Origin of the sequence: Halobacillus karajensis (assembly GCF_900108515.1) — a bacterium.
GTDB lineage: Bacteria > Bacillota > Bacilli > Bacillales > Halobacillaceae > Halobacillus > Halobacillus karajensis.
In genome coordinates this window covers 519,044-980,416 of record NZ_FNWW01000001.1, presented here as the reverse complement: position 1 = coordinate 980,416, position 461,373 = coordinate 519,044, and the positions used below count along the sequence as shown (strand labels likewise).

The 461,373-nt window shown below is 42.4% G+C and carries 418 protein-coding genes, 10 pseudogenes, 7 riboswitches and 1 other annotated feature (2 of these 436 only partly in view); of the genes and pseudogenes, 311 read left to right on the top strand and 117 right to left on the bottom strand.

Going from position 1 to position 461,373, the window contains the following annotated elements:
- The 6 genes from yycF to BLW54_RS04505 all read left to right on the top strand — a co-directional run.
- Window positions 1-245: the end of a response regulator YycF gene (gene yycF, locus BLW54_RS04530; protein WP_035507281.1), read on the top strand. The gene continues 460 nt to the left of window position 1, outside the view; 245 of the gene's 705 nt are visible here — the last part of the coding sequence; its start codon lies off the left edge, out of view; its stop codon occupies window positions 243-245.
- A 7-nt stretch (window positions 246-252) separates the two neighbouring features.
- A complete protein-coding gene (gene walK, locus BLW54_RS04525) occupies window positions 253-2,091 on the top strand; it encodes a cell wall metabolism sensor histidine kinase WalK (RefSeq protein ID WP_074733336.1) in 1,839 nt (612 codons plus the stop codon).
- Complete coding sequence (locus BLW54_RS04520) at window positions 2,088-3,449, top strand: YycH family regulatory protein (RefSeq protein WP_035507276.1); 1,362 nt, start codon at window positions 2,088-2,090, stop codon at window positions 3,447-3,449. Before walK ends, BLW54_RS04520 begins: the two co-directional genes overlap by 4 nt.
- A gap of 14 nt (window positions 3,450-3,463) precedes the next feature.
- Window positions 3,464-4,381 carry a two-component system regulatory protein YycI gene (locus BLW54_RS04515; protein WP_074733335.1) on the top strand — a complete coding sequence of 306 codons (918 nt, stop codon included), beginning with the start codon at window positions 3,464-3,466 and terminating at the stop codon, window positions 4,379-4,381.
- 15 nt (window positions 4,382-4,396) lie between these two features.
- A complete protein-coding gene (locus tag BLW54_RS04510; RefSeq protein ID WP_074733334.1) occupies window positions 4,397-5,191 on the top strand; it encodes an MBL fold metallo-hydrolase in 795 nt (264 codons plus the stop codon).
- 78 nt (window positions 5,192-5,269) lie between these two features.
- Window positions 5,270-6,496, top strand: a complete 1,227-nt coding sequence (locus BLW54_RS04505) for a S1C family serine protease (protein ID WP_035507270.1) — start codon at window positions 5,270-5,272, stop codon at window positions 6,494-6,496.
- A gap of 939 nt (window positions 6,497-7,435) precedes the next feature.
- On the opposite strand, the gene BLW54_RS04500 is transcribed toward BLW54_RS04505, so the two are convergent.
- On the bottom strand, window positions 7,436-8,776 hold the full coding sequence (locus BLW54_RS04500) for an alanine/glycine:cation symporter family protein (protein ID WP_083391481.1): 1,341 nt from the start codon (window positions 8,774-8,776) through the stop codon (window positions 7,436-7,438).
- A 187-nt stretch (window positions 8,777-8,963) separates the two neighbouring features.
- On the opposite strand from BLW54_RS04500, the gene ltaE reads away from it, so the two are divergent.
- The 12 genes and pseudogenes from ltaE (at window position 8,964) to BLW54_RS04440 (ending at window position 21,877) form a co-directional block, all read left to right on the top strand.
- The gene (ltaE, locus tag BLW54_RS04495) at window positions 8,964-9,986 is read left to right on the top strand and encodes a low-specificity L-threonine aldolase (protein ID WP_074733332.1); all 1,023 of its coding nucleotides are present in this window, start codon (window positions 8,964-8,966) and stop codon (window positions 9,984-9,986) included.
- A gap of 400 nt (window positions 9,987-10,386) precedes the next feature.
- The gene (locus BLW54_RS04490; RefSeq protein WP_074733398.1) at window positions 10,387-11,460 is read left to right on the top strand and encodes an endonuclease; all 1,074 of its coding nucleotides are present in this window, start codon (window positions 10,387-10,389) and stop codon (window positions 11,458-11,460) included.
- A 199-nt stretch (window positions 11,461-11,659) separates the two neighbouring features.
- Window positions 11,660-12,127, top strand: coding sequence for an NUDIX hydrolase (locus BLW54_RS04485; protein WP_074733331.1), 468 nt, complete (start codon window positions 11,660-11,662; stop codon window positions 12,125-12,127).
- 78 nt (window positions 12,128-12,205) lie between these two features.
- On the top strand, window positions 12,206-13,480 hold the full coding sequence (locus BLW54_RS04480; protein WP_035507266.1) for a M48 family metallopeptidase: 1,275 nt from the start codon (window positions 12,206-12,208) through the stop codon (window positions 13,478-13,480).
- Between the two features lie 171 nt (window positions 13,481-13,651).
- Window positions 13,652-15,015 (top strand): annotated as a pseudogene (locus BLW54_RS04475) (sigma-54 interaction domain-containing protein).
- Window positions 15,016-15,218: 203 nt separating this feature from the next.
- Window positions 15,219-15,914 carry a CoA transferase subunit A gene (locus BLW54_RS04470; RefSeq protein WP_035507264.1) on the top strand — a complete coding sequence of 232 codons (696 nt, stop codon included), beginning with the start codon at window positions 15,219-15,221 and terminating at the stop codon, window positions 15,912-15,914.
- 18 nt (window positions 15,915-15,932) lie between these two features.
- Window positions 15,933-16,613: a 3-oxoacid CoA-transferase subunit B gene (locus BLW54_RS04465; protein ID WP_035507262.1), complete on the top strand. Its 681-nt coding sequence runs from the start codon at window positions 15,933-15,935 to the stop codon at window positions 16,611-16,613.
- A gap of 16 nt (window positions 16,614-16,629) precedes the next feature.
- A complete protein-coding gene (locus BLW54_RS04460) occupies window positions 16,630-17,406 on the top strand; it encodes a 3-hydroxybutyrate dehydrogenase (RefSeq protein WP_074733330.1) in 777 nt (258 codons plus the stop codon).
- Between the two features lie 21 nt (window positions 17,407-17,427).
- A pseudogene (locus BLW54_RS04455) lies at window positions 17,428-18,605 on the top strand (thiolase family protein).
- A gap of 19 nt (window positions 18,606-18,624) precedes the next feature.
- Window positions 18,625-19,908 carry a GntP family permease gene (locus tag BLW54_RS04450; protein WP_035507255.1) on the top strand — a complete coding sequence of 428 codons (1,284 nt, stop codon included), beginning with the start codon at window positions 18,625-18,627 and terminating at the stop codon, window positions 19,906-19,908.
- 129 nt (window positions 19,909-20,037) lie between these two features.
- A complete protein-coding gene (rlmH, locus tag BLW54_RS04445) occupies window positions 20,038-20,517 on the top strand; it encodes a 23S rRNA (pseudouridine(1915)-N(3))-methyltransferase RlmH (protein ID WP_074733329.1) in 480 nt (159 codons plus the stop codon).
- Window positions 20,518-20,743: 226 nt separating this feature from the next.
- Window positions 20,744-21,877 carry an alcohol dehydrogenase catalytic domain-containing protein gene (locus tag BLW54_RS04440; RefSeq protein ID WP_074733328.1) on the top strand — a complete coding sequence of 378 codons (1,134 nt, stop codon included), beginning with the start codon at window positions 20,744-20,746 and terminating at the stop codon, window positions 21,875-21,877.
- A 155-nt stretch (window positions 21,878-22,032) separates the two neighbouring features.
- Here the strand turns inward: BLW54_RS04440 and BLW54_RS04435 are convergent, their stop codons facing one another.
- From BLW54_RS04435 to BLW54_RS04400, 8 genes are all read right to left on the bottom strand, one after another.
- Window positions 22,033-23,031, bottom strand: coding sequence for a tRNA dihydrouridine synthase (locus tag BLW54_RS04435; RefSeq protein WP_074733327.1), 999 nt, complete (start codon window positions 23,029-23,031; stop codon window positions 22,033-22,035).
- A gap of 343 nt (window positions 23,032-23,374) precedes the next feature.
- Complete coding sequence (locus BLW54_RS04430) at window positions 23,375-24,088, bottom strand: FadR/GntR family transcriptional regulator (RefSeq protein WP_035507246.1); 714 nt, start codon at window positions 24,086-24,088, stop codon at window positions 23,375-23,377.
- Window positions 24,089-24,164: 76 nt separating this feature from the next.
- On the bottom strand, window positions 24,165-24,869 hold the full coding sequence (locus tag BLW54_RS04425) for a LutC/YkgG family protein (protein ID WP_074733326.1): 705 nt from the start codon (window positions 24,867-24,869) through the stop codon (window positions 24,165-24,167).
- Window positions 24,869-26,293 (bottom strand): LutB/LldF family L-lactate oxidation iron-sulfur protein, encoded by a 1,425-nt coding sequence (locus BLW54_RS04420; RefSeq protein ID WP_074733325.1) that lies wholly within the window; start codon window positions 26,291-26,293, stop codon window positions 24,869-24,871. Before BLW54_RS04420 ends, BLW54_RS04425 begins: the two co-directional genes overlap by 1 nt.
- A gap of 15 nt (window positions 26,294-26,308) precedes the next feature.
- Window positions 26,309-27,031: a (Fe-S)-binding protein gene (locus tag BLW54_RS04415; RefSeq protein WP_074733324.1), complete on the bottom strand. Its 723-nt coding sequence runs from the start codon at window positions 27,029-27,031 to the stop codon at window positions 26,309-26,311.
- Window positions 27,028-28,833: an L-lactate permease gene (locus tag BLW54_RS04410; RefSeq protein ID WP_074733397.1), complete on the bottom strand. Its 1,806-nt coding sequence runs from the start codon at window positions 28,831-28,833 to the stop codon at window positions 27,028-27,030. The genes BLW54_RS04415 and BLW54_RS04410 overlap by 4 nt, the downstream gene beginning before the upstream one ends.
- A 552-nt stretch (window positions 28,834-29,385) precedes the next feature.
- Window positions 29,386-30,303, bottom strand: coding sequence for an ABC transporter ATP-binding protein (locus BLW54_RS04405; RefSeq protein WP_074733323.1), 918 nt, complete (start codon window positions 30,301-30,303; stop codon window positions 29,386-29,388).
- Complete coding sequence (locus tag BLW54_RS04400; RefSeq protein WP_074733322.1) at window positions 30,303-30,986, bottom strand: ABC transporter permease; 684 nt, start codon at window positions 30,984-30,986, stop codon at window positions 30,303-30,305. Before BLW54_RS04400 ends, BLW54_RS04405 begins: the two co-directional genes overlap by 1 nt.
- A gap of 106 nt (window positions 30,987-31,092) precedes the next feature.
- On the opposite strand from BLW54_RS04400, the gene BLW54_RS04395 reads away from it, so the two are divergent.
- Window positions 31,093-31,812 (top strand): response regulator transcription factor, encoded by a 720-nt coding sequence (locus tag BLW54_RS04395; RefSeq protein WP_074733396.1) that lies wholly within the window; start codon window positions 31,093-31,095, stop codon window positions 31,810-31,812.
- A gap of 1 nt (window position 31,813) precedes the next feature.
- Entirely contained in the window at window positions 31,814-33,499 is a 1,686-nt protein-coding gene (locus BLW54_RS04390) for a sensor histidine kinase (protein ID WP_074733321.1), read from the top strand.
- Window positions 33,500-33,876: 377 nt separating this feature from the next.
- Here the strand turns inward: BLW54_RS04390 and BLW54_RS04385 are convergent, their stop codons facing one another.
- Together BLW54_RS04385 and BLW54_RS04380 are read right to left on the bottom strand one after the other, a co-directional pair.
- Window positions 33,877-34,374: a hypothetical protein gene (locus tag BLW54_RS04385; RefSeq protein ID WP_074733320.1), complete on the bottom strand. Its 498-nt coding sequence runs from the start codon at window positions 34,372-34,374 to the stop codon at window positions 33,877-33,879.
- Window positions 34,375-34,380: 6 nt separating this feature from the next.
- A complete protein-coding gene (locus tag BLW54_RS04380) occupies window positions 34,381-34,761 on the bottom strand; it encodes a hypothetical protein (RefSeq protein ID WP_074733319.1) in 381 nt (126 codons plus the stop codon).
- A 151-nt stretch (window positions 34,762-34,912) separates the two neighbouring features.
- Here BLW54_RS04380 and BLW54_RS04375 point away from each other — a divergent pair, with 151 nt between their 5' ends.
- Together BLW54_RS04375 and BLW54_RS04370 are read left to right on the top strand one after the other, a co-directional pair.
- Complete coding sequence (locus BLW54_RS04375) at window positions 34,913-35,998, top strand: sensor histidine kinase (protein WP_074733318.1); 1,086 nt, start codon at window positions 34,913-34,915, stop codon at window positions 35,996-35,998.
- Entirely contained in the window at window positions 35,991-36,677 is a 687-nt protein-coding gene (locus BLW54_RS04370; RefSeq protein WP_074733317.1) for a response regulator transcription factor, read from the top strand. Before BLW54_RS04375 ends, BLW54_RS04370 begins: the two co-directional genes overlap by 8 nt.
- A gap of 44 nt (window positions 36,678-36,721) precedes the next feature.
- On the opposite strand, the gene BLW54_RS04365 is transcribed toward BLW54_RS04370, so the two are convergent.
- Complete coding sequence (locus tag BLW54_RS04365) at window positions 36,722-37,813, bottom strand: hypothetical protein (RefSeq protein ID WP_074733316.1); 1,092 nt, start codon at window positions 37,811-37,813, stop codon at window positions 36,722-36,724.
- 246 nt (window positions 37,814-38,059) lie between these two features.
- Here BLW54_RS04365 and BLW54_RS04360 point away from each other — a divergent pair, with 246 nt between their 5' ends.
- Both BLW54_RS04360 and BLW54_RS04355 read left to right on the top strand, forming a co-directional pair.
- On the top strand, window positions 38,060-38,431 hold the full coding sequence (locus BLW54_RS04360; protein ID WP_074733315.1) for a CidA/LrgA family protein: 372 nt from the start codon (window positions 38,060-38,062) through the stop codon (window positions 38,429-38,431).
- Window positions 38,424-39,113 (top strand): LrgB family protein, encoded by a 690-nt coding sequence (locus tag BLW54_RS04355; RefSeq protein ID WP_074733314.1) that lies wholly within the window; start codon window positions 38,424-38,426, stop codon window positions 39,111-39,113. The genes BLW54_RS04360 and BLW54_RS04355 overlap by 8 nt, the downstream gene beginning before the upstream one ends.
- Before the next feature lie 29 nt (window positions 39,114-39,142).
- On the opposite strand, the gene BLW54_RS04350 is transcribed toward BLW54_RS04355, so the two are convergent.
- Complete coding sequence (locus BLW54_RS04350) at window positions 39,143-39,685, bottom strand: hypothetical protein (protein ID WP_074733313.1); 543 nt, start codon at window positions 39,683-39,685, stop codon at window positions 39,143-39,145.
- A gap of 230 nt (window positions 39,686-39,915) precedes the next feature.
- Between BLW54_RS04350 and BLW54_RS04345 the strand changes: the two genes are divergently transcribed.
- The 21 genes from BLW54_RS04345 (at window position 39,916) to BLW54_RS04240 (ending at window position 62,215) form a co-directional block, all read left to right on the top strand.
- Complete coding sequence (locus tag BLW54_RS04345; protein ID WP_035507224.1) at window positions 39,916-40,365, top strand: helix-turn-helix domain-containing protein; 450 nt, start codon at window positions 39,916-39,918, stop codon at window positions 40,363-40,365.
- A gap of 277 nt (window positions 40,366-40,642) precedes the next feature.
- Window positions 40,643-42,154 carry a malate:quinone oxidoreductase gene (locus BLW54_RS04340; RefSeq protein WP_035507223.1) on the top strand — a complete coding sequence of 504 codons (1,512 nt, stop codon included), beginning with the start codon at window positions 40,643-40,645 and terminating at the stop codon, window positions 42,152-42,154.
- A 160-nt stretch (window positions 42,155-42,314) separates the two neighbouring features.
- Entirely contained in the window at window positions 42,315-43,577 is a 1,263-nt protein-coding gene (locus BLW54_RS04335; protein WP_244153474.1) for an MFS transporter, read from the top strand.
- Window positions 43,558-44,151, top strand: a complete 594-nt coding sequence (locus BLW54_RS04330) for a TetR/AcrR family transcriptional regulator (protein ID WP_244153473.1) — start codon at window positions 43,558-43,560, stop codon at window positions 44,149-44,151. Before BLW54_RS04335 ends, BLW54_RS04330 begins: the two co-directional genes overlap by 20 nt.
- A 516-nt stretch (window positions 44,152-44,667) precedes the next feature.
- Complete coding sequence (gene allD, locus BLW54_RS04325; protein ID WP_074733311.1) at window positions 44,668-45,681, top strand: ureidoglycolate dehydrogenase; 1,014 nt, start codon at window positions 44,668-44,670, stop codon at window positions 45,679-45,681.
- A 62-nt stretch (window positions 45,682-45,743) separates the two neighbouring features.
- Window positions 45,744-46,730 (top strand): TRAP transporter substrate-binding protein, encoded by a 987-nt coding sequence (locus tag BLW54_RS04320; RefSeq protein ID WP_074733394.1) that lies wholly within the window; start codon window positions 45,744-45,746, stop codon window positions 46,728-46,730.
- Between the two features lie 68 nt (window positions 46,731-46,798).
- Window positions 46,799-47,278 (top strand): TRAP transporter small permease, encoded by a 480-nt coding sequence (locus tag BLW54_RS04315; protein ID WP_074733393.1) that lies wholly within the window; start codon window positions 46,799-46,801, stop codon window positions 47,276-47,278.
- Window positions 47,275-48,549 (top strand): TRAP transporter large permease, encoded by a 1,275-nt coding sequence (locus tag BLW54_RS04310; RefSeq protein WP_035507219.1) that lies wholly within the window; start codon window positions 47,275-47,277, stop codon window positions 48,547-48,549. The genes BLW54_RS04315 and BLW54_RS04310 overlap by 4 nt, the downstream gene beginning before the upstream one ends.
- An 18-nt stretch (window positions 48,550-48,567) precedes the next feature.
- Entirely contained in the window at window positions 48,568-49,584 is a 1,017-nt protein-coding gene (locus BLW54_RS04305) for a zinc-binding alcohol dehydrogenase family protein (protein WP_074733310.1), read from the top strand.
- Window positions 49,585-49,631: 47 nt separating this feature from the next.
- Complete coding sequence (gene uxuA, locus BLW54_RS04300) at window positions 49,632-50,705, top strand: mannonate dehydratase (RefSeq protein ID WP_035507786.1); 1,074 nt, start codon at window positions 49,632-49,634, stop codon at window positions 50,703-50,705.
- Window positions 50,702-51,547: an SDR family oxidoreductase gene (locus BLW54_RS04295; protein WP_074733309.1), complete on the top strand. Its 846-nt coding sequence runs from the start codon at window positions 50,702-50,704 to the stop codon at window positions 51,545-51,547. The genes uxuA and BLW54_RS04295 overlap by 4 nt, the downstream gene beginning before the upstream one ends.
- Window positions 51,548-51,578: 31 nt before the next feature.
- Entirely contained in the window at window positions 51,579-52,226 is a 648-nt protein-coding gene (locus BLW54_RS04290) for a bifunctional 4-hydroxy-2-oxoglutarate aldolase/2-dehydro-3-deoxy-phosphogluconate aldolase (protein ID WP_244153472.1), read from the top strand.
- Between the two features lie 208 nt (window positions 52,227-52,434).
- Entirely contained in the window at window positions 52,435-53,439 is a 1,005-nt protein-coding gene (locus BLW54_RS04285; protein WP_074733307.1) for a LacI family DNA-binding transcriptional regulator, read from the top strand.
- Window positions 53,440-53,787: 348 nt separating this feature from the next.
- Window positions 53,788-53,889, top strand: a riboswitch (SAM riboswitch).
- 100 nt (window positions 53,890-53,989) lie between these two features.
- Entirely contained in the window at window positions 53,990-55,111 is a 1,122-nt protein-coding gene (locus BLW54_RS04280) for a 5-methyltetrahydropteroyltriglutamate--homocysteine S-methyltransferase (RefSeq protein WP_074733392.1), read from the top strand.
- Window positions 55,112-55,228: 117 nt separating this feature from the next.
- Window positions 55,229-56,215 (top strand): aldo/keto reductase, encoded by a 987-nt coding sequence (locus tag BLW54_RS04275; RefSeq protein WP_074733306.1) that lies wholly within the window; start codon window positions 55,229-55,231, stop codon window positions 56,213-56,215.
- A gap of 861 nt (window positions 56,216-57,076) precedes the next feature.
- Window positions 57,077-57,271 carry a hypothetical protein gene (locus BLW54_RS04265; RefSeq protein WP_035507207.1) on the top strand — a complete coding sequence of 65 codons (195 nt, stop codon included), beginning with the start codon at window positions 57,077-57,079 and terminating at the stop codon, window positions 57,269-57,271.
- Window positions 57,272-57,397: 126 nt separating this feature from the next.
- Window positions 57,398-57,850, top strand: coding sequence for a DUF4871 domain-containing protein (locus BLW54_RS04260; RefSeq protein WP_244153471.1), 453 nt, complete (start codon window positions 57,398-57,400; stop codon window positions 57,848-57,850).
- 109 nt (window positions 57,851-57,959) lie between these two features.
- Entirely contained in the window at window positions 57,960-58,427 is a 468-nt protein-coding gene (locus BLW54_RS04255; protein ID WP_074733304.1) for an SgcJ/EcaC family oxidoreductase, read from the top strand.
- 162 nt (window positions 58,428-58,589) lie between these two features.
- Window positions 58,590-60,029 (top strand): polysaccharide deacetylase family protein, encoded by a 1,440-nt coding sequence (locus BLW54_RS04250; protein WP_074733303.1) that lies wholly within the window; start codon window positions 58,590-58,592, stop codon window positions 60,027-60,029.
- Window positions 60,030-60,273: 244 nt separating this feature from the next.
- Window positions 60,274-61,143, top strand: a complete 870-nt coding sequence (locus BLW54_RS04245; protein ID WP_074733302.1) for an SDR family oxidoreductase — start codon at window positions 60,274-60,276, stop codon at window positions 61,141-61,143.
- Between the two features lie 196 nt (window positions 61,144-61,339).
- Window positions 61,340-62,215 carry an AraC family transcriptional regulator gene (locus tag BLW54_RS04240; protein ID WP_074733301.1) on the top strand — a complete coding sequence of 292 codons (876 nt, stop codon included), beginning with the start codon at window positions 61,340-61,342 and terminating at the stop codon, window positions 62,213-62,215.
- Window positions 62,216-62,339: 124 nt separating this feature from the next.
- Here BLW54_RS04240 and BLW54_RS04235 read toward each other — a convergent pair whose 3' ends face one another.
- Entirely contained in the window at window positions 62,340-63,293 is a 954-nt protein-coding gene (locus BLW54_RS04235) for a nucleoside hydrolase (protein WP_035507196.1), read from the bottom strand.
- A gap of 349 nt (window positions 63,294-63,642) precedes the next feature.
- Between BLW54_RS04235 and BLW54_RS04230 the strand changes: the two genes are divergently transcribed.
- Window positions 63,643-64,257, top strand: coding sequence for a YdhK family protein (locus BLW54_RS04230; RefSeq protein WP_074733300.1), 615 nt, complete (start codon window positions 63,643-63,645; stop codon window positions 64,255-64,257).
- Between the two features lie 507 nt (window positions 64,258-64,764).
- Complete coding sequence (locus BLW54_RS04225; protein ID WP_035507193.1) at window positions 64,765-65,265, top strand: VOC family protein; 501 nt, start codon at window positions 64,765-64,767, stop codon at window positions 65,263-65,265.
- An 87-nt stretch (window positions 65,266-65,352) separates the two neighbouring features.
- On the opposite strand, the gene BLW54_RS04220 is transcribed toward BLW54_RS04225, so the two are convergent.
- The 4 genes from BLW54_RS04220 to phoD are packed head-to-tail and all read right to left on the bottom strand — an operon-like array spanning window position 65,353 to window position 69,584.
- A complete protein-coding gene (locus BLW54_RS04220) occupies window positions 65,353-65,583 on the bottom strand; it encodes a twin-arginine translocase TatA/TatE family subunit (protein ID WP_035507191.1) in 231 nt (76 codons plus the stop codon).
- A 20-nt stretch (window positions 65,584-65,603) separates the two neighbouring features.
- A complete protein-coding gene (locus BLW54_RS04215; protein ID WP_035507190.1) occupies window positions 65,604-67,037 on the bottom strand; it encodes an alkaline phosphatase PhoX in 1,434 nt (477 codons plus the stop codon).
- A gap of 15 nt (window positions 67,038-67,052) precedes the next feature.
- The gene (tatC, locus tag BLW54_RS04210; RefSeq protein WP_035507188.1) at window positions 67,053-67,787 is read right to left on the bottom strand and encodes a twin-arginine translocase subunit TatC; all 735 of its coding nucleotides are present in this window, start codon (window positions 67,785-67,787) and stop codon (window positions 67,053-67,055) included.
- A 36-nt stretch (window positions 67,788-67,823) separates the two neighbouring features.
- Window positions 67,824-69,584: an alkaline phosphatase PhoD gene (gene phoD, locus BLW54_RS04205; protein WP_074733299.1), complete on the bottom strand. Its 1,761-nt coding sequence runs from the start codon at window positions 69,582-69,584 to the stop codon at window positions 67,824-67,826.
- 549 nt (window positions 69,585-70,133) lie between these two features.
- On the opposite strand from phoD, the pseudogene BLW54_RS04200 reads away from it, so the two are divergent.
- From BLW54_RS04200 to wrbA, 5 genes and pseudogenes are all read left to right on the top strand, one after another.
- Window positions 70,134-70,647: pseudogene (locus tag BLW54_RS04200) on the top strand (GrpB family protein).
- Between the two features lie 201 nt (window positions 70,648-70,848).
- Window positions 70,849-71,337, top strand: coding sequence for a ribonuclease E activity regulator RraA (rraA, locus tag BLW54_RS04195; RefSeq protein ID WP_035507781.1), 489 nt, complete (start codon window positions 70,849-70,851; stop codon window positions 71,335-71,337).
- Window positions 71,338-71,669: 332 nt separating this feature from the next.
- Window positions 71,670-71,855 (top strand): annotated as a pseudogene (locus BLW54_RS20390) (ring-cleaving dioxygenase); the annotation flags it as partial.
- A complete protein-coding gene (locus BLW54_RS04185; protein WP_035507172.1) occupies window positions 71,855-72,463 on the top strand; it encodes an alpha/beta hydrolase in 609 nt (202 codons plus the stop codon). The pseudogene BLW54_RS20390 and the gene BLW54_RS04185, both read left to right, overlap by 1 nt.
- A gap of 573 nt (window positions 72,464-73,036) precedes the next feature.
- On the top strand, window positions 73,037-73,648 hold the full coding sequence (gene wrbA / locus BLW54_RS04180; RefSeq protein ID WP_035507778.1) for an NAD(P)H:quinone oxidoreductase: 612 nt from the start codon (window positions 73,037-73,039) through the stop codon (window positions 73,646-73,648).
- Between the two features lie 49 nt (window positions 73,649-73,697).
- On the opposite strand, the gene BLW54_RS04175 is transcribed toward wrbA, so the two are convergent.
- The gene (locus tag BLW54_RS04175; protein WP_051744054.1) at window positions 73,698-74,069 is read right to left on the bottom strand and encodes a hypothetical protein; all 372 of its coding nucleotides are present in this window, start codon (window positions 74,067-74,069) and stop codon (window positions 73,698-73,700) included.
- Between the two features lie 189 nt (window positions 74,070-74,258).
- Between BLW54_RS04175 and BLW54_RS04170 the strand changes: the two genes are divergently transcribed.
- From BLW54_RS04170 to BLW54_RS04120, 12 genes are all read left to right on the top strand, one after another.
- Entirely contained in the window at window positions 74,259-75,239 is a 981-nt protein-coding gene (locus BLW54_RS04170) for an HD domain-containing protein (protein ID WP_035507170.1), read from the top strand.
- An 83-nt stretch (window positions 75,240-75,322) separates the two neighbouring features.
- Window positions 75,323-75,472 (top strand): FeoB-associated Cys-rich membrane protein, encoded by a 150-nt coding sequence (locus BLW54_RS20625; protein ID WP_155996934.1) that lies wholly within the window; start codon window positions 75,323-75,325, stop codon window positions 75,470-75,472.
- A 296-nt stretch (window positions 75,473-75,768) separates the two neighbouring features.
- The gene (locus tag BLW54_RS04165; protein WP_035507168.1) at window positions 75,769-76,773 is read left to right on the top strand and encodes a LacI family DNA-binding transcriptional regulator; all 1,005 of its coding nucleotides are present in this window, start codon (window positions 75,769-75,771) and stop codon (window positions 76,771-76,773) included.
- Between the two features lie 37 nt (window positions 76,774-76,810).
- Window positions 76,811-77,764, top strand: coding sequence for a sugar kinase (locus BLW54_RS04160; RefSeq protein ID WP_035507166.1), 954 nt, complete (start codon window positions 76,811-76,813; stop codon window positions 77,762-77,764).
- A gap of 9 nt (window positions 77,765-77,773) precedes the next feature.
- Window positions 77,774-78,430, top strand: a complete 657-nt coding sequence (hxlA, locus tag BLW54_RS04155) for a 3-hexulose-6-phosphate synthase (protein WP_035507164.1) — start codon at window positions 77,774-77,776, stop codon at window positions 78,428-78,430.
- Window positions 78,399-78,953 carry a 6-phospho-3-hexuloisomerase gene (hxlB, locus tag BLW54_RS04150; RefSeq protein ID WP_035507162.1) on the top strand — a complete coding sequence of 185 codons (555 nt, stop codon included), beginning with the start codon at window positions 78,399-78,401 and terminating at the stop codon, window positions 78,951-78,953. The genes hxlA and hxlB overlap by 32 nt, the downstream gene beginning before the upstream one ends.
- A gap of 11 nt (window positions 78,954-78,964) precedes the next feature.
- Window positions 78,965-79,615: a bifunctional 4-hydroxy-2-oxoglutarate aldolase/2-dehydro-3-deoxy-phosphogluconate aldolase gene (locus BLW54_RS04145; protein WP_035507160.1), complete on the top strand. Its 651-nt coding sequence runs from the start codon at window positions 78,965-78,967 to the stop codon at window positions 79,613-79,615.
- Window positions 79,616-79,651: 36 nt separating this feature from the next.
- The gene (locus BLW54_RS04140) at window positions 79,652-80,680 is read left to right on the top strand and encodes a TRAP transporter substrate-binding protein (RefSeq protein WP_244153470.1); all 1,029 of its coding nucleotides are present in this window, start codon (window positions 79,652-79,654) and stop codon (window positions 80,678-80,680) included.
- Window positions 80,681-80,751: 71 nt separating this feature from the next.
- The gene (locus BLW54_RS04135; protein WP_035507157.1) at window positions 80,752-81,228 is read left to right on the top strand and encodes a TRAP transporter small permease; all 477 of its coding nucleotides are present in this window, start codon (window positions 80,752-80,754) and stop codon (window positions 81,226-81,228) included.
- Complete coding sequence (locus BLW54_RS04130) at window positions 81,225-82,514, top strand: TRAP transporter large permease (protein ID WP_035507155.1); 1,290 nt, start codon at window positions 81,225-81,227, stop codon at window positions 82,512-82,514. The genes BLW54_RS04135 and BLW54_RS04130 overlap by 4 nt, the downstream gene beginning before the upstream one ends.
- 352 nt (window positions 82,515-82,866) lie before the next feature.
- Window positions 82,867-84,333, top strand: a complete 1,467-nt coding sequence (locus BLW54_RS04125; protein ID WP_051744053.1) for an alkaline phosphatase — start codon at window positions 82,867-82,869, stop codon at window positions 84,331-84,333.
- Window positions 84,334-84,388: 55 nt separating this feature from the next.
- Window positions 84,389-85,066 carry a DUF4352 domain-containing protein gene (locus tag BLW54_RS04120; RefSeq protein WP_035507154.1) on the top strand — a complete coding sequence of 226 codons (678 nt, stop codon included), beginning with the start codon at window positions 84,389-84,391 and terminating at the stop codon, window positions 85,064-85,066.
- Window positions 85,067-85,144: 78 nt separating this feature from the next.
- Here BLW54_RS04120 and ahpF read toward each other — a convergent pair whose 3' ends face one another.
- Both ahpF and ahpC read right to left on the bottom strand, forming a co-directional pair.
- A complete protein-coding gene (gene ahpF, locus BLW54_RS04115; RefSeq protein WP_035507152.1) occupies window positions 85,145-86,680 on the bottom strand; it encodes an alkyl hydroperoxide reductase subunit F in 1,536 nt (511 codons plus the stop codon).
- A 14-nt stretch (window positions 86,681-86,694) separates the two neighbouring features.
- Window positions 86,695-87,258, bottom strand: a complete 564-nt coding sequence (gene ahpC, locus BLW54_RS04110; protein ID WP_035507150.1) for an alkyl hydroperoxide reductase subunit C — start codon at window positions 87,256-87,258, stop codon at window positions 86,695-86,697.
- A 415-nt stretch (window positions 87,259-87,673) separates the two neighbouring features.
- Between ahpC and BLW54_RS04105 the strand changes: the two genes are divergently transcribed.
- The 4 genes from BLW54_RS04105 (at window position 87,674) to BLW54_RS04090 (ending at window position 92,677) form a co-directional block, all read left to right on the top strand.
- Window positions 87,674-88,501: a PRD domain-containing protein gene (locus BLW54_RS04105; RefSeq protein ID WP_035507149.1), complete on the top strand. Its 828-nt coding sequence runs from the start codon at window positions 87,674-87,676 to the stop codon at window positions 88,499-88,501.
- 322 nt (window positions 88,502-88,823) lie between these two features.
- Window positions 88,824-90,197, top strand: a complete 1,374-nt coding sequence (locus BLW54_RS04100) for a sucrose-specific PTS transporter subunit IIBC (protein ID WP_035507147.1) — start codon at window positions 88,824-88,826, stop codon at window positions 90,195-90,197.
- A gap of 69 nt (window positions 90,198-90,266) precedes the next feature.
- Window positions 90,267-91,226: a carbohydrate kinase family protein gene (locus tag BLW54_RS04095; protein ID WP_035507144.1), complete on the top strand. Its 960-nt coding sequence runs from the start codon at window positions 90,267-90,269 to the stop codon at window positions 91,224-91,226.
- Complete coding sequence (locus BLW54_RS04090; RefSeq protein ID WP_035507142.1) at window positions 91,226-92,677, top strand: glycoside hydrolase family 32 protein; 1,452 nt, start codon at window positions 91,226-91,228, stop codon at window positions 92,675-92,677. The genes BLW54_RS04095 and BLW54_RS04090 overlap by 1 nt, the downstream gene beginning before the upstream one ends.
- Before the next feature lie 136 nt (window positions 92,678-92,813).
- Here BLW54_RS04090 and BLW54_RS04085 read toward each other — a convergent pair whose 3' ends face one another.
- The 4 genes from BLW54_RS04085 to BLW54_RS04070 all read right to left on the bottom strand — a co-directional run bounded on the left by BLW54_RS04085 (window position 92,814) and on the right by BLW54_RS04070 (window position 98,192).
- Window positions 92,814-94,160, bottom strand: coding sequence for a GntP family permease (locus BLW54_RS04085; RefSeq protein WP_035507140.1), 1,347 nt, complete (start codon window positions 94,158-94,160; stop codon window positions 92,814-92,816).
- Between the two features lie 22 nt (window positions 94,161-94,182).
- On the bottom strand, window positions 94,183-95,721 hold the full coding sequence (gene gntK / locus BLW54_RS04080) for a gluconokinase (RefSeq protein WP_035507139.1): 1,539 nt from the start codon (window positions 95,719-95,721) through the stop codon (window positions 94,183-94,185).
- Window positions 95,714-96,445: a GntR family transcriptional regulator gene (locus BLW54_RS04075; RefSeq protein ID WP_035507137.1), complete on the bottom strand. Its 732-nt coding sequence runs from the start codon at window positions 96,443-96,445 to the stop codon at window positions 95,714-95,716. Before BLW54_RS04075 ends, gntK begins: the two co-directional genes overlap by 8 nt.
- Window positions 96,446-96,704: 259 nt before the next feature.
- Window positions 96,705-98,192 carry an esterase/lipase family protein gene (locus tag BLW54_RS04070; protein ID WP_035507135.1) on the bottom strand — a complete coding sequence of 496 codons (1,488 nt, stop codon included), beginning with the start codon at window positions 98,190-98,192 and terminating at the stop codon, window positions 96,705-96,707.
- A gap of 207 nt (window positions 98,193-98,399) precedes the next feature.
- On the opposite strand from BLW54_RS04070, the gene BLW54_RS04065 reads away from it, so the two are divergent.
- On the top strand, window positions 98,400-98,768 hold the full coding sequence (locus BLW54_RS04065) for a hypothetical protein (RefSeq protein ID WP_035507134.1): 369 nt from the start codon (window positions 98,400-98,402) through the stop codon (window positions 98,766-98,768).
- Between the two features lie 107 nt (window positions 98,769-98,875).
- Here the strand turns inward: BLW54_RS04065 and ymzB are convergent, their stop codons facing one another.
- Complete coding sequence (ymzB, locus tag BLW54_RS04060; RefSeq protein WP_035507132.1) at window positions 98,876-99,220, bottom strand: protein YmzB; 345 nt, start codon at window positions 99,218-99,220, stop codon at window positions 98,876-98,878.
- Window positions 99,221-99,382: 162 nt separating this feature from the next.
- On the opposite strand from ymzB, the gene BLW54_RS04055 reads away from it, so the two are divergent.
- Window positions 99,383-100,093 (top strand): LppM family (lipo)protein, encoded by a 711-nt coding sequence (locus BLW54_RS04055; RefSeq protein ID WP_051744052.1) that lies wholly within the window; start codon window positions 99,383-99,385, stop codon window positions 100,091-100,093.
- Window positions 100,094-100,116: 23 nt separating this feature from the next.
- Here BLW54_RS04055 and BLW54_RS04050 read toward each other — a convergent pair whose 3' ends face one another.
- The 5 genes from BLW54_RS04050 to BLW54_RS04030 all read right to left on the bottom strand — a co-directional run bounded on the left by BLW54_RS04050 (window position 100,117) and on the right by BLW54_RS04030 (window position 105,278).
- Window positions 100,117-100,737 (bottom strand): NUDIX hydrolase, encoded by a 621-nt coding sequence (locus tag BLW54_RS04050; protein ID WP_035507768.1) that lies wholly within the window; start codon window positions 100,735-100,737, stop codon window positions 100,117-100,119.
- Window positions 100,738-100,797: 60 nt separating this feature from the next.
- Window positions 100,798-102,741 (bottom strand): FtsX-like permease family protein, encoded by a 1,944-nt coding sequence (locus BLW54_RS04045; RefSeq protein WP_035507129.1) that lies wholly within the window; start codon window positions 102,739-102,741, stop codon window positions 100,798-100,800.
- On the bottom strand, window positions 102,731-103,492 hold the full coding sequence (locus BLW54_RS04040) for an ABC transporter ATP-binding protein (RefSeq protein WP_035507127.1): 762 nt from the start codon (window positions 103,490-103,492) through the stop codon (window positions 102,731-102,733). The genes BLW54_RS04045 and BLW54_RS04040 overlap by 11 nt, the downstream gene beginning before the upstream one ends.
- A gap of 101 nt (window positions 103,493-103,593) precedes the next feature.
- On the bottom strand, window positions 103,594-104,598 hold the full coding sequence (locus BLW54_RS04035) for a sensor histidine kinase (RefSeq protein ID WP_035507126.1): 1,005 nt from the start codon (window positions 104,596-104,598) through the stop codon (window positions 103,594-103,596).
- A complete protein-coding gene (locus tag BLW54_RS04030) occupies window positions 104,595-105,278 on the bottom strand; it encodes a response regulator transcription factor (RefSeq protein WP_035507124.1) in 684 nt (227 codons plus the stop codon). The genes BLW54_RS04035 and BLW54_RS04030 overlap by 4 nt, the downstream gene beginning before the upstream one ends.
- A gap of 196 nt (window positions 105,279-105,474) precedes the next feature.
- On the opposite strand from BLW54_RS04030, the gene BLW54_RS04025 reads away from it, so the two are divergent.
- Entirely contained in the window at window positions 105,475-106,536 is a 1,062-nt protein-coding gene (locus BLW54_RS04025) for a branched-chain amino acid aminotransferase (protein ID WP_035507123.1), read from the top strand.
- Between the two features lie 89 nt (window positions 106,537-106,625).
- Here BLW54_RS04025 and dapA read toward each other — a convergent pair whose 3' ends face one another.
- The 4 genes from dapA to desA all read right to left on the bottom strand — a co-directional run bounded on the left by dapA (window position 106,626) and on the right by desA (window position 111,149).
- The gene (gene dapA / locus BLW54_RS04020) at window positions 106,626-107,522 is read right to left on the bottom strand and encodes a 4-hydroxy-tetrahydrodipicolinate synthase (RefSeq protein WP_035507120.1); all 897 of its coding nucleotides are present in this window, start codon (window positions 107,520-107,522) and stop codon (window positions 106,626-106,628) included.
- A gap of 121 nt (window positions 107,523-107,643) precedes the next feature.
- Window positions 107,644-107,822, bottom strand: a riboswitch (Lysine riboswitch).
- 320 nt (window positions 107,823-108,142) lie between these two features.
- A complete protein-coding gene (locus BLW54_RS04015) occupies window positions 108,143-108,751 on the bottom strand; it encodes a response regulator transcription factor (protein WP_035507119.1) in 609 nt (202 codons plus the stop codon).
- A complete protein-coding gene (locus BLW54_RS04010) occupies window positions 108,748-109,884 on the bottom strand; it encodes a sensor histidine kinase (protein ID WP_035507766.1) in 1,137 nt (378 codons plus the stop codon). The genes BLW54_RS04015 and BLW54_RS04010 overlap by 4 nt, the downstream gene beginning before the upstream one ends.
- Before the next feature lie 215 nt (window positions 109,885-110,099).
- Window positions 110,100-111,149 (bottom strand): Delta(5) desaturase DesA, encoded by a 1,050-nt coding sequence (desA, locus tag BLW54_RS04005; protein ID WP_035507116.1) that lies wholly within the window; start codon window positions 111,147-111,149, stop codon window positions 110,100-110,102.
- A gap of 433 nt (window positions 111,150-111,582) precedes the next feature.
- Between desA and BLW54_RS04000 the strand changes: the two genes are divergently transcribed.
- The 4 genes from BLW54_RS04000 (at window position 111,583) to BLW54_RS03985 (ending at window position 116,177) form a co-directional block, all read left to right on the top strand.
- Window positions 111,583-112,500 (top strand): proline dehydrogenase family protein, encoded by a 918-nt coding sequence (locus BLW54_RS04000; RefSeq protein WP_035507764.1) that lies wholly within the window; start codon window positions 111,583-111,585, stop codon window positions 112,498-112,500.
- Window positions 112,501-112,534: 34 nt separating this feature from the next.
- On the top strand, window positions 112,535-114,082 hold the full coding sequence (gene pruA, locus BLW54_RS03995) for an L-glutamate gamma-semialdehyde dehydrogenase (RefSeq protein WP_035507114.1): 1,548 nt from the start codon (window positions 112,535-112,537) through the stop codon (window positions 114,080-114,082).
- A 265-nt stretch (window positions 114,083-114,347) separates the two neighbouring features.
- A complete protein-coding gene (locus BLW54_RS03990; protein WP_081866961.1) occupies window positions 114,348-115,652 on the top strand; it encodes a PucR family transcriptional regulator in 1,305 nt (434 codons plus the stop codon).
- Between the two features lie 174 nt (window positions 115,653-115,826).
- Window positions 115,827-116,177 (top strand): YidH family protein, encoded by a 351-nt coding sequence (locus BLW54_RS03985; protein WP_035507113.1) that lies wholly within the window; start codon window positions 115,827-115,829, stop codon window positions 116,175-116,177.
- Window positions 116,178-116,494: 317 nt separating this feature from the next.
- Here the strand turns inward: BLW54_RS03985 and BLW54_RS03980 are convergent, their stop codons facing one another.
- From BLW54_RS03980 to BLW54_RS03970, 3 genes are all read right to left on the bottom strand, one after another.
- Window positions 116,495-117,892 carry a DHA2 family efflux MFS transporter permease subunit gene (locus BLW54_RS03980; RefSeq protein ID WP_035507111.1) on the bottom strand — a complete coding sequence of 466 codons (1,398 nt, stop codon included), beginning with the start codon at window positions 117,890-117,892 and terminating at the stop codon, window positions 116,495-116,497.
- Between the two features lie 182 nt (window positions 117,893-118,074).
- Window positions 118,075-119,469: a sodium/glutamate symporter gene (locus BLW54_RS03975; protein WP_074733297.1), complete on the bottom strand. Its 1,395-nt coding sequence runs from the start codon at window positions 119,467-119,469 to the stop codon at window positions 118,075-118,077.
- 169 nt (window positions 119,470-119,638) lie between these two features.
- Window positions 119,639-120,850, bottom strand: coding sequence for a dicarboxylate/amino acid:cation symporter (locus BLW54_RS03970; protein WP_035507107.1), 1,212 nt, complete (start codon window positions 120,848-120,850; stop codon window positions 119,639-119,641).
- A 202-nt stretch (window positions 120,851-121,052) separates the two neighbouring features.
- On the opposite strand from BLW54_RS03970, the gene BLW54_RS03965 reads away from it, so the two are divergent.
- The 4 genes from BLW54_RS03965 (at window position 121,053) to BLW54_RS03950 (ending at window position 124,411) form a co-directional block, all read left to right on the top strand.
- Entirely contained in the window at window positions 121,053-121,364 is a 312-nt protein-coding gene (locus BLW54_RS03965; RefSeq protein ID WP_035507106.1) for a hypothetical protein, read from the top strand.
- Window positions 121,365-121,400: 36 nt separating this feature from the next.
- Window positions 121,401-121,685 carry a hypothetical protein gene (locus tag BLW54_RS03960; RefSeq protein ID WP_035507105.1) on the top strand — a complete coding sequence of 95 codons (285 nt, stop codon included), beginning with the start codon at window positions 121,401-121,403 and terminating at the stop codon, window positions 121,683-121,685.
- Between the two features lie 1,153 nt (window positions 121,686-122,838).
- Window positions 122,839-123,006, top strand: a complete 168-nt coding sequence (locus BLW54_RS20615) for a hypothetical protein (protein WP_167358785.1) — start codon at window positions 122,839-122,841, stop codon at window positions 123,004-123,006.
- 121 nt (window positions 123,007-123,127) lie between these two features.
- On the top strand, window positions 123,128-124,411 hold the full coding sequence (locus BLW54_RS03950; RefSeq protein WP_051744051.1) for a globin-coupled sensor protein: 1,284 nt from the start codon (window positions 123,128-123,130) through the stop codon (window positions 124,409-124,411).
- A gap of 194 nt (window positions 124,412-124,605) precedes the next feature.
- Here the strand turns inward: BLW54_RS03950 and BLW54_RS03945 are convergent, their stop codons facing one another.
- From BLW54_RS03945 to BLW54_RS03925, 4 genes are all read right to left on the bottom strand, one after another.
- On the bottom strand, window positions 124,606-124,965 hold the full coding sequence (locus BLW54_RS03945) for a DUF488 domain-containing protein (RefSeq protein ID WP_035507100.1): 360 nt from the start codon (window positions 124,963-124,965) through the stop codon (window positions 124,606-124,608).
- Between the two features lie 148 nt (window positions 124,966-125,113).
- Entirely contained in the window at window positions 125,114-125,620 is a 507-nt protein-coding gene (locus BLW54_RS03940; protein WP_035507098.1) for a hypothetical protein, read from the bottom strand.
- A gap of 220 nt (window positions 125,621-125,840) precedes the next feature.
- Window positions 125,841-126,293, bottom strand: coding sequence for a DUF948 domain-containing protein (locus BLW54_RS03930; protein ID WP_035507092.1), 453 nt, complete (start codon window positions 126,291-126,293; stop codon window positions 125,841-125,843).
- Window positions 126,294-126,311: 18 nt separating this feature from the next.
- Complete coding sequence (locus BLW54_RS03925; RefSeq protein WP_035507090.1) at window positions 126,312-126,725, bottom strand: DUF948 domain-containing protein; 414 nt, start codon at window positions 126,723-126,725, stop codon at window positions 126,312-126,314.
- Between the two features lie 691 nt (window positions 126,726-127,416).
- Between BLW54_RS03925 and glgB the strand changes: the two genes are divergently transcribed.
- From glgB to BLW54_RS03880, 9 genes are all read left to right on the top strand, one after another.
- Window positions 127,417-129,336, top strand: coding sequence for a 1,4-alpha-glucan branching protein GlgB (gene glgB, locus BLW54_RS03920; RefSeq protein WP_035507088.1), 1,920 nt, complete (start codon window positions 127,417-127,419; stop codon window positions 129,334-129,336).
- Entirely contained in the window at window positions 129,326-130,486 is a 1,161-nt protein-coding gene (locus BLW54_RS03915) for a glucose-1-phosphate adenylyltransferase (protein WP_035507086.1), read from the top strand. Before glgB ends, BLW54_RS03915 begins: the two co-directional genes overlap by 11 nt.
- Before the next feature lie 12 nt (window positions 130,487-130,498).
- Window positions 130,499-131,605 carry a glucose-1-phosphate adenylyltransferase subunit GlgD gene (gene glgD / locus BLW54_RS03910; protein ID WP_035507085.1) on the top strand — a complete coding sequence of 369 codons (1,107 nt, stop codon included), beginning with the start codon at window positions 130,499-130,501 and terminating at the stop codon, window positions 131,603-131,605.
- 122 nt (window positions 131,606-131,727) lie between these two features.
- Window positions 131,728-133,158, top strand: coding sequence for a glycogen synthase GlgA (glgA, locus tag BLW54_RS03905; protein ID WP_035507083.1), 1,431 nt, complete (start codon window positions 131,728-131,730; stop codon window positions 133,156-133,158).
- Between the two features lie 29 nt (window positions 133,159-133,187).
- Complete coding sequence (locus BLW54_RS03900; protein ID WP_035507758.1) at window positions 133,188-135,626, top strand: glycogen/starch/alpha-glucan phosphorylase; 2,439 nt, start codon at window positions 133,188-133,190, stop codon at window positions 135,624-135,626.
- A gap of 23 nt (window positions 135,627-135,649) precedes the next feature.
- Window positions 135,650-137,569, top strand: a complete 1,920-nt coding sequence (locus BLW54_RS03895; RefSeq protein WP_051744050.1) for a glycoside hydrolase family 13 protein — start codon at window positions 135,650-135,652, stop codon at window positions 137,567-137,569.
- Between the two features lie 11 nt (window positions 137,570-137,580).
- Window positions 137,581-137,955 (top strand): PH domain-containing protein, encoded by a 375-nt coding sequence (locus BLW54_RS03890; RefSeq protein ID WP_035507081.1) that lies wholly within the window; start codon window positions 137,581-137,583, stop codon window positions 137,953-137,955.
- A gap of 264 nt (window positions 137,956-138,219) precedes the next feature.
- Window positions 138,220-139,536, top strand: coding sequence for an RNA polymerase factor sigma-54 (rpoN, locus tag BLW54_RS03885; RefSeq protein ID WP_035507080.1), 1,317 nt, complete (start codon window positions 138,220-138,222; stop codon window positions 139,534-139,536).
- 59 nt (window positions 139,537-139,595) lie between these two features.
- Window positions 139,596-140,420: a YihY/virulence factor BrkB family protein gene (locus BLW54_RS03880; RefSeq protein WP_035507078.1), complete on the top strand. Its 825-nt coding sequence runs from the start codon at window positions 139,596-139,598 to the stop codon at window positions 140,418-140,420.
- A gap of 94 nt (window positions 140,421-140,514) precedes the next feature.
- Here BLW54_RS03880 and BLW54_RS03875 read toward each other — a convergent pair whose 3' ends face one another.
- The gene (locus BLW54_RS03875) at window positions 140,515-141,561 is read right to left on the bottom strand and encodes a DmpA family aminopeptidase (RefSeq protein ID WP_035507076.1); all 1,047 of its coding nucleotides are present in this window, start codon (window positions 141,559-141,561) and stop codon (window positions 140,515-140,517) included.
- A gap of 364 nt (window positions 141,562-141,925) precedes the next feature.
- On the opposite strand from BLW54_RS03875, the gene gltB reads away from it, so the two are divergent.
- From gltB to BLW54_RS03855, 4 genes are all read left to right on the top strand, one after another.
- On the top strand, window positions 141,926-146,506 hold the full coding sequence (gene gltB, locus BLW54_RS03870; RefSeq protein ID WP_074733296.1) for a glutamate synthase large subunit: 4,581 nt from the start codon (window positions 141,926-141,928) through the stop codon (window positions 146,504-146,506).
- Window positions 146,507-146,525: 19 nt separating this feature from the next.
- Complete coding sequence (locus BLW54_RS03865; protein ID WP_035507072.1) at window positions 146,526-148,013, top strand: glutamate synthase subunit beta; 1,488 nt, start codon at window positions 146,526-146,528, stop codon at window positions 148,011-148,013.
- A 191-nt stretch (window positions 148,014-148,204) separates the two neighbouring features.
- The gene (locus BLW54_RS03860; protein ID WP_035507071.1) at window positions 148,205-150,241 is read left to right on the top strand and encodes a catalase; all 2,037 of its coding nucleotides are present in this window, start codon (window positions 148,205-148,207) and stop codon (window positions 150,239-150,241) included.
- A 379-nt stretch (window positions 150,242-150,620) separates the two neighbouring features.
- Entirely contained in the window at window positions 150,621-151,973 is a 1,353-nt protein-coding gene (locus BLW54_RS03855; RefSeq protein ID WP_035507070.1) for a dipeptidase, read from the top strand.
- Between the two features lie 30 nt (window positions 151,974-152,003).
- On the opposite strand, the gene BLW54_RS03850 is transcribed toward BLW54_RS03855, so the two are convergent.
- Both BLW54_RS03850 and BLW54_RS20610 read right to left on the bottom strand, forming a co-directional pair.
- The gene (locus BLW54_RS03850; RefSeq protein WP_035507068.1) at window positions 152,004-152,516 is read right to left on the bottom strand and encodes a GrpB family protein; all 513 of its coding nucleotides are present in this window, start codon (window positions 152,514-152,516) and stop codon (window positions 152,004-152,006) included.
- A complete protein-coding gene (locus tag BLW54_RS20610) occupies window positions 152,509-152,649 on the bottom strand; it encodes a hypothetical protein (RefSeq protein ID WP_167358784.1) in 141 nt (46 codons plus the stop codon). Before BLW54_RS20610 ends, BLW54_RS03850 begins: the two co-directional genes overlap by 8 nt.
- Before the next feature lie 496 nt (window positions 152,650-153,145).
- On the opposite strand from BLW54_RS20610, the gene BLW54_RS20605 reads away from it, so the two are divergent.
- The 12 genes from BLW54_RS20605 (at window position 153,146) to BLW54_RS03795 (ending at window position 166,471) form a co-directional block, all read left to right on the top strand.
- The gene (locus tag BLW54_RS20605) at window positions 153,146-153,310 is read left to right on the top strand and encodes a hypothetical protein (RefSeq protein WP_155996936.1); all 165 of its coding nucleotides are present in this window, start codon (window positions 153,146-153,148) and stop codon (window positions 153,308-153,310) included.
- A gap of 230 nt (window positions 153,311-153,540) precedes the next feature.
- Window positions 153,541-154,731: a carboxylate--amine ligase gene (locus BLW54_RS03845; protein ID WP_035507065.1), complete on the top strand. Its 1,191-nt coding sequence runs from the start codon at window positions 153,541-153,543 to the stop codon at window positions 154,729-154,731.
- 129 nt (window positions 154,732-154,860) lie between these two features.
- Window positions 154,861-156,405: a Mur ligase family protein gene (locus BLW54_RS03840; protein ID WP_035507063.1), complete on the top strand. Its 1,545-nt coding sequence runs from the start codon at window positions 154,861-154,863 to the stop codon at window positions 156,403-156,405.
- A gap of 47 nt (window positions 156,406-156,452) precedes the next feature.
- Window positions 156,453-157,163, top strand: coding sequence for a cysteate racemase (cuyB, locus tag BLW54_RS03835; RefSeq protein WP_035507061.1), 711 nt, complete (start codon window positions 156,453-156,455; stop codon window positions 157,161-157,163).
- Between the two features lie 61 nt (window positions 157,164-157,224).
- Entirely contained in the window at window positions 157,225-157,506 is a 282-nt protein-coding gene (locus tag BLW54_RS03830) for a hypothetical protein (RefSeq protein ID WP_035507058.1), read from the top strand.
- A 603-nt stretch (window positions 157,507-158,109) separates the two neighbouring features.
- Window positions 158,110-159,003: a permease-like cell division protein FtsX gene (gene ftsX, locus BLW54_RS03825; RefSeq protein ID WP_035507055.1), complete on the top strand. Its 894-nt coding sequence runs from the start codon at window positions 158,110-158,112 to the stop codon at window positions 159,001-159,003.
- Between the two features lie 54 nt (window positions 159,004-159,057).
- Window positions 159,058-160,392, top strand: a complete 1,335-nt coding sequence (locus tag BLW54_RS03820; RefSeq protein WP_035507053.1) for a murein hydrolase activator EnvC family protein — start codon at window positions 159,058-159,060, stop codon at window positions 160,390-160,392.
- Between the two features lie 586 nt (window positions 160,393-160,978).
- Window positions 160,979-161,938, top strand: a complete 960-nt coding sequence (locus BLW54_RS03815; protein ID WP_035507051.1) for a S8 family peptidase — start codon at window positions 160,979-160,981, stop codon at window positions 161,936-161,938.
- Between the two features lie 510 nt (window positions 161,939-162,448).
- Complete coding sequence (locus tag BLW54_RS03810) at window positions 162,449-163,636, top strand: ParM/StbA family protein (RefSeq protein WP_035507049.1); 1,188 nt, start codon at window positions 162,449-162,451, stop codon at window positions 163,634-163,636.
- A 10-nt stretch (window positions 163,637-163,646) separates the two neighbouring features.
- Window positions 163,647-164,234, top strand: coding sequence for a hypothetical protein (locus tag BLW54_RS03805; RefSeq protein WP_035507047.1), 588 nt, complete (start codon window positions 163,647-163,649; stop codon window positions 164,232-164,234).
- Window positions 164,235-164,417: 183 nt separating this feature from the next.
- Window positions 164,418-165,110: an ABC transporter ATP-binding protein gene (locus BLW54_RS03800; protein ID WP_051744049.1), complete on the top strand. Its 693-nt coding sequence runs from the start codon at window positions 164,418-164,420 to the stop codon at window positions 165,108-165,110.
- Window positions 165,107-166,471 (top strand): hypothetical protein, encoded by a 1,365-nt coding sequence (locus tag BLW54_RS03795; RefSeq protein ID WP_167358783.1) that lies wholly within the window; start codon window positions 165,107-165,109, stop codon window positions 166,469-166,471. Before BLW54_RS03800 ends, BLW54_RS03795 begins: the two co-directional genes overlap by 4 nt.
- Window positions 166,472-166,515: 44 nt before the next feature.
- Here the strand turns inward: BLW54_RS03795 and BLW54_RS03790 are convergent, their stop codons facing one another.
- Both BLW54_RS03790 and BLW54_RS20380 read right to left on the bottom strand, forming a co-directional pair.
- Window positions 166,516-166,764 (bottom strand): hypothetical protein, encoded by a 249-nt coding sequence (locus tag BLW54_RS03790; protein WP_035507041.1) that lies wholly within the window; start codon window positions 166,762-166,764, stop codon window positions 166,516-166,518.
- 385 nt (window positions 166,765-167,149) lie between these two features.
- Window positions 167,150-167,377 (bottom strand): biotin transporter BioY, encoded by a 228-nt coding sequence (locus BLW54_RS20380; protein WP_500683377.1) that lies wholly within the window; start codon window positions 167,375-167,377, stop codon window positions 167,150-167,152.
- A 545-nt stretch (window positions 167,378-167,922) separates the two neighbouring features.
- Here BLW54_RS20380 and BLW54_RS03780 point away from each other — a divergent pair.
- A complete protein-coding gene (locus BLW54_RS03780) occupies window positions 167,923-169,833 on the top strand; it encodes an LTA synthase family protein (RefSeq protein ID WP_074733294.1) in 1,911 nt (636 codons plus the stop codon).
- A gap of 238 nt (window positions 169,834-170,071) precedes the next feature.
- On the opposite strand, the gene BLW54_RS03775 is transcribed toward BLW54_RS03780, so the two are convergent.
- The 6 genes from BLW54_RS03775 to BLW54_RS03750 all read right to left on the bottom strand — a co-directional run bounded on the left by BLW54_RS03775 (window position 170,072) and on the right by BLW54_RS03750 (window position 175,745).
- A complete protein-coding gene (locus BLW54_RS03775; RefSeq protein ID WP_139254079.1) occupies window positions 170,072-170,812 on the bottom strand; it encodes a Cof-type HAD-IIB family hydrolase in 741 nt (246 codons plus the stop codon).
- A 91-nt stretch (window positions 170,813-170,903) separates the two neighbouring features.
- Window positions 170,904-172,091, bottom strand: a complete 1,188-nt coding sequence (locus BLW54_RS03770; RefSeq protein WP_035507035.1) for a M20 family metallopeptidase — start codon at window positions 172,089-172,091, stop codon at window positions 170,904-170,906.
- Between the two features lie 12 nt (window positions 172,092-172,103).
- Window positions 172,104-172,940 carry a MetQ/NlpA family ABC transporter substrate-binding protein gene (locus BLW54_RS03765; RefSeq protein ID WP_035507033.1) on the bottom strand — a complete coding sequence of 279 codons (837 nt, stop codon included), beginning with the start codon at window positions 172,938-172,940 and terminating at the stop codon, window positions 172,104-172,106.
- A gap of 11 nt (window positions 172,941-172,951) precedes the next feature.
- Entirely contained in the window at window positions 172,952-173,614 is a 663-nt protein-coding gene (locus tag BLW54_RS03760) for a methionine ABC transporter permease (protein ID WP_074733293.1), read from the bottom strand.
- Window positions 173,604-174,632: a methionine ABC transporter ATP-binding protein gene (locus tag BLW54_RS03755; protein ID WP_074733292.1), complete on the bottom strand. Its 1,029-nt coding sequence runs from the start codon at window positions 174,630-174,632 to the stop codon at window positions 173,604-173,606. The genes BLW54_RS03760 and BLW54_RS03755 overlap by 11 nt, the downstream gene beginning before the upstream one ends.
- A gap of 79 nt (window positions 174,633-174,711) precedes the next feature.
- A riboswitch (SAM riboswitch) is annotated at window positions 174,712-174,831 on the bottom strand.
- 200 nt (window positions 174,832-175,031) lie between these two features.
- Window positions 175,032-175,745, bottom strand: coding sequence for a DUF421 domain-containing protein (locus BLW54_RS03750; protein WP_051744048.1), 714 nt, complete (start codon window positions 175,743-175,745; stop codon window positions 175,032-175,034).
- A 305-nt stretch (window positions 175,746-176,050) separates the two neighbouring features.
- Here BLW54_RS03750 and BLW54_RS03745 point away from each other — a divergent pair, with 305 nt between their 5' ends.
- From BLW54_RS03745 to BLW54_RS03730, 4 genes are all read left to right on the top strand, one after another.
- Window positions 176,051-177,199, top strand: coding sequence for an acyl-CoA dehydrogenase family protein (locus BLW54_RS03745; protein ID WP_074733291.1), 1,149 nt, complete (start codon window positions 176,051-176,053; stop codon window positions 177,197-177,199).
- 12 nt (window positions 177,200-177,211) lie between these two features.
- Window positions 177,212-178,354 (top strand): thiolase family protein, encoded by a 1,143-nt coding sequence (locus BLW54_RS03740; protein ID WP_074733290.1) that lies wholly within the window; start codon window positions 177,212-177,214, stop codon window positions 178,352-178,354.
- A gap of 2 nt (window positions 178,355-178,356) precedes the next feature.
- Window positions 178,357-179,124 (top strand): 3-hydroxyacyl-CoA dehydrogenase, encoded by a 768-nt coding sequence (locus BLW54_RS03735; protein WP_074733289.1) that lies wholly within the window; start codon window positions 178,357-178,359, stop codon window positions 179,122-179,124.
- A 194-nt stretch (window positions 179,125-179,318) separates the two neighbouring features.
- The gene (locus tag BLW54_RS03730) at window positions 179,319-180,875 is read left to right on the top strand and encodes a fatty acid--CoA ligase (RefSeq protein WP_074733288.1); all 1,557 of its coding nucleotides are present in this window, start codon (window positions 179,319-179,321) and stop codon (window positions 180,873-180,875) included.
- Window positions 180,876-181,144: 269 nt separating this feature from the next.
- Here BLW54_RS03730 and ligD read toward each other — a convergent pair whose 3' ends face one another.
- Window positions 181,145-182,902, bottom strand: a complete 1,758-nt coding sequence (gene ligD, locus BLW54_RS03725; RefSeq protein ID WP_074733287.1) for a DNA ligase D — start codon at window positions 182,900-182,902, stop codon at window positions 181,145-181,147.
- Window positions 182,903-183,002: 100 nt separating this feature from the next.
- On the opposite strand from ligD, the gene ku reads away from it, so the two are divergent.
- From ku to BLW54_RS03710, 3 genes are all read left to right on the top strand, one after another.
- Window positions 183,003-183,845: a non-homologous end joining protein Ku gene (gene ku / locus BLW54_RS03720; RefSeq protein WP_074733390.1), complete on the top strand. Its 843-nt coding sequence runs from the start codon at window positions 183,003-183,005 to the stop codon at window positions 183,843-183,845.
- Window positions 183,846-184,065: 220 nt separating this feature from the next.
- Window positions 184,066-185,031, top strand: coding sequence for a threonine/serine dehydratase (locus tag BLW54_RS03715; RefSeq protein WP_074733286.1), 966 nt, complete (start codon window positions 184,066-184,068; stop codon window positions 185,029-185,031).
- A gap of 15 nt (window positions 185,032-185,046) precedes the next feature.
- Complete coding sequence (locus BLW54_RS03710) at window positions 185,047-186,717, top strand: PucR family transcriptional regulator (protein WP_074733285.1); 1,671 nt, start codon at window positions 185,047-185,049, stop codon at window positions 186,715-186,717.
- Window positions 186,718-186,735: 18 nt separating this feature from the next.
- Here BLW54_RS03710 and BLW54_RS03705 read toward each other — a convergent pair whose 3' ends face one another.
- Window positions 186,736-187,275: a DUF3221 domain-containing protein gene (locus BLW54_RS03705; RefSeq protein WP_074733284.1), complete on the bottom strand. Its 540-nt coding sequence runs from the start codon at window positions 187,273-187,275 to the stop codon at window positions 186,736-186,738.
- A gap of 104 nt (window positions 187,276-187,379) precedes the next feature.
- A riboswitch (TPP riboswitch) is annotated at window positions 187,380-187,489 on the top strand.
- A gap of 99 nt (window positions 187,490-187,588) precedes the next feature.
- Between BLW54_RS03705 and thiW the strand changes: the two genes are divergently transcribed.
- The 5 genes from thiW to thiE all read left to right on the top strand — a co-directional run bounded on the left by thiW (window position 187,589) and on the right by thiE (window position 191,086).
- Window positions 187,589-188,077: an energy coupling factor transporter S component ThiW gene (gene thiW / locus BLW54_RS03700; RefSeq protein WP_139254078.1), complete on the top strand. Its 489-nt coding sequence runs from the start codon at window positions 187,589-187,591 to the stop codon at window positions 188,075-188,077.
- A gap of 5 nt (window positions 188,078-188,082) precedes the next feature.
- Window positions 188,083-188,188, top strand: a riboswitch (TPP riboswitch).
- A gap of 43 nt (window positions 188,189-188,231) precedes the next feature.
- Window positions 188,232-188,918 carry a thiaminase II gene (gene tenA / locus BLW54_RS03695; RefSeq protein WP_035507010.1) on the top strand — a complete coding sequence of 229 codons (687 nt, stop codon included), beginning with the start codon at window positions 188,232-188,234 and terminating at the stop codon, window positions 188,916-188,918.
- Complete coding sequence (gene thiD, locus BLW54_RS03690) at window positions 188,915-189,727, top strand: bifunctional hydroxymethylpyrimidine kinase/phosphomethylpyrimidine kinase (RefSeq protein ID WP_074733283.1); 813 nt, start codon at window positions 188,915-188,917, stop codon at window positions 189,725-189,727. Before tenA ends, thiD (BLW54_RS03690) begins: the two co-directional genes overlap by 4 nt.
- Entirely contained in the window at window positions 189,718-190,482 is a 765-nt protein-coding gene (gene thiM, locus BLW54_RS03685) for a hydroxyethylthiazole kinase (RefSeq protein WP_035507007.1), read from the top strand. The genes thiD (BLW54_RS03690) and thiM overlap by 10 nt, the downstream gene beginning before the upstream one ends.
- The gene (gene thiE / locus BLW54_RS03680) at window positions 190,472-191,086 is read left to right on the top strand and encodes a thiamine phosphate synthase (RefSeq protein ID WP_074733282.1); all 615 of its coding nucleotides are present in this window, start codon (window positions 190,472-190,474) and stop codon (window positions 191,084-191,086) included. Before thiM ends, thiE begins: the two co-directional genes overlap by 11 nt.
- A 61-nt stretch (window positions 191,087-191,147) precedes the next feature.
- Here the strand turns inward: thiE and BLW54_RS03675 are convergent.
- Window positions 191,148-192,272: pseudogene (locus BLW54_RS03675) on the bottom strand (threonine synthase); the annotation flags it as partial.
- Between the two features lie 208 nt (window positions 192,273-192,480).
- Here BLW54_RS03675 and BLW54_RS03670 point away from each other — a divergent pair.
- From BLW54_RS03670 to BLW54_RS03610, 13 genes are all read left to right on the top strand, one after another.
- On the top strand, window positions 192,481-193,683 hold the full coding sequence (locus BLW54_RS03670; RefSeq protein WP_035507004.1) for a M24 family metallopeptidase: 1,203 nt from the start codon (window positions 192,481-192,483) through the stop codon (window positions 193,681-193,683).
- Between the two features lie 8 nt (window positions 193,684-193,691).
- Window positions 193,692-194,651 carry a cyclodeaminase gene (locus BLW54_RS03665; protein WP_231622349.1) on the top strand — a complete coding sequence of 320 codons (960 nt, stop codon included), beginning with the start codon at window positions 193,692-193,694 and terminating at the stop codon, window positions 194,649-194,651.
- Between the two features lie 2 nt (window positions 194,652-194,653).
- Entirely contained in the window at window positions 194,654-195,847 is a 1,194-nt protein-coding gene (locus BLW54_RS03660; protein ID WP_035507002.1) for a cystathionine gamma-synthase family protein, read from the top strand.
- Window positions 195,848-195,860: 13 nt separating this feature from the next.
- Window positions 195,861-197,054, top strand: a complete 1,194-nt coding sequence (locus BLW54_RS03655) for a M20 metallopeptidase family protein (protein WP_074733281.1) — start codon at window positions 195,861-195,863, stop codon at window positions 197,052-197,054.
- Entirely contained in the window at window positions 197,051-198,103 is a 1,053-nt protein-coding gene (locus tag BLW54_RS03650) for a homoserine dehydrogenase (RefSeq protein WP_035506997.1), read from the top strand. Before BLW54_RS03655 ends, BLW54_RS03650 begins: the two co-directional genes overlap by 4 nt.
- A 13-nt stretch (window positions 198,104-198,116) precedes the next feature.
- Window positions 198,117-199,556: an aldehyde dehydrogenase family protein gene (locus tag BLW54_RS03645; RefSeq protein WP_074733280.1), complete on the top strand. Its 1,440-nt coding sequence runs from the start codon at window positions 198,117-198,119 to the stop codon at window positions 199,554-199,556.
- Between the two features lie 221 nt (window positions 199,557-199,777).
- A complete protein-coding gene (locus BLW54_RS03640) occupies window positions 199,778-200,545 on the top strand; it encodes a CAP domain-containing protein (RefSeq protein ID WP_074733279.1) in 768 nt (255 codons plus the stop codon).
- 71 nt (window positions 200,546-200,616) lie between these two features.
- Window positions 200,617-201,315 (top strand): SGNH/GDSL hydrolase family protein, encoded by a 699-nt coding sequence (locus BLW54_RS03635; RefSeq protein WP_074733278.1) that lies wholly within the window; start codon window positions 200,617-200,619, stop codon window positions 201,313-201,315.
- Window positions 201,316-201,383: 68 nt separating this feature from the next.
- The gene (locus BLW54_RS03630) at window positions 201,384-202,370 is read left to right on the top strand and encodes a Gfo/Idh/MocA family protein (protein WP_074733277.1); all 987 of its coding nucleotides are present in this window, start codon (window positions 201,384-201,386) and stop codon (window positions 202,368-202,370) included.
- A gap of 608 nt (window positions 202,371-202,978) precedes the next feature.
- Window positions 202,979-204,634, top strand: a complete 1,656-nt coding sequence (locus tag BLW54_RS03625; RefSeq protein WP_439330194.1) for an ABC transporter ATP-binding protein — start codon at window positions 202,979-202,981, stop codon at window positions 204,632-204,634.
- Window positions 204,631-206,436 carry an ABC transporter ATP-binding protein gene (locus tag BLW54_RS03620; RefSeq protein WP_074733275.1) on the top strand — a complete coding sequence of 602 codons (1,806 nt, stop codon included), beginning with the start codon at window positions 204,631-204,633 and terminating at the stop codon, window positions 206,434-206,436. Before BLW54_RS03625 ends, BLW54_RS03620 begins: the two co-directional genes overlap by 4 nt.
- Window positions 206,437-206,509: 73 nt before the next feature.
- On the top strand, window positions 206,510-207,412 hold the full coding sequence (locus BLW54_RS03615; protein WP_074733274.1) for a vanadium-dependent haloperoxidase: 903 nt from the start codon (window positions 206,510-206,512) through the stop codon (window positions 207,410-207,412).
- Window positions 207,413-207,599: 187 nt separating this feature from the next.
- Window positions 207,600-208,055 carry a cupredoxin domain-containing protein gene (locus BLW54_RS03610; protein WP_083391469.1) on the top strand — a complete coding sequence of 152 codons (456 nt, stop codon included), beginning with the start codon at window positions 207,600-207,602 and terminating at the stop codon, window positions 208,053-208,055.
- A 45-nt stretch (window positions 208,056-208,100) separates the two neighbouring features.
- On the opposite strand, the gene BLW54_RS03605 is transcribed toward BLW54_RS03610, so the two are convergent.
- A complete protein-coding gene (locus tag BLW54_RS03605) occupies window positions 208,101-208,565 on the bottom strand; it encodes a GNAT family N-acetyltransferase (protein ID WP_244153469.1) in 465 nt (154 codons plus the stop codon).
- 221 nt (window positions 208,566-208,786) lie between these two features.
- On the opposite strand from BLW54_RS03605, the gene BLW54_RS03600 reads away from it, so the two are divergent.
- The 9 genes from BLW54_RS03600 (at window position 208,787) to BLW54_RS03560 (ending at window position 220,458) form a co-directional block, all read left to right on the top strand.
- Window positions 208,787-210,097: a lysine N(6)-hydroxylase/L-ornithine N(5)-oxygenase family protein gene (locus BLW54_RS03600; RefSeq protein WP_244153468.1), complete on the top strand. Its 1,311-nt coding sequence runs from the start codon at window positions 208,787-208,789 to the stop codon at window positions 210,095-210,097.
- Window positions 210,098-210,440: 343 nt separating this feature from the next.
- Window positions 210,441-211,478, top strand: a complete 1,038-nt coding sequence (gene argC / locus BLW54_RS03595; RefSeq protein WP_074733271.1) for an N-acetyl-gamma-glutamyl-phosphate reductase — start codon at window positions 210,441-210,443, stop codon at window positions 211,476-211,478.
- A gap of 20 nt (window positions 211,479-211,498) precedes the next feature.
- The gene (gene argJ, locus BLW54_RS03590) at window positions 211,499-212,725 is read left to right on the top strand and encodes a bifunctional ornithine acetyltransferase/N-acetylglutamate synthase (protein WP_074733388.1); all 1,227 of its coding nucleotides are present in this window, start codon (window positions 211,499-211,501) and stop codon (window positions 212,723-212,725) included.
- Window positions 212,688-213,497 (top strand): acetylglutamate kinase, encoded by an 810-nt coding sequence (gene argB, locus BLW54_RS03585; protein WP_074733270.1) that lies wholly within the window; start codon window positions 212,688-212,690, stop codon window positions 213,495-213,497. The genes argJ and argB overlap by 38 nt, the downstream gene beginning before the upstream one ends.
- Complete coding sequence (argD, locus tag BLW54_RS03580) at window positions 213,494-214,654, top strand: acetylornithine transaminase (protein WP_074733269.1); 1,161 nt, start codon at window positions 213,494-213,496, stop codon at window positions 214,652-214,654. Before argB ends, argD begins: the two co-directional genes overlap by 4 nt.
- 112 nt (window positions 214,655-214,766) lie before the next feature.
- Complete coding sequence (locus tag BLW54_RS03575) at window positions 214,767-215,834, top strand: carbamoyl phosphate synthase small subunit (protein ID WP_074733268.1); 1,068 nt, start codon at window positions 214,767-214,769, stop codon at window positions 215,832-215,834.
- Window positions 215,824-218,829 carry a carbamoyl-phosphate synthase (glutamine-hydrolyzing) large subunit gene (gene carB, locus BLW54_RS03570; protein ID WP_074733267.1) on the top strand — a complete coding sequence of 1,002 codons (3,006 nt, stop codon included), beginning with the start codon at window positions 215,824-215,826 and terminating at the stop codon, window positions 218,827-218,829. The genes BLW54_RS03575 and carB overlap by 11 nt, the downstream gene beginning before the upstream one ends.
- Window positions 218,829-219,785 (top strand): ornithine carbamoyltransferase, encoded by a 957-nt coding sequence (argF, locus tag BLW54_RS03565; RefSeq protein WP_208598912.1) that lies wholly within the window; start codon window positions 218,829-218,831, stop codon window positions 219,783-219,785. Before carB ends, argF begins: the two co-directional genes overlap by 1 nt.
- Window positions 219,786-219,972: 187 nt before the next feature.
- Window positions 219,973-220,458: a GyrI-like domain-containing protein gene (locus tag BLW54_RS03560; protein ID WP_074733266.1), complete on the top strand. Its 486-nt coding sequence runs from the start codon at window positions 219,973-219,975 to the stop codon at window positions 220,456-220,458.
- A 395-nt stretch (window positions 220,459-220,853) separates the two neighbouring features.
- Here the strand turns inward: BLW54_RS03560 and BLW54_RS03555 are convergent, their stop codons facing one another.
- Complete coding sequence (locus BLW54_RS03555) at window positions 220,854-222,263, bottom strand: Na+/H+ antiporter NhaC family protein (protein ID WP_074733265.1); 1,410 nt, start codon at window positions 222,261-222,263, stop codon at window positions 220,854-220,856.
- Window positions 222,264-222,400: 137 nt separating this feature from the next.
- On the opposite strand from BLW54_RS03555, the gene BLW54_RS03550 reads away from it, so the two are divergent.
- The 5 genes from BLW54_RS03550 to BLW54_RS03530 all read left to right on the top strand — a co-directional run bounded on the left by BLW54_RS03550 (window position 222,401) and on the right by BLW54_RS03530 (window position 228,046).
- The gene (locus BLW54_RS03550; RefSeq protein WP_074733264.1) at window positions 222,401-222,841 is read left to right on the top strand and encodes an SRPBCC family protein; all 441 of its coding nucleotides are present in this window, start codon (window positions 222,401-222,403) and stop codon (window positions 222,839-222,841) included.
- Between the two features lie 286 nt (window positions 222,842-223,127).
- Window positions 223,128-224,273 (top strand): DEAD/DEAH box helicase, encoded by a 1,146-nt coding sequence (locus BLW54_RS03545; protein ID WP_074733263.1) that lies wholly within the window; start codon window positions 223,128-223,130, stop codon window positions 224,271-224,273.
- Window positions 224,274-224,353: 80 nt separating this feature from the next.
- Complete coding sequence (locus tag BLW54_RS03540; protein WP_074733262.1) at window positions 224,354-225,058, top strand: CAP domain-containing protein; 705 nt, start codon at window positions 224,354-224,356, stop codon at window positions 225,056-225,058.
- Between the two features lie 370 nt (window positions 225,059-225,428).
- Window positions 225,429-226,640 carry a diguanylate cyclase domain-containing protein gene (locus BLW54_RS03535; RefSeq protein WP_167358782.1) on the top strand — a complete coding sequence of 404 codons (1,212 nt, stop codon included), beginning with the start codon at window positions 225,429-225,431 and terminating at the stop codon, window positions 226,638-226,640.
- Between the two features lie 8 nt (window positions 226,641-226,648).
- The gene (locus BLW54_RS03530) at window positions 226,649-228,046 is read left to right on the top strand and encodes an amidase (RefSeq protein WP_074733386.1); all 1,398 of its coding nucleotides are present in this window, start codon (window positions 226,649-226,651) and stop codon (window positions 228,044-228,046) included.
- A 74-nt stretch (window positions 228,047-228,120) separates the two neighbouring features.
- Here BLW54_RS03530 and BLW54_RS03525 read toward each other — a convergent pair whose 3' ends face one another.
- Window positions 228,121-228,873 (bottom strand): alpha/beta hydrolase, encoded by a 753-nt coding sequence (locus tag BLW54_RS03525; RefSeq protein WP_074733260.1) that lies wholly within the window; start codon window positions 228,871-228,873, stop codon window positions 228,121-228,123.
- A gap of 902 nt (window positions 228,874-229,775) precedes the next feature.
- Here BLW54_RS03525 and BLW54_RS03515 point away from each other — a divergent pair.
- Complete coding sequence (locus BLW54_RS03515) at window positions 229,776-231,068, top strand: alpha/beta hydrolase (RefSeq protein ID WP_074733258.1); 1,293 nt, start codon at window positions 229,776-229,778, stop codon at window positions 231,066-231,068.
- A gap of 232 nt (window positions 231,069-231,300) precedes the next feature.
- On the opposite strand, the gene BLW54_RS03510 is transcribed toward BLW54_RS03515, so the two are convergent.
- The 3 genes from BLW54_RS03510 to BLW54_RS03500 all read right to left on the bottom strand — a co-directional run bounded on the left by BLW54_RS03510 (window position 231,301) and on the right by BLW54_RS03500 (window position 234,041).
- Window positions 231,301-232,023, bottom strand: coding sequence for a Bax inhibitor-1/YccA family protein (locus BLW54_RS03510; RefSeq protein WP_074733257.1), 723 nt, complete (start codon window positions 232,021-232,023; stop codon window positions 231,301-231,303).
- 64 nt (window positions 232,024-232,087) lie between these two features.
- A complete protein-coding gene (locus tag BLW54_RS03505) occupies window positions 232,088-232,708 on the bottom strand; it encodes a response regulator (RefSeq protein ID WP_074733256.1) in 621 nt (206 codons plus the stop codon).
- Entirely contained in the window at window positions 232,683-234,041 is a 1,359-nt protein-coding gene (locus BLW54_RS03500) for a sensor histidine kinase (RefSeq protein ID WP_074733255.1), read from the bottom strand. The genes BLW54_RS03505 and BLW54_RS03500 overlap by 26 nt, the downstream gene beginning before the upstream one ends.
- 182 nt (window positions 234,042-234,223) lie before the next feature.
- Between BLW54_RS03500 and BLW54_RS03495 the strand changes: the two genes are divergently transcribed.
- The 3 genes from BLW54_RS03495 to BLW54_RS03485 are packed head-to-tail and all read left to right on the top strand — an operon-like array spanning window position 234,224 to window position 236,965.
- A complete protein-coding gene (locus BLW54_RS03495; RefSeq protein ID WP_035506946.1) occupies window positions 234,224-234,829 on the top strand; it encodes an anthranilate synthase component II in 606 nt (201 codons plus the stop codon).
- Window positions 234,826-236,574 carry an aminodeoxychorismate synthase component I gene (gene pabB / locus BLW54_RS03490; RefSeq protein ID WP_074733254.1) on the top strand — a complete coding sequence of 583 codons (1,749 nt, stop codon included), beginning with the start codon at window positions 234,826-234,828 and terminating at the stop codon, window positions 236,572-236,574. Before BLW54_RS03495 ends, pabB begins: the two co-directional genes overlap by 4 nt.
- A 22-nt stretch (window positions 236,575-236,596) precedes the next feature.
- Complete coding sequence (locus BLW54_RS03485) at window positions 236,597-236,965, top strand: thiol-disulfide oxidoreductase DCC family protein (protein ID WP_074733253.1); 369 nt, start codon at window positions 236,597-236,599, stop codon at window positions 236,963-236,965.
- Between the two features lie 105 nt (window positions 236,966-237,070).
- Here BLW54_RS03485 and BLW54_RS03480 read toward each other — a convergent pair whose 3' ends face one another.
- Window positions 237,071-238,084: an NADP-dependent oxidoreductase gene (locus BLW54_RS03480; RefSeq protein ID WP_035506940.1), complete on the bottom strand. Its 1,014-nt coding sequence runs from the start codon at window positions 238,082-238,084 to the stop codon at window positions 237,071-237,073.
- A 101-nt stretch (window positions 238,085-238,185) separates the two neighbouring features.
- Between BLW54_RS03480 and BLW54_RS03475 the strand changes: the two genes are divergently transcribed.
- Entirely contained in the window at window positions 238,186-238,914 is a 729-nt protein-coding gene (locus BLW54_RS03475; protein WP_051744044.1) for a GNAT family N-acetyltransferase, read from the top strand.
- 49 nt (window positions 238,915-238,963) lie between these two features.
- On the opposite strand, the gene BLW54_RS03470 is transcribed toward BLW54_RS03475, so the two are convergent.
- Window positions 238,964-239,332, bottom strand: a complete 369-nt coding sequence (locus BLW54_RS03470; protein WP_035506938.1) for a DUF779 domain-containing protein — start codon at window positions 239,330-239,332, stop codon at window positions 238,964-238,966.
- Between the two features lie 51 nt (window positions 239,333-239,383).
- Window positions 239,384-240,904: an aldehyde dehydrogenase gene (adh, locus tag BLW54_RS03465; protein ID WP_035506937.1), complete on the bottom strand. Its 1,521-nt coding sequence runs from the start codon at window positions 240,902-240,904 to the stop codon at window positions 239,384-239,386.
- Between the two features lie 197 nt (window positions 240,905-241,101).
- On the opposite strand from adh, the gene BLW54_RS03460 reads away from it, so the two are divergent.
- Window positions 241,102-241,977, top strand: a complete 876-nt coding sequence (locus tag BLW54_RS03460) for a 5'-3' exonuclease (RefSeq protein WP_035506935.1) — start codon at window positions 241,102-241,104, stop codon at window positions 241,975-241,977.
- A 32-nt stretch (window positions 241,978-242,009) separates the two neighbouring features.
- On the opposite strand, the gene BLW54_RS03455 is transcribed toward BLW54_RS03460, so the two are convergent.
- From BLW54_RS03455 to BLW54_RS03440, 4 genes are all read right to left on the bottom strand, one after another.
- A complete protein-coding gene (locus BLW54_RS03455) occupies window positions 242,010-243,281 on the bottom strand; it encodes a helix-turn-helix transcriptional regulator (RefSeq protein ID WP_035506933.1) in 1,272 nt (423 codons plus the stop codon).
- Window positions 243,282-243,415: 134 nt separating this feature from the next.
- Window positions 243,416-244,051 carry an SDR family oxidoreductase gene (locus BLW54_RS03450; RefSeq protein WP_074733252.1) on the bottom strand — a complete coding sequence of 212 codons (636 nt, stop codon included), beginning with the start codon at window positions 244,049-244,051 and terminating at the stop codon, window positions 243,416-243,418.
- Between the two features lie 83 nt (window positions 244,052-244,134).
- Entirely contained in the window at window positions 244,135-245,073 is a 939-nt protein-coding gene (locus BLW54_RS03445; protein WP_035506928.1) for a PD-(D/E)XK nuclease family protein, read from the bottom strand.
- Between the two features lie 39 nt (window positions 245,074-245,112).
- Window positions 245,113-245,436, bottom strand: coding sequence for an MGMT family protein (locus BLW54_RS03440; protein WP_035506927.1), 324 nt, complete (start codon window positions 245,434-245,436; stop codon window positions 245,113-245,115).
- Window positions 245,437-245,545: 109 nt separating this feature from the next.
- Between BLW54_RS03440 and thiD (BLW54_RS03435) the strand changes: the two genes are divergently transcribed.
- Window positions 245,546-246,346: a bifunctional hydroxymethylpyrimidine kinase/phosphomethylpyrimidine kinase gene (gene thiD, locus BLW54_RS03435; RefSeq protein WP_035506924.1), complete on the top strand. Its 801-nt coding sequence runs from the start codon at window positions 245,546-245,548 to the stop codon at window positions 246,344-246,346.
- A 116-nt stretch (window positions 246,347-246,462) separates the two neighbouring features.
- Here thiD (BLW54_RS03435) and trhO read toward each other — a convergent pair whose 3' ends face one another.
- From trhO to BLW54_RS03420, 3 genes are all read right to left on the bottom strand, one after another.
- Entirely contained in the window at window positions 246,463-247,404 is a 942-nt protein-coding gene (gene trhO, locus BLW54_RS03430) for an oxygen-dependent tRNA uridine(34) hydroxylase TrhO (RefSeq protein WP_074733251.1), read from the bottom strand.
- Between the two features lie 347 nt (window positions 247,405-247,751).
- Window positions 247,752-248,309, bottom strand: coding sequence for a cysteine hydrolase family protein (locus BLW54_RS03425; RefSeq protein WP_035506921.1), 558 nt, complete (start codon window positions 248,307-248,309; stop codon window positions 247,752-247,754).
- 78 nt (window positions 248,310-248,387) lie between these two features.
- Complete coding sequence (locus tag BLW54_RS03420; protein WP_074733250.1) at window positions 248,388-249,578, bottom strand: MFS transporter; 1,191 nt, start codon at window positions 249,576-249,578, stop codon at window positions 248,388-248,390.
- Window positions 249,579-249,870: 292 nt separating this feature from the next.
- Here BLW54_RS03420 and BLW54_RS20375 point away from each other — a divergent pair, with 292 nt between their 5' ends.
- The 5 genes from BLW54_RS20375 (at window position 249,871) to BLW54_RS03395 (ending at window position 254,828) form a co-directional block, all read left to right on the top strand.
- The gene (locus BLW54_RS20375) at window positions 249,871-250,359 is read left to right on the top strand and encodes a PTS sugar transporter subunit IIA (RefSeq protein ID WP_074733249.1); all 489 of its coding nucleotides are present in this window, start codon (window positions 249,871-249,873) and stop codon (window positions 250,357-250,359) included.
- A 21-nt stretch (window positions 250,360-250,380) separates the two neighbouring features.
- Window positions 250,381-251,790: a PTS system trehalose-specific EIIBC component gene (gene treP, locus BLW54_RS03410; RefSeq protein WP_035506917.1), complete on the top strand. Its 1,410-nt coding sequence runs from the start codon at window positions 250,381-250,383 to the stop codon at window positions 251,788-251,790.
- 24 nt (window positions 251,791-251,814) lie between these two features.
- On the top strand, window positions 251,815-253,497 hold the full coding sequence (treC, locus tag BLW54_RS03405) for an alpha,alpha-phosphotrehalase (protein WP_279626531.1): 1,683 nt from the start codon (window positions 251,815-251,817) through the stop codon (window positions 253,495-253,497).
- Between the two features lie 18 nt (window positions 253,498-253,515).
- On the top strand, window positions 253,516-254,229 hold the full coding sequence (gene treR, locus BLW54_RS03400) for a trehalose operon repressor (protein ID WP_035506915.1): 714 nt from the start codon (window positions 253,516-253,518) through the stop codon (window positions 254,227-254,229).
- An 89-nt stretch (window positions 254,230-254,318) separates the two neighbouring features.
- Window positions 254,319-254,828, top strand: coding sequence for a DUF6933 domain-containing protein (locus tag BLW54_RS03395; protein ID WP_035506914.1), 510 nt, complete (start codon window positions 254,319-254,321; stop codon window positions 254,826-254,828).
- Between the two features lie 336 nt (window positions 254,829-255,164).
- Here BLW54_RS03395 and BLW54_RS21125 read toward each other — a convergent pair whose 3' ends face one another.
- The gene (locus BLW54_RS21125; protein WP_262365304.1) at window positions 255,165-255,287 is read right to left on the bottom strand and encodes a hypothetical protein; all 123 of its coding nucleotides are present in this window, start codon (window positions 255,285-255,287) and stop codon (window positions 255,165-255,167) included.
- Window positions 255,284-256,564 (bottom strand): helix-turn-helix domain-containing protein, encoded by a 1,281-nt coding sequence (locus tag BLW54_RS03390; protein WP_035506912.1) that lies wholly within the window; start codon window positions 256,562-256,564, stop codon window positions 255,284-255,286. The genes BLW54_RS21125 and BLW54_RS03390 overlap by 4 nt, the downstream gene beginning before the upstream one ends.
- A gap of 315 nt (window positions 256,565-256,879) precedes the next feature.
- Here BLW54_RS03390 and BLW54_RS03385 point away from each other — a divergent pair, with 315 nt between their 5' ends.
- A complete protein-coding gene (locus BLW54_RS03385; RefSeq protein ID WP_074733248.1) occupies window positions 256,880-258,829 on the top strand; it encodes an aconitate hydratase in 1,950 nt (649 codons plus the stop codon).
- Window positions 258,830-258,875: 46 nt separating this feature from the next.
- Here BLW54_RS03385 and BLW54_RS03380 read toward each other — a convergent pair whose 3' ends face one another.
- Window positions 258,876-259,835, bottom strand: a complete 960-nt coding sequence (locus tag BLW54_RS03380) for a ring-cleaving dioxygenase (protein ID WP_074733247.1) — start codon at window positions 259,833-259,835, stop codon at window positions 258,876-258,878.
- 241 nt (window positions 259,836-260,076) lie between these two features.
- Between BLW54_RS03380 and BLW54_RS03375 the strand changes: the two genes are divergently transcribed.
- Window positions 260,077-260,688 carry a trimeric intracellular cation channel family protein gene (locus BLW54_RS03375; protein ID WP_035506906.1) on the top strand — a complete coding sequence of 204 codons (612 nt, stop codon included), beginning with the start codon at window positions 260,077-260,079 and terminating at the stop codon, window positions 260,686-260,688.
- Window positions 260,689-260,769: 81 nt separating this feature from the next.
- Here BLW54_RS03375 and cysK read toward each other — a convergent pair whose 3' ends face one another.
- The 3 genes from cysK to BLW54_RS03360 all read right to left on the bottom strand — a co-directional run bounded on the left by cysK (window position 260,770) and on the right by BLW54_RS03360 (window position 263,428).
- Window positions 260,770-261,699, bottom strand: coding sequence for a cysteine synthase A (gene cysK, locus BLW54_RS03370; protein WP_074733246.1), 930 nt, complete (start codon window positions 261,697-261,699; stop codon window positions 260,770-260,772).
- Between the two features lie 138 nt (window positions 261,700-261,837).
- Complete coding sequence (locus tag BLW54_RS03365; RefSeq protein WP_035507728.1) at window positions 261,838-262,473, bottom strand: YpmS family protein; 636 nt, start codon at window positions 262,471-262,473, stop codon at window positions 261,838-261,840.
- A gap of 19 nt (window positions 262,474-262,492) precedes the next feature.
- Window positions 262,493-263,428, bottom strand: coding sequence for an SGNH/GDSL hydrolase family protein (locus BLW54_RS03360; RefSeq protein ID WP_074733245.1), 936 nt, complete (start codon window positions 263,426-263,428; stop codon window positions 262,493-262,495).
- A gap of 175 nt (window positions 263,429-263,603) precedes the next feature.
- Between BLW54_RS03360 and BLW54_RS03355 the strand changes: the two genes are divergently transcribed.
- The 3 genes from BLW54_RS03355 to BLW54_RS03350 all read left to right on the top strand — a co-directional run bounded on the left by BLW54_RS03355 (window position 263,604) and on the right by BLW54_RS03350 (window position 266,818).
- Window positions 263,604-265,304 carry a DEAD/DEAH box helicase gene (locus tag BLW54_RS03355; protein ID WP_341853306.1) on the top strand — a complete coding sequence of 567 codons (1,701 nt, stop codon included), beginning with the start codon at window positions 263,604-263,606 and terminating at the stop codon, window positions 265,302-265,304.
- A complete protein-coding gene (locus tag BLW54_RS21235; RefSeq protein ID WP_341853305.1) occupies window positions 265,259-265,882 on the top strand; it encodes a helicase C-terminal domain-containing protein in 624 nt (207 codons plus the stop codon). Before BLW54_RS03355 ends, BLW54_RS21235 begins: the two co-directional genes overlap by 46 nt.
- Window positions 265,883-266,230: 348 nt before the next feature.
- Window positions 266,231-266,818 (top strand): biotin transporter BioY, encoded by a 588-nt coding sequence (locus tag BLW54_RS03350; RefSeq protein ID WP_035506899.1) that lies wholly within the window; start codon window positions 266,231-266,233, stop codon window positions 266,816-266,818.
- Between the two features lie 160 nt (window positions 266,819-266,978).
- Here the strand turns inward: BLW54_RS03350 and BLW54_RS03345 are convergent, their stop codons facing one another.
- Complete coding sequence (locus BLW54_RS03345; RefSeq protein WP_074733384.1) at window positions 266,979-267,380, bottom strand: hypothetical protein; 402 nt, start codon at window positions 267,378-267,380, stop codon at window positions 266,979-266,981.
- 181 nt (window positions 267,381-267,561) lie between these two features.
- Between BLW54_RS03345 and BLW54_RS03340 the strand changes: the two genes are divergently transcribed.
- The 11 genes from BLW54_RS03340 to BLW54_RS03290 all read left to right on the top strand — a co-directional run bounded on the left by BLW54_RS03340 (window position 267,562) and on the right by BLW54_RS03290 (window position 278,377).
- Window positions 267,562-268,662 carry a M24 family metallopeptidase gene (locus BLW54_RS03340; RefSeq protein ID WP_074733244.1) on the top strand — a complete coding sequence of 367 codons (1,101 nt, stop codon included), beginning with the start codon at window positions 267,562-267,564 and terminating at the stop codon, window positions 268,660-268,662.
- Window positions 268,663-268,942: 280 nt separating this feature from the next.
- Window positions 268,943-269,290 carry a lmo0954 family membrane protein gene (locus tag BLW54_RS03335; RefSeq protein ID WP_035506896.1) on the top strand — a complete coding sequence of 116 codons (348 nt, stop codon included), beginning with the start codon at window positions 268,943-268,945 and terminating at the stop codon, window positions 269,288-269,290.
- 18 nt (window positions 269,291-269,308) lie between these two features.
- The gene (locus tag BLW54_RS03330; RefSeq protein ID WP_074733243.1) at window positions 269,309-269,950 is read left to right on the top strand and encodes a PspA/IM30 family protein; all 642 of its coding nucleotides are present in this window, start codon (window positions 269,309-269,311) and stop codon (window positions 269,948-269,950) included.
- A 71-nt stretch (window positions 269,951-270,021) separates the two neighbouring features.
- Window positions 270,022-270,741 carry a cell wall-active antibiotics response protein LiaF gene (gene liaF / locus BLW54_RS03325; protein ID WP_035506893.1) on the top strand — a complete coding sequence of 240 codons (720 nt, stop codon included), beginning with the start codon at window positions 270,022-270,024 and terminating at the stop codon, window positions 270,739-270,741.
- Window positions 270,738-271,784 carry a sensor histidine kinase gene (locus BLW54_RS03320; protein WP_341853304.1) on the top strand — a complete coding sequence of 349 codons (1,047 nt, stop codon included), beginning with the start codon at window positions 270,738-270,740 and terminating at the stop codon, window positions 271,782-271,784. Before liaF ends, BLW54_RS03320 begins: the two co-directional genes overlap by 4 nt.
- The gene (locus tag BLW54_RS03315; protein WP_074733242.1) at window positions 271,777-272,409 is read left to right on the top strand and encodes a response regulator transcription factor; all 633 of its coding nucleotides are present in this window, start codon (window positions 271,777-271,779) and stop codon (window positions 272,407-272,409) included. The genes BLW54_RS03320 and BLW54_RS03315 overlap by 8 nt, the downstream gene beginning before the upstream one ends.
- A gap of 264 nt (window positions 272,410-272,673) precedes the next feature.
- Window positions 272,674-273,372 carry a ribose 5-phosphate isomerase A gene (gene rpiA, locus BLW54_RS03310; RefSeq protein WP_074733382.1) on the top strand — a complete coding sequence of 233 codons (699 nt, stop codon included), beginning with the start codon at window positions 272,674-272,676 and terminating at the stop codon, window positions 273,370-273,372.
- Between the two features lie 81 nt (window positions 273,373-273,453).
- Window positions 273,454-274,980 (top strand): RQC-minor-2 family DNA-binding protein, encoded by a 1,527-nt coding sequence (locus BLW54_RS03305; protein ID WP_074733241.1) that lies wholly within the window; start codon window positions 273,454-273,456, stop codon window positions 274,978-274,980.
- Window positions 274,981-275,291: 311 nt separating this feature from the next.
- Complete coding sequence (locus BLW54_RS03300; RefSeq protein ID WP_074733381.1) at window positions 275,292-275,936, top strand: DUF4166 domain-containing protein; 645 nt, start codon at window positions 275,292-275,294, stop codon at window positions 275,934-275,936.
- Between the two features lie 14 nt (window positions 275,937-275,950).
- Window positions 275,951-276,787 carry a tryptophan 2,3-dioxygenase gene (gene kynA, locus BLW54_RS03295; protein WP_074733240.1) on the top strand — a complete coding sequence of 279 codons (837 nt, stop codon included), beginning with the start codon at window positions 275,951-275,953 and terminating at the stop codon, window positions 276,785-276,787.
- A gap of 207 nt (window positions 276,788-276,994) precedes the next feature.
- Window positions 276,995-278,377 (top strand): polysaccharide deacetylase family protein, encoded by a 1,383-nt coding sequence (locus BLW54_RS03290; RefSeq protein WP_074733239.1) that lies wholly within the window; start codon window positions 276,995-276,997, stop codon window positions 278,375-278,377.
- A gap of 91 nt (window positions 278,378-278,468) precedes the next feature.
- Here BLW54_RS03290 and metX read toward each other — a convergent pair whose 3' ends face one another.
- Both metX and BLW54_RS03280 read right to left on the bottom strand, forming a co-directional pair.
- Window positions 278,469-279,527, bottom strand: a complete 1,059-nt coding sequence (metX, locus tag BLW54_RS03285) for a homoserine O-acetyltransferase MetX (RefSeq protein WP_074733238.1) — start codon at window positions 279,525-279,527, stop codon at window positions 278,469-278,471.
- Window positions 279,528-279,550: 23 nt separating this feature from the next.
- Window positions 279,551-281,245, bottom strand: a complete 1,695-nt coding sequence (locus BLW54_RS03280) for an O-acetylhomoserine aminocarboxypropyltransferase/cysteine synthase family protein (protein ID WP_074733237.1) — start codon at window positions 281,243-281,245, stop codon at window positions 279,551-279,553.
- Window positions 281,246-281,357: 112 nt separating this feature from the next.
- Window positions 281,358-281,467, bottom strand: a riboswitch (SAM riboswitch).
- Between the two features lie 145 nt (window positions 281,468-281,612).
- Between BLW54_RS03280 and BLW54_RS03275 the strand changes: the two are divergent.
- The 3 genes and pseudogenes from BLW54_RS03275 to BLW54_RS03265 all read left to right on the top strand — a co-directional run bounded on the left by BLW54_RS03275 (window position 281,613) and on the right by BLW54_RS03265 (window position 283,936).
- Window positions 281,613-281,810: pseudogene (locus BLW54_RS03275) on the top strand (DUF2188 domain-containing protein).
- Window positions 281,811-282,225: 415 nt separating this feature from the next.
- Window positions 282,226-283,446 (top strand): NAD(P)/FAD-dependent oxidoreductase, encoded by a 1,221-nt coding sequence (locus BLW54_RS03270; protein WP_074733236.1) that lies wholly within the window; start codon window positions 282,226-282,228, stop codon window positions 283,444-283,446.
- A gap of 31 nt (window positions 283,447-283,477) precedes the next feature.
- Window positions 283,478-283,936, top strand: a complete 459-nt coding sequence (locus BLW54_RS03265; RefSeq protein ID WP_231622345.1) for a hypothetical protein — start codon at window positions 283,478-283,480, stop codon at window positions 283,934-283,936.
- Between the two features lie 27 nt (window positions 283,937-283,963).
- On the opposite strand, the gene BLW54_RS03260 is transcribed toward BLW54_RS03265, so the two are convergent.
- Entirely contained in the window at window positions 283,964-284,809 is an 846-nt protein-coding gene (locus BLW54_RS03260; RefSeq protein WP_074733235.1) for a TetR/AcrR family transcriptional regulator, read from the bottom strand.
- A 113-nt stretch (window positions 284,810-284,922) separates the two neighbouring features.
- Here BLW54_RS03260 and BLW54_RS03255 point away from each other — a divergent pair, with 113 nt between their 5' ends.
- Entirely contained in the window at window positions 284,923-288,075 is a 3,153-nt protein-coding gene (locus tag BLW54_RS03255; protein WP_074733234.1) for an efflux RND transporter permease subunit, read from the top strand.
- 236 nt (window positions 288,076-288,311) lie between these two features.
- On the top strand, window positions 288,312-289,277 hold the full coding sequence (locus tag BLW54_RS03250; protein ID WP_074733233.1) for an NAD(P)/FAD-dependent oxidoreductase: 966 nt from the start codon (window positions 288,312-288,314) through the stop codon (window positions 289,275-289,277).
- Between the two features lie 132 nt (window positions 289,278-289,409).
- On the opposite strand, the gene rarD is transcribed toward BLW54_RS03250, so the two are convergent.
- Both rarD and BLW54_RS03240 read right to left on the bottom strand, forming a co-directional pair.
- The gene (gene rarD, locus BLW54_RS03245) at window positions 289,410-290,315 is read right to left on the bottom strand and encodes an EamA family transporter RarD (RefSeq protein ID WP_074733232.1); all 906 of its coding nucleotides are present in this window, start codon (window positions 290,313-290,315) and stop codon (window positions 289,410-289,412) included.
- A 107-nt stretch (window positions 290,316-290,422) separates the two neighbouring features.
- A pseudogene (locus BLW54_RS03240) lies at window positions 290,423-292,011 on the bottom strand (FAD-dependent oxidoreductase).
- A 340-nt stretch (window positions 292,012-292,351) separates the two neighbouring features.
- Between BLW54_RS03240 and BLW54_RS03235 the strand changes: the two are divergent.
- Window positions 292,352-292,705, top strand: a complete 354-nt coding sequence (locus BLW54_RS03235) for a DUF2200 domain-containing protein (protein WP_035506866.1) — start codon at window positions 292,352-292,354, stop codon at window positions 292,703-292,705.
- Window positions 292,706-293,167: 462 nt separating this feature from the next.
- Here the strand turns inward: BLW54_RS03235 and BLW54_RS20920 are convergent, their stop codons facing one another.
- The 4 genes from BLW54_RS20920 to BLW54_RS03220 form a co-directional block, all read right to left on the bottom strand.
- Window positions 293,168-293,638, bottom strand: coding sequence for a DUF2935 domain-containing protein (locus BLW54_RS20920; RefSeq protein ID WP_244153467.1), 471 nt, complete (start codon window positions 293,636-293,638; stop codon window positions 293,168-293,170).
- Between the two features lie 70 nt (window positions 293,639-293,708).
- The gene (locus BLW54_RS20915; RefSeq protein ID WP_244153479.1) at window positions 293,709-293,915 is read right to left on the bottom strand and encodes a hypothetical protein; all 207 of its coding nucleotides are present in this window, start codon (window positions 293,913-293,915) and stop codon (window positions 293,709-293,711) included.
- Window positions 293,916-294,233: 318 nt separating this feature from the next.
- A complete protein-coding gene (locus BLW54_RS03225) occupies window positions 294,234-294,704 on the bottom strand; it encodes a hypothetical protein (RefSeq protein WP_074733231.1) in 471 nt (156 codons plus the stop codon).
- A 447-nt stretch (window positions 294,705-295,151) separates the two neighbouring features.
- Complete coding sequence (locus BLW54_RS03220) at window positions 295,152-296,324, bottom strand: iron-containing alcohol dehydrogenase (RefSeq protein WP_074733230.1); 1,173 nt, start codon at window positions 296,322-296,324, stop codon at window positions 295,152-295,154.
- Between the two features lie 142 nt (window positions 296,325-296,466).
- Here BLW54_RS03220 and BLW54_RS03215 point away from each other — a divergent pair, with 142 nt between their 5' ends.
- The 8 genes from BLW54_RS03215 (at window position 296,467) to cls (BLW54_RS03180) (ending at window position 304,817) form a co-directional block, all read left to right on the top strand.
- Window positions 296,467-296,832 (top strand): winged helix-turn-helix transcriptional regulator, encoded by a 366-nt coding sequence (locus tag BLW54_RS03215; RefSeq protein ID WP_035506858.1) that lies wholly within the window; start codon window positions 296,467-296,469, stop codon window positions 296,830-296,832.
- Window positions 296,833-297,324: 492 nt separating this feature from the next.
- Window positions 297,325-297,753, top strand: coding sequence for a MarR family winged helix-turn-helix transcriptional regulator (locus tag BLW54_RS03210; RefSeq protein WP_051744042.1), 429 nt, complete (start codon window positions 297,325-297,327; stop codon window positions 297,751-297,753).
- Complete coding sequence (locus BLW54_RS03205; protein WP_074733229.1) at window positions 297,753-298,946, top strand: MFS transporter; 1,194 nt, start codon at window positions 297,753-297,755, stop codon at window positions 298,944-298,946. The genes BLW54_RS03210 and BLW54_RS03205 overlap by 1 nt, the downstream gene beginning before the upstream one ends.
- Window positions 298,947-299,022: 76 nt before the next feature.
- Window positions 299,023-300,207, top strand: a complete 1,185-nt coding sequence (gene megL, locus BLW54_RS03200) for a methionine gamma-lyase (protein WP_244153466.1) — start codon at window positions 299,023-299,025, stop codon at window positions 300,205-300,207.
- A 190-nt stretch (window positions 300,208-300,397) separates the two neighbouring features.
- Entirely contained in the window at window positions 300,398-300,895 is a 498-nt protein-coding gene (locus tag BLW54_RS03195; protein ID WP_074733228.1) for a PTS sugar transporter subunit IIA, read from the top strand.
- Between the two features lie 224 nt (window positions 300,896-301,119).
- Window positions 301,120-302,577, top strand: a complete 1,458-nt coding sequence (locus tag BLW54_RS03190) for a glycoside hydrolase family 32 protein (protein ID WP_244153465.1) — start codon at window positions 301,120-301,122, stop codon at window positions 302,575-302,577.
- 83 nt (window positions 302,578-302,660) lie between these two features.
- Window positions 302,661-303,203: a transcription repressor NadR gene (locus BLW54_RS03185; protein WP_074733226.1), complete on the top strand. Its 543-nt coding sequence runs from the start codon at window positions 302,661-302,663 to the stop codon at window positions 303,201-303,203.
- Window positions 303,204-303,374: 171 nt separating this feature from the next.
- On the top strand, window positions 303,375-304,817 hold the full coding sequence (gene cls, locus BLW54_RS03180; RefSeq protein WP_051744040.1) for a cardiolipin synthase: 1,443 nt from the start codon (window positions 303,375-303,377) through the stop codon (window positions 304,815-304,817).
- 282 nt (window positions 304,818-305,099) lie between these two features.
- Here the strand turns inward: cls (BLW54_RS03180) and BLW54_RS03175 are convergent, their stop codons facing one another.
- Complete coding sequence (locus tag BLW54_RS03175; protein ID WP_035506849.1) at window positions 305,100-306,248, bottom strand: S1C family serine protease; 1,149 nt, start codon at window positions 306,246-306,248, stop codon at window positions 305,100-305,102.
- Window positions 306,249-306,437: 189 nt separating this feature from the next.
- Between BLW54_RS03175 and BLW54_RS03170 the strand changes: the two genes are divergently transcribed.
- From BLW54_RS03170 to BLW54_RS20600, 7 genes are all read left to right on the top strand, one after another.
- Window positions 306,438-307,124, top strand: a complete 687-nt coding sequence (locus BLW54_RS03170) for a response regulator transcription factor (RefSeq protein ID WP_074733225.1) — start codon at window positions 306,438-306,440, stop codon at window positions 307,122-307,124.
- Window positions 307,121-308,461: a sensor histidine kinase gene (locus BLW54_RS03165; RefSeq protein ID WP_035506843.1), complete on the top strand. Its 1,341-nt coding sequence runs from the start codon at window positions 307,121-307,123 to the stop codon at window positions 308,459-308,461. The genes BLW54_RS03170 and BLW54_RS03165 overlap by 4 nt, the downstream gene beginning before the upstream one ends.
- Window positions 308,462-308,516: 55 nt before the next feature.
- Window positions 308,517-309,038, top strand: coding sequence for an acyl-CoA thioesterase (locus BLW54_RS03160; protein ID WP_035506841.1), 522 nt, complete (start codon window positions 308,517-308,519; stop codon window positions 309,036-309,038).
- 304 nt (window positions 309,039-309,342) lie between these two features.
- Window positions 309,343-310,764, top strand: a complete 1,422-nt coding sequence (locus BLW54_RS03155) for an alanine/glycine:cation symporter family protein (RefSeq protein ID WP_035506840.1) — start codon at window positions 309,343-309,345, stop codon at window positions 310,762-310,764.
- Window positions 310,765-310,924: 160 nt separating this feature from the next.
- Window positions 310,925-312,820 carry an ABC-F family ATP-binding cassette domain-containing protein gene (locus BLW54_RS03150; protein WP_074733224.1) on the top strand — a complete coding sequence of 632 codons (1,896 nt, stop codon included), beginning with the start codon at window positions 310,925-310,927 and terminating at the stop codon, window positions 312,818-312,820.
- Between the two features lie 227 nt (window positions 312,821-313,047).
- Window positions 313,048-314,289: an aminopeptidase gene (locus BLW54_RS03145; RefSeq protein WP_074733378.1), complete on the top strand. Its 1,242-nt coding sequence runs from the start codon at window positions 313,048-313,050 to the stop codon at window positions 314,287-314,289.
- Between the two features lie 147 nt (window positions 314,290-314,436).
- A complete protein-coding gene (locus tag BLW54_RS20600; RefSeq protein ID WP_167358775.1) occupies window positions 314,437-314,586 on the top strand; it encodes a hypothetical protein in 150 nt (49 codons plus the stop codon).
- Window positions 314,587-315,085: 499 nt separating this feature from the next.
- Here the strand turns inward: BLW54_RS20600 and kynB are convergent, their stop codons facing one another.
- Genes kynB through recQ form a run of 3 tightly spaced genes read right to left on the bottom strand, consistent with a single transcriptional unit; the run spans window position 315,086 to window position 319,162 of the window.
- Window positions 315,086-315,712: an arylformamidase gene (gene kynB, locus BLW54_RS03140; protein ID WP_074733223.1), complete on the bottom strand. Its 627-nt coding sequence runs from the start codon at window positions 315,710-315,712 to the stop codon at window positions 315,086-315,088.
- Window positions 315,713-315,727: 15 nt separating this feature from the next.
- The gene (gene kynU / locus BLW54_RS03135; RefSeq protein WP_074733222.1) at window positions 315,728-317,005 is read right to left on the bottom strand and encodes a kynureninase; all 1,278 of its coding nucleotides are present in this window, start codon (window positions 317,003-317,005) and stop codon (window positions 315,728-315,730) included.
- Between the two features lie 21 nt (window positions 317,006-317,026).
- Window positions 317,027-319,162 carry a DNA helicase RecQ gene (gene recQ / locus BLW54_RS03130; protein ID WP_074733221.1) on the bottom strand — a complete coding sequence of 712 codons (2,136 nt, stop codon included), beginning with the start codon at window positions 319,160-319,162 and terminating at the stop codon, window positions 317,027-317,029.
- A 109-nt stretch (window positions 319,163-319,271) separates the two neighbouring features.
- Here recQ and BLW54_RS03125 point away from each other — a divergent pair, with 109 nt between their 5' ends.
- Window positions 319,272-320,207: an NADP-dependent oxidoreductase gene (locus BLW54_RS03125; RefSeq protein WP_074733220.1), complete on the top strand. Its 936-nt coding sequence runs from the start codon at window positions 319,272-319,274 to the stop codon at window positions 320,205-320,207.
- Window positions 320,208-320,430: 223 nt separating this feature from the next.
- Here the strand turns inward: BLW54_RS03125 and brnQ are convergent, their stop codons facing one another.
- Window positions 320,431-321,750, bottom strand: coding sequence for a branched-chain amino acid transport system II carrier protein (brnQ, locus tag BLW54_RS03120; RefSeq protein WP_074733219.1), 1,320 nt, complete (start codon window positions 321,748-321,750; stop codon window positions 320,431-320,433).
- Window positions 321,751-322,156: 406 nt separating this feature from the next.
- Here brnQ and BLW54_RS03115 point away from each other — a divergent pair, with 406 nt between their 5' ends.
- Window positions 322,157-324,019, top strand: a complete 1,863-nt coding sequence (locus tag BLW54_RS03115; RefSeq protein WP_035506828.1) for a cation:proton antiporter — start codon at window positions 322,157-322,159, stop codon at window positions 324,017-324,019.
- Window positions 324,020-324,312: 293 nt separating this feature from the next.
- On the opposite strand, the gene BLW54_RS03110 is transcribed toward BLW54_RS03115, so the two are convergent.
- The gene (locus tag BLW54_RS03110) at window positions 324,313-324,492 is read right to left on the bottom strand and encodes an SE1832 family protein (RefSeq protein WP_035506825.1); all 180 of its coding nucleotides are present in this window, start codon (window positions 324,490-324,492) and stop codon (window positions 324,313-324,315) included.
- A 124-nt stretch (window positions 324,493-324,616) separates the two neighbouring features.
- Between BLW54_RS03110 and BLW54_RS03105 the strand changes: the two genes are divergently transcribed.
- The 4 genes from BLW54_RS03105 (at window position 324,617) to BLW54_RS03090 (ending at window position 328,647) form a co-directional block, all read left to right on the top strand.
- Window positions 324,617-325,465 carry a GNAT family N-acetyltransferase gene (locus BLW54_RS03105; protein ID WP_074733218.1) on the top strand — a complete coding sequence of 283 codons (849 nt, stop codon included), beginning with the start codon at window positions 324,617-324,619 and terminating at the stop codon, window positions 325,463-325,465.
- A gap of 223 nt (window positions 325,466-325,688) precedes the next feature.
- Window positions 325,689-326,243: a TRAP transporter small permease gene (locus BLW54_RS03100; RefSeq protein WP_035506820.1), complete on the top strand. Its 555-nt coding sequence runs from the start codon at window positions 325,689-325,691 to the stop codon at window positions 326,241-326,243.
- A 31-nt stretch (window positions 326,244-326,274) separates the two neighbouring features.
- A complete protein-coding gene (locus BLW54_RS03095) occupies window positions 326,275-327,540 on the top strand; it encodes a TRAP transporter large permease (protein WP_074733217.1) in 1,266 nt (421 codons plus the stop codon).
- 72 nt (window positions 327,541-327,612) lie between these two features.
- The gene (locus BLW54_RS03090) at window positions 327,613-328,647 is read left to right on the top strand and encodes a DctP family TRAP transporter solute-binding subunit (RefSeq protein ID WP_035507707.1); all 1,035 of its coding nucleotides are present in this window, start codon (window positions 327,613-327,615) and stop codon (window positions 328,645-328,647) included.
- Between the two features lie 140 nt (window positions 328,648-328,787).
- On the opposite strand, the gene BLW54_RS03085 is transcribed toward BLW54_RS03090, so the two are convergent.
- Entirely contained in the window at window positions 328,788-329,864 is a 1,077-nt protein-coding gene (locus BLW54_RS03085; RefSeq protein WP_074733216.1) for an AI-2E family transporter, read from the bottom strand.
- Between the two features lie 138 nt (window positions 329,865-330,002).
- On the opposite strand from BLW54_RS03085, the pseudogene pepT reads away from it, so the two are divergent.
- The 5 genes and pseudogenes from pepT (at window position 330,003) to BLW54_RS03060 (ending at window position 333,569) form a co-directional block, all read left to right on the top strand.
- Window positions 330,003-331,202: pseudogene (gene pepT, locus BLW54_RS03080) on the top strand (peptidase T).
- Between the two features lie 295 nt (window positions 331,203-331,497).
- Complete coding sequence (locus BLW54_RS03075; protein ID WP_081866967.1) at window positions 331,498-332,301, top strand: TerC family protein; 804 nt, start codon at window positions 331,498-331,500, stop codon at window positions 332,299-332,301.
- 152 nt (window positions 332,302-332,453) lie between these two features.
- Complete coding sequence (locus tag BLW54_RS03070; protein ID WP_035506811.1) at window positions 332,454-332,648, top strand: SE1561 family protein; 195 nt, start codon at window positions 332,454-332,456, stop codon at window positions 332,646-332,648.
- Between the two features lie 17 nt (window positions 332,649-332,665).
- Window positions 332,666-333,118 carry a GNAT family N-acetyltransferase gene (locus BLW54_RS03065; protein WP_035507705.1) on the top strand — a complete coding sequence of 151 codons (453 nt, stop codon included), beginning with the start codon at window positions 332,666-332,668 and terminating at the stop codon, window positions 333,116-333,118.
- Window position 333,119: 1 nt separating this feature from the next.
- Window positions 333,120-333,569, top strand: a complete 450-nt coding sequence (locus tag BLW54_RS03060) for an OsmC family protein (protein WP_035506810.1) — start codon at window positions 333,120-333,122, stop codon at window positions 333,567-333,569.
- 59 nt (window positions 333,570-333,628) lie between these two features.
- Here BLW54_RS03060 and BLW54_RS03055 read toward each other — a convergent pair whose 3' ends face one another.
- Window positions 333,629-335,293, bottom strand: coding sequence for a glycoside hydrolase family 13 protein (locus BLW54_RS03055; RefSeq protein ID WP_074733215.1), 1,665 nt, complete (start codon window positions 335,291-335,293; stop codon window positions 333,629-333,631).
- A gap of 365 nt (window positions 335,294-335,658) precedes the next feature.
- Between BLW54_RS03055 and BLW54_RS21120 the strand changes: the two genes are divergently transcribed.
- The 3 genes from BLW54_RS21120 (at window position 335,659) to BLW54_RS03040 (ending at window position 337,745) form a co-directional block, all read left to right on the top strand.
- Window positions 335,659-335,760, top strand: a complete 102-nt coding sequence (locus tag BLW54_RS21120; protein ID WP_074733214.1) for a RusA family crossover junction endodeoxyribonuclease — start codon at window positions 335,659-335,661, stop codon at window positions 335,758-335,760.
- A 1,097-nt stretch (window positions 335,761-336,857) separates the two neighbouring features.
- Window positions 336,858-337,319, top strand: a complete 462-nt coding sequence (locus tag BLW54_RS03045; RefSeq protein WP_074733213.1) for a GyrI-like domain-containing protein — start codon at window positions 336,858-336,860, stop codon at window positions 337,317-337,319.
- A 66-nt stretch (window positions 337,320-337,385) separates the two neighbouring features.
- Window positions 337,386-337,745 carry a VOC family protein gene (locus tag BLW54_RS03040; protein ID WP_074733212.1) on the top strand — a complete coding sequence of 120 codons (360 nt, stop codon included), beginning with the start codon at window positions 337,386-337,388 and terminating at the stop codon, window positions 337,743-337,745.
- A 292-nt stretch (window positions 337,746-338,037) separates the two neighbouring features.
- On the opposite strand, the gene BLW54_RS03035 is transcribed toward BLW54_RS03040, so the two are convergent.
- Entirely contained in the window at window positions 338,038-339,291 is a 1,254-nt protein-coding gene (locus BLW54_RS03035; RefSeq protein ID WP_083391466.1) for an MFS transporter, read from the bottom strand.
- 66 nt (window positions 339,292-339,357) lie between these two features.
- Window positions 339,358-339,613: a binding site (T-box leader), on the bottom strand.
- Window positions 339,614-339,937: 324 nt separating this feature from the next.
- On the opposite strand from BLW54_RS03035, the gene BLW54_RS03025 reads away from it, so the two are divergent.
- The 4 genes from BLW54_RS03025 (at window position 339,938) to BLW54_RS03010 (ending at window position 341,771) form a co-directional block, all read left to right on the top strand.
- Window positions 339,938-340,216 carry a hypothetical protein gene (locus tag BLW54_RS03025; RefSeq protein ID WP_074733211.1) on the top strand — a complete coding sequence of 93 codons (279 nt, stop codon included), beginning with the start codon at window positions 339,938-339,940 and terminating at the stop codon, window positions 340,214-340,216.
- A gap of 152 nt (window positions 340,217-340,368) precedes the next feature.
- The gene (locus BLW54_RS03020) at window positions 340,369-340,830 is read left to right on the top strand and encodes a GyrI-like domain-containing protein (RefSeq protein ID WP_074733210.1); all 462 of its coding nucleotides are present in this window, start codon (window positions 340,369-340,371) and stop codon (window positions 340,828-340,830) included.
- A gap of 54 nt (window positions 340,831-340,884) precedes the next feature.
- Complete coding sequence (locus BLW54_RS03015) at window positions 340,885-341,244, top strand: VOC family protein (protein ID WP_074733209.1); 360 nt, start codon at window positions 340,885-340,887, stop codon at window positions 341,242-341,244.
- 200 nt (window positions 341,245-341,444) lie between these two features.
- Window positions 341,445-341,771 carry an RDD family protein gene (locus BLW54_RS03010; protein ID WP_074733208.1) on the top strand — a complete coding sequence of 109 codons (327 nt, stop codon included), beginning with the start codon at window positions 341,445-341,447 and terminating at the stop codon, window positions 341,769-341,771.
- Window positions 341,772-341,791: 20 nt separating this feature from the next.
- On the opposite strand, the gene istB is transcribed toward BLW54_RS03010, so the two are convergent.
- Window positions 341,792-342,526 (bottom strand): IS21-like element helper ATPase IstB, encoded by a 735-nt coding sequence (gene istB, locus BLW54_RS03005; RefSeq protein ID WP_439330193.1) that lies wholly within the window; start codon window positions 342,524-342,526, stop codon window positions 341,792-341,794.
- Window positions 342,527-342,552: 26 nt separating this feature from the next.
- On the bottom strand, window positions 342,553-344,121 hold the full coding sequence (gene istA, locus BLW54_RS03000; protein WP_083391465.1) for an IS21 family transposase: 1,569 nt from the start codon (window positions 344,119-344,121) through the stop codon (window positions 342,553-342,555).
- 483 nt (window positions 344,122-344,604) lie between these two features.
- On the opposite strand from istA, the gene BLW54_RS02995 reads away from it, so the two are divergent.
- The 7 genes from BLW54_RS02995 to BLW54_RS02970 all read left to right on the top strand — a co-directional run bounded on the left by BLW54_RS02995 (window position 344,605) and on the right by BLW54_RS02970 (window position 349,303).
- Window positions 344,605-344,925: a YqfO family protein gene (locus BLW54_RS02995; RefSeq protein ID WP_074733206.1), complete on the top strand. Its 321-nt coding sequence runs from the start codon at window positions 344,605-344,607 to the stop codon at window positions 344,923-344,925.
- A gap of 132 nt (window positions 344,926-345,057) precedes the next feature.
- Complete coding sequence (locus BLW54_RS20595) at window positions 345,058-345,219, top strand: hypothetical protein (RefSeq protein WP_167358781.1); 162 nt, start codon at window positions 345,058-345,060, stop codon at window positions 345,217-345,219.
- A 451-nt stretch (window positions 345,220-345,670) separates the two neighbouring features.
- On the top strand, window positions 345,671-345,976 hold the full coding sequence (locus BLW54_RS02990) for a hypothetical protein (protein ID WP_074733205.1): 306 nt from the start codon (window positions 345,671-345,673) through the stop codon (window positions 345,974-345,976).
- Window positions 345,977-346,088: 112 nt separating this feature from the next.
- Window positions 346,089-346,670, top strand: coding sequence for a histidine phosphatase family protein (locus BLW54_RS02985; protein WP_074733204.1), 582 nt, complete (start codon window positions 346,089-346,091; stop codon window positions 346,668-346,670).
- Between the two features lie 199 nt (window positions 346,671-346,869).
- Entirely contained in the window at window positions 346,870-347,208 is a 339-nt protein-coding gene (locus tag BLW54_RS02980) for a hypothetical protein (protein WP_074733203.1), read from the top strand.
- A gap of 899 nt (window positions 347,209-348,107) precedes the next feature.
- Window positions 348,108-348,668: an EF-hand domain-containing protein gene (locus tag BLW54_RS02975; protein WP_074733202.1), complete on the top strand. Its 561-nt coding sequence runs from the start codon at window positions 348,108-348,110 to the stop codon at window positions 348,666-348,668.
- Between the two features lie 425 nt (window positions 348,669-349,093).
- Window positions 349,094-349,303: a hypothetical protein gene (locus BLW54_RS02970; protein WP_035506806.1), complete on the top strand. Its 210-nt coding sequence runs from the start codon at window positions 349,094-349,096 to the stop codon at window positions 349,301-349,303.
- Between the two features lie 609 nt (window positions 349,304-349,912).
- On the opposite strand, the gene BLW54_RS20365 is transcribed toward BLW54_RS02970, so the two are convergent.
- A complete protein-coding gene (locus BLW54_RS20365) occupies window positions 349,913-350,134 on the bottom strand; it encodes a hypothetical protein (protein WP_139254072.1) in 222 nt (73 codons plus the stop codon).
- A 235-nt stretch (window positions 350,135-350,369) separates the two neighbouring features.
- Here BLW54_RS20365 and BLW54_RS02960 point away from each other — a divergent pair, with 235 nt between their 5' ends.
- The 3 genes and pseudogenes from BLW54_RS02960 (at window position 350,370) to BLW54_RS02950 (ending at window position 354,429) form a co-directional block, all read left to right on the top strand.
- The gene (locus tag BLW54_RS02960) at window positions 350,370-351,092 is read left to right on the top strand and encodes a sulfite exporter TauE/SafE family protein (RefSeq protein WP_035507704.1); all 723 of its coding nucleotides are present in this window, start codon (window positions 350,370-350,372) and stop codon (window positions 351,090-351,092) included.
- A gap of 900 nt (window positions 351,093-351,992) precedes the next feature.
- A pseudogene (ltrA, locus tag BLW54_RS02955) lies at window positions 351,993-353,787 on the top strand (group II intron reverse transcriptase/maturase).
- 210 nt (window positions 353,788-353,997) lie between these two features.
- Window positions 353,998-354,429 carry an NUDIX hydrolase gene (locus BLW54_RS02950; RefSeq protein WP_035507701.1) on the top strand — a complete coding sequence of 144 codons (432 nt, stop codon included), beginning with the start codon at window positions 353,998-354,000 and terminating at the stop codon, window positions 354,427-354,429.
- A 657-nt stretch (window positions 354,430-355,086) separates the two neighbouring features.
- Here BLW54_RS02950 and BLW54_RS02940 read toward each other — a convergent pair.
- Window positions 355,087-355,602, bottom strand: a complete 516-nt coding sequence (locus tag BLW54_RS02940) for a hypothetical protein (protein WP_035506802.1) — start codon at window positions 355,600-355,602, stop codon at window positions 355,087-355,089.
- Between the two features lie 725 nt (window positions 355,603-356,327).
- Window positions 356,328-356,477, top strand: a riboswitch (FMN riboswitch).
- Between the two features lie 135 nt (window positions 356,478-356,612).
- On the opposite strand from BLW54_RS02940, the gene ribD reads away from it, so the two are divergent.
- The 8 genes from ribD to BLW54_RS02900 all read left to right on the top strand — a co-directional run bounded on the left by ribD (window position 356,613) and on the right by BLW54_RS02900 (window position 364,302).
- Window positions 356,613-357,710 (top strand): bifunctional diaminohydroxyphosphoribosylaminopyrimidine deaminase/5-amino-6-(5-phosphoribosylamino)uracil reductase RibD, encoded by a 1,098-nt coding sequence (ribD, locus tag BLW54_RS02935; protein WP_035506800.1) that lies wholly within the window; start codon window positions 356,613-356,615, stop codon window positions 357,708-357,710.
- Window positions 357,710-358,360, top strand: coding sequence for a riboflavin synthase (gene ribE / locus BLW54_RS02930; protein ID WP_035506799.1), 651 nt, complete (start codon window positions 357,710-357,712; stop codon window positions 358,358-358,360). The genes ribD and ribE overlap by 1 nt, the downstream gene beginning before the upstream one ends.
- Window positions 358,361-358,372: 12 nt before the next feature.
- A complete protein-coding gene (locus BLW54_RS02925; protein WP_035506798.1) occupies window positions 358,373-359,566 on the top strand; it encodes a bifunctional 3,4-dihydroxy-2-butanone-4-phosphate synthase/GTP cyclohydrolase II in 1,194 nt (397 codons plus the stop codon).
- Window positions 359,567-359,582: 16 nt separating this feature from the next.
- Window positions 359,583-360,050 carry a 6,7-dimethyl-8-ribityllumazine synthase gene (gene ribH / locus BLW54_RS02920; RefSeq protein ID WP_035506797.1) on the top strand — a complete coding sequence of 156 codons (468 nt, stop codon included), beginning with the start codon at window positions 359,583-359,585 and terminating at the stop codon, window positions 360,048-360,050.
- Between the two features lie 110 nt (window positions 360,051-360,160).
- Complete coding sequence (locus tag BLW54_RS02915) at window positions 360,161-360,358, top strand: hypothetical protein (RefSeq protein WP_035506796.1); 198 nt, start codon at window positions 360,161-360,163, stop codon at window positions 360,356-360,358.
- 156 nt (window positions 360,359-360,514) lie between these two features.
- Window positions 360,515-361,777, top strand: a complete 1,263-nt coding sequence (locus tag BLW54_RS02910; protein ID WP_074733201.1) for an aminopeptidase — start codon at window positions 360,515-360,517, stop codon at window positions 361,775-361,777.
- A 263-nt stretch (window positions 361,778-362,040) separates the two neighbouring features.
- Window positions 362,041-363,057, top strand: coding sequence for an acyltransferase family protein (locus BLW54_RS02905; RefSeq protein WP_035506793.1), 1,017 nt, complete (start codon window positions 362,041-362,043; stop codon window positions 363,055-363,057).
- Between the two features lie 579 nt (window positions 363,058-363,636).
- Window positions 363,637-364,302: a type 1 glutamine amidotransferase domain-containing protein gene (locus tag BLW54_RS02900; RefSeq protein WP_035506791.1), complete on the top strand. Its 666-nt coding sequence runs from the start codon at window positions 363,637-363,639 to the stop codon at window positions 364,300-364,302.
- Window positions 364,303-364,410: 108 nt separating this feature from the next.
- On the opposite strand, the gene BLW54_RS02895 is transcribed toward BLW54_RS02900, so the two are convergent.
- From BLW54_RS02895 to BLW54_RS02880, 4 genes are all read right to left on the bottom strand, one after another.
- Window positions 364,411-365,763, bottom strand: coding sequence for a YjiH family protein (locus BLW54_RS02895; protein ID WP_035506790.1), 1,353 nt, complete (start codon window positions 365,761-365,763; stop codon window positions 364,411-364,413).
- A gap of 598 nt (window positions 365,764-366,361) precedes the next feature.
- The gene (locus tag BLW54_RS02890; protein WP_035506788.1) at window positions 366,362-367,228 is read right to left on the bottom strand and encodes a fructosamine kinase family protein; all 867 of its coding nucleotides are present in this window, start codon (window positions 367,226-367,228) and stop codon (window positions 366,362-366,364) included.
- An 11-nt stretch (window positions 367,229-367,239) separates the two neighbouring features.
- Complete coding sequence (locus tag BLW54_RS02885) at window positions 367,240-368,139, bottom strand: GNAT family N-acetyltransferase (protein WP_035506787.1); 900 nt, start codon at window positions 368,137-368,139, stop codon at window positions 367,240-367,242.
- A gap of 137 nt (window positions 368,140-368,276) precedes the next feature.
- Complete coding sequence (locus BLW54_RS02880) at window positions 368,277-370,397, bottom strand: choice-of-anchor J domain-containing protein (RefSeq protein WP_244153464.1); 2,121 nt, start codon at window positions 370,395-370,397, stop codon at window positions 368,277-368,279.
- 210 nt (window positions 370,398-370,607) lie between these two features.
- Between BLW54_RS02880 and BLW54_RS02875 the strand changes: the two genes are divergently transcribed.
- The 3 genes from BLW54_RS02875 to BLW54_RS20590 are packed head-to-tail and all read left to right on the top strand — an operon-like array spanning window position 370,608 to window position 372,710.
- Window positions 370,608-372,272 carry an ABC1 kinase family protein gene (locus BLW54_RS02875; protein WP_074733200.1) on the top strand — a complete coding sequence of 555 codons (1,665 nt, stop codon included), beginning with the start codon at window positions 370,608-370,610 and terminating at the stop codon, window positions 372,270-372,272.
- Window positions 372,269-372,580, top strand: coding sequence for a phasin family protein (locus BLW54_RS02870; protein ID WP_035506784.1), 312 nt, complete (start codon window positions 372,269-372,271; stop codon window positions 372,578-372,580). Before BLW54_RS02875 ends, BLW54_RS02870 begins: the two co-directional genes overlap by 4 nt.
- A complete protein-coding gene (locus BLW54_RS20590) occupies window positions 372,567-372,710 on the top strand; it encodes a hypothetical protein (protein WP_167358780.1) in 144 nt (47 codons plus the stop codon). Before BLW54_RS02870 ends, BLW54_RS20590 begins: the two co-directional genes overlap by 14 nt.
- Here BLW54_RS20590 and BLW54_RS02865 read toward each other — a convergent pair.
- Window positions 372,707-373,426: a YwaF family protein gene (locus BLW54_RS02865; RefSeq protein WP_074733199.1), complete on the bottom strand. Its 720-nt coding sequence runs from the start codon at window positions 373,424-373,426 to the stop codon at window positions 372,707-372,709. The two genes, BLW54_RS20590 and BLW54_RS02865, sit on opposite strands and share 4 nt — an antisense overlap.
- Before the next feature lie 343 nt (window positions 373,427-373,769).
- Between BLW54_RS02865 and BLW54_RS02860 the strand changes: the two genes are divergently transcribed.
- The 3 genes from BLW54_RS02860 to BLW54_RS02850 all read left to right on the top strand — a co-directional run bounded on the left by BLW54_RS02860 (window position 373,770) and on the right by BLW54_RS02850 (window position 375,948).
- Window positions 373,770-375,113, top strand: coding sequence for a sodium-dependent transporter (locus BLW54_RS02860; RefSeq protein WP_035506779.1), 1,344 nt, complete (start codon window positions 373,770-373,772; stop codon window positions 375,111-375,113).
- A 154-nt stretch (window positions 375,114-375,267) separates the two neighbouring features.
- Window positions 375,268-375,567 (top strand): YwdI family protein, encoded by a 300-nt coding sequence (locus BLW54_RS02855; protein WP_035506775.1) that lies wholly within the window; start codon window positions 375,268-375,270, stop codon window positions 375,565-375,567.
- 12 nt (window positions 375,568-375,579) lie between these two features.
- Complete coding sequence (locus BLW54_RS02850; RefSeq protein ID WP_035506773.1) at window positions 375,580-375,948, top strand: DUF423 domain-containing protein; 369 nt, start codon at window positions 375,580-375,582, stop codon at window positions 375,946-375,948.
- A gap of 4 nt (window positions 375,949-375,952) precedes the next feature.
- Here BLW54_RS02850 and BLW54_RS02845 read toward each other — a convergent pair whose 3' ends face one another.
- The 3 genes and pseudogenes from BLW54_RS02845 to BLW54_RS20905 all read right to left on the bottom strand — a co-directional run.
- Window positions 375,953-376,201: a hypothetical protein gene (locus tag BLW54_RS02845; protein ID WP_035506772.1), complete on the bottom strand. Its 249-nt coding sequence runs from the start codon at window positions 376,199-376,201 to the stop codon at window positions 375,953-375,955.
- A gap of 129 nt (window positions 376,202-376,330) precedes the next feature.
- On the bottom strand, window positions 376,331-376,819 hold the full coding sequence (gerQ, locus tag BLW54_RS02840; RefSeq protein ID WP_051744084.1) for a spore coat protein GerQ: 489 nt from the start codon (window positions 376,817-376,819) through the stop codon (window positions 376,331-376,333).
- A 42-nt stretch (window positions 376,820-376,861) separates the two neighbouring features.
- A pseudogene (locus tag BLW54_RS20905) lies at window positions 376,862-377,150 on the bottom strand (cell wall hydrolase); the annotation flags it as partial.
- A gap of 185 nt (window positions 377,151-377,335) precedes the next feature.
- On the opposite strand from BLW54_RS20905, the gene BLW54_RS02830 reads away from it, so the two are divergent.
- A complete protein-coding gene (locus BLW54_RS02830; RefSeq protein WP_035506768.1) occupies window positions 377,336-377,572 on the top strand; it encodes a hypothetical protein in 237 nt (78 codons plus the stop codon).
- Window positions 377,573-377,643: 71 nt separating this feature from the next.
- Here BLW54_RS02830 and hemQ read toward each other — a convergent pair whose 3' ends face one another.
- The gene (gene hemQ / locus BLW54_RS02825) at window positions 377,644-378,381 is read right to left on the bottom strand and encodes a hydrogen peroxide-dependent heme synthase (RefSeq protein WP_035507698.1); all 738 of its coding nucleotides are present in this window, start codon (window positions 378,379-378,381) and stop codon (window positions 377,644-377,646) included.
- 265 nt (window positions 378,382-378,646) lie between these two features.
- Here hemQ and pta point away from each other — a divergent pair, with 265 nt between their 5' ends.
- Complete coding sequence (gene pta, locus BLW54_RS02820; protein WP_074733198.1) at window positions 378,647-379,618, top strand: phosphate acetyltransferase; 972 nt, start codon at window positions 378,647-378,649, stop codon at window positions 379,616-379,618.
- 44 nt (window positions 379,619-379,662) lie between these two features.
- Here the strand turns inward: pta and lipL are convergent, their stop codons facing one another.
- Window positions 379,663-380,505, bottom strand: a complete 843-nt coding sequence (lipL, locus tag BLW54_RS02815; protein ID WP_074733197.1) for an octanoyl-[GcvH]:protein N-octanoyltransferase — start codon at window positions 380,503-380,505, stop codon at window positions 379,663-379,665.
- 227 nt (window positions 380,506-380,732) lie between these two features.
- On the opposite strand from lipL, the gene BLW54_RS02810 reads away from it, so the two are divergent.
- The 4 genes from BLW54_RS02810 to BLW54_RS02790 all read left to right on the top strand — a co-directional run bounded on the left by BLW54_RS02810 (window position 380,733) and on the right by BLW54_RS02790 (window position 384,029).
- Window positions 380,733-382,034 carry an HD domain-containing protein gene (locus tag BLW54_RS02810; RefSeq protein ID WP_074733196.1) on the top strand — a complete coding sequence of 434 codons (1,302 nt, stop codon included), beginning with the start codon at window positions 380,733-380,735 and terminating at the stop codon, window positions 382,032-382,034.
- A 6-nt stretch (window positions 382,035-382,040) separates the two neighbouring features.
- Window positions 382,041-382,541 (top strand): YwgA family protein, encoded by a 501-nt coding sequence (locus tag BLW54_RS02805; protein WP_035506759.1) that lies wholly within the window; start codon window positions 382,041-382,043, stop codon window positions 382,539-382,541.
- 419 nt (window positions 382,542-382,960) lie between these two features.
- Window positions 382,961-383,503, top strand: coding sequence for a YwhD family protein (locus BLW54_RS02795; protein ID WP_035506757.1), 543 nt, complete (start codon window positions 382,961-382,963; stop codon window positions 383,501-383,503).
- A 184-nt stretch (window positions 383,504-383,687) separates the two neighbouring features.
- Window positions 383,688-384,029: a YolD-like family protein gene (locus BLW54_RS02790; protein ID WP_035506755.1), complete on the top strand. Its 342-nt coding sequence runs from the start codon at window positions 383,688-383,690 to the stop codon at window positions 384,027-384,029.
- A gap of 260 nt (window positions 384,030-384,289) precedes the next feature.
- Here the strand turns inward: BLW54_RS02790 and BLW54_RS02785 are convergent, their stop codons facing one another.
- Window positions 384,290-386,338 (bottom strand): transglycosylase domain-containing protein, encoded by a 2,049-nt coding sequence (locus BLW54_RS02785; RefSeq protein ID WP_074733194.1) that lies wholly within the window; start codon window positions 386,336-386,338, stop codon window positions 384,290-384,292.
- 149 nt (window positions 386,339-386,487) lie between these two features.
- Between BLW54_RS02785 and speE the strand changes: the two genes are divergently transcribed.
- The 6 genes from speE (at window position 386,488) to BLW54_RS02755 (ending at window position 391,346) form a co-directional block, all read left to right on the top strand.
- Window positions 386,488-387,318, top strand: a complete 831-nt coding sequence (gene speE, locus BLW54_RS02780) for a spermidine synthase (protein ID WP_074733193.1) — start codon at window positions 386,488-386,490, stop codon at window positions 387,316-387,318.
- 5 nt (window positions 387,319-387,323) lie between these two features.
- Window positions 387,324-388,196 carry an agmatinase gene (speB, locus tag BLW54_RS02775; protein ID WP_074733192.1) on the top strand — a complete coding sequence of 291 codons (873 nt, stop codon included), beginning with the start codon at window positions 387,324-387,326 and terminating at the stop codon, window positions 388,194-388,196.
- A 131-nt stretch (window positions 388,197-388,327) separates the two neighbouring features.
- On the top strand, window positions 388,328-388,774 hold the full coding sequence (locus BLW54_RS02770) for a hypothetical protein (protein WP_074733191.1): 447 nt from the start codon (window positions 388,328-388,330) through the stop codon (window positions 388,772-388,774).
- 84 nt (window positions 388,775-388,858) lie between these two features.
- Window positions 388,859-389,299 carry a YwiB family protein gene (locus tag BLW54_RS02765; protein ID WP_035506746.1) on the top strand — a complete coding sequence of 147 codons (441 nt, stop codon included), beginning with the start codon at window positions 388,859-388,861 and terminating at the stop codon, window positions 389,297-389,299.
- A complete protein-coding gene (gene argS, locus BLW54_RS02760) occupies window positions 389,296-390,963 on the top strand; it encodes an arginine--tRNA ligase (RefSeq protein ID WP_074733190.1) in 1,668 nt (555 codons plus the stop codon). Before BLW54_RS02765 ends, argS begins: the two co-directional genes overlap by 4 nt.
- Before the next feature lie 203 nt (window positions 390,964-391,166).
- Entirely contained in the window at window positions 391,167-391,346 is a 180-nt protein-coding gene (locus BLW54_RS02755) for a XapX domain-containing protein (RefSeq protein WP_035506740.1), read from the top strand.
- 40 nt (window positions 391,347-391,386) lie between these two features.
- On the opposite strand, the gene cls (BLW54_RS02750) is transcribed toward BLW54_RS02755, so the two are convergent.
- Complete coding sequence (gene cls, locus BLW54_RS02750; protein WP_083391464.1) at window positions 391,387-392,571, bottom strand: cardiolipin synthase; 1,185 nt, start codon at window positions 392,569-392,571, stop codon at window positions 391,387-391,389.
- Window positions 392,572-392,781: 210 nt separating this feature from the next.
- On the opposite strand from cls (BLW54_RS02750), the gene BLW54_RS02745 reads away from it, so the two are divergent.
- The 8 genes from BLW54_RS02745 (at window position 392,782) to icmF (ending at window position 404,303) form a co-directional block, all read left to right on the top strand.
- A complete protein-coding gene (locus tag BLW54_RS02745) occupies window positions 392,782-394,914 on the top strand; it encodes a heterodisulfide reductase-related iron-sulfur binding cluster (RefSeq protein ID WP_074733189.1) in 2,133 nt (710 codons plus the stop codon).
- Window positions 394,915-395,085: 171 nt separating this feature from the next.
- Window positions 395,086-396,273 carry an acetyl-CoA C-acetyltransferase gene (locus BLW54_RS02740; protein WP_074733188.1) on the top strand — a complete coding sequence of 396 codons (1,188 nt, stop codon included), beginning with the start codon at window positions 395,086-395,088 and terminating at the stop codon, window positions 396,271-396,273.
- 13 nt (window positions 396,274-396,286) lie between these two features.
- Window positions 396,287-397,138, top strand: coding sequence for a 3-hydroxybutyryl-CoA dehydrogenase (locus tag BLW54_RS02735; RefSeq protein ID WP_035506734.1), 852 nt, complete (start codon window positions 396,287-396,289; stop codon window positions 397,136-397,138).
- Window positions 397,139-397,158: 20 nt separating this feature from the next.
- Window positions 397,159-398,304: an acyl-CoA dehydrogenase gene (locus BLW54_RS02730; RefSeq protein WP_074733187.1), complete on the top strand. Its 1,146-nt coding sequence runs from the start codon at window positions 397,159-397,161 to the stop codon at window positions 398,302-398,304.
- A 12-nt stretch (window positions 398,305-398,316) separates the two neighbouring features.
- Window positions 398,317-399,456 carry an acyl-CoA dehydrogenase gene (locus BLW54_RS02725; protein WP_035506731.1) on the top strand — a complete coding sequence of 380 codons (1,140 nt, stop codon included), beginning with the start codon at window positions 398,317-398,319 and terminating at the stop codon, window positions 399,454-399,456.
- Window positions 399,457-399,468: 12 nt separating this feature from the next.
- Window positions 399,469-400,407, top strand: a complete 939-nt coding sequence (gene meaB, locus BLW54_RS02720) for a methylmalonyl Co-A mutase-associated GTPase MeaB (RefSeq protein ID WP_035506729.1) — start codon at window positions 399,469-399,471, stop codon at window positions 400,405-400,407.
- A 2-nt stretch (window positions 400,408-400,409) separates the two neighbouring features.
- Window positions 400,410-401,042 carry a TetR/AcrR family transcriptional regulator gene (locus BLW54_RS02715; RefSeq protein WP_035507694.1) on the top strand — a complete coding sequence of 211 codons (633 nt, stop codon included), beginning with the start codon at window positions 400,410-400,412 and terminating at the stop codon, window positions 401,040-401,042.
- A 15-nt stretch (window positions 401,043-401,057) separates the two neighbouring features.
- Window positions 401,058-404,303 (top strand): fused isobutyryl-CoA mutase/GTPase IcmF, encoded by a 3,246-nt coding sequence (gene icmF, locus BLW54_RS02710; protein WP_074733186.1) that lies wholly within the window; start codon window positions 401,058-401,060, stop codon window positions 404,301-404,303.
- A 59-nt stretch (window positions 404,304-404,362) separates the two neighbouring features.
- On the opposite strand, the gene BLW54_RS02705 is transcribed toward icmF, so the two are convergent.
- A complete protein-coding gene (locus BLW54_RS02705) occupies window positions 404,363-404,680 on the bottom strand; it encodes a hypothetical protein (protein ID WP_035506724.1) in 318 nt (105 codons plus the stop codon).
- Between the two features lie 247 nt (window positions 404,681-404,927).
- On the opposite strand from BLW54_RS02705, the gene rpoE reads away from it, so the two are divergent.
- The 46 genes from rpoE to BLW54_RS20355 all read left to right on the top strand — a co-directional run bounded on the left by rpoE (window position 404,928) and on the right by BLW54_RS20355 (window position 447,867).
- The gene (gene rpoE / locus BLW54_RS02700; protein ID WP_035506722.1) at window positions 404,928-405,464 is read left to right on the top strand and encodes a DNA-directed RNA polymerase subunit delta; all 537 of its coding nucleotides are present in this window, start codon (window positions 404,928-404,930) and stop codon (window positions 405,462-405,464) included.
- A gap of 292 nt (window positions 405,465-405,756) precedes the next feature.
- Window positions 405,757-407,361, top strand: a complete 1,605-nt coding sequence (gene pyrG / locus BLW54_RS02695) for a CTP synthase (protein ID WP_035506720.1) — start codon at window positions 405,757-405,759, stop codon at window positions 407,359-407,361.
- 239 nt (window positions 407,362-407,600) lie between these two features.
- Window positions 407,601-407,972, top strand: a complete 372-nt coding sequence (locus BLW54_RS02690) for a response regulator (RefSeq protein WP_074733185.1) — start codon at window positions 407,601-407,603, stop codon at window positions 407,970-407,972.
- Window positions 407,973-408,130: 158 nt separating this feature from the next.
- A complete protein-coding gene (gene fba / locus BLW54_RS02685) occupies window positions 408,131-408,994 on the top strand; it encodes a class II fructose-1,6-bisphosphate aldolase (RefSeq protein WP_035506716.1) in 864 nt (287 codons plus the stop codon).
- 119 nt (window positions 408,995-409,113) lie between these two features.
- On the top strand, window positions 409,114-409,755 hold the full coding sequence (gene fsa / locus BLW54_RS02680; RefSeq protein WP_035506714.1) for a fructose-6-phosphate aldolase: 642 nt from the start codon (window positions 409,114-409,116) through the stop codon (window positions 409,753-409,755).
- Window positions 409,756-409,824: 69 nt separating this feature from the next.
- Window positions 409,825-411,111: a UDP-N-acetylglucosamine 1-carboxyvinyltransferase gene (murA, locus tag BLW54_RS02675; RefSeq protein ID WP_035506712.1), complete on the top strand. Its 1,287-nt coding sequence runs from the start codon at window positions 409,825-409,827 to the stop codon at window positions 411,109-411,111.
- A gap of 57 nt (window positions 411,112-411,168) precedes the next feature.
- On the top strand, window positions 411,169-412,137 hold the full coding sequence (gene glpX, locus BLW54_RS02670) for a class II fructose-bisphosphatase (RefSeq protein WP_035506710.1): 969 nt from the start codon (window positions 411,169-411,171) through the stop codon (window positions 412,135-412,137).
- A 487-nt stretch (window positions 412,138-412,624) separates the two neighbouring features.
- Window positions 412,625-413,911, top strand: a complete 1,287-nt coding sequence (gene rho / locus BLW54_RS02665) for a transcription termination factor Rho (RefSeq protein ID WP_074733184.1) — start codon at window positions 412,625-412,627, stop codon at window positions 413,909-413,911.
- Between the two features lie 177 nt (window positions 413,912-414,088).
- Window positions 414,089-414,334 (top strand): type B 50S ribosomal protein L31, encoded by a 246-nt coding sequence (locus tag BLW54_RS02660; RefSeq protein ID WP_035506706.1) that lies wholly within the window; start codon window positions 414,089-414,091, stop codon window positions 414,332-414,334.
- Window positions 414,335-414,628: 294 nt separating this feature from the next.
- Complete coding sequence (locus BLW54_RS02655; protein WP_035507690.1) at window positions 414,629-415,252, top strand: thymidine kinase; 624 nt, start codon at window positions 414,629-414,631, stop codon at window positions 415,250-415,252.
- Window positions 415,253-415,472: 220 nt separating this feature from the next.
- Entirely contained in the window at window positions 415,473-416,156 is a 684-nt protein-coding gene (locus BLW54_RS02650) for a Na-translocating system protein MpsC family protein (RefSeq protein WP_074733183.1), read from the top strand.
- A 676-nt stretch (window positions 416,157-416,832) separates the two neighbouring features.
- Entirely contained in the window at window positions 416,833-417,234 is a 402-nt protein-coding gene (locus tag BLW54_RS02640; RefSeq protein ID WP_074733182.1) for a hypothetical protein, read from the top strand.
- A gap of 266 nt (window positions 417,235-417,500) precedes the next feature.
- Complete coding sequence (gene prfA, locus BLW54_RS02635) at window positions 417,501-418,571, top strand: peptide chain release factor 1 (RefSeq protein WP_035506694.1); 1,071 nt, start codon at window positions 417,501-417,503, stop codon at window positions 418,569-418,571.
- 1 nt (window position 418,572) lies between these two features.
- Entirely contained in the window at window positions 418,573-419,448 is an 876-nt protein-coding gene (gene prmC / locus BLW54_RS02630) for a peptide chain release factor N(5)-glutamine methyltransferase (RefSeq protein ID WP_074733181.1), read from the top strand.
- Window positions 419,449-419,520: 72 nt separating this feature from the next.
- On the top strand, window positions 419,521-420,135 hold the full coding sequence (gene spoIIR, locus BLW54_RS02625) for a stage II sporulation protein R (RefSeq protein ID WP_074733180.1): 615 nt from the start codon (window positions 419,521-419,523) through the stop codon (window positions 420,133-420,135).
- 55 nt (window positions 420,136-420,190) lie between these two features.
- Complete coding sequence (locus BLW54_RS02620; protein WP_035506684.1) at window positions 420,191-420,502, top strand: hypothetical protein; 312 nt, start codon at window positions 420,191-420,193, stop codon at window positions 420,500-420,502.
- Window positions 420,503-420,727: 225 nt separating this feature from the next.
- Window positions 420,728-421,762 (top strand): L-threonylcarbamoyladenylate synthase, encoded by a 1,035-nt coding sequence (locus BLW54_RS02615; RefSeq protein WP_074733373.1) that lies wholly within the window; start codon window positions 420,728-420,730, stop codon window positions 421,760-421,762.
- Between the two features lie 58 nt (window positions 421,763-421,820).
- Complete coding sequence (locus tag BLW54_RS02610; protein WP_051744038.1) at window positions 421,821-422,357, top strand: manganese efflux pump MntP; 537 nt, start codon at window positions 421,821-421,823, stop codon at window positions 422,355-422,357.
- Between the two features lie 71 nt (window positions 422,358-422,428).
- The gene (locus BLW54_RS02605) at window positions 422,429-423,037 is read left to right on the top strand and encodes a low molecular weight protein arginine phosphatase (protein WP_035506680.1); all 609 of its coding nucleotides are present in this window, start codon (window positions 422,429-422,431) and stop codon (window positions 423,035-423,037) included.
- Between the two features lie 372 nt (window positions 423,038-423,409).
- Entirely contained in the window at window positions 423,410-423,850 is a 441-nt protein-coding gene (gene rpiB, locus BLW54_RS02600) for a ribose 5-phosphate isomerase B (protein ID WP_035506679.1), read from the top strand.
- 167 nt (window positions 423,851-424,017) lie between these two features.
- Window positions 424,018-424,581 (top strand): TIGR01440 family protein, encoded by a 564-nt coding sequence (locus BLW54_RS02595; RefSeq protein ID WP_083391479.1) that lies wholly within the window; start codon window positions 424,018-424,020, stop codon window positions 424,579-424,581.
- Window positions 424,582-424,604: 23 nt separating this feature from the next.
- The gene (glyA, locus tag BLW54_RS02590) at window positions 424,605-425,861 is read left to right on the top strand and encodes a serine hydroxymethyltransferase (RefSeq protein ID WP_035506677.1); all 1,257 of its coding nucleotides are present in this window, start codon (window positions 424,605-424,607) and stop codon (window positions 425,859-425,861) included.
- Window positions 425,862-426,104: 243 nt separating this feature from the next.
- A complete protein-coding gene (upp, locus tag BLW54_RS02585) occupies window positions 426,105-426,737 on the top strand; it encodes a uracil phosphoribosyltransferase (protein ID WP_035506676.1) in 633 nt (210 codons plus the stop codon).
- Between the two features lie 31 nt (window positions 426,738-426,768).
- Window positions 426,769-427,917, top strand: a complete 1,149-nt coding sequence (gene wecB, locus BLW54_RS02580) for a non-hydrolyzing UDP-N-acetylglucosamine 2-epimerase (RefSeq protein ID WP_035506673.1) — start codon at window positions 426,769-426,771, stop codon at window positions 427,915-427,917.
- Window positions 427,918-428,112: 195 nt separating this feature from the next.
- Window positions 428,113-430,266, top strand: coding sequence for a S8 family serine peptidase (locus BLW54_RS02575; RefSeq protein ID WP_074733179.1), 2,154 nt, complete (start codon window positions 428,113-428,115; stop codon window positions 430,264-430,266).
- A 581-nt stretch (window positions 430,267-430,847) separates the two neighbouring features.
- Window positions 430,848-431,066 carry an AtpZ/AtpI family protein gene (locus tag BLW54_RS02570; RefSeq protein ID WP_035506670.1) on the top strand — a complete coding sequence of 73 codons (219 nt, stop codon included), beginning with the start codon at window positions 430,848-430,850 and terminating at the stop codon, window positions 431,064-431,066.
- Window position 431,067: 1 nt separating this feature from the next.
- Complete coding sequence (locus BLW54_RS02565) at window positions 431,068-431,436, top strand: ATP synthase subunit I (protein WP_074733178.1); 369 nt, start codon at window positions 431,068-431,070, stop codon at window positions 431,434-431,436.
- 24 nt (window positions 431,437-431,460) lie between these two features.
- On the top strand, window positions 431,461-432,183 hold the full coding sequence (gene atpB / locus BLW54_RS02560; RefSeq protein WP_035506665.1) for a F0F1 ATP synthase subunit A: 723 nt from the start codon (window positions 431,461-431,463) through the stop codon (window positions 432,181-432,183).
- 49 nt (window positions 432,184-432,232) lie between these two features.
- Window positions 432,233-432,445 (top strand): F0F1 ATP synthase subunit C, encoded by a 213-nt coding sequence (gene atpE, locus BLW54_RS02555; protein WP_014644824.1) that lies wholly within the window; start codon window positions 432,233-432,235, stop codon window positions 432,443-432,445.
- Window positions 432,446-432,676: 231 nt separating this feature from the next.
- Window positions 432,677-433,198 (top strand): F0F1 ATP synthase subunit B, encoded by a 522-nt coding sequence (atpF, locus tag BLW54_RS02550; RefSeq protein ID WP_035506662.1) that lies wholly within the window; start codon window positions 432,677-432,679, stop codon window positions 433,196-433,198.
- A complete protein-coding gene (locus BLW54_RS02545; RefSeq protein WP_035506661.1) occupies window positions 433,195-433,743 on the top strand; it encodes a F0F1 ATP synthase subunit delta in 549 nt (182 codons plus the stop codon). Before atpF ends, BLW54_RS02545 begins: the two co-directional genes overlap by 4 nt.
- Before the next feature lie 15 nt (window positions 433,744-433,758).
- Window positions 433,759-435,267 (top strand): F0F1 ATP synthase subunit alpha, encoded by a 1,509-nt coding sequence (gene atpA / locus BLW54_RS02540; RefSeq protein ID WP_035506658.1) that lies wholly within the window; start codon window positions 433,759-433,761, stop codon window positions 435,265-435,267.
- A gap of 33 nt (window positions 435,268-435,300) precedes the next feature.
- A complete protein-coding gene (locus BLW54_RS02535) occupies window positions 435,301-436,164 on the top strand; it encodes a F0F1 ATP synthase subunit gamma (RefSeq protein WP_074733177.1) in 864 nt (287 codons plus the stop codon).
- 42 nt (window positions 436,165-436,206) lie between these two features.
- Window positions 436,207-437,619, top strand: a complete 1,413-nt coding sequence (atpD, locus tag BLW54_RS02530; RefSeq protein ID WP_074733176.1) for a F0F1 ATP synthase subunit beta — start codon at window positions 436,207-436,209, stop codon at window positions 437,617-437,619.
- A gap of 79 nt (window positions 437,620-437,698) precedes the next feature.
- The gene (locus BLW54_RS02525) at window positions 437,699-438,103 is read left to right on the top strand and encodes a F0F1 ATP synthase subunit epsilon (RefSeq protein ID WP_035506652.1); all 405 of its coding nucleotides are present in this window, start codon (window positions 437,699-437,701) and stop codon (window positions 438,101-438,103) included.
- Between the two features lie 218 nt (window positions 438,104-438,321).
- On the top strand, window positions 438,322-438,555 hold the full coding sequence (locus BLW54_RS02520; RefSeq protein WP_035506650.1) for a DUF1146 family protein: 234 nt from the start codon (window positions 438,322-438,324) through the stop codon (window positions 438,553-438,555).
- 102 nt (window positions 438,556-438,657) lie between these two features.
- The gene (locus tag BLW54_RS02515; protein WP_035506649.1) at window positions 438,658-439,365 is read left to right on the top strand and encodes a YwmB family TATA-box binding protein; all 708 of its coding nucleotides are present in this window, start codon (window positions 438,658-438,660) and stop codon (window positions 439,363-439,365) included.
- A gap of 34 nt (window positions 439,366-439,399) precedes the next feature.
- Window positions 439,400-440,710 carry a UDP-N-acetylglucosamine 1-carboxyvinyltransferase gene (gene murA, locus BLW54_RS02510; protein ID WP_074733175.1) on the top strand — a complete coding sequence of 437 codons (1,311 nt, stop codon included), beginning with the start codon at window positions 439,400-439,402 and terminating at the stop codon, window positions 440,708-440,710.
- Window positions 440,711-440,837: 127 nt separating this feature from the next.
- Complete coding sequence (spoIID, locus tag BLW54_RS02505; RefSeq protein WP_074733174.1) at window positions 440,838-441,854, top strand: stage II sporulation protein D; 1,017 nt, start codon at window positions 440,838-440,840, stop codon at window positions 441,852-441,854.
- 683 nt (window positions 441,855-442,537) lie between these two features.
- Complete coding sequence (spoIIQ, locus tag BLW54_RS02500; RefSeq protein ID WP_035506643.1) at window positions 442,538-443,554, top strand: stage II sporulation protein SpoIIQ; 1,017 nt, start codon at window positions 442,538-442,540, stop codon at window positions 443,552-443,554.
- Window positions 443,555-443,909: 355 nt separating this feature from the next.
- Window positions 443,910-444,191, top strand: coding sequence for a sporulation transcriptional regulator SpoIIID (gene spoIIID, locus BLW54_RS02495; protein ID WP_035506641.1), 282 nt, complete (start codon window positions 443,910-443,912; stop codon window positions 444,189-444,191).
- Window positions 444,192-444,447: 256 nt separating this feature from the next.
- Entirely contained in the window at window positions 444,448-445,446 is a 999-nt protein-coding gene (locus tag BLW54_RS02490) for a rod shape-determining protein (RefSeq protein WP_035506638.1), read from the top strand.
- Window positions 445,447-445,480: 34 nt separating this feature from the next.
- Window positions 445,481-446,305: a flagellar hook-basal body protein gene (locus tag BLW54_RS02485; RefSeq protein ID WP_074733173.1), complete on the top strand. Its 825-nt coding sequence runs from the start codon at window positions 445,481-445,483 to the stop codon at window positions 446,303-446,305.
- 17 nt (window positions 446,306-446,322) lie between these two features.
- On the top strand, window positions 446,323-447,147 hold the full coding sequence (locus BLW54_RS02480; RefSeq protein WP_074733172.1) for a flagellar hook-basal body protein: 825 nt from the start codon (window positions 446,323-446,325) through the stop codon (window positions 447,145-447,147).
- A 21-nt stretch (window positions 447,148-447,168) separates the two neighbouring features.
- The gene (locus BLW54_RS02475; RefSeq protein ID WP_035506635.1) at window positions 447,169-447,507 is read left to right on the top strand and encodes a DNA-directed RNA polymerase subunit beta; all 339 of its coding nucleotides are present in this window, start codon (window positions 447,169-447,171) and stop codon (window positions 447,505-447,507) included.
- 180 nt (window positions 447,508-447,687) lie between these two features.
- The gene (locus BLW54_RS20355) at window positions 447,688-447,867 is read left to right on the top strand and encodes a hypothetical protein (protein ID WP_139254067.1); all 180 of its coding nucleotides are present in this window, start codon (window positions 447,688-447,690) and stop codon (window positions 447,865-447,867) included.
- Window positions 447,868-447,912: 45 nt separating this feature from the next.
- On the opposite strand, the gene BLW54_RS20350 is transcribed toward BLW54_RS20355, so the two are convergent.
- Window positions 447,913-448,059 carry a lmo0937 family membrane protein gene (locus tag BLW54_RS20350; RefSeq protein ID WP_139254065.1) on the bottom strand — a complete coding sequence of 49 codons (147 nt, stop codon included), beginning with the start codon at window positions 448,057-448,059 and terminating at the stop codon, window positions 447,913-447,915.
- A 143-nt stretch (window positions 448,060-448,202) separates the two neighbouring features.
- Between BLW54_RS20350 and fabZ the strand changes: the two genes are divergently transcribed.
- The 5 genes from fabZ to BLW54_RS02450 all read left to right on the top strand — a co-directional run bounded on the left by fabZ (window position 448,203) and on the right by BLW54_RS02450 (window position 455,018).
- Window positions 448,203-448,625, top strand: a complete 423-nt coding sequence (gene fabZ, locus BLW54_RS02470) for a 3-hydroxyacyl-ACP dehydratase FabZ (protein ID WP_035506634.1) — start codon at window positions 448,203-448,205, stop codon at window positions 448,623-448,625.
- Window positions 448,626-448,824: 199 nt separating this feature from the next.
- A complete protein-coding gene (locus BLW54_RS02465; protein ID WP_074733171.1) occupies window positions 448,825-449,124 on the top strand; it encodes a hypothetical protein in 300 nt (99 codons plus the stop codon).
- Window positions 449,125-449,631: 507 nt separating this feature from the next.
- Complete coding sequence (locus BLW54_RS02460; protein WP_244153463.1) at window positions 449,632-450,255, top strand: hypothetical protein; 624 nt, start codon at window positions 449,632-449,634, stop codon at window positions 450,253-450,255.
- 351 nt (window positions 450,256-450,606) lie between these two features.
- Window positions 450,607-451,941, top strand: a complete 1,335-nt coding sequence (locus BLW54_RS02455) for an efflux RND transporter periplasmic adaptor subunit (protein ID WP_074733371.1) — start codon at window positions 450,607-450,609, stop codon at window positions 451,939-451,941.
- On the top strand, window positions 451,941-455,018 hold the full coding sequence (locus BLW54_RS02450; RefSeq protein ID WP_074733170.1) for an efflux RND transporter permease subunit: 3,078 nt from the start codon (window positions 451,941-451,943) through the stop codon (window positions 455,016-455,018). The genes BLW54_RS02455 and BLW54_RS02450 overlap by 1 nt, the downstream gene beginning before the upstream one ends.
- A 121-nt stretch (window positions 455,019-455,139) precedes the next feature.
- Here the strand turns inward: BLW54_RS02450 and BLW54_RS02445 are convergent, their stop codons facing one another.
- Window positions 455,140-455,511 carry a PilZ domain-containing protein gene (locus tag BLW54_RS02445; protein WP_074733169.1) on the bottom strand — a complete coding sequence of 124 codons (372 nt, stop codon included), beginning with the start codon at window positions 455,509-455,511 and terminating at the stop codon, window positions 455,140-455,142.
- Between the two features lie 108 nt (window positions 455,512-455,619).
- Complete coding sequence (locus BLW54_RS02440; RefSeq protein WP_074733168.1) at window positions 455,620-456,351, bottom strand: CBS domain-containing protein; 732 nt, start codon at window positions 456,349-456,351, stop codon at window positions 455,620-455,622.
- 270 nt (window positions 456,352-456,621) lie between these two features.
- On the opposite strand from BLW54_RS02440, the gene BLW54_RS02435 reads away from it, so the two are divergent.
- From BLW54_RS02435 to BLW54_RS02415, 5 genes are all read left to right on the top strand, one after another.
- Window positions 456,622-456,948: a helix-turn-helix domain-containing protein gene (locus tag BLW54_RS02435; RefSeq protein WP_035506625.1), complete on the top strand. Its 327-nt coding sequence runs from the start codon at window positions 456,622-456,624 to the stop codon at window positions 456,946-456,948.
- Window positions 456,949-457,764: 816 nt separating this feature from the next.
- Window positions 457,765-457,959 carry a hypothetical protein gene (locus BLW54_RS02430; RefSeq protein WP_074733167.1) on the top strand — a complete coding sequence of 65 codons (195 nt, stop codon included), beginning with the start codon at window positions 457,765-457,767 and terminating at the stop codon, window positions 457,957-457,959.
- Window positions 457,960-458,535: 576 nt separating this feature from the next.
- Complete coding sequence (locus BLW54_RS02425; protein WP_035506618.1) at window positions 458,536-459,846, top strand: ABC transporter substrate-binding protein; 1,311 nt, start codon at window positions 458,536-458,538, stop codon at window positions 459,844-459,846.
- Window positions 459,847-460,019: 173 nt separating this feature from the next.
- Window positions 460,020-460,880 carry a carbohydrate ABC transporter permease gene (locus BLW54_RS02420; RefSeq protein WP_035506616.1) on the top strand — a complete coding sequence of 287 codons (861 nt, stop codon included), beginning with the start codon at window positions 460,020-460,022 and terminating at the stop codon, window positions 460,878-460,880.
- Window positions 460,880-461,373, top strand: partial view of a carbohydrate ABC transporter permease gene (locus tag BLW54_RS02415; protein ID WP_051744036.1) — the 5' portion only. 331 nt of this gene lie beyond the right edge of the window; only the first 494 of its 825 coding nucleotides appear in the window; the start codon lies at window positions 460,880-460,882; the stop codon falls past the right edge of the window. The genes BLW54_RS02420 and BLW54_RS02415 overlap by 1 nt, the downstream gene beginning before the upstream one ends.

Below are 461,373 nucleotides of genomic sequence, written 5' to 3'. Positions count from 1 at the left end.
ATATAGAGCTGACTCATCGTGAGTTTGAACTTCTCCATTATCTTGCCCGCCATATTGGACAAGTTATGACACGTGAACACTTATTGGAAACCGTATGGGGTTACGATTATTACGGAGATGTCCGTACAGTTGATGTAACGGTCCGTCGTCTCCGTGAAAAAATTGAAGAGAACCCTAGTAATCCAATGTGGATTGTGACCCGTCGTGGTGTCGGTTACTACTTAAGAAACCCAGAACAGGACTAAGGCCTTTATGAAAGAAGTGGGCTTCTTTCAGTCGGTAAGGCTTAAACTGATTCTTGTCTATATTTTATTATTGTTATTAGGCATTCAAGTTATTGGTGTCTATTTTGTGGATCGGCTGGAAGAGGAGCTGGAGAGCAATTTTACCAGTTCCATTGAAGGCCAGCTAAGCTCTTTGACCTACAGTTTGCAAAATGCGTTCAATACAGAAAGGGGGGAGGATTCCCCCCCTTTGAGCTCTGACCTGCAAGGACTTTTGAATGATTTCAGTGATGATAACCGAGATATCGGAAAACTGATGGTGGTAGATAACAATCAGACGGTTGTTGCCGCTACAACGACGAGTGACCAATCCCCTATAGGGAAGAAAGTGACGGACACGAAGATTACTAAAGTGTTCTTGTTTGGGGATGCGACAGAACCGGAGCCCAGACGTGAAGAGGGCACCAATTACCGCCTCTTCCGTGGAACGAACCCCATTACAGATGAATCCGGGGAAGAGATTGTCGGGGCTCTTTATTATGAAGTCTATATGACTGACATCTATGAACAATTAGGGGAAATCACCAGTATTTTTGCCAAAGGGACGGTCTTAGCCATCTCTGTAACCGCTTTGCTCGGGATTTTAGTGGCGAGGACGATTACGAAACCGTTGACACAAATGAAAAGACAAGCTCAGATTATGGCGACCGGTGACTTTTCTCAGAAGGTGGATGTAAAAGGTAATGACGAAATCGGACAACTCGGTCATACGTTCAATGATTTAAATGATAAATTGAAGCTCGCCACCGCGACCACCGAAGGGGAGAGGCGAAAACTGAGCTCTGTCCTTTCGAATATGTCAGACGGCGTTATTGCCACCGATCGTTTAGGAGCGATCACATTGATGAATGCCCCCGCGTCTAAACTGATTGGTCAAACCTTTGAAGAAGTCCAGGGGCAGTCGCTCGTGGATGTGTTGGATTTAAACGATCAGATTGAGGAGATTTCAGAGGTCGAAGAAACAAGTTCTATGATCATTGATTTGAGTAGTGAGGATTCTCACCTTTTATTGAAAGCTAATTTTTCTGTTGTGGAAGATGAAAATCATAAACAAGATGGCTATATTACAGTAATTAGTGATGTAACAGAGCAGCAAAGAGTGGAAAAAGAAAGAAGAGAATTTGTCTCAAACGTCTCTCACGAACTACGCACACCTTTGACGACGATGAGAAGTTATATCGAAGCGTTAAATGATGGGGCCTGGCAGGATCCGGATATCGCCCCGCGTTTTCTTGATGTAACTCAAAACGAGACCGATCGTATGATCCGTCTGGTTAATGATCTTCTCCAGTTAACGAAAATGGATCATAAAGAAACGAGCTTGATAAAAGAACGAGTGGAATTTGTAGGCTTTTTCAATCAGGTGATCGATCGTTTTTCAATGAATAAGGATGAAAAGGTGGACTTTGTCCGTCATCTACCAAATAAGAACATGTATGTCTGGATGGATAAGGATAAAATCACTCAAGTGCTGGATAATGTCATCTCTAATGCCATAAAGTATTCTCCTGAAGGAGGAAGTATCCGTTTTGATGCTCATTCTACGAAGAAACAGTTGCGTGTAAGCATCACGGATGAAGGAATTGGCATGCCTCCTGACACTGTAGAGAAAATTTTTGATCGGTTCTATCGGGTCGACAAATCCCGTGCGAGAGAAATGGGAGGTACCGGCCTCGGTTTGGCTATTGCCCGGGAAATGATCGAAGCTCATCATGGGAAAATATGGGCGGAGAGTCGTGAAGGTAAGGGCACGACTGTATACTTTACTTTACCGCTCATGAGTCAGAAGCGGAGGGGACAGTCATGAAAAAAGAAACAATGAAATCTGTCATCCTGGTTATTCTTATCGCCTTCAGCTTAGTCTTGACGGTTGCCTTATGGACCTATCAGCCTGTAAATGAAACGTTGGAGGAAGACGTGTTCATTGATGATACGAAATTAGAAGAGACCGGAGCTGAGAGAGAGGTTGCCAACCTCGTTCTTCCAGATAGGATCATTTTCCATGAACAGGGCTCGTTTTATTCATTCCGAGATAACGTTGATAAAAAAGCCTTTTATGACCAAATGCAAAATTGGAACCTGACTACTCTTGATGTTAACCCTGGAAGGATAGATTTGGATAACCATAGCCGGGTGGTAGAAATCCACTTTCCGGCAAAATTATCGATTCACGTTATTAAAGATTTATTTCAACTAAATGATGAGGGGCAATTGGAAGAGGTTCAGGCGAACTTTGACCGTGTTTTCCTTCTCCACCATCCAGAAGGTTCTGCCCCTACATCCTATGATTTATGGTTCGTGGACAGTGATGCATCCGGAAGTGATGCTACCCTCCAAGCTACGATCAGTTCGACGGCGGGAGAAGATGCGCTTCAAGTATTAGAAAATAAAGATAAATTGACTGAGATGATTAGATTTGCAGATGTACGGCCAGGTGAGCAGGAGGATGAGACCGGGGCTTCAAATATTTATGTACCTAGCGGCCCTGTCGAAATTTCTGAATATGTGCTTCAAACCGGAACAGTGCCGGGGAAACCTATTCAGAATGATCTTTTTCCACCGAACACACGCGTATCCAGGTCTACGAACAATAATGGGGATAATATATTAAAAACCTTCCGCAGACGATTAACGCAAAATGAAAAGCGGATGGAATATGAATGGATGGTACCGAACTCGGCTAATCAGAACAACTGGAGTGAGTACGAACTATTTGTGAAAAGTATGGAAGATATTAATAGCCACTTAGGATGGACGGACGATTACCGTCTTAATTCTGTACAAAGCGGACGGGATGAAGTTCAATACCGCATGTACTTCAATGAAAGACCTGTCATGGAAAATTCGGATTCGTATATGCTGGCTACCATTCTTTTAAGTTACCAGCAGGGGCAGATTCAGGAGTATAAGCGTCCACTTGTGCACTTCAGCAGTATCAATGAAAGCAAAGCGATTCTTCAATCAGGGGAAGAAGTTCTACAGGACATAAAGGAAAAGGAAGATATCAATTATACCGATATTAGAGATATAAAAGTGATGTATTCATTAGAAGAACAAAGAAATGATGTCGTCTACAGTCTGATTCCTGAATGGTATGTGCTTACAAATAGCGGTTGGTCAAAGGTTTATCCCGATGACAGATCTCAAAATGCAGAGATTTCATAGAGGAGGATTGAAATATGCAGTGGGGACAAATTAAAACCTTGTTTATTATCAGCTTTTTGATCCTTGACCTTTTTCTGCTTTATCAGTTTTTGAACAAGCAGGGAGAAGATGAATTGGGACAAATCTCAACCGTTGCGGAGAGCATTGAAACAGAGTTGGAGGCCAATGATATTACAATTGCAGAGGGAGCTATTCCGAAAGATCTTCCGGAAGCCTCCCAGATTGAATCCAAAAGTTCACATGCTTTTCCTGAAGAAATTCTCGGTCAGGTGGAGGATATGGATGACAGTGATAAAAAGGTTGAGCTGCTGAATGATAATCAAGTGCTTAAAGTAACATTGGACGATCCTGTAGAGGTGACAGAAGAAACCTTACAGGATGTCGTCAATGAAATGGTTCCATTCTCCTCCAGATACTCTTATTGGGGCTGGAATGAAGAAGAAGGGGCAGCCCTCTTTTTCCAGGCGACGAACAATCAAACGATTTATTTCAATAATAACGGGTACTTACTTGTGAATATCGTCGATGGTAAGGTCACGGGGTATGTGGCTACATTACTTTCTTTTAAAGAAGGAGAATTTTCGGGGGGTGGCTCAAGTACGTCTGAAATTGAGATTGAGCCGCTTAGCGCCATCCGAATCCTTGTTGAAAATGGAGAAATACAGCCTGGGGATGAAATTACTTCCATGAGTATCGGTTACCATACAAGTTACAGCTTGGCATATGGAGAAGAAAACAGTCCTCATGTGTTTGCTTCTGCATGGAAGGTTACGGTGAATGGGGAAAGAAATCATTTTGTATACGCCATAGACGGCACCATCATCGATTATATAGATGAAGGGACATTTATTACGGATATCAAAAGTAAGTACAACCTATCAGAAGGTAGAGAAGTTCAATCAACAGCGAATGAGAGTAGAGAAACAAATTAGATGGAGTGTAAACGAATGAGCTTAAGATTTAGTGTTCTGGCTTCAGGCAGTACGGGGAACGCTTTCTACATTGAATCGGGAGATGAGAGAATTTTAGTGGATGCTGGTTTAAGTGGGAAAAGAATCGAAGGTCTTCTCGAGCAAGTGGATGTTGATCCACATTCATTGTCCCGGATTCTAGTGACCCATGAACATAGTGATCACATTAAAGGGCTGGGGATTATGGCCAGGCGCTATAACTTACCGATTTATGCGAACGAGAAGACTTGGAATGCGATGGAAAGCCAGCTTGGAAAGTTATCGATTGATCAAAAGTTTCATTTTTCCATGGAGGAAACGAAAACATTTGGTGGAGTGGATGTAGAATCGTTTGCGGTTTCGCATGACGCTGCAGATCCTATGTTCTATACGTTCCATCAAGATGGTAAAAAAGTGGCGCTCGTCACCGACCTTGGATATGTTTCGGAGCGAATCAAAAAAACGGTCGAAGACGCGGATGCTTATATCTTTGAATCTAACCATGATGTCAGTATGCTTAGGATGGGGAGATATCCCTGGAATGTAAAACGACGTATTTTAGGAGACTCCGGCCACGTATCCAATGAAGATTGTGCCCTGGCACTTACGGACATCCTTACAGATAAGACTCAACGAATATATCTGGCTCACTTGAGTTTAGATAATAACATGAAAGATCTTGCCCATATGTCTGTGAAAAATGTACTGGAAGAGCGTGGATTTGAGATTGGTACGCGCATTGAACTGCATGATACCGACCCTCAGGAGGCTACCCCTATCTTTGAGGTTTAAAACGATATAATTCGTAGAGAATAAGGGAACAATAGCTTAGAATAGGAATAGGAACGTAGAAAGGTAAGGTGAAAAGGCGTGGGTTATTATGATGATCATTCACCAACCCGTCAACATAAGCAGCAGCGGCGTCGATGGGTCATGCCGACGATCGTCGGCGGTGTGTTGGGAGCAGTCCTTGTTTTGCTGGCTTTACCAGCGTTGGTTCAAACAGAATTACTTCCATATGATATGACTATTCCGGAAGATGAAAGCGGCCTTGTCCAAGATGACCAAGGATTGACAGGGGATAAGACGAAGAAAGTGCAATTGGACGTGAATACTCAAATTACCGATGTCGTTGAAAAAGTTACCCCTTCTGTTGTAGGGGTCGTCAACCTTCAGACACGGCAGGATTTTTGGCAGCGGGAAGGGGATTCTTCTCAGCAAGCCGGTGTAGGATCAGGGGTCATTTACAAGAAAGAGGATGGAACGGCCTATGTTGTTACAAACAATCATGTAATTGAAGGGGCTAGTGAAATTGAGGTTGTTTTGGCAGATGAAACCCGGATTAAAGCCGAGTTGGTTGGCGGTGATTTATTTACAGACTTAGCTGTTTTGAAAATGCCTGCCGACGAAGTGGAGCACGTCGCTGAACTTGGAACTACTGAAAATTTGAAGGTAGGGGAACCGGCCATCGCAATTGGGAACCCTCTAGGGTTAAGCTTTGCAGGTTCGGTTACACAAGGGGTGATCAGTGGGAAAGAACGTGCTATCCCTCAGGATTTTAATGGAGATGGGTTAGATGACTGGCAGGCGGAAGTGATCCAGACGGATGCTGCCATTAATCCTGGTAATAGTGGAGGAGCACTAATCAACATTGAAGGACAATTGATCGGAATTAATTCAATGAAAATTGCCCAATCTTCTGTAGAAGGCATTGGTTTTGCTATACCAATCGATTCAGCAAAACCGATTATTAACGAGCTTGAAGAATTCGGACAGGTCAATCGCCCATATATTGGGGTGGAAGCATATGGTCTGAACGAAGTACCGACATCTGAATGGAGCAATACATTGAACCTTCCTGAAGAGGTAGAAGGCGGACTTTACATTCGCAGTCTTCGTCAAATGTCTCCGGCTGCCAAAGCAGGTCTCGAACCATTAGATGTTATTACAGCTCTTGATGGAGAACCAGTGCAGGACATTATTGACTTACGTAAATATCTATATAATGAGAAAGATCCAGGTGATGAGATGGAAGTGACCTATTATCGAGATGGGGAGAAGAACACAACCACCTTAACCTTGGGGTCACAAGAATAATCCACAAAAAAGAGTATCCAAAAAGGATACTCTTTTTATGTTACATTTTTCGATATTGTTCTACAAAAAAGCCTTCAATGTTATCCACAGGGTGTGAATAGTTATCTGGATAAGTGACATATATGGTAGCAGAAAATATGTTCGCCACCATATAGATTTTAAGTTTGTGTATATGTGGATAATTTCTGTGGAAAACCTGTTTATATTCAGGGGAGAGCTGTGAATATCAGAAAATTGACAAGGTTTGTGCATAAGTCTGTGGACAATTGTGGGTAACTATTATCGTTAGTCTCTATTTTCCACATGTGTAGAAATGTAAACAGGTCTTTTCCTTTTTATCTCTTATTTTTGCTCTGTTGGAGGAGAGAAAAAATTGTCTGATTGTAACGATATTCGAGAGTTGTTTCACATACTGTGTGTCCAATGGTTTGAGGTTAGTTTTAGGGAATCTGGACAAGAGCCAAGAGCGGGGCCACTCATAATCGAATGTTGATACTTGATATATTCAATAAACAAGGAGCACCAAAATCAAAGGCTGCAATCGAACAACCGATTATATTTTTTTACATTGTATCTATAATAAAAAAGGATGGATCTGGCTATGTATAAGGAATCTGGTGTTTCGCTGACTTCGGCTGTTGCCGATTCGAAGAAAATGAGGGAACCGATATAGAAGACCTTTATGTTACTATTACACATCAGGTCAGTAAACTCATCCAACTCTCTTTGGGTCTTTTCTCTTTTTTAAAGACATGTTTTTTCTTTTTATCTTCCCTTAAGTATACGCAGAGAGGTAACGGATATCCTTTCTGGGACATTTCCATTTATACATCAGTTTATGGTGGCCGGTGACCTTTCATAATATCTATCAATAACGCCGTATCCAAAAGAACATAAAAAAGAGATGACCTTCTAAAGGTCATCTCTTCATTACCGACTTCAATAAAGCTTATCTTGTTTCCAGGTCGACTTGATGATTTTTGTTAAAGCGAGAAGGGCGATCAAGTTGGGAAGAACCATCAGTGCGTTGAAGGTATCGGCCATTTCCCAGACGAAATCGACCTGTACAAGAGATCCTGCCACAATAAAGAGCAGGACCATTCCCCGGTAAAATGGAACCCCCTGTTGACCGAATAAGAATCTCACGTTCACTTCTCCGAAATAAGCCCAGCCGAGAATGGTTGTGAAAGCAAAGAATAATAGACAGATGGCGATGAAAGGAGTACCGAATTCTCCAAGACCTCGGGCGAACCCTTCCTGGGTGATCGCACTTCCTTTTAGGCCGGTCTGATGCGAATCTGTGATCAAAATGACCATGGCTGTTAGCGTACAAATAATGACGGTATCGATAAACACACCGACCATGGCGACAAGCCCTTGGTGGGAAGGTCGTTTAACATCAGCTACAGCGTGAGCATGAGGCGTTGATCCCATACCGGCTTCATTGGAAAATAAGCCGCGGGCAATTCCATAACGAATGGCTTCTTTGATCGTTGCACCGAGAACCCCACCGCCGGCTGCTTCCGGGCTTATGGCGGCCTTGACAATCAATTGGACCGTTGGCACCAATTGGTCCCAGTAGTTGACCATAATGGCGAGGCTTCCTATGATATAAAGCAGCGCCATAATGGGGACAACATTACCGGCAAACGTTGAAATTCGTTGGATGCCGCCAAAAAGGATGAGGCCGATAAAAAAGGCAATGGCAACCCCTAATCCAAAGTTCATACCGATGGAAGAAGAGCCGACCGTTTCATTCATTGCAGTTGTGATCGCATTCGACTGCACCATGTTACCGACAAAGCCGAGGGCAAGAATGATGGCAACCGCGAAGAAGCCGGCGAGCCACTTGCTTCCTAATCCATCACGAATGTAATAGGCAGGCCCCCCGTGAACTTGGTCTCCTTTTTTCACTTTATAGAGCTGAGCAAGCACGGCTTCAGCAAAGATGGTTGCCATGCCGAAGAAGGAACTGATCCACATCCAAAAAATGGCTCCGGGACCGCCGGCAGCAATAGCTGTGGCGACGCCAGCAAGGTTTCCTGTGCCGACTTGCGCGGATATGGAGGTGGCGAGCGCTTTGAAGGAATGAATCCCTTCTGTCTTTTCTTTCTTAAAGAGCGGGGCGAAGGTTTGTTTGAATCCTTGGCCGAGGTAACGAACCTGAACGAATCGAAGCTGGAAAGTGAGCCATACACCTGTTCCGAGAAGGAAGACAAGCATTACTGGCCCCCATAAAAAGCTATTAATTTCTATAAATACATTTGTTAGTTGTTCCAATGGTAAGATCCTTTCTTTCTTTAACATATGACCATAAAAAAGAGTATCTCATTTGCAAACGTTTTAAAGCAAGAAAGTTTACTATTTTTTCTTTAGGATTCAACAACGATTAGATCGTATTCGATAGTGGGTCAAACGCGTTTTTCGCATGTTGGTGTAAAATTAAAAGAAAAGAGGAGGCTGATCTATGATTGATTTACGAAGCGATACGGTGACGAAACCGACGGTGGTGATGCGGCAGGCTGCACTTGAGGCGGATGTCGGTGATGATGTGTATGAAGAAGATCCCACGGTGAAAAAGCTTGAAGAGAAGGCGGCGGAAATGCTTGGAAAGGAAGCGGGTTTATTCGTCACGAGTGGGACACAAGGGAACCAAGTTGCCATCTTGACCCACTGCAGACCAGGAGAGGAAGTGCTGCTTGAAGCCAATGCTCACCTATTTCTTTATGAAGGGGCATCGATGTCCGCTCTGGCAGGGGTGCAGCCAAGGACGATTCAGGGCAATCGCGGGGTGATGGATCCTGAAGATGTGAGGGCAGCCATTCGTCCGGACAACATTCATTTTCCTAAAACGAGCTTGATTTGTGTGGAAAACACCCACAATAAGGCAGGGGGAGTTGTGGTTCCGCTGAAAAATATGCAGGAAATTTATGAAGTGGCGCGTGAAGCTGGCATCCCTGTCCACTTGGATGGAGCGCGTTTATTTAACGCTTCTGCAGCTACAGGGATTTCACTAAAACGCTATGCCGATCAAACAGATACGGTTCAGGTCTGTTTGTCTAAAGGATTAGGAGCACCGGTCGGGTCTATCATTGCCGGTTCTTATCCCTTTATTCAAAAAGCGAGAAAATGGAGAAAGCGTTTGGGCGGTGGATTACGTCAAGTTGGGATGATTGCTGCACCTGCGTACATAGCCTTGACGGAAATGGTCGGCCGGCTAGAGGAAGATCACCGCCATGCCAAACAATTGGCAGCTGGCCTGCAACAGATAGAAGGATTACAGGTGGAAAGGCCGGAAACTAACATTGTGCTCGTGCATGTGGATGGTCTTGCTGAATCAGCAGAATCCTTTTTACAGCATTTAAAAGCGGATGGGATTCTTGGTGGTTCCTTCGGTCCTGCGACGGTTAGGTTCGTCACAAACTATGGTGTTCGTTCTGAGGAGATTGACGAGGTCATCGACAGAGTGGCTTCGCGCTATGCGTTTTAAAATATTAGCTGAAAAAAAGAGCTCCATGGCAGACCATGGGGCTCTTTTTTAGGCGAATTCTGGGAGGGGTTTTAGTTAGCGACTGCGCATGAGCGATGACAGGAAAGTTTCGTGGTTACACTCACTCCCAGTAAAGTGCTATTTACTTTATAAAACAAGGGTCAAAACATTGTTCAACATTAACAATTAGAGTTTACCTGTTTAGGATGGAAAATTCTGTCGTACCAGGTCATACAAAATATGGGAATTAAATACAGTGTAAAGGACTTGTGAATGTTGGATTAATTTTCCTTGTTGGCGCAGGAGTTTTGGGATTGGTGTGGAAGTGAGTTCGAAAGACTACATTTGTGTAAAGGGAGGACTTCATTTGAAGAAAATATTTGGGTTGGTCTTTGGTCTTATGGTTCTTTTATCTGGAAATGCTGTTCAGGCTGCAGGGACGATATCTGTGGGAGAGGCTTTAGGTACAGGGAACGGGACAGACGTAAAAGTAGAAGGATACATTGTTGGTGTGCCTGTCAATATTGATACAGTGGAACAAAGCGACTTTACAAGTAATTATGCTTTGGCCCTTGCCGATGATCAGAATGAGACCCAGATCGATGATATGATTTTTGTGAAATTGGACTCGGAGTATCGCGGTGAATTTGGATTGCAGAACAATCCGGAATTGATGGGAATGAAAGTATATGTGGATGGAACGAGGGATGACTATTTCAGTCATGAAGGAATTGAATATGTCACGTCTCTATCTGAAGCGTCCTCTGATGGGGAAGATGATTCCCCGCCATGCGAAAGTCATTATTATAAGGAAGCAGAGGGATTAACCGGAGATGCACTGAAACAGTCGCTGCATGAGATTATTGATGATCATACAGAGCTTTCTTATTCAAATGTATGGGAGGCATTGCGTCATACTGATCAAGATCCAAACAATCCTGAGAATGTTAAACTTCTTTATTCAGGAATGTCCTACAGTAAAGAGGACAATGGTGGAAATGTGGATGATTGGAACCGAGAGCATGTGTGGGCGAAGTCCCACGGAGATTTTGGGACTTCCATGGGGCCAGGAACAGATTTACATCATTTGCGGCCGACAGATGTTACGGTTAATTCCGCACGAAGTAATTTAGATTTCGATAATGGGGGATCGGCTTTTAATGAAGCGCCGGGGACATATTATGATGAGGATTCCTGGGAGCCGCGTGATGCTGTAAAAGGTGATGTAGCTCGTATGATCTTTTATATGGCTGTTCGCTATGAAGGCGATCAAGGAGAAATGGATTTAGAAGTTGCGGATGCTGTGGGAACGAGTGGCCCTTATATAGGCAAGTTGTCCGTTTTAAAGGATTGGCATGCGATGGACCCCGTAGATGAGAGGGAGCAATACAGGAATGATGTGATCTTTGAAGACTATCAGGGGAATCGAAACCCATTCATTGATCATCCAGAATACGTCGAGCTTATTTGGTAAACGGATATACGGACCTCAGAAACCGGGCCAGAGAGGGCCCGGTTTATTAATGAACACCGCCTATTACCAGAAAATGTAACACCAGGTCATCCAAATTATGGGTGACCTGGTGTTACATTTTTGGGAATCCATAAGGCAGGAGTTTGGTTTTGGGGCGTCGTATTCTATAGGATATACGTTTTTGGGGAGGGATGCGGGCATGACGAGAGATATACGGTTTAGGTCGGATGGGTTTCGGTTCAATTACCGTGCTGCTGGGATTATGATCGAGAACGGGCATGTTTTAATACATAAGCAAGTGGATGATACCTTCTGGGCTCTTCCCGGCGGGGGGATTGAGCTTGGCGAGGCTTCAGAAGAAGCGGTTGTTAGAGAAATGGCAGAGGAGCTTGGGTATGATGTAAAAGTGGAGCGAATGGTATGGACGGCGGAAAGTTTCTTCAAACACCGTGGCGAGGCGATGCATGAAGTGGCCTTCTACTATTTATTAAAGACAAGGGTAGCCTACTTCCAAGAAGGTCCTTTCTATGGTTTGGAGGGCGATAGGCTGATCTATCAGTGGATTCCTTTAGAAGGGATGGAAGATCTCGATGTACGACCGGTTTTTTTAATGAAGGCATTAAAGGATGTTCCACGTGAAACAACCCATCTTATTATGAAAGGGTAATCAGCATCCGATCACGGAGTTCTATGGTCTACAGATTGCTCGTACAATAGCACGAGTCCTATTTTTGGAGGTGGGGATGTGAAGAAAAAGTTCGTCACTTGGACGCTCGTCTTGTATGTAATTTATGGTCTTTTGCTAGGCCTATACTTTTTCCAGTGGTCGGATATCGGTGTTCCGCCAGCCTATGAGGGGACGGCGGCCGATCCTGCAACATTTATGACGGATAAGGAACTGGAGCTGACCCAGGAATACTCGAGGTATCAGAATTTCCTCTCCTTTCTAGGAGAACCGCTGGAATGGATCATCTATTTAGGTGTCATGATCTTTGGAGCCTCGGTTGTTTTCCGGAACTTTGGAGAACGGGTGTCGCGTTTCAGAATCATCCAAATTCCGCTGTTTGTTTTGCTGCTGCAGACGCTTACGACGATTCTATTGTTTCCAATCGATTATGCCAGTCGCTGGCTCTCAGTTGAATACGGCATCTCGAACCAGAATTTCTCAAGCTGGATGCGAGATGAACTGATCGGTTTCTGGATTGGCTATATCATCATGGCTTTACTGATTACGGTTCTTTACTTCCTTATGAAAAAATTCCAAAAGCGCTGGTGGCTGATCGCCTGGGTGCTGATGATTCCGTTTATGTTCTTTATGATGTATTTACAGCCGGTCGTCATTGATCCCTTGTATAATGATTTCAGCGAACTGCAGAATAAGCAGCTGGAGGAAAAAATACTTACCCTTGCTGAAGAAGCAGAAATCCCGGCAGAGCGGGTCTATGAAGTGAACATGTCTGAGAAAACGAACAGCATGAATGCCTATGTGAATGGAATTGGTTCCAATTTACGGATTGTACTGTGGGACACCACACTGAACAGACTTCAGGAAAACGAAGTATTGTTTATTATGGCTCACGAAATCGGGCATTACGTGATGAATCACTTGTATTGGAATTTAGCAGGAGCCATTATAGCTGCGTTTCTGGGGCTTTTCCTCACTTACCATTTGCTGCGCTATGCAACACGCCGATGGGGGGAGCGATTAGGATTTACTAAAGTATCGGAGATTACAAGTCTACCGATGTTCTTCTTCATTTTGACATTGCTTTCTTTCTTATCAAGCCCCGTGGAGCTTGCTGTTTCCAGGAATGCGGAGAAAGAGGCTGATGAGTATGCGATTGAAATGACCCAAGATCCGAAAGCAGCGATAGGTTCGTTTCAGGAGCTGACGGTGAACGGATTAAGTGATGTCCATCCGCCTGCCCTCGTGAAATACTTACGCTATGGGCATCCAACTATGATGGAACGTATCCATATGCTAGAAAGCTACCAGGATATTAACGTGAAAGAAGAATAGGTTAAACCATTATTTACCACACCAGGTCATCCAGAATTTGGATGACCTGGTGTGGTATTTTTTGGTTCCACTCTCTCACCTAGTATGTGGGGGTGGGTTCTGATAGACTTTGAGTAACGGGTATTGTAAACGTTACCATATTAATAGGAAGAGATTGGAGTGTTGTTTCAGATGCTTTCCATACTAGAGGATTATCGCTATGATGTGTTGGAAACATTGTTCGGAAATGTGGAGCACTGTATCGTTGTCGTCGATCGCAGCGGTTGCGTATCTTATATGAATGATAGTTACTGCCGGTTTCTCGATGTCCAAAAAAGCACGATCACTGGACAGCATGTGACCGAGATAATTGAGAACACCCGCATGCACATTGTCGTGGAAACCGGTGAAGAGGAAATGGCAGACCTTCAAAAAATCCGTGGTGATTATATGATCGCTCACCGTATACCATTGTGGGAGAATGGAGAAATTATCGGCGCCCTCGGTATGGTGCTGTTTCGTGACACTGACGAGTGGAAAATTATGAACACTCATATTAAGGATCTGCTGCTCGAGCTGGAAACGTACCGCAATCAGATGCAGCAACAAAATGGAGCCAAGTACTCCTTGCATGACATCATCACAAGCTCCCCTGAAGTCCTTCAATTGAAAGAAAAAATTCGCAAAACCGCCCATAGTGATGTATCTGTCCTATTACGCGGGGAAAGCGGTACGGGAAAAGAGCTGTTCGCTCACAGTATTCATCATTTGAGTGAACGGAGCACGAAGCCGTTTGTGAAAGTGAACTGTGCCGCCATACCTGAACATTTGATCGAAGCGGAATTGTTCGGTTATCAGGAAGGGGCATTCACTGGGGCGAAAAAAGGTGGCAAACCCGGGAAGTTCCAACTCGCCCATGGGGGACCTTGTTTCTCGATGAAATCGGAGATATGCCGCTACATGCACAGGTAAAAATCTTGCGCGCTCTTCAAGAAGGGGAAGTCGAAGCGGTCGGTGCTGTCCAACCGCAGGAAGTGGACGTGCGGATCATCGCAGCGACTAATCAATCCCTTGAGACAATGATAAAGGAACAGCGATTTCGTGAAGACCTTTTTTACCGAATTAATGTGGTCCAAATGGATATTCCGCCACTAAGAGCCAGACGAGGCGATATTAAAGTTTTATCGAAATACCTTTTACAAAAAGTGTGTGATCGTACAGGAAAACGGGTTCAGGATTTCTCGCCAGCCGTGCAAGACTTCTTCTCCCAGTACCACTGGCCGGGTAATGTACGCGAGCTTGAAAACGTCATCGAATCTGCCGTTCATATGACAGATCGAAAAGTGATTGGTTATGAAGACCTTCCGCCTCACCTTCAATCCCCAAGCCATCCAGTAAGAGACGGGCAATCCCTGAAAATGGTGGTTGAACAAGCGGAAAAACAGGCGATCCAGCTCGCTCTGGAAGAATCCAGTGGGGATAAAAGTATAGCTGCCCAACGGCTTTGTATTGGTAAATCGAGCCTTTATGAGAAAGTGAAAAAATATAATCTTTAACCATTCCAGATTTTAAGAAACCATTCCGGAATTCTGGAATGGTATTTTTATGTGTCCATGTAAAGGTTTTTGAATATAAATAAAAATCCGTTCCAAAATTCTGAAAAAACACCTTCAACAATCATTCATGATCCTTGATCTCACTTTAATTAAAAGTTGGCATGAAACTTGCATGTATAAAGGTGAAGGGAGTGTGAGGACTCATGAAACAAATTTATTCATCATTTCATGAAGCCGTGAAAGATATAAAGGATCATTCAACGATTATGGTAGGAGGCTTTGGGCTTGTGGGAATCCCGGAAAACTTGATTCTCGCGTTGGTCGAATCCAATGTGAAGCATTTAACAGTCATCTCGAATAATTGTGGGGTCGACGACTGGGGGCTCGGCCTGCTATTGAAAAATAAGCAGATTGACAAAATGATTGGATCCTATGTAGGGGAAAACAAAGAATTCGAACGGCAGGTGCTGGCAGGAGAACTCGAGGTTGAACTGACACCGCAAGGGACGCTTGCAGAAAGAATCCGCGCCGGAGGTGCTGGGATTCCTGCATTCTATACACCAGCTGGGGTCGGGACACCGATCGCCGAAGGAAAAGAAGTACGCAGCTTCGAAGGAAAAGAATACCTTTTACAAACAGGATTAACGGCAGATATCAGTCTTATCCGCGCTTACAAAGGCGACCGTCATGGGAACCTCATCTACAATAAAACCGCCCGTAACTTCAATCCGATGATGGCGGCAGCTGGAGCATTGACGATAGCTGAGGTAGAAGAACTTGTAGAACCGGGGGAACTGGAGGCGGATGCAATCCATACACCGGGGATTTACGTGCAAGGATTGATTGAAGGTCAGCAGGAGAAGCGAATCGAACGCTATACAGTCAGAACACACGCATAAATAGGAGGTAGATGAATAATGGCAGTACAAATGGACAAAGCGGCAATCCGTGAAATGATTGCCAAACGTGCAGCGCAGGAAATTGAAAGCGGTTACTATGTCAACCTCGGTATCGGGATGCCGACAATGGTCGCGAACTACATCCAGCCGGAAAAAGAAGTCGTGCTTCAATCGGAAAACGGCCTTTTAGGGATCGGACGCTCTCCTTATGAAAATGAAGTCGATGCGGACTTAATTAACGCAGGAAAAGAGACGGTAACGGCATCTGTCGGGGCGGCTTATTGTGACAGTGCTGAATCTTTCGCAATGATTCGTGGCGAACACCTCGACCTTGCGATTTTAGGCGGTATGGAAGTCGCGGAGAGCGGTGACCTCGCCAACTGGATGATCCCTGGAAAGATGATAAAAGGCATGGGCGGGGCCATGGACATCGTTCATGGTTCGAAAAAAGTGGTTATCATTATGGATCACGTCAATAAGCATGGTGATCCGAAGATTTTGAAACAGTGCAAACTGCCTCTGACAGGAGAAGGGGTTGTTGACCGAATCATCACAGACCGGGCCGTCATGGATGTAACAAACGAAGGGCTGAAACTTGTGGAAATCGCCGAGGGGTGGACTGTTGAGGAAATCAAAGCATCGACAGAAGCAGAGCTAATTGTCAGTGAAGAACTTTTACACATGCCAGCAAGCAAATAAAAGGGGTGAAAAACGAATGGTAGAAAATAAAGTCGTTTTTATTACAGGAGCAGCCAGTGGTATCGGCTATGAAATCGGGACCGAATTTGCCCGCCGAGGAGCAAAGGTTGCTCTAAGTGATATAAATGAAGAAAAAGTAAACCACGCGGCCGACCAATTGGAGGAGGAAGGTCTTGATGTCATCGGACTCGCCTGTGACGTGACAAAAGAAGACCAAATCCAAAGCGCGATTGATGAAACAGTGGAAATATACGGGCGGCTGGATGTACTCGTCAATAATGCTGGCTTACAGCATGTTGCAGCGATTGAAGATTTCCCGACAGAGAAATTCGAACTGATCACGAAGATCATGCTAGTCGCCCCGTTCATGGCCACAAAGCATGTGTTCCCGATTATGAAAAAACAAGGCTTCGGTCGCATTATTAACATGGCCTCGATTAATGGACTGATCGGTTTCGCCGGAAAATCGGCCTACAACAGTGCTAAACACGGGGTGATCGGCCTCACGAAGGTAACCGCACTGGAAGGTGCCGAAGACGGCATCACCGTGAATGCGATCTGCCCGGGCTATGTTGATACTCCGCTCGTTCGTAACCAGCTCGAAGACCTCGCAGAAAATCGTGGCGTTTCATTGGAAAAAGTACTCGAAGAAGTGATCTATCCCCTTGTCCCGCAAAAGCGTCTTCTGTCTGTCCAGGAAATTGCGGACTATACCTTGTTCCTGGCAAGCAATCAGGCGAAGGGAGTCACAGGACAAGCGGTGGTCATTGATGGTGGTTACACGACTCAATAAAAAGGAAGGGAGTTTTCTCATATGAAACCAGTTTATATTGTAGAAGGTGCTCGTACACCATTTGGTACGTTCGGCGGTGCACTGAAAGATGTTGATCCAACTGAGCTCGGAGTAACGGCAAGTAAAGAAGCCCTCCATCGAAGCGGGATTTCTGCAGGGCACATTGATTTGACCGTGATCGGAAATGTGATCCATTCTTCACAAAACGCCCCTTACTTAGCTCGCCACATTGCTTTGAAGTCAGGGGTGCCAGCAAATAGTCCTGCTCTTGCGGTCAATCGTCTGTGTGGATCCGGCCTGCAGTCGGTTGTCTCTGCTGCGCAGTCGATCCAGCTCGGTGAAGGAGAAACCGCACTTGCCGGAGGAGTGGACAGCATGAGTCTTGCCCCTTATGCGATGCGTGGCAGCCGTTTTGGAACTAAACTAGGCACACCGAAAATCGACGACATGCTATGGGCCGCTCTGACTGATGAGTATATCGGTGCCGGCATGGGCGTAACCGGTGAAAACCTCGCCGATAAATATGAAATTTCAAGAGAACAGCAGGATGAATACGCAACACGCAGCCATAAGCTCGCCGCAGAAGCACGTCAATCCGGAAAGTTCCAAGCTGAAATCGCTCCTGTCGAAATTAAGACAAGAAAAGGAACAAAAGTCATCGATCAGGATGAACATATTCGCGAAGACACAACCAAGGAAGCGCTCGCCAAACTGAATCCTGCCTTTAAAAAGAACGGCACCGTCACCGGCGGGAATGCGAGCGGGATCAATGATGGCGCAGGAGCCGTCGTTTTAGCAAGTGAAGATTTTATAAGTGATCACAATATTCAACCGCTGGCAAAAATCTTATCTTGGTCCGTTGCTGGTGTGGATCCTGAATATATGGGCATCGGACCGGCCCCAGCGATACGCCAGGCCTTGGAAAAAGCTGAACTCACGCTTGATGACATGGACCTCATCGAAGTGAACGAAGCATTTGCCTCTCAATATCTAGCGGTTGAAAAGGAACTTGGTCTCGATCGTGACCAAGTGAACGTCAATGGCGGTGCGATCGCCCTCGGCCACCGATTGGGGCAAGCGGAACCCGTGTGTTGTACACAATGGTCCAGGAGCTGAAGCGACGCGGTGGCCGTTATGGTGTCGCATCCTTGTGCATCGGTGGCGGTCAAGGGATCGCCATGGTCGTCGGGGCTCAATAAAAAATAAGGAGGAAAAACCATGCTCGGAATTTTTCTCGGACTTGCCGTATTGATGATCCTCGCCTACTTAGGCTGGTCGATCATCTGGGTGGCGCCCATCGCAGCTGGTGTCGTCGCCCTCACCGGTGGTCTTGATCTACTGGAAGCCTATAAAGATACATACATGGGCGGATTCGTCGCCTTTGCCAAAGATTGGTTTCCTGTCTTCATGCTTGGTGCCATCTTCGGAAAATTGATGGAAAACACAGGGATGGCGCGCTCCGTCGCTGTTGCCCTGACGAAATTAATCGGCACCCAGCGCGCGATTTTAGGGGTGCTAGTCTCTGCTGCAGTCCTGACGTACGGCGGAGTCAGCTTGTTTGTCGTCGTATTCGCTGTTTACCCATTGGCTTTATCTCTTTTCCGTGAAGCAAACATTAGTCGTAAACTAATCCCGGCAACTGTCGCCCTTGGAGCGTTCACCTTTACGATGACAGCTCTCCCAGGTTCGCCACAGATCCAGAACCTGATCCCGATGGAATACTTCCAAACGTCAGCGACTGCCGCTCCTGCGATGGGGATTATCGCCGCGATCATCATGGGTGGCGGGGGTTACTTTTACCTCAGGTGGCAGGAGAAGAAGCTCGTCGCACGAGGGGAAGTATTTACAGAACCGAAAGAGAAAAAAGAGATCGACCAACCAGAAGAAACGCCGAACTTCTTCCTATCGCTTTTGCCCTTACTAACCGTCCTGCTAACATTGAATTTATTAAACTGGGATATCGTCATTGCATTGATCTCAGGGATCGTCCTGATCATGCTGCTTAACGTGACGATGTTTAAGAAGTTCATTCCATCGATGAACAGCGGTGCCGGCGGATCCGTTATCGCTATAATTAACACGAGTGCTGCTGTCGGCTTCGGTACTGTCGTCCGCGAAGTCCCAGGCTTTGCAAATCTGACGCAGGTGTTGATGGGGATCAAAGGCAATCCGCTAATTTCAGAAGCGATCGCCGTCAACGTACTCGCGGGGGCCACCGGTTCTGCCTCTGGAGGGATGGGAATTGCCCTAGAAGCCCTCGGTTCTAAATACTATGAGATTGCAATGAACTCCGGCATCAGCCCGGAAGCGTTTCACAGGATCGCCTCCCTCTCCTCTGGAGGACTCGATGCATTGCCGCACAATGGAGCGGTGCTTACATTATTTGCGATCACCGGCATGACCCACAAAGACAGCTACAAAGACATTTTCGTCGTTGCCGTCCTGATCCCAGTCATCTCTGTCGCCTTTGTGATTCTACTAAATACTATTGGTATTTTATAAAAAGAGGCTATGCAGCTTTATTTACCACACCAGGTCATCCATATTTTTGGGTGACCTGGTGTGGTTTATTATGGAAATCAACTTCGTGGTACACTAGAGAGAAAATGAAAGGGAACGGAGGAATACAGCATGAAGATTACGATTGTCAGTGTTGGGAAGTTGAAAGAGAAATATTTGAAGCAGGGCATTGCCGAATATGTGAAGCGCCTCGGTCCCTACGCAAAAGTCGATATCATAGAAATTCCCGATGAAAAAGCACCGGAAAACTTGAGTGAAGCACAAATGGTTGAAGTAAAACAAAAGGAAGGCGAACGCATTCTTTCGAAAATCTCCCAGGATACTTATGTCATCACGCTAGAAATTAAAGGCAAACAGCTGACGTCTGAAAAACTCGCGAAGAAAATCGATGAGCTCGCGACATATGGAAAGAGTAAAGTTGCGTTTGTGATTGGAGGCTCACTCGGATTGAGTGATGAGGTGCTGAAACGGAGTGATCTCGGTTTGTCGTTTTCAAACATGACGTTTCCGCACCAGTTAATGAGGCTGATGCTGGTCGAACAAGTGTATCGCGCTTTTAAAATCATTAGGAATGAACCTTATCACAAGTGATTAAAAAGGCTGGCAGTTTCTAACCTAAACCTTTTCCATGATCGTCTCAGGCTGCCACAGTATCCGTAATCTTTTTTCTGACATGACCCATTTCGCCTTTACCTATTCTTCGTAATCCAAGTCCAGTTTTGATAAGAGAACACACCTTCTCCTTAAAATCCATCGTTTAACATAGTTAAATCATGGCAATAGATCAGTAAAATGTATAACGAAGGGTGTGACACTTATGAGAGCTGTAACTTATCAAGGGAAAGAAAAAATGGTTGTAAAAGATGTGCCTGCGCCCTCAGTGCAGTCAGAGGATGATATGATCGTCAGAATAACAGTAAGCGGGATTTGTGGTTCAGATCTTCACTTGTATAAAGGAGGAATAGAACCGCAGCAGGATTACATTGTTGGTCATGAACCCATGGGTATTGTTGAAGAGACGGGTAAAAACGTAAAAAGTTTAAAGAAGGGAGACCGTGTCGTCATACCTTTTAATATCGGCTGCGGGGAATGTTTTTTCTGTAAAAATCAAATGGAAAGTCAGTGTGATGAATCCAATCCTCACAGTGATGCCGGCGGTTTATTTGGTTTTACTGAACCTTTTGGTGGTTATCCCGGCGGACAAGCTGAATATTTAAGAGTCCCTTATGCTGACTTCACTTCTTTTAAAGTTCCTGACGAAAGTGAACTTAGTGATGAACAAGTGCTATTCCTTTCAGATGTGATTCCAACCGCCTATTGGAGTGTAGAGAACAGCGAAGTAAAGGAAGGAGATACAGTTATAGTCTTGGGGAGCGGTCCGATCGGTCTTATGGCTCAAAAATTCGCTTTATTAAAAGGGGCAGAACGAGTCATAGCTGTTGATCAAGTAGATCACCGGTTACAGCATGCCAATCGAACAAATAATGTAGAAACCTATAACTTCGCGAATCATGATGCGATTGGCTCTTTACTCTATGAGGACACAAAAGGAGGAGCTGATGTCATTATAGATTGTGTGGGTATGGATGGGACGGTCCCTCCGGGTGAGAAATTCGGGTCTGATCATGAGAATCAGTTCGGTACCATAAGTCCGATTGTTACGGCATCACAAGCCGTAAGAAAATTTGGAACTGTTCAGTTGACCGGCGTCTACGGTACAGAAGCAAACGGCTTCCCTCTTGGAGATTTCTTTAGTCGCAACATCTCCTTAAAAATGGGTCAGGCTCCAGTCATTCACTTAATGCCTAAGCTTTATGATATGGTGGAAAATAAAGAATTCGATCCCACAGATATAATTACCCACTCCTTGGATTTGGAGGAGGCAGCAAAGGGATATGACATTTTCGACAAAAAGGAAGACGAAAACATTAAAGTAATTTTGAAACCTTAATCGTTTCTATTAAGCGGCAGCTGAAGCTGCTGTTTTTTATTTGGGCGAAGCTATTATTGCTTCTTCGATTCAACTTAAAAAAGAGAGAAAAGCTCAAACGGCTTTCCTCTCCTGAAAGAATGGAAGAATGATTTGGTTAAACGAAGGGGCATTACTTAAGAAATAGAAAAACTTTCTTCTTCTTTCACTCCGTCTTTCTCTGTAAACTCATCAAGCAGTGCATGTACTTCATCGGTGGATTCTGTACTCATCAGCCGGTTTCTCAAGTCACTCGCTCCTCGGAACCCGCGGACGTAAATCTTAAAGAAGCGGCGTAATGGTTTAAAGAGGCGCGGCTCCAGTTCTTTGGAATATTTATCATGTAGATCAAGTTGCAGTCGCAGAAGATCAAGCAGCTCTTCACTGGTATGCTCTTTCTTCTCTGTTTCGAAAGCGAACGGGTTATGGAAGATCCCTCGTCCGATCATCACTCCGTCTACACCGTATTTTTCTACAAGTTCAAGTCCCTTCTGACGATCAGGGATATCCCCATTGATGGTCAGAAGTGTATCAGGGGCTACTTCGTCACGAAGCTTCTTGATTTCGGGGATAAGCTCCCAGTGGGCATCCACATTACTCATCTCTTTCTTCGTACGGAGATGGATGGAAAGATTGACAATGTCCTGTTCCAAGAGGTGTTTCAGCCAGTGACGCCATTCTTCTACTTTCGTATAACCAAGGCGGGTCTTCACACTGACAGGCAACCCCCCAGCCTTGGCTTCCTGGATGATTTCTGCTGCCACATCCGGGCGACGGATCAGTCCGCATCCTTTCCCTTTCGTTGCGACATTAGGCGCAGGACACCCCATATTGATATCCACCCCGCGATACCCCATTTTTGCCATACCGATACTCATTTCTCGGAAGTATTCGGGCTTATCTCCCCAAATATGAGCAACGATCGGCTGTTCATCTTCCGTGAACGTCAGCCGCCCCCGCACGCTGTCCTTTCCTTTCGGATGGCAGAAGCTTTCCGTATTCGTAAACTCTGTAAAAAACACGTCAGGTCTCGCCGCTTCACTTACGACATGACGGAAAACGACATCCGTCACAGCTTCCATCGGTGCCAGAACAAAAAACGGTCGCGGCAACTCATGCCAAAAATTATCTTTCATAGTATATCTGAACCCTTTCCTTAAGGGAAAACGTGTTCCCAAAATTAAAAAGTGAAAATGTGTCGGTTTTATATCCTTTCCCAGTTAGGCTGGATTTCAACCAGTATATACTTTAATGGTATCAATCGAAAAGTGCAAGGGGACGAGCTGTCTTGTTTTGACGAGACCCTTATTGAAATGAGCCCTTTATTTAAAAAATAATGTGAATCAGTCATCAAGGGGCTGTTTTGTCTTTGGGACAGGGATTAAGTTCTTGTGTTGGAATAAGAACAACAACTAACCATGGACTACCATCTATTTTCGGTTTGAATAAACAAAAAAGATGCCCTTGTAAGAGCATCTCTCAACCTTCCCAACCTTTAATCAACGTCTCTTTCACATTCATCAAATGGTTCAGCATCGCTTTTCTTGCTTTAGAAGGATTCCTATCCTGAATCGCTAAAAAGATATGTTCATGTTCTTTGTACAGACGTTCAAGCGTTTGTTTTTCAGAAAACAACCATACACGCCGGCTTTCGAACATGGTTTTTCGTAGTGTATCAGACAGTTGATTCATTATATCGACCATTAAGTTATTTTGTGAAGCTTCTGCGATGGCTAAGTGGAAAGCGACATCAGCCGCTTCTCCGACATTGTCTTCACCGGAGGCATCCTTCATTGAGGCGAGTGCGTCTTCCATCATTTTCAGATGATCCGGCGCCCGCTTCTCTGCGGCGAGCTCTGCCGCCCCCACTTCCATGATGTTTCGTATTTCAAATAGCTCGAGCATCTCTTTTTTAGATATGATTCTCTCTGGTTTCATTGGATCTAAGACATTCGAGAAATCATAGGTATTGACGAAAGTCCCTTCGCCTTGCTTTATAGTGATGATGCCGACGGCCCGAAGAGCACTTAAAGCTTCACGGACAGCCGACCGGCTCACCTTGAATTGATCAGCCAACTGTACGACAGAATCGAGTTTTTCACCGGGCTGAACATCGCCTCGTCGAATCATTTCTTCGATTTGCTGCTGAACAATTTCTGAGATTTTTTTGGATTCAATTTGTTTAAAACTCATGCCTTGTTCCCCTTCATTGCCGATTGCCTCCATTATATCATAGGAAGCGGTTTCTTTGGCTGATCAGCTGGTGTGCCTATAGATCATCAATTAAGATATAGCTGGCTTTTACAGGGCCGTGGACGCCGACGACAAGGTTCAGTTCAATGTCTGCACTATTACTCGGTCCTGAAATGAAATTGATGCAGGACGGGGTCCTTCGGCCGGCTTGGACTTCTTCGTGGATTTTCCTTGTAACCTGGCTCATCCTTGGTACGATGGTGCTCAGGGGTATCAAAGCGATATAATACGTAGGAAGAAGGCTGACCGACTGGCCTTTTCCTCCTCCATTCATCAATACAACTGTACCTGATTCCGCCAAGGTATAATCCGAAAACGTGATCCCGACATCGGCTTGTTCTGTGATCTTGATATCATCTTCATCGGGGGCTGATCCCCAAATGTTAATATCCGGCCGTTCCATAAAAGATGTCAGTCCAAATTCAGCAAAGCGAAGGTCGTCCCAAACGGCCGCTTTTTCTGCCCCGTATTCCTTCATCACATCATCGATCACAGCAGGGAGCTCGTCAATGGTTGCTTCTTTTACGTCTGTATGGATGGCTGTGCACTGTTCTTTTAACACATCGACAAGTTGTTCGGTCGTATAATCCACCATAATGTCCCACTGGGGCTGCTTCGTATAGGTGGGGGGTTCCACACTAGACCGGCGCCGTTCTCTTCCCAATTTTTCTGCAATGTTATTTAAAAAGGACTCGCGATTTTGTACTGTTCCTTGTGCCATTAGGAATCCTCCTTCTTTCTGCTTTTGAACCAGTCACGGAATCGTTCTTTTTCTGGGGCAGGGAAGCTTCGGACATCGGTCCATCCCTTAAGCGGCCCAGGCCCTTTGTCGATCGTCCCTTCCTTCGTGAACGGGGACGACATGATCGGTGCAGCTCTCGTTGCCATATCAAACAGCCTTGGTGAACTGGAAGTCACACTGAACCCTTTCATCGCATACGTTTCGCCACGTGTGGTTTTCTTTTCTTCTTCTGCAATGATCCGTCGGTGTTCAATCAGATGTTCGTGCAGCGGGATTTTTACAGGGCACGCATCTGTACAGGCAGCACACAGGCTTGAAGCATAAGGTAAGTCTTTGTGATCATCATACCCTTCAAGCAGGGGAGATAAGACCGCCCCGATTGGCCCGGGATAAATCGATCCATACGAATGTCCTCCTACATGACGGTAAACAGGACAGACATTAATACAAGCGGCACAGCGGATACAATGTAGTGCCGATTGGAAGGCGGTACCGAGAATGTTGGAACGGCCGTTATCCACGATGACGAGATGGAATTCTTCCGGACCGTCCAGATCGCCTTCTTCGCGCGGGCCGCTAAGACCAGTCACATAGCTCGTCAGCTTTTGCCCGACCGCACTTCTGCACAGCATGCTGACCATCACATCAAGCTCTTCCCATGTCGGGACGATTCGTTCCATTCCCATTACGGAAATCTGTGTTTTTGGAATCGTTGTCGCCAGGCGGGCGTTCCCTTCATTGGTCACAAGTGACACACTGCCGGATTCCGCGACAGCAAAGTTACAGCCCGTAATGCCAATATCCGCTTCCAAAAATTCCTGGCGCAGCTGTTCCCGGGCAAACTGGGTTAATTCCTCTGGTTTCGACGTTTTGTCATAGCCCTTCAACCGCTCAAACGTTTCGCGGATCTGCTCTTTGTTTTTATGAAGAGCGGGAGCGACGATGTGGGAAGGAGGGTCATGGTCATCGATTTGCAGGATATATTCCCCAAGGTCTGATTCAATGACTTCCGCACCTGCCCTTTCTAAGGCCTCATTCATACTGATCTCTTCGGTCACCATCGATTTCGATTTGATGATCTTCTTCGCTTCCTTTTTCACGGCGACTTCTTTGACATATTGATTGGCCTCTTCAGCTGTTTCTGCAAAAAATACATGTCCGCCATTCTTGATCACATTGTCACTGAGCTGCTCTAAATAATAATCAAGGTTTTCAAGGGTATGGGAGCGGATTTCCTCGGATAGGGTCCGCCAGTCTTCCCAGTTTCCGAGATCTTCTTCAGCTTTTGATTTATTGGTATGAAGCCGTCCCTGAGCAGAGCGGACGGTCTCTCTCATATGGGTTTCTCCCAATCCTTTGCTCACTCGTTGATCAAAAGAGTGATCGCCAATTTTCATAGGCATCGACCATTCCTCCTTTTAGGCTTCTCTACTGTTAAGCACCTGGGCGATATGCATTACTTTCACCGGTTTGTTTAACCGATCGATCCGGCCGCCGATGTTCATTAAACATCCGCTGTCGGAACCGATGAGGATTTCAGCCTCTGTCTCTTCAATATGTTCCACTTTCTCATCCACCATCTGTTCCGATATCGGTGTCATTTTCACCGCAAAAGTTCCACCGAATCCACAGCAATTCTGTTTGTTGGGGAGCTCCTTTAATTGAAGTCCTCGTACGTTGGAAAGCAATTCATAGGGTGCCTCCGTTTCCCCGAGCAGTCTCGTCATATGACAGGACGTATGGTATGTCGCACGGGCCTGTAACGAGGCCTCTGTGTCGTTTACCTTTAAGACTCGATAGAGAAACTGCGTCAATTCGTATGTTTTGGCAGATAGTTCTTCAGCCCGTTGTTTCCATCTCGGCTCATCCTTTAAAAGGGAAGGATACTCTTTAAACATCACGGCACAGGAGCCGGAGGGAGTCACCACATATTCGGCATGTTCAAACGTTTGGATCATATGTTTGGCTGTTTTTTTGGTATCTTTGTGGTAACCGCTGTTATAAGCTGGCTGCCCACAACACGTCTGCTCTCCAGGGAAATCAATCTCACAGCCATATCGTTCTAAAAGTTCCACGACATCTTTTCCCACTCCGGGATAAAAAACGTCGCCAAGACAGGTGATAAATAAGGAAACCTTCATATCTTTCTCCTCCCTAAATCTCGATGATTCCATTTGTTAAAAGACTGCTCTTCCTTGCTTTGGATTTGGCCCTTGTATATGGCATAAAGGAACAGTGCGATGATGAGGCCTGCCATGATCGTCCCGATATGGAATCCGAATCCGTGGACGAACATATAGCCGATTCCGCCGGCAAAGAAGACATAATAGATGGTCGGGATCAACGTTTTTCTAATTAATTCTCCTTCTTTTCCAATCAAACCAGCAGCCGCCGAAGCTGCTACCACATTGTGGACACAAATCATATTTCCGGCCGCACCACCGACGGCTTGAAGGGCAACGATGAGAGACGGGTTAATTCCGGCATTGGTGGCTGTACCGAATTGGAAAAGGGAAAACATCATGTTGCTGATCGTGTTACTTCCGGCAACGAAAGCGCCAAGTGCTCCGATCGCAGGAGCGACGGCCGGCCAATGACTTCCCACAAGTTCCGAGACGCTTGCGGCAAGGACCAGCGGCATGCTTTCATAGCCCGCGTTGTTCACATCCGAATTGATGAACACTTGTACCATAGGCACCGCGAACAGCAAAGCCGGAGATGCGGCAAGGATGGTTTTTCCCGAATCCTTCCATGCTTTTCCATATTCTGAACCGTTCATCTTGTATAAGAAGGCGGACATGATCGAAATCATTAATAGGATAAATCCAGGCAGAAACAAAGGATTGCTGGTGATCGTAATCGAGCTTCCGAACACATTTTCCATATGAATTACAAAGGCCTTCAGCCATGCCCCGAACGGAAGTGATTCTAGCCGAGTGAAGACAAGCAGGATACCTACGATAATGTAGGGCATCCACGCCTTTACTGGGGAGATGGGCTGTACTGTTTTGGTGGGTTCAATTGTGAGTTTCCCTGTCCATTCAGGGTCCCACTTGTCTGAAGAGGCAAAATCCCAGTTTTTCTTCGGCATAAACCATCCTCTTTTTGCCGCAGGGACGACAATCGCAAGCCCGATCAGTCCCCCGAACATAGCTGGGAATTCAGGTCCGAGCAGGTTGGCTACTAAGGCAAAAGGTACGGTAAAGGCTACCCCTGCAAATAAGGCAAATTTCCAAATCGCAAGCCCTTCTTTAATCGAACGGTTTTCTCCGAAGAAAAAGGTCAACATGGTAACCATAAACAGGGGGATCAATACTCCGACCATGCCATGAATAATCGCAACTTCCCCGCCAATCATCCGAACATATTGATCAATCGTCATGCCGATTGAGGAGGCTTCTTGTTCAACCGCTCCAGAACCGGTAAGTCCTGACTTTACCCCAATTAAGATCGGTGTTCCGACGGCTCCATAAGAAACGGGGGTTGATTGAATGGTCAGCGCCACCATGACGGCACCCATGGCGGGAAAACCGACGCCTACTAAGAGAGGGGCAATAATCGCGGCGGGCGTCCCCCAGCCAGAAGCTCCTTCAATAAACGAGCCGAATAACCAGCAAATAATAATTGCTTGAATTCTCCGGTCAGGGGAGATATCGGTAAACCCCTGGCGAATCGTTTGAATCGCACCGCCTTCTTTCAATGTGTTCAACATTAATATCGCTCCGAACACAATGAAGAGCACTTCTAATGCGGTGGTTACCCCTTGCATGCTGGCACCGGCGATTTGATTCACTGGCACTTGCCAAACAAAGAAGGCTACCAATACGGTTACGGCAAAAGCGATTGGCATCGCCTTTTTCGCGGGCCATCGAAGTAAAACAAGAAAAAATAGTACAGCTAGAATAGGGACAACTGCTAGTAACGACAATACTCCAACACTAATTTTTGTCACTTCCTTTAGTTTGTAATAGATCGTGTCATTAGGTCATCAGATGTCTTGTATGTAAGTGTTTTCATAGTATCAGTTATTGATAACGGTTTCAATGGTCTTTTTTATGGTGGGAGGTCCCTACTATAAGAGCTATTACAGGTGGGTAGAGAATTGAAGTTATATTAAATTAAATATATACAACAAAAAAACCATAATTGGTTCGATAGTTAATTTTGGTAGATGGGGGCCAATGATGGCCCTGTAGTTTTTGATATGATAAAAAGCCTTCCCATTAAAAAAGGAAGTCCATTAATTTATGTACATTTATTATTTTTTAATTTTGGATAACTCTAATAAATCCATCGATATTGCTATAATGAGACCTACTTTTGTTTGAATTCCCGCTGGTATATTTCTAAATTTGTTAAGGAAGCTCTAGAAGCAGCGGGTTTAATGTAATTTAATAGGTACATAAGGAGTACCTAATGCGCTATTGCGTTATCTATATTTGATTGAATCTACCTTAAGCCCCTCCCTTGGAGGGGCTTTTTCTTTATCACATATCTAAATAGCTATATCCCGCTCTAAAAACACTTCTTCCAATGTTGGCTCAATCAAATGTACACTATATATATCTATTTTTTTATTTATAAGCGTCCTTATAAGTATAGGGATATCTTCTTCTTCTCGTATATTTACAACTAATCGATTGTCTATCCAATCAAATTGTTGGAATTCATTACTGAGAAATCGCTTAATATCTTGTATGGCTGATGGATTAATATTTGAATTCACTTTGAGTTGCGCTGTTAATGACGATTGATACGTAGATTTTAATTCACGTAATGTACCTTCGGAATGAATTTGACCGTTTTTCATAATCCCAATCCTAGTACAGGTATCTTCTATCTCATTTAAATTATGAGATGTCATAAAAATCGTTTGCCCATCTTTGTGTAGTTTGGATATTAATTCTTTAATTTGAATGGCAGATTCCACATCAATACCTGAGGTTGGTTCATCTAGGAATAAGAGTTCTGGTTTATTAATAATGGCCTGGGCAATTCCCAATTTCTTTTTCATTCCAAATGAAAACTGACTTAGCTTTTTCTTTTTTGCATTTTCTAATCCTACGGTTTCTAATGTGTTCTCAATCACTTCTTTTGTTGGATTGAATCCCTGAATATGACTGAAAAATTTCAAATGATTGTAAGCAGACATTGAATCATAAAAAGAGGAGTAATCAGGTAACACACCTATCCTTTTCTTTACTCGGTCAATATTATCTTCTCCTAGTAAAGAGAAACTTCCAGATGAAGGAGTGATAATGCCCGTTAGCATATTTATGAAAGTACTTTTACCAGCGCCATTTCGACCTAAAAATCCGTAAATTTCTCCTTGGTTTACCTTCATTGTAATTCCGTTTACCACAGTATTATTACCGAATGTCTTCGAGAGATTATTAGCTTCAATAATGTTCATCACAAGTCCCTTCTTTCAAATATTTTTATGGAGACAGCTAAAATGATGATGGATAAAATACAAACAATAGGAAGGTACGCAATTGACAAGTCCATATAATAGTAGGGGGTCAAATACTTTACCCACTGGATGAAGACACTGTCAATAAATACTGTGGCAAAACTAATTGCCGGTAATAAAATGGAAACAATGATTCCAAAGAAAAGTGATTCCGGTCCTTTTTTACTCAAAGATGAAATTAATATAGCCGTACACGCTCCATAAAAAAGAAATACTGAACAATGTAAAAAAGTTTCGAAGAAAAAAGCTTTAGATACAAATGAAACGATGAGCAATGAGAGTAAAACCGTGGTAAGCCAAAAGATAGAGATCCCTAATGCTTTACCAATAATAATTGATTTTCGAGAGGTCTTACTTACTAAAAATCTCATTGTACGATTTTGTACTTCACTGCTAATAGTATCGTGAGACAAAATAAACACGAATAGCATTCCAAAAAAGATGATAGTTGCACTTAAACCAGCTGTGTACTGTCCTTCCGTGTTTATAGCACCAAAATTCTCCGCGAAATTCTCGGCTAATGAAGCTACAAGTAATGACATCCCGGTCAAGAAAAGAATGATTACAATAGCTCTGACACTTTTAAATAAATTTTTAAATTCATGAGTTGAAATCGCCCACATATCTATTCCCCCTTTATAAACCAAGGATAATAGGCAAGGATTTACATGAAGTGAAGCTTACATTAATGGATAGAATTTGAAGATAATTGAAAAGAGGGTGACCATGATGAGTTTCGAATATCCAAGCAAAATTCTAATTGTCGATGATGATCAGGACATTTTACAGATGCTGCGTTTAACCTTTTTAAAAGAAAACTTTCCAAATATAACTACTTGTAATAATGCTGAAGAAGTATTACAGCTTATACAAGATAAACGTTTTGACTTAATTCTCCTTGATGTCATGCTTCCAGGAAAGTCAGGGTTTGATGTGCTCTCATCCATTAGAAAGAAGACTGAATGCCCGGTTTTTTTCTTAACTGCAAAAGGATCAGACCTGGATAAGCTTACGGGTTTCGCTTATGGTGCAGATGACTATATTACCAAGCCATTCAATCCTTTGGAAGTTGTAGCAAGAGCAAAAGCAACACTTAAAAGAATTAACCAAAGTCAATCTGTACACACATCTAATGAAAAGGATATTTTTGACTTTGGTTATTTTCAAGTCAATAGTAAGGCAGCTGAATTAGTGGTAAATGGGAGCCCCATTGAGTGTTCTGCTTATTTATTTCGTTTGTTGATTTACTTTTGTGAAAATGAGGGACAGGTACTAAGTAAAGATCAAATTTACGAGCATGTATGGGGCAGACATGGAGATTTTGTGGAAAATAACACGATTATTGTCCATATTCGAAAGCTTAGGGAAAAGATTGAGCCCACTCCATCTAAGCCAAAGTTTATTAAGACAATTAGAGGCTTAGGTTATAAGCTAGTGAGAGATCGATAAGATGAAGAGAAAGTTAACGAATCAGTTCGTTTTTCAACATGTCACTTTCCTGATTGTTAGTTTACTTTTGATTATAGGTTTTTTTATTTATTTATATCATTCATTAACAAATTATGAGTATGACACAGATTTCACAAGGGCAACAGAGGATTACATAATAAGTAATTTAGACTTTCCTGAAAAAGCAGACGTAGAAATTAATGAGAAACTAGAAGAGAATGTGAGAAGAAATGATGGGTGGTTTCAAATTATAGATGCCAATAATGGGGAAGTGGTGGATTCAGTTAATACCCCAAAAAATGTTCCAAGCAACTATACTATAGCTGATCTCATTCATATTTCTAAAGGAGAGGTTAATTCAAATTACGAGTATGTTCATTGGAACCTGGAGAATAAGCACCTTGTTGCTCTTTATGGTCACCTTTCTATGAGCCATACATTAATCAACCAAATCAATAGCACTCAAAAATTAAGCTCGCAGTCAATAAAACAAAAACTTAAAGAGATAAATGGTTGGTTTGTCCTTTATAGTAATAGTGGTCAAGTTAAAACATCATTCAATTTAAATGATACTTATCAACCATTGGAAGTTTTAAATTCGAGTAAATCAGAGAAGAATTTTGACACTGCCACCAAAGCTATTGAAGGACAAACGTTAATTATTGGTGTTCCGATCGACCACTCTGATGGTAAATGGACGTTGGATGACCAGTTAGGTTTTTCGGTCATTATTAACTTAGGAATCTTTTTGTTATGTGTAATTATCTCTCTGTTTCTTTTATCATATTGGCATGCAAATAAATGGGGAAAGCCCATCATTCACATGATCGATTGGATCGAGAATTTATCTGAAGGTAAATTAATGCCCCCACCTAGCCATGGGGATGGGTATTCCAATAAAAGAAAACGAAAACCAGGTGTATTTAGGGATATTTTCGAATCGCTAAATTCTTTGACTAAAGAATTGGAAAAAAGTAAGAAGAGAGACCAAGAGTTAATTACTATGAGAGAAGAGTGGATTTCTGGTTTATCCCATGACCTGAAAACGCCTTTAAGCTCAATTATGGGGTATTCATTATTATTAGAGAACCCTTCTTATCACTGGTCATTGTCAGAGTTGAATGAAATTGGCTCAACTCTCAAACAAAAAAGTGAGTACATGAATGAGTTAATCGAAGATTTAAGCTTAACCTACAAGCTAAAATATAATGCTTTACCTTTATCAAAGGAAAAAATAGATATGGAATTATTTATCCAAAGATGTGTGGTAGCTTTTTTAAATAATCCGACTTATAACACCGCGCGCATCGAATTTCTTAATCAAACTAAGCACAAAATAAAAACCTTTATAGATACGAAATGGTTTAAGCGAATCATGGATAATTTATTAGCTAATGCTGTCAAATATAATGACCAAGATCCATATATTTCAGTGAAATTAGTTAATGATCTTCAATCCTTCTATATAATCATTCAAGATAATGGTGTCGGGATGGATCAAGAAACCATCGATCATCTTTTTGATCGATATTATAGAGGTACGGCATCTACAGAAAATCAAAAAGGTTCTGGGTTAGGGTTAGCTATTACCAAACAGTTAGTCGAAGCCCATCAAGGAACTATAAAGGTTGAAAGTAGGCAGAACAAGGGCACGCAGATAATTATGGAGTTTCCATTAAGTATGTAGGGACTCCGAAAAAAAGGGATATTCCCTCATTGTTTAGTAAGAAAAGTCTCCAATGTAATTATGATGTAGTCCACCGGAACGGCTATTAAAATAGCCTAAGTCCTGGAATGTTCATTGAAGTAAATATTTCGGATTGAAAAAAGAAATAAAACTGAAAACTTACTATTAATGATTAATCCATTTATTCCCTCCACTTCTTTAATGGTGTGTTTAATAACAAAGGGATTACTAATTGATTAAGCCATTATTGAACGAGGGGGGAGAAACGTTTTTGAAATCGGGGGTTAAAATTTTTCAGTGGCTAAGATTCTCTCTCTAATATTATGAAAAGCAGCACTCCCTATGGATGAAATTAGAGTAGGGATGTGCTGCTTTTATTAACTCTTACTTATTCGATATTTATGAAACTTTAACAATCCTACAAAAATGAATATGGATCCCGCAACATTACATAGAACCCGAAATCCGTGGACTACAAGGAACTCCCTTGCTGTCTGCTTTAGAAATTCGACGCTGTGCACACTCGCTCCCTCAATGAACATGATTTCATTTCTTGGCCACTCAAATATGATTGAGGCTGCCCCTTCCAGTATAATCATGAACATGCTGACACCGACCCACAATCGTTCCTTTTTATAAGGCCAGACAAATAAAAATGCCAGGAGCCCTGTTAGTATACTCATGAGGCCGATAGGTGGGAAGTACGTGTGTGGCGATGCGACTTCCATGAATGTAAGCCCAACTTCAAACGAATGGGGAATATCATAAAAAATATTCGGATAGACCATAAAGGTATTGAGCAGCATACTGCCGAGCATAATGAATTGAATCCATAAGTGTCCGGTAATGAACCAAAAGGTGAATTTGTCTCTCATTATTTTTCACTCCTTACTTATTTTCTTGAATAAAGATGCCAGGGATCCGGCGATTAATCCCCATATTCCGTTGGTAATCAGTACGCTTATGACCGCAAGCGGGTTGGTCAGTGGTCCTTGCAGTTCGCCCGTCAAGATGGGCGAGAGAATGCCGCTTATGATAATCGCGGCGATTCCATACACGAGCCCCGCACCGGCAAGGGTGGCTACTGGACGAGGGACATTTTTGGTGATCACGATCATGATCCAAATGATCGTAATGGCCAGCGTTACTGTAAGACTGGCTGTGGGCTGGCCGATCATATCCAGGACGCCAGTTCCACTCAATAAGGGGCGGATAAGGGCCATCGCCCCAAGTGCTACAATTAATTTCCATGATAGGTTCATGGTTCATCACTCCTTCTCTGTCTAATCATAGGGAGCATTTCGAACAAATCTCTTTTCTGTTTCTTAACTAATGATTAAATCGCGTTAAGAAATCGTTAAGAATTGTGTATTAGGATAGGAATACGACCAAATTTTGTAGAGGTGAAGTTTAATGACGATTCGGAAAAGATTAATCTTATCGAACCTTGCGATGGTGTTCTTGCCGATCGCGGGTATGTTAGGGCTCGAGATTATCATAGGAGTTGTGATGTTCCGTATGATGAATCTGACACCTGCAGACAGCATTGGGTTATTTACACAGGTTCGTTTTATTGGAATGATTGGCATTCTGATTGTGACAAACGGGATGTTGACTTACTATGTATCCAAAACGATCCTTACGCCTGTCAACAAACTCAATGAAGCAACAAAGAAGTTGGCGGCTGGTGAACGGGATTTCGCGATTCAAGTAGATCGAAGCGATGAATTGGGGGAACTGGCCAGAAGTTTTGAAGAAATGCGCAGGAAGCTAAAGGAAGCAGAAGCGCTGGAGAAGAAGTATGAGGCGGGCCGTAAAGAGTTGATTGCCAGTATCTCCCACGATTTGAAAACACCGATCACTTCTATCAAAGGATATATGATGGCGATTCGAGATGGTGTCGCTGACACCCCTGAGAAGCAACAGCGATATGTAAGTCGAATCATAAAAAAAACCGAAGAAATGGATCATTTAATTAATGAACTGTTTTTGTATTCGAAGCTTGATGTAAACCGGGTCCCCCTTCATTTTGAAAAAGTGGATCTGGCAGCTTATTTCGGGGATTACCTGGAAGCAGTCAGGTTTGAGCATGAAGATATAGAGACGGAAATTGTGGAGAGTGGGGAATCCTTTCATGTGAAGGCGGACAGGAAACAAATCCATCGTGTTGTTACGAACTTGATTCAGAACAGCTTGAAGTTCATCGATAAAGAGAAGAAACAACTCAACGTCTCGTTATCGGAAAAAGGTCCAATGGTGGTCGTGAAGATTTCAGACAATGGACCAGGAATTCCTGGCGAAGCGATCCCTTTTATATTCGATCAGTTTTATCAAGGGGATGCGGCCCGTAGTAAATCCTTACGTGGTTCTGGACTCGGGCTCGCGATTTCTAAAAAAATCATCGAATTACACGGAGGAGAAATACATGCCGAAAGTGGAGAGGGAAAAGGAACAACGATGGCGTTCACATTAGAAAGGTGGGAAGTGACCGATGGATAAAATACTGATTATAGAGGATGATCCGGCCATTGCGGACCTGGAGAGGGATTATTTGGAAATGGATGGGTTCTATGTTGAGCTTGAAGAGGATGGGACACAAGGATTAAGCAGAGGGCTGCATGGCGATTTTGACCTTTTACTGGTCGATATTATGCTGCCGGGGACAAGCGGTTTTGAAATATGTAAGAAGGTAAGGGAGAAAAGGGATATCCCTATTTTAATGATTACCGCCAAGACAGATGACATCGATAAAGTAAGGGGGCTGGGAATAGGGGCGGATGATTATATCGTCAAACCTTTCAGCCCGAATGAACTCGTAGCCAGAGTGAAAGCCCATCTGTCCAGGTATAAGCGGTTTATCCAGAAAGAAGAGGACAAACAGGAAATCTGGGTGAAGGGACTGCACATCGATTTAAGGACCCGAAGAGTAAAGGTGAATGAAGAAGAAGTCACATTGACGGCAAAAGAGTTTGATTTACTAACCTTTCTAGCTCAGCATCCCCACCGGGTTTTTAGCAAAGAGGAATTATTTGAAAAAATATGGGGGCTTGATGCCTTAGGAGATAATACAACAGTGACGGTCCATGTTCGCAGACTACGTAAAAAAATAGAACCCCATCCCTCTCAACCGGTATTCATTGAAACGGTTTGGGGAGTCGGCTATCGCTTTTTGGATTAAGCGGTTCACCCCAAAAAATCCCCTCCAGGAGGGGATTCGGTTCGCTATTGGTAATTCACAATCGCCGGGCTTGGATCCATTTTCAATACATCCTCCGGCTTCATGACCGGCTCGTCTTTCTCATAAAAGATTTTAAACCCGCCATATTGATTTGGTTCATCACGGACAAACTTACGATACAACGTCTGCTTGTCGGTGGAGGCTCCCCAGCCGTCAAAATTGAGGGCGACTTCGACGTTGTCTGTTGGTTCAATGGCTTCTTTATTCGTCAGTGCTGCATCAGTAAATTGATGGACGAGGACGAATTTATCCGGGAGGTTGTTTTTTTTCGTCAACGTGGATAGATACTCGACAGCCTCCTGCACTTCTTCACCATCCACCTGACCGAGATCCTGTCCAGGCTTTTCCCCTTCCTCCACATGGAATTCCGTATCGATTGCCAGGTGAACGTGCGGGTACTTGAGCCATTTCTCGATCTTTTTCACTTGCTCCATGATCGTGTCTGTTCCCAGTTGAATATCGAGCAACACCAGCGCATCATGCTCCTCCGCCAGCTTCACATAGGTTTGAATATTCTCTTCTGAGGTCATCCGCACGTAATTCCCATCTGGCCCTGGTTCATTCTGGGCCATCGTCGTAATTAGCTCTACGGTCGGTACGGCAGGTCGATCAGGATCAGCGTCTGAATAGGCTTGCGTCTGTTCCTTTAGCTTCTCCATGAATGCTTCCGGATCCATCTGACCGAGAATTCCCATATTTTCAGACTGCGGGGTCCCGTAGTAGGCAATAAGGCGATGATTCTTTAGCGGGCCATCGGATGGATCTTTGACTCCGTCGGCCAGCGTCTCACCGACAGGAACCGAACGCTCACCATCCCCGCCCTGCGCATTAGGCATTTGCTGCTCCTCTTCAGAGAGGCGGTCCTCCAAAGCCACAGCGTCTTCCGAAGGCTTTAACGGTTGAAAAGGCTGTACTTCAGACTTGTCAGGCTCTTCACTTCCTTCTTTTTGTTTTGAATCGTTCTTTTCAAAAGGGGGGGATTCCTTTTCATTATCTTCTGTGGTGGATGATTGTGAACATGCACCTAGGGCGATTAGTAGTAATCCAGCCATCAACACCAGGCCAATTTTTTTCATTGCCTCACACATCCTTTTTCCTTACAAAGTTTAGGTAGAATATGGGGGAGTTTATCACAATTCCCTAAACATGAAACCTATGTAAACAAATTGATAAGAAAAATTAACCATCATTGTATGGAAAGCATGGAAGAGGAGCTTTTCTGAAACCGATTGTTAGTAGGGGAGGATTTTTGTGTGGTACGATAATTCTTATATAATAAGCATTGTCAATGACTATATACCAATGAGAAAGAAGGATCATACGTGTCAAAAGCAGTTACCATCATCCTGCAAATTATCGGCTTATATCTCATCTATTTACTTGGAACAGCCATCCAGCATACTTTTAATCTATTCATCCCGGGCAGTGTCATTGGATTGATCCTGTTGTTCTTGCTTCTATCTCTTAAACTCGTATCTGAGCGCTGGATCACCGAAGGGGCGGGGTTCATGATCACCCACCTCCCGTTCTTTTTCATACCGGCGACCGTCGGCGTGATGGGGTATGCGTATGTCTTTAAAGGAAAAGGCATTCTATTAATTTTCATCGGGCTCCTGAGTACGGGGCTTGTTATGGGGATTTCAGGATCAGTGGCTCAACGTCTTGCAGGAAGGAGGGAAAAAGCACATGAATGATGTTCTGATCGCTGTTATGATGATCGTGTTGACGATTATCACGTATAAAGGGGCGACCCTCGTTTATCAAAGGTTCCGCCGTATGTATACAGCGCCGATCATTTTATCGACAGTTGCAATTATTATTTTCCTGCTTGTCTGCCACTTTTCCTATGAGACGTATATGGTAGGCGGAAAGTGGATTGACCACCTGCTTGGTCCGGCGGTTGTAGCTCTTGCTTATCCGTTGTACCAGTACCGGGACATTTTGAAGAAGATGGTGCTTCCTGTTCTGACCGGTACGTTTGTTGGGGCAGTGGTCGGCATCAGCTCCGGGCTTTTACTCAGCAAATGGACAGGCTTTAGTGAGTTGATTATTTATTCTATCGTCCCTAAATCGGTGACCACGCCTGTCGCCATGTCCATAGCTGAATCGAGTGGGGGTGTTATGTCGTTGGCCGCCGTTTTCGTTATGATTGCCGGTATTGGCGGAGTGTTGATCCATCCAGCTGTGATGCGGGTGGCAAGGCTTCAAGGTCAAATCGGCCGCGGTGTCGGAATGGGAAGCGCCTCGCACGCGATTGGAACGGCAACGGCGATGGAGCGTGACCATCTGGAAGGATCGGTAAGTACGATTGCGATGGTATTAAGTGCTGTTATCGTTTCGATTTTGGCCCCTGGATTGACTCTATTGCTGCTATGACATGAGAAAAGAGAGGGGAGCCCTGTTTTTCACGGTTTCCTTCTTTTTTTTGGCCAAATAAAATGACTGATAGCAATAAGGAAATCTACCCCGAGCACCAGTGACCACAACTGCAAGGCGCCCGTTAACGCCTCTGTCCGATTTGGGTTGTCGATGATAAAAATCAACCCAGCAAGAAATGCGGCCCCGATTAAATAAGCGACTAAATGACGGCCCCAGCTTTTAAAGTAGTGCTTGGCATGCGCGAATCCTGTCAGCCTTTCCGGTCGTGGACCCTGTTTTGTTATGTAATACTGAAACCTTACATCCGCCCACTCGATCATGCTTTTTCCAAAGGCGATCGATACCCCTATATATACGGCAGCAATCGCATGGGCCATGGTGGCTGTCGCCCCGTTCATTAAATCCACACTCGTTGTCACTAAGAGGATCAGGTCAATCACTGGTGTCAACGCCAATAGGAATAGTCCCAGCTTATTCTGCTTAAAAATGTAACGAGTCACAAGTCCTGCGACAATAACGACCCAAAACCCGATCTCACTTGCGACAATCATCCAGGCTACAAAATCCATGAGAAATCCCTCCTTGTTTATAAAAATCTCTGCTTTTCTTATCTACATACGTTTGTTCCTGATCATATGTTTCAATAATAGGAAGAATGAGCAAGTACGGAAGGGCGATATCACAAAAGGGTTTCTTTATGTAAACCTGTGCGTGCGGCCTATGGCAACCAGCCCGTTCTTTACGTTCTTATGGAAATCTCCTCATAATAAAGTATCAAATGGGAAAGGTGAACACAGATATGAATTTTGCTGAAAAATTGAAAAAAGAACGGAAGAACAAAGGATGGTCTCAGGAGGAACTAGCGGAAAAGCTGTACGTCAGCCGACAGTCGGTTTCCAAATGGGAGAATGGCCAGAACTTCCCGAGTATTGAAATCATCATTCATTTGAGTGACCTGCTCGGTCTGACTATTGATGAATTATTGAGGAGTGATGAAGAATTGAAGGAAAAAGTCATTGAAGACAGTAAGCAGTTGGCGCATCCAAAACTAAAGGCATTTTTTGATACCTTCTTCCTTATTGGAGTATTGTTGTTAGTTTTTAAGTTAGCTGTCCTTTTCTTGAACAAATTTACCCCTTTGGACTTTCCGTTAGGGAATCCTTTTCTTTGGAACTTCGGCCCTTTAATTATTATGGTGACGGCGGGGATCGGGATTGAATGTGTGAAAGGGAAATATAAAGATAGTTAAATAAAGAGCTTTAAGCTGCTATTGTGACAAGTCCTTTAGCGCCATTCTTGCTCTTTGACGCATGCTGGTGACGGCATTAGTAAAAGTAGTGAACATCTCTGTCTCTAATTGAATAGGGTGAGGCAGAGGTGTTTTTTGTATAGGTCACTATGACTTTGAAGGACTTTCGCGTGCCTTCACCGCATAAGTCCTGTTGCCAAATATTTTAATTTTTTGTTAATAGTGATACACTGAACGTAGATAAAAATTATTGAAAAATAGGGAGAATGAAAGGGAAATGAGCAAAAAATACACGAAGACAGACGTTATTTTAATTGGTGCAGGGATCATGAGTGCCACACTAGGGTCACTGCTGAAAGAGTTAGTACCGGACTGGAATATTCGCGTGTTTGAAAGACTTGGAAGTGCTGGAGAAGAAAGCTCCAACGTATGGAACAATGCGGGCACAGGCCATGCAGCTCTTTGTGAGCTGAACTACACGAAAGAAAAATCCGACGGCTCGATCGATCTGACGAAAGCCATTAAAGTCAATGAACAGTTTCAAGTATCTAAACAATTTTGGTCTTATCTCGTGAAAAACAATCGAATCAGTAACCCGAATGAATTCATCATGCCTTTGCCACATATGAGTTTTGTTCAGGGAGAAAAAAATGTTGATTTCCTAAGAAAGCGCTTTAATGCCATGGTCGCTAACCCTTTATTCCGCGATATGGAGTTTACAGATGATCCATCCCAATTGGAAGAGTGGATTCCTTTAATCATGAAGGAACGGACGATGACAGAACCGATCGCTGCTACGAAGATGGATGCAGGGACAGATGTGAACTTTGGGTCGCTCACGCGAAAAATGTTCGATCATCTCGAAAAAGAAAACCTCGAAGTCAACTACAAGCATAGTGTCGAGGATATCAAACGGTCAGAAGATGGTTCTTGGGAAGTGAGAGTCCGTGATTTGGCGAATGATAAAATCGAATACCATACGTCTAACTTCGTCTTCATCGGTGGTGGGGGCGGGAGCTTGCACCTGCTGCAAAAAACAGGCATTCCAGAATCGAAACACATTGGCGGATTCCCTGTCAGTGGCCTTTTTATGGTGTGTAACAATCCGGAAGTGATTGCTGAGCACCGGGCGAAAGTCTATGGTAAAGCTAAAGTTGGGGCGCCACCGATGTCTGTCCCACACCTGGACACCCGTTTTATCGACGGGAAGGAAAGCCTCCTTTTCGGTCCTTTTGCAGGCTTCTCACCAAAATTCTTGAAGACAGGGTCACTGCTTGATTTAATTACATCGGTGCAAAAGGATAACCTTACGACGATGGTCGCTGCGGGTGTGAAAAATGCCTCGTTGACTAAGTATCTTATTGAACAGGTTATTCAATCGAAAGAGCAACGCTTAGAAGAACTGCGTACCTTCATCCCGACCGCAAAAGCAGAAGATTGGGATTTAGTCACGGCAGGGCAGCGCGTGCAAGTTATTAAAGATACAGATGGAGGAGGCAAAGGGACGCTGCAATTCGGGACAGAAGTCGTCAGTGCCGCCGATGGTTCCATTGCCGCCTTGCTCGGGGCATCTCCAGGAGCATCGACAGCGGTTTCCGTCATGCTTGAACTGATGGAGAGATGTTTCCCTGAGCAGATGGATGAATGGGCACCTAAGATCAAAGAAATGATTCCTTCTTACGGTAAGGAATTGGTAGAAAATCCTGAATTGATCCGTGAAATTCACTCTACCACAGAGCGAGTGCTCGGGCTGACGGAAGAACCTGAAGAGAGTCCAGTTCATATGTAAAGATTGAAAAAGTGCTTTTCCACATGGGAAAAGCACTTTTTTTATGTCATAAAAAGAATGGGGGATCTTTTTATGATGAAGTTGCAAAACGACACTTGTGTCAGTATAATGAATTTAACAAAACGACATTAGTGTCGTTTAATTGAGAGGGGCCGCTCTTATGAAACGTTTAATGAAGAATAAAGGATATATGATACTGATGTCTGCCCAGGCTATTTCAAGTATTGGCGACTGGCTTAGTATCGTCGCGATCATTACCCTTGTCGGGTTGAAGTGGGACGCATCCCCGCTTCAAGTGTCGTTCGTATTTCTCTGCCTAGCCCTGCCAATGGCTTTATTCGGACCTGTGGCCGGCATAGCCGCAGACCGCTTCAACCGGAAAACATTGATGATTGTTTCCGATGTTGTAAGAGCGGTATTAATCTTAATTTTGACGGTCGCCACTTCGCTTTGGATAGTGTACACGACCTTACTTACGGTGGGCATTTTCTCGGCATTATTCATCCCTGCAAAGAACGGGAAACTGAAGGAATTAGTGCCTGAAGAGGATATGAAAGGTGCGATGTCCATTACATCAATGATCGATTCCTCGACAAAAATTCTCGGACCGCTGGTCAGTGGCCTTCTCGTGGCCATTTTCGGTGCCCAGCAGGTATTTGTCATCGATTCCGCCACGTTCTTCGTATCCGCTCTGATTCTATTATTCATTCCAAACGCGGGGGGTCTGGAACCTTCGGAATCTACCACTGAACAGGGTTCGTTTAAGCAAGAATTCAGCGCCGGCTTTTCTTTTCTTAAATCGAGCCGTTTCATGATCACGGGGTTAGTCCTCGTCGGTATCAGTCTCTTGATTCTTCAATCGGCCGATTCCCAGTTGATTGTTCTGATCAGAGAATTGACGGATGCCTCGCCGGATTTATTCGGATACCTTGTTACAGGATCTGGTCTCGGTATGTTTGTAGCCGGATTTCTTTTAGCTAAAAAGACGGACTACAAACCATACCCCCTAATGTTACTTGGTGTTTGTGGTATTGGGGTCAGTTTTGGTGTCATGGGATTACTGACCCATTATGATCTTAACTATTCACTTATCTGGGGTCCGGGCATGGGTTTCACAGCAGGTTTTTCTGCGAGCTTGATTTTCGTTCCTTTTCAGGCAACGATTCAGGTCCATACTCCTGTCCATATGACTGGACGTGTATTTGGGGTCATCAACAGTGTGATGACGACAGCGACCATTATTGGTCCTCTTTTTGGAGGCTGGATTGCGACGGTTATTGGAGTGATTCCGACCTTCACGATTACAGCAAGTCTTTTAGTTTTCGTATCTCTGATTGGATGGATGACAAAACGAAAAGTAGAACGGGGGAATACAGATGTCTCCGCGAGTAAGCAGGGAACACATGAAGCAACGACGGGCTGACATCATGGAAGCCGCTACAAGAGTCTTCATCAAACACGGCTATGAACATACCACGATGAAACATATCATGGAAGAGGCTGGTGTCAGCCGCGGAGGCCTTTATCAATATTTTTCAAACAAAGAAGATCTATTTGAAGCACTGCTTGAAGAGGGGCTCACGGAGGAAGCAGAAACAGCTGGAGTCTCTCTTGAAAAAGTAGAATCTCATTGGAGGCTGCTGATGCAGTTGATGTTTGGAGAAGACGGCCATCCGGACACTAGGATGGATCCACTCGCTCCTAGCAAACTCGAATTCTTTATCACCGGACGTAACGATGAACGGCGCCGATCCTACGGTGAAAAAAGGTATGAACTCGTACTCAGCACTTACAATGAAATCATAAAAGCCGGTCAGGAAGCCGGCGAATTCAGCGACCGCTATGACAGCGAACTTCTTGCGCGTTCCATCATCACCTTTGTGGATGGTCTAGCTTTGGATCATGCGATTTTGTCAGAGAAAAAAGTAAGGTTGGAGGATCAGTCTGTTTTGTTCGTAGATTATTTGAAAATGGCGTTAGGTGTGTCCTCCTCGTGATGAGGGGGATTTTTATAAGCGCGTGGAAAAGAGGCAGACACTAAATCATCGTACCATTACACTCTTTAAAATTTATCATATTCCTCTAAGTAAACACTTCCATCTATCCCACTCAGCCCCATGCTGTTAATTAAAAAATATTCATTTATGTTTCTTGTTTGTTTCTTATTAAACCATAGAGCGATCCCCTCTAGTAAAAAACAAATTGTTGGAAAAATTAAAACTTTCTATTTTAAAAACGCTTTCATTATGATAATATCTCACTAAACCGGTTTAGTGAAACGATTTAGTAAACCGATTTATAAAGATGATAGAAGCAATGTTAGGTCCTTCCATTCCTGTTGCTGGTCCGATGGCACATGCCATATTCTTCATAAGTAATCAAGGGTAATTTGAGGACCGGTTTGATTTATCGGCTGGGAAAGGGAGAATTCGGCGAGATGAAAAAGTTGAATAGAAAGAAAAATTTTTATCATGCAGGGAGATTCTAAATAAGTAGAAAGGGAGGGGTTTGGTATGGAGGAAGTAGTTATACAACAGGCAGAACTTAAAGCACTAGTTGTTGATAAATTAGTGGGGGCAGAAGTTAGCGAAGAGCATGCGGAAGTAGTGGCAGATGTTCTTATCCATGCAGATTTAAGAGGGGTAAGCTCTCACGGGGTATTGCGAACAGAACATTATGTAAAAAGAATGCTAATGGGCGGAATGAATGCGAATCCTGAGTTTAAAGTGGAAAGGAAAGGGTCAGCCGGGGCGCTCTTTGATGGGGATAATGGCATGGGGCATGTCATCACAAAAGAGGCCATGGATGAAGCTATCAAACTATCAAAGGAAAATGGGATTGGTATCGTCGGAGTGATAAATAGCAGCCACTGTGGAGCCTTATCCTACTATGCAGAGCAGGCAGCTAAAGAAGATACCATCAGTATGGTTATGACTCATACGGATAGTGCAGTCGTCCCTTTTGGAGGCGCGGAACCTTACTTTGGAACAAATCCGATTGCTTATGGCTTCCCTGCTAACAAACATAAACCGATGATCTTAGATATGGCGACAAGTAATGTAGCGTTCGGTAAGGTACTCCATGCGAGAGAAACAGGGAAGGAGATTCCGGATAATTGGGGTGTTGACGAAAAGGGAAACCCAGTCACAGATCCGAATCTCGTCAAACATTTACTGCCGGCAAGTGGGCCCAAGGGATATGGGTTAGGGTTAGTCGTGGATGTCATGACAGGAGTACTAACAGGGTCAACTTTCGGACCAGATATTCCCCCTATGTATGGTGATTACAACAACTATCGCCAGTTGAGTCATGTCATTGTAACGATTAACCCGGGGTTGTTCATTGGTAAAAAGGAGTTCCTCTCAAATATAGACCAGATGATTGATGAATTACATGCCGTCCAGCCTGCAGAGGGAGTCTCCTCAGTAATGGTTCCAGGAGAACCAGAACAATGGAAGGAAGAGGCTCGAAAAATAGAAGGAATACCTGTTCCAAAGAGCATTTATGATTATTTAAAGTCCCAGTGAGGGAGAAAGTTCTCGCCTTAAGGGATAGATAAAAATTCAAGGAGGTCACTCAATTGAAAAAAATGTTAAGTATTTTCGCAGTAGGAATATTAGCGGTGTTATTGGCTGCTTGCGGTGGGGATGAAAGCGCTTCAGGTTCAGGGGATACGATCACTTGGAAAATGGGACACCTATCAAATGAAGATCACCAATGGCATAAAACAGCTGAAAAATTCGCTGAGCTGGTGGATGAAAAGACAGATGGGAAGCTGCAAATCGAAATTTATCCAAATGAGCAGCTGGGCTCTGAAACAGAAGTGCTAAACGGTATTGAAGCTGGAACCGTTGATATGACTATCTCGGGAGAAACAATGCAGAACTGGGCTCCAGAAGCAGCATTGATGGCCGCGCCTTATGCATTCAAAGGTGAAGATCACCTGAAAAGTGTGGTCGAGGGAGAAATTGGGGAGGAAATCGAAGGAAGTATTAAAGAAAATGTCGGTGTCACACCCCTCTATTATCACATGCGTGCCCCTCGTAACTTGACATCAAATGAGCCTATCGAAACCCCGTCTGACCTGGAAGGTTTCAAAATGCGTGTCCCTAATGTGCCTCTATTCATGGATGCATGGGAGGCTGCTGGTGCAAGACCTCAAGTGATGGACTTCAGTGAAGTGTTTACCGGATTACAACAAGGAGTTATTGATGGTCAAGAAAACCCTGTCGACTTGATTAAAAGTGCTGGTTTTGCTGAGGTGCAAGACTATGTCAATTTGACGGAACATGTATATTCCTGGATCTATGTAGTGGTAGGTAACGAGCAATTTGAAGCATTGGATGAAGACACGCAAAAAGCTGTTCAAGAAGCAGCCGCTGAAGCACAATCTTACGGTATGGACCTATATGAATCTGAAACGGCTGAAATTACACAGAGTCTGAAAGATGAAGGCATGGAATTTGTGGAAGTCGATCAAGATGCCCTTAGTAAGGCTATGAAACCAGCTGTAGAGAAAAGCTTGTCAGAAAAACAGCTTGAATTGTATGAAAAAATCGTCGAAGCTGGCGAATAATCATGAACTGGCAAACATTCTTCGATGGAGGAATGTTTGCCCTATTCTATTCAAAAAGGGTGAACAACATGAAAGCTGTTAATGTGCTAAGTCGTTTACTGAAATTATTAACCATAGTAACTTTCACTGCCCTTGTGATCGTTGTGCTCATTCAAATTATAGGTCGCTATTCTCCATTCTCTTTTGTTTGGACGGAAGAGCTCTCGCGTTTTCTATTTATATATGCTATCGCTTTTTCAGCACCGATTGCAATGGAGAAGCGGGAATACGTCAGAGTAGACCTTTTCTTGAATTTCCTTCCAGGAAAATTCAGGAAATATTATGACGCCGTCGTTTACTTTATCATTGGGTCCTTTTCCGTATTTTTAATTTCTCATTCCTATGACTTTGCTTTACTTGGACGGAACCAATCATCTGCTACCTTAGCGATTGAGATGTATTATATCAATCTGAGTATGATGATGACCTTTGTCCTTCTATCGTTCTATAGCTTTTTGAACATCTATGCCGTAGTAAAGGGTAGTCAGAAAGAAGGTGTACAGCCATGATGGCGCTCGTCTTATTTATATCATTCTTAGTCCTAATATCTTTAAGTGTACCTATTGCCTTTAGTCTTGGTATTTCTTCTTTGGTTTATATCGTGATTGCCGATATTCCCTTGAATATTATCCCCCAAAAAATGTTTGGTGGAATTAATTCATTCACATTGCTTTGTATTCCTGGGTTCATTTTAGCTGGAAACTTGATGAATGCCGGGGGGATTACCGAACGCATTATTCAATTTACAAATAATCTTGTTGGCCATATTAGGGGTGGATTAGGTTTGGCAAACGTCGGATCCTCCATGGGATTTGCAGGGATATCCGGAACAGCTCTTGCGGATACAGCTAGTATAGGGTCTGTCATGATTCCTGCTATGAAAAAAGAGGGGTATGATTCTTCATTTTCTGTAGCTGTCACTTCTTCTTCGTCAACGATTGGTCCAATTATCCCGCCATCGCTTCCTATGATTATTTTAGGAACTTTAGCAACTGTGTCTATAGGGGACTTATTCTTAGCAGGAACCATCCCTGGTATTCTTCTTGGGGTCAGTCTTATGGTATTGACTTACATTATTTCTAAGAAGAAAAAGTATCCAAAGGGACAACGTCAACCCTTCTCAGTTGTCGTCCAATCATTTTCTGGAGCTTTTTGGGCACTGATGATGACCCTCGTTATTCTGTTCGGAATCCTTAGTGGTTACTTTACACCTACAGAAGCATCGATCGTAGCTGTTGTTTATGCCTTAATAGTCGGATTATTCGTTTACCGTGATTTGAAGCTCAAAATGATTCCGAAGATCTTCTTGGATTCTATGGTGACGACAGCTGGCATTATGATATTAGTTGGTTTTGCAAACCTATTCGGCTGGATCCTTGTAAGTGAACAGATCCCTCAGTTAGTAGCAGATACGATTCTGGCTATCTCTGAAAATCCTATTGTCGTGATTCTTTTACTGAATCTATTACTGCTTTTTGTCGGGACATTTATGGAAACGATAGCAGCGTTAGTTATCTTGTTCCCAGTGCTATTACCAGTAGCTACCCAAATCGGTATGGACCCCGTTCATTTTGGGGTGCTGATGGTATTGAATCTAATGATTGGTTTATCTACTCCACCTGTAGGTGTCTGCCTATTTGTTGCATCGAGTATTGGTAAAGTATCCATCGGGCGTGCTTCCAAAGCATTATTACCATTCTTGGGCGTTAGTTTATTAGTCTTATTACTCGTAAGTTTCGTTCCACAATTAACACTATTCTTGCCTGGCTTGTTTGATTAATGAGAAGGAGGGCCTAAATTGAAAGCTATTCAAGTGAAAGAACCTGGTAACTTGCAAGTCGTAGAAATGGAAGCACCTGAAATCATTCACCCATCTGAAGTGAAAATCCGTATGAAGGTCATGGGGATTTGTGGTTCAGATATGCATATTCTTCATGGAGAAAATCCATTCGCCAGCTATCCGAGAGTAATTGGCCATGAAGTGGCAGGAGAGATTGTAGAAATTGGTGAGGAAGTCACTGCATTGAAAGTTGGAGACAAGGTTGTTATAGAACCAATGACCTCATGTGGAGAATGTTACGCTTGCCAGCAAGGTCGTCCGAATGTTTGTGAAAAGGTGGAAGTTTACGGGGTTCATCGTGAAGGTGGAGGCCGTGAAACAATGGTGATGCCGGAGAGTTTGGTTCATAAAGTCGATGAATCCCTGGATTGGAAGGAAATCGCCTTAATCGAGCCATTTACTATAGGGGCTCAATCGATCTACCGTGGCCAGGTCCAGGAGGGAGACCATGTTTTTATTATCGGAGCAGGTCCTATCGGCTTATGCTGTTTGAAAATGGCAAAGCAGGCTGGTGCAAAGGTGGCTATTTCGGATATTAACGAAAAACGACTCGCTTTCGCAGAAAGATGGGGGGCAGATGACCTTATCAATCCTCAACAGGAAAATGTAGAAGAACAAGTGTCCCGATGGACAAGCGGGATGGGAGCGAATGTAGTCATTGATGCTGTAGGTTTCCCGCAAACTGTGGAACAGGCCATTGCTGTTACCTCTGTTGCAGCCAGAGTAGTTTTGCTCGGATTTGACCAAAAATTTTCCGAAATTGCTCAAGTGGATATTACCAAAAAGGAACTGACGATTTGCGGTTCCCGATTGCAAACTCACCGTTTTGGTCCAGTTGTGGAAATGTTTAATTCTCAACAACTCCATGTAGAAGATTTAGTTAGTCATCAATATGATTTGAATGAAGCGAAGGAAGCTTTTCAACTGATGGAAGAAGCGCATCCAGAAGTACGGAAAGTTGTTATAAAGCTATAAGGACTGTAAGGAAGGTTATGGACAATCGAGAGGGAGTGAAGGATTTTATGAAAATGACCATGCGTTGGTTTGGGGAAGGAAACGACGGCGTCCAATTAAGACATATCAAACAAATCCCCGGAGTCGATGGTGTTGTCTGGGCACTACATGATGTTCCAGCGGGAGAAGAGTGGCCGATGGATAAAATCATGGAAGTTAAGGAGCAGGCCGATAAACATGGATTAAATATCGATGTGGTCGAAAGTGTAAATGTCCATGAGGATATCAAGTTAGGTCTTTCTACAAGAGATCAGTACATTGATAACTATATTAAAACGATAGAAAAGCTGGCGAGAGTTGGAGTGAAGGTCATTTGTTATAACTTCATGCCAGTATTTGACTGGACGCGAACGAATTTGTTTGAAGAAATGGATGACGGATCGACAGCCCTTTTCTTTGAAAAATCGAAAATCGAAGATATAGATCCTATGGAGCTTGTCACCAATATATCCGAAAACTCCGAGTATACAATGCCAGGCTGGGAGCCTGAACGCCTCGAACATTTAGCTGACTTGTTTGAAAAGTACAAGGGCGTTACAGAGGAAGACTTATGGTCAAATTTGCAATACTTCTTAGAAAGAGTTATTCCTGTCGCTAAAGAAAACGACATTAAAATGGGAATCCATCCCGATGATCCACCTTGGTCTGTATTTGGTTTGCCGAGGATTATGACCAATAAAGAAAATGTACAGCGATTTTTGAATTTAGTAGATGATCCTTACAATGGATTGACTTTATGCAGCGGCTCGTTAGGTGCCAATCCGAACAATAACGTACCTGAAATGGTTCGAGAATTCGCAGATAGAATCCATTTTGCTCACATAAGGAATGTAAAAACTTATGAAAATGGAGACTTTATCGAAACTTCCCACAGGACAAAAGACGGATCTGTCGATATTTATGAAGTCGTAAAAGCCTATCATGAAAGTGGATTTACTGGTTATGTGAGACCGGATCATGGCCGCCATATTTGGGATGAGATTTGCCGACCAGGCTATGGTCTCTATGACAGAGGTTTAGGCATTATGTATTTATGGGGGATATGGGATTCATTGGAGAGAAAAAAGGAGAATGACAAATGATTCTTAATGAGAATTTGAAAGGGAAGGTAGCTGTTGTCACAGGAGGAAGTGGTGTTCTTTGTGGAGAAATGGCAAGAGAACTAGGCAGACAGGGCGCCAAAGTGGCCATCTTAAACCGAAGAATTGAATCAGGGAAACAGGTAGAGCAGGATATTAAATCCCAAGGTGGCGAGGCATTGGCACTGTCATGTGATGTGCTGGATATTGAAAGCGTTCGCCAAGCTGAAGAAATTATTAAAGAAGAGTTCGGGGTTTGCGATATCCTCATTAATGGAGCGGGGGGGAATCACCCTGATGGCGCGACAGAGAACGAGAAGCTAAAAGAGGAGGACTTGGATAAAGAGGATTTATCCACTTTTTTCGATATGACAACAGAAGGATTCCAGTTTGTCTTTAATCTCAATCTTGTTGGAACGTTTATCCCGACACAAGTGTTCTCTAAAAAGATGATCAACCGCAAAGGGGCTACGATTATAAATATATCATCCATGAGTGCCCCTTCCCCGATGACAAAGGTACCTGCTTACAGTGCTGCTAAAGCAGGTATCAATAACTTCACTCAATGGCTAGCCGTTCATATGGCGGATGTAGGAATTCGAGTAAATGCCATTGCACCAGGATTTTTCCTTACTGAACAAAATCGAGCGTTACTTACCCATGAAGATGGTTCGTTAACAGAACGTTCGGATAAAATCATCACCCATACCCCATTACAACGTTTTGGTAAGCCCGAAGATTTGTTAGGTACATTAATATGGTTAGCTGACGACCAGATGTCTGGTTTTGTTACAGGTATTACGGTTCCTGTTGACGGTGGATTTCTAGCTTATTCAGGTGTATGAATGTAAAAAGAACGAAGGAAAAGGAGCGTATATGATGAATAACAATCATTTACTCGACCGTATGGTATCTTCGGGGATTGTGGCCGTCATCAGGAAAGTCGACCCAGAAAAAGTAAAGCCTCTTGTTGAAGCGTTTATAGATGGAGGAGTGACCGGTATAGAAATCACTATGGACTCCGAGGTTCCTCTTCAGGTCATTGCAGAAGTGAAAGAGGAGTTTGGAGATAAAGCCGTTATTGGCGCTGGGACGGTGATGAATAAGGAAGAAGCTGAAATGGCCATTTCAGCAGGTGCCGATTTCATATTCGCTCCCATCCTCTCTAAAGAGACCGTTGAATACACAAAAGAGCAAGACGTAATAATGATTCCTGGGGTATTCACCCCAACTGAAATGTACTTAGCTGATCAATGGGGAGCAGACATGGTGAAAATTTTCCCGGCCAACGTTCTTGGTCCAAAGTTTTTAAAGGATGTGAGCGGACCATTAAGCCATATACAAATGATGCCGACAGGAGGAGTAAACCTGGAAAATGTTCACTCCTTTATGGAGGCAGGTGCTGTAGCTGCTGGAATCGGAGGCTCTCTTGTTCATCGCTCCTTGATTGAACAGGAGGACTGGTCAGCGCTTCAAGAATTAGCAAAGAAATACGTCGAAAAAGCAGGACTCGTTAAAGTATAAGAAGATAATTGGTTACTTTCCTTTTCCACTATGGATGCATGAGGACAAAGTGGCTGTGTCTTCGTTTTCATTTTCATCCTTTACTTGATTCACCCCTATGGAATAGTGAGAATAAGTGGATGGAGTGGCCTTTCACTTGTATACTTTTATAGTAGGTGGGCGAACCGACTTAATAGGCGGAATATATGTAAAGAGATGGAGAGTTCAAATGAAAACGGTGACTATTTCCGATGTTGCTGCACAAGCAAAGGTATCAAAGAGCACAGTATCTCAGTTTTTAAATAAACGGTATGACTATATGGGAGACAAGACAAAGCAGCGAATAGAGCGGGCAATCGAAGAATTGGGTTATCAACCAAATATAGTAGCGCGAAGCCTTAAACAGAAGTCGACAAGAACGATTGGGGTGATTGTGGCTAATATCCTGCACAATTTCACAACAGAGGTAACGAGGGCAATAGAGGACGCGTGTATCAGCGCTGATTATCATACTATTATATGTAATGCTGATGATGATCCTGAAAAAGAAAAGCATTATATAGAAATGCTCCGGGCTAAACAAGTAGATGGTTTGATCATCTTCCCTACGGGAGGTAATCGGGATTTATATAAAAAAATGCTAAAGGATCGATACCCCGTGATTTTCCTGGACCGGAAAGTGGAAGACATCTCTATTTCGTCCGTATTATTAGATAATGAGATGGCCGCAGGACTTGCTATAGAGCACTTCATTCAAAAGGGTTACCAACGAATTGGTATGATCACAACTTCTATAATGCATCATATCACACCAAGGTTAGAGCGGATTAAGGGCTATGAAAAAGCCATTCGGAGGCATGGGCTTCCTTTTATTGAAGACTATGTAAAAAGCGCAGAACCTACGAATATTCAGCAAGTACTTGAGGATTTATTGGGCTTAGAAGAACCTCCTGAAGCAATCCTTGCTGGAAACGACCTTGTATTGATCGAATTATTGAAGTACGTAAAACAAAAGAATCTGCGAATTCCAGAAGAACTGGCTATCATAGGGATTGATGATGTATCCTTTGCCAGTTTTTACACGCCGGCGATTACTACTGTTGCCCAACCGACGTTTGAAATAGGGAAGATGGGTGCCGAAGCCTTACTGAATAAAATCCGAACGAAAAATACAGAAAATGAACTTTTCCATTACAGGTTCGAGCCCTGTCTGATGGTCAGAGATTCAGTATAAAGAGGACAATGAGGTAGAGTGAAGTTTAGGTGTATCGAGATCACTAATGAAACACAAACGCCGATGGCCGGGATTGAAATCGGCACCGTATGATGAAGGGGATGAGCCTCTTCTCCCATCCACTAGGAATAAAATCTAGCAAATGATTGTTTGTTCCTTCGGCCTGCTCTGGATATGGAAAGAATATATCCTGTGGCAGGTCTCTTATTTTGATGGGGAACCTTTTCTTTTGTTACCTACACGTTTTATGAGATAGGGTGGGGGAAAATTTCCGGCTTCAATATTCAGAATAGGGTGTTATTTTTGATAACAATCCTGTATAGTAGGAATTACATTTAAATACATTGTTTCTTATCCAGAAAGGTGGAGGGACTGGCCCGACGAAACCTTAGCAACAGACTTAGAGAAGTACTGTGCTAATTCCAGAAGCGATTGGCTTGTAGATAAGAAGAGAAATGATCTGTACGTTATTCAGCCCCTCTTCTTATTAGAAGAGGGGCTGTTTTTCGTTTTATTAGCATTAAATATCAAAAGGGAAGAAGGGATAAACATGTCCGTAGTAACAGAAAAGAATGTAAAGAGAGCACCATTTAAAGGCGATCATGTAGGTAGTTTCCTACGTCCAGAACGATTGAAAGCGGCTCGTAACAAACGAGCTAAGGGAGAAATCACAGAACAGGAATTACGCCAAGTGGAAGATGAAGAGATTGTTAAATTGGTAGAAAAGCAAAAAGAATCAGGACTGAAAGCTGTGACAGATGGAGATTTCCGACGCAGTTGGTGGCACTTTGATTTTCTTGAAGGTTTAGATGGTGTAGAAGGATATGAGGCGGAAAGTGGTTTGAAATTTGATGGAGTTGAAACGAAAGCACGCGGAATCAAAATTACCGGAAAAGTAGGATTTACCGATCATGTAATGGTGGAACACTTTCGATTTCTTAAAAGAATCGCCGGTGATGCAGTGGCTAAATTAACCATCCCGAGTCCGAATATGCTGTTATTTCGTGCGAAACGAGAAGAGGGAATTTATGAAAGTGATGAAGCCCTGGTAGAGGATTTGGTAGAGGCCTACCAAGGGTTTATTGAAAAAATCTATGAAGAAGGCTGCCGATATCTTCAGCTAGATGATACTTCATGGGCGACTTTCTTTTCAGAAGAAGGACGTGCCTCCATTGAAGAGAAAGGACAAAATCCAGAAAAAGCCGCTGAGCTGTGTGCTCGTACGGTTAATGAGTCGATTGCCAATAGGTCGGAGGATATGCTCGTCACGATGCATATTTGTCGTGGGAATTTCCGCTCCACATTCATGGCGAGCGGCAGCTATGAGGCGCTTTCGGAAACCATTTTTGGTGGGTTGGATGTTGATGGTTTATTCCTAGAGTTTGATGATGAGCGCTCAGGAGGATTTGAACCTCTCCGTCATGTGAACAGGACGGATCTGTTTGTTGTTCTTGGTTTAATCACCTCCAAATTCGGTGAATTGGAGGATCCAGAACGAGTGAAGGCACGTATACGTGAAGCTTCTGATTATGTGCCATTGGAGCAGCTATGTTTGAGTCCTCAATGTGGATTTGCCTCAACAGAAGAAGGAAATGAAATTACTGAAGACCAACAATGGGAGAAAGTCCGCCATGTCCTAAGCATTGCAGAGGATGTGTGGCAGGAAGGGTAAAGCTGCTGTGTGAAGGTTTTCCCTTCATAGAGGTGCATTTTTATGGTGGTGATGTTTCACTTTTGTTATAGTTGGTTATACAACTATAGGGTCTTTTTCTAAAGGAGGAATGAACACATGAAATCACTAGAAGATGCATTAAAACACAAAGTAGGCCTCGGCACAGCGCCTTTAGGAAATATGTTCCGTGATGTTCCTGAAGAAGAAGCACGGGAAACGATTCAAACTGCCTGGGATCAAGGCGTCCGCTATTTTGATACGGCCCCATTTTATGGAGCTGGTTTAGCGGAAATGCGTCTAGGCGATGTGTTATCACAATATAATAGGGACGACTATGTATTAAGTACTAAAGTCGGCCGTTATATGACTGAAGACACGGAGGAAAGTGAAGGCCTGTTTGAATATGGCCGTAACAATAAAGTCATTACCGATTACACAGAGGATGCAACGAAGAGATCGATTGAGCAAAGTCTGGAGCGTTTGAAAACAGACCGTTTAGATATGGTCTTCGTTCATGACGTTTCTTCTGATTTCCATGGAGATGAATGGGTGACGAAGTTCGATGAAGCGAGGAAAGGAGCCTTCCGAGTATTATCCCGTCTTCGTGAAGAAGGAGTCATCCGTTCCTGGGGACTAGGTGTCAATACAACCGAACCCATTGAAATCGCAATGGAGCTAGAGGAAACGAGACCGGATGTCTGCTTATCCGCCACGCAATATACCCTTCTCCAGCACGAGAGAGCCTTACAGCGAATGATGGCAAAAGCGGAAGAGAATGATGTGGATATTGTTGTTGGAGCCCCTTATAATTCTGGTGTCCTGCTTGGCGGAGATCACTTTAATTATGAAAAAGCTGGCGCCGATATTATTGGCAAAGTCAATCAATTGAAGGAAATCGGTCAAAAATACGATGTTCCATTAAAAGCAGCGGCCCTTCAATTCTCAACGGCCCACCCAGCTGTTAAATCCGTGATCCCTGGTTCAACACGCCCGGATCGAATTAAGGAAGACCTTGAAATGATTCAAAAAGACATCCCGAAAGAATTCTGGAACGAACTTGTAGACAGAGGATTTGTTTCTCCAACTGCCCCTCTGCCGTTTTAAAAAGGATAAAGACTAACAAACAAGCACTGGTTATGAACCAGTGCTTGTTTTTTGTGGAGGAGGGACGGATTGACAATCATCTCTGTTCAAAGATGAACGAATGGTCATCTTAATATAAAATGATCAGTAGTAGAAAGGGATTCTTTCGAGAACGAGGGGAGTTGTTCATGAACAGATTTTTAACCGCAGTATTCTCCAGTATATGCTTTGCAACCCTATTGGCAGTGGTATCATATGTACCTAGCACTCAGCGTGAACCGAATATTTATTATTTCAGTTTTTTAGAAACCTTTATCTTTGTCATTTTATATGCCGGGTCTGTTTTTATCCTTGCGGGAATCCCTCTTTCGATTTTGATAGATAAGTTAGTTGGAAGATATCGGAACCTTTCTAAATGGGCCCTTTACTTGGTTAAGTTAGGTGCTTATTCATTCACAGGTGTTGTAGTCGGACTTTTGTACTTTATAATGGTTTTCCAAAATTTCAAGGGAGTCATTTCTTTTTCACTGTATGGATGTTTAGCGTCCAATGTGTACTTTCATTTCCTTCTTTTATTAACTGACAGGAGAACGAAGGATTAGAATCCATGAACTAGCATAGATTCAAGCTATAATGAAGGTCCTCCGTGTCTATGAACATCGGGAAACCTATGATTTTTGTATCTGTTTCAGTTTTGAAAGGAGTTTCTTTTTTAGGGATGCAAAGGTATTTGGTCTCTTTTATAGAACATAAAGTTCAGGGTGATTATATAAATAGGAGATTACATGAGGATTTATCTATTTTAAGAAGCAGATAATAAAGTTAACGTAGATTTCCTTATGCCCGTGTATATAGAATGAGAACATTTAGGAGATGTGTCCCATGTTATTATTCCTTGAAGCCATTGTGTTGATTGTTGGAAGTTGGTATTGGTTTGTAATGAATAGGAAGAAAGAAGCCTCTCAAGCATTCCTTGTGGTTGTTCTCCTCTTGTTTCCATTTCTTTATTTTGTATGTGGACGGACCTATGCTGACTATACCCATAGCCAGGGGCTGCATTTACTGCTGCCGGAATAGGATATTTGATTTGATATTACTGAATAGCTTTATACAGAGAGTTAAATCATGGCCTGCACTGCCATCAAGCACAAACGGAGACCTCCTTTAGGCTTAGGTCGGCAAGTAGTTGGAAGGGGGGATAATTTGAGAAGCGTTTCTTATCACGTATTTTATATGTCCTTGATTCTTTTACTGTTTGGACTCGTGGGGTGTTCGGATAAGGAATGGGAAGAAAGTGGACAGTTTAAATCAGGCCCTTATCAGATGATTGGAGAAGAAGGCCGGTTGGGAATTATCTACAGTGGTGGGGAAATTACAAAATTTTATCCTGACAGACAACAAAAGTATATGTGGCACTTTTGGGGTGAGGAAGAGGAACTTGAAGGTGATTTGAAGGTAATCGGTACTTCCGAGGAAACAGGGAGGGAAGTGGTTGTTTTAGAGGATGTACCTATAGCTGTTAAGGAACATAATGGTGCAGATGCTTCTGCACCAACACTTATGTCATTGCCGAAGAGTGGGATGTGGAAGTTAGAGGCTTATATAGATGACACATTGCATGGTTCGGTTTATGTGCACGTACATGAAGAAGAATAACCGCTTGAGTCTCCTCTGTATCGCGATGGTTCCAAATAGTGAAGAAATCAGGAAATGATTATAGGAACTTTTAGACATTAATGATTTCAAAAATGAAAGAAGGGGTAGAATGAAGAACGAGAAAGAAGCGATTGTTAAGCAAACATATGAAAGGCTAATAGAAGCCTGGAATCAACGTGATGCGAAGGGGATGGCCCGATTATTTACGGAAAATGGGGAAAGTATAGGATTTGATGGAAGTCAGTCCAAAGGCCCTAAAGAAATTTATTCCCATCTCCGTCCGATATTTAAAGATCACCCGACGGCTCCGTTTGTGTCTAAAGTCAAAGAGGTAAGGTTTCTCGGTGATAATGTAGCTATTCTAAGAGCAATCGCAGGAATGATTCCACCGGGGGAATTGGATATTAAACCAGACGTTAACACTCACCATACCGTCGTGCTGCTTAACAACGGATGTGACTGGGAAATAGATCTGTTTCAGAACACACCCGCCCAGTTTCATGGAAGGCCGGAATTAGTGAAAAAGATGACAAATGAATTAAGGGGCTCCTTTAATGTTCCAATAAGCGGCGATTAGCTTAGTCGTCGTTTTTTTTATGGAATTTCACATTATAATTATCCTTGATGTATTGGAATTATACTAAATGGACCTTCCATTCTAGTTTTATAGACTTTTTTCTTGTCTGTGAAACTATTATACTATTTATTGGAATTAATCATCAGGAAGGGACAAATATGTATGAAACTACTTAGACGTTTACGTTGGCCGTCTTGGTTCATTATAACTTTGCTTGTTGTAGGAGTTGCCTGGTTTGGTCTGAGCGGGGGAGAGTCTAACAGCTCTGAAGCAATGGTTAAGGTGGAGCAAGAAGAGATGAGCCACTATCCCGGTCTTGATTTACAAACCAGGACCACTGAGTCAGATCTTTACACAACATCGATCAGCATTCCAAAGACGAAAAGTAATAAGATTAACCAAACCATTCAAGAATGGTTAGACAAACAAAAACAATCTTTTGTCCAGTCTATGAATGGAAAAGATAGCACCTCACAAGAGGATGTTCGCGGCCATTTAAATATTCAAGTGGATACGGAACAATGGGCCGAGAATAAGTATAGTCTGATACTTAGCTCTTACCAGTTTTCAGGAGGAGCAAATGGGAGTGAAACGGTGAAAACATTTGTGATGGATTTGGAAAAAGACCGTTTGATGAAACTCGAAGATGTGATGAAAACAGATGCCCCATCTATTAAAGCCATTCAAGCTAAGGTAGAAGAACAATTAAGAAATGACAAGGGTTTAGAGATGTATCTGATGGAGGATGACCTACAAAAGGCATTATCAGAACCATCTACCTGGAAATGGTCTCTGTCGAACGAAACCCTAACTCTATATTTTGATGAGTATGAAATTGCGGCAGGGGCCGCAGGACTTATTCAAGTGGATCTACCTTTAGAAAATATTCGAGATCAGCTGAAAAAGTCTATCATTGATGAAATGAAGCTGCCCAAGAAACCGGAATCTCCTCAAACAGAGAATAATCCTAATCCTCAAGTAGAACTGGATGATGATGCAAAGTATATCGCTTTAACTTTTGATGATGGACCGCATCCAGAAGTAACACCTGCCATCTTGCAAACCTTAAAAGAGCATGAGTCGATAGCTACCTTCTTTATGCTGGGAAGTCAAGTAGAGTATTATCCTGAAGTGGCTAAGCAGGTGGCTGAAGCTGGGCATGAGATTGGAAACCACTCGGAAAGCCATATGGATTTATCCCAGCTTAGTCCTGATAAGATTATTCAGGAGTTGGACCCATCCAGTGAAATCATTGAAGAAGTCACCGGCCAGAAGCCTAAGCTATTTCGTCCACCCTATGGTGCGGTGAGCGAAAGTGTAGAAACCGTTGCTAATGAAAGAGGGACGCCTATTATCAATTGGTCGATCGATTCATTAGATTGGCAAAGTTTAGATGCGGATTCGGTGATTGCGGAAGTGGAGAGGGGTGCTGCTTCCGGAGCAATTGTACTCATGCACGACATTCATAGGAGTACAGCTGCGGCCCTTCCTGAACTACTGGATAAGTTGGAAAAAGAGGGATATCAATTCGTGACTGTGTCTCAATTGCTTGAACTACAAGATAAAAACGGAATGGGACCCTATTACGGGAAAGTTCTCTGACAGAAAAGTGCAGCCTCTTTTAGCTGTGCTTTTTTGTTAACTACTGGTGCTGTTTTTTCATTTATATCATAGCCTTTGCGCTCACTTATTGACACGTTTCACCTACCCATTTCTCGTGCCAACACTTAGATCCTCTCCTTACTTTTTATTGAAAAAATTTCCACGTATCCGTTTGCAGGTGTTTACAAACCTAACTGACGAGGTATCTTTCCTACATACACTATAAGACAAAGGAGAATGCGCAATGGATATTCATCAACGACAGGTCGGTGGCCAGCCGAAACAAACCCAAGCAAAACAACCGGGAATAGAAGCTGAAATGGATCCCCTTCCCGTACAGCCGCTTGATTATAAAGGAAGCGAGAAGCTCCTAGACCAGGTTGCCCTCATTACAGGCGGAGACAGCGGGATTGGACGTGCGGTCGCAATTGCTTATGCAAAAGAAGGGGCTCATGTGGCGATGAACTATGTGAGCGGTGAAGAGAGCGATGCTGAACAGACGAAGGAATGGATCGAGCAGGAAGGTGTAAAGTGCCTCCTAGTCCCAGGTGATATTACCAAGGAAGAGACATGTAAGGAGCTAATTGATAAAACAGTGGATCACTTTGGCCAACTCGATATACTGGTAAACAACTCTGCGGTTCAATACCCGACCGATGATCTTCAGGACATTTCTTATGAACAATGGGACAAGACATTTAAAACAAATATCTACTCGATTTTTCATTTAACTAAATTTGCACTGCCACATTTAGAAGAAGGGAACTCCATCATTAACACAACTTCTGTTAACCCTTATAAAGGGAACCCTACCCTCATTGACTATACGGCAACAAAAGGAGCGATTGTTGGCTTTACCCGCAGTATGGCAGCCAATCTCGTAGAAAAAGGGATCCGTGTTAATATGGTGGCCCCGGGCCCAATCTGGACACCGCTGATTCCTGCCACATTTGATGAAGAAAAGGTTAGCGAGTTTGGTACCGACACGCCAATGAATCGCCCTGGACAGCCATCTGAGTTAGTGGGGCCTTATGTATTGTTAGCTTCCAAAGAAGGTTCTTATATGACTGGTCAATGTATTCATGTGAATGGTGGCCAGATTATGACGTCATAGAGAGCTGGGTCAATGACTTTTGAAGAATAGCAGGGCCTTAGGGGTCCTGCTTGATTATTGATCTATGAAATAGCAGACCATAAATTTTTTAAATTGAAATTTCATTTCCCGCTATGGTACCCCTGCATAATCGGGCACAGAATGTCGGGGGAACCCCCCAAACTCTTGCTATGGTAATAGTGAAGGAGGTCAGATGATGGATATGCTTAAGACCATGAATGAAGCCATGAACTATTTGGAAGAGACCCTAACTGAAACTATTGATTTCAAGAAGGTGGCAAGGGTAGCGCACTGCTCTGAATATCACTTTAAACGGATGTTTTCTTTCCTTGCCGGTATAACATTATCAGAATATATCCGCCGCAGACGCTTGAGTTTGGCTGCATTTGAACTTCACCATAGTAAAGTAAAAATCATAGATGTTGCGTTGAAATATGGCTATCATTCACCGGACTCGTTTACAAGAGCTTTTCAACATTTGCATGGGGTGACGCCCTCTGAAGCAAGAAATAGTGATCAACCATTAAAAGCTTATCCTCCAATGACCTTCCAATTATCAATAAGAGGAGGGAATGAAATGAACTACCGAATCGAACAAAAAGAGGCTTTCCGATTAGTGGGGATTATGAAAAGAGTGCCGATTGTGTTTGAGGGGGAAAATCCGGAGATTACGAAAATGTGGAAATCTTTAACGAAGGGGGAAGTGGATCGATTAAAGCAACTCTCCAATATTGAACCAAGAGGCATGGTTCAAGCATCTACAAACTTCTCAGAGGGACGGATGGAAGAAAAAGGGGAGCTTGATCAATATATCGGCGTGGCCACGACAAAAGAGATCACTGAGGATTTTACCGTACTAGAAGTGCCTTCCTTAACATGGGCGAAATTCGAATCAGACGGACCTTTTCCAAGTGCGCTGCAGGAAACGTGGGGCAGGATTTACTCCGAGTGGTTCCCATCTTCTAATTATCAAGTAGCCGAAGGGCCTGAAATGTTATCAATTAAAAGTGAAGACCTTTCCGCGCCATCGGTTAAAAGCGAGATTTGGATACCTGTTGTGAAAACTTCATAGGTGTATGTCCAAAGAAAAAAGACGTCATTTTTATAAAAAATGACGTCTTTCTCAATGGAGGCAGCTGCTATATTTAACCTACGCATACTCAGGAACGAGCGAGAGGAGAAGGTTGGAAGCTAGATTATCGATGATTGGTTAAAATCTCAAGGACATCGGCGACAAAAATATCCTGATCAATTTCCATTGCAATACGGACGCAATTGGGTCCAAAGCAATCGCTGGTGCCTGGCCGGAAGTCGGCGATACTTTCACCATAAGCAAATTCCCCTTGATGTTCAACGGTAACTTCCCGTTTTTTGTATTCAAATAAACCAGGAATATCAAGGGCAGCCATTAGAGCGGCTAGATCGTGCAGCGGGGTTCCCGTAATACCTGGTTCTAGTTGTTGATAGACTTCATAATAGAAATCTAAAATTGGTTTGATTAACTCTTCTAATGGGGAATCGGATCGAGAATCGATGAGATTCACTTCTCTTGGAGTCAATAAAGCTTCCCTTGTCACATTTAAAGGGACAACAGTAAGATTGGCCGTATGTTGACAAACGTAGTTAGCGGCAATCGGATCTCCAAAGAAATTCGCTTCTGCTACTTCGGTCGCATTGCCAGGTTCATTGAAAGCCCCGCCCATTAGATACGTTTCTTTTACGTCTGCCATCACTTCAGGGCTCAAATAATGAGCGATAGCTAGAGACGTGCATCGCCCCACATTCACAATGATAACCTCGTTACGGTTAGCTTTAATCAATTGGAAGAGCTTACTGAAATTCGTCCGATTGGCATAGCGTTCTTCCGGAATAGGTGGACGGACTGGACCGAGTCCTTCTGCGCCATGAATGTCAGGGAAAAAGACAGGATCATCCCCACTCAACGGGCGTGTAGCCCCAGCAATGACAGGAATATCCGTACGTTCCGCCAATTCCAATAAGTACTCAACATTCCTAAGTGCTTTTTCCCGGTCAATATTCCCATATCCACTGACCACCCCTATAAGGTCCACCTCAGGGTGCTTAAGAGCGTAAGTCAACGCTATCATATCGTCAATCCCAGTATCGGCAAATAAAATTACCTTTTTCATTTTCTCACCTCACCCTACTCTATGAACATATGATAGGTTTGCTTGTATGTTTGTCCGACGAAGATAACGAAAAGAAAATCCTGCCTATCTTGCGGCAGGGCATCTATGAAAAAAAGTAAAAGTTTTCATAGGAATCTGTTTCAATACATCTCTTATTCTATTCCTTGTGATCATCCATGTTTGACCTTTGCTCGCAAAAAGTTGGGACTAATTTTTTCTGGATAAATCAATAAATGGATCAAAAGAATCGACAACATTTAGTTAATTAGTTAATGTTTCCTATTGTGGGTATATATGATAGAAAATACAATTACCTCGGAGGGGTATATTCCAAAAGGAGGTCTACCGAATGAAGAAACTGTGGTTAGTTGTAACCTTGCTCACGTTTTCAGTATTCATTACTGCATGCTCAAATAGCGAGGGAGACGAAGAAACGAACACGAATGGAAATACGGAATCTAGTGAAGAGATGAATGAAGAAATGGATAATGAAAGCTCTGAATCAGGTGAGGAAACGGATCATTCTGATATGGATCATTCCAGTTCAGGTGAGGTACCTGAGGGGCTGGAAGAAGCTGATCAACCAACCTATGAAGTTGGAGAGACAGCCATCATACCCGATGGTCACATGTCTGGAATGGAAGGTGCGGAAGCTACGATTGCTGGTGCTTATGATACCGTCGCTTATGTGGTGTCATATGATCCGACCGATGGTGGTGAAAGAGTGACTGACCATAAATGGGTGATTCATGAAGAGATGGAAGAAGCCAGTGAGGAACCTTTCGAATCTGGTGATGAAGTCACGCTGGATGCCTCCCATATGGAAGGAATGGATGGGGCAACGGCGACCATTGAATCTGCTGAAGAGACAACGGTTTATATGGTCAACTTTGAGAACACAGAAAGTGGAGAAAAAGTAGAAAATCATAAGTGGGTAACCGAAAGTGAGTTACGTGCGGAATAGACTCAATGGATACTCGTATAAAAAAGGGAGGCAGGGAATTGGAATAACCTTGTCTTCTTTTTTAATTATCATTTCTAGAGCCAATCCTTCTGTTAAAGATCTCTAAACCTTTATTAATTGATATTTATCTAGATTGTGAAAGGTCACGAATAGGTGTTTATTGTCTATGAAACGCCTTTAAAAGCTGTGAATATGATTGCAGACACAGCATTAACTCCTGAAGTTGGTTTATCCAGAGAAAAATTAATTCTCGGTCATGGATAGAGGCCTAAACGATCCCTGGTATTTTTATTTTGATGCCCTGTGAGAGCAACCAGTCTTATTGTTTAAAGGAGTATTGAATCTTTCCCTTGCGCTTACTTATAATGGTAAAGAATGATACTTGTGGTAAAAGGAAAAGTTGGAGTATGACCGTCTTGACGACCATCTGAAGAAATTTCAGTAAATCTATTCTGGATGACTATTCGATCACGGAAATTTAAAAATCGAAGAGGGAGATGGGGAATTATGGGGAGTATTCAAAAGATCACCCCGAACTTTTGGTTTGATTATCAAGCGGAAGAAGCAGCAAAGTTCTATACTTCTATATTCCAGGATTCAGAAATTATCAAAGTCAGTCGATACATGAACGAAGGGAAGGAAATACATGGGAAGGACGAAGGGACGGTTATGACAGTCGATTTCCAATTGGAAGGTCAACGGTTTGTGGCGTTGAATGGAGGCCCGCAGTTTAAGTTTAATGAAGCAATTTCCTTTATCGTCCATTGCGCTAATCAAGAAGAGGTGGATTACTTTTGGGAAAAGCTGTCTGAAGGTGGAGATGAATCGGCACAGCAATGTGGATGGTTAAAGGACACATTCGGTGTATCCTGGCAAATTGTCCCTGATTCCCTGCAGGAGCTATTAAACCAACCGGACCCCGTTATATCCGAAAAAGTAATGAAGGCAATGTTACAAATGAAAAAAATTGATATCAATGCTTTGAAAGAAGTACAGAGCCGGAACTAAGGAGAGAGGAATAGTTAAAATAGAGTCGACGGAATAGTTCATAAGAAACGTCCAGAGTGAGAATCCCTCTGGACGTTTCTTGGTTATTCAGCTGCCTGTATGTTGTTTTTCTTTTTCAACAGCTTTCAATTTTTGACTGTCCTCTCCAGGTTGGTTCTTTTCTTGATCGTTATTCATTAAATCATTCGTGGCACTTTTGAATTCTTTCAATGTGCTACCAAAGGCTCGTCCTATTTCCGGAAGTTTTGAAGGACCAAAAATAATCAAAGCGATGACTAAAACAAGAATTAAACCAGGGATTCCAATATTGGTTAACATATATTCGCCTCCTGTTAGTGTTAAAGAATCGGCATACCGTGGCGCTCGAATGCGGCAGCTTCTAAATCAGACATGCCTTGGACTTCTGCAAAGGCAGAAAGATTGTCAGAAATCTTTGGTGCATAAGCGGCGGGGGGAGGGGCGTGCCCCATCAATCTTCTGCGTGCAGCATTTTTTCTAGCAAATGGCCCCCAGATCGCGAAGGTCATTCCAGGTGACTGTATATTGACAAAGAATGTCTGTCCATCCGAAGAGAATGTTGGCCCCGCTAACTCTGAATCACCAGATTTGTTTTCAGCGAAGACATAAGATTCGCCTTCAGGAGTCAATCCGATCACGCGATCTACCCCGCCTCCATCCTCCGCAATCCATAAATCTCCCCATGGAGTAATACAGATATTATCAGGCATTTCTAAGTCGTTTTGCGCCGTAGATTCATAGAAGAGCTCCAGCGTATTCGTTGCAGGAATATAGCGGTAGACTCTTCCTAATGCTTTTTCTCCAGCGGATGTATCGTCGAACCAGAATACGCCGCCTTCAAAATAGGCCCCTTCCAGACGGCTGAAGGCAATACATCCTTTTCTGCCTGCATCAAGGGTAGGTTTTTCAGGATCTACATCTTTCCACACAATGTCGAATTTCTTTCCTGTATGGAAATCACTTGTTTCATAGGAACTCATTTCTTCAATGGCTGCCGCCTGCAGCTGCCCTCCCTTTTGTAGGGCACCCATTTTTGGACTGCGGTCAACGGGAAGATAACGATATAAGTAACTAGGGCCCGCATCTTCTGTCAGATAGACGATCCCTGTTGCTGGATCAACGGCTGTGGCTTCATGAGAGAAAGCGCCCATTTCGCGAATAGGGGTTTTGGAAAGTTTGTTTTCGGGATCGTTCGGATCCACCTCAAACACATAGCCATGTCCTTCTTCCAAGGTCTCTTCGCAAGTCAGCCAAGTACCCCAAGGAGTTGCCCCGCCTGCACAGTTACGGATGGTCCCGGAAGAAGAGACATATTCTTTCCTCACTTTTCGGTCAGGCCCCACGACTAAAGAAGTAGTGCCGCCTGTTTCTTCTCTGCGGTAAGGGTTCTTCCCGATGACTGGGTATTTGGTATTTCCGCTAAGTTCATGGTTTCTTACTAGAATTGTAGAGTTATGGGGGCCTGCATAAGCGGCCATGCCATCAAACTTGGCAGGAATAGGCCTGCCGTCAGATAACTTTCCTCCTTCTTCAGAAATAATGCGGTACTGGAAGCCACGAGGGAGATCCATGACTCCCCCCGGATCTTTAACAAGCGGCCCATAGCCTCCCCTGGCTTTGTGATTTTTCGTTGTTCCGGCAAAAATTTTATCGTTACCTAAGGACATCAGCCCGCTAGTGCTCAGGGCCAACGCAGCTGTGCCGATACCGCCCGCTTTCAGAAAGTCTCTTCGATTCATCTGATTTTTATTCATTGCCTTTCCCTCCTATTAGGCTGCGCTTGATTGATCATAGTGAGAGGCGCGCCTTTTTTTGTAAGCGATGGTCGAGCATGTAATGCTGATTTCATATAACAACAACAAAGGTAAGATAACAAGAACATCTGATAGAAAGTCAGGTGGTGTAATGAGTACGGATACGACAATCAGCAAAAAATAGGAAACCTTTCTCGACTTCTTCAATTTAGCTGGATCCAAAATTCCTAGGACCGTGAGAAAAACGATGACTAAAGGCATTTCAAACAGCAGTCCAAACGGGACAGTCATATGCAGCATGAAACGAAAATACTTTTCCGCTGTGAACAGCGTTTCAAACTGGCCGGCTGATAGGGAGATCAGAAAGTTCAAGACGATCGGAAAAAGAAAGAAATATCCAAAGGCAATTCCGAAAACGAACAAAAAGAATAGAGCTGGGATAAAGCGTAAGGTAACTTTTCTTTCCGATGGACTTAGGCCAGGAGCGACAAACCGCCAAATTTGATAGGCAGCAACGGGGATGGTTGCTGCTAAAGAGAGGACAGCCGCAATCATTAAATAAACCCATAAGATTTCGCTCGGTCCGAGAACCGCAAGCTTCATATCTAGATCTTTGATCAACCACTTATAGATCGGTTTGACAAAACCAAGTGCGGCAATAAGGAAACCGATAAAAGCGAGAATGGTTTTCATTGCCCTGCTCCGTAACTCTTCCAAGTGACTGATCAGCTGTAGGTTACGTTCTTCCACTGCATCTGCCTCCTTGATGTCGAACAGGAACCCTGTCTAACGTTTGATCGTTTGTTTCTGCTTGTTACTTTGCGTTTGTTTATGGTGAGCACGGGTGTGAGCTTTATGACGGTCTTCTTCTACTTCCGAAGACTTCTGTTTCCCTTGAGGAACGGCGGATGTAGATACTTCCTTTAATCCCTCAGCGTCTTTTTCATAAACAAACGATGCTCTGGTAGAAACATCAGCTCCAGGTTTGGTGACAAATGGAACCACACGATAATCCGTTCTCCATTGACTTGGAGTAACATGGCAGCGAACATAGCCGCGGTAATCATTGAAAAATTTAATATGTTCGTTTTGATTAAGGATACGGTCTGTATCGGCACGCTTGTCTGCCCCATTCCCTCCAGAAGTGATTGATGTACCGACAAACTCCGCTCCAAGCACTTGGGAGGCTGGATCATCAAAATCTGATAGGATGTTGGAAGCCCAGTTGGCGTGCACATCCCCTGTCAGCACAATCAAGTTATCCATGCCTTTTTTGCTCGCCGGTTCGGTTATGCGCTCTCTAGCAGGAGTATAGCCATCCCAGCCATCCATGCTATACAAAGGCTCATCAGGGCTTGGACCGTAATTTCTTTTAGCGAAAAAGATTTGCTGGGCAAGGATGTTCCAGGATGTATGGGATTTTTCCATTTGATCGATCACCCAGGCTTCCTGCTCATCGCCTAACAATGTACGAGTGGGGTCCAATGACTCCTCTGTTTGAGGGGAACTCTTATCTCCGTTTGCTTGATCAGATCGATACTGACGGGTATCAAGGACCATGAAATTCGCTAAGTTTCCATAATTGAACTGGCGGTATAGCTGCATGTCAGGGCCATGAGGCATGGAGGACTTTCTTAATGGCATGTGTTCATAGTAAGCCTGATAAGCAGCAACCCGACGTTTGACGAATGCTTCCACAGATTGGCCTTTTTCAGGAATCAAATCTGCATAATTATTTTCGACTTCATGGTCATCCCATGTGACCACCCAAGGAAAAGCTGCATGGGCCTCTTGTAAATCCTTGTCTGAACGATACTGTGCATGACGGTTCCGATAATCTTCGAGTGTCCTGATTTCCGGCCCTTTATGTGTCCTGACGTTTCCAGTGCCGGAAACATACTCGTCTGGGCCATATTCATAGATGTAATCCCCTAAATGAAAGACGAGGTCAAGGTCCTCTTTTGCCATATGTTTGTAGGCGGTATAGTAGCCATGCTCATACTGTTGACAAGAAGCAAAGGCAAAAGTAAGGCTGGCCACATCTGAATGTTGAGCGGGAAGGGTTTTGGTTTTGCCGATCGGACTGAAATCATTCCCTACTTTGAAGCGGTAATAGTAAACGGTATTGGCTTCCAGGTTGTCTACTTCTGCATGTACAGAGTGAGCTAGTGCCGGACTGGCAACTTCGGTGCCACGCTGAACAATATGGCGGAAATGTTCATCTTTGGCCATTTCCCATTTTACGGGGATGTTTCGATCAGCCATCCCCCCACCATTCAGAGGATCTGTGGCTAAACGCGTCCACAATACGACACTATCAGGAAGCGGATCTCCGGAAGCAACGCCAAGCAAAAACGGGTACTCCTGAAATTCTACTTCATCTGCAGAGACAGTCAGACCACCCATGGATTGAGCGATGACCATTCCCAAAGAAACACCGGCGACTTTCCCTGCACCTTGAAGGAAACTTCGTCGATCAATTCCCTTATGTAAGGTATCTTCATTAAGCTTTTGAATCCAATCCTGCATAGAGTTCTCCTTTTTCATTTGATCGGCTCCTTTTCACGAAATGTAATGAATGCAACAGTTTTCATTATAGAGAGCCTTTTTTAATTTGTTGTAAATAGATGTAAATAAAGGATGGAATTGGAGGGGTGTTTACACCTAGGAAAAAGTGATTGTTCATGGTGTGAAAAAGGATAAAATCAGGGGGCATTCAACAACTTTCATCATTTTTTCTTGGGACATTTTTCTCATTTTTCTTTGCATTGGGAAAAAGAAAACTTAATAATAGAATGAACGGGAGGAAATCTCTCTGAGAGCCGTGTTTCTTCTCAATGAGCATTCATATTTTTTATTTAGGAATTCCGTTGATTCTAGGTGGCTAATGGAAGTCAGGGAATGGATAAGTTTGAAACAGGAGAGAGTACTTCTTCGTGTAGGTTTATAACATGTACTAAGGAGTGATTTCTTCTTAGACTTTTTTCTATTTGGTTTAAGGGTTTTCAACTCTTGTTTTTATTGGGCACCATATTGGATAATGTTGGTATATTAAGAAGTAACGTTAAGGTGTTTTTTATAAAAAGGGGGCAGGACATGAAAGTTAGATTAAGTGACTATACCGAAGACTGGAAACGGATGTTTGAAGAAGAGGCAGAAATTCTGAAAACGATTTTTTGGGGAGGAAATTATCTCGTTTGAACATTTTGGCAGTACCTCCGTCCCCGGTATGAAGGCGAAGCCTGTCATCGATATGATGTGTATCGTAAAGGATATCGAAATAATAGACACCTACAAAGATAAAATGCGATCACTGAATTATGATGTCGCTGGGGAGTGGGGAATTAAAGGAAGAAGGTTGTTTCGCAAAGGTGAAGAAAAAAGGACCCACCATCTTCACTTTTATCAATTCGATTATCCAGAAATTGAACGTCATTTAGTGTTGCGTGACTATCTTCTTACCCACCCGACAGCAGCAAATCAATATAGTCAGTTTAAAGAAAAGTTAGCCAATAAGTACGAATTCACGAAGGATTACAGTCCAGCTAAGAAAGCATTTGTTTCAGAATTAGAGAAAAAAGCAATCCATTGGTATCAAAGTAAGGGATAACTTCTTCATAATTATGATCAGATTTATAAAAGAGGGGAGGAAATTCCTTGATTAACGACGAAATAATGACAAGGGAATGTTAGATCAAATCTATTAGAAGTGATTTCCGTCGGGGAACTATTCAGAGGAGGTTTCCTAAAGAGACAGGTTGATGCAGGGGGATAAACGATAATGGTCAATAAAAAAGGAGGAAAAGAGTCCATGAGCATCAAAACAGCCGATTTATGTGATCACTATCCAGATCAGGTAACGATTGTCGATCCTTCATTTAGAAGCTTTGGCCAAAGGAAGAGTTTCTCAGGACCTATTTCTACAGTTAAGGTGAAAGATGATAATGTTCTGGTACGTAAGGCATTAGAAACAATCCCTGCGGGGAACGTGTTAGTTGTTGATGGAATAGCTTCTAAGAACTGTGCCTTGCTTGGAGGGAACTTGGCAGAAATAGCAGCAGAGAGAGGGCTGGGCGGCATCATTATCAATGGATACATTAGAGATTTCATGGAAGTGTGCGAAACGGACATAGGCGTCATGGCTTTAGGTACAATCCCATTGAAAAGTCAGAAAGAAGGGAAAGGCCAAGAAAATATTCCGTTGGCGTTTGGAAACGCCCTCTGGAACCCGGGCGATTATGTGTATGTGGATGAAGATGGGATCATCCTCGCTTCAGAAAAGTTGATCATAGATTCATAAAACTATATCACATCGAAGATTCTTATGAACACAGTAATTATAGTATCCACGCCTACAATAATATTATCCAACTTAATATGGTAATCATATCGTTGCTTAGGGAAAGACAGGGTTAGTTAGATAACTGCGTTCAATAAGCATATGGGGCTGGTTGACATCCAAAAAAAATTTATATACAATTATCTTGAATTCGAGATAATGGAAGGTATAATTGTAATCAAAGGTGCAGCCTTTATAAGATATAAAGAAGAATTATCCTTAAAAGTATTTATGACACTGGAATCAATCAAGAAGCTTGTGGAACAAAATATAAGATGTTTAGGGTTAAACCCTTCCAAGAAGACGGAGGGGTTCTTTTTGAAATAGCAACAGATCCACCAGGCTTTACAGTTGATGAATCACTGGATGAACTAGGGGGAAAGTTAATGTTGCCACCATGGTTAGAAGCAAAACGAATGGAACTAGAAAATACCTTGCCTTCTGTGAAGGTGCGGGTTTTAGAGGAGGATAAAGAATAATGAAACATCTATTTAACAAAGGGAAAGATGCGAGCAAACCAACGTTCCTATTACTTCATGGAACCGGAGGAAGCGAATTAGACTTATTGACCGTGGCCGGAAGAATGGATGATGAAGCCTCTGTATTGAGTGTTCGAGGGAATGTTTTGGAAAACGGCATGCCCCGTTTCTTTAAGAGGTTGGCAGAGGGAGTTTTTGATGAAGAGGACCTTATCTTTCGTACTAAAGAATTGAATCAGTTCCTTGATGAAGCTGCAGAAGAGTATGAATTTGACCGAGGTAATATAATTGCGATTGGTTACTCTAATGGAGCCAATATAGCCGCAAGTTTGCTCTTTCATTATCAACATGCCTTAAAAGGCGCTATTCTTCACCATCCAATGGTACCCAGAAGAGGCATCCATCTTCCTGACTTGTCCGGGAAATCTGTATTTATTGGAGCCGGAACCAATGATCCCGTTTGTTCTCCAGAAGAATCTTCTGAGCTTCAGGCATTATTTGAAAAAGCGCATGTGCAAACTGACATTCATTGGGAAAGTCGAGGCCATCAGTTGACCCCGAAAGAAGTAGAAGCTGCAGCTCAGTGGTATCGAAAGAATTTTCATTAAGCAGGAAGAAAACTTTGAAAAATATCTCGAATTAAAGATTCTCTAAATGATAATATATGTATTAGGTTGACACAGGTTTTTTAGGGGAGGAGGAAATAATTCCAGGGCTCCTGGCTTATGCAGTTGGTGGTATTGAGTTGCTCGGAGGATTCTAGGGTTAGGGACTCGTAAGGTTGGCTTTTTATTTGAACTTTTATGAGTGGTGCCTTTTTTACAGTTGAACTCCCGGAAGGATTTTTAAATGGTTATGATTATGACTTAGTACTTCTTGTGATTGCGATTCATATCGTCTTGAATGGTAGTAAGTTATATCATGTGATCACTTTCTATTTAAAGCTAGGGAGTCATAAAGAGATAACTCAGCATTCCTAATATCTTGAATTGAAGAATCATTAAAATAGGTTTCTTTATAAACACTTTTAAATAGGGAATAAAAAGAACAGAACACATTGGAAAGCTTTCATTTTCAATGGAGGTGGTTCTTATAAATTAACTTAAAGTTTTATATTAAGGAAGGTGAGCGACATGGGTTTCTTAGATAAATTATTTGGAAAATCAAAGGAGATGGAAAATATGTCAAATGTTAAATTAGCTGTAGTTTTCTATAGTATGGGTGGAACAAACTATCAAATGGCTAAGTGGGCTGAAGAAGGAGCTAAAGAAGCAGGTGCTGAAGTGAAAGTATTAAAAGTTGAAGAGTTGGCCCCTCAATCCTCTATTGAAGCCAATGAAGCATGGAAGGCAACAGTTGACGCAACAAAGGATGTTCCAGTAGCAACATCAGCTGATATCGAATGGGCAGATGCTATCATATTTAGTATTCCAACACGATTTGGAAACATGCCATCACAAATGAAACAATTCCTTGATATGCAAGGTGGTCTTTGGGCGAATGGCAAGACAGTAAACAAAGTAGTGAGTGGCATGACTTCTGCGCAAAACCCACATGGTGGACAGGAAGCTACCATGTTATCTTTATATACTTCTATGATGCACTGGGGGGCTATTATTGCTTCTCCTGGTTATACTGATCCTGTATTGTTTGGTGCTGGTGGAAACCCATACGGAACAAGTGTGACCGTCGATCAAGATGGCAAAATGGTTGAGGACGTTGAAAGTGCTGTTAAACACCAAGCTAAGCGTACGGTTACCGTTGCCGATTGGGTAAAAAAAGGGAATCAATAAGTGAATTTGATAAAAAGAGCCCATCACTTTGATGGGCTCTTTTTTTGGTTTATAAAACCTGATTGAATATAGGTCCCTGTTTGAAGTCAATCACTTTTAGTCGTTGGGTATTTTTGATCAAGATGCTTTTGTATCGCTCTTTCCCCTTACCATCGCTAAGAATAACGACACGTTTGTACGGGTTGTCTTCCATGATTTTCCCCTCATAGTTGTGCACTTCTAGGTGTTCCTCCAACACCTTATACTCTTTCAACTGTTGAAGGCTGATCCTATCCTGTTCTTCCCTTTGATATAATTGAGATGAATCATCGTTGACGAAGCTGGAATGATGACCACCAACTTGAAGGCTGTCTGCACCAGCGCCCCCTGCAGACAGCAGGAAAGCAGCCGCGGCAGTGGTAGTTAAAAATAACGCTTTCATTTTATTTCCTCCTTTATGAACTGGGATAATTCCATCCTATACGACGTTTATGAGAGGACGATGAGAAGCGGATTAAAATTCCTTGAAAAAGAGGGAAAGATTTAGGACACTCTATACTTTTACCAAATTCAATGGAACACGGGAAAGGAACAGGTGTAAAGGATCTTCTGATAAGAAAGGCGGGATTCCATGAAGATTACGGATAAAATATACGGAGAAGTAAAGGTGGATGGAGTCCTTGAAGAACTTATTCAAAGCAAACCGATGCAGAGGTTGAAGGGAATTCACCAGGGGGGAGCAAGTTACTTAGTGAACAAAAAATGGAATGTCACTCGGTTTGATCATTCTATAGGGGTGATGGTGCTCATTAAAAAAATGGGAGGATCCATTGAAGAGCAAATCGCTGGATTGCTCCATGATGTGTCTCATACAGCCTTCTCCCACGTTATTGATTATGTTTTCGCGAACCAGGACGAAGATTATCATGAAGCGATTTATCGATCTGTAGTTTCCGAGTCGGAAATTCCTGCTATTCTGAAAAAATACCATTATCATTATGAGGATCTGTTATTTGATGATTCTCAATGGACTTTATTGGAGCAGCCAGCTCCTGACCTATGTGCTGATCGAGTGGATTATACTTTACGAGATATGTACGAATATGGCGGTATCCCTTTAAAAGAAATCCACACTTTTTTAGATGGTTTACGATTCTGGAAAGGGAGAATGTATCTCCAGGATTTAAAGGCAGCGGAGTGGTTTGTCAGGACCTACTACAAAGAGGTGATTGATTTCTTTATGGACCCTCTGAATGTCTATGCTAACGCTGCTTTGGCGGAAACATTACGATTGGCTTTAGATAAAAATATAATAGATATCACTGATTTTCTTGGGGAAGATGCACAGGTGATCAGTCAATTAAAAGAAGCTGAAAATCAAGAGGTGAAAGAACGGCTATGCCGGATTCACGAAAAGGTGAACGTGAAAGCAGATGGGGTCAATTATGATCTGCATCATAAAAGTAAAGTTCGTTTGATCGACCCGATGGTCATGGACGGCCAGGATTTGAAAAGGGCCTCCGTTTTATCCGATAAAGTGAAAGAGATGAATGAGCTAGCTTATCAGAAATCTAAAAAAGGGGTGTATGTAAATATCCTTGCTGATAAATAAAGGAATAAGGGGGGCGCAGGCTTCCACGTGGAGCAAAAAAAAGACCGACTAATAGCGGCACACCATCGATGTAGGAGGGGCAAATGGGAGTGTTTATTATTGTTTTCATCGTACTTTTTCTTTATATCTTTTACGTAATAACAAACCTAGAAAGAATGGTGAAAAAACAGAGGGAAGATATAGAAGAAGTCAAATCTTTACTGAAAATCAACATCAAAGAGAATCAGAAATAAAGTTCGTTTCCATCTTTCATCCGTGAAACCTGTATACATGAACGAGCATCATAACATTTACCTTTCCTCCTCATAAGGAGGCGGGGATTTTTTTAACGTCTCGCAAATAATAAAAAGCGCAGGAAAAAATTTTCTAAAAATTTGGGCCCTTGAACCACCGCCATGAAGGGGTTCTGTATGAGAGCAAGAATAAATGATGGGATCCTCCTCTTGTAAAACGCTTTCATGTAGTCTACAATACAACTAAATCGATTTACTAAACCGATTTAGTATTAATGGAAATGTGGAGATTAGTTATGAAAAACGTCACGATTGCCGATGTAGCGAAACAGGCAGAAGTTTCGAAAAGCACGGTATCCCAATACTTAAATAAACGATATGACTACATGGGAGAAAAAACGAAGCAGCGTATTCAAGAAGCCGTTGAAAAATTAGGGTACCAGCCGAATATCGTTGCCCGGAGCTTAAAACAGAAGGCGACAAAGACGATCGGTGTCATAGTAGCCAACATTTTGCACAATTTCACTACAAAGGTAGTGCGGGCGATTGAGGATGTGTGCCACGCCTCCGATTTTCACACGATCATCTGTAATGCTGATGATGATCCCGTTAAAGAGAAATATTATATTGAAATGCTCCGTGCGAAACAGGTAGACGGGCTGATTATTTTCCCGACGGGGGATAACAGAGACCTCTACCAAAAAATGCTGGACAGTTCTTACCCGGTTGTTTTCATGGATAGAGAAGTGGAGGGGATGGACATCCCATCGATCATGCTCCATAACGAAAAAGCGGCTGAGCTTGCTGTTGAGCATTTTTTAGAGAAAGGTTACCGACGAATCGGGATGATGACGACTTCGCTGATCAATCATACAACACCGAGAGTAGAGAGGGTGGAAGGGTATAAGAAGGCTTTAAGAAGGTCTGGTATCCCAATCTATAAGGATTACATCATTAGTGGAGAACCTCAAAGTCTGCAAACGGAATTAGAGGAGCTCCTTCACTTGGAAAGGCCGCCGGAAGGCATTTTGGCCGGGAATGATTTAGTTCTAATTGAAATCCTTAAATACGCCAAACAAAAAGGGGTGCGCGTCCCGGAGGACCTTGCTGTCATCGGCATTGATGATGTATCTTTTGCTAGTTTCTATACCCCGGCGATCACAACCGTCGCACAACCAACCTTCAAGATGGGGAAAGCAGGAGCGGAACTGCTTCTGAATATAGTCCAAAAGCAAGAAGAAACAACAAAACAGGCATCCCTGCGGTTTGAACCGACTTTGATGATCAGGGATTCCGTCTAAATCTGATTGTACAGACAAAAGTGAAGGGGGAAGAAGGATGAAAGATGTTTTGACCATTGGTGATGCGATGATCACGTTTGATCCAACGAGAAATGGTCCATTACGAAATGTTCACTCATTTGAAAGAAAAGCGGGAGGGGCTGAGTTCAACTTTGCCATTGGATGTGCTCGTCTTGGCCTCCACACTGGCTGGATCAGCCGCCTCGGCAATGATGAATTTGGTAAGTACATCCGTAACTTTGCCAGAGGGGAAGGAATCGATGTTTCTGCTGTTAAGCTTGTAGACGGGTATCCGACTTCTCTTAATTTCAAGGAAATCCGCGAAGATGGAAGTGGAAGTACCTTTTATTATCGAGCGGATTCGCCAACGAAAACACTGACAGAACAAACGTTAGATGCGGAGGCGATCAGACAAACGAAAATCCTCCACATCACGGGGGTATTTGCAGCGATAGACCCAGATAAGAACCTGAGGCTGCTAAAGCGTGCAGTGACGATCGCCAAAGACAATGGAGCTCTTGTATCATTTGATCCCAATATTCGTTTAAAACTTTGGGAGCGGGAAAAAGCGCAACAGTCATTGCAGCAGCTGCTTCCTTATGTAGATATCATCCTGACCGGTGTCGAAGAAGCGGAACTTCTCTTCGGTGTGAGCCAAGCAGACCAAATCGTTGCTGCATGTGAACGGTATGGAATCTCTACGGTTGCCATCAAACAGGGAGAAAAAGGAGCCTTTGGCTGTATGGACGGTCTATCCATGACGTTGCCTCCGCGTACTCCGAAGAAAGTCGTTGATACCGTGGGAGCGGGGGATGGATTTGACGCTGGATTTATTTATGGTGTATTGCAAGGATGGTCCCTAGAAAGAACCCTTCATTTTGCCAATACAATTGGGTCGATGGTGGTTAGTGTGTATGGAGATAATGAAGGGCTACCAGAGCTTGAGGAAGTACAGATCCAACTTGGAGAAAGAGAATACGTCGAAAGGTAGGGGAGCCGTATGAAACTGCAGCTTGCTTTAGACCGGATGCCTAAAGGGGATTGTTTCCAGGTGATTGAGGATACAAAGGAATCCATTGACTGGATAGAGGTCGGCACAGGGGTGATTAAGGAGTATGGCATGGAAATTGTCAGGGATATCAAGAAAGCGTTCCCACAAAAGACTCTCGTGGCGGATATGAAAACATGTGATGCTGGAAAACATGAAGCGTCCCAGGCATTTGAGGCGGGGGCAGATATCACCACCGTGATGGCCTTTTCTGCGAATCAGACGATCAAAGATAGTTTGAAAGTGGCTGAAGATTGTCACGGGAGAATTATGATTGATTTGCTCGGAGTAAAGGAGGAGGCGCGTATCCGCGAACTCTCTGATATTGGTGTGGATCTGGTTAGCCTTCACTTCGGAAAGGATATGCAGGAAGCGGGCGACTTACAGGAAGATGATTTATTTTCTCTTGTCCACCATCATCCCTATCTCGATGTGGCCGTGGCAGGTGGGATTAACCTTGATTCCCTTTCATCTATCCTCAACCACCAGCCAAATACCCTGATTGTTGGCAGTGGCATTACGAAAAGTACAGATCGACAGGGTACAGCCGCAAAAATGAAAGAAAGGATGAAAAACCATGAAGCAAATAATTCAAACCGTCAGCGATGAAATCCGACACGTGCTTTCAACTATAGAAGCAGTCCAGGCCGCAGAACTTTCGGATCACCTTTTTTCCGCGCCAAGGGTTTTTGTCTCGGGAGAGGGGCGTTCAGGTCTGATGGGGAAAGCTTTTGCCATGAGACTTATGCATGCAGGGTTTACTGTCTATGTTACAGGCGAAACGATTACTCCGAGTATTGAAAAAGGTGATTTGTTAGTCGTGATTTCCGGCTCAGGTTCTACCCAATCTCTTCATCAATTTGCTCGACAAGCGAAAGAAGCAGGTGCAGTGGTAGCCGCCGTTACAACCAATCCACAGTCTGTCATTGCTGAAGGCAGTGATCTGACACTGGTCGTTCCAGCTGCGACAAAAAAACGGCTGCCTGAAGAACCAGATACGATCCAGCCTCTTGGCAATCAGTTTGATCAATCCGTTCACCTGCTCCTGGATGCGGTGATTATCCACGCGGTCCAACAGCAGGAAGGTCACACTCATGAACAAATGGCGAAACGACACGCTAATTTGGAATAGGAGGAAAGTCTATGAATCTGTTAGATCGGTTGAAAGAGAAGCGGGTAATTCCTGTCATCAGAAAGGCAGAGGAAGAGAACATTCTCCCTATTACAGAGGCTCTTATTAATGGGGGGATAACAGCGATTGAGATTACAGCAGAAACACCGAAGGCTGCGACACTCATTAGGAAAGTGGCAGAGGCCTATCGAGGCAGGGTATTGGTCGGTGCTGGGACAGTGCTCGATCCCGAAACCGCCATGGAAATGATGCGTTCAGGGGCTGACTTTATCGTTTCTCCCACATTAAATGTAGAAACAATTTCCACATGTAATCGTTATGGGATCCCTTCTATCCCAGGTGTTTTCACACCAACAGAAATCCAAACGGCCATGGAAGCAGGCGCCTTAATGGTCAAGCTGTTTCCAGCAAACATCGTCGGGCCTGATTATATTAAGAATGTCAAAGGTCCCCTGCCTCAAGCATCTATCATGGCGACTGGGGGCATCCATTTAGACAACATGGAAGAGTATTTAGCAAAAGGAGCTGAAGTCGTAGGTGTCGGTAGCCAGCTGGTCAAAACAGCGAACCTTAACACAGAGGCGGACTATCGTAATTTGACAAATTTGGCGAAAGCATACACGGAAAGGGCTGCCGTCAGTTCAGGGGAAATTTCTATTTAATTGAAAGCGGATTCAATCAATACCAAGGAGGAATACATGATGAAAAAGTCTTTATCCCTTTTATTAGTTGTGATATTTGTAGGTGTTTTGGCATTGACGGGATGCAGTGGGGACGATGAAACAAGCGGAGCTTCTGGCGATGGAAAACTGAAAATTGTCGCCGCCCATAACCAGACATCCCCTGAAAACCCTTATCAGATTGGAATGGAAGCCTTTAAAGAATCCGCAGAGAGTTCGGATGCCAATATTGAAGTAGAAGTACACGCGGGGACCTTAGGAACAAGTGAGTCGGAGCTCGTTGAAAAGTTGAAGCTCGGTGCTGCGGATGTCGTATTGGTATCACCAGGGTTTATGACAAAAACGGGGATTGATGAAATCGATCTCTTTGCCCTCCCGTATGTATTCGACAGTTATGATCATTGGGAAAGTGTTGTGGATGGAGAAGTAGGAGAAGAGATGGCGAGTATTATTAGCAAGGAATCAAATAATGATTTCAAATTGCTTGGCTACTGGTCAGCAGGGGTCCGTCACTATTACGGCAAAAAGCCTCTGGAGTCCATGGATGATTTACAAGGGGTTAAATTCCGTACCCAAACTTCCGGGGCGATCGCTAACTATTGGGAGAAGACAGGGGCTGTCCCAACATCTCTCGCTTGGGGTGAACTATATCAAGGACTTCAGCAAGGGGTTGTCGATGCCTCTGAAAACTCTTATCCCTACTTCGTCCAGGAAAATCACCATAAGACCGATAACGGAAAGTATGTGACAGAAACGGCGCACGACTATACGACTCGCTTTCTATTAATCAATGGGAAGAAGTTTGAAAACTATTCTGATGAGCAGAAAGAAGCAATTATGAAAGCCGCAGAAGCTTCTGTTCAAAAAGAACGGGAAGCGGTTTATGAACAGGAAGAAGAGTACAAACAGCAAGCAATCGATGACGGTGCTGAAGTGAACGAAATTGACCGTCAGCCATTCATTGATCTGGCCGAACCGCTCCTTGAAGAACGTGCGGAAGAAATCGGAGCTCAAGACCTATTGGACAAAATCAATGAATTGAAATAAGGGAAACAAAGGCCGGGCATCGCCATGGTGCCCTTCCCTTTTCATTTCTTGAATAAGGAGGTTTCAACATAGTGATTAAATGGCTTGAACGAATTCAGTTAACGATCGGAGTCCTGTTTCTTGTCACATTCTTCATCACGATTGTCATCCAAGTCATGACGCGATTTACAGGGATATCAGCGATTTGGACAGAGGAAGTAGCGACCTATTCCTTTATCTGGTCTGTATTCATGGGAGCTGCAGTCATGTTGAATAGACGGGAACACTTTCAATTTGACTTCCTATTGAAGAAGTTAAAAGGAAAGGGCAAGAATAGCCTTTATCTCGTCAATGACTTGATTTTATTAGTGTTCACTTTCGGCATCTTTTATTTTGGTATCCAGGCTGTTCAAAACTTCTGGGCGTACGAATGGGTTTCTCTGGAATTTATGAAGATGGGGTATGTCTGGATTTCTGTACCGATCATGGGGGCTACCATGTTTATTTACACGCTTGCTCATATTTTTCGAAACGTTAAAAACTTCAACACAGAGGAGGTTGCAGAATGATCGGGCCATTATTAGTCGTTTTATTCATCTTATTGATGATCATCGGAATTCCGATTGCGTTTGTCATTGGAATTGTTGCTATGATAGGTATTATTAATGTTCCTTATATCCCTGAAGTTACGGTTCCGGTCAAAATGCTAAACGGTCTCGATTCCTTTGTTCTGTTGGCTGTTCCTCTATTCATCTTGGCCGCGAACTTGATGAACAGCGGCCAGATTTCTCAGAAATTGATTGACTTTTCATTATCACTCGTCGGGCACATCCGAGGAGGATTGGCTCATGCCAACATTCTCGTATCGATGCTGTTTGCCGGGGTGTCAGGTGCTTCACAGGCGGATACAGCCGGAGTCGGGAAGATTTTGATCCCGAACATGAAGAAGCAGGGATACGATACGGGGACAGCTGTCGGGGTTACGGCCGCTTCTTCAACGATCGGGGTTATCATTCCGCCGAGTATTCCGATGATTATCTATGCGGGACTGACGAACGTTTCGGTGGGGGCTCTTTTTCTCGTAGGAATCATACCAGGTATTCTCATAGGTTTGAGTATGATGGTGATCGTCTATTTCCTTGCGTTGAAACGAGGTTATCCAACCTATCAAAGAGCGTCTGTATCCAACTTCATGAAACAGTTTTTGGACACAATCCCTGCGTTGATGACACCTGTTATTCTGATTGGCGGCATTATTACAGGGATTTTTACCGCCACGGAAGCAGCTGCCTTTGCTTCCATTTATACCGTCATTGTCGGTATGTTTTACTATAAGACATTGAAGGTGAAGGATTTTCCAAAGATCTTCGTAGATACGTTGACGTTAAGTTCTTTATCTTTGTTTGCATTGGCCGCTGCCAACGCCCTCGGTGAATTGATGAGTTATTATCAATTGTCTGTTTGGGCAGAACAGTTCTTTGCCAATAACATTGATAGCAAATGGATCTTCTTATTGATTATCATCGCATTCTTCCTCTTCGTAGGAACGTTTATGGATGCCATCCCTGCGATGATCTTGTTCATCCCGGTTGTCCTGCCTGTTGCGATTACGTTTGATATCAGCCCGATTTTACTTGGTATTATTACGATCATGACGTTAGCTGTAGGACTTGTCACACCACCGTACGGACTTTGTTTGTTACTGGCCGCAAAAATTGGGAAACTCCCGATTGAGAGATCATTCAAATCCGTCCTGCCATATATTACGGTGGTAGTGGTCGTTCTGCTTGTGGTTGCCTTTGTTCCGAGCATTGCTTTCTATGTTCCGGAAATGATTAATCCGAATTTATTTTAGTCCTATGCTCTTTCCTACCGGGAAGAGCACTTTTTTTGTAAAAAAACGGAGGTTTTGTTACAGAAACATAAGTCGATTTATCTATTTGTCGGAGTGGTTCTTAAGTGGTGGTTATGTTATTTGTCCGTTTTGCACACTTATCGCCTATACCAAGGGTCTGTCCATTTCTTTATCCACTTTCTTGTATAAAAAGGGGCCAATATTCAGTCATTTATACCTATTTCTCTTTTATTACTTTTTGTAAATCTAGTATTAAGGATTGTAAATAAATAGGATGTCCTGTTGTATACCCCTATACCTGCTACTAGAATAATAGACGAGCAAAGCTTACTAATTCCAGAGGGGGTTCATAATGTTTAAACAAATCATGAAGAAAAAGCTTCTTCCCATGGCTGTGATCAGCTCACTGGTTGTCGGGGGGATAGGTACGACAACTGTATCGCAAGTCGAAGCCAGCACACATAAGAATAACCAATCGGAAATCAAAAATGTCATTTTTATGGTGGGGGATGGTATGGGACCTGCCTATACGACAATGCTTCGTTACATGAATGATAATCCAGAAACGAAGATGATGGAACCGACCGCATTTGATGAATACCTTGTAGGTATGCAGTCTACATATTCTTGGGACCCCTATTTTGACGGGGGAGAAGGAGATGTGAAAGAAAATATTCCTGACTCTGCCGCTACTGCTACCTCCATGGCTTCTGGGATTAAGACATACAATGGAGCCATTGGGCTTGACTTAGATCAGGAAGAACATAAAACGATCCTTGAGGAAGCCAAGGAACAAGGTAAAGCAACAGGACTTGTCTCCACGTCTCAGATCAACCATGCAACACCAGCGGCCTTCGGTGCCCATGATGCTTCCCGGAACAATTACAATGCGATTGCGGATGACTATTTTGATGAAACCATTGATGGAGAACATAAAGTCGATGTCATGCTTGGTGGCGGGACGAGCTATTTCGAGCGTGAGGATCGTAATCTTGTAGAAGCCTTCCAGGAGGATGGTTATGATTACGCCACGACAAAAGAAGAAATGCTTGCCAGTGACAATGATCAGCTGCTCGGCCTTTTTGCCCCGAAAGGGATGGACAAGGCGATTGACCGTGGGGAGGATTCTCCTTCATTGAGCGAGATGACGACAACCGCTCTCGATAAAGTGAGCGAAGATAAAGACGGCTTTTTTCTTATGGTGGAAGGGAGCCAAATCGACTGGGCGGGACACGATAATGATGTCGTTGCCGCGATGAGTGAAATGAGAGAGTTTGAGAAGGCCTTCCAGGAAGCCATTGAATTTGCTAAAAAAGATAAAGAAACAATTGTTGTGACCACCGCCGACCACTCGACAGGAGGCATAGCAATCGGGCGCGGAGGTGATTATGTGTTTAATCCTGAAGTTATTGATGCAGCTGAACGTACACCTGACTACATGGCCGCGCAAATCGCTGATGGCGCCGATGTCGAGCAAGTATTAAATGACTATAGCGGACTTAATTTGACAGAGAAAGAAATTCAGTCTGTTCAGGAAGCAGCTCAGCCTGTAAACGGCACAATTGATGAAACAGCGGTCGATGATGCGATTGAAAATATTTATAATGTTCGTTCAGGTACAGGCTGGACCACCGGTGGTCATACAGGTGTTGATGTGAACGTATACGCCTATGGTCCGCAAAAAGGGGAGTTCTCAGGATTGAACGAAAACAGTGAAACAGGTCAGAAGCTTTTTGAACTATTGAAAGCAGACCGTAAAGGCCCTCAATCTCACAAGGATAATGACCATAAAGGGAAAGACAGAAATCATAACAAATAAAGAAAATGGGCCTCTCTATTCCAGAGGCTCATTCTTTACTTAAGGAGGGTGAGATATGAAGCCGATCTGTGGGTTGATGTTATTCACGGTGCTTCTGTTGGCTGGATGCATAGACGGTGAGGCGTCAGCAACAAACGAATCATCGGATGAGAAGCATGCCGAAACAACGAAAGAAGAAGGACCATCTGCAGGTGAACTAAAAGAAGACCATTTCACCGAAAGTCCGCAAGCTCCTGATGATAGCGAGCTTACCGATATTGGATCGACTTACAGTGATGAGGACGGCAAACTCAAGCTGCACGCCTACACGGAGGAAGAACAGCAATTAACGGTTGGTCCAATGAATGTAACGGTGAAGGAAGCAAAATTTATGAATTATAAACCCTCCCCGGATCTGATTGATTTCTTCCACGGCTTCACACATGAGGAAACCGACTTTAACTATGTGAAACTGCGAGTTATCGTTGAGAACACTTCAGACCACGAGGTTAACTTTGCTCCGGTATCTCATTTGGAGACAAATAACGGAGAAAAGAAAAGCTTTGTAGATGACTTTTATTTAGAAGAACTTCACGGCGACTATACTCCAGGAGAGGTTCGCAAAGGTCAGCTCGGCTTTATTTTGGAAAAAGCGGATGCGGAGAAGCTTAAGGACGTGACCTTCCAAACAAGCGATGCTTTCCGTGGGGAAGAGTCAATGAAAAAGGGAGAGGAATATACCATCTCTTTTTGAAAAAAGCTATTTTAATAGAAAAAAGCCTGAACGTGTGACCACTCGTTCAGGCTTTTTGGGATTCATTCCACTTACTTATTAGTTCCTAATCAGATAGTCAAAGGCACCAAGCGCTGCGTTGGCCCCATCACCCATGGAGATAATGATCTGGTTGTGTGGGCTGTCGGTGACGTCACCTGCTGCAAACAGGCCTGGAACGCTTGTGGCTCCATGTTTGTCTGTGATGATTTCACCGATGCGGTTGCGCTCTACATCTTCATCCAACCATTCTGTGTTCGGTACAAGTCCGATTTGGACAAAGACGCCTTGAAGGTCGACATGTTGTTCTTCGTTGGACTCACGGTCGATATATGTGATTCCGTTCACATTATCATCCCCAGTGATTTCTGTCGTTTGGGCGTTTGTCTTCACTTCGACATTAGGAAGGCTGTGCAGGCGCTCTTGAAGAACATCGTCAGCTTTCAATTCGTCAGAGAATTCAAGCACCGTAACGTTTTGAACAATTCCTGCAAGGTCAATGGCTGCTTCGACTCCGGAGTTTCCGCCGCCGATCACGGCCACATCTTTCCCTTCAAACAATGGTCCGTCACAGTGTGGACAGTAAGCTACACCTTTGTTCTTGTACTCATCTTCTCCAGGAACACCAATTTGACGCCAGCGTGCCCCGGTAGAAATGATGACACTCTTACTCTTCAGGACACCGCCATTTTCGAGTTCAAGTTCAAACATGTTGTCATCGTTCTTCTGCAAGCTTTTCGCACGCTGAAGATTCATGATATCGATCTCATAGTCTTTGACATGTTCTTCAAGACTGGCCGCAAACTTTGGTCCTTCCGTGCTTTTTACACTGATGAAGTTTTCGATTGTCATTGTGTCAAGCACTTGCCCACCGAAACGTTCCGCGACGACACCTGTGCGAATTCCTTTACGTGCTGCATAAATAGCCGCACTGGCACCCGCAGGTCCACCACCGACGACAAGAACATCATAAGGATCACGGTTAGTGAATTCCTCAGGAGAAGGCCCTTCACTGATTTTCGCAACGATTTCTTCAAGTGTTGTGCGACCTCCGTTGAAGAATTCTCCGTTAAGGAATACAGATGGTACAGCCATAACATTATTGCTTTCGGCTTCTTCTTTAAATGCCGCACCGTCAATCATTGTGTGTGTAATGCCAGGGTTCAACACACTCATGATATTCAGGGCTTGGACAACATCCGGGCAGTTGTGACAGCTTAAGCTGACATACGTTTCGAAATGATACTCACCATTGATTTTTTGGATTTGCTCAATCATTGTTTGATCAATCTTTGGAGCTCGTCCACTTACTTGTAATAAAGCAAGGACCAAGGACGTGAATTCATGACCAAGCGGAACACCGGCAAATGTGACGCCTGTTTCTTCTTGGGGGCGGTTCACACTGAAGCTTGGGGTGCGTTTTAATTCTGTATTTTGAACGGTGATTTTCGGTGACATGGATGCAAGCTCATCCGTGAGAGCCAGCATGTCACGGGAGACTTTATCGTCTCCCGCGCTGACTTTCAGTTCGATGTCACCTTCTAAAAGCTTTAGATACTCTTCTAATTGTGCTTTTATTTGTGCATCGAGAACCATTTATATTCCACTCCTTAAATTTTGCCGACTAGGTCAAGGCTTGGTGTTAGTGTATCTTCGCCTTCTTCCCATTTTGCCGGGCAAACTTCACCAGGGTTGTTGCGTACATATTGAGCAGCTTTAATTTTACCAATAAGGGTATCAGCGTCACGGCCAATGCCACCTGCATTGATTTCAACTGTCTGAATGACGCCATCTGGATCGATAATGAATGTACCGCGTTCAGCTAGACCATCTTCTTCGTTCAATACGTCGAATTGACGGGAAATTTGCTGAGATGGGTCACCGATCATTGCGTACTTGATTTTGTTGATTTTTTCAGAAGTATCATGCCAGCCTTTGTGTACGAAGTGAGTATCCGTAGATACAGAGTAAACTTCTGCACCTAGTTCTTTAAGTGCTTCGTAGTTGTTTTGCAGATCTTCAAGTTCTGTCGGGCAAACGAAAGAGAAGTCTGCTGGGTAGAAGCAAACAACGCTCCATTGTCCTTTGAAATCTTGTTCGGAGACATCGATGAAATCACCGTTTTTGAATGCTTTCGCCTGGAATGGTTGTACTTCTTTACCGATTAGAGCCATAGTAGAATTCCTCCTGTAATAATGTAATTTTAAGCTGCTATAGGTGATGCAGCTTTTTATAATAATTCTAATTCAGTAGCTATTATTATATAAAATCGAGTATTTGTCAACAAAGTCACAAATCTGTCGCAAAATATCTACTGAAAGAGAATGATTATATAACCAAATGTTCCTTCTATAGTGTAACAAGAAATCGGGATAGGTTTTAGTAATTAGTCTTCCCTATGATGGTTTCTTCTAAAAGAGGCGGCTATATGTTTTTTAGTTTGCCTTCTATTCTTGCTAGTAGATCTCTGAGGATGGATTTTTATCCACTTATCTGGCAGGTCCATAATGAGGGAAGCCTTTATTCCAATATCATAGAATCATGCTTCATGGTATATTTAAGATGAACTATTTGACCGGAGGGGCTATTATGCGCATTTCCAAGATACTGAACAATAATGCTGTCGTGGTTTACGATGGTCCTCAAGAAAAAATCGTCATGGGAAAGGGAGTCGCCTTTCAAAAGAAGCGCAACGATATTGTGCCGAAACATAAAATCGAGAAAATTTTCCTCTTGCGTGATCAATCCTCAGAAAAATTTCAACAACTTCTATCCACCTTACCGGAGAAGCATATTGAAGTGGCGGAACGGATTATTAGCTATGCTGAAGGGTATCTGGAGGCCCCGTTACATGATCATATCCACATTGCCTTGACCGACCACTTATCTTTTGCACTGGAGAGGATTGGTAAAGGCTTTCCGATTCAGAATAAGTTGACCAACGAAATTAAATTTCTTTATAAGAAGGAATTCGAAGTCGGGATGTGGGCGAAGGAAGAGATCAAGCAGAAGCTTGGTGTCGACATCCCATTAGATGAGGTGGCCCACATTGCTCTTCATGTCCATACCGCTAAAATGGATGCTCCCTCTATGAATGAATCTTTGCAGACGGCCACCATTTTACGTGATTTTATTGATCAAGTGGAAGAAATCGTCGGAGTGCCCATTGAGGAAACGAGTATCAATTATCAGCGTTTAATTACCCACCTGCGTTTTGCTTTGAACAGAGTAGAAGAAGGGAGTCGTTTTGAGCCGATGGATGAGGATATGATGACACTCATTCAGATGAAATATGAAGAGGCTTATAAGACATCAAAGAAAGTCACTGGCTTTTTGAGAGATGTATACGGGATCGATTTTCCAGATTCCGAGATTGCTTATATTGCCTTGCATATCCAAAGACTCCTGACAAAATGAAAGGAAAAAGGGAGTTGACGATAGCGTTTTCATCGTATAGAATAGGAAACATTCAAAGCTGAATAGTGTAGGATTGTTACTGATAAAGCAGGCAAGACCTAAAATGTGTAGAGTGACAGAGGTACCTCGTGTAGGTGAATCACCTTTGTAAACTGTGCGCGTTTTAGGTCTTTTTTTTATTTTCTAACCTTTGTGTTAGTTTTCTCTTCTTCTTCCCTTATTAAGAAGGCACGAAGGGAGAATTCCATCACTTGGGGACGATGATCTTGCTTTATCTTGTTTAACAAAAAAATAATTTTAAAAAAACAAGGAGGAGAACACCATGAACCATAAGGAAATAGCCGGACAATTGGTCCAGTTGCTCGGGGGGAAGGAAAATGTGGTTAGTGCGACCCACTGTGCGACACGTCTGCGCCTCGTCATTGAAGACGAAAATCAAATAGAGAAAACAGCTATAGAAGAGTTGGATGAGGTAAAAGGAGCCTTTTCTAGTTCGGGTCAATTTCAAATCATTTTTGGAACAGGGACGGTCAATAAGGTCTTTACCCACTTTGGCCCTCTAGTTGGGGCTTCAACAGGGGGAGAAGATAGCGGAAAAAGTGTCTCCCATAAAGAGGCAGCGAAAAATAAAATGCATCCATTGGCCCGTTTCGCACGGACGCTTTCTAATATTTTTGTTCCGATTATCCCTGCTATCGTTGCAGCGGGGATGTTGATGGGACTACTTGGGTTGATGGATACTTACAACTGGGTGGATCCAGAGAGCGGTCTCTTTGTCATGTTGGATATGTTCTCATCTGCGGCATTCATTATTTTACCGATTTTGATTGGTTATAGTGCGGCTAAGGAATTCGGAGGGAATACTTATTTAGGGGCTGTCATCGGTGGGATTATGACTCATCCGGGTCTCTTGAATCCATGGGGTCTTGCCGATGCCCAGCCGGAAACGCTCGATTTTCTCGGTTTTGGTGTGGAAATGCTTGGCTACCAGGGGACAGTGATTCCTGTGCTACTAACCGTCTATGTCATGGCTAAGCTAGAACAGGGATTCCGTAGAATAGTCCCTAATGCGGTTGATTTACTATTAACACCGTTCTTGACGGTTATATTCACCGGTTTTGTAGCCATGCTTGTGATCGGTCCACTTGGACGGACCCTAGGGAATGGCTTGACTTCCGTTCTTGGTATTGTTTATGACACCGCAGGTCCTATGGCTGGTCTTATCTTTGGAGGATTGTACTCTACGATCGTCTTAACAGGGGTGCATCACAGTTTCCATGCGATTGAAGCAGAGCTCTTGAATGTCGGTGGAAACTACTTACTGCCCATCTGGGCGATGGCTAATGTCGCTCAAGGGGGCGCTACGATCGCTGTTTTCTTTAAGACCAAGAATAAAAAGACGAAAGAAATTGCCCTCCCAGCTGGAATCTCTGCTTTTCTGGGAATTACGGAGCCAGCCATCTTCGGAGTAAACTTAAAGTACCGTCGTCCATTTATCGGTGCAGCCATCGGAGGGGCTCTTGGTGGCGCGTACGTCGTGTTTACTAAAGTGATGGCCAATGGAATCGGACTGACTGGTTTGCCGATGTTTGCCATTGCCCAGGATCCGGTTAATTACGGAATTGGATGCTTGATTGCTATCGGGGGATCCATTGTCTCTACCCTGCTTCTTAGCTGGAAAGAAGAGACGAAATAAGAGAAGAAAATGCTTACTAGTCTACGACTGGTAGGGGTTTGTTTAAGATGATTATGAGGAGGATGAATAATGAAAAAAGGAGTTATCTCGCTAGGCGAAGCCTTGATTGATTTTATTCCGTTGGATGTGGCTAATATAAACTATCAGAAGAGTCCTGGAGGCGCACCGGCGAATGTTGCGGTTGGTGTCTCAAGACTAGGGGCATCGTCTACTTTTTTAGGCAAGGTGGGGGAAGATATACTTGGCCGGTTCATGAAGGAAACCCTCGATTCCTATGGGGTGAAAACACACACCATGTCCTTAACGCCTGACAGCAGAACGGGGGTTGTTTTTGTGACGAACGCAGAGGATGGAGAGCGCAGTTTTGATTTTTATATCAACCCGAGTGCCGACCAGTTCCTTAAAAAAAGTGAAATTCATACAGAGGATTTTGAGGCAAACAAAGTCCTCCATTTCGGATCGATTTCGATGATCCGCGACCCCGCTAAAGAAGCTACTCGTCATGCTGTTACACTGGCTAAGGAAAAAGGGATGATCGTTTCCTATGATCCCAACCTTCGTCTACCACTATGGGATTCCGAAGCCCATGCTCGTGAAACGATTCAGTCGATGCTTGGGGAAGCAGATCTTCTGAAAATTTCAGAAGAAGAGCTTACCTTCATCACAGGTGAAACAGAAATAGAAAAGGGGCTTGAAAAGCTTTCCTATTACGAAATCCCTCTTATTCTTATAACTATGGGTAGAGACGGGAGTTATGTTTGTACAAAAGACGGATATGAACATGTACCTGCAATGGAAGTGAAAGCCGTGGATACGACAGGAGCAGGAGATGCTTTTGTTTCCGGCATGCTTTATTCTTTAAATGAGTATGAAGGCGACATAACGGGAATTACCCTTTCTGAAGCGGTGGAAATGGCAGCATTTTCCTCTGTCTCAGGTGCCCTTGCTGCTTCTACAAAAGGAGCTATGACAGCTCTACCTACCTTGGGTGAAGTAAAAAAACACCGTGGGAGTCAGGGGAGGAAGTGATGGATAGAGACCAACATTTACGTCAGGCTGCCTACAAGGAGATAGAGAAACATCAGCTTCTCGTAGAACAAGACCCATACCGCCTGCATTATCACATCATGCCCCTGGTCGGATTACTAAATGATCCGAACGGCTTTGTCCAGTGGAAAGGTACGTATCACCTTTTCTATCAGTGGATGCCATTTGAAACAGGGCATGGGGCAAAATTTTGGGGTCACTATCAATCAAAGGATCTTGTGAACTGGAAGCACGAGGGGATTGCCCTTACTCCAGCAGAATGGTTTGAGAAAAATGGCTGTTATTCTGGGAGCGCGCTGGTGCATGAAGGTCAGTTATACGTTTTTTATACAGGAAATGTAAAAGATGAAGAAGGGAACCGGGAGTCCTACCAATGTTTAGCGGTATCCGAAGATGGGGTTCATTTTGACAAGAAGGGGCCAGTTGTCCAACTCCCAAGAGGGTACACAGCCCATTTCCGTGATCCAAAAGTTTGGGAGCAGAATGGGGCTTACTTCATGGTTATCGGTGCGCAGACGGATGATTGGAAAGGGGCTGTCGTTTTGTTCACGTCTAGCAATTTAGTTGATTGGAAGCATGTGGGGATTATCGCAGGCGGGGGGAAAGGTCCGCTCGAAGCATTTGGTTATATGTTTGAATGTCCTGATCTCTTTCATCTGGATGGACAAGATGTACTTGTTTTTTCTCCTCAAGGTCTTGAGCCGGACGGAATGAAGTATCATAACGTCTATCAAGCAGGTTATGTGACAGGAATCTTTGAGGCAGAGAAAACCTCCTATAAACATGGGGAATTTTATGAATTGGATCATGGTTTTGATTTTTATGCCCCACAGACCACACGGGACGAAAAGGGACGCCGGATTTTGTTCGGATGGATGAGTGTGCCAGATCAGGGTGAACAGGACCACCCTACAATCCAGCATCAATGGCTGCACAACATGACACTGCCGCGGGAACTGAAACTTGTAAACGGAAAACTTTATCAATCACCTGTTGCAGAACTTAGGGACTTACGTGAAGGCGATGCAATTGAAAGGGAAGTCTCTATCAATCAGGAGACGCGGTGGGTGAAAGGCGTAGAGGGGAAAGCCTTAGAGCTGGAGCTTAAAGAAATCAACCTTAAAGCAGGCTGGCTGGCGATTTCATTCGGGGGCTCTGGCCGTATCGTCTACTCAAGGAATGATCAGGTTTTCACAATGGAGCGAGAGAGCTATGTAGATGGGGTTGTAGAGAAAAGACAAACAGAGGTTAAGGAGTTACATGACCTGCAAATCTTTCTCGATACATCTTCGATTGAAGTATTCATTAATGGAGGAGAGTATGTGTTCACCTCCCGCTTTTATCCATCACCCAATAATGAGAGCATCCAGTTCAGAGCCTCACAAACCGTATCCTTTCATCTGAAAAAATGGAAGCTTCGTAGAGTTTTCTGATTTCCAAATTATGTATGACCTGGTACACCAGCAAATTCCATAGAGTCCTATTGAAGAAGCAAAAATTTTATCAGCGTTCTTAAAAAAATCAGACTGTCGAGTAAATCTCGACAGTCTGAATATTTATCAGTGATTTTTATACAAACAGGCTTAGCAACAAAGTGAAGCCGAGACCCAGGACAGAGATGATCGTTTCAAGCAGTGTCCATGTGGCAAAGGTTTCTTTCATTGTGAGGCCGAAGTATTCTTTAAACATCCAGAACCCGGCATCGTTCACGTGAGAAGCGATCAAGCTGCCCGCACCTGTAGAAAGAACCATAAGGGCCAAGTTAACATCGGACTGTCCCAATAGAGGGATGACAAGCCCGACGGTTGTTAATGCAGCAACCGTTGCTGACCCCAAGGAAATCCGCAGAATAGCCGCGATCAGCCAAGCTAGTAAAATCGGAGACATGGTAGACCCTTCGAAGAGTTCAGCGACGTAATCGCCTACACCGCCATCGATGAGTACTTGTTTAAACGCACCGCCACCACCGATAATTAAGAGCATCATACCGATTTGGGCAATGGCCGTAGAGCAGGATTCCATCACTGTTTTCACAGGAATATTACGCGCAATTCCCATCGTGTACATCGCCACTAGCAAGGAAATGACCATAGCCGTGGAGGCGTTACCAATTAAGTTTACAATAGATAAGAAGGCGTTTGTTTCAATGCCTGCCATTTCTTGAATCAATGTAATGATGGTAGAAATAGCAATTAAGATAACCGGAAGCATAGCGGTAAAAACACTGATGCCAAACTTCGGTGTGTCATCAAGTTTAAATTTCTTCTGCTCTCCTAAAGACGTGATGTCTCCTTGTCTTGTAAAGGAATCCGGAACTAGTTTCTGAGCCATCTTCGTAAAAATAGGCCCCGCAACTATAACGATAGGGATGGAAATGATGATTCCATAAAGCAGGACTTCCCCAAGATCGGCCCCATATTCACCGGCAATCACTGTTGGACCAGGGTGTGGGGGCAGAAATCCGTGGGTAACAGATAAAGCGGCAGCCATCGGAATTCCTAAATATAAAATGGATACTTTTAATTCTCTTGAAATCGCAAAAACAATTGGAATAAGGAGGACAAGTCCTACTTCAAAGAACAGGGCAATGCCGATGACGAAAGATGCGGACACGACAGCCCATTGAATATTTTTCTCACCAAATTTATTTACAAACGTCATAGCAATACGCTGAGCTCCGCCGGCGTCTGTAATCAGCTTACCTAGCATGGCACCAAGACCAAAGATCAGCGCCAGGTGTCCGAGTGTACCGCCCAATCCAGCTTCAATCGTTCCAACAATATCTTCAAGCGGCATTCCCAATAAGATCGCGACACCAAATGAAACAATAATCAATGAAACAAATGTATTCAGTTTAAGCCCCATAATTAAAATCAACAGGGCAACAATTCCTATAGCTACCATTAATAATGGCATGATGATCCCTCCATGTTGTGTTTTACTTGTGAATTAAACGTCTCTGGTATTCTGCAATTCTTGTATAATCACTGCTCAGTCTTCGGGATAAATCAATGAAAATCGGCAGCAATTGTCGGTATTCTTTAGCGGCTTCTTCTTCCGGTGTGTGTTGATGGGTGCTTCCAATCATTTCGGAAGCGACTTCAAACGATTCTACTTTTCCAGTGGCATAGAGTCCTAGAATACAAGCGCCGAGACAAGAGCTTTCATAGCTTTCTGGCACGACAACTTCTGATTCAAATATGTCGGCCATCATCTGTCGCCATACACCGGAACGTGCAAAGCCGCCGGTTGCTTGAATCCTGGTCACCGGTGTATCCATGCATTCCACGAGGGCGAGGAAAACGGTGTATAGGTTGTAAATAATGCCTTCGAGGGATGCACGGATCATGTGCTCTTTCTTATGAGACATGGTTAGTCCGAAGAATGACCCGCGTACATCCGGATTCCAAAGCGGCGCTCGCTCTCCGGCTAAATACGGATGGAAAATTAACCCCTCTGCCCCCGGTCTCACCCCATCGGCGATTTTAGTCAGGACTTCATAAGGGTCGATACCCAGCCGCTTTGCTGTTTCAATTTCAGACGCAGCGAATTCGTCTCTAATCCAGCGCAGAATCATTCCACCATTGTTAACGGGACCTCCGATGACCCAGTGATCCTCTGTCAGCGCATAGCAGAAGATTCTCCCTTTTTCATCTGTCTGCGGCTTATCAATGATGGTGCGGATTGCCCCGCTTGTCCCAATCGTGACAGCGATTTCTCCTTTCCCGATAGCGTTTACACCCAGGTTTGATAAAACGCCGTCACTCGCCCCAATAATAAACGGAGTTTCAGCGTCCAACCCGATTTTATCGGCTAGTGGACGATTGCATGGAGTAAAGGCCTCGGTCGTTGGCACAAGCCTTGATAATTTATCTCGGGAAATGCCAGCGATGTTAAGAGCTTCTTCATCCCAGTCCAATTTTTCCAAGTTCATCATACCAGTGGCAGAAGCAAGAGAATGATCAAGAACATAGTCGTCAAAAAACTTGTGAAAGATGTATTCCTTTATTCCAATGTACTTGCATGTTTTGGAATCGATTTCAGGATGTTCCTGCACAAGCCATGTCACTTTACTTAAGGGAGACATGGGATGGATCGGAGTGCCTGTCCGTCTGTAGACGTTATGGCCATTCCATTCGTGCTTGATTTTCTGTGTCCATGCTTCACTTCTGTTATCCGCCCAGGTGATGCATGGAGTCAGGGGGTGGCCGTCTTTGTCTACGGCAATAAGACTGTGCATGGCACTACTGAATGAGACGAAAGAGATCTTCTTGTCCTTATGATCTTTCATAATGGCGGTCATGACGGTGACGACCGCTTGAAAAATTTCCTCCGGATCTTGTTCAGCCGTTGAGATGTCAGGTGTATGCAGGGGATACCCTTGGCTTTCTTTTTGGATGACATCGCCTTTTTCATTAAAAAGGACGGCTTTTGTACTGGTGGTACCGATGTCGATACCGAGCATGAAGTTAGTCATCTTCTTTTTCGACTCCTTTAGTAAAGGTTTGTTGCGACATCCAAAGTTCTTCGACTCTGCCTTGGACATCATCGAAGTTCCGATGTAAGGATTGAACCATAAGGTCCCGATCCTTCTTATGAATGGCCTCGATATATAGTGCATGGTTGGCTATAATTCTTTCAAAGTCCTCGTACATTTCTTCAAATCTGTACCGCATAGAAAGCAGGATTAGGCTTTCGAGTGTGGGTTTTAGGTTGTCCCAAATCATCTGAATGTGAGAATGACCAATGGAACGAATAATCGTTTCATGAAAAAGCAGATCTTGTTTGGAAAACTCATCGGCATCCTTGTATTGGATCGCTATTTTCATCATTTCAAAAATCTTGCTGAGATCTTTCACTAGTTCATCTGTTTCCATATGGACGAGACGTTCAAATACAAAACTTTCAATAAGTAAACGCACGTCATACATTTCCTGGATTTCTTTTTCCGTTATATTGAGAACTAAGGCTCCCATCCTTTTCAGTCGGATGAGGTTTTCCGAAGAAAGGACTTTTAATGCTTCACGCACGGGTGAACGGCTTACGGAAAATTCGGAAGCCAGCTGATTCTCAGATAGGATTGAACCGCTTTCAACAACGCCCGAAATAATTCGCATTCGGAGCTCGCTGGCCACACGTTCACCAGCGGAAGCTTTTGATAACCATTGGAGCGGGTACATAAAGTCGCCAGAATCTTTCATATATCCACCTCGTTTATTCATCATGTATACTTGTATACAAGAAGTATAGTACATCTTTCTATTTTTGAAAACGCTTTTCTAGAATTTTTTGTCGAAAAAAAACGAATGGTAAGGAAAAACATGGCCATGCCCGGTTTCTGACCTTTGTCACCATGAAAAACTCCTGCAAGGGATTTCCACCCATGCAGGAGTTTTTTCGCCGTTTCCGTCATAAAAATCTTTGAAATCCGAGGGCCTTTTAGATGCTGGCCTGCGGTACTTAAGGAGAATAGATTTTACCATGGGCATCTACGTAAACCGATTGGATGATCGTCCGTTCCAGGGGTGATCCATCCACACTGCCCTCTATATCCATCGTCATGTTGTAGATACCTTCCCCGAGGTTGGGAATCTCAAAGGCGTTTCCATTCTTTTTTGGTTTTACTTTCCTCTGCTTCCATTTTCCGTTTTTACCGTAATATTCAATGGTCATATCTGTTTTGACTTTCATCTTTTTCCCGCTTTTGACTTTCATGCGGTTCCCCTCAATTTCTCTGCTGAGCATCGCATTGACAGGACTCTCAAAGGCCGTGTCCAGAAGATAGTGTTCTTTTTGATTTGCTTTTGTTTCGATGGTCCATTTTCCGGCATCCGGCTGATGAATGGTTATCAAGTGATGGTAAGCACTGTTCAGGAATTCACTGTCATCTTTCGTGACTGTAAAGCTTCTGTACGTCTTTTTATTTGGTGATATGAGCGTGAGATCGGTGTCTTTTTGGTCGCTGATCCAGTCAAAAGTGACAGAAGATGCGTCCTTTTCTACATGAACCCTTTCCTGATGAGTACCAGTATATTCACCACCAGTGAGGGAATGTCCTACAGGTGCTTGCTGTTCGTGATGGAGGGAGGCTGTTTGGAACTCTGCAGCAGCAGGTGCATTTTCATTTAAGTAATCTTTGAAATGGTGGAACGTGGTGGCTCCTTTGATTGTCGTATGGTTCCATTCGCCGACTTTGATTTCTGTTGAGTAAGGGAGTCGGGAGCTATTGACTGTAACGGCTCCATCATTGCTTCCATATGGCTGTAAATAGAGGCCGCCCCAATAAAGTGAACTGCCGAAACTTCCCCATTCCGTGCCGCCAAACGTAAAGATCGGGGTGTGGAGGACGTTTTCATGCTGATCAGTGACGGAGCGGAAATAATCCATATACCCTGTCTGTAAGGAATGGGTGGCATCATTTTTACTGCCTAAGGTTCCAGCAAGCCAGCTGGCCCAGCTGCTGTAAGCCAAGTCAGCTAATTCTGAGCCGTAATGGGGTGTTGATAAGGTGATCACACGCTCGACAAAGGGGTCTGCTTCGTAGTGGATGAGGGCGGATTGGGTATCAATCCCGCCTTTACTGTGGGCGACAACAACGATTTTTTTACCGAAGTGTTGATAGATCTCTTTGATTTTTTGTTTGAGGAGGGCGCCGTTTTCCCACATATCTTTCCCGGGATGGAGATCGATAAAGGCTGTTTCATATCCGTTCTGGTAGGCTGTTTCATACATGTCGTTGTTTTCATACCAAGTTTCTGATGAACTGTTCAATCCATGAACAAACAAGATCGGGTGTTTACTTGATGAACCATTGGAGGGAATGTCTCCCACATACCATTCTCCAGGCTCGCCTGAAGAGCCATCTTTAATCGATCCTGCCAAACTAACGGAAGGCACCATGAGGAAAAACATCATAAAAATCACCATCCACTTTTTGGATTTGACCATTTCCCTGGCTCCTTTTCAAAGGTTTATTTGGGAGTCATGAGGGGTTTGTCAGAGGGGTTCCCCTACTATATCATTCGCTTTCGAAAGATTAATTCCTTCTATTGAAAGGTGGGAAGAAAGGGGGAAACTTATTATGATATTAGTCCTCCCGTATGGCGCATCGTTTTCATAGGATATTAAACGAGGAAAAACGGGGGAGGAATGAGGATGTCCCACAGAGCAAGTTCAGGCAACCATCTTCTTTTTATCACAGAACCAGGCGGGCATATCATTGAGGAAGGACAAACGGTTGATCTGACGGAAAAATATCCGGCGGGCATCGATGTCAGCCCTTATTATACGATTCGAGTGGCTGGAGGAAATAGAGTGGTTTCCGAAGGGGCCGTCATGTTTAAATTAATTATGAAAATTGATCGAGTCAGTTTTTTGACCTTGGATCAGATGACTCTTTATCCGGGAGAAAAGTTCAATCGCACTTATAATGTGCCTGGAGAAGGAATCGGAATAAAAGCAGAAGCAGAAAAAGGAGCCGGGGTCGATGCCGTAGACCTTGCCGTTTTCGGGTTTAAGTTCTAACTTAAAAAAATATTGGCGGGTCAGAAAAATGGCTGGTGAGACATAAAAAAAGAAAACAGCACATAAAATGAAAAAGGACGCCTCCCGGAAAAAAGACGTCCTTTTCATCATGTTTCTTTTTCAATTGTATAGGTCCCGCGTTCTGTCTCAATCTTAAAACGGTCATTCAAATATTGGTATCGTGTAGAATCTTCCAATGGAATTTCATAATAAGGGGAAGGAAGCGGCTGAGCACTTTGCGCGTCTGTTTCTGTTTGTCCTTGGCCGTGTAAGTAAAGCGCATGCATAGGGGTGTACTCATCCAAACGCCTCGTGTTCGTATCATAAGATATTTCCTGCAAGTTCATCGTGATCGTGTCTTCATCTCGAATTTCGTGCTTCATAATCCGAATCTTTTCTCCATGCCACTTTTGTAACAGCTGGTTGAATTCTTCAACGGTTAAATCGTTCATCGTTATCCCTCCTTTCCTTATCTTTTCCCCGTCCGATGTAAACATGCAGGTGGAAACTCTATGCCCTCTTATTTTCACTCCGTCGTGTTAAAATATTTATAAGGGTTCGTTCTGTAGAAAAGAAGAAAGGCATCATACATAAAAGGAACGAGGTGTCATCTTATGAGAAAATTAACCCAAGTAGTGATATTCCTTCTACTGATCGGTCTGTTATCGGCCTGTGTGGAAGGGGATCTCAAACTGAAGGTAAACAAAGATGGGAGTGGGGAGCATACCGTCACAGTGGGAGCCGAAGAAGAAACGTTGAACCGCTTTGGTGATCGCGTTCAGGATTTAATGGAAAATGTGAATAAGGAGCTGGAATCTAAAGGCTATGAAGTTGAATCTTATAAGGAAGACGGCTACAGCGGCTTTCGCGCGAAAAAAAGTTTTGAAGACGTGCGCGAGCTGGACTTGATGCCGGTATCCGGAAGTTTGAAAGAAACTGGTGCAGTGCCAGCCATCGGGGATGTCCCGATAAATATGACCACAGAAGGTGGGTTCTTTACGTCTACATATAAAGTGGAAGCGGAGCTGGACCTTGCCAACTCTGGGGTTATGGGAGGAATGCAGTCGCTTGTGGCTGATCAACTGGATCTTACATTTACGCTTGATCTTCCTCTTTCTCCGAAGGCACATAATGCAGACAGGGTCAAAGGGGATGTTCTCCAATGGGATATCCAGGCTGCTGGAACGACGAATATTATGGTGGAAATGGTCGTTCCAAATCTCCGCAATATCGCGATAACCGTTATCTCAGCCCTCGTTGTGCTTGCGCTCCTTATAGTGCTGATTAGAAAAAGGAAAAAAGCAGAATCAGGAGAAAAACAATAGCAGAGTGCATCCTATGCACTCTGCTATTGTTTTAAGATGTCGACAAAGTGGGAAAGGATTCTTGCCGTCATTCCCCATATCACCTTGTCCTCATAAATATAAAAGTATTCTTCGAGCTGGCGTGTCCGCCAGTTATAATCTTCTCCCCCAGGGATCAGGTCGAACGGAAAGTTTTGTTCAGGCTGTGCTTCGAAATGGACATAGTGAATACGTGGATCGTTTTCCAAGAAAAAGGAGAGGGGGACCGTAAATACTTCGCGTACCTCATCGGGGTTGCGAATAAGGTCTTCTTCCGAGACATCCAAATAGCCCACAAAAGAGTATACGATCATCCCAAACGGCGATATTAAATAATCTAAAGGAAAGACGTTTGTAAACCTCCCTGGATCTACCCCCAGTTCTTCTTCTGTCTCTCGGATGGCCGCTTGTTTGGCGGACGGGTCCTCAGCGTCAATTTTCCCACCAGGGAAGCATATTTCACCAGGCTGCCTTCTTAATTGGTGGGACCGCACCTCAAAGACGACGTGCAGCTCCTCATTTTTTTCAATTAAAGGTAAAAGGACTGCAAATTTTCTAAATTGTTCGTGGCCGAGAACGGACGGTTTATGATTTTTCACTGTACTAAAAATAGTTTTCGCATCCATAGCCTCACCTCGTTCTTTCACTATACCAGAACCTGACCAAGAATAGAAAAGAGGCACTCTTTAGAGCGCCTCTTTAATGATCTTTTTGTAATAGAGAACAGACAGCAGTCCGAATATCGAGTAGAGTGCCGTATAAAGACCCATCACAATGAACATTGGTGTCCAGAGTTCTGTTCCAAAGAAGAACCACCCGGATTTCACAGCAAAGTAACTATGCAGGAGCCCAATCAGTAATGGAATGCCGAAATTGAACAATTGTTTCCCCTGAATCCCTCGGAGTAAATCTCCACGTGTGAAGCCCAGTTTTCTCAAAATCGTGTAGCTGCCCTTTTCATCTTCTCCCTCATCCATCTGTTTGAAATAAAGCACACAGCCGGAAGTGATCAGGAAGGTGAGTCCAAGGAAGCCGACAATGAACATGACGAGCCCCATATTTTGTTTCTGGGTATGAGTCCTGTGCCACTGGGATCCGTGTTCAAAGGTTTTGTTTAATCCCATTTGTTCAAAAATAACATAGGCTTCTTCCTGTTTACTGGAATCTCCCAAGTTTATGCCTGTATACAGGTTAGGTTTTGTCTGCAGATCCGGGTCGTAGCTTTCGCTCAATTCGTTAAATAAGGTTTCATCAATGACAGCAATTGGAAGGCCGCCCGCGACATAATAGGAGGAAAGTACATAATCTTTTTCCAAACCTTGATAATCCAAGTTGACCCAGTCCCCACCCAGATGGATTTCTGTGGTTCCTCCGTCGTGAAGGGAGATGAAGGACTGCATTAAGTCGGTATAGCCGGTAAGTTTCATTTGCCCTTCTTCAAGAGTAATATTCTCTACAGCCGTTTCGCTGATAACAGGCAGGCTGGTTTGTTCTGTATCGAAGTTTAATTCTTCTAGATTCGCATCTAAAATATCTTTGATATTAAATGCTGCTTCGTACACTTCGATTTCTTTTTTGGAAGAAGTGATTCCAGCTTCCTCTAATAGCCTGCTAAACTCTTCGGCCTGTTCAGGATCGGTGATGGCAAAGTCATCAGGGACCGAATTTTGGGCGGACTTTTCCGCAGAATAATAAGAAATATAGCTAAGAGAAAGCAGACCGATAGCAAGAGCCGAGACTGTTGTAATAATGGTAAGTAAAAAGGCATTCGATTTCATTCGGAACATAATCGAAGAAAGGGAGAGCACCTCGTTGATATTCAAATAGCCCTTCTTGTTTTTACGAATCAAATTGGAAACAAATCGTACCGATCCTTTGTAAAGGAAATAGGTGCCGCCAATGACGGCGGCTAAGACGAATGCCATCGCACCAAACAAGCTATTAACCGTCGTAAAGTCCCCTTCAAAAAGCTGGGAGGAGACATAATAGCCGGAGGCGATGAGGCCAATTCCAAGCACACCCATAATATGCTCCCAAATAGAAAGCTTCTTTACTTTCCCTTGCGCGCTTGAAGTTACCCGGAACAGAGCGAGAATCGACTGTCTGCGGATGAATAAATAGTTCGTGGTCATGATGACGAGATAAATCCCTGCGAACACCAACAGTGTTTGGGAAAACGCCTGGATGGAAAAGTGGAGGTTCGCTATTTCGTCAACTCCGACGACCCGGAAAAAACTCATCAAAATCAATTTCGATATCGCAAATCCGATAAAAATACCGATCGCAATAGAACCGAAATAGATGATCAGATTTTCTACACTTAAAATGCGGAAAATCCGGTTCTTTGTCATCCCGATCAGCTGAAACAAGCCGATCTCTTTACTGCGTCGTTTAATAAAAAGCCTATTCGCATAAAGGAGGAAGACAGCAACGATGGCAATCAGAAGTACGCTTGCTACACGCATAGCTGCTTCACCTTTGAGGGAACTGTCCATACTCATCGATGGGTCATATTGCAAGGTGACAAAAGAAAAATATAAAGCCACACTAAAAATGAGAGCAAATACATAAAGGTAATAATTCTTCAGGTTCTTTTTTAAGTTGCGGTAGATGAGCTGATTAATGTTCATAGTGCACACCACCGAGCACACCCTGGGTTTTCATAATATCCTTCAAAAACGTCTGTCGGCTCTGGTCCCCTTTGTTCAACTGTGTGTAAATTTGCCCATCGCGGATGAAAATCACGCGGCTGCTGTAACTGGCTGCTACAGGGTCGTGGGTGACCATAGCGATCGTGGCCTGCCGTTTGGTATTCATTTCGCTTAATTTATCTAACAGATCGGAGGCTGATTTGGAATCAAGTGCCCCCGTCGGTTCATCGGCGAAAATGATACTTGGTTCATGAATAAATGCCCTGGCTGCAGATGTCCGTTGTTTCTGACCGCCTGAGACCTCATTCGGATATTTATCTTGAATGTCCTCAATGCCGAGTTCTTTCGCAACGGCCTGAAATTTCACCTGGGCGTCCTTCTTGGCGACTTTGGAAATCGATAGAGGCAGCAGGATATTTTCTTTCACGGTCAACGTATCTAAAAGGTTATATTCTTGAAATATAAAGCCGAGGTGGTGCTTCCGAAATTCAGCGAGCTTTTTATCCTTTTGACTTGTGATCTCCTGGCCGTCGATGTGAATCGTCCCGTGGCTGACGCGGTCGATTGAGGAGAGGACGTTAAGCAGTGTGGTCTTTCCCGAACCCGAAGCCCCCATAATCGTCACGAATTCTCCTTTTTCAATCGATAGATCGATTCCTTCTAACACATGCTGTTTCATAAACTTATTTCCATAGCTTTTATGAATCTTCCTTGCTTCTAGTAAACTCATTTTCGTTACCCCCTTTGTTCTATAATTTCATTCTAATCCCACATGGCTTTTGTTTTCCTTCGTTTTAACTAACAAAATAGCGGAAGCATGTGACAGTTTCGTCACATGCTCCTGAGCTTCGTAAATTCGTTCTCTTTCGGGAAGACAAGTGTGAATGTGGTTCCTTCTCCAAGCCGGCTGTCCACGTTAAATGTGATCTTTAATGCTTGGCGGATGCGGTCAGTTAAATAAAGCCCCATGCCTGTGGCAGCTTTGTCCTGGTGGTCCGCTGTCGATGTAAATCCTTTTTCAAAAATGCGCGGGAGGTCCCGCGGATCGATACCGCGCCCTTCATCCTGGATGGTCAGATGGATACGGCCGTCTTGCTCTACACTTGCCAAGGTTATTTCTGATGGCCCGCTGTATTTTATAGCATTCGTTAATAACTGCCTCAATATAAATGACAGCCATTTCGCATCTGACAGTACTTTCTCTGCCTGGAGGTCGATATCGAACCCGATTCCCTTCTGCATACACCACGATTTTAGTGATTTGATTTCGTTGAACACTAAAGGTTCCAGGTTTACTTCCTCGATATAAAGATCATTCTCAATAAAAGGGATTCGTTTTTGGTGCAGCTGCTGATCGAGAAGGAAGTGAATCCTCATCCACTCAAAGGTCAGCTGTGACTTGAGTTTATAATCATTAAGGCGGTCGATAATCAGTTGCATCGCTGTCAAAGGTGTTTTCACTTCATGAATCCATGATAAAAGCTCATCCTTTTCTTGTTCCAACAAGATTTGGTTACGGGAGGCTTCCTGTTTCAATTGTTCCATTTGTTCACATACATTTCGCTCAATAACGGCTTCAAAGGGACTGTCCGCTTCCGGGAATGTGGTTAAGTCGAGATCGTTGTCCCGTTCTTCCAAAGCCACATAAAACGGTGTTTCTTTTCGATACCGAATAAAAAGAAACAGAATCACAAGGATGCTCGATAGAAAGGTGTAGTAGAGGACGGATGTAAGGGGGACAGCCTGATCAACAAAAGCCATGAATAGAGCGAGAAGCTGGAGGCCGGCGATAAGCAGGATCCAACTGATTCTCTCCAGTAAAAATCGGCGGATCATGACTCTTCCCTCGCCACATATCCTTGTCCAACTTTCGTTTGGATCGCGTCTCCGAGCCCGATATCACTGAGTTTTTTCCGTAAGCGGTTGACATTGACGGTCAATGTGTTATCACTCACGAAACGCTCGTCCTCCCAGAGTCGGTGAATGATTTCTTCCCGGCTTACCACTTTACTTTTCTTTTCGATCAGCACCTTCAAGATCAGTCTTTCATTCTTGGTAAGGTCAATGGTTCCTGCTTCATTTGTGACGCGGTTGCGCTCATAATCAATAGTTGCCCCGAACCATGTTTTTAATTCATTATTATCTGTATTGTAATTGTACACCCGGCGTAGAATGGCCTGAATCTTGGCAATCAACACATCGAAATGGAACGGTTTTTGGACGAAATCATCTGCGCCTAAATTCATCGACATGACCATATCTGTGGGATGGTCTCTCGAGGATAAGAAAATGATCGGTACATTGGAATGCTCGCGGATCATCCGACACCAGTGGAAGCCGTCAAACTTTGGCAGTTGAATATCAATAAGGACGAGGTGGGGATCGACGGCTGTGAACACCTCCATCACTCGGCTGAAATCATCGATTCCGTGAACCTCATAGGACCATTGGCTAAGCCGCTCTTCGATTTCCTGAAAAAGGGTGCGATCATCTTCAATTAAAAGCAAATTAAACATAACGAGCTCCGCCTTTCCGTATTTTACCTTTTCTCAGTATATCAAATGAGTGGGGTTCTGCACATTTCACTACATTGAAGCAGTACTGTGATAAAACTTTTTTGACTATTCCAGCAAATCCCTTTAAAAAGGGCTGGGATAGGCGTACAATGGATAATAATATTTTATTATACACATTCGAAAAGGAGTCCTGACCATGTCCTTAAACATAGTTGAAACTGACCACAAGAAAGCCAAACCAGAAAGTGAAGCGATTCCTTTTGGTCGTACATTCACAGACCACATGTTTGTGATGGATTATCAAGTAGATAAAGGCTGGCACGAGCCGAGGATTGTCCCTTATGAACCACTGACTCTTGATCCGGCAGCCATGATTTTTCATTATGGCCAGACGGTGTTTGAAGGATTGAAAGCTTACCGTACGGATGATAACCGTGTGCTGCTCTTCCGTCCTGAAAAAAACTTTGAACGCTTGAATCAGTCCAGCGATCGTTTGAGCATCCCACCAATCGATGAGGAGGAAGTACTGGGCTATTTGACAAGACTCCTAGAACTTGAAAAGGATTGGGTCCCTTCTTTTGAAGGCACATCCCTTTACATACGCCCGTTTATCATTGCGACAGAGCCAAGTCTTGCGGTAGCTCCTTCCCAAACCTATAAACTACTGATCATCCTTTCGCCGGTCGGCCCTTATTTTTCTGGAGGGATGAAACCGGTCATTATCAATGTGGAAGATAAGTTCACACGCGCCGTCAAAGGTGGAACCGGTATGGCTAAGACTGCCGGGAACTATTCTTCTGGTTATCAAGCCCAGGCCAAAGCTGCTGAAGAAGGAAATAATGATGTTCTCTGGCTTGATGGAGTGGAAAAGCGGTACATTGAAGAAGTCGGCAGTATGAACATATTCTTTAAAATTGATGGTGAAGTAGTTACACCCGCCCTAAGCGGAAGTATTTTGCAGGGAATTACTCGTACTTCTATCCTTGAACTGCTTAGAGAGTGGGGAGTACCTGTGACGGAACGCCGTATTGCGATTGACGAGTTATATCACGCCTATGAAGAAGGAAAGCTTGAAGAAGCATTCGGAACTGGAACAGCAGCAGTGATTTCACCGGTCGGTGAGTTAAACTGGCTTGGCAAAAAGATGGTGATTAATAATCACGAAATCGGTTCACTGTCTAAAGAGTTGTATGATACGATAACCGGAATCCAGCGGGGTAGAAAAGAGGACGCTTACGGATGGACCATTGAAGTATAAAGAAAAAGCCTCAGGCATAGGTCCTGGGCTTTTTTGTTGGGGTAGACAATGAAAAAACCCGCCCTTATACTAGCAGGGCGGGTTTCCTATTACTGTACACTGACAGCTTCTTTCAGTTGTACTTGTTCGAGCTCGCTTAGAACATGCGATTCTTCTTCTTTTGTCAAAGGAAGCAGGGGCAGGCGGACACCACCGACTTGAACACCTTTGGCGTTTAGCGCCGCTTTCACTGGCGACGGGCTTGGCGCAGAAAAGATGGCGTCCATAACTGGAAGAAGTTTCTGATGCAAACGGGCTGCATAGGCGAAATCCCCTTCACGGAAGCTTTGGATCATCTGCTGCATTTCATTCCCGATGACGTGGGAAGAAACGGATACAATTCCTGTACCCCCGATGGATACAAATGGCAGAGTATTAGAATCTTCCCCACTGTAAACGGAAAAGTCGTCTGGCGTTTCCCGAATGATTTCTGTAGCCGCATTAAGATCACCGCTCGCTTCTTTCACAGAAACGATATTATCGATTTGAGATAAGCGGATGATGGTCGCTGGTTCCATATTCACGACACTTCTTCCTGGAATGTTGTAAAGCATAACAGGTAGAGAAGTAGCTGCGGCAATTATAGAGAAGTGCTGGTAAAGTCCTTCTTGTGTTGGTTTGTTGTAATAAGGGGTCACGAGCATGATGGCATCAACGCCCGCTTCTTCCGCTTTTTTCGTTAAGCTTATGGAAGCTGTCGTATTGTTGGAACCCGTACCGGCAATGACGGGTACTCTGCCATCCACAACTTCAACAACGAACTTGTAAAGGTTTACCTTTTCCTCTGCCGTTAATGTCGGCGACTCTCCTGTTGTTCCTGCAATGACTAAGGCATCCGATCCATTTTCAATCAAGTGGTTGACTAAATCTCTTGTCGCCTCGTAATCCACATTGTCTTTGTTGTCAAAAGGGGTCACCATCGCTGTTAATACTTGGCCGAAATTCATAACCTCACACCTTTGTTTAGATTTTGAATACGTTCGAGGCTGTGAGGGCCATACGGCATTAAAAATAAAAACGGCAGCAACGAGGGCTTCGCTGCTGCCGTAGAAACTTTTTACCGTTCCTGCGTAAGATAGCCCTCCATATAGTTTCCTATATGACAGTCCTGTACTTGTTCAGCAGCAGAACCAGCATCGGGGATATGAGCTCCCGTTCGCTTCGGCAATTTCCCCTTTCCGTCCGCTTCGCAGGAGCTCATTCTCCTCAGCCGGACGTACTCATGTCATTGCACCTCTATCCTTACTTCAAAATTAATTGAAATAAGAAAATATTTAGTTGTTTTAAAGATTATCAAAAATTTCCCCCTGTTACAAGTGGAAAGACAAGGGAACAGATAGTTCGACAAAACTTTTTTTACAGTGTGCCTCGGCGTTTAGTTTTATCTGGATGGTCCTCTTTTACATTACTGTATAGATTTGTTTTTACAGAAGCCAGGGAGAGTGAATAACCGTAAGGAGAAGTAATACGTTTCTATGAAGAGAAAACAAGGATGGGGGACTCGGGGGAGGAACTTGAATGCCCCCCTCCCCTCGCGGAAAGCTAATCTTTACAGCCCAAGGTGGCTTCAACGGGATTTTTTTGACCAGCCCTTTTCCTTGAAGCGGGAAATCGCTTCAATCCGGTTACTGACTTCTAGTTTCTCTAATATGACAGATACATAGTTACGAACTGTGCCGGTCGTGATAAATAAAGCCTTGGAAATATCTTTGGTGTTTTTTCCCTCTGCCATCAACTCGATGACTTCACGCTCGCGTTCGGTAAGGGGATTAGGTTCCGTGAAAGCAAGGTCGACAAGTTCAGGATCAAATATCCGCTGGCCATTCATGATTTTACGGATGGCTGTGGCTAGTTCTTCACTTGGATTGTCTTTTAACAAATATCCACTGACCCCTGCCCGGCGGGCGCGTTCAAAATATCCCGGTCGGGCAAATGTCGTAAGGATAATGACCTTACACGGTTCTTCGTATAATTCTTCCGCTGCATCAAGTCCATCTTTCACAGGCATTTCAATATCCATGATGCAGATGTCTGGTTTTAATTCTTTCACGAGTTTGCAAGCTTCTTCCCCGTTTTGAGCTTGACCTACAACTTCCATACCGTCTTCTAAATCGAGAAGTGCACCGAGAGCCCCCAGCAGCATGCGCTGGTCTTCGGCAATGACAATCCGGATCATGCTTGACCCTCCTTTTCTGTGTTTTTAATGACGTTAGGGGCATGAAGCTTTAAGGTAGTCCCTTGATGGGATTCGATTTCAAGTCTTCCATTTACGAATTCTAACCGCTCCCGCATTCCTTGTAGTCCGTTCCCTTGAAATGGCTCTACGGACGCAGGGAGACCTTTCCCGTCATCTTTTACGCAAACGAGAATTTCGGTAGGCGATTGTTCAATTGTCACATGGCAAGAGGTGGCTTCACTATGTTTAACAATGTTAGTTGCTGCTTCTTTCAGGCACATACTAAGTACGTTTTCAACGAGCAGCGGAGTATCTTCTAGATGGGGATTCCCTTTAAAGTCAAATGTCATTTCTGCGGCTTTAATAATCTGCTCGACACGTACAAGCTCGTCTTCGAGCTTTGTCCCTTTCATATTCGATACCATCTCTCGGACTTCCTTCAATGCCGTACGGGCTGTAGTCCTGATGTCCTCGACTTCTTTGGCAGCTTTGTCAGGCTGTACGGTCATCAACTTTCTTGCAAGATCGCTTTTCAAACCGATCATCGACAATTTCTGGCCGAGAGTATCGTGAAGGTCACGGGCAATTCGCTCCCTTTCTTCGATCACCATCAGTTGAGAGATTCGCTCATTCGCATCTTCCAGTTCGCCTTCCAGTTTCTGTTGTTGGTTCCGGTAACGGACGGTGAAGGGAAGCAGGATTACACCAATCACAGTTACAATGATGAAGGGAAGGTTCGGAAAAAGAGATTCAATCTGATAAATGAATGTGGTTGTGATGGCAATCAAAGTTGTCGTCAGGTGAACGATATAGAGGGCCAAAAAACCACCGAGTTGTTTGATATTCCCGATGAAAAACGCTAAGAACAAAGCAAAATAAATATATCCAAATAAGGCGGTCATTACGAGACTGATCGCCATTTCCACACTGACCCATAAGTAGACGAAGCGGCTGTTGGATATGAATGATAACCGGTAAGCGAGGAAAAAGATCAATGTCATAATGATCCCGAACAGCATTTCATAGATGGAAGAAGAACGGAAGATAAAGAAAAAAGGCAGGACGCAGAAAATAATCCATACATATATACTCAGTCCTGTGTTTTTCGGGATGATATGGTACCAGTTTTGCATCATTTCACACCTCCTTGTCTTTTTGTTTCTCTAGCAAATTATACAATATTTAATTATGATTCTCTTTTTATAGTGGGTATCATCTCGTTCAAGCGCCTGCCCTTTGAGGTTTGGCTTAGGCTTGCTGGAGGTGATCAAGGTGCTTACGTTATTGTTCTTTAGCATAAAGGAAAAGTCCATTCGAGGGAATGGACTTTTCTCATTATCATTACATTTTATTTATCCTGGAAAGTGGGCTCCTGCTGGTCTAGCATGGCTAAACGCTTTTTCTTAAGGAGGGGCTTCACTTCTTTAAAGGATACAAATGTCTTGTTTTCTGTGTCATATAAACGGAATCGTATGGATTCAAGGCTCGTAGCAAGGGTAATGGTTGTCGCATGTTGCAGCGGCGGCGTGTGTTCATGGGCGTCTTCTAAAGCGTAATTGGGTACGCGCGGGCTGAGATGGTGTACATGGTGGAAACCAATGTTACCGGAAACCCACTGCAGCAACTTCGGAAGCTTGTAATACGAACTCCCGTCAACGGCCGCTTTGACGAAATCCCATTCCGATTCATCTTCAAAATAAGAATCTTCAAACTGGTGCTGTACATAGAACAACCAAATGCCTAATATGCCGGATACGTAAAGGATTGGTAGTTGAATGAGTAAGAAAGCTTCCCATCCGATTGCCCAGATGAGCAGGCTATATAGAACCGTAATGGAAACATTCGTTACATAGGTGTTCCTTCTTTCCTTCTTTTTAGCTCCTTTTCGATTGAAGCGATTGGAGATAAGGAACAAATAAAGCGGTCCAAGGCCGAACATGACGATAGGATTCCGGTAAATACGGTAAGCTATCCGTTCTTTAAAAGAAGCTTCTACATATTCATCTACTGTCATCACCCAAATATCCCCTGTGCCGCGTTTGTCCAAGTTTCCACTTGTCGCATGGTGGATGGAGTGGCTTCTTTTCCATTTATCAAACGGAAACAACGTCAAGATTCCTGTGATGGTGCCAATGATCCGGTTTGCCTTTTGGCTCTTCAGGAATGATTGGTGTGTACAATCATGGAAGATGATGAAAATACGGACGACAAATCCACCGGCAATCATCGCAACAGGTATCGTTAGCCATACAGAGATCGATAAGCTTGCATAGGCCAAATACCACAAAAGGGCAAAAGGCAGAATCGTATTGATCAACTGGCGGACACCAGCTTGTGTATCAGGTTTCGCAAAGGCTGAAACACTTTTCTTCAGCTCTCGTTGTTTATCCTTGTTCATATAAATGTCCCCTTCATGTTCGTTCATATGTTTATGATAGGAAAATACACGGTTTTTTATAAGACATAAATGTCAGGACATACACATGACACTTGTCATGGTGGATTGTCAATAATTAGGGTGACCAGGTCATCCATAAATTCCCACACCAGGTAACCCAAAATTTGGATGACCTGGTGTGGGAATTTATGACAATATATCCCTCACATAAAAATGGGGTTTTTCCCGTTCTTATGCCTTTTAAAACAGGGGATAGACGCTTTTGTGCTTAAACTATAAAACTGGGGGTCTATCTTTGTGTTCTTTACACGTTGCTTGTTGTAAACGCTATTAGTTACAATTTTCTTAACAATTAAAAACATTAATACTTCCATTCCGCCTAAAGAACCCACATGGTGAATCAATAGGAGAATGATGAAAGGGTGTGGTGATCTTGGAAGCCATCAGTAAGAACTTCTTCTTATACCTTTCCAACAATAAGTTGTTAGATCGCTTTGCTAAGCGCTTTGGCAGTAATTTTGGGGCTGACAAGATAGTAGGGGGAGAAACGTTCTCCCAGGCAATTCCATTAATACAGCAATTGAACTATGAGGGTTTGGTCGTTACTGTCGACCACTTAGGTGAGTTTGTCGACTCTGAAGAGGAATCCAGAGACCGTGCTGGTGAATGTATCCGCTGTATTCAACAAATCGCGAGTAACCAGCTGCAGTCGGAAGTATCTCTCAAACTGACATCTCTTGGACTGGACATCAGCCATGAGCTTGTTATGGAGAATATGGAACTTATTTTGAAAGAAGCCCAAAAGTACAACGTTACGATCACTATTGATATGGAAGACTCGTCACGTTGCGGGGCCACATTAGAAATTTATAAAGAACTGAAGAAAGACTATCCAAATTTGGGGACCGTCGTTCAATCATATTTGTACCGGTCTAATGAAGACCTTGATGACCTGAATGACTATCAACCCTACTTACGTCTTGTGAAAGGGGCGTATAAGGAGTCTGGAAAAGTCGCTTTTCCTGAGAAAAAGCTTGTCGATGATAACTTGAAGCATCTCATCAAGAAAAATTTGCTTAACGGAAACTATACAGCTATTGCAAGCCATGATGATGCAATCATCGATTATACGAAGCAGCTCGTGAAAGAGCACAACATTCCTAAAGAGCGATTTGAATTTCAAATGCTTTATGGCATGAGAAATCAGCTGCAGAAAGACCTCCTTCAAGAGGGATACACGGTTAGAGTCTATCTTCCTTATGGGGAAGATTGGTATGGCTACTTCATGAGGAGACTTGCGGAGAGACCAGCGAACATTGCCTTTGCGTTAAAAGGTGTTTTCAGTAAATAAAAACTTCTATTTATCCAGAAAGGGGAATTTTATCATGGTACAGCCTTATAAACACGAACCATTCACAGATTTTACAATGGAGGAAAATAAGAAAGCGTTCGAAGAAGCATTAGCGCAAGTAAAAGAGGAGCTAGGGCAGCATCATGATCTTCTGATTGATGGAGAGCGTATCCGTACAGGTCAAACGATTACTTCCACAAACCCTGCTAATACGAAGCAGGTCGTGGGTACCGTTTCGAAAGCAAATGAAGAACTGGCAGAAAAAGCGGTTCAATCGGCCGCCAACGCCTTTGAAGATTGGAGAAAGTGGGACCCACGTGCCCGCGCTGAACTTCTTTTCCGTGCTGCACACATCATCCGCCGCCGCAAGCATGAATTCTCTGCTTATCTTGTTTATGAAGTAGGGAAACCTTGGAAAGAAGCTGATGCTGACACAGCAGAAGCTATTGACTTCCTTGAGTATTACGGGCGTCAGATGATTGAATTGAAAGAAGGTAAGCCTATAGAAAGCCGTCCAGGTGAACAAAACCGCTATATTTACACACCAACTGGTGTCGCAGTGGTCATTCCACCATGGAACCTTGCTTTTGCCATTATGGCCGGTACGACTGTTGCTCCACTTGTAACAGGAAGTACGGTTGTCATGAAGCCTGCCAGTAACAGCCCTGTCATTGCGGCGAAATTCGTTGAGGTACTTGAAGAAGCTGGCCTTCCGAAAGGTGTCTTGAATTATGTTCCAGGAAGCGGTGGAGAAGTTGGAGATTATCTCGTCGATCATCCGAAAACAGCACTAATCTCCTTTACAGGATCACGGGATATCGGAACACGTATCATCAAGCGTGCAGCAGAAATTCAAGAAGGTCAGAATCATTTGAAGCAGGTCATTGCTGAAATGGGCGGGAAGGATACGGTTGTCGTCGATAAAGAAGCAAACATTGAAACAGCCGTCGATGCCATCATTGTTTCTGCTTTCGGATTCTCCGGCCAAAAATGTTCCTCTGGATCACGTGCTGTTGTTCACGAAGACGTCTATGACGAAGTATTAGAAAAAGTTAAAGAACGTGCCGAACAGTTGACTGTAGGGAACGCCTCCGAAGAAAACGTCTATATGGGTCCTGTCGTTGACCAGGGGGCTTATGATAAGATCATGAGTTATATTGAAGTTGGTAAGGAAGAAGGACGCCTCGTTACAGGTGGTAAAGGGGACGATTCAAAAGGATATTTCATCGAACCAACTGTTTTTGCAGATCTTGATCCAGAATCCCGTATGCAGCAGGAAGAGATTTTCGGTCCAGTGGTCTGCTTTACAAAAGCGAAGAATTTCGATGAAGCGATCGACATCGCCAATAATACGGAATACGGTCTGACAGGTGCTGTCATTTCAGATAACCGTCAACACCTTGAAAAAGCGAAATATGATTTTCATGTTGGTAACTTGTACTTCAATCGTAACTGTACAGGAGCCATTGTCGGCTACCAGCCATTTGGCGGATTTAAGATGTCCGGTACAGATTCTAAAGCAGGAGGACCAGACTATCTGGCTTTGCATATGCAAGCGAAAACAATCTCTGAAATGTTTTAATTAAAACCTGAGGCTCTCCCAAACTTGGGAGAGCCTTTTAAAATGGTTCGCTTATTGGATATAAGCCCTCTGATGAGAAATATTTAGGAGGTGTCCCTTATTCGGTGGGTCCATTATTTTGCCTTCACTAGTCACTCCATATTGCGGATAGATCCTGTTGGTCCGTTATTTTTCAAAGAAACCATTCCCTTGGAAAGGGGAATGAAGATTTAAAAATATTTCTTTTTCTTTCCATACACAACCTATATAATGGAGGGTACAAAGCATGACATTCAACCTACTTGGAAAGGTCAGGATCCCTATGGAAGTTAAAGAATTAATTCTTCAGGCAGAAGATATCCATAAAGCAACAGAGCTGATCAGTTCCAAATTAAATAAGCCAGTCATCATTGAAAATAAAAATTTCGAACTGATTTCCTATAGTTCTACTTCTGATAATTTCGATCAGACACAGCAAAAGACTATCCTTTCGAAGAAATGTCCGATTTTTATTCTGGATCGCCTAAAGAAGGAGGGCATCGTTACACGCTTGGAGGAACAGGCTGACCCTATTCGGGTAAACCCGATGGAAGATCTGGGTTTTCAACAACGTGTCGTCATCGCTGCCAATCATCTCGGCCATACAATGGGTTATGTTTGGGTGCAGGAATCGGATCAATTGCTCGAAGAGGATGAAATGGAATTCTTACAGGAAATAACGCCCCATATAGGTAAACTGATCTATGATCAGTTTATGAGAGTAAATGCTAAAGAAGGCCGTAAAGAAGAATTGCTGTGGCAGCTTCTACATCACGAGTATACAAGTGAAAGTCAGTTCCGTCATGATGCTTCACTGGCTAAGCTTCAAATCCCGGACCGTTTCTCTGTAGTAGTATTTTCCGTAACTGCGCCACAGTATAAATACATGCTTGATGACTTGGCAAATACGGTGGAGCGTTTCCGTAAAACCCGACATCTTTACTATTTGAAAACGGAATTCCAAATCATCATGATGATTGAGGGAAGGCCCTCTGACCGCTTTTCATCAAGGGACATTGCCCGAGACTTAATTGATGAAGTAAAATTCGCAACAGGGGAAGAACATTTTTACAACTTCCTTATAGGGGTTGGGAAAGAATATACAAAGCTCTACTACATGCGGAAGAGCTTTCTGGAGGCGCTTGAAGTTATCGAAACAGCCAACTTTGTCGGACCGCGTCCCGAAACAATGCCGCGGGAATTCTCGAAGCTTGGGCTTTACCGCTATTTAGCCGCCTTGTATGAAAAGAACAGTTCAGAGGATTACTACAGTGAAGATTTGCTGACATTAATTAAGAATGATACAAGGAAACAGACCGAACTGCTCTTTACCCTAGAAGCATATTTGGCCAACAATGGGAAAGGGAAGCAGACCGCTAAGGAGCTGTTCATTCATCCGAACACACTGAACTATCGGATTAAACAAATCCAGGAGATGACCAACATCGATTTCACTGATTTCAATATGAAAGCTTATTTATATACCGAGTTGTTACTGTTAAATAATGTTGAAAGTTATTATGAACGCTATAAAAAAGCGATACAAAAATAAATGGAGGGGGCTCTCATATGCCCCCTCCATTCATTTATCCACTCAGGGATCGACAGCCTGACTTGTGCCCTTTTGTGCATGAAGGATCCATTTCTGATTTTAAGGGGGAGCTCATCCCAATGCAAGAGCGACGCTGAAGGTTGAAATAAGGTAGTGAAAAGGAGATGGTGGTTAATGGTAGACGAAAGAAAACTGATCCAGCAGCATCTAGCTAATGAACGTACATATTTAGCCTGGATTCGGACGAGTGTTGCCCTGGTAGGGGTGGGGTTTTTAGCCACGACCGTCCATTTTTCTGCCCTCCCTCAAGAAGGGCAACTTGCAGATGCTCTGGCGATGCTTGTTAGTATTTCTTCTCTGTTTCTCGGTTTGATGACAATTATCGGTGCTACCGTGAACTATTATCATACGAGAAGGAATATCAATGAAAATAGGTTTGTTTCTTCCCATCGGATCATTGTTTATATGACATCTGTGGCCTTTTTATTGTTTTTATTAGTAACGGTCTATTTAATGTTCATTTAACTACACACAGTCTCAATTCTGATATAGATCCTCTTTCCAGAAGGACTAAGATTCAAGATAATTGGGTTCCGTTATGATTTACAGCGTTTGTAAAGTCCAGGAAATCCCCGGCTTTCTGTTCCCACACGATGTAGGGCTTTCGATTATTGGCATAAGGCCGCGGAATCTCCTCATCTATACAAGTATTGAGATCGATTCTTTTACCTCTTGCCCTATAGTTGAATTAAGCTAAAAAATCCTCGCTGACATTATAGGTCAGCGAGGATTTTTTTAGATTCGTATTGAATAGGGCTCATTCAGCTTGAGGATGGTTAGGATCAGGCGTTGCTGAGTTCCCCTTCATCAGGGCGAGATTTATTAATGAAGAAGGCCATCACGAAGCCGACAACAGCAAAGATCCCTGCCACAACAAAGGATATATTAACTCCGTGAATGAGACCTTTCACCCCTTCATCAGGGATCGTTTGGCTTGTCATGACGGAAACTAGCATAGCTGTTCCTACAGCTCCGGATACCTGGCGCATCGTATTGTTCATGGCTGTCCCATGCGGCATTAAATGCTGGGGCAGCTGATTTAAACCGGCTGTTGTCACAGGCATCATGACCATGGAGATACCGAACATACGCACACAATTGACAAGTGCCAAATATAAGAATGTCGTCGACGGACCCAGGGTCGTGAACATGAACGTAGATATGACCAGTAAACCGAGACCTATGACCGCAAGCCAGCGTGCCCCAAACCTGTCGAACAATCGACCTGTGATCGGGTTCATAATCCCCATCAGCAGGGCACCCGGTAACAGCATTAATCCTGATTCAAAGGCTGTAAACCCAAGCATATCCTGCATCAATATCGGTAAAATCACCGCACCGCCAATCATAGAGATGAAGACAATCATCCCTAGAATAGTGGTGAGTGTAAAAATCTTATATTTGAAGATGCGGAATTCCAAAATAGGGTTCTCTAACTTCATTTGTCTTGTGATGAAGAGGGTTAGTGTGACTGCTCCGACAGCAAGGGATATTAAAACTTCGTTACTGAAGAAGCTTGCACTCCCTGCGACACTAAATCCATACAAAATTCCTCCAAACCCAAATGTAGAGAGGATGATGGAAATTGGATCGACTTTGGGGAATGTCTGTTTCGTTACATTCTTCAGGATAAAGTAAGCGACGATGATATCTGCAATGGCAATCGGGAGAATGACGAAAAACAAACTTCTCCATGGAAATTGTTCAACAAGCCATCCAGACAATGTTGGACCGATCGCTGGTGCGAATGCAATGACAAGTCCGAACATTCCCATGGCGGATCCCCTTTTTTCAATAGGGAAAACGAGAAACAGAATCGTCTGCATTAATGGAAGAATGATCCCGGCTCCAGATGCTTGAAGGACCCTTCCTGCTAAAAGAATTGGGAAGTTAGGGGCTAGCCCACAAACAAGCGTACCGGCAGCAAAAAGGCCTACAGCTGTCATGAAAAGCCCTCTCGTTGTAAATCGTTCAATCAAAAAGGCGGTAATTGGAATCATAATCCCGTTAACCAACATAAAAATGGACTGCAGCCACTGAGCTGTATTGGCATCCAATTGGAGGTCTGCCATGATGTGTGGCAAAGCTGTGGCAAGCAGTGTCTGATTTAATATGGCGACAAAAGCGCCAGAAATGAGAACAATCATCAAAGGAACGCGGTTAATTTCTTGTGATGACATTGATAAAACCTTCTTTCTAAATTACTTAGGCAACTAATCAATCATCATACCATAAGAAAGAGGTGATGTTCAGTATATTGCCTTATAATTTCTTAAAAAGTTTAGGTGTCTAAACTAATGAAAGGGGTCCCGTCATCAGAGCACAGTAAAAGCCTGGGCTTGAGAAGCACGCAGGCTTTTAATTAGGTTGCTTTATTTTTTCCAAAGTAAAACAATCCGAAGAAAATCCCAAGTGCTGTCATAGCCAATGCGATAATGAGGGTCGGCCAAGGTCCAAACTGGGCAATAAATGGAACAGATAAGGCAGTGACAAATCCGCCGCCAAGGAACGGTTCGTAGAAAAGCTGTTTGTATCCAAAGGCCTCAAAGGCTGGTGATTCATTATCAGGGTCAACCACACGCATAAGCAGCAAACCTGTGGCTGTTACACCCATGGATTGCCCGAAGTCACCGATTCCGCGCTCGAACCAATATTGCGGAATAAATCTTGGAGCAAGCACAAGAAAACCGAACAAGTTCCAGGCAATCCCGGCAGACGCTAAAATGAGGAAAGGAACGAGATATTCGCCGATTACATCCAAGGAAACCGACGCGATCGCTGTTAAAATTAAGACATCGAGTGCAAGTCCCTGAATTCTATTGATCATTCTCCGGTCCACCAGGTTGTACTTGTCTTTTTTGCTGAAGAAGACCTGCAGTATGATCCCTCCGATCATGGCTAGCGGGAACAGTGGAATGTAGCCCATAAAGTCAGAACCGATGGTGATGGTTTCCAAACTAATTAATCCTTGCAATAGCAGCCATCCTAATAAAATAGCAATCATGACGATAGCCAGGTGGAAAGACAGGGGCTCAATCGATTCCGGTCTCAGTGTCATTTTCCCTGCGGGTTCACGGTTTTGGTACTCCATCACTCCGCGTTTTCTCAAGTTAGAGAAGTCTTCTACATCTTCGATGACCTTTGTTTTTTTATTACGGACTCCCCAATTAATAAGGATAATTCCGAAGATGACACCTGAAAGTACCCCGATGGTTGCAAGGCCGATGGCTAAATCAAAAGCCTCGGTGAATCCAAGCTCTTCAAACGTGCTCGCCATTCCGGCTGCAGTCCCGTGTCCGCCTTCAAAGGCAACTTCAATTAAAGCGCCTGACATAGCGGGGAGGTCAAAAAAGGGGACCAAAACAAGGACAGCCAAGCCAATCCCGACAACATACTGCCCCCAGCCTACAGACCATCCGAGCGCCAGCTGAGGACCTGCATAAGTCCAAATATCTTTCAGTCTTGGGATGGTGGAACCAAGGAACAGGGCAGCGAATACTACATTAATCATTAATCCAGGGAGGGCTGACCATACCTCCATGATAGAATCGGTCATGATTCCGTTGGAGAAGAAGTTGTCTTCCGGCATGAATTTCCCGAGCACCTGTGGCCCCAGTAGTAAAGCGATAAATCCTCCAATAATAGAGGATGGTAAAAATAGGTTTTGCAGCAATGACCAATTGACACGGATAATTTTACCGATCAAAAGGAAGACACCGATATAAAGCAGCGCAAAGCCGATTTCATTCGGAGTCATACGATCACCTCTTTCTCACAAGGTTATTATTTCCCATACGGGTGGTTTTAACATTTACTAACTTTTCCCTGGCCTTTGTTCTTTTAAAACGTGTTTTTAAATAAAATTCTCTATGGGAATAATCTAGGAAATGAAAGAACCCCCGCGAAAGTACGCGAGGGTTTTTGGATTATTTGCTATTTTCCGTTTTATTAATAAGGGAGGTTCCGACAAGGTCACCGGTTACATTAAGGGCTGTTGCCCCCATACCAATAAGGACATCCACTGATGCCAGTAAGGCCACAGCTTCCATAGGTAGTCCGACTTGGGAGAATACGGTAGCAATCATAATAATTCCTGCTCCGGGTACTCCTGCTGTTCCGACAGAAGCCAGTGTTCCGACAAGGACGATCTGAAGAATGGACACAAAGCTGAGTGGTTCGCCAATAATATTAGCCGCAAATACTGCCGAAACGGCGATTCGGATAGCGGCTCCATCCATATTGATGGTTGCCCCGAGAGGCAGACTGAATCCATAGAGGCTTTTGTTTAACCCAAGATTCTTCGCTGCATTCAATGTGACAGGGAGGGTCCCTGAACTGCTTTGTGTAACAAAAGCAGTCAACATAGGTGTGCGGGCTTCTTTGAAAAAGGTAGCCGGCTTGATTTTTGAGAAAGATAGGAAGATCAAATATAAAACCAATTGTACGAGTAATCCTACATATAGAACTATAATAAAATTCCCGAGGGATAAGAGTGTATCCGCCCCCTGTGTACCTATGATTTCTGCAATTATTGCAAAAATACCAATCGGCACATACTGAAGAATCCCTTGCATAACCATCAGGGTGGCTTCATTTAAACCGTCAATGACTTTAAATAAGTGGCCGCCAAGGCTTTGATAGGCCTTAGATGATCTCATATATGAAATGGCAATTCCGAAGACGATGGCTGTAAAAACAATGCCTAGCAGGTTCATTTCTGTAAAGGCCGTTAGGATATTTTCTGGCACAATATTAAGCAGGACACTTATTACTCCTGGGTTATCAGGGACATCCACCGTGTCTTCGCCCAGGTTCATTCCTGTGCCCGGGTTAAACAAGGATGCAATGGAAACACCGACAATAATAGCTAAAGCCGAAGTGCCTAAATAGTATAGGAACACTTTTCCTCCCATGCGTCCCAATGTCCCTGGTTTCGTCTGATTAACCCCTACAATTAAGGTAAACAAAATTAATGGAACAATGATAAACTTTAACAAACGGAGCAGCAAGTCACCGAGTGGGGCTAGGACAGCTGCGTCTTGACCGAAGAGAAGCCCCACGATCACACCGAGTAAAAGAGCGATGGTGATTTTGCTAATCAGTGATGTTTGTGTGTACGTTCTCCATATCTTATTCATAAATAAGAACCTCCCTTATCCATTTATATTCAAACGCCATATTGTCGATTGGTTTACTGAGCTTTACTTGGGTAAGATAAGGCATGCATCTAAGAATGTCAACATGACTGCTTACAACAGGAGTTGTGCTTCAAAACAGATCCACGTATTACAAGGGAGGAAAAGGCGGATACAAGGTAAAAAGGAAAAGGATTGTCCCAGTATGAAAAAATTCATGGTTTTATTTGTAGCAATGATGCTTTCGATTCCGAGTTTCGCAAGTGCAAACACAGATGCTAAGAAAGACGAATCAGCACAATTACCAACTGAGAAACAAGTCGAGAAAATGAATAAAGCACTTGATAAAATGGGAGAAAAAGCAAACGAAAAGCTCGAAAAAGGTGAAGAGAATTTTGTTTTGAAAGAAAAGTATGCCAAGGGGAAAAAGGAAGTCGTAGAGTTCGGATTTGAAAGTCAAAATACTACTTCAAGTGTTAATACACAGGAGATGACAGCACTAATTGCATACGCCTAAGCTGCTCCATCAGGATCTAAGGGATTTTACGCTTACGTGAAAAAACATGAAGCTTTTAATTTTGAGCATCGTCTTGCTGGTGAATTCATTTATAGTGGTGGAAAGATCAATGGAGCCACCAAGAATGTGGACATGAGTGGTGCAATGTACAGCGAATCTCATAAAACGTGGATTGATAAATTAGACTCAAGTGTATGGGACGTGCATTCTAACGGAACGTTTAAAGCTTTAAAATATTTTGCCGAGTACAATACTTATATTTCCGTAAGACTACTAGGTAGTTGGGATTACAGAATAACAAGATCATCTATAGGATATTAAAGACTCTTAAAAAGGGTGAGCAATTAGATGCTCATTCTATTTTCATTTTTTTAAAAATATACAAGATACTAATGCATGGAGGTATACATATGTTGACAGTTGATTCCCCTTTTCTTTTTACTCTTTTAATTGTATTTATCGTCGTTTTTGTAATTAATTTTATATCTCAAACATATCTAATGAGAAAGGAAAATTACAAAATACGATGGAAATCTATGTCGATTATTATAGTCCAAACTTTGTTAATCACGTTAATATTGGAGTGGATGTAACGTAAAAGTCCTGTCTTATCAACATGTTATAATGGAATTATGGCTCGGTTTTAAAAAGACATCACCCTTACGATTCCGCCAAATCAGTGCAAGGGTGACTACATGAGGGAGGGTCTAGTACCTCCCTTTTTAAAGATACCAATAACAACAGTTCAATGATAAGAACGAACACGTTCAAATAGTGCTTATCCAATATACCGCCTTATCATTTGATTATCCATCAAATGATAGGGTCTGACTCTAAAAAATCCGATACTCTCACATTTAACGGAGGGGGAAGGTTGAGGGAAGTTGAAGAGCAAATCGCTATAAAAAAACACCGGGCGGCCAAGCCTGGTGTTTTTTGTACCCCAAATGATTAGCTAGTCATCGGGGCACATCGTTGATTTTGGCCACTTAATGGGTTCAATAGTCCACTTTTGTTCATTTCTTTCAAAAATCATAAAGTTGTATTAAAGTATTTCTAAGAAAAAGTAACGTGCCACCCGTGAATAAATACCTAATTAATAATAAAGCCTGGTGATAAGAATGATAAAGGGTAAGACTGGATCCTTCACCAAACGAAACACTCTTGTCTAAACGTGCAACTAAAGAAAAGAAGATGCTTGATTTAACTCTCATGCAAAGAGAAGGGTTCTAGAAATCCAATTCCTTGAAAAAATGAAGCTATTGTGGCAATCCATGATTTTATACCCTCCTTGCCATGGTTCATTTATAAATATACCCAAGCCAAGATCCATCTGGTGATTATGGCATGGTTTAGGAAACATCTAGAAAAATGGGGGACGAAGGGACCATCCTTTTCAAACTCATGAATAACTAACCTTCATTCGAACAAAATAACCATGTAAGACAAATATGTTTTACATGAGGTGATTAGGATGGGCAAAAAGGAAAAGAAGCCGGATCGCCAGTTTAAAGAAAGAAAGAGTCATGGCGAGCACCGGAACGGCCGAAAAGCTCAATTCAAAAACCACAGTACTCATTTCGGAGAAGTTCCAAATGAGTACGTTGATCGTGAGCGTTTAGGTTATAACGCTGACGCTTAACAAAGAAAGTCCCTGTACGGCCAAAAGCCGTGCGGGGTTTATTTATTTATCAAACCTATTAAGGGGTGCCTCCTTTAAGTCGATATAACTAGAAGAGATATTGAACTTAAGGGGGAAGAAAATGGGACTATTGATGACAAAGAAAAAAAATATCAACGCACCACTTGGAGAAGGGTTTGACGGAATCATTGATGTACCTTCTGATTCTGATTTACATACACAATTTGAAATGATTCATCTGACAAGGGAAGATTTAGCAGTATTACTGGCCTTGAAGCCCATCGTTAGTGAGCATATTGATGAACTTGTGACCCAGTTTTATAGAAACCTTGAAAATGAACCATCCTTGAAGCAGATAATTAAGGACAATAGTTCAGTCGACCGCTTGAAACAGACCCTTATTGTCCACATACAGGAAATGTTTAAGGGGATTATTGATAGGAAGTTTATTGAAAAAAGAAAGCGAATTGCGACTGTTCATTTAAAAATAGGATTGGATCCGAAATGGTATATGTGCGCGTTCCAGGATCTTCTGGTATCCTTTCTTACTATTTACGAAGGGATGCTCCCGGGACATCACTTCGTTCAAGCGGTACGGGCCACAACTAAAATTTTGAACATTGAACAACAGATTGTTCTTGACGAGTTTCAGCAGAAAGCGGAAGAGTTACGTCAAATGGAGATAGAAAAAAGAGAAGAGGCTTATCGTCGAGTGGATCAGATGTCCGAAGAAGTGGCGGCTGTATCTCAACAGGCAAGCGCTTCAACAGAACAGCTCACTGAACAGACCACTAAAATGGTGGGTGATTCTAAAAAAGGAGCCAAGGTCGCTCAGCAAGTAGAACAACAGTCCATGGACGGGAAAGAGCGGTTGGAAATTCAACAACAGCAAATGATCAAAATCCAGAAAAACATCAATGAAATTTCCGGAGATATGGAAAAGTTGAAGCATGTCGCTGAAGAAATAAGTAAAATCGTAACCATCGTCTCTTCCATTGCTGAACAAACGAACCTGTTATCATTGAATGCTTCCATTGAAGCAGCTCGAGCAGGTGAGCATGGAGCAGGATTTACCGTGGTTGCCAATGAAGTCCGTAAACTTTCGGAGCAGACGCAATACTCTGTGGCTGAAGTATCGGATTTAATCTCTACAACAAGTGGACAGATTCACAATGTATCCAGCAATGTCGTGGATATTAATAAAATGATTTCTGAGGGAGCAGACAGTATGGAACAGATCAATCAATTCTTTACAGAAATAGTCTCAGCTATGGGGAAGAATAAGTCCTACAACGCAGGCATAGAAGCAGAGCTTGAGCAGTTTGCTCAAGTCATCGAGGAAATTAATGGTGCCGTATATAAAGTATCGGCTTCTTCTCAACAACTGACAGAATTAATAGAGTAAGTACGGTTGGATGATGATTTGTCTTCAGAGAATAATTCAACTAATGGCAGTTATCTGGAAGATTTGATACGAGGAATTTAATGAAAGTGAGGCTAGGGAAAGCAAGTGATTTCCCAGACCTCCAAACGCTGTTCAGTATAATGGAAATACCCTGAATATCTCGAAAATTAAGTGCTCTAGAAGGACAAAAAAGATCACTTTCCGTTTACTAACCATTCTTTTAAGAGGGTCGCATGGTTGTGCTGCTTGTCCTTTGCGCCATAGAAAAGGATCACAAGGTTCTCTTGAGCGATCTCTTTTAATTCCATTTTCTTATCCTTGGCCGTATTAGAGTTGTTCAGTTCCTTTTTATATTTCTCCTCGAATTCTTGGAATTTATCAGGATCGTGATTAAACCATTTACGAAGCTCGGAGCTTGGAGATAGAACTTTTGCCCAATCATCCAGCTGGGCTTTCTCTTTGGAAATACCCCTTGGCCATACCCGGTCAATGAGAACTCTGTAGCCGCTGGTTTTTTCCTTCTCCTCGTAGATTCTTTTTAAAACAATCGACACTAGGAAACCCTCCTGATTGATATGTAAAAGCAGAGACAAAAATAAGGAAGCCCGGCATGTATGTACACCGAGCTTCTCTCTATCCAGCGCCAATCCCGCGAGGTTTGAAGCTTGTCGGGGGGAGCAAGACGCCCGGGTCTATTGTTATTTAGCGTTGTGGATTTACTTCTACGACTTTCTCATCAGAGGATGGTGTGGTTGTTTCATCCTGGGAACCTTCGTCGGAAAGTTCGTCCTTCACTTCTTTCGCTTTATCACCGGCCTCCTGCAAATCTTCACCGGCATCTTTTGCGGTATTTACAATTTCTTCAGATTCTTCTTTGATATCTTTTGCCTTTTCAGCTATTTCTTTTCCTTGATTGTTGAAAACGTCTTGGACGGTTGCGGCAGTTTCACTTACGATATTGACCACATTGCGTGCACGTGTAACAAGATCATCTTTCTTAGCTGATGGGTTCTCTTTCACTTCAGATGCATAATCAGAAACCGCGTCCTTTGTTGAACGTGTTCCTTCCTTCAGGCGTTTTCTTTCTCTTGGATCTTTAATCAGGATAAACGCCCCCCCGATCAAAGCTCCGGTAAGAATAGCGATAGGCAGTTTTTTGTTTCCTCTTTTTTTCGGTGTTTGCTGCTGATTAATGTTTTGGTTTTCCATTATAATGTGCCCCTTTCAGTCATAAGGTTTTTTTGCGCTTCTAAACGCATTTTTTCTTTCGTAGCTTGAATATCTTTATACTGATTTCTACCTGTATGGTAAAATCCCTCTTTTTTTAGGTTATCCTTAATTCTTGAAACGGATGGTCCTCTGATCCAGACTCTTAAACACATACCACTCCCTATGCCGGCAAGGAGACCGATGACCCACTCTAAGTCCTTCATGAGGAGGTTGTACTTTCTAGCTGAGCGGCTTTCAATTCTTTTCGTTTTTGTGAAAAATAATATGTTAGAGCAAGGGCTCCATAAAGGCCGCGCCAGCCTTCTTGATTAATTTTTTGTTCTCCTTCATGTGTCGTTTGCTTAAGTGAGTAGGTCATATCGACAAGAGAAGATGTCAGTTTTCTTGAAGATTCACCAATATCGCCGACAATGTAGAAAAGTGGGCTGAGTGCCCGAATTTTTTCATTGACATCTGCAAGTGTATCATTACTGTGATGGAGCACACCGGTCGTCTCCTTCATGACAGAGTCCAGCTGTTCAGGCAGTTGGTCCACTGTCTTTCTGACGCCATTGAGTACACCTGCTAAATTGTTCAGTGCTTTAATAAGAAAAATGGATACAATCGCAAATGTAATACCTATGATCAAAACACCAATTCCTAAATAATCCACGTGGAATCCCTCTCTTTCTTAATATACTTTTTTCCTTTTCCATTTTAGATAAAGTTCGATAGCTGCATCGCCCCACCGCATGGCCTTTACGACTTTTTCGTCTTGTTCATGAGAGGCATGGGCAACGCTCTCGGATACCCCTTGGATCGATTGATTGACATGTCCAACTGTTGTACCGACGTTATTGAGGGTGTCCATAAGCCCATCGATGGTTTTCGTTTTTGTCTCAATGTCTGAGGCAATGTGATTCGTTTTCTTTAGTAAACTTTCTGATTCTGTTGTGATACCTTGCATTTGCCCTTCTACTTTTTCTAATGTTTGAGAAACGCTTGCCATTGTACTGGAGGCAGCTTTCAACGTTTTTACAACATAGATGGCAATAAAGACAAAAGCAATGGCGATAATGAGTAGACTGATACCCGCTAATGACATACTGTTCACCTCTCTGTATGTGTTTAGAAACAATATGAATTTGTAAGGGAATAAAAAGCCTGCGGAAATAGGATTTCCCTCGTTTTACATTGGCTTTTTATAAGGGGACGTGCATACACTTTTCATTCTTTTAAAATCTATACCACTAATCTATTTCAATGAAACCCCCTATGTCCTAGAAATTCATGTGGGCGATCGCCACTATTTTCTTCATGCCAGAGTTGAATGGAGGGAATGTGCTCGTTTTCATCGATCTTCAATATAGAGAGCCTTTATAGCCGAAAATAGGAAGGGTCAGACAGACGACCAATGTTCCTCCATTCGCCCTTAAATCTACTAAAACGTTGCAGAACCAGATCTACAAAAACACTAGCTGTATTATAGGAGTTTCATGCAAAATAGCCAAATAAGAGTCTTTTATTAAGGGGGATTTTTCCAGGTCATAAATGGAGCTCGTCCACTTATGCAAACGCTTACTTATAAACATTTATATAAAGGTAAGTGAAAATAATGGAAATGTATAAAAAATCGTCATCATTCGACAAAACTTTTCAGAAAATTTTTATAAATATCAATTGTAAAAGAGGATTCCTGATTTTATTATAAATATAAGTGAAAAATTAACCGCTGTTTTTTTGGTAGCTGATCATCTATGAAACCAAAACAATATGAAGTGAAGAGGAGTGATGGTGTGATCCAAGATACAACTTTAGAGCATGATATCTATTTATTCCATGAAGGAAATCTCCGCTACAGCTATAAGCTGCTCGGGGCTCACCCGGACGTTCGAAATGGAGAAGAGGGAATACGCTTCGCCGTCTGGGCTCCGAACGCCGTTCAAGTTAGTGTTGTCGGCATGTTCAACGAATGGAACGGAAGAGAAAATCCAATGGAAAAAATCAATGATAACGGAATTTGGGTCGCCTTCATTCCAGGTCTTGAAAAAGGGACAATTTACAAATATGAGATTTTAACCCGTCATGGTCACTTGCAGCTGAAAGCCGATCCTTATGCTTTTTCCAGTGAACTCCGACCGAATACAGCCTCTGTCGTTTTTCCGCTCAACGATTACATATGGGGGGATGAAGAGTGGATGAAGCAGCGTAAAGCGAAGAATCCCTATGAATCCCCTATGTCTATCTATGAACTCCACCTTGGCTCATGGAAGAATGTGGAGCCGGAAGTCTTTTATAACTTCAGGGATTATGCCGAAATGGTGATTCCTTATGTGAAAGAGCTTGGATATACCCACATTGAGCTCCTCCCGTTGACAGAACATCCTTTTGACCGGTCATGGGGCTATCAGGCCACAGGGTATTATTCTGTCACCTCCCGTTATGGAACTCCGAATGATTTTAAATATTTTGTCGACCAGTGTCATAAATCTGGGATCGGTGTCATATTAGATTGGGTTCCGGGTCATTTTTGTAAAGATGCGCATGGATTACGTCGTTTTGATGGGGAAGCTCTCTATGAATATGCCAATCCTGCTAAAGCAGAAAAAACGCAATGGGGAACACTCACGTTCGACTTTGCGCGAAACGAAGTGCAGAGCTTCCTTATTTCTAATGCGATTTACTGGCTGAAGGAGTACCATCTCGATGGTCTGCGTGTAGATGCTGTCGCTAGCATGCTGTACTTGGATTTCGGTAAAGAAGATGGAGAATGGGAGTTAAATGAATATGGGGGGCGTGAAAATTTGGAAGCAGTCTCCTTTATAAAAAAAATGAATGAATCCGTATTTGAAGAAACCCCTGATGTACTCATGATGGCGGAGGAATCCACATCGTGGCCGCTCGTCAGCGCACCGACCTATATCGGCGGTCTGGGATTTAATTATAAATGGAACATGGGATGGATGAACGACATGCTCAAGTATATGGAGATGGATCCTGTTCATAGGAAATATCATCACAACTTGATTACATTTTCTTTGTTCTACGCCTTTTCCGAAAACTTCGTATTACCGATTTCCCATGATGAAGTCGTCCATGGCAAGAAATCGCTATTAAATAAAATGCCGGGGGATTATTGGCAGAAATTCGCTAATCTGCGTGCTTTTCTGGCTTATATGTATGCCCACCCCGGGAAGAAGCTTTTATTCATGGGAGGTGAATTCGGACAGTTTGATGAGTGGAAGGATTTAGAGGATCTGGATTGGGAGTTGCTGGACTATGATTCCCACGCCTCCATTTTGGATTATACGAAACAACTACAACAACTGTATCAGGACATGCCGGCACTGTGGGAGCTCGACCATAAGGAAGAAGGTTTTATGTGGATTGATGCCAACAACTACGAACAAAGTGTAATCTCATTTGCCCGCAACAGCCGTACAACTAATGATCAACTCGTGGTTGTATGCAACTTCACTCCGGAAGTTTACCACGATTACAAAGTAGGAGTACCGAAACACGGCACATATAAAGAAATTTTTTCGAGCGATGCGGAATATTTCGGAGGTTCTGGGCAAACGAATGGTTTGCCATTAGAGAGCATCCCTTCCCCATGGCAAGGACAGGATCAACATATTACCATGACGATTCCCCCGCTCGGTGTGAGCTTCTTGAAAAGAACTTCAGTATCCAAGGAGGAAGATCATGAAAAATAAAGAATGTGTAGCGATGCTTCTGGCTGGCGGCCAAGGAACCAGACTGAAGTCACTAACTAAACAAATAGCCAAGCCTGCAGTTTACTTTGGAGGAAAATATAGAATTATTGACTTTCCATTAAGTAATTGTACGAATTCAGGGATAGACACAGTCGGCGTCCTTACCCAATATGAACCTTTAATTTTAAATGACTACATTGGAATTGGAGATACTTGGGATCTGGATCGAAAATATGGAGGCGTCTCTGTACTGCCGCCATTTATGGAGGCAGAAGGTGGTGGGTGGTATACAGGTACCGCCAATGCGATCTACCGTAACTTGAAGTTCCTGAATCAATATGACCCTGAACATGTGCTTGTCCTCTCCGGTGACCATATTTACAAAATGGATTACAATGCAATGCTTGATTACCATAAAGGAACAGGTGCAGATGCGACGATCTCCGTCATTGAAGTGCCGTGGGTAGAAGCGAATCGGTTCGGAATTATGAACACAGACGAGGAAGGAAGAATTACTGAATTTGATGAGAAACCTGACAATCCGAAGAGTAACCTGGCATCTATGGGTGTTTACATTTTCCGTTGGGACGTATTGAAGCAATATTTGCTTGAGGATGCGGAAAAAGAAAACTCCTCCCATGATTTCGGGAAGGACATTATTCCCTCTCTTCTTTACGATTATAAAAAGTTAATGGCTTATACATTTGAAGGCTACTGGAAGGATGTAGGGACGGTCGACAGCCTTTGGGAAGCGAATATGGATCTATTGAAAAAAGATCCTGAGCTGGACTTAAACGACCAAAGGTGGCGGATTTATTCGAAGAATCCCAATCAGCCTCCGCAATATATCGCTCCCACGGCTCATGTCCGAAATGCATTGATTAATGAGGGATGCCGAGTATATGGAACCGTGGATACCTCCATTATTTTTTACGGAGTGCACATTTGTGAGTCCTCCATTGTTAAAGACAGTGTCATCATGCCGGATGTAAAAATTGGAAAGAATGTGAAAATTAACCGTGCTATCGTCTCAAAAGGCAGTGTGATCGAAGATGGTGCCGTCATCGGTGATCCATCACCAGACAGCGAAATTACACTCGTGGCAGATGAAGGAAGTGTTCTTGCCGCAAGTCTAGCAACTCATACGTAAAGGGAGGATTTTATGGACCGGATAGCAGGAATCATAAACTTAGACCACGAACAAGACATGTTGGATGAATTGACGTACTTTCGCTGCGGGGCTGCCGTCCCGTTTGGCGGCCGTTACCGGATGATTGATTTTGCGATATCAAATATGACGAATTCTCGAATCGAATCAGTGGCTGTATTTGCACGTAGGAAATATCGTTCCTTAATGGACCACTTGGAACAAGGGAAAGCGTGGGATTTAGATAGGAAGCGTGGGGGGCTGTTTATTCTTCCTCCAGATTGGAACGATCCGACGGATATTTCCCGCGGCGACTTGCAGCATTTTCATAATAACATCGACTTTATCAATCGGACGCTTGCTGATTATATCGTTGTCTCAGGTTCTCAACATATTTGTAATATCAATTATCAAGATGCTTTACAGGAACATAAGAATTCAGGGGCGGATGTCACCGTCGTTTATAAACAGGTAAAAGAGCTGTACCCTGAGCATCAACGCGCTCACAAGCTCGATATTGACGCCAATAACCGGGTCACTGCTATTCATAATGATCATAGCAGTACAAATGTATACATGGATATGTACATCATTGAAAAAGACTACTTGTACCATTTAATTGAAAAGTGTATTGCTCACGGATGCTCTCACTTTTTTCTTGATGGAATTAAAGCGAAATTGCCGGACATCCATATTCATGCTTATGAATATCATGGAGGGCATGCATTGGTCAATTCAATGGAAAGTTATTATCGCAACAGTGCCAAGCTTTTGGACCCGCAGGAACATGATGAACTGTTCAAAGACGATGCCCCTGTACTTACAAAAATTAAGAATGAAGCGCCTTCGAGCTACACAGCGACATCCAACGTAACGAACACGATGGTCGCGAATGGTTGTGTGATAGAAGGTCATGTAGAGGACAGCATTCTTTTTCGAGGGGTCAAAATCGCTGAAGGAGCGGTTATTAAGAACTCAATCATTATGCAGCGCTGCGAGATTGACAGTAATGCCGTGTTAGAAAATGTCATTCTCGATAAGGATTGCCGCATTTCAACAGGCAAGACATTAATCGGTGCCCCAGAGAAACCGTATGTCGTAGCTAAAAGAAGAACAATGTAATATCCCAAAACAAAGGGACTGTCTGGGCATCGATACGCTGACAGTCCTTTTTATGTCATAAGCAGATAAGTGATGTTTTGAACATATGGAAGTGAATAAAAAACAAAGGAGTTGGATCAATTATGAATGTGTTGATGGTCGGTTCTGAATGTACCCCTTTTATTAAGACAGGTGGGCTTGCTGATGTGTTAGGTTCCCTTCCCCACGCCTTGAAAAAACAAGGGGCAGATGTCAGGATCGTTCTTCCGAAATATGAAAATATGGACGGTGAATGGAAAGATCAGCTGGAACATTTGGATGAACTTAACGTCACACTTGGATGGCGCAACCAATATGCGGGTGTTGAGTATATTAAATATGAGGGCATTCCTGTTTATTTTATAGATAATGAGTATTATTTCAAGCGCTCTAACCTTTATGGATATGAGGATGAAGCCGAACGTTTCGTCTTTTTTAACCGTGCCGTTATGGAATTGGTATGCGTGATGGACTGGACTCCTGATGTACTGCATTGTCATGATTGGCAGACGGGATTGATTCCGGTGTATTTACATACCCACTATAAAGAAGTGGAGAAACTTCAAGGTATGAAAACTGTTTTCACTATCCATAATTTGAAGTATCAAGGTGTTTTCGCTCAATCTGTCCTTCATGATTTGATGGACTTTGATGAAAGCATGATGACAGAAGATGGGTTCGAATTCTTCGGTGATATTAATTTCATGAAAGGGGCCCTGAATTACGCTGATTTTATTACAACGGTCAGTGAAACTTACGCAAAAGAGATTCAAACCCCCTATTATGGGGAAAACCTAGATGGAGTGTTAAGAAGCCGTACAGATGAATTAATTGGAATCGTTAATGGCATTGATGATCAAAACTATAACCCTATGAAAGATGATGCCCTGGCGTTTTCGTATCGCAGTTCTTTAGTGAAAAAAGGCCAAAATAAAATGTGGCTGCAGGCAGAACTTGGTTTGCCAGTGAGAAAAGATGTCCCTATGATTGGCATCGTTTCCAGGCTGGTGGAACAAAAAGGATTCGATTTGATTGGAAGAGTCATCGATGATTTGTTATATCACGATGATGTCCAGGTTGTCCTGCTCGGTACAGGTGAATACCAATATGAACAGATGCTCCAATGGGTTCAGGATCGACACCCAGAGAAGATGTCTACGAATATCAGATTCTCCGAACCTTTCTCTAGACAGATTTATGCGGCGAGTGATTTGTTTCTCATGCCTTCACGGTTTGAACCTTGCGGAATTGGTCAGTTGATTGCTCTCAGGTATTTAGCTGCACCGATTGTAAGGGAAACTGGAGGACTTGCGGACACCGTTCAGCCATATAATGAAAAGACGGGAGAAGGGAACGGATTTTCGTTTACCAACTACAACGCCCACGACATGCTGTACACCATTCGTAGAGCACTCGAATTCTATCAGGAACCTGCTACTTGGCAAAAACTTGTGAAGAATATTTGCAAGAGTAAGTTCACATGGAAAAACTCTGCTGATCAGTACATGGATCTATATCGATCGATGTTCCGTTAGCGGGGGTGATAGGAGGAACCTTAATGGTGATGTTCAGTGACAAAGAAGAATTCAAGTCGGAGTTTAAAGCGCAGTTGGAGAATCAGTTAGGTAAGACCATCGACTCAGCGTCTGAATTTGATACGTATCGGGCGTTAGGTTCGTTGATCCAAGAGAAAATCAACAAAAATTGGTTGAAGACGAATCAGGAGTATAAAAAGCATAAAACGAAGCAGGTCTACTACTTCTCCATGGAGTTCTTAATGGGGAGGCTTCTAGGAAACAATTTATTAAATCTACATGTACTCGCTCTCGTCGAAGAAGGATTGGCGGATCTTGGACTTTCTTTATCAGAACTTGAGAATAAGGAGAGTGACGCTGGTCTTGGGAATGGCGGCTTAGGTCGATTAGCGGCTTGTTTTCTTGATTCCCTTGCGTCTTTAGAATTAGCTGGACATGGCTGTGGCCTCCGGTACCGCTATGGAATGTTTGATCAACATATCATTGATGGGAAACAGGTGGAGTTCCCTGATTATTGGCTTTCTAAAGGGTTTATATGGGAAGTCCGACGTCCGGAAGATAGTATTGAAGTCCGTTTTGGGGGACACGTATCATCCAATCGCGATAAAGATGGGAAGCTCCATTTTAAATATGAGAATTACCAACCGGTTCAGGCGGTCCCTTATGATGTCCCTGTGGTCGGTTACCATAATGACACGGTGAATACATTAAGGCTCTGGTCCGCAGAACCGACGGTAGAGGACACGATGACGAAAGCGGAAAGGGAAGGGGAGTTTGGTCATTTTCTAGCCCATAAACGTTCGCTTGAGTCAATTTCAGACTTCCTTTATCCGGATGACTCTACAGAAGAAGGGAAAAGTCTCCGTCTAAAACAGGAGTATTTTTTAGTTTCCGCAGGTGTGCAATCGGTTGTGCGTTCCTTTGAGAGACTGGGGCTCCCGTGGTCGTGCTTCCCAGACAAAGTAGCTCTTCATATTAATGATACCCATCCGGCTTTGGTCATTCCTGAACTTATGAGAATTCTTATGGATGAAAAAGGAATGGGGTGGGAGGAAGCTTGGGATGTTACGCAGGCTTCTGTTTCTTATACAAACCATACAACATTAAGTGAAGCATTGGAATCCTGGCCGGTAGGTCTTGTTCGATCGCTGCTTCCGCGGATTTTTATGATTATCAATGAGATTAATGAACGGTTTTGTCAGGCGTTGTGGAAGACGTACCCAGGGGAATTCGATCGCATCGCTGATTTAGCTATTGTTGCTGATGGCCAGGTGAAAATGGCGCATTTAAGTATTGTCGGCAGTCACAGTATTAATGGCGTGGCAAAACTCCATACGGATATACTGAAAGAGAGGGAAATGAAACGCTTTTACAATACCTTTCCTGAACGTTTTAATAATAAGACAAACGGGATTACTCATCGTCGCTGGCTCATGCATGCCAATCGCCCATTGAGTTCTGCCATCACAGAAGCCATTGGAGACAGGTGGATGACAGAACCAAAGGAATTGATTCAATTGCTTAAATATAAAGACGACCTTGCTTTTCTTGATCGTCTGCACGAAATTAAGCAGGAGAACAAAGCAGCATTTGCTCATTGGATTAAGGAGACGCAGGGGATTACTATCGATCCAAGTTCCATATTCGATGTTCAAATTAAACGTCTCCATGGATATAAACGCCAACTCCTTAATGCCCTTCATATTATGCATTTATATAATGAATTGAAGTCAGACCCGACGTTTGATATCGTTCCACGTACGTTCATCTTCGGGGCTAAAGCAGCACCAAGCTATCACTTTGCGAAGAAAGTGATTCAGCTAATTAACCGTATCGCATCGGTCGTCAATAACGATCCCGATGTGAGGGATTATATAAAAGTGGTTTTCCTACCGAATTACTCGGTGTCCATGGCTGAGAAGATGATTCCGGCTAGCAATGTCAGTGAGCAAATCTCGATGGCTACCAAAGAAGCTTCCGGCACAGGGAATATGAAATTAATGATGAACGGTGCGCTTACAGTTGGGACTATGGATGGGGCAAATGTAGAAATCCATGATCTTGTAGGCCATGATAACATTTATATTTTCGGTTTAAGTTCAGAGGAAGTGTGGGATTATTACCGAAACGGGTCTTATTCTTCCAGAGCGGTTTACGACAATGATGAGCGGGTACGTCATACCCTTGATCAACTCATTCATTACAGTCCTTTTTCTAAAGGGGAAAGGGACTTCCAGGAAATTTACGATGCGTTACTGACGTATAATGATGAATATTTTGTGCTTAAGGATTTTGCCAGTTACCTGTTCACACAGAGGAAAGTAAGTCAGGATTATCAGCGGAAGCGTCAGTGGAATTTAAAGAGTCTAGTCAACATCTCTCAATCCGGTGTATTTTCAAGCGACCGGACAATCCAGGAATACGCTCGTGAGATTTGGGATATTCAACGTGTTCAAACGTTGAAGTGAGGCATTTTTAGGGGGACGGATTTGTGAGGCAAAAGGAGATGTACCACGATAGTTTTGAAGTCCATTATCGAGAGCCTTTCGGCGCTGCACCGAAGGGTTCTCCTGTTACGCTTAAAATTGACATTAGTGACCGTTACCGAATTTCGCACGTCATTCTTCATTACATCCTTGATCGAACAGATGAGGAGAAAACGAAGGAAATGGATATCTATAGTCAGGAACACCAGCAAATCTCGTATGAAATCACGATAAAAATGCCGGAAACGCCACAGCTGATCTGGTACTTTTTCGAGATCATACTGGAGGACCACACGCTTTATTACGGTCGGGAGAAAAGCTATGAAAGTGGGGAAGGGAAAATCTATGATCATATCCCTCCTTCATGGCAGATTACTGTCTATGACCCTGCTTATAAGACGCCTGATTGGTGGAAGAATGCAACAATGTATCAAATCTTTCCTGATCGCTTTTATACTGCAGGGAAGTTAGAGATGGAAAAGGCCCCTGAAACGAGTCTCGTCCATGCCCATTGGGAAAACGACCCTGTCTACATTCGAAATGAACGAGGGGAAGTCATTCGCTGGGACTTTTTTGGTGGAAACTTGAGAGGAATCACGGAAAAACTAGATTACATTGAGTCCCTTGGGGCAACGGTCATTTATTTGAACCCAATCTTCGAAGCTGAAAGCAATCACCGCTATGATACAGGGGATTACCACAATATTGATCCGCTCCTGGGCACGAAAGAAGACTTGGAAGACTTGATTAAGGAAGCTGCTGCTCGCGGCATTGAAATTATGCTTGATGGGGTGTTCAGTCACACAGGAAGTAACAGTATATATTTTAATCGTGAAGGGAAGTACGACTCGCTGGGGGCCTATCAGTCGAAGAACTCCCCTTTTTTCAGCTGGTACACATTTCACCATTACCCTGATGAATATGATGCATGGTGGGGTGTAGGAACCCTCCCTACCTTAAACAAAGAAAATGAAAACTATCAGGATTTTCTCGTACACGATGAGGACAGTGTCATTCAGACATGGCAGAGATCAGGAGTGAAACATTGGCGGCTGGATGTTGCAGATGAACTGACAGATGATTTGATTAGTCAAATTTACCGCCAACTGAAACAGAAAGATGAATCCAGTGTGCTTCTCGGGGAGGTTTGGGAGGATGCCTCTAACAAAACCGCTTATGGAAAGCGGCGCGATTACTTCCTCGGCGGTGTGTTGGATTCTGTGATGAATTACCCGATGCGCCGGATCATGCTGGAATTTATCAAAGGTGAGATCGATGCCCACACGGTTCATCGCCGTCTCATGACACTTGGTGAGCATTATCCGAAACAGTACTTCTATGCAGTTATGAACATGCTTTCCAGCCATGATGTGGAAAGAATTCAAACAATGCTCGAAGATTATCTTCCTGGGGACTTTTCACGCGAAGAAGCAAAAGTCTTGGTGAAAAGTCAGCTCCGATCACTAAGTTTATGGCTTTATGCTTTTCCGGGAGTTCCGTCCCTTTATTATGGGGATGAAGCTGGACTCACTGGGGGAGCCGATCCTGATAACCGAAAGCCATACCCTTGGGGGCGGGAAAATAAAGACTTACTAGAATGGTACCGTAAAATCGGGAAATGGCGGAAAGAGCATCGCACACTGCGTACCGGCCATTGGAAATCATTTGCCTTGGACAAAGATGTCTTCGGATTCGAACGCTGGAATGAAAGTGGTATCGATCATTTTGGAGAGAGTGCGTCAGACGAACGGATGCTTTATTTGTTTAATCGAAATACCAGGCGTAAAATCGAGGTTAATTTACCTATTCAAAAAGGGAAATGGCAACATATGGAGAACAAAAAGCGCATTTTCAGCTCAAAGAACACGATTCTTACGATTGAATTAGAACCATGTGAAGCCATGTTGTTAAGACTAATGAAATAGGAGGAAAATTCATGGGGTTTTTAGATGGATTGATGGGCAACGCGAGTCAGGTGGATGTTAATAAACTGGAAAAAGAGTTAGAGGGAATTTTAATTGACGGTGAGGAAATTCAAAGTGGTTATAAAGTGTTAAGAGACTCATTTATTTTTACCGACCGCCGTTTATTACTCCTTGATAAGCAAGGGATGACAGGGAAAAAAGTGGAGTATCATTCGATCCCCTATAAAAGCATCACCCACTTTAGTGTGGAGACAGCAGGAAGTTTCGATCTTGATTCTGAATTGAAAATCTGGCTGTCTGGTTCAAATGAACCGATTGGCAAACTGTTCAAAAAAGACAGTCCGATTGAAGAGGTACAACAAACACTTGCCGCTTACGTGTTATGAATGTTCCACGTGAAACAATTCAGAAAATAAGCCTGGAATTACCACCAGGCTTATTTTTTATGCCTTTGTTTATTCTACTAAATGGCAGTTATCTGGAAGACTCGATTCCGAGTTCTGGATAAGGGATCTATAGTGATATAATCACACTAGGAATCTAGAAATTCCATATATATATTTGAATTTTTGGTCTGATTAGCTCAATATAAGTAATAGGTATATACTGTTACACATATATGAAAGCGTTACCAAAAAAGAGGTGGGAACATGAAGCTTGAGTTGACTCATAAGCAAACAACAGGTTTAGTGATGACAACAGAAATGCGTCAAGCGATTAAAATGCTTCAATGGACTTCGGCGGATGTGTGGGAATATCTACAACGGGAGGTCAACGAAAACCCAATCCTATCCATAGAATCTTCAAATATAACCCCTTACGATCGAGGAAATAAAGCCGCCTATCATGACCCGATCGATTATATTGCCTCTAATCATAAAGACTGGCGAGATGAGTTAGTGGAGCAGACCGCTTGGCTGAAGGTAGAGGCTTCGTTAAAAGAGGCTCTGCTATTCCTAATTGGAAATTTAAATGAGCAAGGATTTTGTACAATTTCTGAGGTTGAGGCAGCTCAGCAGACAGGGCAGACGATTGAAACTATTAATCGGGCCAGACGGCTGTTAATCCAATTCGAACCTATGGGTGTTGGGTGTCTCAATTTTAAAGAATTTCTATTGTTTCAGGTTGAGGATAGGTACCCGGATTCCCCTCTATTAACCACTCTGATTATGAATCACTTGGAGGACCTGGCTTCTGAACAATTTGGAAAGGTGTCGCAAGAGCTTGAGGTAGAAGAGCGTCAAGTCAAGGAAGGATTAGCCATGATAAAAACTTTGGACCCTCGGCCCGTTTTGCCGTCTCAAGGAACGGGGGAAATTCCTGTGATGCCTGATCTCATTTTGGAGAAAAAGGAGGGAGGGTACCTGCTTCGTGACCCGTTTAAGGTGAATCAGCAAATGAAATGGGATGAACAACTGGTACAGATGTATAAAGAGGGGAAACAGGCCCAGGAATATTTGGATGGCTGTTTTAAAAGGGCTTCCTGGCTTTTTAAGAGCATTGAACAGCGTCAACAAACCATCATGAAAGTAGCTGAACTCATTATCCAGCACCAAAAAGAGTTTTTTCACGGGGGGACGTTAAAGCCGTTCACCTTAAAGAAGGCTGCCCAAATACTTGGGGTTCATGAGTCCACGGTCAGTCGTACAGTAGCTAATAAAGTAATGCAGACCCCCATGGGAACATTAGAATTAAAAAGCTTCTTTGTCACCGGGTATAGGACAGAGGACGGGGACGAAGTTTCTTCCCAGCATCTGAAGGAATTAATAAAGGAAATGATTTCAAAAGAGGAGCCTCTTAACACATTGTCTGATCAAAAAATTGCGATGGAACTAATGAGAAAACATAACGTAAGGATCTCGCGTCGTACGGTTGCTAAATATCGAGAATCGCTGAGTATTCCCTCCTCATCCAAAAGAAAAGCGGCTGGACGTGAACGTATTTCTCCAATTCTTTTACATTCATAGATTAATTCCCTGAAGAACAGGGGATAGTTTAGTAGAAGAAGGATGAGGAGGCGTGCTAGATGAAGAAATTGATATCCTATGGCAAAGATATAATCAATGAATTTCAAAAAGATAATGTTCCTCTACTGGGTGCTGCGCAGGCCTATTATTATTTACTCTCTATTGTTCCGCTGTTAATTCTGGTCTTATCTATCCTCCCCTATTTAAATATTGATGCAGAGACAGCGATTCAGGCAATGAGTAATGTTATCCCAAGTGATACAGCAGAAGTATTCCGCGAAAACATGGTCGCAGTGGTTGAAAGGCCGAACGGGGGACTTTTAACTTTGGGGATCTTAGGGACATTATGGTCTGCCTCTAATGGCATCAATGCTTTTATTCAGTCCTCGAATATGGCTTATAACGTGGAAGAGACGAGGTCGTTCATTCAGGTCCGCCTTCTATCCATTGGCTTAACCATCGGTATGATCATTGCCATCCTTGTGGCATTATTACTGCCTGTCTTCGGTCAGGTTATTATTGATATGATCAACCTCCCTGGCCAAACGGCTGTATTATTGCAAGTCCTACGATGGAGTCTTAGTGTTGTAGTCATTGGCGGAGTGCTCATGGCCCTTTACCATTTCGCTCCTAACAAGAACATCCCGTTCAAACATATTCTACCTGGAGCGATCTTAACGGCGGTGCTCTGGCAGCTTATTTCTCTGGCCTTTTCCTTCTATGTCAGTAATTTTGGAAGTTATACAGCCACTTATGGCAGCTTGGGGGGAATCATCATCTTAATGTTATGGTTTTTCTTGACCGGCATTATTCTGATGGTTGGAGCGGAAATCAATGTTGTCTATCACCGTCGGCATGGATCAGGAGCATCAAAAGCTGCGTAATAAAGGGGGAAGAGGAGTCCGTGGAGGCTCCTCTTTTTGTTTGGTAAATGGTGAATTTCAATGATCGCAATTGCCTTTAGCCATTTATCTCGGTTTATAAAAGAGGGTACTTTTTAAGGAGTTCCGTCAATGTCGGACGTTCATGCCCCTCTCTACCTGTCACGGGTGTCGCCTGAAAAAGGGATGTGAGGACAGCCTCTTCCGTCGCCTCTCCGATTGCCCGGAAAGCCTCGTCTATGTCTTCTTCGTGAATGGCAGGAAAGGTAAGCGGCTTACTCGTTTTTTCGTGGGGAATCGTTGCCGCAGTCGAAAAACCGAGTACAATTTCTCCGCTTCCGTTTCCGATGATGGTGCCGGTTCTGGACAACCCCGTCACCGCCCTCTTGCATATGCGTTTTAACTGCCGATCCGTAACAGGGAGGTTTGTAGCTACAATGATCATGACAGAACCCCGGTCTTTTTCTTCCTCAGCCTCTATGAATTCCTTCAATTTGCTCCCAATCGGGCGTCCATCGATCGAGAGGTCACTCAACTTGCCGAAATTTGTAAGCGTCAAAACACCTAGCGTGTATTTGTCATGCTCCAGTTGGATAATACGGGAAGAGGAGCCGATGCCGCCCTTTAGTGAATAGCAGATCATCCCTCTTCCAGCTCCAACACTTCCTTCTTGAAAGTCTTTACAAGCGGCCGCAACCGCTTTCCTTACATGTTCTTTTTTCACCGCCTGCTTGCGGATGTCGTTTAAATACATATCATTACATTCGCCGATCACAGGGTTAACCGTTCCAGTTGTCCTTCCTACCTCAGGATTTCTTTCTAATGTATAAGATACTAATGAATCATACGCTGTGCCGACACTTAACGTATTTGTTAGAACAATGGGGGTTTCTAACGTACCCAGCTCTGCCATTTGAATGGTTCCCGTTGTCTTTCCGAAACCATTGATTACATGGGAAGTTGCAATGACTTTATTTTGAAATAGGTTCCCTTGATGAGGGAGGATGGCTGTGACGCCTGTTTGGATTTCTCCTTTACTCAATGTGGCATGTCCAACACTCACCCCTGGGACATCGGTAATTTTATTACGAGGCCCTTTAAGCATGCCACCGATTTTCAGTCTATCTTGAAATGTTTGATTCATACCAACACCTCCTTTCCGCCTTATTCTGAATCCAGGCTGTAAAATCCTGCTTTTGTATGTTCATACAATCATTAGTTTAGATATTCACAAAAGTATAGATTTATAGATTTATTCATGTATAAAACGGGTATAGATGAAATTTTTTGAGCAAAATTTTGAAAATTTTGTTTGCGCTTACATCCTTTTAATATTCGCGTTTTCGCTATTTTCAAATTGTCGGACTATCGTGAAAATTCAACTGTAAAACGCGATGAAGACGTGATTCCTGCGGTCTTTCATGCTATACTAGTAAGAAACTTAAAAGACAGAATTTTTTAATTTTTGCCTGTAACCTACAAGAATAAGTCCGCTAGGGGGAAAAACTATGCAAAAACACGGATATCCTGTTCCTCAGGGGCTATATCATCCGGAAAATGAGCATGAAGCTTGTGGTATCGGAGTGCTAGCCAACATCGATGGAACAAAGAGTCACAGTATCGTTGAAAATGCCATCACTATTCTATGTAACTTAGAACACCGTGGTGGACAATCGGCTGATGTCAGTACAGGAGATGGGGCTGGAATACTGACACAGATCCCTCACCATTTTTTCAAATCACAATGTGAAAAAGAAGATATATATTTACCTGAAGCTGGCAAATACGGGGTTGGGATGGTCTTTTTTCCGGAAGACCGCGATACAAGAATGGCTTGTATGGAGGAATTCAAACGCATCGTCGAGGAAGAAGGACAACAGTTCCTTGGCTGGCGTACCGTTCCTGTGAACGATTCATTTGTCGGTGAAGATGCTAAGAAGACAAAACCGTTTATCCGTCAGGCGTTCGTCGCACCTTCGGAAACGATTGAAACACGAATGGATCTTGAACGACGTCTTTATATTATTCGTAAGCGAGCAGAAATTGAGATTGCCGAGAAAGATGGGTATGATGACTTTTATATCAGCAGTCTGTCATCAAACACGATCGTTTATAAAGGAATGCTTATCCCTGAACAACTGGATTCCTTTTATATCGATCTGAACCACCCTGATTTTAAGACAGCCCTCGCTTTAGTACATTCCCGCTTTAGTACAAACACTTTCCCAAGCTGGAAACGTTCGCACCCGAACCGTTACACGATTCACAATGGAGAGTTCAATACATTACGAGGCAATGTTAACTGGATGAGAGCGCGCCAGGAACTTTGTAATTCGGAATATTTCAGTGAAGAAGACCTGCAGAAGCTTCTTCCTGTCATTGATTCCAATGGTAGTGACTCTTCCATGTTTGATAACTCTTTTGAATTCTTATACTTGTCAGGTCGTTCCCTTGCTCATACGGCCATGATGATGGTACCTGAGCCATGGTCAAACGATGAGACCATTCAAGAAGACAAGAAGAATTTTTATGAATACCATAGCTGCTTGATGGAACCATGGGACGGACCTGCGGCCATTGCTTATACAGATGGAAGGCAAATTGGTGCCTGTCTGGACCGTAACGGTTTACGCCCAGCACGCTATTATGTCACGAAAGACGGAATGATTGTACTGGGGTCTGAAGTGGGAGCGCTTGATATTTTTGCTGATGATATCCTCTATAAAGATCGCCTGGCACCAGGGAAAATGCTTCTTGTTGACCTTGAAGAAGGAAAGATCATTCCTGACGATGAAATTAAATTGCAGATTGCTCGTGAACATCCATATAAAGAGTGGATCGATGAGCACAAGTTCGACTTGGAGGATCTTCCGGAACCGATGAGCGAACATCGTCCAGTTAAGCAATTAATTGACAAGCAGCTTGCCTTTGGATACACGACGGAGGAATTAAACAAGATCCTCATGCCGATGGTGAATGATAAAAAGGATCCAGTAGGATCCATGGGATATGATTCACCGCTTGCTGTTTTATCGAAAAAACCTCAGTTGTTATACAGCTACTTTAAACAGCTGTTCGCCCAGGTCACCAATCCGCCGATTGATGCGATTCGTGAAAAATTGATTACCATGGTTGAAACGACTATTGGAGCGGAAGGAAACCTTGTTGATCCAAAGCCAGATAGCTGCCGGCAAATCCGGTTGGAGACGCCTATCTTAACGAACCGAGAGCTTGAAAAGCTTCGCCAGCAGGAACTGGATGGTTTTAAAGCGAGGACACTCTCCATTCTTTTTGATGCCAAAGAAGGGGGATTGAAGCCTGCCCTTGATCGTTTATGTGAAGAAGCGGATCAGGCGGTTGAAGATGGAACCACACTACTCGTATTATCTGACCGCGGCATTAGCGAGGATTACGCAGCTATTCCATCTCTGCTAGCCGTGTCAGGGTTACACCATCATTTAATTAGAAAAGGGACACGTACAAAAGTAAGCATTCTGATTGAAACGGGAGAAGCACGTGAGGTCCATCACTTTGCAACATTACTTGGGTACGGAGCAGAAGGAATCAACCCATATCTTGCTTATGAGTCTCTGAGGGATATGCTAGAGCGTGGCCTGATCGAAGTGGAGTCCCATGAAAGTGCTGTTCAAACGTATATTAATTCTGCGACAGACGGTATTATCAAAGTCTTATCCAAGATGGGGATTTCTACGATTCAGAGCTATCGTGGGGCACAGATTTTTGAGGCTGTTGGTATCAAAAAAGATGTCATTGACCAATATTTCACAAGGACATCTTCTCGCCTTGGAGGAATAGGCCTCGATATCATTGAAAAAGAAGTACTCATGCGTCATGAAACGGCCTATGGTGAAACACGTGGATCCAATCGCGTACTAGAAGCCGGTGATGAATATCAGTACCGAAAGAATGGCGAAGACCACCAGTACAACCCGCAAACGATTGCTACATTACAACACGCCTGCCGTTCTAATGATTATGAGCTCTTTAAGCAATATTCCAAGATGCTTACAGATGAGAAGAATAACCTTCAGTCTCTTCGTGGACTGCTTTCCTTTAAAGACCGTCCATCCATTCCGGTGGAGGAAGTAGAGTCTGTGGAAGATATTTGCAAGAGGTTTAAAACAGGCGCGATGTCCTTCGGATCCATTAGTGAAGAGGCGCACGAAGCTCTAGCCATTGCGATGAACCGTATCGGTGGGCGAAGCAACTCCGGGGAAGGTGGCGAAAATCCTAAACGTTTCACTCCAGAGGAAAATGGTGATTCGAAACGGAGTGCCATCAAACAAGTGGCATCCGGACGTTTTGGTGTTAACAGCCATTACCTCGTCAATGCGGATGAGATCCAGATCAAAGTTGCACAGGGAGCGAAGCCTGGCGAAGGTGGACACCTGCCTGGAAAGAAAGTATACCCATGGGTAGCTGAAGTCCGTGGCTCTACACCAGGGGTGGAGCTTATTTCCCCACCACCGCACCACGATATTTATTCCATTGAGGATTTAGCTGAGTTAATTTACAACTTAAAGAATGCTAATCCTCAAGCTCGCATCAGTGTGAAACTTGTTTCGGCGGTTGGTGTCGGAACGATCGCTGCAGGAGTGGCGAAAGGGCGTGCCGACCTTGTACTGATCAGTGGATACGATGGAGGGACTGGGGCTGCCCCAAGGACTAGTATTAAACATACGGGTCTTCCTTGGGAAATTGGGCTCGCAGAAACACACCAGACTCTTGTCCTTGATCGTCTGCGTGACAGAATTGTAGTAGAGACAGACGGTAAAATGATGACAGGCCGTGATGTTGTCATTGCCTCCTTGTTAGGCGCAGAAGAATATGGCTTCTCGACAGCACCACTTGTTGTGCTCGGCTGTGTCATGATGCGTGTCTGCCACTTGAATACATGTCCGGTTGGTGTCGCCACGCAAGACCCTGAACTTCGTAAGAAATTCACAGGTGAGGCTGATCACCTTGAGAATTTCATGCGCTTCATCGCACAAGAAGCTCGAGAAATCATGGCAGAACTTGGTTTCCGCTCTATCAATGAAATGATCGGCCGTACCGATGTGCTGGAGACAAACGAAGCGATCGACCATTGGAAAGCCAAAGGCATCGATTTATCTGCCCTTCTTTATCAGCCGGATGTTCCTGCTGACTATGGCCGCTATGCTGTAAGAAAACAGGATCATGGTCTTGAGAAGACTTTAGATATGGAAGAGCTGATTCCTCTTTGCAAGAAAGCGATCGAAACAGGAGAGCCTGTAGAAGGGACAGGATCGATCCGAAACATCCATCGTGTCACAGGTACGATTCTCGGCAGTGAAATTACACGTCGTTATGGTGCCGAAGGGCTTCCGGAAGATACGATTAAGCTGACGTTTAAAGGGTCAGCTGGACAAAGTTTCGGTGCCTTTATTCCAAAAGGAGTCACTTTAAGACTTGTCGGCGATTCCAATGATTATGTTGGTAAGGGATTGTCGGGTGGTAAAATTATCGTCCACCCATCATCAAAATCCTCCTTCGTCCCTGAGGAAAATACGGTCATCGGAAACGTAGCTTTTTACGGAGCTTCCGGTGGCGAGGCGTATATTAATGGCCTTGCGGGTGAGCGTTTCTGCGTCCGTAACAGTGGGGCAGAAGTAGTCGTAGAAGGTGTTGGTGACCATGGCTGTGAATATATGACCGGAGGAAAAGTAGTTGTACTTGGGGGCACAGGTCGTAACTTTGCAGCCGGAATGTCCGGAGGGGTCGCCTACGTCCTCGATGAATCTGACCAGTCCTTTGAAACGAAGTGTAATAAAGAACTTGTCCATCTCCATCAGCTGGCAGATGCACAAGAAACCCAGGAACTCTATGACATGATTGAAAATCATGTAAATTATACAAACAGTCCACTGGGACAACGTATTCTAGCAAACTGGGGATCCTATGTATCTAGGTTCGTTAAAGTTATCCCGAGAGATTATTTGGCTATGCAAGAGCGTATCCAGCACTTGAAGGAGAGCGGTCTCGAGAAATTCGAAGCGGAGATGACGGCCTTTGATGAACGCAATAAACCGGTAGAAACAGTCAAATAACGGAGAAGGGGGAGATCTGATGGGTAAGTCTACTGGATTCATGGAATACAATCGCCAATCAACACCAGAACGCGATCCTGAAACAAGAATAAAAGATTGGGAAGATTATAAGCTTCCCCTTTCAGATGAAGAAGCACAAAAGCAAGGGGCACGCTGCATGGATTGTGGCGTTCCTACCTGCCACTCCGGCATGGAGATCAACGGGATTACCACCGGTTGTCCAGTGTACCACCTCATTCCTGAATGGAACGATCTTGTATACCAGGGCAAGTGGAAAGAAGCCTTAGCGAAAGAACATGAAATGAACAACTTCCCGGAATTTACAGGGTTTGCTTGTCCAGCCCCGTGTGAAGGGGCATGTGTGCTCGGGATTAACGAACCACCTGTAGCCATCCGAAGTGTAGAACGTTCGATCATTGAAAAAGGGTTTGAAGAGGGATGGGTTACCCCTGAACCGCCTGCCTACCGTACAGGTAAAAAAGTGGCGGTTGTGGGCTCCGGTCCTGCAGGTCTTGCGGCAGCGGCACAGTTGAATAAAGCTGGTCACTGGGTAACTGTCTATGAGCGGAATGATCGTGTAGGAGGCTTGCTCACATATGGAATCCCAGAAATGAAACTGCCTTATTCCGTTGTAGAGCGTCGTGTGAACATTTTAAAAGAAGAAGGCATCACGTTCATGACAAATACAGAAGTAGGCAGAGATTACCCGGTGTCACGTTTAAATGAAGAGTATGATACTGTCATCCTTTGTGGTGGAGCGACTACACCAAGGAACTTGGAAGTGGAGGGACGTAACTTAAAAGGGATCCACTACGCTATGGATTTTCTTCACTCCAATACAAAGAGTCTCCTTGATTCAGATCATGAAGATGGGAATTACATCAGCGCTAAAGATAAAAATGTTATTGTTATCGGAGGCGGAGATACAGGAACCGACTGTATGGCGACGTCCATGCGTCACGGCTGCAAGAGCCTGACTCAGTTTGATATTTATGACAAAAAGGGTTCAACGAGAGATAATGAAGTGAACCCATGGCCACAGTACCCTGTGATCCACCGCGTAGAATATGGTCAGAAAGAAGCAGAGGCGAAATTCAATAAAGACCCACGTGCTTATGCTGTCATGACTAAAAAGTTCGTAGGGGATGAAAATAACCGTATTAAAGAGGTGCACACAATAGATGTCGCGCTTTCCTACGACGAGAATGGAAACAAAGTACGTACGGAGATACCTGGCACTGAAAAAGTCTGGGAAGCTGATCTAGTTCTTCTAGCCATTGGATTCAGCGGCCCAGAACAGGACTTAATTGACAAGCTTGGCGTTGAAACCACGGTCCGTTCAAATGTTGCCGCACAATATGGTAAATACGCGACGAATGTTGAAGGTATATTTGCAGCTGGTGATATGCGCCGCGGGCAAAGCTTGATCGTATGGGCGATCAATGAAGGAAGAGAAGTAGCACGCGAATGCGATCGTTATATGATGGGCACATCACAACTTCCATAAGAATTGGATCAAGAAGAAAGGCCGTCTCTTATTTAAGGGGCGGCTTTTTGTGCAGGAAAAAATAGAAGGTCTTATTTAGACATGCTTTAAAATAATGGTTTGTTTATTCTGCCGAATCCACGGGTATTTAGTTTGTAATGTTTATTTATTACTTACCATTCTAAGTAGTGGGTTTTATAAGGAGGATCTCAATGAGTAATAAGAAAACGAAGAAAGACCAACAACTGGAACAGTTTAGAACAGATGATGCTGGAAAGCATATGACAACAAATCATGGCGTTAAAGTATCAGAGGATGAATTTTCACTAAAAGCTGGTGAGCGTGGCCCTACACTTTTAGAGGACTTTCATTTTCGTGAAAAAATGACACATTTCGACCATGAACGGATCCCGGAGCGGATCGTACACGCGCGAGGATTTTCCGCACATGGGGAATTCGAGCTATACGAATCCCTTGAGAAATATACGAAGGCAGACTTTCTTACGGATACATCGAAGAAAACACCGACATTTGTAAGATTCTCGACCGTAGCTGGTTCTAAGGGTTCTGCAGAAACGGTTCGTGATGCGCGGGGGTTTGCGACGAAATTTTACACAGATGAAGGAAACTATGACTTAGTTGGAAATAACATACCTGTATTCTTCATTCAAGATGCAATGAAGTTCCCGGATCTTGTGCATGCTCTGAAGCCAGAACCGCATAATGGAATGCCTCAGGCGGCTTCAGCCCATGATACCTTCTGGGATTTTGTAGGACAGAACCAGGAATCTGCCCATATGGTCATGTGGACCATGTCGGACCGTGCCATTCCTAGAAGTTTTCGTATGATGGAAGGCTTTGGAGTGCATACCTTCCGATTAGTAAATAAGGAAGGTAACGCACACTTTGTAAAATTTCACTGGAAACCTGTCCTCGGTACTCATTCTCTTGTATGGGATGAAGCTCAGAAAATTAACGGGAAGGACCCTGACTTCCACCGGGGAGACCTTTACCAATCCATTGAAACTGGGGATTATCCTGAATATGAACTTGGTATTCAAGTGATTCCTGAAGAAGATGAATTTAAGTTTGATTTCGACATTCTCGACCCGACGAAGTTATGGCCGGAAGAAGACGTCCCTGTCCAGATCGTTGGGAAGATGACCTTGAAAAGGAATGTGGACAACGTTTTTGCTGAGAACGAGCAAGTCGCCTTTCACCCTGGAAATGTGGTACCAGGTATTGACTTTACCAATGACCCATTGTTACAGGGACGACTATTCTCCTACACGGATACCCAACTGATCCGTTTAGGCGGACCGAACTTTCATGAATTGCCAATCAATCGGCCGGTGTGTCCCTTCTTCAATAATCACCGGGACGGGTATGGACGTCAAACGATAAATAAAGGCCAAGTCAGCTACCATAAGAATGCGTTGGCGAGCAACACCCCGACACCAGCAACTGAAGAAGAGGGGGGCTACAAGCATTACCAGGAAAGAGTGGAAGGATATAAAATCCGTGCCCGCAGTGACAGCTTTAAAGATCACTTTTCCCAAGCTGCTTTGTTCTGGAACAGTATGAGTGATCATGAGAAGAATCACTTAATCCAAGCGTTCAGCTTTGAATTAGGGAAAGTAGAAAGTCTGGAAGTACGTGAACAAGTTGTAGAGATGTTCGCCAATGTCAGCCTGGAACTTGCCAAAGGTTTTGCGAAAAACATTGGCGTCACTCCTCCAGAGAGTGGTGGATCAGATGTCACCAAATCATCTCCTGCCCTAAGCCAGGCGAATACAGCTCATAAACCTGATACACGTAAAGTGGGGGTTATTCTAGCTAATGGATTTAAAGGGAAAGATGTGAAAAGGGCTCTTAAGAAGCTCTCTTCTGAAGGGATTATGGTTGAAGTGATCAGTGATCAACAAGGAGTTGTTAAGGGAGAGGAAAACACTGAAATAACCGTTGACCATACCTTCCTTACAACTGATTCTGTCTTATATGATGCGCTATACGCGGTAGGAGGCTGTAATGAGGAGGAAGCGTTCAAAAAGCACGCCTCGCATTTCCTTAATGAAGCCTTCTCTCACTACAAACCACTTGGAGCAACACACAATGCAGTCGAATGGCTGAAGGATAACAAGCTTTATGGACATACTGGTGTCGTTAGTGGTGAAGATATGGACAGCTTTGTAAGTGAATTTGTCCAAGCCGTATCTGCACATCGTCACTGGGGCCGTCAAATGATTTAAGTGATGCTTAACCGACCTTGCCAAGTCAAGGTCGGTTTTTTCACACTTCAAGAATTAGGAAGCTGTTGGGGTAAATAGAACAATTTTTGTATAGTTTGTTTAAAGGGCGTGATGATAAGGGAAAGGAAGAGTAAACAAATGACGAAGAGGTGATTCCATGATTCGTACAATCTTAATGATCATTGGTTTAATTGTTGTGATCAGCTTTATTATTTCCATGCTATAATCATTTATTTACAAAACGTACTCTGCAAAGTGTTCAGTGCTTTTATCACTGAACACTTTTTATATAGGTTTTTGGTAAGGGCAAAAAGGGCAGTACTTTAAGCATCTCTCCATATTCCTGTATAATAGATGTAAATGAATACAAGGAGGCCATATGGTGAAGGAAGCGGTTGAGCTACATAAGGATAAATTTATTGAACAATTGAAGGAGTATTTGAGCATTCCAAGTATCTCTTCGTTATCAAAGCATAAGAATGATGTGCGGGAAGCAGCAGAATGGACAGCAAACGCTTTGAAGGAGGCAGGGATGGAAAATGTGGAGGTGATCTCTACCGACGGTCATCCGATTGTCTATGGCGATTGGCTCCATGCGGAGGGAAAACCGACCGTCCTCGTCTATGGTCATTACGATGTACAACCAGAGGATCCGATGGACTTATGGGAAACACCGCCATTTGAACCAGTGATCCGTGACGACAAAATCTTTGCCCGTGGGGCGACAGATGATAAGGGGCAGTTATTCATACATATTAAAGCTGTGGATCTCCTTATGAAAGAAGACGGAGAGCTCCCTGTTAATTTGAAGTTTGTCATTGAAGGAGAAGAGGAAATCGCCAGCCCGAACCTGGCTCCTTTTATTAGTGAAAATGAAGAGAAGCTTGCTTGTGACGCAGTCGTCATTAGCGATACATCTTTTATTGAAAAAGGACAGCCAGCGATTTGTACATCGCTCCGTGGTGCTTTGGCTATGGAATTGATTGTAACTACCGCCAATTCTGATTTGCATTCCGGTACCTATGGAGGCGGAGTACCGAACTCGATTCATGCGCTGGTTCAATTGCTTGATTCACTCCATGAAGAGAACGGCCGCATTGCCGTCGATGGTTTTTATAATGGTGTGCCTGAGCCTACAGAAGCATTAAGAAAAGAAGTAGCGGAGGTCCCTTTTGAAGAAGAACGTACAAAGGAAGACCTTGGTCTTGAGACACTCTTCGGTGAAGAAGGGTTCACCTTTCAGGAGCGTGTCGGAATTCGACCAACCCTTGAAATTAATGGGATTACCGGTGGTTTCCAGGGGGAAGGTCTCAAAACAATCGTACCGAAAGAAGCGAGCGCAAAAATCAGCTGTCGCTTAGTAGGGAAGCAAGATCCGCAGCGAGTATTTGAATCGATTGAACGTCATATTCATGGCTTCAAACCGGCTGGATGTAAGGTTCAGCTTCAACCATACATTACCGCAAACCCTGTAGCGATCGATTCACAAAATCTTTTTATCCAAAAAGCGGCCAGTGCCTTTGAGGAAGTTTATCATGCGTCGCCATTGTTCCCCAAAGAAGGCGGGTCCATTCCTATTGTAGAAGTGTTTGGCCGTGTTCTTAAAGCTCCGGTTGTATTAATGGGTTTTGGACTTCCAACAGAAAACCTGCATGCCCCGAACGAACATTTCCATCTTGAAAACTTCACCAAAGGATTGGAAACGGTTTGTGCCTATTTAAAAAAGCTATAAAAACCCAGAAAAAAGCTAAGAGCAAACTTCTTAGCTTTTTTTGCGGATTTGTTCCAATACGGATTGGATAAATGGTGCTTTTTGATGTGTGTACATGGACCGTTCTTCTCTATATTCCTCGGCTAGGCGTCTTTTTAAGCATTCATAGGCCATTGCTATATCCTTGTTGGCCCTTAAGTAATTTCTAAATGCGATTTTTTCCTCCCATTCCCTTCCTCTCCATTCACAGACATGAAGGTGAATGGTCCCTGTGGAGAGAGTCGCCTTTTTGAAAAAACGTCTTCCATGTAATTCAGGCTTCGGAATATACCTATAACTTATTCGGGCGAGTCGTGGTATAAATAATGTGTAGTCATTTAAGTTTTCTAAACCTAAAAGTATATCGATGATCGGTTTTGCAGATAAATTTGGGATGGATGTGCTGCCGATATGTTCCACAGGGAATGATTCTCCTCCAAGCGTCTTTAAGAGGGAGCCTTTTTCCCGAGCAAAAATCGCTTTCCATTCAACCTGGTATGGAGACAGATGTACGGGATTACTCATGATCTTCCTGCCTGCTTTCTTCACAAGAAAAACAAAGCAGGGTTTGGTCTCCCTGAATGACCCCATTCAAAAATCCATTCTCACAGAATACCACTTCCCCACATTTGGCACATGGACCAACCTTTTCCTTCATATCCGTCACCCTTTCAGAACGTTAGAGTTTAGAAATGTTTATTCTTTCTGTCAAAAAGAAATTGTAACATGTTAGGTGTAGTAGAAAGATACTATATATAGGAAGATGATTATGATTAAGGAACAATTGCGGACAAAACCGAAATCGTTTGGTGAAATTCCGAATCCTACATTTAGTATATCAAAGAAACATTCCGGGCCCTTATTTCTTGTCCTGCTTTTATAATGCTTTATTGGGAATGTGTAATTCACAGATCACAGGTAGACTGGGTGCTGGAATCATTCCCTTCTACATGAATAGGTTGTACATAGGCGTATGTATAAGAAATTAGATGTATTTAAAAGAATTTACGAAAATATATTTACTTCAGTGTAGAATTTGGTATTATATACTAGGATTTTATAAAATATAGGCGAATAAACAGTATGGCTTTGCGGGACATATAGAATGGTTTATTTATGCCTGAAATATATATAAGGGAAGGGGATTGCAGCACATGCTTACATCTCTTTATGTGTTGTCTTTAACTGTTTTGCTTACGTTCCTTGTTTTGTATGCGGCCGACAAAATCGCCCGTCGCTTTAAGAAAGTACAGAATCCTACCGTCCAACAAGAGCAAGTCCCTGCTGAAGTAGAGTTCAGTCATCAGACGATCAAATAAATGGGTGTAGAAAAGTGGCACTGCAGTTTTGCAGATGCCACTTTTCTACTATGGTAATCATTAAATTGTATAGCAGTCTTTTTGCCCGCCTGGGAGAAAGCTTTACGTTTTGTATGGTACCCGTTTGTGGTAAAATAGATATGTTTACATATAAGATGAAACTAATCAAAATAAGTAGTTGTTCAATATATTTAAAAGCACAATTTTACTGATGGAAAAGGGGAAATATCATGGCAAATAAAGCCGTTGTTCTAGGAGCTAACTATTATATAGGACTAAGTACGATCAGGTGTCTGGGCATCCATGACGTCCATGTCGCTGCAGTTGATTATTCCTGGGAAGGGGCGTATGGGCTTGAGTCAAAATACTGCTCTGAAGTTCTGATTGGCCCCCATTATAAAGAGGACCCGGAAGGTTTGAAAACGTTCCTTATTGACTATGCAAAGAAACAGGACAACTCCCCCGTGCTTATTCCGACAGCCGATCCATATGTTGAATTTGTAGATGAATACCTGCAAGAATTACGGGAATATTTCCTTATTCCTCAAACTGAACAAGGGTTATATACTAAAATAATGGACAAGGGAACCTTGCATACGCTGGCTTCCCAACACGGGGTGGCTGTTCCGGAAACCGTTCAAATGGATGACGATAATCTCGTTGAGAAGGTTGAAAAAGAAATCAAGTACCCTTGCTTAGTAAAGCCTGTGGATTCACCGGCTTTTGTATCTAAGTTCAGACGGAAGCTTTTTAAAGTTCATAATAAAGAAGAATTACTGGATAAAGTTGAACAGGCAAAAGAAGCCAATATAGAAGTGATTGTCCAGCGAATGATCCCTGGCTTTGACGATCATATGTATACCTTCGATGCTTATCTGGATCAAAATGCTAAAGTTACTCACTGGGTAACCTGTCAAAAGCTTCGACAATTTCCAGTTAATTATGGCGCATCTGTTTACACACAGCAAAAGTACGTCCCGGAACTTTACGAATTAGGGGCAAAATTTTTAGAAGGTATTGGATATAAAGGATTCGCAGAGATTGAGTTTAAGAAGGATGCAGAAACAGGGCAGTATTACTTGATTGAGATTAATGTAAGAATTACCAATTTAAATCATCTCTTGCAGAAAACAGGGATTAATATTCCATATATCACATACAAGGATCTTACGGGAGACCCCGTGACACCAAAGGCAGTGGAAGAAGATCAAAACCTAGTCTTCTGGTATGCTTATGAAGATCTCTTGGCGGTAAGGGAATATATCAAAACAGGACAACTCTCCCCGCAGAAGGTGCTGAAATCTTACTTTAGACCGAAAGCGCATGCCATCTGGGACCCTAAAGATCCGAAACCGGCCTTTTCCTTTGGGAAGAAGTTGGCTGGTCTGGTTGTCAATAAAGTGACGAAGAAAGATAAATAAGTCCAAGATCTTTGATGCTAAAGAATAGTGAATCCTGACTGTAGGAAATGCTAACCAGTAATCGAAGGATATGGACGGAAGAAATGAATTCCAAAAATAGGCAAAAAAATGCAGGGAAGGTAGATAAGAATGGCTAAGTTAAAAGAATTACTATCATTCATCGATGTAGTAGAATCCTGGAATGATGAGGAACGGGATGTCGGGGGACTTGCCTACAATTCAAGGAATGTAGGGCAGGGGGATGTGTTCGTCTGCATTAAAGGGTTTAAGACAGATGGGCATAAATATGTGGCAGAAGCCATAAAAAATGGAGCGGTCGCGATTGTGGTTGAGGACTACCAGAATGGTTGGGATGTCCCCCAATACCGTGTAGAAGACAGTCGCAGAGCCCTCGCAGCTTTAAGTGATGCTTTCTATCATCACCCTTCACAGTCGATGAAAACGGTTGGAATTACAGCAACGAATGGAAAAACGTCCACCTCATTCATGACTGATGCCATTCTGGAAGAACATGGTCTCAAAACAGGTTTGATTGGTACCGTTGTTGTTAAATTCGGAGATTATTCTGAGCCTACAAAGTTGACGACGCCTGAATCACTGGATCTGCACCATTATTTTGCTCAAATGAGAGATCAGGATGTCTCGCATGTAACGATGGAAGTATCTTCATCTGCCTTGGATTTAAGCCGGGTCGGCAGTGTTGATTTTGATATTGTTTCACTAAATAATATCAGCCGGGAGCATATTGATCTTCATGGTTCCTTTGAAGAGTATTTCAATAGTAAAGCGAGTCTAATTCGCAATGCTGGTGAAGACAAATGGGCAATTTTGAACCTTGATGATGCTTATTCTGCTTCATTAGTTGATGAGACAAAAGCAAACCTCCTTACCTTTAGTGTGGAAACAGGAGATGGAGATATCATTTGTAAAAATCTTGATCTTTCTACAGGGAGAGCCAAATTCACTGTGGAAATCCGTAAACCTTTCACAGTGAATGGGGCAAGTTATGAGCCGCAGGAATTTACGATTGAATTATCCACCCCTGGTTATCACTCTGTCTATAACTCAATGGTAGCCATTGCCGTTGGATTGTTGAATGAGATACCGATTCCAACGATTCAATCAGGACTGAAGGGATTCGGTGGCGTTGAACGCCGCTTTGAAATGGTTTTCGAGGACGATTTTAAAATCCTGGATGATCATTTCGCCAACTATGGGAATATTAATGTCACATTAAATACATTGGAACAAATGGATTACTCCAATCTGAAGCTCGTCTATGCCATTCGAGGTAGCAGAGGCGTGACTGTGAACAGGGAAAATGCGAAAGCCATTGTCGAGTGGGCGCCAAAATTAGGACTGACGGAAATTATCGCCACTGTTAGCCATTCCCATGTCACAGAGAAAGATATAGTTACAGATGAAGAGCTTCGGGTGTTCCAGGAAATGATGGACGAAGCCGGCATACGTGTAGATTTATACAAAGAATTAGATGATGCAATCCATCATGCCTTATCTGAAGTAGAAGAGGATGACGTCATCTTACTCGCGGGCTGTCAAGGTATGGACCCAGGTGCAAAAATCGCCTTGGAACAGCTGAAGAAAACACGCCCGGATATGGATGAAGAGAAGTTATTCAAACCGTTGAAGAACAGAGTTGCGGGGGTCCTCTAATTCCATTGTCACAGCAAGGTTCCGGTCGTTTGTTAGGAGGCAAAACAGTGAATGATAAAATAATCGGCATACTCGGGGGGATGGGGCCTGAAGCAACAGCCGAATGTTATTTAAAAATAATACGTGCGACGAATGCAGGCAAAGATCAAGAACACTACAGAGTCATCATAGATAGCAATGCGAAGATTCCTGACCGAACTGAAGCTATTTCGGGAAGAGGGGAAAACCCTGTTCCTGAAATGATTCATACAGCCAAAAACCTGGAGAAACTTCAAGTGGATGTCGCTTGTATTCCCTGTATGACTGCTCACTACTTCATTGAAGAGGTGCAAAAATCTGTTTCCTTTCCATTGCTAAATGCATTTCTTGAATTGAAAAAATTTATTCAGGATTATTATCCGAATGTTAAAAGAATTGGGGTTCTTGCTACAACCGGTACATTAGAAACAGGACTATTCCAAAAGTATTTCGATCATTTGGAAGTTATTAACCCAACACCTTATACGCAAAATGAAAAGGTTATGCGTGCAATTTACGGTGAAAATGGAATTAAAAGTGGCAACACGGACGGAGAACCACTTCAACTTCTAAAAGATGCTTCACAGGAGTTATTAGACAATGGGGCGGAGCTTATCATATCCGGCTGTACAGAGATTGGGCTTGTATTGAAGCCATATCACCTTCCTGTTCCATTGATTGACCCGATGGAAGTCATTGCGAACGTTGTTGTGAAAGAAACTGTCTATCAAAAGTCATGAAAAGCACCCATCCCTCTTATATTTGTAACGTAGAATAATTTCTTCAAGAGGGGTGCTTCATGTGACGAAAAATGAATTTGAACAGTTTTTGTCAGATTCCTTCAGAGAGGGAATTTCGTTCAGAGAATTAAGGCTTTCAGAAAAAGAGCTCACCCATTTGAAGACCCACTTCCCTTCAGCTGTAATCAGAAGGACAAGTGAAGTCCATGACGCCTATAGGAAGTCATGGTATGAAGTCTGTTTACATCCATCTAAAGGGAAACCGGAAAGTCTTGATTCCATACGGGAGGAAAATTACCGGTTAAAACGAGAGTTGGAATCTTTGAAGAAAAGGATATATTGAGAGAGAAAGACAATTCCATCGGGATTGTCTATTTTTTTGCTTTCTTTTTTCGTCAATGAATAGGCGGTTTTAGTGGTTAGGTAGGGGCTTGAAAGACAGCGATGAAATTTGGTTTTGTCATTAGGTTTTTAAATGATTTATATGATCTCCCATTTTTTATAGGGAAAGCGTACAGGTGTTCATGGAATGCCTTTTTTTGAATTAATAGAGCATCAAACACAGAACTTGGCTCTTTTCAAAAGTATCTAAGGAACATTTATAGTCTATAAAACCCATGACTTAAAGACTGGTTTAGAGGGGGATCTTCTCGTATCTTGTCCACCGGAAACGCAATAATTTGTGGAGTTTGTTATATTATGAAACATAAATGTAATAATAATTTGTCTTTATTTAGCGAATATCTTTGATATAATGGTTAGGGTAAATGAAGCAGACGACTGAATCTACATATAATTGACAACACAGAGATACAAAAATGAGAGTTTAGTAGGAAGTGATATAAATTGTTTGATCGGCATCACCGCAGCCAAGCATCTTATGATTTGAGGGAAACCGTTCGAAACGATATAAATATTGAACGGGAAAATTGGGGTGACCAGCATCATGAAGTTTAAGACATTTGGTCGCCATGGTAAGGAAGGCGTTAAAAGTCTGGCTAGAAACCGTTGGATGTCCATAGCTTCCATATCAGCTGTGACAGTAACGTTATTATTAGTCGGTGTTTTTGCCACATTGCTTTTGAATTTGAATGATATCGGTTCACAGATAGAAGAAGATGTTGAAGTACGCGTGTTTATTGATCGAACGGCAGAGGATAATAGTCGGGATCAATTAAAAGAAGAAATAGAAGGAATATCTGACGTGTCCTCTGTAGAATTCCAATCGAAAGAAGAGGGCCTTGAGCAATTAATTGAGAGCCTGGGAGACGATGGAGAAGTTTTTGCCTCATTGAAGGATGAAAATCCGTTGAACGATGTATTCATTGTCCAAACAGACCAGCCTGAAGATACGATAAAGGTGGCCCAAACCATTGAGGATTTCAATGGTGTAGAAAAAGTCGAATATGCAAAAGAGACTGTAGAGCGCCTGTTTAATGTTATGGATGTTGCTCGTAATGTCGGATTAGCGATTATAGCCGGATTACTATTTACAGCCATGTTCCTCATTGCTAATACAATTAGAATTACAATTGTAGCACGTAAAAGAGAAATAGAGATCATGAAAATGGTTGGGGCTACGAACTGGTTTATCCGCTGGCCATTCCTTTTTGAAGGGATTTTGATCGGAGTTCTTGGTTCACTTCTTCCGATTGCAGTTGTCATTTTCGGCTATGACTACGTTTATACAGAAATCAATACTAAATATCCTACGCTGTTCATTGAATTATTGCCTGTCTACCCGTTTGTGTGGAAGGTTTCAGCACTCTTAATGATTATGGGTGTGGTCATTGGACTGTGGGGGAGCTTCACATCCATTCGTAAATATCTTAAAGTTTAAATCTATCAAACTAATAGAAAATAAATCAGGTAAGGATTCGGGGGAGGAAGAAAGTTGAAGTTGAAAATTTTAGTTGCCGCTCTGATCGTCAGCCTTGTTTTCTCTGGTTTTCCACTGTATTCGAATACAGTTAATGCGGAAACAAACCAGGAGAAATTAGAGAAAAACCGCTCGAAACAATCGGAAATTGAGAAAGAAAAAAAAGAAAAACAGGAAGAAATTGAAAAGCTTAAGAAAGAACAAGAAAAAGTGAACGAAGAAATTGCTAGCCTGGACAAGCAGGTCATGGAAGCGAAAGAGAAGATTGAAACTAAAGAGAACGAAATCGCTCAAACGAAAGAAAATATAGAACAGTTAAAAGCAGAGATTGCTGAACTTGAGGAACGAATTGCTGAACGTGATGAATTGCTGAAAGATCGTGTTAAATCGATGTATCAAACAGGTGGAGCAGTGGACTATCTAGATGTCTTGATGGGGGCTGAGAGTTTCGGAAACTTCTTAGAACGAGTCATGAGTCTAAATACCATTGCTTCGCAGGATAAAGAGATTCTTGAACAGCATAAAGCGGATAAAGAAGAAGTAGAGAAAAAGAAAGCCCAAGTTGAAGAAGAATTAGCTTCTCTTGAAGAGAAACTACAAGAACTTGAAACATTGAAACAAGAATTAGATCAGAAAAAACAAGAGAAAAATGCTTTAATGGAAAAACTTGAAAAAGATGAAGAAGTCGCTCATAACCATGTAATGAGTATGGAAGAGGAGCAGGAAACACTATCTGCACAAGAAGCGGCGATCCAGAAAGAAATTGAACGCGAAAAAGAACGTAAGCGTAAAGAGGCAGAGGAAGCAAGAAAGAGAGCTGCAGAAAAAGCGGCTGCTGAAAAGAAAGCCAGTGCCTCTACAGCAAGCACTAACAGTTCCAGCTCCCATTCTAGCTCAAGCTCATCCAGCAAATCCACCTCTTCAAATAGTGGAGCACTATTTAGCTGGCCGGCAAATGCAGCGGTTACTTCAGAATTTGATCGTAATAGAATTCACCCTATAACGGGTGAACCTAAACTACACTCAGGGATTGATTTAGCCGGTGGTGGGACGATTCCGATTAGCGCTGCAGCAGACGGAACGGTTATTCGTGCCAATTACTCATCAAGCTACGGTAATGTGGTTATGATCTCCCACCGCATGAATGGTCAAACGTTTACGACTGTTTATGCACATATGAGAAGTACACCAGCGGTTTCAGCAGGACAGTCCGTTTCTAGAGGTCAGTTCCTTGGTAACATGGGAAGCACTGGTGCTTCTACTGGACAGCATTTACACTTCGAGATTCACGAAGGAAGCTGGAATGGAAGTCGTTCTAACTCTGTAAACCCACGTAAATATTTACCCTAAACGATTAATAGATAGACCGGGAATGAAATCATAAAGATTTTATTCCCGGTTATTTTATTGTTTAAAAAACTTTAAAGTTCAATGATCAGAGACGCTTTATAATGTTGCAAGGTAAATAAACTTCTATCCCTCGTGATTTAGTCATACGGTTGTCATTTTCAGCTCTTATGAACCTCTCAGAGGCTCTGTCTTACCAGGTAGGGTACGCGCCGGGGCGATGAGTATACAATCAATGTATGTGAGCTACTGAATAGATTAGAAGGCCAAGGCCAAAGTTGTGTATAGATTGTGGAAAACAAGCATTGATAACTTACTCGGAGTCATTATCCACATGTGCGTAACCTTATAGAAGCTTAAACCTTTTATGAAGTTGATAGTTAGTCTACACAACAAGATCACTTGGCGTTGGGTTGGTGATAGAGGGTTAATAGTCAATGGGGGAAGGTCTTTTAGGAATGTCTACCCACACATAAGTTCTTATTTTTACTAAACTTGAGAAAAATAGAAAAGAAGGGTGTTATAATTGAGATAGATATCCTTCATGACCAGTCCTCAATCCCGTATTCTCATTATAAGGAGGAAAAGTATGAGCGAAATGAAGCTGATTCCCTTTAGAATGGATGCCATCCTGGACACGACAAATGAGGTTCCTAAAGGAATCCAGATGGTGGAGGCTGAAAGCTTATGGGATGAAACCAATCAAGGTGAAGGCAGTATAGTGGCTGTGATTGATACTGGCTGCCAAGTAGATCACCCGGATTTAAAAGGCCAAATCATTGGAGGTAGGAACTTTACGGACGATTATAATGGGGACACAGAGAACTATAATGATAACAATGGTCATGGAACTCATGTGGCCGGAACGATTGCGGCTATTGAAGACGGTGAGGGAGTTGTAGGTGTTGCTCCTAAAGCAAAACTTCTTATCTTAAAGGTCCTTTCAGAAGAGGGAAGTGGCCAATACGGATGGATTATTGACGCTTTAAACTATGCGGTCCAATGGAGAGGGGAGAATAATGAAAGAGTAAGAGTAATTTCATTGTCTCTTGGTGGACCTGACGACAATTCAGAGCTTAAAAACTCCATATTAAAAGCAATTGATGCAGGTATTTCAGTCGTATGTGCAGCAGGAAATGAAGGGGATGGACGTGAAGATACGATGGAATACTCCTATCCAGGCGCTTACAATGAAGTTATTCAAGTGGGAGCCATTAATGAAGAGAGAAGCCTGACCGATTTTACAAATACGAATGATCAAATTGATCTCGTTGCCCCGGGTGTTCAAGTCCTTTCCACCTATCTTGAAGGGAAATACGCTCGATTATCAGGTACCTCCATGGCTACCCCCCATGTATCGGGTGGACTTGCTCTTATCATTCAATTAGTAGAAGAGCAGTTTCAAAGACAAATGTCAGAAGCTGAGATCTTTTCGCAACTAGTTAAACGTACCACCCCCTTAGGGCATCCTAAAGTGGCTGAAGGGAATGGGCTTATGACCTTAGCTCTTACAAAGAAATTAGAAGGCTTATTCAGAACACCGATTTAAATAAATAGATTTTCATTTACTTGGGGAGATAGCTCTCCAAGTTTTTTTATGGAATGGATTAGGACCTATTATAATCCTCTTTCTCTTTCTACCTCTTAAATCCTTTCATTCTGAAAGACCTCCATTTATAATGGCATAGTTTTCACTTGGTCAAGGCGACTGACCAGCTAAGTCCGTCAATTAGAAAATAATTTAAATACTTAGTCCGACATTTTGTGTAAGATTTTGTCACGTCCTTCTTTGTATGCATTTTTGATTACATGCACACAATTGTGTTTACTTGTATGCAAAAAAGTTTTCTTTGTGTTTTCAAATACGTATTCTTGTGTTCAAAAACGTATACATGCTGATATGTAGAGGTGTGTTCTTGATTGTGTGCATGTAATCATATATGTTTGCAAGTGTACAATTATGAATACGAAAAAAGGCGCATTGACTATTCTCTGGTTGTTTAATAGATTTAAACTAAGGTGAGGTCAAAACTAGCAAAACGAAAAGGAGAGCTGTTGAATGACGAAATTAAGAATTGCAGCTGTAGATGTAGGGAACGATGCTGTGAAGGCAAACTTTGGGAAATTGGAATCTTCTTTGTATATTCCAAATGTGGTCGCTAGAGACCTTGAGGATCGCCCAGTAATTGGCATAGAAGATTTAGATGATAAGGATCCACTCGATAATTTACATATTCGAGTGCATTCCCCTGCTTTGCATGAAAATAATGCTATTTATCGTGTAGGGAACTTAGCAACGAAAACAACGAATTCTACGGAGTTGGATCCAGGAAGTTATAAATCAGAAGAAGACCAAACATTGATTATGTTGTTTGCTTCTATTGCGATGGATGCGGTAACTGGAAAAGATGCGCAATCTGCAAAAAATAATGTGATTGAAGCGAACTATACTTTAGGAACAGGTCTGCCTTTGCGTGAAGTGAAAGAAGGGAAGGATGTAGGCTACCGCTCTCAATTGCTTGGTTCTGTACACCAGGTTGAATTTTTAGTAACACCGAAATATCAAGGAATGAAGGTCAATATTAAATTTGATGAAGTGAAGGTTTATCCTGAAGGATTCGCGGCTTATGTGAACCTGGTTATGGATAATGACTTGAATATTATTAATAAAGAACTTGTCGATAAACAAATCCTGATTCAGGACATTGGTGGATTATCAACAGATATTGCAGTCATCAGAAACCGAAACGTTGATGATGATAAAGCCCAAGGGTATAACCTGGGTGTCTCAGAATCATTGGAAATGATCCGTGATGAAATTCTTACCAAGCATGGTGTAGAGCTGGACAGCCGCCGTGATGTTGTGGATATTATTACTCGTAAAAATGACCGGCACCACATTATGGTGCGAGGAAGCCGTACAAATGTTCACGATATTACCGACCGCATTTTGCTGGAGCTTGCAAAAAAACAGTACCGCTATTTAAGAAATGTATGGCAGAAAAACTCCCAATCAGAAATCTGCTATTTCGTAGGCGGCGGTTCTGCTGTCCTAAAAGAGTACATTAAGACATTGAACAATAAACTGGATGGCTTTAATATCGATTTCTTTGAAGATGAGGATGAAAGTATTTGGATGATGGCCAATGCTTATTACAAGTTAATTTCTGACTTTATTAGGAAAAACTCTAAGTTAGATGAAAAACCTAATAAAAAAGTAGAGCAAAAAGCTGGATCTTCTAAGTAAGGTGATTTAGATGAGTTCATCTAGAAAAAGTGTGCAGAGGGGACAGTCAATCACGTTCCGGGTCCCCTCGGACACACCTGATCATTTATTGAAACAGCTATCCCAGTTAAAAGAAACAGAGCGAAGGAACTTTTCGAGTAAAATTGCACAATTCGTCCTTGAAGGGGTAAATAAGTCTCTTGTCAAAGATAAGGAAACGGTAACGATTCCGCTTCCAAAATCTCTTACTAAAGAGCAGCGTAATTGGATTAAGCATGAACACTCAGAGGCACTTATTGGCAGTATCCTTTATCAGCTTATGATGGACCCTGTAAGAGCTACAGCGTTACTTGCTTCCTTGAACAGTAATGCTTATGACATTGATGATGCTCTTTATCTCCAAGAAGAGGCGGCTGCGAAAGAAGAGCCTGTCCCTCCTGTTGAAAAGGATAAATCCGTAATGCCTGAAACTCCTTTAGAAGTAGATGGCGATGATGATCTGGATGATTTGAATTTAGATAATCTTCAAGTAGATCTTCAAAATCAAACAGAAGAAGAGGTGCAGGAAGAAGACGACGATGATTTGCTCGATGACTTCCTGTCCAGAATGAATCGATAATGATAAGCCCCTCGTATAAGTGGAGAGGGCTTATTTTATTTTGTTTATTTACTGCTCAGATGTCTATTTTAGATTAAGGTGTCCTGCGAAAGAGACTTAGACGGTGATAAAGCTCCAACGATTTTTAGTAAGATTGAAACGATTTAAGTTTTTCCCACGTATATAATGTGGAGGTGGCAGGAGATGGAAGAAGTATTGGATGTAAACAAATGTGATGTAGATATTCAAAAGAAAAGGATTTTGTCTAAAGTTAGTTTTCACGTTTACCGAGGGGAGATTATGGCTCTGGTAGGACATAATGGGGCCGGAAAATCAACTTTAATGAAAACAATAATTGGGAGCAGAGAAAAGGTCTCCGGGAACATCGCCATTAGGGGGTATGACCAAGATGAACAGTACAGAACGTATAAGCTGAACTTTACCTACATACCAGAAGAACCGCTGTTATTTAATGAACTGACCGTTTATCATCACTTTAGACTCTTTCAGCAAAGTTATGCTATACCTGAAGAGGTTTTTAAGGAGCGGGTGGATCATTATGTTCAAGGTTTCGAACTGACAGATAAACTTGATGAGTATCCAGAAGCTTTATCAAAAGGAATGAGACAAAAAGTTCAGACGATTTGTGCCCTTTTACCCGACGTGCCTATTCTTTTTATAGACGAGCCCTTTATGGGCTTGGACGTCTACGCCGGTGCATTTCTCGAAAAAGAATTACAGCATAAAAGGGAACGGGGAGGGAGCATAGTTTTAACAACTCATCAATTGGATAAAGTGTCGGAGCTTGCGGATCGGTATGTCATGTTAGTGGATGGACTCGTTTCTTCTTCTGGGAATGTGTCGGGTTTCAATGATTTGGAAAGAAGGTGGACATGATGCTCCATACATCGACACTCCATGTCTATCGATGGTTGAGACGGAAAAGAAGAAAGAAAAAAATAGATCTATATAAACGAGCCTATCATATGGTCATTGATCCAGTGATTGTTTTTTATGGTGGACTATTTGTCATCTTCTGTTTATTTATGGGCTATGACACCCTGCAAAATATAGTACCGGTTTTGCAGATAAGGGCTTCACCTCTGACAGAAAAGGCGTTATATCTTCCTTTTATTTTCATCTTTATAGCGGCCGTAGGATCGTACACGGATCCTGGGATTCGATTTACCTCTTCTGAATTACAACTCAGTTTACTCCCCCACCCGAGAAAATTACTCCTTTCTTACTTATTTTTTGAAAGAATAGTAATCCACACTTTTATGGTCATCCTCTTAATAATAATTGCGGTTTCTTTTTTGCCTTTAGCGAGTGTACTTATCTGGGGAATGTCTTATATAGGAAGTTTTATTGCTTCTTTATTTTTTCGCTGGAGGCTCTTTTCTAAAAGTCTTTTCCATAAAACAGCGGCCTGTGTGTGGACAGGGAGTTTATTAGCCCTGTCTTTTACTAGAATTCCGTTATTTTTGCTTTTTATCCTGTTCATAGTTACAGTAATGGTTCTTCTCGTTCAGAAGAATGAGGTGAATTGGGGGAAAGTGGTAGAAGTTAATGATGCAAGAGTTTGGAATATGATGATCATCGGTCAAATGACGAATGTCCATATAAAACCAAAGGAAAAGTACGGGGTCACTCAGATCCTCCGGAGAAGGAAAAAGGATCGCTTTGTATCGGCCCAAAAATTATATGAACGTATTTGGATTGGTTATTTTTTACGTTCGGCCGAGTATTTGTGGAAGACGATTTTGACGGTATGCCTAATCCTATTAATCATTCCTATAAAAGTCGATTGGATGCTAATTGTCACATTACCGATTGCTGTAGGTGTATACCATGAAGTGGCTGGGGGGCTTTTTTTAGATGTGGAAAATGTCTTTCATTCTTTACCAGTCGACGACAAAGTTAGCATCAGCAGCTATTTAAAGGGCGCTTATTTGGCAGCTTTGCCGTTATTAATTTCATTTATAAGTATCCAATGGATACTTGGGGAGGCCTGGATCGGCATTGTTATTCAAATAATTGGGCTGGTCCTTTGGATGTATCGTGATTTAGAGAGAGTGATCCAGGAGCGTTGGCTGACTGTCCAAAAAGAGAAATTTTATAGTGAGGGATGGAAGAGATTTGCAGGGTTTATTGCACTGGGGGCGGGTGTTTTCCATCCCTTATGTATGTTTCTTATTCCGCTTTTGTTATTAACTACAAGGCGCAAATTACCGTTTAACAAAGTGAAATCGAGCTGATCGGTAAGGGAAAAACTGAAAAACCCTCCTGAAAAAAGGGAGGGTTAATCCAACTGATTGTGCTCCGCGTATGCGATAAAGGATTTTTCATCTTCTACCAGTCCACAGGCTCCGCATTGGACTTTCATTTCAGGCCCTTGGTAAGACATATGGAAAGGGTCCATGTTTTCTGAATTATATTCCTGGTCCCGTTCCCCTGTGCGCGGATTCATTTTTACAGCCTTGGCTTCCTGTTGAAGTAAATTAAAGCGGGATCTGTTGGTTTTACAATTTGGACATAGATAGGGTTGCATGTTCGTCCACCTCCATTTCTTACAATTCCCATATTCCTTCATATTATGAACAAAAAGAGTAGAAAAAGAGGTTGTTGTCGGGATGTTCCTATTTATGATGATTTTATCTGTTTATTAGTGCTTTTCACCAAGAACATACTTTGTCAGAGCGGACACATGAAAGTCAATCCTGAAAAGGTACAGGGAACAGCTCCTTTTAATGACCTTGAAAAAATACAAGCCATAGTATCAATAGAAAAGTGATGCCAATCTAGGGCTTCTCATTTTTATCCCGCTTTGCACCGTAACCAGTGTCATTATAGTAGACTTACAAGGGGGAGGTGAGTAACAGAAGCCGGGAGTTTTCCTGGCTTCTTCTCTTTTTTATTTCCTGGGAAATAGAGGCTTATAAAGCAGAAGAAGTTTTTTCTTTCATATCCCTTGCCTTAATCAGTTGTTTTCTGATGATGATTCCAATCCAGCTGGCGAGAAAGGCTTTTATCAGACCTACAGTAATAAATGAATAAACACCGTCAGATAATGCGTGGCTCCAGCCAAGGTCCAGTACAAAGTTTAACTGGGCAGTACCGCAAACCAGTGTGATCATCATCCCCGCTACATATTGGCGATGGATGGCTACCGGAAACGTAAAAAATGTTTATTCTAATAGGTATCCTGTGAAGAAAGAGGATACCTATTAGAATAAACCCGGTTATATAGCTGCCCATTGGTCCTGCAAATACAGGCAGTCCAACCCCCCCAAGGCCAGCATATCCAATTATTGTGACAGCTCCCTAAAATGGCTGCAGCCTAATCTACAGCTCAGGCTTGCTCATTGAGGAGGACCTTTGGCATTTGATTTGGGCTACTGATGGCTTTTAAGGGCCGTAAAGGTCTCCATTTATGATAAACCTTACCCTCATCTTTCAACAAAGTTAACCACTATTTATTGAGATGAATGCAAGGTGATAAAGAATATTGTAAAGATAGAGAAAATAATCAGTGGATAGAAGTATGCGTAAATTAAACATAGGACAAGAGCTTCATTTTTCCATTCAAACCCGTTGAGATGAAAGGGTTGTATATGTGTCAGAGTTTTGAAATTATCTTTAGAATGGTACAAAAAATCATGAAAATAAGGTAGAATAGAGTAATGTAAAATTAACGGAGGTTTTACAAATGAGTAAAATAAATAAATATCTAAATAAAAATATTGCCTTGAAACTAGTAGTCTATGCGGTCGTTATTGGTCTGTTTTGGGTAAAGATGAATTATATACAAGCGAATATCTTCTCTCTTAACGTTGAGAATGCTAATGAAGCTAATATTCTAGCATTTAACCCTTTGAGTAGTATTTTCTTGATCTTCGGAATTGGTGTTCTATTGGGTGGACGCAGGGGAATGTTCGTGTCCTATATTTTAGGGTCGATCCTTTTGTACGTGAATGTCCTTTTTTACAGGGAATATAACGATTTTATTACGATTCCAATGCTGAACCAGGTAGCTAACTTAGCGGATCTTGGTGGAAGTATTACGACCATTATGAGTCCTGGGGATGCCTTGCTTTTTGCCGATGTCCTCATCGCTGCGTTTCTATTATTCTATTTGAAACCTTCTCGTTTCCAAGTATTCAAACCAAAACGCAGAGAAGGTATCATTTTGGCTATTGTTGCTATCCCATTGTTCTTGATTAACTTACAATGGGCGGAAACAGAACGTACAGATCTATTGGAGCGAACGTTTGACCGTAATATGCTTGTTAAGTACATTGGTGTGATAAACTACCATGTTTATGATGCTGTTTTACAAGGAAAAACAGAAATGAAAAAAACAATGGCTGATAGTAATGAACTGGTACCGATCATTAACTACATGAATGAAAATAAATCAGAAGACAGCGATCGTCTGGAAGGGGTAGCCGAAGGGAAGAACGTTATTGTGATGTCTATGGAAAGTACACAGACGTTTGTGGTTGATAACACCCTTCATGGTGAAGAATTAACGCCTTATTTCAATGACTTAAAAGAAGAAGGTATCTATTTTGATAACTTCTATCACCAAGTAAAACAGGGGAGAACGTCAGATTCTGAGTTCCTTTTGGCGAACTCTTTGTATCCATTGAATCGCGGAGCTGTGTTCTTTACACACTCAGGAAATCAATATGAAGGCCTGCCTAGTTTACTGAACGAGAAGGGCTACTTCACAAGTTCCATGCATGCCAATGATAAAACGTTCTGGAACCGGAATGTGATGTACGATTCTCTAGGTTTTGATGAATTCTATTCGAAAGAAGATTATGATGTGACCCCGGAAAAATCACATGGATGGGGATACCTGGATGAATACTTCTTTGAAGATTCATTGAGCAAGATGAAAGAAATGGACCAGCCATTCTATACTAAAATGATTACGCTGACGAACCACTATCCATTTACGCTCCCTGAAGAACAAAAGCTCATTGAAGAAGGGGAGACGGGAAGTGGAACACTGAATCGCTATTTCCAAACGATTCGATATCAAGATGAAGCTTTGAAAAAGTTCGTGGAAGACTTTAAGAACTCAGAATTGTATGATGATACGATTCTCGTTATCTATGGTGACCATTTCGGTATTTCTGAAAACCATCAGAAAGCGATGGGAGAGTACTTGGATAAAGATATAAATGAATTTGAGCAATTCCAGTTGCAACGTGTTCCTCTTTTGATCTATGGTAAAGGAATTAAAGGGGAGAAAAACCATACGGTTGGTGGTCAAATTGACCTTCGTCCGACGCTGACGAACTTGTTGGGAATTGAAGATGACAATCCAATTCAATTTGGACATGACTTGTTAGATGAAGACCGCCGTCAGTTGATGATCACCAGAGATGGAAATTTCGCAAATGAAGATTACGTAGGGATTCAAGGAACATGTTATGATCGGGAAACAGGAGAAAAACTAGAAGCCGGTCTTTGTGATGAAGGGTTTGACAAAGCTCAGGAAGAATTGGAGATGTCTGACTCTATTATTTATGGTGACTTGCTTCGTTACCTTGATGAGACTGAAATGGTTCAAAATAAAGATGAAGGATCAAACCAAGAAAATGATTAATTTTTATCCCTCTCTGAGATTCCGTCAGAGGGGGATTTTTGTATGGGAAAAGAGGGAAGATATGTCTTCATTCGCGCTTACTGAATGGTTATCTGTTTTGCCGTCCATTAAAGAGGATTGGGTTGAGGGGAAGTGGCGGTGAAGGTGTTCTTAAGCCTCTACAGTTCAAAAATGGGCAATAAAAAAATCAGCCTATGCCGGCTGATTTTTTTATTGTCTAGGAAATGTATGGGTTTTCTTAATCAATGATTCTCTCGATGGCAAAAGCGACGCCATCTTCCTCATTAGAAGCGGTTACGAAGTCTGCTTCTTTTTTCACGGGTTCCTGTGCATTCCCCATAGCCACGCCAAGACCAGCTTCGTGAATCATGGCAATATCGTTCATACTGTCTCCTACTGCCATGACCTGATTCATTTCCAAATCAAGCCACTGGCATACTTTTAAGAGAGCAGCTGCTTTATTGACCCCTGACGGGTTGATCTCGATATTGGTCGGGCTGGAATTTGTCACTTCCAGCTCCGCGCTTTCATTCAGTTCGTCTAAGATGACCTGTCTCACTTCATCATCTTCTATATCAAACCCGAATTTTAACCAGTCATAATCTGCAATTTCCTTTTCAAAGGGGTTTTGGGTGTTATACAAGCCTTGTACGGTAGATGACCAGAAATATAGGCCATGCTCTTCTTTTAGTTCCCAAAGGCGCTCTATATGGTTATGCGCTAATTTATTTTGTTCAACAAGGTTGAACTCATGATCGTAAATTTCTCCTCCATTAATCGTCACGATGTAGGAAGAACGTCCCAGTGATTCCGCAATATTACGGCAGCGGGATAAAGAGCGCCCTGTACTTAATACAACATGAATGCCTTTTTCCTTCGCTTTTCTTACGGCTGCTGAGTTCGCTTCTGAAACTTCTCCATCATGGTTAACGAGAGTCCCATCTAAGTCTAAAGCAATTAGTTTGATATCCTTTGTCATATCTTCACGTCCTCTCTCTACTCTTTCCATTCTAATACAACGACTGATCATATACAATGAAAAGCCAGCCCATAAAGGGTCTGGCTTTTCGTTAGAGGGTTTGATATTCAAGGTGAATTTCTTTTAAAAGCTGCGGGTGTGTTAAGAGTTCAAGTCCCGTTTGTGCAAGTGCGATGGCTCCTTTGATGAGAGCTTCGTCTCCTTGGGGGGAGCGGGCTGCTTCTCTGAATGCATCTGTGTGAGCGATGAGACTTTCACGTCCGATTTTTATATAAGGGTGGATGGTAGGGACAACTTGACTGATGTTCCCAGCATCTGTTGAACCTAGTCCTTTACGATCTTTATAATAGTTTTCCCCAAGGGCCGTAATTTTCTCTTGAAATACCTTATCAAAGCGGGGAGTAACTTTAAAATTATCGACTCCATTTTGGATGTGGGTCATTTTGTAGGAGGCGCCAGTCATTGCCGCTGCCCCTTTTGCAATGTTTTCTGCTTTATTCGTTAACCGATCACATTTTTCCCTCGTTGCTGCTCTTAAATAAAATCTTGCTCGCGCATAGTCTGGGACAATATTTGGTGCACTCCCACCATCTAAAATCACACCATGAATGCGGACATCATCGGTAACATGTTGTCGCAATGCATTTAGACCATTGTATAGTTGAAGGACGGCATCCAGGGCATTAATTCCATCCTCGGGGTTGCTTGCCGCATGGGCGCTTTTTCCGAAGAATTCAAAATCGACAGGGTCGACCGCAAGTGTGGGGGCAGATCCTGATGTCCGACCGAGCGGATGAACCATCATGCAAGCATCAAGTTCATCAACAAGTCCATGTTTTACAAAGGTCCCTTTTGCACTGCCGTTAGGTCCACCTTCTTCTGCTGGTGTGCCGAGCACAACGACTTCTCCTCCCGTATGGGGGAGGACTTCACCAATGGCAATGGCGGCCGCTATTGAAGCCGTACCGATGATGTTGTGTCCACAAGCATGTCCAAGTTCGGGAAGGGCATCGTACTCTGCCAGATAACCGATTATCGGTCCAGGTTTGTTGGAAGATTTCCGTGCTTTGAAAGCTGTGGGGTGTTCCGGAATGTGAGTATCCACCTTAAACCCTGATTCTTCAAGGAGGCGAATCAGTTGTTGCGATGCAAAATATTCTTCATTCCCTATTTCTGGGTTGTCGTGGATGAGGTGACTCGTTTCTACATAATTATTTTGCCTTTTTTTTATATTTTCAATAAGAGTATCTTCTAAAGATTGCGTTCTACTTATATTCATACGGCTTCTCCTTTACCAGCCAATCTCTTTTAAAGGCACAAAGGTTGGAATTAAGGATTGGTTGTACACTTCTTCAATATGGTCAGCGACATCTTCCGCCTGATAAATGTCTACAATTTTTTGGTATGTTTCATTATCTGTCTCATCCGCTCGGGCAGCCATGATATTGATGTAAGGCTGTGCCGTTTCATCTTCTATAGCAATTGCATCTTCTACTGGCACAAAACCAGCTTCTACAGCCACTCCATTATTAATGAGCGATGCGGCGACATCAGGTAGAACGCGAGGCGTCTGCGCAGCGACAATAGGTTCAAACTTTAGATTTTTAGGGTTTTCTTCTATCTTACTTAAGTCTCCGTTGCCGTCAAAATCTTCAGGCAGACCAATCAATCCTGATTCTTCTAGGAGAAGTAGTGCGCGCCCCATGTTTGTGGCTTCCTTTGGTATGGCAATTGAACTTCCTTCAGGGATATTGCTGACATCTTCGTATTTTTCAGAGTATATCCCCATCGGGGCAATTAATGTTGTTCCAATTGGGGCAAGGTCTAGATTATGTTCTTTAATAAAAGAGTCAAAGTAGGAAACGGTTTGGAAAGCATTCAAATCGATGTCTCCATCGGCAAGAGCCATATTCGGCCTGACATAATCCGCAAATTCCACCAGTTCAATTTCAATATTTTCTTCGGCTGCTTTTTCTTTGATTTTTTCCCAAATCGGAACCCCAGATCCATTTAATCCGACTTTCACTTTTTTCGTCTCTTCTGAAGCCGCATCTCCCTCGCTGGAACACCCGGCTAATACGAAACCAACTGTCAATAAAATGCTTAATGTAATCATCCATTGTTTCATGATGACCCCTCCTATTGTCTACGAATCTTTTTAGATGCAAAATTTCCAACGGTTTGTGTAATCTGCACAATAAATACAAGTAATAAAACGGTAGCAATCATAATATCTGTTTCAAAACGTTGGTAACCATAAGAGATGGCAAGATCTCCAAGCCCTCCTCCACCAACAAACCCGGCCATTGCAGAGGCGCCAACAAGTCCAATTGTCGCAATGGTTAAATTCAGAATGATGGAACTTAATGCTTCTGGAATATACACACGACGGACAATCTGCCATGGAGTTGCTCCCATAGATTCAGCGGCCTCGATAACTCCTGGTTTAACTTCCAGTAAACTGCTTTCTACCAGTCTGGCAATATAAGGAGCTGAGAAAATTACGAGCGGTACTACGGCAGCAGCCGTTCCAATAGATGAACCGACAATCAATCTCGTAAAGGGCAGGATCGCAACGAGTAAAATGATGAACGGGATAGATCGGAAAAAGTTGACCACCGTACTGAATCCATTAAAGAATGGTTTGTTCTCCAATAATCCTCCATGCCGTGTTACCACTAGAATAATCCCCAAAGGAAGTCCAATTAAAGTAGCTGCAAATAAAGAGATGCCCACCATCAAAAGCGTTTGGTACGTCGCTTCCCAAATTCGTGGCCAAAATTCCATTAAATTAACCTGCATGTGAAGTCACCTCCTGCACAGCTACTTTTTGTTGGATATGATTAATGACTCTCAGTATTTCTGGGTCTTCCCCTTGAAGTTCAACAACAAGGTGGCCAAACGGGACTCCTTGCAGCTCAGTGATCTGCCCGAACAATACATTAACTTCCACATCGAATTTTTTAGCGATTTGAGAAAGGACGGGCTGTCCGGCACTTTCATCAACAAAAGTGAATCGATATATATTTCTCGAAGAGTCTCTTTCATCTATGCCATTTAAGATGGATGCAGGAATATCATTTTCCATAACGGTCCTTACAAAATTCTTAGTAGTTGGATGTTGGGGCTTCGAGAATAAGTCGAAAATGGATCCTTTTTCAATGACTTGGCCGCTTTCCATCACAGCTATCCGGTCACATACTTCCCGGACGACGTTCATTTCGTGCGTGATCATCAAAATGGTAATCCCATATTCATCCCGGACTTTCCTTAGAAGCCTTAGAATTGATTTCGTTGTTTCAGGATCGAGGGCGGATGTCGCTTCATCACACAATAAAATATCCGGAGATGTCGCTAAAGCCCTTGCTATCCCGACCCTTTGTTTTTGACCGCCGGACAGCTCTTCTGGATATTGTTTTGCTTTATCGGATAAACCTACAAATTCTAATATTTCTTTTACTCTTTGATTCATATCCTTCTTTGGTGTTCCGGACAAGGAAAGGGGGAAGGCGACATTATGATGAACGGTCTTTGATTCAAGTAAATTAAAATGTTGAAAAATCATGCCAATCCTTTTTCGAACTTTTCGTAGGTCTGGTTTTGTAAGCTTCGCCAAATCTTCTCCGTTAATGAGGACACGTCCTTCAGAAGGCTTTTCCAATAAATTAACCAACCGTATCAGCGTACTTTTTCCTGCGCCACTGAAGCCAATCACACCAAAAATCTCACCTTTATGTACAGTCAAATCCACCTGATCAACGGCGCGCAATTCACTATCATTGTGCTGGTAAATCTTTGATACATTCTCAAATTGAATCATTTTATCCCTCCTAATAAAAAAGAGCCCCTCTTCTAAAAAATAAGAAGAGGGGTTCTCAAACTATATGAGATACCGTCTCTTCTCATCTTTCACGTGCAGACGCACATGCTGGAGTTGGCACAGTTTCTGATCGTTTCGACGAATCAGTTCCGCTGCCGAGGTTTCGTAGGGCCAGTCCCTCCACCTCTCTAGATAAGAAGAAAAGTCATTAGATTTATTTTGATGGTGCTAATCATAATACAGCCCAAAAACTTTGTCAATTTAACTCCACAAAATTGTTTGAAAAATTTCAGTTGTATGACGAATGAATTATTTCCCGTCCTCCATCTAAAAACATAGAATATATTTGGAAGTTATTCGGAAGAGTCTCTGAAGTGGGTCAGGGGATTACTGGCATCATTAGTGTTCAATAGGAGGTAAACCTTTTACTTTCTTCCCTTTTAATGAGAAATAAAAATCCCCTGCATTCGTAAGGGCACCATAGAAAACATCTGCTATCTTGTGATTCCCGAGGACATTCTGCACCCATTCTTGATCCCGTCCGACACGCTCCAGCAAGTCACTTTGGATCTCCCCATCAAGAATAAGCGGGATATCATAACCCCCACCACTATAAGAGACACCAATATCCTCACGGGTTACACTCTCTTTAGCCTTTTTAAACTTTACAGATAGTTGTCCGTTTGGTTCAATGATCGCAAGTTCTACATCTTGTAGAATAAAAGCATTTTGTTCGCGGAGCATCTGAGTAATATTGTCAATAGAATAGTGAATGCGGGAGATATTCTCTTCCACCATTTGTCCTTGGAATACAACAATCGTGGGTTCAAAGGTTAGTATTTTTCCGATCTTCCGGTTTCGAAGTTTCAGCCATACGATGAATTTTTGCAACAATGCAATAATGATAATGGCTGTTACGGTATGAAGGTGATTAATTTTTGGATCAGCAATATCGGCCCCGACTACAGAACCTAATACGAGAACAACGAGGAAATCGAATACAGGCAATTCACCGATCGACCTTTTCCCCATAAATAAACCTACCCCCAGGAGTAATGGTAGAATCGTTAAAATTCTAACGATGACTTTCATTGTATCCATCCAAATATCCATATGTATCACCTCTATCTTATCTTTACACTTTGTTCTTCTTGCTATCCAAAAAAATACACGTACAGGTGTTTGTACAGAAGGGGAGTGAATTCGATGGAATACATGGTTCCATAAAGAACAGAGTCAAACGATTAGAAGATTATCTCCGTAGTTTACTGAAAATGTTCAAGGAAATAAAGACGATTCCACCTGTCGAAAAGCATCTAAATACATAAAAATGTAAGCGTTTTCTGTTTGTGGCAGGAATGAATGGAAAGGAAAGAGAATTACAATTCAGTAAGTTAGTCTGTTCAGGGAGGATCTATATGAAGGGACCATACATAACAGAAGAACATGAAATCCTGCGAAAATCATTGCGGAAGTTTTTAGAGAAAGAAGCTTATCCTTTCTATAACGAGTGGGAAAAAGCGGGTAAAGTTCCGCGAGGGTTTTGGAAGAAACTTGGTGAGCAAGGATACCTGTGTCCATGGGTTGGGGAAGAATACGGCGGTTTTGGAGCAGATTTCGGTTATTCCGTCGTCCTCAATGAAGAATTGGAGAAAGTAGGCACAGGACTAATCGGAGTAGGCTTACACAATGATATTGTTGTGCCGTACCTAGAGGCATATGGAACGGACGAACAGAAGAAAAGGTGGCTCCCCAAATGCACGACGGGAGAATGCATTACAGCGATAGCGATGACAGAACCTGGAGCTGGTTCTGATCTAGCTTCCATACGAACAACAGCAATCGAAAAGGAAGGTGCGTATATCCTTAATGGGGAGAAAACGTTCATCACAAATGGGATCCAGGCTGATTTAGTTATTGTCGTGTGTAAAACAGACCCGAAGGCTGTGCCTCCTCATAAGGGCATCAGTCTGCTGGTTGTCGAAAGGGACACCCCTGGATTTTTAAGTGGGAAGAAGTTGGAGAAAATCGGCCTCCATAGTCAGGATACGTCAGAATTAATATTCGAAGATGCGAAAGTGCCAAAGAGGAATCTGTTAGGCCAACAGGGGGAGGGGTTTTATTACTTAATGAATCAGCTCCAGCAAGAGCGCCTGATTGTAGGGATTGGTGCCATTGCTGCTTGCGAGCGAATGCTTGAGTTAACCATTGATTATGTGAAAGAACGAAAAGCTTTCGGCCGATCGATTGCCTCTTTTCAAAATACCCAGTTTAAAATAGCTGAACTTCAAACAGAGGTGAATATTGGAAGGACTTTCCTCGATCGGACGATAGAATCACACATGCAAGGGGAGGATGTTGTCAAAGAGGTATCCATGGCTAAGTGGTGGACGACGGACCTTGTAAAAAAAGTAGCGGTGGAATGTATGCAACTTCATGGCGGCTATGGATATATGGAAGAATACGAAATAGCCAGAAGATTCCGTGATGCACCTGTGACTGCCATTTATGCGGGATCCAATGAAATTATGAAAACAATAATCGCAAAAAAGATAGGCTTACGTTAGGAGGAATAAGAAATGGATGAAGTTGTCGTTGTGGAAGCCGTGAGGACTCCAGTAGGTAAAAGAAATGGGGCGTTGAGTAATATTAGAGCTGATATTCTTTTCGCGGATGTATTAAAGGAACTTGTGGACCGTACGTCCCTTGACCCGGCAGAGGTTGAAGATGTGATTGCTGGATGTGTCAGTCAGGTTGGTGAACAAGCGGGAGATATAGCTAGAATTTCAGCTCTCACAGCAGGCTTCCCTATTGAAGTACCTGGGGTTACCATTGATCGCCAGTGTGGGTCAAGTCAGCAGGCGATTCATTTTGCCTCCCAAGCCATTGCTTGTGGAGATATGGATACCGTCATCGCTGGGGGGGTTGAGAGTATGTCGCGAGTTCCGATGTTTTCCAATATGAAGGACGTATCTTTCAATGATCGACTGACTTCACGATTTGAGATGATCAACCAAGGGCTTTCAGCAGAGAGAATTGCGAACCAATGTCAATTGGGTAGAGAAGACTTAGATGCCTATGCTGCAGAAAGCCATCGAAGAGCTTTGACAGCCATTGGTGAAGGAAGGTTTACAAAGGAAACGATGCCTGTAACATCAGCGGGATCAAATGTCCTTGCAAAGGATGAAGGACCGAGACTTGGGACTACGCCAGAAACGTTAGCAGCACTTCCAACCGTATTCCAGGAGGATGGAAAAATCACAGCTGGTAATGCGAGTCAGATCAGTGATGGAGCCGCTGCTGTTCTTCTTATGTCTCGAAAAAAAGCGAGGGAATTGGGGCTGAAACCGCGTTTTCGGATTGTTTCAAGAGCGGTGGTTGGATCAGATCCAACCCTAATGTTGACAGGCCCGGTGCCGGCTACATATAAAGCACTACAGAAGGCTGGATTAAGCCTTGATGATATCGATCTTTTTGAAGTGAACGAAGCCTTCGCGCCTGTTCCTTTATTTTGGATGAAGGAGACAGGAGCACCGCATGAAAAATTAAATGTTAATGGAGGGGCTATTGCCCTAGGTCATCCATTGGGCGCAACAGGAGCGAAGCTTATGACTACCTTAATCCACGAATTGGAGCGAATCGGAGGGAGATATGGGCTGCTTGCCATTTGTGAAGGACATGGCATGGCGAATGGAACGGTCATTGAAAGGGTGGAGGAATAATAATGGAAATAAAAAACGTAGTAGCGATTGTAACAGGGGGAGCGTCAGGTCTTGGTGAAGCAACCGTAAGGAAAATTGTGAGAAATGGTGGTAAGGCTGTCATCGTAGATAGGAATGAAGAAAAAGGAGAGCAGCTGTCTGATGAATTAGGTTCATCCGTTTTATTTCTGAAAACGGATGTTACATCAATAGATGATGTGGAGGAAATGCTTGATAAATCTCTCGGTACTTTTGGAAAAATAAATACATTAGTGAATTGTGCTGGAATGGTAACAGGAGAAAAGGTTGTTGGAAGGAATGGTCCACATCGGTTAGAATCCTTCTCGAAAATTATTGAAGTCAACTTAATAGGGACCTTTAATGTCATTCGTTTGTCAGCAGAAAAAATGAAGGAAAATGAACCAAATGAAGAAGGAGAGCGGGGAGTCATCATAAATACGGCTTCCATCGCTGCTTTTGAAGGGCAGATAGGACAAGCAGCTTATAGTGCTTCTAAAGGAGGCGTGGCGGCGATGACTGTACCTATCTCAAGGGAACTTGCGCGATATGGAATCCGTGTGATGGCGATCGCCCCGGGATTATTTGAAACACCGATGTTCGAACAACTTCCAGAAGAAGCCAGGGAAGCGTTAGGGAAGGAAACACCTTTCCCGTCCAGGTTAGGTAAACCCTATGAATATGCCAAGCTAGCTTTAAACATCATAGATAACTCTATGCTTAATGGGGAGGTGATCCGTTTAGACGGAGCAATTCGATTGCAGCCCAAATAATTGTTTGTATGGTCGGTCAGGGAGTTGAAAAGTTAGTACTTAGAAAGGAAAGGAGAGGAAAGTGCGCCTCTTCTATTACTAAGAAATTGATTCATCGATTTGTTTTTTATCAAAGACTTTGATGCTTGTTAAGGATTGGTGGTGGCTTTTGTCCGGAAAAGTTTTTATAAAAACTCAAAAGGAGTCGATGAGAGATGGGACCAACATTAAAGAGTATGTTTGAACAGACGGTGGCTAAATATGCAGATAAGGAAGGGCTGGTCGATTCAAGGCTGGGAATACGCTGGACGTACGCAGAGTGGGATCAAGAGGTGAATCGTGCAGCTCATGCACTACGAGCCTCAGGTGTGGAAAAAGGAGACAAAGTATCCGCCGTTCTTTTTAACACAGCTGAATTTGCCACGGTACTGTTTGCCTGCATGAAAATCGGGGCGATCTTCAACCCAGTGAATTTCCGTCTCATGGAAAAAGAGATTGAGTATATTTTGAGAGATGTAGACCCCAAAGTAGTCATATTTGAGAAGGGCACCGCACCCCAAATCGCTCCTGTTGCTAAAACACTCACAAGCATAGAATATTGGTCTATCGATGAAGAAAATTTACCTTATGCTCTGAATTATTATGAACGAATGGAGGGGGTTACGACAGATCGGCCTTCATGCCAAATAGATGAAAATGACCCTTATGCCATTATGTATACCTCAGGTACGACAGGGCTTCCAAAGGGAGTCATTCATTCTCATAGGGATATGGTGGATCAAGCACTGATTATGACCGCCTGTTTACGATTGTCAGAAAATGATCGTGGGCTTACAGTGGCGCCAATTTTTCACTGCGCGGAACTTCACTGTGCCTTCTTCCCGAGAGTGATGATAGGTGCTACGAATGTTCTTTTGCACCATTTTGATGCTAAAGAAGCGATTCAAACTGTTAGAGAAGAACAAATCACTTCGTTCTTTGCTGCTCCGACGATGTGGAACATGATGCTTCAGGAAGACTTTACAAAGGAAGACTTCCTGACATTGAGACAGGGGCTCTATGGTGGAGCTCCAATGGCCCCGGCTTTAACAATTCAGCTGCATGATGCCTTGGGTGTACAGCTTTTACAAGCCTATGGAATGACGGAGATGGGCCCTGCGATTACCGCTCTTACAGAGAAGGAACAAGTGACAAAGGCAGGGTCTGCCGGCAGGGCTTTATTGAATCATGAAGTACGAGTCGTTCGCACCAATGAACACGGCCCCGCCGAACCCGAAGAAGTATGTAAGCCTCATGAACTCGGCGAAATCATTGTGAGGGGGCCGAGCATGATGAAGGGATATTATAATAGGCCGGATGCTACGGAAGAAGCCCTTTACAAAGGCTGGTACCACACAGGAGATATCGGATCATTTGATGAAGACGGCTATCTATGGGTGAGTGACAGGGTCAAGGATATGATTATCTCAGGTGGTGAAAATATATATTCCAGGGAGGTAGAAGACGCCCTCTTTGATCACCCAGGTGTCCTGGATGCAGCCGTTGTCGGGGAACCTGATGATATGTGGGGAGAAAAGGTCGTCGCCTATATTGTCAAAAAGGAAAGTGGACTTACGGATAAAGAATTAGATGAATTCTGTGTTACCGGAAACAAACTGGCTCGCTACAAACGACCTAGACGGTATGAGTTCGTGGATGAACTGCCACGAAATGCAAGCGGAAAGCTGCAGAAATTTAAATTACGAGAACGAAGAACAACACTGTTGGAATAAAAAAGAACAAAAAGCTGCCGGTGACGATCGGCAGCTTTTTTGCATATAGCATAACCCTGTTAAATCAATTCTCCCTAATCCTTTCATATAAGCTTCCTTACCCAGAACCCCAGTTTCGAGACAGGTTGATGAGAAGATGGTAGTGGAAAGTGAGTGTTCCCCACCGACCCTTATCACAAGATATTTTGGTATCAAGTCTTCAAGTAACTGTCATTTAGTTGAATCAACCCATTTAGGTCAGACATTTCCCGGGAAATGTCGACAAATCATTATTCTAGTAACCGTTTCAGCCTCCGAATCGGCTGATGTGCCCGAGCCTCCTCATAACGAGAAAAAGGACACCCATTTTCCTTCAGTCGTATGGGGACAGAATGAATGGTAAAGGAAGCGGGGTCCAGGCCTTCCACAACCTCCTCCCAGAAAAGCGGTGTCGCAATCGTTGCTTTTTCAGTAGCCCTCGGGGAATAAGGGGCGATGATAGTTTTCCCTTCTGCATGCTGTACATAATCAATGTATAAGCGGTCCCCGCGATTCTTCTTTAAGCGTTCAGTAGTGAATAGTTCAGGTTCTTCGTTAACGAGAAGAGTGGCTAATGTTTCTGTAATCTTCCTTGTTTCCTCGTAATTCAGATCCCCTTCCTGGATAGGAATATGAATCTGCATTCCTTTATTTCCTGACGTCTTAATAAAGCTGATGACATCAAGTTCATCGAGCATTGGTTTTAATAATTGTGCAGCGGTAATGGCCTTTTTAAAATGCTCCTTGTCCATTGGGTCCAGGTCCAAAACAATTTCGTCAGGTTTCTCTCCTCCTGCTTTTTCAAATGGGACGTGATATTCAAGGGCTCCCTGGTTTGCCAGCCATAGCAATGAGAGGAGATGATCACAGATGATGTATGGATTCCCATCTTCCATCCACATTTTTAAAAAATCCGGGGCATGATCGGGGGAATGTTTTTGGTAAAAGGATTCCTCATGGATACCGTCCGGATAGCGAATCAAGGTCAATTTTTTCTCCTGGATAAACGGGAGCAAGTAGGGAGCCATATGTCGGATATAGATAAGGAATTCTTGTTTCGTTACTCCAGGCCATAAAAATTTATCAATATGGGAGGACTCAAAGGCTTCTGGGAATAGAGAAAGATCCCACTGCAATTTCTCACCTGTACATTCTTCAGGAGTAAGGTCAAAACGAAACTGATGAAACATCGGTTCGCGCAATTCCCCTTGCTCAGCGCTAAGACAGTGAATATCCACACAAGTCCCTGCTTCTAAATGCCAGCTGTCTTTCTTTTTTGTACCATGTTCCTTAAAGAAGGCACGGAGGGTTTCACTCTCTTCTTCGGATAGCCCATGCTTAAATTTTCCTAATGGACGGGGGTCTTGACCATCGAGGTATCCCGCTTCATAGTACCCATTACTGGAATTAAAGGTTTGTAAAAAGCCAGCTATGGTCCGCCATTGTTTCCATTTCAACCATTGTTGGCCACGTTCTCCAGATCGATAGGGGCTCTTTTTCATTTTTGCAACGATTCCTTCAGCGAGATGCAATTCTGCCACAGCTTCAGCTTTGTCCTTTTTTTCAAATACCTCTACAGCCTGAATGTGGGTATGGTTTATTTTGTTTAGCTGTTTTTTTAGCCTTTCTTTTCTTTTGGTTAAGGGGAGCGAGGGGTTATCCAGCGAGTCAAAAGCAATAAAAGAAGCGGGCCGTTCTTTAGAAGCGGCCATGATTTTTTCTCTTTTCCTCATTCGCCCTCTTATTTGCAGTGCCTCAAAGTCTGCTTGGTAAGGAGTTTTCAAGATGACAATCTCACCATCCAATGTAAAGGGGAGGCTTTCTTTAGGGGGACGAATTTCAGCAATTTCAGGGAAACGTGCGCTTAAATCCTTTCCATTACGGCTCCAGAGTTTAATTCCTTCTTCACTAGCTTCCATAATCGCACGAAAGCCGTCATATTTAATTTCATATAGCCATTCATTACCAGAGGGTAAATCACTTGTTGGTGTTAATAACATGGGTCTCATGCAGAGTCCTCCTTATCACGGGTTTTTTATTAGTTTATCCATAGAGAGGGAACATATTTTTACAGAACACGTGAAAGCTAAAGAAAAAGGAGTGATCGGGATGCACACAATGTGGAAAGGGACGATTAGTTTTGGTCTTGTTAACATTCCTGTGAAGCTACATGCGGCCACTGAAAACAAAGATATTAAGCTTCGACAACTTCATGAGGAATGTAAATCACCAGTGGAGTATGAAAAAAGGTGCCCAGTTTGTGAGCGGGAAATTGATAGCAAAGAGATTGTGAAAGCTTATGAATACGCAAAAAACAAGTTCGTTGTCCTTGATAAAGAGGATTTGGACCAATTAAAAAAAGAACAAGAAGACAAAGCGGTGGAAATTATGGACTTCGTTAAGTTGGAGGAAATTGATCCCATTTATTTTGAGCGGAGTTATTTTATCTCACCAAGCGAAGGTGGAACAAAAGCCTACAGCCTGCTTCGCCAAGCTCTAGGGGATACAGGAAAGATTGGAATCGCCAAAATAATTATTCGATCGAAGGAACAGCTGGCTATTGTGCGGGTTTATGAAAACACGCTTGTGATGGAAACGATTCATTATCCTGACGAAGTTAGATCTGTTCAGGACGTTCCAAATGTCCCGGAAGAGACGGAGTTAAGCAAAAAAGAGCTAAGCACAGCTGTAACCTTAATTGATCAACTGACGGCGGAATTTGACCCTGAGAAATATAAGGATGATTACCGTACAGCTCTTATGGAATTGATCGAAGCGAAGAAAAATAATGAAGAAGTTACGACAGCGAAAGATAAGCCTAAACCGGACAATGTAACCAATTTGATGGACGCTTTAGAAAAGTCATTGGAAAAGACAAAAGGACCCAAAAAGAAGAAAACAACCAAGAAAAAAACCAAAACAACAACAGCAGGGAAGAAAAAGACTTCCTGAGCCTGTTGAATGAAACACTGCCCTCAGTGAAAAGAATGGATGTCACAGGACAACCATTCTTTTTTTATGGGAAATTCTCTATACAAGGAAGCAGAAATCCAACAGGAAGATATTTTTTGAGTGATTCCTCTTTTATCCATAGGTCATGTTCCACTATAATAAAAATACCTGAAAATTCACAAATATCCTACATATAATCAGGAAAAGGAGGCTGTCTTGCATGCATGAACTTTCTTTTAGAGAGGTTTGGAAGGCTAGAAAACGTATCGAACCATTTATCCAACCAACTCCATTGCTTTATTCAGAAGCTCTTTCTGAACAGACAGGTGCCAATGTATATTTGAAGTCGGAACACGATCACCCGACAGGTTCCTTTAAGCTCCGTGGGGCAGCAAATAAGATTTTATCTCTTAAAGAAGAGGACAGGCAGAAAGGGGTGACCACTTTTTCTACAGGGAACCATGGCATTTCTGTCGCTTATATGGCAGCTAAATTGAATATCCCTTGTACCGTATGTATTTCCAATCACGTACCTCCGGCTAAAGTCAATCGTTTAAAGAAGCTGCAAGCAAGGGTGGAAATTACAGGCGTCTCCCAAGATGATGCAGAGGCTCGTTGTGTTGAGCTGGAAAAAGAAGAAGGCATGACCATAATTAAGCCTTTTGACGATAAAGAGGTTATAGCTGGACAAGGCACGATCGGTCTGGAAATTATGAGCCAATGCCCGGACGTGGATGAAGTGATTATCCCGTTATCTGGCGGGGGGCTGTTATCGGGAATTGCTTTTGTGATGAAATCGATCGAACCTGCCGTACATGTAACAGGTATAACGATGAAGAAAGCAGCAGTCATGCAGGAGAGTCTGGCAAAAGGGAAACCAGTCATTTTGGAGGAAGAACCGACTCTTGCTGACAGTTTACTCGGTGGGATTGGGACAGATAACCGTTTCACCTTCCCTATGACGAGAATGTATATGGACGAAGGTGTACGGGTAGACGAGTCTCAAATTGAAGAGGGCCTCCTTTATATCTTAAACCACCATAAAATAGTGATAGAAGGGGCTGCCGCGACAGGCATTGGCCATATACTTTATTCTGATTTTGGAGAAGGGAAGAATATTGTTGCTGTTTTGAGTGGGAACAATATTGATCATGAAGTGATATCGGATTTGATCCATAAATCCTGATGGGGAGGTGTCGAGATGGGGGTTGCGGTGGAGGAAATCTTAAAGCTTCCCGTGCTTGAGCAAGCAAAGGTACAAACAAAGTTGTTTGAGCGCCAAGTGGAGTGGATTTCAGTAATAGAGACACCCGTAGAAAATTTCGTAAGGAACAATGAATTTGTTTTAAGTACAGGGGTCGGTTGTGCCAATGATGTCCTTGCACTTGAAGAGTATGTAGAGGACGTGATCCGATCGGAAGCTTCCGTGCTTGCGTTTGCTACAGGGAGACATATTTATAAAATTCCAGATCGGATTGTGCAGGTAGCTGAAGAAAATAACCTTGTTGTCATGGAGATCCCGTGGGAAATCCGTTTTGGCGATATTTTACAAGAGGTTTTGAGGTTAATCAGCGAAGAAAAACGCCAAGAACAGCAACGGACGGAAGAGATTCGTCAGGAATTAATCAATTGTGTATTAAATGGGAAAGGTCTCCAGGAGATTACGGCAATCATTTATAACAATACTGGTATCCCAGCAGCCATAAGCGATCATAATAAACAAATTAGGGCGAACCAGCATTTTAATCGTTATTTGATCGATGTTTTAAATGGGAATGACTCCACAGAAGAAGCTACCTTGCTAGAGACCGATTTGGATTCGGATCATCCGCTATGCCACTTTATCGAAACGTATGGTATAGGAGATGAACGGTGTTACCAGCTGACGATTCTATCTAACTATAAAAAGCAAGGCTATCTTTTGTTTCAACCGGGTCAAGAGGGAGAATTAACTTGGGTGAACCTTCACATAATAGAGCATGCCCTCACCGCCTGCGCTCTTTATTTTGTAAAAGAGAATGCGATTGAAATGACGGAGATCCGTCTCAAAGATAATTTTCTATTAGAATTAGCGAAGCGGGACATGGATATGGATCGGGCGTTATTATCCAAAGCTCAATTGCTGGGATATGACTTGGAAAAACCCTATATCTGTCTTGTGGGTCACATACGTTTCGTCCAGCCTGAAGATAATCTGCCATCATCTACGACTCATTCCGTCGCGTCATCTTCCATGAATAGTCGCAACTACTATATTCAAAAAGAGGTCACTCATGCCGGGGACGCTCTGAACCGGAGGACTATGACTACATTTGATGAAGGGGAAGTCATCGTTTATTTAGAAAGTGACCGTCCGGATTATGAGGAAACAGCCAACCAGTTTCTTGACCTGATTGAACGAAGATTGCATGAATTGTTGAAGGGAATCACGATTAGCTGGGGGATCTCCTGTCATAAGGGGGGCTATAAAGTTTTTCATAAAAGCTATGAAGAAGCTGGGACTGCCCTTAAAATCGGACAGCAGCATGAGGAAGGAGAGCGCACCTTTTTTAGTGATACGAGAATGAACCGGCTGCTGATGGCCCTCTCCCACGAGGAGGAGATAGGGGTAATTGTAAGGGATACACTTGAGAAATTAATTGAGTATGATCAGAAAAGGCAGACAGAATTGATTCACACGTTTATGGTTTACAATAAATACAATAGCAATGTGAGTCAGGCTGCCCGAGCGTTGAACCTTCACCGGCAGTCCCTCCTGCACCGTTTGAGGAATATTGAACATTTGACCGGACTTTCCCTTCTCGATGCGGATGATCTATTTTTATTAGAGTTGAGTGTCCGTTTGTGGCTTTTAAAAAAGGTAGAGAAATAAAGCGCTCCCTAGAGCGCTCTATTTTTCATCATCCACTATTGTTTTCCATTCCTCTTGGCTGGATCCACGGTAGTCAAGCTTCACGGTCCATTGATCATTTTCCTTATCAAAGGCCAGCAAAGAAACGCTTAAGACTCCCTTCTGCTCCGTATCGACTTCGGACAGTGCTGTAGAAAGGGCCTCTGACGCTTTCAAGTCTGCCCCTTCCACCTCACTCATTTCTAATTCCTCCACTTTTTCAGCTTTCGCTTGTTCTGGATACGATTCGGCAATCCCTCCATCGACCCATACTTCGACCTGCTTCCCGAGCCATACATAATCTCCAGGGGCACCAGATACCCACATCGCCCGTCCTTTTTGATCCGATTCATCATCCATGGGGGCAACCACTAAAATTCTATCTTTGTCCTGATCCATAACAAATCCATTCATGTCAGGGGGTGGTGCCTCCGCTTCTGCTTCATTAGGACCTGTTTCCTCTGTCGTAGATATCGTTCCGCAGGCACTTAGAAGAAGAGAAATGCTTATTAAGATTCCAAATCTCCGTCCCTTTCTCATGATCACCACTCCTTATTTCTACTGACGTCTAACCAGGCTGAAAAGTTTCACATGACAGAATCTTTGACCTCTGTTATGATGAAAATCACCAAGTGAATAATTTATGAAACTACTAGGGGGGCCTTAATAGGCTGAGAGGAAAGCGATTAAGCTTTCCGACTCTTACAAACCTGATCTGGTTAATACCAGCGGAGGGAAGTAGTCTGACGATACATTTATCGACACACTGCATACCAGGCCAGGTCCTCTCTAAGGATCTGGCTTTTTTGTTGTGTTGACTTTCAGCTCCCTTATTTAGAAAGGTGGTGAATGGGTGAAAGGTACACGTTTACTTACGATGATGGCCGTCCTCGTTGCGATTGGAACACTTGGTGCGCAATTCCTTTGGTTTCCTGCTGGGATTGCTAAGGCTTATCCAGTACAGCATGCTGTAAACGTAATAGCTGCTGTAATGCTCGGTCCTGTACCAGCGGTTATCATTGCCTTTGTTGTCGGGCTGCTCCGTTTATTACTGGGGCTTGGTACCTTCCTTGCTTTTCCTGGTGGGATGTTTGGAGCATTGCTTGCGGGCATCTGTTACCAATTATTTGAGAAGAAAAGATCCGCTGTTGTTGGAGAAACCATAGGTACCGGAATCATTGGTTCATTAGCCTCTATTCCGATAGCAAATCTGCTAATGGGAAGTACGGCGGGAGTATTTGCTTTTGCTCCGTCTTTTATCATTAGCAGTGTATCCGGAGCATTGATTGCTGTATTTATATTGTCTCGTGTGAAAATTGAAAAAATGGTCTTACAACCATAATACACGGAAACTGCTAGGGGCGCGAGTATTCGCTGAGATAAGGAAATAATCCTTGGTCCCTCAATACCTGATCCGGGTCATGCCGGCGGAGGGAAGTAGTATAGACCCCCGTCTATCCTCTAGTAGCTTCCAAAAATAATAGGAGGCTCCATTCATGTCTTTTACTAAACAATTAAGAATTGAAAATGAAGATGTTTTTCAAAGAATCTTTACCCATCCATTCGTTGAAGGAATCGGGAAAGGGGAAGTGCCGAAAGAGGCCCTTGCCCATTATATTAAAGCAGATTATGAATACTTGAATGCATTCATGCATGTGTACGGCTTGGCCATCTCGAAATCTCCAGACAGACAAAGTATTCGATTGTTCCATGACCAAATAGGCTTCGTCCTGAATAGTGAAGTCCACCCCCACCATAATTTTTGTGAGCAGATCGGAATGTCGTATGAAGACCTGCAAGGGTATCCGCTTCCACCGACAGCCGATCACTATGTTAAACATATGCTCTATCATGCTCATCATGGGGGGATAGGGGAAATTCTTGCTGCTTTACTTCCGTGTCCATGGACCTATTATGAAATCGGAGTGGAACTGATGAAGACTTATCAGCCGGAAGATTCTCATCCGTTCCTGACGTGGATACAATTTTATGCCGATGTTAGAACCAAAACGTTGACAAATCTCTTATGTGAACATCTGGATGCTTATGCCGAACAAGCTTCTGAATCAGAAAAGATAAAAATGAGAGAGGCCTTCAGAAAAAGTTGTCAGCTGGAATATTCATTTTGGGAAATGGCTTATACCCAAGAGGAATGGCCGGCTGAAGAGGAGGTTGTCCGATGAAAGACGTTCATTGTGCCTTGACGATTGCCGGCACTGATCCAAGTGGGGGAGCTGGGATCCAGGCGGACTTGAAAACTTTCCAAGAGTTAAAAAGCTATGGAATGAGTGTTTTGACTTCTATCGTCTCTCAAAATACAACAGGCGTGAAGGATGTTCATCATTTACCGGAAACATTCCTTAAAAGTCAACTTGAAGCTGTTTCAGAAGATATGCCCATCCACGCGTTGAAAACAGGGATGGTTGCTAGTAAGCCTATGATGAATGTTATTAGTCAGTGGCTCGAAACGGTAGACTGCCCTTACGTAATGGACCCTGTAATGGTGGCCCAGAGCGGGGACCCCTTAATGAACAAAGAAGATCAGCGTTATTTGCAGGAGTATCTTATTCCAAAAACGTCTCTAGTTACCCCCAACTTACCAGAAACAGAAGTCCTTGTCGGTGGGAAAGTGGAAACGAAAGAAGAGATGAAGGAAGCAGCGAAGGTCATTGTTGAAGAATTACGAGCAGGTGCTGCCTTGGTTAAGGGAGGGCATCTTAACGGCAGAGCGGTTGATATGTTATATGATGGAAAGAATTATTACGAATACGATTCCGAACGGATTGATTCCTCCAATACGCATGGGACAGGATGTACGTACTCTGCGGCTATAACTGCGTATTTGAGCCAGGGCCATTCCCTCCCTGAAGCGGTTGAAGAAGCTAAATGTTTTGTAACAGAGGCGATTCGGCATTCTTTTGATTTAGGGAAAGGCAACGGACCGACCAATCACTTTGCTCTTCGTGAGGAGGTCCTTAATCGATGGTTATAAGTCTTGTGAAACAAGTGAGGAAAGAACGCCCTTTAATTCACAATATGACAAACACGGTAGTCATGAACTTTACAGCCAACGGACTCCTGGCATTTGGAGGGTCGCCTATTATGGCGAATGCTAAACAGGAGGCGCCTGATGTCACCCGGTTATCCCAGGGTTTACTGTTAAACATAGGTACACTCCATGAGGACCAAGTGCAAGCAATGATTTTGGCTGGCAAAACAGCCAATGAGATCGGAATTCCTGTTGTGTTGGACCCTGTTGGTGCCCCTGCAACCACCTATCGTTCTGAAGTGTGTCGTAAGATTCTAGATGAGGTACAGCCCACAGTCATTAAAGGCAATGCAGGTGAACTGGCTCACCTTGTCGGTATGGAAGTTGAAACAAAGGGTGTGGATTCCACAGGAAAAGGGGACCTGATAAGCATCGTAAAGGAAGTATCCGAAGAATACGGGACAGGAGCTGTCTGCACAGGAGAGAAAGATGTAGGGTGTATAGAAGGGGATGTTTTCATAAATGAAACTGGACATCCGCTATTGGGTCAAATTACCGGTTCCGGATGTTTGTTAGGTTCTTTGCTTGCGGCAGGACTCTCTGTCGCAGGAGATACATCCGACAAAATTTTGGCTACGTTGAACTATTATGGACAGGCAGCGGAAAGAGCTGCTTCACGTCCGGATGTGGAAGGGCCAGGGACGTTCCTTCCACGTTTTATCGATTCTTTGGCAGCGGAGGTGGAACATGCTGGCTAGTAAGCTGAGGAAATATTTCATTATGGGCAGTCAAAATTGCGAGAGAGATCCTCTCGTAATTTTGGAGGAAGCGATTCATGGAGGAATCACATGTTTTCAATATAGGGAGAAGGGAGAAGGTTCCCTTACAGGACAAGCGAAATACAGCCTTGGTCATAAATTGAGGAAACGTTGTGCGGAGGCTGGTATTTTATTCATCGTCAATGATGACGTAGAGCTGTTCGATGCGTTGGATGCAGATGGTCTCCATGTTGGACAGGAAGACCTTGGTGTAGAGGATGTTCGTTTGAAATATCCGGATACAATCATCGGTTTATCTGTATCCAATGAGGATGAATTAAACAGGAGCCCTTTACACCTTGTGGATTATCTGGGAGCTGGGCCTGTCTACCCGACCTCTTCAAAGAAAAACGCAAAACCTGTGGTGGGAACGGAGTGGGTAAAAGAAGTAAAGCGTCAGGTATCCCCTCTCCCTGTTGTTGGGATCGGTGGGATCCACTCTGGTAATGCGAATGAAGTTTTAGATGCAGGAGCTGACGGGGTTGCTGTTATATCTGCAATTGCTCAGGCAGAAGATGTGAAAGCGACGGTTCAATCGATATAAAAAAAGGGAACTTACGCTGGTCGGCGGAGTTCCCTTTTTCTGATTAGATTTATATCTTGGTTTAGAGATTGTCCCCAGGGTTCAGTACGGGTACCTCCATCTGGACAGTATCAGGGTATTTGATCCCTGCCCCTGTATTTAGAACGACAACTTCATCTTCTGATTTAATCCAATCTTGTTTACGTAATTTTCTGGCAGCAGAAAAGGCAGCAGCGCCCTCTGGACAAATAAATGCCCCTTCTTTTTGGGCCAGGACTTTCTGTTCTTCTAAAAGGTCCTGGTCGCTAACTGTTGTTGCACATCCTTCCGTCTCATAAAGGGCTTCTAGGACAAGAAAATCACCAAGGGCTTTTGGAACGTTGATCCCGAAAGCGATCGTTTCAGAGTGAGCCCAGAATTCTGATTCTTTCTTTCCTTGCTCCCAAGCGTCCACAATCGGTGCACATCCCTCAGATTGAACAGCAACCAGTTTCGGCATTTTATCCGATGCTATCCAGCCAATTTGCTGAAGCTCTTTTAAGGCTTTATATATGCCGATCAATCCCACACCCCCGCCTGTTGGATAGAGAATGACATCTGGAACTCTCCAGCCTAATTGTTCTGCAATTTCCAGTCCCATCGTCTTTTTTCCTTCAATTCGATACGGTTCTCTTAATGTGGAGACATCATATAGCCCTGAGTTTTCCACAGATTTCCCCACAATCTTCCCTGCATCGCTAATCAGGCCGTCCACAAGAAAGAGATGAGCCCCCGATAACGCGCATTCATTTCGGGTGATCTTCGGTGCATCCACAGGCATGACTATAGTAGAATCCATCGAAGCTCTGGCGGCATATAAAGACCAGGCGGCTCCGGCATTTCCATTTGTCGGCATCGCCAGTTCTTTTATGCCGAGCTCTTTCGCCTTTGAAACACCCACCGCTGCTCCGCGTGCCTTGAATGATCCGGTAGGGATAATGCCCTCATCCTTCATATACAATTTTCCAATATCCATATCTGATTGAACTGTAGGGAGGGGGAGCAATGGGGTCATTCCTTCTCCCAAAGAAGTGATATATGTAGGGTCCTGAAGCGGGAGAATTTCATGATAACGCCATAAATCAGGGGAGCGGCCTTTCAAATCTTCAGGGGCCCATAATTCCTTCAGTGCATCTATGTCATAGTGTACCAGAAGAGGAGACCCACAAAGTCATCTTCATTTCCTCCTTAGGTCAAGTTACACGTATCATAACATATCAAAGGTGTAGATAAGCTTCCTTCTGACGTTTAGCGACATTGTATTATGGACATCTTCAAAACTTCATACACTTTTTACATTACAAGGAAAAATATATTTGAATACAATAGATGTAACAGTAATTCAAAAATTCAGATAATAGGACGGAGGGGATGAAATGGTTCTTCCTTTTGACATTCTAGAGTATCATCAGCGTCTGAACGAAACGAAGGAACGGATGGCTGATAAAGGTATTGACGTGCTTTTGATTACAGACCCCGCTAACATGAATTATCTTTCTGGTTATGATGCTTGGTCTTTTTATGTTCACCAGATGCTCGTCATCATCATCGATGAACCACAGCCGCTTTGGATCGGACGTTACCAGGATGCGAATGGGGCGCGTGTCACGACGTGGATTTATGATGAAAATGTTATTGCTTACCCCGATTATTACGTCCACTCGAAAGTGAATCATCCGATGGACTTCATCGCAGATATTCTGATTCAAATCGGTCAAGGTTCCCGAAAAATCGGTGTAGAGATGGACCATTATTATTTTACAGGGATGGCATTGGAAAGATTGAAAAGGGGATTACCGAATGCCACATTTAAGGATGCGACATTGCTCGTTAATGGGGTTAGGATTGTAAAGTCTGATCAGGAAATTGAATATATGAGACGGGCGGCCCAAATTGCGGATATAGCGATGACAAAGGGTGTCGAAAGCATCTATCCAGGTGTGCGTGAGTGTGATACAGCTGCCACCATCTATTATCACATGGTGAAAGGGACGTCGGATTTTGGTGGGGAATACCCTGCGATCGTTCCGTTATTACCGACAGGGGACCATACATCTATCCCTCACCTGACTTGGACAGACCGGCCGTTTGTTAAAGGAAGTGCAGTCATTATTGAACTGGCTGGGTGCTATAAACGATACCATGTACCACTGGCAAGGACCGTTTCTATCGGCGAACCGAGTGAAAAAATGAAGCAGGTGGCTCCCATTGTACTGGAAGGTATTCAGAATGTGCTTGATTTCGCTAAACCTGGTGTAACCTGCGGGGAGCTTGAAGAAGTGTGGCGGAAGAGCATTAAAAAGCATGGGTATGAAAAAGAATCTCGCCTAGGTTATTCTGTCGGTCTCAATTATCCACCGGACTGGGGAGAACATACAGCCAGCATTCGAAAAGGGGATAGGACGGAACTGAAACCGAATATGACCTTCCACCTGATTCCAGCTCTCTGGTTTGATACAGATGGAATTGAAATCAGTGAAACATTCCGGGTGACAGAATCAGGAAGTGAAAGGTTTACCACCTATCCACAGGATTTAATCGTACGCGATCCGATGGATTTAAGCGGGCAGATCAGCTAAGGGAGGTTTTGAAAATTCGACTATTTGAAAGAGATGAGATAGAAAAAGTGATTCGTCTGGACACAGGTCTTGTGGAAAAGATGGAGGAAGCCTTTACATCATTGGTAGAGAATCAAGCACAGATGCCGCCGATCATGAGAATCGATGTCCCTGAGTATAACGGAGAAGTGGATATTAAATCGGCTTATATTAAAGGACAGGACAGTTTTGCTGTGAAATTATCTTCCGGTTTCTTTGATAACCCTTCCCTTGGTCTCCCAAGTGCGAACGGCATGATGATTTTAATCAACAGTCAAACAGGAGAACCATTGTCCATATTAGCGGACCAAGGCCTTTTAACCGATTTAAGAACAGCTGCAGCTGGGGCCGTAGCAGCGAAATATGGTAGTAGAGAAGATAGTAAGACAGCTGGGATTATCGGTACGGGTTCTCAGGCCCGCCTTCAGTTGGAGGCGCTTATGCTTGTGCGTCCTATTGAACATGTGATGGTATATGGAAGAAATAAAGGAAAGGCAGAGGACTTCAAAGCTGAAATGGAGGAGAAGTTTGATATTGAGATTAGAATATTTCCTACAATCTCAGAAATTGTCGAGCAAAGTGATATCGTGGTGACGACAACTCCATCCAAAGAACCTTTGATTTATGGTGAGTGGCTTCGAGAAGGGCTCCATATTACAGCGATGGGTTCTGATGCCGAACATAAGCAGGAATTGGACTCAACCGTATTGGAAAAAGCAGATCGGATTGTATGTGATGTGAGGGCTCAGTCCATTCGTTTAGGAGAATTGCGATCAACTCCTGAGATGGAGGGTCATACAGTAGAGCTTGGGGAAGTGACAAGTAAGCAAGTCTCTTTTCGTCATTCAAATAGTGATATAACCGTTTGTGACTTAACAGGTACAGGAGTGCAGGATACAGCGGTGGCAAGACATGTATACGCATTACTTTTAGCCAAGGAGGGCGTTTAAAGATGAAAGAAGCAAAGTTTAGTACGAAATCTATCTGGGCTGGAGAAAAGGAACAACTTGCGTTCGGGGCTACTCAAGTCCCAGTTGTACACAGTGTATCATTTGGATATGACGATATGGACGAATGGTACGAAGTAGCGATAGGCAATAAGCCTGGCCACATCTATGGGAGAAACACGAACCCTACGGTCCAGGCATTCGAAGATAAAATCCGCATATTGGAAAATGCAGAAGCAGCTACAAGTTTTTCTACCGGAATGGCGGCGATAAGCAATACCCTCGACACCCTATTGTTTCCAGGTGACCGTATTGTTTCCATTAAAGATACGTATGGGGGAACGAATAAAATTTTTACAGAGTTCCTTCCGAAACAGCAGGTGGAAGTCGTACTTTGCGAAACAGGGGATCATGCGGCTTTAGAAGAGGAAGTAGCCAAAGGATGTAAAGTACTTTATTTAGAAAGTCCGACGAACCCGACTGTCAAAATAACCGACATTAAACGAATGGCGGCTGCTGGCAAAGCTGTGGGTGCTACAGTTATTGTGGATAATACCTTTGCAACACCGGTGAATCAAAATCCATTAGAGCTTGGGGCCGATCTTGTCATTCATAGTGCGACGAAGTTTTTAGGAGGTCATGCCGATGCTCTAGGTGGAGCGGTTTGTGGCAGAAAAGATTTAGTAGAAGCGATTTATCATTACAGGGAAATCAACGGAGCAACGCTCGATCCAATGGCGGCGTATTTGCTATTAAGAGGGATGAAGACATTAAAACTGCGTGTCGAACAACAAAATAAAAATGCCGCAGCTATTGCTGAACACTTAAAAACGTTCGACATGGTCGAAGGGGTCTTTTATCCAGGGCTTGAAACGCACCCGAACCATGAGATTGCTAAACAGCAAATGAACGGGTTTGGGGGAATGCTGAGTTTTGCAGTTAAAGGTGGAGTTGCCACTGTTCGTGACCTTTTACCAAGGCTTCAATACGCTAACCGGGCCGCTAACCTTGGGTGTGTAGAGACAGTAGTCGGTCCTTCTAGAACAACAAGCCATGTTGAATGTACACCTGAAGAGCGAGCGGCTATGGGTATTCCGGAAGGGTTGATTCGTTACTCTGCGGGAATTGAAGATATTGATGATTTAAAGGAAGACTTGTCACAGGCTTTTCAATCCTTACAAACGTTTGTGAATAAGTGAGGAGGGCAGCGATGTGAAAACCAAAAAGGCGGACTTAGTTTTACGTTCTAATCAATTATTTGACCTATTAGTGAAATGGAGAAGGGATTTCCATCGCTATCCTGAACTCAGTTTTAAGGAAAAACGAACAAGTGAAACGGTCATTGGAATTTTAGAGGATCTGGAAGTTTTCCAAATCGAAAAAAATGTCGGCGGTTATGGTGTAATCGCTACTGTAACCCAGGGAGAAGGACCGGTTGTAGGAATTAGGGCGGATATGGATGCCTTGCCGATTTTTGAAACAACAGAGAGCCCTTGGTCTTCAAGAGTCCCAGGTGTTATGCACGCCTGCGGTCATGATGCCCACACGGCGATTTTACTTGGTGTTGCTCATCTTTTGGCAGAGGATGTAAAAGCGGGACGGTTCCAGGGGACAATCATGCTCATTTTCCAACCAGCGGAAGAAAGTTGCGACGAATGGGGAGAGACAGGTGCGTTAAAAATGCTCCGTTCAGGCAAACTCGATAAACTGGACGTAGCCCTTGCTCTTCATATGTGTCCATGGCGGAAGACCGGGGAGATTCAATGGCATAATGGTCCAAGCATGGCGAATAATGACGAGTTTCATTTACAGATCAAGGGAAGTGGTGGGCACGCAGGTTATCCGCAGCATGTGAAGGACCCTGTTTGGATGGCAACCTACGTGCTGCAGTCGTTGTACAGTTTGAATGGGCGCAAAGTAGATCCGCTGGATGTAGGTACCATTAGTGTAGGTCAGATTCATGCGGGGGAAGCCAATAATATTATCCCGGACACCGTAGAAGTTCAAGGAACAATAAGATCTTACAAAGATGAGGTCCGTGAGACTCTTTTAAAGGAAATCCATCAGACAGCTGAAATCATTACAGCCCTTGGTGGAGAATACTCCCTAAAAGTCAACCGTGGAGAGCCCTCTCTGATAAATGACCCTTACGTGAACAATGTGATCAGGGAGGCTTCCTACGGCATGACACAGTACGAAGCGCCATTTGGAATGGGAAGTGAAGACTTTAGTTATTTCACTCGAAAGGTTCCTGGTGCTATGTTTTTTTTAGGATGCGGCTTAGATAAGGAAACAGGCCTCCATCAATCAGATTTTAATATCGATGAAAAGTCCCTGCCGCACGGAGTCAGGGTCTTACTGAATAGTGCATATCTTTTATTGGAGCGAGGAGGAGGATTTCAATGAGTGTAAAAGTCGCCATGATCGGTTTTGGAGGCGTGGGGCAGTCATTTGCAGAAATTGTGAATGAAAAGCAAAAGGAGTTACAACAAAAGTATGGACTCGAAGTTGAAATCGTTGCTGTATCGGATGTTAAAAAAGGAGCGGTTTATCAATCCGATGGTTTAAATATCCCTAAGCTTCTAGATTGTGTGAGGCGTACCGGATCTTTGGAAAACTACCCAGAGACATCTCAAACCATTAAGGGCTGGAGCAGTTTAGAAACGATTGAGCAGTCAAATGCCGATGTTATTATTGAGGTGACTTATACAGATGTGAAAACGGGAGAACCAGCGCTCACGCACTGTCACCGAGCCTTTGATACAGGAAAGAGTGTCATCACAACAAATAAAGGACCTGTGGCTCTTGCGTATAAAGAGTTAATAGAAAAAGCGGAAGATAACGAGGTATTCTTTGGATTTGAAGGAACTGTCATGAGTGGAACACCTGCACTAAGGTTACCCTCTGAAACGCTCGCAGGAAACGAAATTAGAGAAATTAAAGGGGTATTAAACGGAACGACAAATTATATCCTCACGGCTATGGAGGAGGGGATGGAATTTAATCAAGCTTTGGAAAAAGCACAAGCATTAGGATATGCAGAAGCGGATCCCACTAGTGATCTGGAAGGATATGATGTACGTTATAAAGCTGCAATTTTATCCAATCACGTATTTGGCGTCCCACTCGATCCAAAGGATATCTTTTGTGCCGGGATCACGGGCTTGACTGCTCACGATATCAATGAAGCAGCAGCATGTGATGAAAAATGGAAGCTTCTTGCCCGAATTCGCCAGGGAAACGGCGTAGTGACGGCAAGTGTCCAACCAGAACGTATTAAGAATGATGATCTTTTAGCAGGTATAATGGGGGCGACGAATGCCATTGTGTATGAATGTGACTTATCTGGCCCGATTATGCTTACTGGCTCAGGAGCTGGTTTGAAAGAAACCGGTTTTTCATTATTAATTGATTTAATTCATTGCCACAAACGGAAGGAATTAAGTAAAACCTAAGGGGGGAAACTGGATGGAGACACAGGTGGTGACACGCCAAATGCTTGTGGGTGGAAAGTGGATGTCGAATGAAAGGACGTTTGAAGTATTTGATTCACACAATAATGAAGTTATTGCCCATGTGCCTTCAGCAACGGAAGAGGAGATGCTGAAGGCGATCGAAGAAGCTGAGCGAACGGTTAACCAAAGAAAAATCCTTCCAGTACATGAGCGGATCCGGATTTTAACAAAGGTTTCAGAGTATATGGAAGCCCATCATGAAACGTTTGCAGTGACAATCGCACGGGAAGGAAGTAAAACGATTACAGAAGCACGATCAGAAGTGACACGTGCCACACAGACTATCCGGATCAGTGCGGAAGAAGCCAGACGGATGAAGGGAGAAACCATCAATTTCGACCAGAACCCTGGCAGTGAAAACAGGGTGGGGTATTTCAAACGGTTTCCTGTTGGAATCGTCGGGGCCATTACACCATTTAATGATCCTTTAAACCTTGTAGCCCATAAAATCGGCCCAGCGATCGCCGCAGGAAATGCCATTATCTTGAAGCCTGCCTCTGCCACTCCTTTAAGTGCGTTAAAACTTGCAGAAGCATTTGTGGAAGCTGGTCTCCCTGGTGGGTACCTCTCTGTTATCACTGGTTCTGGAAAAGAAATAGGCGATACTCTAGTCACTCATCCAGCTATCAAAATGATATCATTCACTGGCGGGGCGAACGCTGGAGAAGCCATAACCAAAAGAGTAGGAACAAAGAAAGTGAGCATGGAATTGGGGTCGAATTCTCCGGTCATTGTTTTACAGGATGCCGATCTTCCTAAGGCTGTGCATGCTTGTTGTTCAGGAGCCTTTTCAGCGGCTGGCCAAAACTGCATTGGTGTCCAACGAATTTATGTGGAACGTTCTGTCTATGCGGAATTTCTGGACGGCATAACGGAGGCTTCAATGGCTTTGAACGTGGGAGACAAAATGAATGAAAGAACGGACGTTGGTCCGATGATTAACGAAAAAGAAGCAGTAAGAGTGGCTGAGTGGGTGAATCAGGCTGTTGAGCAAGGGGCAAAAATTGAAACAGGAGGCGTTCGTGAGGGTGCCTATTATTCCCCTACAGTCCTGACTAACGTCTCACCGGATTCAACGATTGCTAAAGAAGAAGTTTTCGGACCAGTAGTGATTGTGGAACCGATCGATGACTTGGAACAAGCGATTGAAAAGGCCAACGCGGTCAACTATGGACTGCACGCCGGAATTTTTACCAAAGATTTGAACAAAGCTTTTCAAGCGATTGAAAAAATCGATGTTGGTGGAATTATGATTAATGACAGTAGCGATTACAGAATTGATGAAATGCCATTTGGCGGTACGAAAGGATCTGGAATTGGCCGGGAAGGGATTAAATACAGTATGGACTCTATGACAGAGCAGAAAGTGGTTTGCTTCAATATTGACGAGTAGTTTTATTGTAAACTAAGGCGCCTAAAAGGGCGTCTTTTTTCATAAGCTCAGGTAAATGTCTCAAAAAAGCCAAACGTGTCTCGATTCCTCTGGGTCATCATCAGATAAAATTCACCGTTTATAAAAAGGAATAGGGACACTGAAATGGTACTTCTTCTCAGGGATATTGTTTGTTGTCATGCAAATAGTAAACGTGATGATATTCCTGAGGAGGATGTAAGATGAAGAAAAAACTGTTTATTTTATTTGCAGCCATTATGATGGTTGTCATACTGGCTGCCTGTAATACATCTGAAGAGCGTGCGCGTGAAAGTCAGCGCAATAATATGAATGAAGTAAGTTTCGGCCCTGAAGACCAGGGGATGCAAGGAGATGGAAATGGCCAGAAAAGGATGGACCCTGGTGCAGATGGCCAGAACCGTTTTGATGCTAACGTTCCTTATGAAGGGATGAACCCTAACGGTACGAGTGGTTCTATGCAAGGTCCTTATTTCTTTGATCAGGATGGTCGTTACACACATGATGGCCAAGAAGGAAATCAAAGAGACCTGCAGAGAAACGATCAAGCGGAACAACAACAGGATGACGCTGGTCAGCAAAGTGATCAAGCAAATGGAGATTTCCAGGAGCAAGTGATTGAGTTGACAAACAAAGCTCGTGAGAAAAATGGCTTAAGTCCACTCAAGAATAGTAATGAAGTGGAAGAAGTCGCACAGACAAAGTCGGAAGATATGGCACAGAACGATTATTTCTCCCATACATCCCCGACCTATGGTAGTCCTTTCGATATGTTGAAGGAGTTTGGTGTAGATTATTCTACTGCTGCAGAAAATATAGCGGCAGGGCAACAGTCGCCACAAGCGGTTGTAGATGGATGGTTAAACAGTTCTGGACACCGTAAAAATATTATGAATGAAAATGTTACCCATATCGGTGTGGGACATGCGGAAGATGGGGACTACTGGGTTCAGATGTTCATTGCTAAATAAACAAGACATGGCGCTTGGTTTAGATATCAGGCGTCTTGTTTACATAGTACCTAAGGCAGGGGAAGATAGAAATGAAAAAAATATGGATGTTGATGATTGTATTTATAATATCTGTTACACCCATGCAGGCTCATGCTTTTAATGAGAAGCGCCTGGTTGCCATCGGTGATTCTATTCCTTATGGATACAATTTGACGAAAGAAAATAAAAACCCCCCAAAAGAATCCTTTCCGTACTTAATTGGTATGGAAAAAGATATGGAAGTGACAAATTTAAGTATTCCGGGTCTTACCTCTGCTCAACTTTTAATGGCGGTGCGGTCAAATAAAATATTTAGGGAGAGCTTAAAAGAAGCAGACTATGTCATTGTTTATATAGGAGGGAATGATTTATTAAACGTGGTGAAAAAGAACGGAGGTTTAGACGGATTGAAGATGGAGGAAGCAGCTCCTGTGATTCGTGATTTAATTTATAATGTATATTCGACCATTCTTGAAATAGATGAACTGACAGATGGGAAAATCCTGGTCTATAACATATATAATCCATATCCTGCTGCTGGAGACAAGCTCAGCACCCCTTTAGCCTATATTAATCAGCAGTATGCTTCTTTGATTCAATTATTGAAGCATTTCGCTTCGGTAACTTTAATAAATGCTTATAAAGCGTACCATGACCATCCAGAATATATTATTAAAGGTGATGTGCACCCAACGGAAAAGGGGCAGAGAATTCTGGCTGAGATCACCTTGAAACATCTTGATGAATAAAAACTTCATGTGGATGGTTCTTCCAATCTTCATGTATAATGAAACTATTGTAGATGGAGGTGTTGAGCATGGTGAGGTTTGGGATTATCGGAACAAACACCATTACCGAGAAGTTTATCCAGGCTGGGAAACAGCATGGCCAATTTGAATTACAGGCAGTCTATTCGCGCTCAAAAGAACGAGCGGAAAGTTTTGCTTCCCAGCATGGAGCTAGGGAAACATTTACAGATATTGAGGCAATGGCTGCCAATCCGAATGTAGATGCTGTATATATTGCGAGTCCGAATGCTTTTCATATGGAACAGGCCGTAACGATCATGAGAAAGGGAAAGCATGTATTGTGTGAGAAGCCGATGGGATCTAACAGAAGAGAAATTGCCATGATGATGGAGGTGGCTGAAACAGAAGGAGTCACTTTGATGGAAGCCGTTAAATCCACAGTTATGCCCGGTTTTTTAAGTGTCCAGAATCATTTACATAAAATTGGAAAAGTCCGGCGTTATGTCGGTAATTTCTGCAAATATTCTTCCCGTTATGATGCCTACAAACAAGGGGAGGTTTTGAATGCCTTCAAACCAGAACTATCTAATGGATCTTTAATGGACCTTGGGATTTACGGAATTTATCCGATGATCGTCTTATTTGGCGCTCCCAATAATATTAAGGCGAATGCTGTCTTTTTAGACTCGGGGGTGGATGGCCAGGGCAGTATCGTAGCTGATTACGATGATATGGAAGGGGTGATTATGCATTCGAAAATCATTGATTCCCATGCCCCTAGTGAAATCCAGGGAGAAAAAGGGACGATTCTTATACCGAATATTTCCGAGCCAAGGGATATAACCATCCTTTATAGAGATGGAACGGAAGAAAAGCTGGATTATATGGATGAATATTTGCCTATGTACTATGAAACGGCTGAATTTATGCGAATTGTAGAGAAAAAGGAAACTCAAACGAATAATCATTCCTTAGAGCATACACTTCTCACAGCAGAGGTCATGGAAGCAGCCCGTCGGCAGATCGGATTGATGTACCCTAGCGATCAATGGTAGGAGATGCCTGATAAAAGAGACACGCATCAAGAGCGTGTCTTTTTTTTAGATTGTCCAGGTCTTAAGATGAAATCTCTGGGGTGTTTGCCAAACGCTTGATGGAGGAGAGTGAGTCTTGTTCCTACTTTCACAAAAAGAAACTGTCGTCCTCCTGTTCTTAGTTATCCAGTATTCTAAACCAGGAGGGGTGTTTGGTAAACCAGCCATTCCCATCGTCTGTTGTTCCTAAACCTCTCCATTACTTTTGAAAATTTAAGGGAGAATTGTGCCGCCAAGGAACCGGTGTCATTCATTAAATCTTCGTAGTCTTCGTGTAGCATTTCCCGGATCAGCCATCTTCCCCAGATATCATGGCCGGTACCGCCTTCCCTTATTGGAATCCCCCTAGAGATAACATCAAGCTTTTTACTTAATGAACGGTCCGTGTTACGACTGGGTAAATGGACAGATAAGGTCGTGTTTTTACCTTCTAAGCTGTTTTAATAGTGTACAAAAGTTCTGCTTTGAATGGCGTGTGTGGAAGGTTTTGTATATGGGGCAATTAAATGACCCAAGTTGGGAGGATTTTTAATGCGAACTATTTTTTCTTACACTTTTCCTTATAAACGATCTCGCTGTTTCTAATGTTAATTGAATTGACTGTTGAGCTTGTACAGCCATTGCTTATGGCTAAGATTATTGATGATGGTATTTTAGCCGGGGATTTTTATGTTGTCCTCACTTGGGGAGGAGGTCTTTTGGGATTATCCCTCCTGGCCTTTACAGCAGGCGTGACAAACTCCTTTTTTGCTGCCGATCTTAGCCAGGGAGTCGGGTACGATCTTAGGAAAGAGTTATTTACAAGCGTGCAGAAGTTTTCAGATCATCATTTTCGTCATCTGCCTACTCCGAGTCTTGTTACAAGGATCACAAACGATGTCATTCAAATACAAAATTTATTGTTTATGTTTGTGAGAATTGGACTGAGGGCTCCCCTTTTTATCATGTTCGCCCTAGTGATGGTCTTTACGATTGATGTGCAGCTTGCCTTGATCTTACTAGGGAGTGTCCCTGTTTTCCTGCTTTTTTTATATTTTATTCTCACAAAAGGGGTTCAGTGGTTTAAGGGAGTCCAACAGAGGCTGGATGCTCTTAACACAATCATTCGTGAAAATTTATCAGGGATTCGCTTAATCAAAGGGTTTAATAGAAAGAGCTATGAAGAAAAGAGATTCCATCAGGCTAATAAGTCCTTGGTGCACCAGAACAAAAAAGCACTTTGGTTAATGGAAGTCGCTATGCCTGTCGTTATGTTTGGAATGAATATCGTAATTCTCATTATTCTATTCATTGGTGCCCAAATGTTGAACAGCGCAGCCGTAGAAGCTGGTGAACTTGTGGCCATGGTAAATTATGCGACGCGTATTCTATTTACTTTTTCTGTATTTACATTTTTAATTATGGTCATTTCCCGAGGCCAGGCATCTGCTTCAAGAATTGAGGATGTCCTCTCACAACAAAACTCTCAAGAGACACAGGGCAAGAGCGAAACTCTGAAAGGGAACGTCCGGTTTTCTGGCATTTCATTTAAACAGGGAGAGCAGACCGTTTTACAAGACATCACTTTTCAGGTGGAGGCCGGGAAAACCGTTGGCATTATTGGGGAAACGGGGGCTGGTAAGACTTCCTTACTTAACTTAATCCCTCGTTTGTATGAAAAAAATGGAGGTCAGCTCTTTTTGGATGAAGAGGAAATAGAAAATCTTGATGTGAAAAATGTGAGAGGACAAATAAGTCTCGTCCCTCAGGAAGTTCACCTTTTTTCAGGAACAGTCCGAGAAAATATTGGCTGGGGGAAGAAGGGGGCAAGTCTACAGGAAATAGAGGAGGCAACAAAGCAGGCCCAAATCCATGATTTTATTGCTTCCCTGCCAAATGGTTATGATACGGAAATAGGACAAAAGGGAATTGTGTTTTCGGGGGGGCAGAAGCAGCGTCTCTCCATTGCCCGTGCCCTTATTCGTAAGCCCAGCATTCTAATTTTGGATGATAGTACAAGTGCCCTTGATGCCCATACAGAGGAGCGATTATTAGAAACACTTGAGGAACAATCGTGCACGGTATTTATCGTGGCGCAAAAAGTGAGTTCCATCCAAAATGCCGATGTGATCCTTTTCCTGCATAACGGTCAAATCAAGGCTCAAGGGACACACGAGAATTTACTCAGACAAAATGAGGATTACGCGGAAATTCACCGTTCGCAACAAGAAGGGGTGATGGCATGAAGGGAAAGAATCAACCTAAAATCGGGCACCATCACGTGATTGGGGCAAACCCTCCTAAAATAGACAATATAGGAGGAACGCTACTAAGAATATGGCGTTATATGACAGAACAAAAGATCACTTTCACTTTAGTTATGGTCGCCATTCTCATCAGTTCGTCATTATCCTTGTTAGGTCCATACCTGCTTGGCTTAACAGTCGACTTGGTTATTGAAAGCTATCAGCTCGAAACATTAATGGGGATGATTGGAGTTTTGTTTGCCGTTTATTTGTTTCATTCTATCTTCCTTTGGCTGCAAAACTACTGGATGATCGGGATTGCTCAACATGCCGTTCAATTCATGAGGTCGCATCTGTTTTCCCACATGCAGCTTCTCCCTGTGCCGTTTTTCCAAAAAACCCCTCAGGGAGAACTCATGAGCAGGCTTACAAATGATATAGAGAATGTCAGTCGTACTCTTAATACAGCTGTTGTTCAGTTTTTTACTAGTTTACTCACGATCATCGGGACAGTGGTCATAATGCTTTGGTTAAGCCCTGTTTTAACTTTGTTGACACTAACCATTGTTCCGGTTATGTATTTTGGGATGAAATGGATTACCCGTCGTACAGGTCCTTATTTTAAAAAGCAGCAACGTGACCTTGGTGAGATGAATGGGTATGTGGAGGAAATGTTCTCAGGCCAGCCCATTATTAAAATGTTTTCAAAGGAAGAAGATGTCATTCACGAATTTGAGGGGAAAAATAAGGATTTGAGACAATCCGGCTACTATGCACAAGTATACACGGGTTTTATTCCAAAGCTTATGAACATGTTGAACAATGCTAGCTTTGCGATTATTGTCGGAGCTGGGGGGTTACTTGCTTTGAACGGGTTTGTATCTATAGGGGGGATCGTAACTTTCACTACATATTCCCGTCAGTTCACTCGTCCATTAAACGATCTTGCCAACCAGTTGAATATGATTCTCTCTGCGGTTGCCGGAGCGGAAAGAGTCTTCCAGGTCATCGATGAAAAGGAAGAACAAGAAGATGATCAATCAGCGAAAGCGGTGGATGGAATTCGAGGAGAGATCACTTTTGAAAATGTTGATTTTTCCTATGAAGAAGAACAGACGACCCTTTCAAATATTCATTTTACTGTAGAGGCAGGTCAAACGGTAGCTCTCGTTGGGCCTACAGGTGCTGGTAAAACTACGATTATATCTTTACTTTCCAGGTTCTATGATCCGGACTCAGGTCGAATCTTAATGGATGGCATCGATATGAAGGAAATATCAAGAGATAATCTGAGAAGTCAGATGGGCGTCGTGTTGCAAGATGCCACTATGTTTAACACAACTATCCGTGAAAATATTCGTTATGGTCGATTAGATGCTTCTGATGCAGATGTAGAGAAAGCGGCTAAGTCTGCGCGTGCCCATGATTTTATTACTCGCCTGCCAGGAGGGTATGACACGGTACTTGATTCAGATGGAAAAGGGGTAAGTCATGGACAAAGGCAGTTGTTGTCGATTGCGCGAGCAATGATTGCCGATCCTTCGTTCCTTATCTTAGATGAAGCCACCAGTAGTATAGATACAGTGACAGAAATGAAAATTAATGCAGGCCTGGCGGAATTAATGAAAGGCAGAACCAGTTTTGTTATTGCCCACCGGCTTCATACGATACGATCAGCAGACCTTATACTAGTAATGCAAGATGGGAAAATTATAGAAAAAGGTAATCACCGGTCCTTAATGGAGAAAGAAGGGCAGTATGCCAGTTTAATTTTAGCCCAATCCACGGATAACACAGGGTAAGAGCAAATGCTGTGGTATGTTGCACACCTCCACATTTGTCCCGGCATAGGATAAAGAAAAAAGGAGGGAGACAATGTCTCAAGTGCAAAGATATCCTCATTGGACCGATTTACCTTATGCAGGTGAACAGAGACCTCCACAAATGAATGAGGGAGTCGAATTCGAGTCAGGTAAATGGAAAACTTACTTTATTAAACACAGCCAAAGGCATGGATTTAAAAAATTAGATGGACGTCCGATCCGCTTAGCCATAAAAGATCCCCAATCCATTGATTGGAACAGGGAATTACAGTTGGTTAAAAAGGCACAGACCAACTTGACAGCTGAACAAAAGAAAATGGCCGTATATTGGGGGGAAGGGCCTCCTTCTAAACAATGGACTCCCATCGTTGACCGTCTTATTGATACTTATCATGTGGAAGCACCAAGGGCTGCCCGGATCTTAGGGGCGGTTTTCAGTGGCATGAATGATGCATTCGTTGTGTGTTGGTCATTGAAATACAAATGGCTTGTTCCCCGACCTAATCAATTGGACCCTAACTTTTCAACGGTCATTTGTACACCAAAACATCCTTCTTACCCTTCCGGCCATGCGACGATTTCTGGGGCAGCAGAAGCTATACTCAGCTATTTCTTCCCTGCAGAAAGAAGAAAAATAAAGGAATTAGCTGAGGAAAATGCGATTTCCAGATTATATGCAGGTGTACACTATCCTGTTGATAATGATGAAGGGCTCCGGTTGGGAAGACAGATCGGCAGAATCGTTGTAGATGAATTGAAAAAAGACCATGTTAATGGCCATACGCTGGATCAGCCTTTCATCGAATATCGAAACGCGAACGTCTATCCAGAAGATTATCGTCAGGCCATCCCCTTCCGTTTTGAACATCAATGCAACTCTTTGCTTCTGAATGAAGATTCAATGGAAGAATCTACTTCTTACACCGAGTGGATTGACCCCAAATTATTTTACTAATCGACCAAAAGGGCCTCTATCAACAGCGTAAGCGATCGTAGAGGTTTTTTGGTTTCTGTATGTTGGATGAAAAAAAAGATGGGGCAGAGCATTCTTTTCTTTCATCCAGCATAATCGGTAAAAAAGTAGACAAGTTTTCATCGCCTCTTCGCATATAAATGAATAAACAGACTTAGGAGGGGTATGTGTGGATGCTTGGATATTGTCAGCCCGGAAAGCAGGGATGCTTCTAGGTGCCATTATAATTGCTTTTGCCGCTTATTTTATCGGGAGCTTTTTTTGGAAAGGGGCAATCGCTACCTCAACAGCTCCTGTCAATGGGGAGCCGAGAGTCATCAACATGGTCACAGGAGAGTTTAAGGCTGAGACATCTGATGGCAAGCAAATCGAAGCCTATCGATGGGATCCTGGAACGATTTTTGTGGAAAAAGGTGAGCCCTTCAAGCTGAGCGTATATGGGGTGAATGGAAAGGAACATCCGTTTTATATTGAAGGCACAGATGTCAAAGGTGTGGTCGAGCAAGGGAAAGAGACAGTCCTTGACCTTCAATTTGAAAAGGAGGGCATCTATCGCCTGATCTGCACAACCCATGCGGATATTCAATCGAATGGACCAATGATCGCTTATATTGTTGTAGATTAAATCCAAAAGTGGGCGAGGGAATCGCCCTTTTTTAATGATCTCAACTTAAGGAAGGAGGGCTTTGTGTAAAACAACCATATCTATCCCTCGGATCCCATTCTCATAAAAGGGGTCAGGATAACGTAAGAAAAAGTCTTTATAAATTTTATGAAAGCGAAAGCCAGATTTCTGGTAAAAAGCTAAGTTTGCAATGCTTGAATTGGACGTTCCGACGATCATATCTGTATACCCTTTAGAACAAAAGAGTTGGGATGCCGTTTGGATGACTTGCGTTCCCAATCCTTTTCCTCTGTATGCTTCTTGAATGGCCATGTTTTTAATTTCCACGGTCGTCTCTTCGGGATAAATAAATAAACAGATACCGACCTGATCTTGATTATAATGGATCGCGTATAAATCTCCTTCATTTATATAATCTTCAATAACCTTTTCTGACTCATCCGCTAATAGCAGATCCTTCATATAGATGCGTCGGTCTGCAACTTCTACTAGCTTTATATGGCTCATCATAACTCCTCCAATGATCCGGGTATTATCGTAAGGATGTGGTTATGATAACATAAGGTTAGTGTCTTCTTTTCAGAAATTGGTCATTTTTCTGAAAAGAATTTGGGGAGAAGTGGGCGCTCTCCGCGGAATGAATCGGTTATTCCCATTTCCCCGTACACAATGAACAAGAGAAACGAATGGAACTTCTCCCGAGCTGAGGAGCGTTACAAAAGGAGTAGTGGATGATGGACCAACAAGAAAAGATTTATGACTTAATTGGCATAGGCATCGGCCCGTTCAATTTAAGTTTGGCAGCCTTGCTTGATGAAATAGATGGAGTGGAACCATTATTTTTTGAACAAAAGGAAGGGTTTGACTGGCATCCGGGAATGTTAATTGAAGGAACAAAAATGCAAGTCCCTTTTATTGCAGACTTGGTTACAATGGCTGATCCGACAAATCCGTACAGTTTTCTAAATTACATCAGCAAGAATGAACGGATGTATCAGTTTTATTTTCTACAGCGTCTTGATATTCCCCGGAGAGAATACAATGATTACTGTCAATGGGTAGCGAAGCAGCTGGATAGCTGCCAATTTGGTCAAAGAGTGACAAATATCCGACATTATAAGGATAATAAGGAACTCTTTGAAGTGGAAGTGACACATATGAACAGTGGAGAGGTGGAGGTTTACTGTACGAAAAATTTAGTAATGGGAACTGGTAGTGTTCCCGTCATGCCACAATCTTTCCGAAATGCTTCTTCAGAGGACGTCTTTCACACCGCAGATTTCCTCTCGAATAGGGATCGTTGCCGTAAAGCGGATTCGATAACCGTTGTGGGCTCTGGACAAAGTGCTGCGGAGGCTTTCCGTGAGCTTTTAAGAGAACAGCGTGATTGTGGCTACCAACTCGACTGGATCACACGTTCCGCGGGTTTTGAGTCAATGGAGGAATCCAAATTAAGCCTTGAGCATTTTTCACCGGATTATGTGAATTATTTTTATCAGCTTCCCCAACACCAAAAAGATGAAATTTTCGCAAGTCAAGGGTTATATTACAAAGGAATCAGCAATCATACCATCAATGATATATACAACCTGCTCTATGAATATTCAGTCGGGCGTGAAGAGTTGAATATAGGATTGCAAGTATTAAGTGAAGTGAAAGAGATCCGCCCTAAAGTGGAGGGGGGATATGAATTAGAATGTTATCACTATCAGAAGGGAGAAACATTTACCCATCATAGTGATCTCGTTATTGCCGCTACTGGATATAAACCATATGTTCCTGATTTTGTACATCATTTGGCAGATTTCCTAGAATGGGATGAAAAAGGCAGATACAAAGTGACGAAAGATTATCGACTTGTGAAAACGAAAGAGACAGCGAATGAAATTTATGTTCATAGTGGCATCTCACACACTCATGGTGTTGGGTCGACCAACCTAGGGTTGTCGATCCATAGGAATAAGGTCATTATTAATCATCTTACTGGACGCGAAGTATTCCCTATAAATGAAAAAAACATTTTCCAATCTTTCAACGTATAAAAGAAAAGCTCAGGCTCCTGCTAATCGGCCTGAGCTTTTCTTCGTCTTTCTAGTGATAAAGGGGAGGTTTTCCCATATAGTGTTGATAATGTGCATAAAATTGTGCATATGTGAATAAGAACGAGGTAATATGATAGACCTGCCCGGTTATCCACATGTGGATAACCGGGCAGGTCTCTTTTACTCTTTAGAACCTATATGACCGCGGTGTTCATACCTTTGGCAATGGAAATCTATAAAATATATAAATTATGAGGTGAATCTATTGACATCTGAAGTCTCAGGGTTAATAATATTGTAAATATACAGATTAAATAATAAATATACATGAGGTGGGTCCAGAGTGAAGGCAGGGATCGTAGGTGCGACCGGGTATGGAGGAATTGAGTTACTCCGCCTATTAAACAATCATCCACAAATTACATCGATAACCTTATATTCATCCTCTCAGGCTGGAGAGAAATTTGAAGATATTTATCCTCAATTTCAAGGGGAGCAAACTCATATATTACAAGATTTAGTACCGGATATGATGAAAGAGGACCTTGATGTCATTTTCCTTGCGACGCCTGCAGGAGTATCCAGTCAATTGACGCCAAAGTTACAGGGTGGTCATGCAAAAATCATTGATCTATCCGGAGATCTGAGAATAAAAGACGCATCATTGTATGAACAATGGTACAACAAAGGTGCAGCTTCAAATGAAGTACTGGAAAAAGCGGTCTACGGGTTACCGGAATGGAATAAAGAACGGATTCAAGACGCGGATGTGATTGCGAATCCAGGTTGTTTTCCAACAGCTGCGTTACTCGGCCTAGGTCCATTAGTAAAAGAGGGCCTGGTAAAAGCAGACTCCATAATCGTCGATGCGAAATCCGGGGTTTCCGGCGCGGGTAAAAACCCAAATCCGCTGACCCATTTTGCTCACGCCCAAGAAAATTTCCAAATCTATAAAGTGAATCGGCATCAGCATATCCCTGAAATTGAGCAGCAGCTATCTGAGTGGTACTCAGATATCGACCCTGTTACCTTTTCCACTCATTTAGTACCGATGACACGTGGAATCATGGCAACGATTTATGTGCAACTAAATAAGAACCTGACAGAAGATGAGTTGAGAAACACGTTTGAGCGCTATTATACAACGGAACCTTTTGTTCGAGTTCGAGAAGAGGGAAGTTTTCCGTGTACGAAGGATGTGTACGGATCAAATTATTGCGATATCGGATTAACGATTGATACCCGTACGAAACGGGTTACCATTGTAAGTGTTATTGATAATCTATTAAAAGGGGCAGCTAGTCAAGCTGTGCAAAATATGAATCTAATATTCCAATATGAGGAGAAGACAGGGCTTTCTCCATTGCCTGTTTATCCATAATGAAGAGAGGGAGAGATGGTTTGATACAAGCGAAGCACACACAATCCATTGAAAAAGTGACGGATGGTTCCATTTTGACGCCGAAGGGATATAAGGCAGGTGGAATTCACAGCGGACTAAGGTATCGAAAAAAAGACTTCGCTCTACTTATGAGTGAAACACCGGCTTCTGTTGCTGCTGTCTACACTCAAAGCCATTTCCAAGCCCCACCTCTTCAGGTGACTCAGGAAAGTATTGCGGGACAAGGGAAAATACAGAGTGTTGTTATTAACAGTGCGGTCGCGAACGCGTGTACAGGTGAAGAAGGTCTGTCCAATGCCTATGAGATGAGAGGAATGGTAGCGACACGATTTCACATCCCTGACGAATATGTAGCCATTGCATCTACAGGGGTGATTGGTGAACAGCTTCCAATGGATAAAATAGCTTACGGTTGCGAGACGGTCGAAGCTACAGAAGATGGCAATCAGGATTTCCAACAAGCTATTTTAACAACAGATACCTGCCAAAAATCTGCCTGTTACCAGGTCCAAGTGGATGGAAAGACTGTATCCATCGGCGGGGCAGCGAAAGGATCGGGGATGATTCACCCGAACATGGCCACCATGCTGGGCTTTATTACAACAGATGCAACGATCGACTCGGATGCTTTACAAAAGGCTTTGAGTCCTTCTATCGAAAAGTCATTCAACCAAATTACGGTGGATGGAGAAACATCGACCAATGATATGGTGCTGACACTCGCTAATGGCGCAGTTGAACATGCAACATTGACGGAAGATCATCCGGATTGGGATGCTTTCCAAACGGCCCTTCAGCTCGTTTGTGAGGATTTAGCCAAGCAAATCGCCAAAGATGGTGAAGGGGCAACCAAACTGATTGAAGTGGAGGTTACAGGTGCCCGTACAGATGAAGAAGCGCGAATGATTGGCAAGAAAGTCGTCGGGTCAAGCCTCGTAAAAACAGCTGTCTATGGATTAGATGCAAACTGGGGCAGAATTGTTGGAGCTATCGGCCATAGTGAAGCTGAAGTCGATCCATCTCGTTGTGATATTTATATTGAAGATCAGCTTGTCTTCAGCCACGGTACCCCTTGTCCATTTTCCGAAGAACAAGCAACCGAAGATTTGGATAATGAAAAAGTGAAATTTTTCATTCATCTTGATGAAGGGGATGGAGAAGGAACGGCATGGGGGTGCGATTTAACTTATGATTACGTCAAAATCAACGCAAGCTACAGAACCTAAACCCATCCTTGTCGTTAAACTTGGCGGTAGTATGCTGGATCAACTGACAGAAGCTTTTTATGAAAGTTTTATTGAGCTTCAGAAACAATACCGCTGTATCATCGTCCACGGAGGTGGACCAGCAATTACCAAGCTGCTCAATAAGCTGAGTATAGAGGGTGAATTTCATAACGGTTTACGTAAAACGAACCTTGAAACGATGGAAGTCGTGGAAATGGTTCTTGGGGGATCAGTCAGCAGCCAAATCACAGGAAACCTCACAAAACAAGGTATTAAAGCGGTAGGGGTGAAAGGATCAGAAGCCTCCTTACTGCAGGCCGATTATCTGGATAAAGAGAACTTGGGTTTTGTAGGGAAAGTTCTTGAAGTCGATGCTACAGTTCTACATCAGCTTCTTGATCAAGGGTATTTTCCTGTTGTTGCTCCCGTTGGCAAAACACTAGATCATGAAACTGTCAATATTAATGCAGATGTAGCTGCAGGCGCTATAGCTCGTTCGGTGGGGGCGGAGAAACTCCTCTTCGTAACGGATGTCCCTGGTATTCTTTTTGATAATGAGGTGATGGAGGAGACTACACCAGCGGAAATTGAACAGCTGATTGAAAAGGGAACCATCTATGGTGGAATGATTCCTAAAGTTCATTCAGCCATTACGGCTCTCTCCGATCATTTACAGGAAGTTAGGATTGTGAGTGGTGAACAACCGTTGATGGAAGATGGCTCGTTAAGTGGCACATCTATTAGAGGTAAGAGAAAGGAGAAGGTAGAGTGAGTTTATTTCCTACGTATAATCGCTTCCCTCTTACAATCGTATCGGGAAAGGGAACAACCGTCACCGATGACCAAGGGAAAGATTATTTAGACTTTGTATCAGGAATCGCAGTTTGTAACCTTGGTCATCGTCCTGTAGAGGTCCAAAAAGCGATTGAAAATCAATTGGATCAAGTATGGCATGTATCCAATCTTTATCAGATCCCTGTGCAGGAACAAGCAGCTAAACGGTTAAGTGAGGCAGCAGGATTAGATTATGTCTTTTTCTGTAACAGTGGAGCAGAAGCGAATGAAGCAGCAATCAAGCTCGCCCGGAAACATACAGGGAGAGAAAAAATTATTACATTCAAACAGTCTTTCCATGGTCGAACGTTTGCTACGATGAGTGCAACGGGTCAGGAGAAAATTCAGGAGGGATTTGGGGCATTACTTCCGACCTTTGAATATTTTCCTTACAACGATGTCCAACAGATCGAGGAAGTACACGACGGTCATGTGGCGGCCATTATGGTTGAAGTTATCCAGGGAGAGGGAGGGGTCGTTCCAGGTACCCGAGAATTCTTGCAAGCAGTCCAGGAGAAATGTGAGGAATTAGGAGCCCTTTTAATCATTGATGAAGTTCAGACCGGGATCGGCCGGACAGGGAAAGCTTTCGCCTACCAACACTATGGGCTCGATCCGGATATCGTAACATCTGCGAAAGGGTTAGGGAGTGGATTCCCCGTCGGTGCGATGATTGGAAAGAAAGGGTTAGAGGATTCTTTTGCGGCTGGCTCTCACGGCTCCACTTTCGGTGGGAATCCATTGGCGTCTGCAGCTGTCAACGCGACATTGGAAAAGGTCCTCAACCCGATGTTTTTAGAAGAAGTGATTGAGAAAGGGAATCATTTTAAAAAACAATTGGAAAGTGCCTTGGCACACTTCCAAAGTGTTGAGGAAGTGCGTGGACAAGGTTTAATAGTAGGGGTGTCTACCTCCGGCGAAGCCATTCAATTGGTTCACACTCTAAGGGAAAACGGATTATTAGCTGTCATCGCCGGACCAAACGTATTAAGACTCCTGCCACCGTTAACCGTCGAGTATGAGGAGTTGGACAAGTCTGTCGCACTTATTACTGAAGCTATTCAGATATATGAAGATCGTCTACAAAAAGTATAAAAATTGTATAGGCGGTGACATTCACAAATCGTGATAAGCACTGCCTTTTTCAGATATTAAATGTATAAAAATGCGAATTTTATAATAAATATTCATTTATTGGGGTGATTTTATGAACGGGTACCTATGTTTACAAGACGGAACTACATTCAAAGGCAAAGCATCAGAATCGTTCAATAAGCCTATCCAGGGAGAGATTGTTTTCTTTACCGGGATGACCGGCTACCAGGAAGTATTAACAGATCCTTCTTATAAAGGGCAAATTGTTGTATTTACGTATCCTCTGATTGGAAATTACGGCATTAATCAGACGGATGGGGAGAGTGACGAAATTCAAGTGAGTGGGGTGATTATGTTTCAATGTGAAGAAAACCCTTCTCATTTTCAATCATGTCAATCTCTAGGAGATTACTTGAATGAAAACCATGTTCCTTTTTTGACAGGTGTAGATACTAGAGAAGTGACCAAAGCCATTCGTGCGGAGGGGACACAGCAAGCCGCTATTTCCACGAAGCCGGATTATATATTCCAAACAGCAGACAGTCACCAAATTGATAAAGTCAAAGGCGAATCGATTACTACGTATGGCGAGGAAGGTGAGATGCACGTTGCCCTGATTGACTTTGGTTGGAAACGCTCGATTTTAAATGCCCTGTTAGAACATAACCTTCGTGTTTCGGTCGTTCCCTTCTCAGAATTAGAAACGTTGGACCAGCTGGAACCAGATGCTGTGGTCTTGTCCAATGGACCGGGGGACCCGAAAGATACAACAGACTCCCTTCCATCTATCAAAAATGTTTTGGATAAGTATCCTAGTTTTGGGATTTGTATGGGGCATCAAGTGATCGCTCTTGCATATGGAGCGGATACAACAAAGCTGACATTTGGTCACAGAGGTGCGAATCATCCCGTAAAGGATGTCATCACAGGTAAAGTATTTCTATCCTCACAAAACCACAATTATGTGGTCAAAGAAGAAAGCCTTGAGAATACACCGCTTGCGAAAAGGTTTTATAACGTTAATGACGGGTCTGTAGAAGGACTGATGCATGATTCGAAGCTGATTCTATCCGCTCAGTTCCATCCGGAAGCCCATCCAGGGCCAAAAGATGCGGAATGGTTGTTCCATGATTTTATTAAACTGGTAAAGAAAAAAGGGGTGAAGGCACATGTCTCGTAAAGTTATAGTCATTGGATCAGGACCCATTATGATTGGCCAGGCGGCAGAATTTGACTACTCGGGGACTCAGGGATGTCTCGCCCTGAAAGAAGAAGGATGTGAAGTGATCCTCGTTAATAATAACCCCGCCACAATCATGACAGATCATGATATTGCAGATACGGTTTATTGCGAACCGTTAACCGTAGCAAGCTTAACTAAAATCATAGATTTAGAGAGACCAGATGCCTTGTTGGCAGGGCTTGGAGGGCAGACAGCTCTCAATCTAGCGGTTGAATTAGAAAAAGAAAGCGTCCTACAGAAATATGGAGTGGAGTTATTAGGAACAAGCGTTTACTCCATTCAACAAGGGGAAGACCGAGAGTTGTTTCGCAGCTTAATGAATGAACTATCCCAACCCGTACCTGAGAGCGAAGTTATTACAACACTAAGACAGGCGAAGACGTTTGCTGATCAGGTTGGGTATCCCATTATTAGCCGACCTGCCTATACACTAGGGGGACGCGGTGGTGGAATCGTTCACAGCGAAGCTGAACTAGAAGAATTGATATCTACAGGTTTGAAGGCTAGTCCGATCCACCAGGTCATTGTCGAAAAGAGTATCGCCGGGTTTAAAGAAATTGAGTATGAAATCATGCGGGACCAGAATGGTACGTGTATTTCCGTCTGTAACATGGAGAATTTTGATCCCGTCGGCGTCCATACAGGGGATTCCATCGTTGTGGCCCCTTCTCAAACTTTGTCAGACAACGATTACCAAATGCTGCGAACAGCTGCCTTTACAATTGTTTCCGAATTGGATGTTATCGGAGGGTGTAATGTGCAATTTGCCCTTGATACAGAGAGCCGTCAATATTACGTGATTGAGGTCAATCCAAGAGTCAGCCGTTCTTCTGCGCTTGCTTCCAAAGCAACCGGTTACCCTATTGCGAAGATGGCTACAAAAGTGGCACTTGGCTACTCTCTAGATCAACTTGAAAATCCACTGACCGGCCATACGTATGCTAGTTTTGAGCCTGCCCTTGATTATGTTGTCGTTAAATTTCCGCGCTGGCCATTTGACAAATTTTCAGAGGCAGACCGAGAGCTTGGAACAAAAATGAGAGCCACAGGTGAAGTGATGGCTATTGACCGCACATTAGAAGGAGCTTTTCAAAAAGCAGTCCAATCATTGGATACGAAAATTCCAACATTAGATGAACCGTGGGGACACCTGGAAAAAACGACAGATCTGCGTTACTTTGCTATTCTCCATCTCTTGCGAAAAGGAGAAAGTGTGGAAACTATACAAAAGCAAACGAAAATCGATGCTTTCTTTTTACAGGTAATGAAGAACATCGTTGATTTAGAAGAAAAGCTGAGAGAAGAACCGCTTGATGAAACATTGCTGCGCCAAGTGAAAGTGAATGGATTTTCTGACAAGCAGGTGGCTGATCTAACGGGATTATCTGAAAATGAGATAAAGAAAAAGAGAAAGAGCTTTGAGGTTAAGCGTCAGTTCAAATTGGTGGATACATGTGCAGCTGAGTTTGAAGCGGCAACCAATTATGTGTACAGCACATTTGCAGGGACTAATGAGGTGATACCTTTACAAGGAGAGAAAAAAGCATTGATTCTAGGTTCCGGGCCGATTCGAATTGGCCAGGGAGTGGAATTTGATTATAGTGCGGTTAAAGCCATTCAGAGTCTGCAGAAACAAGGCTGGACTACGATTATGGTGAACAATAACCCAGAAACCGTCAGTACTGATTATGAAACGGCAGATCGCTTATATTTCGAACCCATACAAAAAGAAATTATTTCATCTATTGTTCATCATGAACAAGTGGATCTTGTCTTCACACAGTTTGGTGGCCAAACAGCCATAAATTTAGCGGAAGAATTGGAAGCGTCAGGGATTCCGCTTGCTGGAGTTCAAACAGATGTGTTAGATGCTCTAGAAGATCGAGATAAATTTTATGCAGCCTTAAACGAACGGGGAATCCCATACGTATCCGGATCGACCTGTCATACAAAGAAAGAAGCTTTAGAAGCTGCTGAAGATTACTCCTTTCCCATTCTTTGCCGTCCGTCTTATGTCATCGGCGGCCAAGGGATGGTCATCGTAAAAGATTTGAAGGAATTGAAAAAAGCATTACAAGCTACGGATGATCGTCATTATCCAATTATGCTTGATCCTTTTATACAAGGTACAGAAGTTGAAGTAGACCTCGTGGCTGATGGGGAAAACTGTTTTCTGCCTGAGATTATTGAACATATAGAACCAGGCGGTGTGCATTCAGGGGACAGTATGGCGATATTCCCATCCACCCTTTTTGAAGAAATGAAGCAGACGATTCACTCGTACAGCCGTGAAATCGTTCACCACTTTGATTATAAGGGAATCATGAACATTCAATTTTTATTAAGTGGTGAGGACGTTTATGTCCTTGAAGTGAATCCGAGAGCAAGCCGAACGGTGCCGATTGTAAGTAAAGTGGCTAATGTGCCCCTTGTTGATTTGGCTGTCCGCATTCTAGCTGGTGATGAACTTAATCTACAAGGAATTCCGAAGCCGGAAATTCAGAGCACCGCTGTAAAATATCCTGTCTTCTCTTCATACGCCCTGACAGAAGTGGACCATAAGCTCGGCCCAAATATGAAGTCAACAGGAGAGGGAATGTGTCTGGGAGAGACAGTGGATGAAGCCTTACGGAAGGTTTTCTCTCATTTACCAAACGCTCAAAAGATAAAAGACTCCTGTTATATAGAAGGCGACACAAAGCTGTCGACCGATTTGAATTTTGAGGACTGGGTGAAGATAGAAGAAGCTTCGATCTATGTGAATGATCAATCAAGCGAATCGGCTACGAAACGACGTATCCAAGCAATCAAAAATGGGTTGACTGTTTTCACTGAACGAGCAACGTTTGAAGCGTATTTACAATCGTTAGCCTGTGAGGACTTCTTCCCTGCCCCGCTTCCGGGAAATAAACGTGAAGGAGTGCGATCTTAATGAATTTGATGGAACAAATACATGCAGCTGATCATTCGATGCAAGGAAAAAATGTACTGACATGGTTGGATTATACGCAAGGAGAGGTTTCTCAACTGTTAGCTCAAGCTCAGTATGTGAAAGAAAACCCATATTCCCAATCACTGAAAAGCAAAAATTTGGCGATGATATTCGAAAAATCCTCGACTCGTACTCGTGTTTCGTTCGAGGTTGGAATGGAACAGATGGGAGGTCATGCGCTTTATTTGAATTCAAGGGACATTCAAATCGGCCGTGGGGAAACGATCGCAGATACAGCTCGTGTTCTGTCCGGTTATGTCGATGCGATTATGTTCAGAACGACTTCCCATGAGAAGCTGCATGAACTCGCTATTCATGCTACCGTACCTGTGATTAACGGTCTGTGTGATATGTACCATCCTTGCCAAGCACTTGCTGATATTTTCACAATATTAGAATTGAAGGGGCGTCTTGGTGGTGTGAAAGTGGTATATATCGGTGATGGAAATAATGTCGCTCATTCTTTAATGATTCTAGCGGCGATGATGGGGATGGAAATGGTGATCTCAGCCCCAGAAGGGTATCAGCCAGACCCGGCCATTACCGAAAAAGCAAAAAATCTAGCCAAACTTCATGGAGGGGCAGTTATTTTAGAAAATAACCCAGAACAGGCAGTGGTCGATGCTGATGTTATTTATACAGACGTTTGGACGAGTATGGGACAGGAGGAAGAGGCTGAGGAGCGCTTGAAGGATTTTGAAGGGTATCAAGTGAACGCACTATTATTGAAGGGCGCGAAGACGGATGTTTCTTTCTTACATTGCCTCCCCGCCCATCGAGGTGAGGAAGTTACTGCCGATGTAATTGATGGGGATCATTCGGTTGTGTTTCAACAAGCGGAGAATCGTATGCATGTACAAAAGGCAATTTTACAAGCAGTTATTGGATGGAAGTGAATTCTGAGCATATTTTGGCAGGAACAAATAATAGGATATAGGAATGGAACCTGATCTAAATTAAAGACACAAAGAAAAGGTCGAAAGGCTGCGAATTTCATCGAACACTCAATTTTCACAAGGAATTTTAGGATCAACGTGGAAGTAATTTAAAGAGAGTATTCAAAATCAAAAGGAGTGGCCGTCAATGAGTGAGCAATTGACAACCGCTGTGGAGCCCAAGGTTGTTCGTAAGGCTAATTTCAAAGTGGTCGGGGTCTCTTGTCAAACGGTGATGGAGGAACGGGAAGTCAAAATTCCTCGGTTGATGGAACAGTTCCACACAACAAAATTGCCAACAGTTAGAAACAGAATCAACGCCCCTTGCTCTATCGGAATGTTCGTCGATCCACCCAACTGGAATGAGATGACCGACGCGTTTTATTGGATTGCTGCTGTAGAGGTCGATAGTTTCGAAAAGATCCCGACAGACATGATTACGAAAACTATTCCCGCTCATACGTATGCCATGCTGGAATACGACCCCTCTGTTCATGATTTTAATCCTTACCATTATCTTCATGAGTGGATGAAGGAAAATGAATACCAGCAATTGGATGGTTTTGGATTTGAAGAATACCATCCATACACGGGTTCCGAAACGAGTTATCGTTTGTTCCTTCCAATTAAATAATAGAGGAAAAGCAAGGAGGGCTCGAAAGGGTGCCTTGCTTTTTTTATGGATTGCTGCGGAATGTGCTACTGATCCCCCTTCTTTGTAAAGGTTAAAGGAAGGAGATACGCATGAACGTTTTGATTGATTTATTATTTTATTAAATTTATCTTTTACCATCGGCTGGTTTATTGGCGTTTCAGCTTTCTATGACTGGATTTCAGTCTATATTTATACTCGTACCTGTAGGTGCCATTCTTTTAGGGGGCTATTCATTCGGACTTCTAAAAAATATAAGCGCTTATAAGAGGAGAGTTGTACTCTCTTAAATCTATTCGGGAGATTTCGGCTCATTTTTTTTGATGGAGTAGGACAGTTTTGTGTCCTATCCCCAGAACTCTACCAGCGTGGATGTTTTACAGAATAAACGATAACCCAAAGTAAAGGACAGATGCGAAGGAAGCGGCAATAAGCGCTGGTTTCAACTTAAACCGCGCATACTTGACGGGATTTAGATTTAAAATTCCGGCAGTCGTATTCGTATCATCACTTAAGGGCGAAGCAAACGCACCGAATGTCCCGCTTGCGAATACAGCACCAATGACAACAGGGAGGGAGCTCCCGGCTACGGTGGCGATTGAAACACCCACAGGCATAAGGATTCCCCATGTTCCCCAGGCGGAACCTATAAAATAAGAAAGCCCGCACCCAACTATGAATATAATGACAGCCACAAATCCAGCTGGAATCCAGTCGAAGGAAGTAGAAATCACATCTGCAAATTCTAGTGCTTCGGATCCGCTGCTCAATCCCCACACCATGGCAAGAAGAACGATGACGCTCATCATTTCATTTCCACCATCTACAAGGGTGTTCATCATTTTTCTTAATTTTTCATTTCTAAATTTCAAATAAACGACGAACCCGACTAGTGTTAAAACAACGGCAAGTACCATAGCATCCAGGACATTCGCGTTGATTAATGCACTAAACCCTGTTTCTCCTTCCCGGATCCCAACCATATACATAAGGAAAAATGTGAGAGCAATGACACTGATCAAAGGAATGATCAGGTGCCATGGTTGGGCCGGAAGGTTTTTTGTAACCGCTGGATGACAATCTTCCCATTGGCTGTCGTCATCCTTTTTTTCCTGATCCAAGTTTTCCGCATCTTTTGCAGGTTTTTTGTTTTTATGAAAAAAACTCATGTAAAAGCCGACGATGAGCATGGAGAAGGCGAAAAAGTTGAAAGGAATACTATTGATGTACAAAGAATAGGCGTCCCCGTCTGTATTCGCCTGCTGCAGGGAGAGTTCAATAACAGACGTCATATATCCAACAAAAGCAGTAGCGATTGGAATCAAAACCACCAGAGGAGAAGCTGTTGTTTCGATAACGAATCCAAGTTCTTGCTTCGTCATTGGGATGTTCCTTCTTAGTGCTTTCATGACAGGTCCAATTGTAACAATTCGAAAGCTTGGTGCACTGAATGTCCCTAATGAAGAAAGCCAGGTAAGAATAAAAGCTCCTCGCTTGTGGTCGATTCGCTCCGTTGCTTCTTTTACGAAACCTTTAATCCCCCCGGACATTTTCACAAGTCCAATTAAGGCAGAAAAAGCGTATAAAAAAAGGATAATTTTTAAGTTGGCTTCATCCCTCAGCCCCTCAATGATGAAACCTAATGCTGTCATCATTCCACCGAGCCAATGAGGGTCTATAATATATCCAGCGACTACGACGGCAAATAACAAGCTCGGGATGACCTGTTTCGTCCAGATAGCCGCAATGATAACAACAATGAAAGGAACAACTGAAATCCAACCCATAATCCCATACCTCGCTTTTTTGTGTGCTTCTTTTATAATGTGTGTGTTTGGACAGGATATTCTTTTTATGCAAAAAAGGAGTATGAGCGTAAAAAACGAATATAAGGGGATAGAACTTTTTACATAGGAGGGTGCGTATGGCTTTTATGAACCAGACCGTGACTATTAGTAAACCTTTGGAAGATGTGTTTACGACGGCTACAAACTTTACAATCAGTCCTGAAATTATGGATACAGTTGTGGCTGTTGACATCTTGAGTGAAGGACCTGTGAAAGAAGGGTACAGGTTTCAAGAAACGCGGGAAATCAGGGGAAGAAAAGCACGCTCAATCATTGAAGTCACAGACTTCGATCCGAATAGGAAATATTCTGTGCGCAGTTACCAGCATGGGTTAGATTTGCGTTATCATTATCAATTTGTTCAAACTTCAGAAGGAACAAGGATTGACTTTCAAGGAGAACTTTATACAGAGGGACTCCGAAATAAGTTAATGAAGCCGCTGATCACATTAATCATTAAAAAGGAAGACAAGGACCACCTTGAGCATTTGAAGAAGTTTATCGAAACTTCTTCGTAATGGTGATATAATAAATTTAAGCTATGGATCATGTATGAAAGGCCTCTCCATTATCCAATATGGGAAGAGGTCTATTTTTTATATATTTAAGGACACTATTACTTATCAATGATTTATTCAACTAAATGAAGGATAGTGGAAGACTTGATTTACGATGAACGTGGTTTGTTACCCTAGGACATCAGGGATGACTGGGACGTCCTGTATAGGGGATTTATATGAAATTATTAGCGTCAATGGTGCATGAATAAAGAAAAATATGTAATACGGAAAGGGTCGATTTTAGATGACTGAAAAAGAGCAATCGTGGTTGAAGGAGTTATCCTCTTCAACGAAAAAGGCATGGGAAAAGTCCGGATATGACACCTTAACTGAAGTACAAGGACAAGCTATTCCATTTATACTTCAGGGTACAGACGTGGTAGCAGAGGCCCCGACCGGAAGCGGGAAAACGCTCGCTTATTTGCTGCCATTAATTGAAAAAGTAGAGACCGAGAAGAAAAACACTCAGATATTAATCATGGCCTCTTCTCATGAATTAGTCATGCAAATATATCATGAGGTGCAACTTTGGACAAAAGACAGCGGAATTACCAGTATGACGATGATCGGCGGGGCAAATATTAAGCGCCAGATGGACAAGCTGAAAAAGAAACCGCATATCGTTGTCGGCACCCCTGGACGTGTATATGAATTAATGCAAAAGAAGAAATTGAAAGCCCATGAAATTAAAGCAGTTGTGATGGATGAGGCTGATCAATTGTTAGTACCAGAACACCTGCATACGGTGGAAAATGTGTTGAAGAGTACCATGAGGGATACCCAGATTCTGTTATTTTCAGCAACGTTACCTGATGAAGTCATTGCTGTTGCTCAAACATTCATGGATGAGGAAGCAGAAGTTATTCGAGTTTCGGAGGAATCAAAGAAACCAGACGTCACCCATACCTATATCGTTTGTGAAGATAGGGATAAAGTCGAAACATTAAGGAAATTAGCAAGAATGAAGGGATTTAAAGGTCTTGCGTTTATGCAGGATATCGCCAAGCTTAATATCATGGCGGAGAAATTGACTTATAAACATTTAGATATCGGCCTGTTGCACAGTGATGCGAAGAAAGAACAAAGAGCAAAGGCGATTAAGGAATTCAGACAAGGAGAGTACCCTTTATTACTGGCGACAGACGTTGCGGCAAGAGGGTTGGATATTAAAGAAATCAATCATATTGTCAATTTGGATGTGCCGAAAGACATGACATCCTATATCCACCGCGCTGGGAGAACAGGGCGAATCGGTTCCCAAGAAGGAACGGTCGTATCTTTGGTGAATCCTGTGGAAGAAAAAAGGTTGAAGAAGTTTGCACGTGATTTGGAAGTGCCTTTAGAGGAAAATGTTATATATAAAGGAAACCTCCGACATGCCCGTAAATAATAGCTGATACTTGCCTTTGAAGCCCTGGCGTGGAATACTGGAAGAGAGTACATCTTACTTGATACAAGGAGAGAATCATCATGATTAAAAAGCTAATTCTCTTTCTTGCCGCCTTGTTTGTGATCATTATCATCGGGACACCCGTTTCTGCCCAGGATCTGTGGAAAGAAGGTCCGCGGGAGTCCTATGAAAAGGTTTCGCAACATGTCCAGGGCTGGGTGGAGAATACAGATATAAAGAATGAATTTCAAAACTTTGCTGTCGACCTTGATTCCTTTTTCGAAACCTTGGAAGGAATTGAATGGAAGTATCCTGATCAGTCATCTGAAGAACAAAGCGATGCAGGGAATCAAGAAGAACAAGTGTCTGAGGGAGCCCTAGGGGATTATGAACTGAAAGAGTTTGAGGAGGAAGTTGTCTCGCTTGTAAATGAAGAAAGAAAAGAGCGGGGGCTTGCGCCTTTAGAAACGCATCATCGCTTAAGTGCACTTGCAAATGTCAAGTCACAGGATATGTCAGACAAACGTTATTTCAGTCATACTTCACCAACGTATGGTTCACCTTTTGATATGATGGATGAGTTTGACTTTCGTTACCGGACAGCGGGCGAGAACATTGCAGCCGGACAACGCACGCCAGAGGAAGTGGTTGAAGGGTGGATGAACAGTGAAGGTCATAGGAAAAACATCCTTCATGAAGATTTCACTCACATTGGTGTAGGGTATATTGAAGGTTCAGGTCCCTACAAGAGATATTGGACACAATTATTCATGACCCCTCGTTAACAAATAGAAGAATGAAATAAGCCGGATTCTAAAGGAAAAAGAATCCGGCTTATTTATTTTTGATTAGAAAATGTAAAGGTGAATCATTTAGGTCTTCTTAACGAAGGAGTACCTTAGTTTCTTCATGCCCCCCTAAGACAACCGCGCTTACTAGGATGCTTAGTAAAAATAATTTCGTACCGAAGCCTTAAAATGAAGAAAATGGAATTAATTGTCGGAATGATGGTATAATTTTATCGTTACAAACATTATTTTTTAGTTCATTTCTCTTATTCTCAACAAGAAAGAAGTGTGAAAAATGAATCCCATTCACTCCATAACGAATCACCCCACATTCCTTAAAAATATATGTAACCACTTGAGTGACGCAGTGGCTATCATTCAAAAAAAGGATCGTGAATTTCAGTTTACCTATATGAATCCAACTATGAGAAAAGTTTATGGTAACCTCGAAGGTACCCCTTTAAATGAATGGGGGTGTAAAGGCAAATTAGATCAATTAAAAAAGACCTTTATTCGGGCAGATAAACGTCCAGATAAACTAGTCGAAGGCGAGAACGGTTCCTCAGTCTCACCTTTTGGAATCGCTTATGGGATTCAGTCGATCCAGCAAGGAATGACCTATTTTTTATATATTAAAATGGAAGCAGCTCAAGTGATAGAACTACTGAAATACAAAGAACAAGAGCTAGCAGAGAGCGAAAGCCGATATCAAACCTTAGTAGAAACTTCGCCTGATGCTGTTTTTCTACATGATGAAGAGGATCGTATCATTTATGTGAATCAGTCTGGAATCCAGCTGCTTGGGGCGACAGGAGCTAATGAGTTACTCGGAAAGGATGTAAAATCGTTTGTATACAATGAATCGAACGATGATGTTCGTCATCGTTTGGAAATGCTTTTGTCAGGCGGGTTTGTCCAAGGGCCGCTCGAGCGTCAGTTTCAGAGGCTTGATGGATCAATCATCGAAGTTGAAGTACATGGAGGATTAGTTAAATATCAGCAGGGCAAGGCTGTTCAAACTATTTGCCGGAACATCACAGATCGAAAGCGCCAGCAGAATCAATTGGAGTATATGGCCTATTATGATCAATTGACTAAAGTCCCTAATAGGCGGTACTTTTTTAAAGCATTGAGTGATGAACTGACATGGGGGAAAAAGCATGGCACAATGTTTGCTTTACTATTTTTTGATTTGGATAACTTTAAACAGATTAATGACCGATTTGGACATCAAATTGGTGATGAACTGCTTGTGATTTTCACCGAACGACTTGGCAAAGGTTTGAGAGAAACGGATCTTCTCTCTCGATTTGGTGGAGATGAATTTATTATTCTATTAAGTAACTTATCAAACTCAGATCCCCCTAGGCAAGTGGCTTCCCGGCTGCTTAATCGGGTATTGCAGCCTATTCATCTGCAAGGGTATAACATCGAAATGAGTGTTTCAATCGGAGTCTCCATTTTTCCGGAACATGGAATAAACCAAGATGAACTTCTTAGTAGAGCAGACCGTGCACTTTATCAAGCAAAAAAGAGAGGGAAAAGCTGTGTTTCCGTCTATTCTTATGAAATGATATGAAAGGGGAAATGGTGTTGGAAATCCGAGAGATTCATCAGTATGATGCGGTCGCATTAAAAGAAAAAATAGAACGACAGGAATTAAAAATTACTGAAATTATAAACCACTACAAAGCGGTAATCGACCGCAAAAATCCTGACTTGAATGCTGTAGTCCATTTCATAAATGAGCCTTTAAATGAACAAGGTTATTTTCGCGGACTGCCCTTTCTGATTAAGGATTTGAATGCGGTCCAAGGGCATCCCCTTTCCTATGGCTCCAAAATAATGGAAGGGTTTGAAGCGAGCTGGGATGATGAAATCGTTAAACGTTTTAGAAGGGGCGGGTTCACCTTCATTGGCAAAAGCAATACGCCTGAGTTTGGATTTACACCTGCCACAGAATCGGTTCATCTTGGTTTTACAAAAAATCCGTGGAACTTTATGTATTCTCCAGGAGGGTCAAGCGGAGGAGCAGCAGCAGCAGTTGCTGCAGGGATGGTTCCTTTAGCGCATGCCAGTGATGGGGGAGGGTCTATTCGTATCCCTGCCTCAAATTGCGGCCTGTTTGGATTAAAGCCAACTCGAGGGAGAACCCCTTTTTCCATGCATTTAAACAGTCTGGCTGTCAGTCATGGGGTGACAAAGTCTGTAAGAGATAGTGCAGCCCTTTTGGATATTTTGGAAGGTCCCCAAAAAGGAGATCTATTTGCCACACCAGCTGCAGGAGGGCCGTATGCTCATATATCACATAGAGATCTTGACTCTTTAAAAATTGCTTACTTGGCCGATTTCGGAGAACGGATGCCGATCAGTGGAGATGTCCAGGATGCCATTATGGAAACAGCTAAACTGTGCGAATCATTAGGACATGAAGTAGAAATTGCCTATCCGGATTTAGACCTCAATCGTTTTATGGAAGCCTTTGTTACAGTATGGGTTGTTGGAGGGGCACTAGCTGTTAAAGGGGCAGCAAGAATGACTGGACGAATTCCAAATGAAAAGAGTGTAGAAAAGATGCTTTCTACTTTGATTGGCAAAGCAGAAGGTTACACGGCTCTGGAATATGAACAAGCCCGCATGTTCCTAGCGACAGAAAGTGTGAAGTTTCATGAATTCTTTGATCATTATGATGTACTTTTACATCCCGTTAACTCTAAATCGGCCCTGCCTTTGGGATGCTACAATGGGGAAGAGAACACGATCGAGGAAATTTTGGCAGTTTCCGCTCAATACGCTCACTTGACCCCAGTAGCGAATGTAACTGGAAACCCAGCAATGAGTGTGCCTCTTTATTGGAATAAGGAAAATGTACCGATCGGCTCTCATTTCACCGGTCGTTTCGGAGATGAGGAAACATTGCTGAAATTAGCTTCTCAACTTGAAGAAGCACGACCATGGTGGCATAAATATGAAGAAATCCAATAAAGGCCAGGACCTTTCCTAGGGATCCTGGCTTTCTATTGGTAGAGGGTATATTGATTAATCAAAGGTTGATCCATTTAAACCTGCTCTTTTAGCCATTCAATACTTTTTTGCTCCACTTGATCTAAATAACCCTCAAAGCTGTGAGGAGCTCCTTCGATAATGTGAAGACGGGAAGAGGAAGGCAGCCACTTCATCCCCTTCTTTGTAAGGGGCATCAGAATTTCCTCCTCCCCTTGGTCCCCGTGGATTAGTAGTGTTGGACATGTAATTCTTGAGAGAAGGTCATATTGATTCACTTCTTCAAAGTCCAATAACATTTGTTCTGAAATCATCACTTCTTCTCGAAAGGGATCTTGTACAGGTTGTCTCATATTGCCTGTTTCCCTTAATTCCTCCAACTGGGAAGGGGAAAATTCCTTTCCCCAGTCGTAAAGGACAGGTCCTGTGCCTGCACCGGTTAGAATCATCGCTATTATGTATCGAGGATGGTAACATTCCAGGCAAATACGGGCCCCAAGGCTGTGACCATACAGTATGATTTCAGTGAAACCGTTGGAGACCGCATACTGGATTGCAGCTTTAAGATCTGCTATCTCACCCGCAACACTCAATGGACGGTTTTCACTTTCTCCACATCCCCCAAAGTCAAATCTCAACACATGATAGCCAAGTTTGTTGAAGGTCTTTGCGAAACGATCAAAACGTCCGCGAGAAGACCTATTAGACCGGAAACCATGACACATGATGATCAGTCTCCCATTGGTCCCCTTTTGAAAAATACCTCTAAGCTTTAGACCTTGCCTGTTTTTGAATTCAACACTTTCCATGTTCTCACCTTCCTTTAAATCAGTCCTTATCTGGAATATTTGGTTTCGGGACGGGGCATTCGTTATGATTGACAGCACATGGGGGAGGAAGTCACTCGCTCTCCGTAGGAGTACGGTGAGCCTTTTGCGGATATTCCTATAAATAAGCATGGGAATCCTCTCATCCTGCTGGCATTTCCTCTTTATAATTTTCGTAAAGGATGTTCCTCCCCTTTCGGATAGGGGGAGAACTATGAGACTCCCACAGGAGGAGCTAGGTAAAAGCCCAGAGAATAGCTTGCCTTTTTTATGCAGGAAAACGCGTATTTCCGAGAAACCACTAATTCTTATGGGGCAACGTTCCCTAATCCTTACAAGCTATGAATCTAAGAGTTTAAGTCCCCTGTTATTTAGTTGAATATAACACTTATGGAGCATAGATTAAAATTACTGGAAAAACGGTTACATAAAAAAGGGGAGCAAAAAAACGGTGGGGAATTTCCTGAAAGTGTTTCCGGTCCAATCCTTTTTAGGAGGTACCCATATCTCAAAGGGAAAAAGTATACATGCTCTTCCCGACCGCAACGGCATTCGTCAGCGCATGGACTGATTTATATCGCTGCAGGAATCGGGGTTGGTGTTGCTGGTTACATTATTGGCGTGGCTTCAGAAGTAGTTGGTATGACGGCTGGGATTAGATCATTCTTATCTTCCTTGCCTTGTTGTTTATGACAACCTACTTTTTGAATAGTAAGAAGTCTAGTCAGAGCCAAGGATGATTTTTGGCTTCATCTTTTAAGAGAGTCTTTCTTAAATAGGGATGGCCTATATGTATGAAGGGCTCTTGCTCTCATGATTGGGTCGGTTTTTCGTTGTTATATATTTCCTCTTTCTCATGTAAAATGAAGAAGAGGAGGAAAACGATGAAAAAGTTAGCTTATTTGATAATCGTACTGGTTATTATAACTGGATGTACTGAAAAGAATGAGGAAGCAGAGGGAAAGGATCGCACAGATTTAAAGGGGCACTGGGAAGGTGAAATCGAAATTCCTAATCAGCCGCTGTCGATCCTTATAGATTTCCAGAAAGGGGAAGAATGGACGGGGAGTATTACAATTCCTGCCCAGAATGTCACCGATTTTTCCCTAACAGATATTGAAAAGAGGGAGGAGAAGGTTTCGTTTAAAATGCCTCTCCCTGGACAGTCTGTCCTTTTTGATGGTGAGTTCAGTGATGGGAAAATCAGCGGAACTTTTACTCAGAATGGTCAAAGTTTCCCTTTTTCTTTGAAAAAAGGGGAGAGGAAGAGTGAAGAGGATGGAGAGTTTTTATCGATCGAAACTTCTACTGGGAAATTGTTTGGGGAGATATTAATCCCTGAAAAAAATGGGCCTTCTCCGGTTGCGTTGATTATTCCAGGGTCCGGTCCTACCGACCGAAATGGAAACTCTCAGGGAACTGGAAAAAATGATAGCCTTAAGCTTTTAGCAGAATCTTTGGCGGAAAAAGGGATCGCATCCTTAAGATATGACAAGCGAGGAGCCGGAAAAAATAGGGAGGCTGTTGTTAATCAGAAAGAAATGCGTTTTGAAGTTTTTGTTGATGATGCCAAGCAGTGGCTTGAGATATTAGAAGAGGATGACCGTTTTACTGATATTGCTGTTATTGGTCACAGCCAGGGGTCACTTGTCGGAATGATGGCGGCAGGGTCCGAAACGACAGAGGCTTTCATTTCCTTGGCGGGTGCCGGACAGACGATAGATCAAGTCCTAGAAAATCAATTGCAGGATCGTTTACCGAAGGATTTATTTGAGGAGAGTCAATCCATCTTAGAGAAAATGAGAAATGGGGAAGTAGCATCGGATGTTAGCCAGCCATTGCAAAGTGTCTTAGCCCCAGATATGCAGCCTTTTATCATATCTTGGATGGCTTATGACCCTAGTGAGCAATTTGCAGCCCTGGATGTTCCATCATTGATTATTAATGGGACTCATGATATACAGGTGGCTGTAGAGGAGGCGCACCGTTTAGAAGAAGCGGAGCCTGAGGCGGATCTCCTCCTTATTGATGGGATGAATCATATTCTGAAGGAAGCTCCGGAAGACAGAGAAGAAAACCTGGCCACCTATACCAATCCAGATCTGCCACTGGCTGATGGAGTGGTTGACGGTATTGTTGATTTCTTAGATCAACAGGGATTTCAACATGAAAGATGATTTTATCCTTCATGGACAGTCATTCAGGTGGCAGCCATGTGAAAGGGCATGGGAGGAGAATCGGCGTAATGGGGAGGGAAAGAAAAGAGACTGACGTCCTGTGAAGGAGAGTCAGTCTCTTTGTAGGTTGAAAAACGTATGTTTAATTTCTTTCCTTTGTTTGCTTTAGCCCATCGGCTTTATGACAAAATATCTCCGGGAGTCATGAGAAAGCGTATGGGGCATCAGGGGATTATCGTCTGATCTTCTGCAACAATCTAAGGATCTCAATATATAACCAGACGAGGGTAACGATTAAACCAAATGCACCGTACCATTCCATATGTTTCGGTGCTCCACGATTAACCCCTTGTTCGATGAAATCAAAATCGAGGACCAGGTTTAGTGCCGCGACCGCGACAATCACTAGACTGATTCCTATCCCTATAGGCCCGCTCGAATGAAGGTAAGGAACCGTCAAACCAAAGAAGTTCAGGATGAAATTTACTAGGTATACGAGGAAGATTCCTAATGTAGCGGATACCACCATAAGCCGGAAGTTTTTAGTTACTTTAATAATTCGGGTTGCATAAAGAAATAACAAAACTCCCATTACAGCCATTGTCAGGCTGACTGCCTGTATGACAATGCCGGAGTAAGCCCCTTCAATAAATGCGGAAATTCCTCCAATAAAAAAGCCCTCTAAGGCTGCATAAATGGGGGCTGTGACAGGGGCAGCTTTTGGAAAGAAGGCGGTGATTAGTGCAAAAATTAACCCTCCAATGGCTCCGATCACCATCATGATTGTTACGTCTGCACCTAATGAATACTGATACCATGTATAGGTGGCTGTGCCTAAGAGAAAAAGAAATAAGAGTGATATTTTAGCCACCGTTCCCCCGAGGGTCATCGATTCTCCTTGTAAGCCTGAACGTTGGAATGTACCATTTTTTAAAACTGGATTGCCCGACCTCATTTTTCACCACTCCTCTTTATGCCTTCTCAATTTATCATATACCCGTCTATAAGAAGATAGACACTTAATGCGCATACCATTTGTACAACTTTTTTGGTCGGCCGATTTTCTGATGGCTGACCACTTGTTTAACTTTTCCTTCTTCCAGTAAATGCATAAGGTAACGATAAACCGTTGGATAGGCAAGTCCAATGTCTTTCGAAATAACATCAACGGGATAGGCCTCCCTGTTTTCCTGCAAATAACTTGAGATGGTGTTCAAAGTCCCTTTGCTTATTCCTTTCGCGGTAAACACATCTTCTTCTTCCTCTTGTTTGTTTTTCATGTTGGATATTTGCGCATGAAGTTTAATTCTGGAAATTAAATCAGGTGCTTTGACTGGTTTGAGTGCGAAGTCTGTAGCCCCCTCTTCTAAGAATCGATCCGCTATTTCTTGACGTTCATCAACAGTTAGAACGAGAATCGGGACAACAGTGTTGTGTTTGCGGAGTTCCCTGACGGTTTGAAGACCATCCATCTCCGGCATATGGTAGTCGACAAGAATGACATCATAGGTTCCCTTTAAAAACAGATCGACACCTTCGCGGCCGTTGGATGCTGTATCTGAGTCCCATTGAGCATGCTTGCAAAATTCAGTCAACATGTAGCGAAGGGATTCATCATTGTCCATGATTAGTATTTTCATCTCGTACTCTCTCCTTTGGTAAATGGATCCAGAATGTTGTTCCGACTCCTTGTTCACTGTCTATCGATAGTTCCGCTCCGTGTTCCTTGACAACATTTTGAACAAACGTCAGCCCCACACCAGGATGGGATTTTGTACTGTATCCTGCATTCCAAATTTTATTGATATTTGCCTGGCTGATGCCTTGACCATTATCTTTTACACCGATAAGAATGCCAGAGCGACTAACTTTAGTCGCAATGATAACTTTGGCATCTTTTTTACCTTCTACCGCATCACTTGCATTGTCAATTAAGTTTACAAGTGCACGAGTCATGCGGATTTTGTTAATGTATATTTCTATATTTTCATCTGCCTGCAGGTCAAAAGCGTAGATAGTTGCAGACTCTGATAATTTATTGGCGCGTACATATTCAATAAACGTTTTTAACGTGCACCAATTCTTTTTTTCGTGATAGAGAATTTCAGAAACCATATCACTGGTTGCTTGGATAGATGAAGAAATTTTATTCGTGTATTGAAGGATTTCTTCGTCTTTTGTCTTCATTTGAATGAGACTGTTGAGACCTTCCATTAACGATAGTGGTGTTTTTAAATCGTGGACGAGGTGAAGGGCTTCTCGACCTGATCTGGACTCCACCATATCCAGCCGGGCGATATCCAAGTCCTGCCTCATTTTTGCTTTCTGTTCGGCTACCGTTAAATATACGGCAAGGAAGGTTGCATTAATAATAAAAACGGCAAAGAAAACAAGGCTGTAGAAACTTAAAGTACTTCCAAAGCCAAGTTCGTCTGCCATTCTTTTGATCTCCATCGAGACTTCTCCGCCTCCAAATCCAAAAGCGCTGAGAAATAGAACGGTATCCAGCCATTGGAACCCAAAAAGCAACTGGGCAAGAATGAACGCTTTAAATACCGGGCGAAGCTTCCCGTTCCCAAGAAAATGAAGAACAGCAATGGACAGCAATAGAAAAATCGCAGGTCCCCCAAAATGGTAATGGATAGAATTATAACCGTTAATAATTGCGTAAACCAGAGGGATAAGGACCACTGGGACGACCACTTTCAGCCATGACCGTTTCATCTTTACCCCCAGCTCATCCCCGAGAAGCAAGGCTCCAATATAGTGAGGGAGGGCACGGATTGTATTTAATGTGACAAGTCCAAAGGCAGCCATCATCAAGGTGTTTCCCGATGGGGACGCTTGAAGCTTTTCAAGCACAGACGCAAGCCCTGACCGTTCCACACTAAGCCACAAAGGCATCGTGATCCCGATCAATATGAGAACGATTTTAATCCATATACTCTTAGACTTCAGTAGTTCTGGTTTCAATACAAATCACCCTCACGACGATATCTTTCTATACATTCTAATATATGCGAGCAACATTTTCGATTCTTTTTTCCATTGAAGCGTTGCCAAGATGTTATTTTTCGGATAACTCCTTCTATGGAAAAAGCAAGTAGAGTAGTATAATAGATGTATATACTTGAGGATGAAAGGTGTCTACATCTATGATTGTAATCATCGATAACTATGATTCATTCACATATAATCTAGTCCAATACTTTAAACAAATGAACGCGCAAGTAATAGTCAAGCGCCATGATGAGTGGGAGATGGAAGAAATTCAGACCCTTGATCCCATCCTTATTGTTCTGTCACCAGGGCCCGGGCGTCCGGAAGAATCGGGCATATGCAGGAAGGTGCTGCACAACTTCGGAGGAAGGGTTCCGATTTTAGGAATCTGTCTTGGTCACCAGTTGATCGTAGAACATTTTGGAGGAGTGATTGATAAAGGGTCATGCCCTATGCATGGAAAAGTGACAGCCATAACTAATGATGGCCGTACACTTTTTTGCCAATTGCCAGGGACTTTTAGAGTGACGAGATACCACTCCCTTCAAGCTGATTTCTCCACCTTACCTCAAGAATTGGAAGTAACCGCTATATCTGAAGATGGTGTGATTATGGGGGTACGTCATCGTAATAAGAGGATGGAAGGAATCCAATTTCATCCTGAGTCGATCTTATCGGAATATGGATACGAAATACTTGAAAATTATTATAAACAATCCGTCCGCTTTAAAGAGAGCAGAAAGGAGGGAGTCGGAGTATGACAGATTCTCCATTTCTGTTATTCGAATTTGCAGACGCTAACGGGAGGATTGCTCCGAAAACGTTTAAAAACCCTGTGGAAATATTAAAGACGGATGACATCCAAGAAGTCAAATCCATTTTCCATCGAGTCGAGTTAAGACTTAATGAGGGATATTATGTTGCGGGGTATGTGTCTTATGAAGCAGCACCAGCCTTTGATCACGCTTTACCTGTTCATCATCAACCTGACTGGCCGCTTCTTTGGTTTGGTGTCTTCCGGGATCCTGAGGTTGGGGGAGAAAATCGGGCAAATCAACCTTTTCATGTTTCTAAATGGGAGATTAAAGGGGACTTTGGCACATATCAGGAAGGAATAAAGGCCATTAAAACAGGTATTGAACGTGGGGACACCTATCAGGTGAACTTCACCACGAGGATGGAGGCCACTTTTTCAGGAGATGATTATGCTTTTTATAAGAAGCTTGCACGCAACCAGAAATCCTCTTATAGTGCCTATTTGAATATGGGGGAGCACCGTTTGCTATCCGCTTCTCCTGAACTTTTTTTTCGAGTTGATGGAAACACAGTGAAAACGAAGCCGATGAAAGGGACAGCCGGTAGAGGTCGTTTTACCAAGGAAGATGAGAAGCAGCGGCAGCATTTATTAACTTCGAATAAGGAACAGTCGGAGAATCTCATGATTGTGGATTTACTAAGGAATGATTTAGGCAGGATTGCGGTTCCTGGCAGCGTTCATGTACCAAAGCTTTTTGAGGTGGAAACCTATCCAACCGTTCATCAAATGACTTCAACAGTGGAAGGACAACTTCCTGAGAGCTTCACGATGTATGATTTATTTCAATCCCTATTCCCGTGCGGTTCCATTACCGGAGCACCGAAAGTCAGGACAATGGAATATATTAGGAGGTTGGAAGAATCCCCACGAGAGGTGTACTGCGGGGCGATTGGATATATGACGCCTGGTAGAGAGGCTGTCTTTAATGTACCGATTCGTACCGTGATGATCAACCAAACAGAGAAAAAAGCTATTTATGGTACCGGCGGAGGGATAACTTGGGACTCTACCTCTGAAGGGGAATTTGAAGAATTGCAGACAAAAGCTCAGCTTTTGACTGAAGATCGTCCTGATTTTAAATTATTGGAGACAATGAAATTAGAAAGGGGATCTATTTCACGTTTAGAGAGCCATTTAGATCGGCTCATGGCTTCTGCTGAATATTTTTCTTTTCAAGTGACTCGGAGTTCCCTGATAGAAAAGTGCAGGCAGACAGCATCCACCTACCCTGAAGGACGCTACAAAATACGCATGCTCGTAGAGAAGAATGGGGAAGTGGATATAGAAGTATATCCAATGGATACACCCGTCGATCAGAGAGTGATTGGATGTTTAGCGCTTGAACCTATTGATCACAACGATCCATTTTTATTTCATAAAACGACTTACCGCAGCGTCTATAACCAGCGTCAATTAGCAAATGCTGAGGCGACTTTGCTTTGGAATCAAAGAGGGGAATTAACAGAATTTACGATTGCTAATCTCGTTGTTAAGCTGAAAGGACAGTATTATACTCCTCCCGTAAATTGTGGGTTATTAGCAGGGACTTATAGAGGTTATTTACTGAGAAGAGGGGACATAAAAGAAAAGATTCTTTTTAAGAAAGACATCTCCCGTTTTGAGGAAATCTGGATGATTAATGCTGTCAGAGGCTGGGTGAGAGTTGACGGAGTGGAAGACACTCCATAATGCACGTAAGGAGTGGTTGATAATGAAGCATGTGGTGTTTTATGATGCCCAATGTCCGTTTTGCTTCTATGTAAAAAAGACATTTCGGAAATTTGACTGGCTGAATCAAATCAAGTGGGTGGCCGTCCAGGAAACCAGTGGGACAGGGAGGTACCCGTACCTTGATGGGCGTCATACTTTAGAGGAAATTCATATGTTGACTAAAGAAGGAGAGGTTAAACAAGGATTTGAAACAATTCGAAAGTTGTTCCTGTCTTTACCGTTATTTTCTGTAATAGGTCTATTGCTTTCTCTCCCGGGTGTCAGCCGTATTGGTTCGCCCTTATACCGGTGGTTCTCAGACCATAGACATCAGTGGTTTGGACGTTATGATCTGCCTAGATACGCCTAGAATATGAGAATTATTACATCAGGTGGATTCTTGAAATCAAAAAGGCTGAGGAAGTATACCTTTCTCAGCCTTTTAACCAGGGAGTACTATTCTAACAAGACTCGATTATTGCTTGCTATAAGAAGGTTCAGCCACTTTGACTAGTTGCTTTCCAAGGTTAGCCCCTTCAAATAATCCGAAAAAGGCATGGGGGATATTCTCAAAACCTTCCGTAATCGTTTCTTCATATTTCAATTTACCTTCTTGAAGCCATTGAGCAAGATGAGTAAATCCTTCTTTGAATCTGTCTTGATAATCTCCTACTGTAAAACCTTTGATAAGAGCACTCGACTTAATTAAGTGCATCTGTAAACGCGGTCCTTGATCGTTGGGAACGTTATAGGATGCGATGGCCCCACATTGGGCAATGCGAGCAAATTTGTTTAATAAGGGATAGACCGCATCAGAAATTTCCCCGCCCACGTTATCAAAATACACATCTACACCATCTGGGCATGAGGCTTCAAGGCGCTCTGGTACATTTTCAGTTTTGTAATTAATCGTTTCGTCAATACCTAGTTCATTTTTTAAGTAGGCTATTTTATCCTCAGAACCAGCAATGCCTACTACGCGGCAACCGGATATTTTCCCGATTTGAACAACAGTTGAACCCACAGCTCCGGCAGCACCAGAGACGACGATAGTCTCTCCTTCTTTTGGTTGTCCAATATCCATCAGACCGAAGTAGGCTGTCAAGCCGGGCATACCTAATATCCCTAGGGATGTGGTGACGGGACCGAGACTTGGATCGATTTTCCTTAACGACTCGGCTTTGGCAGTCGTATATTCTTTCCAGGGAAGCATCCCTGTAACAAGGTCCCCTTGTTTTAGGGCATCCGATTTTGAATCGACCACTTCACCTACAACACCACCCTCCATAGGTTTATTTAATTGAAATGGCTCAATATAGGATTTTGCGTCGCTCATTCGCCCCCTCATGTAAGGATCGACAGATACGTAAAGTAATTTTACGAGTACTTCTTCTTGAGATGGGGAAGGGCGTTCGCCTTCCACTAATTTTATATGTTCCTGTGTAGGGTTGGCTTCTGGACGTTTTACTAAATGGATTTCTTTGTTCATTTTTTTCACTCTCCTTTTCTCTATGGTACCCCGTCAGTGGTTCTAATGGAAAATGATCTGTTTGATCAATTGCGATACGATAAGTACGGAGGAGGTTAATTATGAGGAACGGATTATATGAAACAGTGAAAGTGGTGGAAGGGGAAAATTTTGTGATGATTGAAGATACAGGTAATCTCAATGATCAAGAACTCCGGTCCTTAGCCTCGCATATGGTGAAGAATATTCAATTTCAGAGGGTGAAAAAATTAACCATTCTTGTTCCTCCAAAGTTTTCAGCCGAGACCAAAGAGTTCCTTAAAAAACTTCACTTTATTCCACAGGATGAAGTTTATTTTGTAACGTGTAATTTGATGAATTACCCAAAAGTAAACCAGCCTTTTAAAATAAAATCTTTGCGGGAGATAGGTGAAGCTGCCTTTCAAGAAATATGGAGACAATCAATGATAGGGTCCTTGAATGCCTCGCCATCCATAAATATGGAGGACCAGATGCAAAACGTGAAAAAGGAACTAGGTCCTTCATATGTGGATACATGCCTGGCAGCCTTTGAAGGTGGTAAACCGATTGGAGTGGTCATGCCTCATATTGAACCAGGAACAAAAGATGAAGGGAGAATTTTCTACTTTGGTCTAATTCCAGAACAAAGAGGGAAGAAGAAAAGTGTTAAGTTGTACAAACAAGGGCTCTCCCTGCTTAAATATCAATTTAAGGCTTCGTATAGCCTGGGGTCTACAAGTGTAAATAATGGTCCCATGTTAAAAGTGTTTGAGAGTTGTGGGTGTAAGGTTACTGGAAAGCTAGGAGTTTATAAGTATATAAGAAACTAGTCATGAAAGAGGAGCGCCTGGGGAATCTCCGGCGCTCCTCTTTCAATATCTAAAATTCTAAGCTTTCCTTCAGCTCTTTATATTCTTCATCCGTAAAGGCACGTGAACGGCTGAGGAATCTTTTTCCCTCCACCCCTTCAAGAGAAAACATTCCTCCACGTCCATCAACGACGTCGATAATTAGCTGTGTATGCTTCCAATACTCATATTGCTTCTTATTGATGTAAAAAGGAGTTTCCCCAATCTCACCAAGGAAGACATCTTGACTGCCAATCAAAAGATCACCCTCTTCGTAGCACATGGGCGAGCTTCCATCACAGCATCCTCCAGATTGATGAAAGAGGAGGGGGCCGTGTTTCTCTTTTAATTTCCCGATTAATTCAAGGGCAGCATCTGTTGCTTTTACACGTTCCACCATCTTATTCAGCTCCTTTCACGACCTAGAAAAATAAGGAGTTGACGAGACATTTTAAAAGAATCCAAGCTTTTGAGGGCTATAGCTGACAAGCATGTTCTTCGTTTGTTGATAGTGGCTCAGCATCATCTTATGGTTTTCCCGACCCACACCTGACATTTTATATCCACCAAATGCGGCATGAGCAGGGTAGGCATGGTAACAGTTCGTCCAAACACGACCAGCCTCAATTCCACGACCGAAGCGGTACGCAGTATTCATATCGCGTGTCCATACCCCGGCACCTAGGCCGTAAAGGGTATCGTTAGCAATTTCCATGGCTTCTTCCTTATCTTTGAAAGTTGTCACAGATAAGACAGGCCCAAAAATCTCTTCTTGGAAAATTCTCATGCTGTTATTGCCTTTAAACACCGTTGGCTGGACGTAATAACCCTCTTTAAGATCACCTTCCATTTGGTTGCGGGCACCCCCAGCTAGACACTCCGCACCTTCGTCCTTACCAATATCAAGGTAAGAGAGGATTTTTTCCAGTTGTTCTGAAGATGCCTGTGCTCCCATCATTACTTCTGGATCAAGAGGGTTCCCCACCTTGATCTCTTTCACACGTTTGATCGCACGTTCTATAAACTCATCATAGATGGACTCCTGAATTAATGCACGGGAAGGGCATGTACAGACTTCCCCTTGATTCAGGGCGAACATAACCATTCCCTCGATCGTTTTATCAAGGAAATCATCATCTTCACGCATCACATCTTCAAAGATGATGTTCGGAGATTTACCGCCAAGTTCAAGGGTGACAGGGATGATATTTTGAGATGCATATTGCATAATCATCCGACCCGTTGTTGTTTCACCAGTGAAAGCAACCTTATTAATACGTGGGCTTTGTGCTAATGGTTTACCTGCTTCCAGTCCGAACCCATTAATCACATTTAATACGCCGGCAGGTAATAAGTCTTCAATCATTTCAAGTAGGTAAAGGATGGATGCTGGTGTCTGTTCCGCAGGCTTCAGAACTATCGCATTACCAGCAGCGAGGGCCGGTGCAATTTTCCATGTAGCCATTAACAGAGGGAAGTTCCATGGGATGATCTGTCCAACCACTCCTAGCGGTTCGTGGAAATGATAAGCGACTGTATCGTTATCAATTTCACCTATGGAGCCTTCCTGAGAGCGAATCACTGAAGCGAAGTAACGGAAATGGTCGATGGCGAGCGGTAGGTCAGCATTTAATGTTTCACGAACTGCTTTCCCGTTTTCCCATGTTTCCGCAATCGCCAATTTCTCTAAATTCTCTTCCATTCGATCTGCAATACGGTTCAATATTAAAGAACGCTCAGTGACAGAAGTTTTGCCCCATACATCTTTAGCTTTATGTGCGGCATCTAAGGCAAGTTCCACGTCTTCTTCTGTCGAACGGGCAACCTGGCAGAAATTTTTTCCTGTGACAGGGGTAACATTATCAAAGTACTGCCCTTTGACAGGAGCTGTCCATTCTCCACCTATAAAGTTGTCGTAACGTTCTTTAAATTGAACTTTAGAGCCTTCTGTATTTGGAAAAGCATAAACCATATCTACATCCTCCTATTTGTTTGATAGTGCAACCGCTTACAATCGTGGCGATATAAGTGCGCACGTCTATTTTTAAAATTACCATCTAAACAGAATATTGTCAATTTACAGACAAATATGAGTGGGTTTTTGGTGCGATTCTGACGAAAATCTTGTTATAATAGAATCATTCATGAAAATCAAAGGAGTTATGGACGATGACGACGACGAATCGAGTTATGCTCGTAGATGGGATGGCACTTTTGTTTCGTGCTTTTTACGCGACTGCTATGAGCAATTATTATATGATTAATAGTAAAGGTATTCCGACAAATGGGGTATATGGCATGATGAAGCATTTATTTACGGCGATTGAAACCTATCAGCCGACGCATGTCATCTGTTGTTGGGATATGGGAAGTAAAACCTTCCGTAATGATTTATTTCCCGATTATAAGGCCAATCGCGGGGCACCACCTGAAGAATTAATTCCACAGTTTGATTTGGCTAAAGAAGTGGTTGAGTCCCTTGGTATTCCGAATGTTGGTCAGGCTGGGTATGAAGCGGATGATTGTATGGGCACTTTGAGCCGCGAATACAGTGAACATTCACAAGTCTTTTTGCTGACGGGTGATCAGGACCTTCTGCAGCTTCTCAAGCCGAATGTTCATGTGGTGTTATTAAAGAAAGGCTATGGGAACTACGCCGAGTATCATGAAGAATCATTTACGGAAGAGAAAGGAATTACTCCTCAGCAAATGATCGATCTTAAAGCATTGATGGGGGATACAAGTGACAATTACCCAGGGGTGAAGGGAATAGGAGAGAAGACAGCCCTGAAGCTTCTCCTTAAATATGAAACCATTGAAGGAATCCTTGAAAATATTGAGGAATTGACAAAAGGCCAGCGTTCGAAAATTCAAGAGAATTTGGATATGCTGCATTTATCACGAAAATTGGCTGCAATCCACTGTAAAGCCGATGTGAATTGTTCCTTAGAAGAGGCTCTCTTTTATATTAATGATGAAAAAATGAGGGCAAAATTTGATGAACTGGAGTTTAAGAACTGGGAGAAGAATATTGTTAGAATGTAAGAAAAGTCGGAAGCATAAGGCTTCCGACTTTTTTATAGAAGGTCTTTTTTTTGTGTCTTGCGGTAGTTATTGACTTCTTTATAATACATAGCTGCTTTCTTGTACATGCGCTTTTCATAATAGAGATTACCAAGCATTTCGCAATAATTTTTGTAGTCTCCATATTCATTGTGTTCTCTTGAATAGGGGATAATTTCGTTTTCCAATTTCTCTATAAAGAAATCCGCTAAGGTATTTTCTTGGATGGTATGTCTAAGGACAAAGAACCTGTACTTGAAAAATTGAATATCATATTCTTCTGCACTTTTTTCACCTTGATCAATATATGCCCATGCTTTTTCAACATTGCCCGCGTAATAATTGGTGGAAGCAAGTAGATAAATTGTATTGACGTAAAAGAAGTCATCCTTCACATCAATAGTCATATTAAAGGCTTTATCAAGTAATTCGAATGCTTCATCATATCTTTCTTGGTTGGCATAAATGAATCCAAGGTTATGATAGATTCTTCTTTCATCCACAGATTTTAGATGATATTTGGCAATTTTAATCAGTTTCTTGAAGTATTCTTCAGCAATAGAATATATGTCCAATGATCGGTAGTTAATAGCAATAATCATATACGTATCGACAATTCTTTCATAATCAAAGTCTTTAATATACCCTTCCAAAGCTGTATGCGCATAATAATTGGATTCAACGGCTGCCCGTGTCTGGGAATAGGTAAGAGCCAGGTGAAAGTATGTTTCACTATCATTAAATGGAAGTTTTTTTAACAGGTCTTCTGTTTTGTGGAAATGATGAAGGGCGGTTTTGAATTGGTGATTTTTCAAAAGGTAATGGATTCCGACCGTTTTATGATAGAAAAATTTATATTCAGCGTTTGAATACGCGTATAAATCATTAATTTCCTTTAAATCGTCATCTGAGAGGGGACCTTCATTCAATTTCATCGTATGCCTGGATTTTACAATTTTATACAAATGATTCAGCTCTGTATTTTGGTTTGTCCTGAGAGCATTTGTGCATTTTTGATAGTATTCATCCATAAGGGGCAGATCTCTTCGTTGGATGACTTCATGCCAATCTAAAAGTTCCTGATGGATCGTCTGGTCAAACTCTTGGTTGATATCTGTCAATTTAATTTTCAGTCGCTCTCCAAGATGACGGTAAATTTCTTCACTCGCATTGATCGTGTCATGTTCGATTTTACTTAAGTAGGATACAGAGCAGATCCCAGATGCGAGCTCTTCTAACGTCATATTCTTAAATTTACGGTGTTGTTTTATTAACGATCCCTTCATAATCACTACTCCTTTAAAACGCCAATTACTTACATTATAGCAAAATATGATCAGGATCAATGGATATTACTTACAATTGATATGAATATTTCCATTAAAAAAGCCCAACCAATGGTTGAACTTCTTGGATGGACTTATGATAAAGTTCTTAATGCGTCTTCAATTTGAGTGTCTCCCGAAATCATTTCAAATGTTTTATGGTAGTCATTTGGTTCTTGAAGGACAGCAATCATGGTTTTTGCGACATCGGCCCGTGGAATAGTTCCTCGTTCAAGAGATTGGCCGACTTTAATTTTGCTTGTACCATCCTCGTGTGTTAATCCGCCAGGACGCACAATGGTATAATCAAGTTCTGTATTTTTTAAGAATTCATCGGCTTCACCTTTCATTTCTAGATAATGTTTCAGTTCCTCTGGACCGCGTTCCGGCTCTCCTGCAGCCATTCCACTTAGCATAACGAATTTTTTAATTCCAAGATTTTCTGTAGCCTTTGCAAGATTGATGGCACCATCGCGGTCGACAGCCTCTGTTTGTTCGGGACCGGTTCTTGATCCTGAACCAGCAGCAAACATGACAGCATCCATTCCTTTTACAGCATAACCTACGTCTTTAGTCAGATCTGCAAGGACAGGTGTGCCACCGAGGTTTTCTATAATAGCCTTTTGGTCTTCTTTGCGGATCAGTCCATAGGGCTCATGACCATCTTCTTTAAGGTATTGTATTAATAATCGTCCTGTATGGCCGTTTGCTCCTGCAACGAGTACTTTCATTTATAATCACGACTCCTTTTGGAAATGAGTTTACAATTCTTATTTAGCCTGTTTCTATACGGGTTAAACATAGAAGGTGACCTTCAGGAAGGGAAGCATAGCTCCTGATAATTACAACGGGCGCAAACCCGTGGGTCGTCTTGCATCGGAAATTGATTAAGAGGAAGAGGCTGGTTTTGATTAGTGTCTTCCAAATAAAGCTTCATTTGTTCCATGCTGATCTGGTATAAGTGCTGAACGTTAATTAAATCCTGCTCACTTAATTGATGCTCGACATGAGTACCATCCAATAAATATTCGTTACGAATAATGATATCTTCGAGTGCCTGGATGTTATGCTTATGTTGCAAATATAGAGCATAAAGAGCGAGTTGGTTTCGGTCTTCCTCTGATGATTTTCCTGTTTTCCAATCAACGATAATCCATTTCCTATTGTTTAAGTCCTTGTAGACAAGATCCATGACAATATATACTTTTGCCTCTTCTGTTTTTAGGTGCCGAAAGGTTTCAGATTCCACAAATTGCATCTGCTCCTTGTTTTGCACCTCTTTAAAAGTTTTACTCGAATGGAAGTTTGCAACAGCTGTCTTAAGGCGGTCAGTAATTTTGCGAACCTTGGCCTCAGGGAGAGTGTTGTTCTGGCTATAATAGATTTCGTGAAGCATGGTATAGTGTTTGGGGCGGTTTATCCAAAGATGCTCTTTCTTCGTGGATTCTATAAATCCACGGTTCAAGTGGTGACGTACTTCATCAATAAAAGCTTCTTCTGTTAAGATTGTCTGGTTCCTTATTACACGTTGAATCGTCTGGTAAATCAGGTCATGGACCACACTGCCGAAGTGCATTTCTAAGTTTGTTATTTTCTTTAAACGGTAAGCTTGTTTGGATAAAGTGTCTGCTGAACGTAACCACCCATTATGAGAAATGTAATAATCATAGGCGTATTTTCTTAAACAAGACAACATGGTTTTATGTCTGGATAAAGACCAAGAAAGTTCAGGATACGGTTTTACTTCAAACATAGGGAACATCCTTTTCGTCCATTGTATGATTATCTTTTATCAACCATCTTCAAAGATTGGAGGATCGATATATTGGTAATCTTTCAGTGAAATTTTATTGTTTATGACAACAATGCCTTCTTCTTCAAGAAGAGACTTCTGCGTATGCTGGGCTATAGAATCCTTGATAACAATTGCTCCTTTGGCGTTGACTACTCGGTGCCACGGAAGATCATACTTATCGCTTAAACTATGCAGAACACGGGCGACTTGTCTGGCGGCTCGCGGGTTTCCGGCACATTTCGCAATTTGACCGTATGACATGACACATCCTCTAGGAATACTACGGATGGTGTGAATGATCCGTTGAGTGAATGGTTGCATGAAACTATCTCCTTTCTTATTATTCTACAGGAATAAGAAACAGAGTGAATAGAACCTTGCTTACAATATTGATACAATTCTATGGGGATTAGGAAAGGAGACGTGCAAAGTGAGTATACCAAAAGTGTTATCGATTGCCGGTTCTGCCGCTCAGGGGAGTGCTGGAATACAGGCAGATTTAAAGACTTTTCAAGAGTTTAATGTTTACGGGATGAGTGCCATTACTGCTATTGTAGCGAACAATAAAAAGACCGAACAAGGAATTTTCACTCAACCCATGGATGCTGTAGAAGCGCAGATTTATGCTTCGTTAGAACACGTAGGGGTGGACGCCGTTAAAACGGGGATGCTGTTCACGGAAAGTATAATAAGGAGGGTGGCAGAAATCATTAGGGAGTCAGGCGTAACGAACGTGGTCGTTGATCCGGTCATGATTGGAAAAATGGGCTCCCAATTATTAAAGGATGAAGCAATTGACATTCTAACCAGGGAACTGATTCCACTTGCAAAAATAGTGACACCCAACTTGCATGAGTCAGCCCGCATATTGAATTGTGAGGTTCCCGAGACACCCAAGGATATGAAGACGGTGGCAAGGGATTTATACACATTAGGTGCTGACTATGTCCTTGTCAAAGGAGGCAGTTTAAAGGGGTACCCCGCTGTGGATATACTGTTCGATGGGGCGAGCTTGATCGAACTGGAAACGGAAAGAGTAGACACGATTCATACTAGTGGGGCAGGGTGTACTTATTCAGCAGCTATAGCGTCTGAGCTCGCCAATGGTTACTCTGTCGAGGAAGCTGTCCGTCGTGCCAAGTCATTTGTTACAAGTGCCATTCGAAATGCTCTCTCCTTCGACCGAGGCATCGGGTCTACCTATCACGCCGCTCATAGAGTGGTAAAGTAACTGACATATAGCTCCGCGCCAGGCCATCCAACTATTTGGATCACCTGGTGCAAAGTTTTTGGTCATATGCATAATAGAAATCCCCTCATCACGATAGAGGTGAGAGGGGATAATGGTTAACCATTAATACGGTCGTATTTATCAATTTGTTTCTTATGGACAACGTCCCAGCGGTTTTCTGGGTGTTCTTTACATTCTGCTGTACATGCAGCGTGGTGCTCTTCTTCACATTCTTTACAGCATACATATTGACGGTTACATACAGGATTACTGCAATTGATCATACGATCTTCAGCTTTTCCACAATGTTCGCATTCTGCAATGACTTTATCTTCCACCTGATTGACAGGTACAGCGATACGTTCGTCAAATACATACATTTTCCCATCGAAGAGTTCACCTTTAACTTCTGGATCCTTCCCGTAGGTAGTAATTCCACCTTCAAGCTGATAGACATCTTCCACACCGTTTTTCTTTAGAATACCTGTAAGCTTCTCGCAACGGATCCCCCCCGTGCAGTAGGTCAGGACTTTCTTGTCCTTCCAGTTGTCTGCATTTTCAGCAATCCACTCAGGAAATTCACGAGAGTGATTGACTTCAGGCTGAATCGCATTGCGGAAATGACCAATACGGTATTCGTATTCATTTCGGCCATCGATAACAATTGTGTCTTCGTCCTTCAGCATTTCGTTGAATTCTTTAGGTTTTAGGTGTTTTCCACCAAACGTTTTGGGATCGATATCGTCATCTTCTATACTCCAGTTGACTAACTCCGGCTTAACACGGCAATGCATTTTCTTGAAAGCGTGGCCTTCATGTTCGTCAATTTTGAAGTGGATATCTGCAAAGCGCTCATCAGAGCGGACATATTCCATATATTCTTCCACTTGATCAACTGTACCGGAAACGGTTCCGTTGATCCCCTCATGAGAAACGATGATTCGTCCCTTTAATCCAAGGTCCTTACAAAATTTCAGGTGGTTTTCGCAATATTCTTCATAGTCAGGAAGGTCGACATACTTATAGTACAGCAGAACTCGGTAATCTTTTGAGCTCATTAGTGATTCCTCCTAAAATTATATCTAAACAGTAGTAAATAACATAAATGTCCATAGTCCATCATATTCGATTTGTATTCAGATTTCAAATGTCAGTTTTTTGAACCATTTTTACTCGTTTAACTTTAGGATGTTTGGAGTGGTATGACCTACGGTATTAGAGTCTGGGCTTGTAGGGAAACTGAAAAAGCTGAAAAGATAGGCATAACCTTATAAGGAGTTTTTCCATATTGGAAAAAGAATATAAGTTTGTTTAGAGACCCGAAATACTATAGCACAAGTTTATAATTAAGAAAAATAAGAAACGAAAAAATGTCCATCCGATTTTATGTCGGATGGACATTTGATCACCTGCTGGAAAAGATGGAGGCTCCAAGTGCTTTTTCAAAATGGGATAGTGCCCAGTCATGACCTTGTTTATTAAAGCTTCCAACTCCATCTTTATGAATATGAAGGTTATATTGCCGATTATAAGCATCAACAGCTGTATGAAGAACACAGATATCTGTACAAACGCCAATTAGATGTAGATCTGTCACGCCCCGTTCATTTAATTTTATTTCCAAATCTGTCCCCGCAAAAGCGCTATAACGTGTTTTTTCCATATAGATAAGGTTAGGATCATGATGGTTTTCCTGATAGAACGTGTGCAATGTTCCAAATAATTCTTGACCTTTTGTCCCACGGATATTGTGTGGTGGGAAGAGATTAGTCTCCGGATGATAAGGGTCTTCTTCTTCATGAACGTCGACACCTAAAACGACAAGATCCCCTTGGTCAAGGAACTGGCGGGCAGTAGTAGTAACATAATCTTCCAACTTCTGAGCGGGCTGACCGCATGTCAATGCCCCTTCATCTGCTACGAAATCATTCGTATAATCAATCACGATTAATGCACGTTTCATTAAATCGCCTCCGAAGTGTCTTTACACTTATCTTAACATGAGGCCTCAACACACCTCCACTTATTATGGAAAGAAATGTTATGGATAATGCGCCACGTGTTTTCTTTTTGGAGCGTTTTTCAGCATGGTTAAAAACATGAGCATCCCTGAAATGATCAGCAGTCCGCTTGTCACAAAGAAGACCATAGAGAATCCATAAAATCCAGCAATCATTCCTCCCATAGATGGTCCAATAATATTTCCGAGAAAACGGATACTTGTGTTATATCCTAATACTTCCCCTTGCATAGCTACAGGAGCTTCCTGACGAATATAGGCGGTTCTTACTGGGATAATTCCTCCGATTGAAACACCTAATAAAAAACGTAAAGCAACAAGCTGCCAGATATTCGTTACAAAAGCAGCCGGAAGGTAGACGACTCCAGCCATAAATAGAAGAATAACTAGTATTTTCACATATCCAATTTTGTCGGCAATTTTGCCCCATTGTTTGGCCATCATTAGATTTCCAAGTCCTGCTGCCGAGAATGCTATCCCTGAAAATAATGCCAGGTTTTCTGGTCCATGCAAATCACCAACGAATAAAGAAAGGATTGGCTGGATGCTGAAATGAGCGACTTGAACGAATAAGGATACAACCATGACCATCAGCAGTACAGGGTGCCTGAAAATATGACCTAAAACTTCCGACGAACGATAACTTGTCTTTTCATTTTCGTTTTCTTTTTCAATAGATTGTTCTTGTATACCGAAGTAAACAATAATGGCAGAAAGAGCAACGGTAATGGACACATATTGGAAAGTGGTTGCATAACCAATGGAGTCAGCAATCCAGCCTCCTAACATGGGACCTAACAGACTTCCGGTAATGCTTCCTGTTTGTAAGGAACCGAGCACTTGGCCAGCGATGTTTTTAGGCGTTTGAGTGGAAATCAAAGCCTGTGACATGGGGATAAACCCTGTAAATACGCCCATGAATAAGCGAAGTAAAAACAACTGCCAGACGGAAGTGACAAACCCCATGAACAAAACAGATATGGCCAGTCCGCTGGCTGAAAGGATAAGAATTTTTTTCCTTCCCCATCTGTCGCCGATTTTGCCCCAAATTGGTGAACATATAAATGCAGTAACGAATGTAATGCTAAATACCCAGCCGGACCAGGTTTGTACATAGGCATCTGTGAAGTGACCGAGCTTTTCAATATATAACGACAAAAATGGAAGGACCATTGTAATACTTCCTGCAATAAAAAAGTTTGCGAACCACATGATCCATAAATTCCGTTTGGCCTGGGATTCGTTATTAAGAATAATACCCCTTCTTCCTAATTGTTTCGACACCCTAAATATATAACACAGATCATAAGAAACGGAAACCTATATAGTGAAAATAGGAGAGTTTTTTAACATCGTTACGTTTTTGAATATGCAGGGAGGGAATTCCACCTATAAATAAATATTGTTAGCGGTTGCAAAACATGTATATACAAATTATAATCATAATTGTTTCATGTATATACAAGTTGATTGATAAAGTGTAAGCGTTTAAGGAGGAAAACAAATGTTTAAGAAATTATTTGGAAATAAAAGTACAGCATTTAATGTGATTTCTCCATTAAGTGGAAAAAAAGTAGCCTTGGAGGAAGTACCAGATCCGGTATTTTCACAAAAAATGATGGGGGAAGGGGTTGCTATAGAACCGAAAGATGGCTATGTCTTTAGTCCTTTAGAAGGTACAATTGTTCAATTGTTTCCCACGAAACATGCGATAGGTTTAGAAACAAAAAGTGGTGCAGAAGTTTTGATTCATATTGGTTTAGAGACAGTTGCTATGGAAGGGGAAGGTTTTGAAGCCTTTGTTTCTAAGGGAGACAAGGTAAAAGTGGGGGATAAGTTAATCTCTTTTGACTTGGGTTTAGTCAAAGAAAAGGCAAAGAGTACGCTGACTCCTATTATTATTACGAACAGTGATGAATTTGATGTGCAAGTGGCTGAGGGTGTGGAGTTAAATGCAGTTTCAACTCCAATACTGTCAGTGAAGAAAAAGTAAAACAAATCGGGAGGGATAGAAATGAATCATAAGAAACAGGCCGAGCAAATATTAGAAGCTATCGGCGGGAAGGAAAACTTGTCTGCGGCGACACATTGTGTGACACGCCTACGCCTCGCATTGCATGATGAAGGAATGGTGGATCAGGAAAAGTTAAACAATATTGATGCGGTCAAGGGTTCTTTTTCTACGAATGGTCAGTTCCAAATTGTTGTTGGCCAGGGGACGGTTGATAAAGTTTACAAGGAATTAGTGGCACTTGCAGATGTGGGAGAATCTTCAAAAGAAGAGGTTAAAGAAGCTTCCAAGGAAAAAATGAACCCGCTCCAAAGAGCGATAAAGACGCTTGCAGACATCTTCATTCCAATTTTACCTGCAATCGTAACCGCGGGTTTATTGCTTGGAATAAATAATATACTTACAGCTCAAGGAATTTTCTGGGATGAGCAGTCGATTATTGATGTTTATCCGCAATGGGCGGGCATAGCGGACATGATTATCATTATTGCCAATACCGCCTTTGTATTCTTACCTGGTCTCATAGGTTGGTCGGCTGTTAAGAAATTCGGGGGTAGTCCGATTCTCGGTATCGTTATAGGCTTAGTTCTTGTCCACCCGGATCTCCTAAATGCCTGGTCTTATGGTGATGCCGTTGCAGAGGGATCAGTGCCAACTTGGGATTTATTTGGATTACAAGTGGAGAAAATCGGCTACCAGGGACAAGTGTTACCAGTTCTCGTTGCTTCTTATGTCTTAACAAAGATTGAATTATTTTTACGTCATAGAATTCCTGATAATATTCAATTACTGTTTGTTGGACCTATTTCCCTGCTTTTAACAGGTTTCTTAACATTCATTCTTATTGGACCAATCACGTTCGCCATTGGTAACTGGATTACAGATGGTCTTGTAAATATATTTGATACATTCGCATGGTTAGGCGGTTTGATCTATGGTGGTCTTTATGGTGTGCTTGTTATTACAGGGATGCACCATACGTTCCTGGCCGTGGATATTCAATTGGTAGGCAGTACTGGGACAACCTTCTTATGGCCAATGCTTGCTCTATCCAACATCGCCCAAGGATCTGCGGCCTTCGCGATCTGGTTTGCATCCAAAGACGATAAGTTAAAAGGATTAAGTGTTTCCTCAGGTATTTCTGCCTGGTTAGGAATCACAGAGCCTGCCTTGTTCGGTGTCAATTTACGTTTTAAATATCCGTTTGTTATCGCCATTTCTTCCTCTGCAATTGCTGGATTGTACATCTCTGCTCAAGGGGTATTAGCAAGTTCCATTGGTGTCGGTGGTGTACCGGGGATTTTCTCGATTGTTGCAGAGTATTGGGTCGACTTTGCTATTGGGATGGTTATTGTTATCGTCCTTCCGTTAGTGGGCACATATCTATATGCGAAACGGAAAAGAGACATTTAATAATTGTGAAACGGTGGTGCTACAATGATTAAACAACCTTGGTGGAAAAAAGCTGTCGTTTATCAAATTTATCCGAAAAGCTTTAATGATACAACGGGAAATGGTGTAGGCGACATTCAAGGTATTATTGAAAAGTTAGATTACTTGAATAAACTTGGAGTCGATGTTCTTTGGCTGACCCCGATGTATAAGTCTCCACAAAATGATAATGGATATGACATTAGTGATTATTACGATATTCATGATGAATACGGTACGATGCGGGATTTCGAACGTTTACTGGAAGAAACCCACAAACGCGGCATGAAATTAATTATGGATATTGTCGTAAATCACACATCTACAGAACACAAATGGTTCCAGGAAGCTAAACAATCCAAAGATAATGCTTACCGGAATTATTACATTTGGCGTGATCCGGTCAATGGGGAGGAGCCGACCAATTGGAAATCGAAATTTGGAGGCAATGCATGGGAGTATGATGAGAAAACGGAACAATACTACCTGCACCTGTTTGATGTAACACAGGCTGACTTGAACTGGGAAAGTGAGCAAATGCGTAAAGATATCTATGAAATGATGAGGTTTTGGGCAGAAAAGGGAGTTGATGGTTTCCGCCTGGATGTCATCAACCTTATATCAAAAAATCAAAAGTTCCCTAATGATGACGGGAGTGTCGCCCCCGGCGATGGGCGTAGGTTTTACACAGATGGACCGCGTGTCCATGAATATATGAAGGAAATGAACCGGGAAGTTTTTAAACCCTATGATCTGATGACAGTTGGAGAAATGTCATCCACAACGATTGAGCATTGCATTCAATATACAGCCCCTGATCGTGAAGAATTAAGTATGACGTTTAATTTCCATCATTTAAAGGTCGATTATCCGAATGGTGAAAAATGGACGGTGGCAGACTTTGACTTCCATGAGTTGAAACAAATTCTTTCGAAATGGCAGCGGGAAATGAACGAAGGGAATGGTTGGAATGCTCTATTCTGGTGTAATCATGACCAGCCTCGTGTTTTATCAAGATTCGGGGATGAGGAAAATTATCCTGAAAAATCAGGAAAAATGCTTGCGACAACGATTCATATGATGCAGGGGACTCCTTATATTTACCAGGGTGAGGAATTCGGTATGACGAATCCGAATTTTGAAAGCATCGATCGTTATCGTGATGTTGAATCATTAAATATGTATGAAGAATTCAAAGCTCAAGGGGTAAGGGAAGAAAAAATCATGGAGATTTTAAAGCAGAAATCTCGTGACAATTCTCGAACACCTGTACAATGGAATGGAGAAGAGAACGCCGGCTTTACAAAGGGAACTCCGTGGATTGATGTGGCAGATAATTATAATCAGGTTAATGCTGATGCAGTTATGAATAAAGAGAATTCTATCTTTAGTCACTATCAAAAGTTGATTGAGCTCCGAAAATCTCATGATATCATTACTCATGGGGACTACCTCTTATTAACACCGGACCATGATCGAGTGTTTGCCTTTTTGCGTGAATGGAATGGAGAGCAGTTGCTTGTCGTAAATAACTTCTATGAAGAAGAAACGACTTTCTCTTTACCTGGAAATGTACAAATGACAGGTAAGGCAGATATTCTTCTGAGTAATTATGCTGATTCAGCATTGGATTATCGAGAGGTTACCCTTCGTCCTTATGAGTCGGTCGTTTATCATCTTGCCGATTAACAGGTGAGGGGGAAAGGCATGAAAAAGAAGTATATTGAGATTTATCATACTTTAGTGGAAGATATTCAAAAAGGGGAGTACTTATCGGGGGAGACTCTCCCTTCTGAACATGAATTGAGTTCTCGCTTTCATACATCACGAGAAACCATCAGAAAAGCACTGAATCTACTTTCTCACAATGGGTATATCCAAAAAGTACGTGGGAAAGGGTCAGTTGTCCTTGATCGAGATAAGTTTGAATTCCCGGTGTCCGGACTGACAAGTTTTAAGGAGTTATCTGAACGGTTAGGCCAAAGTTTCCGCACGCACGTTCATGAACTTACTCTGGTTAAGGAAGCGAAAATATGTCGACAATTAAATTGTCCGGCGGGGGCTTCCCTTTGGAGGGTAATAAGAGCAAGAGAAATAGGTGGAGAAAGAATTATTTTGGATAAGGACTATATTCGCCAAGATCTTGTTCCTGAACTAACTAAGGAAATTGTACAGCATTCGCTTTATAATTATATCGAAAATGAACTTGAACTTGATATTAGTTTTGCCAAAAAGGAAATCGTTGTCGAGCCAGTTACGGAAGAAGATGAGGTATTCCTAGACTTGAAAGGCCATCATCAAGTTGTAGTCATTCGCAGTTATGTGTATTTAGCAGATACCACAGCATTTCAATTTACAGAATCCAGACACCGACCGGACAAGTTTCAATTTGTCGACTTTGCTAGACGAACGAAGGGATAAAACAAAGAGGGCCACATTTGGTTCTTCTTTGTTTTTTTATATATACACGTTAAAATGAGAGTATGACAAGTTATGATGAGGTGGATAAATTGTTCGTAATTGGTGCAACAAAAAAATTACAGAATGAAATCAATAAACCAATTGAAAACATTGAGGAATACAATGAGGTACCCGACATTCATCAATGGCACGGGAACATTGTGACGTTGAATAGAAGGAAATGTCTCATTTTAATGAACAATGCAACAGGATTAAATTTAACTTTGCTTGGTCTTAGAAAGGAGCAATTTGAACACCTTGATAGTGTCATTAAAGGATCGCTGAGACAGCTTTTTCAATTGCTTGATGTAGAGAAAGGCATTGCTGATGAGATGTTGGCAGCGGCTGATGATATTGCTTATACCAAAACAAACAACCGTAAGATTCTTGGAATGATGAATGAAATTAAATTTTTTACTGAAGATACGGTGATGGGCCAAGCTTATGAAGATATAGATGCAGCTGAAATTAATAATTTTAATAATAAAACGCTGGTTTTTTCAGGGTTGGATAAACAAAATCCATATGATCAATTTATAGCTTATTTTGAAAAACAGTAATGCTGCCGCATTGCTGTTTTTTATCTTGTTTACGTCTTATTTTAATGAACAATTGTTGAAATCCATCGAGAGAATTTGAATTAAATTGATATTCCTGCATTGAAACGCACATAAATATTTCCTCTGGGGGTCTCAAAAGCGAATGTAGAGAAAATATTCATCATACAATCATGTAGAAGTAGGGAAAGCCCTGTTTTATTAAGGAGAGTTTTTCAAAAAAAGACCTCTACCATTAAGGTAGAGGCGAAAGTTTGTATAGGTATAGGATTAGGGGAGGTGTTAATTTATGTTAAATGGAAAATTAACACACAAAATTAGAAAAATAAAAAATAAATATTAAACTTCATCCACAACTAGTGGTTGAGGGTGCCTTTCATCCGCAGTGTCGGTGTAGTTGACTCCTGCTGAAATTGAAACGGCAAGCCCTAATACAGCGATAACGCCAATCAATTTCTTCATAATACAATACCTCCTAAATTAGAATATTTATTTAACAAATCAATTGCTAACCTTAGGTATTTTGTGGATTTTTTATAGCTTCGTTCCGATTCTAATAAATCAGCTACAATCATACAGTAACGAATGACAAATCTATGGTGTTTTTTTTCGAGAAAGTGAGGAATTGCAACACTTTCTAAATATTCACTCGCATTCTCATCATTATCAATGAGCATCGTGTACACTTTAAGGTGTATTTCATCAGTAGTGGTATCAGATGAAGAAGAATTTAAATGTGATATTCCTTCATTTATCCATTTTCTGCAGTCTTCTAATTCACCTATCTTATAGGTTTCAAATACTAAACAATATATAGTTTCAAATATCTCATGATCAGATGCAGTTTCTGTTCTATAAGAAAGGCATTTCTTATAGTTTGAGATAGCTGCCTCAAAATTACCAAGTCGAGACTCGATCACACCTATATTATGGTATATAACCCCTAGTTGGTAATAATTATTTGTTTGGGTAGCAATTTTACTAACTAAGTGATAATTTTCTAAGGCTTTACCATAGTTTTTTAATCTTCCATAGTTGATACCTAACAATATGTGGCAGTTCGCACTCTTGAATAGGTTATATTGCTTTTGATATATAGCTAAAGCATGTTCAGCATTAAATATTGACGCCGAAATATTATTAGCTTGACTGGCGCTTAAAGCAAGAAGGTAATATAAATCACTTTCTTCCCAGCCTTCCAGTTTAATAGAAGTGCTATAATTTTTGGCCTCCATTAATTCTGAGTAGGAGTTTTCATAGTCTTCTTGGTAATAACTAACGAGCCCTGAGCTTAAATGGAAGTAATACTCCATCTCTTCATCAAATGTATCCTCATGTTGACGGATATCTTTCCATGCTTTATAAGCCTCCTCCACCTCGTTTTCTAACAGCAGATGGCGAATGCGAAACAGTTCAAAAAATATATACAAATGATGATTATTCAGCGTATCTTTCTGTTGGATCAGTTCTTCCTTTAACTTTCTAGCCTCTTCCTTACGCTTAAAGACAATCATTTCATACCATTCTTTCAATTTTTCTTTGGAAGGATGGTGGTAAGAAGAATCATGGAAATCCAGACCAAGACGTTCATAAAGGTGTTCAAGTACCTCGAACGCTGGAACAGTTTGATCATTCTCAATTTTAGACAAATACGCCGGCGAGATAATTCCATCAGCTAACTGGTTTTGAGTTAAACCTTGTTTAACACGATGGAATCGAAGCACTTTACCATATTCCATTTTTCACACACCTAGTTGATCAACTATCAATTTGTCAGAGTGTTCGCTCTTTCAAATCTATCTTTAGAATACATGTTCGTTCTGGAATTTTCAACAAATTTTACTAGTTTCCCAAGTCGAGGGAATTTTGAGGCTTTAAGGGGACTTTGGAAGGGTGACTTGCATGGGATTCCAATTAATGGTTAAAATTCTGGTTTAAAGAACATCCTATAACCTATGAGTAATGATACCTCATTAAGGGTATAAAAGGTATAGGGAATTCAGAAATCGTCATCAAGATTTGTCATCAATCACAAGTGAGAAGGAGGAATAAGTGTGGGGTATAATGTCACGCAAAAATTGATTAAAGATCACTTGGTGGAGGGGGAGATGATTCCTGGGTCTGAAATCGGACTCAAAATTGATCAGACCCTAACGCAGGATGCTACCGGGACAATGGTCATGCTTGAGCTTGAAGCTATGGGAATTGACCAGGCTAAGACGGAAGCGTCCGCACAATATGTGGATCATAACTTGATTCAGGAAGATAGTAAAAATCCTGATGACCACCTTTTTTTAGAAAGTGCAGCGAAGCGTTTTGGACTGCATTTCAGCCGGCCGGGAAATGGTGTCAGTCACCCCGTTCATATGCAGCGTTTGGCGAAACCAGGTAAAACTCTGCTTGGTTCTGATAGTCATACTTGTGCGAACGGCTGTATGGGTATGCTTGCTATGGGGGCCGGGGGAATTGATGTAGCCCTGGCTATAGCGGGGGAACCTTTTTATGTGAAGATGCCGAAAGTGTGGGGGGTCAAAGTTACAGGTGAACTACCTGATTGGGTGAGTGCCAAAGATGCTATTTTAGAAATGTTGAGAAGACACGGAGTTAAAGGTGGCGTCAATCACGTCTTTGAATACTATGGGCCAGGATTGAAGAACTTAACCGCCATGGATCGACATGTAATTGCTAATATGGGGGCAGAGCTTGGAGCAACTGGGACGGTGTTCCCGTCAGATGAGGAAACAAAAAGGTTTATGAAGCTTCAGGGGAGAGAGGATGAATGGATCGAATTGTTGGCGGATAAAGATGCTTCCTATGATGTTCATGATGAATTGAATTTATCCACTCTGGGACCTATGGTTGCTAAACCTTCTAGTCCGGGAAATGTTGTACCTATAGAAGAAATCGAAGGGGAACCGATTTATCAGTCCTATATCGGTTCTTCAGCAAATCCGGGATACCGTGATTTTGCCATCGCTTCTAAAATTGTAGAAGGACGCCATATTGCGGATGGGGTTTCATTTGATTTAAACCCTACATCCAGGCAGATGCTTATTGATCTGTCCCAAGAAGGACATATTGCGAATTTCCTTCAGGCAGGAGGACGTCTGCACCAGGCTGGATGTAATGGGTGTATTGGAATGGGACAGGCTCCAGCAACCGGCAGGAACAGCTTGCGCACCACTCCTAGGAACTTCCCGGGTCGATCTGGCACGAAAGAGGACAGTGTGTTCCTATGCAGTCCTGAAACGGCAGCAGTCTCAGCGTTAACCGGAAGGATCACAGATCCGAGAAAATCTGATTTCGACTTTCCGAAAGTGAAAGATTTAGATAACCCGACCGTTGATACAAGATTGCTTGATGAACCGTTACCTTTGGAGGAGGCTAAAAAAGTAGAACTTGTAAAAGGTCCTAATGTAGCTTCTATTCCGGAGATGGATGAACTTCCAAATGATATGGAACTTCCTATTTTACTTAAAATGGGGGACGATATCTCTACAGATGAAATACTTGCTGGTGGTGCACGTGTCCTCCCATATCGCAGTAACTTACCGGAAATCAGTAAATTCACATTTGAAATTTTGGATGAAACTTATCATGACCGAGCGATGAAGGTGAGAGATGAAGGCGGACATGCCGTAGTTGCTGGTGTTAACTACGGGCAGGGATCCAGCCGTGAGCATGCTGCCCTGGCGCCGAAGTATTTAGGCCTAAGAGTAGCGATAGTAGAAGACTTCGCTCGTATTCACTGGCAGAACCTTGCTAACTTTGGAGTCCTTCCATTAACTTTTACGGATCCTTCCGATTTGAAAGAATTGGAACAAGGTGATGTTCTTGTATTCAAGGGTCTACGAGACAAAATTAAGCAGTCTCCACACATTGAAGTGGAGGTTAAAGGAAAAGATAAAACTCTCAAACTTGAACACGCGCTATCCGATCGTCAAATAGAAATTATGCAAATGGGCGGTTTGATTAACTGGATAAAAAATCGATTGGAAGAGTAAAAAAACTCCGGAGGGCGGTCATGCCCTCTGGAGTTTTTCATGGTTCTTATTCTCTTGTTCGGGAAGTGTCCAATTGAGTTAAATGATCTTCAATTTCCTTGCGCTTGTCTTCTAGAAATGGTGGGAGAGCAAGTTTCTCCCCGAGATGATTCTCGTCCTCATCTGTTGAGAAGCCAGGGCCGTCTGTCGCTAATTCAAAAAGAATATGATTGGCTTCCCGGAAATATATAGACTTAAAATAGTATCGATCAACAATGCCTGAATGGGGGAAGCCTGACGCTTGAATGGTCTCTTCCCATTTTTTTAACTCATCCTCATCACTGACACGGAACGCTACGTGATGAACACTTCCTCGGCCAGGCTTTTCAGGTTTTCCTTCACGTTTTTCTTCGATATGCACTTCTGCTCCGTTTCCACCTTCACCTGTTTCATATACTACTCGTTGCTCATAGGTTCCTTTTTTTCGGAACCCTAATACTTCTGTGAGGACTTCTTCCGTCTTGGACGCCTCATTAACGGTAAGGTGGACAGGCCCTAGTCCTGTGATGCCGTATTCTTGTGGGACTGGAGCGTGATCCCAGGGATCTCCGGAAGCAACCCCCTCATTTTTTTCATCTGATATGAGTGTCAGTCGCTGTCCTTCAGGGTCACGAAAAGAGAGTGTTTTTCTTCCGAAACGATCAATTATTCCATCATGGTCCACCTGATACTTCTGAAAACGGTCTTTCCAATAGGTTAATGCTTTATCACTCTTTACACGAAGAGAGGTAGTCGAAATACTTCGAGTTCCTGGATACGTTTGACCAGCTCTATGAATTTCGAAAAAGGTCAAATCTGTTCCTGGGCGCCCTTTTTCATCTGCGTAAAATAAGTGATACATGGATGGGGCGTCTTGGTTAACGGTTTTCTTTACTAAGCGCATTCCCATTATATTTGTATAGAAATCGTAATTCTGTTTTGCATTAGCTGTAATAGCAGAAACGTGATGGATGCCTTTCAGTTGCATGTTATTCCTCCTCATCCAGGAATTAATCTTGAATTAAAGATAATTATATAATTTTCACAAGGATGTGTCAAAGCAACTTGAATTTATGTTCCTCTCTTCAGGCCAGGTCTTTTAACCATCACAACCCTATTTGAAATATCTATGAGGTGGATAAGGTATCATCGCTGATAGTTTGTTATAATCAATCAGTCAGAAATAACCGTCATAAAGAAAAAATGAATGATCAGGGAGGGGGAGACCGATGACTTGGGAAATACTTAATATCTTAGCTGTATCTGCTTTTGCTTTTAGTGGAGCCATTGTAGCGCTAAATGAACGGTATGATATTTTCGGTACATTTATTCTTGGGATTGCAACACCGTTTGCGGGAGGAATCATAAGAAATATTGCCCTAGACGTACCTGTCGTCCATGTATGGGAACAGGGTTATCTTTTTTATGTTGCCCTGGGCACTATTGCTATCGTCTATTTCTTTCCGAAAACTTGGGTGATGGCTTGGGATCGGTGGAATATATATCCGGATGCAATTGGGTTATCGGCTTTTGCTTTACAAGGAGCATCCTTCGCTATAGAAAATGGATTTCCGTTAGGTGGGGTTATTTTCGCTGCTATTCTTACAGGTGTCGGTGGTGGAGTCACTCGTGATGTCTTGGCACAAAGAAGGCCGATGGTTATGCATCAGGAGATTTATGCTGTGTGGGCATTGGCGGCCGGTCTGGTCATCGGTATAGGGTGGATTGATGTGGAGAGTGCATGGCAGACGTACTTGATTTTTTTATTAGTAATATTGGCTCGGGTTGCATCCTTCCATCTGGGATGGCACTTGCGTTTTAGAGATTTATACCGTTTATAACTAGAAAGTGAATAACCATGCCTCTCTTTATTTAGGGGATGTAAAAAGGCTCAGATTTCCAAACTCTGAGCCTTTTTACGCTTAAAATCTGAATAAGTCTCCGGAGAGATAACGCTCACCAGTATCTGGTGCAATACATAAAATGACTTCATCTGAACTTCTTGTATTGGCTACTTGAATAGCTGCCCAACAGGCTGCTCCTCCGGACGTTCCGAGAAGTAGACCTTCTTCACGAGCAAGACGTCGTGTGATGTCATAAGCATCTTCATCCTTCACTTGGAAAATCTCATCATACACATCCTGGTTGAGAATCGGCGGAATAAAGCCAGGGCTTGTACCTACAAGTTTATGTTTTCCGGGTTTCCCGCCTGAAAGCACAGGAGAGCCAGCAGGCTCAGCAACATGGATGGTAAGGTCTTTGTAGCGTTTTTTTAGTTCTTCGCCAGTCCCGGTGATGGTGCCGCCAGTACCAGCCGTGGATACAAAAGCAGATAATGGTTTGCCGAGCTCATCCATAGCTTCAATTATTTCTGCTGCTGTTGTATGGCGGTGAGCATCTGGGTTTGCCATATTTTCAAATTGCATAGGCATGAAGCTACCGTCAATTTCACTTACAAGCTCTTTAGCTTTTGCTATAGCGCCGGGCATTTTTTCGTCTCCAGGGGTGAGAACGATTTCGGCTCCATATGCTTTTAAAAGGTTGATCCGTTCCTGGGTCATCGTATCAGGCATCACGAGAATCGCACGATATCCACGTGCGGCAGCATTCATAGCAATACCAATCCCGGTGTTTCCACTTGTTGGCTCAATAATGGTAGAGCCATCTTTCAAGAGCCCTTCTTTTTCTGCCTGCTCCATCATTGTGAACGCGGCACGGTCTTTCACGCTCCCGCTTGGATTATATTTTTCCAATTTCATATAAATATCGGCTCCACCTTTTGGAGCAACGCGATTTAATTTTACTAAAGGAGTATCACCGATTAAATCAGCGATATTGTTAACTACGCGCATGTCTGTCACATCCTTACTATTGGGAATGTAGTCCAATTTTATCATAGATGAATGGTGTGCTTCATCTGCCGTGTCTGCTGTCTAGGTACCTACAAAATGGAGTAAGGATAGAATGCTTATGAAAGGATGTTTTTCTTCCTATTCCATATGATCTTCCATAACTTTTTGGGCAAATTGGAAGGAATCTCGTGGTACGGAAATTTTAAATGAGAGTTGATTGGAATTAAGGTTAAATCGGTCGACTTTCACATTGAAGTTGCTTGCTGTATCCATTTGGGTAACCGCAACATAAATGTTTTCATCGTTTGGGTTGACCATCACCCATTCAGGTAAGTTGTAATTATCTTTTACAAACTCTAGCACTTTTTTGTTAGGAAGCGGCAATTTACCTAATGAAATTTTTTCTTGTTGTAGGACGAGGTCCCCGTTCTTTTGGACTTCAGGATGTAATTCAACGTTGATTGGAATCACCTGATCAAAGGCCTTAATGTTGCCTGATAACGTTACATTACGGTCCAGAGCAATAGAATAATTGAATACCGTCTGGGTTGATAGTTCTGATAGATACTCGTTGGCAAGCTGCTCCATATTTTCTTTAGTAGAAACAATTGTAAACTCAGCGTCAGAGCTTTCTTTTTCTTGATCAACGTTAACAATCGTGTAGGAACTCGGGAGAAAAACTAATGCCACCAGCCAAACCACAACTGCTAAATTAATGAGAGCCAAAAGCCAGAACGACGTCCTCCATTTATTATTTAACAATAATCGTTTCATTTTATTCATTCCACCTGTATTATTGTTCAACTTCAATGTCTTCCCTTATATATTGTAACACGCGCTCTGCCATCTTTTTATAACCTCTTTCGTTAGGATGGAACTGATCATCTTTCCAAAGAAGATCTTCTTCATTTCCTTCGAACAAATCCCGGATGGGAATAAAAGTTGTCTGGTCATAGTCATTCACGACCTGCCGGCTGATGGCATTCCAGTCACCCATAATCTGTCCAAGTTCAGGAATATTATTGAAATATTTATGAAAGGGATTATACAGGCCAAGCAGATAAACAGAAGCATCTGGGTTCAGTTCTTGGGTTCGTTGCAAAATCTCATGTAAACGATCTTCATATCCTTCTTGTTCGTTGACGAAATCTTGATAGTTCAGGCTTGTGAAATTATTTTTAACGACCTTCATGACATCATTTGCACCGATAGTGATAAGGATTAAGTCTGCGTCTCGCAACGATTCTTTGATTTCTTCGTTTTCCATCCGTTTTAAAAGCTGGTCTGTACGATTCCCCCGTTTTCCAAAGTTTTCTATATCCGTTGTTTCCGTATCTGGATTAGCATTGAATGTTTCCTCTAAGATCCCTACGTATCCACCTTTGTCTGTGGAATCTCCTACTCCTTGAGTTAGAGAGTCACCGATGGCTACGATATCCAGGTTATCTTTAATAAATAAGCCACGTGCGCTTTCTATGACACTCGTAAAGACTTCGCGTAAACCATCACTCAGGTGGTTTTCTTCTTCTTTATCTTGTTCTTCTTCCTCTTCTTCTTTTAGTTCTTGAGGATCATGCGGTTCTTCTTGTATAAGAGCCTCTTCCGCTTTTTCTTCAGTACGGAGTTCAGGTTTCGGTTCTTCTTCCGGAGTATAAATGAAAGCTGCTACAATAAAAATAGCAATAACGAAGGAGAGTGCAACGGCTGCGATCCATCTCCAAGTCTTCAAATTTGAATCCCTCCTGAGGGTAATCTCCATTTATATTATATGTGGTTTTCACCTAATGGGAAATGAAAATGTTTTTCCCACAATTATACCATGTGCGTTATACAATAGACATACGGAAACGAGTGTAAGAAGATGAGGGTAGAAGGACGAAACATCCCCTGTAAGGAGGATTTTTATGGAAGGGAAAATGACCATCTCGGTTAGAGAACTTGTATCTTATGTTTACAGGACTGGCCATATTGATGAACGGTTTCAAACAAATACAGCTTTGTTAGAAGGAACAGCCATTCATCAGGAAGTTCAGAAAAAATATAAAGAAGGCGATCAGTCAGAGGTTTTTCTAGAATATGAGTTTAATAAAGAAGGATTACTCCTTAAGGTGCAGGGGCGATGTGATGGTTTATTAATTTCAGAGGAGGGTCCTGTGATTGATGAAATAAAGTCTACAGGAAGAGAACTAGATGAGATTGATGAAACAACACACCCTGTCTACTGGGCCCAGGCAAAAGGGTATGCATTCATGTATGCAGAAAAAGAAGATCTCGACCAAATTCAAGTTCAACTAACCTATGTTCAGAAGAGAACGAAAGACAAAAAAAGAATGAGGCGAACGTTCACATATAAAGAGTTGAAAGGTTTTATGGAAGAAACGGTAGAGAAGTATAACTCTTATGCACAAATTCTTCTTCATATACGCGAACAAAAAGAGAAAACGGTTCCTGACTTGAAATTTCCATTCCAAGGGTATCGGGAAGGGCAGAGGAAACTTGCCGGGAGTGTCTACAGGACCGTTGAGGAAAAACGGAATCTATTTGCACAGGCCCCAACAGGAATTGGTAAGACGATATCCACACTTTTTCCGGCCGTTAAAGCACTGCAGTTGGAAGATATGGATAGGGTGTTTTATTTAACAGCGAAGACGATTACAAGGACCACAGCGGAAGAATCCCTTTTAAAAATGAAGGAAAAGGGGCTCATGCTTCGTTCGGTTACCCTGACGGCTAAAGATAAAATTTGCTTTCAAGAAGAAACCATTTGTCAGCCGGATTTCTGTGCATTTGCAGATGGATATTATGATCGGATTAATGGAGCAATTGTGGATATCCTCCTTAATGAAACACAAATGACAAGGCCAGTTATAGAATATTATGCAAGGAAACATAGAATTTGTCCTTTTGAGTTTTCGTTGGATTTAACCGATGTCGTAGATATAATCATTGGAGATTATAATTATATCTTCGACCCAAGGGTTTCTCTGAAGCGTCTATTACCTGACCGTAAGAAGAAAACAGCTATCCTTGTCGATGAAAGTCATAATCTTGTAGAGCGAGCACGTGACATGTATTCAGCTGCGATTCACAAGCAGGCGTACATGACGGTTGCTGAGGATTGGCAGGAAGAAGACGATGCTCTTGCAAAGATATCTGAAGCGATTGGAAAAGATTTAATGCGGTTTTATTCTTCTACGGAGGAATATGTGCAATGGGAGCAGGTACCTGGTGAATTGGAAGAAAACGTGGAGCGTTTTCTCACGCAGGCTGAAGCCTTATTACAAGAAGAAGTGGAAGGGGAAAGGAAGGAAAGACTGATCGATGTGTACTTCCAATCTCAGAGGTTTTTAAAAATTCTCGAATATGTAGACGATCACTATCGTTTAATCGGAGAAAGTAAATCTCAAGGGGATTTTTCTTTTAAATTGTTCTGTCTTGATCCTTCTCATGTCCTGAGGGAAACAACGAAAGGCTTTCGTTCCGGGATCTTTTTTTCAGCCACACTGTCTCCTTTTGCTTACTATAAAGAAATGTTAGGGGGGCGAGAGGTGATTATATTTTGCAATTGCCTTCTCCTTACGATGCTTCTCAGGTCGATGTCATGATCACACCATTGTCAACAAGGTATAAAAGCAGGGAGAAGACAGCTGGAGAAATAGCAAGACGTCTTCATCACCAAGTCGATCATTATAAGGGAAATCACCTTTTCTTTTTTCCCTCTTATCACTATATGGAGATGGTTTATCATGAGTTCAAAAAATATACCGATGTAGATGCGGTAATGCAGGAGCGTGGAATGGATGAAGATCGACGGGAGGATTTCCTTGCACAGTTTGAAATCGGTGGCCGGTTAGTGGGATTTGCTGTTCTTGGTGGAATTTTTTCAGAGGGGGTGGACCTGAGAGGTGACAAACTAAATGGTGTGGCCGTTGTAGGTATTGGTATAGCTCCGAGGAGTTACGAAAAAGAATTAATTAAGGAATATTTTAACCAAAAGGAAAGAAATGGATACGATTATGCCTATGTTTATCCAGGTATGAACAAAGTTCTGCAGGCAGGTGGCAGGCTCATCCGTTCGGAAGAAGATTATGGTGCTATTCAACTTGTCGATGATCGATTTCTTTCTACGAAATATTTACAGCTTCTTCCTAATGATTGGGGAAGTTATCGAATTTTAAAATGATTTGATTTCCTGGGAAATATCGTGACGGAATTTGGAGGGGAAATGGGCAATATTTAATTTCCCAATTATATAGAATGATTCATTATGAATAAGGCGGCTGTAAGGATCGTGGAGTTATTTTGTTTATCTTCTTATCGTCTGATGAATAGCTGCCAAGGCTAACACAAAACTAAACCATAGAAGTTCTTTTCAGATAGAAAGCACTTTGTATATAGAAAATGAAGGATGTGTGCTTTTACACTGATTTTAAATACCTCTTTGTTAACTATACTAAAAATAGGTTGACATTGTGTGGTGGTCTCCCGTATCTTATTAAGTAAATAAGAGATATAAATAGGAGGACACCATATGAATTCTTCACGGTTATCAGCTTATGACATTACATTAGGTGGTTTGTTTGTGGCTTTAATGGCTGTAGGAGCCAACATTACTGCTTTTATGCCATTTTTACAGGTGATGGGAGTGCCGTTAACACTGCAGACATTTTTTGCGATTTTAGCGGGGCTTGTCCTTGGAAGTCGATTAGGCTGTTTCTCTGTTCTCGTTTACGCTATTTTGGGATTGATCGGGGCGCCTATTTTCGCTGGGTTCAAAGGTGGCGTGTCCATATTGTTATCTCCCACATTCGGATTTATCGTATCATACATCATATTGGCTTATTTTGTTGGAAAGATTGCAGAGTCTAAACGTAATCTCCCGACCTATATTATTGCAGCCCTTATAGGTATTGTAATCAATTACTTCGTCGGGGTTAACTTATTTTATTTTGCTATGAATTTCTGGGTCGGCGGGGAGGGCATCAGTTTTGTCCTTGCTTGGTCGAGTATGGTTCCATTCTTAATTAAGGATTTAGGATTATCCATCGCTGCTGCACTCTTTGTAGTAAGATTGGAAAAATCATTATTACAACGGACGCCTCTTCGGCAGACCGCATAAAAAAACAGATCCGCAATAGAAAGCGGATCTGTTTTTTTGGTCTGGGAGCTTATAAAACTCATATACTGTAGATCCCTGAGTGAGGGGTTTGTTCATCGCTTATGTTCATCCCCTTGACTTAAAAGTCTATCGGGGGTGGGGAGGGCGATGGTGCTATCATTCATGCGTCTTCGGAAATTAATTTTCCATGGATGAATGTCATGATTGCAAATAAAACAAAAGCTATAAGTAGAATGGTCCCGCCTACAATAAAGAAAATAGTATTGAAAGGATTCATTCCAGGAATCGGCTGTGTGTAGTAAAGCCACATTCCAGCGGTCAACCCAAAGACACCGAAAAACGCCGTCCAAACATGTGCCGTCGCTAGTTTCGACTTTTTTGGAATGGAAAATACTTTATAGTAAATACCGAATGCAAACAGAGACAGCCATCCTACAACAAGAATGTGAGCATGAATGGCGCTTAACTGCAGCCCACCTCCTCCGGCCATGTGGGACCCCATGAAAGCCCCGATTAATGCGTAGATAGCAGCGACACGAATAAAGAAACGAGTACGGTCCATCATTTTTCACCTCCGATTTTGTACGCTCATCTTCCGTCATTATATCGAAAGCCTTTATTTATGAGAAATAAAATCATAAATTGTCGTTAAACGTTCACTAGTGTTTTCGAATTTTTGTGTCATTTGGATTGCGTGAAAGATTGAGCTATGATGAAAAGAGACGGAAGAGGAGTGATAAAATATGGAACATAGGTTAGAACAATTTTCTCAATATCTAAAAGAAGCAAATGTCGATGCTGCTTTTATTAACTCGACGGAGAACTTCTTCTATTTAACAGGATTCCATACAGACCCTCATGAAAGATTACTGGGGCTTTTGGTTTTCCCGGAAACGGCTCCCGTTGCAGTATTACCTGGAATGGAAAAAGGTCAAATCAGAGATGCGGGTTGGACACATGAAGTAATCGGATATGCGGACCATGAAGATCCATGGAAAATGATAGCGGATCAAATGCGTGAGAACGGCAATATAGAAATTCGTACGATAGGGATAGAGAAGCAAGTCCTTTCTTATGGTCGAAGTGAATCCTTTATCGGTCTCTTTGATAATGTCAAAGTTGAAGACATTGAAGGTCAGCTGAATGAGATGCGTGTCATTAAAGATGAACAGGAAATTAGTATTATGAAAGAAGCGGCAGAACTCGCAGATTTCGGTGTAAGTGTTGGTGTAGATGCCCTTGCAGAAGGGATCACTGAAATGGAAGTTCTTGCTAAAATTGAGTACGAACTAAAGAAAAAAGGCGTGTCAGAGATGTCGTTTTCTACAATGGTTCTGTTTGGGGGAAAATCAGGTCAGCCCCACGGGAATCCTGGTGATCGTCGTCTGAAACCTGGCGATTTTGTACTCTTTGATCTGGGGGTTGTTTGGAAGGGGTATACCTCTGATATCACCCGTACATTTGCCTATCGTTCAATCAGCGATGAGCAAAAAGTCATTTATAACAAGGTGAAGGAAGCCCTGGAAGCCTCCCTTGCAATCAGTAAACCTGGAACACGAATTGGTGATTTGGATCAGACCGCCCGTGATGTCATCACAGATGCAGGGTATGGAGATAAGTTCCCGCACCGTATCGGCCACGGCCTGGGGATTAACGTCCATGAATTCCCTTCTATGAGTCACTTGAATGATGGGGTTTTGAAAAAGGGTATGACTTACACAATTGAGCCGGGAATTTATGATCCAGAAATCGGGGGTGTACGCCTGGAGGATGATGTCCTTGTTACCGATGACGGATCCATCACATTAACAAAAACCCCGAAAGAATTACGAATCGTTGAATAAGAAAAGCCGCCTTACCACAGGCGGCTTTTTTGTGCTGTTTTCACCGGAATAGTATCTCCTTTTTCTCTGATAGAATTCCACATATATCTTGGCGTTCTAGGATTTCCTCTTGCCATCTACCTGTGATGACCTTTCCCTTTATGTAGGCTTCAGTTCTTAAAACACATGGCTATTCCCCTATAAGCCTCTGGTCTTAGGAGAAAATATATCTCTGGCTCATTACTGTAAAATTCCTTTCTGGGTATGATGAATATAAGAAAACAACAAGGAGGGAAAATCAATGAAGAAATTTTTACTATTCCTGGCCGGATTAATCGCTCTTGCCGTCTTGCTTGCCAATTTGGGACCGATGATCCTCCTCGGGGTAAGTGTCTGGCTTCTCTATATTGTGTTTAAGCAGTTTATGAAAAGTGACTCAACAGCTGGGAAGATTGGATGGGTAGTCGTTGGATTGATCACACTCAGCATTGCAGTGTCTAACATTTATGCTGTTATTGGTGTCGCAGCAGCTTACGCGCTTTATTGGATCTTTAAAAATTGGACAAGCAAGAAAGAGGATATCCAACCGACAAGGTCAGAGGACCCATTTACAAACTTTGAACATCAATGGGCAGAGTTAAATAAATAATTACAAGGAGAGATGAATATGGCTAATTTATTCACAAGATTGAAAGATTCCATTACAGCAGATTTACATGAGGCGTTAGATCAAAAGGAACAGAAGAATCCGATTGCTATGTTGAATCAATATTTACGTGAAAGTGAAAAAGAGACAGAAAAAGTTCGCAAGCTTGTCGAGCGTCAGTATCGATTGAAAGACGAATTCTCACATGAATTCCAAAAAGCACAGGATATGGCGGACAAACGCACACGTCAAGCGGAGATAGCTGAGAAAGCTGGCGAAACGGATATGTATGAGTTTGCTATTAAGGAGAAGCAGGAATATGAAGCTAGAGCGGAGCGTTTGCAAGTCTCTAGAAGAGATAGTATTGAACAGTTGGAAGCCCTAGAACGTAAGTATGAAGAAATGAAACATAAATTAAAGGATATGCACGTGAAGCGGATGGAATTGATGGGGCGTGAAAACATCGCACGTGCTCACCATCGTATGAATCAAGTGATTAAAGAAACAGCGGATAAGCCTTACTCTAGATTTTCAGAAATCGACCGCTATATTGAAGACTTGGAATATAAGGTGAACAGTGCGTATTATCACAACACTTTCGATAGTAAAATCGCTCAGTTGGAAAAAGAAGTAGAGAAACAAGAGGAAGTACAAGCTAAATAAAAAACATGGTATGATAAAGGCGCAGATTTCTGCGTCTTTATCATGATTATAAGGAGAGGAGGATGACCTTTATGCTTAAAAAACTTTCTACGGATACGATAAACACGATTTTAATCATAGGGGTGATTCTTCTCGTTGTTGAAATTGTCTTCTTTAATGGAGGTCTGGTATTTTCCGTCCTGTTTTCTGGTGTGTTGATGTATATCGGATGGAAAAATTACCGACCTTTATGGAGAAAAGTGTTATTTTGGATCGGCTTGATCAGTTTGATTTTTACCATTTTAAGTATGATTGCCGTGAGATTTCTAGTGATTGCTATGATCATTGTTTTTCTTTTGCATTATTTTAAAACACGAGAAAACCCAGATCGAATTAGACCAGAAATCATGGATAACTATCAAGAAATGCCGGATCAGGACCCGGTATTGAAGCAGAAATTTTTCGGAGATGAGTCTACGCCAAATAAGTCGTATGAATGGAAGGATATTAACATTCACGGGGGGATTGGCAATCGGATTGTTGATTTAAGCCAGACCGTCCTGCCACACGATGAAGCGGTTATTTCCATCCGGCATTTTGTCGGTAATTTGACTGTGTATATTCCTTATGAAGTGGAAGTAAGTATCCATCATAGCGCCCTTATAGGGCGTGCTTCTATTTTTCAATATAAGAAATCAAAAGTACTCAACCAAGTGTTATCGTACCAAACGGGAGGGTATCGCTCTGAAAAGCCACGCGTGAAAATAATTACTTCGATGGTTTCAGGAGACCTCGAGGTGAAACGCATATGATGAATGTATGGCAGAGGCAGGTATTGTCCGGTACGCTCACCTTTTTTGGATTTACTATCCTTATTTTAACCATCACCTTTTATGCATTTCCTTTCCACTCATGGGAAGATTTGTGGGATAGAGAAGTTTTGGATATGCCTTATATCTTCTTCGTAATCTTAATGGCTTTGTCGTTTGGATTTGTAACAGGTGTGATTCAAGGGTGGTTTTGGCGAAGACAGCTTTATACGATCGAACATTGTCTTTTTGAACTCACCAAGGGAAATGAGAGGGTTAGAGAAGAAGTTGACTTGAAAGAAATGAAGCAGATTGAGGATGCCATCAACGAACTAGAAGATAAAATGACGAAACAAACAGAGCTTGCTCAACGTATGGTTACAGAGAGAGCGGAAGAACGTGAAAAAAGTCTTCAGGAAGTGGTGGTCCAGGAAAGATATAGACTGGCAAGAGAGCTGCATGATTCTGTCAGTCAGCAATTATTCGCAGCGTCAATGATGATGTCAGCGATTAATGAAACCGATACAGATGATCTGGCCTCCAGGAAAAAACAAATGAAAATGGTGGAGCGAATGATTCATCAATCCCAGCTTGAGATGCGTGCTTTGCTCCTCCACTTAAGGCCGATTGCGTTAAAAGATAAATCTTTATCTGAAGGGGCAGAAGAGCTGCTATATGAATTGACACAAAAGGTCCCGATGGACATTCATTGGTCTGTGGAAACGTTGAGTCTTGAAAAGGGTATTGAAGATCAGTTGTTTCGTATCCTCCAAGAAGCCGTTTCAAACACATTGCGGCATGCGAAAGCATCTTCTTTAAACGTAATGCTTATTGAAAGAGATCATAGTATTATCCTTCGTATCGTAGACGATGGGGACGGTTTTGATGTGGAAGAGAAAAAGGCTAGTTCCTATGGTTTGCAAAACATGCAGGAACGAGCGATAGAAGTGGGAGGAACACTGAATATCGTAAGTGTAAAAGAGCAAGGAACAAGGCTTGAAGTGAAAATTCCCCATTGGAAAAGGGAGGCGGGAGATAATGATTAGCGTATTATTTGCGGATGATCATGAGATGGTCCGAATTGGTGTTTCGGCTTACCTGTCTGCACAACCGGATATCGAGGTGATTGCGGAAGCGGATGGCGGACAGGCTGCTGTGGATTTGGCCTTAGAGCATCGCCCGGATATTATTTTGATGGATTTAGTCATGGACGAAATGGATGGGATTGAAGCGACAAAGCAGATTACAGAACAGTGGCCAGAAGCAAAAGTCATTATTGTCACCAGCTTTCTTGACGATGAGAAAGTCTATCCGGCTCTTGAAGCAGGGGCGACAAGTTATATGTTGAAGACCTCAAAAGCTGATGAAATTGCTAAAGCCATTCGTTCTACATACGAGGGCCAGTCCATTTTAGAACCAGAAGTGACAGGAAAGATTATGACGAAGATGCGCACACCAAACCCGGCCTATCTTCATGAGCAGTTGACTGAGCGTGAGAAAGAAGTCCTTCTACTTATGGCTGAGGGGAAAAGTAATCAAGAAATTTCTGAGCAATTATTCATTGCCTTGAAAACGGTGAAAGTGCATGTCAGTAATATCCTGGGGAAGCTAGAAGTATCCGATCGCACACAGGCTGTGATTTATGCATTCAAACATGATTTGGTAAAGTGAAACCTCGACGAAAGTATCGTCGAGGTTTGTTTTATTATTGATTTATGGTGACGAGGATGATGGCACATATGAGAATGAGATAGAAGATGAACAACTTCACATATACTCGCTTCAATTCCATCCCCTTCTTTCCTGAGAACAATAGATTACATTCATTCTATGTGAGGAGAAGTGAAAAATGACAAAGTTTTTGTCCTTTTTCTTTCTTTTCCCGATGCTTGATTTCGGCTCCTTTCGGGAATACCAAACGAAGAGGTGATGCATGTGAAATGGAAAAATAAACTGGCTGGACAACCGATCTGGGAAGGACCCATTTCCTTCCGTGATAAGAAAGAGAAAGTGGCGGAGCATGTGAGCAGGTTTGTGAGAGATGGAGACATTATTGGAATCGGATCCGGGTCCACTTCCTTTCTAGCCCTTAAGAAGATTGCCGAAAGGGCAGCAGCTGAGAGGTGGAACGTATTGGCTATACCAACATCTAAAGAGGCAGAGATGAATTGCAATTATTATGGTCTGACTACCACGTCTCTTCTTAATGCAAGACCTGATTGGGGCTTCGATGGTGCAGACGAAGTCGATTCACACAATCGTTTAATTAAAGGAAGAGGAGGGGCACTCTTTGCAGAGAAGTTAGTGATGGCAAGTTCTCCGAAAACGTACATCTTGGTAGATGAGAGCAAGCTTGTAGGTCATCTTGGAGAGAAGTTTGCTGTTCCTTTAGAGGTGGATTCACGATCGATTCATATTGTGGAAGCAGCGCTTAAAGATATGGGAATAGATCAAGTCGATTTAAGAATGGCTGTAGCAAAAGATGGTCCTGTTATTACGGAAGCAGGGAATGTCATAATGGATGCCTGGTTTCCAACGATCTCTAATAATCTGGAAAAAGAATTAAGCGCTATTCCTGGAGTGATTGAATCAGGATTGTTTATTGGGTATTCTGTGGAAATTTTAACAGTATGACGCCCATTTTACTTATATTTATTGGTACATCTTAATACTTTTTCTATAATAGTAGTAAATCCTTATTAAAGGGGAATCATTATGGGACTGCCAAACAGGATTGCTTACAAGGATCACCGATACCCGTATGTAGTACTGGCGCCGATCGGAAAGAAGAACAAACATATCCGGTCGATTGGACATAAATTTGAACGGGGGTTACTTTCCAGGCTGAATGACGCAATTGTGGATCAAATGAACGATAAACCTCTGGATGCAGAGAAAATCCGTTCCTTCTTAGGACTCAAAGGAAATGCTGTCCTCCCGGTTTTTTTTGAAAAAGAAGAGACCATTCATCCACATCTGATGCGCCCAGAAATGTTTTTATGGCGATCCTTACCCGAAGAACACGGATTACCCTTAAGAGAAGAATATTTATATCCGACGGATTTTACTCAATTATCCTCTGAACAGCTTTATGACCATGTTGGGGAAGTACTTGAGGAATATCTGTTCTTAGCAAATATAAGTGAATATGATCGAAACTATTGGTTAAAGAAAATATCATCCGCTTTTTACAATCATCCGATTGTCCAACTATTTCATAAAAAAAGACGTGTGATTGATGCTGTCGAAGTCATGAATCAATCCGCACTCATTTCTGTATTAAACTATCCAGAAGATATTGCTGGCTGGCGTCATCGTGCAGCGATCGTTATGCGACCGTTTCGTGCTCTTCCAGAGGAATGGGTGACAGGTTCAAAGGAGATCTGCTCACATAAAAAGTTGCTGACCTTCAATCCAAAGAGCCGTTCCATTTGTTGTTACTGTGAAACCTGTGATTTTTGTCTGGAGTATCATGTTGAAGAGGAGCAGGTGACGTTTATAGAGGAATATGATGTGGAGCTTTCAACAAAGCGGGTGACTACAATTGAAAAGCAATTCAATGAGATTGCTAGGCAGAATCAGTCCTTACTTGAACAGTTGTTACAATTAAGGGTATTAAAGAAACAATTAAGTACCGCACGAAAAACCTTGGATGAAAGTCTCACTATCATTCATCAGATCGAACGATACCAGCGAAAATCAGAGGATAAGAAAACATACCCTTTGCTTTATATGTACGATAAATTAAGCAGGACACACATAGCTGAACAAACGTGTAACTCTGAGTTGTTATGGCTAGCGGAGGTTCGATTGGATGACGTAAGAATGCTTAAAGAACTCAGGCACTGGCAGAAAATCGTGCCCGAAAATGTCTACCCCATGACCAGCCATGTCTTAGAAGAACTAAAAAGTAAATTGGAAGAAGTCCGATATGAAGAAAATGATGTCATTATTACAATCAAAGGACGGCCGCTCACCTATGCAGAAACTCAACAGATTCTGGATTTAATTTATTATTATGGCACAGCTCACCCGGCACACACTCTGGTACAAGTGCTTGCTGGGAAAGCTACACACAAACTTAGACAATTAAGATTGCATGAAACCCGCTGGTTTGGTCTTTTGTCCAGCTGGCCGGAAAAACATATTCAAAAACTGTTTAACCAGCTAAAAAAACAAGGCTGGCTGATGAAACAACAAAAAGGCTATTCAATAAGCGACTATGCTGAAGAGGTCATGTAAGGGTAAAAGCGCAACTGCCTCGGAAGACACGGCAAGTATAAATCAAGCAGTGCAGTGAAGTGCCTTTCTTTTACGGAGTGGTGGATTATGAGGCGTTGCAGTTGAAAATATGGAGAAGCGCTAGCTCCATGGATAAAGACCTGCTGACCGCAGGTCTTATTTCTTATTCATCTATAATCGAAAGCGGTTACTTGTGCTATAATGCCAATACATACATGAAGGGCAAATTCAATTTTCTAAAATTAAACATATTCAAAACCGTACCATTTGATGCTGGATTATTATATTTGTTTTGGAAGGGAGTTAGCGGAATGAAGTCTATCTATCACCGAGCTTTAGGAGAAGAATTTCATAATTTACACCCGGAGCTCCAAAAGAAGTATGGATTAACAAGCAAACAAAACCTAATGGTCCTCGGACAGGGAAGAATGACAGAAATCAGAGGCACACACCCATTGCTGCGTCCTTTTCTGCAAATGGGTTCAAAAGATCATCTTGTCTTTGCTGAAAGAGGGAGAGATGTTCCATTCACATTGGAAAACTATGTGTATGATGATGAAAAGGGTCGAGAAACGGTGAGTTGGATCCGCCGATTTTTCTTTCCATATGCCATCCGCGGATTTGATGCTGCTATGCGATATGATGAAGAGAAAGAGAGTCTTGTCGATGATTTAGGTAAATCCGGACTGATGCAGACCGAACTGGATATCCATGTTACGGTAGAAGGCGGTCTTTATATGGAGTCGAAAGCAATAAATGTAAACGGCGGAATATCAATGACAGCTCCAACAACAAGTGTATACGAGCATTATGATGAAGAGGAAGAAGCCTTTCGTATTCATGTTCATGCAGAGCATCCATGGCTTGGAACCCTTATGATGTATGAAGGAACGGTTCACACAGAGTTTTTACCTATGACTTATAATAATATTCCTAAACGCGGCGTTTTAGAGTAAAGGAGGGATACCCTATGTCCGATGACCACAAGAAGGGCAACGAGAATGTCCATACGGACTTTTCTAACCGAATGACCTATGGAGAGTACTTAGGTTTGGAAGACTTGCTATCTGCTCAAAAACGCTTGTCTCCTCACCATGATGAAATGTTGTTTATTATTATCCACCAAGTGAGTGAGTTATGGATGAAGCTTATTTTACATGAGCTCCATGCTGCAACAGAGGCGATTAGGGAGAATAAGATGCAATCAGCGTTTAAAATGCTGGCGCGTGTCTCCAGTATTCAAAAACAAATCATTCAAGCCTGGGATGTATTATCAACGTTGACTCCTGCTGAGTATATGGAATTCAGAGATCAATTGGGACAGGCTTCTGGTTTTCAATCTTATCAATACCGAATGATTGAATTTGCTTTAGGATATAAAACGCCGCACGTCTTGAAGATTTACAAGAAGGATCCTGATTTACATAAGCGCTTAAACGAGGCTTACCGTGCCCCGAGTTTATATGATGCCGCAATCGGAAAACTTTCAGAGGCTGGACTTCCGATTTCTGCTCATTTGCTGGATCGTGATTATACCGAATTATATGAAAGGGATTCGACTGTAGAAAAGGCCTGGTCTCACATATACAAAAATGTTGATCAGTACTGGGATTTATATCAGTTAGGGGAAAAGCTCGTGGACATTGAAGACAGTCTTCAACAATGGCGTTTCCGCCATATGAAGACGGTTGAGCGAATCATTGGTCATAAAAAAGGGACGGGTGGTTCCTCTGGGGTCGGGTACTTAAAAAAAGTTCTGGATCACAGATTCTTCCCAGAGTTATGGGATGTGCGAACGACCATATAAGCATTGAATTTAAGGACTTCCTTTTGCGAGGAAGTTCTTTTTTTGTGAGTATCTGCAAAGTCTTTGATCCATTCTTCTTTTGTGGTGAGGGGGAAGGGAGAGAGTCTGGCGTTGAAAAAAATTTTACTGAATATATCTATATAATTAAGTCATTGTTACATTTATGTTACAATAGGTTGTATGATTATGAGATAAAGAGGGAAAAGCATGAGACAACCTATAATATATACCATTTTATTTATTGTGTTGACGGCTACCGGGTGTTCTTTCATAGCTAGTGCCAATGAAGAACCGGGGGAGAAGGATGAAAACTTGTCTATCTATGAAATAAGTATGGAAACAGATATTGATGAGGATGAAGAGTATTATATTACAGCCCATTATCCTCAAACACCGAATAATCAAATCGATCAAACGATTATTGATTATGTAAACAAACAAAAGGCTTATTTCAAGCAGGAAAGCTATCAAAGGAATCAGCAGAAAAATGGAGGAGAGGTCCATGAACTGCATATCGACTTTGAAGTGATTCATCAGGACCAACGCTTTTTTGTTGTAAGATTCCTTGAGACTTTGGATATCGGCAGAGATAAAATGATGACCAGCCAGACGATTATGAATTTTGATAAAAAGAACGGAAAAGCTTTAAAAGTAGAAGAGTTATTTAAAGATGATGTTTATTATGTAGATCGGCTGCACGAATGGACGAAAGATCAGTTAGCTGAGTCTGGTAAGGAAAATACTTCCCTTTATGAAAACCTTGAAGCAAAATCCGAGGTTTATGAAAATATTGCAATAACAGATAAAGGCCTAATGGTGTTTTTAGAAGATCCTGCACATCATTCAGACACTCGTGTAACAATCGGTAAAGGTAAAATCTCCCACCTTATACGTTCAGAATATGAGGAGGCTCTAGTGAAAGCAAAGGAGAATGTTTCCGAACGAACTGCTGAACATAAGGAACTGGGAGAGAGTAATGTAGATTTTTCTTTGGATAAAAAGCTGCATAATGAAAAGAAAAAGGTTGCCTTGACGTTTGATGACGGTCCTCACCCTGAGGTTACCAGAAAGATACTTGACCTTTTAGATAAATACCATGCGAAGGCATCCTTTTTTATGATTGGTAAGAGGGTTGGGTTTTACCCTGATGTTGCTCGTGAAGTGAGTGAACGCGGGCACGAGATTGGTAACCACACATGGGATCATTCTCGATTGGAGCGTTTATCTGAGGAAGAGGTGGAACAACAAATCTCTTCTACTCAAGCCATTTTGGAACGAGTAACAGGTCAAAATGTAAATTCATTAAGGATGCCATTTGGAAATATACCTTCCGTTCCATATAAGGGAAAGCTGGATACTGTTCCGTGGACCATCCACTCTGAAAAATGGGAAGATCAAGAACCATTGACGGTTGCCCAGGATATTCTTTCCCAAGTAGAAGATGGATCTATCATTATGCTGCATGACTTGCAGAACTCTACAGTAGAAACAACAGATATTCTATTAAGAAGGTTATCATCTGAAGGTTATCAGGTCGTGCCTGTAGGGGTTTTAATGGAAGAAAAAGAAAGCCGCTCAGTTTTGGATTAAAACTGAACGGCTTTTTTAGTGTAGCTTTCTTCTTGAGGTCTTATTAATGACTAAAGGGAAAAGGGAGTGTATGGCGATATTCATGCCAGGTTTATAATGATTTCAACTTTTGTTCGATCCATTTCCCCCAATGATCGAATTCTACAAGGAAACCGTCATGACCATAATCGGTAGAGATTTGGTGATGGCTTCCTTTTTTCGGGTACACAGAAAATTGCCGGATCAGCTCATCCGGATAAAGCAAGTCATGTTCAAAGCTGAATGTGTGAACATGAGCCTTGTACTTGGAAGCTGCATTTTGCCAACCATTCCGATCCCTTCCAATGTCATGGTTGTTCATAGCCTCCAGAAGGTAAAGATAACTGTTGGCGTCAAAGCGTTCTTTAATTTTATCTCCTTGGTAATCCAAATAAGATTGAATTTCATAGGATGTTTTCTCGCTGGGAGACCGGTCAAATCTCTTTTCAAACAGGGTGCTGCTTCGATAAGTCACCATACCGGTCATGCGGGCGATCTCAAATCCTTGAAGGTCCTCGTTAGATTGGTAGTTTCCATTTTTAAAAGAAGGATCATCTTGAATAGCCCTTGCCCCGATGTGATTAAAAGCAATCCCATAATCGCTTAAGTATGGGGTGGCTGCCAGAATAAAAAGTTGCTCCATAAAATCAGGATATAAGAGCCCCCATTCATATGTCTGCATTCCTCCGAGAGATCCTCCTGCTATAGCATAAACTTCGGTTATTCCGAGCCTGTGCAGGGCTTTATACTGGGCATGAACCATGTCACGGATGGTTACTTTTGGGAAACTTTGGCGAAAGACCTTCCCCGTTTCAGGATTGATGCTGGCCGGTCCTGTAGAACCATGACATCCTCCAAGGACATTAAAAGTGATAACTTGGTAGCGATTTGTATCAATCGGGCACCCATTACCGATTAATCCGGCCCACCAGCCAGGTTCATCCTTTGATCCGACTGCCGTTTGATTACCGGTTAACGCATGGCAGATAAGGACAATGGGAGCATCCGTCGGGCCAGAACGTTCATAGGCAAGCTCTACTTGAGTCAGTTTTTCTCCGGATTCGAAGGTGAAATCCCCTATACAGACCGATTGTGTTGTTCTTGGATGGCTGGCGGGATTCTTTATTGACATGCTGAAAATTCTCCTTTCTTTCACTAAACCGATACAAGGGAAGTGGCAATGTCCTTCCCGGAACGAATGCTTACAATAGCATCATATAAGCGGACGCCTGAGACAATGTCAGCATCCTCTTGTGTAATTATTCTTTGGGACCAAAGTAGTTGAGGCTTGGTCTCTTTTGTTATGTTTAGAACCTCCTCATCCGCTTCTTCCACATAAAGGATATCCAAATTCGAGCGTAATTTCTCCGCAACCCCTTCAATGGTTGGGAAGACGATCACTTCAAATCCGAGACTCTCCAACTTGCTTTGTTCATCTTTAAGATTGCCCGAATCAACGATTCCGATCACCCGTTTTCTTAAATCGCCATGGGATCGATCGAGTGAAGAAGAGAGGATGGTTTCGGCTAAATGGCGACTCTTCCCATAGGGGTGACTGTATCCTGTCGCAAGTGAGATGGCATGGTCTAAATCTTGAATAAGGTCTTCAAGTGATTCTATGCCAACGGATAGACGGACGAGTTCTTCCTTTACTCCGGATTTCTTCAAATTCTCCTTACTCAGCTGTTGGTGGGTAGTTGAGGCTGGGTGAATAATAAGGGATTTAGCATCACCAACGTTTGCCACATGGGACCAGATTGTTGTTTGATCAATGAGCTGACGACCTGCTTCCCGACCTCCTTTAATACCAAAAACGACAATAGACCCGTGTCCGTAGCGGAAATATTTCTCAGCTAGACCATTCGTCGGGTGATCTTTCAATCCAGGGTAGTTCACCCATTCAACCCCTTCATGGTTTTGTAAATATTTAGCGATTTCTAATGCCTGGTCCGTATGCTTCTTAATACGCAAGTGCAAAGTTTCGAGTCCTTGTAATAGTAAAAAGGCGTTTTGTGGACTGAGACATGCCCCAATGTCACGAAGCAGTTGAACACGTAGTTTAATAGCAAATGCGGCAGGTCCAACATCTAGACCAAAGCGGATGCCGTTATAACTTTCATCAGGTTCTGTGAAACCTGGGAATTTTTCGTGGTTCCAATCGAAACGTCCACTGTCTACAACAATTCCGCCAATGGCTGTCCCGTGTCCACCGATCCATTTAGTGGCAGAATGGACAACAACATCAGCCCCCCAGTCGATTGGCCTGCAGATGTAGGGAGTTGCGAATGTATTATCAATAATTAAAGGGATATGGTGCTCGTGGGCAACGTCTGCAACAGCCTCAATATCGAGTACATTCAAACTTGGGTTACCGATGGTCTCTGCAAAAATAGCTTTAGTATTAGGGGTGATCGCATCAGCAAATGCTTGAGGGTCATCACCATCAACGAAATGGACGGTAACACCATAACGGGGGAGGGTGTGAACGAATAAGTTATAGGTTCCTCCGTATAAGTTTGTTGATGCCACAATATCATCACCCGTGCCAGCGACATTAAGAATAGCTAAAGTTATGGCTGACATTCCTGAAGCAGTCGCTACTGCTGCTGCACCATCCTCAAGGAGGGCGACACGCTGTTCAAAAACATCAACGGTCGGGTTTCCTATTCGTGTGTAAATATTTCCGGGTTCAGCAAGAGAAAAAAGGTTCTGCGCATGTTCCGTATCGTTGAAAACATAGGAAGTGGTTTGGTAAATCGGCACAGCACGTGATCCTGTTGCAGGATCAGGTTCTTGACCTCCATGAAGCAGTTGTGTTTCAGGACCATACTTTTGATAAGGCAAACTCATCGGTAAATTCCTCCTTAGAAATTTTTTCAGGGCATTCGTTTTTGGCTTAAAGAGGGAAAATGAAAAAGCCCTCTTCTGTAAGTAAGAAGAGGGCTTTATGTATCTTTACCTCCCCTTATCTTTCAGATCACATGACCTGTAGGATGTAGCACCTTTTCAAGGTTTTCCTTGAAGGTTGCCGGGCGTCGTAGGGCCTATTCCCTCTGCCGCTCTCGATAAGAGTTGTTTTTATTTAATTTGTCTGACTTGTTTGAAATTATAAAGGGGTACCTGCTTAATGTCAAACTGTTTTGAAGAAAGTGGAACGTTTCAACCACTTCTTCTGTGGGAAATGGATAATTAAGTCTATGAGATAGGAGTGAAGTTCATGAAACAATATAGTGTCGTACCAAATAAAGATGTGTCAGGATGGTTTGTGAAGATGGAGGATGTCGCCCCGACGGACCTTTATGACTAAAGAGATACTGCCGTTGCGAAAGCAGAAGAGATTGCAAAAGAAAACAAGCCGAGTAAATTACTGATTCTTGATCAAAACCACGCCATAGAAGAAGAGCGCACGTATTAATAAAAAACTTCCCCCTCAGCGGGGAAGTTTTTATTTTATAAAAGCTCACCCCTGCCAGCAGAATTATTCAACTCACTGGCAGAGTGGTGGAAGAGTTGATTTTCAGATATGTAAGGTTTTAGGGGCGTTGAGGAAAGACTCGCTCTCCGGAGGGGGTGGGGAGACTGGCAAGCTAACTCGGGTTAAAGCCTAGTAGGATCTCGTCTCGCTCCTTCTCCCGCGGGACTCTCCCTCCTTCCTCATATGTCCACAGAAAGCGGCCATTTTTCCACCCACCATCTCCTCAGACAAAATGTCTAGAAGCTAAGCGTTCTGGATAAGGGAGGTTATGGGGGAGGGGAGCTTAATATCTAGTGTTTTGGAAGGGTGGCGGTTAAGATAGTAGTAAACGATACAGATAAAGGTGAGTGCAATCATGAAAGAGTATTACGATGTCATCATTGTTGGCGCCAGAGCCGCGGGTGCCAGTTTAGCTATATTATTAGGAAAAATGGAAAAAAAAGTATTGCTGATTGATAAAGCCAGCTTTCCCAGCGATACCCTTTCCACACATTTCATGTCACATACAGGCTTTCTGGATAAATTAGGGATCTTGGAACAGTTGGAGCATACAGGGTTAAGAAAAGTGGGTAGAATGCGTACATATATAGGAAGCAGCTTTGTCGAAGGCCCGCGAACCTCCTACACAATCATTCCTAAAAGAGACAAGCTTGATCATCTTCTCATCCAAAAAGCACAAAAGTTTTCTTCTGTGGAGTTCATGCCCCAGACGTCAGCGAGAGAGCTGATATGGGAAGAGGAGGAAGTCATTGGTGTCAAACTTCTAGTAAATGGAGAGTTGCAAGATGCTTATGCTGAAATGGTTGTAGGAGCAGATGGGAAAAATTCAAATATCGCTCGGTGGGCAGGGGCTGAAAAATATCAAAGTACGGATCCAATACGTCCGGTGGTTTATGGATATTTCAAGGGAGTCGCCCCTTTAACAGAACCAGTGACAGAAATTTTCCTTCATGAGGGGCGAATTGGTTTTGTCTTCCCCATGGAGCCTGGACGGGACTGTTTAGGGATAGAGGTTCACCCGGAAGAGTTTAAGCCAATGATGAAAAATCCGGAATTCACATTTAAACAAACGTTTAATCAATTTTATCGGATGGAAGAAAGACTAAAAAATGCGCGGCTGGAAGGAAAAATTATCGGAACTCCCGGCATGCCGAATTTTTTCCGCACGGCATATGGGAAAGGATGGGCCCTGATTGGAGATGCGGGTCATAGTAAGGATCCCTGTACAGGGCTTGGGATCAATGATGCTTTTATGCAGTCCTTTCTCCTTGCCGATGCCATTCTTCAAATTGATGAGGGGTCCCTATGGACGGAGGTGATGGCTGAATTTGCGAAACAAAGAGACCGACAACTGTTGCCTGGTTTTCAAATGACTCTCCATTACATCCAATCATTAAGAAAGTGGACGGATAATGAAGTGGCCCTTTTCCAATCCATCGCTGCCAATCCAATGGTCTGGAATCAAATGCTCCCGAACTTATTTAAGCATCTGGAGGAAGATTCTTCAGACTTCCCTCTTCTTCATCAAGCTGTTGAAATGGAAGCAGAACACTTCGGTTTTAAAAAGGAATCATAAAGAAAGAATCGAATATAGTAGTGAGGTGATAATGGTGGAATGGACAAAAGAAACTGCATTTGAAAAAATGCAGGAAATTTATACGGATCGTGTGATGCAGGATGAGAAAAGAAGAGTCTTTCAACAAGTGTACAACCATCTGCAAGGTCACTTAGAGGATTTGGCTGTTAAAACAGGAATGAAAGAAAAGGCAGAAGATCAGTTAAAGTTCTTTAAGGAATATACGTTTATGCCTGGGGATAATTTGTTTCAATCCATGCGTTATGTATTTTTGATTGCCCGTGGGGAAAAGGAAAGAGATCCTGATGAAACGCGTCGCCACCTAAACCGGATTTATCGATCTCTTTATCAGCCGGCGGCGCTCAAAAACCCTTATATCCCAGACTCTTTTTGGGAAACACCCCTTGGGGTCGCTTGTCTGGTAGCTGAAGAAGGGATAGAAGCTGTTTATCCCATTCTTGATGAAGTTCTAGAGGCAGAAAAAGTATGAGGAAAGCTCAGGAAGCGCCTGAGCTTTTTATATTTGATAAAGCCTTTTGATCTTTTGAACAGGTTCCGTAAATCGTGAGGAATTTTCCAGGTTGGAGAGCATTCCTCTTAGGACAGCTGGGCGGGGGCGCTCTCTGTTGATTTCTTCTGTTACTACATTTACGGTATCTCTTACATCCTGATCCCCTTCATTCGCCAACTCCTGTAACTTCTCAATCAAAAGATTTTTCTCTTGATCTTGTACATTCAGGGGAAGAACCTGTTGGATGATTTCAGCAGTTATGACTGGTTGGTCATTGTGGTTTTCGAACCCTTCGACGATATAGTCTGCTCTACGTAACATGGCATCTGATAAGGCAGCTAAATCCAAGTCTGCTCCTTCGATAATAATTAAATCCATATAAGCTTTAAACATCCCCTGAAGCGCTAAACTGATCTCCCATACGATATGTCCCACTCGCTCTTTATAAATATTCTCTAAATGCCGTTTGTAGAAGAGGTAGGAATTCACCCTCATTTGAGTAAGGTACTTTTCTATATTTTCGTTAAACGGAATGGCTTGTTCCCTCACCTGCATGATAATGAACTCTCTATGGTTTTTCAGTTCCTCGAAGGTCACTTCCAATTGTTTTTTGAATTTGGTTCGATCGTCAGCATCTAGCTGTTGGATTTCTCCAATCCTGACCTGGATCCTTTGATAATAATAATTAAAAATATCAAATAGCAGGGCGTCCTTTGATTTAAAGTGGAGGTAGAATGCGCCTTTTGAAATGCCACATGCATTCGCTATTTCTTGGACGGAAGTTGAGCTGAATCCTTTTTTGGCAAACAGTTTAATCGACTGTTCTATGATATATATTGATTTTTGTTCCATAATTTCGCTCCTTCAAAACTAAAGAGGTAGGTATTTCCCCTTGACCGATGACTATATGGTCATATATATTGTAAGTTGTTGTGACTAACTGGTCAATAAAGGGGAGAGTAATGATGAAAAAAATCATCGATTTTTCGATGAATAATAAATTTGCTATTTGGCTGATGACCATTCTGATTACCGCTGCCGGTTTATATGCAGGATTGAATATGAAGCTTGAAACTATACCTGATATCGATCCACCGATTATTACGGTGTCGACGACATATCCGGGGGCTACGCCAGAAGAAGTGGCTGCCGAAATATCAGAGCCGCTTGAGCAGCAAGTCAGCAATTTGAGTGGTGTGAAGACTGTTAATTCTTCTTCGTTTCAGAATGCGTCTTCTCTTCAATTGGAATATAGCTTTGATAAAAGTTTAGATGAAGCAGAGGATGAATTGCAAGAGGCGGTGGACCAGGTGAATTTGCCGGAAGAAGCGGAAGAACCTACGGTGTCCCGCCTGAATTTTAATGCTTTTCCAGTGATTAGTTTAAGCGCTGTGAATGAAGATGGATCACTGGAAGAACTGACAAAGAGGGTGGAAGAAGACATTGTTCCTGCCCTTGAAGGACTAGAAGGAGTCGCCGACGTTCAAGTTTCCGGTCAACAGTTGAAAGAAGTTCGTATTGATCTAGATGAAGAAGCGTTAAGTGAGCGCGGGCTGGATCAAGAGACAATTACGAATATCATTCAAGGATCGGACGTCTCTTTTCCGCTGGGTTTATACACTTTTGATGATACACAAAAATCAGTTGTTCTAGATGGACAGCTGTCTAGTGTGGAAGAATTGAAGGAATTAAGAATTCCGGCTATCCCGAGTGGGGGAGACGCACCCGTACAATCTATGCCATCAGAGGGGATGGAACAGGCACCGCCATCTGAAAGCAGCCAGGGGCAAATGGACATGCCTGAGCCTGAGATGGATGGGGTCCCGACCGTCAGCTTAGAGGAAATTGCTGATATTGAAGTGATTGGTGAGGCTGAATCGATTTCTCGTACCAATGGTGAGGATTCTATTTCCCTGCAAATCGTTAAATCTCAAGAAGCCAACACTGTGGATGTTGTCAATCTAGTTAAAGAAGAAACGGAAGCCTTCCAAAGTGAGATGGATGGTGTAGATTTCGTTTACTCCTTTGATCAAGGTGAGCCTATTGAGGAATCTGTCAGTACAATGCTGAATAAAGCGTTGTTTGGGGGAATCTTCGCTGTTCTTGTTATTTTGCTTTTCCTACGAAATATAAAAACAACAGTGATTTCGATTATTTCCATTCCTTTATCTCTATTAATCGCGATTCTATTCCTGAATTGGATGGATATCACGTTGAATATCATGACCCTTGGAGCAATGACCGTTGCAATCGGGCGTGTGGTGGATGATTCGATTGTTGTTGTGGAGAACATTTACAGGCGGATGTCTTTACCTGATGAGAAATTAAAAGGCAAAGCTCTGATTCGTGAATCTACAAGAGAAATGTTTATGCCGATTTTATCGTCTACTCTTGTTACGATTGCTGTTTTCTTACCTTTAGGTCTGGTAGAAGGAATGGTGGGGCAGATATTCCTTCCTTTTGCGCTGACCGTTGTGTTTGCTTTATTAGCTTCCTTATTGGTGGCTGTGACTATTGTACCGATGTTGTCTCATGCTCTTTTGAAAAAATCGAAGATTAAGGAGAGTCCACATAAAGAAGGGGCTGGTAGACTAGCTTACCTTTATAAAAAAGTGCTGAATAGTACGTTAAACCATAAAATCATCTCCAGTATTATTGCTATTCTTGTACTTGGAGGAAGTCTTGCTTTGCTTCCTTTCGTGGGAACGAGTTTCCTTCCTGATCAGGAACAGAAAATGATTATGGCGACATATAACCCAGAACCAGGACAGACCCTTGATGATGTAGAACGTATTGCAGATGAGGCCCAGCAATTCTTCATGGACCGTGATGGTGCGGAAACGATTCAGTACTCGGTCGGTGGTGAAAACCCGATGAGTCCAGGAGCGTCCAATCAAGCGTTGTTCTTTGTAGAGTACTCGGAAGATACGGAGGGATTTTCTGAAGAAACTCAAGAAGCGATCGATGGGTTAAATGAACAAACGGATCAAGGCGAATGGGCGAGCCAGGATTTCTCTGGTACAGGTTCAAGTAATGGACTTGAAATGCGTGTGTATGGAGAAAATATTGAAGAAATTAAGCCTGTAGTAACAGAGGTTGAAGACGTTCTTTCAAGAGATGATGATTTGAGGAATGTAGATTCAAGCCTTGCTGAATCTTATGACGAATACACACTTGTAGCTGATCACGATCGTTTAAGTGAGCTTGGGCTTACAGCGGCTCAAATTGGCATGGAACTTGGTCAAAATCGCCAGGAGCCTGTGATCACGACAGTGGAACGTGATGGAAATGAAATGAATGTTTACCTCGAAGTGGAAGAAGAGGACATCCATGGGATTGAAGATCTAACAGAGAAAGAAATCACATCTCCGACCGGTCAATCTATTGCTATAAGTGAACTTGTGGAAGTGGAAGAGGGAACGACTGCTGATACAATTACACGTCGTAACGGCCGCGTCTATGCAAGTGTCAGTGCCGAAATTACGGTAGACGATGTTGGGGCTGTTTCCCAGCGTATGAATGAAAAAGTACAGGAAATCGACACTCCATCAGGTGTGGAAATCACTCAAGGTGGTGTAGCTGAAGATATAGAGGAATCCTTCTCTCAACTAGGCTTGGCCATGCTTGCGGCCATTGCGATTGTTTATTTGATCCTTGTCATTTTCTTTGGCGGGGGATTAGCGCCTCTTGCGATTCTGTTCTCCTTGCCGTTTACGATTATCGGTGCGGTACTTGGATTACTGATCAGTGGAGAAACCCTGTCTATCTCAGCCATGATTGGGGCATTAATGTTAATTGGAATCGTGGTTACAAATGCGATTGTCTTAATTGACCGAGTCATTTTCAAAGAAAAAGAAGGCTTCTCAACACGTGAAGCGTTACTTGATGCCGGCATGACAAGACTGCGTCCGATCTTGATGACAGCACTTGCGACCATTGGGGCCTTGCTGCCGCTTGCGCTCGGATTTGAAGGTGGTTCTATTATTAGTAAAGGGCTTGGCGTGACCGTTATCGGCGGCCTGGCAAGCTCTACATTATTGACACTGTTAATAGTTCCGCTTGTTTATGAAACACTTACGAAGTTCCGTAGACAGAAAAAGACAAAAACTATCGAATAGAATTTGGTAGAATAAGAGCATTCTCCATATAGTTGAGGGTGTTCTTTTTTTAAGAAAGGATCACATGGAATGCGTGCATGTCCGATATGGGGGAGGAGGTACTTATACAGCTCCTGTCTTTCTTCTCAAGGTCTTAGTTCATGGAATTCGATAAATCAAAAGTTGGAGAAGAAGGTGTTTTATTAGTCATCGTTTGAAGGTTCTCTTTCATTATTGCTTTTTGGAGGTGTGGTGGGATGGATCATTATGAAATAACGATTGTTGGTGCTGGACTTGCAGGGATCACAGCGGCTAGAAGGTTGATCAAGCAAGGGCGTAAGAATATTCTGCTGACAGATAAAGGAGAAAGTGTCGGAGGGCGCTTAGCAACAAGGAGAATAGCCGGTGGTTGTGCCGATCATGGGGCACAATTTTTTACGGTGAGAACGGATGAACTGGAGGAAGAGGTTCAGGAATGGTTGAAATGCGGATGGATAAAAAGATGGTTCGGTGATCACTATCCACGATACACTGCTGTTCAAGGGATGAGCGGCTTTGCGAAACATCTGGCCTCGGATATCTGCACGTCCCTACATACAAAAGTGGTCAAAATTATCGAAAACGAGGGAGGATACCGGATCTACAGTGAGGATGGAGCGGAATGGCAGTCAGATAAAGTTTTATTGACTATGCCTGCACCCCAAATTGTGGAACTTATCAAAAAAAGCCCGCTGGACGTTGTGGAAGAAGAATGGAAACAAATCAAAGATATTTACTTCGAACCTACCTATGTTGGAATCTTTCAATTTAAAGAGCAGACAAAATTGCCTGAAGATGGACATGTGGATAAAGGACTGGCGGAAGGGGTGGAGCGCTTAGTTGATCACCAGAAGAAAGGTATTTCCTCGGATGTTGTTGTAAGCGTTTATATGGAAGCGGAATGGTCACGAAAGCACTATGGAGAAGATTATGTGATGTCATTAATAAAGGAGAAACTAGCTGATTACTTTGATTGGAATCAGGCGCTTTCTGAACAATTGAAACGCTGGAGATATGCTCAAGCACGGAGGGTCAAAAGACAGCCGTTTATTGATCTCTCAGGTGATGGGCGTCTAGTTGTAGCAGGGGATGCTTTTCTGCGGTTGAATGATGAAGCAGGCCGGACAAGGTTTGAAAGTGCCTATCTTTCTGGAAAAGATGCCGCTGCCTACCTAAGCTGGTAGTGATTCATCCGTTTTGTTGATCGGAAAGGGGTTCAGGATTTTCCCTGGACCCCTTTCCACTCTAAACGATAGGAATAGAAATGGTTAAGTAATAAGTGATGCCTGTACTTCTTACTACTCTTCGTATCCCCGTCAACTTGCCTTCATTTCATATTTCTTCAACCGCTTAATCCTTGTAACGGTATAAACGGCAAGACCTGCCCAGATGAGCGTGAAAGATACAGCGTGAACGTTCGTAAAAGGCTCATCGTAAAGGAAAACGCCAATGACTAGCATAATGGTTGGAGCAATATATTGCAGAAATCCGACCATGGATAACGGGATCCTTTTGGCACCTGCTGAAAATAATAGCAAAGGAATTGCGGTGATAACCCCCGCACCGAAAACGAGTATAGTTGTCAGTGACCAGAAGTCAATGGTAGACCATTGTCCACTCTGTTGTTGGAACAGAAAGGCCATCGCTAAAGGAGTGACGATTAATGTTTCGATCGTCAAGCCGAACAGGGCATTTAGGGGGACCAGTTTTTTTAATAAACCATAAGCTCCAAAACTGAAAGCCAGTAATAAAGCAAGCCAGGGAACGGATCCGAAGTTTATTGTCATATAAACAACACCCAGCACGGCTAGGAAAAAGGCGAGCCACTGGGCCTTTGAGAATTTCTCTTTCAGTACAATCATGCCAAGCAATATACTAACAAGCGGATTAATATAATAGCCAAGGCTTGCTTCAATGACATGGTCCGTATTGACGGCTAGTATGTAGGTCACCCAGTTGATACTAATCGTAACAGAGGCGAGTGTAATTCCAATCAACTGTTTTTTATGTTGTACGATTTGCCGAAGTTCCTTTAAAAAGGCTTTATGTTTACGTGTCAAGAGGATGATCAGCCCCATGAAGATGAAGGACCAGACGATCCGGTGAGAAAGGATTTCAAAGGCCGGAATCTCCTGAATCAACTTCCAATAAATGGGGAGGATTCCCCAGAGAATGTAGGCGCCAGAAGTATATAGAGTACCAATTTTTTGTTCATTTATCATGTAGAGGACCCTTTCGTCGTGTAAGGTGTATAATATCCGCTCTATTATATCACCCATTCAAAGAAGAAGCAGAAAAAATGCACAGCCCGCATCGGGCCGTGCAATGCTTAAGGTTGTTCTCCATGCTCGTCTTGCTTACTTTCGTTCATGTGGGGAGGAACTTCATGATTTTCTTCGATAGCAATCTTCATTAGCGGTTTATCGGCAGGCCCTTCAACTACAGCCCCATCATAATTGAAGCGGGAACCATGACAAGGACAATCCCAAGTGTGTTCAGCGCTGTTCCATTCCACTTCGCACCCCATGTGGGTACAGGTGGTGTCTAAAACATGCAGCTTCCCTTCTTCGTCTCTATAAGCACCCGCTCGTTCTCCATGCCATTGGACAGGCATTCCTTCTCCTTTCTTTAAGGAGTTTGGTCGATCTGCCACTAGTTCGAGTTTACCATCGACAAGGTGGGCGGCTACATCGAAATTTTGGGACAAGAATTGTTTCATGCTTGGATCTGATTTGAATCTAGACGGTTGAAATAGCTTATGGAAAAGAGAATCTTCGCCGAGTATATAATGACCAATCAATTTTGCGGCTAATGTCCCGTTTGTCATTCCCCACTTGCGGAAGCCTGTGGCAATAAAAACACGATCATTATTCCGGGTGATTGGGCCGATATAAGGTACTTTATCTAATGTGATTAGATCCTGTGCCGACCAATGAAAGACTTTCTTTTTGATACCGAAGGTTTGTGCTGCAAATTCTTCCAATGCCCTATAATGGAAAGAAGTGTCAACCCCCTGACCGGTTTTATGGCTTTCCCCACCTATCAGCAGGACAGGAGTCCCTTCATAATCGGCAGTCCTTATCGAGCGCTTGGGGTCATCAATCGATAAATACATACCATCCGGAATATCTTTTTTTGGTTCAATAGCTAGGACGTAAGAACGGTCTGCATACATTCGACTGAAATAAAAGCCTTTCCCATCGTAAAAAGGAAAATGGCTACAGGAGACCACTTTTTCGCAAGCGACGGTGTGCCCCTTGCCGGTTTCAATTTCGATACGGTCATTTTCTTTTAAATCAACAGCCTTGGTATGCTCAAAGATTTCCCCCCCATTTTAGTAAACTCTTTAATGAGGGCTAACAAGTATTTAATTGGATGGAAGCGAGCTTGATTCTTCATGCTGAGTGCTTTCGTAGTCTCTACATCAAAAGGTAAAGCATCCTGTGTCCCGCCTGGGATGCCGAGTTTTTGATAGGCTTCGAATTCTTTTTCTAGTTTATGAGCCCCTTTTTGGGTGGTGGCATATAAATAGGCATCTTCTTTCTCCCAATTACAATCGATCTCGTATTTCTTTACCCATTCTTCCATGGATTGTAAGGCATCCATTTGAGCCTGATAATATAAGGATGCTTCTTCTTCACCAAAGTGTTGGATCAATTCATTGTAGATTAATCCGTGCTGTGCCGTAACCTTGGCTGTTGTATGGCCTGTGGTCCCATTCATTAATTCATCGGCTTCTAAGAGGGTTACCTTTTTGCCAGCCTTGGCTAAGAGGTAAGCTGTGGTGATCCCGGTGATTCCTCCTCCTACAATCGCAACCTCTGTTGCCTTATCTTCGTTCAATGCCTCAAATTTAGGTAAGGAAATTTCCTCACGCCATAAAGGTTCTGGTTTTGTCCATCTATCCTGCTGTTCCATAAGTTACCTCCTGAATAACTCGTTTCTTTCAGTCTTTCCTGCTATAGGAGTTTCATGTATTTTTCCATGGGATTTTGAGGAATTTGGAACACGTATATAGTCCTGAATCATAATGAAATATTCTCTTTGTCTTTTGTCCGGGCCGTAAGGAAAGGTGATTCTTCCTTGGCCTTTTTATCCATTTAAAGGTTACAAAATGAAGAAGCAGCTTATAAAAGATATATCGATCGTAATTTAGCGGAGGAGTAATTTCAAAAGGCAGCTATAAGCAAAAAATCATAGAACGATGAATGATATAATTGGGAATAATGAATCAAAAAAATGAAAGGAGAAATGTAGCATGACGAAACATAAGATTTATACAATGAGTTTCGCAAATGTGTATCCCCATTATGTTAGGAAGGCGGAAAAAAAAGGCCGCGCGAAAGCAGAAGTCGATGAAATCATCTGTTGGCTGACAGGATATAACCAGGAAGAGCTAGAAGCGCATCTGGAAAAACAGACAGACTTTGAGACCTTTTTTGCAGAAGCTCCTCAACTGAATCCTTCACGTGCCATGATTAAAGGTGTGATTTGCGGTGTGCGAGTAGAAGACATCGAAGAATCAACGATGCAGGAAATTCGTTATTTGGATAAGCTGATCGATGAGTTAGCAAAGGGGAAAGCGATGGAAAAGATTTTGCGGAAATCATAATTAAAACCAAAAAACACGGATTCCATTTATAAACGATAAATAGAATCCGTGTTTTTTGTTGAATAAATAATTATCTTAAAATTGATGTAAATGAGGAATAGCCATCGTTTAATTATTCATTGAAAAAGGGGGAGAAGTTAAGCGAATTGCAATAGAATAGACGACATAACATGTAGTGATTGATAGAAGAACTCTTATAAGCTCCGTTACTAATAAAGCTTGGCTATACTGTCGAGGGCGTGTGCCCAAACAAACTCCTGATCCTGGAACTATCCTAGTAAAGAAATTCTTTTTGGTTAAAGTCTGTGAGAGAGAGCTTTTTTATGGGAGGAATTTCTTTTTTGTCTTTTGAATGATTAGGAACACTTGCTGCTAGGGATAAGGGAATTCTGAAACCTGTCTAGTTCACCGTTAGGGTGTGGCTTTAGACTTTTGATCAAGTAGTTAAGGAGTTTAAAGCACTTAAGGAAGAGAATGAAAAGATGGTTTTGTAAGACTGCATTTAGCTAGAGCCTTTAGTTCGGGTTCAAAATTAGCGAGTTTAATTAAAAAATAGCAGGATTCAGGGAAATGGTGTTCTAAAAAACGAAGAGTCGTCCGGTTGAAAACGTTATCATTTTTATATAAAAGGATCACTTTCTCAACTAATTGATTGAATCCGGCAACTGTTTCACCAACTTGTTTTGAAAAAAGTTGTTGACCAGGGAATCCATTCTCCAAAAAGCGCAAATATCCCTTGATCGTATGGTTTTTTACCATATGTGCTCTAAAGCCTTGTATGAAAAATTCTGCTTCTTTGGCCAAGGGAATCTCAATAGGATCCAAACTATTTTGTAATAAAAGAGCGTGGCCAAGTTGATCTTCTAACCATAAGTCCAGTAAGTGGACAAGGGACAATTCATCTGCTTTTTTACCGAGAACATAATAATTCAATAGACGAAGGTATTCTTGATTTTCATTTAAGGTCCCATTTAAGTAAGTAGGGGTAAGGTTTAAATTGACTTTATTTAAAATACGAAGACTTTGGAGTGTTGAAGTAGGAGGATGCTACCTGATAACTTTCTCGTGCAAAATTTATCATGATTGGGGAATTGTCGGGTAAAGTTTCTGACATCCCTTTTAACCTTTGTCTCAATTGTTTAAAACCTTGAATAAACTGTGAGGCTATCCTAACCCATTTTATTTCTGAGGGGGACAAGAAGTCGTGGATAAAGTGGGCATGATCCTCTAAAATTTCAAGCCAAAAGCTATGTTCTTCATAAATGGATATTTCATAATGGTTCCTAATATAAATGACCTCCTAAGCAAAACCTGTCAATTAACCGTATGATAAGAACAGAGGAATATTCTCAAAATCTTTGACCTGATTAAAATAGATTCAAATCAAACATCGGAGACTTATCACGAGAGATAAAAGAGCTTCAATCCATGGAAATTAAAATATCTTAATATATACCTAACGTTCATATAGTGTGCCAGTTGCTAGGAAGAGGGCAGAAAATGAAAGGAATAAGGAAAATCAAAAATATCATTGATAACCAATTAATTGTATGGTCGTATCACTTATATTCTCTCCTGCTGAAGGGGGGGTGATTTTCAATTGAATTCTTTTCCCTAGGGGGTCTTCTGACGTTTTGGATGACACATTTATGCTCGCTGTGAGCTCAAACCAATCTTTATCCTTGCTAATGGTCGTGCCTTTATTCAAATGGTCATAATAGTATAAACTTTCTATTTTATTCCATGTCCAATGAACGTTTCCACCTTCTTTATTTTTTACGATTTTATTAATTTTTGGCCGTAATAACTTTACAAGAAGATCTTCGGTTGTTGCATCATCCTTTTGTGGTTCCATTTTTTCTTCCCCGGCCCATTCCTTATTCTGTTGGGATTCATAATCTAACGAAAAATTATAATGATAGTAACTATATACAGCTATCCCTATAACTGAAACCACAGCCAGTGCAATCCAAACGATGCCATTTCTTAAGATTTTCAAAAATCCTCCTCCTTATGAAAGCTGTTGTGAAATCTTATGTTCTGTTCAATTCTCTTATTCAACCCTTTAACTCTTGTGAATTCACATACATTTCACAGAGCATTTATCCCTAAAAGTTTATTAATGAGGAAAGAATAAAGTTGAGTATGATTCCCTTAAATTGAAGGAAATGCTCTTGCGCCTCCAACGAGTTTCGTGGAGTCCAATTTGATTAAGAAATGAGGCTCAAAAATGCTTGATTCAATAAAATAAAATAGAAAGGAGAAGTTGCGCTGAGTTTTACTAATATTTCAATATTCGGAAAATTATCTGATTCATCAGGGGGGAGGTAAGAAAGTAAAAACACGATTGGAGGGAGGTTACTTTATAGTATTATCTCTTCATAAGAGAAAAACTGAGCTTAGTTTATTTTTCTAAGCTCAGTTTTTTTATAAGGGTTCTATTTTTTTATACAGTGACTAAGGATTCCTGTCCATAGAATGAAGCCTTATAAAGGTTCTTCATTTGCTCTAAAGATGTTTCACGCGGATTGGTACTCGTACATGGGTCATCCATTGCGTTTTTCGCCATAGTATCGAGGTGTTCGTTGAAATCTTCTTCCGAAACGCCGTAGTCCTGAAGGGTAGTGGCGAGTCCGAGGTCTTTGTTTAATTGGTAGATATACTCTATAAGAGCATCTGTTAATTCAGCGTCTGTCTCACCTTTAAGTCCTAGACGTTCGGCAATCGTTGCAAAACGATCTTCCACAACAGCACGGTTGAATTGAATCACATACGGCAAGTAAATCGCATTGGCATAGCCGTGTGGAATGTTGAAAGTCGGGCCGCTTTTATGGGCCAGACTATGCACGTTTCCGAGCACCGCATTCGCAAACGCCATTCCAGCCATAGCTTGAATACTATGCATTTGTTTGGCAGCTTCTTGGTCGCCTTGATAAGAAGCGAGTAAGTTCTCTTTGATCACTTCTGCGCTTCCAAGGGCGAGGATATCCGTATAGACAGTCCGAGGCTTAGCAACATAAGATTCGATCGTATGTGTGAACGCGTCCATGCCAGTATAAGCAGCGATGTGTTTGGGCAGGCTTTCGATCATGACCGGATCAATGATTGCGATATCTGGGGTTAGTTCGAAATCTGCCAATGGGTATTTAATATTCGTCTTTTCATCCGCTACAACAGAAAGGTTGGAAACTTCAGAAGCGCTTCCGCTGGTAGTCGGAATACCCGCAAATTTTGCTTTAGTCCGAAGGCGTGGAAGTTCAAAAGGTTTAGTGGCATCCTCAAATGACAGGTCCGGGTGCTCATAAAAGAGCCAGATCGCTTTTGCAGCGTCCATGGCAGAGCCGCCCCCGATGCCAATAATCCAATCAGGCTTTATCGATTCCAGTTTTTTCGCCCCTTGTTTTACCATTTCAGCGGTAGGCTCTGTGTTGTATCCTTCCAATACTTCTGTTTCTATATCGGCAGCAGCTAAATGCTCCTGAATTTTTGTAAGGTTTCCGTTTTTTTTAACAGAACCTCCTCCAATGACAAGTACGGCTTTTTCCCCTTCCAATGACCGTAACACTTCCAGGGCATTTTCCTCGAAATAAATATCTCGCGGGATCGTGAATCGACTCATAATAAAAGCCTCCTTATTTGTAATGATGATCTGTTACGGTTTTCATTGTATATCTTTTAGAAGTATGATGTTAGTACGCACTTTAAAAGCACATAGTATCATGAATGATACTATTGGGGCATTTTCGATTGGAGGAATACAAATGACGAAGGAATCAGTGCGAGAATTCAATTGTGAAAAGGAACTGACATTGGCTTTAATCGGAGGCAAATGGAAAATGATTATCCTTTGGCATTTAGGAAAAGAAGGGACCAAACGCTTTGGTGAACTAAAGCGGATGCTGCCGAAAATTACACAAAAAATGCTTACCAAACAGCTTCGAGAATTGGAAGAAGATGAACTCATTCACCGGGAAGTCTACCGAGTCGTACCTCCAAAAGTTGAATACTCTCTTACTGAACACGGGGAGTCATTAATTCCTATCTTAGAGTCCATGTACCAGTGGGGACGCGCATATATTGACACTGTTGGGAAAGAAAAAGAGGATGTCCACTATTCTATTTTATAAATCCAGGTCACTAGGATGGTTTTAAAGAGTGGAAATGTAAATGTTGATTAGAGGAATGCTGGGAGAATGAGAGGTTTTCAGTGTTTAAGTATTCTTATCCCAGATGGAACCTCATGAAGAAAAGGGGCTCATGTTGGCGGGCCTCTTTTTATTGTGCCTAGAATTATAACCATTTATGAATAGGAAAGGGTGGCTATACAAAGGGGTGTACGAGGTTATAAAAGAAATGATTTAAAAAGAGGGGGCTATTCCCTGGACGTCTTAGTAAAAGAAAGGAGTGGTCTTCTCTAAAGCGAATACAGAAGAAGAGGCGATCATGGAATAGGATGGAGCACTTCCATACAAATGATTAGGTTTCATTCGTTCTTCTCGACAAAGGACAGAGTATAGATAACTTCGAAGATTTATGATACTATTTTTCAGTGGGTTCTCATTAGGAGAGCGCTTTTTTTATTGGAAACGTTACCTAGGTAATAAAATGGAGGTGCTATCATGAGCTTAGTTTTTCACCATGTCCAACAGTTGTCCAGGAATTTGAATCAGTATTTGAATGAAGCGTTAGAAGGGGAAGACATCTTTATGTCTCATTGGGCGATTTTGTTCAAAATTCATTCCAATGAGGGCTGTCTGACTCAAGCAGAACTTAAAGAGCGTCTGAACATCGAGGCCCCTCCACTATCGAGGGCTATTGCGAAGCTTGAAAGCCTCGGATATATTGAAAAATATAAAAGCGAAGATCAACGTACAAATGATATTCGTATGACCGAAGCCGGGCTAAAACGCTATCCATATTGGCAAAAGGCGATTCAGCAGGCGGAAGAACGCCTGTTGAGTCGTTTCGGGGAGGATAGAGAAGAAGAATTAGAAAGCCATGTGCTTACACTTTCACGAATGATTGCTGAAGAAAGGGGGAAATGCTGATGGAAAATAAGCCTCGTTTATGGACAGGAAGTTTTTTGAACGTATGTGCAAGTAACTTCTTCGTTTTCTTAGTTTTTTACTTATTGTTTGTTACCATGCCCATTTACACTATGGAATCTATCGGTGTTGCAGAAGGGAAAGCGGGATTAGTGATTACTGTATTTCTTCTTGCTGCCATTTTTATTCGTCCGCTTTCAGGTCAATGGACAGAATCGTTTGGAAGAAAACCGGTGGTCATCACGGCCTTAAGTATTTTTCTCGGGAGCACTTTCTTATATTTGTGGTTCGAATCATTCTCTGCTCTATTAGTCATCCGGTTTATTCAAGGGATTGGTTTTGGTATGGGAACAACTGCTTTAGGAGCCATTGCTGCGGACATCATTCCTGAACAGCGAAAGGGAGAAGGACTTGGTTATTTCGCCATGTCGATGAATTTTGCCATGGTCATCGGTCCTTTCTTAGGATTGACGCTTGTACAGAAAGCTAGTTTTACCGTGATGTTTATCGTTTGTATTGGTTTGGCGACAATTGCGTTTCTATCAGGTCTTGTCACCCGTGTGGTTGAACAAAAGGTTCCGGCTCAGAGAAGTTTAGTGCCGAGCATGCAGACGCTTTTAGAAAAACCTGTAATTCCCATTGCCCTGACTGGCGCGGTGATGGCGCTTGCCTATGCGGGCGTACTATCCTTTGTTTCTGTCTATGCGAATCAACTTGGATTGGCAGAAGCAGCCACTTATTTCTTTGTCGTCTATGCGCTGGTCCTGCTAGTTTCTCGACCATTTACCGGTAAATGGTTCGATCAGTATGGAGAAAATGTCATTGTGATTCCATCTATTATTGTTTTTGGTGTAGGTTTACTGACCCTTAGTTTTTCCAATACCGCCTTCATTTTATTGGTTTCAGGAGGGTTAATTGGTCTGGGATGGGGAACACTCGTCCCTAGTATGCAGACCATTGCCCTAAAGAAAGTCCCAGAAAAGGCAGGGGCAGCAACGGCCACCTTCTTTACGATTTTTGATATTGGTATGGGAGTAGGATCCTATGTAGTGGGAGCCATCGCAACAGGGATTGGTTTTTCTTCCCTTTACTTTAATAGCTCCTTTATCGTTTTTGGAGCTGTTGGTCTTTATTTTCTACTGCATGGTCGAAAGGTACGGACGAACAAAGGTCAGCAGGTTGAATATAGTAGATAAGAAGGAGGACTTTCCCTCCTTTTTTTGTTAAGATTTAATTGAAAACGCTTACAAAGCAGTGAAGGGGGAGACGGTTTTGAAAGAAAAAGAGAACCGGATGGAAACAGACATGATTCACGGTTCACAAAAAACGGAGAAAGGTTACGGAAGTTTGGCGACACCAATCTTCCAAACTTCCACATTTTCTTTTGGTACAGCAGCTGAAGGAGCCAGAAGGTTTGCGGGGGAAGAAGAGGGCTACATTTACACACGGCTCGGTAATCCAACCGTTAGAGCGCTTGAAGATCGCATTGCTGTGCTCGAAGGTGGGGAGAGAGGGCTGGCTTTCGCTTCAGGAATGGCCGCCGTTTCAGCCGTGCTGATTGCCCTCACCAAAACGGGGGATCATGTATTATGTTCGAACGGATTGTATGGTTGTACGTATGGGTTGTTACAAATGTTTGAAGAGAAATATAAGATTACCCATGACTTCAGCTTCATGGCAACAGAAGAAGATGTAAGAAATGGAATCACCGAAAAAACCCGCTGCATTTTTATCGAAACCCCCATCAATCCTACGATGAAAATGATAGATCTTTCCATGGTCGCACGGGTCGCTAAAGAATATGGCATTCCTGTGGTTGTGGACAATACTTTCTGTACCCCCTACTTACAACGTCCGTTAGATTTAGGATGTGACATTGTGCTGCACAGTGCCACGAAATATATCGGTGGCCATGGAGATGTCATCGCAGGTCTTGTGGTAGGAGAAAAAGCCTTTATGGATGACCTTGCCATGTCACAACAGAAAGATATTGGTGGTATTCTTTCTCCATTTGATGCTTGGCTTTTATTAAGGGGGCTTAAGACGTTGCATGTTCGTATGGATCGTCACAGTTCAAACGCCGATGAAATCGCACGGAAATTGAAGGAACATCCCAAAATTAAGCATATCTATTACCCAGGAATGAAAGAGCATGAGCATCATTCCATCGTACGCAAGCAGATGAGAACAGGCGGCGGGGTGCTCGCTTTTGAATTAGAAGGATCAAAAGAGGAAGCGCAGCAGTTCATGGACCGTCTCCGTCTTATTCAGATTGCTGTAAGTTTAGGAGACGCAGAAACTCTTATTCAACACCCAGCTACAATGACTCATGCCGTTGTACCAGAAGAGAAAAGGCGAGAAATGGGAATAGGCGATTCGCTTATTCGCCTATCTGTTGGGTTGGAGGCCCTGGATGACATATGGGGAGATTTAGTTTATGCGTTAAATGAGGTTTGATTTTATTACCCTCCTACCAAGGAGCCGTTGTCTATTTAGGCAGCGGCTTTTTACATGTACAAGGAGGGATGCTCTAAGGAATGAGGGTTCGTTTCGGTTGGTGTTTATCCAATAGGTCACAGGGAAAAGTAATAGCAGGTTGACTATATGATCAAGATAAAAAATAGAGCCACAGAAAGGGACGATGGAGATGTTAAAGAAGTTATTTGGCGGTAAAAAGAGTGTAGAGGAGCAAATGGTTGCCCCTCTAGATGGAAAAGTCGTATCACTTGATGAAGTGGATGACCCTGTTTTCAGTCAACGCATGATGGGTGATGGTGTAGCGATAGAACCGACGGGTGGAAAAGTAGTAAGCCCTGTAGCAGGAGAAATTGTCCAACTGTTCCCCACCAATCACGCGGTAGGAATCAAAACAAAATCTGGTGTGGAAGTGCTTGTACACATCGGCCTTGAAACGGTATCTTTGGAAGGGGAAGGTTTCGAAGGGCATATCAAAACAGGTGATAAAGTGAACGCTGGTGATCACTTAATCACCTTTGATATGGATCTAGTAAGAGAAAAAGCAAAAAGCACGATCACCCCTGTCGTCATTACGAATTATGATGATAGGGTCGAACAGTTTCATCCTTCATATATGGATGGAGCACATGCTGGGGAATCAACGATTATCACGGTGAAAACGAAATAGTCTGGGAGAGCCTGAGGAACATAACCATACCTCAGGCTTTTTTATATCGTTCATTTTTGAAAACGAGCAATTGACTTCAGAAAGGGCGTTATGTCCTTTGCTCAAATAACGGCTCCTAGGGAGGAGCGAACGAAGATTATAAGAGGTGTTTGGTAACCATCCATAGAGGGCTTATAATGAGGGAAGGAATAATAGGAGAAGTGCAATCTAAGGAGGTCGTCACATTGACAAACCGTGATGTGCAATTAAGAAGAGCAGCGGAAAACGAAATTTTAAAACAGAAAGAAACGGTAGAATCCGATCCATATAGGCAAAAATATCACCATATGCCTCCGGTCGGACTGATGAACGATCCAAATGGACTGATTCAATGGAAAGGGACTTATCATTTTTTCTATCAGTGGATGCCCTTTGAAACAGCTCATGGAGCAAAGTTTTGGGGCCATTATACATCGAACGACCTCATCCATTGGAAACATGAAAATATAGCCTTAACCCCGTCTGAAGTCTTTGATCAAGGCGGCGTGTATTCTGGAAGTGCGGTCATCCATAACGATCAATTGCACCTTTTCTATACAGGAAATATCGATGGAGAACAGAAGCCTGAAACAGAGTACCAATGTCTAGCCATATCCGAGGACGGTGTAACTTTTGAGAAGAAAGGCATCGTTATCGAGACTCCAGCTGGGTACACGGCTCACTTCCGGGATCCAAAAGTATGGAAGGAAGACCAAATTTGGTACATGGTTGTGGGTGCCCAATCGGAAGATCTACAAGGAAGTGTTCTCCTGTTTTCCTCTAATGACCTTCGGAATTGGGAAATGGTCGGTCCCATTGCTGGAAGCAAACAAGGCGGCTTAGGGGAATTTGGGTGTATGTGGGAATGCCCGGATCTTTTTGAATTAGACGGCAAAGACTTATTAATCGTTTGTCCTCAGGGGTTGGAAGCAGATGGGATGAACTATGCTAATACATATCAGAGTGGTTACTTTGCAGGAGAGTTAAATAAAGAAGAAGGGAAGTTCTCTCACGGTCATTTTCAAGAATTAGATCGGGGGTTCGAATTTTATGCACCACAAACAATGATAGATGAGAAAGGGAGAAGGTTATTTGTGGGATGGATGGGAGTTCCGGATCAATATGAACAGGCTCACCCTACCGTCGAGAACCATTGGATTCATTGTATGACCATCCCCAGAGAGCTTAAATGGGATGGTAAGAAGATCATCCAAGCGCCAGTACCAGAGCTTAAGGAAATGCGCGGGCCAGTATTGATGCATTCATCCGTGACCATTAAAAATGACCAAAAAGCGGTGAGAGGAGTCCAGGGAAGAGCGATTGAATTGAATCTGGAATTTGATGAACTGGAGGATCAATTTGCAATCGAACTCTTCCAGTATGCTTCCTTAAGTTATAAGGATGATGTCCTTACGCTTTCGCGCCCTCACCTGGAGGACAAATCGAAAACGGAATTTCGTCGTGTCTTATTAGACAGAGATTTAAAAAATCTCCGTCTGTTTATTGACCATTCTTCTTTGGAAGTATTTGTGAACGAAGGAGAAGAGGTGTTCACTTCAAGGATTTACCCTCAGCCTAATGAGGAACACATTCTCTTTACATCATTAGGGGCTACGACATTCTCTGTAGAAAAGTGGGGATTGAGTGGATACCAATATCGATAGGGGAGAAAAAAAGGCCGACTTTCTGATTAAAGGATGAATATGGTAAGATAATCTTATGTAAATTGCACGAAGGGGTCATGTTTATGAGTCAATCTTCCAAGAAAATGAAAGCAAAGGAACGGAGGGAGTATATTCTTTCTCTGTTGAAACAAAAAGGCTCCCCCATTACAGGGAGCTCTTTAGCAGCAGAAATGAACGTTACTCGACAGGTGATTGTCGGGGATGTATCATTGTTAAAGGCAAAAAATGAGCCGATTGTAGCCACCAGCCAAGGCTATATGTATATGAGGGATGTCAAAGAGGACTTGGCTTATCAACGTACCATCGTGTGTCAACACAAGGGCGACGATACAGAAGAAGAGCTGAATATTTTAGTAGATCATGGCGTCCATGTGCTGGACGTCGTAGTAGAGCACCCGATTTACGGTGATTTAACCGCACGGCTGAGAATTTCCAACCGCCGGGATGTAAAGAAGTTTATTGAAAAAGTTTATTCAACCCAAGCTTCTTTTTTACTTGAATTAACAGGCGGTATTCATACTCATACAATAGCCGCAGATAGCAGGGAGGCTCTTGATGAGGCAGAAGCCGCGTTAGAAGAAGCGGGTATTTTAATGGGAAAATAACAAACTGAGATTAGAAAGAGGTAGGCATGTGGAATCTAGAGCCTATCTCTTTTTCATTGTCTGCCTTTTAAATTCTTTTATAAAAGGGAAAGCGTGTCTTAATTAATGGTTATGAAGAATATGATATATTTATATCAGTGATTTCTTGTTAGAAAAAGGAAGGTGGCCACATTGAACATTGTGCCGATTTTTGTGAGTATCATTCTCACCTTGAACGTGTTGCTGGCCTTGGCCATCATCTTTCTGGAACGGAGAGATGCCAGTGCAACATGGGCCTGGTTAATGGTCTTGCTATTCATACCTGTTGCAGGTTTCTTTCTTTATTTAATTTTCGGACGCCGTCTGAGCAATAAAGAAATATTTACGTGGGATAAAAAGAGTCGTCTTGGTCTTTTGGCAGCTGTTCAGGAACAGTTGACAGCAATTAAAGAAAATGAATTGAAAGTGCAGCATGAAGAAATTATTCCCTATGAAGATTTGATTTATATGCACTTGAAAAATAACGATGCCCTATTATCTCAAAATAATGAGGTGGAAATTTTTACTGACGGGCAAAAAAAGTTCCATGCCCTTATAGAAGACCTTGAAAAAGCAGAAGATCATATTCATCTCCTTTACTATATTTTGAGAGATGATAATCTAGGTCAACGCCTGGCAAACGTGTTGCAGAAGAAAGCGAAAGAAGGCGTGGAGGTCAAGTTATTATATGATGATATGGGATCACGCTTACTGCACCGTTCGTTTAAACGGGGCTTGAAAGAAGCGGGGGTACAAGTGGAATCCTTCTTTCCATCTCTCATTCCGAAAGTGAATATGAAAATCAATTACCGTAATCACCGGAAACTTGCGATCATTGATGGGGAGATAGGCTATATCGGTGGATTCAATATCGGGGATGAGTATCTGGGGTTCAATAAGAGGTTCGGATACTGGCGTGATACCCATCTGCGAGTGGAAGGGGAAGCGGTGAACAATATGCAAACACGCTTCATCCTAGATTGGAATCACGCTTCCAGACGCGATATTGTTTATAAAGAACGTTACTTCTGTGCGAAGCCTAAAGGCGATGTAGCCATGCAAATTGTTTCTAGCGGTCCAGATTCAGAGTGGGAACAGATTAAGCATGGCTATTTGAAAATGATACTGTCTGCTAAAGAGTATGTTTACATCCAAACGCCTTACTTTATTCCGGATGACAGTCTTCTTGATGCACTTAGAGTAGCTGTATTATCAGGGGTGGATGTACGGATTATGATTCCGAATAAGCCTGACCATCCATTTGTCTATTGGGCGACATTTTCGAACATAGGCGATATGCTGAAAGCCGGAGCTAAAATCTACGTCTATCAAAAGGGATTTCTTCACGCGAAAACAATTGTGGTAGATGGAAAGATCGCTTCTGTTGGGACAGCGAATATTGATGTTCGAAGCTTCCGTTTAAACTTTGAAGTGAATGCATTCGTTTATCATCCGGAAGTAGGTCAGAGCCTCTCCGATCGTTTTCATGAAGATATTGTCGAATCGACAGAGCTCACTTATAAACTTTATCAAGCAAGGTCCAAGTGGGTTCGCTTCAAAGAAGCGATTTCAAGGTTATTATCACCTATTCTTTAAGGAAGCTTTTTTAATAGGACATTTATTCTCAATCGTAAGCTCAATCGATGAAGTGACCCACACCATGAATAACTGAAAAAAGACCCTGCGCTTATTTGCGCAGGGTCTTTTTAGAGAGAGGTTGTTTGGTATTGGTACTTCTTTGTAACAATTTGGAAAGGCTGTAGGGACTTTGTAAATCTAACAGTATTGGAGGGGGGATCGTATCTGTTTGATGTATAAGTCCCTCCAGCGTTTCCGTTCTTCGCATTCTTTTATCACGTATTCTTCATATCTGTTCAATTATCGAGAGGTTAGCGTGATTTGGACGGTTGTTGGTTTCCCGTCACGGTAAACTTCAAGCTCAGCAGTATCTCCATCTTTCGCTTGGTTGTAGAGATACTGACGCAGGCTGATGAGTGACTCAATTTCTTTCCCGTCGATGGCGGTGATGACATCGTATCGTTTGAGTCCCGCTTGGTCAGCAGGGGAGCCTTTTTCGACGCCTTGGACAAGGACGCCTTGAGTAATGTCTTCGGGTAACCCTAATTCGCGTTGTAACACAGGGTTAGGGATTTGGGTTAGGTCTTGAAGGGAAACTCCCATGTAAGGACGTTCAACTTCACCGTTTTTCTCCAGGTCTTTGATAACAGGTTTAGCGACGTCCATTGGAATGGAAAATCCAATCCCTTCAACTTCTGCTTTAGCAATCTTCATAGAGTTGATTCCAATGACTTCGCCTTGCAGATTGATGAGCGCACCACCGCTGTTACCCGGATTGATGGCTGCATCTGTTTGTAAAACCTCCGTCTGCCAGTCTGGCTGTTGGTCACCGTTCATATCAACAGGGATATTACGGTTCAAGCCACTGACTATACCTTTGGTTACGGACCCTGCGAATTCCATGCCTAATGGGTTGCCGATGGCTATAGCTGTCTGCCCGACCTCTACGTCACTGGCTTTTCCTAACTCAGCAACCTTTTGTACATGTTCGCTATCTATTTGTAAAACGGCCAGATCTGTCAAAGGGTCACTGCCTTTCAATTCGGCTTCAACTTTAGTTCCATCACTTAAAATGACTTCGAGCTCTGAAGCATTCTGAATGACGTGATGGTTGGTGGCAACAAAAGCTTTATCACCGTCTTTCTTATAGATGACCCCTGAACCTGTACCGGCTTTTTCAGCACCTTGGCCAGCGTTTTGGACATTGCTGATCCCGACGACGGCCTTCGAGACTTCATCGACCGCTTGTGTCACGTCTTCCTGTTTTTTGTCGAGATTCAGTTCATTCGCTTGTGCTGTCGGCTTTTCTGTATGGACATCTATGGATATCCCTTGCCATTGAAAAACCGTTGTCACTATAAATACAGCGACAATAGCCCCTAAAACACTGAAAGCTAATCCGGAACGTTTGTATTGTTTCTTCTGGTTTCGATCCTGTTCATCAAACATGGAGAAACGGACGCCCCTTTCAATAAGACTCGCTGTCAATCTCTTTGATGTTTCCCTCTGACAATTCTTATTCTACAGTGGAGTTATGGAATGATTTTGGTCTAAATGTGGAAAAAGTGTGTAAAGCAGGAGTAAGAACAAAAAATATGAGAGAATGAGGCAAAAAGCTATGGTAGGAGGATTCGATCTATGAATCAGATGATCGGACTTGTTGAAGATGATCCAAATATAAGAGATATCGTAAAAGCCTATTTAGAAAAGGAAGGGTATCAAGTGCTGGCCGTGGATACTGCTGAAAAGGCTTGGGACATTTTTCAGGAGAAGAAGCCTGATATATGGGTGTTGGATATCATGCTTCCTGGAATGGATGGGTATGAATTTTGCAAGAAAATCCGCCAGACCTCAGAGGTCCCGATTATTATCATATCAGCTAAAGATGAAGAAGTGGATAAAATTTTAGGACTCGAACTTGGCGGAGATGATTACTTAACTAAACCCTTTAGTCCAAGAGAACTTGTAGCAAGGACCAAAAGGCATTTAAAACGGTGGGAAGCAATGAGGCTGAATGCTGAAGAAGAACAAGAGACCATTAAAGTAGGGGCCCTCGAATTGAATGAATCAGAGCGACAGGCCTATTTTAACGGAAAAGAAGTCGAAGTAACTACAAAGGAATTTGAAATGTTAAAAATCCTGGCTTCACAGGAGAATCGTGCATTTTCCCGGGAGGAACTGTTAATTAAAGTCTGGGGAGAGGATTACTACGGGAGTGACAGAGCTGTTGATGACCTAATTAAAAGACTGCGGAAGAAAATGAAAGAACTGCCGATCGAAACGGTTTGGGGCCACGGCTACAGATTGAGGGAAAAACGCTCATGAAACTTCTCTATCAATTAAATGCAGCTTTTGCGACATTAATTATTATCATTATGTCAATCACTGCTTTCTTTATCTATTCTTTGCTGATGGACATGTTGATCCAGGACGAACAACGTCAGCTTAAGGGGCGTGCTGATCTACTGGTAGACATTATTAATGAGCAGGATCCTGAACGGACCCCTGAACTTTCCCAGCTTCTTCAGGATCGAAATTATCCAATATTATTATTTGATAGGGAAAGAGATGAAGTTTTATTTCGTACGATGCCTGCTATAGTGGCTTATTCATGGGTAGAAAGGTACGATAAGGAGCTTGTAGATCAGGAAGTATGGGAAACGATGGGCGAGAAGTATGTCGTCTATGATTTTCCTGTCAGCAGAGATAATAATCAAATTCTTGTGATGGCGACACCGATGAATGACCTGCAAGAAGTCCAGGCCGGGTTTGCAGCTAGAATGGTGGTTGTCTTTCTTATAGGTTTATTACTCGCCATTATCGTTAGTTATGTGTTGACATGGAGACTCGTAACTCCTCTAACGAAATTGAAGCAAGAAGTAAAAAAAATTGAGAAACGGCAGTTTTCTGACGTGAAAAAAGTACAAGCCTCTGGCGAAATCAAGGAAGTTGAACAGAGTCTCCGCCATATGGCATCTGAACTCTCAAGGTATATTCATTCGCAAAAGCAATTCTTTCAAAATGCTTCTCACGAATTAAAAACTCCGCTTATGTCAATTCAGGGTTATGCAGAAGGAATCAGGGATGGAATTTTTGAAGGAGAAGCAGCAGAGAAAGGCTTGAATGTGATGGTGAGTGAAACGGAACGATTGAAGAAAATCGTGAATGAAATGATCCTGTTAGCCAAACTCGACAGTAGTGAAGATGTATATAATCCTGAAGGGACAGAGATTTCTGAAGTGATTATGCAGGCGAGAGACCGCCTGTATCCACTTGCGAATGAAAAAGGAATTAATCTGACAACGGAAGACATCCATCCATTCTATTCAGTTGTAGACCGGGAGCGCATCCTGCAGGCAATGATCAATATTTTGAGTAACGCTGTTCGCCACGCAAAAGGTCATGTAGCCATCACCACAGAAGCGGGGGTATCCCATTACAGAATTAAAGTGATGGATGATGGTCCGGGGATTCCAGAGGATTTGCTTCCTCAACTTTTCGAACGTTTTATTAAAGGAAAGGAAGGGGAAACCGGTCTTGGCCTTGCCATCTCCAGAGCAATTATAGAACGGAGTGGCGGAAGAATATACGCCTATAATCGTTCAGAACAGTCAGGCGCTGTTTTTGAAATTGAGTTTAATCAAAAGAGTGAGAATAACTAAACATGGTATAATAAAGGGCAAAGAATGATTCCATGTTGGAAAGTGAGGAATTAGAATGGAAGCAAAACCTTGCATAGATTCTTTAACGGTTAAGAGCTCGCACGTTTTACCACCAGATACAAATAATCACGGTACGCTTTTTGGCGGGAAATTAATGGCACATATCGATGACGTGGCAGCGATAGCCGCTGTCAGGCATTGTAGAAAGCCTGTCGTGACAGCATCGACAGATTCCGTCGACTTCCTGCACCCCGTTTTTGAAGGAGACGCGATCTGTCTTGAGGCCTTCGTAACTTGGACGCATAATACATCCATGGAAGTCTTCGTCAAAGCGACGACGGAAAACCTATTGTCAGGTGAAAGAAGAGTATGCACAACGGCCTTCTTGTCTATGGTGGCGGTTAATGAAAATAATGAACCTTCCCCAGTGCCGGGAGTCTATCCAGAATCGGAAGAAGAAAAATGGCTGCATGAAGGTGCCCAAAAACGTCGAGAGCATCGAAAAAATAGAAGGAAAGAATCCAAAGAGCTTGCAGAGGAATTTGGCACTAGCTTACCTTGGAAACGTGATTCTTAAAGAAGTTTCCGCCTTTTATGAGCGATGTTTGAAAAAGTCCATAAATGATGAAATGAATCCATACGTAATAAACGAAAGAGCTTATGAGAACTTTTCATGAGCTCTTTTTGTTTAGAAGTAGGAAGCCTTGGAGTTCCCTTTGATCATAGAACGTTAATAGAATTTTGAAATTTCATTATTTAGGAAGTAGTGGAAGGGGGACATATATGATAAAATAGTCGAGTTATTGTAGTTCTTCGTTTATATGTAAACGATTACGGGAAGTGACGGAAAATGGAAATTTAACTGGAGAGGTGATTTTTTGATGGTGGAAAATATACTTACTTTTCTGAATGACTGGATGTGGGGGACAATCCTTGTAGTGGCGCTTCTTGGTTTAGGCTTATGGTTTTCAATCAGGTTGAATTTTGCGCAATTCCGCTATATTCCAGAAATGATTCGTGTTCTATTTGATAAGCGTTCGATTTCTGCAGGAGGAAAGAAGGGAACATCCCCCTTTCAGGCCTTTGCAATCAGTACAGCGTCTCGCGTAGGAACAGGGAATCTGGCTGGAGTTGCAGCGGCCATAACAGTTGGTGGCCCCGGAGCTGTATTTTGGATGTGGATTGTAGCCATTCTCGGAGGTGCGTCAAGCTTTATCGAAAGTACGCTTGCCCAAGTATACAAAGTTCCTGATAAAAACCAGTATCGTGGGGGGCCGGCCTATTATATTGAAAAAGGTTTAAAGAACAGAGGACTAGGTATTGTATTTGCTATAACGATTACATTCACATACGGGCTTGTTTTCAGCTCTGTCCAATCTAATACGATCCGTCTTGCTTTTGAGAACTCATTCAATGCTGATAAATGGTTGGTGGGTGGTTTCCTTACCTTCATCGTCGCCATCATTATTTTCGGCGGGTTGAAGCGAATTGCACAAGTGACCCAGTTCATTATTCCAATCATGGCTATTTTTTATATTATAATTTCTGGATACGTATTGATTGTTAACATCGGGCAGGTACCTGAGATGTTTGGCCAGATTTTTGCCGGGGCTTTTGGATTTCGTGAATTTGCCGGTGGAACGTTTGGCGCGATGATTTTGATTGGAATTAAGCGCGGATTATTCTCTAATGAAGCTGGTATGGGGAGTGCTCCAAACGCTGCGGCTACCTCTGAAGTGACCCACCCTGTCAAACAGGGCTTGATTCAAACGTTGGGCGTTTTTACAGATACATTGCTAATTTGCAGCGCGACAGCTGTCATCATTTTGTTTGCTGGTGACTATGCTGGAACAGACCTAGATGGAATACAGCTTACACAGGCTGCATTTGAATCCCAATTAGGAACATGGGCCGCTATTTTTATTGCGATCGCCATTTTCCTTTTTGCCTTTAGTTCAATCATTGGAAACTATTATTATGGTGAAACAAACATCGAATTCATTAAAACAAGCAAACCGGCTATCTTCCTATATCGAGTCGGTGTTCTTCTTATGGTTCTGTTCGGTGCTATCGCTGAATTCGGTCTTGTTTGGTCCCTTGCTGATTTGACGATGGGAATCATGGCATTAATTAACCTGTATGCGATTTTCCGTCTATCCTCCGTCGCTTATGCAGCTTTGAAAGACTATAAAACTCAAAGGAAAGCAGGAAAAGACCCTGTCTTTTATCAGGACCATCTTCCAGGTGTCGAGGGGATGGAGTATTGGAGAAGAGATCAAACCTCCGAAAAAGAAGAAGGATGATAGGCAGAACTGTCCCAGATTTATGATGGGGCAGTTTTTTTTAGAGCGGACCATGATCGGTTTATAAAATGCACCGTATTTTGAGAGGTTTTCCATTCACATTCCTCCCTTTGGAGTGTGATATGATAGACGGAGATATTTAATTAAGGGAATGAGCGGAATGAGTTTACTATCAGTCAATCATTTGAGCAAAAGTTATGGAGATAAAGATCTGTTTGACGATCTTTCCTTTACTATATCCAATCAGCAGCGAATAGGTCTGATTGGAGTAAACGGTACGGGAAAGTCAACATTAATGAAAATATTGGCCGGTATTGAAAGCGGAGATACAGGTGATCTCGACCATGCTAAAGACTTCTCCGTTGAATACTTGCCTCAGGAACCTGATTTAGATGAAAGCAAAACGGTGCTTGAACAAATTTATGAAGGGGACGCAGAAATCATGGTCGTTATGAGGGCCTATGAAAGGGTCCTTTTGGAACTTTCTCAGCGTCCTGAAGATCCAGATGTACAGGAACGAATGCTTGAACTCCAACAGAAAATGGACGAAAAAGATGCTTGGGAAGCAAATACGGTAGCTAAGACAGTTTTATCAAAATTAGGAATCGAATTTTTTGATAAGAAAGTGAATGAGCTCTCCGGGGGACAGAAGAAAAGAGTGGCCATTGCAAAGGCCTTGATTCAACCCGCAGATCTTCTCCTTCTAGATGAACCTACCAACCATTTAGATAATGAAACTATTGAATGGTTGGAAGAATATTTAGCCTCTTATAGAGGTTCTCTTATTGTGGTGACTCACGACCGCTATTTCTTAAACCATGTGACGAACCTTATTTATGAGCTTGATAAAAGCCACTTGTACATCTATGAAGGAAACTACGAAACCTTCCTTGAGAAAAAGGCGGAAAGGGAAGAATGGGAACGTCAGGCAGAACAAAAACACCAGAATACACTTCGCAGAGAACTTGCCTGGTTAAAAGCTGGAGTAAAAGCGAGAACGACAAAACAAAAAGCTCGTAAACAGCGTGTAGAAGCGATGAAAGAAGAAACGTTTGATACAAAAAAAGAAAACGTAGATATGGCTATTGGTTCTACAAGGCTTGGGAATCAGGTGATTGAACTCGAAGGGGTTTCCCATCGGTTCGGTAATACGTCTCTTATCGACGGTTTAGATTACCTTGTTGTTCCTGGAGAAAGGTTGGGAATCATCGGTCCTAATGGTTCAGGGAAAACGACCTTGTTAAATATTATGGCAGAGCAAGTGAATCCAGACGAGGGAAGTGTCCACATAGGTTCAACTGTGAAAATAGGCTACTATACACAAGATCACGCAGAGCTTGATGAAAGTCTTAAGGTCATTGAATATATTAAAGAGGTAGCTGAAGTAATCTCAACAGACGAAGGGGATGAAATCACAGCTGAGCAGATGCTCGAAAGATTCTTATTCCCCAGGCCTCAACAATGGACATATATCAAACGGCTGTCAGGAGGGGAACGTCGCCGCCTTTACCTGCTCAGGGTGCTGATGAGTGAACCAAACGTCCTTTTCCTAGATGAACCGACCAATGATCTGGATACAGAGACCTTAAGTGTATTGGAAGATTACTTGGATCAGTTTCCTGGTGTTGTGATTACTGTATCCCACGATCGTTACTTCCTGGACCGTGTTGTCGACAGACTTTTGGCTTTTGAAGGTGAAGCCCAAATCCGAAAATTTCACGGTAACTATACCGAATACCTGGAGAAAAGGAAAGATGAAAAGAAAGGGGAACTGGTAAGGAAGAAAACTTCCTCACAAGAAGATACACGTAGAGCAAACCGTAAGCGTAAGTTGTCCTATCGCGAAAAACAAGAATGGGAAACCATTGAAGATGAAATTTCTTCCCTTGAGGAAAAAAACGAACAGCTAGATGAACAGCTTGCGTTGGAAGCGACGAACTATGATAAAGTGCAGGAATTATCCAAAGATAAGGAAAAGGTGGAAGCAGAATTAGAAGCCAAAATGGAGCGGTGGGAGGAACTATCGCTGATCGTCGAGAGTTTAGAAAACGATTAAAGAATGTGTAGACATAAGAAAGGGGGCATTTAGAAGCCTCCTTTTTGTGATTTATCTGTTTAATAAGCAAAAGATTTAGGAACAAAAAGGCCATGTCTCTTGTTGTACGGTGACAGTCTCTATACCAATATGCGTCATTTGAAACTCCCTTACTTTTGTAGTTCCGTGCGTTTTATGGAATAATGAATACGGATACAAACATGGATAGGGGGAAAATGATCATGAAAATGCCAAGCGTTAAAAATATGGAAAAATATGCAGAATTAGCGTTGCGTACCGGTGTTAATTTACAAAAGGATCAGCTATTGATGATCAACTCTACGATTGCAGGAGCAGAATTCACACGTATTGTTGCCCGTAAAGCGTTTGAAATGGGAGCCAAAGACGTACATATCAACTGGGGAGACGATGAGCTTACTCGCATGAAGTATGAACATGCCGATCAAGAAACATTATCAAATGTTCCAGAATGGCAGAAGCAGCAGTATACCTATTTTGCTGAACAGGGAGCGGCGATTCTATCTATCCGTTCCACAGATCCGGACTTATTGAAGGGAATCGATGCAGGCAAAGTCGCTGCGGCAACAAAGGCACGATCTGAAGCCATGTCCAAATTCCGTGATTACACGATGAACGACCGTATTCAGTGGTCCATTGTCAGTATTCCCATTCCTAAGTGGGCTCAGAAAATCTTCCCTGACAAAGATGAGGATACAGCCGTTGAGAATCTATGGGAACAAATCTTCAGTATTGTACGCGTAGATCGTGAAGACCCTATAGCCGCATGGGAAGAGCACAACCAAACATTGATTAAAGCACGAGAATACTTGAATACAAAACAGTACAAAAAATTAGTTTATAAAGCTCCTGGTACTGATTTGGAAGTCGCTCTTCCTGAAGGGCATATTTGGAAAGGTGGTCCTGCGAAGACAGTTAAAGAGGGGGTTCAATTCAATCCAAACATGCCGACAGAAGAAGTGTTTACAGCCCCGCATAAATATGGAGTAAATGGGAAAGTTTCCAGCACCAAACCACTAAACTATGGGGGGAACGTCATCGATAAATTTACTCTTACGTTCCAAGAAGGGAAAGTAGTGGACTTTACAGCAGAAGAAGGTGAAGAGACACTGAAGCACCTACTTGAAACAGATGAAGGTTCACGCAGACTTGGTGAATTGGCACTTGTCCCCCATGAGTCTCCAATTTCCCAATCTGGGCTTATATTCTATAACACTTTGTATGATGAAAATGCCTCCTGCCACCTGGCTCTTGGAAAGGCCTACCCCAATAATATGACAGGTGGATCAAATATGAGTGAAGAAGAATTAGATCAAAACGGTGTGAATGATAGTTTGTCCCACGTAGACTTCATGATGGGGTCCGGAGAGCTTGATATTGATGGTGTCCTGGCAGACGGAACAGAAGAACCTGTGATGCGTAAAGGAAGCTGGGCTATTTCATTCGAATAAAAGACAGATAAGCCGGAAGCTTGGAAAAGCTTTCGGCTTTCTTCTTGCTATTGAGGATGATTGAGGTTTGATTATTAGGGAATAAGAAAGAAAAAGGTGTATTTAATAAGGAGATGTTTTCGTATGTATAACGCGGGGAGTAACGAAATGCCAGGCTTTCAAGCAAACCCTAATAATTACGATGAATGTCAACGCTGTGGAAAACCGCTTCAGATGAAAGAGGAAAGAGAGATCAACCTTTGTAAAGAGTGCCAGCGCCGACAGGAAAATCATAAGGTAGAAACCAAAGATGATTAAGACAGCAGGCGGAATCCCTATGATTCCGCCTTTCCTGTCATCTGAGTCCATTGATCTTAAGCTTTTCAGAAGTCAGTCCTAGTGATTTTTGGGGTTACTTACTATCCATAATTAACCAAATAAGGATCAATAAATATCTCGACACCATGACCACCACAACGAAAATAATAGAGAATTGCGTACGGATTTGATTGGTGAATTTCACAGCTTCCGAACTTTATCGATGTCACAGCTGTTCCTTTCTTCATCTTGTTATTACAATGATTTGGTTTACACCTACAGTGGCAAAGAAAATGGCTATCGATCAAAGGATTACAAAGAAGGAATAGTCAAAAGATATAGAAAACGCCTGGAGAATATTCTCCAGGCGTTTCTATTAGTGACAGCGACTAAATGTCAGTTAGGGTGGAGGTATTCGTTTGCTTTTCCCAAAGTATTATCGATCCTCTTATATCCTGATACTAGTATCGAAATGGTTCTTCTATGATAAGTGAATAAATTAGGTCTCTATGGTTCGCAGAACGGCTCGTACGGGGCTCCCGTCTGCCTGTTCCATTTTCAAAGGAAACGCGAAGAGTTCATAGAACCCCGGTGCAACGTTGGAAAGATCAATGCCCTCAAGAATGAGGATGTCATTATTGTACAGGGTATGGTGTCCTATCAGTTCTTTGCTCGTTTCAGGATCGACAGAAGGTGTATCCACGCCGATTAAATCGATGTTTTGTGTTTTAAGGTAGGGACCGACATCATCCGCAATGACCGTATAAGAATCAGGGAAACGTGTGCGATCCTCCCAGCTGTTTGTATGAAACAAAACCTTCGAGACTCCATTTAAATTTACGTTTTTCAGAAGGGAAGCGGTGATGGTGCTCTTTTCCTTGACAGGAATGACCACCGTTCTGCCCGAAAATCGATCCACAGGAAGTTCACCCATTTTTAACCCTTTGGAGTCGTAATGGAAGGGTGCATCCACATGGGTTCCGATATGGTTGCTTCCTTTGAATTGACCGACATTAACCGATCCGGTTTCTTCCATAGACCATGTGAGCTTATATTCAAACGGCTCATCTCCCGGCCAGGGTGGTGTATCATTATTCAATGACATACTGATATCGATGAATTTCATAAGCGATCCCTCCTCTTACGCTATAATATCGCGCTCATTTTTGAATTGTTTTTGCTTTTCATTTTTCACAATATCTTTTAATAAAAGGACCACTTCATAAACATCTTCATAAGAAGTGTAAAAGGCGATGGGGGCAAGACGAATGACGTTTGGCGAGCGGAAATCGGGAATGACCGCTTCCAGTTTCAGTGCCTTACAGATGCTTGCAGCTTCCTCGTGGATAAGACATACATGGCCGCCACGACGGTCATCTTTTGAAGGATTGGCGATTTTGAACCCATACCCGGATAATTCCTGTTGTATGAGGTCCATCAGCAATCGTGTGAGCCTTAATGATTTTTCTCTCACATTTTCAATCCCTGCTTCACTAAAGAGCTCTAAAGAGCCGATTAAAGGAGCTGAGCTCAAAATATGTGGGGTTCCTAATTGGAATGCACCTGCTGATTCGGCAGGAGTTAAATCATGGCTCATATCGAATTGCTTATTTTTGTCGGAACTGAACCAACCCGCAAGGCCTGGACTGTTCCCAAGATGTCTTTCATTCACGTATAGGCCGCCAACTCCTCCTGGACCACTGTTCAAATACTTATATGTACACCAAACAGCAAAATCAACTCCCCACTCACTCAGACGGTGAGGCAGGGCGCCAATGGAATGAGCCAAATCAAAACCTACGATAATTCCATAATGGTGGGCAGCCTTAGTGATCTTTTCCATATCAAGAAGTTGACCACTTCGGTACAGGACGGAAGGAAGGAGAAGGATGGCAATGTCCTCATTCATTTTTTCTATAATTTTGTCTTCATCCAGTGTGTAGCCATCTTCACTATGAACCCGGATGAGATGGTCATTGGGATCAAGTCCGTGCCAATGGATTTGGCTTTTAATCGCGTAAATATCAGAAGGGAAGTTGAGCGTGTCGGCAAGTACTTTCGTCCGTTTGCCTTCCGGTTTATAAAAGGTGGCGAACAGTTGATGAAGGTTGGATGTAATAGATCCAGTGTTGATCACTTCTTCCGGTTTGGCACCAATCAACGGAGCGGTCATGGCACCGATTTTTTCTGACATATAAAACCACGGCTCGTTTCCTTCGGTCCATCCTTCAATAGCATGCTGTTTCCAATCTTGTAATGAAGAAGCTAGCGTATTTTCAGAGCGGCGTGAAAGCAGCCCGAGTGAATTCCCATCCATATAATAAAAACCTTCCTGGTAAAATTCATCTTTAAAATTTTGGAGTGGGTCTTCCTGATCGAGTATTTTTACATAGTCTCTTGTTATCAAAGAATTAGCCATGAATATTCCTCCTTGAAAAATCTATTCATTCATCAAGTTTTGTTTCACCAGTACTGCCTTAATTCTGAAATATGGATATTCCTCTGGAAGAGAATCTTTAAGGGGCTTTAGCTTTTTTTCTTCCAGCTGTTCATAGGCTTGGAGGACCTCTGCTTCCTGATCCTCATTGAACCATCGCTCCCACTGAATATCATTACCTTCCCGTGCAGCACGAAAAAGGTGGTTCTCAATCGTCTGTTTACTCATATCTCTTTGGTTGGCAATTTCATTAAGTGTTTGTCCTTCCGCCCAAAGGCCATAAGAAATAATGTGACTTGGTCGATCATCGAATGGGTCTTTTCTGGGAACAGAGGTTTTGACGGATGGGGAGGGTTTGGATCCAGCTTCCTCTGCCCACGGCTTTAGTTTCTCTAAAAAACGTTCGCCATATTTTTCGAATTTTTGTTCCCCGATTCCCTTGATGTTTATCATTTCCTGCCTGTTTTCAGGTAAATAAATGGACAGGTCCTTTAGAGTAGAATCAGAGAAGACCACATAAGGAGGAAGGCCGTTTTCATCGGCAATCGTCTTCCTTAACTGACGTAACTCTTCAAAGTACTCCTCATTGTAATCGATTTTTTGTTTCTTCGTGGTTGACTCGACAAGCATCACGACTGGTTGGTCCCCTTTTATGACAGACACGGCTTCTTTTGTCAGTTTTAGGGCTGGGTAACGTCCATCCCCTGTCGAGAGATATCCTTCTGCGGTTAGAAATTGAATGAACCCTGTTAGCTCTTTTTCTGTATAGTTTGGCATAATCCCATAGGTGGATAAATTCTGAAAGCGGAACTGTTTCACTTTTTGATCGGAGGATCCCTTGAGAACTTTCGCGGTTAAACCTGTGCCAAACCGTTCTCCCATCCGCTTGACACAAGAAAGAACCATCTGAGCTTCTTTCGTCATGTCGCGTTCTTCCCCATCGTGAGTACAATTTGTACATTTACCACATGGTTCGGTTTCTGTCGGGTCATCAAAGTAGTCGAGAATATATTGCTGCAGACAGGAATGGGTATGGCAGTAATTCACCATGGCCTGCAATTTTAAGTACTCTTCTTTCTTCTTCTCTTCATTCGGTGACTGATCAATCAAGAAGCGTTGTAAATTGATATCCTGACTGGAGAAGAGTAACACACAGTCGCCTGGTTCACCATCACGTCCGGCACGTCCAGCTTCTTGATAATACGATTCAATATTCATGGGCATGGAATAGTGAATGACAAAACGGACATTTGATTTATCGATTCCCATTCCAAACGCATTTGTAGCAATCATTGTGGTTACTTCATCTTGGACAAAGTCCATTTGGGCCTGTTTTCGTTGATGTTCCGTCATCCCGGCGTGATATTTTCCGGCGGCAACCCCTTTTTTTGATAATAGGTAATGAAGCTGATCGGCATCTTTGCGTGTAGCCGTATAGATGATCCCCGATTCATTTGGGATTTGTGTCAGGTACTCGTTTATGAACTCCCGCTTATCCCGGCCTTTAATGATCCGAAAAGACAAGTTGTCCCTTGCAAAACCGGTATTGACGACACTCGTATCTTCGACATGAATCAATTCTTTGATATCTTTAATTACCTCCTGTGTGGCTGTGGCGGTTAATGCCATAAGTACAGGGAGGTTTGGAATTTCTTTAAGGGTCGGCACAATTGATCGGTAGCTCGGCCGGAAGTCGTGTCCCCACTGGGAAATACAGTGTGCTTCATCGAAAGCAATTAAAGAAAGCGTGATGCTTTTTAGGGCTGATAAAAAGTTAGGGGAATCGAAGCGTTCAGGAGCGACGTAGACGAAAGAATAACGCCCTATTTCCATATCTCTCAAGCGCTGATGCTGTTCATCAACAGAAAGCGAACTGTTAATATAAGTGGCTGCAATTCCATAAGCATGCAAGGCATCGACTTGATCTTTCATTAAAGAGATCAATGGGGATATGATGATGGCCGTACCATGCAAGGTGAGCCCCGGGACTTGATAGCAGAGAGATTTCCCTCCTCCTGTCGGCATAACCGCTAAAGTATTTTTTCCTTGTAAGACATGACTGATCGCTTCTTTCTGCCCGGGACGGAAGGAGGGATAGCCATAATATTGCTGGAGGATCTTCTCCGCCTGTTGAATCATTGTAATCATCCTTTTATCTATTCATTCCTTGTCTCACATTTTATCATGTTTCACGTGAAATAAGTGGGGAAAACTATAGGAGCGATACCTTACAAAAGGAGCGATATAGATGAAAGCTGTAGTTATTGAACAATATGGAGATAAACATCAATTAAAAGAAAAAGAGTTAGACCAGCCAGTCCCAGACGAAAACCAAGTGGTTGTTGAACTACATGCGACCTCAATCAACCCGATCGACTGGAAGCTTCGTGAAGGATATTTGAAAGAAATGCTCGATTTTGATTTCCCTATTATATTGGGGTGGGATGCTGCCGGAGTAATTAAAGAGGTGGGGACTGCTGTAGAAAAATTCAAAGTAGGTGATCGTGTCTTCGCAAGACCGGAAACCACACGGTTCGGAACCTATGCAGAGTATACCACGGTAGATGAACACCTATTAGCCTATCTTCCTGAAAATGTATCCTTTGAAGAGGCCGCGGCTGTCCCATTGGCCGGCCTTACTGCCTGGCAGTGTTTAGTAGACTTCGCTGAGATTCAGGAAGGAGACCGCGTACTTGTCCATGCAGGCTCGGGGGGTGTAGGTCATTATGCTATTCAAATCGCTAAGCAAAAAGGCGCCTATGTGGCCACAACAGCCAGTGGGAAGAATAAAGAATGGGTGGAAAATCTGGGTGTTGATCGCTTTATCAATTATAAAGAAGAAGACTTTACTGAAGTGTTAAGTGATTATGATATTGTCTTGGATACATTAGGAGGAGAAATACAGGAGAAGAGCTTTAAAGTGCTGAAGGAAGGGGGGCGCCTGCCTTCCATTGTGCAGCCACCTGAAGAGTCCCTTACTGAAAAGTATGGAGTTAAAGCAGATTTTATATGGCTTGAGCCAAGTGGAGGAAAGTTATCCAAACTCGCGACTATGATGCAAGAAGGAGATTTAGTATCGGTCGTAGGGCATCGCTTTGATCTTACAGAAGAAGGCTTGAAAGAAGCTCATGCGCTTAGTGAAAGTCACCATGCCAAAGGAAAAATCATTATTAAAATTAAATGATTGCTCATTTCCATTTATAACCACACCAGGTCATCCAGATATTGGATGACCTGGTGTGGTTATTTTTCTTAAAATAATGGTGGGAAACAAACAGTATGGTCAGAGTGCAGCTTATTCACATGCTGGCAACTTCTATTGCAAGATGCCGTGGCGTTAGGTTAGTGTAACGCTCCAGACTCAATGAAAAATCCCTCTCTACGATTAGAGAGGGATTTTTCAAGTGTCAACTGTTTTGGAATCTTTCCTTGTGCCTTGGTTGTCCTTTGAATTGCTGAATAAGCAGACCTATAAATCCACCGAAAATGGCGGGGAAAATCCAACTCAAGTTCAACTCAAACAATGGAAGTTGGCTAACCAGCGGCTCAACGGAAGACATATCTGCTCCGAAAGCTACTAATCCGTCGTATAGACCAATAAGCGCCGTGAAGAAAACAGCTCCTCTATATACATAAGGCGAATGGTTAAATAAGCGGCTCATGAATGTCAGGGCAACCAGAACAATGGTAATCGGATAGACGAAAACAAGCACAGGGACTGAATAGGCGATGATCTGGTTTAGGCCAATATTAGAAATACCAAAACTGATTAAAGTTACGACCATAATGACATGATTGTAACTCAATCCTGGGATATGTTTAGAGAAGAACTGTCCACAGGCGACGGTCAAACCGATACATGTCGTTAAGCAGGCAAGTCCTACAATGATGCCAAGTAATATCGTACCTAAATCTCCAAACATAAGGCGGGCGGCTCCTGCTAAGATCGCGCTGCCGTTATCATAGGAACCTTCTGTCGCCATTTTTGCTCCAATCCAACCTATCGTTACATATACACTCGTCAAACCAATAGCCGTGACGATTCCAGCTTTCAAAGTCCGTATAGTGAGTGCTTTTGGATCGGTAACTCCTCGCTCACGAAAGGAAGATACAACTATGATTCCAAAAGCAAGCGAAGCAATGGCATCCATCGTTAAATAACCTTCAACAAAACCTGTAAAGAAAGGCTGGGCTTGATATTTTTCCTCGGCCGGCTGAATCGTTCCCTCAAGCATAAAGAAACTTCCAAGTACGAGCCCAAGGATAGCCAGGAATAGGGTTGGGGTCAAAATCTGCCCGACACGGTCTACCAGTTTAGATGGATTGCGGCTAAGCCAGTAGACAATGATAAAGAATAATACCGTAAATAGGAGTAGAGCCAATGACTTTGTATGAGTAAATGGAGCAATCCCTGTTTCGAATGCAACGTTTGCCGCTCTCGGAATAGCGAAAAAAGGGCCAATGACTAAATAAACCATGGCTGTGAATAATAATCCGAACATAGGATGGACCCGTCCAGCTAATTGAACGGCACCATTACGTACAAGTGATATAGCAGCTACAGTAATAATTGGCAATCCTACACCAGTTAGGACAAATCCGATAATAGCTGGAAGATAAGATGTCCCTGATTCAATACCAAGAGTAACAGGGTAGATCAAATTTCCAGCGCCAAAAAACAAAGCGAACAGTGTAAAACCAATGAACATGGTGTCTCTTGCTTTCATAACTGGCTCCTCCTCATTGATGTGTATATTTTGCGTAAAAAAAACGCTCTTATCCTAGAGATGAGCGACAATAATAATGGTTTCTTATCGAAAATTCACGATGGAATGGCGAATGATATGAACGCACCGCAGTAATACTATCAGTGTCCTACCTCTCTGTCAATTATTTTTTTAGAAAATTTAAAAGGTTATGATTACCATTACAAATAATGTTTATTTTTAATGGATTGGTGTGGATGAATGACCTCAATAACCTCATACGTTCCGTACGCTTTTTCCGGGGATAGAGAAAGGGAAGACAGACCTGAAGTAGACAAGTTAGTTTACAGAAGGGGAAGAGGGTTATAGAATGTGTCTATATCAAATGGAACGCGTACATACACCTTTATGAGAAGGAGAACGATAAATGATTGATTCGTTACTATTACAACTTATGTTAGTTGGCTTTCTTGGCGTAGGTTCGCAATGGATTGCCTGGAGATTCAGATTGCCAGCTATTGTCGTTATGTCAATCGCAGGTTTATTAGCCGGGCCTGTCTTTGGGTTCATGAACCCGGAACAGGATTTTGGTGATCTTTATAAACCGATCATTTCCCTTGCCGTTGCCGTTATCCTCTTTGAAGGTAGTCTGAACCTGGACTTCAAAGAAGTAAAAGGATTGGGCCGTCCTGTAATGCGTATCGTAACTTTCGGTGCGTTTATCAGCTGGATTCTTGGTTCTCTAGCTGCTCATTACGTTGCCGGTTTATCTTGGGCCGTTGCGTTTACTATAGGAGGCTTGTTTATTGTCACAGGTCCTACCGTAATCTTACCCTTATTACGTCAGGCAAAATTGAAACCGCGTCCCGCGAAAATATTAAAGTGGGAAGGGATCATTGTTGATCCAATAGGAGCATTGCTTGCTGTATTTGCTTTTGAGATTATTGTTTTCCTTACGAATAATGATCCTTCTGCTTTATTAATGTTCTTTCTAGCGTCAGCCTTTGCCGTGTTTCTTGGCTGGGTTTGTGGTAAAGGAGTCGGCTGGATGTTTGAGACCGGGTATATTCCTGAATTCCTGAAGTCACCAGCTGTGTTTGCAGTCGTAATTGCTTGTTTTACAGTTGCCGATGAAATCATGCATGAAACGGGGCTGTTATCGGTAACAGCGATGGGGATGACACTGGCAAACATGCATATCTCTTCCATTGCTGATATGCGCCACTTTAAGGAAAATATCTCCCTTTTATTAATTTCTACCATTTTCGTCATGCTGACAGCTTCTTTGACAGTGGAGACGCTTTTTGAAATCTTCAACATCCAAATTATCGGATTTGTTGCTCTCATGCTGTTTGTCGTACGTCCATTATCCATCTTTCTGTCAACAGTAGGGACAGATTTATCAAAATCAGAAAAGCTCTTAGTTGGTTGGATTGCCCCGCGAGGAATTGTTGCCTTGACGGTTGCCAGTTATTTTGCAAGCGTCCTTTTAGGCGAGGGATTTGAAGATGCCTCCATTTTAATCTCACTGACCTTTGCTTTAGTATTTACCACCGTTGTAGCACATGGATTTTCCATAGGCTGGCTCGCAAAAAAACTGGGATTATCGATGGAAGGCCCTCCGGGAGTGCTCATTGCTGGAGGGAGCGCCTTCACAACAGGGCTTGCCAAAACATTGGAAGAATTGAAAATCCCTGTGTTACTAACAGATTCATCTTGGGAGCGACTCTCAAGGGCGCGCTCACGAGGAATCGAGTCCTACCATGGTGAAATTCTGTCTGAGCAAACCGAATATTATTTGGATATGACTCCCTATGAATATTTGATTGCTGGTACAGAATTGGATTCCTATAATGCGCTCGTTTGTACGACATTTGTCCCTGAGTTTGGTCGGAATAACTCTTTTCAATTAAGTTTGAGTAATAGAAAAGGAGAAGGGGATGACCTGGAGGATTTGGTCCATACCATAGGAGGGAGAATTCTATTTGAAGAAGGAGCTTCCTGGGAGGAATTAAATGCTCGAGTAGAAAATGGTTACATCTTCCGAAAAACGACGATTACAGAGCAATACACGTTTAAAGATTATATGAACAACATGGATCGTCATGCCATGATGCTATTTGCCAAACGTCATTCTGGAAAAGTAGAATTCTTCACGCCGGAGTCCGAGTATAAAGCGGAGAATGGTGATGTGATCGTGTCGTTGATGCCGCCAAATAAAGAGTTTGAGAAAATCCAGGAAAAACTCGAAGGGCAGCGTAAAGATAAGGAAAATAATGCGAACATCTAAATGAAACATGCAAGTGGAGAGGAGGTAACCTTTTGGGTTGCCTCTTTTTTCTATTTGGGAGAGGAGTGGATGTCGTTAAACATCTAATTTGATGGATTAGTTCTCAAGAGTTAATAGAGAGAGGAATAACTATTGCAAAATGGTTATTGAGGATAAGAAAGGCTGTCGAGACTTTCTCGACAGCCTGATAATGGTGATCCAGTCAATATAATGGGAGCATCCGAACTCAGCCTATTCCATCGACGGTTGACTTATACTTATAAGGGAAAGCAAGTCCGCTTGAGCTTTGCTTCCTATTCTGTTTCAGCTAATTGTTTATTTAATTCTTTTAATTCCTCTTCCATCTGAGCCAGTTGTTTTTCGGCATTTTGGATATTTCCACCCGCGGCCTCCAATTTATCTAAATCTCCTTGGATACGGATATAATCAGATTTCAAAAAAGCGATTTGATCTTGGATTTCTTTTTTTGTCATGCAAAACCATCCTTTCTTTGTATTGTCGTTCTAGTTCGTAAAGCGTATAATAGAAGGAAATTTCAACTTATTCAGAATTTTAACAAAGATTCGTTTGAAACAAAAAAGAAGGGGGGATGCAATTATGACTATAATTTATGAAAGCGATCCAATCAAGTTTCATGAGCAAGTGGAACCCTTACTATTAAACAGGGAAGCAGAGAACAACCTGCCTTTAGGAATTCTTCAACGTCTTAAGGAACCTAAAGGGAAAGAGTTTTGTCACATGATCAGCTTCCAAGACAATGGTAAGACAACTTTCATGTCGATAAGAACCCCTCCACACCTATGGATTATCCCTTTTCTAGATGACGTTCAACCGACACAAGTACAGGCTTTTGCCCGCTTTTTATTTGAAGAAAACCATCAAGTTCCCGGAGTTCTTGGGGAGCGTAAAGCAGTGAAATCTTTTCTGAAAGAATGGGGGATGCTCACTGGGCAGCAGTCAGAAAAGCAAATGGAACAAGGGATTTTCCGCTTGACCCGTTTAACTCCCATTCAAAAGCATCAACAAGGCCAGTTAATAGAAGCTGACCTCTCTTATCGTCTGCTCATTGAAGGCTGGTTGAGGGATTATGCAATGGAGACGGGAGAAGCGCATTTGTCTGATCGGGCCGAGGAGTTGGCAGAAGATTTGATTGGTGATAGACGACTTCATCTATGGGTCATTGATGATGTTCCTGTTTCGATGGCAAGCAGAGCCAGAACGACGAAAAATGGTGTTACCATTAATGCTGTTTTCACCCCTGATCGATACAAAAAAAGAGGATATGCAACACAGGCGGTGTGGCATCTTACAGAAAAACTATTGAGTAAGGGATACTCCTTTTGTTCGCTTTATACCGACCTATCCAACCCCGCTGCCAACTCCGTCTATGAAAAGATCGGATACGAAAAAATAGGGGAATCTGTTGTTTACCGTTTTACAAAATAAGGAAAATGTAATGGTGAATTTGAAGTATACTGTACATATGGTGAGGGATATGAAAGATATAGGCCTGCACCCAATACATTTTCTCCTATATCGTAAAATTTAATTAAAATAGACGAAAAATTCTGTGTAAAATGATTTGAGTGAATCTTGAATGTTTCGGTATGATGTTTAGTAACTGAGCTAAAAAACTACTACAGTCAATGATATAGGAGGATTACATAGTTTGAATCTATTAAAAGTAGTAGACAAAATCATCTTGAAAGTAGAAGAATTCATTTTAAGTTATGCGGTCATTATCATTGCTTTAATGGTGGTAGGAAAAGCGATCATACGTGAGTCTTTCGGTTATTCTCTGCCGTTTGCGGATGAAGTCAGTCAGATTGCCGTAGTCGTAGCAACATTTATGGGGATTAGTTACGCTGCTAGGAAAGGCCGCCATATTAGTATGTCTGCCTTTTATGATCTGGCCCCTTTTAAAGTGAGAAAGGTACTAGCCATATTCATCCCATTTGTTTCGGCTATTGTTTTATTTGTTCTTGGTTATTACTCGGCCCTTTATGTTATGGATGTACAGGAATCAGGGCGGGTGACTGCTGCTCTTGAAATGCCTGCTTACTACTTATACATCTTTATCCCTATTGGTTTCTTCCTTGGTGGAATCCAGTTTCTAAGAAACGCGTGGATCAATATTCGAAATCGGGACGAAGTATACCTTGGTACCGATGCGAAGGACTACAACGACCAGGAAACAAAAGAATTAGAAGGCACACATTTGTAATAAAAATCTGAACGGAAGAAAGGGTAACGATATGATAGCGACAATGCTTATAATCATGGTGGTCCTACTCTTTTTGAACTTTCCAATGATGATTCCGCTTATGGTAGCTCCATTGATCATTATGTTCATTTATTTCCCTACATTGGATCCCATGATTCTCATGCAACAGTTTTCTACAGGAATTGAGTCCTATGTACTTTTAGCTGTCCCATTATTTATATTTGCCGCTGATATTATGACAACAGGAAAAACATCCAATCGCTTGTTAGATTTCATTGGATCGTTTATTGGCCATATTCGTGGAGGTTACGCCGTTACAACTGCAGCTGCGTGTACCTTATTCGGGGCAATATCAGGATCGACACAAGCGACAGTAGTTGCTATTGGTAAGCCTATGCGAGAACGTTTATTGAAAGTAGGTTATAAAGACCCTTCTGCAATAGCATTGATCATTAACTCTAGTGATGTGGCTTTACTTGTCCCTCCGAGTATTGGAATGATCATATACGGCCTTGTTTCCGGTACTTCTGTCGGCAAACTGTTTATTGCCGGCATCATCCCTGGTGTCCTTGTCTTCCTTTGTTTTGCTATTTACAGTGTCATCTATGCAAAAGTAGCGGGTATTCCTCTTGCAAGTAAAGCAACTTGGAGTGAACGCCTGCAGATGACAAAGAAGGCTCTATTGCCGCTTGGTTTTCCTGTTTTAATTATCGGGGGAATATATACTGGGCTCTTCAGTCCCACAGAGGCTGCGGGGGTATCTGTTCTCTATGCGTTTATTTTAGAAGTGCTGATTTACCGTTCTGTACATATTAAAGAAATGCCTAAAATCGCTAAATCGACAGGTCTTGTTACGTCTGCTGTATTTGTATTAGTCGCCGGCGGACAAGCATTTACCTGGGTGATTTCATTTGCAAGAATCCCACAGATGATCACTGAGACTGTACTGGGCACTGATCCAAGTGCTGTGTATGTATTATTAATGGTGACTATTTTCTTCTTTATTGGGTGTATGTTTGTCGACCCGATTGTCGTCATCCTTATTCTAACACCAATCTTCTATCCAGCAGCAATGAGTGCAGGTGTGGACCCCATTCATCTTGGGGTTGTCATTACATTCCAGGCGGCTTTAGGGTCAGCTACTCCTCCATTTGGAGTGGACATATTTACGGCAAGTGCGGTATTCAACAGGCCTTATTTAGAGGTCATTAAAGGTACACCCCCGTACATCATCATGATGTTTGTTATCTCAGCTTTATTGATATTCTTTGAAGAACTTTCGCTTATTCTCTTATAGGAAGAGTGGAAGCTAGTATAAAAATATTGGGGAGGTCATTTTATCTTTAAGAAAAAGAGTCTTTTAACATTGATGGCGTTAGTGGTTTTGAGTATGGTGTTAGCTGCTTGTGGCGGAAATGATAATAGCAATGGAAACGCTAGTGGTGATGGAGAAACGTATCATTGGAAATTCGTAACGGAAGAAATTGATGGCCAAGTCCAGTATGAATATGCAGAAGAATTTGCAAAGCGTATGAAGGAAAAGTCTGACGGAGCTGTTACTATAGATGTCTATGAGTTTGGAGGACTTGGTAATGAAACAGACCAAGTGGAACAGCTTCAAAGTGGAACAGTAGAAATGGCGGTTATGTCTCCTGGCTTTACAGGGGGAATGGTTAAAGAAGGACAGTTATTTGCCCTTCAGTTTCTTTTCCCTGAAAATGTAGAAACCACTCAACAAATTTTGAACGATAGTGAGGCATTGAACAAAGATTTACGTGAGTTGTATGAGGAACACAACATTTCTCCGCTATCCTTTTGGACCGAGGGTGCCATGCAATGGACATCCAGCAAAAAGATCGCTGAACCTTCAGATTTTGAAGGGTTAAAGATGCGTACACAAACATCTCCTCTCATACTTGAGTCTTACGAGGCGTATGGAGCAGATCCGCAATCCATGAGCTGGGGAGAGCTATATACAGGATTGGATCAAGGAACAGTGGAAGGTCAAGAGAACCCGATTTTCTTTATTGGGGATGCATCTTTCCATGAAGTTCAAGACTTTATGACCCTTTCCAATCATAATAACTACGTTGCGATGACAACGGTAAACACGGATTGGTATAATGGGCTTGATGATGAGATGAAATCAATGGTGGATGAAACCATAGAAGAAATGCAAGATTGGGTATTTGAAGAGCAGAAAAAGCAAAATGAAGAGTACCTTGAAGTCATTAAGAACGATTCAGAGAACCCGACAGAAATTATTGAATTGACGGAAGAGCAACGTGAAGCTTTTAAAGAAAAAGCGGCTCCTGTGCGGGACTTCTACCGTGAAGAAGTTTCCACAGTAAATGGGGAAATCCTTGATAAGCTTCTTGAAGAAATAGAAGCAGCAGGAGAATAATCGTTTATATATAAAAAAGGTCCAGAGCTTTGAGCTCTGGACCTTTTTATAGGTTGATACGGAGTGGGCTGTATAGCTCTTTCCCAAAAAGAGAGTGAAATAAAGGAACCCCACTTAAACAGCGGATCTCGTCCTCTATATTATTTTGGAGTAGGGGCTTCTTTCCTTTCGCTCCATTCGTGATAGAAGTGACTGACTATTGCTTTTAGAACAGCATAGGTTGGAATCGCGAACAATAGTCCGAGAAAACCGGCAAGGCTTCCCGCAGCAAGAATTAAGGTGATGATGGTTAAAGGGTGTATGCTAAGTGCTTTCCCCATGACGTTCGGGGATACGAAGTTTCCTTCTAGTTGTTGGGCGATAATCGTGATGATAGCTACCCAGACAGCAAGCATCGGATCCTGGAAAAATCCGACGAGCAAAGCCGGAATAACGGCTAAAAATGGACCTACAAATGGGATGACATTCATAACCATAGCAAACAAGGCTAAAGTTAGAGCGTAGTGAAGGTCAATAATCATATAGCCGATTAAAAGAAGAAGGCCGACAACGATACTGACCGTCATCTGTCCTAAAATGAATGCGTTGAGCGTATAATCCACAGAACGTGCAAGTTTCTCGAAGCTTTGTGCTGACCGTTCATTTAAAAACTTTTTGATGAACGGGATGAGCTTATCTCCATCTTTTAACATAAAGAAAAGGAAAAAGGGGATGAGCACAAGGGCAAAGACAAACCCGATCAGCTGACTGACAACGTTAATGATTATTTTTGGTGCATCTTGTAAATAGGTTTGGAGATTTTGTGCCACATTATCGATGGTATTGTTGAATTCACTTGGGATGATATCCTGGTTTTGCTGCCAATAGGTGACGGTTTCACTGAGCATTTCAGCCATCGCCGGAATATTGTCCACGAGTTTAGTGAATTGCTCCTGGGCAATGGGTGCAATGAAACGTGTGATAAGGAAACCAACAAAAATGAACAAAAGAAATATCATTAGAATTCCTAGGACCCGTGGCACCCGATATTTTTCAAGAACATGAAGAATGGGCCGTGATATATAAAAAAGTATCCCGCCCCCGATCAATGGAACAGCAATCGCTCCAATATAAGTTAAAATAGGAGCAAAGAAAAATTGAATCTTATTTAATAATAAAACAAGTAATGAAAGTAAAATGGCTGCCACAATAACTTGAAACCAACGTTTATGTATCAATGGAAGACACACCTTTGTAGTAAGTTTAATGGAACTATTTTAAGAATACCAAAGATTGCCGTGGAAGCAATACATTTACTTTTAATCATAGTAAGAATAAACTGAAAAAAGAAGCATGAATCTAGAGGAGGAATGGATTTGAGGAAAGAATTACTTGAACGCTTTACCTCTTATGTGAAAATCGATACACAACCGGACGCGAGCAGTGATTCAACTCCTTCCACCAAGAGACAGTGGAAACTTGCGAATAAACTAGTCGAGGAATTAAAACAAATCGGAATGGTGAATGTCACGATTGATGAGCATGCCTACGTAATGGCAACCTTACCGGCAAATACCGATAAAGATGTGCCTACCATCGGATTTCTTGCCCATATGGATACAGCAACAGATTTTACAGGGAGCGGGGTCAACCCTCAAGTGGTAGAAAGTTATGGAGGAGGGGTCATTTCGTTAACCGGAGCTGTCTACATATAAAGGACAAACCTTGATTACAACTGATGGTACGACTCTTTTGGGGGCAGATAATAAAGCTGGAATTGCGGAAATCATGACTGCAATGAATCACTTGATTCAGAATCCTCAGATTAAACATGGAGACATCCGAATCGCCTTTATACCAGATGAGGAAATCGGCAGAGGACCGCATAAGTTTGATGTTGATCGATTTGCTGCCTCCTATGCCTATACAGTAGATGGAGGTCCACTGGGGGAACTTCAGTTTGAAAGTTTTAACGCGGCTACAGCCAAGTTAATTTTCCATGGTCATAGCGTCCATCCTGGGACAGCAAAAAATAAAATGATCCATGCGTCAAAATTGGCGATAGAGTTCCAAACATCATTGCCGCAGAATGAGGCTCCTGAACACACGGGGATTACGAAGGTTTTTATCACCTGCATTCCTTCCATGGGGATGTAGAATCAGCGGAACTCGTTTATTTAATTCGTGATCATGATAAAGGGAAGTTTCAACAGAAGAAAGAGAAGTTAGCGAGCTTAACCTCACAACTTTGTGAAAAATACGGGGAGAAATGTGTAGACATAACCATTGAAGATCAATATTACAACATGGGAGATAAAATCGAACCGGTCAAACATATCGTAGACATTGCTCATGAAGCGATGGTGAAGATGGATGTGAGTCCACTTGTCAAACCTATTCGAGGAGGAACAGATGGATCCCAGCTTTCCTATATGGGATTGCCGACACCGAATATCTTCGCAGGGGGAGAGAATTTCCATGGGAAATATGAATACATCTCCTTAGAAAGTATGGTAAAGGCGGCACAAGTGATTGTTGAGATCGTGCGATTATTTGAAGAAAAAGCAGATAGGTAGAAGTGTATGCGAATTCATCAAACGTTTGCTCAAAGTTGAATAAGGAATCTTTCCTGTTCTCATACTAATATTATTCTATAAAGTGGGCAGGAAATACGTTGACAAAATAAGGTTGCGTGCTATGATTGAGAGTAGAAGTAGCATTCCTAAAGGGGAGTAGCTGGGACAATAAAGTCGTCATTTCGGGAAACATTCCCCGGCTTTATTGGCAACGGAAGTTGTTAGCGAGACCTTTACCCACTGTGGTAAAGGTCTCTTTTTTTGGTCCTTACCATAGTGGTGGGGACCATTTTTTATAGAAGAAAAGGAGAGAACTAAATTGGATGCACAATTATTGATTGAATATGGCTGGGTCTTGATCGTACTTGTAGGTTTGGAAGGGATTCTTGCGGCCGATAACGCGTTGGTACTGGCTATTATGGTTAAGCACTTGCCTGAAGAGAAAAGGAAAAAGGCATTATTTTATGGCCTTGCTGGTGCATTTATACTTAGGTTTGGATCGTTGTTCATCATTGCCTTCCTTGTGGATGTATGGCAAGTACAGGCATTAGGGGCCGCGTACTTATTATTTATATCAGCCAAACACCTGATTGATCGGTGGCGCACCAAGGGTGATGATATTGAAGAAGAAGTGGAAGCAGATGTGGGAGATCAGCGAGGCAAAGGGTTTTGGGCAACTGTTATTAAAGTGGAACTTGCTGATCTTGCCTTCGCAGTAGATTCTATTTTGGCAGCCGTTGCGCTTGCTGTAGCCTTACCAGAAACAGATTTGCCGACGGTCGGTAGTCTTGATGGAGCACAATTTGCTGTGATTCTTGCCGGCGGGATGATCGGTATTATCATTATGAGGTTTGCAGCAGGTGTCTTTGTGAAGCTACTTCAATCTCGCCCTGGTTTAGAAGTTGCAGCTTTTGTTATTGTCGGCTGGGTTGGAATTAAGCTTGTGGTTTCGACTTTAGCCCACCCGAACATTCAAGTGATTGATGAACATTTTGCACATTCAGCCTTGTGGAAGATTATTTTCTATTCTGTACTCGTCTTAATCGCGGTGCTTGGATGGTTCCTCTCCAGCAAAAAAGAAGTAGAAGAAGAGGTATAAACGAAAGCTGTGGTTTCCTACCACAGCTTTTTTCATGGTTCATTTCGTTATTGATCTTGGTAAAACCAAAGCTTTGACCCCGGGCAATATCTTTTACTTTCCTGATAAGAAAGGTAAGATGAAGGAGAAGCAACATAAAGGAGGGAGTGCGGATGGGCAAGGCAGCTCAATATCCTTCACAACAATTTCACTATATACAAAACAGAATTCAAATGCTGGAGCAAGTCGTGTCCTCCATGGATGCCCACAATGTCGACTTGGATGATTTTAACCGCGTATTGGAAATGATTGAACAGTTACAATTAAAAATGAATCGTTTTAAGAAAGATTGGGAGCGGGAATCTTGAATATTGTATGGAATCCAATGACTCAAAAGGAAGCCGAAGCTATTGCTCGCTGGAAATACAAAAAGCCGTTTGATTTCTACGATATGACAGCAGATGAAGAAGATTATGAATTGTTCATAAACCCTGAAAAGAGAAGCCCGCATACTTATAGCGGGAAAGTAGAAGGCAACTTGATCGGCTTCTTAACTGTAGAGCCGCAAGGCAACAGGAGGGTCGATCTTGGATTAGGACTGCATCCTGATCATACAGGCAAAGGGGAGGGAGAACCCTTTATGGAAGCATGCCTGGCCATGGCGAAGAAGGAGTATAAAGCCGAGCGCTTTACTCTTTCTGTTGCAACATTCAACCAACGCGCCATAACTGTTTATGAAAGAGCAGGGTTTATTCGAAAGGGAACCTTTATGCAATCGACTAATGGTGGCTCTTATGAGTTCCTTAAGATGGAAAAGTACGAAAAGGGAGAGACATAACATGGCATTACATCATTTTCATTTAAAAGCAGACTGGCCAGGAGGAAGAAATGAAGTCGGTTCTATTGAAGCGGGGAAATTGAAAACAAAAATATCGATCCCAAAAGAGATGGAGGGACCTGACGTAGGCACGAACCCTGATGAAATGCTGCTTGGAGCGGCGGCTACTTGTTACATTATCAGCCTTGCTGCCATGATTGAAAGGGCAGGTCTGCCACTGAAAGAAATGGACATGCAATCAGAAGGGATCGTTGATGTAACTGATGGAGTGTTTACTTATCAAAAAATCATCCATCGTCCAAGAGTCCTCTTACAATCAGAGGCTAGTCAGAAAGATTTGTCCAAACTGAATCGCCTTATTGAAAAAGCAGAGAAGAGCTGTATGATTTCCAAAGCTATTCAGGGAAATGTAGAGCTCGGGATGGAAGCAAAGACAGGAATCGATCAATAGAAAAGAGAGGGGGCATCCAATGCCTCCTCTCTTAAGGTAGATAGTTTGCTACTGTCTTTTTATTGATTCTGTAATAAATACACGCGTGCTTCAAACGGCTTAAGGGTGAAATTCTTACGGTCTACCTGTACATCAACAGGAAGGTTGGACAAGATTAAATCCTCCGTGCTTAAGGTGTAGGGGGAATTGAAATCTGCCAATTCTTTCGTTAAGTTCGTTATGACAAGAGCTGTTTGGCCTTCAAGCGTGCGTGTATAAGCAAAAATTTGCGGATCATGTGGTAGAATCAATTCATACGTTCCATATGTGAAAAGGTCGTGCTTTTTCTTTAGACAAATCATTTTTTTATAGTGATTCAGGATGGAGTGTGGATCCTTTTGCTGTTTAGCGACGTTAACCGATTTATAATTCGGATTGATGTTCATCCATGGAATCCCTGTCGTAAAGCCGGCGTTATCCTCGTTGCTCCACTGCATTGGTGTTCGGCTATTGTCGCGGGAAGTATTCCATAAGATCTCCATAATCTCTTCATGGGACATCCCCTGTTCTTTTTTTGTTTTGTATAAGTTCTTCGCGGCTACATCATCATAATCTTCAATGGAAGGGAACGAAACATTCGTCATTCCGATTTCTTGTCCTTGATAAACAAAAGGAGTTCCCTGCATAAAGAAATACATCGTTCCTATGGATGTCGCACTTTCCCGCCAGTATACTCGATCATCCCCCCAAGTAGAGACTACACGGGCTTTATCATGGTTCTCTACAAACAAGGCATTCCAACCATCGTTTTCCAGTGCTTTTTGCCAACGAGTCATCACTTCTTTCAGCCCTAAGATGTCCAGTTGTTGGTCGCCATCCTTATCCCAGAGATCTAAATGTTCAAATTGGAAAATCATATCCATTTTCCCGTTCTCTCCAACCCATAGATCTGCTTCCTCTGCACTGACACCATTGGCTTCCCCGACAGTCATAACGTCATAATTCGTATAGGTTTGATCTTTGAATTCCTGTAAGAACTCATGAATGCCCTTTTGGTTCATGTGCATATCAAAAGAGGAGACGTACTTTTCATTCTGGGGGTTTGGCATATCTGGGAACCCAGGGCGCTTTTTAATGTGACTTATGGCATCGATTCGAAAACCATCAATCCCCTTATCAATCCACCAGTTGACAGTATCATGCAGGGCTTCACGAACCTCCGCATTTTCCCAATTCAAATCCGGCTGCTTTGTGGAGAACACATGGAGATAATATTGACCCGTTTTTTCGTCGTATTCCCAGGCAGATCCTTCGAAGATGCTCTCCCAATTGTTCGGTTCGGCACCATTTTTTCCATCCCGCCAAATATACCAGTCCCGCTTCGGATGAGTCTTTGAACTCCTGGATTCTATAAACCATGGATGCTCATCACTTGTATGGTTAAGGACGAGATCAATGATCAATTTCATATCACGATTATGGACCTCTTCAAGTAATTGGTCAAAGTCTTCCATTGTACCAAATTCCTCTAGGATATCCTGATAATCGGAGATGTCATATCCATTGTCATCTTTTGGAGACTTGTACATCGGACAGATCCATATAAAATCGATTCCCATCTCTTTCAAGTAATCAAGTCGATGGATCATCCCCTGCAAATCGCCGATCCCGTCCCCATTAGAATCTTGAAAACTGCGTGGGTAAACTTGATAACCTACCGCTTCTTTCCACCAAACACGTTCCATATGATCCCCCTCATTTCGTAACAGTTATAAAAGTACTCCTTATAGTATGCAATCGGTTGCGCGTTTGAACAAAAAATTAAAGCTGAGACATGTCGAGCTTTTGAAAACTTTACTTTTTACTTCAAAGTTATAGGAAAAATGTGCAAACGTTTTCTTGATGTAATCTATCTTAGCCGATTTTTTATTCTTTTACAATAGGATCGACCTGGAAAATGTAATCCCAAAGAGAGCGGTTGGTTTTCATGTTTAATAGTTTGTTCACTCGTTTTTTGATTCTCTTCACTAAGGCTATATAGGGACATTTGAAGCTTTGTTTCCATCCCCGCAACCGGTGGTAAAAGTGATCTTTTATGCCTTTGAATTAAGTGATTTGGAATGACGACAGTCAGCTGGTCGAGTTCACGATAAGTCAGTGGTACAGCTCCAAGCCAAGGATAGAAGTTGAGATAATAGAGGTGGGAGCATGATGGAAGTCATTGCTTATATGTTTCGTTGTTATTAGTTGATCGTTCTATATTGCATTAAGGGAGAGAGAGGTCATAAAAACAGATATAAAACGCAACTCACTCACCTGTTACTTTTCTATCGTGTCTCAAAGTAAGGACAAGCATTACTATACTAAAAGTTGCAGACATTAAAGTGCTTGCAATATGTAAACCAATAATTAAATTCAATTTATTTTTCAAGTTTACCACCTCTATTCCTACTTATTCATCGTTAGTATTAACTAAAAACAACTCCATATACCATGTTGACATAGATACCTTACGGGAAATCTCGCCTGTTTTAGTGCTTTTAATATGAGGTTCCCCATTCTCAAATGCAGGGATGCTATTTGTGATTGTTATTTCCTCGCTCTCAAAGTTAATATCTCAGTATTGTAAGGCAATCAACTCACCGGGGCTGAACCCTCCAACAGTTACCGTCAGCAAATATAATCGGATCTGTGGTTTTAATATCTTCAAAAAAACCATTTTGTCTTTAGATCCACAACCACTTAACATAAAAACTCCAATTAACATTGTTATTGTAAACCCGATAAACTTGCTACTACCTATGCTTTTCCACCCAATCTTCTTTAAATGGGGAAGTATTCTTCTTTTCAGGTGCAATATACTAGCCGGCCAGGACTTCCATTTCAAACAAAGATTTTAAAAAGAAGAAAGTAGATGTATACGCACCTGGTGAGGCTATTTTTTCTACTTTAAATGGGCCTCGTTAATGCTGTGTGACCAAGGGTTGTTATCTCGAAACTGAGTCTTAAAGAAACGGGCAGGTTTGTGGAAGACTCAGTTTCGAGATAATAGACTGTATGAAACTAAATTGAATCGATTTCGTATGTTTGTTAGGAAGCTTTATTACATAAGCATAGCAAATTGAGTTAATTATACTGACGGAGCAGGTTAGTTAAATAAGCAAGGTACTACATTATCTTTACGGGTGATTAAATTAAACAAGTTATTACTGTCTGAAAATAGCATAAAAAGAGAGGTACTATATATGATTTTCCACTATAATTACTATGTACATTGAAGGATTTTTTAAATAAAGGTGGGGGTTATTAATGAAGTTTCAAGAATTGATAAGAGAATCATTTGTACTAGTTGGATATAGTGCGGCAGGAAAATGGGACGGTGAGATAGTTTATCCAATTCCGAAATTATGGACAAAAGCACAAAAATTCATTACTAAAAGTAATGAAGGTGAAATTTTAGGAGTTTGCCTACCTCCAAGAAGTAATCATTACTTTTATACCTGTGGAATTGAAATGGGTTTTGTAGACTTTCATAAAATTGAAAAAGGAATGACTATACATACTTTCCCGAAACAAAAATATGTTGTGTTTAACCATATCGCCCCTTCTAAAAAGATACCATACACTTATGAAGAGATATGGAGGGTATTTGACAAGGAAGGTTATACGATAAAAGAAGGAATGCCTGAAATAGAAATAGTAAAAACTGAAATGTTCGGTAAAGAAGAGACGAACGAATATGAGATGGAAATTTGGATACCCGTTGAATAACTTAGGCTTAAGTTGCAAGGGATCAATAGGGAATAATGATTATAAATTGAAATGGGGGAATATGTTATGTGGAAAAGGATAGAATGTCTTGCGATTTATACAGAGGATATTGAAAAGTCAATAAATTTCTATCAATCGCTAGGTCTAACCAAGGCATGGGAAACTCATCAAGACGAAGAAAAGCAATGGTCCCTTGTTGGAATGAGGTTTCCTGATGGTGATTCAGAGTTAGTATTAAAGAATAACCCTGATTTAAATTTTGCTGAAACCGAAATTGTCGTTGAAGATGTTATAGCGTCTTATGAAATAATAAAGGATAATTCTGAAGTTCAGTGGATTCGCACTCCATTCCCTAACTCTTTAGGTGGGCACGTTGCGGTAATGAAAGCTCCAGATGGAAATGTCTTTGTTCTAATAGGTAAATGATAGGAAAGAAATTTATTAAAGTAACGGATACTTTAGTTGAAGATCAACTCGAGAGTATTTCGGATTCGAGTCTTCACGAAACGGGGGCTTTTCTGTAGCAAGTTAAGTCCTTTCTTAATGTAAAGGTCCATTTAACTGAATAACTGCTTGTGTAAATAACAGAGGGTTGATTTTAAGTTAAATGGCATGGCTTGTTGAAAAAATAAAACCCAACTTCCCATTTTGACACTGAGAAATTGGGATTTTATCGTGACCATCCTTACATTAAATTCATTTCCTAATGCTACTATTTTTAATTAGTTTCAGAAGTTTGTAATTGATGTTCCTCAGAATAATACTCTGTTTTCGAAGGTTGTGTATTAAAGATAAATAATATAATCGTTACTGCAAACATAATTGTGCTTCCTAATACAACCACGAAATGAATAGATATCACTTCGGCCATAATTCCAAAAATTATAGTCCCAATAATAATGAAAAAAGCTTCGATGAAACCATAAACACTACCAACCCGCCCCATTACCTCGACAGGAACATTGTTTTGATAAAATGTGTCAAATCCTGTGTTAATAAAAGCCATTGAAAATGATAGAATGAAAAAACCAATTGCTGCTATCAAAAAATTACCCGAAAAAGCATAGATTATATAACCGCTTGAAACCATTAAGGATCCAAGACCAATCAGCCATGAGGTAGCTACTTTTTTAACGATTATTATGTTTACTAATGCGCCTATAACTATTCCAACACCAGCAATGCTTACCAGGAATCCATAATCACTCTCTGATAAAGAAAGCACTTCTGTAGAAAATGCTACTTCAAGTGAATCTATAGCAGTTGCTAAAACCATCACCGCACTGAATAATAAGTAAATGACCATAATGTATACGTGTTTACGACTAAAATCAACAACCAATTGCCAATCAACTTTCAATACCTTCAAGCTTAATTTTTCATCTTTCGTTTCAATAACATCATCTTTTTCAATATTGGGCATGAATAAGGTAATTAGTGATGATACAAATAAAGCTATTGCATTAATGTATATCGCAAAATTGGGGGTGCCAATCATAAACATCATTCCTGCAATAGCTGGCCCGATAACAAATGCTCCAGAATCAATTAAGCTTCGAAAAGAATTAAATCGTTTTCTTTGATGACGGGGAATAAGCTTCGTGATATAAGTCATTGACGTAGGCTCATACATGGAACTAGCTATACTTATTAAGAACACAATACCGTATATTGCCCAAAGTGATGATAGTGAAGGCAGTAAGGCGATAAATACTGCTTGAAATATAGTAAGCCACACCATAAGATGCTTTTTATTTAATCGGTCAATTAGACTACCTGACCAAAAGTTAGTAAACAATGTGGACGAAGCTCGAAGTATATATAGACCCGAGACAGCAATTACGCCCATCATATCAAAAACGATTAAATTTAATGCTATAAAATACACCCATTCCCCTATACTCGAAAAACCAATACTGGACAATAAAATGGAAGGATATTTCCAAGACCTAATGAACTTTTTTATACGCATTTTTATTTCCACTCCTTTGTGAATCTAAACTTGGACAATAAAAAAACTCACCCCCAAGACCTTTGTCTTGAGGACGAGTTATTGCGCGCCGTGGTGCCACCCCAGTTTGGTAATATGTCACCATATTACCCTCATTAGGTACGGTATGAAGACCATACATATACCCTAGCTCTATAACAGGAGCTCCTGTCACACTATCACCTACATGGATCCAATGTGCTGCTCTGAGGCTTGCTTCCAACCATTAATTCTTACTCCTTTTCACCAACTGGAGCTCTCTTTAAAGAATTGCCGATTATACTCTTCTCTTCATAGCATTTATATGAATATGGTCATTAATGTTAGATAATCATACCAAATCCTTAAGTGGAAAGTAAAGACCTTTTTTTACAACTATTGGATATGGACTTAATCTAAACGGGCGCAATCCAAGAATATTCGATAACGTCCTTTGTTCCGTTAAAGGGGGCTTATCCTTAATAGGATGAGTCCCTTTTTTATGGATGAAATATAAATTTAGTAGGTTCCCAACATTCTATACTGTCATCGATTTTAGAAGAGAAAGAAAATTCATTTATTTCCATCTTTTGGTGTGTTAAATTGGTATAAGCCTTTAGTAATGCATAGTGGGAAAGAGGGATTATAAATGGAGAATATACATACCATTTGGCTTGATGATAAAAGTGTACATGGAATAATTAAGGTTCACGATTCTATTTTTGAGTTTCTATTCCACCCAATAGTATTTGACGAATTAATAGGGGAGTTTCAAATTATAAATAAGCTATGGTACACGACTTACCATGGCGCAAGAGAATACTTTAGATCCCCCACAAATGCTTATTACGTTGCTGGGAGGATGAAAATACATAGTGAAAGAGAGCTCCCTCAACACATATCCTCAGAATCGTTGATTAATGTTTAAATAAAGGGTTGCTTTCTCGGCTGGTTAACTGAACCAGGAAACTAGAAATAACATTGTCTGAAGTGAGCACAAAAAGACAAGAAATACATATTATTTTCCAGTATATTTACTATGCATTAAATTATAAAACCATAAAAAAAGGTGGGGCATTAATGGAGTTCCAGGAATTGATAAAAAATTCATTTGTATTAGTTGGATATAGTGCGTCAGGAAAATGGGACGATGATATAGTTTATCCAATTCCAAAATTATGGACAAAAGCACAAACATTCATTTCTAAAAGTGACAAAGAAAAAATTGTAGGTGTTTGTTTGCCACCGAGAAGTAACCATTACTTTTACACCTGTGGAATGGAGATGGACTTTGTAGATTATCATAAAGTTGAAAAAGGAATGACTTTACATACTTTTCCGAAACAAAAATATGTGGTGTTTAAACATATTGGACCTTCACAAAAAATTCCATACACATATGAAGAGATATGGAGGATGTTTGACCAGGAAGGTTATAGGATTAAAAAAGGCTTGCCTGAAATAGAAATAGTATATACTGATAAATTCGGTAAAGAAGATACAAATGAATATGAGATGGAAATTTGGATACCCGTTGAATAACTTTGGCTTCAGTTTAAATACAATTGTTGATTATTGGAAATGGAGGAATATGATATGTGGAAAAGGATAGAATGTCTTGCGATTTATACAGAAGATATTGAGAAGTCAATAGTTTTCTATCAATCACTCGGCCTAACTAAAACGTGGGATACTTATCAAGACGAAGAAAGACAATGGAAGCTTGTGGGAATGCGATTTCCAGATGGTAATTCAGATTTAGTTTTGAAGAACAACCCTAATTTGAACTTTGCCGAAACAGAAGTCGTCGTTGATGACGTTCTAGCATCTTATGAAAGATTAAAGAATAATACTGAGGTTGAGTGGATTCGCACTCCCTTTCCAAACTCTTTAGGTGGGCATGTTGCGGTAATGAAAGCTCCAGATGAAAATGTTTTTGTGCTTGTAGGTAAATAAATGGAAAGAAACTTATTCAAGCAACTGTAGCGTTACTTGAATATCTGCATCAATATCTTGAAATCAAGTCTTCATGAATAGGGGGCTATTGTTTAAAAGGTCTTACTTTATCGAGGCGATAGCTGTACAGCGGCTATCGCTTATTATTCTAATGTAGCAGTTTAGTAAACTTATAAACCCAAACGAAAGAGGGCGTGTTAATGAATGCTTCATTTTCACTTCGCTTCAAAGCTTTCATAATTGATTACATACTTATTCTCATTTATTTAGTCGGACTTTTTATTTTCAGTGTATTTCTATCTCCATTCTTACAGAAATTCTTCACCGGTTCACTAATTGTAGCTCAGGTAACAGGTTTTTTATTGGTAACTTTACCTGTATCACTTTATTTTATTATTAGTGATTCGAACGTTGTTGAACAGTCTTTTGGAAAGAGGAAAGTTGGTATACGTGTTGTTGGAAACAAAGGGGAGGCATTAACCATGCCACATGCAACTTTTCGGACCATCCTTGTGACCGTCAAGTAAAATGACACAATTTCTGCTTATTAATTTGAAACACTTTGCTGCCCAAATATGGTTTTTCGATGCTTCATTCGCCAACTGTCTTCATTTAAATGAATGATTTCCACTCGATGCAATATACGATCTAGAATCGCGGTTGTAATTGCCTGATCTCCTAATAATTCACCCCATTCTTTAGGACCTTTATTGGACGTTAATATAATCGAAGTTTGATTGTATAGATCATTGATCAAATGAAAAAACATATTGGCTTCCTGTTTGTCCATTGCCATAAACATTAAATCGTCAATGATAACTAGATCTGCTTCTCGTATTCTCTTCATTCTCGTTTTCGATTTTCTCGTGATTTCTTCAGTCTTTAATACATGAATGAGATCACCCATCGTAGTAAAAATCACTTTATATCCCTGGTTGAGAGCCTCAATACCCAGCCCAATCGATAGGTGGGTTTTGCCGACACCTGGCGGGCCAAGGAAAATAATGTTATATAGCTGCTCCATCCACGTTAAGTCCTTTAACTGATTTAGTTTCTTCGAACTTAATGATTTCTGTTCTTTTAAATCGTATTCTTCCAAAGTGCTAAAAAACGGGAACGTCGCCCATTTAAACCGTTTCTCTAATAGCTTTTCTTCTCTGCGCTTTTGTTCATAGGTTGCTACATCCAGGAGAAACTGAGTAAAGGATGCGTCCTTTTGCTCAGCTTCTCTTATGAGTGTAGGAAGATGGTTAGCTGTTTCGGTCAGGCGGAGGGTTTTCATCAAATCTTGTAATTGATTCAGCTGACTCAATTAGACTCACCCTCTAATATTTCAGTATAGGCATTTACTGTTCTCTTTTGGGCTTCCGTATCCATGAGCCAGCCTGAAATCTTATTTATTGATGATACAGCCCGGGCGTTATCGGTTACTGTACCATCAACTTGGCGTTGTCGTTTGATGTATGAAACGATATCGCTAAAATCTGTCGCACTATAAAGATTTCTTTTCACACATTCTTTCAGTGCTGCTGATAAGATTGCCCCATTGTTCTCCTTTGTCTGCTTTAAAATAATCTGCAGCTGATTTCTAATATACCGAGGGTAGTTTTGCCGGATGATACTAAGATAGTCGTATGCGGAATCTACCTCTTCAAACCGTTTCGCAACCGTATCCATAAATGCATTGATGCCTTTTGTCCGATCGCGCGAATGGCTTCTATCCTTCACTAATTGGCCTTTTCCTTCAGGAATAGTGTGTTTTGCAATCAATTCTCCTGTATCGGTAATATAGATGAATAGTTGTTTGTCTTCCGTTTCCTTGATACCGACGGTATCATATTTATGGAATGTTCCAAGTGGAAGAGAATACCGATTCGACAAATAACGAATTGTATTGTCCTTATGGACGCTTCTTGTTATACTATTTTCATAATTGTTTTTGATAGTTAATTTTTCTGTGACTGGTCTCAAGTGTTGCTTTTCCAAGGAGAACACTTCGGCCGGTCTTTTTTTTGTTGTGTTATGGATTTTATAGTTCCCTGTCCGGTTTAGCCACTGCCAACCCTGCTCATTCCAGGAATCAATGTTGTGAAACACTCTATGTCTCGCAAAGTTATGCTTGATAAAGCCAACCACATTTTCAATTTTCCCTTTACTTTCCGGGTCAGCTTTTCTACAAACCCGAAGGTTTAAACGCCTGGTTTCCTTATAATGTTGAAACTCTTTCGTTAAGATAAGATCCCCGCCATTTTCACTGACCACGATTAAATTATCCTGATCATAAACGATTTCTCTTGGGATTCCGTCATACCACCGAAATGCATCTTCATGTGCTTTTATCACATCCTGGGTAGTGAAAGGTCGGTCTAACCATTTTTTATATTTGTATCTCGAGTTAGACAAAACAAATGCGATAAAGCTCAGCTTCACCTCTTGATTGTCAGGTGTTCTTTGTTTTGTATGACCAAAATCAACCTGCATTTGTTCTCCCATTGGCTGGTCAGGAATAGCTTCATAATTCCGTGGTAGAGTCTCTTTCTCTATTCTATATTCAGTACGTAATTCTCTAACGTAGGCACGAACCGTGCTCTCGCCAATCTCCAGTGATTCATACCTTTCCTGTAACCAATCTTGCACTTGTGCTGCCGACATATCAGGATGTTCTCTCAGCCAGGATAAAATTAACGCTTTGTAAGGATCTAACTTTTTCTCTCTCGTTTTTATACTTTCTACCCATTCAGCCATCTCCGAAGGAGACTTCTGCAGGTTGCGATATACCGTTGATCTTGAAACCCCTAACTTTTCCGCCACCTTCGATTTACTAAATCCTTGCTTAATTAACTGTTGAATCTCCATATACATTTCCCACTTATCCACCTTTTCTGAGCCCTCCATTGATGTCTGTATAATCTTAAATATCATACAATGGGAGAGCTGTATATTTTACTGGTATATTTGGGTAAATAAGTGTTTCTTCTAATCTAGCGGAAACTGTCTACTTTAGTTTAGCAGTCACAATCCTAAAGTTTTTGCCTTGGGAGTTGTCACATTTCTTTGTATATCGACTCATTTATATAGGTGATGGCGAAGTACCGTTCACCCAATATTTGCTAGCGGTGCTTATCTATGTACTTATATTTGCATACATATTAACAGCCGTTTTTACGAGAAAGAAACAATCCCTATACGATATAGTGGCAAAGACACATGTGGTTAAGGTCTAAATAACATATCTATGAGATATTTAAAATTTTTATTGCACCAACGGGAGCACTAGTAGAAGATATCTGCTTCAATATCTCGAAACCAAGTCTTCCGTTATAGGGGGGCTTTACTATTAAGGAGGAAAAGGATATTTTTATGAATTTCAGTTATGTGAAGTTTGAAGTGTTAATACCGGAAGAATACATCGTCCCTTTACGTGATCAATTGAACAAAAAGAAAGTATTAACTGTTGGAGAGTATGATCATGTGGTTTCTTATACTGAGACCAAAGGGTATTGGAGGCCCCTAGAAGCTTCAGAACCTTATGCAGGTGAAAAGAATAAAGTAGCATTTGGATCGGAGTGCAAAATGGAATTCAAATCGTCTTATAAGAGAATAGAGGAAATTATAGATTTAATAAAAATCAACCATCCATATGAGGAGCCTGTAATTAATGTTGTTCCATTAATTACGTAACTATTGAAATAATATCTTGATTTCGAGTCTTTCTGTATCGGGGGCATTAGCTGAACAGTGGCTATCGCTTATTGTTGTAACAAAGTAGTTAAACTAAAAATTGGATTTCTCCAATTTTTATGGAGGTACACAATGAAACGCTTTCTTATCTTAGTGGTGATCATAGTTATTTTTGCAACTGGGTGTAATAAAGAAGAAATTAGTTCGCCTTATTTTGTTTGGGAGGGGCAGTTTTATATAACTACCCATGAACCTATAGCCAAAAGTGAATTAAGTGAAAAAATTGGTAAATAAGAGAAATTGCCAGTAAACCTTATGAAAACGGTCAAGCTAAAGGGCTTCCTGAAGGTACAATGCTATTTATGGTGGAAGGACAACATCTTGGAACAGATAAAACTAATGATGGCATTATAGCTTTCGAAAGAGATGGAGAGTTTAACATAGCTAGACAAATAGAGCTAGAGTTAAAAGGAGAATTGAAATAACTGTTCAAAGGAAATTTCTAAACAATGTATTGAACAAATATGTACTAAAATGAAGGACTTCTTAAGATATAATCTGTTTCGAGTCTTCAAGAATTGGGGGCAATTGTTTTATTGAGTACTCGCTCCTTATTACATAAGTATAGGGACCAGCCGGAAATTTAGCTTTTTTTAACTGACATGCAGATAGATTAGTGGAAGGGGAAGTCTTGGAACTTTAATTGTTTAATTTATTATCAAATTATCAATGTGGGGTGATATGGGTGAATAAAACTAATGCTATCATAATTGGAAGTTTAATTTTAGCAACTATATTTGGAATACTTGGTCAAGGAATGGCTTACTTTTTGAATGAAAATTTCGCTAAAATACCTCCGATATACTATTTATCAATCTTAACGATAATAAGTGTAATCTTATATTTAAGTTCTTTTGTTTTGACTTATCTTCAATATAAGAAACGAAGAATTGAAAAGGATAAAATGGAGGTATATTTTTCTACAATTGGCGGAATTGGATTGCTTACTTCTGGTTGGTCTTTATTTGTTTTGGCTATGTGGCGAGGTTAATGTGAGAGTTGTTATTCCATTAACGGGGGCAATTATTCAATATGGATATTCGCTTTTTTACTTACCTGGCTGTTTAGTTGGGAAGTGATAATTTTACGGAAGGGGATTTTCGGTGGAGTTAGTATTTACAAGGCACGGACAAGGAGAACATACTTTGGATCTCCCTAAAAGTCTACAAATTTCAGACCCTGCATTAACTGAGGAAGGGATCATTCAAGCTAAGTCACTCAAAGAACAGTTTCCTTTGTTAAAATCAGATGTAATTATAGCTAGTCCAACAAGAAGAACAATACAGACAGCACGAATTTGGAGTGAAGGTATAAAGTGTAAGAAAATAGTAAGTCCGTTTATCTCACCAAGAATGTTCCCTCAAAAATCTGAGTGGCAGACACTACCTTGCGATAAGATTCTTTCAAAAGAAATAATAAAAGAGGAGTTTGCTGATTTTTACATAGAAGAGGAACTATCAAATTCAAATAAATGGTGGTTAGAAGGAATAAATAAATTACCCGAAAAAAAGTTTAAAGTTTTAGCAGAAGACTTCTTGAAATGGTGCAAACAATTTGGAAATAAAGGAATATATATAGTTTCTCACGATGGAACGATTACGTCGTATAGTCAGAGTATTCTTGGTAAAGAACTTACAAGGAATGATTTCCCTAAAGAAACTGGGTATCGAATTGTAAATTGTTAATTAACTAAAGGGAGCTAGGGGAATACCCCCAGAAATATCTAGATTTCGAGTCTTCACGTATCGGGGGCGATTGCTCAAAAGAGTAGTCGCCTTATTCACATAAGAATAAGGGTATCTACATATAGCTTTTAATCTGAAGAAGCAGGTTAGTTAATAAATGTTAGTATTAAAATTAGTTATGTAAGAGGGTTAATAAATTATGAATGAGCTAATTGGATATCTAGGAGTGGTGTTGCTAATTATCGGGTTTGTTTATGCCTTAGTTAGACAAACAAAACATACTCTTGCTCTCCTAAATTCAGACAAAACAGTAGATTACAAAAGGTCATTACTTGGAAATTATCTAACAAGTATTGCAATGGCAGGGTTTTTGATTTCATTTGTATTAAATCTAGTAGTTTCAATGCAATTTATGCAGTCAAGCATAATTACAAGCAATAATACCAGTGCTAGTTGTTTTATTTTCCTTACAATTCTTTTCATCGCCAAATTTACAATTGTTCCGAAAAACCCTAAGAAAAAAAGATTAACGGTTTAAGCTATATTTTCTTCTTCACTAAAGGGAGCGTTAGTTGAAAATTTGCTTAATATATCTTGAATTCAAGTCTTACTGTAACGAGGGCGAATGTCCAATGAAGACGATCGCTTTTTTACTTACGAAGCAGCTTATTTCAAGCACGAATTAATGCGTTACAATTATATTTGGAAAGAAAAGGAGTAACTAGGGAGCTTTCTATAAGCTCCCCACTAGATAACATCAATAATTTGCTGGCTTATTTACCTGCTTAGTGTAAGCCGCAGCATTTTTATCTTCTTTTTCATTCATCGAATATATAGTAGAAAGTGAACAACAATCCTTTCTTTAGAGGTTGAACCATTTAATATAATAAAATCTATTCTATTTTAAGTGATGCCATAAGATATTACCTTAAAGCAGGGTTGTCTCGAATTCGAGTCTTCATGTAAAGACCAGCTATAAAATGTCAAGTAACCAGGTAGAAGCTTTTTAACGCTCACTTAAATAAAATTTCGCATACCAATAAACCTCACTCGTGTAATTATTAAAACTACAAAAGTAGTTAATGATCATTGGTTTGAGGGCGAGGTACATAGGGCTTTTGATCTCTTAAAATGGCAAATATGAAGCATCCAGGCCTGTAAAGGCGATTTAATAACTTAGCTCCTTTAAAAAGGTTCTATGAAATCTAAAATTAATTTAATTCGAAAAAGATTGCTGCGCATAAATTTTAAAAATTCATACAAGACTTTATTGAAAAACTATTGTAATAATATTGCAACAATGTTACTTTAATCCATGTGGCTTTACAATAAATTACCATTGAAAAGGAGGAGAAAGCTAACAAGCCACAAACATTGTCCATTTTCACTGGTGGATTATCTATTACATAAGTTCAGAAAAAGGGGAGCGTACAAGAAATGAAAAAATTGAAAAAAATCACCATTATGCTTTTAAGTGTCCTAATGCTATCTTTTGCCTTTAATGCGGGCATGATATCGGCAGAATCTACAGATAAAATTGTTTTTGAAGATGCCGAAGCTTTAGAAGCTCTAAACGAAAGTGTATACGTTCATACACAAGAAAGAGCGGCATATCTTAATAAAGAAAAAGCGTTAAGCCTTTATGATTTCACCAAGGAAGAAATGAATATGGTAGAAACTGAGTTACATAATCTTACTGATCAACAAATACAAGAAATGATCAATTATGCACAAGCTAATAATGATGGGGTACAAATAATGGTGGCCCCTCTGATTGTTTGGGGAGGAATAGCTGCTTTAGGAATTTTCGCTGGAACAGCTTTATATTTTTCTTCAAAATACATGAATTACAAAGAAAAGCAAAATTTAGTCAATAGATGTTATGATGTAGGGGGGACTCCATCACTTGATTCAGGGGATAATGGAGGTATTCACAGCGCACCTAAAAAAGCTTGGTGGAAAATCTCTAACACGTATAGCTTTGAATGTGTTAAATAGAAAGGGGAATATTTGTGGATTTACTTGATGTGTTTATGTTTGTGATTATTGGTGTAATCATAGTCAGTCTAGGAATGATGGTTTACACAACAATAAAAAATTAATTGATTTATTAATGTTTAAGGCAGATATGAACAGCTTGATCCTTTATTTTGGGATCAAGCTGTTTTTTTGCATTCGGTTTCCAAAGGTAAGATCCGAATGATATGGGGGGCAGACCCTTATTTTTGTAGGATTTGGGTGACTTTATTCCACATAAGGGCAGCATTCCTGTAACAAATGAAGATTATGGGTTATATTGGTGAAAGAATGTACTTAAACAAACGGGCGTGTTAGTTGAAAATCTGCTTCAATATTTCAAAATCACGTCTTCCGTTATTGGGGGGGCTTTCATGATAAATTAACGGTTATGGAGGTGACTATATTTGGAAAAACAAAGCTTATCAAAATTAGATAAATGGCAAGCAAAATATGGAGTATTAGTAATTGCCCTATGTTGTCTTTACATCAGTATCAGCAGTTGGGGACAAAATTGGATTCTTAAGAGTATGTTAGTTTTAGGCACGTTTGTTTGTGGAGCGATTGGTTTCTTTGATGTTAAGAGAGCCATTAAGGAAAAACATTTCAGACAGTAAGATATATCTCATATCCGAGTCTTACATAAACGGGGCGTTAGCTGAACAGTGACTATTGCCAATTGGGCAAACGGACGGGGTGACGGAAGAAATTATAAAGGAGTGAGTAAGCGTGAATGTACTTAAAATGGTGAATGTAATCCTAGCCATCATTGTGTTTGGTCTGGGGCTCTCTCATCTATTTGTTAATAATGTTCAAATACCATCAGATATATTTATCCCCTTTTTGTTCATTTCTTTTTACTAACGGGAATTGAACAAGTTAAGGATAAGCAACAAAGAAGAGGAGATTTTAATATTGTTGTAGCTATTATTTTTTCTTTAATAATGTTAAAAGATTTGGTTAGCCTTTTGTAATTATGTTGCTCCCTTACTTTAGTACAGAGAGGCACCTTGAAAGGTGTCTCTCTTAACTGTTATCTACTACGATTTTTTCCATCTTTTCCTGTTAAATACCCACAAGGAAAAGAATACTATGATACCTGTCCCGATTGATACAACCAAATTATTATCAACCAGTAGGACTAAGATAGTCATCAATATTATAGATAAGATGACTGATAGAATAATTCTTAATGCGTTATCCAACTTTTAGTCACCCCAGTTCATTTATTGTGACTGTATGTCCCAAGTGTGGAAAGGAGGTAGCAACGCAATTTTGAACGTCACAGCTTCAGCGATATTATCAGCTAAAAATTCGTTAATGGATCCACCTATGATAGAACCGGCGATTGCACCAGCTAATTTCTCATTAATTCCTCCCATTGCTGTACTTAATGCTCCGGAACCAATTTTAATTACAATTGCAGCTGTAGATTTGGAAACCCACACTTTTGCATAAGTCCAATGAAATTCTATATCATCTTTGGCCTCTATGCTACTAGCTCTGAGGGGGAAGCTGGTGAAAATATTTAGAATAATTTTAACGACTGTTGTAGGTACTTTATGCAGTTATGGGTTGATTACTGGTACAGGTCTAATATTATCTTATGTTTTGCTATTAATGGGTGGGATTTTTCTTATTTTGGGTGTTACTGATAAGGTTTTTGTAATAGGGAGGTCAAATTTGGAGACTGTATTATTTTTTTTATGTATTATATTAGTGGCTTCTGTCCTGCAAACAAGTACAGGTTTTGGATTTTCCATAATGGCGACACCTTTCTTACTGTTGTTATTTCTTCCGCAAGAAGCCATACAAATAAACATCATTTTATCTGTACTTATTTCGGTTTCATTAATATGGAAAATAAGTACAGATATTGATTTCATACTTCTAAAGAGGTTTATCATGGGAAGTATAGTGGGTGTACCTTTTGGTATTTTAATCTTTATTTCCATTAACATTAGCGCTTTTAAAATAGGAGTTAGTATAATGTTCCTAATGTTAACATTCTTATTAATATGTAACTTTAGGGTGAAGCCAACTCGTATTAGGGATTTCATAGTTGGTGGGTTATCTGGTATTTTAACAACAAGCATCGGTATGCCAGGTCCCCCGTTATTAATTTACTTTACAGGAACTGATACTGAAAAAGAGAAGTTAAGAGCAACTACTTTGGCTTTTTATCTGTTTATATATTTTATAAGTCTAATTACTCAAATAATTTTTACTGGTACTAATAAATTAATATGGGAATCAAGTCTTTATGCAATTCCAATTGTATTTTTGGGTTTGTTTATAGGTCAAATTATTTTCAAATGGCTTAATGAACGGATTTTTAAAATATTTACATATATTCTTTTGAGTTTTACAGGTATATATCTTCTTATCGAAAGTTTGAATTCATAAATAAGCCCTTCTTAAACAAACGGGGGCGATTGCTTAAAAGGGTAGTCGCCTTAATCACATAAGCATAGGGGCTATTTACGTATAGCTTCTAAACTCATGAAGCAGGAATGAATAATAATCGTAACTATTTGTTGGTTTGATACGTCTGTTTTGGTAAAGGAGTTTTATCTCGAAACCAAGTCGTCCAGTATCGGGGGCGCGCGACAAGTTCTGCTATAAGCGCTTTTTATAGCGCGAAAGGCAGGAGATTTATATGATTAAATCTTAACTGTACAACGGAGGATGGGAATGAAGGATCCATGTTTCCCGAAACCATCCCGTCAACACTCCTGCATGCGTTAAGGCGGACAGGTCTTAGGGTATGGAGCACAGGTAGATTAGGCAGAACGAAGGCTGAAGCCAGATCTAAGGTATGCCAACGGATACGCCTCACGGCTGAAAAACTAGATAAGATGAGAATCGTTCTTTGAGATAGGAACTGACGAACTTCCGAAGGTAAGGGTCTAAAGATTCGAACGTAGGGAAACTTACGTGTCATCTTACGATGACGTGAGTGGTGTGGAGTAAAACTGCCCCCTCTGAAAGACGCTATACCGAACGATGGCGGTATCGAGCTCACAGGCTTAAAGGAAGCATCTACGTCTAGTATGGATAGCTACGTTGTATGGTACTTGGAAAGCAAGGAACGTTGAATCAAAGGCTGTCACCCGAAACGGTTGCTATAAAGTTATGCTGAAAAGCATTTGTCCTTGTGAGGGTAGGGGAATGACTGATGAGACTTCTGTAATGGAAGTGGAGGAACAGCCCTAAGTCTAGAGTATGAAACGATTGTTTTCCTAACGTGAATGGCACCGATCGGGTAGGAACGTGGGAACATCACTCCAGAGGGGGGATGCCACAGTGTCAACGCTGCGAAACTGGGATTATTATAATATGACGGAGACCTTTACGGATCTTCATGAAAAAGCGAGTCAGGGAAATACGTTTTCTCAACTATATGAAACCATCATATCGAGAGAAAACATCCTGCTCGCTTTTCGCATGATCAAAACCAACAAAGGTTCTAAAACACCAGGCACCGATGGGAAGACCATCGATGACATGAAAGAGCTCGTAGAAAATGATCTGGTAAATGAAGTCCGAAATAAACTTCAAAACTATCGCCCGAAGAAAGTTCGAAGAGAATGGATTGAAAAAGAGAACGGAAAATGGAGACCTCTCGGTATTCCATGTATCTTGGATCGAGTGATCCAACAATGCTTCAAACAAGTTCTCGAACCGATTGTAGAATCTCAATTCTTTAAACATAGCTACGGCTTCAGACCTCTCCGGTCTGCTCATCATGCTATGGCAAGGATACAATCTTTGATTAATCAAGGTCAACTTCATTACGTCGTTGATGTAGATATTAAAAGTTTCTTTGATAATGTGAACCATCGTCTATTAAAGAAGCAACTCTGGAATATCGGTATTCAAGACCGTAAGGTACTAGCTTGTATTTCTAAAATGATCAAGTCGGAAATTGATGGAGAAGGAATACCGGAGGAGGGTTCGCCTCAAGGTGGAATTTTATCTCCCCTTCTTTCAAATGTGGTTTTAAACGACTTAGATCAATGGGTTGCGGGTCAGTGGGAAGTATTTCCTCTGGCGAAATCTTACAGTTCAGATGATGCCAGAAGGCGAGCGAGAAAACAAACGAACTTGAAACAAGGATACCTGGTCAGATATGCTGATGATTTTAAAATTCTATGCCGGGATGGAAGGACAGCGCAAAAGTGGTACCATGCGGTACGTCTATACCTTAAAGAGCGCTTAAAGCTGGACATCTCTCCAGAAAAATCTCAAATTGTAAACTTGAGAAAACGAGAATCAGAGTTCTTAGGGTTCACCATTCGTGCGAATAAAAAGGGTAAGAAACGAGTGGCCCATACTGGGGTCATTTCTTCAAAAAGCGAGAAAATCAAACAGGAAGCGAAAAAGCTCACCTTCTGCTGAGAATATTCATCGTTATAATAGTTTTGTTTAGGGACTTCACCAATACTTTAAGCGAGCGACTCATGTAAGTCTTGTGTTCTCACGTCTTGCTTACGATCTGAAACCATTTTTAGTGAACCGTCTTCGACCGGTTGGAACGCTAAAACATCCTTTTCAGCCACCGCCTTTTTATAAGAGAACCTTTAGCTTAGGAACGAAAACGATCTATATCAATGGTACGTATTTGTTCCCCATCGGCAATGTTAAAACATTTCATACGATGAACTTCAGTCCAAAGCTTTCGCTTTACACAAAGAAAGGCAGAGATCAGATGTATAAAAGTCTCCGCCCTGATATACAGAAAGAAATTGGACATTTAATGAAGTCTTCTCTACCGAATCGAAGTGTCGAATATCTGGACAATCGTATTAGTCGATATAGTATGAAAATGGGAAAATGCGAAGTTACAGGCTAGTATCTCCATGCGTCAGACGTTCACTGTCATCATTACGTGCCCAGGAACCAAGGAGGTTCGGATCAATTTCATAATCTCCGTATACTTCATAAAGATATTCATCGACTTATCCATATGAAAGATATAGAGAAAATAAAGCTTCACCTTGAAAAGTTACCACAGAATCGATTGATCTTAGACAAAATCAATCAATACCGAAAGATATGTGGGGTGGAAGGGATCGAAGCATCCAGTCTTGAAGAGTAACAAAGGAACTTATAATGTAGTACATAACTTTAGATGGAACGCCGGATGCTGGGAAAACTAGCACGTCCAAGGTGTGGAGCAGGGGAAAAGCCGGAGATGACTTCAAACGCTTACCTATTGCTAACATTTCTTTTGTAATAAATAATCGGCTTTTTTCCCTTAAGGAAATTAAATTTGAAGGAAAAGGTGATTTATATCTCAGATTACACTATGGAAATCAGAAAATTGATTGGTAGTAATCCCTTGATTTTGACAGGATCTACTGTACTTGTATTTAATGATTCTAATATGCTTTTACTACAACATCGTTCAGATACTGAAGAATGGGGATTACCTGGAGGGGCTGTGGAGCCCGGAGAAAAATTGGAACAAACAGCTGCAAGGGAGCTCTTTGAAGAAACAGGACTAAGAGCTGATAACTTTAAGTTCATTGATATATTGTCTGGGGAGGAACTTTACTTTAAATATCCAAATGGTGATGAGGTTTATAACGTTATAAGCATTTATCAAGCACTTGATACATATGGAGAACTAACGATTGGCGACGGAGAGAGTATAAATTTGAAATACTTCGCGATAGATAAATTACCAATAAACATCGATGAAAGGGCTAAATTAATCATAGAAAAATATTTGTTGTAAACTCCGAATGCTTATTTCTGTTAGCGTTTTACAAAAATAAGTTGTGTTATTTGTCTAATTATCTCGATATCGTATCTTCAAGAATACCAGCTAATAGAAGGAATACCGGGAATTGATTGGATAATTTCATATTCATCAAACTCTTCAGCTAGGGCATCTATCTCTTTCAGTAGATTCGATAGGTGCCTTTAGTATTGAAGAAGAAGCTGAATGAACATCGTTAAACTCACCACATGACTTGTATATAAATTACGTTTAATTAAGCTAAAAGGGGCAATTCATTAATATCATCAATTATATACATGGCTCACAAGGGTGTCGTCGATGGTGAAACCATTCTGCAGCAAGTCGAGAAATAGTGGAAAATTATGGATAATGGAGGTGGTATCGTTTCTAACTACACAGGTCGTCATATTGTTGGAAATTAATAAATTTCAAAAGGGAGGAAAGCAACCTTTCCTGGTTAATCGGAAGGGTTGCTTTTTACTTTATTTATGGACCGGAGGAAAGAAGAACCTTTCCAAGCGTGTGCTGCATGATTCTTACTAGAATATTTCCTTCTAAATTAACTAATTAACTTCTGGTCGTGTCTAGCTTCTTGTGACCAAGAGCACTGGGGGCAGTCTTTATTTGAGGTTCGCACCCATATGATATTACTTAGCCCTCAGAACTAATACTCTGCTTCAATTCATTCAGGCTGTCTATAGTAGGCTCCACTAATTCTTTCATTTTTTCTACATCAGGTTCATCTTTTTTAGCTTCATTAATAAGTGGGTAAAGGCTTTTCTCTATTTTCTCATATTGATCCGGGAACTGTTCCTCAACTTTCTTTTCGATGCTGTCCCAATCTTCTTCCAGTTTTTTCCCTTTTTCATTTAATGTGTTTACATCAGCGGAGTCTTTTAAGCTGGAATCCAAAGCTTCAACAGATGCAATGACCGTGTCAATGCCAGATGACAGGTCGCTATCGATTTCTTTATCACTGTTGCCATTTTCCTCGGAGGACCCTTCAGAACTATCCGCATTTCCACTAGTGGCTTCACTGTCCTGTTCACTTGTCTGCTCTGTAGAATCAGAGTTATCTTTAGAGTTGTCTTGACTGTCGGATGATCCGCAAGCTCCTAAAATAAAGCCAAGGGCCAGGATGATGCTAAACAGGTAATACTTTTTCATAGAAACGCCTCCTTGATTAAAATCGAATTCAAGGAAAGTGTTCCCAAAATGTGCTAATTCAAACGAGGATATTTGAACTAAAGGTTTAAGTGGGACTTATGATTTACAACGTGATAGAAATTCAGTATTCCTTGAGGTCTTTGTGACTCTGTTTACTCAGAGGAAGGAAAAGGAGAAGTTGTTGAATTTAAACTTGATGATGACCATTATGTAGTCGAGATAAAGGATGGTAAGGGACTTTATCCTTAGCGTACACTATCCGCGTTTTGCAGGCGATTCCCACCTGAATAGACGTATTGGGAAGCTTTCTTCTCTCGGAAAAGTAAAAAATAACTTGAAAGATAGAATGATCTGGAGTCCATTGTTTGAAGTAATGAGTTTAGATTAGATCGATTTCGAGTCTTACTGTATGGGGAGCTTATCCTTTAAAGGGGGAGCTTCTTATTTGTGAATATTATTGATTTATATCCAATATTTTGAAAACCCTTGGTAGTATGAGGGGGATATAAGACATAATTTGCTGGTACAACCATCCTCAAAAGTTTATTCATGCGCACTCCAACAGCCTTCTAAGCTGTTGGTCATTTTGGTTGACGAATTGTTGACCAAACACGTCAACAACGATTATTTTTCTTCCTAAACAATCCGAAAATGTCCAAACTCAAACCTAATGGATTGCGAGTTTATCGCATTTCGTATATATTAATAATAGAACAACAGAATATAGAAGCCTTCGGGGTCGGGTGAAAATCCCAGCCGGCGGTAATGAGCAAATGCTCCAAGCCCGCGACGGAAGACCAGTGTAAAGCACGGTTTTCCCTGATTTGGTGAAAATCCAAAGCCGACAGTTAAAGTCTGGATGGGAGAAGGTTATAGAAACGTAAAGGTACAAAGCGCAAGTAGCGTGTGCCCTTTTTTAAGTGTACGCGATTTACGTTAATGACCCTGGAGAAGTATGTCTTCTTCAGGTTTTTTTTATTGGGATTACCATTAAGGGTGGTGTGTAAAGGATGGACCGTGACGAAAGATATATGCAGATGGCAATAGAGATGGCTAAGGAAACGGTAGGACAGACAAGCCCTAATCCAGCTGTTGCAGCTATAGTTGTTAATCGAAACCAGGTGGTTGGTGTAGGCGTCCATGTGAAGGCTGGTGAACCCCATGCTGAAATACATGCGCTTCGGATGGCAGGTGATAAAGCCATAGGGGCTGAAATCTATGTCACATTAGAACCATGTAGTCATTATGGTCAGACGCCACCTTGTGCGGAAGCTGTCATTAAGGCTGGTATCCATCGAGCAGTCATTGCCTCTGAGGACCCGAACCCGAAAGTTTCCGGTAGAGGCATTCGTATGATGAAGGAGAATGGGCTTGAAGTAAAGACACAGGTTTTGAAAGAAGAAGCGGATCAGTTAAATCGATCTTTCTTCCATTACATTCAAACCAAACAACCTTACGTTCGGTTGAAGACTGCCATGAGTCTTGATGGGAAGATAGCAACGTCTACAGGGGAAAGCCAATGGATCACCGGTGAGGAAGCGCGTAAAGATGGTCATCTTTATCGTCATCAATCGGATGCCATTTTGGTCGGAATCAACACCGTACTTATGGATAACCCTAAACTAACAACAAGAATAGATGGCAATGGTCGCCACCCTATCCGGATTATCTTGGATACCCACTTGAAAACGCCGCCTTCGTCGCAGCTTATCCAGGACGATCAAGCTCCGACCTGGATTTTCGTGGGAGCAAAGGTAGGGAAAGAACGTGAAGAACTTTACGAGAAGTATGAGCACGTACGTATCATCTCTTTAGAAAATGATCAAGTTTCAATAGATGAGGTTCTTCAATATTTGGGCGAGCATAAAGTAACCTCTCTTTTAGTTGAAGGAGGAGCAACGATTGCTGATGCTTTTGTAAGAGCTGGAAAAGTGGATGAAACGATCACTTATATGGCTCCGAAACTGATCGGAGGGAAAGAAGCCTTGACTCCTGTTGGCGGAGAAGGTATTCAGCAATTGAAAAATGCGCGCGCCTTCGTTATCGTTTCGACGGAAAAAATGGGCGATGATATAAAAATTGTTTCTGTAAGAAAAGGAGAGTCCTAATGTTTACAGGGATTGTAGAAGAAATAGGAACGTTGAAGAGCGTGAAGAATAAAACAGAGGCTCTTGAAGTGAAAGTCGCTGCATCAGATATACTCACAGATGTAAATCTTGGAGATAGTATATCCGTGAACGGTGTTTGTTTGACTGTTACTAGTTATACAGATCAGGCGGTGTCCTTTGACGTTATGCCTGAAACATACCGGGCCACGAATATTCATGAACTGCAGCAGGGCGATCCTGTTAACTTAGAAAGAGCTATGGCTGCAGGCGGTCGGTTTGGAGGTCACTTAGTATCAGGTCACATTGATGGTACGGGCAAGATTGTCTCCAAAAATCCCGAATCGAATGCGGTATATTATGAAATTGAATTATCTGAAGAACTTATTCAATACTTTGTTTATAAAGGTTCGATTGCTGTGGATGGTACTTCATTGACAGTGTTCGGGGTGCAAGAGTCTAAGGTGACGATTTCTCTTATTCCACATACGATGGAGCACACGGTGCTGGGAGGCAAAGGACCTGGAGATACGGTGAATATTGAGTGCGATATGATAGGAAAGTATGTAGCTCATTTCTTGAGCGGGCAAAATAAAGAAGAGCCGAAGTCGAAACTTTCCAAACAGTTTCTTTCTGACAATGGCTTTGCATAAGAGGGTGAAATGATGTTTGATTCAGTAGAAAAAGCGATAGAAGATTTGAAGCAGGGAAAACTGGTCATCGTTTGTGATGATGAGGACCGTGAGAATGAAGGGGATTTAGTCGGTATTGCAGAATATGCTTCACCTGAGATGATTAACTTTATGATTAAGTATGGGCGGGGACTTGTCTGTACACCCGTTACAGATGAACTGGCAAGAGCCTTAGAATTAATGCCGATGGTCGATAATAATTCCGATCCGAACCAGACGGCATTTACGGTAAGTATAGATCACAAAGATACTACAACAGGCATTTCAGCAGATGAAAGAGCCTTAACCATTAAGGAAATGTTGAATCCCGAAACAACAGCAGGGGATTTCCAAAAACCAGGACACATTTTCCCTTTGATCGCAAAAGAAGGGGGAGTACTGCGGAGGGCAGGACACACAGAAGCTTCGGTTGATCTTGCAACGCTTGCTGGTGCTCGTCCTGCCGGGGTCATTTGTGAAATTATCAAGGATGACGGAACGATGGCCCGCGTCCCTGACCTTCGAAAAATGGCGGATGAATTTGATATCCCGATGATTACCATCGCCGATCTCATTCAATATCGTCATAAAAAGGAAAATCACGTTAAGCGTGAAGTCGAGGTTAAAATGCCGACTGAATATGGTGATTTCCGCGCAGTTGGTTTTTCGAACGATATTGACTCCAAAGACCATATTGCTTTAGTTAAGGGAGAAATAAATCCGGATGAACCTACACTTGTCCGTGTGCATTCGGAATGTTTAACAGGGGATGTATTTGGTTCATACCGCTGTGATTGTGGGCCGCAGCTGCACAATGCTCTTAGACAGATATCGGAGAATGGCAGTGGTGTACTCCTGTATATGCGTCAAGAAGGCCGTGGGATCGGGCTAATGAACAAACTTCAGGCCTATAAATTGCAAGAAGAAGGATTGGATACAGTTGAAGCCAATGAAAAACTTGGATTTGGTCCGGACTTAAGGGATTACGGAGTCGGGGCGCAGATTTTGAAAAACCTTGGAATTACAAAGCTGCGACTGCTTACGAATAATCCGAAGAAAATCTCTGGACTTGGAGGTTTTGGTTTAGAAGTGGTAGAGCGTGTACCGATCCAAATGGAATCCAGAAAAGAAAACGAACGATATTTAAAAACAAAACAATCTAAAATGGGGCACTTATTCCACTACTAGAAAGGAAGTAGAATTTATGGTTAAAACATTGGAAGGAAATCTCGTAGGAACAGGATTAAAAGTAGGGATCGTTGTTGGTAGATTTAATGACTTTATTACAGGAAAGCTTTATGAAGGAGCGGTAGACGCATTCAAGCGCCATGGTGTGGAGCTGAATGATGTGGAAGTGGCTTACGTACCAGGAGCTTTTGAAATCCCTCTTGTGGCAAGTAAGATGGCGGAATCCGGGAAATATGATGCCGTTGTGACTTTAGGGGCCGTCATTCGGGGATCTACTCCACACTTTGATTATGTATGTAATGAAGCAGCAAAGGGTGTTTCACAGGCATCTCAACAAAGTGGGATCCCTGTTATCTTTGGTGTTATCACAACCGACACGATTGAACAGGCGATCGAGCGTGCAGGAACGAAAGCAGGGAACAAAGGCTGGGAAGCAGCAACAGCTGCTATTGAAATGGCCACACTGCTTAAAAACTTCGAATAAATAAATCAAGCTGACCGGTATTGTCCGGTCAGCTTTTTTGTATCCAACAGGGCAGAGCACCACCATCGCCTCCCTGTGACTCTGATTCATTTTTGACGAAAGATCTGCTTATGGATTGGCGGAAAGGGGAAGAATATTCTTCTGAACGCCGCAGATCCCGCTTCAAAACACAGCTGGATAGCAGAGGGCAGCCTCTATGGTATTTTCTTGTGTTTAACCCGCACGTCAAGCTGGAACGGGAGAATGGAAAGAGGGAAGGCATGGAAGAATCAGCAAGCATGGAGCAAAAGGAGAGGCTGGGTGTATGATAAGGGAGCATCATCCCGAGTAAATTGTTGATCGGAAAATCATGAGAAAACATGCAATCGAACGGCTTAGAAGAAAGGCTAAACGCGTTCGTTCTAGGAAACAAAGCTTGGATATGAAATAATAATAATAGAATTAAATCGTTGGAGGTTGTTAAAATGAGTACACATCGAAAGCAGTTAGAGAAATATGCAGATCTAGCTTTGAAAAAAGGTGTAAATTTACAGCGAGGCCAAGGGTTAATCATTAATGCTCCTATTGAAGCTGCGGAACTCGTCCGCATAATCTCCGCGAAGGCCTTTGGAAGAGGAGCAAAGAATGTTCATCTCGAATGGAATGATGAAGTGCTCAGCTATATAAAAATGAAGAATGCACCGTTGGAAGTCCTTGAGAACTTTCCGAAATGGAAAGCAGAGGGATTGGAAGAAATGGTGAAAGATGGGTATGCCCTTTTATCCATATATGGCCCAAACCCAGATCTTTATAAGGGCGTGAATTCGAAGCGAATTGCAAAAGCAAACAAGGCAAGTGCTAAAGCATTAACCAACTATAGGGATTATATCATGAATGATAAAACCACCTGGTCGATCATTGCTTATCCACAAGAAGCTTGGGCTCAAAAGGTTTTCCCTGAAGTCGATCCGGAAGAGGCGAAAGAGAAATTATGGGAGCAAATTTTCCATATTACACGCATTGATCAGGAAGATCCGATTCAAGCTTGGGAGGACCATAATGAAAAGTTGCGTCAGGCAAGAGAATACTTGAATCAAAAACAGTATAAAAAGCTTCATTATAAGGCGCCTGGAACGGACCTTTCAATTGAACTTGTGGCCAATCATCTCTGGCACGGGGGTTCTGCTACTTCAGAAAAAGGAATGGAGTTCAACCCGAATATGCCTACGGAAGAAGTTTTTACAATGCCGCATAAGACAGGCGTTCAGGGGAAAGTAACGAGTACAAAGCCACTGAACTATGCCGGAAACCTGATTGAAAATTTCACCTTAACGTTTGAAGATGGGAAAGTCGTGGATTACGAAGCAGAATCTGGTAAAGAGACATTGAAGCACTTGCTTGAAAGCGATGAGGGAGCGAAGCGTCTCGGAGAAGTAGCTCTCGTCCCTAATGAGTCAACAATATCTGAGTCCGGTCACATTTTTTATAACACTCTTTATGATGAGAATGCGTCGTGTCATTTGGCGTTAGGAAAAGCTTATCCTACGAATATTCGAGGAGGATCCACGTTTAACCAAGAACAAATGGACGCTCATGGAGTGAACGACAGTTTAATCCACGAAGATTTCATGATGGGATCAGCTGAATTGGATATTGATGGGGAAACAAAAGAAGGGGAATTTGAACCGATTTTCCGTAAGGGAACATGGGCCATTAGTTTGGAGGACCTACAGGAGACACCTGAATGAGGTGTCTCTTACCCTATTGTTCCATTATTTCTATGAAAAAGCATGTTCTGAAGAGTATCGGCATAAGCTTGGCGTGGGTGAGTTAGGTGCTTTCCTGTTTTAATGGTCCAGCTTTAACATTGTAATTATTCCTGCTTTTGCGTTACATAATATAACACTTTGATTACAGATGGTTTAAGAATTAATAAAACAGTCTTAAAAAGAAGCTGAATGTGGTAAACCAAAGGTAGAGGGGATTATTCAATTAAGAAAGGTGAGACCATATGAAGCGAGATGCTTTTTTTGATAATGCGAAACTCGTATTAATTTTTCTAGTGGTCTTCGGTCACATCATCCAGCCTTTCACGGATGGATCAAGACCTATGTATACACTATATACATGGATTTATACGTTCCACATGCCTGCGTTTATTTTTCTTTCTGGTTTCTTTGCAAAGGGATCAGGGGAAAAAGATTATATTTTAAAACTCGCGAAAAAATTAATTCTGCCTTATATTATTTTTCAGCTCGTATATACAGGGTATTACTTTTTTATTGGAAAAGGGGCCACATTAAGCGGAATTTTTTACCCGCACTGGTCGCTATGGTTCCTGTTCAGTTTGTTTTGCTGGCATATCCTGCTTTACTGGTTTAAAAAGATTCCTCCATTTCTCGGCGTGGCTATTGCCGTTCAGATTGGAATATTAGTGGGGTATTTTAACGATATTGGACACCATTTCAGTTTATCAAGAACGTTCGTTTTCTTTCCGTTTTTCCTTGTAGGATATTGGTTAACAAAAGAGCATGTCCAAAAGTGGAGAACACGGAGAGTGAAAGAAATAAGCCTTGTTTTAATGACTGTCATTGCTGCAGTGATTGCTCTATTTCCAGAATTCAGTTCAGGATGGCTGCTCGGTTCTAAATCCTATACTGCGCTTGGAAGTCCTGAAATGGGTGGAGTGTTCCGCTTAGGGATATATGTATTAGCGGCAGCTATGTCTATTAGTGTCTTTGCATGGATCCCAAATAAGGAATACCGTCTGACATACTTGGGAGGAAGAACATTGTATGTGTATCTCTTACATGGATTCTTTATTCAATTCTTCCGCCAGGCGGAGTGGTTCAAAGTGGACCATGTGTTTGACCTTACCGGACTGGCGATTGTGGCAGCGGTGATTGTATACCTTTTATCAAGCAACATGATCCGTACTCTTACCCAGCCATTCATTGAAGGAAGGGCTCAACTTCTGAAGAAATGGTGGTACAGAATCATCAATAGGGAGTCTTCTTATCAGTCGTAAGAAGGAAGGGTATTCAATAAATAGATCGTATGAATGAAACAAATAGCATACCATGGGTAAAGTCGTACACCTGTTATATAGAGAAAGAGGAGTGGAACGTCATTCGTTCACTTCTCTTTCTCTTTTGTATAACATTAGAAAAGTTTCCATCCTTATGTTTGCAATATTTTGTGACCCACATCAGCTATTGCTTTTTATAAGTTCTTTGGTTGTCAGATGATTGACTCTTTATAGGATGAGATCGACTTAGTGGGGAACAAAGAGAAAAGAGAACACCATTTAAGAATGAAGTGGACAGAACTCCAGTTGTCTGTGAAAAGAGCCCCTGGTACAACCAACTCTCTCTTTGCTTAATGTTTTCTTTTAAAGGAAAGAGGATAGGAAAAGAGTAGGCGGTTGATTTTTAAGCGAAAGGGGGAGAAACAGGTGAGGTTGTTGTAAAAAAGCATAAAGCCTCCCATACCTTAACAAAAAACGTGTAGGACGTTGTTAGAGCAAGTATGGAGAAAAAAGTCTTATGATTGAAATGGACTCATTTGCAAATAATAGGAGAGACATTTACAAGGAGGGTTCGTTCTTATGGATGAAAAGATATTAATGATCGTCACGAACGTTGACCGATTGGACGGAAAGCATGAAACAGGTTTATGGCTTCAGGAATTTGTCGAACCTGCAACAGAATTTAAGGAAGCTGGTTATGAAGTGGTAGCAGCCAGCCCGAAAGGTGGACGTCCTCCCATTGACCCGAATAGCTATAGCAATGAGCTGCCTCGCGTATGGGACGGTGTGATGAAACCGATCCATAAAACAGTTCCGTTGGTAGAAGTAGATCCTACCCATTTTGCAGGGATTTTTTTATGCGGGGGACATGGAACAATGGTGGACTTTCCTGAAAATGACCAGCTGGAAGAGCTCTTGAGGCATTTTCTTACGGAGCAGAAGGTTATTGGTTCTGTATGCCATGGTCCTGCAGGGTTTGTCGGTGTCGAAGATCATAATGGACGTCCAATTATAGAAGGGAAGAAAATCACTGGTTTTACGAACGAGGAAGAGAAGGATACAGGGTTGGAATCTAATGTCCCCTTTATGCTTGAGGATCGTTTAAAAGAAGCAGGAGCTGAATTCCAATCAGGTGATGCTTATTCAGATCATGTCATTGTTGATGAACCATTTGTAACTGGGCAAAATCCACAATCAAGTCTGAGTACGGCACAAAAAATGCTTGAACTTCTAAAAAACCGCTGAACCTAAAGGGTTCAGCGGTTTTTTTAAGTGAAGGAATGTTCCATTTATAACGGTAAAAAAACCCAAGGATCCCCTACTATAGGGAAACCCTTGGGTTTGAAGCTCTTTTTAAAATAATAGATGAGCGATTAATGTAATAATCGGCAGAGTGATAATCGTCCGCAGAAGGAAAATAATAAAAAGGTCCTTGATATTAACGGGAACTTTAGAACCCAGCAATAGGCCACCAACTTCAGACATATAAATCAATTGAGTGACAGATAGAGAAGCGATAATGAATCGAGTCATTTCACTTTCAATAGAAGAACCGATAATGGCAGGTAAAAACATATCTGCAAACCCAACCAGGATGGTTTCGGAAGCTTCTTGTGCGTAAGGAACCTGCATCAGTTCAAGAAAGGGGATGAATGGCATTCCGATCCACGTAAAGAATGGAGTGAATTCTGCGATAACCAGGGCAATTGTACCTAATGCCATAACAATCGGAGCTACCCCCATCCACATGTCCAGGATATTCTGTCCCCCTTGCTTCAGGAAGTTAGAAACCCCACTTGCTTTGCTTCCACGCTCAACGGCTTTTGTATAGCCGTATGTGAACAGGTTATGTTGCTCGGGTACTTCTTCGTTTTGTTCCTTTGGCTCTTCCGTGACATACGTATCCGCTTTTCTGGATAGAGGCGGGATTCTCGGCATGATCAATGCAGCGACGAATCCGGCAAGGGCTACGGTTAGATAAAACTGTCCGAACATATCCCCGAGTCCTACCTCCTGGATGACAACAAGGCTGAATGTGATGGATACCACGGAGAAGGTTGTCCCAATGACCGCCGCTTCCCGCTTCGTGTAATAGCCTTCTTCATATTGTTTACTAGTAAGCAGTACACCAATTGTCCCATCACCCAGCCAGGAGGCCAACGAGTCAATCGAAGAACGGCCCGGAAGCCGAAACAATGGACGCATAATTTTTGTCAAAATAACTCCAAACAGTTCTAAAAGGCCATAATTCAAAAGCAGTGGTAAGAATAAACCGGCAAAAAGGAAGACGGCAAAGAGTACATGTAGAAGGGAGTCTAATAATAAACCGCCTGTATCTTCACTAGTGATGGCTTCAGGCCCGATTTGAAAATATACCATAATGGCAAAAATCATACCCAGGATACGAGTGACGACCCACACGGGTGGGACATTAAAAAGGGACTGGAAAAAGGGCGAGCCTTTCAAGGCATTTTTACCAGCTAGTTTTACAAGGATAGTGCCGATAGATGTGATGGATATGATAATCATCATAATTAGAGACAAATAATCAGCAAGCCTTGTCTCTACCCAACCGGCAAGAACAGCGATTGGAATTGTAATCGCATCGTTCTCCCCGGTGATCGGAAACATAAATAAGAAAATACCGATCAAGGATGGAATGATAAATTTTAAATGCGAGGACGCATTAAAGTCTTTAGCTTTCATCCAAATATCTCTCCTGACATCGTCTGTTTTATTTATAAATTCACAAGAATAATTATGCAACACTATTAATTCTATTACGTTTTCCCTAAAAAACCAATAGGAAATTTGTAGATAATGCGCAGGTTAGCGTGTATCAAATCGAAAATGAAGGGATCTCCCTATACGTGTTTCTAGTATCTTCGTCAGCCCAGTCCTTCCTATACGGCGCTAAACAAGGCCCCTTCACACTTAAGTTAAGCGTCTCCCGTTCCCCAACGCCCCTTGCCATATGTGGAGATCGGAATCATTCTCCAAGTAATCTACCGGTGAATGTGAAACTCGAAGAGCATGTTGCTGTAGAGCTCTTTTTACAAAAACCTACCTTCTGCTGTTTTACAGAGTTTAGAGCTACATTATGGTAATAGGGAGGGGGGGGAGATGGGAAACTGCTTGATTAGTATAGAGAAGGAAGAGTCCTGCTAAACGTGGTTTAACGTGTCTAACTCCTGGATGTTCCAATGTAAGAGTCCTTATTTACAGGACCAAACCTATTTTAAGGCGTTTCCTTTAGAGATCGTGGGAATATCGGATTCAGGAAATGGACGAGCCTATTCCTGAATCAGCCGACATAGTGTTTCAGAATTCGGTCTACATGACCTCCATACATTTCTCCGAACATATTGAGGTGGGCAAGCAAATAGAAGAGCTGATAGACAGGTTTTATGTCTTGATAATCATCAGGAAGCGGAAAAGAAGCATGGTATTCATCCAGGAAATTAGCTGGGAACCCTCCAAAAAGTTCAGTAAAAGCTAGTTCAAAGGCATGATCACCATAGAGGACAGAAGGGTCGATTAATACAGCTTCCCCGTCTTTTGCTGCCATCCAGTTTCCACCCCAAAGATCTCCGTGAAGAAGGGAGGCCTTTGGTGTGTCGGGTATGATTTGTTCTATTTTATTCATTAATTTTAATAATCGTTGTTTTCGAAGGCTGGATATTGTTCCTTTTTCGACGCCTATTTTAAACTGGCTGCCTAATCTGTAACGACTGTAATACTCTGTCCATGTTGGGCACCATGCATTAGGTTGATTCAATTCACCAATGAATGTCGGGTTTCCATAGCCGTATTTTTCTAATGTATGCTGATGCATGTTTGCGAGGTGTTCTCCAAAGCATTCCGCAGAATGTGAAGGACCTGATTCAATCCATTCCATGACAAGCGCTGCTTTTTCTCCACTTTTTGGACGATCATAATAATAGACTTCCGGAACACGGATGGCCCCTGTTTCTTGGATTAGTTTTAACCCTTCAGCTTCTACTTGAAAAAAATGTTCCGATACATGTTCATTGCTTTTAATGAAATAGGCTTGTTCCCTTGTCGCTACGTAATAAGATTGATTGATATCACCACCGCTGATTGGCTTGACCGTTTGTATGTCTGATGTGTCCTTGATGTTGAACAGTGTATGGCGAATAAATGGTTCCATGCGGGCCCTCCTTAATGAATGTTCGTCGATAGGGGCGGTTCGGGCTTCATCTCTTTTTGATAGGCATAAATGGTGTGGATCTCTTTGAAACCCATTTGTTTATATAAATGTTCCGCCTGTTGGTTTTCTGTTCTTACAGAAATGGTGACCATATCCAAGTCCAGGGCATAAAAAGCATATTGTAAGGCATGATGGATTAAGAGGGACCCCACACCACTGCTTCTGTGCTGAGGAGCTACATGAACGAAACAAATCTCTCCTTCCTGGCCCGAAAGGATCGTTTCCAGGTAAATGTACCCGATCAGTTCACCGTTTTCCTGGTACCCCCATAAATGGTTTCCTTTATCTTTGGAAAGGTTCAACATTTCTTCTGTCGTATAGTAAGCGGCAGAAGGGTGGAGGACGTCCAAAGCACGCCTGTCTTCATCATTCACTTCCACAATGGAAGATTCTTTATTTTCCGGTGGATGGTAACCGTTTTTATGGACAGCTAGTGTCCGTTCTATATTATACATTTGAAATCGATGACGCTCTGTAAACGAAACAAGCGATTCATTGGCTGCAAAACAAGCAACTTTCACGATATCAAAATGCAGTTGAGCTGTTAAGGAGGCCTTGTCCCATAAGCGCTCTATGATTTTTTCCTGGTCTTTAGTGGCAAAAGGGCCGAGTAAGCGGCATAGTTTTTGTTCGAAAAATGGAAGAATACCGAGGAATCCGATGATTTCTTCTCCTTCCCATGCCACATAGGCGAGGGGTTCTTTAAATTGAGTCAACGTCCAAATCTGTTCAAAAATCTCATTCTGATCAGAAGCCATCCATGCTACATAATGGTGGTCCTGCTCATTCATTTTGAACAACCACTTTGCAACGGTATGTAATTCTTTTACTTCTAACTCACGAATATCCATCGACAACAACTCCTTCTTAAACAAATTTTTGCACAGTCTTCATGATGAGCGCAACTAAACAGAGTCTTATAGAACCAAGAAGTGACTGAACTAACGAAAACCCAACCAGCCTTCCGCGTAGTTGGGTTTTCCGAACATTATTCCTTTTTATGTGGTCCTTTATTTTTATAGTTGATTTCATACTCGAAATCTACAGGATTCAAGCTGTCTTGAGGGGCAGCATAGTATGTCGTCATATAAGTTTTACCAGGACGGAAGACTTGCTGAAGTTCGAGTGCATCTTCTTTGGTCACGTTGAATGGATCAACTTCGACAACTTGATACTTGCCGTTATTTTTTTCCTTAATAAAGGTCACCCCATAATCCACGTAATTTTTAAGGAGTTCCGCTTTAGACATAAATCCATCTTTAGTGTTTCCATTGAAGCTTAAACCGATTTCAGGGACTTCAATATTGTCGATGAACCAGCCTGTATCGTTGTATCCCCAGTCTGTTAAATAACGAAAGGACACGTGAATGGTTTGACCTGCATACTCAGAAAGGTCGAATGTTTCCGATTGATAGTCATCAAAATGGCCAGTGAAGCCAGGAACATTTTCTTTAATTTTCGGATATCCTTCTTCGACGACATCAGAGCGAGTGTTTTCATTTTCTAATGATGTCCATGTTTGTCCTTGATCTGTGGATACTTGAACAACCCCATAATCCCACGCTTCTTCGATATCAACCAAATGATCAAAGGAAAGAGTGGCTGCATCTACATCTGTTAAATCTGCTTCAAAGATTAAGTTATTATCCAACTCATCTCCTGTACCAGCAGACAGCACTTGGTTATCGCTTCCCAAAGGGTCCTGAACAGAAGTCCATGTATTTCCTTCAAAGTCGACCCCGTTAAACTTAAAGGATTCTACATTTTGACCTGGTTCAAAAGTGAACTCCTTAAAGTCTGTTCCCCATGCAGGGACGCCTTCCTTTTCATAATCCTTGGCTTTCTCGAAGTTTACGGTTTTTCCTCGCTCTTCATCATCACCGACTGGGAGGCTGCGGAGGTCAATGTTTTCAAATCCGTATTTGCCGCCTTTAAAATTCGGATCATCGACAACTAAGGCAGTTGAGAAGTCTTGATATACTTCGTTGAAGGTGACATTCAACCCGTAATCTTTATATGCTTTTTCAAAACTTTCTATGCTGTTCAATTCTTCCAATGCCACAGATCGAATGAATTCTTGTCCGAATCTTTCGTAGTTATAAAGCGTGAAAAGCTGAACCAGACCATAGTCAGCAATCGTTTCAGGGCCTGTTTCGGCACCTACATGTTCATCCCAGTTTGTTAAAGAGTTTTCCGGGTGATCGAGCAGGAAATTAATCGATCCAGAATCAAGACCATAACCACCTAAGTATTCAGAAAATGTAGACATTCCCTCATTTAACCATGACGTTTCATCCCCGTCATTATCGGCGTGAATCAAGTGTTGTAATTCGTGAATGGTCGTACCAAAGAAAGTGCTCTCAAGGCGTGTATCCCAGTCTCTTGAATCAATCGTAATGATGTTCCGGTCCATGTAGTTTTCTAGCGTCTGCCAGAAGAATCCAGCAACAAAGAAAGGATAATCCGGATCGTTATAATTTTCATCCTCCACGTTATCGACCAGAATAATGACTTTATCTCCATCCCCTTTGTAATACCCTTCAGGAACAATGCCCATGTCTTCTAGTTGCGCATCGGTTCCATCTAAGGAATCTGGTGTCCCGAAGAAGTCTGTCGCTACAGGATACATATTAGCATCGAATTCTGCTGCCATTTTATCTGCTTGTTCTTTGGTGACCACATGGGCTGGGCGATCGTCCCCTTCAGGGAAAGACAAGTCATTGGCTACCCAGACTTCGGCATGCTCTCCTACACTTTGGAGTGTAAAGTCTTTAAACGTTAAATTCCGGGTAAGAAAGGATTTGGTCTCGCCTACGTTAGCCATCGAGGCTGCTTTTGAATGAGAATCAGATTCATTGCTTTCTTCGTCATTCCAATGCACCTCCGAAGCATTCTCTCTAATTGTCTTTTTTGCTTCTTTCTGAAAGCTTTCACTTTCATCTAAACGTTGCAGCTCACTGTCAATATCGAGTTTGTCACTGTATCGTTCGACATTCCAATTTTCTTGAAGTTTACTGGCACTTACTTCCGTCACGGTTGCCGGAGATAGCATGGACAGTGTCAATGCTCCAGCGGATAGCAAAGCGGTCAGTTTCTTATTCTTCAACATATGATCCCCCTAGTAATATTTTGTCAACTCCTAACTCTAATTATGTTGAATATTCCGAAAAATTAGAATAGTTATTTAGTAACAAATTATGACACTCTAAACAATTTTAAAGGGGATATAGAAGTGGGAATATATACCTGGTTGAAATTTTATGATTGACGAGTTTGAGAGAAGGGAAGGATAAATACAGTAAAAATAAGGGGGAGCAAGATGAGGCATCGATTGAAATACATATCCATATATAGAATTTCTGTCATCATATGGATGGCGCTTAAGTTTTTAATACAAATTTATTGGTTCAAAAAAAGACATCGGATTTGGGATGAGCGAACAATACGCCAATGGGAAGAGATGCTGGCGGGACAAGCAGGCGAATATAGAAAGAAGGCTGTGTTGCTGGGAGGACTCCTCATTAAATTTGGTCAATTCCTTAGTTCACGTGGGGATTTGCTGCCCCAGTCATTTATCAAAGAACTGGAAGGTCTTGTAGACCGAGTGGAACCCGTGCCATTTCACCGTTCACGTCAGACCATAGAAGAAGACTGGAATGCTCCATTAAACGAATATTTAGCTAGTATCGAAGAGGATTCGATTGCCTCCGCTTCCATCGGAGAAGTTTATAAGGCGTATTTAAAAGACGGGACACCAGTGGCGATCAAAGTGCAAAGGTACCGTGTTCGTGAAACATTCCGTATGGACTTTAAGGCATTGAAGATCGTTTTCTGGATGCTGGAGCGATTCACGATTTATGGAAAAAAGGCAGATTTACAAGCTTTGTATCGCGAAGTCGTACGTGTAATTAGTAACGAACTTGACTTTACGATGGAGTTAGAGAACGGGAACCATTTTAAGAAAAGGTTTACAGATTTTGATGGAGTGTACATTCCTGATTATTATTCCGATTTATCAACGAAGCGAGTTCTTGTCATGGAATGGATTGAAGGCGCCAAAATTACAGACTTACCCTTTATTAAAAGGCATGGTATTGATAGGGAACATATCGCCCGAAGGTTATTTGACTTGTGTGTAGAACAGTTTGTCTATGCTGGTATGTTTCACTCCGATCCTCATCCAGGGAATTTGATGTTAAAGGAAGATGGGACGATTGTGGTGATTGATTTTGGGATGGTCGGAGAAATTAAAAAGGAAGACGCAAATTCCATTCGAAAAATGATCCAGGGTTTTATTTTAGATGATTATGACAGAGTTATTGAATCCCTTCAGGAAATGGATTTTCTATTGCCGGATGCAGATACTGAAAAAGTAAAGAAATTGTTGAAACAGACGACTAATATGTATCTTGATGGTAACTTTGACAAGTTGGATGCGCATATGATGAATGATATGCTCCGCGATTTACAACAGTTCGTCAAAGAGCAGCCGATTCAATTACCAGCAGACTATGCTTTTTTGGGACGTGCAACTTCTATTATCGTAGGCGTGCTTACATCTGTTTATCCTCAAGTCGATTTGATTCAATGGGGGCGTCCAGTCATTAAAGAATGGATGTCAGGCGAAGACTCCAGCCATTCCTTATATAAAGAAATAGCCAAGGAAACTGCTCGGCCGCTTCTCTCACTACCGAGAGCCTTAATTGAATTTCTTGAAGACGGAGATAAAGAAAGGGAATGGAAAAGCTATCATCAAAAGAATCATTTATTCCACCAATATTATTTGTTTTACACGTTTCTTTCGCTGCTCATTTCGGGGGCAGGGGCGGCTGCTCTCTATTACACCATGATTGTTCCTGTTCTTCCGAATATATGGGTGGGGGGAGTAACCATAGGTATTGGGATAACCGGCTTTATCGTAAGCTCGTTCAATCACTTTAAGATGCTTAGACGAATACATCATAACAGGAGGAATGAAACATGAGTGACTTATTAAAAAAAGGATTTCATCTAGGGTTAGGTGCCGCCATCAGCGGGAAGGAACGTTTCGAGAAAATGGTCAATGAAATGGTGAAGAGCGGAGAAATCAGTCCTTCTCAGGCTAAAACCATGGTCAATAATTGGATGAGTACATGGATTTCTAAAGGAGAAACCAAAGATAAAGAATGGAATGAACAGGCAAAAGTCAAATTTCAAGATCAGATGAAAGAATTAGGTTTTGTTTCGAAGGAAGAGTACGAAAAACTGGAAGCCCGAGTTCAGAAACTGGAGAACTTATATGGACATGAATAATTCTAAACCCCCGTTTCTGACCATGCAGAAGCGGGGGTTAGTTTTCTACTTTGAGAATGAACAGCTGACAAATATAGAGTTTTTTGCGGGCGTTCTCCAGTCCTGTGCCCTGCTTAAGGGAGAGGTTTAATGGCTCTTTTTGTAAAAGAATTTATAAAGGAAATACATAAAGGAAAATAGGAAAAAGGTGGTCACTCCAAGCCGAATGTAATAAATGAAGCCCTCCCCCATCCAATCTAAAGGGGTACCTACAACTGGAGGACCATTCAAGTAGAGATAATTGGTCTGGAAGAAGGTATTAAAAAGGAAGATGAACAAACTATATAAAATAAGATAGAAGAATGTCTCTAGTAAATCTTTACCTGTGATTCTAACATTAGTCGAAGCGATTAAAAAAAGGCTTGTCCAGGAGATAGCCATATGATGAATGAAAAACTTCCAAAAGCGAAAATGTTGGTAGCCATGGGAGAGGTCGGGTGTGATTAAGGCGATGGCTGCTGGTAGAATTCCAATAAAAAAAGTGATTTTGATTAGTTTTGAATGATACGTCAGGAGAGAAATACAGCCTAATAAAGAAGCTACCCCGCACAAATGAAGCGGGAGGTGGCTCCCTTCCATCCATAACCCATGTATAAGTGTCCAAATTTGATAACTAATCTCCGATCCTATCAGTAAAAATAATAAAATAAATCGCACAAGATTTTGTAAGAATTTCTGGTTCTTCCATTGACGGTGCATCCACAGGATTCCGATTGACACGATGCAATAAAGGACAAGCATCATTGTATGACTTGTCCCAAACGTTATAAAAGATTGCTCAATATATTCACTAAACCATGTTTCCATAGGAACCTCCTAGAGTACAGGCATGAGCTGTGCTATGATTTTACCTTATCATTTTATGAAGGAAGAGGGTCGGGATGAAGGAAATCCATGGTTTTCGCTGCAAGCATAGTTTGGAAATCCACACATACCGAATGTTTCCAGTTGAATAAAAACACCAAATGAAGAAAGGAAAACAAAATATATAACCCCTTCTACTATTGATTTTCAACTGTAAATTAAATGAAATTTCAGAATATGTATTTACACTTGCTTATTCTATGGTATGCTGATGAATATTTCCCAAGCCGTATAAAAAGAGAAGACGGCTGTTAAGACGAATGATTTAGAGGAGTTGAATAGGTATATGGGAAGAGAAAAGTGGGGGACGAAGCTTGGTTTTATGCTGGCAGCAATGGGTTCTGCTGTCGGGCTTGGTAATATATGGAGATTCTCTTTTGTAGCAGGAAATAATGGGGGCGGTGCCTTTTTAATCCTGTATTTGATTTTCGTTCTTCTGATTGGTGTCCCACTACTATTGACAGAGGTCAGTATTGGTAGAAAAGCAGAAAGCGATGTAATCGGTTCTTTTCAAAAATTAGCTCCTAAAACCCCATGGTATTTAACGGGGTTCTTTGGAATTGCGAGTGCTTTCTTAATATTAGGCTTTTATGCTGTCGTAGCTGGATGGGCTATTTTTTACTTTTGGAATTATATAAATGGAACTTTCTTTACTTCGCCTGCAACTGGCTATGAAGGGGCATTTGGACAATTTATCAGTCACACATGGCATCCTATTGCCTGGACAGCATTGTTCATGATTCTTACGATCATCATCGTACTCAGTGGAGTGAAAAAAGGGATAGAAGCAGCGAACAAAATATTTATGCCTTTGCTGGCTCTTATTTTGATCGGGCTTGCTTTCTTTAGTCTTTCACTAGACGGCGCAACGGAGGGATTAAAATTCCTCTTCCAGCCGGATTGGTCCGCTTTTAGTCAACCATCGATTTATATTGCTGCCCTCGGGCAGGCATTCTTTTCCCTCAGCCTGGGGATGGGGGCAATGCTCACGTATGGCAGCTATTTGAAGAAGGAAAATAAACTACCAAGTGCAACACTAGGAATTGGAATCATGGATACATTCTTTGCTATTATTTCAGGGGTCGTTATTTTTCCCGCTGTATTCGCTTTTGGCATTGATCCAAGTTCTGGCCCGCCGCTTGTTTTTATTACATTGCCGAGTATCTTTGAACAAATGCCATTTGGCGGCATGATTGGTGTTATCTTCTTTTTTGCCCTGATTTTGGCATCATTATCGTCTTCCGTTTCTATACTGGAAGTTCCAACAGCGTACTTTATGAGAGCGCTGGGGTGGTCTCGGTTTGCCACAAGTGTGCTGATGGGATCGATTATGTTTATTCTTGGAATCGGTGTATCTTTAGGATTTGGAATTTGGGCAGGGATCACACCAATTGGGGATTTGAATATCCTTGACTCCATGGACTATGTGGCCTCCAACATATTGCTTCCGCTCGGAGGTTTATCGATGGCTCTCTTAGTCGGTTGGCACTTTAAGAAATCAGAAGCTTTGGAAGCTACGGATTTAAAGGACGGTCTTCTTGGAAGTGTGTGGTTCTTTATCATTAAGTTCCTTGCTCCTGTTATGATTGTTCTCATCTTTCTGAACCAAATCGGAATTTTGAACCTTTAACGAAAGAACTCTGGTCATTGACCGGAGTTCTTTTTAGGTTTCGTTCATTTTTTAACATTTAATGAAACTAACAAGAGGGAAAGGACAGAAAAGAACCGAACATGTTAAACTACGACAGAGTACCATTTTTCTATGGAAAAGGAGAAAAAGAGTTATGGCGATCACGAATCAAACGGTTTTGAAAAAGATGTCCAGTGAGATACAAGAAGCTATGTTGAAGCATGGGAATGAACAAAAAGTAAGGGAACATATAAGGTCTGTAAAATTACTTGCGGACTTGCTGCTTGAAGAAGAGTCAGGGACCGAAACGATCCCTTCTAAGGTGCAGGAACCAACAGTGGAAGAAGTTCGTAAGATGATGGGGGCAGACAACCCAAAACCTGAAAAGAAAAAAAACCAAGAAACAAAAATCGATCATGATGATGCGAATGGATCTTCCATTTTTGATTTTTAAGGGGGAGAAAATATGAAAGTATTTTTGATTTTAGCTGTGTTGAATGGCTTTTTATCTGTAGCTTTAGGTGCTTTTGGAGCCCATGGTCTTGAAGGGAAAGTGTCGGAAAAAGGCTTGGAACAATGGGGAAAAGCTGTAGACTATCAAATGTTTCATACGATGGCCTTGTTCGTTACTGCCTTACTGATGGGCAAAATCCAGACCGGCGCTATGACAGGGGCGGGGTGGTTCTTCTTTATCGGCATCTTGCTTTTTTCAGGAAGCCTTTATATATACGCTCCAACTGGGATTAAAGCTTTCGCAATGATTACGCCAATTGGCGGACTGTCATTTCTAATCGGCTGGATTTTGCTTGGATATGCGGTTATTAAATATATTTAACTACTTAAAAGTAAAGAATGGTAGTGAAAAATAAGATAATGACGGCTCTCATTAATTGAATGATAGCATTTACCTTTTGCTGGCGTTTCATTTCAAGCATCGCTTCCAAAGCAAAGCTCCCAGCCAGCACGTAAAACATAAGCAGGATAATCCACTGGTGTTCCAGTTTGAATAAACCAATCACAGCGAGAGCAACGGCTACCAGGAGGGCGGCTAATTGCGCTCTGTGGTAACTTTCATAGGGAGGTCGCATCTGTTCACCCTTTTCATTTGGCGCCAGGCCAGTATTTAAAAACGTAAAGACCGTCTGATCTGAATGGAAAAACTCGCTATCGAAATAGCGAGTTTTTTGCTTGGTTAGGAACGGGAAATGAGTCAATTTTTAACGTTGGCCGGTGCCACTTCCATACGGATAGTTGTAGTTAATTTCTTCATCGAATGTAATGTAATCAAGATACACCATTAGCAATAAATAACGCTTTCCGGTTTGTGGATCACTGAGGATAATGTGATCTCTTCCTGCTGCCTCTATAATCCCTTTGAATACTTTTGCATTCCATTGATCGTTATTTTCGAACGTCATATAAACCGTTGCAGGCTTCCCAGCATTTAAACGTAAAATATTTTCGATGTAGGACTCCTCAGATGGAAGCATATTGGGTGGATTTACTCCACCTGTCGTTTGCGTTTGCTGCATTTGAGGGGGTTGAGTGCCAGCTTGTTGACCCTGGAATTGTGGTTGTTGTTGTGGCATCCCCATTCCTTGGTTAGCCATGGGTCCACTTGGATAATAGTACATATAAGGGTTCTGGCCGTAATACGGGGAAGGGGATTGGCCATACATCTGCTGTCCTTGACCCTGTCCTCCCATTTGTGGTTTCTTTTCTGCCAACTGAATCACTCCTTATTGGAATTAATAAACACTAGGACAGTCAGACCGAGTCGGGGAAAAGAAACAATGAGTTTGTATCTTCCCGTGTTCCACTGGCCGAACCACTGGGCTGGGCAGCCTCCTAAGGGCGTAAAGAACCAAAGTAGTAAGACGTGCCGGCAGCAGCCGCTTAGACTTTGGTCCACCATTTTACGAAGCGTATCGAAAAAATCGATACATTCCCCACGGACACGGTTTGACTCTGGTATTCCAGACCATAAGCACGCCTTGTTTTACCTTCCACTTCAGCTTCCTTTAGCCGAAGACGTGAGAAGTCATTGGATGGAAGGAAATAACAGCCATGCTGTCACCTCACTTTTAAGAAAGGCATGTTTGTATGTTCTTTAACACTATATGTGACACGCCTATGTAGATATGAATAAAAAATATCTGGTGGACAACAAATGCCCTTAAGGATTGATCACAAGTTTATTCGAATAAATGGAAGGTAGGTGGATGGCTTCATTAACGATGGGGATAGGGTGGAAAAGGAAAGGTCATCATACAGAATTGAGGGAAGTCTCACTAGCCGATGATTTCGAACAGGATCACGCGCGTTCCCGGGAAAGAATGGGGGGCGAAACTTCACCGGACTATAAGTTCGGGGAGGATCTGCAAACACCGCGGGAAGCGAACAGTTTTCCCTGCCGTCCTCACACTTATCTGGTAAACGGAACACGGTTCAAGATTTAGGAAGAGAACGAAAGGGCGTGGTCTGATTGGGTACAAAAAAAGCTGCCAGTGAGTCCTGACAGCTTTCCTTCCTAAACATGCAAAAATTGATCGACAGCATCCGGTTTCAGGATATTCCCAATATAGAATGATCCAAAATCACCATAGCGCGAAGTTACTTCATCAAAGCGCATCTCATATACGAGCTTCTTAAACTGAAGGACATCGTGAGCAAATAGTGTGACGCCCCATTCCCAATCGTCGAAACCAATGGAACCTGTAATGATCTGACGGATTTTTCCAGCATATTGACGCCCGGTCATTCCGTGAGCATACATTAATTTCGCGCGCTCATCTTTCTCGAGCACATACCAGTTGTCATTGCCCTGACGGCGCTTGTCCATCGGGTAGAAACAAATATGGTTCCATTTAGGAAGTGTCGGGTGGAGACGTGCCTGAATTTCAGGGTCATCTTCGTTGGCGCTTCCCATGTAATTGGATAGTTCAACCACCGATACATACGAATATGCAGGCTTCGTGTATTCAGCCAGCTTGGTTTTATTGAAGGCTGTTTCAATTTCATTCAGCTCTTCCATTGTCGGGCGGAGAATCATCATCATAAAGTCAGCTTTCTGACCGACAATTGTATATAAAGCATGACTTCCTTCTTTGCTGCGTTCTGTTTCTTCCCATTGACCAATCAATTGTTTAAATTCACTGATTGCCTGTTCGCGGTCTTCATTTGATGCATACTTCCATGCTGTCCAATCGACAGAACGAAAATCATGCAAACAATACCAACCGTCCATGGTAACTACTGCTTCTGGCATGGGATCGATCGCTCCTTTTACATTGAAGTATTGTACTAATAAATCATCCTCCATTAATATAACACATTTACTTTTCGATAGATAACGAAGCGTCTATTACGATTTTGTGAATAATAGCAGGGGCGAAACAGAAGTATCATCTTTGATGAAATAGGGTAAAGTTAAAATGAAATCGCTTCAATTGGAAAACTTGGTTCGAACTACTTTCTTTTAAACACAAAACGTCTTATCATGTATAACAGAATGAAAAAATGGAGGGTTAATGATGAGTAACCTATTTGATACTTTGAAGTCTAAAGTGGTTGGAAAAGGCAAGAAAGTCGTATTTCCTGAAGCATTAGACGAACGAATTCTTACAGCTGTCAGTCAATTGGGTGCAGAAGGATTGCTTACACCTGTACTAGTTGGTAATAAAGGAAAAGTAGAACAGAAAGCATCGGAACTAAACCTGGACATCTCTGTTGCGGAAATCTTAGATCCAGCTGATTATGCTGAATTTGATGATATGGTGGCCAGCTTTGTAGAGCGCCGGAAAGGAAAGGCAACCGAAGAGCAAGCACGTGAAATCTTGCAAAACGGCAACTACTTTGGAACGATGCTTGTTTATATGGGGAAAGCAGACGGCCTTGTAAGTGGTGCTGTTCACTCTACAGCAGACACTGTACGTCCAGCTTTACAAATCATCAAGACTAAACCTGGGATTAAGAAGACTTCTGGTGTATTCATTATGGTGCGCGACGAAGAAAAATATGTATTCGCTGACTGTGCCATCAACATCAACCCAGATAGCCAGGATTTAGCTGAGATTGCGCTTGCAAGTGCAGAAACAGCACAACTTTTCGATATTGATCCGAAAGTAGCGATGTTAAGCTTTTCTACAAAAGGTTCGGCCAAGTCGCCCGAAACAGAAAAAGTTACAGAGGCTCTCACTATTGCAAAAGAACAGAATCCCGATCTTCTCATTGATGGTGAATTCCAATTTGATGCGGCATTTGTCCCATCCGTAGCTGAGAAGAAAGCGCCTGATTCTCCTTTGAAAGGGGAGGCGAACACATTCGTATTCCCAAGCCTTGAGGCAGGAAACATTGGTTACAAAATTGCTCAGCGTTTAGGAAACTTTGATGCTGTGGGACCAATCCTTCAAGGGTTAAATCAACCGGTGAATGATCTGTCCCGTGGTTGTAATGCTGATGATGTATACAAGCTTGCCCTAATCACTGCAGCACAATCCGTTTAATAGGAAAAATAACTTTAAAGCCAAAACGAAAGCGCTCGATCTCCTTACTCAAGGTTGTCGAGCGCTTTTTCATTGCGTTTGATCATTTGATCAAATCGTTTATGGAACCAGTCGATTTCCTTCCCGTCTAATGCATGGGTAATAAGATTTCCTGAAAGCTCATGTAATTTCATTAAAATCCGGTCGCGGACATCAAGAACGCTTAAAGTCGTATTTAATAATTCATTTAAGGAAGCCATCACATTCGGTTCAATATGAGGATAGGTGAAACGAGTGTCCTCTCCTTGTTTGCCTATTTCATAGAAACGCTTAAGAAGAGAGGCACGTTCGGCGCCACTTCCGCTTACATCCAGATAAATCTGAACAGCAGAGCCATTTTTAACGCGACGTTGAGAAATACCGGCGAATTTCTTTCCGTTAATGCTTAGATCGTAGGTGCCTGGGCAATAAGATTGTGTGATCTCATAGGCTTCAATTCCGTCTGTTAAATCAGAAAAAAGGTGTTGGATGAAAGAAACCATCGCTTCATAACCTTCATGGATGTTCACTTGTTTTGAATCCGGGAAGATTAGGGAAAGGTTTAAAACCCCCTTATCTAAAACAACGGCAAGTCCACCGGAATTACGGACGACAATATCGTAACCATTGGATCTTAAAAATTCGATTCCTTCTTTGATATAAGGAAGACGGGCATCCGGGATGCCAAGGACAATGGTATCATGGTGGACCCAGAGCCTTGCTGTTGTGGGACTGATTCTCTCGCCGACAGAGATAGAGAGGGCATCATCCATTGCGAAAGACTGTAAAGCCGAAAATCCTGGCCCTAAATTACTTTGGTCAATGAATCGATAGGTGTCTGGTTTTAATAATGGATGTAGTTCATTCATAACATTCGTTCTCCTTTTTAATAGCACCATTCATTATACCAAAAGTAGGCTCTTGCATGAATGGAGGAACGGCTGTAAAATCTGCCATGGATAAAAATCATCTCCATCCCACATGCTTGAAGGCAGGTTTCAGGTAATGATCTGTCATTTTTTGCCTGTCAAGATGTTTTTTTGTCGGAATTTAAGGTATATAATAGATAAAAATGTCGTGTAGAAAGGACAAGCTGATGGCCTACCGTGATGAGAAGTTAAGTGAAGAAAAGGTTTTTAAAGACCCTGTGCATCGTTATGTTCATGTGCGTGAGCGTGTGATCTGGGACTTGATTGGGACGGCTGAGTTTCAGCGTCTTCGCCGAATCAAGCAGCTTGGAACTTCCTATTTGACGTTCCATGGGGCAGAACATAGTCGTTTCAATCATTCCTTGGGTGTTTACGAAATCGTCAGAAGGATTATCGAAAACTTTCAAGCCCGTCCGAATTGGGATCAAGAAGAGCGCTTGCTCTGTCTTTGTGCTGCATTATTGCATGATCTAGGCCATGGCCCTTTTTCTCATTCCTTTGAAAAAGTGTACAAACTTGATCATGAGGATTTTACCCAAGCGATTTTACTTGGAGATACTGAAGTGAATAAGGTTCTGAGTAAAGTGGAAAAAGGATTCCCGAAAAAGGTAGCCGACGTCATTAATAAGACTTACGAAAATAAGCTTGTTGTCAGTCTCATTTCCAGCCAGATTGATGCAGATCGAATGGACTATTTGCAGCGCGATGCCTATTTTACAGGGGTCAGCTATGGTCATTTTGATATGGAGCGTATTCTCCGGGTGATGCGTCCTATGGAAGACCAAGTGGTGGTTAAAGAGAGTGGAATGCATGCCGTGGAAGACTACATTATGAGCCGCTATCAAATGTATTGGCAAGTTTATTTCCATCCCGTGACCCGAAGTGCAGAAGTGATCCTGACGAAGATTCTTCACCGTACCAAAGAACTGTATGAAGAAGGGTACACGTTTAAGCTGGAACCTATACATTTCTTATCTTTCTTTTCGGGTCAACCTACATTGAAAGAATACTTGGCCCTTGATGAATCGGTTGTTCTATATTACTTCCAAACGTGGATGGAGGAAGAGGATACGGTACTGAGTGATTTATGTCATCGTTTTGTAAACCGACGCCTATTCAAATATATTGAATTCAACCCGAATGCCCAAATGAACGAATGGATGGAGCTGTATAAACTGTTTGTAAAAGCTGGGTTGAATCCAGATTATTACCTCGTTGTCGACTCGAGCTCCGATCTCCCTTATGACTTTTACCGACCGGGAGAGGAAGGGGAACGCCTTCCCATCCATCTTCTTCAGCCGAATGATGAACTGAAGGAATTATCCAGGCTTTCTGATATTGTTGAATCGATTTCTGGTAAAAAACGTACGGACCATAAATTATATTTTCCTCTTGATCGACTCGAGGAAATGTCGAATCGAAGTAAAACGAAAAAACGGATTATGGAAATTTTGTTTGATAAGGAGTGAACCTCCATGTTGGAGAATCATGCGAAGTTGATGCAGTTTTTCTCAAGCACAGATGAAATCATTGGGCGAAAGAAGTTACAAAAGATGATTTACATACTGAAAAAGTGTGAAATCCCCTTTGAAGAACGTTATCAGTTCCACTTTTACGGGCCTTATTCAGAAGAGCTGACTCTTAGAGTGGAGGAAATGTGCAACTTGGGTTTCGTCAGCGAAACGAGAGAAGAAAAGAAAAATTATTACCAATATCGCTATCGTTTAACGGATAGCGGGAGAGAGTTTCTTACCCATTATGAGATGGATCTGCCGCCGCTGAATGAGCATATCGATGAAATGAACGGAAGAAGCTCGCGTTTCCTTGAGCTGGTTTCCACGATGCTTTTCTTTGAGCATTTGCCAAAAGAGGAAATTGCAGAGAAAGTGTTCACCGTAAAGAGCGCTCAAAATTATACACAAGAAGATATTGATGAGGGATGGAAATTTATTAAATATTTGCGTTCCATTCATTAAGATGAAAGGAAAGGTGTACGAGGATCGTACACCTTTTTGTTATATGGTCTTTTTTATTACTGGAGGGGTCATGGCTGTCAGATTCTATAAAGCCTGTGGAAGAAATGACACAGGATATGAAGGAAAGATTGGAGGGATAACAAGAAGGAAATCCCCTGAGTACTTGAAAATAAAAGGGGGAAGTCATCGGATTCTTCCGGTTTCATAAACGTAATTTTGGCTTTCGTGAAGAAGGGGTGCGGAGAGAAAGAGACTTTGATGGGGAGAACTCAGGATACTGTGTTTCTTATACTGAATCGGGAGTTTAAAGCGATTAAACAAACGTTTGACCAATAGTCAGAGCGTCTCTTCTAACAAGAAGCGTTTTGTATGTTAAAATGGGACAAAATAAGAGGTGGACAGATGAGGAGGATCGCCTGATGAAAGAATTCGACCAGTTCAAAAATAAAGGGGAAAGCAACGATAAAAAGAAGAACCAATTCACCATAATTAAAGACGATTCTACAGATGGTCACGGAGGCTATGGTGTTGGCTCCATTAGTCTCGAAAACATGACCCCGGTTATCGTTGATCCAAATGAAGAGGAAGCCTATGTCGATATGGGGGCCCTTCATGCTCGCAGTAAAGTAGAAAAACGCATCAAGTTCATTACAGACCGGGAAGTTGTGAAAAATGGACTGCAGTACTGGATTGCCTGGGTAACCGTTGATTATAAAGAAGGTAAACCATGTTACCATGGAGTCGCCGCCAGTGAGATCGTTGTCGATCGTTCTATCAAAAGAGGTTATAAGTTGATGCCGGAGCACGTCAATCATATGGATAAATCCTTGAAAGGACGCTTCGTTGTCGATCATCTTGATGACAAAGCGAAAAGACTTCTGGGGGAATATCTGCGTGAATTTAAACCTGAACTATGGGAGAACACAGCTCAGGAGTTGAAAGACTCCCTGGGTGTACAATAACGGGGATCAGCATATTAGAAAGAGAGGAAAATAAACGTTCCTCTCTTTTTTTATTTTCCTGTTCTTCTCGAACCTTTCTCAAGCTAAAAGCAGGTTTACTTTTCCAAGTATGAAAATTCCAGTTTACGGGAGGCTCTTTTATGATAGAATAAGAACAAATGTTCGTGGTTAAGGAGGAGTGGTAATGGATAATCGCAATCGTGATCGTGGGACGATCAAATGGACATCGCTTATGCTGCCGGAGCATGTAGAAATGGTGAAGAAACTTTGGAAGGAAGACCAACGAGTTGAAAAAGGGATAATGGATGAGCAAAAAGCAGTGGAAATCGACTTTCTTTTGCAGCGAGCACTCAGTGATCATTTAACGGTACAGATAAGAATTCATAATGGTTTTGATTATGAAGAGATCTGCATGAAACCTAGTCATGTTAACAGGTCAACCCATACGGTCTCAGGAGTGAATGAGGAGACAAAAGAAACCATTCGTCTTCCTTTAGATGATATTGCGGATCTTACTATTCGATAGGTGTTCACTATTTGTTCACAAAATGTTCATTAAAAATTTCCGGAATTCGGACGGCGAATCTTGACGAATAAGCGAAAGTGGTAATATATTAAGTAACACATGGGTTATACATGTTTACTAGGACAGAGAAAGCGACCGGTTCTGCCGGTCGTTTTCTCTGTCTTTTTTTTTCAATCCTGGAGTCCCCTTTTTTTGCCCAGATGAAGATGATTATGAATGACTTTTAAAAAAAGCCACTTTCATATGAAAGTGGCTCTGGATTAAAAGAACCAGTCGACGACATCCTTAAACCATGGGTCATTTTTAAATTCATCGTCAAGGTCTTTGCTGTCGTCACCTCCGCATACTTGCTCAGGAATATCCGATTTCTCCATATAAACCAGCCGCTCCTGAGGGCAGTTGGGTCCAGCCAGATAACCGGTCTCAGGATCAATATAAACACCCTTTACTCCAGGTGGGGGAGTGAAGGCTGCTGTGGGTTCGGATTCGTGTACTTTTTCCATCGTATCCGCCCAAACCGCTTTAGCGTATCTGTGATCATTGAAATCTTTTAGTTTCTGACCGTTATCATAACCAACCCACACACCGGAAACGTATTGAGGGCTGAACCCGATCATCCAGCTGTCGTTATCAGTAGTACCAGATTTCCCTCCGTACATACGAGTCAGCTTACCTTTGATTGGACGACCGGTTACAGCCGCATAGTCAGCGTTTAGTACAGAATCGAACATCCCTGTCATCATATGCGTTACAGTAAATGCCCGATCTTTATCTATAGCCTTTTCTTTGTTGTATGTCGGCTTGTATTCATACAACACGTTGTCATGCCGGTCTGTAATTTTGGCGATGGTATGTCCTTCCAGTGATTCTGTCCCTTTCACCATTTTGCCGTACGCACTAACCATATCCAATAGGGAAATGGAAGAGTATCCTAAGGCGAGGGATGGGTGGGGGGTGAACGTTCCCTCCACACCAAACGTTTTCATAGTAGCTCCTAATTTATCTGGACCAATGTCCATGTGTGTCTTTACAGCGTAGATATTATCAGAAATCGCAAGAGCTTGCGCCATGGAAAGGGGTTTTTCTGAATGTTGATTATTAAAGTTTGACGGGACATAAGGCTTCTCTTGCCCGTCGACCTTAATTTCAATAGGCTGAACTTCCTTCATCGTTACCGGTGAGTATCCTTCTCCAAGGGCCGCATAATAAAGGAAAGGTTTGATGGTCGATCCGACTGAGCGCTTGGCTTGGGTTGCTCTATTATAAGGGCTTTCTTTATAATCCTTTCCACCGATAAGCGCCGTAATGGCTCCTGAATGGCTGTCCATAACTGCAGAGGCCACTTGAATCTCCTCGTCTTCGGGAATGTTCTTGTTCACTTGTTCCTCTAAAATACGCTGGTGTTCTTCAATCAGAGTGGTGTGAATGTGGTAACCACCTGTCTGCACACTTTCTTTATCGATCCCCAGTAGTTCAGACGCTTCTATTAGGACATGATCCTGGAAATAGGGAGCGATTTCCTGAGTATCTTCTTCCTGACCCTCGGCATAAACCAGGCTTGCTGCTACAGCTTCTCTTTTTTCAGATGAAGTAATATACCCGTTCCGTTCCATTTCCGCCAAAATTTGCTGCTGTCTTTCTTCCGCACGTTCTTCATTCGCGAGGGGAGAGTAATAGCTTGGCCCTTTAGGGACGCCTGCGAGCATGGCTGCTTCCGTCAAAGTGAGGTCTTCAGCGTGCTTATTATAGTACTGACGGCTTGCCGCTTCGATTCCATAGGCACCGTGACCATAGTAAATCGTATTCAAGTAGCCTTCTAAAATCTCTTCTTTGCTATAAAAAATTTCTAACCGTAACGCATATATTGCCTCGTTTATTTTCCTTTTCCATGTTTTATCATGAGAGAGATAAAGGTTTCTGGCATACTGCTGTGTAATGGTACTGGCTCCTTCCGCCATTCTCATTTGTTTAATATCTGTAAGCGCAGCAGCAGCGATTCGTTTGAAGTCGAATCCGAAGTGGTCATAAAAACGCCTGTCTTCGATAGCGAGGGTAGCCTCCTTAATAGATTCCGGCATTTCCTCAATATTGATCCAATACCGTTCTTCGGCTCCTTGTTCTTCACCTATGATTTCGCCGTCTCCCCCATAGAGGACGGTGTTTTGTTCTGTTATTAAAGAGGGAGGACCTTGGGTGATGGCATAGATAAGAATTCCGATGACACCGACAATGCCGACAATCGTAGTGAATAGGACAAGCTTTATCCCCCGGACCATCCATCGGTAAGTCTTTCTAAATAGTGATCGCATTTCTTTTAGACTCCCAACTGTTAAGAATGTATAAAGACTGCTATTATTATGTGAGAATACGTAGTAAAATAAACTTCTTGTGACTAATAAATCCCGCAAGTCATAGTGAATTTAATGAATTTTCATAGATAAATAAAGGAGAAATGCACATGGGTACATGGTTTACAGAAAAACAAACCGATCATTTCGGAATTACAGCAAAGGTCAATCGATCCCTTCATAATGAGAAAACGGACTATCAAGATCTAGAGATGTTAGAAACAGCAGAGTGGGGGAAAATGCTCGTCCTTGATGATATGGTCATGACGACAGAAAAGGATGAATTCGTTTATCATGAAATGATCGCCCATGTGCCGTTATTTACCCATCCCAATCCTAAGAATGTGCTCGTCGTCGGTGGCGGAGATGGCGGTGTGATTAGGGAAGTATTAAAGCATGAAACGGTAGAGAAAGCCACACTTGTCGAAATCGACGGGAAAGTCATCGAATATTCGAAACAGTATCTGCCTTCGATTGCAGGCGCACTTGAAGATGAGCGTGTGGAAGTGAAAGTGGCGGACGGTTTCATGCACATCGCAGAAAGTGAGCAGGAATATGACGTCATCATGGTTGATTCGACAGAACCTGTAGGCCCAGCTGTAAGTCTTTTTTCCAGAGGTTTTTATGAGGGGATTGCCAAAGCATTGAAAGAGGACGGCATTTTCGTTGCACAAACAGATAACCCTTGGTTCAAAGCTGACTTGATTCGCCAGGTGTACAGGGATGTGAAGGAAACGTTCCCGATTACAAAGGTATATACAGCGAACATTCCGACCTATCCAAGCGGACTTTGGACATTTACCATTGGCAGTAAAATTTATGATCCCTTGCAAGTATCTGCCGATCGTTTTACAACGATGAATACAAAATATTACACGGACGAAATTCATCATGCTTGTTTTGCCCTTCCGAAGTTCGTCAAAGATCTGACAAAGGAGTGAGTCCCATGCGTTTTGATGAAGCCTACTCTGGAAAAGTGTTCATTATGAGCCGGGCCACTGAGGACGAAGCAGATATCGTCCTCTATGGGATGCCGATGGACTGGACAGTCAGCTTCCGCCCGGGTTCACGTTTTGGGCCGAATCGAATTCGGGAAGCATCCATCGGTTTGGAAGAGTACAGTCTCTATCTTAACAAGCATTTAGAAGAAGTGAAGTATCATGATGCCGGGGATCTTTTGCTTCCATTCGGCAATGCTGCCCGCAGCCTTGATATCATTGAAGGATACATTCGTGAACTTTTAGAAAAAGGAAAGTTTCCGCTCGGGCTTGGCGGAGAGCATCTCGTTACATGGCCGGTTCTTAAAGCGATGTATCAAAAACACCCAGACCTTGCCGTCATTCATATAGATGCCCATGCCGATCTTCGTGAAGAGTATGAAGGGGAAGTGTTGTCGCACTCTACGCCTATTCGAAAGGCATGTGAGCTGATAGGCGCTGAAAACATCTATTCATTCGGTATACGTTCCGGCATGCGTGAAGAGTTTCAGTATGCCAAAGATTCCGGGATGCATATGAGTAAATTTGAAGTTTTGGAACCTTTGAAAAGGGTTCTCCCCAAGCTTACCGGCCGCCCTGTTTATGTAACCATCGATATTGATGTGCTTGATCCTGCCTGCGCACCAGGTACAGGGACAGCTGAAGCGGGAGGGATCTCATCGAAAGAGTTACTTGCAAGTATACACGCTTTAGCAGCGAGTGACTTGAACATCGTGGGAGCCGACCTTGTAGAAGTGGCCCCTGCTTATGATCCGACAGAGAAGACACAGATCGCAGCAAGCAAATTCATCCGCGAAATGCTTTTAGGGTTCGTGAAATAAATGATAAAATAGAAACAGCCGCTGTGAGAGCCCGTCATAGTGGCTTTTCTATTTCTATGACTTTTATTAAATTGGGTGATCATCGTTAATAAAAGGAGAAGGAAAGACATTTTACAAAGGAGCGCTTTGTTTTGAATAAAAAGACGATTGGAGTCGCAGGGATTTATATTCTCATTATGCTTCCCCTGCTCCTCCTCACTTATGGTGCAAATTGGAATCCTTCCAACATATCCTATGATTTGGATGGTGAGACACTTGTAATCAAGGAAGGGCTTGGCGAAGAGGAAGTGGCTGAAGTGAATGTTCAAGACCGTATGAATGAGCTTCTGCAGTTCACCCTCGCTGTATCTGTCGAAAATAAACAATGGAAGACGGATGTCCTAGTAATCGGTATTCTACTGCCATTTATACTCTTTGCCATTGTCCCGGAACGCCGCCCATTCAAAAAAAATCTATCATTCAAGTGGTACATGACGAGTATTTTGGCTATCCTTGTCTTATATGCGGCCTATTCTGTTCCTGCCCATGTCACTCAAATAGCTGAAGTCCATCAATATGTTGACCACCTTCTTGAATGATGCTTGCGTTTTCCGACGCGAATTCTTATAATATATTAGTTATATCTTGTACGTAAAAACAGCGATAGAAAAGGTGGAGTCAAGATGCCAAGTCATGCAAAAGACGTTCAGGTGCAGCTTGTTACGGAAATACAGGATGAGGATCGAAAAGAAACGATGGAGATCCAGGAACCTGGGCAATTTTTCACGCGAGGCGATACTCAAGTGCTCACCTTTACCGAGCACCCTGAAGAAGGAGATCCGATCAGCACGATGGTGACAATTAAGCCTGCCCATGTCAGCATTAAGCGTAGCGGCGGTGTAGAGATGCGCCAGGTATTTCAAGAATCTTTGGAAACGGAAAATTTATATCACCATACTTACGGTGATTTTCATATGAAAACTTTTACAGAACGAGTGGATTTCCGCTCTTTAGAAGAATCTACACAAGGACGACTGCATTTGCGTTATACAATGACGTTAAATCACGAAGTGACTCAAGCCCACCGCTTGACATTGACGTTTGAGGAGGAGAACGATTCATGAATATCGTGGAACAAATGGAACAAAAGCTGAAAGAAGAAATTGTCCGCTCCGTTCTAGCTGCTGAACTTGCTTCAGAAGAAGAAATGCCTGAAGTTATCCTTGAGCAGCCGAAGGACAAAGCGCACGGAGATTATGCCACGAATATGGCTATGCAATTGGCACGCGTAGCCAAGAAGAATCCGCGAGCTATTGCGACAGATTTAGTTGAGCAATTCGACAAATCGAAAGCATCGATTGAGAAAATCGAAATTGCCGGCCCGGGATTCATTAACTTTTACATGAATAATCAATATTTGACGGAGCTTGTACCGGCTATTCTCAAGGCTGGACAAGAGTATGGACAAAGCAACAGTGGCGATGGACATAAGGTCCAGGTCGAGTTCGTTTCTGCTAACCCGACGGGAACACTCCACTTAGGTCACGCACGTGGAGCAGCTGTAGGTGATTCGTTATGCAACGTTCTGGATGCAGCTGGATATGATGTCTCCCGCGAATATTACATTAACGATGCTGGGAATCAGATGGCAAATTTAGCGAAATCTTTGGAAGCGCGCTACATGCAGGCCTTAGGGCAAGAGTGGGATATGCCTGAGGATGGTTACCACGGTCAGGACATTGTGGGACTTGCAGAACAACTGGTAAGCGAAGATCAACAAAAATGGGTCGATGTTGCGGAAGAAGAACGCCTCCAATTTTTCCGTGAATACGGGTTGAAATTCCTATTAAATAAAATTAAGACAGACCTTGAAGAGTTCCGTGTTCCATTTGATGAATGGTTCTCTGAAACGTCTCTATATCATGATGATCAAATTACGAATGCTTTGGAAGTGCTGAAGAATCAAGGGTACGTATTTGAAAAAGATGGGGCTACATGGTTCGAAACAACCAAGTTTGGTGATGATAAGGACCGTGTTCTAATCAAAAATGATGGCACATACACCTATCTGACTCCAGATATCGCTTACCACAAAAACAAGCTGGACCGCGGATTTGATACGTTAATCAATATTTGGGGAGCAGACCACCACGGTTACATCCCGCGAATGAAAGCGGCTATTCAAGCACTTGGTTACGAAAAAGAGACACTTGAAGTGGAAATCATTCAAATGGTGAATTTGTTCCAAGATGGTGAAAAGATGAAGATGAGTAAGCGGACAGGTAAAGCTGTCACTCTTCGCGAGTTGATGGAAGAGGTCGGCATTGACGCCATGCGTTACTTCTTCTCCATGCGTTCAAGCGACTCTCATCTGGACTTTGATATGGATCTTGCCCGTTCGGAATCGAATGAAAACCCTGTCTATTACGTTCAATATGCTCATGCCCGCATCTGTACAATGTTGAAGCAGGCGGAAGAAAAAGGGTTAGTGAAGGATTCTTACGATGGCAGCTGGTTAACAGCTGAAAAAGAAGAGGACCTTCTCAAACGTTTAGGTGAATTTCCGCAAGTAATAGCCGATGCTGCTGAAAAACGTACGCCTCACCGTGTAACCCAATATGCGTTTGACCTTGCATCCAATCTGCATAGTTTTTATAATGCGGTGAAAGTGCTTGATGAAGAGAACCCTGAGTTGACAGCTGCTCGAATTGCCTTGATGAAAGCGGTCCGCACAACGTTGAGTAATGCACTTCGTTTAATTGGTGTGTCTGCACCGAATCAAATGTAATTTCATATACTGGGAAAAGGGCGTCTTTGCTAAGGGAGCAGGGGCGTTCTTTTTTTATGCTCTATGGTTCCTCTCTTCCATTTAATTAGGAATGGAGTAAGTATTTTATGGGGAATTTTTCGTAATATAAAAAAGATACCTGCATGACAAGGCGCAGGCAAGCAAAAGCTAAGGTTATACATATTTGAAAGGTTGTGGAAATAATGAAAGAGATCTTGCTCGCATTTATTACCGGCTTAATCGTAGGAATTGTTTTTGCGGCATTCAAACTGCCAATTCCAGCACCGCCAGCTTTTGCAGGGGTTGCAGGTATCATCGGGATTTACTTTGGGTTTAAAATTATGGCATGGGTCGGTCCAATGCTTCCGGAATTTTTCAAGTAATAAGGGCGGCTAAGAGGTAAGGAGCCGCCCATGTAAAGATTTATAAAAAGGGGCGGAGAAATACAGCAATCCGCTGATTGAATCGTGTTGTCATAGAACGGTGCTTGAGCCAGTGCTCATCAAATGGAAGAGCATCATCGGCATCTTCAAAATAGGCTTTTCTTAGGTCCTTGATAAAAGCTTCATCGAAAACATAGAGGTTGACTTCCTTGTTTAAGAAAAAACTTCTGCGGTCGAAGTTAGCGGTGCCGATATCAGCCACCTTTTGATCAATCATAATAACTTTTGAATGGTAAAATCCAGCATCGAACAGTCGTATTGTTGCCCCGTTATCATAGAGTTCCTTTAAGTAAGGGATAGCTGCTGGTTTCACAAATGGATGATCGGCTTTCATTGGAACCAACACATGCAGGTTCACTCCCCGTTCGATGGCTTGCAGCAAACCTTTTTGTAAACGTTCTGTCGGTATAAAGTAAGGGGTGCCGATAAGGATTTCATCCTGCGCTGAAGTAATCATCTTTTCAAATTTTCCTTCAAGTTCAACCCCATCAGTGGCTACAACATTTAATTTGTAATCTCCATCTTCGGGAGGTTCGCAAGGAGGACTGGACTCACCGGAAGCCAAGTACCAATCATCAAGGAAGACTTTATGAATTTGCGAAACAACAGAACCTGTCAATCGCAGGTGGTAATCCCTCCACTCTCCAAACTTTGCTGACTCTCCAATATAGTTCTTGCCAATGTTAAAACCGCCTGTATAGCCTATCTTTCCGTCAATGACCGTGATTTTTCGATGGTTTCTGCGATTCATCTTATAAAAAAAGAAGGGAAACCCCGGGGGTTCGGCGAAGTAGAATTTAACTCCAGCTTCCTGCAGTTCTTTTTGCCTTTTTTTATTGAGTTTATATCCTCCTAATCGGTCAATGAGTAACCGGACGGGAACCCCATTGCGGGCCTTGTTCTTGAGTATCTCTAAGAACTGGTCGCTAAAAGGGTCATTATCAATTAAAAAGAGACAGATATCGACTTGGGATGTGGCTCCCGCAATCTCTTGAAACATTTCCTCATAGAGGACAGAACCGTTCTTATAAAGCTGATAATCTCCTGTTGTTTTAGGGAAAAGAAGGGTCCTGGTCTGCTTGAGATGGTTCGCCCTTCCCATTTTGATGTCCATATAAAGTAATAAAAAGATTAAAAGGATAAATAGAATAATGGTGATGAGCATAGTTGATCCCTCCATGAAGTGTCTTCCGTTTAGGTTCCCCAAAAAGACATTTTTCAAAAGGAAAAACATGAAAATGTGTTGACTGAATGCTCATTCATAACTTATAGTAAAGCTATAAGATTCAGAAAATTGCAAGTTTACATGCAGATTTTCTGATTGGAGAAAAGGGAAGTCGCTATTGAGCGACAACAACAAAGAGGGGGAGAACCGATGAATCCGTTGTTGGTGGCAAACTGGATTTTATTCCTAGGCGTGCTTGTCTACGGCCTTTACTTGTTCGTCCGTGTCGTACAGACTCGCATCGCTTACATTAAAATGGGGAAGAAGTTCGAGTATGACAGACAGTTGAAAAGGCGTCTGAAGAAGATTTGGATTTATGTTTTTGGTCAAAAGAAACTGTTGAAAGATAAAAAATCAGGCATCATTCACGTGATGATGTTTTATGGATTTATTCTCGTACAATTTGGAGCAATCGACTTTATCTGGAAAGGACTAGCCCCAGATTCACATCTGCCCTTAGGACCTTTCTATCCAGGATTTACATTCTTTCAGGAAATCGTGACATTGACTATTCTTGTTGCTGTCATTTGGGCCTTCTACCGTCGATATATTGAGAAATTGGTCCGCTTGAAGCGAGGTTTTAAAGCGGGGCTTGTCCTTATTTTTATCGGAACATTGATGGTCACAGTTCTTGTTGGAAACGGCATGGGAATCATCTGGCATGGCCATGAAGGATCATGGACAGAACCTGTTGCGTCTGGAATTGCAAGCGCTTTCGGTTGGATGCCTCCTGTAGCAGCCACCACGGTATTTTTTATTATGTGGTGGATTCACTTGCTCATTTTGCTGACATTCTTAGTGTATGTACCTCAATCGAAGCACGCCCACTTGCTTGCTGCACCGGTGAACGTTTACCTGAGCAGAGAAGAGCCTCCAGGAAAGCTTAAGCCGATTGACTTTGAAATAGATGAAGACGCCGACGAAGACGATGTTTCGTTTGGTGTAGGGAAGATTGAAGACTTTAATCAGCTCCAAATGATCGATTTTTATGCATGTGTCGAATGTGGACGCTGTACCAATGTTTGTCCTGCATCTGGGTCGGGGAAGATGCTGTCACCGATGGATTTAATCATTAAGCTGCGAGATCACCTTACAGAGAAAGGCGCAGCCGTGACAGGACAGTCCCCTTGGGTACCCTCATACGCGTTCTCTAGTACTGAAGGGAATACATTGGCACAGATGTCTCGTTCAAAAGGGACAGATGAAGCGGCAGCCACCCTTGATGCTGTGAACAACAAGAGCTTGATCGGAGATGTCATTACAGAGGAAGAGCTCTGGGCTTGTACAACATGCCGGAACTGTGAAGATGCCTGTCCGGTTATGAATGAGCACGTAGATAAAATTATCGATCTGCGGAGGTACTTAGTATTAACAGAAGGAAAAATGGATACGGATGGTCAACGTGCCATGATGAACATTGAACGTCAGGGTAATCCTTGGGGACTTTCTAAAAAGGAACGTGAGGATTGGAGACAACTTGATGAAGATGTTCAAATCCCTACCGTAAAAGAATTGAAGAAGTCCGGAGAAGAATTTGACTACTTATTCTGGGTGAGTTCCATGGGATCCTATGATAATCGCAGTCAAAAAATTGCGATGGCGTTCGCGAAGCTCATGCACGCAGCAGGCGTTAAATTTGCGATCCTTGGCAACAAAGAACAGAATTCCGGAGACACGGCTCGTCGGATGGGGAATGAATTCCTTTTCCAGGAACTTGCTGAAAAGAACATGAAAGAGTTTCAAAAGCATAATGTGAAAAAGATCATTACGATTGATCCGCATGCTTACAACATTTTCAAAAATGAGTATCCAGACTTCGGGCTTGAAGCAGAAGTTTATCACCATACGGAGATGCTTGCAGAATGGTTGAAAGAAGGACGTCTGAAGCCGGAAGGTATCGTCAATGAGAAAATTACCTATCATGATAGCTGCTACCTCGGCAGATATAACGAAGTGTACCAGCCGCCGCGAGAAGTACTTGAAATGATTCCAGGGGTTGAAGTGGTCGAAATGAAACGAAACCGTTCAAACGGGATGTGCTGCGGGGCTGGTGGCGGAATGATGTGGATGGAGGAGAAATCAGGAAACCGTGTAAACGTCGCCCGTACAGAACAAGCACTTGAAGTGGAACCGACAATGATCTCCAGTGGATGTCCATTCTGTCTGACCATGTTATCGGATGGTACGAAAGCGAAAGAAGTGGAAGAGGACGTCAGCACCATGGATATCGCAGAAATTTTAGCGAAGTCGATGTTTGAGAATGCAGAAGAAAAGACAGCTTAATCAAACGTTTGACCAAAAAAAAGACCCATCGAACTTGTGCGATTAAAGAAGAAATAGTATGAAAATTGTGGAAAGTGTACAGCATTTTATGTACACTTTCCTTATGGGACGATTTTGAGCGAGCGTTCAATCGTTATTTTGAAAGCGTTATCAATATGAGGAGGAATAACTATGAGTAAAACTGTAATTGTTGCTGGATCCCGGACTCCCTTTGGTAAATTTGGCGGCTCACTTGCGCCCTTAACTGCAGCCCAGCTTGGGGGCATCGCAATCAAAGGAGCTCTGGAACGTGCAAATGTAAAAGTAGAAGATGTGAATGAAGTTATTATGGGGACTGTTTTGCAAGGCGGTCAGGGCCAACTTCCCTCTCGTCAGGCATCAAGAGAAGCAGGCATTCCTTGGGATGTAAAAACGGAAACTGTTAACAAAGTCTGTGCCTCTGGAATGAGAAGTGTAACGATGGGGGATCAATTTATCCGTTTAGGCGAAGAAGAGATCATTGTTGCCGGCGGAATGGAGAGTATGAGCAATGCGCCATATTTTATGCCGAAAGCACGCTGGGGGCTTCGGATGGGAGATGCGGCTGTTAAGGATATGATGGTTCACGATGGTTTGACTTGCTCCTTCGAAAACGTACACATGGGTAATTATGGAAATCGTACAGCTGAAGAATTCGAATTAACAAGGGAAGCTCAAGACGAATGGGCTTACCAGAGTCACCAAAGAGCTATAGCGGCGATTGAGGAAGGAAAGTTAGCAGATGAAATTACGGCTGTTGAAGTGCCGCAAAGAAAAGGCGATCCAAAAGTGATCGATACAGATGAAGCGCCAAGAAAGAACACGACTGTTGAATCCTTGGCTAAACTTCGGCCCGTTTTCGATAAGACTGGAACCATTACAGCTGGGAATGCACCAGGGGTTAATGACGGTGCTTGTGCGATGGTACTTATGTCTGATGAGAAAGCAGAAGAGTTGGGTGCAGAGACATTAGCAACGATTGTAGCACATGATGAAATCGCAGTAGAAGCTCAGGACTTCCCGCAGACTCCCGGGCTTGTCATAAATAAGCTGTTGAAAAAAGCAGGGAAAACTATTGAGGATATAGATCTTTTTGAAGTGAATGAAGCCTTTGCGGCTGTCTCATTGGCAAGTGGGAAGATTGCAGGTCTTGACCATGAGAAAGTGAACGTAAACGGCGGGGCTGTTGCTCTAGGTCACCCGATTGGTGCAAGTGGGGCGCGTATCCTTCTCACACTCGCTCACGAATTGAAGCGTCGAGGCGGCGGTCTTGGCATTGCGGCCATTTGTTCTGGCGGGGGCCAAGGAGATGCTGTACTGATTGAAGTACCAAAACAATAAGGAGGATGACAGAATGACAATCAACCATGTAATGGTCATTGGAGCAGGGCAGATGGGTGCAGGGATTGCTCAAGTTTTTGCCCAGGCTGGATTGAATGTGAAGATGAATGATATGAGCCAAGATGCATTGGATCAGGGGCTATTAGGAATAGAAAAGCGTTTGGGCCGGGCAGTGGAAAAAGGAAGAATGACAGAAGGAGAGCGTAAAGCTATAACAGAACTTCTCTCTACAACAACCGATTTAAAGGACGCAGCGGATTGCGATCTTGTTGTGGAAGCAGTTGTGGAGAGCATGGACGTGAAGGTAAGTGTTTTTCAACAGTTGGATGAAATTGCTCCATCCCATGCGATTTTAGCGACGAATACATCCTCCTTGCCAATTACAGAGATTGCCGCAGCTACGCAAAGGCCCGAGCAAGTGATCGGGATGCACTTCATGAATCCGGTACCTGTCATGAAGCTTGTTGAGATTATCCGTGCCATTCAGACAAGTGATGAGACATATCAGGCAATTGAAGACATGACGAAGAAGCTTGAGAAAACGCCAGTCGAAGTGGAAGATTTTCCAGGGTTCGTTTCCAACCGTATTCTAATGCCGATGATTAACGAAGCCGTTTATACCGTACATGAAGGTGTTGCATCGCCTGAAGATGTGGATGCTGTGATGAAACTTGGGATGAACCACCCGATGGGGCCATTGACTCTCGCTGATTTTATTGGCTTGGATACATGTTTATATATCATGGAAGTGCTTCATGAAGGGTTCGGAGATAGTAAATACCGACCGTGCCCGCTTTTACGGAAATACGTCAAAGCAGGATGGCTCGGGAAGAAATCAGGCCGTGGTTTCTACACCTACGATTAACGTATAAAGGGGAGACGAGAATGAATTTGCATTTCACGGATGAACAAGAAATGATGAGAAAAATGGTCCGCGATTTTGCGGAAAAAGAGGTGGCTCCTGCTGTAGAGCGGATGGAGGAAGAAGACCGCTTTCCTTCTGAGCTGATTCCAAAGATGGGGGAACTAGGGTTGATGGGGGTGCCTATCCCGGAGAAGTATGGTGGTGCAGAGATGGATTATATCTCTTACATTATCGCTATCCATGAAATATCTAAAGTAAGCGCTACACTTGGCGTCATTTTATCAGTCCATACATCTGTCGGAACGAACCCGATTTTATACTTTGGAACGGATGAACAGAAGAATAAGTATATTCCGAAGCTTGCCAAAGGGCAGTATTTAGGGGCGTTCGCTTTAACAGAACCTAGTGCTGGTTCTGATGCCAGTAGCCTGAAGACTCGTGCAGGCAGGCAAGGAGATCATTACATTCTTAACGGGTCAAAGGTGTTCATCACTAACGGAGGAAATGCAGATACATTCATCGTTTTTGCCCGTACAAACCCTGATGTCGAGACAAAAAAAGGCTTGAGTGCATTCATTGTAGAAAAGGACACTCCTGGATTTTCTATTGGAAAAGCGGAAAAGAAAATGGGGCTTCACGGCTCAAGTACGGTTTCTTTGAACTTTGACCAATGTAAAATTCCTGTCTCCCAGCGTCTTGGTGCAGAGGGAGAAGGTTATAGAATTGCTCTCGCCAACCTGAATATCGGTCGAATTGGTATTGCAGCCCAATCCCTGGGTATTGCTGAAGGGGCACTTGAACATGCGGTTTCTTATGCTAAAGACCGTGAGCAGTTTGGCCGTCCCATTGCCGACTTTCAAGGAGTTTCCTTTAAATTAGCGGATATGGCTACAGAATTAGAAGCGTCTAAACTGCTTGTTTATCATGCGGCATCCCTGCAGGCAGCAGGAAAGAAATGTGGAAAAGAAGTATCCATGGCGAAATTAATGGCATCAAAAACAGCCGTCAAAACAGCGATTGAAGCTGTGCAAGTGCATGGGGGCTATGGATATACGGAAGATTATGCGGTTGAAAGGTTTTTCAGGGATGCGAAAGTATGTGAAATTTATGAAGGTACAAGTGAGATCCAAAGAATTGTCATCGGCAACCATCTGCTTAGAGATTAGGAGGATGAAAGAATGAATTTTACATTGACAGAAGAACAAGAAATGCTGAGAAAAATGGTGCGTGATTTTGCCAAGAATGAAGTAGAACCTACGGCGGCTGAGCGTGATGAAGAAGAACGGTTCGACAGGGATATTTTTGACAAAATGGCGGAGCTTGGCTTAACAGGAATCCCTTGGCCGGAGGAATACGGTGGCATTGGATCTGATTTCGTCAGTTATGTGATCGCCGTTGAGGAACTTTCCAGAGTCTGTGCATCCACAGGGGTGACCCTTTCTGCCCATATTTCCTTAGCAAGCTGGCCGATTTTTAAATTCGGAAATGAAGAACAAAAAAAGAAGTATTTGACCCAATTGGCGACAGGAGAAGCGCTGGGGGCTTATGCACTATCAGAACCAGGAGCCGGCAGCGATGTGTCCTCGATGAGGACACAAGCCAAACTTGATGGCGATCACTACGTGTTGAATGGAAGTAAAGTATGGATCACAAATGGTGGAGTGGCAGATATCTACATTGTTTTTGCTAAAACGGATCCAGAACAGGGGAACCGAGGGATCAGTGCGTTCATTGTTGAGAAAGATACGCCGGGATTCTCTACAGGGAAGAAAGAAAAGAAACTAGGTATTCGCTCTTCACCAACGACTGAATTAATTTTCGAAGATTGCAAGATTCCGAAAGAAAACCTGCTCGGTGAAGAAGGGCAAGGGTTCAAAGTAGCCATGATGACCCTTGATGGAGGCCGTAATGGCATCGCTGCCCAGGCCGTAGGGATTGCGCAAGGCGCGCTTGATGAGTCCGTTGCTTATGCAAAAGAGCGCGAACAATTCGGAAAACCGATTGCCAAACTCCAGGGGATCTCTTTCAAGATCGCTGACATGGCCACAGAGATTGAAGCCTCTCGTTTGCTTACCTATCAAGCAGCCTATCTTGAATCAGAAGGGCTCCCTTATTCCAAAGCTTCTGCTATGGCTAAATTGTTTGCAGGAGATACGGCGATGAAGGTAACGACAGAAGCCGTCCAAGTACACGGTGGATATGGTTATACGAAAGATTATCCTGTTGAACGTTACATGCGGGATGCGAAAATCACTCAAATTTATGAAGGCACACAGGAAATCCAACGGCTCGTAGTCGGGCGTATGGTCACAAAGTAGAGCGTGTGAGATATGCATTCACTTGCTGAACGAATACAGAAACAGGATATGAGGGCATTGGCCAGAGCCATAACGCTGATTGAGAATGAGACAGAAGATAAGCTTTCATTGATGAGCGATGTTTTTTCCATACAGAAACAGGCTCATTACATTGGAATTACCGGTTCTCCAGGAGCAGGGAAAAGCTCATTGATTAACCAGCTGCTTACTTATTTAAGACAGCAGGACCTTACGGTGGCTGTCATAGCGGTAGATCCGACAAGTCCGTTCAGTGGAGGCGCATTACTTGGTGACCGCACGAGGATGAATCAGCATTTCCTCGACCCTGGTATTTTCATCAGGAGCATGGCTACAAGGGGGAGTCTTGGAGGCTTGGCGCGGGCGACTAAAGATACCATCCGTGTTTGTGATGCCTATGGATTTGATGTGGTTCTCGTTGAAACCGTCGGTGTCGGTCAATCAGAATTGGATATTATGAAAGTTGTAGATACGACGGGTCTTGTATTAACTCCGAACAGTGGGGATGTCCTGCAGATTTTTAAAGCAGGAATCATGGAAATTGCCGATCTTTTCATTATTAACAAAGCAGATTTACCGGGAGTTAGGAAACTAAAATCTACTTTAAGAGAATATATGATGATCGTCCAGCCTGAAGGTTGGGAGCCCCCGATCGTCCAAACGGTATCCACCGAAGCCAAAGGGATGGCTGAGCTTTATGAAAAAATGAGAACGCACCGCGAGTTTTTATACCGGACAGATAAAGGGGTGGAACGTAGGAAAGAGCAGTTCCGGATGGAAGTGTATGATTTAATTCGTGAAGAGATTTGGCGGGAAGTCAAAGACGAGATAGCAAAGGATCACCAAAAGATGGAAGTCCTTCAAAATCCAGAGGCTGATCCTTATCAGTTGGCTCGTTCCTGGTTTAAGGAATGGGTGAGGAAGGGTGAGTGACATTGGCTGAAAAACAAGTCCCCTCGACCATTAAAGATGAAGCGCTCGTTATTAAACGAAGAAACCAGATGATTAAAGGCGCGGTTAGCCTATTTATCGAAAAAGGGTTTCATAAGACGACCACTCGTGAAATAGCGAAAGCTTCTGGGTTCAGTATCGGGACCCTTTATGAATATATTCGTAAGAAAGAAGACGTTCTGTTTCTCGTCTGTGATTCTATTTATCAGCGCGTAAAGGAGCGGATGGAAGATTCCATCGATCCCAGCCAAACGAGTATCAACAGTCTGGTCCATGCGATCCGTTCCTATTTTCAATTGATGGATGATATGCAGGATGAAGTGCTTGTCATGTACCAGGAAGTAAAATCGCTCTCCCGTGATGCGCAAGACTATGTGTTGAAGAAAGAGCGTGACATGGTGGCCATGCTTGAGGAGGTAATCATCAACAGTTTCCCGGGGGAGCGTCCAGAAGAGCATGTGAAATTGATTGCCAACAATATTTTTGTTCAAGGACAGATGTGGGGGTTCCGCAGATGGATTCTCCAGCGTACGTTCACCATTGATACGTATATCGATACACAGGTTCAATTGTTGTTGAAAGGTCTCGATAGTGAAGTAGAAGGAACACTTCAATAGAAAGGAAGATCGGATATGGAACAACCGACCATTTATAAGCCGAATAATCCGGTCCGTTTTGTGACGGCTTCAAGTCTTTTTGACGGTCATGATGCCTCTATTAATATTATGAGGCGAATTTTACAATCGACAGGAGCAGAGGTCATCCACCTTGGGCATAATCGTTCCGTCGAAGAAGTTGTGAATGCGGCGATTCAGGAAGATGCACAGGGGATTGCCATCTCTTCTTATCAAGGAGGGCATGTAGAATATTTTAAATATATGGTGGACCTCTTAAACCAAAAAGGAGCTGGCCACATTCGCGTTTATGGAGGCGGCGGAGGAGTCATTATCCCGAGAGAGATCAAAGAGCTTCATGAGTATGGAGTAGCCCGCGTCTTCTCACCAGAAGACGGACGTTCCTTAGGATTGCAGGGGATGATTAATTTAATGATCGAAGAATGTGATTTCCTTCCCCCGCTTGATGTTGAAAAAGGAGTCGAAGGGCTTTCGTCGGGTGATCATCAGTCCATCGCACGATTCATTACTTATGTGGAGAATACTCCAAAAAAGGAGCGGGAAGCGGTAGCCGCTTTTGAGTCCGCCGTGGAGAAGGTTCAGGAAAAAACGATTCCTGTCCTCGGTATTACAGGGACGGGAGGAGCGGGGAAAAGCTCTCTGACAGATGAATTGATACGTCGTTTTGTGAATGAAATACCAGATAAGAAGATAGCCATTCTCTCTGTTGACCCGACCAAAAAGAAAACGGGCGGTGCACTGCTTGGGGACCGGATTCGTATGAATGCCATCTTCAACCCAAGAGTTTATATGCGTTCACTCGCAACAAGGGAGGCCCGTTCAGAACTTTCCTCGGCGGTAGAAGAAGCGATCCAAGTGGTCAAAGCAGCAGGCGTGGACTTTATTATCGTAGAAACGAGCGGGATCGGCCAGGGCGATGCAGCCATTACCGACATCACGGACTTATCCATGTACGTCATGACCGCCGAATTCGGCGCCCCATCCCAACTTGAAAAAATCGATATGATCGACTTTGCCGACTTTATCGTAATTAATAAGTTTGAACAGAAAGGTTCTGAAGATGCATTTAATCAAGTGAAAAAACAATACCAGCGCAGCCACATGTTATTCCATGAAGATGACAGCAAGTTCCCGGTGTACGGTACTATAGCAAGCCAGTTCAACGATCCGGGGACGAACACTTTGTTTGCAGCGATCGTCGATAAGATGAATGAAAAATTCTCTTGGCAGGATGAGACGGCTTTTTCTACCGCGGAGAAAGTAGAAAAGCAAAATGTAATCATTCCAAATGAACGTAAACAATATTTACGGGATATCGCTCTAGCTGTACGGCATTACCATGAGGAAACAGAAAGCCAGGCAGAAAAAGCTCGTAAGCTCTATCAGCTGAAAGGAACAGCTGAGCTGGTGGAAGATGAAGGGGCAAGGGAAAGCCTTCAGCGTTTGATTCATGATTACGAACGTCAGCTTTCCAATGAAACGAAAGAGAAGTTGGAGGATTGGAAGAGTCTTCACGAACGTTATAGTGGAGATACCTACACCTTTAAAGTACGGAATAAAGAAATCACCATGGATATTACCACTGAAAGTCTGAGCGGGACTAAGATTCCTAAAGTCGCGCTTCCGCAATACAAAGACTGGGGGGATCGTCTCACATGGCTTTTGCGAGAAAATGTACCAGGCGCTTTCCCATTTACTGCCGGAGTTTTTCCGTTCAAACGAAAAGGAGAAGATCCGAAACGGCAGTTTGCCGGGGAAGGAACCCCAGAACGTACAAACCGGCGTTTCCATTATTTATCCGAAGGGGATGAAGCCAAGCGTCTAAGCACCGCTTTCGACTCGGTAACACTATATGGGGAAGATCCGGATGAGCGTCCAGATATCTACGGGAAAGTTGGGGAAAGTGGTGTCAATATTTGTACATTGGAGGATATGAAAAAACTCTATGATGGATTTGACCTTGTCGCCCCATCCACTTCTGTATCGATGACGATCAACGGTCCGGCACCGATCATTCTGGCGATGTTTTTCAATACGGCCATCGATCAGCAACTCGAGAAATTTACGGAAGAAAACGGACGTGAACCCAATGCGGAAGAAGCGGCTTCCATCAAAGCTCAAACCATTAACACAGTAAGAGGTACCGTTCAGGCGGATATCTTAAAAGAGGACCAGGGTCAAAACACGTGCATTTTTTCTACAGAATTTGCTTTACGTATGATGGGGGATATTCAGCAATACTTCATCGACAAAGAAGTGCGTAATTATTATTCGGTTTCTATTTCTGGTTACCATATCGCAGAAGCGGGAGCTAACCCCATTACCCAACTCGCCTTTACACTTGCCAATGGTTTTACGTATGTCGAGTACTACTTGAGCAGAGGAATGGACATTAACAAATTCGCACCAAACTTGTCCTTTTTCTTCTCCAATGGATTGGATCCAGAATACACGGTCCTCGGTCGAGTCGCTCGCCGCATCTGGGCCGTTGTAATGCGTGACAAATATGGAGCGAATGAGCGGAGTCAGAAACTGAAGTATCACATTCAAACTTCGGGCCGCTCCCTGCATGCTCAGGAAATCGACTTTAATGATATTCGTACCACACTCCAGGCACTGATTGCGATCCAGGACAACTGTAACTCATTACACACCAATTCTTATGATGAAGCCATTACGACACCGACAGAAGAATCCGTCCGAAGAGCCATGGCTATTCAGATGATCATTAGTAAAGAATTCGGCCTGACGAAAAACGAAAACTCGCTCCAGGGATCTTATATTATCCGTGAGCTGACTGACCTGGTCGAGGAAGCTGTCTTGCAGGAATTTGAACGGATCAACGACCGTGGCGGTGTTCTTGGGGCGATGGAGCGTCAGTACCAGAGAGGGAAAATTCAGGAAGAGTCCCTCTATTATGAAGGGAAAAAGCATTCAGGTGAATTGCCGATTATTGGCGTAAACACCTACTTGAACCCAAATCCACCTTCTGAAGAGGAAATTGATTCAATGGAGCTTGCCCGCGCATCCAAAGAAGAAAAAGAACACCAGATCACTGAGTTGCGCAACTTCCAGAAAGCTCATGAAAAGGAAGCTGGTGAGGCACTTGAGCGATTAAAGCAGGTCGCAGCAAACGACGGCAACATTTTTGAAGAACTGATGGAGACGGTTAGAGTAGCCAGTCTCGGCCAAATTACCAATGCTCTCTATGAAGTTGGAGGACAGTATAGAAGGAATATGTAGTGTAAATGGACGATGACATGAGGAACGCCCCCGCTCAACCATAGGCGGGGGCGTTTCTATTAGTGACCGCCGCCGACCTGATCGTCGTCGTGGGCCTGATTCACATCCGTGACATAAGGTTTTTTCATTCCATACCATTCATAGGTGATGTTATAGGTTTCCCCTTCTTCTAAAAGCATCCATGTACTCGTATCTTTGACATGGACTTCCTTATCGTCAATCTCAATAAAGTAACCTTCATCATTATGGGTTTTAGACGTGACCTCAGCTTCTTCCTTGTGTTCCTCGTGGATCATGCCGAAGCTGGTAAAAAGCCATATCCCGATGACGAGTACAGCAATAGTTGTAGCGATCCAATTAAAAGGATGTTTTTTCACAATTCGTCTCTCCTTCTATCCATGCTACCTTTATTTTAAGATAAATTGGCAGGAACACCAACATTTATGTCTAATTTCTATTCTATATAGAAAGTTTATTTTCATGTAAGTTTGGTTAAAAAAGGAAGAGGGAGAACCGATTTGATTTTTGTAAAGCCAACTCATATAATGGATGGTATGATTAAATGTGATTCGTATGCCTATGAGGTCATTTATCTATTTTGTCTATATAAAGGAGTGCTGGACCGTGAGCTTAAAAGAAATGAGCCAAGAGCAAATTCAAGAAACTTCCATGATTGTGCTGGCTACTAAAATTCTAGAAGATGAACGTGAAGCCATTGACTTCAACGAAATCTTTAACCGCATTGCAGCAATGAAGGACTTTACTGATGCACAAAAAGAACAATATATTGCCCAGTTCTATACGGACATGAATATCGACGGTCAGTTCATGACCATTGGAACGAACCGTTGGGGATTGAAGAAATGGTATCCGGTAGAACAAATGGAAGAGGAAATTGCAAACCTTCCACAAAAACGCAAAAAGAAAAAGAAGAAGAAAAAGCCTTCCAAGCTGCTTGAAGACGAATTGGGTGTTTCTGAATTTGATGCAGATGAAGAGGAGCTTGAGGATGATCTTGAGCTCACAGATGAAGATCTGGATCTTGATGATGATGATGATGATTTTGAAGGTGACTACGAGGAAGATGACCTTGATGAAGAAGAGGAAGAAATCGTCGAAGACGACGTCAGCTTTATTGGAGATGACGACGAAGATAAATAAGGTGGTTGACTTTTAAAAGTCAAATCAGTAAAATCTTATTTGGGCTCTTTAATTTCCTGAAACGAAATTTCCAAACGCTCCCCGAAAGAGGGGAGCGTTTTTTGTTTTTTATAAGAACATAGACGGCGCCTTAGGTTTGGCTAAGGCGCCTGTGCTATTGCATGTTCAAGCTTCCAGGCTTTTTAAGATAGTAAAAAGTCCGGGGAGTCGTGCATTTCTGTAAAAGCCCCTTATCAAATGATACGGATTAGTGAATAACTAAATAAGACAAATAGAGAAAGAGGGATTCAACGTGGCAACAAAGTACATTTTCGTAACGGGTGGTGTCGTATCTTCCTTGGGTAAAGGAATTACGGCGGCGTCATTAGGTCGATTGCTTAAAAACAGAGGATTGAAAGTAACGATTCAGAAGTTCGATCCATACATCAACGTGGACCCGGGGACAATGAGCCCTTACCAGCACGGTGAAGTATTTGTAACGGATGATGGAGCGGAAACAGACCTTGACTTAGGGCACTATGAACGCTTCATTGATATTAACCTGAATAAATACAGCAATGTAACGACAGGGAAAGTCTATTCCAACGTCATTAAAAAAGAACGCCGCGGAGACTACCTTGGAGGAACCGTCCAAGTAATCCCCCACATTACCAATGAAATAAAAGACCGCGTCTTTCGTGCCGGTCATGAAACGAATGCAGATGTCGTCATCACTGAAATTGGCGGAACGGTCGGAGATATCGAATCTCTTCCATTCCTAGAGGCGATTCGCCAAATTAAAAGTGATATCGGCCGGGAGCATGTGATGTACCTGCACTGTACACTCGTGCCTTATCTGAACGCAGCAGGAGAAATGAAAACGAAACCGACTCAGCACAGTGTGAAGGAATTACGTTCCCTTGGCATTCAGCCGGATGTGATTGTGCTTCGTACAGAAATGCCGATTTCAGAAGATATGAAAGAAAAGATTGCCTTGTTCTGCGATATTAATAAGAATGCCGTCATTGAAGCTCGTGACGCCGATACACTTTACCAAATTCCAATTACGTTACAGGAACAGAAATTGGATGAGCTTACATGTAACCACTTTGGTTTGGACTGTTCTCCAGCAGATATGACAGAGTGGAACAAATTGATTGACCGTGTGACAAACTTGCAGCACAAAACAACGATTGCGCTTGTTGGTAAATATGTTGAACTTCCGGACGCGTATATTTCTGTCGTGGAAGCATTGAAACATGCCGGATACAGCTACGATTCCGATGTAGACGTTAAATGGGTGAATTCTGAAAAGCTGAACCCTGAAAATGTAGAGGATGAACTTAAAGGTGTGGATGGAATCCTAGTTCCTGGTGGTTTTGGTGACAGAGGAATTGAAGGTAAAATTGATGCGATTCGCTATGCACGTGAAAGCCACACCCCATTCCTTGGTATCTGCCTGGGTATGCAACTGGCAACAGTCGAATTTGCCCGTAATGTTTTAGGGCTTAATGGAGCTCATTCCGCAGAGATAGATCCGGCTACAGAGCATCCGATCATCGACCTTCTTCCAGAACAAAAAGAAGTGTCAGACCTTGGGGGTACGCTTCGTCTTGGCATTTATCCTTCTCGTCTGCAACAAGGAACAAAAGCGATGGAAGCCTACGGGGAAGAAGTGGTTTATGAGCGCCACCGTCACCGCTTTGAGTTCAATAATCATTATCGTGAACAGATGGAAGCTGCAGGATTCAAATTTTCCGGTACAAGCCCGGATGGACGCCTTGTTGAGATCATAGAAGTGGAAGATCACCCATGGTTTGTGGCGAGCCAGTTCCACCCAGAATTCAAATCACGCCCGACTCGTCCACAGGAACTATTCTACGGATTTGTTGGTGCAGCTATGAAAACAAACCAATAATAGCTATAACCAGAGACGATGTCTAAAAAGAGGCATCGTCTCTTTTTTATTAGAAAATCCCGGCTGAAATTTAGGGTGCTTTTTGGCCACTTATGAGAACTCAAGTTTCTTGCAGAATTTTTGACAAACAGAACCTCGTACGCAGGAATCTGCAAAGAGTGTATAGAAAATACAAGGATAGAGACGAGTTGAGGGGAATAGACCATACAATATGAACAAATAGAAGGGCAGGTAAAAGCATGACTAATAGGATATTAATCGTTGACGACCAGCCAGGAATCCGCCTCCTATTGGAAGAAATCTTGAAAACAGAAGGGTATGAGACCATTTGCGCAAAAACCGGACGAGAGGCTTGCGACCTTGTAGAAGCCCATGATCTGGACCTCATCATCATGGACTATAATTTACCGGTCATGCATGGTAGAGAAGTGCTGCACTATCTAGAAGAAATGGACTTCCATTCTTCTGTCATCATTATTACAGGGGCATCCAAAGATTCTATGGAAAAAGAAGCCGATTATCCATTTGTAACCGACATCATAACCAAGCCATTTGACATCCATAATTTGAAAGAAATGGTTAATGGAACCCTCATTCACAGCCGTTCATGACTTTTTTCTATATGTAAGCGTTATATAATTCTCCTGATGTTGCACCATAAGAAGGGTATTGGTATTCTATTACTGTAACCAAACTTACATGGTGTGTTTTCGTATGGAAACAGGCTTGTAAATAGGAATAGCACGTTTAACTAAAGGAGGATTCTTTCATGCCACTAGTATCAATGAAAGAAATGCTAGAAAAAGCTAAGGAAGAGCGCTACGGTGTAGGTCAGTTCAACCTTAATAACCTAGAATATGCGCAAGCGATTCTTCAAGCTGCCGAAGAAGAGCAGTCCCCGGTAATCCTGGGTGTATCTGAAGGGGCAGGCCGTTACATGGGTGGTTTCAATGTTGTTGTTGACATGGTGAAAGCACTTATGAAATCTTACGGTACTACTGTACCTGTTGCGATTCACTTGGATCACGGTTCCAGCTTCGAGAAGTGTGCAGAAGCGATTCATGCTGGATTCACATCCGTTATGATTGATGCTTCCCACGATCCGCTTGAAGAAAACATCGAAGTTACCAAAAAAGTTGTTGAACTTGCACACATTCACGGTGTTTCTGTTGAAGCAGAACTAGGCCGTGTAGGTGGACAGGAAGACGATATTATCGTAGATGACGCGGAAGCTGCGTATGCGATTCCGTCTGAGTGTAAACAACTAGTAGACGAAACAAACGTTGACGTATTTGCGCCAGCTCTAGGTTCTGTACACGGACCTTACAAAGGTGAGCCTAACCTTGGCTTTGACCGCATGGAAGAAATCATGGGAATTGTTAATAAGCCGCTTGTTCTTCACGGTGGTACAGGCATCCCAACAGCTGATATCAAGAAAGCTATTTCTTTCGGTACAGCGAAGATTAATGTAAATACCGAGAACCAAATGGCTCAAGGGGAAGCTGTTCGCAAAGTTCTTGCAGAACAGCCTGAACAGTACGATCCTCGTAAATATCTGGGACCTGGTCGTGACGCGATTAAGGAAACAGTGATTGGTAAGATGCGTGAATTCGGATCTTCTCAAAAAGCGTAAAATAGTAAGAGGAAGCCGCTACATCGTAGCGGTTTCCTTTTAATCGTTTATGAAAACGCCATCATTCGACAATTTTCATCAACTTGGAGCATCAAAATGAAGCGAAGAGGAGTGGGGATATGAAATTTTTCATTGATACAGCAAATATTGAAGATATTCGAGAAGCAAATGCATTAGGGTTATTGGCAGGTGTAACGACAAACCCGAGCCTTGTGGCAAAAGAAGGGGTTTCTTTTCATGATCGTTTGAAAGAAATTACAGATGAGGTAGAAGGGTCTGTCAGTGCGGAAGTTATTTCGGAAGATGCAGAAGGAATGATTCAAGAAGGGAAAAGCCTTGCCGCAATCGCGCCGAATATTACGGTAAAAGTCCCGATGACTCTAGAAGGCTTGAAAGCAGTAAAAGCATTTAGTGATCTGAATATCAAAACGAACGTGACGCTGATTTTTTCTGCCAATCAGGCATTAATGGCGGCAAGAGCAGGCGCCTCCTATGTATCTCCATTTCTAGGAAGGCTCGATGATATTGGGCATAATGGGATGGAACTCGTCGCACAGATTTCAGAAATCTTCGACCGCCATGCCATTGATACGGAAATTATCGCAGCATCCGTCCGTCATCCGGTCCATGTAACTGAAGCTGCTTTACATGGGGCTCATATCGCTACCATTCCATTTAAAGTGCTCAGTCAGATCGTGAAGCACCCACTGACGGATCAAGGGATTGAAAAATTCCTAAATGACTGGAATAATCAAAAATAGTAGGTGTGGAATGGAAAAAAATGCACATACTAAAGTCATAATCTTCACCTTAAAGCGGAGGAGTTTTACATGCATAAACTATTAGTGGAAGGCGGGAGACCTCTACGGGGCCAAGTGCGCGTCAGCGGTGCCAAAAACAGTGCGGTAGCCTTATTGCCGGCAGCAATTTTGGCTGAGACACCTGTGACGATTGAGGGGCTTCCGAACATTTCTGATGTCGGAATTTTGTCGGATTTATTAGAAGAGATTGGTGGAACGGTTCGGAAAGATGGACGGACCGTACATATCGATCCTTCTGAAATGGTCGACATGCCTTTACCGAATGGAAAAGTTAAGAAGCTAAGGGCTTCCTATTATTTTATGGGAGCGATGCTCGGTCGTTTCAATAAAGCTGTCATTGGATTACCTGGAGGATGTCACTTAGGACCGAGGCCGATTGATCAACACATCAAAGGTTTTGAGGCTCTGGGAGCGAAAGTGACGAATGAACAAGGAGCCATATACCTTCGGGCAAGAGAACTTCGCGGGGCACGTATTTATCTGGATGTGGTCAGTGTGGGCGCAACGATCAACATTATGCTTGCTGCTGTCCGCGCGAAAGGGAAAACAGTGATCGAAAATGCTGCTAAGGAGCCTGAAATCATTGATGTAGCTACACTCTTAACAAGTATGGGTGCAAAGATTAAAGGTGCAGGGACAGATGTCATTCGAATAGAAGGTGTGGAGACGTTGAAAGGATGCCTCCATACAATCATCCCAGACAGAATTGAGGCGGGAACGTATACAATTATGGCTGCCGCTCAAGGGGAGGAGATGATCATTGACAACGTTATCCCTCAGCACTTGGAATCTCTGTTAGCAAAGTTGAGAGAAATGGGCGTAACGATTGAGGAGAATGATGAACAGCTCTATATAAAACCAGGAAAAGAGCTGCACAGTGTCGATATTAAAACACTTGTCTATCCAGGCTTCCCGACTGATTTGCAGCAGCCGTTTACTTCTTTACTCACTCAAACACAAGGGACGGGTGTTGTCACAGATACCATCTATCAAGCCCGGTTCAAACATGTGGATGAGTTGAGAAGGATGAATGCTTCTATCAAGGTAGAGGGCGGCTCGGCAATTGTGACAGGGCCGACGAAGCTTCAAGGAGCAAAAGTGAAAGCTACAGACCTCCGGGCAGGAGCTGCACTTGTCATTGCAGGCTTGATGGCTGAGGGTATTACGGAAATTACGGGTGTCGACCACATTGAACGAGGATATGAAAACATTACGAACAAGCTGATTGAACTAGGTGCGAAAGTCTGGTACGAGGAGATGTCAGACGAAGAGATCGAACAATTCCAAAATTCATAGTTACACGTATTTCCATGGGGAGATGAGGAAAAAACTGTTTAGAATGGGGAGATAACCATGGAAAGAAGTCTATCGATGGAATTAGTTAGAGTCACTGAAGCAGCAGCATTGTCATCTGCGCGCTGGATGGGGAGAGGAAAGAAGGAGGAGGCCGATGATGCGGCTACTTCTGCCATGCGCGATGTTTTCGACACGATTCCGATGAAAGGGACAGTGGTCATCGGAGAAGGTGAAATGGATGAAGCTCCGATGCTTTATATTGGAGAAAAGCTTGGCAATGGGTATGGAGCCCGGGTGGATGTAGCCGTTGATCCACTGGAGGGGACAAACATCGTTGCTCAAGGGACATGGAATGCGTTGGCGGTCATTGCCATTGCGGACCATAGGCAGTTGCTGCATGCCCCAGATATGTATATGGATAAAATCGCAGTCGGTCCTGAAGCAGTAGGTAAAGTGAACATCAATGCTTCGATCACAGAAAATCTGCAGGCAGTAGCAAAGGCTAAAAATAAGGATGTGGAAGACGTCGTAGCCGTAGTATTGAACCGTGAACGCCACCAGGGGATTATTGAGGAGATCCGCGAAGCTGGCGCAAGGATTAAGTTAATCCCGGACGGGGATGTGGCTGCTGCCATCAACACAGCCTTTGATCACACCGGTGTGGACATTTTATTCGGTTCTGGGGGTGCACCAGAAGGCGTTCTTGCAGCAGTCGGACTTAAATGTCTTGGTGGTGAAATCCAGGGGAAACTTTTACCATCCAATGATGAGGAACGAAACCGTTGTGAACAGATGGGCATTGATGATGTGGACAAAGTCTTATATATGGAAGACTTTTGCGGAGGAGAGGATGCCATCTTCGCAGCCACTGGTGTCACGGATGGAGAACTCCTGAAAGGTGTCCAGTTTAAAGGGCAGAAAGCCACGACACAGACGCTGGTAATGAGAGCAAAATCGGGCACGGTTCGCTTTATTGATGGTGACCATAGCCTTAAGAAAAAGCCAAATCTGGTAATCAAACCATAATTGAAAAAGTCCTTCATCAAAGAAAGAGGGAGCTGCAGTCATGCAGCTTCCTCTTCATCTACAAAAGACTACCTTCCGAAATATTTCTCAAATTAGCATTGAAACTGTGCAAAGACAGGAGTACAATAAAGGTTGTTTGATTATGATAGAAGGTAATGACGCAAGTCTCCTTATTCTTCTATATTCACTGACTTCACATAACTTCTTCTAATTCTTCTTAAAAAAGCTTCTGTAATATGATCTTTGGATACAGGGAGAGCATGCAGCAACAGCATTTTCCTCTTTCGTTACAGAGCAATTCAAATATCCTTTAGAGAAGTCTTTACGATTTTATGAAAAATAAATGCTTATGCTTTATTCACACAGACACCAGATTGATTGTTTGTCTGTTTACGTGTAGAAAAGGCATGGCACTTTAAGCGCAAGTCTTTCGCGTCTTATTTGAAATTCTTAAAGACAAAGAATATTAATAAAAAGTGGTGATCATGTGGCAGATTTAACAATCTCCAACCTAGAAACAATGACTTTGAAAGGACTTTATGCTAAAGCAAGGCAATATAAAGTTTCCTATTATGCCAAATTGACCAAGCGAGAATTGATATTCGCGATTCTTAAAGCTCAAGCAGAAAAAGATGGTTTCCTTTTCATGGACGGAATCCTTGAAATCATTCCATCAGAAGGATTTGGGTTTTTAAGACCCATCAACTACTCCCCAAGTGCAGAGGATATTTATATTTCCGCGTCTCAAATTCGACGTTTTGATTTAAGGAATGGCGATAAAGTATCGGGTAAAGTTCGGCCACCGAAGGAAAATGAGCGTTACTATGGTCTCTTGCACGTAGATGCTGTCAATGGGGAGGATCCTGATTCTGCTAAAGAAAGGGTTCACTTTCCGGCATTGACCCCTCTTTATCCGGATCGTCAAATGAAGCTGGAAACGGAAACGAAGAAACTTTCCACACGTATTATGGATTTAATGTCTCCTGTAGGATATGGCCAGCGTGGGTTAATTGTAGCCCCTCCAAAAGCAGGGAAAACGATGCTCCTGAAACAAATGGCAAACAGTATCTCGACCAATCATCCTGATGCAAAATTAATTATTCTTCTTGTTGATGAGCGTCCGGAAGAAGTGACTGATATCGAACGTTCGGTTGCCCCTGATGTTGATGTGGTCAGTTCGACATTTGATGAGGTCCCTGAAAACCATATTAAAGTGTCTGAACTAGTCTTAGAAAGGGCCATGCGTCTTGTTGAGCATAAACGTGACGTTATTGTATTGATGGACAGTATTACGCGTTTAGCGCGTGCGTATAACCTTGTCATCCCGCCAAGCGGCCGTACGCTTTCAGGAGGAATTGATCCTGCCGCTTTCCACCGGCCGAAGCGATTCTTCGGGGCAGCTCGAAACATTGAAGAAGGTGGAAGTTTGACCATCCTTGCGACGGCTCTCGTGGATACAGGTTCCCGTATGGATGATGTCATCTATGAAGAATTCAAAGGTACCGGAAATATGGAGCTTCACCTTGATCGTAGTCTTGCTGAACGTAGGATTTTCCCGGCCATCGACATTCTCCGTTCAGGGACACGGAAAGAAGAACTGCTTCAGCCGCAGTCCCACCTGGACAAGATCTGGGCGATCCGCAAGTCCATGTCCGACTCTCAGGACTTCACAGATCGATTCTTACGTCGTTTAAGAGCTTCGAAGAACAATGATGAGTTTTTCGACCTCATGGATAAAGAAATGAAAGGCAAATCTACGCCTGCCCGGAGGTAAAGAAGTCGAGCCGCGAGATTGAATCTTACTTTTCAAAAACTGGATGTTGCATCAGGGGGGAGCCCCTGTTATAATCGTTCTATGTGAGTTTCAGTACAAGGTGTTATCACGAACCTTCGACGGCTCTTACAATAACTCTGTTTCCAAAGGATTCAGGGCAAAAAGGAGTGGAAGAACATGAAAGCAGGAATTCATCCAGAATACCGTAAAGTTGTATTCCTAGACACTAGTTCTAATTTCAAGTTTCTAACAGGATCTACTAAGGCTTCTGAAGAAACAATTGAGTGGGAAGATGGAAACACATATCCATTGATCCGCGTAGAGATTAGTTCTGCGTCTCACCCGTTCTACACAGGTAAGCAGAAAGCTGATAAAGCTGGCGGCCGTGTCGATCGCTTCAAGAAGAAATATAACCTTTCATAATCATGATACCCCCTCTTTTGAGGGGGGACTTCATCATTTTGAACAAAAACAGGCAAATTGTCTCAGAGGTTTGCCTGTTTTTTTGTCAAAAAATAGAGGTATAAGGAAGTTGGGACACCCACACTTATCCTCTTTCCATGATTTAATAAATAAGGGGAGCTATCCTTGTTGAAGCAAGCCGCTGCTTAATCGCGGTATACAAGGGAGCTCTTTTTTGTTGAAATAGATCGTTAGGTTGCAGGGGATCCTGCTTGTATGGAAGCTTGATCGAGTGAGAAGGGAGCGACAGTGGACGTGTATGTAATGAAACAAAGCGGATGGGTCGAACTCATTTGTGGTAGTATGTTTAGCGGAAAATCAGAAGAGTTGATTCGCCGTGTGAGAAGGGCGACTTTCGGTCATTTGACTGTCCGTGTATATAAACCTGCGATTGATGATCGATATAAAGAAGATGCGGTTGTATCCCATAATGGTACTTCAGTAATGGCCCGTCCTGTGAAAAGCTCATTGGATATTCTTCATCATGTGACGGATGACGTCGATGTCGTAGGGATTGATGAAGTACAGTTTTTTGACGAACATATCGCAGAGGTTGTCGAGTGTTTGGCGGATCGAGGCATACGCGTCATCGTCGCTGGACTTGATACCGATTTTCGTGGCGAGCCTTTTGGGAAAATGCCTGACATGATGGCGCTAAGTGAAAGTGTGACAAAGCTGAATGCGATCTGTCCTGTTTGTGGTTCACCGGCAAGCCGTACACAGCGATTGATCGATGGTGAGCCCGCTTCCTATGACGATCCGATCATCCTGGTCGGTGCATCAGAGTCATACGAACCGAGATGCCGCCATCATCACGAGGTACCAAATAAACCCAGGCAAAAAGAAATAAAAAAAGTGTATGCAGAAAAAACGACATAACCAATGATTGAATGAGCAGCTGACACTTTCAGCTGCTTTTTTATATTCGTTCAGTTTCAGCACCTGTCCCCCGGATCCTAAGTGTTGAGAGAGCAAGACGCCCGAGCTTTTGTCCTTTATATAGGAGAGCGAAAGGTTGTCCATTAGGCTTCCTTTTGTTTAAACACCATAAAGGTGTGGTAATTTAAAGGCAGATGAAGCGATAAGGTGAGGGAGAATAATGGAAAAACGTTCAATTCAATCTGAAATGTCAAGTTATGTTGGCAAACAATTGCGTGATCACTTCGGAAAGGGTCCTTCTTCGGTTTTTGTTTCGATAGAAGGGGCTTTTCTGACGATATACGTGAAGGATTTTCTTGCGCCAATGGAACGAGTATTAGTCGGCCAGGAAAATGATAAGAAAGTAGAAGAGACAAGGGACCTTCTGATGAAGGAGTTAATCCCCGATATAAAAGCCTCTTTTCGAGCAATCGCAGGAATCCATCTTGATGCACTTTATTATGACTGGTCGTTATCTAACCGAACAGGTGTCATCATCGGCCTTATAGAGGATGGGGAGCGGGAAGACGGAGCCTCAGCTTCCTATAAGAATCAGGAAAAAGTCCATGAAGAGGTGGAACGGATGAGTTGGAAAGCGGAGAAAACACCACTTTCCATTCAATCCTTCCCCCTTAATGAACGTACGTTACTTGTCGAACGGACTGGGATCCTTGTAGCCATTGAAAAAGAACTGATCAACTCTGGTTATGAACAGCCATTAAAACTTTCTAAACGGAAGTTGGAAAAACGTCTCTTACACATTCCGACACTTGAAAAGGTACTTGAGAAAAAGGTGGAAGATGCTTTTTTAGACTGGGACTTTGATAAAGATCGAAGTTATTTGGTTCTCATTTTAAAACCATGACTACAAAAGGTGTAAGAATACAAAACAACAGAAGTAGTTTTTTGTAGATGTGATGATGATAGAGTCCTCCAACCGCTTTAAAGAGTTCGAATAGTAAAGAAACCTTTTGGCGGACGGTTTTCATGGGAGGGTTTTTGTACTATCATAGGAATAGGGACTAGGCGACAACCCGTTTCGTCCTTAACTTTTTTGAATTTATAATGAAACATTTTAATATAGGATTCGGTAAAATTGATCTGGACAATAGAGCTATGACAAAAGCCGAAAAGTACCCATCTTACCTACTGGAATTTGGGTGCTTTTCGGCTTTTTTTATTTTTAGAGCCTCATTTAGGAAAGGAGCATGCACACTGTATCGTATAGTTGGGAGAGACAGTCATCAAATCGTTCTTGAATTTAGAAAGGATAATAAGGAGTTGGTTTTCCAAGAGTATGCGGAAGCAGAACAATACTTAAAAAGAATCAAGCAGGCAAATATTATTCCCCAACAATATAAGTTAGAAATCAGGAGTAAAAGGGGTTAAATACCAGGTGGTTGTCACTTGGTATTTTTATTTTTCCATTCCTTCCTCTCTTTGGAATACGGATGGAGAGTGAAAGGAAAAGTGCTTGAGCGTAATTAGGCATAATCGTCTTTCTTTCGGAGACAATAACCGTAAAAAGAGAGGTGTTTGGAATGAAACGATGGATTCTTTTTACGGTGCTAGCCCTCATGTTTTTAAGTGCATGTGGGTTTCAAGGCGAAAAATATCAAGGCATGACAAACCGAGACGACGTCGAGAATATGGGGTATAACAACGAAGTGACAAGAGAGACGGAGAACCCCCGCACCATAAACAAAGTTGGCGATACTTGGGGGCTGAAACAGGATCGCGAAATGATGAAAGAGGCGGCTCAAGAAGTGCCAGGGGTTGAAGTGAAACGTGTGATCTTAGAATCCAACCAGGCGTGGGTGACCGTTCACGTAGATGGAGAAGAGGATTTATCTAAAGAAGAGAGAGCGGACTGGACGTCTCAGATACAGGAAGCTATCTACCAGGCAGTTCCACGTTATGATATTCATGTGAAGATTAAATAAATGGGAAGTGCCGCTTGGGTAATTTCTTAAGTGAAAAGGAAAGGCCGGGGAAACGCAGAATGTAGAGTCGGAGCCCCTTAACAGAAAGGGGCCATTCTTCATGGGTATAACGCTCGTTTCTCCGGCCTTTTCCATGAAACGAAAGGAGAGCCTTCCCTATTATAAAGATGTGAAGCAGCATTTTCGTAAAGCGGGATGATGAGCGGTTGTAACCGTGACCTCTCTATAATATAATTAGAATGTTATGGAGAAAGAGGTGCATACCATTGATCGAACGTTTACAAACATTAGAAGATCGATATGAAAAACTGAATGAATTACTTAGTGATCCCGAAGTTATTTCTGATACCAATAAACTGCGTGAGTATTCTAAAGAACAGTCCGGTTTACAAGAAACCGTGGCCGCCTATCGTGAGTACAAAGAAGTGACAGAACAGTTGGATGATGCCAAAGTCATGCTTGAAGACAAGTTGGATGCCGATATGGCAGAGATGGTCAAAGAAGAAATCCACGAGCTCTCTACACGTAAGCAGGAGCTTGAAGAACGCCTGAAAGTGCTCATGCTTCCAAAAGATCCGAATGATGATAAGAACGTTATTATGGAAGTACGCGGAGCAGCAGGTGGAGATGAAGCTGCGCTCTTCGCTGGAGATTTGTATCGCATGTATGCGCGCTATGCTGAAACACAAGGGTGGAAGACGGAAATCATTGAAGCGAACGCAAACGATGTGGGTGGTTACAAAGAAGTCATCTTCATGGTGACAGGTGATATGGCCTACTCTAAGCTTAAATTTGAAAATGGAGCTCATCGCGTTCAACGGGTACCGGAAACAGAATCCGGAGGCAGAATTCATACGTCTACGGCGACCGTTGTGGTCATGCCTGAAGCGGAAGAAGTGGAAGTGGAGATTCACGACAAGGATATTCGTGTGGATACATTCGCTTCCAGCGGACCCGGCGGCCAGAGTGTAAACACAACAATGTCAGCTGTTCGTCTCACTCACGAGCCGACGGGGATTGTTGTGTCCTGTCAGGATGAGAAGTCTCAGATTAAGAACAAAGAAAAGGCCATGAAAGTTCTTCGTGCCCGAGTTTATGATAAGTTTCAACAGGAGGCTCAAGCGGAGTATGATGAAAGTCGTAAGTCCGCTGTTGGTACAGGCGACCGTTCTGAGCGGATTCGTACGTATAATTTCCCTCAAACCCGGGTGACAGATCATCGCATCGGGTTAACATTGCAAAAGCTTGACCAGATTTTGCAGGGGAACCTGGGTGAAATTATCGATGCTTTATTGATTGAAGAGCAGACTAAGAAACTAGAGCAGATTGGTGAATAGTATGCAACCTACTTTTACGTCGATTCGGGAAGCCCGCCGCTGGGCTTCTCTTTTTTTACAAAAACACAACAGGGAAACACGGGTCGCAGATTTGTTGTTGGAACATTTTCTTAATTGGACGCCGTCCCGAATACTTGCGTTTGATGAGGAGCCCCTTTCTGCTGAAGTGAAAAAAGCGTTCATAAAATCTGTTCAGGACCATGCGGAGACAGGAATTCCTGTCCAGCACCTTACAGGCTGGGGACACTTTTACGGCCGGGATTTCCATGTGAATAAGCATGTATTAATCCCGAGACCGGAGACGGAAGAACTGGTGCTTGGAGTGCTGGATTACGTGCGTACTTCTGGGCTAAAGGAAGTGAAAATTGTAGACCTTGGAACAGGGAGTGGGGTCATTGCCATCACACTGGCCAAAGAGATACCTGAAAGCAAGGTGACTGGGGTAGACCTGTCCAAAGAAGCCTTAAGGGTAGCTGGAAAGAATGCGAGTGTGCACAGGACGGATGTTGATTTTATTCAAGGTGATTTCTTAGAACCACTTTTGGATGAATCAATAGATATCGTCGTTTCCAATCCACCCTATATAGCCCAATCGGAAAAGGAATTAATGAATGATACCGTGTTGGACTTCGATCCGTTCATGGCTCTGTTTGCGGAAGAAGAAGGATTGGCCGCTTATAAGACGATTGTTCAACAACTGTCCAGAAAGAAGCAGAAACCAACATGTATTGCTTTTGAAATTGGTTACCAGCAAGGTTCCGCGGTTAGCAGGATCATTCATGAATATCTGCCTGGATACCAAACGGAAGTGCGCAAAGACATCAATCAAAAAGACCGTATGGTTTTTGCCTTTTTGAATTCTAAGATAGAAGATTAATAGATTGATGGTTTAAAGTCTGTTCTCCCTGTCCATACTAGCGACTAGTAGAGGGACAGGGAGGAATAGAAATTGAAAAATAGTTGGCTATTATTATTATCTTTATCCATTATTATTACGGTCCTCCCGTGGGGACAACAGCAATCCAAAGCACAACAGGAATATCAGGTTATCCCAGATGAAGCCATTCGTCTGAGAATATTAGCAGACAGTAATGATGAGACAGACCAGAAAGTGAAGCGTAAAGTAAGGGACGAAGTAAATGCCGAGATTACAAAGTGGGTGGAAGAGTTAACTTCTGTTGAAGCGGCGAGGGAATTAATCCAAAGCCGTTTGCCTGAACTTGAAACCATCGTTGGACAAACCTTGGAAAGTGAAGGTGTAAAGCAAAGCTACCAAGTGGATTATGATACAAATGTTCTGTTCCCGACAAAGCTGTATGGTTCCTTTATATACCCTGCCGGCGAATATGAAGCGATCCTGATCACATTAGGGGAGGGGAAAGGGGACAACTGGTGGTGTGTACTATTTCCACCTTTATGTTTTCTTGATTTCTCCAACGGTACAAGCGTAGCGGAAGCAGAGGAACGTCCGGAAGAGGAACATACTGAGGAAGAAAAGCAACAGGAAGAAGAGAAAGAGGTTAAATTCTTTGTCGTGAAAATATGGGAAAGTATCTTTTCCTAGCATATCATCCACATCCCTTTTCATAGAGTAGAACGAAAGGGGTGTGGATTCTACTATGTATATCGAACAAGTAGAAGGCGAGTTATACCAATTGAAAAAAGAGGGTCAATCGATCGGTTCCTTCAGGCTGATTCAACTGGCCGGAGGAGCGGGGAAACTCGAGCAACTTCAAGTGAAAGACCACATTTCACCAGGGAGAATTCTTGAGCTCTTCGAGATCATCCAATCCTATGTGGAAGAGACGGGTTTTTCCGAACTCCATGTAGAAAGTCATTCAGATACCCTGGACTTTCTTTTGCAACATCAACAGTTTAAGAGAAAAGATGTCGAAAAAAGATTGTGGATATATGAAATTAATCACAACTAACTGTGAATAAATAGGTTAGTTATTCACAAATTGGGTATTGACTGTTAATAACTTGTGAATATTTTTTCTGAAGTACGAAACTTACTAACGGAAACTTTGGATATGTGGGTAATATTGTGGATAACTTGAGGACATCTTGTGAATAATGTCTAAATTTGCGATATTTTGTAGAATTACTCATAATAGATTGTGATAAGAGATGAAAAAGGGGTACGTACGATGAGCATGGAAACGTTATTGTGGAAAAAAGTAAATGACCCTGCGGAAACAGATGGATCGATAAAAGAAGCGGCAGCATTACTTCAAGAGAAGCAAGTGGTCGCTTTTCCAACCGAAACCGTTTACGGACTAGGGGCAGACGCCACAGAAAAGGAAGCTGTCCAACGGATCTTTGAAGCCAAAGGACGCCCTTCTGATAACCCGTTAATTGTTCATGTGGCGGATATGCGGCAAGTAGAGGAATTAGTATCGGAAATTCCACCGATGGCCCGTCAATTGATGGATCAGTTTTGGCCTGGGCCGCTGACGCTTGTCCTTAATAGTAATGGCACAGCCGCAGAAAATGTAACGGCAGGGTTGTCCACGATAGGCGTACGTATGCCTGATCATCCACTGGCGCTTACGTTGCTTCGAGTTGCAGGCAAACCGCTCGCAGCTCCAAGTGCAAATCGTTCCGGACGTCCTAGTCCGACGACCGCTGATCATGTCTACCAGGATTTGGACGGACGAATAGCAGGAATTCTCGATGGAGGACCCACAGGAGTGGGGCTGGAATCCACCGTAATAGATTGTACAACGGAGGTCCCCATCATCCTGCGCCCTGGCGGTATTACGAAAGAAGACTTGGAAGAGGTACTTCCCCAAGTCATGATTGATCCAGCCCTTGCGAATGAAAAAGAGAAGCCTAAATCTCCTGGTATGAAGTATACACATTATGCACCAGAATCACCGTTATGGTTGATTGACGGGAAAGATGAATTCTTCATGCGGCAGCTCGACCAATTAAAGGTAGATGGAAAAAGGGTTGGTGTGATTGCAAGCGACGAATTAGCGGATCAAATGGATCATCAACCGCTCATCCGATGCGGATCACGGACGCAGCTCAGGCAGGTGGCGGAAAGATTATACGGGGCTTTAAGAGAGTTTAAAAAATCAGACGTTGATGTCATCTTATGTGAGTCATTTCCTGAAAAAGGCGTCGGTGCGGCTATAATGAACCGCCTTAACAAAGCTGCTGTCAAAAAGATCCAGACCTGCTGACATACCACCCTCCTCCCATGCATACCATGATATAGCATGTCCGAGGGGGGATATTCAGTTGGAACAGCTCACTTCATTAATTTTGTTATCGATTGCCTTAGGTCTAGACGCTTTCTCAGTTTCATTAGGTATGGGCTTGCAATCTGTGCGGCTGAGACATGCCTTTTACACGGGGATTGTTATTGGTGCTTTTCATATACTTATGCCGGGATTGGGAATCCTTCTTGGAAAGTGGTTGTCTGATAGTGCAAGTGAATGGGCTACACTAGCAGGTGGTGTCATGTTGTTTGGACTTGGAGCTTATGCTGTTTTGGCTTCATTCACAGAGAAACACTCTGTATCCTACAGAATGACGGGGTGGGGGATCTGGTTGTTCGCCTTGAGTGTCAGCATTGATAGTTTCCCTGTCGGGTTCAGCTTAGGCCTAAGAGAGGCCGAAGTGTATATATCTGTTCTTTCATTCGGTTTGTTTAGCATGGTATTGACGTGGATGGGATTCATTATTGGCCGGAGAGCAGGAGGCCTGCTCGGTACGTACAGTGAACTTCTAGGTGGAAGTATTTTATGCGCATTAGGATTAAACGCCATTTTTTGACAAAATTTCCGTCTGCTAAATACCTATGGTAAAATAAAGAAAATGGACTATCGTTGAGGAGAAGATTGGCTATGAACATATTATTTGTCTGTACAGGAAATACATGCCGTAGCCCGATGGCGGAGGCATTATTAAAAAACAAGCTCCAGGAAGGGGAAGTACGCTCTGCAGGGATCTTTGCTGGAAAAGGGGAACCGCTTGCGGAAAACTCAGCACTTGTCCTTCGCGAAGTTGATCTGCACCTTGATCATAAAACAAGTCCAGTAGATTCAGAAGTACTGGGGTGGGCAGATCTTGTACTCACAATGACCGACCGACACAAACAAACACTGGCTCTCCAATATCCAGATCATCAAGAGAAATTTTATACGCTTAAAGAATATGTCCTCATAGAGGAGGAGCAATGGACTCATTTAAAAAATTTATATTCGGCTTTTGAAGAAAAGCGTTTATCGATTATTCATGAATATCAGGACAAAGTGGATGAGCACGAGTTGGAACAAAAGCTGTTTGAAGAACTAGAAGAAGAAATTCAGGAAATTGAACAGCTTGAAAAAGAGCTTCCAGATTTAAATATATCCGACCCATTCGGAGGCAATCTTACGGTTTACCGAAATACCCGGGATGAGTTGGAAGAGTATATTGATCGTCTCGTCAAAAAAATTCACGGCGGGGAATGATAGCATAAAGTATGGCGAAAATTCCTCGTCGTTTTGTTTTTTACATAGATAAGATTTTACATCATTTTTACATAGTTACATCATAGGTGAGTAACTCGACAGGAAACGCCTTATTTCTTGAGTGCTCACAGAGCTTCTAAAGGCTCTCGAGATGTAATGGCTGTGATATTCCCTTCTCTAAATATTATATTCGATAAATCAGTATCGAATCCCTTTGTATCCCCTATAAAAAGAACAAAACTGTTCCCTCCCCTTTCTTTTTATGCGCCTTACATATAAATGATAGGAAATCGTAAGTAAATGGAGTGCGTTGACAGTTGTGAGGGAAACTGGCACGATAAGGTTGATATTAGAAGACGGGAGTGTCAGTAGATGAAAGTGATCCTAGCCTCTGATCATGGTGGGGTAAGTTTACGTAAAGAAGTAGCGCAAGTCTTGAATGAACTAGAAGTAGAAGTTGAAGACATCGGGTGTGACTGCGAAGGGTCTGTTGACTACCCTGATTATGCGATACCTGCGGCAGAACGTGTAGCAAATGGAGAATTTGATAAAGCGATCCTCATCTGCGGAACAGGAATCGGGATGTCTATTTCCGCTAATAAAGTAAAAGGAATCCGGGCGGCTCTTGTTCATGATCTCTTCACTGCCAAAGTGACGCGGGAGCATAATAATTCCAACGTCTTATGTATGGGGGAACGGGTGATTGGACCAGGTTTAGCTCGGGAAATTGCTAGAACATGGGTATCTACAAATTTTGAAGCAGGACGTCACGAAAGACGTGTAAGTAAGATTGCCGAATATGAAAATAAGTAATACAATGGAATATAGAAAAGCCAAAGCTTTTTAGCTGAAGCTGACAAATGAAGGGGGAGCGATCGCTTCTCCTTTTTTTGAATGAGCCGCTGGCGGCTGGACAAGCTTTCGAGAGCTGTCTTTTGCCTGTACTGCTTTTTGGGGGAGGAGGGGAAAAAGTGATAGATGTGAAGAAGGTTCAAACAGATGTCCGTTCCGTTGTTAATCAGCTGATGGAGGAGGAAGCCATTCAACAAGGCCTTTTTGTTATCGGTTGTTCAACGAGTGAAATAGCTGGCGAAAGAATCGGGACCTCAGGAAGTGAAGCGCTGGCCGAAGTTGTATTCGGTGAGTTGAGTATTCTCGCTGAACGTGCCGGGATCAATCTTGCCTTCCAATGCTGTGAACACTTGAATCGTTCTCTAGTTGTCGAACGTTCCGTCATGAATGACCAACGTCTCATAGAAGTGGGTGCTGTCCCCGTTCCAAAAGCTGGTGGATCGATGGCTTCATTTGCTTACAAGCATATGAAAGACCCGGTGCTTGTAGAGAGTGTGGAAGCGACAGGTGGTTTGGATATTGGAGATACCTTGATTGGGATGCACTTGAAGCGGGTCGCGGTGCCTATCCGGATTGCTCAAAAATCTATTGGACATGCCCATATCACAGCAGCAAAAACCAGACCTCCTCTGATCGGTGGTGCTCGTGCGGTCTATGTTAGTCAAGAGGAAGAGAGTTCTTGTGATCATTAGGAATGGAAAGGGGAAGCTAAACCATGAATCATGTTAAATCAGCAGATGCAGAAATTTTTTCAGCAATTCAAGATGAAAGAGATCGTCAACAAGGCAATATCGAATTGATAGCTTCAGAGAATTTCGTTTCAGAGGCCGTGATGGAAGCGATGGGATCAGTTCTGACAAATAAATATGCGGAAGGGTATCCTGGTCGACGTTACTATGGTGGGTGTGAACATGTGGACGTCGTTGAGAACCTGGCCCGTGATCGTGCGAAAGAATTGTTTGGAGCTGAACATGCAAACGTGCAGCCCCACTCTGGTGCTCAGGCAAATATGGCTGTTTATTTTACTGTACTTGAACATGGAGATACGGTCCTTGGTATGAATTTAAATCACGGCGGTCACTTGACTCATGGAAGTCCTGTCAACTTTAGTGGAAAGCTTTACAATTTTGAAGAATACGGTGTGACTGAGCAAGACGAGACCATTGACTATGATGTCGTTCTTCAAAAAGCAAAAGAAGTTCAGCCGAAACTGATTGTTGCTGGTGCAAGTGCCTACCCAAGAGAAATTGATTTCGCGAAATTCCGTGAAATCGCTGATGAGGTAGGGGCCTACCTGATGGTGGATATGGCGCATATCGCTGGACTAGTGGCTACTGGTCTTCACCCAAATCCTGTTCCACACGCTCACTTTGTGACAACGACGACACACAAAACACTACGTGGTCCGCGCGGTGGGATGATTCTTTGTGAAGAAACGTTCGCTAAGAAAATTGACAAAATCGTATTCCCAGGAATGCAGGGCGGCCCGTTGATGCATGTGATAGCGGCAAAGGCCGTTTCCTTTAAGGAAGCTCTCCAACCTGACTTCAAAGCATACTCTCAACAAATTGTCGCGAATGCGAAACAGTTAGCAGAATCCCTTGTTGCCAAAGGGGTAGACCTTGTTTCAAATGGGACAGACAATCACTTGTTATTACTTGACTTACGCAGCAAAGGCCTTACTGGTAAGGTCATTGAAAAAGCTTTAGATGAAATTGGTATTACAACAAATAAAAATGCCATTCCTTTTGACCCTGAAAGCCCGTTTGTTACTAGTGGTATTCGTATCGGTACAGCTGCAGTGACAAGCCGGGGTTTCAAGGAAGCAGAAATGGAAGAAATTGCGGATTTGATCGCCTTCACTCTAGAGCATCATGAAGATGAAGCGAAAATGAAGGAAGCTGGAAATCGTGTCCGTGAATTGACTTCCCGCTTCCCTATGTATCAGACACTTAACTTTTCTTCTATTTAACAAATAGGCACATTTATAGAGCCACTAGACCTTTCTAGTGGCTCTTTTTCAAGAATATACAGGTCTTTCATTTAAAATGAAGCGTCTATTGGAAATAAGAGATTTCCCGGGTCTCCAGACTCACATATCATAACGGAACCCCGGTATCGAAACCGGATGTTCTGGATAGGGGAGGAGGTTGCAGGGAGGTTTCTTTTTCTGTACAATTTAAAGGATGTAAATTTTCAGAAGGAGTGAATGGCAATGGCAAACGTTTATGTACTGGATCACCCATTGATTCAACATAAGTTGACGTACATACGTAAAAAAGAGACAGGGACGAAAGACTTCCGTGAATTAGTAGATGAAGTAGCAGCATTGATGGCCTTTGAAATCACCCGAGACCTTCCGCTGGAAGAAGTATCGATCGAGACACCGGTCGTACAAGACGCAAAAGCGAAAGTACTGACAGGGAAAAAGATCGGACTTGTGCCTATCTTACGAGCCGGCCTTGGCATGGTAGATGGAATTATTCAATTGATTCCTGCAGCCAAAATTGGACACGTAGGACTATACCGTGATCCAGAAACATTAAAACCCGTCGAATATTATGTGAAGCTTCCAAGTGATATTGAAGAACGTGAACTGATTGTCATCGATCCAATGCTTGCGACTGGCGGATCTGCCAATGAAGCAATCCACTCCTTAAAGAAACGTGGTGCACGCCAAATCCGGTTAATGTGTCTGGTTGCCGCGCCAGAAGGTGTTGAAGCTGTTCAGAAAGAACACCCGGATGTTGACATTTATCTCGCCGCTCTTGATGAGAAATTGAACGAAAAAGGATATATCGTACCAGGACTAGGAGACGCAGGAGATCGTTTATACGGAACGAAATAAACCACTTCCTCATTAAAAAGGAGGAGCAATCATGACAGACCGAATTAAAGTAATGACGATATTCGGTACAAGACCTGAAGCTATTAAAATGGCTCCGCTTGTGCTTGAATTGAAAAAAAGAAAAGAACAATTTGAACCGATTGTTACAGTAACAGCTCAGCATAGAGAAATGTTAGATCAGGTGCTGAATATTTTTGATATCGAACCAGATTTTGATTTGGATATAATGAAATCTCGTCAAACGCTTGCTCAAGTGACCACGCGTGCCTTGGAAGGTCTTGATGAAGTAATGAAGGAAACAAAACCTGATGTTGTACTCGTGCATGGAGATACGACAACAACATTCGCCGCTTCATTAGCGGCCTACTATAATCAAATTCCTGTCGGGCATGTCGAAGCAGGTCTTCGTACGTGGGACAAATATTCTCCATTCCCTGAAGAAATGAATCGTCAATTGACAGGGGTTATGGCAGATCTTCACTTTGCTCCGACCAATAAATCGAGAGATAATTTATTGGCTGAGAGTAAACCAGAAGACCATATTTATGTGACAGGAAATACAGCGATTGATGCCCTGCAGACAACGGTGGCAGATGACTATGCATCGGAAGTGCTCGAAGAAGTAGGGGACAAGCGGCTCGTTCTTATGACCGCCCATCGCCGGGAAAACCTTGGTAATAATATGAAGCAGATGTTCAGGGCAATCAAACGTCTAGTACAAGAGCATGAAGATATCCAAGTCGTCTACCCTGTCCACTTGAATCCAGTCGTGAAAGAAACGGCTGATGAAATCTTAGGAAATGACGATCGGATCAAATTAATCGAACCACTCGATGTCATAGACTTTCATAATTTCGCTTCGAGAGCGCACCTCATCCTGACTGATTCAGGTGGAGTGCAGGAAGAAGCACCTTCCCTTGGTGTGCCGGTCCTCGTCCTTCGAGATACGACTGAACGCCCAGAAGGTATTGAAGCTGGAACATTGAAACTTGCTGGAACAGAAGAAGATCACATTTTTCATCTGGCTCATGAGCTTCTTTCTGATGATCGTAAACATGAAGCTATGGCTAAAGCCTCTAATCCGTATGGAGATGGAAAGGCCTCAGCAAGGATTGCGGATGCGATCCGCTATTTCTTTAAACATCGGGAAGACAAACCGGCACCGTTTGAAATTGAATAGACGGACAATATTTAAGAGAGACGAAGTCAAGAGGGCTTCGTCTTTTTTGTCGTCTAGAAAATAATAAAGATATTATTGGAAAGAAATTTGTGGGGGAGCAAGGTGCACGGAGCTTTATAAAGCGTGATGAATTTAAACCTGGTTCGCATAAAGACGTGATTGGAACAAATGCTATGAAAAAAGGGGCACAGGATTATGCGCTATCTTTTTCTCACCCTTATGACCATCTTTTTGTTGACCGGATTCAGTGCTCCTGAACCTAATGAAGAAGTGACTGTCATTGTTGAATTGGAAGAAAAACCAGAAACCTTCATTGAAGAAGTCGAACGAAGATGGCCCCGACTTGAAGTAGTAGCCAGTTACGATACTATTTTTAATGGAGCCGCGATTCGCGGGACAGCAGCTGAATTAGAAAAAGTCGCCCGAATGGATGCGGTAAAGAATCAGTATCCTGTCCATAAATATGAAGCCCTGCAAGAAGAAGGAATGTCTTTTTCCACGGAATTAATCCGAAAGAAATTCCAACATCCACAGACAGGTAAAGGAGTTAAGGTCGGAATCATTGATACCGGTATGGATTACAACCACCCAGACTTGAAGCAAAACTTTAAAGGTGGATATGATACGGTGGATTTTGATGATGATCCGATGGAAACCAAAGAAGAAGGAGCTACCTCCCATGGAACACACGTAGCCGGAATCATTGGAGCAGATGGAGAGATGAAAGGAATGGCTCCTGATTCTGAGCTTTATGCTTATCGTGCATTAGGACCAGGAGGTGTAGGTTCATCTGTCCAAGTGATTGCTGCCATTGAAGAAGCAGTGGAGGATGGGATGGATGTGATTAACCTCTCTCTTGGGAATGATGTCAATGGTCCTGACTGGCCGACTACTCATGCGGTCAATAAAGCGATCGAACTGGGAACAGTAGTAGTGGTGGCTGCGGGGAATTCAGGACCGGGAGGATGGACGGTCGGATCTCCGGCTACATCCTCAGAGGCCATTACAGTGGGAGCGTCTGCTCTTGCGCAGGAGGCCCCATTTTTAAAGGTGGCAGGGGAAAGGGAGAGAATACGTATCCAAACCATGGCTGGATCGGTACCGTGGGATTTAACTAAGAAATACCCCGTGAGATATGTGGGGAAAGGGGATAGGGAATGGGTTAACCTCCAAGGAAAAATTGCTTTATTCGAAAGAGGAGGGGCACCATTTAGTGAAAAAGCTTTAATGGCTTATCAAAAAGGGGCGGTGGCTGTACTTATTTATAATAATGAGGAGGGAGCTTTTCAAGGTGGATTAGATGGTGTGGAATTGCCTATTCCTGTTGCTTCTTTATCGAAAGAAGCGGGAGCATGGGTAAAAGAAAAAGTCGTTCTTCAAAATCAATGGGTCGAAACAGTGAAAGTTACCCTTGGTGACCAAGTGGCACCGTTTAGTTCCCGAGGCCCTGTAACAACTAATTGGGAAATTAAACCGGATATTCTGGCACCTGGCGTGAATATACACAGTACGATCCCAGGTGGATATGAGTCATTACAAGGGACAAGTATGGCAGCTCCACATATTGCCGGGATCGCGGCTTTAATGAAAGAAGCCCACCCAGAGTGGACACCCTCTGAAATTAAACAAGCTCTGACAAGTACGGCAGATTTAGTTTCGAATTCAAAAGGTCCATTTCCGCCAACAGAACAAGGAGCAGGGTTTGTGAATATTAATGAGGCCATAGAACCTGAGCTGCTTGTTGAACAAAGCTCCCTATCATTTGGAAAATTGGAAGAAAAGTTATTTAGAAAAAGCCTACCATTAACGGTCAGGAACTTAACCGATAAACCGATGGAAATTACAATAGAGGAGCCGGACCGTAAAAAAGGCGAATCATGGACGGTGCCGATGACCACTGAAATTCCTCCTGAACAAACAAAAGATCTTAAAGTAGAGCTCCATGTGTCTTCTGCCTTCTTAGAAGACGGTGTGCATGAAGGGTATTTAAAAGTCAAAGCTGAAGAAAATGTGTTTACCGTACCTTACGTCTATGTGAAAGAGGAGTCGGATTATGAGATCGTTTCAGGTTTTGAATTGAATCCGATGTGGCAAAATGACCGTGAAGCCTCTTACCGCTTCCATTTAGCAGAGCCAATTGACACATTAAGGGTTGATTTATACAGGGCGGGTACGTTGTTAAGTGCAGGCACTTTGTTAGAATTAGAGGATCTAGATGCAGGGTTAATTGAAGGGGAATTAGATATAAGTGAGAAAAATCTTGAGGGCAGTTATCTCGCTATTGTAAGTGTCGAAACGGAAGATAAAGAGTCCCTTTATCCATTTCCTATTTATATAGAAGGAAAATGATATAAAAACAGCGCATTGAAGATGCGCTGCAGCTTGTAGAGAAACCCCGTGTTTTTCTACAAGCTTTTTTCTTGCCAGACCATTCCCTTTCCGCGGACGAACGCCCGAGCTTCCTCGTGAAACCCATATTGCGGGGGGGGGGGGGCGGATCCAGCCGTTTTTCCACAGGAGTGTCACAGTCTGTACGCCTTTGCTAGCTTATAGCCAAAAAAGACTCCCCTCCATCTAGCTCACCCTAGCTAGGTGGAGGGGAGTCTTTTCATGTTTTGACAGGCATCCGTCATCCGCGCCTGTTCCGTCACTTTCTCTGAACAGGGACAATCATGTTTTATTAAAGCAATAAGTTGATGAAGATATGTGGACTAATTTTTTCATTGTGTCCCATTATTTTCAAGGAATACCAAGGCAGGTGCAAATGTGACAAAAATGTGATCGAATCATGTCATCCATTTGTACTTTTACTCACAAACTCATTGACATCAAAACACCCCTATTGTATTCTTACATAGTGTGGAATGATAAGGTTTACATAGGTGACGATAAAGGTTTTCAGCCGCTCTATGATTAGGGAGGAACAACGGATGAAAAAGACCGATCCACCCTTTAAAGCGATGGCTTTAACCAGTATGATCACATCCCAGCTCGCAGGCGGACCATTGGCCGGTGTGTTCCTCGGGAAATGGATCGACAGTCACTATTCCACTGAACCCATATTCTTAATCATAGGATTACTCCTCGGGTTAGGTGCAGGTACATATGGAACCATTCATTTAGTACGAAAGTACACGGGAGACGATTGACATGCAATTATATCAACAAATGATAACCCGTCAACGAAAATGGATGTTCTACCTTCTGGCATTATTTGTACTTGGTTGGGGCATCACCCCTTGGCAACCGATATTCCTCGGACTTCTGCTAGGAAGCGCATTGAGCTTCTATAACCTCTGGCTCATGCAAAGAAAGATCCGCAAGCTTGGCGAAGCTTCCGCAGAGAACCACTCTGTAAGAGGAATTGGTACTTTTACGCGATTGGCTTCAGGCGCATTAGCCGTAGTCATAGCCCTTCAGTTTGAAGAATATTTCCATTTGATTTCAGTAGTTTTGGGCTTAATGGCAGCCTATTTTGTCATTTTAATAGATTATCTGTTCAATAAATCAATAGTTTAGCATGATGGAAGGTAGGTGAACAGTTTGAATCACGAAGCACCGATGTGGGAGGATGCGTTTGGAATTTCTTGGTTGGATTTCAATTTGTCTAACGTTCTAATGATGTTTGTCGCGTCATTGATCGTATTCATCCTCGGCGTAGCGGCGACAAGAAACATGCAGCGATATCCGACAGGTTTTCAGAATTTCATGGAATGGTTAATTGATTTCATCAAAGGAATCATCGGATCGAACATGGATTGGAGAACAGGCAGGCTCTTTTTACCGCTGGGATTGACATTATTCGCCTACATTTTCGTAGCGAACATGCTCGGTGTCGTCACCAACGGTGTTGTAGGACATACACTTTGGTGGAAATCACCGACAGCTGACCCGGGGATCACTTTGACACTTGCGACACTTGTTGTTGTTCTGTCTCATTATTATGGAGTGAAATTGCGGGGCGGTGGTGAATATGCAAAAGGATTTGTGCGTCCATTGCCATTTTTACTACCATTCAAGATTATTGAGGAGTTCTCAAATACGTTGACTCTTGGTTTGCGTCTTTACGGGAACATTTATGCAGGTGAGATTCTGCTTGGCTTGCTCGTTGGACTAGCAACGACAGGCATAGGCGGGTTTATCGGAGCAACCGTTCCGATGGTTGCATGGATGGGCTTTAGTACTTTCATTGGTTTCATCCAGGCATTTATCTTTGTTATGTTAACGATGGTTTACTTGTCTCACAAGGTGAGCGAAGACCATTAATATAAAGCATTAAAATTAATTTTTTAAAAATATGAGGAGGATTTTCATTATGGGTCTTTTAGCAGCTGCAATTGCAGTAGGTTTAGCGGCACTAGGTGCTGGTATTGGTAACGGTTTAATTGTAAGTCGTACAGTAGAAGGGATTGCGCGTCAACCAGAATTGCGCAGTGCACTTCAAACGACAATGTTCATCGGTGTTGCCCTAGTTGAGGCGATTCCTATCATTGGCGTTGTTATTGCATTCATCGTAATGGGACAATAATTAGGACGAGCATATACGCTTATGGCGAAGTTCAACTCCATCGATCTTCGCCTTTCCTTTATACCTTACGAAAACTTTATACCCGAAAGTCACGGTAAGAAAACTTCGACGGAAGCTGTTATGCAGTGGAAGCCGGGTTTTTCGCTTGTCTGGCCGTAGCACAGGATCTGTAGTTACGGCGTTAAAAAAGTGTAAACCTGTTACGAGATGGTGTGGAGAGGAGTGAAAACTGTGCAAGGATTTACAGAGAGTCTGGTCCTCGGAGCTGGAGGACTTAATATAGGTGACATGATTGTTCAACTTGTTTTCTTCCTTGGTCTACTTGCTCTTCTAGGCAAGTTCGCTTGGGGACCATTGATGAAGATGATGAAAGAACGTGAAGATTATGTAGCAAATGAAATCAACACGGCAGAAAAGAGCCGAGAAGAAGCACAACGCATGCAGCGTGAAGCTTCTGAAGAGTTGAAGGCAACACGCCAAGATGCACAGAATATTATTGAGGATGCCCGTAAAACGGCAGGCCAGCAAGAGAAGGATATTCTTGAATCAGCACGTGCGGAGGCAGAACGTATGAAGGAGTCTGCTCGTCAGGAAATCGAGCAGGAGAAAGAAAAAGCTGTTCAAGCCCTTAAAGATCAAGTGGCAAGCATGTCTGTCATGATTGCTTCGAAAGTAATTGAGAAAGAACTTTCTCAAAAAGATCAAGAGGCATTGATCAATCAATATATCGATGAGGCAGGCGAAGAGCGATGAGTCAATCTATCATTGCGAAACGCTATGCAGACGCACTTTTTCAATTAGGAAAAGAAAAGTCGAAATTAGATCAGTTTGAATCAGAATTGGTAACATTACGCGATGTTTTTCGCAGCAATAAAGAAATATTCTCATTCCTGAAGCACCCACGGTTTTCCATCGAACAGAAGAAAAAGCTCGTTGACGATTCCTTCCAATCTTTCTCTAGCGAAGTCGTTAATACTTTGAAGCTGTTGGTAGAAAGACACCGTGAAGAAATCATTGAGGATATGATTGGTTGCTATATTCAAATGATTAATGATGCAAAAGGAATTGCAGAAGCTAATGTTTATTCTGTACGGGAACTCTCTGAAACGGAGAAACAACGCATTTCAGAAACATTCGCACCAAAAGTCGGTAAACAATCTTTGAACCTAACGAATATCGTAGACCCTTCTATTCTTGGTGGCATTCGCTTGAGGGTTGGTAATCGTATATTTGATGGTTCTGTCAGTGGGAAACTTCGCCGCATAGAGCGCAAGTTAGTTTCTGCGAACAATAGATGATAGGGGTGAAATGGCATGAGCATCAAAGCTGAAGAAATCAGTGCGCTGATTAAACAGCAAATTGAAAACTATGAATCAGATATAGAAGTCAATGATGTGGGAACCGTAATCGAAGTTGGTGACGGTATTGCCCGTGCTCATGGTCTTGATAATGTCATGGCTGGTGAGCTCGTTGAATTCTCGAATGGTGTCATGGGATTGGCACAGAACTTGGAAGAAAGTAACGTTGGTCTTGTCATTCTTGGACCATATACAGATATTAAAGAAGGCGACGAAGTTCGTCGTACAGGACGGATTATGCAAGTACCCGTCGGAGAAGAGATGCTTGGACGTGTCGTGAACCCACTCGGACAGCCAGTTGATGGTCGTGGTCCAATTGAAACGACTAAAACTCGTCCGATCGAATCTCCAGCACCTGGGGTTATGGACCGTAAATCCGTTGATGAACCGCTTCAAACAGGTATTAAGGCCATCGATGCTCTAGTACCCATTGGCCGTGGACAGCGTGAGTTAATCATCGGTGACCGTCAGACGGGTAAAACCTCTGTAGCCATCGATGCTATCTTGAATCAGCACGACCAGGATATGATTTGTATTTACGTAGCGATTGGTCAGAAGGAATCAACTGTACGCGGCACAGTAGAAACCCTGCGTCGTCATGGCGCACTTGATTATACGATCGTTGTAACGGCAAGTGCTTCCCAGCCTGCTCCGCTGCTCTACCTGGCTCCATACGCTGGTGTATCCTTGGGTGAAGAATTCATGTATAACGGCAAGCACGTATTAGTTGTTTATGACGACTTGTCTAAACAAGCAGCCGCTTACCGTGAACTTTCTCTATTACTTCGTCGTCCGCCAGGCCGTGAAGCCTTCCCAGGAGACGTATTCTATCTACACTCTCGTTTGCTAGAACGTGCAGCGAAGCTTAGTGATGCAAAAGGTGGCGGTTCCCTGACTGCACTTCCTTTCGTAGAAACACAAGCTGGTGATATTTCTGCTTACATTCCGACAAACGTAATTTCCATTACTGATGGTCAAATCTTCTTGCAGTCTGATTTGTTCTTCTCAGGTGTTCGACCAGCGATCAACGCAGGACTATCTGTTTCTCGTGTAGGTGGTTCAGCACAAATCAAAGCAATGAAGAAAGTTGCCGGTACACTTAGGCTTGACTTGGCTTCCTATCGTGAATTGGAAGCATTCGCTCAATTCGGTTCTGATTTAGATAAATCAACACAAGCGAAGCTTAACCGTGGTGCCCGTACGGTCGAAGTACTGAAACAAGGCCTTCACCAACCACTAGCTGTAGAAAAACAAGTCATGATCATTTACGCTCTTACAAAAGGATTCTTAGATGATATTCCAGTAGAAGATGTCACTCGCTTCGAATCTGAATTCCACAACTGGCTGGATAACAACCGCAAAGAGCTTTTATCACAAATTCGTGAGACAGGCAAACTTGGTGAAGATGAAGATATGAGTGGTGCTGTGAAAGAATTCAAGAAGACATTTGTCGTTTCTGAATAAATGAACCATAGCTGGAAAGGGTGGTGAAAAAGCGTGGCATCCCTTAGAGATATTAAAGGCCGGATTACGTCAACGAAGAAGACGAAGCAAATCACGAAAGCGATGGAGATGGTTTCTGCCTCCAAACTGAACCGTGCCGAACAGAATGCGAAGAGGTTTGTTCCATATAGTGAAAAAATTCAAGAAGTAGTGGCAAGCATCGCCCAGGGTGGCGGTGATGCAAGTCACCCAATGCTTGAGGCGCGTGAAGTCAAAAAGACAGGGTATCTTGTCATCACTTCTGACCGTGGACTTGCTGGAGCCTTCAACAGTAGCGTTCTCCGTAAGGTTTATCAGCAAATTCGGAGCAAACATACTTCAGCGAATGAGTATACATTGATTACGGTCGGCCGGATCGGGCGTGACTTTTTCCGTAAACGGAACATGCCAGTGGATATGGATATAACTGGTATCGCCGATCAACCGGATTTCTCAGATATTAAAGATATCGCATCAGATACAGTTCAACTGTACACAGATGAGAAAATCGATCAGCTTTATATCTATTACAATCATTACGTCAGTGCCATCACTCAAGAAGTGACGGAGAAAAAGCTTCTCCCACTGACTGATATGAATAAAGATGGGAAACCGAGTCAAAGTTCGTATGAGTATGAGCCGAACCAAGAAGAAATTTTAGAAGTCTTGCTTCCTCAATACGCTGAGAGCTTGATTTACGGTGCTTTACTCGATAGTAAGGCAAGTGAGCACGCAGCACGTATGACGGCTATGAAGAGTGCGACAGATAACGCTGATGATTTGATTGGTGATCTTACGCTTTCTTATAACCGCGCACGTCAAGCTGCTATTACACAGGAGATTACCGAAATTGTCGGCGGTGCAGCTGCCCTCGAATAGGAACTCTCTGATTTTTTGAACAGTAAGTTAGGAGGGAAATCGATGAGTAATGGACGCGTGACCCAAATCATGGGGCCCGTTGTGGACGTAACGTTCGATGATGGACAACTCCCTGATCTTAATAACGCATTGCACGTAAGTTACGAAGCAAAGAATGAAAACGAAAAAAGCGTCGATCTTACATTAGAAGTTGCCCTGCACCTGGGGGACAATACCGTTCGTACCGTTGCTATGTCATCTACGGAAGGTGTCATGCGTGGTACATCAGTTACAGATACAGGCAAGCCGATTTCTGTACCAGTTGGTGAAGTAACACTAGGACGAGTATTTAACGTAGAAGGCAACAACATCGACCTTGATGAGCCTCTTGGTGATGACGTACGTCGTGACCCGATTCACCGTGAGGCCCCTAAATTTGAAAATCTTGCAACAGAGACTGAAATTCTGGAGACAGGAATCAAAGTCGTCGACCTTCTTGCCCCTTACGTTAAAGGTGGTAAGATTGGATTATTCGGTGGTGCCGGTGTAGGTAAAACCGTACTGATTCAGGAATTAATCAATAACATCGCTCAGGAGCACGGCGGTATTTCTGTATTCGCAGGTGTGGGTGAGCGTACACGTGAAGGAAATGACCTGTACTACGAAATGAAGGACTCTGGTGTAATTTCCAAAACAGCTATGGTTTTCGGTCAGATGAACGAACCACCAGGAGCCCGTATGCGAGTAGCTTTGACTGGTTTGACTATGGCGGAATACTTCCGTGATGAAGAAGGACAGGACGTACTATTCTTTATCGATAACATTTTCCGTTTCACTCAAGGTGGCCTTGAAGTATCTGCCCTTCTTGGCCGTATGCCATCAGCCGTTGGTTATCAACCGACATTGGCAACAGAGATGGGGCAGCTTCAAGAGCGAATCACGTCTACAGATAAAGGATCCGTAACTTCGATCCAGGCGATTTATGTCCCTGCCGATGACTATACAGACCCTGCCCCTGCGACAACATTCGCACACTTGGATGCAACGACAAACTTGGAACGTAAACTTTCTGAGCAAGGCATCTACCCAGCCGTGGATCCACTCGCTTCCACTTCTCGTGCGCTGGACCCTGAAATCGTAGGTGAGGAGCACTATGAAGTTGCACGTGAAGTTCAACGTACGCTTCAGCGCTATAAAGAGCTTCAAGATATCATTGCTATCTTAGGTATGGATGAACTTTCTGATGAGGACAAATTGACGGTGTCCCGCGCACGTCGTGTTCAATTCTTCCTATCTCAGAACTTCCACGTTGCTGAACAGTTCACAGGACAACCTGGTTCTTATGTACCTGTTTCAGAAACAGTTAAAGGATTCAAGGAAATCCTTGACGGCAAATATGATGACATTCCTGAAGACGCGTTCCGTCTCGTTGGACGTATCGAGGAAGTCGTTGAAAAATCAAAACAAATGCAATAAACAGGTCTGAAGGAATGAGAGGGGGCACTAACGGCCTTTCCTCTTCCTCCTTCATGATATCAGCCAAGGAGGAATACGTATGAGCACACTGACGGTGAGTGTAGTCACTCCTGATGGCCCGGTGTTGGAAGATGCATTTGAAATGGTCAGCTGTAAAGCGGAAAGCGGTGAGCTGGGGATTCTACCAGGTCACATTCCGACAGTAGCCCCGCTTACGATCAGCGCCGTCCGTCTGAAAGGGGAAGGGAAATCTGATCGTATCGCAGTAAATGGTGGATTCCTAGAAGTTCGTCCTGATAAAGTGACGATCCTGGCACAATCTGCTGAAAAACCTTCGGATATCGATATTGATCGTGCCCGTATGGCCAAAGAACGAGCCGAACGCCGCCTGCAGAACAAACAAGCTGACATTGATTTCCAACGGGCTGAAATGGCACTCAAGCGTGCCTTGAATCGCTTGGATGTTTATGAGAACAATTTTTAAACTGCTTTCTTTAAGAGAGCAGTTTTTTTATGAAAAGGTTAAACTGTAATGAAAGACTTTTTTCGTCAGTGAATGTTGACTAGTACCGTCAAATTGATGGAGAAATAGAGTTATTACCCGGGAAATGAAGTGGAATATTCCCTCTTTTGTCAGATTCTCATTCTTTCTAGCATGCTCTATGATGAATCTCGACACGGGTGAAGGAAGGAGTGCCCACGATGGAACAATATTTTGCCGAAGAAGCGATTCTTAGTATGACCTCTCATTTAATTTTCATTATCATTACCTGGAGAGTATTACAATCCGTCAATTTTGATGCATTCTTTAGAAAGAATCGCGTATTTGAAGCTAGAGCTTTATTGATTATGGTAACCATTGCTTTAGGAACCACTGTAAGTAACTTCTTTCTGGATTTTATCAAATGGTCTAATAGTCTCGTCTATTTGTTTTAATTCATACGTTTATTGTCTAAAGTTGTTAGGAATTGTATCGTATGAATGTTGTCTTCTCAGGTCAAACTTATAGTAAGAAAATGCTTGGGGAGGCATTACAAAATGAAAAGTGTTTTAGCTGGAATTATAGCTCTATTTATTATAGGAACAGGTGCTTATCCACAGGAAATGACAGGTTCTCATGAAGCGCTAATGGAGTTCGCGTCATTTGCTGCGGATAAGCAGCTCGAAGTGAATAGCTGGTCGGTGACGATGAAAGAAAAGGTATCTACCAACGAAGCGGACAAGATTAAGGAAGAACTCGCAACCTTTTGGAATAATGCTGTGATTTCACAGGAAAGAACAGCGAATGCAGTCAAATATACTGTAAAAAACAGTCACAAAAACAAACAAATCGTCGAAACCTATAGCATGATTTTCCCACACAATAATAAGAGCAATGTGGAAATGGTTTATTCCACAGAAGGACAGGGAACACCTTCATTAACAAAACTTAACCAAACGACGGTCGAAGAAGTATCCCGCCGATTTTTCTCAAAAAATGTCACTAAATTCACTTGTCTTAAAGCTAAGTTTAGTGGTATTATTGATGATGTTTTAGTGTATGAAAAATTCAAACAAGCATTCAATGTAGCAACAATAGATGAAATCGACGAAAATGGTTGGACAAGCAGAACCGGATACACACAAAAATGGGATCAGGCCATACGTGCAGGGGATCAAATGATGAATACACAATTCGCTACTCGAACTTTGGGCGGGGAGACAAACATCACGATTGGCACACCCATAATAACTGCTGAATATTAATAATAGTGAATATGGACGCGGAGGAGAATGAACCTTGGAAAAAATCATCGTCCGTGGTGGGAGGCAGCTGAATGGTACCGTGAAAGCTGAAGGTGCCAAGAATGCCGTACTGCCTGTCATCGCAGCAAGTATTATCGCAAGTGAAGGAAAAAGCATACTACATGAAGTACCCGCTTTAGCTGATGTATATACGATTAACGAAGTGATTCGCCACATGAATGCAAATGTAACTATGGTGGGGAATACAGTCACGGTAGATGCTTCTCGTGAATTAGAAACAGAAGCACCAATTGAATATGTTCGGAAAATGCGCGCCTCTGTTCTTGTATTGGGACCACTTTTGGCCCGGTATGGCCATGCTAAGGTGGCTATGCCAGGAGGATGTGCCATTGGCTCACGTCCAATTGATCAGCACTTAAAAGGCTTTGAAGCCATGGGAGCTGACGTAACCGTAGGTAATGGCTACGTAGAAGCCGAAGTGAAGGGACGCTTACAAGGGGCTAAAATTTATTTTGATGTTCCTAGTGTAGGAGCTACAGAAAACGTAATGATGGCTGCAGCTCTTGCAGAAGGCAGAACGGTACTTGAAAATTGTGCGAAAGAACCAGAAATTGTGGATCTTGCCAACTACCTGAATAAAATGGGTGCAAATATTGTCGGAGCAGGAACAGAAACGATTCGAATTGAAGGTGTAGAGAAGCTCACAGGAGCGACTCATACGATCATACCAGACCGTATTGAAGCAGGTACGTTTATGGTAGCTGCCGCCATTACCGGAGGAAACGTTCTCGTACAAGGGGCAATGCATGAACATTTACGTTCACTTGTTTCCAAGATGGAAGAAATGGGCGTCATCATTCAAGAAGAAGAGAATGGACTTCGTGTCATTGGTCCAGATATTTTAAAAGCTACCGATCTTAAGACGATGCCGCATCCCGGCTTCCCGACAGACATGCAATCCCAGATGATGGCACTTATGCTTAATGCCACGGGTACGAGTGTTATTACGGAAACGGTCTTTGAAAACCGCTTTATGCATGTAGAAGAATTCCGTCGGATGAACGCTAAATTAAAAATCGAAGGACGCAGTGTCATTGTAGAAGGTCCATCTTCTCTGCAAGGCGCTGAAGTCGCAGCCACTGATTTACGAGCAGGAGCTGCTTTGATTTTAGCTGGATTAGTTGCTGATGGATACACAAGAGTGACAGAACTTAAGCATTTAGATCGCGGGTATGTGAACTTCACTGAAAAATTAGCTGCTATTGGCGCCGATATTGAACGCGTCAAAGAAGAAGAAACGTATTCAGAAGATCACGAACCAAGTGAATCAGTATCGACATTATAATATATACATCATGATAGCTTGCCTGTTTCAATAATTTTTGAAATAGGCGAGCTTTTTTAGTTCTATCATCTTTCATTTCTGGATATATTTTAGTAGAATGATCCATTTTAAGACCAGGAGGATGCGGATGAAAAAAAACAACAGTATCGGAATTATTGCAGTATGCGGCTTATTTGCGACAATACTTATCCTACCAACGCTGATTGTCGTCCCATTTACTAATTCCGATGGTACAGGGGAAGAAGTGCAAGAAACAAATCAAACGGAACAAGTATCGACTGCGGAGGACTCCCCATTTGCTGTGAGAGTATTTAGAAGTACCACTGAACAAATCGAGGAAGTCCCTTTAGAAAATTATGTGGCCCGTGTGGTTGCATCTGAAATGCCCGTAAACTTTGAAATGGAAGCATTAAAAGCCCAGGCCCTGGCAGCAAGGACCTATATTACCCGCCACATGATAGAGGGAGAAAAAGTTTCACCAGAAGCGGATGTAACCGATACAGTCAATCACCAAGTATATAAAGATGAGGAGCAACTACGAAGCCAGTGGAAAGAAGATTATAATGAAAATATGAAGAAGATTAACCAAGCGGTGGAGGCAACGAAAGGAGAAATCATTACTTATAAGCAAGAACCGATTGATGCGGCGTTCTTTTCTACAAGCAATGGATACACAGAGAATGCAGGGGATTACTGGGAAAAGGATATTCCCTACCTTCAAAGTGTGGAAAGTCCATGGGATCAAAAATCACCGAAATTTGCGGATCAGAAAATACTCACTGTTGCTGAGCTTGAACAGACCCTTGGTGTAAACATCGATTCGAATATCCAGCAAACCTCGATGACCAAGACAGAAGGGAACCGAGTGGATGAAGTTCACTTTGGAGATCAGACCTTTTCGGGAAGAGAAATTCGTGAAAAAGTCGGCCTGCCATCCAGTGATTTTTCCATTAAGCAAAAAGGAGATCATGTGATCTTTACGACAAAAGGCTATGGTCATGGCGTAGGGATGAGTCAATACGGAGCTAATGGGATGGCGAAATCAGGGAAGAATTATAAAGAAATCATTCACCATTACTATCAGAACACGGAAATCGCTCCAGTCAGTACACAAACGGCTTCTCTCACTATAGAAAAAGAATAAACGGTTAACCAAAGAGCGGCTTTTGGCTGCTCTTTTTTTTCTGTTTGCTAAGCCAATTGATACGCCTCTCTTCAACAATATGGCCGTTACCAGGAAGACGGTTCGAGAGACCTTGGAATAGTTAAGGAACGTTGGGGAAGGACTCGCTTTCCACGGGCGTTTGGGGAAACTCCTTGATCCGGGATTTCAGCTGTCACGCAAATCCTAAAAATCGCAATATCCAGTTCCGCGGGCTAGCGGCTAGTGAGACTTCCCACGCTTCAGTACAATAAGTCATCTATGCCATATGTGGGGATCGGAGTCATTCTGTGATCAACCAGTGAATGGGGAAACTCGATGATACCTTTGCTGTAGAGTTGTTTACTGTTTTCATGAAAGCTCCCTTTTGCTGTTGCCGGAGTTTAAGCTACTCATTTTGGGAATGGGAGGTGGGAAGATGCAATACTTTTGCGAGAAAGGATTGCATGGCGAGACCCCACAGGGTAAAGCCTGAGAAGGCTTGTCGTATTCCATGCGGAAAGCGAGTAGCTTCCCATCCCCATTCACAGCACAAAATGTCTCGGAACTGACGGTTCTGGATAAGGGAATGATTATGGAAGATAAGTTTAGTTATTTTATAATTTTTTCCTCCTGATGTATATAATCCCACATAAGTGTTCAGAATGGTTTTTGAGGTGATGAACATGAAAGAAGAAGGTAAGAAAAGCGTGACTAAATTAAAGTTCAAACGCTTAATGCGCAAGAAGTGGTTGTATCCAGCATTGTATTTGTCAGTAGCAGCATTGGTTCTTGTCGGAGTATTCTGGTATCAGCAAGGAACAAATGATTTGGAAGACCAAATTGCTGAAAAACCCGATTCTCAAGTCCAGGATGAGTTTTTGACGGATAATGAGAAAGACGCCGTACCTGTTATGGATCATCAGGAAAATCTGGAAATGCCTGTAGCTGATGAACAAACAGCATCTATTGTCACTAAGTTCTATGATTATGACGCTTCCGAAAAAGATCAAGAAAGTGCACTGGTTCTATACAACAATAAGTATTACCAAAGCGAAGGCGTAGACATCACTAGAGAAGATGGAGAAGCTTTTGAAGTGACAGCTGCTTTATCTGGACAAGTCACAGAAGTTAAAGAAGATCCTCTATATGGCAATGTAATTGAAGTTTCACATGATGAAAACATCACAACTGTGTATGCTAGTTTAGAAGATGTGGAAGTTAAAGCAGGATCCGATATCGCTCAAGGTGATGTTCTTGGTTCAGCAGGCCGTAACTCATTCGGTCAGGCGAGTGGTGTCCACGTCCATTTCGAAGTACGGAATGATGGACAACCTGTAAACCCTGAGGAATTCTTCGGTCAGCCGATGAGTAAAATCATCGAAAAAGATGGGGAAGAAGCTCCAGCTGAAGAACCACAGGAAGAAGCTGAGCAGCCGCAAGAAGGCACTGAGCCACAGGAAGACGCTGAGCAGCCACAAGAAGGCACTGAGCCACAGGAAGATGCGGAACAGCCGCAAGAAGGCGATGAGCCACAAGAAGACGCTGAACAGCCACAAGAAGGTGTGGAGCCACAAGAAGATGGTGAGCAGCCTTCTGAAGATGAGGAATTGAATATGGATGAAGATCCAACTGGCTCTGAAGATGAAGAGCAAACACCAGGTGAAGAAAGCGGCTCTTCCATCTCAAACACACAAGCATAAAAATGAGGGCTCTGCCCTCATTTTTTTTTTGTTTAATTGGATAGAGGCCGTTTTTATAGAGGGCATTACATATAATATTTCATTTTTGTTCCCCATGTGGTCAGGAAAAGAGAGAGGTTTACATATTTAATTCAACTCTTTTGCATAAAATTACAAGAAATCGCAATAGCCCATACTTCATATGGCATATCTTAGAGCTTTTATTAATACAATGAGGATAACCGAGCACTCGGTAACATCCAGGGTGGTTCAGCATGATTCAACTTCCAGAGAAAAAAACACCCCTACTTGACAATTTAACCGCTTTCCTAAGAATCCCACCCCCTTGGATAGTCAATCACAGGAGGCGAGTGGAGTGCATGATTACATCAAAGAGAGGACTATCAAGATTGGAGAGCACATTATTGAAACGAAGAAAACGGTGAGAGTGATCGCCAAGGAATTTGGCGTTTCTAAAAGCACGGTTCATAAGGATTTGACCGAAAGACTACCGGAAATACATCCTGAGTTAGCTAAAGAAGTCAAGAAAATACTCGATCATCACAAAGAGATCCGTCACCTCAGGGGTGGAGAAGCTACACGGAAAAAATACAAAACACAATTCGTTGATGATCAACCAGTTCAGCCTCTCGCATGATCTCTGATTTCCTCCCTTTGTCACATTTCCTCGATATTTGGTAACTTTTTTCATTTCTCAAGAGACGGATGTCGTAATTTTGTGATAGAATATAGAATTAGATGTGTAAGATATAAATTAAAATAGAACTTGAAACAATAGGGAAACATACGGCAAAAGGAGATTGTTCTTCATTGCTGACGAAACGTAACGGATAACGAGGGTCCTGAGCGTTACAGGTAATTATGCTTTTTACAATAGGGAGGATCTACAGAACATGTTTGCGAGAGATATAGGGATTGACCTTGGTACAGCCAATGTGCTCATCCACGTAAAAGGTAAAGGAATTGTATTAAACGAACCGTCCGTGGTAGCTATGGACCGCAATACTGGAAAAGTGCTTGAGGTCGGTGAAGAAGCTCGCCGTATGGTCGGACGTACTCCAGGCAACATTGAAGCCATCCGTCCACTTAAAGACGGCGTTATTGCGGATTTTGATGTTACAGAAGCGATGCTGAAGCATTTTATACAGAAAACAAATGTGAGAGGTTTCTTATCTAAACCGCGCATGTTGATCTGTTGCCCTACTAACATTACGAAAGTGGAGCAGAAAGCGATCAAAGAAGCGGCAGAGAAATCCGGTGGTAAAAAAGTATACCTTGAAGAAGAACCTAAGGTAGCAGCTATTGGTGCCGGTATGGATATCTTCCAGCCAAGTGGAAACATGGTGGTGGATATCGGAGGTGGTACGACGGATGTCGCTGTTTTATCCATGGGTGATATCGTCACAGCTTCTTCTATTAAAATGGCCGGAGACAAGTTTGATCATGAAATTCTTCAATACATTAAAAAAGAATATAAACTTTTGATCGGGGAACGCACAGCTGAAGACATTAAAGTCAGTGTAGCGACTGTTTTTCCAGGTTCAAGGAACGAAGAAATTGAAATACGCGGCCGTGATATGGTTTCAGGACTACCACGTACGATTTCTGTTAACTCAGAGGAAATTGAGAAATCGTTACGTGAATCTGTTCAGGTCATTATCCAAGCAGCAAAACAAGTCTTGGAACGTACACCACCTGAGCTGTCTGCAGATATTATCGACCGAGGAGTAATTATGACTGGTGGAGGTGCGTTATTGCACGGAATCGATCAATTGCTGGCTGAAGAATTGAAAGTACCTGTTCTTATCGCCGAATCACCGATGGACTGTGTGGCGACAGGTACAGGAATCATGCTTGAAAATATCGATAAGCGAATTTCAACGAAGTTATAATGAAGGACCACGTTCGAAAAGGAGTGAAGACACTGTGTTAAGGGGATTTTACACTGCCGCAGCAGGTATGATGGCCAACCAGCGGATGCAGGAAACTTTATCGAACAATATGTCAAACGCTTATACACCAGGGTACAAAGAAGATCAGGGGACGTTGCGAGCTTTTCCAGAGCTCTTAATTGAGCGGATGGGAAGTAAAGAAATCCCTACGAAAAATGGATTCAAAGTACCTGACAATGGTCATGTAGGATCCCTTAATACAGGTGTGTACATGCAAGAGGCTGTGCCTTCCTTTGTACAAGGAGATGTAAAAGAGACAGGAGTTGGGACAGACCTTGCTCTTATACAGAATTCTGTACCGGATGAATCCGGTTCTCTTTTTTTTCGTGTGCAGAATGAAGAAGGAGAACAGAGGTTTACTCGGAATGGAAACTTTACGGTTGATGGAGAAGGATTTCTGACTACAAACCAAGGCTATTATGTTCTAGATGATAATGAAGAGCCTATTGCCACAGGGGGCATGGACTTCCATGTGACAGACGGTGGGACCCTTTCTGTGGAGGGACAGGTCACGACACTTGGCATCGCCTATACTCCTGATGCAGCCGAGATGGTAAAAGAGGGGAATAATCTATACCGTCTCTCAGAAGAAGGAATGATCATAGAAAATCCTGGAGAAGAAGAGGGAGTATCCTATTCGATCCAGCAAAATCACTTGGAACGCTCGAATGTGGATTCGAACAGAACCATGACAGATATGATGAATACATACCGTTCGTTTGAAATGAATCAACGTGTTTTGAAGGCATATGATCAAAGTATGCAAAAAGCAGTCACTGAAATCGGCCGATTAAGATAAGGAGTGTGGCATCGTTCATGAATCGTTCAATGATCCAATCGGCAGTATCGATAGGACAATTGCAAAAGAAATTGGATCTTATAGGAAATAACTTGGCCAATAGTGAAACGACGGGGTATAAAAGCCGCAGTGCCGATTTCTCTTCATTGCTATATCAACAAATCAACAATCAGTCTTATCAAGAAGCAGAAGTCGGTCGCCTTACCCCGCAGGGGGTTCGGATTGGGACTGGAGCTAAACTTGGCCATACAAATCTTGATTTAACACAGGGAAGCCTGAAAGAAACCGACAGAGAACTTGATGTTGCGTTATTAGAGAACAACCACTTGTTTGAAGTGCGCGTCCCTACAGAAGCCGGGGAAGAGACTCATTACACACGGGCAGGGAATTTTTATTTAACCCCTGTGAATGATACACAGCTCATGGTAACAGATGCAGATGGATATCCGGTAATCGGAGAAGATGGAGATCCTATTTTGCTTGTAGATGATTTCCAATCCATAAACATCGATCGTGACGGATCAATCCTTGTCACTCGAGGGGACGAACAGAAGATGGTGGAAGGACGGTTGAACATTAGTGAAGCCGTCCGTCCACGTATGTTAGAATCGGCAGGAGAGAACCGTTTCCGCATTCCTGATGATATCGCAGAGGAAGGCTTAATCGAAGGAGTACAGCCTGGAAATGTGAGGATTCAGTCCAAAACGCTGGAGGCATCGAACGTGGATGTTTCCAAACAAATGACGGAAATGCTAATGGCACAGCGTGCCTATCAATTAAATGCTAAGTCCATATCCACAGGTGATCAGATGATGGGGCTTGTGAGTCAACTGAGAACATAAACGTAAGGAGCTTGACAGATCATGGCAACAGATCCTAAATCAAAAGGCAAACAGCTAAATAAAGAGCAGGAAAAAGAAAAAAAGCGTAAAGCTTTAGATGAAGCCACGAAGCAGAAACCTGCGAAGAAAACATCGTCCGAAAAAGGGAGAACTCAAGAAAAAGAAAAAGCTCCTAAAAAAGGGCGTCGCCGCGTCCTGCCGATTTGGCTGCGAATCATTTTCGTGCTCCTTTTCAGTGTGGCTGCCTTACTGATTGGATTGATGGTCGGGTATGGGGTTATCGGTGATGGAAACCCAACTAATGCGCTGAAAATGGATACATGGCAGCATATTTGGAATATTGTAATGAAAACCGAATAGTAAAGCTTGTACTACATTCTATGGTACAAACTTATCGATATGCAGAACATGAGTCTATTAGGCTCGTGTTTTTTGCGTGTTGTTAGGGGAACCTCTATCTAACATGAAACGGTAGACTCGAGTTTCTCTATCAATCTACAGCGAGACCAGAATTAGCAGAAGGAGTCAGGACCATTAAAAATGGGGAGAGGCTTCGATTTAATGATTCTGTTTACGTATTATGTGGATCGCTATTATTCTGGGAATTTAGTAATCACAGGAGATGCGCTCATACTATTCATCCTATGGCAGGGAAGGTATGAATCTTGTCATCCAGTCTCCACACCATCTCCAGATAATGAACGGACACGCATCTCATAAAAAACCGCTATGGCTAAGCACCATAGCGGTCATTCTTCTTCTTTACTATAATCGGCCGCGTCCTTGTACGAGACGCACAATAAAGACGACAAGTGCTACCACAAGTAGAATGTGGATTAAGTTTCCGGCGATTCCGCCGAGAAGCCCTAATAACCATAGCATGAGGAGAATAATAAGAATAGTCCAAAGCATGGCAGCAACCTCCTTTTGTATATTGTGAACTTGTTCGTATAATTCCCTAATCTAATCCTTTAAAACAATGAATTTGAAAAAACTTTGTCGATTCCACTTGCTTCTTTTATAATGAAAGCATGTAAAAGGAAAGGAGCCAGATGATGCTGGATATACAACAAATTAAAGAGATCATTCCACACCGCTATCCATTTTTACTAATTGACCAAGTAGAGGAACTCGTAGAAGGAGAGCGTGCCGTGGGTTATAAAAACGTTACGGCAAATGAACCTTTTTTTCAAGGTCACTTCCCTGATTATCCTGTGATGCCGGGAGTCTTGATTACAGAAGCGATGGCCCAAATGGGCGCGGTTGCTATGTTGAAAAAAGAAGAAAACCAAGGCAAGCTTGCCTTTTTCACAGGGATTGATAAGTGTCGTTTTAAACGTCAGGTGAAGCCGGGGGATCGATTGAAGTTAGAAGTAGAAATTGTCCGTCTGAAGGGACCTGTAGGAAAAGGAAAAGCGACAGCATCTGTAGATGGAGAAGTCGCTTGCGAAGCGGAGATTATGTTTGCTTTGAAATAAGATACGAAGAGAGAACGCGGCGCATTTGCTGTGTTCTTTTTTTTGTCTTTCGTATGATTGACAACCTTTTATGAAGCCTCGATGTTTTCAAACCAGCTGCTCTACGTTCACGATTTTGAAAAAAATTTAAAAGGAATGGATGAATTTACAGGATATGGGCATACTAGATTTCGAATTCATTAAAAGGAGGACAACACTTATGAAAGCTTTACTTATGAAACTGTTGGTTGCGTTTTTTGCCGTATCTTTGCTTGGAGCTTGTGCAGCTGAGGAAGAACCTCAAGAAGAAGAAAACAATACAGAAGAAGAAAATAACATGGAAGAAGAGAACAACACAGAAGATAACGGCATGAATGAAGAAGAAGGTGACATGGGAGAAGAAGATCAAATGGATGATCAGACAGATGGCGGAAATGGCGGAAATGGCGGAAATGGTGAAAATGGTGAAAATGGCATGACAGATGATGGTGCCACAGATGATGAAGAGAATAACCAATAAAAAGGAAGCCGCGTTATAGCGGCTTTTTTTTATGGAAAGAAGAATGGGGTGCATAAACTCCCGATCAATGTCGGATGCTTTCAAGATTTAAAGGAAGGGACAGTAGATTCAAGACCTGCTGTCCCTATTGTCTTTTATCCTTTTAGGTCATAGAATCATGAGGAGGCTTGGATATGCAAGCATTCCAGCCCATCTGGTTTCCTTTTTCCACCGCTTCCTCTCTGCCTTTATCCATAAGAGCCCAACTTGATTGCTGCTTAAAGTTTGTGTTCCTTTATAGCCATGTGATAGGGCTGCGATATCCATCATATCCCTCCTTTTCTTATTCCAACGGTTTATTTTCATAAACTCAAGCAAGATTCCGGACTTACCCTTCTTAGTCCGCTATTTTGAAAACCTTTGGAAAACGCTTATATATTATGTAAAATAGAAGTAGACATAGTAAAAAACTTTATAACAGAAGTTTTTCGGTTTCTTATGTGTGGAATAAGCGAATAGAGGTGATTAATGATGAAATACAGAACGGCAAATGATTTGAAAGACCTGCTTTTGGAAGACTATGAAAAAGTGGTGAATGGCATTCCTCTGGAAAAATTGGACGTATATCTTTACCTTCATACAGTCTTTCAAGACACCTATGTACCGGATGATACCTTATTTCAATTCATCTTCCGTCACTTTTTCCGTTTGGACAACCCAAGTTTGACGAAGGAATTTGAAACGTATTACTTCAAAATAATGGAAGAGCAGCGAGACTATGAACGTCCAAACATTGTTCAAATTACAAAAAGCCTTTATGAAGTGAAGAACCATAAAGGGAACCCAACGATGCAATTCCCTCTGGCGGCTTCCATGCTGCATACGATGAATCCAAGCTTCCCTACGTATGATAGTGATATTGTCAAAGCATTCGACTTTTCTTCCACGTATCACCTGTCCGGGTTTGATAAAAAGATGAGACGCTATATCGAACAATATCAGCATACTTTTCTTACTTATGAAGAACTCCTGGAAGATGAAGCTCTTGAACCAGTATTTGCTCACTTTGATGAACGATTCCCAGGCTATGAGCTGCCGAGAGTCAAAAAGTTGGACTTGATCGTCGCCCAACTCGGGAACACCCTCCAATAATCATGGAGACTGAACCTCACATGGGGTTCAGTTTTTTTTTGACCTAACTGAAGCGTATTATTTTTCTCTGGATCTGTTTCGATAGGAGAGGGGATCTGGCGTCTTAGCGGGGGTTCCCAAACAGAAAATAAGGTGTGGATTTTCTTCCAAAAAAAGTCATGATATTGTCATTTTCGTGGGAATACTACAAGTTGCATTACACATAGCTGTTTAGTAACATTAATCGTAATTGTGACTACATAGTCAGAACGTTTAAAGTCGCATTCTCTCTTTAACTATATATGGAAAATAGAGAATAGAAATTGTTTCGGAAGCTTTAGGAAAGTCTTGAATATGGAGAGGGAGTCTGAAATGAAACGGTTGTTTCTTATGGCATTGGTACTCTTCTTTGTAACCGCTTGTAATCAGGAGGAGACCAATAAAAAAATAGAGGAACGGATCACTCCTGTTAAAGTGGAATCCGTAAAAAAAGAGGATTTTGTTGTGGAACGAAAGCTGGTGGCACGTGCGACAGCTGCTGATACTTCCCCAATTGCCCCGGAGACACCGGGGGAACTCGCGACTTTGAATGTGGCGAAAGGAGACAGAGTGGAAAAGGGGGAAACCCTTGCCGTTGTTCGCCCAGGCGGGGATGCGGACAGTCAAGTGGAGCTTCAGCAAATTGCTGTTCGTCAGGCTGAAACACAGCTTGAGAATGCCAAAATATCCAAACAACAAGCAGCCGAAGGCGTTGAAAATGCTAAAGAACAAGTGAACCTTGCGAAACAAGCCTCGAAATCAGAGGCGAGCCAAACAGCTCAGGCCTCAGAAACGGCTAAGCAACAATATGAACAAGCGCAGCAAATCGCTGATGAAACCAAAAAGCTGGCTGACGAAGGAACCATCCCTGATGCGTTATATCAGCAGGCGCAAAATCGCGCAGATCAAGCCTATGCTCAATACCAGCAATTGAGTGGGGAGAAGCCACAATCTTCCTCAGCTGTTGCTCAGGCAGAGGCACAAGTGAACCAGGCCGAGCAACAATTAGAACAGGCTCGTGTAGCGGAAGAACAGGCAGAATTACAGCTGGAGCAGGCAAATGTCCAACTGAATCAGGCACAGGAGCAGGCAGAGAATGAAGCCATTACGGCTCCTGTTACTGGTGAAGTTTCTACACTTGATGCTGATGAGGGAGATATGGTAACCAATCAACAGCCTTTTGCCACAATTGTCAGCCTCAATCCGATGACGATTGCTGCTTCGGTTACGGCAGAACAGTTGTCTCTTTTCACTAAAGGACAAGAGCTTGAAGTCGATCTCCCATCACTTGAAGAACAAGTAAAATCGACTGTGAGCTATGTGTCCTCCGTTCCTGATGATACGGGCCTTTACCCTGTAGAAGCGACGGTCGAAAATGGAGATGAAAAAATTAAGCCGGGAATGATGGCTTCCTTTTTGCTCCCGGAAAATGTAGTGGAAGACACATTGATTGTTCCGACAGATAGCGTGGTGGAAGAGAATGGGGAAACATTTGTCTACCAAGTTGTTGAAGAAAAGGCGGTCCGGGTTGCTGTCTCGGTAACTGAATCGCAAACGGATTTCACAGCCGTATCTGGAGATCTTCCTGAAGAAGCGACGGTCGTTACCACAGGCCAATTGACATTATCAGACGGAGATAAGGTGACGATCATGGAGGAGGATTCCTGATGAAACTTGTGAACCTTTCTGTTAAACGTCCTGTTGGTGTAATGATGATGGTTGCCGCAATTTTAGCCCTTGGATTTGTTTCCTTACGGAGTTTAACCATTGATTTGTATCCGGACATTGATTTACCAATTGCGGTTGTTTCTACATCTTATGAAGGAGCAGCACCACAGGAGGTGGAGAAACTTGTCAGTAGACCTGTGGAATCCTCTGTGAGTAGTATCGAAGGGCTAGAGGTGCTCCAATCCCAATCCCAGGCTGGTGCGTCGTTGGTTCTCATGCAATTTAACACGGGAGTAAACCTTGACAGCACCCTCCTTGAGGTCAGAGAAAATGTCGACCAAATGACAGGCCTTTTGCCTGAAGGTGCTTCAGATCCGAATGTGTTGCGATTTGATCCCCAACAGCTGCCGATTATGACCGTCGGTTTGTCAGGCGATACGCCGGAAAAACTCCAGCAAGTCGCAGAGGATCGAATTGTTCCTTTTCTTGAACGTCAGGAAGGGGTGGCCTCCGTCAGTATCGAGGGCGGAAAAACCAGAGAGGTCCAAGTCCTGGTTAACCGCGCCCAAATGGCTACATACGGTCTTGACTCCCAAAGTTTAATCCAAGCCATGAATGCTTCTAACCAATCTGCTTCAGCGGGAGCCATTCAAAAAGGGCAGAAAGATTTGCAAATCCGAATAGACGGAGAGTTCGGATCTGTTGAAGATGTGAAAGACACAATCATCCAGTCTTCATCAGGCGCCCAGGTGACACTTGACCAAATAGCGGAAGTCAAAGAAACCCTTACAGCTGCGAATACGATCAGTAAAGTAAATGGGTCCTCTTCTGTTGTTCTTTCCATTTTAAAAAAGACGGATGCCAATACAGTAGAAACGGCGGATAATGTACGTGAGGGAATGGAAGAGATTCAAGGAGATTTGCCTGAGGGAGTTCAGTCCAGCATCGTTTTAGATACATCAGAATTTATAAAGGTATCCATCAATAGTGTGGTCTTAAATATTATCCTTGGTGGAATATTTTCGGTATTAGTCCTGCTGTTGTTTTTGAAAAGTATCCGGGCGACACTCGTCATTGGACTGTCCATTCCGATTGCAATCATCTCGACGTTTACCCTTATGTATTTCACAGGAGAAACATTGAATGTTCTTACAATGGGAGGACTGGCGCTCGGAATTGGCATGATGGTCGACAGTTCCATCGTGATTTTAGAAAACATTGTCAGTTACCGGCAGCACGGGTATTCGATGGTAGAAGCAGCGAAAAAGGGGGCCTCTGAGCTTGCGCCTGCCGTTGTGGCATCTGCCACAACGACGCTGGTTGTCTTTTTGCCGATCATCTTTGTGGAAGGTATTGCCTCGGAATTATTCACACCACTGGCTTTAACGATTATGTTCGCACTTATTGCTTCCTTAGCGGTTTCTGTCACATTGATCCCGATGTTATCTTCGAAGTTATTAACGAAATCGCTCCGGGAAGAAGGGAGACGCTATTGGTTCAATCGTTTCTTAGATAAAGTGAATCATAGCTATCGGTCCCTTCTCCGCTGGGTATTAAAATTCAGAAAAACGACAATGGCGGTTACTTTTGCGTTAATTGCGGGGAGTGTCGCTCTTATTCCGTTAATCGGAACAGAATTCATTCCTCCCTCTGATCAGGGCCAGGTGGAAATACGTGTGAATATGCCTGAGGGCACATCCATCGATGAAACAGAAGCGGTTACGGAAAAAATTGATGGACAAATAGAGAACTTCAGCGAAATCATTGATGTCAGCTACCTTTCTGTTGGGGGAGGAACAATGGGAAGTGTCGGAAATGGATCCTCTGATTTTGCTTCTTATACCATCCAGCTTGTTGAACCTTCGATGCGTGAAAAGTCTACACAGACGGTCATGCAGGAGATCGATGAGTCGCTTTCAGATATTCCAGGTGCGGAAATTGAGGTGAGTGAACTCAATGCAGGCTTAGGAACCGGTGCACCGTTAGAAGTGCAAATTAATGGGGCGGAATATGAAGTGTTGGATGAACTGGCTGGCCAGGTCGCTTACCTTATGAATGATATAGATGGAATACAAAATGCGACCTCTTCGACAGATGAAGGGCGTCCGGAGATGCAGATAGAAGTGGATCAGGATAAAGCCGCCCAATACGGACTTACAGATCAACAAGTCATCAGCCAGGTTCAGCTTGGGTTTAATGGGCAGGTGGCCACAAGGTATCGGGATGGAACGGATGAGATTGATGTTCGCTTCCTCCTCCCGGAAGACGAAAGACAAACCATAGCTGATCTAGAAGGCATGTCTGTGCAAACACCAAATGGCACCCTGATTCCACTTGCAACCATTGCTGATTTAAACCAAGTTCAGGGTCCTGTTTCCCTGCTGAGGCAAAATCAGCAGCCGCAAGTAAATGTTGAAGCGGAGGTCTCCAATATCGATCTAGGAACAGCAACGGAACAAGTGCGCGCAGAGCTGGAGCGCCTGAATTTTCCTGATGGATACTCCTACAGTATTGGTGGCCAGGCCCAGGACATGCAGGAAGCCTTTGGCGATTTAACGCTTGCCTTGATTTTCTCGATCTTTCTTGTTTATGCAGTGATGGCTATTCAGTTTGAAAATTTTTTGTTCCCATTTATTATCATGTTCTCTTTACCTGCTACGGTTATAGGTATATCGAGCGGACTGTTTGTAACAGGGCTGCCATTTAGCTTGCCGGCATTCGTGGGGATTATTATGCTTGCAGGGATTGTTGTCAACAACGCCATCGTCCTTGTTGATTATATAAACATCTTGAGGCGTAAATCTTATGATCGCACGGAAGCGATTTTGGAAGCCGGACCGAGTCGTCTTAGACCGATCCTGATGACAACGTTGACCACTGTCCTAGGGATGGTGCCGCTAGCTATCGGCATTGGACGCGGGGCAGAAGCGCAGCAGCCGTTAGCCGTTACAATCATTTTCGGGTTAACAGTATCAAGCTTCTTCACACTTGTGCTTATACCGGTCGTTTACACATACTTAGATGACCTCTCCAACAAAATCACCGGCTTCTTCCGACGAAGAGCCTCAAAAGAGTAAGTTTACATTATTTGGTGTACCAGGTCATCCAATATTTGGATGACCTGGTACACCATTTTTTTACAATTCTTATAGGGATAATTCGAACATCTCTCACTAATGATAAATAAAAAAGCCCCCATTACGGAGACCGTGTTTCTACTTGTTGGTTTGGGGTAGCCTGAAGCGATTCCCCAAGTTTTGCAATAATCGTTTTTAGACGATCAGGATATTCAAATACATGGACCCCACATGTCATCGTTGAGCCTTCCGTCTTCATCCAAATCAGCCGGCCCTCAGCAGTAAATGTTTCATTCTTGTATATGAACGAAAAGAACAATTCATCTCTCATAGACAAACCAGGTTGGGCGTGGCAGGAAAATCTTAATCCATTCATGCTTATATCTTTCACTTCCATGGGTCCTGAAATATGTCTACGGAATTTCTTGTTATAAAAACCTGGGAGAGGTGTTTGGAATGGATACCTGAAAGGTTCATGTCTTCGTTCGTTCATTCATGATCACCATCCCTTTCCTTAATTGTCGATGGTTCCATCATATACTCTCCTGTAAAAACGTTCAATTCCTTTGGTTGTTCTTTTCGAAGAAATCAAGGTGTCTCGTTACTCATCCTCTTCATCCTCGCGCTCGCGCTGGTCTACCTTGATTAAATCCCATGTGGTGACAATTCCCGCTGGCAGATCGTCGGGATTTCCGGTATCAGTAAGAATAACTGCTTTCAGTTTACGGTTTTGGACTAAGCTTATTTCAAACTGTTCTTCTAATTCAAACACAGGGGCACTGGCTTTTAGAAACTCTACACTTCGTTCTCTTTCACTAGAAAGAACATCAGAGGCCAAGGCTTTATCCAGGGTAATGGTTCCGTTTTGGTGGTTTTCCGACAGCCAGCGGACCACCCCGTCATTTGTCAGTAACCCCGCGAATGTACGATCGTTGGTATAAATAGGGAACTGGGAGACTCTATGTTGTTGAAAGGCTTCAATGATATGAGAGAGTTCGGTATCGTCTTTGAAAAAAAGGACCGGCCGAGTCGCGAATTCAAGGGCTTCTGGAGGTTGGTCAAGCGTTCGTTTAATACGTTTCAAGGCCTTCACAACATCTTCATGGGGGGTGGCGATGAAGTAATCGCCGCTAATTCGTTCATGGACGATGGCATTCCTTAATTTTGCGTATTGTTTTAATTGGTCAAAGTGGACACGGATGACGCTATGCTTCCGTTTAGAACGTTGAAGAAGTTCCACGAAATTATCATTCTTAGGGAAGCCGTTCAGTTCTTTCAAATGCTGATGGATCTGATTGAATGTGACCTCAAACTGTTCCACAATGTCATTCATCTTGCTCACCTTTTTCGTCGTTTAGGATTAGTATGAGCATTCCTCTTCGATCTCACTCATGTTGTTAACTGAATTCAGCGAACAAAAATACGTAGTCATCATTTTTCTAAAGAATTCGTAGGATTGTACGATAATAAAGGGTGGGGAATAGGAAGTATCCATACGATGAAATACTTACAATTCATAGGACTCCTTAATGATTTTTGTGCTTTAAATAGAACAGGGTGTAGAACTATGCTATACTCGTACTACAAAGAAAGAGGTGAGATTATGATCGGTGAACGCATCCAAAAAATCCGTAAAGACCGACATATGTCGCTATCCGAATTGGCTGATAGAGCGGGAGTCGCAAAATCGTATTTAAGTTCCATTGAACGGAATATCCAAACCAACCCTTCTATTCAGTTTCTGACAAAAATATCGCAAGAACTAGATGTTTCCATAAATTTTTTGTTGCACGGGGAAAACGATCCTCAGGGTGAAACGCTCGATCAAGAGTGGATGCACCTGGTGCAAGAAGCGATGAATTCAGGAATTTCTAAAGATCAGTTCCGTGAGTATTTGGAGTTTAATAAATGGAAAATCCAAAATAAATAAAAGCCTTGCTTTCTCATTCAAGGTGTCACTTTTCAATCTGAAGAATGGAAATACGTGATTAACTAGGAAAACCGAGCAGGGTCGACGAGCTCTCCCCACCGCAACCATCCTCTAAACAGCCATATAAGGGCGATGATGCCCCCGACAATTAATGTCTTCTCATAGGGAAAGGAGACGCTTACTTCTATTGTAATGAAGCAAGTAATGGCCTCGATATACAACCAAAGGTCTTTCTCTCGGGGCAAGCTATGCAGGCATAAAATCAATCCCGCTATAGAAGTAACCCCCCATCTTTAATAAGGCTAGGAGAAGAAAGGAAGCCATCACGGCTTTTGTACTCCATGAAGTAAAAACCATCGACTTATCTACCTATCCCGCATCTGAAAATCCTAGAACCACTTCCTAATTTTCCATCTTTAAGCATTTTCCTAACAAAGGGATGGGCGTGATTTTCGCGCCCATCCCTTTTATCTATTCAGGGGAAACTTTTCTCTTTAAATAAGGCACTTCTTTTCTAGTAGGGGAAGCAGAAATTCGTCTTGTTCGACGATTCAATATCCCGCCCCGTGCTTTTTCTCCAAGAACAAACACCGTATCAATCTTTATGTTGGTGGAGGATGAATAGAATTTCCCCCGCATCTAACAAAATAAGATTTCCTTAGCCGAACCTCCTTCAAAAATTACAAGATAACTTTAACAAAGAAGAAAAGATCTCTCCCTCTATAGCTAGAAAAGCCCATGTTGGATATTTCTCATTCTTCTTAAGGATACGTAAACTGATGGAAGACCAATAAATGTTTTAAAAGGAGAGGAACCATGATGTCGTGGAAGGAAACTTTGAAGGCGATGAATGAAATTCAAGCCGTTTGCTGGGAGTGCAAAATAGAATTACGTGAAGAGGAGATATACACCATAACGGATGAAAATTCCCTTCACATAGAAGTGTGTTTTGATTGTTATAAAAATAGGGGAGCAGGAGAATTAACAGAACTAGATCCATTCCACGGTTAAAGGAATAGGGGAGCAGAAGCAAAGGAGGTAAAGAGAATGGGATCGATATCGATGGTTGATCTTCTATACTCTTTTCCATCCACTTCTGCATAACTCAAGCACATGCTGACGTGCATATACTCGTTCTAAGTTCGTGAATCACTGAGGACAGATTTAATGTCATCCCGCCGCCATAAAGGACTAAATCTTTGAATAAGCTTCTGATAACTTTCAAAGCCTGTAGGGATATTCATCTATATGTTGTATTTTTGATTATCGAATAGAATCCCTCATTTACACATACACAGAAGTTGTCTATGAAAGCGGTGTCTATTTGTAGAATTATTTGAAAAATAGTGTTGTATTTGATCCATACTCGTGTTATGATTTACTCAACTTCATTAATCATTGAATTTATGCAAACGTATTCACACTTCATTGCACTTTTATAACTCATTGTTGGACAAGCCAATGAGTTTTTTAACAGCCAATTGCGCAAACGTATGCGCTTTTGTTGCACAAGTTGGAAAACTCATTATTTTTACATGTGATATGTAAGCGGATTCAAAGATTAATAAACAAATAGGAGTGGATGAGATGAAAAGAAACAAATTTTACTCTGGGATTGCGACTGCATTATTAGCGTCCACCGTTGCACTTACGGGGTGCTCTTTCGGAGCGGATGATAATAGCGGCAGCTCTGATGATAACGCTTCTGGAGATGCTGTCACGGTAGATGTATTCCAGTTCAAAGTAGAGTTTAAAGAACAGTTCGAGGAACTTGTATCCATGTATGAAGAAGAAAATCCTGATGTGAATATTAATGTCAAAACGGTCGGCGGTGGAAATGACTATGGGGCATCATTGAAGACCTCTTTCTCTTCCGGCGAAGAACCTGATGTTTTCAATGTTGGCGGTCCGACAGATGTAGATGAGTATGAGAATTACTTAGCTGACCTTTCTGATACAAAAGCTGCTGATGCAGCCCTTGAAGGAACGCTTTCCGGCGTGTCCCGCGATGATAAGGTTTTAGGGCTTCCTTTTAACCAGGAAGGTTACGGACTTCTATATAACAAGAAAGTATTTGAAGAAGCGGGGATCAACCCTGAAGAGATTACCACATTCGAAGCTCTGGAAGAAGCTGTTCAAACATTGGAAGAGCAAAAGAGTGAGCTTGGAATCGAAGCACCATTTGCATTCCCAGCGAAAGAAAAATGGGTGATCGGTAACCATTTGGCTAATGCTTATCTGGCTGATGAGTTTAACCACGATGTTATGGAAGCTTATGAAGCAGATACAGTGGAGTTTACCATGGGTGAAGACATGAAACGTTTCATCGACCTTCAAAATGAATATTCTGTTCAACCGACACTAAGCCTTGATTATTCGCAACAGGTGGAAGAAAACTTTTCTCTTGGCAAAGTAGCGATGATTCAACAAGGAAACTGGGTTTATAACACAATCGAATCAATGGATCCGGAATTCGCTGAGAATAACGTAGGCTTGCTTCCAATTCCTGTCGAAGGTTATGAAGGCAGTATTCCTGTAGGTGTACCAAACTACTGGGTTGTCAACAAAAAATCGGACGATGAAGTCGTTCAAGCAAGTAAAGACTTCCTTGACTGGATGTATACATCTGAAGAAGGGAAGAAGTTTGTAACAGAAGAATTTAAGTTCATTCCTGCTTATGAAGGCTATGAAGATCAGGAAATCGCAGACCCGATTTCTCAAGAAATTTATGACTATGCGAGTGAAGGGAATACATTAGGCTGGGTCTTCCTTGGCGCTCCTACGGGCTGGACAGAAGATGCATTCGGAGTAGCGGTACAAGAGTACCTTGCTGGAGATATCAGCTGGGAAGAAGTAGAAAAAAGAGCCACGAAGAATTGGGAAAATTCCCGTCAGTAATGGAAGAATTGGAGCCGGTAAGGGGAGGGGCCCTTACCGGTACTATAAAAGATCCCCTCTATTAGGATATTTAAATAGATAAGTGTGTTAATAGATGGGATATTTTATTCCAATGATATGAAAACGATACCATAAACAACTGCGGAATGTTCCGCGCATTGGAGGAGTTATACATGCAGAATAGAAGTTTATCTTTCTGGCTGTTCCTTACACCTGTTATTCTCGGGCTTGGAATTGTCGTCGTCATTCCTTTCTTATATGGCCTTTTCTATTCCTTTACGGATTGGAACGGGATTACAGCAAATGCATTCATAGGTTTTGAGAATTACATCAAACTTTTCCAGGAAAGTGAATTCATGAATTCCATCTGGTTTACCGTTAAATTTGCTGTCGTCACGGTGATCCTCTTGAACATTATGGGACTTGGGCTGGCATTGCTTGTCACTCGTAATATTAAGTCCAGCAACCTATTGCGTACCGTATTTTTCATGCCAAACTTAATCGGTGGTTTAATTCTCGGGTTTATCTGGCAGTTTATTTTCATCAGTGTATTTGGAGATATTGCTGGCCTTACAGGAATCGAAGGGTTGAATGGCTGGTTGTCGACAACGAACACAGGTTTCTGGGGACTTGTCATCTTGACCGCATGGCAGATGGCGGGTTATATCATGATTATTTATATTGCGTATCTGGAGAACATTCCAAAGGAACTGATCGAAGCAGCGAAAATCGATGGAGCGAGCAGTTTCCAACGATTCAAGAATATTACATTCCCATTGGTTGCACCGGCCTTTACCGTCAGCATGTTCTTGACACTTTCTATGGCCTTCAAGATTTATGACCAAAACTTGTCCCTTACCAATGGTGGACCGTTTAACTCCACTCAAATGGTGGCCATGGAAATCGTTCGTACGGCATTCTCCGATAACCAAATGGCCTACGCTCAGGCAAAAGCCGTCATTTTCTTCCTGATTGTAGCGGTGATTGCGTTGACACAAGTGTATTACAACAAGAAACGGGAGGTTGAGATGTAATGAAAAAGAATAAGGAAAAAAGAAATTTAATTTCCATTGAAATTCTCGGCCTTCTGCTTGGTTTAATCTGGATTGCTCCTTTTTATTTGATGATCGTCAATGCTTTTAAAAGCAAACGTGACATCTTTTCAGGGGTTCTTGGTTTCCCAGAACAATTAGTCTTTGAAAACTTTGTAGAAGCATTTATTGACTTGGAGTTCTTAAAGTCTCTATTCAACTCTGTGATGATCACAGGATTAAGTATCGCAATCATTATTTTGTTTTCTTCCATGGCTGGGTATGCATTAGCAAGGAACAAGAGTAAATTAAGCGGGATTATCTTTTTCATCTTTGTCGCCGCAATGTTGATTCCTTTCCAGTCTGTCATGATTCCACTTGTCTCTATTTTTGGACAAGCAGATATGTTAAACGCCGGTGGATTGATCTTCATGTATCTGGGATTTGGATGCAGTTTGTCCATTTTCCTTTATCACGGGGCGATGACAGGGATTTC

Excerpts from the sequence above, each read along its gene's own strand:
- walK (WP_074733336.1), top strand. The coding sequence starts at position 253 with ATGAAAGAAGTGGGCTTCTTTCAGTCGGTAAGGCTTAAACTGATTCTT.
- BLW54_RS04520 (WP_035507276.1), top strand. The coding sequence starts at position 2,088 with ATGAAAAAAGAAACAATGAAATCTGTCATCCTGGTTATTCTTATCGCC.
- BLW54_RS04515 (WP_074733335.1), top strand. The coding sequence starts at position 3,464 with ATGCAGTGGGGACAAATTAAAACCTTGTTTATTATCAGCTTTTTGATC.
- BLW54_RS04510 (WP_074733334.1), top strand. The coding sequence starts at position 4,397 with ATGAGCTTAAGATTTAGTGTTCTGGCTTCAGGCAGTACGGGGAACGCT.
- ltaE (WP_074733332.1), top strand. The coding sequence starts at position 8,964 with ATGATTGATTTACGAAGCGATACGGTGACGAAACCGACGGTGGTGATG.
- BLW54_RS04490 (WP_074733398.1), top strand. The coding sequence starts at position 10,387 with ATGGTTCTTTTATCTGGAAATGCTGTTCAGGCTGCAGGGACGATATCT.
- BLW54_RS04485 (WP_074733331.1), top strand. The coding sequence starts at position 11,660 with ATGACGAGAGATATACGGTTTAGGTCGGATGGGTTTCGGTTCAATTAC.
- BLW54_RS04470 (WP_035507264.1), top strand. The coding sequence starts at position 15,219 with ATGAAACAAATTTATTCATCATTTCATGAAGCCGTGAAAGATATAAAG.
- BLW54_RS04465 (WP_035507262.1), top strand. The coding sequence starts at position 15,933 with ATGGCAGTACAAATGGACAAAGCGGCAATCCGTGAAATGATTGCCAAA.
- BLW54_RS04460 (WP_074733330.1), top strand. The coding sequence starts at position 16,630 with ATGGTAGAAAATAAAGTCGTTTTTATTACAGGAGCAGCCAGTGGTATC.
- BLW54_RS04450 (WP_035507255.1), top strand. The coding sequence starts at position 18,625 with ATGCTCGGAATTTTTCTCGGACTTGCCGTATTGATGATCCTCGCCTAC.
- rlmH (WP_074733329.1), top strand. The coding sequence starts at position 20,038 with ATGAAGATTACGATTGTCAGTGTTGGGAAGTTGAAAGAGAAATATTTG.
- BLW54_RS04440 (WP_074733328.1), top strand. The coding sequence starts at position 20,744 with ATGAGAGCTGTAACTTATCAAGGGAAAGAAAAAATGGTTGTAAAAGAT.
- BLW54_RS04435 (WP_074733327.1), bottom strand. The coding sequence starts at position 23,031 with ATGAAAGATAATTTTTGGCATGAGTTGCCGCGACCGTTTTTTGTTCTG.
- BLW54_RS04430 (WP_035507246.1), bottom strand. The coding sequence starts at position 24,088 with ATGAGTTTTAAACAAATTGAATCCAAAAAAATCTCAGAAATTGTTCAG.
- BLW54_RS04425 (WP_074733326.1), bottom strand. The coding sequence starts at position 24,869 with ATGGCACAAGGAACAGTACAAAATCGCGAGTCCTTTTTAAATAACATT.
- BLW54_RS04420 (WP_074733325.1), bottom strand. The coding sequence starts at position 26,293 with ATGCCTATGAAAATTGGCGATCACTCTTTTGATCAACGAGTGAGCAAA.
- BLW54_RS04415 (WP_074733324.1), bottom strand. The coding sequence starts at position 27,031 with ATGAAGGTTTCCTTATTTATCACCTGTCTTGGCGACGTTTTTTATCCC.
- BLW54_RS04405 (WP_074733323.1), bottom strand. The coding sequence starts at position 30,303 with ATGAACATTATTGAAGCTAATAATCTCTCGAAGACATTCGGTAATAAT.
- BLW54_RS04400 (WP_074733322.1), bottom strand. The coding sequence starts at position 30,986 with ATGTGGGCGATTTCAACTCATGAATTTAAAAATTTATTTAAAAGTGTC.
- BLW54_RS04395 (WP_074733396.1), top strand. The coding sequence starts at position 31,093 with ATGAGTTTCGAATATCCAAGCAAAATTCTAATTGTCGATGATGATCAG.
- BLW54_RS04390 (WP_074733321.1), top strand. The coding sequence starts at position 31,814 with ATGAAGAGAAAGTTAACGAATCAGTTCGTTTTTCAACATGTCACTTTC.
- BLW54_RS04385 (WP_074733320.1), bottom strand. The coding sequence starts at position 34,374 with ATGAGAGACAAATTCACCTTTTGGTTCATTACCGGACACTTATGGATT.
- BLW54_RS04380 (WP_074733319.1), bottom strand. The coding sequence starts at position 34,761 with ATGAACCTATCATGGAAATTAATTGTAGCACTTGGGGCGATGGCCCTT.
- BLW54_RS04375 (WP_074733318.1), top strand. The coding sequence starts at position 34,913 with ATGACGATTCGGAAAAGATTAATCTTATCGAACCTTGCGATGGTGTTC.
- BLW54_RS04370 (WP_074733317.1), top strand. The coding sequence starts at position 35,991 with ATGGATAAAATACTGATTATAGAGGATGATCCGGCCATTGCGGACCTG.
- BLW54_RS04365 (WP_074733316.1), bottom strand. The coding sequence starts at position 37,813 with ATGAAAAAAATTGGCCTGGTGTTGATGGCTGGATTACTACTAATCGCC.
- BLW54_RS04355 (WP_074733314.1), top strand. The coding sequence starts at position 38,424 with ATGAATGATGTTCTGATCGCTGTTATGATGATCGTGTTGACGATTATC.
- BLW54_RS04350 (WP_074733313.1), bottom strand. The coding sequence starts at position 39,685 with ATGGATTTTGTAGCCTGGATGATTGTCGCAAGTGAGATCGGGTTTTGG.
- BLW54_RS04345 (WP_035507224.1), top strand. The coding sequence starts at position 39,916 with ATGAATTTTGCTGAAAAATTGAAAAAAGAACGGAAGAACAAAGGATGG.
- BLW54_RS04340 (WP_035507223.1), top strand. The coding sequence starts at position 40,643 with ATGAGCAAAAAATACACGAAGACAGACGTTATTTTAATTGGTGCAGGG.
- BLW54_RS04335 (WP_244153474.1), top strand. The coding sequence starts at position 42,315 with ATGAAACGTTTAATGAAGAATAAAGGATATATGATACTGATGTCTGCC.
- BLW54_RS04330 (WP_244153473.1), top strand. The coding sequence starts at position 43,558 with ATGAAGCAACGACGGGCTGACATCATGGAAGCCGCTACAAGAGTCTTC.
- allD (WP_074733311.1), top strand. The coding sequence starts at position 44,668 with ATGGAGGAAGTAGTTATACAACAGGCAGAACTTAAAGCACTAGTTGTT.
- BLW54_RS04320 (WP_074733394.1), top strand. The coding sequence starts at position 45,744 with ATGTTAAGTATTTTCGCAGTAGGAATATTAGCGGTGTTATTGGCTGCT.
- BLW54_RS04315 (WP_074733393.1), top strand. The coding sequence starts at position 46,799 with ATGAAAGCTGTTAATGTGCTAAGTCGTTTACTGAAATTATTAACCATA.
- BLW54_RS04310 (WP_035507219.1), top strand. The coding sequence starts at position 47,275 with ATGATGGCGCTCGTCTTATTTATATCATTCTTAGTCCTAATATCTTTA.
- uxuA (WP_035507786.1), top strand. The coding sequence starts at position 49,632 with ATGAAAATGACCATGCGTTGGTTTGGGGAAGGAAACGACGGCGTCCAA.
- BLW54_RS04295 (WP_074733309.1), top strand. The coding sequence starts at position 50,702 with ATGATTCTTAATGAGAATTTGAAAGGGAAGGTAGCTGTTGTCACAGGA.
- BLW54_RS04290 (WP_244153472.1), top strand. The coding sequence starts at position 51,579 with ATGATGAATAACAATCATTTACTCGACCGTATGGTATCTTCGGGGATT.
- BLW54_RS04285 (WP_074733307.1), top strand. The coding sequence starts at position 52,435 with ATGAAAACGGTGACTATTTCCGATGTTGCTGCACAAGCAAAGGTATCA.
- BLW54_RS04280 (WP_074733392.1), top strand. The coding sequence starts at position 53,990 with ATGTCCGTAGTAACAGAAAAGAATGTAAAGAGAGCACCATTTAAAGGC.
- BLW54_RS04275 (WP_074733306.1), top strand. The coding sequence starts at position 55,229 with ATGAAATCACTAGAAGATGCATTAAAACACAAAGTAGGCCTCGGCACA.
- BLW54_RS04265 (WP_035507207.1), top strand. The coding sequence starts at position 57,077 with ATGTTATTATTCCTTGAAGCCATTGTGTTGATTGTTGGAAGTTGGTAT.
- BLW54_RS04255 (WP_074733304.1), top strand. The coding sequence starts at position 57,960 with ATGAAGAACGAGAAAGAAGCGATTGTTAAGCAAACATATGAAAGGCTA.
- BLW54_RS04250 (WP_074733303.1), top strand. The coding sequence starts at position 58,590 with ATGAAACTACTTAGACGTTTACGTTGGCCGTCTTGGTTCATTATAACT.
- BLW54_RS04245 (WP_074733302.1), top strand. The coding sequence starts at position 60,274 with ATGGATATTCATCAACGACAGGTCGGTGGCCAGCCGAAACAAACCCAA.
- BLW54_RS04240 (WP_074733301.1), top strand. The coding sequence starts at position 61,340 with ATGGATATGCTTAAGACCATGAATGAAGCCATGAACTATTTGGAAGAG.
- BLW54_RS04235 (WP_035507196.1), bottom strand. The coding sequence starts at position 63,293 with ATGAAAAAGGTAATTTTATTTGCCGATACTGGGATTGACGATATGATA.
- BLW54_RS04230 (WP_074733300.1), top strand. The coding sequence starts at position 63,643 with ATGAAGAAACTGTGGTTAGTTGTAACCTTGCTCACGTTTTCAGTATTC.
- BLW54_RS04225 (WP_035507193.1), top strand. The coding sequence starts at position 64,765 with ATGGGGAGTATTCAAAAGATCACCCCGAACTTTTGGTTTGATTATCAA.
- BLW54_RS04220 (WP_035507191.1), bottom strand. The coding sequence starts at position 65,583 with ATGTTAACCAATATTGGAATCCCTGGTTTAATTCTTGTTTTAGTCATC.
- BLW54_RS04215 (WP_035507190.1), bottom strand. The coding sequence starts at position 67,037 with ATGAATAAAAATCAGATGAATCGAAGAGACTTTCTGAAAGCGGGCGGT.
- phoD (WP_074733299.1), bottom strand. The coding sequence starts at position 69,584 with ATGAAAAAGGAGAACTCTATGCAGGATTGGATTCAAAAGCTTAATGAA.
- rraA (WP_035507781.1), top strand. The coding sequence starts at position 70,849 with ATGAGCATCAAAACAGCCGATTTATGTGATCACTATCCAGATCAGGTA.
- BLW54_RS04185 (WP_035507172.1), top strand. The coding sequence starts at position 71,855 with ATGAAACATCTATTTAACAAAGGGAAAGATGCGAGCAAACCAACGTTC.
- wrbA (WP_035507778.1), top strand. The coding sequence starts at position 73,037 with ATGTCAAATGTTAAATTAGCTGTAGTTTTCTATAGTATGGGTGGAACA.
- BLW54_RS04175 (WP_051744054.1), bottom strand. The coding sequence starts at position 74,069 with ATGAAAGCGTTATTTTTAACTACCACTGCCGCGGCTGCTTTCCTGCTG.
- BLW54_RS04170 (WP_035507170.1), top strand. The coding sequence starts at position 74,259 with ATGAAGATTACGGATAAAATATACGGAGAAGTAAAGGTGGATGGAGTC.
- BLW54_RS20625 (WP_155996934.1), top strand. The coding sequence starts at position 75,323 with ATGGGAGTGTTTATTATTGTTTTCATCGTACTTTTTCTTTATATCTTT.
- BLW54_RS04165 (WP_035507168.1), top strand. The coding sequence starts at position 75,769 with ATGAAAAACGTCACGATTGCCGATGTAGCGAAACAGGCAGAAGTTTCG.
- BLW54_RS04160 (WP_035507166.1), top strand. The coding sequence starts at position 76,811 with ATGAAAGATGTTTTGACCATTGGTGATGCGATGATCACGTTTGATCCA.
- hxlA (WP_035507164.1), top strand. The coding sequence starts at position 77,774 with ATGAAACTGCAGCTTGCTTTAGACCGGATGCCTAAAGGGGATTGTTTC.
- hxlB (WP_035507162.1), top strand. The coding sequence starts at position 78,399 with ATGAAGCAAATAATTCAAACCGTCAGCGATGAAATCCGACACGTGCTT.
- BLW54_RS04145 (WP_035507160.1), top strand. The coding sequence starts at position 78,965 with ATGAATCTGTTAGATCGGTTGAAAGAGAAGCGGGTAATTCCTGTCATC.
- BLW54_RS04140 (WP_244153470.1), top strand. The coding sequence starts at position 79,652 with ATGATGAAAAAGTCTTTATCCCTTTTATTAGTTGTGATATTTGTAGGT.
- BLW54_RS04130 (WP_035507155.1), top strand. The coding sequence starts at position 81,225 with ATGATCGGGCCATTATTAGTCGTTTTATTCATCTTATTGATGATCATC.
- BLW54_RS04125 (WP_051744053.1), top strand. The coding sequence starts at position 82,867 with ATGTTTAAACAAATCATGAAGAAAAAGCTTCTTCCCATGGCTGTGATC.
- BLW54_RS04120 (WP_035507154.1), top strand. The coding sequence starts at position 84,389 with ATGAAGCCGATCTGTGGGTTGATGTTATTCACGGTGCTTCTGTTGGCT.
- ahpF (WP_035507152.1), bottom strand. The coding sequence starts at position 86,680 with ATGGTTCTCGATGCACAAATAAAAGCACAATTAGAAGAGTATCTAAAG.
- ahpC (WP_035507150.1), bottom strand. The coding sequence starts at position 87,258 with ATGGCTCTAATCGGTAAAGAAGTACAACCATTCCAGGCGAAAGCATTC.
- BLW54_RS04105 (WP_035507149.1), top strand. The coding sequence starts at position 87,674 with ATGCGCATTTCCAAGATACTGAACAATAATGCTGTCGTGGTTTACGAT.
- BLW54_RS04100 (WP_035507147.1), top strand. The coding sequence starts at position 88,824 with ATGAACCATAAGGAAATAGCCGGACAATTGGTCCAGTTGCTCGGGGGG.
- BLW54_RS04095 (WP_035507144.1), top strand. The coding sequence starts at position 90,267 with ATGAAAAAAGGAGTTATCTCGCTAGGCGAAGCCTTGATTGATTTTATT.
- BLW54_RS04090 (WP_035507142.1), top strand. The coding sequence starts at position 91,226 with ATGGATAGAGACCAACATTTACGTCAGGCTGCCTACAAGGAGATAGAG.
- BLW54_RS04085 (WP_035507140.1), bottom strand. The coding sequence starts at position 94,160 with ATGCCATTATTAATGGTAGCTATAGGAATTGTTGCCCTGTTGATTTTA.
- gntK (WP_035507139.1), bottom strand. The coding sequence starts at position 95,721 with ATGACTAACTTCATGCTCGGTATCGACATCGGTACCACCAGTACAAAA.
- BLW54_RS04075 (WP_035507137.1), bottom strand. The coding sequence starts at position 96,445 with ATGAAAGATTCTGGCGACTTTATGTACCCGCTCCAATGGTTATCAAAA.
- BLW54_RS04070 (WP_035507135.1), bottom strand. The coding sequence starts at position 98,192 with ATGGTCAAATCCAAAAAGTGGATGGTGATTTTTATGATGTTTTTCCTC.
- BLW54_RS04065 (WP_035507134.1), top strand. The coding sequence starts at position 98,400 with ATGTCCCACAGAGCAAGTTCAGGCAACCATCTTCTTTTTATCACAGAA.
- ymzB (WP_035507132.1), bottom strand. The coding sequence starts at position 99,220 with ATGAACGATTTAACCGTTGAAGAATTCAACCAGCTGTTACAAAAGTGG.
- BLW54_RS04055 (WP_051744052.1), top strand. The coding sequence starts at position 99,383 with ATGAGAAAATTAACCCAAGTAGTGATATTCCTTCTACTGATCGGTCTG.
- BLW54_RS04050 (WP_035507768.1), bottom strand. The coding sequence starts at position 100,737 with ATGGATGCGAAAACTATTTTTAGTACAGTGAAAAATCATAAACCGTCC.
- BLW54_RS04045 (WP_035507129.1), bottom strand. The coding sequence starts at position 102,741 with ATGAACATTAATCAGCTCATCTACCGCAACTTAAAAAAGAACCTGAAG.
- BLW54_RS04040 (WP_035507127.1), bottom strand. The coding sequence starts at position 103,492 with ATGAGTTTACTAGAAGCAAGGAAGATTCATAAAAGCTATGGAAATAAG.
- BLW54_RS04035 (WP_035507126.1), bottom strand. The coding sequence starts at position 104,598 with ATGATCCGCCGATTTTTACTGGAGAGAATCAGTTGGATCCTGCTTATC.
- BLW54_RS04030 (WP_035507124.1), bottom strand. The coding sequence starts at position 105,278 with ATGTTTAATTTGCTTTTAATTGAAGATGATCGCACCCTTTTTCAGGAA.
- BLW54_RS04025 (WP_035507123.1), top strand. The coding sequence starts at position 105,475 with ATGTCCTTAAACATAGTTGAAACTGACCACAAGAAAGCCAAACCAGAA.
- dapA (WP_035507120.1), bottom strand. The coding sequence starts at position 107,522 with ATGAATTTCGGCCAAGTATTAACAGCGATGGTGACCCCTTTTGACAAC.
- BLW54_RS04015 (WP_035507119.1), bottom strand. The coding sequence starts at position 108,751 with ATGATCCGGATTGTCATTGCCGAAGACCAGCGCATGCTGCTGGGGGCT.
- BLW54_RS04010 (WP_035507766.1), bottom strand. The coding sequence starts at position 109,884 with ATGCAAAACTGGTACCATATCATCCCGAAAAACACAGGACTGAGTATA.
- desA (WP_035507116.1), bottom strand. The coding sequence starts at position 111,149 with ATGAACAAGGATAAACAACGAGAGCTGAAGAAAAGTGTTTCAGCCTTT.
- pruA (WP_035507114.1), top strand. The coding sequence starts at position 112,535 with ATGGTACAGCCTTATAAACACGAACCATTCACAGATTTTACAATGGAG.
- BLW54_RS03990 (WP_081866961.1), top strand. The coding sequence starts at position 114,348 with ATGACATTCAACCTACTTGGAAAGGTCAGGATCCCTATGGAAGTTAAA.
- BLW54_RS03985 (WP_035507113.1), top strand. The coding sequence starts at position 115,827 with ATGGTAGACGAAAGAAAACTGATCCAGCAGCATCTAGCTAATGAACGT.
- BLW54_RS03980 (WP_035507111.1), bottom strand. The coding sequence starts at position 117,892 with ATGTCATCACAAGAAATTAACCGCGTTCCTTTGATGATTGTTCTCATT.
- BLW54_RS03975 (WP_074733297.1), bottom strand. The coding sequence starts at position 119,469 with ATGACTCCGAATGAAATCGGCTTTGCGCTGCTTTATATCGGTGTCTTC.
- BLW54_RS03970 (WP_035507107.1), bottom strand. The coding sequence starts at position 120,850 with ATGAATAAGATATGGAGAACGTACACACAAACATCACTGATTAGCAAA.
- BLW54_RS03965 (WP_035507106.1), top strand. The coding sequence starts at position 121,053 with ATGAAAAAATTCATGGTTTTATTTGTAGCAATGATGCTTTCGATTCCG.
- BLW54_RS20615 (WP_167358785.1), top strand. The coding sequence starts at position 122,839 with ATGGGCAAAAAGGAAAAGAAGCCGGATCGCCAGTTTAAAGAAAGAAAG.
- BLW54_RS03950 (WP_051744051.1), top strand. The coding sequence starts at position 123,128 with ATGGGACTATTGATGACAAAGAAAAAAAATATCAACGCACCACTTGGA.
- BLW54_RS03940 (WP_035507098.1), bottom strand. The coding sequence starts at position 125,620 with ATGGAAAACCAAAACATTAATCAGCAGCAAACACCGAAAAAAAGAGGA.
- BLW54_RS03925 (WP_035507090.1), bottom strand. The coding sequence starts at position 126,725 with ATGTCATTAGCGGGTATCAGTCTACTCATTATCGCCATTGCTTTTGTC.
- BLW54_RS03915 (WP_035507086.1), top strand. The coding sequence starts at position 129,326 with ATGAAAAATAAAGAATGTGTAGCGATGCTTCTGGCTGGCGGCCAAGGA.
- glgD (WP_035507085.1), top strand. The coding sequence starts at position 130,499 with ATGGACCGGATAGCAGGAATCATAAACTTAGACCACGAACAAGACATG.
- glgA (WP_035507083.1), top strand. The coding sequence starts at position 131,728 with ATGAATGTGTTGATGGTCGGTTCTGAATGTACCCCTTTTATTAAGACA.
- BLW54_RS03900 (WP_035507758.1), top strand. The coding sequence starts at position 133,188 with ATGTTCAGTGACAAAGAAGAATTCAAGTCGGAGTTTAAAGCGCAGTTG.
- BLW54_RS03890 (WP_035507081.1), top strand. The coding sequence starts at position 137,581 with ATGGGGTTTTTAGATGGATTGATGGGCAACGCGAGTCAGGTGGATGTT.
- rpoN (WP_035507080.1), top strand. The coding sequence starts at position 138,220 with ATGAAGCTTGAGTTGACTCATAAGCAAACAACAGGTTTAGTGATGACA.
- BLW54_RS03880 (WP_035507078.1), top strand. The coding sequence starts at position 139,596 with ATGAAGAAATTGATATCCTATGGCAAAGATATAATCAATGAATTTCAA.
- BLW54_RS03875 (WP_035507076.1), bottom strand. The coding sequence starts at position 141,561 with ATGAATCAAACATTTCAAGATAGACTGAAAATCGGTGGCATGCTTAAA.
- gltB (WP_074733296.1), top strand. The coding sequence starts at position 141,926 with ATGCAAAAACACGGATATCCTGTTCCTCAGGGGCTATATCATCCGGAA.
- BLW54_RS03865 (WP_035507072.1), top strand. The coding sequence starts at position 146,526 with ATGGGTAAGTCTACTGGATTCATGGAATACAATCGCCAATCAACACCA.
- BLW54_RS03860 (WP_035507071.1), top strand. The coding sequence starts at position 148,205 with ATGAGTAATAAGAAAACGAAGAAAGACCAACAACTGGAACAGTTTAGA.
- BLW54_RS03855 (WP_035507070.1), top strand. The coding sequence starts at position 150,621 with ATGGTGAAGGAAGCGGTTGAGCTACATAAGGATAAATTTATTGAACAA.
- BLW54_RS03850 (WP_035507068.1), bottom strand. The coding sequence starts at position 152,516 with ATGAGTAATCCCGTACATCTGTCTCCATACCAGGTTGAATGGAAAGCG.
- BLW54_RS20610 (WP_167358784.1), bottom strand. The coding sequence starts at position 152,649 with ATGAAGGAAAAGGTTGGTCCATGTGCCAAATGTGGGGAAGTGGTATTC.
- BLW54_RS20605 (WP_155996936.1), top strand. The coding sequence starts at position 153,146 with ATGCTTACATCTCTTTATGTGTTGTCTTTAACTGTTTTGCTTACGTTC.
- BLW54_RS03845 (WP_035507065.1), top strand. The coding sequence starts at position 153,541 with ATGGCAAATAAAGCCGTTGTTCTAGGAGCTAACTATTATATAGGACTA.
- BLW54_RS03840 (WP_035507063.1), top strand. The coding sequence starts at position 154,861 with ATGGCTAAGTTAAAAGAATTACTATCATTCATCGATGTAGTAGAATCC.
- ftsX (WP_035507055.1), top strand. The coding sequence starts at position 158,110 with ATGAAGTTTAAGACATTTGGTCGCCATGGTAAGGAAGGCGTTAAAAGT.
- BLW54_RS03815 (WP_035507051.1), top strand. The coding sequence starts at position 160,979 with ATGAGCGAAATGAAGCTGATTCCCTTTAGAATGGATGCCATCCTGGAC.
- BLW54_RS03810 (WP_035507049.1), top strand. The coding sequence starts at position 162,449 with ATGACGAAATTAAGAATTGCAGCTGTAGATGTAGGGAACGATGCTGTG.
- BLW54_RS03805 (WP_035507047.1), top strand. The coding sequence starts at position 163,647 with ATGAGTTCATCTAGAAAAAGTGTGCAGAGGGGACAGTCAATCACGTTC.
- BLW54_RS03800 (WP_051744049.1), top strand. The coding sequence starts at position 164,418 with ATGGAAGAAGTATTGGATGTAAACAAATGTGATGTAGATATTCAAAAG.
- BLW54_RS03795 (WP_167358783.1), top strand. The coding sequence starts at position 165,107 with ATGATGCTCCATACATCGACACTCCATGTCTATCGATGGTTGAGACGG.
- BLW54_RS03790 (WP_035507041.1), bottom strand. The coding sequence starts at position 166,764 with ATGCAACCCTATCTATGTCCAAATTGTAAAACCAACAGATCCCGCTTT.
- BLW54_RS03780 (WP_074733294.1), top strand. The coding sequence starts at position 167,923 with ATGAGTAAAATAAATAAATATCTAAATAAAAATATTGCCTTGAAACTA.
- BLW54_RS03775 (WP_139254079.1), bottom strand. The coding sequence starts at position 170,812 with ATGACAAAGGATATCAAACTAATTGCTTTAGACTTAGATGGGACTCTC.
- BLW54_RS03770 (WP_035507035.1), bottom strand. The coding sequence starts at position 172,091 with ATGAATATAAGTAGAACGCAATCTTTAGAAGATACTCTTATTGAAAAT.
- BLW54_RS03765 (WP_035507033.1), bottom strand. The coding sequence starts at position 172,940 with ATGAAACAATGGATGATTACATTAAGCATTTTATTGACAGTTGGTTTC.
- BLW54_RS03760 (WP_074733293.1), bottom strand. The coding sequence starts at position 173,614 with ATGCAGGTTAATTTAATGGAATTTTGGCCACGAATTTGGGAAGCGACG.
- BLW54_RS03755 (WP_074733292.1), bottom strand. The coding sequence starts at position 174,632 with ATGATTCAATTTGAGAATGTATCAAAGATTTACCAGCACAATGATAGT.
- BLW54_RS03750 (WP_051744048.1), bottom strand. The coding sequence starts at position 175,745 with ATGGATATTTGGATGGATACAATGAAAGTCATCGTTAGAATTTTAACG.
- BLW54_RS03745 (WP_074733291.1), top strand. The coding sequence starts at position 176,051 with ATGAAGGGACCATACATAACAGAAGAACATGAAATCCTGCGAAAATCA.
- BLW54_RS03740 (WP_074733290.1), top strand. The coding sequence starts at position 177,212 with ATGGATGAAGTTGTCGTTGTGGAAGCCGTGAGGACTCCAGTAGGTAAA.
- BLW54_RS03735 (WP_074733289.1), top strand. The coding sequence starts at position 178,357 with ATGGAAATAAAAAACGTAGTAGCGATTGTAACAGGGGGAGCGTCAGGT.
- BLW54_RS03730 (WP_074733288.1), top strand. The coding sequence starts at position 179,319 with ATGGGACCAACATTAAAGAGTATGTTTGAACAGACGGTGGCTAAATAT.
- ligD (WP_074733287.1), bottom strand. The coding sequence starts at position 182,902 with ATGAGACCCATGTTATTAACACCAACAAGTGATTTACCCTCTGGTAAT.
- ku (WP_074733390.1), top strand. The coding sequence starts at position 183,003 with ATGCACACAATGTGGAAAGGGACGATTAGTTTTGGTCTTGTTAACATT.
- BLW54_RS03715 (WP_074733286.1), top strand. The coding sequence starts at position 184,066 with ATGCATGAACTTTCTTTTAGAGAGGTTTGGAAGGCTAGAAAACGTATC.
- BLW54_RS03710 (WP_074733285.1), top strand. The coding sequence starts at position 185,047 with ATGGGGGTTGCGGTGGAGGAAATCTTAAAGCTTCCCGTGCTTGAGCAA.
- BLW54_RS03705 (WP_074733284.1), bottom strand. The coding sequence starts at position 187,275 with ATGAGAAAGGGACGGAGATTTGGAATCTTAATAAGCATTTCTCTTCTT.
- tenA (WP_035507010.1), top strand. The coding sequence starts at position 188,232 with ATGTCTTTTACTAAACAATTAAGAATTGAAAATGAAGATGTTTTTCAA.
- thiD (WP_074733283.1), top strand. The coding sequence starts at position 188,915 with ATGAAAGACGTTCATTGTGCCTTGACGATTGCCGGCACTGATCCAAGT.
- thiM (WP_035507007.1), top strand. The coding sequence starts at position 189,718 with ATGGTTATAAGTCTTGTGAAACAAGTGAGGAAAGAACGCCCTTTAATT.
- thiE (WP_074733282.1), top strand. The coding sequence starts at position 190,472 with ATGCTGGCTAGTAAGCTGAGGAAATATTTCATTATGGGCAGTCAAAAT.
- BLW54_RS03670 (WP_035507004.1), top strand. The coding sequence starts at position 192,481 with ATGGTTCTTCCTTTTGACATTCTAGAGTATCATCAGCGTCTGAACGAA.
- BLW54_RS03660 (WP_035507002.1), top strand. The coding sequence starts at position 194,654 with ATGAAAGAAGCAAAGTTTAGTACGAAATCTATCTGGGCTGGAGAAAAG.
- BLW54_RS03650 (WP_035506997.1), top strand. The coding sequence starts at position 197,051 with ATGAGTGTAAAAGTCGCCATGATCGGTTTTGGAGGCGTGGGGCAGTCA.
- BLW54_RS03645 (WP_074733280.1), top strand. The coding sequence starts at position 198,117 with ATGGAGACACAGGTGGTGACACGCCAAATGCTTGTGGGTGGAAAGTGG.
- BLW54_RS03640 (WP_074733279.1), top strand. The coding sequence starts at position 199,778 with ATGAAGAAAAAACTGTTTATTTTATTTGCAGCCATTATGATGGTTGTC.
- BLW54_RS03635 (WP_074733278.1), top strand. The coding sequence starts at position 200,617 with ATGAAAAAAATATGGATGTTGATGATTGTATTTATAATATCTGTTACA.
- BLW54_RS03630 (WP_074733277.1), top strand. The coding sequence starts at position 201,384 with ATGGTGAGGTTTGGGATTATCGGAACAAACACCATTACCGAGAAGTTT.
- BLW54_RS03620 (WP_074733275.1), top strand. The coding sequence starts at position 204,631 with ATGAAGGGAAAGAATCAACCTAAAATCGGGCACCATCACGTGATTGGG.
- BLW54_RS03615 (WP_074733274.1), top strand. The coding sequence starts at position 206,510 with ATGTCTCAAGTGCAAAGATATCCTCATTGGACCGATTTACCTTATGCA.
- BLW54_RS03605 (WP_244153469.1), bottom strand. The coding sequence starts at position 208,565 with ATGATGAGCCATATAAAGCTAGTAGAAGTTGCAGACCGACGCATCTAT.
- BLW54_RS03600 (WP_244153468.1), top strand. The coding sequence starts at position 208,787 with ATGATGGACCAACAAGAAAAGATTTATGACTTAATTGGCATAGGCATC.
- argB (WP_074733270.1), top strand. The coding sequence starts at position 212,688 with ATGATTACGTCAAAATCAACGCAAGCTACAGAACCTAAACCCATCCTT.
- BLW54_RS03575 (WP_074733268.1), top strand. The coding sequence starts at position 214,767 with ATGAACGGGTACCTATGTTTACAAGACGGAACTACATTCAAAGGCAAA.
- carB (WP_074733267.1), top strand. The coding sequence starts at position 215,824 with ATGTCTCGTAAAGTTATAGTCATTGGATCAGGACCCATTATGATTGGC.
- argF (WP_208598912.1), top strand. The coding sequence starts at position 218,829 with ATGAATTTGATGGAACAAATACATGCAGCTGATCATTCGATGCAAGGA.
- BLW54_RS03560 (WP_074733266.1), top strand. The coding sequence starts at position 219,973 with ATGAGTGAGCAATTGACAACCGCTGTGGAGCCCAAGGTTGTTCGTAAG.
- BLW54_RS03555 (WP_074733265.1), bottom strand. The coding sequence starts at position 222,263 with ATGGGTTGGATTTCAGTTGTTCCTTTCATTGTTGTTATCATTGCGGCT.
- BLW54_RS03550 (WP_074733264.1), top strand. The coding sequence starts at position 222,401 with ATGGCTTTTATGAACCAGACCGTGACTATTAGTAAACCTTTGGAAGAT.
- BLW54_RS03545 (WP_074733263.1), top strand. The coding sequence starts at position 223,128 with ATGACTGAAAAAGAGCAATCGTGGTTGAAGGAGTTATCCTCTTCAACG.
- BLW54_RS03540 (WP_074733262.1), top strand. The coding sequence starts at position 224,354 with ATGATTAAAAAGCTAATTCTCTTTCTTGCCGCCTTGTTTGTGATCATT.
- BLW54_RS03530 (WP_074733386.1), top strand. The coding sequence starts at position 226,649 with ATGGTGTTGGAAATCCGAGAGATTCATCAGTATGATGCGGTCGCATTA.
- BLW54_RS03525 (WP_074733260.1), bottom strand. The coding sequence starts at position 228,873 with ATGGAAAGTGTTGAATTCAAAAACAGGCAAGGTCTAAAGCTTAGAGGT.
- BLW54_RS03515 (WP_074733258.1), top strand. The coding sequence starts at position 229,776 with ATGAAAAAGTTAGCTTATTTGATAATCGTACTGGTTATTATAACTGGA.
- BLW54_RS03510 (WP_074733257.1), bottom strand. The coding sequence starts at position 232,023 with ATGAGGTCGGGCAATCCAGTTTTAAAAAATGGTACATTCCAACGTTCA.
- BLW54_RS03505 (WP_074733256.1), bottom strand. The coding sequence starts at position 232,708 with ATGAAAATACTAATCATGGACAATGATGAATCCCTTCGCTACATGTTG.
- BLW54_RS03495 (WP_035506946.1), top strand. The coding sequence starts at position 234,224 with ATGATTGTAATCATCGATAACTATGATTCATTCACATATAATCTAGTC.
- pabB (WP_074733254.1), top strand. The coding sequence starts at position 234,826 with ATGACAGATTCTCCATTTCTGTTATTCGAATTTGCAGACGCTAACGGG.
- BLW54_RS03485 (WP_074733253.1), top strand. The coding sequence starts at position 236,597 with ATGAAGCATGTGGTGTTTTATGATGCCCAATGTCCGTTTTGCTTCTAT.
- BLW54_RS03480 (WP_035506940.1), bottom strand. The coding sequence starts at position 238,084 with ATGAACAAAGAAATCCATTTAGTAAAACGTCCAGAAGCCAACCCTACA.
- BLW54_RS03475 (WP_051744044.1), top strand. The coding sequence starts at position 238,186 with ATGAGGAACGGATTATATGAAACAGTGAAAGTGGTGGAAGGGGAAAAT.
- BLW54_RS03470 (WP_035506938.1), bottom strand. The coding sequence starts at position 239,332 with ATGGTGGAACGTGTAAAAGCAACAGATGCTGCCCTTGAATTAATCGGG.
- adh (WP_035506937.1), bottom strand. The coding sequence starts at position 240,904 with ATGGTTTATGCTTTTCCAAATACAGAAGGCTCTAAAGTTCAATTTAAA.
- BLW54_RS03460 (WP_035506935.1), top strand. The coding sequence starts at position 241,102 with ATGACGACGACGAATCGAGTTATGCTCGTAGATGGGATGGCACTTTTG.
- BLW54_RS03455 (WP_035506933.1), bottom strand. The coding sequence starts at position 243,281 with ATGAAGGGATCGTTAATAAAACAACACCGTAAATTTAAGAATATGACG.
- BLW54_RS03450 (WP_074733252.1), bottom strand. The coding sequence starts at position 244,051 with ATGAAAGTACTCGTTGCAGGAGCAAACGGCCATACAGGACGATTATTA.
- BLW54_RS03445 (WP_035506928.1), bottom strand. The coding sequence starts at position 245,073 with ATGTTTGAAGTAAAACCGTATCCTGAACTTTCTTGGTCTTTATCCAGA.
- BLW54_RS03440 (WP_035506927.1), bottom strand. The coding sequence starts at position 245,436 with ATGCAACCATTCACTCAACGGATCATTCACACCATCCGTAGTATTCCT.
- trhO (WP_074733251.1), bottom strand. The coding sequence starts at position 247,404 with ATGAGCTCAAAAGATTACCGAGTTCTGCTGTACTATAAGTATGTCGAC.
- BLW54_RS03425 (WP_035506921.1), bottom strand. The coding sequence starts at position 248,309 with ATGAAACGTGCATTAATCGTGATTGATTATACGAATGATTTCGTAGCA.
- BLW54_RS03420 (WP_074733250.1), bottom strand. The coding sequence starts at position 249,578 with ATGTGGTTCGCAAACTTTTTTATTGCAGGAAGTATTACAATGGTCCTT.
- BLW54_RS20375 (WP_074733249.1), top strand. The coding sequence starts at position 249,871 with ATGTTTAAGAAATTATTTGGAAATAAAAGTACAGCATTTAATGTGATT.
- treP (WP_035506917.1), top strand. The coding sequence starts at position 250,381 with ATGAATCATAAGAAACAGGCCGAGCAAATATTAGAAGCTATCGGCGGG.
- treC (WP_279626531.1), top strand. The coding sequence starts at position 251,815 with ATGATTAAACAACCTTGGTGGAAAAAAGCTGTCGTTTATCAAATTTAT.
- treR (WP_035506915.1), top strand. The coding sequence starts at position 253,516 with ATGAAAAAGAAGTATATTGAGATTTATCATACTTTAGTGGAAGATATT.
- BLW54_RS21125 (WP_262365304.1), bottom strand. The coding sequence starts at position 255,287 with ATGAAGAAATTGATTGGCGTTATCGCTGTATTAGGGCTTGCCGTTTCA.
- BLW54_RS03390 (WP_035506912.1), bottom strand. The coding sequence starts at position 256,564 with ATGGAATATGGTAAAGTGCTTCGATTCCATCGTGTTAAACAAGGTTTA.
- BLW54_RS03380 (WP_074733247.1), bottom strand. The coding sequence starts at position 259,835 with ATGCAACTGAAAGGCATCCATCACGTTTCTGCTATTACAGCTAATGCA.
- BLW54_RS03375 (WP_035506906.1), top strand. The coding sequence starts at position 260,077 with ATGACTTGGGAAATACTTAATATCTTAGCTGTATCTGCTTTTGCTTTT.
- cysK (WP_074733246.1), bottom strand. The coding sequence starts at position 261,699 with ATGCGCGTAGTTAACAATATCGCTGATTTAATCGGTGATACTCCTTTA.
- BLW54_RS03365 (WP_035507728.1), bottom strand. The coding sequence starts at position 262,473 with ATGAAACGATTATTGTTAAATAATAAATGGAGGACGTCGTTCTGGCTT.
- BLW54_RS03355 (WP_341853306.1), top strand. The coding sequence starts at position 263,604 with ATGGAAGGGAAAATGACCATCTCGGTTAGAGAACTTGTATCTTATGTT.
- BLW54_RS03350 (WP_035506899.1), top strand. The coding sequence starts at position 266,231 with ATGAATTCTTCACGGTTATCAGCTTATGACATTACATTAGGTGGTTTG.
- BLW54_RS03345 (WP_074733384.1), bottom strand. The coding sequence starts at position 267,380 with ATGGACCGTACTCGTTTCTTTATTCGTGTCGCTGCTATCTACGCATTA.
- BLW54_RS03340 (WP_074733244.1), top strand. The coding sequence starts at position 267,562 with ATGGAACATAGGTTAGAACAATTTTCTCAATATCTAAAAGAAGCAAAT.
- BLW54_RS03335 (WP_035506896.1), top strand. The coding sequence starts at position 268,943 with ATGAAGAAATTTTTACTATTCCTGGCCGGATTAATCGCTCTTGCCGTC.
- BLW54_RS03330 (WP_074733243.1), top strand. The coding sequence starts at position 269,309 with ATGGCTAATTTATTCACAAGATTGAAAGATTCCATTACAGCAGATTTA.
- liaF (WP_035506893.1), top strand. The coding sequence starts at position 270,022 with ATGCTTAAAAAACTTTCTACGGATACGATAAACACGATTTTAATCATA.
- BLW54_RS03320 (WP_341853304.1), top strand. The coding sequence starts at position 270,738 with ATGATGAATGTATGGCAGAGGCAGGTATTGTCCGGTACGCTCACCTTT.
- BLW54_RS03315 (WP_074733242.1), top strand. The coding sequence starts at position 271,777 with ATGATTAGCGTATTATTTGCGGATGATCATGAGATGGTCCGAATTGGT.
- BLW54_RS03305 (WP_074733241.1), top strand. The coding sequence starts at position 273,454 with ATGGGACTGCCAAACAGGATTGCTTACAAGGATCACCGATACCCGTAT.
- BLW54_RS03300 (WP_074733381.1), top strand. The coding sequence starts at position 275,292 with ATGAAGTCTATCTATCACCGAGCTTTAGGAGAAGAATTTCATAATTTA.
- kynA (WP_074733240.1), top strand. The coding sequence starts at position 275,951 with ATGTCCGATGACCACAAGAAGGGCAACGAGAATGTCCATACGGACTTT.
- BLW54_RS03290 (WP_074733239.1), top strand. The coding sequence starts at position 276,995 with ATGAGACAACCTATAATATATACCATTTTATTTATTGTGTTGACGGCT.
- metX (WP_074733238.1), bottom strand. The coding sequence starts at position 279,527 with ATGTCAATAAAGAATCCCGCCAGCCATCCAAGAACAACACAATCGGTC.
- BLW54_RS03280 (WP_074733237.1), bottom strand. The coding sequence starts at position 281,245 with ATGAGTTTGCCTTATCAAAAGTATGGTCCTGAAACACAACTGCTTCAT.
- BLW54_RS03270 (WP_074733236.1), top strand. The coding sequence starts at position 282,226 with ATGAAAGAGTATTACGATGTCATCATTGTTGGCGCCAGAGCCGCGGGT.
- BLW54_RS03265 (WP_231622345.1), top strand. The coding sequence starts at position 283,478 with ATGGTGGAATGGACAAAAGAAACTGCATTTGAAAAAATGCAGGAAATT.
- BLW54_RS03260 (WP_074733235.1), bottom strand. The coding sequence starts at position 284,809 with ATGGAACAAAAATCAATATATATCATAGAACAGTCGATTAAACTGTTT.
- BLW54_RS03255 (WP_074733234.1), top strand. The coding sequence starts at position 284,923 with ATGAAAAAAATCATCGATTTTTCGATGAATAATAAATTTGCTATTTGG.
- BLW54_RS03250 (WP_074733233.1), top strand. The coding sequence starts at position 288,312 with ATGGATCATTATGAAATAACGATTGTTGGTGCTGGACTTGCAGGGATC.
- rarD (WP_074733232.1), bottom strand. The coding sequence starts at position 290,315 with ATGATAAATGAACAAAAAATTGGTACTCTATATACTTCTGGCGCCTAC.
- BLW54_RS03235 (WP_035506866.1), top strand. The coding sequence starts at position 292,352 with ATGACGAAACATAAGATTTATACAATGAGTTTCGCAAATGTGTATCCC.
- BLW54_RS03220 (WP_074733230.1), bottom strand. The coding sequence starts at position 296,324 with ATGAGTCGATTCACGATCCCGCGAGATATTTATTTCGAGGAAAATGCC.
- BLW54_RS03215 (WP_035506858.1), top strand. The coding sequence starts at position 296,467 with ATGACGAAGGAATCAGTGCGAGAATTCAATTGTGAAAAGGAACTGACA.
- BLW54_RS03210 (WP_051744042.1), top strand. The coding sequence starts at position 297,325 with ATGAGCTTAGTTTTTCACCATGTCCAACAGTTGTCCAGGAATTTGAAT.
- BLW54_RS03205 (WP_074733229.1), top strand. The coding sequence starts at position 297,753 with ATGGAAAATAAGCCTCGTTTATGGACAGGAAGTTTTTTGAACGTATGT.
- BLW54_RS03195 (WP_074733228.1), top strand. The coding sequence starts at position 300,398 with ATGTTAAAGAAGTTATTTGGCGGTAAAAAGAGTGTAGAGGAGCAAATG.
- BLW54_RS03185 (WP_074733226.1), top strand. The coding sequence starts at position 302,661 with ATGAGTCAATCTTCCAAGAAAATGAAAGCAAAGGAACGGAGGGAGTAT.
- BLW54_RS03175 (WP_035506849.1), bottom strand. The coding sequence starts at position 306,248 with ATGTTTGATGAACAGGATCGAAACCAGAAGAAACAATACAAACGTTCC.
- BLW54_RS03170 (WP_074733225.1), top strand. The coding sequence starts at position 306,438 with ATGAATCAGATGATCGGACTTGTTGAAGATGATCCAAATATAAGAGAT.
- BLW54_RS03165 (WP_035506843.1), top strand. The coding sequence starts at position 307,121 with ATGAAACTTCTCTATCAATTAAATGCAGCTTTTGCGACATTAATTATT.
- BLW54_RS03160 (WP_035506841.1), top strand. The coding sequence starts at position 308,517 with ATGGAAGCAAAACCTTGCATAGATTCTTTAACGGTTAAGAGCTCGCAC.
- BLW54_RS03155 (WP_035506840.1), top strand. The coding sequence starts at position 309,343 with ATGGTGGAAAATATACTTACTTTTCTGAATGACTGGATGTGGGGGACA.
- BLW54_RS03150 (WP_074733224.1), top strand. The coding sequence starts at position 310,925 with ATGAGTTTACTATCAGTCAATCATTTGAGCAAAAGTTATGGAGATAAA.
- BLW54_RS03145 (WP_074733378.1), top strand. The coding sequence starts at position 313,048 with ATGCCAAGCGTTAAAAATATGGAAAAATATGCAGAATTAGCGTTGCGT.
- BLW54_RS20600 (WP_167358775.1), top strand. The coding sequence starts at position 314,437 with ATGCCAGGCTTTCAAGCAAACCCTAATAATTACGATGAATGTCAACGC.
- kynB (WP_074733223.1), bottom strand. The coding sequence starts at position 315,712 with ATGAAATTCATCGATATCAGTATGTCATTGAATAATGATACACCACCC.
- kynU (WP_074733222.1), bottom strand. The coding sequence starts at position 317,005 with ATGGCTAATTCTTTGATAACAAGAGACTATGTAAAAATACTCGATCAG.
- recQ (WP_074733221.1), bottom strand. The coding sequence starts at position 319,162 with ATGATTCAACAGGCGGAGAAGATCCTCCAGCAATATTATGGCTATCCC.
- BLW54_RS03125 (WP_074733220.1), top strand. The coding sequence starts at position 319,272 with ATGAAAGCTGTAGTTATTGAACAATATGGAGATAAACATCAATTAAAA.
- brnQ (WP_074733219.1), bottom strand. The coding sequence starts at position 321,750 with ATGAAAGCAAGAGACACCATGTTCATTGGTTTTACACTGTTCGCTTTG.
- BLW54_RS03115 (WP_035506828.1), top strand. The coding sequence starts at position 322,157 with ATGATTGATTCGTTACTATTACAACTTATGTTAGTTGGCTTTCTTGGC.
- BLW54_RS03110 (WP_035506825.1), bottom strand. The coding sequence starts at position 324,492 with ATGACAAAAAAAGAAATCCAAGATCAAATCGCTTTTTTGAAATCTGAT.
- BLW54_RS03105 (WP_074733218.1), top strand. The coding sequence starts at position 324,617 with ATGACTATAATTTATGAAAGCGATCCAATCAAGTTTCATGAGCAAGTG.
- BLW54_RS03095 (WP_074733217.1), top strand. The coding sequence starts at position 326,275 with ATGATAGCGACAATGCTTATAATCATGGTGGTCCTACTCTTTTTGAAC.
- BLW54_RS03090 (WP_035507707.1), top strand. The coding sequence starts at position 327,613 with ATGGCGTTAGTGGTTTTGAGTATGGTGTTAGCTGCTTGTGGCGGAAAT.
- BLW54_RS03070 (WP_035506811.1), top strand. The coding sequence starts at position 332,454 with ATGGGCAAGGCAGCTCAATATCCTTCACAACAATTTCACTATATACAA.
- BLW54_RS03065 (WP_035507705.1), top strand. The coding sequence starts at position 332,666 with ATGACTCAAAAGGAAGCCGAAGCTATTGCTCGCTGGAAATACAAAAAG.
- BLW54_RS03060 (WP_035506810.1), top strand. The coding sequence starts at position 333,120 with ATGGCATTACATCATTTTCATTTAAAAGCAGACTGGCCAGGAGGAAGA.
- BLW54_RS03055 (WP_074733215.1), bottom strand. The coding sequence starts at position 335,293 with ATGGAACGTGTTTGGTGGAAAGAAGCGGTAGGTTATCAAGTTTACCCA.
- BLW54_RS03045 (WP_074733213.1), top strand. The coding sequence starts at position 336,858 with ATGAAGTTTCAAGAATTGATAAGAGAATCATTTGTACTAGTTGGATAT.
- BLW54_RS03040 (WP_074733212.1), top strand. The coding sequence starts at position 337,386 with ATGTGGAAAAGGATAGAATGTCTTGCGATTTATACAGAGGATATTGAA.
- BLW54_RS03035 (WP_083391466.1), bottom strand. The coding sequence starts at position 339,291 with ATGCGTATAAAAAAGTTCATTAGGTCTTGGAAATATCCTTCCATTTTA.
- BLW54_RS03025 (WP_074733211.1), top strand. The coding sequence starts at position 339,938 with ATGGAGAATATACATACCATTTGGCTTGATGATAAAAGTGTACATGGA.
- BLW54_RS03020 (WP_074733210.1), top strand. The coding sequence starts at position 340,369 with ATGGAGTTCCAGGAATTGATAAAAAATTCATTTGTATTAGTTGGATAT.
- BLW54_RS03015 (WP_074733209.1), top strand. The coding sequence starts at position 340,885 with ATGTGGAAAAGGATAGAATGTCTTGCGATTTATACAGAAGATATTGAG.
- BLW54_RS03010 (WP_074733208.1), top strand. The coding sequence starts at position 341,445 with ATGAATGCTTCATTTTCACTTCGCTTCAAAGCTTTCATAATTGATTAC.
- istB (WP_439330193.1), bottom strand. The coding sequence starts at position 342,526 with ATGAAAACCCTCCGCCTGACCGAAACAGCTAACCATCTTCCTACACTC.
- BLW54_RS02995 (WP_074733206.1), top strand. The coding sequence starts at position 344,605 with ATGAATTTCAGTTATGTGAAGTTTGAAGTGTTAATACCGGAAGAATAC.
- BLW54_RS20595 (WP_167358781.1), top strand. The coding sequence starts at position 345,058 with ATGAAACGCTTTCTTATCTTAGTGGTGATCATAGTTATTTTTGCAACT.
- BLW54_RS02980 (WP_074733203.1), top strand. The coding sequence starts at position 346,870 with ATGAATGAGCTAATTGGATATCTAGGAGTGGTGTTGCTAATTATCGGG.
- BLW54_RS02975 (WP_074733202.1), top strand. The coding sequence starts at position 348,108 with ATGAAAAAATTGAAAAAAATCACCATTATGCTTTTAAGTGTCCTAATG.
- BLW54_RS02950 (WP_035507701.1), top strand. The coding sequence starts at position 353,998 with ATGGAAATCAGAAAATTGATTGGTAGTAATCCCTTGATTTTGACAGGA.
- BLW54_RS02940 (WP_035506802.1), bottom strand. The coding sequence starts at position 355,602 with ATGAAAAAGTATTACCTGTTTAGCATCATCCTGGCCCTTGGCTTTATT.
- ribD (WP_035506800.1), top strand. The coding sequence starts at position 356,613 with ATGGACCGTGACGAAAGATATATGCAGATGGCAATAGAGATGGCTAAG.
- ribE (WP_035506799.1), top strand. The coding sequence starts at position 357,710 with ATGTTTACAGGGATTGTAGAAGAAATAGGAACGTTGAAGAGCGTGAAG.
- BLW54_RS02925 (WP_035506798.1), top strand. The coding sequence starts at position 358,373 with ATGTTTGATTCAGTAGAAAAAGCGATAGAAGATTTGAAGCAGGGAAAA.
- ribH (WP_035506797.1), top strand. The coding sequence starts at position 359,583 with ATGGTTAAAACATTGGAAGGAAATCTCGTAGGAACAGGATTAAAAGTA.
- BLW54_RS02915 (WP_035506796.1), top strand. The coding sequence starts at position 360,161 with ATGGATTGGCGGAAAGGGGAAGAATATTCTTCTGAACGCCGCAGATCC.
- BLW54_RS02910 (WP_074733201.1), top strand. The coding sequence starts at position 360,515 with ATGAGTACACATCGAAAGCAGTTAGAGAAATATGCAGATCTAGCTTTG.
- BLW54_RS02905 (WP_035506793.1), top strand. The coding sequence starts at position 362,041 with ATGAAGCGAGATGCTTTTTTTGATAATGCGAAACTCGTATTAATTTTT.
- BLW54_RS02900 (WP_035506791.1), top strand. The coding sequence starts at position 363,637 with ATGGATGAAAAGATATTAATGATCGTCACGAACGTTGACCGATTGGAC.
- BLW54_RS02895 (WP_035506790.1), bottom strand. The coding sequence starts at position 365,763 with ATGAAAGCTAAAGACTTTAATGCGTCCTCGCATTTAAAATTTATCATT.
- BLW54_RS02890 (WP_035506788.1), bottom strand. The coding sequence starts at position 367,228 with ATGGAACCATTTATTCGCCATACACTGTTCAACATCAAGGACACATCA.
- BLW54_RS02885 (WP_035506787.1), bottom strand. The coding sequence starts at position 368,139 with ATGGATATTCGTGAGTTAGAAGTAAAAGAATTACATACCGTTGCAAAG.
- BLW54_RS02880 (WP_244153464.1), bottom strand. The coding sequence starts at position 370,397 with ATGTTGAAGAATAAGAAACTGACCGCTTTGCTATCCGCTGGAGCATTG.
- BLW54_RS02875 (WP_074733200.1), top strand. The coding sequence starts at position 370,608 with ATGAGGCATCGATTGAAATACATATCCATATATAGAATTTCTGTCATC.
- BLW54_RS02870 (WP_035506784.1), top strand. The coding sequence starts at position 372,269 with ATGAGTGACTTATTAAAAAAAGGATTTCATCTAGGGTTAGGTGCCGCC.
- BLW54_RS20590 (WP_167358780.1), top strand. The coding sequence starts at position 372,567 with ATGGACATGAATAATTCTAAACCCCCGTTTCTGACCATGCAGAAGCGG.
- BLW54_RS02865 (WP_074733199.1), bottom strand. The coding sequence starts at position 373,426 with ATGGAAACATGGTTTAGTGAATATATTGAGCAATCTTTTATAACGTTT.
- BLW54_RS02860 (WP_035506779.1), top strand. The coding sequence starts at position 373,770 with ATGGGAAGAGAAAAGTGGGGGACGAAGCTTGGTTTTATGCTGGCAGCA.
- BLW54_RS02855 (WP_035506775.1), top strand. The coding sequence starts at position 375,268 with ATGGCGATCACGAATCAAACGGTTTTGAAAAAGATGTCCAGTGAGATA.
- BLW54_RS02850 (WP_035506773.1), top strand. The coding sequence starts at position 375,580 with ATGAAAGTATTTTTGATTTTAGCTGTGTTGAATGGCTTTTTATCTGTA.
- BLW54_RS02845 (WP_035506772.1), bottom strand. The coding sequence starts at position 376,201 with ATGCGACCTCCCTATGAAAGTTACCACAGAGCGCAATTAGCCGCCCTC.
- gerQ (WP_051744084.1), bottom strand. The coding sequence starts at position 376,819 with ATGGGAGGACAGGGTCAAGGACAGCAGATGTATGGCCAATCCCCTTCC.
- BLW54_RS02830 (WP_035506768.1), top strand. The coding sequence starts at position 377,336 with ATGGCTTCATTAACGATGGGGATAGGGTGGAAAAGGAAAGGTCATCAT.
- hemQ (WP_035507698.1), bottom strand. The coding sequence starts at position 378,381 with ATGCCAGAAGCAGTAGTTACCATGGACGGTTGGTATTGTTTGCATGAT.
- pta (WP_074733198.1), top strand. The coding sequence starts at position 378,647 with ATGAGTAACCTATTTGATACTTTGAAGTCTAAAGTGGTTGGAAAAGGC.
- lipL (WP_074733197.1), bottom strand. The coding sequence starts at position 380,505 with ATGAATGAACTACATCCATTATTAAAACCAGACACCTATCGATTCATT.
- BLW54_RS02810 (WP_074733196.1), top strand. The coding sequence starts at position 380,733 with ATGGCCTACCGTGATGAGAAGTTAAGTGAAGAAAAGGTTTTTAAAGAC.
- BLW54_RS02805 (WP_035506759.1), top strand. The coding sequence starts at position 382,041 with ATGTTGGAGAATCATGCGAAGTTGATGCAGTTTTTCTCAAGCACAGAT.
- BLW54_RS02795 (WP_035506757.1), top strand. The coding sequence starts at position 382,961 with ATGAAAGAATTCGACCAGTTCAAAAATAAAGGGGAAAGCAACGATAAA.
- BLW54_RS02790 (WP_035506755.1), top strand. The coding sequence starts at position 383,688 with ATGGATAATCGCAATCGTGATCGTGGGACGATCAAATGGACATCGCTT.
- BLW54_RS02785 (WP_074733194.1), bottom strand. The coding sequence starts at position 386,338 with ATGCGATCACTATTTAGAAAGACTTACCGATGGATGGTCCGGGGGATA.
- speE (WP_074733193.1), top strand. The coding sequence starts at position 386,488 with ATGGGTACATGGTTTACAGAAAAACAAACCGATCATTTCGGAATTACA.
- speB (WP_074733192.1), top strand. The coding sequence starts at position 387,324 with ATGCGTTTTGATGAAGCCTACTCTGGAAAAGTGTTCATTATGAGCCGG.
- BLW54_RS02765 (WP_035506746.1), top strand. The coding sequence starts at position 388,859 with ATGCCAAGTCATGCAAAAGACGTTCAGGTGCAGCTTGTTACGGAAATA.
- argS (WP_074733190.1), top strand. The coding sequence starts at position 389,296 with ATGAATATCGTGGAACAAATGGAACAAAAGCTGAAAGAAGAAATTGTC.
- BLW54_RS02755 (WP_035506740.1), top strand. The coding sequence starts at position 391,167 with ATGAAAGAGATCTTGCTCGCATTTATTACCGGCTTAATCGTAGGAATT.
- cls (WP_083391464.1), bottom strand. The coding sequence starts at position 392,571 with ATGCTCATCACCATTATTCTATTTATCCTTTTAATCTTTTTATTACTT.
- BLW54_RS02745 (WP_074733189.1), top strand. The coding sequence starts at position 392,782 with ATGAATCCGTTGTTGGTGGCAAACTGGATTTTATTCCTAGGCGTGCTT.
- BLW54_RS02740 (WP_074733188.1), top strand. The coding sequence starts at position 395,086 with ATGAGTAAAACTGTAATTGTTGCTGGATCCCGGACTCCCTTTGGTAAA.
- BLW54_RS02735 (WP_035506734.1), top strand. The coding sequence starts at position 396,287 with ATGACAATCAACCATGTAATGGTCATTGGAGCAGGGCAGATGGGTGCA.
- BLW54_RS02730 (WP_074733187.1), top strand. The coding sequence starts at position 397,159 with ATGAATTTGCATTTCACGGATGAACAAGAAATGATGAGAAAAATGGTC.
- BLW54_RS02725 (WP_035506731.1), top strand. The coding sequence starts at position 398,317 with ATGAATTTTACATTGACAGAAGAACAAGAAATGCTGAGAAAAATGGTG.
- meaB (WP_035506729.1), top strand. The coding sequence starts at position 399,469 with ATGCATTCACTTGCTGAACGAATACAGAAACAGGATATGAGGGCATTG.
- icmF (WP_074733186.1), top strand. The coding sequence starts at position 401,058 with ATGGAACAACCGACCATTTATAAGCCGAATAATCCGGTCCGTTTTGTG.
- BLW54_RS02690 (WP_074733185.1), top strand. The coding sequence starts at position 407,601 with ATGACTAATAGGATATTAATCGTTGACGACCAGCCAGGAATCCGCCTC.
- fba (WP_035506716.1), top strand. The coding sequence starts at position 408,131 with ATGCCACTAGTATCAATGAAAGAAATGCTAGAAAAAGCTAAGGAAGAG.
- fsa (WP_035506714.1), top strand. The coding sequence starts at position 409,114 with ATGAAATTTTTCATTGATACAGCAAATATTGAAGATATTCGAGAAGCA.
- murA (WP_035506712.1), top strand. The coding sequence starts at position 409,825 with ATGCATAAACTATTAGTGGAAGGCGGGAGACCTCTACGGGGCCAAGTG.
- glpX (WP_035506710.1), top strand. The coding sequence starts at position 411,169 with ATGGAAAGAAGTCTATCGATGGAATTAGTTAGAGTCACTGAAGCAGCA.
- BLW54_RS02660 (WP_035506706.1), top strand. The coding sequence starts at position 414,089 with ATGAAAGCAGGAATTCATCCAGAATACCGTAAAGTTGTATTCCTAGAC.
- BLW54_RS02650 (WP_074733183.1), top strand. The coding sequence starts at position 415,473 with ATGGAAAAACGTTCAATTCAATCTGAAATGTCAAGTTATGTTGGCAAA.
- BLW54_RS02640 (WP_074733182.1), top strand. The coding sequence starts at position 416,833 with ATGAAACGATGGATTCTTTTTACGGTGCTAGCCCTCATGTTTTTAAGT.
- prmC (WP_074733181.1), top strand. The coding sequence starts at position 418,573 with ATGCAACCTACTTTTACGTCGATTCGGGAAGCCCGCCGCTGGGCTTCT.
- BLW54_RS02620 (WP_035506684.1), top strand. The coding sequence starts at position 420,191 with ATGTATATCGAACAAGTAGAAGGCGAGTTATACCAATTGAAAAAAGAG.
- BLW54_RS02615 (WP_074733373.1), top strand. The coding sequence starts at position 420,728 with ATGGAAACGTTATTGTGGAAAAAAGTAAATGACCCTGCGGAAACAGAT.
- BLW54_RS02605 (WP_035506680.1), top strand. The coding sequence starts at position 422,429 with ATGAACATATTATTTGTCTGTACAGGAAATACATGCCGTAGCCCGATG.
- rpiB (WP_035506679.1), top strand. The coding sequence starts at position 423,410 with ATGAAAGTGATCCTAGCCTCTGATCATGGTGGGGTAAGTTTACGTAAA.
- glyA (WP_035506677.1), top strand. The coding sequence starts at position 424,605 with ATGAATCATGTTAAATCAGCAGATGCAGAAATTTTTTCAGCAATTCAA.
- upp (WP_035506676.1), top strand. The coding sequence starts at position 426,105 with ATGGCAAACGTTTATGTACTGGATCACCCATTGATTCAACATAAGTTG.
- wecB (WP_035506673.1), top strand. The coding sequence starts at position 426,769 with ATGACAGACCGAATTAAAGTAATGACGATATTCGGTACAAGACCTGAA.
- BLW54_RS02575 (WP_074733179.1), top strand. The coding sequence starts at position 428,113 with ATGCGCTATCTTTTTCTCACCCTTATGACCATCTTTTTGTTGACCGGA.
- BLW54_RS02570 (WP_035506670.1), top strand. The coding sequence starts at position 430,848 with ATGAAAAAGACCGATCCACCCTTTAAAGCGATGGCTTTAACCAGTATG.
- BLW54_RS02565 (WP_074733178.1), top strand. The coding sequence starts at position 431,068 with ATGCAATTATATCAACAAATGATAACCCGTCAACGAAAATGGATGTTC.
- atpE (WP_014644824.1), top strand. The coding sequence starts at position 432,233 with ATGGGTCTTTTAGCAGCTGCAATTGCAGTAGGTTTAGCGGCACTAGGT.
- BLW54_RS02545 (WP_035506661.1), top strand. The coding sequence starts at position 433,195 with ATGAGTCAATCTATCATTGCGAAACGCTATGCAGACGCACTTTTTCAA.
- atpA (WP_035506658.1), top strand. The coding sequence starts at position 433,759 with ATGAGCATCAAAGCTGAAGAAATCAGTGCGCTGATTAAACAGCAAATT.
- atpD (WP_074733176.1), top strand. The coding sequence starts at position 436,207 with ATGAGTAATGGACGCGTGACCCAAATCATGGGGCCCGTTGTGGACGTA.
- BLW54_RS02525 (WP_035506652.1), top strand. The coding sequence starts at position 437,699 with ATGAGCACACTGACGGTGAGTGTAGTCACTCCTGATGGCCCGGTGTTG.
- BLW54_RS02520 (WP_035506650.1), top strand. The coding sequence starts at position 438,322 with ATGGAACAATATTTTGCCGAAGAAGCGATTCTTAGTATGACCTCTCAT.
- BLW54_RS02515 (WP_035506649.1), top strand. The coding sequence starts at position 438,658 with ATGAAAAGTGTTTTAGCTGGAATTATAGCTCTATTTATTATAGGAACA.
- spoIID (WP_074733174.1), top strand. The coding sequence starts at position 440,838 with ATGAAAAAAAACAACAGTATCGGAATTATTGCAGTATGCGGCTTATTT.
- spoIIQ (WP_035506643.1), top strand. The coding sequence starts at position 442,538 with ATGAAAGAAGAAGGTAAGAAAAGCGTGACTAAATTAAAGTTCAAACGC.
- BLW54_RS02490 (WP_035506638.1), top strand. The coding sequence starts at position 444,448 with ATGTTTGCGAGAGATATAGGGATTGACCTTGGTACAGCCAATGTGCTC.
- BLW54_RS02480 (WP_074733172.1), top strand. The coding sequence starts at position 446,323 with ATGAATCGTTCAATGATCCAATCGGCAGTATCGATAGGACAATTGCAA.
- BLW54_RS02475 (WP_035506635.1), top strand. The coding sequence starts at position 447,169 with ATGGCAACAGATCCTAAATCAAAAGGCAAACAGCTAAATAAAGAGCAG.
- BLW54_RS20355 (WP_139254067.1), top strand. The coding sequence starts at position 447,688 with ATGGGGAGAGGCTTCGATTTAATGATTCTGTTTACGTATTATGTGGAT.
- BLW54_RS20350 (WP_139254065.1), bottom strand. The coding sequence starts at position 448,059 with ATGCTTTGGACTATTCTTATTATTCTCCTCATGCTATGGTTATTAGGG.
- fabZ (WP_035506634.1), top strand. The coding sequence starts at position 448,203 with ATGCTGGATATACAACAAATTAAAGAGATCATTCCACACCGCTATCCA.
- BLW54_RS02465 (WP_074733171.1), top strand. The coding sequence starts at position 448,825 with ATGAAAGCTTTACTTATGAAACTGTTGGTTGCGTTTTTTGCCGTATCT.
- BLW54_RS02460 (WP_244153463.1), top strand. The coding sequence starts at position 449,632 with ATGATGAAATACAGAACGGCAAATGATTTGAAAGACCTGCTTTTGGAA.
- BLW54_RS02455 (WP_074733371.1), top strand. The coding sequence starts at position 450,607 with ATGAAACGGTTGTTTCTTATGGCATTGGTACTCTTCTTTGTAACCGCT.
- BLW54_RS02450 (WP_074733170.1), top strand. The coding sequence starts at position 451,941 with ATGAAACTTGTGAACCTTTCTGTTAAACGTCCTGTTGGTGTAATGATG.
- BLW54_RS02445 (WP_074733169.1), bottom strand. The coding sequence starts at position 455,511 with ATGAACGAACGAAGACATGAACCTTTCAGGTATCCATTCCAAACACCT.
- BLW54_RS02440 (WP_074733168.1), bottom strand. The coding sequence starts at position 456,351 with ATGAATGACATTGTGGAACAGTTTGAGGTCACATTCAATCAGATCCAT.
- BLW54_RS02435 (WP_035506625.1), top strand. The coding sequence starts at position 456,622 with ATGATCGGTGAACGCATCCAAAAAATCCGTAAAGACCGACATATGTCG.
- BLW54_RS02430 (WP_074733167.1), top strand. The coding sequence starts at position 457,765 with ATGATGTCGTGGAAGGAAACTTTGAAGGCGATGAATGAAATTCAAGCC.
- BLW54_RS02425 (WP_035506618.1), top strand. The coding sequence starts at position 458,536 with ATGAAAAGAAACAAATTTTACTCTGGGATTGCGACTGCATTATTAGCG.
- BLW54_RS02420 (WP_035506616.1), top strand. The coding sequence starts at position 460,020 with ATGCAGAATAGAAGTTTATCTTTCTGGCTGTTCCTTACACCTGTTATT.